The following is a 456638-nucleotide window of genomic DNA, read 5'->3' as shown; positions in this document are numbered from 1 at the left end:
AGCGGCTTTTTCGATGGGCAGGAAAGGCGAAGCGACAGATTCTCCTGAGCTTGCTTGCCTCGGAACGAAACTCGCCTCTCCGCCGGAGGACGGAGAATGCCGGTTCGCCTTGCTTAAAAGTGCAAATCTTCGACGCATTTGGGAATAGCGTGGCGGACCCGGATGAGCTATGCTAAAGAAATCGTCAACAGGCGGCGCTGCCGCCGTTCCCTACCTTTACTTCCACCATTCAAGGAGCGTGCATAGAGATGCAATTCACCAAAATGAACGGACTCGGAAACGACTTCATCGTCGTCTACGGCGAGCGCGACCTGCCGGCCGGCGTGGACAAGCTGGCGGTGGAGCTGTGCAACCGCTACTTCGGCATCGGCGCCGACGGGCTCGTCTACATCCTGCCGTCGGAGCGCGCGGACTTCCGCATGCGCATCATCAACTCGGACGGCTCCGAGGCGGAGCAGTGCGGCAACGCGATCCGCTGCGTCGCCAAGTACGTCTACGACCACGGCCATGCCGACAAGGAGTCGCTGACGATCGAGACGCTCGGCGCCGGCGTGCAGCAGGTCGAGCTGACGACTCGGGACGGCAAGGTCGAGCTCGTGCGCGTCGACATGGGCGAGCCGATCCTGAGCGGCCTGCAGGTGCCGACGACGATCGACGCCGAGCGCGTCGTCTCCCACCCGATCGAAGCGGGCGGGCGCGAGTTCCGCTTCACCGCCGTCTCCATGGGCAACCCGCATGCGGTCATCTATGTCGACGACGCGGCATCGTTCGACCTCGCCGAGTGGGGGCCCAAGCTGGAGACGCATCCGATGTTCCCGCGCAAGACGAACGTCGAGTTCGTCACGGTGAACAGCCGCGAGCAGGCGGACATGCGCGTCTGGGAGCGTGGAGCGGGTCCGACGCTCGCCTGCGGCACCGGCGCCTGCGCTACGCTCGTCTCCTCCGTGCTGAACGGCCTCACCGACCGCAAGGCGGTCGTCTCCCTCAAGGGCGGCGACCTGCATATCGAGTGGAGCGAGAGCGACAATCATGTGTACATGACCGGTCCGGCGGCGGAAGTGTTCCGCGGCGAGCTGTAAGGGCGCGCCGATCCGGCCGGGCAGGCGGGCCAGCCGGCGGACGCCTCGCGCGAGCCGACAGGCAGCTGCGGCCGAATGAACAAAACCCCCTCCGTCTTCGCAGGAAGACGGAGGGGGTTTTTCTTGCGTCTGGCGGCGACGAGAGGCCCGCGCAGGCGGCTCCCGAAAAAGCTCAGCTCCCGGCCCGCGCCGCGGCGGCTTCCGCCGCCGCGCTCGGCCCGGACTCCAGGTAGGCGATGCCGAGCCCGCCGGTAACCGGGTTCTCGTAGATCTGGCAGTCCACCTCGAACACCTCGGAGATGATCTCGCGGGTGAGGACGCTGCGGGGAGGCCCTTCGGCGTAGATGCGGCCTTGCTTGACGAGATAGAGATGATCGCAGTAGGCTGCGGCCAGCTCCAGGTCGTGCAGCGCCGCCAGGACGCCGATGCCGAGCGACTTCACGAGCGAGAGGATCTGCAGCTGGTACTTGATGTCCAGATGGTTGGTCGGCTCGTCCAGGACGAGGAAGCGGGGCTGCTGGGCCAAGGCGCGGGCGAGGACGACCCGCTGCTTCTCGCCGCCGGACAAGGAGAGGAAGCTGCGTCCGGCCATCGGCAGCATGCCGACCGTGAGCAGCGCCTCCTCCACGAGGCGCTCGTCTTCCGCGCTGTCCGCGTCCAGCAGCTTCTTATGCGGCGTCCGGCCCATCATGACCATCTCGCGCACGGTGAAGTCGAAGCTGAGCTCGTTGAACTGGCCGACGACGCCCATCATGCGGGCGACGGTCTTGGGCGAGGCGCGTAGCACGTCGGCGCCGCCGAGGACGACGCTGCCGGCGGACGGCTGCACGACCTTGTAGATGCTCTTGAGCAGAGTCGACTTGCCGCAGCCGTTCGGCCCGATCAGGCCGACGAAGCGGCCGTCCTCGACGCGGAGGCTTACGCTTTTCACGATGTCGGCGCGCGCCAGCGTTACGGATACGTCGTTCACATCGAGCTGCATGTCATTTCCCTCCGAACTCGTAGCCTTTTTTGATGAGCATGTACATGAACAGCGGGGCCCCGATCAGCGCCGTGATGATGCCGATCGGCAGCTCGACCTTCGGGATGGCGGTGCGGGCGATGATGTCGGTCCAGATCAGGAACAGTCCGCCCGCCCAGATCGACAGCGGCAGCAGCCGGCGGTGGTCCGAGCCGACGGCGGCCCGGACCATGTGCGGGATGATCAGGCCGACAAAGCCGATCATCCCGCAGCTCGAGACGAGGACGCCGGTCAGCAGCGCCGTGGCGATCAGATAGAAGCGGCGATGCCGGTTGAGGTTGACGCCGAGCGTGACGGCCGCCTCCTCGCCAAGCAGCATCGTATTGAGGATGCGCGACTGCAGCAGGAAGAACAGCGCCGCCAGCAGCACCGCCGCCGCGACGAGCGGGAGGCGGTCCCATTTGGCCGCCGCGAGGCTGCCCATCGTCCAGAAGGTGACGGTGCGGATGCCCTCCGTGTTGTTGGCGAAATAGATGATGGAATTGGCGAACGCCGTGCAGAGCGCATGGATGACCATGCCCGACAGCACGAGCTTGGCGGAGGTCATCCGGCTGCCGATGCCGGACAGGGCGAGCACGAGCACGGAAGCGCCGATCGCGCCGGCGAACGCCCAGAAGGCGAGGCCGAGCTGTCCGAGCACGCCTCCGGCTCCGAAGCCGATCATGATGGAGAAGGTGGCGCCGAGCGAGGCGCCCGACGAGATGCCGAGAATGTACGGATCGGCGAGCGGATTCTGGACGGACGCCTGCATGATCGTGCCGCACAGGCTGAGTCCGGCTCCGACGAGGAGCGCGAGCAGCACGCGGGGAAAGCGGATCGTCCAGATGATGTTGGCGTTCGGCCCGCTCAGGATGTCGGCGGAATCGCCGATGGTCAGGCCGAACAAGCGATGGGCGAGAATCTGGAACGACTGTCCGAGCGGGACGTCGACCTGTCCGAGCGAGACGGCGATGCCGATGGACAGCAGCGTGAAGCCGGCGAGCAGCAGCTGCAGCAGGGCGAAGCCGGCCTTGCCGGAAGGCAAGGCGGCGAAGCGGCGTTTGGGAACGGCAGAGGGCATGGACAAGCGGATCGATCCTTTCTCCAGAAGCGATAGACTCGGGATGAAGCTATCTATCGAGAGTAAATGAGAACGATTATCGTTGTCAACATTAGAAAAAAGAGTTGACAAGGGGAGTCTCCGAGGCGAAAATGATAATCATTCTCAATAAACTCACGACAAAAGGGGTCTATTCATGAACGCTTCCACATCCGTTTCCGCCCGCTTCAAAGCCGGCTCCATCCTGCTCGCGACATTGCTGCTGTCCGCCTGCTCGGCGAACGGGGACAACGCTCCCGCCTCTTCGGCCACGCCGTCTCCATCCTCGGCTCCGCCGGCCGCCTCCGCGTCTCCGTCGCCTGCCGCCGCCAAGACGGCGTATCCGCTGACGATCCAGAACTTCACGCTGAAAGCGGAGGGCGGAGAGTGGGAGGCCAAGGATCAGACCTTCGACAAGGCGCCCGAGCGCGTCGTCGTCAATACGCAGCCGATCGCCGAGCTGATGATCAAGCTGGGTCTCGCGGACAAGCTGGTCGGCGTCGCCGCCCTCTACGGGGAGCTGGATCCGGAGGTGGCCGAGGCGTTCGCCAAGGTGCCGGTGCTGTCCAAGGATTATGTGAGCAAGGAGCCGGTCGTGGCGGCCGATCCGGATCTGGTCATGGGCCGCGGCGGCCTGTTCGCCGACGCGGACTGGGGCGTAGGCACGGTGGACGGCCTCAACGAGCTCGGCATCAACACCTTCGTGAACACGACGAGCATCAAGGGCGCGACGCTGGACAGCCTTTACGACGATGTCGACAAGATCGGACAGATCTTCGATGTCCAGGAAAGCGCGGCCGCCCATGTGGCGAAGCTGAAGGCCCATGCGGAGTCGATCAAGCAGGCGTATGCCGCGCAGGACGAGCTGACCTTCGCCTTCGCCTCCGATCCGGGAGAGGGCGCGATCGCTCCGTACAGCGGCATCACCGATACGTTCCAGGCCGACGCGCTGAGCCTGCTCAAGCTGAAGAACGGCTTTGCCGACATGCCTTCGGACGAGGCCAGCGTCGAGGAGCTCGTCGCCTTGAACCCCGACGTGCTGCTCGTGACGATCTACACGGGCTCGCCGGCCAAGGAGAAGACGCTCGAGTCGTTCTACGCCAACGAGGCGCTCAAGGACATCTCCGCCATCAAGAACAAGCGCGTCTACTTCATCGACTTCAACGCGTACTGGGGCTACGGCGACCAGATCTTCGCCGCCGTCGAGAAGCTCGGCAAGGAGCTTCATCCGTAATCGCCAAGCGCGTGGCGCGGCGCATCTGCTTTGTCGGCCCTCTCCCCATGCGGGAGAGGGCTTTTCCGCTTTTTGCGGCTGTCCCGCCAATAGCCGAAAAAGCGCGCGAATCGCCCTTTCGCTCCGGATTTCGCATTGTGCCTTGTTCGCGGACCGATTATCGATTAGAATAGGTACACGAATGCCCGCCCGGCCGCAGCCGGAGCGGACAGGGCAAGCGGGAGCGGGCTGCCCGCGAGCGGCGGCCGGAGTTTGGGCCGTGGAATTTGTGTCAACACTAGTTGCAATGGTTCTGCCCATTGCCAGAGGATGGACCCGGAGACAGGCGTCCGATCCTGTTCCATATCGTCCGGAGGGAGAACCTGACATGGCTATCAAGCTCATCAATATCGGCTTCGGGAACATCGTATCGGCGAACCGGATCATCTCGATCGTCAGCCCGGAATCGGCGCCGATCAAGAGGATCATCCAGGAGGCGCGCGACCGCCACATGCTGATCGACGCGACCTACGGCAGGCGTACTCGCGCGGTCATCATCACGGACAGCGATCATGTCATCCTGTCGGCAGTCCAGCCGGAGACGGTCGCGCACCGTCTGTCCGCCAAGGACGACGATCACGACGAATAATAGCGGGGAGTACTATGAACAAGGGATTATTGATTGTATTGTCCGGCCCTTCGGGAGTCGGCAAGGGCACGGTCTGCTCGGTGCTCCGCCACAAGATGCCGGAGCTCGTCTACTCCGTCTCGGCCACGACGCGCTCGCCGCGCCAGGGCGAGACGGACGGCATCAACTATTTCTTCAAGTCGCGCGACCAGTTCCAGGAGATGATCGCGCGCGGAGCCATGCTGGAGCACGCGGAGTACGTCGGCAACTACTACGGCACGCCGCGCGATTTCGTCGAGCAGACGATCAACAGCGGCAAGGACATCATCCTCGAGATCGAGGTGCAGGGGGCGCTCAAGGTCAAGGAGACGTTCCCGCAGGGCGTCTTCATTTTCCTGATGCCGCCTTCGCTCGACGTGCTCAAGCAGCGCATCGTCGGCCGCGGCACCGAGAGCCAGGACGTGATCGACTCGCGCATGTCGGTCGCCGCCGAGGAGATCGGACTCATCCGCTACTATGACTACGCGGTCGTCAACGACGAGATCGAGGCTGCCTGCCACCGCATCCAGAGCATCGTCACGGCCGAGCACTGCCGCAAGGAGCGCTTCCTCGCCAATCTGCCGGAGACCGTGAAGACCGCCGCATCCGAAAAAGCCTGAACGGAGTGATTCGAACGATGTTGTATCCATCCATTGACGAAATGATGAAGAAGGTCGACAGCAAGTATTCTCTGGTCGTAGCGGCAAGCCGCCGCGCGCGCTCCCTGCGCGACGGAGAGAAGAGCGAGCTCAAAGGGGCCAAGTCCCATAAGCAGGTCGGCGTCGCTCTCGAGGAGATCTACCACGATCTTCTGCAGGTCGAGCAGCGCAACGAGGACTAGCCGGCTTTTCGGATCGGTCCGCCTGGCCCCTCGGCCCGGCGGAGCCAGCAGCCGCATAGCGCATGAATTAACAACCCTTGCGGTTGTTATTTTTTTATCGCCAGGCAAAACAGGCAGATAGCAGAAAGGAGCTGCGGACATGCTACGCGGCAAAACGATCCTACTCGGCGTCACCGGCGGCATCGCCGCCTACAAGGCGGCCGCCTTGTGCAGCAAGCTCGTGCAGAAGGGCGCCGAGGTCCATGTCATCATGACGGAATCGGCGGTCCGCTTCATCGCGCCGCTCACGCTGCAGACGCTCTCGCGCCACCCGGTGCATCTCGATACGTTCGACGAGAAGGATCCGGCCGTCGTGACGCACATCGACCTCGCGGACCGCGCCGACCTCATCCTGATCGCGCCGGCGACGGCGAATTCGCTGGCCAAGCTGGCCGCAGGGCTCGCCGACGACATGCTGTCGACGACGCTGCTCGCGGCGACGGCGCCGATCATCGCCGCGCCTGCGATGAACGTGCACATGTACGAGCATCCGGCGACGGTCGCCAACATGGAGACGCTCGGCCGGCGGGGCGTTCGCTTCCTCGATCCGGGCACGGGCCAGCTTGCCTGCGGCTATGTCGCCAAGGGACGGCTCGCCGAGCCGGAGGAGATCGTACTCGCGGTCGAGAAGTTCTTCGCCTCGCGGAAGCTGCTGGCCGGCAAGCGGCTGCTCGTCACGGCCGGCGGCACGGTGGAGCGCTTCGATCCGGTGCGCTACCTGACCAATGATTCCTCCGGCAAGATGGGCTTCGCGATCGCGGAGGCGGCACGCGACATGGGCGCCGAGGTGACGGTCGTCGCCGCCCGCACGGACGTGCCGGCGCCCGGCGGGGTGGAGCTCGTGCGCGTCGAGTCGGCGGAGCAGATGCTGGAGGCGGTGCTGTCCCGCTACGCGGAGGCGGACATCGTCGTCAAGGCTGCCGCCGTCGCCGACTACCGGCCGGTCGAGCGCCATGCCTCCAAGCTCAAGAAGTCGGCCGGCACGCTCACGCTGGAGCTGGAAAAAACGACGGACATCCTGGCGGAGCTCGGCCGCCGCAAAAGCGGCCAGTTCCTCGTCGGCTTCGCGGCGGAGACCGAGCGGCTGGCGGAGCATGCGATGGACAAGCTGCGCCGCAAAAACTGCGATCTGATCGTCGCCAACGACGTGACGATGGAAGGCGCGGGCTTCGGCGGCGACACGAACGCGGTGCAGGTGTTCGACCGTGACGGCGCGGCGCTTTCGCTGCCGGTGCTGAGCAAGCGCGAGACGGCCGAAAGGCTGCTCGGACTCGTCGCCTCGCGGCTCGGAGGCGCGTCGCCGGAGGGCTCGCGATGAGCCGCGTCGCCGGCGTCATCGTCGACGTGCCGAGCCGCAGCACGGACCGGCCGTTCAGCTATGCCGTGCCGGCGGACATGCGGGCGTGGATCGAGCCCGGCAGCCGCGTCGGCGTGCCGTTCGCCGGCCGCACGCTGCAAGGGTTCGTCGTCAGCCTGGCGGACGAGCCTCCGGCCGAAGGCCCGGCCAAGCTCAAGCCGATCGCGGAGCTGCTCGATCCGCTGCCGCCGCTGCTGCCGGATCTGGTGGAGCTGGCGCGGTGGATCAGCGAGAAATATTGCTGCACATGGACGGCGGCGCTGCAGGCGATGGTGCCTTCGGCGATCAAGGGCAAGGCGGAGCGGCATCTGCGGCTGGCAGACGGCGCGGACGAGCCGGCTGCCGAAGCTGCGGCCGAGTCGGCTGCGGCGCGGTCCGATGTCGGCCGGCCGGAGGCGTTTTGGGCCATGCCGGGAGAGGCGGCTCCGGAGCTGCCGCCGTCCGAGACGCTGCCGCAGGAGCTCGTTCGCGAGCTGCGCCGCCACGGCAGCCTGAAGCTGGAAGCGGCGCGGCAGCGATGGCCGGAGGCGGGCGGCGCGATCAAGCGCGCGCTCGCGCAAGGCGTGCTGATCGAGGAGACGTCGATCCGCGACCGCATCGGCGTGCGCACGCAGCTCACCGTCTATCCGCCGCTGGACCGCGAAGCGGCGAAGGCGGCGCTGGAGGCGCTGCCCGGCACGGCCAAGCGGCAAAAGGAGCTGCTCCTTTACGTGCTCGCGCTCGAAGGGCCGGTGACGCTGCAGGCGATGCTGGCCGACACCGGCGCCAGCGCCTCGTCGGCCAAGGCTTTGGCGGACAAGGGCTACATCCTCGTCGAGGAGGCGGAGCAGCAGCGCGACCCGTACGCCGGACGCGAGTTCCGCCGCTCCGAGCCGCTGCCGCTGACGGACGCGCAGCGCGAGGTGTTCGTGCGCATCCGGGATGCGGTGGAGCGGACGGCTCCCGCGACGTTCCTGCTGCAGGGAGTGACCGGCAGCGGCAAGACCGAGATCTACATGCAGTCCATCCAGCGCGCGCTGGAGCTCGGCCGCGAGGCGATCGTGCTCGTGCCCGAGATCTCGCTGACGCCGCAGATGGTCGAGCGCTTCAAGGGCCGCTTCGGCGACGAGGTGGCCGTCCTGCACAGCCGCCTCTCGAGCGGCGAGCGCTACGACGAGTGGCGGCGCATCCGCCGCGGCGGCGCCAAGGTGGCGATCGGGGCGCGCTCGGCGGTGTTCGCTCCGTTTGCCCGGCTCGGCCTCATCGTCATCGACGAGGAGCATGAGTCGAGCTACAAGCAGGAGGAGACGCCCAAATACCACGCCCGGGACGTCGCCGTGCAGCGGGCCCGCCAGCACGGCGCCGTCGTCGTGCTCGGCTCGGCGACGCCGTCGCTGGAGACGTACGCGGCCGCGGCGCGGGACGGGGCGGGCGGCGCGCTGCTGCGCCTGTCCGAGCGCGCCGTCGCCAGCTCTCTTCCGCCCGTGACGGTGACCGACATGCGCGACGAGCTCAAGAGCGGCAACCGCTCCATGTTCAGCCGCGCGCTGCACGAGGCGCTGCAGGCGCGGCTCGAGCGCGGCGAGCAGTCGGTGCTGCTGCTGAACCGGCGCGGCTACTCGACGTTCGTCATTTGCCGCTCCTGCGGCTATACGGCGCTCTGCCCGCACTGCGACATCTCGCTCACCTACCACCAAAAGACGCGGGCGATGCGCTGCCATTACTGCGGCCATGCGGAGCTCGCGCCGAGCGCCTGCCCGTCCTGCGAGAGCGAGCAGATCCGCTATTTCGGCGCGGGCACGCAAAAGGTCGAGGAGGAGCTGGCCAAGCTGTTCCCCGGCATCCGCGTCATCCGCATGGACGTCGACACGACGACGGAGAAGAACGCGCATGAAAAATGGCTCAAGCTGTTCGGCGAGCGCAAGGCCGACGTGCTGCTCGGCACGCAGATGGTCGCCAAAGGGCTCGACTTCCCTTATGTGACGCTCGTCGGCGTCATCGCGGCGGATACGTCGCTCAACCTGCCCGACTTCCGGGCGGCGGAGCGGACGTTCCAGCTGCTGACGCAGGTGGCCGGGCGCGCGGGGCGCCATCATCTGCCGGGAGAGGTCATCATCCAGACATACAACCCGGAGCATTATGCGGTTATCGCCTCGCAGCGGCATGATTACGAGGGCTTCGTCGCGGAAGAGATGAAGCATCGCCGAATGATGGGCTATCCGCCGTTCTGCCGGCTCATCCTCGTGACGATGTCCCATGAGCAGCTCGCGACGCTGTCGGCGGCGAGCGACCGCTTCGCCCGCCGGCTGATCGAGCTGGCCGGCCAGCGCGGCGTGCTGCAGCCGCTGCACGGCAGCGGCGCGCGGGCGCTCGAGCTGCTCGGTCCGGTCGCCTCGCCGATTTCCCGCATCAAGGACCGGTACCGGTTCCAGTGCATGGTCAAATACCGCGGAGCGGTGCCGGCCGCCGAGCTCGTCTCGGAGGCGATCCGGCAGGCCGAGGCCGAGGCGCCGCGCAGCGGCGTGCTGTTCAGCGTCGATGTCGATCCGCATATGATTTTATAACGTTCGATTTCATCCAAGGAAGGTGCATGCCTCATGGCAATCCGTCTTATCGTTCAAAATCCCGACCCCGTCCTGCGCGAGGTCGCCAAGGAAGTCACGAAGTTCAACGCCAACCTGCACAAGCTGCTGGACAATATGGCCGATACGATGTACCACGCCGAAGGCGTCGGACTCGCCGCGCCGCAGATCGGCATCTCCAAGCGCGTCATCGTCGTCGATGTCGGAGACGACAACGGGCTGATCGAGATGGTGAACCCGGAGATCGTCGAGCGCGAGGGCGAGCAGTTCGGTCCGGAGGGCTGCCTGAGCATCCAGAACCTGAACGGCGACGTGCGCCGGGCGAACAAAATCCGCGTGCGCGGCCAGAACCGCGACGGCGAGACGTTCGAGCTGGAGGCGGAAGGCTTCCTCGCGCGGGCGTTCCAGCATGAGGTGGATCATCTGAACGGCATCCTGTTCATCGACCTCGCGGAAGAGCTGTACGACGGCTCCGCGCGCGACCGCCGCGAAGGCGAGGAGTGAGGCCGATGCGCGTCGTATTCATGGGCACGCCGGAGTTCGCCGTGCCTTCGCTGCATTGGCTGATGGGCGAGGAGGCGAAAGCGCTCGGCGTCGAGGTCGTCGGCGTCGTCTCCCAGCCCGACCGTCCGAAGGGACGCAAGAAGGAGCTCGCGCCGACGCCGGTCAAGGCGGCCGCGCTGGAGTACGGGCTGCCCGTGCTGCAGCCGGAGCGGCTGCGCCGCGCGGAAGCGGTCGAGGAGCTGAAGGGGCTTGCGCCGGAGCTGATCGTGACGGCGGCGTATGGCCAGATCCTGCCGCTGTCGGTGCTGGAGATGCCGCGCCTGGGCTGCATCAACGTGCACGGCTCGCTGCTGCCGAAGTACCGGGGCGGAGCGCCGATCCAGCGTTCGATCATGAACGGCGAGGACAAGACGGGCGTGACGATCATGTACATGGCCGAAGGGCTCGACACGGGCGACATGATCAGCCGCGTCGAGGTGCCGATCACGGACGCCGACGACTCCGGCACGATGTTCGCCAAGCTGAGCGAGGCCGGCGCGCGGCTGCTCGCCGAGACGCTGCCGGAGCTGCTTGAGGGACGAGCTCCGCGCGTGCCGCAGGATGACTCGCAGGCGACGCATGCGCCGAACCTGACGCGCGAGGACGAGCGCCTCGACTGGACGCGCGGCGCGCGCGAGCTGTGGCGGCAGGTGCGCGGCCTGTCGCCGATGGCCGGCGGCTTCACGCTGCTCGGCGGCGAGCCGTTCAAGGTGCGCGCCTGCGCGCCCGAGGACAAGCCCGGGCCGGCAGGCGCGGCGCCGGGGCAGGTGCTGGATGCCGGGCCGGACGGCATCCGCGTCATGACCGGCAGCGGCGTGCTGCGGCTGACGGAAATTCAGCCGGCCGGCAAGCGGGCGATGCCCGCTGCCGAATGGCTCAAGGGTGCCCGGCTCGCAGCGGGCACCGTGCTCGGCGCGCCCGCGGCGGAGCCGGGCGCGGCAGACGCGGCCGCCGGCGAAGGCGGCCGCCGATGAGCGGCGCCCGCAAGGCGGCCGCCGCCCGCGCTCCTGGCAAAGCCTAGCCGCCGGGCGTCCCCCGGCGCTGCCCCCGCGGCAGCCGCCGCCGGCGCTGCCGCAGCGCGCGCGAGCTCGCGCTGGACGCGCTCGTCCGCGTCGCGACGAGCGGCGCGTACAGCAACCTGCAGCTGCATCACGCGCTGCAGGAGGCCGAGCTGTCGCGCGCCGACGCCGGGCTCGCGACCGAGCTCGTCTACGGCACGCTGCAGCGGCAGCTGACGCTCGACCGCTGGCTGCGCCAATTCGTGGCCAAAGGCTTCGCCAAGCTGGAGCCATGGGTGCTGTCGCTGCTGCGGATGAGCCTGTACCAGCTCGTCTACCTCGACCGCGTGCCGCCTCATGCGGCGGTCAACGAGGCGGTCGAGATCGGCCGCCGTCGCGGACATGCCGGCATCGCGGGCATGCTGAACGGCGTGCTGCGCAGCGCCGTCCGCCAGCTGCCGCAGCTCAAGGCGGAGGACTTCGCCTCCGAGCCGGATGCCGCGCGGCGGCTGTCGCTGCGTCATTCCTATCCGGAATGGCTGGCCGAGCGCTGGATCGCGGCATACGGCGAGGACACAGCCGAGGCGATGATGTGCGCCGGCAACGAGGCGCCGCAGGGCAGCCTGCGCGTCAACCGGCTGCGGCTCTCGCCGCAGCAGGCGCTGGAGCGGCTGCGGCAGGCGGGGCTCGACGCCCGTCCGTCCGCCGCCGCCCCATGGGCGGGCGTCGTCGTCGACCGCGGCGGCAATCTGGCCGGCACGGACGGCTATACGGAGGGGCTCTGGTCGATCCAGGACGAGAGCTCGATGATCGTCGCCGCCGCGGCCGCGCCTCAGCCCGGCTTCCGCGTGCTCGACTGCTGCGCCGCTCCGGGCGGCAAGTCGGCGCATCTCGGCGAGCTGATGGACGGGCGCGGCGAGATCGTCGCCAACGACCTGCATCCGCATAAAAAGGCTCTCGTCGAAAGCCAGGCCGCCCGCCTCGGCCTCGGCCTCATCCATGCGGTCGCCGGCGATGCGGTGGAGCTGCCGGAGCATTTCGCGCCCGGCTCGTTCGATCTCGTGCTGCTCGACGCTCCATGCTCCGGCCTCGGCGTCATCCGCCGCAAGCCGGAAATCAAATGGACCAAGTCGCCGGCCGACATCGAGGCCATCGCCGCCGTCCAGGAGCGTCTGCTGGACGCGGCGGCCGAGCTCGTGAAGCCCGGCGGCACGCTGCTCTACAGCACCTGCACGATCGCCGGCGAGGAGAACTCCGCGCAGATCGCTTCCTTCCTGGAGCGGCATCCGGCGTTCGCGCTCGATCCGGCCGGCTGGCCGGAGTCCGTGCTCGCTCCTCTGCGCGCCGCCGGCATCGGCGACGCGGATGCCGGCCGCTTCGACGGCTCGCTGCAGCTGCTGCCGCATCATTTCGGCAGCGACGGCTTCTATATCGCCCGCTTGCGCCGGGGAGATCACCGCTAGCCTTCCTCGCTCCGACCGTCGGAGCGAGGTTTTTTTTGCGCGCCTGAGGCCGCGCGCCGGCGCCGCAGCCGTCGCTTTCCGCGCTCGCGAACCGGTTCGCGAGCGCTTTTTCATTGGCGCCTCGGAGCGGTTTATATTAAACTATCGTAAAAGGAAAGCTCGCGAAGACCGCTTACAGGAGAAGATGCGCATGAAGAGCAAGTTCCGCCGGAGCATCCGATATTTGTCCACGCTGCTCGGCCTTTACGGTTTCGGCATGATCATTCATTTCTATATCCAGGCCTCGGCGCTCGGCTTCGACGCCGGCGCCGCCTGGGACTGGGCGGCCGGACAGCTGCCGATGTTCTTTTGGGGCAGCACGTTTTTCTTTTTCCTGCTGTGCGGGGCGGCGGCCTTGTTCCGCAACGTGTACGGAGGCTCGCTGCTCGTCGGCGCCGTCGCCGGCCTGACCGGCCTGGCCGTTTACGAAAAGATGAAAGCGACCGGGGAGCCGCTGTTCCCTTGGGATCTCATGCAGCTGAAGAACATGTCCGAGATGGTCTCGATGGCCGACGGCCTGTTCTCGCCGGTCGTGCTCATCCTCACCGCGCTCGTGCTGGCCGGCCTCGGCTGGCTCACCTTCAAGCTTCCGAAGCTGCGTTTTCCGCTCGTGCTGCGCGTCGCGCTCGCCGCCGCGTCGATCACGGCGGTCGCGCTGTTCGTGCAGACCGCAGGGGGCAAATATCCGGCGCTGCTCGACAAGCTCAGCTACCAGAACATTTTCTGGGATCAAAAGGCGAACTACCGCTACAACGGGTTCGTGCTGGCCTTCGCCTCCAACCTGAACCAGACGCTGATCGACGAGCCGGAAGGCTACGGGAGGGAGGCGGTGGAGGCCATCGCGGAGCGCTACGGCTCGCTGCCCGAGGCTCCGCCGGCGGCATCGCCGTCCGAGCCTCCGAACATCGTGTTCGTCATGAACGAGGCGCTGTTCGACGCGACGCGGCTGACGGAATACAAGCTCGCCGAGGATCCGCTGCCGTTTTGGCATGGCGCGCAGCAGTCCCGGCCGTCCGGCTACGTCCTTTCCCCCGAATTCGGCGGCAGCACGGCGAACGTCGAGTTCGAGGCGCTGACGGGGCTGTCGATGTCGCTGCTTCATGACGGCGCGGTGCCGTTCCAGCAAAATCTGACGAAGCAGACGGATCTGCCCTCGGTCGTGAGCATCCTCAAGAGCCGGGGCTACGACGCGCTCGCTCTCCACCCGTACGACAAGACGTTCTACAGCCGCAACCAGGTCTATCCGATGCTGGGCTTCGAGCGGTTCATCGGGCAGGACGACATGAAAAACCGCGAGTGGCTCGGCTCGCGCAGCTATTTGTCCGATATGGCGGCGATGAAGGAAGCGGCGCAGGAGCTGGAGAAGGCGGACGGCAAGCCGTTGTTCCTGCATCTGGTCACGATGCAGAACCATTACCCGTATACGAACAAGGAGATCCACGGCGGCAACTCGATCGAGGCCGAAGGCGTCGATCCGGCGCTGAAGGACCAGCTGGAGACGTACGTCGAGGGCATCAAGCAGACGGACGGCGCGCTCCGCTACCTGAACGAAGCGATCCAGAAGCTGGATCGGCCGACGCTCGTCGTGCTCTGGGGCGACCATCTGCCGGGGCTTCCGGCGAAAATTTACGAGGATGCCGGCTGGACTGACGAGCGCCTGCGCCATGAGACGCCGCTGCTGCTGCTGGCGAACTACGAGCTCGGACGTGAGCCGCTCGGGACGATCAGCCCGTCGTTCGCCGGACCGCTCGCGCTGCGTTATGCGGGACTTCCGCAGCCGGCTTTCTACAAGCTGCTCGAGGCGGTGCGGCAGCAGCTGCCCGGCCTCGGCAAAAAGGTGACGCTGGGCGCCGGAGGCGCGGCGCTCGACAAGGCGGCGCTGACGGAGGAGCAGCAGCGCCTGCTGGACGACTACCGCATGATCCAGTTCGACCTGCTCGAAGGCCAAGGGTACGCCAAGGAGCTGCTGTTCGGGGAAGGAAGCTAAGGCGGCGGGAGCAAGGATGGACGGAGCGGCGGCTCCGTCCTTTCTTGTTGCGCCGGGCCGCCTCGAGCCGGCTCCTTCCGCCCGTCCTCGCGTGGGCGGCCAGCGGCAGCGAGGCCGGGCTAGGCATGGCTGTGGTCTTGGAATGGACGTTTGTGGTAAACTAGAGCGACGAGCGTCCTGCGGAGGCAGTGCCGGACGGCGCTCCAAGAACGATGAAATGAGATGAAGCATTGAGATGAAAGCATTCGATCAGCCTTATATCGTGGAAACACCCTTTATATATGACTATTCCCTGGAGCAGCTGCAGGACTGGATGAAGGAGCAGGGAGAGCCCGCCTTCCGTGCCGGCCAGCTGTTCGACTGGCTCTATGTCAAGCGCGTCTCCTCGTTCGACGAGATGACGAACCTGCCGAAGCCGCTGAGGGACAAGCTGGCGGACTCGTTCCAGTTCATCACCCTGAACGAGATCACCCGCTTCGAGTCCAAGGACGGCACGGTCAAGTTCCTGTTCGGCCTGCATGACAACCATGCGATCGAGACGGTCATCATGCGCCACAACTACGGCAACAGCGTCTGCGTCACGACGCAGGTCGGCTGCCGGATCGGCTGCACGTTCTGCGCCTCGACGCTCGGCGGCCTCAAGCGCAACCTGACGTCGGGCGAGATCGTCGCGCAGGTCGTCAAGGCGCAGCAGATGCTCGATCCGGAGGATCAGCGGGTGTCGAGCATCGTCATCATGGGCTCCGGCGAGCCGTTCGAGAACTACGAGGCGACGATGGCGTTCCTGCGCATGATGATCCATCCGAAGGGACTGAACATCGGCCAGCGCCACATCACCGTCTCCACGAGCGGCATCGTGCCGAGCATGTACAAGTTCACGGAGGAGAATACGCAGATCAACCTCGCGATCTCGATCCATGCCCCGAACGACGAGCTGCGCTCCAAGCTGATGCCGGTCAACCGCCGCTATCCGTTCCAGGAGGTCATCGACGCCTGCCGCAACTACATCGCCAAGACCGGGCGCCGCATCACGTTCGAGTACGCGCTCATCGGCGGCACGAACGACCGTCCCGAGCATGCGCAGGAGCTCGCCGAGGTGCTGCAGGGCATGCTTTGCCACGTCAACCTCATCCCGGTCAACCATGTGCCGGAGCGCAAGTACGTGCGCACGCCGCGGGAGGATATTTTCGAGTTCCAGCGCATTCTCGAGAAAAACGGCATCAACGCGACGATCCGTCGCGAGCAGGGCCATGACATCGCCGCTGCCTGCGGGCAGCTTCGCGCGAAACATATGGAACTAACGTAACGAGGTGACGGGATGTTGACAGTGAACCGCAGTGATATCGGCCGCATCCGGATGGCCAACGAGGATCGTTCCTGGGCAGGCGTGACGGCCGGAGGGCTGACGCTTGCGATCGTGGCCGACGGCATGGGCGGCCATCAGGCCGGCGACGTCGCCAGCCAGCTCGCCGTCGACGCCTTCCGCGAGGCGATGGAGCCGCTTCCGGCGGGGGTATCCGCCGACGAGGCGAGCCGCATGCTGCAGGAGGCGATCCGGCGCGCCAACGAGGTCGTGTACGACATGGCGTCCCGCAACGAGCAGTACCACAACATGGGCACGACGGTCGTCGCGGCCCTGTTCGTCGAGGACAGCCGCCTCATCCTCGGCCATATCGGCGACAGCCGCGCGTACCGGATCTCGGAGCAGGGCATCGTCCAGCTGACCGAGGACCACACGCTCGTCAACGAGCTCGTGCGCTCCGGCCAGATCAGCTTCGAGGAGGCGGCCCATCATCCGCGCCGCAACGTGCTGACGCGTGCGCTCGGCACCGACGAGGAGGTGGAGCTGGACGTCCGGATGCTCGACTGGCAGCCGGGCGACATCCTGCTGCTGTGCAGCGACGGCCTGAGCGGCATGCTGGACGACAGCGAGCTGCTGCAAGTGGCGGGAGAGGTTGGCCCAAGCCTCGAGGCCAAGGCGGACCGCCTCATCTCGCTCGCGCTCGCCGCCGGCGGAGACGACAATATCACGGTAGTCCTGATGCAATCCGGCGCCGCAGCGGACGGGGAGGAGTGAGGACTTCATCATGATCGGAAGAGAACTAGGGGGCCGCTACGAGATTCTGACGCGCATCGGCGGCGGGGGCATGGCGCTCGTCTACAAGGCCCATGACCTGCTGCTCAGCCGCAACGTCGCGGTCAAGGTGCTGCGGCAGCAGTACGTGCACGACGAGGAGTTCATCCGCCGCTTCCGGCGGGAAGCCCAGTCGGCGGCGGCGCTGTCCCATCCGAACGTCGTCAGCATCTACGATGTCGGCCAGGAAGAAGAGATCCACTATATCGTCATGGAATGCGTCGACGGCCAAAACCTCAACGAGGTCATCCAGGAGCGCGCGCCGCTCCAGGCGGACGAGGCGGTGCGCATCGCGGCGCAGATCGCCGACGCCCTCGACCATGCCCATCAGAACCATATCATCCATCGGGACATCAAGCCGCACAACATCCTGATCGGCAAGAACGGCCGCGTCAAGGTGACGGACTTCGGCATCGCGCGCGCCGTCACCTCGTCGACGATCACCCAGACAGGCTCCGTCATCGGCTCGGTGCATTACTTCTCGCCGGAGCATGCCAAGGGCGTCAGCGCCGGCGAGAAGTCCGACATCTACTCGCTCGGCATCGTGCTCTACCAGATGGTGACCGGCAAGCTGCCTTTCCTCGGAGAGAGCCCGATCAGCGTCGCGCTCAAGCATCTGCAGGAGCCGCTGGAGGATCCTCGCACGGTCAATCCGCTCGTGCCGCAGAGCGTCGAGAACATCATCATCAAGGCGCTGCGCAAAAATCCGTCCGAGCGCTACCGCTCGGCGGGCGAGATGCTGGAGGATCTGGAGACGGCGCTGTCGCCTGCGCGCCGCAACGAGCCGAAGCTGCAGTTCGGCGGCGGCGACTTCGACGAGACGCGCGTCATGCCGGCGATTCGTCCGGGCCTCGGGCTCAAGGAGTCGGTCCGTGCGGGCGCAGAGCCGCCTCCGCTGCCGGAGGACGGACATGCGACCGCTCGCCAGGAGGCCGTCGACGAAGAACAGGACGAGGAGCCGGCGCGCCGGCGCGGCTGGGTGAAGCCGCTCGTCATCGTGCTCTCGACGCTGGCCGTGCTGGCCGCCGTCTACGGCGTGTTCCGGCTCGTCTCCGGCTCGCTCGACGTCGCGGAGGTCGACGTGCCTTATGTCGTCGGCATGACCGAGACGGACGCCAAAGCCGCGCTCGAGGCGAAGGGGCTGCTGCTGGAGGAGCCGTCCATCCGGGCGTTCAAGCCGGACGTGCCGAAGGATCAGGTATTCGCCCAGTCCAAGTCCAACATGCGCGTGAAGACCGGCTCGCGGGTCAGGCTGTCGATCAGCGACGGGCCTGAGCTCAAGCAGCTCGGGGACTACAAGGGGCAGAAGGCCTCCGACGTCGTCGCGGCGCTTCGGGCGCTCGGCGTCCCGGAAGGATCGATCCGCCTGAACGAGGTCGCCGACGATTCGGCGGAGCCGGGCGTCGTGCTGAGCCAGGAGCCGGGCGCGAACAGCCAGCTTGATCCGCTCGTCGATACGGTGACGCTGACCGTCAGCAAAGGTCCGGAGACGGTGAAGATGCCGGATCTCGTCGGCAAGACGACCGAGGAGGCCCGCAAGCTCATCGCGGACGCGGGCTTGCAGCTTCGAGAAGACAACATCGTCAAGGAAGGCAGCTACAGGCCGGAGGGCGAAGTGCTCTCGCAGTTCCCTTACGATGCCGGCAGTCCGGCCCGCAAGGGCGAGCAGGTGTCGATCACCGTCAGCTCGGGCCTGCCGAAGGACGCGCTGGAGTACACGTTCGACCTGCTCATCTCTCCGGCTCGGGCCGGCAAGGCGAGCGAGATCCGCATCGTCTACACCGACGCGACCGGCAAGGACATCGAGGCCCACAAGCGCGCGATCAAGGATACGCGCAGCTTCCCGGTGAAGGTCGTGCTCGCGCCGAACACGGAGGCGTTCGTCAGCGTCTACCGCGACGGCCAGCTCGCCGACACGTTCTCCCGCACATACGACGAGGTGAAGAGCGGCGCCGACAGCGGCCCGACGACCGTGCCGGGCTCCGAGCCGAGCCCGCCGCCTGTCGCCTCGCCGGAAACGAGCCCGTCGGCCGATCCGAACGCGGCCGCGAGCCCCGACGGGCAGAGCGACGGCCAGGAGACCGCCTTCGGCAGCGGCGACGGGGAGGACGGACACGATGACTAAGGACGGCTCGGCCCGCGAGGGCCAAGGACTCATCGTCAAAGCTCTGAGCGGCTACTATTATGTGGCGGAGGACGGCGGCTCGGAGCAGCCGATCCAATGCCGCGCGCGCGGCATCTTCAAGAAGCGCGGCGAGTCGCCGCTCGTCGGCGACCGCGTCGACTTCAGCGTCAGCGGCACGGGAGAAGGCACGGTCGAGGCGATCCATCCGCGGACGACGGAGCTCGTGCGGCCGCCGGTCGCCAACGCCGATTTGGCCGTGCTCGTCTTTTCGGTCACGGAGCCTTCGCTCAGCCTGACGCTGCTGGACAAGTTCCTCGTCCACATCGAGCATGCGGGACTGGAGGCGGTGCTCTGCCTCAGCAAGCAGGACTTGTCGGAGGAGGGCCGCAAGGAGGCGATCGAGGCGGCGGAGACGGTGCAGCGGATCTATGGACGCATCGGCTACCGGGTCATCGGTACGAGCTCGCGTCAAGGCTCCGGCCTCGAGGAGCTGCGCGGGACGCTCGAAGGGCGGCTCGCGCTGTTCGCCGGACAGTCCGGCGTCGGCAAGTCCTCGCTGCTCAACGCGCTGCTGCCCGGGCTCGAGCTGGAGACGAGCGAGATCAGCGCCCGGCTCGGCCGCGGACGGCATACGACCCGGCACGTCGAGCTGGTGCGCGTCGGCAGCGGCTATGTAGCGGATACGCCGGGCTTCAGCCAGCTCGATTTTCAGGAGCTCGGCATCGAGGACCTCGGCTACGGCTTCCGCGAGTTCCGGGCGCTGTCCGCAGGCTGCAAGTTCCGGGGCTGCACGCATACGCATGAGCCGGATTGCGCCGTGCTGGCGGCGCTGGCGGCGGGCGAGGCGGCGCAAAGCCGGCATGACAGCTACGTCCAGTTCCTGGGCGAGATGAAAGAGAAAAAGCGGAGGTACTGACCATGACCATCATCGCACCCTCGATTCTATCCGCTGATTTTGCCAAGCTCGGCGATGAGATCGCCGCGATCGAGCAGGCCGGCGCCGACTGGATCCACGTCGACGTCATGGACGGCCGGTTCGTGCCGAACCTGACGTTCGGCCCGCCGGTCATCTCCGCCGTGCGGGGAGCGACGAAGCTTCCCTTCGACGTGCATCTGATGATCGAGCAGCCGGAGCGCAGCATCGCCGATTACGCGGCGGCCGGCGCGGACCGCATCACCGTGCATCTCGAGGCTTGCACGCATCTGCACCGCACGCTGCATCAGATCAAGGAGCTCGGGCTTCCGGCCGGAGTCGCGATCAATCCGGGGACGCCGATCAGCCTGCTGGAGCCGGTGCTGGAGGATGTCGACCTCGTGCTCGTCATGACGGTCAATCCCGGCTTCGGCGGCCAGTCGTTCATCCCGTACTCGCTGCAGAAGCTGCGCGACCTGCGCTCGCGGCTGCACGAGCGCGGCCTGAGCGGCGTCTCCGTCCAGGTGGACGGAGGCATCAATCCGTCGACCTCGGCGCTCGTGCGCGAGGCCGGCGCGAACGTGCTCGTCGCCGGCAGCTTCGTCTTCGGCCATCAGTCGCCTGCCGCGGCGATCGCCGCGCTGAGGTAGGCCGGATGAGAGAGAGGCTGAAAACCATCGCGGTCGTCGCCGGCTACGCGCTGCTCGGCGGAGCGCTGCTGGCGATGTTCGTGCTCGTCCAGAGCATGCTCCGCTTCGTCTTCTCGCTGATCGCGCTTTGGCTCGGCGTGCGCTTCTTCCGCAGCCACGAATCGCTCTGGCGCCGCATCGGCTTTGTCGTTTCCGCGCTCGTTTTCTTCTTCCTGATCGTGCTGTTCGTCACGATGGTGATGTTCATCCGCGACGGCATGCCGACCGCGCCCTAGCGGCTTCACGGCCGGGACGAGGCAGCGGAGCGCCGGCATGCGGCGCCTTCTCGCCGGCAACTTGGGCTCGGCCCCCGGAATAGGACATCGCGGGTCCGCATAGGATGGTTACATGAACCTAGGTTCTTGTAGCCTTTTTTGCTTTCGAGGGAATGGGCCCGTGCGGCCTGAAACGGGGATGAACATGCAGGCCCGGCAGTGCTGCCCGTCAACGATCAGCGATCTCGAGGAGGGATGAAGCATGAAGTTCTATACGATCAAGCTGCCGAAGTTTTTGGGCGGATTCGTCAAGGCGATCCTGAACACCTTCCAGAAAAGCTGAGCGATGGCGACTGCGGCTGCCGGCCGCCCGACTTTCGATCCCGAGCGTCAGAGAGCGCCGCGCCGGCACGGCGCACGCTCTTTTTCGCGTGCCGCGGCAGGGGCAAGCCGCGGCAGGGCGAAAAAAAACAGCGTTCCTGCCGTCTGGTGAACGGCGGAACGCTGTTTTTGCGGTTATACACGAGTGACTTTGCCGGATTTCAGTGCGCGGGTGCTGACCCAAACGCGTTTTGGCTTGCCGTCGACCAGAATGCGGACCTTCTGAACGTTGACGCCCCAAGTGCGGCGGTTGCGGTTATTCGCGTGGGAAACATGGTTTCCTGTGCCGGGTGCCTTACCCGTAACGAAGCATTTGCGAGACATGCAGTACACCTCCTTTGCAGCTTGCAGGTTGCAAGTACGAAACCGAAGGATTCCGTAGGCAAACATACTTGGTTATCTTATCATAGAACGTCCGTCTCATCAACCATCGTTTGGCAGGAGACGCGGGCGGGAAAACGGCGCAAATACGCGAAAACGGAAGAGAACGGCGTTTCAGACTTCATAAACGGCTCCGTTTATAGTACAATGAAGGTCAGTCCCGGCCAAATCGGGGCTTTGGGCGCAGTCGGCATCAGCCGAACGGCCCGCAGAGAAGGAGCGTGTGACCGGCCATGCCTATGCAGCTTGCCAACGAATTAGGTAAAATCAACGTAACAGACGATGTAATCGCCGTCATCGCGGGCTCGGCGGCGCTGGAATGCTACGGCCTTGTCGGCATGGCATCCCGCAAGCAGCTCAAGGACGGAATCGCCGAATTGCTGAAGCGGGACAACCTCTCGAGAGGCGTCGAGGTGCGGCGCGAGAACGAGGAGACGCATATCGACCTGCACATCATCGTCGGCTACGGCACCCGGATTTCCGAGGTTGCCCACAACATCCAGACCAAGGTCAAATACGTACTGAATGAAGTGATCGGCCTGAAGGTCGACCATGTCCATATTTTTGTCCAGGGCGTGCGGGTCATCCGTTAGTCAGGAAGGGGAAATTTTGCTTGGGAAAGCGCTTTATTAATGGTTCGGACTTCGCCGGTATGGCTTTGCTCGGTGCGGAGAAGCTGCAGCGCGGCGCGGAGCGCGTCAACGCTCTGAATGTATTTCCCGTTCCGGACGGCGATACGGGAACGAACATGAACTTAACGATGGCCTCGGGGGTGCGCGAGCTGCAGAGCAAGCGCTCGGACTCGGTCGGCCGTACGGCGGAGGCGCTGTCCAAGGGACTGCTGATGGGCGCTCGCGGCAACTCCGGCGTCATTCTGTCCCAGCTGTTCCGCGGCACGGCCAAGGCGCTGTCCGGACTCGACGAGGCCGACCCGAGCCAATTCGCGGCGGCGCTCCAGCAAGGCGTCGACATGGCCTACAAGGCCGTCGTCAAGCCGGTGGAGGGCACAATCCTCACCGTCGCGCGCGAGACGGCGCGGCATGCCCAGCAGGCCGCCCGCCGGGCGCCTGACATGGAGTCGCTGCTGCAGGAGGTGTACGCGGCGGCGAACGAATCGCTGCAGCGCACGCCGGAGCTGCTGCCGGTGCTCAAGCAGGTCGGCGTCGTCGACTCCGGAGGCCAGGGCCTCGTGCTCATTTACGAAGGCTTTCTCGAGTACCTCGCCGGCAGCCCGGCGGAGACGGGCGACACGGCGAGCGAGGCGGCTCCGGCGGAGTCGTTCCGCTACCTGGCGGACGCTCCGCGCGCCGCCGAGCCGGCCAGGCCGTCCATCCCTTCCGCGGGTGGCAATGCCCAGGCCCAGCTGTCGACGAGCGAGATCGAGTTCTTCTACGACATGGAGTTCTTCATCAAGCGCCGGCTCGCGCCTCCGGGAGCTCCGGCGTTCGACGAGGACGCGTTCCGGCGGGCGCTCGCCGTGGACGGGGACTCCATCATCGTGATCGCCGACGACGAGATCGTCAAGGTGCACGTGCATTCCCGCCGTCCCGGCGACGTGCTCAACCTGGCGTACCAGTACGGCGAGCTGACCGAGCTGCATATCCTCAACATGCGCGAGCAGCATCGGGAGATCGTCGGCGAGGAGATCGACTTCAGCGCTCTCGGCTCCGACCTCGCGCCGGATGAGGCGCTGGCCGTCGCCGAGGTGCTGACCGGCGCCTCGCCGCAGGGCATCGCCGAGGCCGCTTATGAATGGGCGCCGTACGGCATCGTCGCGGTCGCGATCGGCGACGGCATCTCCGGCATTTTCAGCGACAACAACGTCGACGTCGTCCTCTCGGGCGGCCAGACGATGAACCCGAGCACGGAGGACTTCCTCAAGGCGATCGACTCGCTGCCGGCGGAGCATATCTTCCTGCTGCCCAACAACGGCAACATCATTCTGGCGGCGGAGCAGGCGGCCGAGCTGTCCGAACGCTCCGTATCCGTCATCCCGACCCGCACGGTGCCCCAAGGGCTCGCCGCCGTGCTCGCCTTCAAGGAGAGCGAGACGCCGGAGCGCAATACGGCCCTCATGGCCGGCGCCGCGGAAGCGGTCCGCTCCGGCAGCGTCACCCAGGCGGTGCGCCAGACGGAGATCGACGGCGTCGAGGTGCAGGAGGGCGACTACATCGGCATCGTCGAAAAACGGATCGTCATCTCCGAGCCGGACCTCCAGGAAGCGTGCCGCGGCCTCATCGGCCAGCTGCTCGAGAACGGCGGAGACCTGCTGACGATCCTCACCGGCGAGGGCTCCGAGCCGTCCGGCACGGACGAGCTGGCGAGCTGGGTCTCCGAGACCTATCCGGACATCGAGCTTGAAGTGCATGAGGGCGGACAGCCTCTTTATCCGTATTTATTCGCCCTCGAATAATCGAAGCCGCGCCGCTGGAGCGGCATATCATTCCTTGCGTTCCCCGACAGCGGGACGCAGGGCCGTGGAGGTAGCCCTATGACTCAGGTTCGCATCGTAACCGACAGCACGTCGGATATTCCGGAGGAGATCCGAAGGGAGCTCGGCATCGAGATGGTGCCGCTGCAGGTCCTGTTCGGCACGGAAGCCTTTCTGGACTCGATCACGCTGAAGTCGGAGGCGTTCTACGACAAGCTGGTCGAATTCAGCGGCCTGCCGACGACCTCCCAGCCGTCGCCGGCCGACTTCATGGCCGTCTACGAGCGGCTGCTGGACGAGACGCCGGACGCGCCGATCCTCTCCATCCATCTGTCCTCGCAGTTCAGCGGCACGTACCAGTCGGCGCTGCTCGCGAGCACGATGCTCGAGCGCGAGGCGGACATCGCCGTGTTCGACTCCCGTTCGGCTTCCTGCGGCATCGGCATGCTCGTCATCCGCGCCGCGCAGATGGCCCGCGAGGGCAGCTCCAAGGACGAGATCCTGGCCGAGATCGAGCGCATGCGCAGCGAGACGGAGCTGTACTTCCTCGTCGACACGCTCGAATACCTCCAAAAAGGCGGACGGATCGGCAAGGCTTCCGCACTCATCGGCTCTATCCTAAATATCAAGCCGATCCTGACGATCGACCCTACCGGCGTGATCACGCCGGTAGACAAGGTGCGCGGCTCCAAAAAAGCGATCCAGCGCATCGTCGACATGCTTCGCGAGAAGTTCCCGCCGGAGCAGCCGGTCGCCGTTCACTTCGCCTGGACGCATCAGAGAGGCTCCGCTCTGGACCTGCAGGAGGCGATCACGTCGAGCTTCAACGTGCAGTCGACTTCCATCACGACGCTCGGTCCGGTCGTCGGCGCCCATGTCGGTCCCGGCACCGTCGCCGTGTTCATGCACCGCAAATGAATCCTCCATCTGCCCTGCCGGAATCCGTTCCGGCGAGGCAAATCAAAGGCGTGAGCGCTCCGAAGGAGCAGGAGCTTCACGCCTTTGGCATCTATACCGTGCTGGATCTGCTGAACTACTTCCCGTTCCGCTATGAGGACTACCGGCTGCGCTCGCTGGCCGAGGTCAAGGACGGGGAGAAGATCACGATCCAAGGCATCGTGCGCGGCCTGCCGATGGTCGCCCGCTTCGGCAAGGGCAAGACGCGCATCACCGCGAAGACGGAGGCGGACGGGCAGCTGATCACCGCCGTCTGGTTCAACCGCATGTTCATCAAGGACCAGCTGCAGCTCGGTCGGGAAATTACGCTGACCGGCAAGTGGGATGCGCGGCGCATGCAGATCACCGTCACCGATTCGGAGTTTCCGGACAAGGGAACGGCCAAGACCGGCACGCTGCAGCCGGTCTATTCCGTCGGCGGCACGATCACGCAATCGTGGATGCGCAAGACGATTCGCCAGGCGCTGGAGCAGTTCGGGCCGCTGCTGGAGGAGAACCTGCCGGAGCGGCTGCTGCGCAAATACCGCCTCATGCCGAGAAGCGAGGCGGTCTATCACATCCATCATCCCGACGATCCGAAGGACGGCCAGGGCGCGCGGCGGCGGCTCGTCTACGAGGAGCTGTTCCTGTTCCAGCTCAAGCTGCAGGCGTACCGCATGCTGAACCGGCGCAAGGCGGACGGCATCGTGCATCGCGTCGATCCGGAGATCATCCGGCAGTTCGCGGCCTCGCTGCCGTTCGAGCTGACCGATGCGCAGAAGAAGGTCATCAACGAGATTCTCGCCGACATGCGCCAGCCGTCGGCGATGAACCGGCTGCTGCAGGGCGACGTCGGCGCCGGCAAAACCGTCGTCGCCGCGATCGCGCTGCTCGCCGCCGTCAAGGCGGGCCATCAAGGCGCGCTCATGGTGCCGACCGAGATTTTAGCCGAGCAGCATATGCGCTCCTTGACGCGCCTGTACGAAGGGACGGGGCTGCAGACGGCGCTGCTGACAGGCAGCGTCAGCGACAAGAAGCGCCGGGACCTGCTCGCCGGCCTGCAGATGGGGCTGATCGACGTGCTCATCGGCACGCATGCGCTCATCCAGGACGATGTGGAATTCCGCTCGCTCGGCCTCGTCGTCACCGACGAGCAGCATCGCTTCGGCGTCAACCAGCGCAGCGTGCTGCGGCGCAAGGGGCCGAGCCCGGACGTGCTGACGATGACGGCGACGCCGATTCCGCGGACGCTGGCGATCACGGCGTTCGGCGACATGGACGTCTCGACGATCAAGGAGCGGCCGAAGGGGCGCATCCCGATCCAGACGTACTGGGTCAAGCACGGCATGATGGACCGCGTGTACGGCTTCATCCGGCGCGAGATCGACGGCGGCCGGCAGGCGTACGTCATCTGCCCGCTCATCGAGGAATCGGAGAAGCTCGACGTGCAGAACGCGATCGACCAGTTCGTGCAGCTGCAGCAGGCGTTTCCCGATCTGCGGATCGGGCTGCTGCACGGGCGCATGACGGCATCGGAAAAGGACGAGGTCATGGCGGCGTTCGCCGCGGCGGACGTGCAGGTGCTCGTCGCCACGACGGTCGTCGAGGTCGGCGTCGACGTGCCGAACGCGACGCTCATGATCATCATGGACGCGGAGCGCTTCGGGCTGTCGCAGCTGCATCAGCTGCGCGGCCGCGTCGGACGCGGCGCCCATGCGTCGTACTGCGTGCTCGTCGCGGATCCCAAGACGGAGACCGGCAAGGAGCGGATGGCGGTCATGCAGGAGACCGACGACGGCTTCGAGGTGGCCCGCCGCGATCTGGAGCTGCGCGGACCGGGAGATTTTTTCGGCACGAAGCAAAGCGGCATGCCGGACTTCAAGCTGGCCGACATGGCGGCGGACTTCGCCGTGCTGGAGGCGGCCCGCGAGGACGCGGCGGAGCTGGCCGCCGAGGACGGATTCTGGACGGAGGAGGAATATGCGCCGCTGCGCGCGATCCTCGCCAAGGATCCGATTTTCCAGGGCAGCCAGCTCGACTGAATCGGCATGGACGAATGCGGAGGAGGCAACTCCGGGCAGACGAGGGCATATAGTAACATCGGTGGTTAGGGGCGGAAGCCCGACCAAATCGATGGAGGTGCCCTGCTGCATGAGCTACGTCAAATACGGAATCCGGCCCGAATTCGTCGAACGCGTCAAGCTGAAGCTGAAAAACCCGGCCGTCAAGGAGCGGATCAAGCTGCTCGTGAACGGGCTGACCAAGTACGATCTCGCCGACCGCGCCAAAGTGCGCAAGCTCGTCAAGAGCGCGGCGAGCATCCTGCACGAGAAGCTGACGGACACGCAGGAGGAGCAGCTCGTGCAGTTCGTGCTCGGCCAGAAGATCGATCCGAACAATACGTTCCATCTCATCAAGCTGTGGGGCATGTTCCGCTGAACGGGCGGAGGCGCCTCGAACGCCAAGCGGCTCCGCCTTCGGGCGGAGCCGCTTTTATTTCTCTCGATTAGTTGGGCGCTTCGCGGCCGGCGACGAGGCTTCGGTCTTCGAATCGGGTCGAAAGGACGACCAGAGTCGAGGAGAAGCCGAAGGCGTGGCAAGTTTCCAGAAACGCTTCCAGCGACTCGCCCGTTTCGGTCATGACCTTCATCAAATAGTTGTACTCCCCGCTCGTCCGGTAGAGGTCGACGATCTCGGGGGCCGTATCGGCAAAAGCTTCGAAGTCCTTGCACGAAGCGGTCTTGAACAGGACGAACGCGGCCGCATGCTTGCCTAGCTTGGACGGCGACAGTTTGGCTCCGTACCCCGTGATCACTTCGCGCTCCTCCAGCTTGCGCAGTCTTTCGGTCACGGCAGGCTGCGACATCGCGATCATCCGGCCTATCTCCGAGACTGTGATCCTGGCATTGTCGTGCAGAATGGCCAAAATCTTGAAATCGATCGAATCCATGCTGAGCCACCTCGTTTTTATCGGGCAAGGGCCTGAACGTACGATAGAAATAAAGATTCAGCCCTCGAACTCCGTTGATTTCTTATTTCGATTGTAGTGCCGGTTCCGTAAACTGTCACTATCAACGAAAGAGGGAGTGAAGGACGATGGCGACACTTGAAACGAAGCAAGGCGCGCTCGAGTTCACGACGGGAGACGGCGTGCGGATCGCGTACCGGCTCGACGGATCGGTGGACAAGCCGGTGCTGCTGCTGGCGAACTCGATCGCGACTTCGATGGACATGTGGGAAGGGCAGGCTGCCCGGCTGAAGGAGCATTTCCGGCTGCTGCGCTATGATTATCGGGGGCATGGAGGCTCGGATACGCCTGCTGGCCCTTACTCGCTCGACCGATTGGGAAGGGATGCCGTCGAGCTGCTCGACGCGCTTCGGATCGATCGGGTCCATTTTCTGGGGCTGTCGCTCGGCGGCATCGTCGCGCAATGGGTGGCGATCCACGCGCCGGAGCGGATCGATCGGCTCATCCTGAGCAATACCGCCGCTCATCTCGGTTCGCCCGAGCTGTGGGAAGGCCTGATCGCGTCCGTGCTGAAGCCGGGCAGCATGCCTGAGACCGCGGAGTCGTTCATGAAGAACTGGTTCCCCTCGTCCATGCTGACGCCGGACAATCCGATCGTCAAGTCGTTCCGCGAGATGGTGCTCGCTACCCGTCCGCAGGGAATCGCGGGAAGCTGGGCTGCCATCCGCGACATGGACCTGCGCCGGACGGCCTCGCTCATCGACCGGCCGACGCTGGTCATCGCCGGCGAGCAGGATCCGGTGACGCTGCCCGAGCACGGAGAGCTGCTGGCCAAGACGATACCGGGCGCAGAGCTGCTTGTCCTGCCCTCCGCCCATCTGCCGAATGTGGAGATGGAATCCGCCTTCATCGAGGAGGTGACCGCGTTCCTGCGCCGCTTATAAGATTTGCTGATCGATCGGATCGGACATTCGGATTGGGAATTCCAGCTCCTCTGCGGTATCGTGGACAGCAGCAAGCAAGAGCGGGCTGGAGGCGAGGCGCATGGCGGGCAATGTCGGGAAAATAGCAGTCGGGCTCGAGAGGAGCGCAGGCGCACGGAGCGCGGCGGCGCGGATGCCAGCCGAGGCGAAGGCGGACGGATGGATGCGGATGCGGTTGGAGACGAAGGCATTTCGCCCGACGCGGAGGCAAGGCGCTGCCTGGCGGCGGCCTGGACTGCTGCCGGGGCTGTTCCTGACCGCGCTGCTGGCCGCCGCCGGCAGGATGCTCGGCGAGCTGCCGGGCCTCGGCGTGCTGGGACCGCTCGTGCTGGCCATCCTGCTCGGCATGGCCTACCGCGAATGGCTGGGAGGCGTGCCGCTGAGCGCGGCCGCCGGCATCGCCTTTTCCTCCAAGCAGCTGCTGCGCCTCGGCATCGTGCTGCTCGGCATGCGCCTCGACCTCGGGGACATCGTCGCGGCAGGTCCCGGCGTGCTGGCGATCGATGCGATCCATGTCGCGCTGACGATCCCGTTCGTCTGCTGGCTGGCGGGCAGGCTCGGAGCGGACCGCAGGCTCGCTCTGCTGACCGCCTGCGGCACGGCGATCTGCGGCGCCGCCGCTGTCGCGGCGATCTCGCCGCAGCTGAAGGCGAGGGGCGAGGAGACCGCTGTCGCGGCCGCGACGGTCGCCATCCTCGGCACGATCTTCACGATCGCGTACACGCTGCTGCAGCCGCTGCTGCAGCTCGCCCCGGCCGCTTACGGCGCCTGGGCCGGATCGACGCTGCACGAGGTCGCCCATGCGCTGGCGGCGGCGGAGCCGTTCGGCCAGGAGGCGCTGGACATGGCCGTGCTCGTGAAGCTGACGCGGGTCGCGATGCTCGTGCCGGCGGCGCTGCTGATCGGGCTGTGGGCGCAGCGCCGCGAGTCGCGGCGCGCCGCCGCGCAGGACGCTTCGGCTGGCGGCGGCGCAGGACGGACGCGCGTGGCGGCGCCGTGGTTCATCCTCGGCTTCCTGGCGATGAGCGGCGTCCATACGCTCGGCATCGTGCCGCAGGCGGCCGCGCAAGGCATGACGACGGCCGCCTACCTGCTGATCGCGATGGGGATGGCGGGCCTCGGGCTCGGCGTCGACTTCGCCACGTTCCGCCGGCTGGGCGGGCGCGTGTTCGCCGCCGGCCTGATCGGCTCGCTGCTGCTGGCCGCGCTCGGCTACGGCCTCGTCCGCTTGTTCGGACTGGGAGGATGAGCGGGCCGAAAGCCTGCCGTTTCGAAGCGGAACGAGATTCCGTCTCCGGAGCGGGCATGAGCCAGGAGAGCGCATCGGGCGTTTCGGCGAAACGTCCGATTTTCACGGTATCCTTTTCCAGCGGCCCCGGTTTATACTGGCTCTTGGAGGTGCTTTGCACAGATGACGACGCTTATTCAAGAGCATTCGCTCGTATTGTTCCAGGGAGACAGCATTACCGACGCGGGACGCGACCGCGGCGACGCGGCAAGCCTCGGCGCGGGCTACGCGCTTCTGGCGGCGGGCCGGTTCGGCAGCCTGCATGCGGAGAAGGGGGTGCGCTTCCTCAATCGGGGCATCGGAGGCGATCGGGTCGCTGACCTGCAGGAGCGCTGGGAGCGGGACTGCCTGGAGCTGCGTCCGGACTGGCTGTCGATCTACATCGGCATCAACGACACCTGGCGCCGGTACGACAGCGGCTCGCCGACGACCGCGCAGGCGTACAAGGACGGCTATCGCCGGCTGATCGAGCGGGCGCTCGAGGCTTCTTCGCCGCAGCTCGTGCTCGTCGAGCCGTTCGTGCTGCCCGTGAACGAAGGGCAGAAGGCGTGGCGGGAAGATCTCGATCCGAAAATCCAGGCCGTCCGCGAGCTGGCCGGCGAGTACAAGACGCTCTATGTGCCGCTGGACGGCTTGTTCGCGCAAGCGGCGGCTCGGACAGGTCCGGCCTATTGGGCTCCGGACGGCGTTCACCCGTCCGCGGCGGGCGCGGCGCTGATCGCCGAGGCTTGGCTGAAGGCGGTGCAGGCGATCTGACGGCGCCGGAGGGGAAGGGCGGATGGATCGATCTGCGGACCGGGCCTCGGGAGGAGCGGAACGCGCTGCTCGCCCGCTCGCTGTTCGATCCCGGCCGGGCCGCGGAGATCGCAGCCCGCTACGAAAGCGAGCCGGAGCTGGAGCTGGCCGGACGGATCGAGCAAGGAAGGCTCGTCGGACTGGCCGGGTGGCGGAGGGAGGCGGACGGCGGCGTCGAGCTGCGGCATCTGGCGGTGCTGCCCGAGGCGGAGCGCTGCGGCATCGGCCGCAGGCTCGTCCGGCATGCGCTCGAGCGCTCCGCGGCAGGCCGGCTCGTCGCCGAGACGGACGACGACGCCGTCGGCTTTTATCGGCGCATCGGCTGCACGGCGCGTCCGCTCGGCGAGCTCCATCCCGGCCGCGAGCGCTGGCGCTGCGAGCTGCGCCGCTACGGCAGCCGCGAGCCGGAGGCGGCCGACTTCGAGAAGATCGCAGGCTGGCCGCGCAGCCGGGCGGAAGCGTACTACATGTTCCCGAGCGGCGGCTGGCCGCTGCGGGCGGAGCGGCTGCAGGCGCGCGCCGCGGAGCGCCGGCTGCCGACGCTGATGCTGGACGCCTCTGGGACGCCGGCCGCCTACGCCAACGTGTACGAGGACGAGGGGCAATGGTGGATCGGCAACGTCATCGTGAATCCCGAGCTGCGGGGGCGAGGCGCCGCCGAGGCGCTGCTGCTGAAGCTGTGCCGGGACGCCGGGGAAAGGCTAGGCGCGGACGAGCTGCATCTCGTCTGCCATAGCCCGAATGCCAAGGCGCTGCTGCTTTACAGCGGACTGGGCTGGGAGCCGTACCGGATCCTGCGCAAGCTGGGTCCGGAGCTGGAGCCGCTGGCGGGCATCGCGATGAAAAAGCGGCTGGAATCCACCTATTCACACTATTCGGGTAGGAATATAAAAATATAGATTGACAGCTGCTGCATCGAGCGGTAGGATGAATGCAGAAAGACCAAATAAATAGCCCGGGAAACTTGGGAATAGGCCCGCCGGTCAAACCGGAGGTCCATGACAGCGTACAGGAGCTGTCGTGGGCCTTTTTGGCTTTTTTCCAGGCAGAAGGGCAACAGGAGGATGAAAAGGATGAGCGAGCAGCAGCAGGCAGAGCAGAGTGGAGCATGGGAAATCCGGCCGGTCACGCCGGCGACGGGAGCGGAAGTGAGCGGAGTGGTGCTGTCGGATCGGCTCGGCGAGGAGGATATCGTCCGGCTGCGCGAGGCGCTCGCGCGGCATAAGGTGCTGTTCTTCCGCGGCCAGGGCCATCTGGACGACGCCGCGCAGGAGGCGTTCGCCGCCCGGCTCGGGCAGCCGTTCGCCCATCCGACGGTCCCTTCCAAGGAAGGGACGGGCTACATCCTTGACGTCGACTCGCAGCATGGCGGCCGGGCGGACCAGTGGCATACGGACATCACGTTCCTCGATGCGTATCCGTCGGCGTCGATCCTGCGCGCGGTCGTCGTTCCGGAGGCCGGCGGCGACACCGTATGGGCGAATACGGCCGCAGCCTACGAGAGCCTTCCGCAGGAGCTGAAGGAGCTGGCCGAGCGGCTGTGGGCGGTGCACAGCAACGACTTCGACTATGCGGTGGCGGCTCAGCGCAAGGGCGTGCCGCTGGAGCAGGAGCGCGATTACCGCCAGGTGTTCGCGTCCACCGTCTACGAGACGGAGCATCCGCTCGTCCGCGTGCTGCCCGATACGGGCGAAAAGGCGCTCGTGCTCGGCAGCTTCGCCAAGCGCATCCTGAACGTATCCACCTCGGCGTCTCGGCAGCTGCTCGAGCTGTTCCAGGAGCATGTCGTGCGGCTGAACCATACGGTGCGCTGGCGCTGGGAGGAAGGCGACGTCGTCATCTGGGACAATCGCGCGACGCAGCATGTGGCGGTCAACGACTACGGCGAGCAGCGCCGCATCGTGCGCCGCGTGACGCTGGCGGGCGACGTGCCGGTCAGCGTGGAGGGCAAGCAGAGCCGCACCCGCACGGCGGGCGGTCCGCGGCCGCAGCTCGATCCGGCCGGCGCCTAGGACGGGAGCTGAGCGGGATCTCTCGGCAGGTCGACGGCTGAAGGCGCTCGCGAGCCGGAGGCGCGCGAACGACGAAGAAGCGCCTTCTCGCAAAAAGCAAAAGCTCCTTTCCCCGCTTGTCCGAGGGGAAAGGAGCTTTTGCTTTGCGATCCGCTTTGCGATTCGCGGCTGCTCCTGCCTTGGAACCGCCGAATCGGGCTTGGAACGGACAACCAGGGCATAAATGTGCCTTGGATCCGCCGAATCGGGCTAGGAACGGACAACCAAGGCATAAATGTGCCTTGGATTCGCCCGAATCGGGCTAGGAACGGACAACCAGGGCACAAATGTGCCTTGGATTCGCCGAATCGGGCCTGGAACGGACAACCAGGGCATAAATGTGCCTTGGATCCGCCGAATCGGGCTTGGAACGGACAACCAAGGCACAAATGTGCCTTGGATTCGCCCGAAATTGGGCTTGCAACGGACAACCAGGGCACAAATGTGCCTTGGATCCGCCGAATCGGACTGTCCTCCATGCAGTCGAGCTCAGTCGGACAGCGGCTCGATGCAGACCGGGCCTTGGCTGCGCACGCTGCCGACCTCGCGGCGGACCGGGTACGCGCGCATCTCCTCCGGCGGATAAGGGCGGAGCAGCGGCTGCAGCCGCTGCGGATCGCGCAGGCCGCGGTCGAGCCAGAGCGCCTCGTCCTCGGGACGCAGGATGACCGGCATCCGGTCATGGATCGGGCGCATCAGCTCGTTCGGCTCCGTCGTCAGCACGGTGCAGGTGGACAGCTTCTCGCCGGCCGGCGAGATCCATGTCTCGTACAGGCCGGCCATGGCGAACGGCGCGCCGCTCTTCAGCGTGACGCGCAGCGGCTGCTTGGCCCCGTCCTGCTGCTGCCATTCGTAAAAGCCGTCCGCCGGAATGAGGCAGCGCTTGCGCCGCAGCGCCTCGCGGAAGGCGGGCTTGGCGGCGGCCGTCTCGGAGCGGGCGTTCAGCATGCGGCTGCCGATCTTCGGATCGTCGGCCCACGGCGGCACGAGCCCCCACTTGAGCTCGCCGAGCCGATTTTTCTCCCCGTCATGAATGATCGCCAGCACCATCTGGGCCGGCGCGATATTGTACTTCGGCTCGTAGTCCCCCAGCCCCGCCTCGCCGATCAGGAAGCGCAGCATCAGCTCCTCGAGCGTGACGGTCAGCGTGTAGCGTCCGCACATCGTCTCCCGCTCCTTTCGCTCACTCTCGTTGCTCCTAGTATAGCGCATGCCCGTCCGGGGGTTAAGCGGCCTTCTTCCCGACTATACTTCTAACAGATCGTCAGAGCGGGAGGAAGAGAGTCATGGAGGCTGGATCGGGTTCGGAAAACGGGCAAGGAAGCGGCAGGCAGGAGCGGCCTTCCGCATCGGCAAAGGCTGCCCCGCCGCAGCGCCGCCGGCTGCTGGAGCTGCTGCTGCTGCCGGCGGCGCTGCCGGCGGCAGCCTATGCGTATGCCGCCGGCAAGCGTCGCAGCCGCAAGGCGGCCGCGGCGCTGGCGGCAGGCTCGCCGCCGCTCGCGCTGGCGGCGCCGGCCGTCGCGGAGCTGCGCGCCGCGTGGCGCAAGCTCGAGCGCGCCGCCGCCAAGGCTAAAGCCGCGGCAGCCGCGGCCGCTCCGGCGCCGAGCGCGCCTGCGGGCGGCAAGGCCGCCGCATGGGCGGGGCTGCCGAAGGCGAGCCCTGCCTGGAGCGCGGAGGCGGCGGCCGCCCTCGGCGCGCCGCCGGCGCTGCCGGCCGGCCCGGCCGGCGATGCCGCGCTCGTGCAGCGGCTGCGCGCGGAGACGGCGCGGCTCAATCGCAACAACGTGACGCGCACGGAGGCATACCGCGCGTTTTATTTGCGTCGGCCGGAGGTGCACTGGGCGCTGCTCGCGCATCTCGTCTCGCGCAACGGCGGCTGGAACATGTCCGATCTGCAGGGCGAGTGGCTGCCCCGGCTGCTCGACCTGCACAAGCGCCGCTGCACGTTCGGCATGCTGGAGCGGGCGAACGCGCTCATTTTCCACGACGCCTATCCGCAGCTGCTGCTCTATGAGGAATGCCGCCGCACGAGGCGCAATCTGCTGCATCTGCTGCCGCAGCTCGGCGTGTCCGCGTTCATGCGTCCCGTCTGGCAGCAGTTCCTGCGCACAGGCGACGCGGTGCCGCTGACGGTCGGCCTGATCGTCAACGAGCAGCATTTCATCGAGGAGCGGGTCGTGCAAAATCCGTATTATCGGCGAAAGGTGCTGAACACGTTCTTCTTCGGCATGCAGTCGGTGCTGCAGCTCAACCAGGTCCTGTTCCCGTACGGCAAGGACGAGGGCGGCGATCCGCTCGTCGCGGGACTCATCCTCGAGGACTTCTCCGACCTGGCCGAGCGCATCGAGTTCGGCAAGCGGCTGTATGCGATGCTGTTCGCGGTTCCGGGCGTCGCGAAAGGCGCCCTCGCCTTCGTCAAGGCGACGCGCCATACCGGATCGAGATCGGATTACGCGCCGGAGCTGTACGCGCCGGTACGGCACGGGGCTCCCGGCGCCGCCTACCGCGAGCGGCTGCGCGGCGGCAGGCTGCTGCCGGGAGCGGAGCCGCTGTACAGCCCGCCGCTGTCGGCCGCCTGGGCGGACCGGCCGGTGGACGACCCGGAGCCGGGCGACTGGTTCAAAGGGCCGGAGGACGTGCTGCCGTATTTCCGGGCGCTGCCGGTGCCGGATCGGTTCGAGCTGACGGCGGACTACCGCATCGCGCTCGGCAAGGTGGAGCTCGCCGTGCTGGCGGCCTCCGGCTCGGGCTTCGGACCGAAGCCGGGCTGACGGCCCGGCCCTGCGGCCCGCCCGGCGCGGCTGGTCTCAGCCAGCGGCCAAAAGCGATGTCGATGGCGTCCATGACGTCCGGCGAGGGCCGCTGCAGGCGCTTGCCGACGGCCTTTAGCTGCGAGACTATCCCCGGACGCGCGGACCCGGTCGACGGCGTCGCGTCGTCGGCTGCCTGCAGCCTGCAACCTCTTTCCCGCTCGGCTCGTCTGGTGGAAAATGCCAGAAGCGGCCTTTGCGCGGCCGCGACGAGGGGGAAACGGGATGAATCACGGCAAAGCATGGAGACGAGGACTGCTGGCGGCGCTGCCGCTGCTGGCGCTGGCTGCGGCCGGCCAGGGCTGCGGCGCGCCGGATCCGGAGCGGCAGGCGCAGGAAGCCGAACGGCAGGCGGAGGCCTCCGAGCGGCAGGCGAGGCAGCAGGAGGAAGCGCGGGAGAAGGCGGCGGCCAAGCTGGACGGCGGCTACGTGCAGGCGTCCAATCGGCTCGGACTGCAGCTGTACCGGCAGCTGGCGGAGGAGCGGCCGGACGGCAATCTGCTGCTGTCGCCGTGGAGCGTCGGCGAGGCGCTCGGCATGGCCTGGCAGGGCAGCCGCGCAGAGACGGCCGAGGAGATCCGGCAGGCGGGCGGCTGGGCGGCCTTTTCCCCGCAGGAGGCGGCCCGCCAGGCCGGAGGATGGCGCTCCTATCTGGAGCTGCCGTCGGACGGAGCCCGGCTGAGCGTCGCCAATTCGCTCTGGGTGCAGCAAGGCCGGGAGCCGCTGCCGTCCTACCGCAAGACGCTGGAAGCGGATTACGGAGCCGAGCTCGAGACGGCGGACTTCGCTGGCGGCGGCGCGGAAGCGGCGGAGCGCATGAACCGCTGGGTCGACCGGGATACCGAGGGCATGATCCCGCAAATCGTCGATTCGAGCGAGCCGCTTGATCCGGAGACGCTCGCCGTGCTGCTGAACACGGTTTATTTCAAGGGCGGCTGGCAGGACGAGTTCGATCCGGCGCGGACGGAGCAGGCCGCGTTCGCGATGGACGGCGGCGAGCGGCTCGATGTCGCGATGATGCAGCGGGGCGGCAGCTATCCGCACCTGCGGACGGAGCGCTTCGAGGCGGTGCGCCTGCCGTACGGGCTGAAGGGCGGATACCGGCTGCTGCTCGTCCTGCCGGCTCGCGGGCTCGGCGTGGATGACCTGCTGCCGGACCTGGAGCGCTACGAGGAGTGGCAGGACGAGCTGCAGGCCAAGGCCGGCAGCGTCGCGCTGCCGCGCTTCAAGGCCGCGGTCCGCAGCGTGCTGAACGAGCCGCTGCGGCAGCTCGGCATGCGGCAGGCGTTCGCGCCGGGCGCCGACTTCGGCGGCATGCTGGAGGGCAGCCCGGACCTCCAGCTCAGCCTCGTCCTGCAGCAGGTCGTGCTGGAGGTGAACGAGAAGGGGACGGAAGCGGCCGCGGCGACGCTGATGGCGGAAGGCGGCGCGGCGCCCCCGAGCGATCCGTTCGAATTCCGGGCGGACCGGCCGTTTTTCCTCGCGATCGAGGACGGGGTCTCGGGCGCCTGGCTGTTCCTCGGCCGGATCGGCCGGCCCGCGGACGGAGCGTAGCGGCGCAAAAAAGCCGAGCCCGCCAAGGGCGTCCGTACAGGCGGACGCGGCGTCCGGCGCATCGAATAGAGCATCCTTCCGCTAAGGATGTGAAACGATGCCTGTCCGTACACGCAGCGCCAGCCTGCATCCGCCTTGCCGCAGGCTGCGCGATCAAAAGAAAGCCGGGCGCTCCAACTGGAGCTCCGGCAACTGGAGCGGCTACGCGATCGAAGGATCGCGAGGCGCCTTCTCCAGCATTTCCGCCCGCTGGACCGTCCCGGTCGCGCGCCCGACGTCCCAATCCACTTATTCGTCGGCCTGGATCGGCATCGACGGCTACAGCAACAGCGATCTGATCCAGACCGGCACCGCCCACGACTATGTCGACGGCCGTGCAGAGTATTACGCCTGGTGGGAAATCCTGCCCGCCTCGGAGACGCGCATCCCGCATCCGGTCCGCCCCGGCGACGTCATGGCCGCCCGCATCGCCCGCGTGAGCCGCGGCCGCTGGTCGATCGCGCTGCGCAACGTCACGCGCGGCTGGACGTTCCGCACCGTCCAGACGTATCGCGGCCCGCAGCGCTCGGCCGAATGGATTGTCGAGGCGCCGCAGATCGGCGGAGACATCGCGACCTTCGCGCGCATCACGCCGCTGCCGTTCCGCCGCTGCCGGGTTGACGGCCGCAGTCCGGGCCTCAAGCTGTCCCAGCGCGGCGTCATGGTGCAGGGCCGCTATATCCGCGCGCTTCCTTCGCGGCCGAACGCCGCGGGCGACGGCTTCGTCGTGCGCAGCGTGCGGATCCGCACAAGCGAGTCCTGATGGAAGGGCGCTTGCCGAGCTAACCGGCAAGCGCCCTTTTCGCGAGGGGGCCGAAGCGCCTCGGCCGGGCGTAGCGGCGGCGATCCTTCGATAGAATACGCTTTCATTTTCTCGTTGACAAAATTCGGGACGCCGATTATGATCAGGATGTGAAACGTTTAATCATGGACAAGTCAAAGCTGCACCATGTCTGTTTTAGTATCGGTGAAGGGTTCGTTGCTTCATGCAATGAAACGTTTAATCCAAAGAGCAAGGAGCTTCAAGCATGAGCGCCAGTCGCGTTACGATCAAGGATGTCGCCAAGCTGGCCCAAGTGTCCATCGCGACCGTATCCAACGTCATCAACGGCACGGGGCGCGTCTCCCCGGAAACCCAGCGCAAGGTGGAGCAGGCGATCGGCCAGCTCGACTTCGCGCCGAGCGCGTCGGCGCGCAACCTCAAGGACAAGAAATCGTCGCTGATCGCCGTCGTCGTCCCGCTGCTGGAGAAGGGCCGCTTGCAGGACAACCCGTTCTACTGGCATCTCGTCCGGGGCATCGAGGAGAGCGCGCGCGGCGTCAAGCTGCATGTCATCCTCGTCGGCATCGGCCCGGACGAGACGTTCTCGTTCGTGCGCGAGCAGCATCTGGACGGCCTGATCTTCGTCGGCGCGTTCGCCCGCACGGAGCTTGTGGAAAGCATGCTGCGCCTCGGGGTGCCGTGCGTCTTCATGGACAGCCTCGTCGACGATCCGTCCTTCTACCAGGTCGCGCTCGACGACGAGCTCGGCGGCTACATCGGCACGAAGCATCTGCTGTCGCTCGGCCACGAGCGGATCGCGCTGCTGACCGGCGTGCTGCTCGAAGGCGGCGTCAACTACTGCCGCTGGCAGGGGTACCGGCGGGCGCTGGAGGAGGCGGGAGTGCCTTATCGGCCGGAGCTCGTCTACGAGGAGCCGACCTCCTCGCTCGGCGGCTACCGCGCCGCCTCGCGCATCGGGGCCAAGACGGGCGGCATCACCGCCGTATTCGCCCTGTCCGACATGGCGGCGATCGGCCTCGTCAAGGGGCTGCACGATCTCGGAATCGTCGTGCCCCGCGACATCTCGGTCGTCGGCTTCGACGATGACGAGCGGGCGCGCTATTGCATCCCCGCGCTGACGACGGTGCGCCAGGACATCGTAGAAAAAGGGCGGACCGCGGTCCGCCTGCTGACGGCCCAGCTGGAGCGGGAGCCGCTCGCGGAGCGGCGCGTGACGCTCGGCGTCGAGCTCGTGCCGCGCCAAAGCACGGCGCCGCCTTCCCGCTAGTCCCGGAGGGGCAGCGTCCAGGCCCGCGCTCCCGGCCGGCCTAGGACGGATGGATTCGAACCGGACCCGAACGATGAAAGGAGGTGGGGGGAACCGTTCGGGAACCCGGAGCTCGGAAGGAGCTCTTGTTCGACCATCCATTCTAGCGGGGAGTGTTGACGAGTGAAGGTATGGAAAAAATTGACGATCGCGGTGCTGGCAGGCGGCCTGTTGCTGCCGTCCGGAGCGATCCACCCGCCTAAAGCGGAAGCGCTTACGGCTTCCGGGGCGCTCAGCCCGGTCACGCCGAAGGACACGGTCTATCAGATCATTACGGACCGTTTCGTAGACGGCGATACGAGCAACAACAAGCCGGCGGGCTTCGACCCGACGCTGTTCGACGACGCGAACGGCGACGGGCGCGGCGACGGCAACGATCTCAAGCTGTATCAGGGCGGCGATTGGAAGGGCATCATCGACAAGATCCCCTATTTGAAAAACATGGGCGTCACGGCCGTCTGGATCTCCGCGCCTTACTCCAACCGCGATACCGCCATCAACGACTATCAGGCGGGCGGCGCCATCAACCGCTGGACGAGCTTCCACGGCTACCATGTGCGCAACTACTTCGCGACGAACAAGCATTTCGGCCTGATGAAGGACTTCGAGGGGCTGCGCGACGCGCTGCACGCCCAGGGCATCAAGCTCGTCATCGACTTCGTCACGAACCATACGAGCCGCTGGCAGAACCCGACAAGCGGCTACAGCGCCGAGGACGGCAAGCTGTACGAGCCGGACAAAAACGCAGCGGGCGCCTATCAGTTCAATGCCGCCGGCGACCTGCTCGACGCCAACGGCGACGGCAAGACGGACAACCTGCTCGCCGATCCGCACAACGACGTGAACGGCTGGTTCCACGGGCTCGGCGACCGCGGCGCCGACAGCTCCCGCTACGGCTTCCGCCACAAGGATCTCGGCTCGCTCGCCGACTTCTCGCAGGAGAACAGCGCGGTCATCGCCCATCTGGAAAAAGCGGCGACGTTCTGGAAGTCCAAGGGCGTCGACGGCTTCCGGCATGACGCGACGCTGCATATGAACCCGGCCTTCACGAAAGGGCTGAAAGACGCGATCGACTCCGCCTCCGGAGGTCCGATGACGCATTTCGGCGAATTCTTCATCTCGCGTCCCGATCCGAAGTATGACGAGTACCGGACGTTCCCGGACCGTACCGGCGTGAACAACCTCGACTTCGAGTATTTCCGCGCGTCGACCAACGCGTTCGGCAATTTCTCCGAGACGATGAGCAGCTTCGGCAACATGCTGCTGACGACGAGCGCGGACTACACCTACGAGAACCAGGCGGTGACGTTCCTCGACAACCACGACGTCACGCGCTTCCGCTACATCCAGCCGAACGACAAGCCGTACCATGCCGCGCTGGCGACGCTCATGACGAGCCGCGGCACGCCGAACATCTACTACGGCACGGAGCAGTACCTGTCGTCGGCGGACAGCAGCGACATCGCGGGCCGCGTGTTCATGGAGAAGGCCGCGTCGTTCAACCAGAACTCGACGGCGTACAAGGTCATCAAGAGCCTGTCGGCGCTGCGCCAGTCCAACGAGGCGGTCGCCTACGGCACGACGTCGGTGCTGTACAGCACGAACGACGTGCTCGTCTACCAGCGCCAGTTCTACGACAAGCAGGTCGTCGTCGCCGTGAACCGCCAGCCGAACTCGAGCTTCGTCGTGCCGGCGATCAACACGACGCTGCCTGCCGGAACCTATGCCGACACGCTTGGCGGACTGCTGTCCGGCGCTTCGGCCAGCGTGACGAACGTCTCCGGCCAGAACAAGATCGCCAGCTTCACGCTCGCCGGCGGCCAAGTGAACGTCTGGTCGTACAATCCTTCCCTCGGCACGACCGTGCCGCGCATCGGCGACGTCGTCTCGACCTCCGGCCGTCCGGGCAATACGGTCTACATCTACGGCACCGGACTCGGCGGCTCGCCGGTCGTGAAGTTCGGCGCGGCGACGGCGACCGTCGTCAGCAGCAGCGATACGTTCATCGAAGCGGTCGTGCCAAGCGTCGCCGCAGGCCCGCAGACGATTACCGTGACCAAGGGCAGCAGCGTCAGCAATACGTTCGCCTATGAGGTGCTGACTGACGATCAGGTGCAGGTCATCTTCAAGGTGAACGCGACGACCACGCCGGGACAGAACATCCATCTTGTCGGCAGCATCGCGGAGCTCGGCAGCTGGGATGCGGCCAAGTCTACCGAAGCGATGATGAACCCGAACTATCCGGTCTGGTTCCTGCCGGTCAGCGTGCCGAAGGGCGCGACGTTCCAGTTCAAGTTCGTCAAAAAGGACGCGAGCGGCAATGTCGTCTGGGAAGGCGGATCGAACCGCACGTTTACCGCGCCGACATCCGGCTCGGCCGATACTGTCGTCTATACGTGGCAGTAGGTTTGTCCCGCGTGCGGGAGGGACAATTGAATCAAAAAAAGAGATATCCTGCGTAAAACAGAGGTATTAAGGGAAAAACAACATAAACGAGCGATTATAGGCGGAAAACAAGCTGTGCAAACGATTTAACAAACCGGTTTTGCTGATGTATGATGGATGAGGTTAATGAATGAACCGCTTTCATGAAAGCGGGCAAAACGCAAGTCAGGGGAAAGAAAGATCCGTTCGACAAGTTTCGCAAATTTGGCAAACGTTTGCGCGTTTTGGCGGATTTCGGTCTTTCTTTCCCTGATCATTAAGCTGGAACATACGAAAGGGGTCAGTACGAACATGAAAAAGGCTTATGTATGGACGATGGTCGCGGCGATGGCGCTCGTATCGGCATGCGGCAACAACGGCGGCAACGGAGGAAACTCGGCAGAGCCTGCGGCCAGCACCGCTCCGAGCCCGGCCGCGAACGCGGACGCCGGAGGCGCGGCAGCCGAGGAGCTCCAGCCGGAGGAAGGCGCTTCCCTGCTCGTCTGGGAGAGCAAGGAGGAGCGTCCGTTCGTCGAGGCGATCGCCAAGGAGTTCACCGAGAAGTACGGCGTTCAAGTGAAATTCGAGGAGCTGGGCGCGGGCGACCAGGTCAACAAGCTGATCAACGACGGTCCGGCCGGCCTCGGCGCCGACGTCGTGCTGTTCCCGCATGACAACCTCGGCAAGGCGGTATCCGCCGGCCTCGTGCTGCCGAACGACTACTACGAGGAAGAGACCAAAGCGGCCAGCTCCGAAATCGCGCTGAACGCCGTCACGTATGACGGCACGCTGTACGGCTACCCGCGCTCGGTCGAGACGTACGCGCTGTTCTACAACAAGAAGCTCGTGCCGACGCCTCCGAAGACGTTCGAGGAAGTCGAAGCCTTCGCCAAAACCTACAATGATCCGAAAGCGAACAAATTCGCCATCATGTGGGAAGTCGGCAACCTGTACTTCAACTATCCGTTCCTGTCCACCGGCGGCTACATCTACGGCGACAACGGCCAGAATAAGGAAGACATCGGCCTGAACAACGAAGGCGCGATCCAAGGCATGACGTACTACGGCTCGCTGAAAAACAAGCTGCTGCCGCTGAACTCCGGCGACATCACCTACGACATCAAGAAGGGCCTGTTCATGAACGGCACGCTGGCGATGGACATCAACGGTCCTTGGACGACGGCCGAGTACCGCAATGCCGGCCTCGACTTCGGCGTCGCTCCGCTGCCGTCGATCAACGGCCAGCCGGCATCTTCCTTCTCCGGCGTCAAGGCTTGGTACGTCAACTCCTTCTCCAAGTACCCGAACGCGGCTCGCCTGTTCGCGCACTTCACGTCGACGAAGGAAGCCCAGCTCAAGAACTTCGAGATGACGGGCGCGCTGCCGGCCAACAAGGAAGCGGCGAACGATCCTTCCGTGCAGAGCAACGAGATCGTCAAAGGCTTCCTCGAGCAGTTCAACCAATCGACTCCGATGCCTTCCATCCCGGAAATGGGCAACGTATGGAGCCCGGTCGGCGCCGCTCTGTCCGACGTATGGAACGAGGGCAAGGACGCCAAGACGGCGCTCGACAACGCCGTGCAGCAAATCAAAGACGCCAACAACGGAGCCGCTCCGAAGTAAGCTGGCGGAACGGAACAATCGACTGAGCAAGCCCGCCGGCCAGCGCAAGCTGCCGGCGGGCCCTGTTCATTCACATGGAGCCTAGATAGACAAGGGAGGGAGCCGGCAGGATGCGCCATCGTAGCCTCGCAGCTGTGCTGTCCACGCTCTTCATGGGCCTCGGACAGCTGTACAACCGCCAATACCTCAAGGGCCTGCTGCTAGCAGCCGTTGAAGCGCTGGCTATTTTCACGTTCTTGCCGAGCCTCGGCAAGGCGATCTGGGGCGTGTACACGCTCGGAGAGAAGACGCAAGGATTCGAAAAGGTCGGCAGGGTCACGGTCCGCGTCGAAGGGGACCACTCGATCTATCTGCTGATCAGCGGACTGATCACGCTGTTCCTGTTCGCGATTTTCCTCATCATCTATATCATGAATATCCGCGACGCCTACCGGACGGGAGCCGCCCGCGAAGCGGGAGCGAAGCCGGCCTCGTTCAAGCAGACGCTCGCTTATGTGACGGATAAGAAGTTCCCGCATCTCATGCTGGCGCTGCCGGCGGCCGGGGTGCTGTTCCTGACGATCATGCCGATCGTGTTCATGATCATGCTGGCGTTCACCAACTACGCCTCGCCGAACCATATCCCGCCGAAGTCGCTCGTCGACTGGGTCGGCTTCGGCACGTTCGCCAACCTGCTCACGCTCAAGACCTGGAGCGGCACGTTCGTCGGCGTCTTCACCTGGACGATCGTCTGGGCCGTCGTCGCGACGGTCACGACGTATTTCGGCGGCATCCTCGTCGCGCTGCTCATCGAGTCCAAGGGCGTGCGCTTCAAGAAGCTGTGGCGCACGATCTTCATCCTGCCGTATGCGATCCCGCAGCTCATCTCGCTGCTCGCCATGCGCAACCTGTTCAACGGCCAGTTCGGTCCGATCAACCAGTATCTCGGCTACTTCGGCCTCGGCAAGCTGCCGTGGCTGACCGATCCGCTCTGGGCCAAGGCGACGGTCATCCTCGTCAACATGTGGATCGGCATCCCGGTGACGATGGTGCTCATCCTCGGCATCCTGACGGCGATTCCGAAGGACATGTACGAGGCGGCGGACGTGGACGGAGCGACCGGCTTCCAGAAATTCCGCATCATCACGATGCCGTTCATCCTGTTCTCGACCGCGCCGATCCTCATCACGCAGTTCGCGGGCAACATCAACAACTTCAACGTCATCTTCCTGCTCACGAACGGCGATCCGGTCAACGGCAGCTACCAGTACGCCGGCAGCACCGACCTGCTCGTCACCTGGCTGTATAAGCTGACGCTCAACAACAGCCAGTTCAACATGGCCTCGGCCATCGGCATCATCATATTCCTGATCGTGGCGTCGTTCTCCATCTGGAACTACAGACGCACGCGGTCGTTCAAAGAGGAGGACATGATCCAATGAAAACGCGCTCGACGATCTTTCTCGTGCTTAAATACTTGCTGCTGATCGCGATCGCGGTCATTGCGATCTATCCGGCGCTCTGGATCCTGCTCTCCTCGTTCCGTCCCGGCACGTCGCTGTACAGCGAGACCTTGATTCCGGAAACGTTCACGATCGCGCACTACAAGGAGCTGTTCAACAACCCGAGCTTCCAGTACGGCCGCTGGTACCTGAATACGCTCAAGATCGCGACGCTGACCATGGTCTTCTCGACGATCCTGATCACGCTGAGCATGTACGCGCTGTCCCGCTTCCGCTTCCGCGGCCGGCAGAACATCCTCACGACGATGCTCGTGCTCGGCATGTTCCCGGGCTTCATGAGCATGATCGCGATCTTCATCTTCCTGCTGCAGCTCAACCTGCTCGACACGCACGCGGCGCTCATCCTCGTCTACTCGGCGGGCTCGGTGCTCGGCGGCTTCGTCGTCAAGGGCTTCTACGACACGATTCCGCGCAGCCTCGACGAGGCGGCCCGCATCGACGGGGCGACGCATCTGCAGGTGTTCCTGAAGATCATGCTGCCGCTGTCCAAGCCGATGCTCACCTACGTCGCGCTGACGACCTTCACCGGCGCGTGGGTGGACTTCATCTTCGCCCGGCTCGTGCTGCGCACGAAAGAGAACTGGACGCTCGCCGTCGGCATGTGGGATCTCGTCAACTCCTTCCAGAACAGCAACTTCACGCTGTTCGCCGCCGGCGCGGTGCTGATCGCCGTGCCGATCACGCTGCTGTTCTTCTTCCTGCAGCGCTTCCTCGTGCAGGGCATGATGTCCGGCGCGTCCAAGGGCTGATCCGGCCTGCCGGATCGGTTTGTGAAAGCCGCAAGGGGCCGCCTCCGGGAGCCGTTTCGACGGACCCGGGGGCGACCCCTTTTTCTTGTTCTCGGCCGCCGGCGGCTCCTTCGGGAGCGGCCGGCGGCTTTTTGAATCGCGGATTCCGCCTTGGGGCGCATGGGAGCGGCGAGGAGCGCGGCCGATCCCGCGGCGCAGGGCATGGCGGTGCGGATCAGCTTCCGGCTTCGTCCAGCAGCGCCTTCAGCGCTCGCATCCCCGCGGTGATCTCCTCCGGCTCGAGATGGCCGTAGCCGAACAGCAGCTTGCTCTCGTGCCGGCCTTTCTGGAGGCAATGCTGCTCCAGCGGGACGATGCGGATGCCGCGCAGCAGCGCGAGCTCGCGGAACGTCTCGCCGAAGCGGCGTCCGGGGAATTCGACGGCGAGATGCAGCCCCGCCGCGTCGCCCCAGCAGCGCCAGCGGTCCCCGAACTGCTCGGACAGCGCCTCCAGCAGCGCCTGCCGGCGCTCGCGGTACAGGCGGCGCATGCGGGCGACGTGGCGGTCGAGCTTGCGGGCGGCGAGGAATTCGGCCAGCACCGCCTGGTCGAACGCCGGGTTCTGGACGTCGACATGCAGGCGGGCGTACGTCCAGCGGCTCTGGAGCGCGCGCGGCACGATCGCGTAGCCGATGCGCAGGGCGGGGAAGAGCGCCTTGCTGAACGTGCCGATGTAGACGACCCGCTCCGCGTCCATCGCGGCCAGCGGTGTCGCCGGATCGCCGTAGTAGCGGAACTCGCTGTCGTAGTCGTCCTCGAGGATGTAGCTGCCGCTCTCGCGCGCGAAGCGCAGCAGCTCCGCCCGCCGCGCGGCAGGCAGGATGCCGCCGAGCGGGAACTGGTGGGACGGCGTCACGTAGATCGGGCTGCCCGGGCGCCCTCCGAGCCGCGACGTGACCATGCCGTGCTCGTCCACGGGGATGCGCTTGGCGGCGTAGCCCTTTTCCAGAAAGACGCGGATCATCTCCGCATGGCACGGATCCTCGGTGATGAGATCGAGCCCCGGCTCGTACAGCAGGTCGGCGGCCAGATGCAGCGCGTGCGTCGCTCCCGCCGTGATGAACAGGTCGGAAGGATCGGCCTGCAGCCCCTTGCTGCGCAGCAGCCAGGCGGCGATCTCCTCGCGCAGCCGCGGCAGCCCTTGCGGGCCCGTATAGCCGAGCCACGGCTCCGGCATGTCGCGCATCGCCTTGGCGGCGAGCTGCTGCCACAAGTAGCGGGGGAACGTCCGCAGGTCCGGCTGCCCCGTGCGGAAGTCCGCCAGCAGCCGCGCGGGCGGAGGGGCGGGCGGACGCGGCGCTGACGCGGACCGAGGGTCCAGCCGCACGCCGTCGGCGATCCGCGTCGGCGCCCCCTGACGGCTGACTGCGTAGCCTTCCGCGAGCAGCATCTCGAACGCCTCGTTCACCGTATTGCGCGAGACGCCGAGCGCCTCCGCGAGCCGCCGCGTCGACGGCAGCTCCTCGCCGGCGGCGAGCGCTCCCGACCAGATCCGCTCCCGCAGCGCGGCGAACAGCTGGCGCTTCATCGGCATGTCGCCGTCCCGGTCCAGGCGGATTCCCCACATCGCCCTCATGCCCCCATTCCGTTCTCTTGTCACTGGTCCGGCCGATGCCGGGCCCGACTGGCTCTTTCATCATACCAGCTTCTGGACTAAGATGGCAGAAAAAGGAGGGGAAGCGCATGGATCGATCATCGAGAACAGGCATGCTGCTGCTGCTCGCCTCGTTCAGCCTGGCCGGCAGCTCCGTCATCGCGGCGGCGCTGCTCGGCAGGCATCTGCAGCCGTTCACGCTGACGGCGGCGAGCCTGCTGCTGTCGCTGCTCTGCCTGCTGCCCGCGCTCGGACGCAGCGCGATCGCCTCGCTGCGCCGCCTGTCGCGAGGACAATGGCTGCAGCTGGCCGGACAGGCGGCGTTCGGCATCGTGCTGTTCCGCGTCTGCCTGCAGCTGGGCCTGGAGCGGACGAGTTCCGCGGAGGCGGGCATCATGATCGGCGCGACGCCCGCGCTGACCGTCGGAATCGCCTGGCTGCTGCTGCGCGAGCGCAGCGGTCCGGCGCGGCTGGGCGGCGTGCTGGCGACCGTGCTCGGCGTCATGCTCATCCAGGGAGCGGCATCGGCCGGCGGAGGCGCGCTGACGGCGGCGCATCTGGCCGGCAATCTGTGGGTGCTCGGAGCTGCCGGTAGCGAAGCGCTGTTCAGCGTGCTGTCGCGCTGGACGGCGGCCGGCCGGGCCGGGGGGCGTGCGGCGGGAGGCTCGGAGGCGGCCTTGCCGGCGGCGGGCGGTCAGGCGGCGAGCGGGAGCGGAGCCGCGGGCGAGCCGTCCGGGGCGGCGGCGCAACCGGCCGAGGGCGCGGAGGCGCCGCTCCGTCCGGCGCTGCAGACGGCGCTCGTCGCCGGCATGGCGCTGCTGCTCAGCCTGCCGCTCGCCGCCTTCGAGCGGCCGCTCGGAGCATTCGCCGCGCTCGGCGCGACCGAGTGGCTGGCGCTTCTCTGGTACGGCCCGGTCGTGACGGCGGCGGCGTTCGGCCTGTGGTACGCCGGCATCCGGCGCTGCCCGGCGTCGACGGCGGCGGCCTGCTCCGGCATGATGCCGTTCAGCGCGCTGCTGCTGTCAGTGCTCGTGCTCGGCGAGCATGCCGGCTGGACGCAGTGGAGCGGCGGCCTGCTCGTCATGCTCGGCATGGCGCTGATCGGCCGCTCCCCCGGCTCTGCCGGCAAGCGAAGTCGAGGCGCGGGCAGCGCTTCGGCCGAGGCGCGCGTCGGGCAGCGCTTCCGATCCTTCCCGGCTGGAAGCGGGGATCCAGCGGAGGGGAGCATTTACAGCCGCCGGCGAACGAGGTAAGCTGGAAAAAACGTCCGATTTTAGGAGGGGAAGAGATGGATCGGAATGCAGATCAGGCCGAGGGACGGCCGGTCGGCCTCACGGCGGATGCGGGCTGGCAGATCGGCGTGCGCCGCACGCTCGGCGCTTCCGCCGAGCGCATCTGGCGGCATCTGACGGGGACAGAGGCAGGCCTCGCGCTGTGGCTCGGAGACGCGCGGCCTCGGGAGCTGGAGCCGGGAAGCGAGCTTGTCTCTTCGGAAGGCATCGAGAGCCGCTTCGTCGTCGTGAAGCCCGGCCGCCAGCTGCGGCTCCGCTGGCGGCTGCCGGAATGGGACGAGCCTGCGACGCTGCAGATCCGCTTGCTGCCCTCCGGCGAGGGCCGGACGGCGGTGAGCTTCCATCAGGAGCGGCTGGCCGGTCCCGCCGAGCGGGAGCTCATGAAGCGGCGCTGGGAGCAGGCGCTTGGCGCGCTCCGCGACGCCCTGGAGGACGGGCGGGCCGGAGACGGCGAATCGGGCTGACGGCCCGCCTGGCTCCCGCGACGGAGCCAGACATGAAAGGAGGGGATCGGCCATGCTGCAATCGTTTCTGCCGGGAGACGGCACGCTGGAGCAGAAAGCGTTCGTGCGGGAAGAGACGGCTTTCAATCTGATCCACACCATCAGCGCGGCGCCGGAATCGAGGCGGCTGCGCTCGGGCGACGGACGGCTCGTGTTCGCCCAGTCTCCAGGCCGCAACGGCTGGCTTTGGCTGTCTCCGGAGCTCGAGCCGCCGGAGCGGGAGCGCCTGCTGGGCGAGCTGGATGAAGCGCTGGCGGACGAGCTGCTGCCAGGCGTATCCGGCTCGCCGGACGCGGCGCCAAGCTTCGCGGCGCGGCACGGGGCGCGCACGGGGAGGGGAACGCGGGTCGGCATGGTCATGGAAGCCTACGCGGCGCCGGCCCTCCTTCCGCCGACCGGCGTCTCCGGACGGATGCGCCTGTTCGGGTCGGACGAGCGCGAGCTCGCGGCGGAATTCCTCGCCGGCATGGTCCGCGACGTGTACGGCGAGCTGGCTGACGCCGCTGGCCAGCTGGCCACGGCCGACACGCTCATCCGCGCGGCCAAGCTCTACCTGTGGGAAGACGGCGGCGAGCCGTCCGCGATGGCGGGCTACGGCGGCGCCTCGCCGCGGCACGGGCGCATCAACGCCGTGTACACGCCCCCGGACCGCAGGCGCAAAGGCTACGGGAGCGCGCTCGTCGCCGGCGTTGCCGGCCGCATCGCCGGCCAAGGGCTCGTGCCGATGCTCTATGCCGACTGCGCCTATCCCGACTCCAACCGCGTCTACCGCCGCCTCGGCTTCCAGCCGGCGGGCGTGATCGCGGACATCAAATTTGCATGATGTCGACTACGAGGGCTGCTTGGACCTGCCAAGTGCAATAACGCCGGTTCCAGGCAGAACAGGACCTGTCGCCAGTTCTATATTGTTGAAGCATGCGGTTGAAGCGGCTAAGGATTCATGATCGGCGGGTTAGGGCGTTTATTCAAAGCGCTGGCGCGAGCCAAGGAACCTTCGGCTCCCTCGTGGAGCCGAAGCGCCGGGTGACGTCGAATCAAGGAACATTCAGCTCCCTCATGGAGCCGCAGCGCCGGATAACGTCGAATCAAGGAACCTTCGGCTCCCTCGTGGAGCCGAAGCGCCGGAGATCGTCGAATCAAGGAACATTCGGCTCCCTCGTGGAGCCGATAGCGCCTCGCCGCTCGCCGTCCGCGGCCCGTGCCTGTCCGCTCGCCTTGTCCGCCTTCGCTCACCCGCGCCCGGCTCGCTATCCCGCTTCCCGCTCTCGTTCGCCGTCCGCGGCCCGTGCCCGTCCGCTCGCCGTGTCCGCCTTCGCTCGCAGCGCCCGGCCCGCTTCCCGCTCTCGTCCGCCGTCCGCTCTTCGCCCGCCGCCCTTTCAGCCCGCAAGCCTCTGCAGAGGCTTGCGGGCTGCTTGCGCTTCCTTATTTTCCCTCTTGCATAGGGAACATACATTCGGTATATAATACGTTTAGAACGAAAAGCGAACATATATTCGATCAACGAGCAACAGGGCTCGCGGCCGGCTCTTCGCAGGCCCGATCCCTAGAGAGCAGGAGGTATGCCCGGTGGAGAGAGCGATCCTGCTGGCGGACTGCCAGTCGTTCTATGCCTCGGCGGAAAAGGCGGCGCATCCCGAATATCGCGACCAGCCGGTCGCCGTCGGCGATCCGTCGCGGAGGAGCGGCATCGTGCTGGCGGCGTGCCCGCTCGCCAAGGCGCGCGGCGTGACGACGGCCTCGCGGGTCGGAGAGGCGCTGGCGCTTTGTCCGGAGCTGGTCGTCATCCGGCCGCGGATGCAGCGCTACATCGAGGTGTCGCTGTTCATCACGCAGATTTTCAAACGGTACACGGATCAGGTCGAGCCCTACAGCATCGACGAGCAGTTCCTCGACGTCACGGGCTCCGCGGCCTACTACGGCGGGCCGAGGCGGACGGCGCGCGACATCCAGAACCATATCCTGCTGTCGACGGGCATCAAGTCCCGGATCGGGATCGGCCCGACGAAGATTCTGGCCAAGATGGCCGCCGACAATTACGCCAAGAAGAGTCCGGAGGGCGTGTTCGAGCTGAGGCCCCAGACGCTGGACGCGACGCTGTGGACGCTACCGGTGCATCAAATGTTCATGGTCGCCTCGCGGATGACCCGGCACTTCAACCGGATGGGGCTGACGACGATTGGCGACATTGCGCGGCTGGAGTTCCCGGAGTTCAAGCGGCGCATGCGGCTCGAGATGGGGCGGCAGAGCGACATCCAGGCCGGCTACTACTGGCAGACGGCGCGCGGCATCGACCCGAGCCCGGTCGTCTCCGGCATCCGCCACCAGCTGAAGTCCGTCGGCCACGGCAAGGCGCTGCGCTGGCGGATGTACCGCTGCCTGGCGGATATCGAGGTCGTGCTGCTCGAGCTCGTCGTCGAGGTGTGCCAGCGCATGCGGCGGCACGGCTGCATGGGAACGGTCGTCGCGGTGTCCGCGACGGAGACCGACGGCGAGCGGACGGGCGGCTTCAGCCGCCAGCTGACGCTGGGGCAGCCGACGTCGCTGACGCATGAGGTCGCCGCGGCTGCGCGCGAGCTGTTCGCGCGCCACTGGAGCGGCCTGCCGGTCGGGCGGCTGAGCGTGACCGTCTCGGGACTGACGGACGACGGCGTCATGCAGCTGACGCTGTTCGAGGACCGGGACCGGGCTTATCGCAAGGAGCAGACGATCGACCGCATCAAGGAACGATTCGGAGCGGACGCCATCATGCGGGCGTCGTCGCTGCTGGAAGCGGGAGTGGCGCGCGAGCGCGCCGAACAGATTGGGGGACATTACCGATGAGCAAGCTGGACGGCAACGAGCGCTGGAAGTCCAAGATGCTGCTGACCGAGCATGTGGAGCAGTACGACCGGGGCCAGGCGGGAGCGGAGGCCAAGGTGACGACGGCGGAGGAGCGCGTCATGATCCGCGACTCCATCCTCCTTCCCCATATGGCCGTCATGGTCGAGAAGAGCCTCGCCGAGCTCGAGCATTCCGGCAACATGCTGCGGCGGCTGTACGGCACCGCCGGCCAGCTCGTGCTGAACCGGATCATGCAGGACCAGTACGCGCTGCGCCGCGAGCTGAAGGCCCGCAACATCCGCATCGTCGCGGAGGAGCAGTCGTCCTCGATCGTCCATCATCGCTACTACTGCCGGGGCTACGAGGAGCACTTCGGCATGACCCGCGAGGTGATGCGCTCGGAGATCAGCTGGCGTCTGACCCGGTATGCGGCGGAGCTGGCCGAGCGGATGAAGGATGACGGCAAGAAAAAGCGAGGGACGGAGGGAGCCCCGTGATCGGGGCTGCTTGCGGCGGGAAAAAAAAGGGTTGCAAAGGCTTACATCTCCGCCTATAATGAGCTCACAGGTTTCCGAAACGTTTTGGAAAGATGAGGGGGGTACGTTTGACAACGATCAAAGACATCGCGAAGGCGGCAGGCGTATCCGTCACGACCGTATCCCGGGCGCTCAACGGCTATTACGACGTGAACGAAAAGACGAGGCAGAAAATCCAGGCGATCGCGGAGAAGCTGAGCTATCGGCCCAATGCCGTAGCCCGCAGCCTGGTGACGAAAAAGACGCGCACGATCGGCGTCATCCTGTCCGAGATCAACCGCGAGGGCGCGAAGGACTCGCTCGCATTCGAGACGCTGTGCGGCATCAACGACCGGGCGACGGAGCTGGACTACGACATCCTGCTGTTCAGCACCAGCTCCAAGAAGCAGCAGTCCAAGTCCTACGCCGACCTGTGCAAGGAGCGCAACGTCGACGGCGCGATCCTGTCGGGGCTGCGGCTGCATGATCCGTACCTGGAGGAGGTCGTGCACGATACCGACTTCCCGTGCGTGCTGATCGACATCCCGCTGGAAAGCCGCGAGGTCGGCCATGTGACGACCGACAACGTGAAGGGAGCGGCTGCGGCGGTCGGCCATCTGATCGGGCTGGGGCACCGGCGCATCGCGATGATCAACGGGCATGACGAGGCGGCGGTCAGCCGGGATCGGCTGGAGGGATACCGGCGGGCGCTGGAAGGGGCCGGCATTCCGTTCGATCCGCAGCTCGTCTACAACGGCGGCTTCCGCGAGGAGGGCGGCTTCGAGGCAATGTACGAGATCGGCTACAACCGCAAGGACGTCACCGCCGTCTTCTCGGCGAGCGACCTGATGGTGCTCGGGGCGCTGCGGGCGCTCGAGCGGATGGGACGCAAGGCGCCGGAGCAGATGTCGATCGTCGGCTACGACGACATCGCCATCGCCGCGCATTGCTCGCCGCCGCTGACGACGATCCGCCAGGACCGCTACGAGATGGGCTACCAGTCGGCGCAGCTGCTGATCGACATGCTGGAGCAGCGGGAGGTCGGCCGCAAGATCGTTCTTCATTCCGAGCTGATCGTCCGCAAAAGCACGGCGCCTTGCAAGGAATAACGGCTTCAAAAGGAGATGCCGCCTGTGCGAGGCGGTTTCGTTTCCATCAAATCCGAAACGTTTTGGATAAAGCTGGAGCGGTACGAGCGCTCCTAGAATGAATGGCGGCATCATCCCGAGCGATGCGCCGACGAAGGAGAATGAACATGAACTACCGGGTCCTGAAAGAAAACGATCTGTTCCTCCTGACGAATCTGGCGGGCGACGTCACGCCCGAGCAGACGGCGGGCGAGGAGCAGCTGACCGGATACGGCCTGTACCGGAGCGATACCCGCTTCTTGAGCCGGATGGAGCTGCTCGTCAACGGACGCAGGCCGATCGTGCTCGCCTCGGAGGCGGATCAGAACTACGCGGCGACGGTCGTGCTGACGAATCCGCATATGGAGGAGGACGGCAAGCTGATCTTGTGGCGCGAGTCGGTGGAGCTGCGGCGAGAGCGCTTCATTTACGGCGACGTGCTGTATGAGACCGTGCGGATGACGAATTTCAGCCCGCAGCCGCTGGACTTCGAGCTGGCGATCCGCTTCGAGGCCGACTTCACCGACATGTTCGTCGTGCGCGGCTTCATGGGCGGCAAGCTCGGCGTCGCGCATCCGCCGCAGGCCGCTCCCGGCGAGCTGCGCTTCGCCTATGACGGCTCCGACGGCATCGCCCGGGCGCTGCGCGTCGTCTGGGACGACGCGGCGGCCGTCGCCGGCGCGGACGGCGTCCTGCGCCGGCCGGTGTCGCTCGCTCCGGGAGCGAGCGCCGAGCTGTCGCTGCGGCTGCTGCCTTCGCTGGCGGGGATCGAGCCGTCGCCGCTGCGGCCGGCCGAGGCGCTGGCTCGGCTGGAGGCGGAGTACGCCGACTGGAGGGACGGCAGCTGCTCCGTCCGCAGCGACCGTCCGCTGCTCGACGCGCTCTACGAGCGGGGGCTGATGGATCTGCGCGTGCTGCTGAACGACGAGGGGCTCGGCCGCTTCCCGGTCGCCGGCTTGCCGTGGTACGCCGTGCTGTTCGGCCGCGACAGCCTCATCACGGCGCTGCAGCTGCTGCCGATCCGTCCGGAAACGGCGCTGGCGACGCTGCGCATGATGGCCCGCTGGCAAGGCGACCGCCACGACGCCTGGCGCGACGAGCAGCCCGGCAAGATCATGCACGAGCTGCGGCGCGGAGAGCTGGCCGCCACCGATCAGGTGCCGTTCTCTCCGTATTACGGCACGGTCGACGCGACGCCGCTGTTCCTGCTGCTGGCTGCCGAATACGTCCGCTGGACCGGCGAGGCCGAGGCGCTGCGCGAGCTGAAGCCGCATCTGGAGCGGGCGCTGCAATGGGTCGACGACAACGCCGCCCGCTACGGAGGCTTCGTCTCCTATCACAGCGAGTCGGCCAAGGGCATCGCCAATCAAGGCTGGAAGGACTCCGCCGATTCGATCGTGCACCGCGAGGGAGAGTACGCGGCGACGCCGATCGCCCTCGTCGAGGTGCAGGGCTACGTCTACCGCGCCAAGTCGCAGCTCGCCCGGCAGTTCGCCGGACTGAGCGAGGAACCGGGCGACGGATGGGACGAATGGGCCCGGCGGCTGGAGGCGGAGGCGGAGGCGCTGCGGCAGCGGTTCGAGGCGGCATTCTGGCTCGAGGACGAGTCGTACTACGCGATCGCGCTCGACCGCGACGGGCGTCCGGTGCGGTCGGTCACCTCGAACCCGGGCCATGCGCTGTCATCCGGACTGTTCGCGCCGGAGCGGGCGGCGGCCGTCGCACGGCGGCTCGTCGCGCCGGATTTGTTCAGCGGCTACGGCATCCGCACGATGGCCGCCGGGCAGACCGGCTACAATCCGATGAGCTATCACGACGGCAGCGTCTGGCCCCATGACAATTCCATGTGCCTGCTCGGCTTGGCCGAGCAAGGCTTCGCGGCAGAAGCCGCGACCGTCGTCGAGGGGCTGCTCGCCTCTGCCGCCCATTTCGAAGGCGCGCGGCTGCCGGAGCTGTTTTGCGGCTACGGCCGCGACGCCGGCAAGCCGGTGCGCTATCCGGTCGCCTGCTCGCCGCAGGCGTGGGCGGCGGGCACGCCGCTCGTCATGCTGACGGCGATGCTGGGCCTTCGCCCCGACTGCGCGGACGGCGTCGTGGCGCTGTCTCCGTCGCTGCCGGACGGCATGGACCGGCTGGAGGCGAAAGGAATCCGCATCGGCAAAGGACGGCTCGACGTGGAGGTGCGCCGCGAGAGGGACGGCTTCCGCGCCGTCGTCACCGCCAACACGACCGGGCTCGCCGTCCGCTGCGAGGCGGCGGCCGCGGCCCCGGTCTGAGCTCCGCGGACCGTTTAACCGAAGGTTTTTCAGGCTCCGCCGCCCTGGGCGGCGGCAGCCTTTGAAACACATACCGACACCATCCAAAAAAGGAGTGTTTTGGGCATGAGAAAAAGGGGAACAGCATTCACCGCGCTCGGATTGGCCGCTACGGTCGCTTTGTCCGGCTGCAGCGGAGGCAACAGCATCGGAGACACGGGAGCATCGACTCCGGCGCCAAGTGCAAGCGCTTCCGAGAACGGCTCGGCCGCGCCGAAGGCCGAGAACGTAACGCTTCGCATCGGCACCTGGGATGGCGGCGACGGCTTGAAGCAGCAGCAGCAGATCGCAGACAACTATATGAAGGAGCACCCGAACGTCAAAATCGCCATCGAGTCGGTGCCGGACCAATACGGCACGAAGCTGCTGACGCAAGTAGCCGCCGGCCAGGCGCCCGACGTGTTCCAGGTCGGCGACGGCGACGTGAAGATGTTCATGCAAAAAGGCGCGCTGGAGGATCTGACGCCGTATATCGGCGGCTCCTCGGGCATCGATCTGCAGGACTATTTTGAAAGCGTGCTCGACGTCGGCAAGCTCGGCGACCAGTACTACACGCTGCCGAAGGACTATTCCGACATCGCGGTCTACTACAACAAGAAGCTGTTCGACGAGGCGGGCGTCGCTTATCCGCAGGCGGGCTGGACGTGGGACGACTTTTATGCGACGGCGAAGCAGCTGACCGTCAAAAAGGGCGAAAAGACGACGCAGTGGGGGGCCAATCTGCCCGGCACGTGGCTGCGCGCGATCCTGCCGCTGATCCACAGCTACGGCGGCAGCGTCATCAGCCCCGACGGCAAGTCGTACGACGGCTATATGAACAGCGACGGCACCGTCAAGGCGCTCGAGCTGTACCAGGACATGTACCAGAAGGATAAGATCACGCCTTCCAGCACCGATTCGGCCGCCTTCCAGGGCGTCGACCTGTTCGCCGCCGGCAAGGTCGCGATGACGGTGACGGGACGCTGGCCGGTCGCGGAATACGAGAAAAATCCGGAGCTCGACTTCGGCGTCGCGCAAATGCCGGCCGGACCTGCGGGAGCGGCGAACACGATCTGCTACTCCGGCTACGGCCTCTATTCCAAGTCGGCGAACAAAGATGCGGCCTGGGACTACCTGAAGTACCTGACCGGCCCGCAAGGCCAGGAGATCATGGCTCAGTACGCGTTCACCGCCGTCAAGTCGACGACCGAGAAGCTCGGCCAGTCGTCCAACGAGCATCTGAAGCCGTTCCTCGACGACATCCCGAACATCAAGGAATTCCCGGAAAAGACGAGCGAGCACTTCAGCGCTTCGGGAGGCAAGGCGATGCAGACGGTGCTCGACAAAATGATGCTCGGCAAGCCGCTCGACATCAAGAGCGAGCTGGACGCCGCGGCCAAGCAGGCGACCGCCGATCTGGCGACGGCGCAGCAGCAGTAACGATCCGGCGGGAAGCCTCGAAGCGGCTTCCCGCCGCATTTCTCTCCGGCAGACCCGCCAATGGGCGGTCTACCGGTCGCAGCCTAGGAAAGAAGGTGTCTGTCCATGAAAACGCAACCCGCAAGCGAAGCTGGGAGCGGCAAGCGTACGAAGCGGCGGCTGACGCGCGCGGAGCGCAAGGAGGAGCTGGCGTTCTACGCGTTGACCGGGCCTTGGCTGATCGGCCTCGCCGTCTTTTTCGCCGTGCCGATGGCGGTCTCGCTCGGCATCAGCCTGACCCGCTGGGACATGCTGACGCCGGCCGAGTTCGTCGGCCTCCGCAACTACACCCAGGCGTTCACCGGCGATCCGCTGTTCTGGCAGTCGCTCAAGGTGACGACGCTGTACGCGCTGTTCTCGGTGCCGCTCGGCCTCGTCTTCTCGCTGCTGCTGTCGCTGCTGCTCAACCAGGCGGTACGCGGCATGCGCCTGTTCCGCACGATCTTCTACCTGCCGTCGGTCGTCAGCGGCGTCTCGGTCATGGTGCTGTGGATGTGGATCTTCAACCCGCAGATCGGACTCATCAACATGGTGCTCGGCGCGTTCGGCATCGAAGGCCCGGGCTGGATCTTCGACCCCGACTGGGCGCTGCCGTCGATGGTCATCATGAGCCTTTGGTCGTCGGTCGGCGGCAGCGTCATCATCTGGCTGGCCGGGCTCAAGGGCATTCCGTCGACGCTGTACGAGGCGGCGGAGCTGGACGGCGCCGGACCGCTGCAGAAGTTTTGGCGCGTCACCGTGCCGATGCTGACGCCGACGATCTTTTTCAACCTCGTCATGGGCATCATCGGGGCGATGCAGGCGTTCGGCGAAGCGTACGTCATGACCAAGGGCGGACCGATGAACTCGACGCTGTTCTTCAACTTCTACCTGTTCGACCACGCCTTCCAGAACTTCCGCATGGGCTACGCCTCCGCGCTTGCCTGGGTGCTGTTCGTGCTGATCCTCGGCCTGACGGCGCTCGTCGTCCGCTCATCCGCCGCCTGGGTCTATTACGAAGGAGAAAGGAGCTGAGCCGCCATGGCCAAAACGAATCCCATCCGCGCGCTGCTGCGGCAAGCGCCCGTCTATTTCCTGCTGGCGCTCGGCTCCCTCGTCATGCTCGTGCCGTTCGCCTGGATGCTGTCCACCTCGCTCAAGGAATCGTACCAGGTGTTCGCCTGGCCGCCGAAGTGGGTGCCGGATCCGATCCGCTGGAGCAACTACAAAACGACGTTCACCTCGCTGCCGTTCGGCACCTGGTTCAACAACACGCTTCTCATCACGTCGCTGTCGATCGTCGGCGCCGTCGTCTCCTGCATCGTCGTCTCGTACGGCTTCGCCCGCTTCCGCGCGCGCGGACGCAACGCGCTGTTCCTGCTGACGCTGGCGACGATGATGCTGCCGGACACGGTCACGATGATTCCGAAGTTCTATCTGTTCAGCGAGTTCGGCTGGATCAACACGTTTTATCCGCTCATCGTGCCGCTGTTTTTCGGCAAGGCCTACTTCATCTTTCTGCTTAGGCAGTTTTTCCTCTCCATCCCTGCCGACCTCGAGGAAGCGGCCAAGATCGACGGCGCGTCCACGTTCGGCATCCTGCTGCGGATCATCCTCCCTCTGACCGTTCCGGCCATCGTGACGATCGCGATTTTCCAGTTCAACGATTCCTGGAAAGATTTCATGCAGCCGATTTTGTATTTGAGCAAGCCGGACCTGTATACGCTCTCGCTCGGCATCAACTTCTTCAAGAGCCAGAACGACGTGCAGTGGAACTTCCTGATGGCCGCCTCGGTCGTCACGATGCTGCCTTCGCTCGTGTTTTATTTCATCGGACAGAAATACTTCGTCGAAAGCATCACGCTGACCGGCATGAAAGGATGAGATCGATCGTGGCTCCCGCGAACGCCCGCCCTGCCTCTCTGCGCTGGATGCTCGGCATCGGCTGCCTGTCGGCGTCGGCGCTCGGGCTGGAAATCGCGCTCACCCGCGTATTCGGCGTGCTGCTGCAATATCACTACGTCTCGCTCGTCGTCTCGCTCGCGGTGCTGGGCATCGGCATCGGCGGCTACGCGGCGCGGGCGCTGCCGGAGCGGCCCGGCTCGTCCGCCGCGGGAGCGGCGCTCGCGACCGGCCTCTACGCGGCGCTGCTGAGCTTCGCGCTTGCCCGCTACCCCTATGTCGGCCAGCTGCCGCTTTATGCGCTGGCGGCGTCCGTGCCGTTCGTGCTGTTCGGCTGGTGCATGGGCAAGGCGCTGTCGTCCGGAGCCGAGCCTCGCCGCCTGTATGCGGCCGACCTGCTCGGCGCCGCGCTCGGCGTCGCCGCCGCCTACGGCTTGCTGCAGCTGCTGGGCGGGCTGGCGGCGCTGTTCGCGCTGGCCGCGCCGGCATTCGCCGCGGCGCTGCTGCTGCCCGGCGGCAGGCCGGAGCGCCGGCCGGCGCTGCGCCGCTGGACGGCGGCGCTGCTGCTCGCGGCCGTGCCGCTGGTCGCCGCGGCAGGCGGGCCCGGCCTGTGGCAGATCAACTTCGCGGGACTGTCGGGGGCCGCTCCGGACAAAACGATCGTCGCCGCGCTGCGGCAGCCGGGAGCGGAGCTGGAGCGCTCCTACTGGGACGCGTTCGCGCGCGCCGACGTCGTCGGCGGCGCGGAAGCGGACCGCAAGACGGTATTCGTCGACGGCGGAGCGGGCAGCTACATGTACCGCTACGACGGGAACCTGCGCTCGGTCGCCTCGCTGGCCGGCGACATCGAGTTCCTGCCGTTCGCCGCCGGTCCGGCCGGCAAGACGGCGATCGTCGGCTCCGGCGGCGGGCGCGACATCCTGTACGCGCTGCTCGCCGGCGCGAAGTCGGTGACCGCGGTCGAGATGAGCGGCTCGCTCGTCCAGGCGATGCGCGAGGACGAGCAGTTCGGCCGCGCCCTGCTGGCCGAGCCCGGAGTCGAGGTCGTCGTCGGCGACGGGCGCAGCGTGCTGGAGCGCTCGGACGGCGGCTTCGACCTGATCGCGCTCGATCTGGTCTATTCCCAGGTCGGAGGGACGAACGGGCACGCGCTGAGCGAGAATTACGCGTTCACGCGAGAAGCGTTTCAAGCCTATATGCAGAAGCTGAACGAAAACGGCCGCCTGATCGTCGTCTCGCATCAAGGCATCGAGGGCGTCCGCGCCTTTTATACGGCGCTTGCGGCGCATATGGAGCTGACCGGAGCGAAGCCGGCGGAGGCGGTGCGCCACGCCGCGCTGCTGCTCGCCTCGCCCGAATCGAAATCGCCGGGGCTGGCGCTGACGGTGCTGCAGCGGCAGCCGCTGCAGCAGAAGCAGCTCGATACGCTGCTCGCGGGAGCGCAGGCGCTGAAGCTGCAGACGCTGTTCCTGCCGGGGAGCAGCGAGCAGCTGCTGAAGCCGCTCATCGACGGCGCCATGCCGTTCGATCGGTTTGTCGCCGACTCGGACTACAACGTCTATCCGACGGTCGACGACCGGCCGTTCTTCTACTTGCTGACGCCGGGACTGCCGGCATCGCTGCGGACGTGGCTGGCGGCCGTCGCGCTGCTCACCGCGCTGCTCGGCGTCTGGATCTGGAGGCGCGAGCGCGCGCTGTCCCGGGCGGCCGGTCCGTCCGGAGCGCGGGCGGATCAGGCGAGCCTGCTCGTCGCCGTGCTGGCCGGAGCCGGCTATATGCTGCTGCAGGCGGCGCTGATCCAAAAGGCGCTCAAATATGCCGGCAGTCCGGCGCTGGCGGCCGCGATCGTGCTGGCGGCGATGCTGGCCGGGGGCAGCCTCGGCAGCCGGCTCGCCGGACGCCGCCTGCCGGAATCGGCGGCGGCGATCGGGGCGGCGCTGCTGATCGCCGCGCTGACCGCCGCCGAGGCGCTGTGGGGCGGCAGCCTGACGGCGCTGCCGTCCGCGGCCCGGCTCGGGGCGCTCGGGCTGGCGGGCGCGGCGATCGGCCTGCTGGCCGGCGTGCCGCTGCCGCAGCGATTGGCCGTCGCCGAGCGGCGCCGGCCGGGCAGCTCGCCGCTGCTGTTCGCCGTCTCCGGCATCGCGGGGCTGTGGGGCTCCTGGCTCGGCGCCGCGCTGGCGCTGACGGCGGGCTTGCGCTGGACGCTGGCGGCCGCATGCCTATGCTACTTGCTGCTGCTTCCCGCCGCGCGCTTCGGGCGCGGGGAAGCGTTGAAAGCCAAGGAAAGGGGAGGGGCCCATGTTAACCGATAGAGACAACGAGCCGTTCGCGGGAGCGGAGCGGACCGCAGGAGCGGAACGGACCGCGGGAGCGGAGCGGCTGCGCGGGCTGCAGGCGAGCCGCCGCAATCGCGAGGGAGAGCCGCTCGATCTGTTCGTCGCGGCCGGAACGCGCAGCATGCTGATCGGCGCGCAGGACGGCGGCTTTCCCGATTTCGGCCATCATATTCCGGACGAGATGGGCGGGCTGTGGGCGCATCCGATCAAGCTGCTGGACGGCTTCTGGGTGCATGTGGCCGAAGCTGACGCTGGCGGATCGGCCGGCGGCGAATGGCTGCAAAAGGCGGAGCAGTTCCGCAACTACGCTTATTTCAACGAGCATGTCTACACGCTGCCGGCGCTGGAGCTGGAGGCTGTCCGCTCGCAGTTTTGCCCCGACGGGCTGGCGGGACTGGCCGTAGAGCTCGAGCTGCGAGATCGCAGCGGCCGGAGCCGGGAGCTGGACGTCGTGTTCCAGGCGCGCTCCGACCTGCGTCCCGTTTGGTTCAGCGAGCAGGCCGGCGTCGAGGACGCCCCGGATGTGGCGGCGGCGGTTCCCGGCATCGGCATCGCGGCTCGCGACACGGCGCATCCGTGGACCGTCGTATTCGGCGCGGAGACGGATGAGGCGGAGGCGGCGGTCGGGGACTACGGTCCGGACGCGCCGCGCACCGCCGGACCGGGAGCGGCGGGGCATGTGAAGCGGCGGATCGAGCTTGCCGCTGGCGGGACGGCGCGGCTGCGCTATTTCGTGGCGGGCTCGTCCGTCTCCGAGGAGGAGGCGCTCGCCTCGTTCCGCACGATCCGCGAGCGGCATGCCGAGCTGCGCGGCCAGAAGCGGCTTCGCTACGAGGAGTACGCGGGGCGCACGACGGTCGAGCTGCCCGACGAGCGGCTGGTCGAGGCGTTCGACTGGGCGAAGGTCCATGCCGAGTGGCTGCATGTCGACGTTCCCGGCGTCGGCCGCGGACTGGCGGCGGGCATACCGGAGTATCCGTGGTGGTTCGGCTGCGACAATAGCTACGCCTTGCCGGCGCTGCTGACGATCGGCCGCCAGTCGCTCGCGATCGAGACATCGGAGCTGATCCGCGAAGCCTCCGCCAAGGCGAACGGCAACGGGCGCATCCTGCACGAGCTGACGACGCTCGGCGTCGCGGCCCATCCGGGCAATGCGCAGGAAACGCCGCATTTCATCTCCTGCGTCTGGGAAGTCTTCTGCTGGACCGGCGACCGGGCGTATTTGCAGCGCTCTTATCCGGCCGTCCGGGACGGGCTGGAATGGCTGTTCGCCGGCAAGGAGGAGACGGACGACCTGCTGCCTCTCGGCTACGGCATCATCGAGATCGAAGGCTTGAACGTGCGGCTCGTCGATACGGCGGTCTACGCCTGGAAGGCGCTGAAGGACGGCGCGGAGATGGCGGAGCTTGTCGGCGACGGCGAGGAGGCGCGGCGCTGGAGGCGGCTGGCGGATCGGCTGGAGCGGCAGATCGACGAGGAGCTGTGGCTCGAGGAGGAAGGGCTGTACGCCGATGCCGTCGCGTCGGTCGGCGAGGTGCGCGAGCGGCTGCCCGTGCATGTCGCCCGCGCCGACGCGATGGAGGCGCCGGCGGCCGCGCGCGAGCTCGAGCGGCTGCTGGCGTCGATCGAGGAGGCGCCCGCGGACGAGCGGCGCGCCTGGCTGTTCAAGAACTGGGTCGTCAACACCCCTCTCGAGGCGGGGCTCGCTCCGCGGGAGAAGGCGCTGCGGGCGCTGGACCGGCTGGCGGGCGAGGAGTTCGCCGGCCCGGACGGCATGTATCTGTCGGGCATGTACCGCACGCAGATGATGACGATCTCGACCGCCGTGCAGGCGGTGGCGGAGGCGCGCTACGGCCGGATGGACGAGGCGCTGCGCAACATGGGCAAGATCGCCGGCACGCTGGGCCGGCGTCTGCCGGGCTCGATCAGCGAGATGTCGCCGGACTACGGCTGCTTCGTCCAGGCTTGGACGGGCTACGGCCTGCACTACCCGCTCGTGCGCCAGTTCTTCGGCGTGACGCCGCGCGCCCATGAGCGGCGGGTCGAGCTGAGGCCCCGTCTGCCCGAAGCCTGGAAGGAGGCTTCGCTGGACCGGCTCCTGCTCGGCGGCGAGCAGGACGGCATCGAGCTGGCGATGGCCATCCGGCTCGGGGAGGACGGTGACGAATACCGCATCGAGCTGAGCGCTCCGGACTGGACGATGCAGCTCTCCTTGCCTTGCGGCGAGCGGGAGGAGGTCGAGGCCGCCGGGGCGGACTGCCGCATCGTCGGCCGCGCCGACGGCGAGCTGCGGCTGGAAGCCCGGGGCGGCACGCCGCTCACGGTGCGGCGGATCCGCCGGTCGGCAACGGGCGGCGCTTGAGCCCGGGCCGGTCCGGTTAGGGCCGGGTAGGGCCGGATAGGACTGGATTTGGCTTTGACAGGTCCGGATAGGCTGGATAGGCCTGGACAGGGCCGGACGGCGGTCGAACCAATCGAAGCGAGCGAACCGGAAGGAGGAAGCGGAGGATGAAGGCAAGAGGAGCAGACAGCGAGCCGGGCCGGCTGCTGTCGCGAAGCGCGCATCGGCTCGGTACGGGCATCGGCCTGTTCGGCGCAGAGAGCGACGCGGGAGAGGGGTTTCGCCTGACGGCCGGGGGAGCCGAGCTGACCGGCCTGTCTCCCCTGCTGCAGCCTCTCGGCACGGAGACGCGGCAGGAGGAGGGTCGCTGGCGGGAGTCGGCCCGGCTTGCCGGGGCGGGCCTCGATATCGTTTGCCATACGGTATTTTATGAGGGCGAAGCGGTGGCGGAGCGCTGGCTGGACATCCGCAACGCCGGCGATCAGCCGCTCCGGATCGAGCGGATCGAGCCGATGCGGCTGAGGCTGGAGGATGGCGAGTACATCGTCCATGCGTTTGACAGCGACTGGGGAGCGGAATTCGAGCCGCGCTCGGAAAAGCTGGATGTCGAGTTTATCGCGCAGACGCGCTGGGGACGCTCGTCGAAGGGCATGCATCCCTGGCTGACGCTGGAGCGCTCGGACGGCCGCCTGGTGCATCTGTCGCCGATCTGGTCCGGCAACTGGTCGGCCTCCTGCCGGCGGACGCCGAGCGGCATCGACGCCGGAGCCGGATTGAACGAGTGGGCGTTTTTCAAGACGCTTCAGCCGGGCGAGTCGATGCGGACGCCGTCCGTCGCGGTCGTCGCCGGGGAAGGGGGAGACTGGCATGCGCTCTCGCTGCCGCTGGCGCGGGTCGGACGCCGCCACTGGTACCCGGACAACGCGGTGAGCCGCGAGCTGCCCGCCGAGTGGAACCATTGGTGGAGCTACGAAGACACGCAGATCGACGCCGCGACGTTCAAGGCGAACGCGGCGGCCGCGGCGGAGCTCGGCTTCGGCGTCTGCACGCTCGACGCGGGCTGGTTCGGAAGCGAGGATGCGGAAGGCGGCTGGCACGAGCAGCGCGGCGATTGGGACAAGGTCAACCGCATGCGGTTTCCGGGTGGAGTGCGGGAGTGCGCGGACGAGGCTCGGCGGCTCGGGATGCGCTTCGGCCTGTGGTGCGAGATCGAAGGGCTGGGCCGGCACGCGGAGCTCGCGGGGCGCAGGCCGGACTTCCCGGCGCGGCGCGAGGGCGAGCCGCTCGGCTACGTCTGCCTCGGCAATCCGCAAGCGCGCGAGTGGGCGTTCGCCGAGCTAGACCGCCTCATCCGCGAGAGCGGCTGCGAATGGGTGAAGCTCGATTTCAACGTCGATCCGCTCGGGGGCTGCGACCGTACCGATCACGGGCATGGCGAGGGAGACGGGCTGTTCGAGCATGTGCGCGGCCTGTACGAGGTGCTGGAGCGGCTGCGCGCCGTCCATCCGGAGGTGCTGCTGGAAAACTGCTCCTCGGGCGGGCTGCGGCTCGATCTCGGCATGGCCCGCGTCACGCATCTGTCGTTTCTCAGCGATCCCGACTGGCCGGAGCACAGCTTGCAGGTGTTCTGGGGCGCCAGCACGTTCCTCGCGCCCGAGCGCGCGCTGCATTGGAGCTATTCGCACTGGCTCGGCGACTTCGCCAAGCAGCGCTTCGATCCGCAGGATCCGACGCTGTCGGAAGTCCGCTTCGACTACTATACGCGCATTGGCATGCTCGGCGCGTTCGGCGTCTCGCAAAAGCTGCCCGAGCTTCCGCGGCGGCTGGCGGAAAGGTTGGCCGTCCATGTCCGCGATTACCGCGAGCAGGTCAGCCGCTTCGTGCGCGAAGCGGATCTGTACCGGCTGACGGCGCAGCCGCTGCGCGATGGACGAGGCAGCCGCTGGGCGGCGTTCCAGTACGCGCTCGGCGAGGAGCATCTGCTGGCCGTCTTCCGCCTGGAAGGCGGCGAGGCGAGCCGAGTCGTCCGGCTCCGGGGCTTGCGGCCGGACGGAGCCTACGAGCTGCGGGAGCTCGGAGGGACGTCGGAGCCGCTCCTGCGGTCCGGAGCGTCGCTGCTGCAGGACGGGCTGGCGTTCGACGGCTGGGCGGAGGAGCAGTCGGCGCTGTACCGGCTGCGGCTGCTGCCGCCGGAGCAGCCGGAGGCGTCCGGCTAGCGGCCGCTCGCCGCTGGAGATGTCCGGCTGGCGGTCGCCTGCCGGTGGAGACGTCGGTTAGCGTCCGCTCGCCGCTGAGCCGTCCAGCTGGTGTCCGCCCGCCGCTGGAGGCGTCCAGCCGGCGGTCGCCGGGAGCCGCAGTCCGGGTTCCAGCCGTTCCAATCGGTCCAGCCGTTGCAATCGTTGCAGTCGTCCCGTCTGGCCTTGCCTTCGCCTCGAGCGGCGGCAAGGTTTTTTGGCGTTAAAGCGGTCCTATCTTCGCAGGCGGGTTAGGGGATGGAACGAACAGGGGAGGCCTTGCCCCGTTTTTCGGGCTGCAGCCTTGGCATCGCGTGCCAGGGAGTCTGCAGCCCGAGTTTTTCGTCAAAGGACTTCTGCAAGCGGCCCCAGAGTCCGTCTCGCCGTCCATTCGGTTAGACGAGGCGGAGCGCTTGGGGTGGAAAAAGCGCGCATCAACGGTAAATGTACCACTGGAGGAGCCGCTGGGGCGGAGAAAGCGCGCGTCAATGGTAAATGTACCACTGGAGGAGTCGCTGGGGCGCCCTGCGCGCGGAAAAACCGCGCGAAGCCAGCGCAGCGCGCGTCCTCCATAGTTCCCCGGAAACGTTCGAAAAAGCGAGGAGCGAGCCGCAGCATGGAGCGGACATAATTTTCCTGTTCCTGGCCCAAAATAAGGACGACTTGGCAAAGGAGGGACAAGAGATGGAAAGCGGCGGCGGAAACAAGACGGCCGGATCCGGTCCGGGAGCGTCGGACGGAACCGGAGCGGGAAGCGGCGGCGCGCGGAGCGGCGCCGGCGATACAAGCGCCGCGGACCGGAGCGGCGGCGGAGCGGAGAAGCGGTCGGGGGGGCCGCTGAAGGCGGCCCCTTCGCCTGGACGGCGCAAAAGCGCGACGCCGCTCAGCGCGTCGCTGGCGGCGAACGCGCAGGCGATTCGCCGCCAATTCGGCGATTCCGCCGATCTGCGGCTGCGGATGACGGAATCGCCGGCTTTTCCGGGCGTCCGCCTCGCCGTGCTCTACCTGCAGGGCATCGTGGACGAGAACGGCATCCGCGAGAGCATCCTCGACAAGCTGCAGTCGGCGCCTCCGCCCGCGGAGGAAGGCCGCCGCGCAGACCGCGGCGGGCTGGCCGAGGCGACGGAGCGACTGCGCGCGGGCGTCATCACCGCCGGCCTGACCGAGCCGGTGGCGACGATCGAGAAGGCGCTCGACTCGCTGCTGCTCGGCTGCTGCCTCATCCTGATCGACGGCAGCGGCACGGCGCTCGCCGCCGACGCCGACGGGGGAGAGCGGCGCCCGGTCGGGGAGCCGATCTCGCAGACGGTCATCCGCGGGCCGCAGCAGGGCTTCACGGAGTCGATCGGCACGAATCTCGGCCAGCTGCGCCGCATCATCCGCTCGGAGCGGCTGATCGTGGAGTCGCGGCGCATCGGCCGCCAGACCTGCACGGAGGTGGCGCTCGTCTACCTCAAGGACACGGCCCGTCCGGAGCTGGTCGAGGAGGCGCGGCGCCGGCTGGCGGCGATCGACGTCGACGGCGTCATCGACAGCGGCTACCTCGAGGAGTATATCCAGGACAAGACGTTCACGTTTTTTCCGACGCTGCTCAATACGGAGCGGCCGGACCAGACGGCCGCCTACCTGCTGGAGGGCCATGTGGCGATCCTCTCCGACGGAAGCCCGTTCGCGCTGCTCGCGCCGGTCACGCTGTACCGCTTCTTCCAGTCGCCGGAGGACTATTACCAGCGCTTCGACATCGCCAGCTTCCTGCGCCTCATACGCATGGGCGCCTTTCTGATTTCCCTGCACCTGCCGGCGCTGTACATTGCGATCACGACCTTCCATCAGGAAATGATGCCGACCAATCTGCTCATCAGCCTGTCCGCCCAGAGGGAGGGCGTTCCGTTCCCGGCGCTCGTGGAGGCGCTGCTGATGGAGCTGACGTTCGAGGTGCTGCGCGAGGCGGGCGTGCGCATGCCGAGGGCGATCGGACCGGCGATCTCGATCGTCGGCGCGCTCGTCATCGGCACGGCGACCGTGCAGGCGGGGCTCGTCTCCGCCGCGATGGTCATCATCGTCGCCTTCACGGCGATCTCGAGCTTCGTCGCGCCGCAGGTCAACATCGCGAACGCCGCCCGCCTGATGCGCTTCCTGTTCATGCTGAGCGCGGGCGTGCTCGGGTTCGTCGGCATCATCTCCCTGGACCTTATCCTCATCATCCACTTGGCGGGGCTGCATTCGTTCGGGATTCCGTACCTCGCGCCGATGGCGCCCTGGGTCAAAGGAAGCTGGCGGGATACGATCCTGCGCATGCCGCGCTGGAGCATGACGCTGCGTCCCGCGCTGGCCCGCAAAGGAAGCCGCAAGCGGCAGGCCGGCGGCAAGCCATGAGGCGGCTCGCGGCGCTCGCGCTGCTGCTCGCGCTGCTCCCGCTCGGCGCGGCGGGCTGCTGGGACCGGCAGGAGCTCAACGAGCTCGGCATCATCTCGGCGACCGGGGTAGACGTGACGGAGAGCGGGCGCTGGAAGCTCAGCTATCAGCTCGTCATCCCGAGCGCGATCTCGGCCCAGGGCTCGTATGTGGGCACGGGCCATGCGCCGGTCAATGTGTTCACGACCGAAGGCGACAGCTTCCGGGGCGCGGTGTCCAAGGCGACCCAGGAGATGTCGCGGCGGCTTTATTTCGCCCACAACCAGGTCGTCATCGTCGGCGAAGCGGCCGCCCGCAAGGGCATCGCCGAGCTGATCGAAGCTTACATGCGCAACGGCGACTCGCGCGAGACCGTCATGATGTTCGTCACGGAGGGCAGCGCGCGCTTGGTTCTCGAGCAGCTGCTGCCGATGGAGAAGATTTCCGGGGCGGGCATCGTCCGGCTCATCACGCAGGAGGAGAAGCAGGGAGGCAACTTCCGCCAGATGACGGTGTTCGACGTCGCGCAGGAGCTGCTCAGTCCGATCCGCACGACCGGCGTGCCGGGCATCGGACTGAGCGGATCGGACGAGCCGGTGGACACCGTGGATGCGGCCAAGATGACGCATACCGGCGCCAAGGTAAGGCTGCAGAAGCTCGGCGTCTTCAAGGAGGACCGGCTCGTCGGCTGGCTCTCCACGCATGAGACGCGCGGCCTCATGTGGGTCAAGGGAAAGGAACGGGAGACGACCGTCTCCTTCGGCTGTCCGGACGCCAGGCTGAAGCGCAACAGCATCCGCCTCAAGCAGGTCCGGACGCAGGTGATTCCGACGCGCAAGCCGGACGGGGGCTGGCTCATGCGGGTGAAGGCCGAGGCGGCCGGCACGCTGCTCGAGTACAACTGCAAGGGAGCGCTCGACAAGCCCGCCGACCTGCTGGAGCTGGAGCTGCGGATCGCGCAGGAGCTCAAGTCGGACATGGAGGACGGCATCAAGGCCTCGCAGAGGCTGGGGACGGACCTGACCGGCTTCGGCAACGAGCTGAGGCTCCGCTATCCGAAGGAATGGAAGGCGCTCGAGCAGGAATGGAACGACAGGCTGTTCCCGCAGCTCGAGACCCAGCTGGACGTCGCCGTATCGATCGTCCGGACCGGACGGAGCAACGGCTCCTATGAGCAGGCGGCCGAGGACAGCCGCGGGAAGGAGTGAGGGCGGCATGAGCAAGCCGGAAGGAATAAGCGCCGGGCAGATCGGGATCTTCCTGATCCTATTCTGCATCGGCAGCACGCCGATGTTCGAGCTCGGCATCGACGCGAGGCAGGATTCGTGGATCGCCCTCGGCGCCGCCGCGATCGCCGGCCTGGGCGTGCTGTGGGGCTACCGGACGCTGCAAAACCGGGCTCCGGAGGAAGATCTCGCCGGGCTGTTCAAGCTGCATTTCGGCCGGGCGATCGGCACGGCGCTCGGGCTGGCGATGGGCTTGCTGCTCGCCTACGAGTCGATGCGGAACGTCCGCGACTTCGGCGAGCTGACGAGCATGACGCTGCTGCCGGAAACGCCGATCTGGTGCGTCATGCTGCTTATTACGGGCATCGCGTTTTATACCGTCACCAAAGGGGTCGAGACGTTTTTCCGGATCACGCAGATTCTGCTGCCTGCGCTCGCGGGCAGCTACGTGCTGCTGCTCGTGCTGCTGCTGGCCTCCGGGCGGATCGAGCCGGACCGGCTGCGGCCGATGCTGGAGAACGGCCTCGGTCCGGTGCTGGATACGGCGTTTCCCGACCTGCTCGCCTTTCCGTTCAGCCAGACGATCGTGCTGCTCGTCTATTGGAAATACGCCGCCGCCAGCAAGCGGGCGGGCGCGGCCAGCTACGGCGCCTACGCCGTCGTGGCTCTGTTCCTGGTCGCCGTCAACGCCGTCATCATGATGGTGCTCGGCCCGGCCATCGCCTCGATCAAGGCGCTGCCGACGCTGGAGGCGGTCGAGCTGATCCGGCTGGCCAGCTTCATCGAGCGGCTCGACATCCTCGTCACGCTGCTGCTCTACATCGGCCTGTACGTCAAGATCTCGGCCCTCTATCTGGCGTCCGCGCTGCTGCTGCGCTCCGCCTGCGGCTTGCCGCTGCCGGCCGGCGCCCTGATGATCGGACCGATCATCTACGGGGCGGCGTTCCTGGAGCCGACGAACACGTTCCATCTGTGGCTCGGTCTGGAGCTGTCGCTCAAGCTGACGCCGATCTACCAGCTGCTGCTCCCGGCGCTCATGCTCGTCATGGGCATCGGCTGGGTGAAGCGCAAGGCGGAGCGGCAGCGCGCGGAGGGAGGCCGAGCCGGCGCAGGCAAGACCGGCGCAGGCAAGGCCGGCGGAGCGGACGGAGCGAAGGGCGGAAGCCGAAGCGGCGGGGAGCCGCGATCCTCGTCTTGAGCCCGGTCCTTGGTTCGCAAGCGAAAAAGCCCTTGGACGCGTCCAAGGGCTTTTTTGGCGCTGCGCCGCCTCGGCCGGCCGCGCTGCCCGCGTCCGCGCACGGAAAACGGACGCGAACGGCGGCGGGCCGGGCAGGGGCAGGGGCGCCATGCGGCGGATCACGCCATGCGGCGGATCAGCGCTTGAGGCCGTTCGCCTCGCGCACGAGCGAGAAATACGGATCGGCGAGGACCGCCTCGAATTCCGGTCCGAGGGAGCCGTTCAGGGCGGCGACGTCCGTCGGCGTCAAGCTCCAGGCGAGCAGGCCGAGCGAGACGAAGAGCGGCGACTTGCCGTCCCAGCCTGCCTTGGCCGCGGCGAGGACCCGCTTCCCGTCGTCGACCGTGCCGATGCCTTGGATCGTCGAGATCGGCAGCTTGTTTTGGGCGATCTCGACGCCGAACCGGTCCTCCCAGCTGAGGAACAGGCCGGGAGCATCGTACTCGTCGGCATAGGCGCTCGCCTTGGCGGCGCTGAGCGGCACGTTGTCGCTGTCGATGCGGTTGAGCACGTAGGGAATCGTCATGCCGGTCTTTTTCAGATACGGATACGTCTGCTTCAGGAAGGACGCGAACGTGCTGTCCGGCCAGGCTTCGGGATAGAAGTAGCCGGCTCCGGAAGGACCGGAGACGAGCTGGTCGTTCGGCGTCGCCGTCTTCAGGTAATACTGGAGCATCGCCGGCGCGCCGTCCAGCAGCAGCGGGCTTGACGTCCAGTTGATCGGCACCTGGCCGCGCGCGGGATCGTCCCAAAGGACGCGCATCCGGTGCTGGTTGTACTGGAAGTTGTCGCCTTCGCTGAACGTATAGCTGACGTAGATCTTGTTCTGGAGCTTCGGCGCCTTGGCGGGCTTGAGCGGCGCGCCGATCGGGCGCTCGCCGGAGAAGACGGTCAGGTTGCTGAACCAGTCGGCGGCGAGCACGTAGACGCTATGCCGCGAAGCGATCTCCACGCCGCTGAACTCTCCGGCCGTATCGTTGCTGAACCAGCCGAGGTAGGGCGTGCCGGGGGCGGTATCCGCGAGAATGCGCTCGAACAGCTCCCGCTCCCGGGGGAGGTTCGGGTCGAGCCAGAACACCATCGCCTTGTTGGCGACGGCATAGTCCCGCAGGTAGCCGTACGGCTCCTTCTGCTCGGACGTGGGCGGCTGCGCGCTGCCGGCGCTGACCTTGAACTGGTTCCACATCTCGACGGCGGCGGTCAGCTTTTTGGCGCCTGCGGGCGGCGTGAAGCGGTAGACGAAGTAGCGTCCGTTGTCGGCGAAGCGGTGGCCGCCGCTGCCTTCCGATGCTTGCGACTGCTGGGCGTCGTACAGATAAGGCTGCTCCTGCGGAGTGCCGGCGACGAAGCGGGCGATCTCCTGCCCGTCGGCCTGGACCGCCACCTCATGGACGGCAGGGCCCCAGCCGTCCTGCGGGAAGGCGTCGTCGAAGCGCAGGTAGACCGATTCCTGGCCGAGGAACGGCGACAAATCCAGCTCGTACACCTTGCGGTTGGCCGCGTCCCGCTCCTGCGCCGTCTCCTCGGCGACCGTCTTGAACGAGGACGGGATGCCGCTCTCCGGCAGGCGGACGGACGTATCCGGGCTCAGTCCGACGAGCATGCGCCGCGTCGTCCGGCTCCACAGCTGCTCGTACTGCCAGGCGTAGGCGTCGAGACGGTCCTTGAAGCGTCCCCGCAGATCGTCCAGCACGGGGAAGGCATACGGCGGGGCGGTCAGCTTCTCGGCCAGCTCGGGGCTGGCGACGACGGCGCTTTTGATTCCGGCGAGCGTCGTGGCGACGTTGATCGAATCGGGCAGCTGCGGATCGTAGACGATGATTCCTTTGACGTCCTGCTTGAACTTGTCGAGAATCGACCATTCGCTGTCGCGGACCTTGTAGGGGACGTCCAGCTCGTTCAGCCAGGCGAACTTGCCCTCTTCCTTGTTCTCAAGCAGGTAAATGCGCGGCTCGCTGCGGTTGACGAGGCCCTGCAGCGTAGCGAAAAGCAGCTTGACGTCGCCCGGGGCGTCGTAGATGTCCGCGACCTCGAGCTGCTTGACCTTCGCGAAGCGGGGCAGCTGCTGCTGCGCGGGCCAGGAGATGGAGCCGGACGGCGGCTTGGCGGCTCCGGCCGCGGCATCCGCAGGGCCGGGCTCGGCGGACGCGCCGAGGCCGAACGATCCGAAGCAGGCAAGCGCGAGAGCGGCGGCGGTAAGCTTGCGTTTCATTAACAAAAGCACCTCTTTTTCTCAGAATGGCGAAACAAGGGCGGGATGTCGCGGCCGGCGAGGCCGCAAGCTTGCCTTCACCTCCTCGGCGGAGAATGGAGGACTGAAATCGCTTGCATTTATATTTAATATATTTTACATATATGATTCAAGGGCTTCGACAAATTCGGAGCGCAAAATGCATCGAAGGGCGCCCGGCCAGGACCATCGTCATACGAGAAAACGGCGCGGGATGCGGCTTTGAGCCCATGTCGCCGGAGGGCGGCGGTTGCTTCTCGAGGACTCAGCCTATATCATATATACAAATCTCGAACCGAAACTGGTGATGGAACGATGAGCTCGACCGAACGAACGCCGCTGTACCAGAAAATTCAAGACTACATCCGCGAGCGGATCGAAAGCGAAGGCCTCAAGGCCGGCGACCGCATCCCGACGGAAAAAGAGCTGATGGAGCAGTTCAACGTCAGCAAGATCACGGTCGTCAACGCCCTCTCGGGCCTCGCCAACGAAAGGTGGATCACCCGCGTGCCGGGGCGGGGCAGCTTCGTGAGCGACCGGACGGCAGGGGCCGCAGCCGCCGGCGCGCCCGCCGGCCTGGCGCCGCATGACGCCTCGCCGGCCGCAGCCCCGCGCGGGCGGACCGGGCTGATCGGGCTCGTCATGCCGTCCATCGACGACTATTTTGCGATCCGGCTCATCGACGGCGCCCGCAGGGCGCTCGAGCGGCGCGGCTACCGGAGCGTCATCCTGCTGTCCGGCGGCCAGCTGGAGCAGGAGAAGGAAGCGATCAAGACGCTGAAGGAGATCGGTGCCGAGGGGCTGCTCATCTTCCCCGTGGACGAGGAGCAGTACAACGAGGAGATCCTCGCGATGAAGTTCGCGGGCTTCCCGTTCGTGCTGATGGACCGCTACCTGCCCGGCGTGGAGACGAATTACATCGCCGCCGACGGGCGGCTCGGCACCTCGCTCGCCGTCGACCATCTGTGGGAGCTCGGCCACCGCGAGATCGCCATCTGCTCCGACTCGCCGATCCAGACCGTCACCGTGCAGGAGCGGATCGAAGGGTATATCGACGGCTTGCGGCGCAAGGGCGCGCTCATCAATCCCGCGCATATGATCAGCGGGTTCCGGGTGGACAGCCTCAAGGAAGCGGAGTCGCATCCGCTGTTCCGGTATATTCGCAACCGGATGGCGACCGCCTACATTACGCTGAACGGCCGCCTCGCCGTGCAGATCTACCAGATGGCGAAGCAGGCGGGGCTGCGCGTGCCGGAGGATCTGTCGATCGTCAGCTTCGACGATCCGACCTCGATCGTGGACGAGTTCAGCCTGTTCACCCATATCCGCCAATTCGAGTCCGACATGGGCGCGCAGGCCGCCGACAAGCTGCTGGAGGTCATCCAGGCGGGCGGCGGGGCGGGCGGACGCTACGCGAAGACGCTGCTCGAGCCCGAGCTGGTCGTCCGCCAGACGTCCGGACCGCCGCCTGCGGCGGACGCCGTTTAGCTTGATCAAGCGAGAAACGCCAGCCGGCTCCTCAGGGAGCCGGTTTTTTTGTGGTTTATAAAAATATATTGAACATATACAATGCATCGATTATAGTTGGGGGGAAGAAAGTGGAGCTTGAGGGCGGGCTCGCCAAAAAGGAGACGATGAACGCATGCCATATGAAGTCATCCGGCCTGAGCAGTTGAAGGGCGTGCTGGAGCGCCTGCAGGCGGGCATTTACGAGCCGATCGCCGAGCTGAGCGTATCGGCCTGGGTCACCCCGGAGCCGGTGCCCTATGGGGAGCGGCGCTCCGGACGGCCGCTGCGGCTGCAGCCCGGCGACCGCTGGGGCGAGCTGTGGGACTGCGCCTGGTTCCATTTTTCCGGACGCGTGCCCGAGCGCGCCAAGGACGCCAAGGTCGTGCTGCTGATCGACGTGAACGGCGAGCTGTGCCTCGTCGACGAGGAAGGCTCCCCGGTCCAGGGCCTGACCAACATCAATTCCGAGTTCGACTTCTCGCTCGGGCTCCCGGGTAAGCGGGTCGTGCTCGTGAGCGAGCGCGCGAGCGGCTCGGAGACGATCGACCTGTGGGCCGACGCGGGCTGCAACGATCTGTTCGGCCGATATCGCAGCGGTACGCTCAAGGAAGCGGTCGTGGCGACATGCCGGGAGGAGCTGCGGCAGCTGTACTACGACTTCGAGGTGCTGCTGGAGACGGCCGAGCGGCTGCCGGCCGGATCCGCGCGCAAGGAGCGGATTTTCCGGACGCTGCATGACGCCTCGCATCGGCTCGCGAGCCTGACGGACGAGCGGATCGCCGAGGCGCGCCGCATGCTGGCCGAGCTGCTGGCCAAGCGAGGCGGGGATCCCGTGCTGACGATCAGCGCGATCGGCCACGCGCATATCGACCTGGCCTGGCTGTGGCCGATCCGGGAGACGATCCGCAAGGGCGCGCGCACGTTCTCCACGGCGCTGCGGATGATGGAGCGCTACCCGGACTACGTGTTCGGCGCGAGCCAGCCGCAGCTGTACGATTGGATGAAGCGCCATTATCCGAAGCTGTACCGCGAGATCAAGGAACGCGTCGCCGAGGGGCGCTGGGAGCCGCAGGGGGCGATGTGGGTCGAGTCGGATACGAACGTGCCCGGAGGCGAGTCGCTCGTCCGCCAGCTGCTTTACGGCAAGCGGTATTTCCAGCAGGAGTTCGGGCAGGAGATGAAGTCGCTGTGGATGCCGGACGTGTTCGGCTATACGGCGAGCCTGCCGCAGCTGCTCAAAAAGGCCGGCGTCGACTACATGATGACCCAGAAGCTGAGCTGGAGCGTCTACAACAAGCATCCGCACCACACGTTCCACTGGGAGGGGATCGACGGCTCGCGCGTGCTGACGCATATGCCGCCGGAGGATACCTACAATAGTCCGGCGGCGCCGCGCTCGATCGTCAAGGCGGAGCAGGACTACCTCGACAAGGGCGTCTCGGACCGCGCGCTGATGCTGTTCGGCATCGGCGACGGCGGCGGCGGTCCCGGGGAGGAGCATCTGGAGCGGCTCGCCCGGGAGAAGGACCTGCTCGGCCTCAGTCCGGTGGAGCAGGAGTCGTCGTCGCGCTTTTTCGAGCGCCTTGCGGAAGGAGCGGAACGCTACGAGACGTGGCGCGGAGAGCTGTACCTGGAGAAGCATCAGGGCACGCTGACGAGCCAAGGGCGCAGCAAGCGCTACAACCGCAAGCTGGAGAAGGCGCTGCGCGAGCTGGAGTTCGCCGCCGCGCTGGCGGAGACGGCGGCAGGACGGCCGTACCCGGCCGCGGAGCTGGAGGCGGTGTGGAAGGAGGTGCTCCTTTACCAGTTCCACGACATCCTGCCCGGCTCCTCGATCAAGCGGGTGTACGACGAGTCGCTCGAGCGGTACGAGGCGCTGCTGCGGCAGGTCGAGCGGATGCTCGGCGAAGCCTACGCCGCGGCGGCGGCCGGCGCGGCCGGCACCGCCGTGTTCAACTCGCTTCCGTGGGAGCGGGAGGAGTGGCTGCGGATCGGCGGCCGCTGGCGGCGCGTGGCGGTGCCCGCGATGGGCTTCGCCGCGGTGGATGCGGCGGCCGGCACAGACGAGCCGGAGCCGGCCTTCCCCCGCCTGAAGGTGTCGGCCGAGGAGCGGACGATCGAGAACGGCCTGCTCAAGGTCGCGCTCGGCGCAAGCGGCGGCATCGTCTCGATCTTCGACAAGGAGGCGGGCCGGGAGCTCGTGCAGGCGGGCCGCGAGGCGAATGCGCTGCGCGTCTACGCCGACGACGGAGACGCCTGGGATTTCCGCCAGGACTACCGGGCGGGAGGCGGCGCGGAGCTGTCGCTGCTGCGGCTGGAGGCGTTCGCGGACGGGCCGGTGGCCGGCCTGATGCTCACCTGGGCGACCGGCGAGTCGACGCTGACCCAGCGGGTGGCGCTGACGGACGGCAGCCGCCGGCTCGACTTCGACACCAAGGTCGACTGGCGGGAGTCCGGCAAGATGCTGCGCGCCTCGTTCCCGCTGGCGATCAGGGCCGACCACGCCAGCTGCGACATCCAGTTCGGCTACCTGCGGCGGCCGACGCATCGCAACACGATGTGGGACTACGCCAAGGACGAGATCTGCGCGCATCAGTACGCGGACCTGTCCGAGCCGGACTACGGCGCGGCGCTGCTCAACGACTGCAAGTACGGGCATCGCGCGGAGGGCGGCGAGCTCGACCTCAACCTGCTGCGCAGCCCGTCCTACCCGGATCCCGAGGCCGACCGAGCCGAGCATGAGTTCCTCTACTCCCTCTATCCGCATCCCGGCGATCATGTGCAGGCGCAGGTATGCCGGCGCGGGTACGAGCTCAACGTGCCGCTGCGCCTCGTCGATCCGGCCTCTGCCGCAGCGGGATCAGCGGCGGCCGGCTGGCGTGAGGGCGCTTCGTTCCTGGAGCTGGACCATCCCCATGTGATGGCGGAGGCGGTCAAGCGGGCGGAGGACGGCGACGAGCTGGTCGTGCGGCTGTACGAGACGGCCGGCACGAGGCTGCGGACGAAGCTGCGGCCCGGCTTCCCGGTGTCCGCGGCGCGGCTCGCCGACCTGCTGGAGCGGGACGAGGAGCCGCTCGACCTCGGCGGCGGCGCGGTGGAGCTGGAGTTCGGCCCGTTCGAGGTCAAGACGCTCAAGCTGACGCGGAGCTGAGGCCAGGCTCCGAGCCAGGCGCCATCCGGAGAAGCGGCGCTTTCTGCATGCGGGAGGGCGCCGCCGCATCCGGCTTGATTTTCATCCGACAAGGAGGTCGAAGCCTATGAGGACGAACCCGCTCCTGAAGCGGATCTGGCGGCATCGCCTGCTCTATCTGTTCCTGCTGCCGGCGGTCGTCTGGTTTTTCCTGTTCTCCTACGTTCCTTTGTACGGCATCCAGATCGCGTTCCGCGATTTCCGCTTTTCCGGCGGCTTCACCGGCAGCCCCTGGGCCGGCCTGAAGTACTTCCGCCAGTTTTTCGATTATTATCAGTCCAGCCAGCTGATCCGCAACACGATACTCATCAGCGGCTTGAAGCTGACGATCGGCTTCGCGATGCCGATCGTGCTGGCGATCCTGCTCAACGAGATCCGGAACCTCAAGTTCAAGAAAACTTTGCAAACGCTTTCGTACCTCCCGTACTTCGTCTCCTGGGTCGTCGTCGTCACCCTCATGCAGCGTCTGCTCACGCCTTACGGCGGACCGGTGAACGACCTGCTCGTCTCGTCGGGCCTGCTCAAGGACCCGATCCAGTTCCTCAACAATACGAGCTGGTTCTACCAGATCGTCATCGGCTCGGACATCTGGAAGAACATCGGCTGGAACTCCATCATCTACATGGCGGCGATCGCCGGCATCGACCAGCAGCTGTACGAGGCGGCGAAAATCGACGGAGCCGGGCGGTTCCGCCAGATGTGGCATGTGACGCTGCCGGGCGTGCGCAACATCGCCGTCATCCTGTTCATCCTCGCGGCGGGCAGCCTCATGAGCGCCGGCTACGAGCAGCTGCTGCTGCTGAACGGACCGGCGACCGCCGCGATCGGCAGCGTGCTCGACGTGCATGTCATCGGCGCCGGCATCGGCGAGGGGCGGCTCAGCTACGCGGCCGCGGTCGGCCTGTTCCAGAGCGCGATCGCGCTCGTCCTCATCCTCGCGGTCAACCGGATCGCCCGCAAGGTCAGCGACGTATCCCTTTTCTAACCCGAAAGGAGCATCCGCATGGGAAGGCGCAAGCTCTCGCTGTTCAGCGCGGCCAACTACACGCTGCTCGCGCTGTTCGGCTTCACGATGATCTATCCGTTCATCTACATCCTCGTCTACTCGCTGAACGACGGCAAGGACTCGATGCTCGGAGCGCTCTACTTCTACCCTCGGCAGTTCACGCTCGACAACTACGCCCAGATCTTCGACAACGCGAAAATCTGGCAGGCGTACAAGATCACGCTGCTGCGCACGGCGCTCGGCACGGCGCTGCATGTGGCGCTATGCACGCTGACCGCCTACGCGCTGTCCAAAAAGACGCTGCCGGGGCGGACGTTCTTCACCTTCTACATCTTCCTGCCGACGATTTTCAGCGCGGGCTTCATCCCTTACTTCATCACGCTTCAGAAGCTTCAGCTCATCAACAGCTTCTGGGTGTACGTCATTCCGATGCTGTTCAGCTTCTTCCACATCGTCATCATCCGCACGTTCCTGCAGGGCATCCCGGAGGAGCTGGAGGAGTCGGCGCGCATCGACGGCTACGGCGACTTCCAGATCTTCCTCAAGATCGTCCTGCCGCTGTCGGGGCCGGTGCTGGCGACGATCTCGCTGTTCATCGGCGTCGCCCACTGGAACGACTGGTTCACCGGAGCCTATTACGTCTCCGACAAGAGCCTCATTCCCGTGCAGACGCTGCTGCAGCAGATGCTCACCGAGGCCGAGGCGCTCTCGTCCTCGATGCAGCGGGCCGCCCAGCAGGGCGGGCAGACGATCAACACCGGCGCGGCCGGATCGACGCCGGAGTCGCTGCGGATGGCGCTGCTCGTCGTCACCGTGTTTCCGATCCTGTGCATCTATCCTTTTCTGCAGAAGTACTTCGTCAAGGGCGTCATGATGGGTTCGGTCAAAGGCTAGGATGAACGTCCGCAAGCGGCTGCGGGCGGGAGGTCCGCCGCAGCCGCCGGACTTTGTCATATACCACTTACGACGATCGGGAGGGGTTCTCATGAGGAACAAGCGGATCAAGGCCGCCGCGGCGCTGCTGGCGGCGATGGCGATGGGCGGCTCGCTCATCGGATGCAGCGACGGGGGCGGCGGAGGGAACAGCGGCGACGGCGGCGAGGTGACGCTGAAGATTCTGCACAACTGGAACGGCTCCGGCGCGGGCGACGTGGAGGCGGACTTGACGCCGATCGCCAAGGCGATCCAGGCGAAGACCGGCGTCAAGGTGAAGATGGACTACACGAAGGGCAGCGAGGTCGAAAAGGTGAACCAGATCTTCGCGACGCAGGACCTGCCCGACATCTACACCGGACCGGCCTGGGGCGGGGAGCTGGACGGCATCGTCAAGGCGGCGCGCGAGGACCAGCTCGTCGACCTGTCGGGCAAGCTGGACGCGTATCCGAACCTGTCCCGGGCGATCGCCAAGGAAAACGTGCCGCCGGCGCTGTACGAGAAGGCGATCGGAGCCTTCGGCGACCAGAGCTACATGCTGTTCCAAAACCAGCCGCTGACGGACAAGGACGCCATGGATTGGCTGTACGGCTTTTACGTCCGCAAGGACATCGCCGATCAGGTCGGCGTCGATCCGCAGTCGGTCCGGACGAAGGACGATCTGTACGCCTTCCTCAAGAAGATCAAGGACGCGGATCTGAAGGAGAACGGCATGCCGGTGTTCCCGCTCGGCGGCTTCTCCAACGGCTGGGCCGTCGGCATCGGCAACACGATGTTCTACGGCACGGAGTATATGGACCAGGGCGGCGGCACGCTCGAGCATGTGTTCTTCACCAAGCCGTACGAGGACTACACGCTGTATTACCGCAAGCTGCTGGCCGAGGGGCTGCTCGATCCGGAGGCGTTCACGCAGACCGATCCGATCGCCCAGGAAAAGATCAAGCAGGGCCGCATCGCCGTGCTGGCGGCGCATCTGCCGGCGATCATCGACGCCTCCAAGGATTATGTGAAAGCGCATCCAGGAAGCGACTACGTGCCGATCGGGCCGCTGGAGCGGGCCGGCGCCGAGCCAGATCGTCCCGTCGATCTCGGCATCCAGGGCAACAACGTCACCGTCATCACCAAGGCATGCAAAAACGTCGACGCGGCGCTCAAGCTGCTGGAGTTCCTCGCCTCGGAGGAAGGCTTCAAGCTCGTCCGCTACGGCATCGAGGGCACGCATTACGACATGGTGGACGGCAAGCCGGTCGCCAAGGCGGAGTTCTTCGACAAGTTCGCGGCCGACACGACGGGCAAGGCCAAGAAAAACGAGGGCTTCGCGACCGGCTTCGAGGACATGACCGGCCAGGACCGGACGAACACGCTCGGCGGCGACATCTGGGCGGACCAGGAGCGGATCGCCAAGATGGAAAGCGCGCGCAAAATCCTCCGTCCGAACGGCATCTCCGTCATCTCGGCCTACAACGCCGCCGACGTCATGGCCAAGTCGCCGCAGTGGGAGGAGCTCAAGCCGTCGATGGACAAAATCGGCGACGTCTGGAAGGAAGCGGTATTCGCCAAGTCCGACGAAGCGGCGCTGGACATCATCGGCGCGCTGCGCGAGCAGATCAAGAAGACCGGCTATCCGGAGGCGATCCAGTACGTGAACGAGAACCTGAAGGGCAAGGAAGTCGTGCAGCTGCAGATGCCGAACTGATCCGGGCGCTTGCCCGAAAGGAGGCCGCGACATGAAGCGGGAGGAAGCGGGCCGGCAGGAGCGGACGGGATTCCAGGAATCCCGTCCGTACGGGCCCAAGTACGATCTGCGGACGGATTTCGTCATGGTGTACGGCATTTCGGACGATCTGCCCGAGCGGATCGAGGGCTGGAGGAAGGCCGGCTACACGATCCATCTCATGACCGGCGTCTCGTGGGGCGAATACCAGGATTACCTGTACGGCAGGTTCGACGGGCGGGAGCACTGGGACGAGGCGCAGAAGCTGCGCTCCGGCGACCCGATGCTGCACGGCAAGGACGTGCCGTACATGGCGCCGACGATCTCGTTCGCCCGGTATTTGGCGGAGCAGATCCGCCGGGCGATCGACTGCGGCGTCGAGGCGATCCATCTGGAGGAGCCGGAGTTCTGGGCGCAGTCGGGCTACGAGGAGGCGTTCAAGCGGGAGTGGCGGAGCTATTACGGCGAGGACTGGCAGGAGCCGCATCGCTCGCCGGACGCCCAGTACCGGGCCTCGAAGCTGAAGGCGGCGATGTATGCGCGCACGCTCGAGCGCATCTGCGGCGAGATGAAGGAATACGCGCTCGTCGCCTATGATCGGGCGATCCGCTTCTACGTGCCGACGCACAGCCTGATCAACTACGCCCAGTGGCGGATCGTCAGCCCGGAGGCGCTGCTCGTCTCGATGCCGTCATGCGACGGCTATATCGCCCAGATCTGGACCGGCACGGCGCGCACGGCCAACGTCTATCAGGGCGTGCGCCGCGAGCGCACGTTCGAGACGGCCTATTTGGAATATGGCATCATGCAGGAGCTGACGCGCGGCACCGGCCGCGAGATGTGGTTCCTGCACGATCCGATCGAGGACAATCCGCGCTACAGCTGGAGCGACTACCGCCGCAACTACCGGGCGACGGTCGTCGCCTCCCTGCTGCATCCGGACGTGAAGCAGTACGAGGTGTGCCCGTGGCCGTGGCGGGTGTTCGAGCTGGACTATCCGACCGAGGACGGCAGCGGCAAGGAGCCGATCCCCGAAGCCTACAAGACGGAGCTGCTGACCGTCATGAACCTGCTGCGAGACATGCATCGCCACGAGGAGGCTCCCGATCCGTCCGGCGCCGGGGCCGGACCGTCCGGCATCGGCCTCTGCCTGGCCAACTCGTCCATGTACCAGCGGGGCGACGTGCTCGGGGAGGGAGAGGATGGAGGCGAGTTCAACGACGACGGCACGGAGGCGGCGGACGGACTGACGACGCGGCAGCTGGAGCTGCTGGACTTCTCGGCCTTTTACGGACTGGCGCTGCCGCCGGTCAAGAATGGCATCCCGCTGCGCCCGGTCCAGCTCGACAACATCCTGACGTTCCCCGGCTATCTCGAGGGCTACCGCGTCCTGCTGCTCAGCTACGAGTTCATGAAGCCGGAGCATCCCGGCATCCATCAGGCGCTCGCCCAATGGGCGCGGGAGGGCGGCGTGCTGATCTATGCCGGCGACGGCTCGGATCCGTTCCACGGCGTGCGCGAATGGTGGAATCGCGGGGCGGGAAGCCGCGTCTACGAGCGTCCCGAGCAGCATCTGTTCGAGGCGATGGGGCTAGGCCGGGAACCGGAGCCGGGCGAGCATGCCGTCGGGGAGGGCGCGCTGCTGCATCTGCGCTGCCATCCGGCCGAGCTGTCGCGCTCCGCGGCAGGCGCGGAGCGCGTGCTCGGCGCGATCCGGCGCGCGCTGGAGCTGCGCGGCGAGGCGGACGACTACCGCGAGAGCGGCTTGCTGCGCATCCGGCGCGGTCCTTATGTGATCGCGCATGCGCTGGACGAGAGCGAAGCGGCAGGCGGCTCGGCCGTGCTCGAGGGAGCGTTTGTCGATCTGTTCGACGCGGAGCTGACGGTGCGGAATCGGATCGAGCTCGCGCCGGGCGAGGACGCCCTGCTGTACGATCTGGGCGAAGCGGCCGGCGGCTGGGGCGAGGAGGAGCCGGCACAGGCAGGCTCTGCGCACGCCGGCCCGGGAGCGGCGGAGGCGGCGCGGCGCGCCTCCGTGCTTGTCAGCTCCTCCCGCGTCCGGGACGCGGCTCGGGAAGGCGGACGGTTCCGCTACGTGTCGGAGTCGCCGTCCGAGATGACGGTGAGCACGAGGCTGCGCGCTTGTTCCATGCCGAGCCGCATCCGCGCCTGCGCGGCGGATATCCCGCTGGCCGGGCCGGGCGCTGACGCATCCGGCGGCCATGCGGTAGAGGCGGAGTTCCATGCCGCCTCGTCCACGCTGCTGCTGCGCCACGAAGGCCGCCCTGCGGGCGTCCGCGTCGAGCTGGAGTGGCTCTGACAAAAGCGGCGTCCGGCCGGGAGGGCGCTAACGGGCCTGCGGGCTTGCAGGCTTGCGGACTTGCCGCAATCCGGCCGCGTCCTTTTTCAATCCGGTTGCAATCGGCCCGAGCTCTGCTATAATGGCACTATTGACAACCGCATAGCTGGGGAGCTGGCGCACGCCGGCTGAGAGGGGAGAAGCATCCCGACCCGTACACCTGATCTGGATAATGCCAGCGTAGGAACCGTATGCAGCCGACTCGCCGCGGAGCAGCCCTTTCGGGAGCTTCCGTACGCAAGTCTCGATCTGCGATCCATCACGACGTCTTCCTTGGGGAGACGTCTTTTTTTGTTCGGGCGGGATCGGCTGCGCGGATCGGCCGGCGGACGGCGACGAAGGCGATGCGGCATGAGAGAGAAGAAAGCAGGGGAGAGACATGGGGAGCAAGACAAGATGGACAAGCGGCATGCTGACGGCGGCGCTGGCGCTCGCGCTGGCCGCCTGCGGCGGCAGCGCCGAGCAGGAGAACGGCGGAGCGGCGGCGACGGACGCGCCGCTGCAAAAGGTGAAGGTCGTGCTCGACTGGACGCCGAATACGAACCATACCGGCCTTTATGTGGCGCGCGACAAGGGGTACTTCAAGGAGCAAGGGCTCGACGTCGAGATCGTGCAGCCGCCCGAAGGGACGGCCGCCGATACGCTCGTCGCCAAGGGCGAGGCGGAGTTCGGCATCGGCTATCAGGAAAACCTGACGCTCGCGCGCACGCAGGAGCTGCCGCTCGTCTCGGTCGCGGCGGTCATCCAGCACAATACGTCGGGCTTCGCCTCGCCGGCGGACAAGGGCATCAAGGAGCCCAAAGACTTTGAGGGCAAGACGTACGGCGGCTGGGGAGCGCCGGTCGAGCAGGAGGTGCTCGCCTCGCTCATGCAGGAGCAGCAGGCGGATGTCGGCCAGGTCAAGATCGTCAACATGGGCAACGCCGACTTCTTCACCGCCGTCAAGCGCGACATCGACTTCGCCTGGATCTTCTACGGATGGACGGGCGTCGAGGCGGAGCTGCGCGGCGAGCAGCTGAACATGGTCTATCTGACCGACTATAGCGACAAGCTCGACTACTATACTCCGCTGCTGCAGACGAGCGAGAAGCTGATCGCCGAGCGGCCGGAGCTCGTGCGCGCGTTCGTCGCCGGCGCGGCAGCCGGCTACGAGGACGCGATCCGCGATCCGGAAGGGGCGGCGGAAACGCTGATCGCGGCCGTGCCCGATCTGAATCCGGAGCTCGTGCGCGCCAGCCAGAAGTGGCTGAGCCCGAAATACCAGGATGACGCCGCCCGCTGGGGCGAGCAGAAGGCCGAGGTGTGGAACGGGTACGCCGACTGGATGGTCGAGCACGGCCTGATGGACGCCAAGCCGGACCTGGCGAAGGCGTTCACGAACGAGTTCCTGCCCGCAGACGGAAATTGATCCCTGTTTCGAACGAGAGGAGAGCATCGACATGGCCAACGCGCTGGTAAGCATCCAGATTTTGCCGACGACGCCGGGAGGAGAAAGCGTCCTGCCGTACGTCGACCGGGCGATCGACATCATCAAGGAGGCCGGCGTGCCTTATCGCGTCGCTCCGCTGGAGACGACGATGGAGGGCGACCTGCAGCAGCTGCTCGCGGTCGTCGCCCGCATGAGCGAGGCGCTGGCCGAGCTCGGCTGCCCGTCCGTCATCTCCCAGGTGAAAATCTACTACAATCCGGGCAGCGGAGCCTCGATGGACCGCCTGCTCGAAAAGTATCCGGATGGCCGGTAGCGGCCATCGCGGGCCGGATCGGAACGAGGCGGACGGACGCGAAGCCGTCCGGCGCGACGCGGCAGCCGATGGCGCAGCGTCAGGGCGGGCCGGAGCGGCGGCCAATGGCGCTAAGTCGGCGCGTGCGCGGGCCGGCGGCCGAACGCGCTCGCGGCTGAAGGCGGCGTGGCCGCCGCTCGCCGTGCTCGCGGCGCTGCTGCTGCTCTGGGAGGCGGCAGTGCGGCTGTGGGGCGTCGAGGCATGGCTCATGCCTTCGCCGGGCCGCATCCTGGCCGATGCGTGGGAAGCGCGAGAGCGGCTCGCCGGCCATGCCGGCGCGACGCTGAGCCTGACGCTGCTCGGCTTCGCGGGAGGATCGGCGGCGGGCTTCGCGCTCGCCGCCTTGCTGCATCTGCTGCCGCTCGTGCGCGCCGGCGTCTACCCGCTGCTCGTGCTGTCGCAAAACGTGCCGATCATCGCGCTCGGGCCGCTGCTCGTCATCTGGTTCGGCTTCGGGCTGCTGCCGAAGCTGCTGCTCGTCATGCTCGTCTGCTTCTTCCCCGTCTGCGTCGCGATGCTCGGCGGGCTGCGCGGCGCCGATCCGGCGCTGGAGCGCTATCTGCGCATGATCGGGGCCGGCCGCTGGCGGCGCTTCGTCAGCCTCGAGCTGCCGAGCTCCGCTCCGCATCTGTTCTCCGGGCTCAAGCTGGCGGCATCGTACAGCGTGACGAGCGCGGTCGTCGCCGAATGGATCGGCTCGGACCGCGGACTCGGCTATTTCATGCTGCTGTCGTCCAAAGGCTTCAAGACGTCGCTCGTGTTCGCGGGCGTCGCCATCGTCGTCGCGCTCAGCCTGCTGCTCGTCGCCGCCGTCGCGGGGGCGGAGCGGCTCGCGCTGCGCTGGCGCTCGGAGAGAGGGGGAGCGGCATGAACAGGAAGCGATCGAACGGAGCGTCGCCGTCCGCTCCCCTCGTGCTTGAGGTCGACCGGGTCGCGCTGTCCTATCCGCAGGCCGCGGGGCGGACGCAGGTGCTCGGCGGCGTCAGCCTGAGCGTGGGCGCGGGCGAGTTCGTGTCGCTGCTCGGCCCGTCCGGCAGCGGCAAGACGACGCTGCTCGGGCTCGTCGGCGGGCTGGAGCGGCCGGATTCAGGCCGCATCCTCGTCGCCGGCGAGCCTGCCGGCAGCCGCCCGGGCCTCGCGGCCTACATGCCGCAGCAGGCGGCGCTGCTGCCCTGGCGCACCGTGCAGGGCAACATCGAGCTGGCGCTGCGCATCGCCGGGCGCAGTCGGGAGGAGGCGCGGCGGCTGGCGCGCGAGGGGCTGGAGCGGCTCGGCCTGGAGCGTCATGCGCGCAGCTATCCGCAGGTGCTGTCCGGCGGCATGCAGCAGCGCGTCTCGTTCCTGCGCGCGCTGCTGTCGCCGCAGCCGCTCATGCTGCTCGACGAGCCGTTCGGCGCGCTCGACGCGCTGACGCGGCAGGAGATGCAGGAGTGGCTACTGTCGCTCTGGGAGCAGGACCGGCGCTCGGTGCTGCTCGTCACGCATTCGATCGAGGAGGCGCTGCTGCTGTCGGACCGCATCCTCGTGCTCTCGTCCGCACCGGCGACGATCGTGCGGGAGCTGGCCGTGCCGTTCGGGCGGCCGCGCCGGCGGCAGCTGTGGAGCGAGTCCGCGTTCGGCGAGCTCAAGGAGGAGCTGTACCAGGCGCTCCGCCGCGAGCGGGGCGGGTCCGGCGAAGGCCGGGCTTGACGGCTGACGCCGGGAAGCCAGCTGTGAGGGAGTACTAATTAGAAGCGCTCGGCGGAAGCCGGGCGCTTTTTGGAGCGGACGAGAGGAGCGGATTGAATGGAAGGCATCGGCAAGGAAGGACAAGCCCCCGGGCAGGCGAAGCAAGGACAAGCCGGCGGGCAGGCGGAGCGTGGAGCGGCGGCCGCGGCGCTGTACGACACGCATCTGCATCTGGAGCAATACGGCGAGCAGGAACGGGAGTCGATGCTGGAGGAGGCCAGGCGGGAGGGGGTGCGCGGCATCGTCGCCGTCTCGATGGATTTGGCGTCGAGCCGCCGCACCCGGGAGCTGGCGCTGCGCCATCCGGAGCTCGTGCTGCCGGCGTACGGCTGGCATCCGGAGCAGCCGCTGCTGCAGGATGGGGAGCTGGACGAGCTGATCGGCTGGATTCGGGAGCGGCATGCGGACGGCGAACGGTTCGCGATCGGGGAAGTCGGCCTGCCCTATTACACGCGATCCGAGGTGGAAAGCGCCGGGGGCTCGTTCGACGAGCGCGGCTATATCGGGACGCTGGACCGCTTCGCGGCGCTGGCGGCCGAGCTGGATCGGCCGCTCGTCCTGCATGCCGTCTACGAGGACGCCTTCAAGGCGGCGAAGCTGCTGCTCCGACATGGAGTACGCCGGGCGCATTTCCATTGGTACAAGGGAGATGCGGAAACGACGGGCGTTCTGGCGCAGGCCGGCTGGAGCGTGTCGGTGACGCCCGACGTGCTGTACGAGCCGGAAATCCGCGAGCTGGCGGCGAGCTATCCGCTCGGACAGCTGATGACCGAGACGGACGGCCCTTGGCCGTTCGAAGGTCCGTTCGCGGGGCAGCCGACGCATCCGCTCCTGGTGCGAGAGGCGGCGCGCGAGATCGCCCGCCTGCGCGGGCTCGGCGAGCGGGAGACGGCCGAGGCTCTGGCGGGCAATGCCCGCAGGCTGTACGGCCTGCGCTGAACAGCGGCGGGACTTCATCAAACGGGACTGCATTCAATAGGAGGCCATCTTCAGCTCCCGCGCTGAAGATGCGGCAGAACGGCCGAATGAGGAGTAAAAACGGACTTGAACCTAGGCGCAGGAGGGCCATGGGTTCAAGTCCGTTCTTTTGCAGAAAGCACAGCGGCCTGGAAATGGTTCTCTCCCGTCATCCCCGGCCTGTACTCTCCGCCTCTACTCCCCGCCGCCGCGGCTCAAGCCGCGCAGGTACGCTTGCAGCATGAAGCGGAAGCTGGCGTCCCGATCCTGCGGCATCCCGAAGGCGCCGATCCGCTCCAGCGAGACGAAGCCGTGCAGCAGGCTGCGGATGCCGCGCACGGCGTGGATCAACTCGTCCTCCGCCAATCCGTAGCCGGACAAGATGCGGACGATGAGCTGGACGAGCCGTTCGGCGGCGTCCTGCAGGTCGCCATCGTCCGGCTCGGGAGCCCGCTGGATCGCCTCGTACTGGCCCGGATAGGCACGCGCGAACGCAAGATAGGCGAGTGAAATGGCGGATGCGGCGTCTTCGTCCGCTCTCGATGCGGCCTCTTCCAGCGTTGCCGTCAGCCGCTCGACCGCGCGGATGGCGAGCAGGCGGCGCAGCTCCGGCAGCCCGGGGACATGATTGTACAGCGAAGGCGAGCGGACGCCGAGCTTGAGCGCGAGCGCGTTCAGCGCCAGCGCCTCGAAGCCGCGCTCGTCGGCCAGCTCCGCGGCAGCGGCGAGCAGCGTATCCCGGTCAAGCCCGATGCGCGGCATCGCCGAAGCCTCCTTCGAGCGCAGCGGCGGCGGCGCGGATCGCTTTTTCGAGCGCTGCCTCCGGCCGCTCCAGCATGCGGCCGTGCCCGGCGGCCAGCAGCGACGGACTGAGCTTCGCCAGCCTGCGCGCGGATGCGAGCGCGGTCGCGGCATTCCAGGTCGCCATCGCGGGGAATGGGAAGCGCCACTGCACCTGGCCGCTGACGGCGAACCCGCCTCGCACCTGAAAAGCGTCGCCGCAGACGAGCGCTCTGCTGCGCATATCGAAAAAGGCCATCGAGCCCGGCGTATGGCCCGGAGCCGCAACGGCGAGCAGCGATCCGATCCGGTCGCCGTCTTGCAGCAGGACATCGGGTCGCGTGCGCAGCTTGCTCGGCACGTCGCCGCGGATCGGGGAAGGGGGCTCGTTCGGATCGAGCGAGCGGTCGCCGTCCAGCAGGCGCGCGTCCCGCGCCGACAAGTGCACCGGAACGTCCGGCAGCGCGGCCTTGAGCGCGTCGAGCGCTCCGACATGGTCGCCGTGGGCATGCGTCAGGACGATGCGCGCGATCGGCTGGCCAATCGCGCGGGCGGCGTCCAAAATGGCTTTGGCGCTGTAGGGCAAGGCGGCGTCGATCAACGTCAGGCCGTCCTCCTCCTCGACCAGATAGGCGTTGACAGGAAACAAGCGCGGCAGGAAAGCGAGCTGCACGATGCCGTTCGAGCGGGTCATTTTCATGGGAAAACCTCCGTTTCGGGGTTTGCTAATCCGATTAGCTTCACTTTAACTAATTATATTAGTTTTTGCAAGCCCGTTTTTTGACCGCGCCTCCGCCGATCCTGTACGATAGATGGAGAACATGCGATCAAAGGAGAGCTGCAGCTGGTGCACATCATGCTTGGAATCGTTTTTCTGCTTCTTTACGGAGGGCTGGTCTGGTATGTCGGCTGGAGCGGCTGGCGCTGGCTGAGGCCGGCCGCGGCCGCCTGGTTCCGCGTCCTTTACATCGCCGGCCTGTCGTTTCTGGCGCTGTCGTTTTTTCTCGGGCGCTTTTTCCCCGAACAAGCTCTGATCAGCCGCATCGGCTCGTACTGGCTCGCGCTGTTCGCGCTGCTGCTCATGGTGCTGCCGGTCGCGCAGCTGCTACTGCTTCTGCTGAGGCTTACGCGGATTCCCCGCCATCGGGCGGAAAAATGGGGCGGAGCGCTCACGCTGGCCGTGCTGCTCGGCCTGCTCGCCTTCGGCTCGTACCAAGCGTACAGCCCGGTCGTCCGCACTTATGAGGTGCGCGTCGACAAGCCGGCGGGAGGGCTCAAGGAGCTGAACGTCGTCATGGCGGCGGACATGCATTTTGGCTTGCTTTCCGGTCCGGCCCACGCCGAGCGTCTCGTGCGGGAAATCGAGAAGCTGCAGCCGGATCTCGTGCTGTTCCCGGGAGACATCATCGACGACGATCTCGAGCTGTATGAGAGCAGCGGCATCGGCGAGATCCTCGCCAGGATCCAAGCTCCGTACGGCGTCTATGCGACGCTCGGCAACCATGACAAGTTCGACGGCCCGACGGAGCGCATCATCGAATCGCTCGAAGGGAGCGGCATGCAGGTGCTGTACGACGAGGTCGTGACGATCGAGGACAAGCTGACGCTGATCGGCCGCAAGGACCGCACCGAGCAGGACCGGGCGCCGCTCGCGCAGCTGGCCGCGCAGGCCGATCCGTCGAAGCCGCTCTTCCTGCTGGATCACCAGCCGTACGAGCTGGACATCGCCGCGCGCAGCGGCATCGACCTGATGGTGTCGGGCCATACGCATCGCGGCCAGATCGCTCCGGGCCATCTGATCACGGGCGCGATCTACGAGAACGACTGGGGCGTGCTGCGCAAGGAGCAGATGACGTCCGTCGTCACCTCGGGCTTCGGCTTCTGGGGGCCGCCGATCCGCCTGGGCAGCCGCTCCGAGATCGTGCAACTGCGGATCGTCTTTTCTTGACCGCCGCTAGCAGAGAAGCTCTGCCGGCGAATGCTTGATTTCCAGAAGGGGGAACTGAACCATGGAACGCGACAGCTCGAATCGATCCGGCGCGACGGCCGGAGAAGCGAAGGACTATGCCAAGTATTTTGACTTTTCGACCGCCAAGATCATCCGTGAAGAAGACGGAAAGACAGCCTACCGGATCAACGGGCGCACGATCCAGGTCAGCAGCGCCCCTTCGCATCGCGACGAGAAGAAGCGCGGCAAGCAGGAGGTCGAGGTGCACCGCGCCTTCGGCATCCTGGAAGACATGGCCGGCTTCGGCCGCGGCAAGAGCTATCATATCCGCACCTACGGCTGCCAGATGAACGAGCACGACACCGAGGTCATGCGCGGCATGTTCGAGGCGATGGGCTACGAGCAGGCGGACGAGTATGCGCAGGCGGACGTCATCCTGCTCAACACCTGCGCGATCCGCGAGAACGCCGAGGACAAAGTGTTCGGCGAGCTCGGCCACTTGAAGAAGCTCAAGACCGAGCGGCCCGGGCTGCTGCTCGGCGTCTGCGGCTGCATGTCGCAGGAGGAGACGGTCGTCAGCCGCATCCTGCAGAAGCATGCGTTCGTCGACCTCGTCTTCGGCACGCACAACATCCACCGGCTGCCCGAGCTGCTGCGGGATGCGGCGCATAGCCGCGAGCTCGTCGTGGAGGTCTGGTCCAAGGAAGGCGACATCATCGAGAACCTGCCCAAGAAGCGGGAAGGGCTGCGCGCTTGGGTGAACATCATGTACGGCTGCGACAAGTTCTGCACGTACTGCATCGTCCCCTATACCCGGGGCAAGGAGCGCAGCCGCCGGCCCGAGGACGTGCTGGCCGAGGTGCGCGAGCTGGCTCGCCAGGGCTTTCAGGAGATTACGCTGCTCGGGCAGAACGTCAACGCCTACGGCAAGGATTTCGAGGACCGGACGTACCGCTTCGGCGACCTCATGCACGACATCTCGCGGATCGCGGTGCCGCGCGTCCGCTTCACGACCTCGCATCCGCGCGACTTCGACGACCGGCTCATACAGGTGCTCGCCCAAGGCGGCAATCTGGCGGAGCATATCCATTTGCCGGTGCAGTCAGGCAGCACCGAGGTGCTGAAGCGGATGAGCCGCAAGTATACGCGCGAGTCCTACTTGGAGCTCGTGCGCAAGATCAAGGCGGCCATCCCGGGCGCTTCGCTGACGAGCGACATCATCGTCGGCTTCCCCGGCGAGACGGACGAGCAGTTCGAGGAGACGATGTCGCTCGTGCGCGAGGTCCGCTTCGATTCCGCTTATACGTTCATCTACTCTCCGCGCGCCGGCACGCCGGCGGCGGGGATGGAGGACAACGTGCCGGAAGCGGTCAAAAAAGAACGTCTCCGCCGGCTCAACGACCTGCTGGCCGTCCTCGGGCGCGAGGCGAACGAGGCGATGGTCGGGCAGACGGTCGAGGTGCTCGTCGAGGGCGAGAGCAAGACCCGCCCGGACGTCCTCTCCGGCCGCACGCGCACGAACAAGCTGGTCCATCTGGACGGTCCGCGCTCGCTGGTCGGCCGGCTCGTCCAGGTCAAGGTGACCGAGGCGCATAGCTGGCATGTCCGCGGCGAGCTGGTCGGCGACGCGGCGGAAGCGGTCTGATCCGCGTCCTGGCGGGCTTGCCGAGTTGGCGGCGGGGAAAAGTTGGGGCGAAGTCCTCATCCGTGCGATTTCGATCCGCGGAAGAGGGCTTTTTTGCTCGTTGCAGCCGGCCGATGGGAGGGAGACGGCCGGCTTCGGCCGAGCGGCCGGGATTATGAGGATCCGGGGCAGGAATGTGCCTTGGATGGGGCTGATCGGCCGGGATTTTGCGGATCCAAGGTAGAAATGTGCCTTGGATGGGGCCGAGCGGCCGGAATTTTAGGATCCAGGGCAGAAATGTGCCTTGGATTCGGATGGGCGGCCGGAATTTGAGGATCCAGGGCAGAAATGTGCCTTGGATGGGGCCGGGCGGCCGGAATTTGAGGATCCAGGGCAGAAATGTGCCTTGGATGGGGCCGGGCGGCCGGAATTTGGGGATCCAAGGCAGAAATGTGCCTTGGATTGGGCCGGGCGGCCGGAAATTTGAGGAACCAAGGCAGAAATGTGCCTTGGATTGGGCTGGGCGGCCCCGGGATTGGCGGAACCAAGGCAGAAATGTGCCTTGGATTGGGCCGAGCGGCCGGAATTTGGGGATCCAAGGCAGAAATGTGCCTTGGATTCGGATGGGCGGCCGGAATTTGAGGATCCAGGGCAGAAATGTGCCTTGGATGGGGCCGAGCGGCATTCGGCTCGGAGTGCGATAAGCGAGCAGGCGAGCCGGACGCCGCCGCATCGCCGCAAGCTAACGTCGACGGAGGCAGCGGCCGATATCGTTAGGATGCATGCCATTCCACGATTTCACGATGTCGAGAAGGAGCTTGGACCGAAATGAACCGATTACCCAGTAAGGCGCAAAGCGCCGCCAGTAAGGCGCATAGCGCCGCTAAAATGATCGCCGCCGCGGTCGCCGCGAGCATGCTGCCCGCCCTCGTCCTGGGCGCGGCGCCTGCCGCCGCCGCCGAAAAAACATTCGCTTACGCTGAGGAAGGCTCCAGCTATGTGCCGCTGCGCGCGGTCAAGCAGCTGCCCGGCCTGAGCGTCGCTTGGGACGCGGCGTCAAAGACGGCCTCGATCGCGGAGCAGGAGAGGAGCGCGACCGTCACGATCGGCTCGAAGACGGCCCGCTCCGGCGGTGAGAGCTTCGCGCTGGCGCGTGCGCCTTTCCTCGACGGAGGAACGGCCTATGTGCCGGTGCGGCTGCTGATCGAGCGGTTCGGCGTGAGCGTGAAGCAGGAGCCGTCCTCCGGCTCGATCGTGCTCGGCAAAGGGGAAGCGCAGCTTCGCGTGCCCGTCGCTCCGCGCGGCTCGGTCAGTCTGGCCCGCAAGCCGGTTAAGGTCGAGAGCCGGACGATCCGGGCAGCCGGCCGCAGCTTCTCCGTCCAGCTGGCGACCGTGTCGCTGCTCGACCCGCGGGTCGATCTGGAGGTGGCGGCGGCCAAGGACAAAATCGGCAGCACCGAGGAGCTCGCCTCCATCGCGCGGCGCGGCGGAGCGCTGCTCGCCGTGAACGGCACGTTTTTCGACGCCTACACCGACGGCGCCGTCAAAAACCCGTACGGCTATCTGTTCAACGGCGGCAGCATGCTGTACAAGAGCAGCGGCGACAAAAAGACGGTGTTCACCTACGACGCCAACCATCTGGCCGAGCTGCTGCCGGGCCTCGACTTCGCGGAGCGGATCGGCGAGGACATTGACGGCGCGCTCCAGGCCGGTCCGCGTCTGCTCGTGAACGGCGAGACGAAGCTCGATCCGAAGACGGAAGGCTTCCGCGATCCGAAAATCCTGACGGGCGGCGGGGCGCGCAGCGCGCTCGGCCTGACGAAGGAACACGAGCTGCTGCTGCTCACCGTCGGCGGCGCGACGATTCCGCAGCTCGCCTCGATCATGAAGGCGGCGGGCGCTTGGCAGGCGATGAACCTCGACGGCGGCGCATCGAGCGGCCTTTATTACAACGGCAGCTACCTCACCCGCCCGGGACGCCTGCTCAGCAACGCGCTGCTCGTACGAGTCCGTTAGGCGGCCTCGCCTGGCTCGATCCCACACTCGCTGCACGCGCAGGTCCGCTAGGCGGCCTCGCCTTGCGGAATTCTTGTATTTTCTGCACGCGCAGGTCCGCTAGGCGGCCTCGCCTGGCTCGATCCCGCACTCGCTGCACGCGCAGGTCCGCTAGGCGGCCTCGCCTTGCGGAATTCTTGTATTTTCTGCACGCGCAGGTCCGCTAGGCGGCCTAGCCATGCCAGACCGCTCCTCCGCCTACTGAGCGCTGCTCGTGCGGGTCTGCCGCTAGGCGGCCTCGCCATGCCCCACTGCTCCGCCTCCTGAGCGCGGCTGGACTTGCAAGCCAGGGATTTCTGCCCGGCATCACGCCGGACGGGAATCCCTTTTTTCGATCTGGATATTCTAATCGAACAACCGCCTCCGCCATCGAATGGAGCTCAGCCTGTTACGAAAGTTCTTTTGGTGGGTAACAAACATCGGAGTTGACACATCAAGGGAGGTCACTATGAGAACGATTCGCGCGCTTGGGCTGGCATGGCTGCTCCTGATCCTGACGGTGACGGGCGCGGCCGGATGGACCGGAACCGCTTCGGCGTCGGAGCCGGCCGCCGGCAAGGTGTATCAGATCGGAACGGACGTCACATTCGCGCCGTTCGAGTTCCAGGATGCGAGCGGCAAGTTCGTCGGCATCGACATGGATCTGATGGAGGCGATCGCCCGCGATCAAGGCTTCCGCTACGAGATCAAGCCGCTCGGCTTCAATGCCGCCGTGCAGGCGCTGGAGTCCGGCCAGGTGGACGGCGTCATCGCCGGCATGAGCATCACGGACGAGCGCAAGCTCAAGTTCGATTTTTCGGAGCCGTACTTCGACTCCGGCGTCATCATGGCGGTGCGCGAGAACGACAGCCAGACGCGGACGTACGAGGATCTGCGGGGCAAGAAGGTCGCCGTCAAGACCGGAACCGAGGGCTACCGCTACGCGGAGTCGATCGCCGGCGAGTATGGCTTCACGATCGTGCCGTTCGACGACTCGGCGCAGATGTACGACGATGTCAAAGGCGGCAATTCGGTCGCGTGCTTCGACGATTTTCCGGTCATCGCCTACGGCATCCAGCAGGGCAACGGGCTGCAGCTGACTGACGAGGAGAAGGTGGCCGGAGCTTCCTACGGCTTCGCCGTGCGCAAGGGGCAGAACGCCGAGCTGCTGCGCATGTTCAACGACGGCCTCGCCAACCTGAAAAACAGCGGCGAGCATGCCCGCATTCAGGAAGCCTATCTGGGCGAGGGCGCGCAGCAGGCGAGCGGAGGCGGCTGGAACCTGATCACCGAGTCGCTGCCGTACTTACTTGAAGGGCTGGGCAAAACGCTCCTGTATACGATCGTCTCGCTGTTTTTCGCCTTCCTGCTCGGCTTGCTGTTCGCCTTCATGAAGGTCGGCGGCAGCCGCTTCCTGCGAGGCGTGGCGACGGTGTACGTCGACGTGTTCCGCGGCATCCCGCTCATCGTGCTGGCCTTCTTCATCTACTTCGGCATCCCGCAGGCGTTCGGCTTCACGATGCCGCTGTTCCTGGCGGCGATCCTGACGCTCAGCCTCAACGCCGGCGCGTACGTGACCGAGATCATCCGCGGCGGCATCCAGTCGATCGACCGCGGCCAGATGGAGGCGGCGCGCTCGCTCGGCCTGCCTTACGGCAAGGCGATGCGCAAGATCATCCTGCCGCAGGCGATCCGCGTCATGGTGCCGTCTTTCATCAACCAGATGGTCATCACGCTCAAGGATACGTCGATCCTGTCGGTCATCGGCCTCGTCGAGCTGACCCAGTCCGGCAAGATCATCATCGCCCGCACGTTCGAGTCGTTCACGATCTGGACGACGGTCATGGTGCTCTACCTGATCGTCATCATCGCGCTGACGAAGCTGGCGGAGCGCATGGAAAGGAAGGTGCGCCATGGGTAAGATCCGCGTCGAGGGGCTGAAGAAGAGCTTCGGCTCGAACGAGGTGCTGAAAGGAATCGACCTGCAAGTGCAGCCCGGCGAGGTCGTCTGCGTCATCGGACCGTCCGGCTCCGGCAAAAGCACGCTGCTGCGCTGCATGAACCGGCTGGAGGACATCACCGCCGGCAGCGTCGTCGTCGACGACGTCGACATCAACGCCAAGGATACGGACATCAACAAGGTGCGCGAAAACATCGGCATGGTGTTCCAGCATTTCAACCTGTTCCCACACTTCAACGTCCTTCGCAACATCGCCTTCGCTCCGACGGAGCTCGGCAAGCTGGACGAGGCGGCGGCCCGGCAGACCGCGCTGCGGCTGCTCGAGCGGGTCGGGCTCTCCGACAAGGCGGACGCTTACCCGGCGCAGCTGTCCGGCGGCCAGAAGCAGCGCGTGGCGATCGCCCGGGCGCTGGCGATGAACCCCGACATCATGCTGTTCGACGAGCCGACGTCGGCGCTCGATCCGGAGATGGTCGGCGAGGTGCTCGGCGTCATGAAGAGCCTGGCGAGCGAGGGCATGACGATGATGGTCGTGACGCATGAGATGGGCTTCGCCCGCGAGGTCGCCGACCGGGTCATCTTCATGGACGGCGGCTACATCGTCGAGGAAGGCCCGCCGGAGGAGCTGTTCGGACGGCCGCGCCAGGAGCGGACGATCAGCTTCCTTGAAAAGGTGCTGTAAAACGAGGCTTCAGCGGCAAAAAGCCCGCTTCATCCGACTAGTCGGACGGAGCGGGCTTTTTGCATTTGGACCGGCGGAAGCAGATCGCTCGAGCTGCGCCGGAGCGTCGCGGCCGGCGCCGGATGCGGCTCGATCCGGGCCGCGGCGCCATGGGTCAAGGCACGACGAAGCGGATGCGCGTCCCGTCCTCGTAGCCCCGCAGCTGGTTGCCGATCCAGGAGCCGGCGCCGCGGTTGTCGGAGGACTTGACGTAGGCGACATCCGCGCCGGCTCCGCCTTCGCGGCACATCGCCATCGGCCACTCGTCCCGGTCGTATTTCTTGCGCGTCGGGATGCCCTGGAGCGACTCGCGGCGGTTGGCGTCCGCTCCGTCCCGGTCGATCGTGCAGATGGCCGAGGCGCCGGCGGCGATCGCGGCTCGGATATGCTCGGCCGTATCGGGATACCGCTCGGACGGGAAATAAATCGTCGCGTCATGGCCGGAGGGCGCGGCGGATGGCTGCGGCAGCTTGAGCTCGAACGAGCAGCCGCCGAGCAGCGCCGCCAGCAGCAGCGCGGCGAGCAGGGAGAAGAGCAGGCGAAGCGGTCGTCTGTCGGTGCGGGTCATGGTCGTCCTCCTGGTCGGTTCTCTCCTGTACGGAGCTTGTCTCCAGTATAACAGGGAACGTACGTTTGGGAAGACCAGGAACTGGAAAGGACGCCGACCGCTTCTAGCCCCGCCTCAAGGTTCATACAGATGAGAGATGGACTTCGCTCACCGGGCCAGAGGAGGGAATGGGATGCGAAAAAGGATTGCCGCCCCGAGACGGACAGCCGCCGACGCGGGACAAGCCGCAGACGGACGGCTGCCGGAGCATCGGCGCGGCATGGCTGTCCGCGCTGCCGCAAAAGGGCTGATCGCCGCCGCGGCGGGCTTGCTGCTTTGGCTCGCCCTCGGCTGCGGATCGGCCGGGATGGCGGGGACGGCGAAAGCGGCCGGCGCCGATCCGATCCGGCAGACGACCCAGGTTGTAGCCGTGCAGCAAGCGCCGGCTCCGGATTCGGCTCCCGCCAGCCATGGCATGAGTCACGGCGGTGGAACGGCGGGCGGCGGGCTGCAGGCGCCGCTGCAGGGCTGGCCGCTCGCTGCGGCCGTGTTCGAAATCTTGGCGCTGCTGCTGATCGGCGCCTTGACGATCCGCCAGATGCTGCGGCTGCGATACATGGAGCGGCCGGCCGAGATGCCGCTCATGATGTGCTGCATGGGCTTTTCGATGGCGGCCGGACTGGCCGGCGGCACGATCCTGTCGGTGCTGCTCGGCCAGTTCACGCTTCCTGCGATCGGCGCGGGAGCCGCCGCAGCCTGGGCCGGCTATGCGGCGGGCAGCCGCCACGGAGCCGCGCCGGCGCTGGAAGGTCTGCTCGGCGGCGCGATGGGCGGCCTGATGGGGCCGATGTTCGGCTATATGGCGTTGCCGGAGCATCCTTTTGCATCAGTGCTGTTCGCCCTCGCGCTGTTCATCGTCGTCGTACGGCTGCTCGGCCGCCTCGCTCGGGAAAAGCGCAGCGAAGCGGCCGCCTGCCTGGAGCCGGACGGCGGCTGAGCGTCGGGATGGCCTGATCCCTACTCGAAATAAAAAAGACGGAAGCTTCCGGCCGCAGCCGGGCTTCCGTCTTTTTTTACATGCAGCCGATTAGAACAGGAACGCGCCGATCAGCCCGCTCAAGAGGCCGGACGCGACGACGGAGCCGAACACGAGCCAGAGCACGCGCGCCGGGAAGGCGCGGCGCAGCATGAGCAGCGAGGGCAGGCTGACCGTCGGCAGCGTGACGAGCAGGGCGCCGGCGGCCGCGCCGCCGTAGCCGAGCGACAGGAACGACTGTACGATCGGAATTTCCGCCGCCGTCGGAATGACGAACAGCGTGCCCGCGATCGCGAACAGGATCAGCGCCAGCACCGTCGTGCCGGCTCCTTCGCCGAGCGTCGGGAACAGCCAGGCGCGCGCGGCGCCGAGCAGCAGCACGGCGAGGATGTACGCCGGGATGACGTTCAGCAGCATCGTGCCGAGGCTGCGTCCCCAGCGGACGAGGAACGGCCGGTCGTCCGCCTGGGCTGGAGCGAGCGCCTCGGCCGGCAGCTTGTCCTCGGAGACGGACGCGTCTCCCGCGAAGCGGTTCGCCAAGTAGCTGACGCCGAACGTGATCGCCAGGCCGAAGGCGAGGCGCAGCAGCGTGAAGTCCCAGCCGAGCACGAAGAACATGAAGATCAGCGTCGCCGGATTGAGCAGCGGATTGCCGAGCCAGAACGCGAGCGCGGCTCCGACGGAGACGTTTTTCTTGCGCAGGCCGGCGGCGATCGGCGCGGCGCAGCAGGAGCACATCATGCCGGGCAGCGAGGCGACGCCGCCCCATACGGTGCTGCGGAACGTGCGCTGGCCGAGCACGCGCATAAGCCAGTTCGCGGGCAGCAGCACCTGCACGAGCGAGCCGAGCAGGATGCCGAATACGGCGGCTTTCCATACGGCTTTATAGTAGACGACGGCATAGTCCCATGCGGACTGCCAGGAAGGATTCGGAATCGCTTCCTGGCCGCCGGTCAGGATCGAGCTGCCAATCGTATGCTCGGTGATCGCCTTGATCGCCTTGCCGTAGTAGGGCCACCACTTGATGTAGGTCAGGCCGGCGGCGGCGATGAGGATGAACAGGACGGCGAGCCACAGCGCTTTGCGGCCGTCGTTCTGCTGCCCGGAGGGCATGGGGGAAGAAGGGCTCAAGACGGAATAACCTCCTAGAATGGTGTCAGATGCTCGACTATTATAGCACAGCGCTCCAAAAGCGGAAGCGGAAGCGAAGCGCCAGGCGGCGGCCGGCCGGAGTTGGAGCCGGACCGAGCTTGTCGTATAATGGATGGGTTGAACGATAGCTTACGGAAAAGAGGGAAACCGATGTCGAAAACTCCAAGCGTCAAACTGACGTCCTTGTCCAGCAAGGGCGGCTGCGGCTGCAAGATCGGACCGGCCGACCTGTCGCAGGTGCTGCGCCAGCTCCCTCCGTCGGTGCCCAATCCCGACCTGCTCGTCGGGCTCGATACGAGCGACGACGCCGGCGTCTACCGGCTGAGCGCCGACATGGCGCTCGTGCAGACGGTCGATTTCTTCACGCCGATCGTCGACGACCCGTATGCGTTCGGGCAGATCGCCGCGGCCAATGCGATCAGCGACATCTATGCGATGGGCGGCAAGCCGCTGACGGCGCTCAACATCGTCGCGTTCCCGATCCAGACGCTGGACAAGGCCATTTTGGCCGACATCCTGCGCGGAGCGGGCGACAAGCTGGCCGAGTCCGGCGCGACGCTGCTCGGCGGCCACTCGATCGACGACAAGGAGCCGAAGTTCGGCATGGCCGTCACCGGCCTCGTGCATCCGGACCGGGTGCGGACCAACGCCGGGGCGAAGCCGGGCGACGCGCTGCTGCTGACGAAGCCGATCGGCGTCGGCATCTACACGACCTCGATCAAGAAGGACCAGCTCTCGCCGGACGAGGTCGCGCAAGTGACGCGCGTCATGTCGACGCTGAACCGCCGCGCCGCCGAGATCATGGACGGCTACGACGTGCATGCGTGCACGGACGTGACCGGCTTCGGCCTGCTCGGCCACGCGATGGAGATGGCCAAGGGAAGCGGCGTCGGCCTGACGATCGTCAAGAACGCCGTGCCGGTGCTGCCGCGCGCCCGCGAGCTGGCCGAAGCCGGCTTCATCCCCGGCGGCACGCGCAACAACCATGCGCATGTGAGCCCTTCGGTCGATTTTGCCGACCAGCATGACGAGATCGACCGCTTCATCCTGTGCGACGCGGTCACGTCGGGCGGCCTGCTGATCGCCGTCGCTGCGGAGCAGGCGCAGGCGCTGCTCGGTGAGCTGCGCGAGGGCGGCGTCGACGCCGCCATCATCGGCGAGGCGTCGGCCGAGCAGGCCGGACGCATCCGGACCGTATAAGAGAGAGAAGGAATGGCGATGTTTCAAGACTTGACCGTACCCGAGCTGCGGGACATGAGGGACCGCAAGGAGCTGACGATCGTCGACGTCCGCTCGCCCTCGGAATTCGCGGACGCGACGATTCCCGGCAGCGTCAACATCCCGTTCTTCGACGACGCCGAACGGGCGGAGATCGGCACGCTCTACAAGCAGCGCGGCATGGCCGAGGCCAAGCGGCGCGGGCTCGAGCTCATGAGCGCCAAGCTGCCGGCGTTCATCGCCGAATTCGCGGCGCTGCCGGGCAAGATCGCGCTGTTCTGCTGGCGCGGCGGCGGCCGCAGCCGCACGACGGCGACGCTGCTCGGCCTCATGGACATCCACTGCTACCGGGTGGCCGGCGGCTACCGCGAGTACCGCCGCTGGGTCGTGGAGACGCTGGAGACGTACCGGCTGGACAAGCCGGCCTACGTGCTGCACGGCAATACCGGCACCGGCAAGACGGCCATCCTCCGCCAGCTTGCCGAGGAAGGCTATCCGGTGCTCGATCTCGAGGGCTTCGCGTGCCATCGGGGCTCGATCTTCGGCGACGTCGGCCTGCGGGGGAGCAACCAGAAGACGTTCGACGCCGAGCTGCTGGAGACGCTGCTGCGCTTCGAGCGGGCTCCTTATGTCATCATGGAGGCGGAGAGCCGGCGCATCGGCAAATGCACGATGCCGCAGTTCCTCATGGACGCCAAGGAGAGCGGCGTGCCGATCCGGCTCGAGCTGCCGATGCCGGCGCGCGTGCGGCATATCGTGCAGGACTATCGGCCCGCGGAGCACAAGGAAGCCTGCCTGCATGCGTTCAAGATCATCAAGCCGCGCATGCACACTCCCGTGGCGAAGGAGATCCAGCAGAGCATCGGGCAGGACCGCTTCGACGTCGCGGCCGAGCTGCTGCTGGAGCATTATTACGATCCGCGCTACGAGCATGGAGCGGACCGCTACGACCAGGAGCGGGAGCGGCTCGTGCGGGCGCGCACGGAGCAGGAGGCTTTGGACGGCGTAAGGGCGGCTTTGCCGGACGTGCAGGCATGACCGACGGGTCTGCCGGACGGCTGCGGCCGATGAACGATCATGCTCCCGGCGAACGGGACGAAGCGGAGATCCACACCGTTTCGTCCCGTTTTTGCGTTCCATGCCGGGCCGGAGCGCCGATCTCGCGTCCGGGCATCGCCGAGGACGGGCTCGTCCGCCCCCGATCGGTCAATCGTGAAAGAATTCGTACGATCGCCGCCTACAGCCCCGAGTCCTCATCCTCTATACTAGCCTCATCCACTAGCGAGAGGTGAATTCATGGACTTGCCTTCCCTTCAACCTGCCGATCCAGCCCGCGCGCGACCCGATGTGAAAGCGATTACCAAAAAGGCCGGGCAGCGCTGGAACGCGCCAGTCGTCGGCTATCTGTTCATCGCTCCTTGGCTGCTCGGCTTTCTCATCCTGCAGCTATGGCCGATCATCCAGTCCTTCTATCTGTCGATGACCGAGTTCTCGCTGCTGGAGCCGGCCCGCTGGATCGGCCTCGACAACTACCGGGACATCTCGCAGGACCGCTTGTTCTTCAATTCGCTTCGTGTCACCTTCGTTTATGTCGCCGCCTCGGTGCCGCTCAAGCTGATCGCCGCCCTGCTGATCGCCATGCTGCTGAACCGACAGATCCGGGGCATCTCGTTCTACCGCACCCTCGTCTATCTGCCTTCCCTGATCGGAGGCAGCCTGGCCGTGGCCGTGCTGTGGCGCAATATTTTCGGCCTCAACGGCTTCGTCAACCAGCTGGCCGTCCTGGTCGGCATCGATCCCAAGAACTGGATCGGCACGCCGTCCACCGCGCTCGGCACGCTGGTGCTTCTGACCGCCTGGCAGTTCGGCTCCGCGATGATCATCTTCCTCGCCGGACTCAAGCAGATTCCGTCCGAGCTGTACGAGGCCGCCTCGGTCGACGGCGCGTCGAGGCTGCGCAAGTTCGCGCGGATCACGCTGCCGATGCTGTCGCCGGTCATCCTGTTCAACCTCGTCATGGGCATCATCAACGCCTTCCAGATGTTCACGTCCGCCTACATCGTCACGAACGGCGGCCCGGTCAACTCCACGGAGATGTTCGCGCTGTTCCTGTACAACAAGGCGTTCGGCTCGCTGCAGATGGGATACGCCTCGGCGCTGGCCTGGATTCTGCTCGTCATCATCGGTGTCGTGACGGCGCTCAACTTCGTCGCGTCGAAGTATTGGGTGTTCTATGAAACGGAGGGACGAAAATGAACGGCAAGCCTCGCAAAAGCAACCTGCTCGTCCATCTGGTCATGATCGCCGCTTGCCTGGTCATGTCCTATCCTCTGCTGTGGTGGATCGGCGCGTCGTTCAAATCGGCGGCGGAGCTCGGCAATCCCGGCTTGTTTCCCGAGCAGTGGCTCTGGCGAAACTACTCCGACGGCTGGGTCGCCCTGCCGCAATACACCTTCACGCGGTTTTTCGAGAACAGCCTCCTGCTGAACGCCACGACGACGCTGCTGCATGTCGTCTCGGCCAGCCTCGTCGCCTTCGGCTTCGCGAGGCTGACCTTTCCGCTCAAGGGCATGTGGTTCTCGATCCTGCTGCTCACCTTGATGCTGCCGGGCCAAGTGACGCTGATTCCGCAGTATACGATGTTCCACGCCTTTGATTGGATCAACACGTATTTGCCGCTGATCGTGCCGTCCGCGATGGGCGGAGCGTTCTTCATCTTCCTCCTCGTGCAGTTCATCCGGGGCATCCCGCGAGAGCTCGACGAGTCGGCGAAGATCGACGGCTGCTCCTGGTTCGGCATCTACGCGCGGATCGTCATGCCGCTGACCGTGCCGGCGCTGATCACGGTCATGATCTTCTCGTTCATCTGGGGATGGGACGACTACTTCGGCCCGCTGATCTACCTCAATACCGTGGACAAGTACACCGTTCCGCTCGCCCTGCGCATGTTCATCGACACGCAGTCCGCCGTCGCCTGGGGCCAGCTGCTGGCGATGTCGCTCTTGTCCGTGCTTCCGCCGGTGCTCATTTTCTTCCTGGCGCAGAAGCATTTCGTCGAGGGCATCGCCACCTCCGGCCTAAAAGGATAGGCGCCTGCGCTCTGGCGCAGCTCCGCGGACACGGATAAAATGGGAGCCCTGGGGAGAGCGGGCGACAGCCGCCTTTCCCGTAATCGGATCACTAAACGCGGCTCAAAACGATTACGAAGAGCGTTGTACTTGGCGGTGTTATGCGGCATTCGAGGCGGTGTGAACGTGAAATTAAGGATGTATTACGATAGGAAAAGAGAAGAGGGCAAGCCCTATAAGGTGACGGTGATTGCTTGCGCCAACAAGCTACTGCATCACATTAACGCCATCTTAAAGAAGAGCCAGCCCTATCAAACGTAACCCATATTTAACCAACACCCTCCACGCCAATGGAGGTTATTTGGTGTGTACAGAAATTATATCAACTTTTCTTCATAAGACCAAGCGGCCCAAGCTTGACAAACATTAGCTGGTTTTTATGCTGTACAGGAAGCACATACCAGTCTATAATTCCCTCATTATGGATTAATGGGGGAAAAGAAGTGGAGAGACTAAAGAGCTTCTACTGGAGCGTATTGCTCGTTATTGTACTATGGGCGAGCACATTCTTGATCTTTACAAAGGATGAGTGGTCGCAAGGGCGAGGAGTATTTGGTGATATGTTCGGAGCCGTGAATGCCTTGTTTTCTGGCTTGGCTTTTGCAGGAATCATTTACACCATACAAATGCAGCGCAAAGAGCTCGCCCTTCAGAGGGATGAGTTGGTCCTACAAAGAGAAGAGATTAGTAAATCAACGGACGAACTTGCTGGGCAAAAGGAATTGATGGCTAAACAGCAATTTGACAATACGTTCTTCAATTTATTGTCGTTGCATTCACAAGTTCTAGAAAGCTTAGAATACCCAGATAACATTAAAGGACATCAGGTATTTAAAAAGTTTCATACCAAAATGAGAACCAGACTTACCGACAATAGCATCGTTACATTTAAGCAGGTATATGAGGAATCCAATTTGGCATTTGATAACTTCATAAAAACTACTGTTACAATAGTTGATTTTGTAAAGTCTCAATCCTCATTAACTTATACATCAAAGCGACAGTATCTTGATTTTTACAAGACACAATTTGGTGATCACGAGAAAATCTTTCTTTTCTACTACTGTCACTCTTATGATGTAGGTTTGAAGTACATTCTACACGAATACAATTTTTTAGAAGGGATTGATGAAAGTTTGTTTGTTGATGAACTCAAAGAATTTTGGGCATTTGATAGTAAATTCAAAAATTTGGTAATCAGTAATTAATTTTTGGTCACTCAATAGAGTGGCCTTTTTGTTTGCCCTTAGATCTTACAGCCACCGAACAACATCCGCAAGGAGAAAGAGAAGAGCATTGATGAGATCGTAGACATTATCCTCGTCAGAGTGGACTACCTGGGAAAGTTCAATGAGATAGCACGGGATGACAAGGCATTGCAGTGGGAGATTGACGATAGAATCAAAGCGACATACGATGCAATCGAAGCCGATCTCGGGATTAGGTTGCTGACAGAAGAACAGCCGACTCGTATGGCAACTAGCATACATTCATGTCGTTTACCTGTCGAATTATACGAGATTCATGTCGAATCGTGGCGAAAATCAGGCAAGGCGGTTCCTCCTGGCGACCCTGACCCCCGGCGGGTGCGATGGACCCCCGAACCCGGCTAGTCGCAAATTCAAAAAATCACTTCCGCTTCTGGTAGTCCAGAATGGGGCGGTTTTTATTTATCACTTCATCTAACGTCCGTATGAAGACATACGAAAAAACCACCTCCAAAGCGGAAGTGGTTTTTTCGTATGGGGCGGAAGTGTAACTGTGAAAGCCCCATTGCAGCAAAGTCTCTTACGGTATCTAGCATGAACACATTGTCTGTAGCAAGTCACAGTATGCCTTTGTGTAAAGGGGGGGGCTTGGTTTGAAAAGAAAAAACTTGAGCTCTTTTTTCATTGATTTGCATTTTTTATTTTTATGACGAGCGGAGTTCTCCCTTTAAGGAAGGTCCGCTCGGTGTTAGACCCAATTAGCCTGGCTAGTTTTGTTTGCTTGCCTTGATAACATCCTTAGTAATAGTTTTTTTAGTCCACCGTTTCAAGATAAGGATTGCTAGAATTCCAATAAAACAAATAGCTAAATCTGCTGTACTAAGATAAATGTTGATATTCATGGATTGACTCCTCTCATTATAGGAGGGCCTTTCACCAAGAGCTTCATTTTAGCACACAAACTTCAAATAATCCAAATTACTAAATATTGATAAGGCAGAATGTCGATTCAAGCTTTTTGATGATTCCCAATACAACAGACTATTGCAGATATTTGGAAGATCTTGCATACTGATGAGATGGGGGTGGAAGTTTTGAGGAAAATCGATCGAACAATAAAATTCAACGAGCAAGTTCATTTTCTTATGTCTAAGTTAGAGGCTGATTCAAAATTCAAAAATTCCGACCTTGTAATATCGAAGTATGTTTATCATCTATACTCTAAAATTAAAAGAACCTTCAAATCAATTGATGTTATTTTGAAGAGTGATATTAAAAATAGCTACATCGAAACCATTCCTCTTTTACGAATTATTGTTGAATCATATTTCCACATTGCTTACATAAACAAAAATAAGAGTAGAATGAGATTGATTGCTTCTCAATATGAGAATTTAGCCAAACTTGAGTTGTTTAATTTAGGGAAGTATTACCACTATTGGTCTTTGGAAACGGACATTCATCAAGATTATTTAGATGTTATCAAAAATCATTATGCTGGAAAGAAAGAACCTAATGTTCCCAATAAATTAAAAAAAGTCTACCTGCTTGCTAAAGAGGTGGGACGTTATGATTTTTATGTTGAGTTGTACACCTTAATGAGCGGATTTGTCCACTTTAGTCCTAACACAAGAAACTTGCACGGAGAACAACAAGATGACACATTCACATTCAATAAGTACGTATATGATGAGGAAGCCGATTACTCAATAAGATTCCATTTGATCCAAAGCATCATTTTAGCAATAGGCTGTATCGAGAATATTTTCGAATTGGATGATTATAGAGTCAATATTCTTGCTCCAGCGAGTGAGGATTGGCACGTAATAAGACAGATGAGGTTGAAAGCACCCCAATGAGGGTGTTTTTTTATTTGATGCAGCAACGTCGCAGGTACTGAAAGAAGAGTGAAAATTGAAAAGGCATCATCCGTTTGTGGATAATGCCCCGCGGTCCCTGCACCACATATTGTATAAGGCTCCATTCTTGCCACGTGCTGCCAGGGACAGCGAAATAATGAATATGCTCATAAGCATCATCCCCTCAGGAGAAATAAGAGGAAGCAGATATGAAAGAGCCCAACCAACAGCACCGGATGCGAGCATGTTGGAAAATGGGTTCTGCATTGTCTGAATCATTCCTTCGGCAAGTGTTGGATTCGAACCAACGCCTGTAACAACCAAATTCTTGTAAGCAAATATACCCCGACTAAAGTTGAAGGTCAAGTGCTCACTTAACATTGCTTCTTTTTATGCCTTTAACGGAAGGTTGATATAAGAATTTATGAGCATATAAGAAGTTGTCATTTCTTGTGTGGGTCAGATTGTTTCTTTCTAATTCTATTCGAGCTTTCTTACGAGGATAAGCGTAGCAGGTGCTGATCGCTGCTTCATCGCCAGGACCGGGAATAAAATTAGTCTGTAAGGTTTTTTTGGGTTTCATGGGTCTGCTCCTAACGCTGATCGAGCCGGTTCAAACCCTTAAATCAGGACCACGCACCTCTTATTCGATTGAGCACGTAGAATAACACGATTTTACGCCTGTTTTCGTCGGTTTACGCTTGGCTAAACTTTGATCACCTTCGGCTCCACAACACCTTCTCCAATCGCTTTCCGATACTCGTACGGCGACAGATCGTACAAGCTGCCGTGCATGCGATGACGATTGTAGTTGTCGATAAAGCCGCTGACGACCTCGTACGCATGTTGATAACTCTCAAATTCATGTCGTTGGTAACACTCTGCTTCCAGAATGGCATGGAAGGATTCGATGTGAGCGTTCTTATTCGGCGTCTTCGGCGGGATGCGTTCGTGCACCATTTCAACCTGTCCACAGGCCTCTTCAAACCGGTGGCTGATGAACTAGGGGCCATTGTCCGATCGAATGACGGGCCGATTCGCTTTGTCAAAGAGTTGGCGCCTCATGAGCGCTTCCTGCGTGATTCGAACCAGATCCTTGGCTTCGCAGGACAAGCCGTGATAACAGGCGACCACGGCCCGGTCGAAACGTCCGCCAACGCCTCCATGATCCATTCGCTGATTTGTTCATCGCTGATGCGCTTTCCCTCTTGCGTGCAGGAGTAGCCCGGCGCAGGGCGCCCGCCCGTGTAGATTCGCTCCTGCTTCGGCGCCGATCGACTCACATGGGCATAATACGTGGATCGCTCCACGTCCAGGATGCGGAGCACGAGACAGATGGAATGGCCGCGCAGAATGTAGGTCTGCGCAAGAGCTATTTTATCCGCAAGTGAGGGTTCGTTTTTTTTAACAGGTCACGGAGGATTTCCCTCTCCAGCGCCTGCTCCGCATACAGCTTTTTGAGCTTCTCGTGTTCTTTTTCCAAGGCCGCGTAGTCTGACGAAGAAGGAATGAACGCCGCTTGTTTCAACGCCTCTCCGTCCAACTGTCCCAGGTCGCTTCGCTTCAGCTCTTTCGCCCAGCGCAGCACCATTTTGGGATCAAGCTCATGCTGCCTGGCGACCGCCGTCATGTTCCCCGTCTCCAGGCCTTTGGCTACCACCATTTTTTTGAAATTCAGATCGTACCGTTTTCTCTCCATCCGTCTTCCCCTCCGATTGATTTTAGTGTATCGGAATAAGGGGTGTGCTGTCCAAGTTCGGATAGGGGCTAAAAAGGAAGAAGATTCTGATTCCAAAGCAGGGCTTTTTAAATTGGCTTGGATAATTTGGTGCCCAATTGGTGCCCAGCTCTCAAAATCGTCATGATGAACAGCTGCGATAAAACGAAAAAGTCCTTGATATATAAGGTTTTACAACAAAAAAAGCGAGGCCCCCTTGCGGGGGCCTCTTTCATGGGAGAGGAGAAACCGGACGAAGAGCTTATGGGGAAACGTAAGCCTTCTCCGCGGTGTCTACGGCATCTCTCGACGCCGGTAGTACAAGGATGTCCGCCCGGCGCGCCGCTTATACATGCGTTCGCTTAAAAATCTCCCGCTATGCTAAAATCGAAGGCAAGAGGAGGGAGAGCATGGCGGAAAAAGAAGAGCTCGTCCGGTTCGGCGTCGCATTTCCGGCGCCGCTGATCGAGCGGTTCGACGGCTATATCGAGGCGAAGGGCTATACGAACCGCTCGGAGGCGATCCGGGACATGGCCCGCAAGGCCATGCTGGAGGACGAGGGGATCGCGCCGGAGACGGCGGTCGCGGGCACGATCTCGCTCGTGTACGACCATCATGTGCGGGAGCTGCCGCTGCTGCTGACCGAGCTGCAGCATGACTACCACGAAGAGATCATCAGCACGATGCATGTCCATCTGACGCATCATCAGTGCATGGAGATCATCCTCATCCGCGGGCGCGTGGAGAGGCTGCGCAGGCTCCATGGGGCGATCCAGGCGCAGAAAGGCGTGCAGGTCGCGGAAATGTCGGTCACGTTTTTGGAATAGGAGATCGAGCGCGGGGAGATTCGGCTGGCTGCGCTTCGTTCTCGTTCGGTCCCGCGCGGCGAGCGTTCCGCGTTGGCGCCAGGACAACTCACGGCTGCTCCAGGTCGCGTCGGCGGACCTGCGGGCAGTCTTTTTCGTTTTCCCTATCCGTCTATATGTCAGATAATATGACGTAAAGAGGCAGTTTTTCATAGGCAGATCCGGCATCGTGTGCTACAATCGGGAGGAATCGTAACACACAGGAGCCGTGCAGCGGAAAATGGGGGAGAGAACATGAGGCATGATCGGGGAAGGCAGGACGTCAGGAACGGGAGCGGAGCCGGCATCCGCCGGGAAAAGCGCCGAAAGCTGAGGCCGGCTGTCGCAGCCGCGCTCATCGCCGTCGCGCTAGCAGGCTGCGCTGGAGCGGAAGGAACGCCGGCGCCTTCGGCCAAGCCGGCAGGGGCCGGCGCGGAGACGGGCGGCAACGCCGGGCAAGCCGCAGCCCAGGCGAAGGACAGCCTTATCCTGGCTGTCGGCTCGGAGCCGGAGACGGGGTTCGACCCGGTCACCGGCTGGGGCCGATACGGCTCGCCGCTTTTCCAGAGCACCTTGCTGAAGCGCGACGACGACTTGAACATCGTGAACGATCTGGCGACCGGCTACGAGGTCAGCGGCGACGGACTGGAGTGGACCGTCAAGCTGCGGGGAGACGCTGTCTTCACGGACGGCGTGCCGGTGACGGCCGAAGATGTGGCGTTCACATTCGAGCAGACGGCGAAGAGCGGGGCGGCCGTCGATCTGACGAATCTCGAGGCCGTGGAAGCCCCGGCCGTGGATGTGGTCGTATTCCGCCTCCATTCGCCGCAGTCGACGTTCGTCAGCCTGCTCGTCTCCACCGGCATCGTGCCGAAGCATGCGTATGGCCCGAGCTACGCCGAGCAGCCGATCGGCTCGGGGCCGTTCCAGCTTGTGCAGTGGGACAAGGGCCAGCAGCTGATCGTAGAGGCCAATCCCAATTATTACGGGCGCAAGCCGTCCTTCAAGCGCTTGACGTTCCTGTTTCTCGGCGAGGACGCGGCGTTCGCGGCCGCCAAGGCCGGGGAGGCGGACGTCGCCTACATCCCGTCGTCGTTCAGCCGTCAGCCGGTGGCGGGCATGACGCTCGTCGACGTGAAGTCGGTGGACAATCGCGGCATCCAATTCCCCTACAAGCCCGCCGGCGGCAAGACGTCAGGCGGCGATCCGATCGGCAACGACGTGACGTCCGACCCGGCGATCCGCAAAGCGGTGAACGCGGCGATCGACCGGCAGGCGCTCGTCGACGGCGTGCTGGACGGCTACGGCTCTCCCGCCTATTCTCCGAGCGACGGTCTGCCTTGGTGGAACCCGGATACGACGGTGCCGGACGGAGATCCCGCCGCTGCGCGGCAGCTGCTGGAGCAGGGCGGCTGGAGCGATCCCGACGGCGACGGCATTTTGGACAAGGACGGCCGACGGGCGGAATTCACGCTGCTCTATCCCGCCGGAGACGTGACCCGCCAGTCGCTCGCGCTGGCCGCGGCGGACATGGTGCGGGAGGCAGGCATCGAGATCCGCCCGGACGGCAAGAGCTGGGAGGAGATCGAGAAGCGCATGCATGCGGATGCGACGCTGTTCGGCTGGGGGAGCCATGATCCGCTGGAGATGGACCATTTGTTCCGCGGCGCGTCCGGCGGCGTCGGCTACTACAACGCCGGCTATTACGCCAACAAGACCGTCGATGCCTGGATGGACAAAGCTCTTGCCGCGCCGTCCGAGACCGAAGCGCTGGAGTTCTGGAAGAAGGCGCAGTGGGACGGCGAGACGGGCTTCAGCGCGCTAGGCGACGCGCCATGGGCTTGGCTCGTCAACCTCGACCATCTGTATCTCGTGAGCGACAAGCTGGACGTCGGCAAGCAGCGCATCCAGCCGCATGGACACGGCTGGCCGATTACCGACAACATCGCGGACTGGACATGGAAAAGCTGAGCGCGGACATCCAAGACGGGCGGAGGCGCGGGGCCGGAGCAGAGGCGGCGCAGTCCGCTTCGGGAGGCGAAGGCATCAAGGGCGGCTGGGGCTTGTACCTCCTTGGAAAGGCGCTCCGGCTCATCCTGCTGCTCGCGGCGGTGAGCGCCGTCACGTTCACGCTCGTCAGCCATTCGCCGGTCGATCCGGTGCGGGCGTACATCGGCGCCGACATCCTCCGCGTCGGACCGGAGCAGCAGGCGCAGATCGCCGCCTACTGGGGGCTGGACGAGCCTCCGCTCGAGCGGTTTTTCCGCTGGGTCGGGGCGCTGCTGAGCGGCGACCTCGGCACGTCGATGATCTACCGCGAGCCGGTGGCGGACGTGATCGCGGAGCGCTTCGCGAGCTCGGCGCTGCTGATGGCCGCGGCGTGGCTGCTGTCCGGCGCGCTCGGCTTCTCCGCCGGCATCGCGGCCGCGATGGCGCATGGCCGCTGGCCGGATCGGCTCATCCGCCGCTGCTGCTATCTGCTCGCCTCGACGCCGCCGTTCTGGCTGGCGCTGCTGCTGCTCACGGTGTTCGGCGTCGCGCTCGGCTGGTTCCCGATCGGCCTGGCCGCTCCGGCCGGAATGGCGGCGGAGGAGGTCGGCTGGCTGGACCGGCTGCGCCACATGGCGCTGCCGGCGCTGACGCTGAGCGTCGTCGGCATCGCGCCGGTCGCGCTCCATACGCGCCAGAAGCTGCTCGAGGTGCTGGCGAGCGACCATGCGCTGTACGCCCGCTCCCGCGGCGAGCGCGGCTGGGCGCTGCTGCGCAGGCATGGACTGCGGGCGGTCGCCCTGCCGGCGCTCTCGCTGCAGCTGGCCGGCTTCAGCGAGCTGTTCGGCGGCGCCGTGCTGGCGGAGCAGGTGTTTTCGTATCCGGGGCTCGGCCAGGCGACGGTGCAAGCGGGACTTCGCGGCGACGTGCCGCTGCTCATGGGGCTCGTGCTCGGCAGCGCGTTGTTCGTCTTTGCCGGCAACCTGCTCGCCGATCTGAGCTATCGGCTGGTCGATCCGAGGCTGCGCGAAAGGAGCCGTACATCATGATGGAGCGCCCTGAAATGAAGGCTGCGACCCAGCGGAAGGCCGTCCCGGCGGCAAGCCTGCCGTCGGGACGGCTCCGGCTGCTCGTCGGAGCCGCGCTGCTCGTCGCCGCTCTGCTGGGGCTCGGCCTCTGGGCGTCGCTCTCCGGCGGCGGAGAGGGATTGCGCACGAATCTGGCCGAGCGCAGCCTGCCGCCGTCCTGGGGTCATCCGCTCGGCACGGACTGGCTCGGACGCGACATGCTGGTCCGCACTGTGCAAGGGCTGTGGCTCAGCCTGCAGGTCGGCCTGCTCGCATCGTTGGCCGGAACGGCGATCGCCGCCGCCGCCGGCCTCTCGGCCGCGCTGCTCGGCCGCACGGCGGACCGGATCGTCTCCTGGCTGATGGATCTGTTCCTCAGCCTGCCGCATCTGGTGACGCTGATCCTGATCGCTTTCGTTTGCGGAGGCGGCTTGCGCGGCGTCCTCATCGGCGTCGCCCTGACCCATTGGCCTTCGCTCGCCAGGCTCATCCGCGCGGAGGCGATGCAGCTGCGGTCGGCCGATTATGTCGCCGTGTCGCGGTCGCTCGGAAAGTCCCGCGTCTGGATCATGACGCGGCATCTGCTGCCCCATCTGCTGCCGCAGCTGCTGACCGGCTGCCTGCTTCTATTCCCTCATGCGATCCTGCATGAAGCGGCGATCACCTTCATCGGGCTCGGCCTGCCTCCCGACCAGCCGGCGATCGGCGTCATCTTGTCCGAGTCGATGCGGTATCTCAATGCCGGATTGTGGTGGCTGGCGGTATTCCCGGGCGTGGCGCTGCTGCTGCTCGTCGGCGCCTTCGACCGGCTCGGCCATGCGGCGTCGGCGCTGCTCGATCCGGGGCGGTCGCAGCAGTGAGGCCGGCATCCGGACGAAAGGCAAGCACGAGGAGGCACGAGGAGGAGAAGACGATGGCGATTGGGGCAAAGCGTGTTCCGGCGCAGGAGGCGTCCCGGCGCGGAGCAAGCTCGGAGGAAGCCGCGCTCGGCGCGGCGGCACCGCTTCTGGAGATCGAAGGGCTGCGCGTATCGTTCCTGCAGTATGGTCGCGGGCTGCAAAGAAGGACCGTGCAGGCGCTCGCCGGCGTCGACCTGAGCGTAGGAGCGGGCGAGCTCGTCGCGCTCGTCGGCTCCAGCGGCTCGGGCAAAAGCCTGCTCGCCCATGCCGTCATGGGGCTGCTGCCGGACAATGCCCGCTCATCCGGCTCGATCCGGTATGCCGGCGAGCCTCTTGACGGCGAGAGGCTGCTGCGCCTGCGCGGCAAGGAGCTGGCGCTCGTGCCGCAAGGCGTCACGTACCTGGACCCGCTGCTGCGCGCGGGCGAGCAGGCGCTCGGCCGGCAGCGCGGGCCGCAGGCGCGGAGCCGGCTGCGCGCGGTTTTCTCCCGCTTCGGCTTGCCGGAGCGGGCCGAGCGGCTGTATCCGCATCAGCTGTCCGGCGGCATGGCGCGCAAGGTGCTCGTCTCCGCCGCGGCGCTCGGCGGCGCGCGCCTCGTCGTTGCGGACGAGCCGACGCCCGGCATGGAGGCGGGCAAGGCGGCGGAAGCGCTGCAGGCGCTGCGCGAGCTGGCGGACGGCGGCTGCGGCGTGCTGCTGCTGACGCATGACATCGAGGCGGCGCTGCGCGTCGCGGACCGGGTCGCGGTGCTGTACGCCGGCGAGGCGGTCGAGCTGGCCGCCGCGTCCGATTTTGCCGGAGCCGGCGAGCGGCTGCGCCATCCGTATACGCGGGCGCTGTGGCAGGCGCTGCCGGCGAACGGCTTCCGGCCTCTGCCGGGCGTGCAGCCGGCGCCCGAGGAAGCCGCGGCCAGCTGCGCCTTCGCCGCCCGCTGCGGGCAGGCCGCGCCGGAGTGCCGCGCCGCCAAGCCGGCGATGCGGGTGTGGAGAGGCGGCCAGGTGCGATGCTTCAAGCCGGACTGAGGACGGTCGAATGGACGCGCGATGTGGCGGCGGAGCGGTTTGGCTTGGAGGGGATCTCGGATTGAGGGCGGTGGGATGGACGCGTGAGTTAGCGGAGGAGCGGTTTGGCTTGGAAGGGAGTTGGGACGTGTCGAGGCGGAATGAGGGCAGAGTGATGGTCATGGATCGGTCCGGAAAAGGCGCCGGTCGTGTCGAGGCGGATGAGCCGGGCAGGAGGCTAGATATGCTGGAAGTGGACAAAGTGGGGATTCATCTAGGCGGACGCTGGCTGCTCCGCGACATGAGCCTGACGCTGGAGGCGGGCGAAGTGGTCGGCATCAGCGGCGACAGCGGCGTCGGCAAATCGACGCTGGCGCGGATGCTCGCGGGCCATCTGGCTCCGGACGAAGGGGAGGTCCGGTACGGCGGCCGGCCGGCCGCGCGGCGCGGACCGCATCCGGCGCAGCTCGTGCTGCAGCATCCCGAGCGCGCGGTCAATCCGCGCTGGCGCATCCGCCGCATCCTCGCCGAAGCGGGAGCGCCGGAGCCGAGCCTGCTGGAGGCGCTGCAGATCGCGCCTTCCTGGCTGGACCGCTGGCCTTTGGAGCTGTCGGGCGGCGAGCTGCAGCGCGTCTGCATCGCCCGGGCGCTCGGCCCGGCGACGCGCGTCCTGATCGCCGACGAGATGACGGCGATGCTCGACGCGCTCACGCAGGCCGGCATTTGGCGCGCGGCGCTCGGCGTCGCGCAGGAGCGGGGGCTCGGCGTGCTGGCGATCAGCCACGACGAGGCGCTGCTCGAGCGCATCTGCACGCGCCGTCTTCGCTGGGAGGAGCTGCGCGGGGACGCGACGACAGTAATGATGCCTTGACGTCGGGCTTCGGGATGCCTTGAAGTCGGACTTTAGGGCGACTTGAACGCCGCGCGCGGGCAGCAAAGGCGGGCGAGACGAGCCCAATCTCGAATCCAAGGCACTCAAAGTGCCTTGAACCAGCGAGGACGAGCCCGATCTCGAATTCAGGGCACCCAAAGTGCCTTGAATCAGCGAGGACGAGCTTACTCTCGGATCCAGGGCATCCAAAGTGCCTTGAACCAGCGAAACCCAGACCAATCTCGAATCCAGGGCACCCAAAGTGCCTTGAACCAGCGAAACCCAAACCAATCTCGAATCCAGGGCACTTAAAGTGCCTTGAAACAGCGAAACCCAAACCAATCTCGAAACCAGGGCACTCAAAGTGCCTTGAATCATCGAAACCCAAACCAATCTCGAATCCAAGGCACCCAAAGTGCCTTGAACCAGCGAGAACCAATCCAATCTCGAATTCAGGACACCCAAAGTGCCTTGGATCAGCGAGAACCAATCCAATCTCGAATTCAGGACACCCAAAGTGCCTTGGATCAGCGAGAACCAATCCAATCTCGAGTTCAAGGCACTCAGAGTGCCTTGAATCATCAAAGACGAGCCCGATCTCGAATCCAGGGCACCCAAAGTGCCTTGAACCAGCGAGAACCAATCCAATCTCGAATTCAGGACACCCAAAGTGCCTTGGATCAGCGAGAACCAATCCAATCTCGAGTTCAAGGCACTCAAAGTGCCTTGAACCAGCGAAACCTAGACCAATCTCGAACCAAGGCACCCAGAGTGCCTTGAATCATCGAAGACGAGTCCGATCTCGAATTCAGGGCACTCAAAGTGCCTTGAACCAGCGAAACCTAGACCAATCTCGAATCCAGGGCACTCAAAGTGCCTTGAACCAGCGAAACCTAGACCAATCTCGAATCCAGGGCACTCAAAGTGCCTTGAACCAGCGAAACCCAGACCAATCTCGAATCCAAGGCACTCAAAGTGCCTTGAACCAGCGAAACCCAAACCAATCTCGAATCCAAGGCACTCAGAGTGCCTTGAACCAGCGAAACCCAGACCAATCTCGAATCCAAGGCACTCAAAGTGCCTTGAACCAGCGAAACCCAAACCAATCTCGAATCCAAGGCACTCAGAGTGCCTTGAACCAGCGAAACCCAGACCAATCTCGAATCCAGGGCACCCAAAGTGCCTTGAACCAGCGAAACCCAGACCAATCTCGAATTCAGGGCACTCAAAGTGCCTTGAATTCAAAAAAAGGCGAAGCCGAGAGCATGCTCTCGGCTTCGCCTTATTGGCTATTTGAGCGGCAACCCGCGTCGGCGACGGCATCCTTACGTTGCCGCGTCAGCCCGCATCACGCGCTGGCCGGGCCGGTTTCCGCCGCGTCGTCCGGTTCAGCTCAGCTCTTACTTCAGCAGCCACAGAGCCGGCACGTTCGGCGGCTCCCAGCCTTGCAGCGATGTGTGCGGCTGGCGGCAGGAGTACGTCTTGCCGCCGTACGTGACGAGGTCGCCGGTCTTGTAGCTGACGCCGGCCGCCCACGCCTGGGCGCCGGAAGCGGCGTCCGTCGTCACGGTCAGCGAGGCGGCGGCGGACAGGTTGCCGGCGGCGTCCTTGGCTTTGACCGCAAACGTGTAGGCGGTCGACGGCGACAAGCCCGTGACGACGAGCCTCGTCGCAGCCGTTTCCACCGACGTCGATCCATAGGTCACGACATAGCCCGTAACGCCGACGTTGTCGGTCGAAGCGCTCCAGCCGAGCGTGACGCTTGAAGCCGTCTTGGCGGTCGCGGCGAGCGAGCCCGGAGCGGTCGGCGGCGTCGTATCGGCGGAAGGCGCGCTCGTCGTGACGGAGAGCGGAACGCTGGCGGCGGACAGGTTGCCGGCGGCGTCCTTCGCCTTGACCGTGAACGTGTAGGCGGTATTGGCCGTGAGGCCGGCGACGGTCGCCGACGTGCCGGACGTCTGCAGCGAGCTGCCGCCATAATAGACGACATACCCCGTTACGCCGCGGTTGTCGGTCGATGCGCCCCAGGAGAGCGACACGCTCGAAGCCGTTTTGGCGGTCGAGACGACGTTCGCCGGAGCGGTCGGCGGCTGCGTGTCCGGCGCGCTCGGCGCGATGGCGTTCAGGTAGGCGCGATGCTGCCTGGAAAATTCGAAGCCGTTGAATTTATCCCAGTTGACCGACCAGGTCATGAGGCCGCCGAAGCTCGGATAGCCGGTCGAGCTGCCGCGCGTCTTGTACGTGCTCAGCTGCTGGCCCTTGATGAGCGCGTCGAGCGCCTTCTGCACCTCCGCGACGGAGGTGAAGCCGCCGCCCGCGTTGCCGTTCGCCGGCAGGCCGAGCAGAACCTGCTCCTGACGCAGCGGCGGGAAGAAGCTGGCGGCGTTTTTGGCCACGGGGAAGCCGGTCAGCAGCATGTCGGCCATGGCGACGTGGAAGTCGGCATTGCCCATCGTATGATACTGGTCGTCCAGGCCGGTGATCGGGCCGGAGTTGTAGTTCTGCACCTGCAGCCAGTCGAGGATGTCGCGGGTCGCGTGGATGACCGGCAGGTAGGCGCCGGCGCGGCTGTCGCAGCTGATGCAGCTGCCGCCGTAGAACGAATAGCCGAGCTGGACGAAAAACGTCTCCGGAGCCATCGTCAGCACGAACTTGTCGCTGCCGTAACGGGCGTCGATCGTCTTGAGCGCGCTGATCAGGTTGACGATGACCGGCGTGGTCGGGTTCTTGAAGTCGGAGTCGCCGGCGTTCAGGTAGAGCGAATGGCCTTCGAAATCGACATCGAGGCCATCGAAGCCGTACTTGTCGATGATGCCGGAGACGCTGCTGACGAACGCGTCGCGGGCGGCTGTCGAAGCGAGCTGCACCTGTCCGTTCGCGCCGCCGATCGAGATGAGCACCTTTTTGCCTTGGCTTTTCAAATAAGCGACGTCGGCCTTGAAATCCGCTTCCGTATAATTGTAGGGAGCGAAGCCGATGTTGCCGGTCGAGCTGCCGCCGACGGGCTCGGCGAAGCTGACGTTCACCACGTCGAAGTCGGGCGAGACGTCGCGCAGCCGGATGAACCCGGAGCCGTTGTCGAAATTGTGCCAGTAGCCGACGATCTTGTAGCCGCCGGCCGGAGCGGCCTCGGCGGCTTTTGGCGCGGACAGGGCGGCGGCGCTCAGGCCGGCCGCGAGCGCGAGGGACAGGCAGGCGGCCGCGAGGCGGCGCGGCAGCTTGAACCGGGTTGGGGTCAAATGATTTTCCTCCTTCGGATAGGGAAATGAGTTCCCTTCCATTATCCGGCGGTCCAGGAGGGCCGGTAAGGGGAAAATCAAGCGGACGGAGGGACAAATTCCGCCGGTCGCCCGCCCGCAAGCGGCCGGTGACAAGCGTTTCGCAGCCAGAGCGGACCTCTGGCCCGGAGCCTCCCGCCGCGGCTTTGGCCAGCGCTTTCATCGCGCGCCGCGGTTGTGGTACGATAGGAAGGCCATTTTGGCGGCGACTCGCCGCAAGCAACAGGAGGAGCGGACCACGATGAGAGTGATCGCGGGCGAAGCGAAAGGGCGCGCGCTCAAGGCTGTGCCCGGCATGAATACGAGGCCGACGACCGACAAGGTCAAGGAAGCGATCTTCAGCATGATCGGTCCTTACTTCGACGGCGGCTGGGCGCTCGATCTGTTCGCCGGCACGGGAGGCCTCGGCATCGAGGCGCTGAGCCGGGGGATGGACAAGGCGGTGTTCGTCGACATGGACCGCGCGAGCGTGGCGGTCGTGCGCGCGAACGTCGCGGCGGCCGGCATGGCCGCGCGGGCGGAGATCTATACCAATGAAGCGGGACGTGCCGTCAAGGCGCTGCAGAAGCGGGGACAGCGGTTTTCGGCCGTTTTTCTCGATCCGCCCTACCGGCTGACGCATATGGACGAGCTGATCGCCGAGCTCCAGGAGCGGGAGCTGCTGGCGGACGATGCGGTCATCGTCGTGGAGCATGACGCTTCCCGCGCCTATCCGGAGCGGATCGGCGCATGGGAGCGGAGCAAGCGGGCGGAGTACGGCGAGACGGCGGTCACGGTGTACCGCCGTCGCGAAGACGGGAATACGGAGGCTGCAGATGGACAAGAAGGATAGGCATCTAGAAGGAACGGCCGGCGCGGAGGCGGAGACCGCTGCGGGCACGGCGGGAAAGGGGCGCATCGCGGTCTATCCGGGCAGCTTCGATCCGGTCACCTGCGGCCACCTGGACATCATCCAGCGGGCGGCCCGGCAGTTCGACACGGTCATCGTCGCCGTGCTCAACAATACGAGCAAAAACCCGCTGTTCTCCGTGGAGGAAAGGAAGCGGCTGCTCGTCGAAATTACGAAGGACATCCCCAACGTGGAGGTCGACAGCTTCCGCGACCTGACCGTTCGGTTCATGCGCTCGCGCGGCGCGAGCACGATCGTGCGCGGCATCCGCACGGTGACGGACTTCGAGTACGAGCTGCAGCTCGCCTCGATGAACCATCGGCTCGACGAGGAGATCGAGACGATCTTCATGATGACCAATCCGAAATATTCCTACTTGAGCTCCAGCATGGTCAAAGAAATCGCCCGGTTCCAAGGCAGCGTCAAGGACCTGGTGCCGCCGGCGGTCGAAAGGGAGCTGCTGCTCAAATATCCGGACCGGCCTGAGTAAGGCCGGTTTTTGTTCGTGCCGGGGAAGCTTGCGCGCGTCAAAACGGGCAGGCGGAACGAACGAGACGCCACGTCGTCGAGTCGCCGCATCGCCCGGGCCGTTCCGGCGCTCACGCCTCGGTGCGGGCGGAGCGCCGCAGGCGCAGAGCCAGCGCGGCAGCGGCCGACAGCAGCAGCAGCGCCGAGACGAGCGCTGCGGCGAGCGGCAGCTGCAGCAGCAGCGCTCCGCGCAGCACGCCGCTCCAGGCGCCGGGCTCCTGGAGCAGCCGCTGGGCTCCGGCCGCCCAGCCCGTGGGCGGCGCCCAGCCCGCGCCGGCAAAGGCGGGAGCGGCCGAGCCGGCCAGCGACGACAGCGGCCGCCACAGCAGCAGCGCAAGCCCGCCGGAATAAGCGGCGGCGAGCAGGCGCGAGCCGGCGAGCGGCAGCAGGCGCAGGCCGCTGCCGCTCGCCGCTCCGCCCGCCTGCAGCAGGGCGCACAGCCCGCCCCAGCCGAGCGCGGCGGCGAGCGCGGCCGCCTGCAGCAGCGAGGCGGGCTCCGGCGCATGCCAGCTGGCCAGCGCCGCCGCGCCCAGATGCGCCTCGGCGGCGGCGGTCAGTCCAGGGCCGGCGATGGCGGCAGGCAGCAGGGGCTGCAGCAGGCGCAGCAGCACGGAGGCGAGGATGATCAGTCCGCCGGCCGCCATGAGCTGCTGAACGGCGCCGTTCACGCCGTCGCCGAGCGCTTTGCCGAAGCTGCGGCCGTCGCGCGCGCGGCCGTCCTCGACCGCTTGCAGGGCGCGGGACGCGAGGCTGGCGCGGGTCGCTGCCGGGCGCATCGCGACTGGCGCGGGCGGGCCTTCCGCTGCCGGCTCCCCTTCGCGGTCGGAGCCGGACGCGTCCCGCGATCCGGCGCCTGTCAAGCCGCTGGGCTCGGCGGCTGCGGCCGACGCGTTCGTGCCGTCCGCGCTTGTCGTCTTCGTCTCTGCGGCCGAGAGCGGCGCGAGTCGGCTCATCGTCCAGGCGGCGAGCAGCGAGCCGGCCCAGAGCAGCGGCAGCAGCAGCAGACCGAACAGCGGCTGATGGAGGAAGCCCGCGCCGAGCACGACGATGACGAACAGCGGGTTGGGCGAATGGACGAGCGCGAGCAGCCGTTGTCCTTGCGCGGGAGTGAGGCGTTGCGAGCGGACGAGCCGCGCCGCCGCGCTCGAGCCGGCCGGATAGCCGCTCGTCCAGCCTTGGACGAGCGCCCAGCCGGCAGAGCCGGGCAGGCGGAGCTGCCGCATGAGCGGCGCCAGCAGCACGCCGAGGCCGTCGACGAGGCCGAAGGCGAGCATGAGCTCGGCGAGCACGAGAAAGGGAAGCACGGCAGGGAAGACGAAATTCCACCACAGCGACAGTCCGGACAGCGACGCCTGGAACGCCTCGGACGTGCCGCCGACGATGGCGGCGACGACGAGGATGGCGGCGCAGGCGGTCAAGAGGGTACGGAGCATGGATCGGTCCTCCTTCGATCTGGGACGGGCAGGCTCCTGTATGTATACGCATCGGCGGACGGGCTTAGAAGAACGGGGAGAGCGGAGGAGGGGGAGGCATGCGGGAAAAAAGGACGGGCCTTGCGCCGCGGGCGTCGATCCGCCGCTGGCTGCCCGCGCTGGCGCTGGCGGGATTCGTCGCAGCGGCGGCGCTGCCGCGGCCGTATTACGTGCAGACGGCTGGATTCGCGCGGAATGCCGCGCCGCTGATCCAGTTCGGAGCGGCCATGGAGGGGCGCGAGGCCGAAGCGGCTGCCGCCGCGACGGGTCCGGCGTGGCTGTATACGGCGGTCAAGCTGGAGCGGGCGAGCTTGCTGGAGGCGGCGTACGCCGAGCTGACGGGGCGCGGAGACGCGCTGAGCGTGCGTTCGGTGCTCGGCGGGGCGTCGGAGGAGGCTTACCGGATACGGATGGAAGAAGCGATGCGGCAAGCGCTGCTCTTGGCGGCGAGAGCGGCGGCCGACGAGGCGAAGCGGGAGGTGGTCGAGGCGGAGGGTGAGGCCGGGACGTCGGAGCGAGAGGCGGAAAAAGCCGGCTCCCAGCCGTCCGGCCTGCGGCTCGCGGACGGAGGCCGGGAGCCGCTATGGCTCGGCGCGGCCGCAGCGGGCGGACCGTCCGCCGGGCTGATGGCGGCGCTGTCGCTGTACGATCGGCTGACGCCCGATGCGGAGCTGCTCGGCGGCCGCCGCATCGCGGGCACCGGCACGATCGACGCCGCCGGCCGCATCGGAGCGGTCGGCGGCGTCGCCCGCAAGGCCCAGGCGGCCGTGGATGCGGGAGCCGGCCTGTTCGTCGCGCCGAAGTCGGAGGCGGGCGAGGCGGAAAAAGCGGCGCGGCGCGCCGGCGGGCGGATGCGCGTCGTCGGCGCGGACACGCTCGCCGAGGCGGTCGCCCTGCTGCAGCCGCGGCGAATCTTCGAGCGCCAGCGGCTGCAGGCGGATCGGCTGCGGATCTTCGAGCGCCAGCGGCTACGGGCGGATCGGCTGCGGATCTTCGAGCGCCAGCGGCTACAGGCGGATCGGCGGCTCGTAATAGTCGCGCAGCAGCCGCCTCGGATCGCGGCTGCCGCCGCCTGCGGCATGCACCGCCGTGCCGCGGACGTCCAGCTCCAGCAGCGGCAGCCCGTCCGCCCGCGCGGCGCTGGTCAGCACAGGCGCCGACGCCTCGCGCCGCATGCGCGCGAGCAGCTGCTGGCCGCGCGGCGTGAAGCCGAGCACGCGGATGTAGCCGGGGCCGGCCGCCAGGCGCTCGCGGCCAAGCTCCGCGGCGCGCAGGTTCAGCAGCACGCCGAGCAGCGCGCGCTGCAGCCGCGTGCGCGTATAGCGCTTCGTCTTGACGGCGGCGAGCAGCGGCTCGAAGCCGAGCTCCGGCAGCGCCGCGAGCTGGGCGGCGATCCGCCGCTCCAGTCCTTCGCCGAAGCCGAGCGTGCCTGCGAGCGAGGCGGGCGGCTCGACGAGCAGCCGGTGCAGCAGCTGCGGAAAGTAGTCGTCCCAGCGGCGCGGCGCCTCGCCGGCGGCGAGCTGCTCCTCCACGACGCGCAGCGTGGACGCCGGCACGTAGCGCGCGATGCCGGCCGCGCCGCCGCCCTGCTCCAGCATGCGGCGGATCGCGGTCGCGCTGGCGATCGAGCCGCTGCCGGCCTCGTCATGGTAGCCGGCCCCTTCGCGGCGGATCGTAAGCGGCTCCATGCGGCCGCCGAGCCGCTCGAGCGCAAGCAGATAATGCAGGCCGAGCGTCATGTTCGGCTGCGCGAGCTGCTCCGCCGCGAGCGGCGGGAACTCCGCGCCGCCGTCCCGGCGCAGCAGTTCGGCGGCCGCGGCGGAGTACGCGGACGGATACGGGAGCCCTCGCTCCAGGCCGGACGCCAGCGCCGCGCGAAACGATTCCGGCTCCTCCGCGAGCAAGCGGGCGGCAGCGCGCAGCGGCGCCAGCTCGCCGGTCTCGCTGCCGAAGCAGAACGCGTCGACGACGCCTGTCGCCTCGAGCGTCCAGACGGCGCCGTAGGCGAACCATTCGGCCGGCTGCACGGCATAGGCGAGCGGAAGCTCGAGCACGAGGTCGATGCCGCCTTCGAGGGCGGTGCGGGTCCGGGCCCACTTGTCCATGAGCGCGGGCTCGCCGCGCTGCAGGAAGCTGCCGCTCATGACGGCGACGGACGCTTCGGCGCCGGCGGCTTCCTTCGATTTTTGAAGATGATAGGCATGGCCATGGTGAAACGGGTTATACTCGACGATAAGGCCTACGGTCCGCATCCTTGCACCTCGCTTCGGTCAGCGTTTTCATTCCTACTATAGCACGGGCGGAACGAAGCGGTGAATGACAAGGAGATTTGGTTGACAAAAGGCTTCCAAGCTCGATATAATAAATTTTGTTTGTTTGGAGTGATCTTATGGAATTTCGTGTCATGGAAGTCGTGTCCAAAGGACAGGAGCCCAGCTTCCGCGAGAAGCTGGATGTAACCGAGCTGCTGCAGGATCGCAAGGACGTCGTTGCGGCCAAGCCTATGTCCGTGGAGCTTGACGTCCGGCCCTACGAGGGCACGGCGCAGGTGGCCGGAGAGCTTCGCGCCGATCTGACGATGGTCTGCTCGCGCTGCCTGGAGCCGGTGGAGGAGCATCTGAGCATTCCGATCGAGGAGCGTTTCGCGCTCGCCTCGATGGTGAAGGATCCGGAGGCGGACGAGGACCTCATCCTCGTCGCAGAGGACAAGGTCGACCTTCAGCCTTACGTGGAGGGCACCCTGCTCATCTACCTGCCGATGGCGCCGCTCTGCAGCGACGACTGCAAGGGGCTTTGCCCGAATTGCGGAACCAACCTGAACGAGCAATCATGCGGCTGTTCCAGGGATGTCATCGATCCCCGGTTCGAGGCGCTTAAAAAGCTGCTGGAGTAGAAGCGGCTCATGATTGAGGCAACGCCGATCTTTGAAGGAGGTGTTAGACAATGGCAGTACCACAACGCAGAACGTCCAAGACCCGCCGCGACAAACGCCGCACGCACTTCAAGCTGACTGTGCCGGGCATGGTGAAGTGCGAGCAGTGCGGAGAGCTCAAGCTGGCTCACCATGTTTGCAAAGTTTGCGGATACTACAAAACCAAAGAGGTTATTTCCCAATAGTCCTCTTCCGTCCCTTCGGGGGAACCGAAGCGCCCGCCATTCCGGCGGGCGTTTTTTTTGGGTTTGCGGGCCGGGGGCAATTCTACTATACTGAATTGGTACCAGGTGTTAAACTTCGGAATCGTGCATAGGTTAAGGTTAAAGGTGGTGCAGGTCATCGAACGCCTTCCGAAAAAGCAGCGGCATCAGCAGCTACTGAAGCATATGGAGGACAATCCCTTCATGACGGACCGCGAGCTGACCCGCCTGCTCAAAGTAAGCATCCAGACGGTCCGCCTGGATCGGATGGAGCTCGGCATACCCGAGCTTCGCGAGCGGCTCAAGCTGATGGCGGAGCGCTCGTACGATCCGATCCGCTCGCTGCAGGCCGACGAGGTGATCGGCGAGATCGTCGATCTGCAGCTTGACCGCAGCGGCATCTCGATTTTCGAGATCGGGGAGGAGCATGCCTTCTCCCGCAGCGGCATCGCGCGGGGACATCATCTGTTCGCGCAGGCGAACTCGCTTGCCGTCGCCGTCATCAACGACGAGGTCGCGCTGACCGCGACGGCGGACATCCGCTTCCTGCGGCCGGTCCGCCTCGGAGAGAAGTGCATCGCCAAGGCGTACGTGCGCCGGGCCGGGCAGCGCAGCAAGGCCAAGGTTGAGGTGTTTTCCTACGTCGGGGACGAGCTGGTGTTCGAAGGCCAGTTCATGATCCACCGTTCCGGCGGCGAAGCGGCAAGCATAGAAGGAGGAGACGAGCATTGAAGATCGCGATTGACGCGATGGGCGGAGACCGCGCGCCTGCGGAGATCGTCAAGGGGGCGCTGGCGGCGGCCCGCGAATGGCCCGACACGCAGCTCGTGCTGGTCGGCGCCCCCGAGGCGATCGAAGCGCATCTGGACGGCGCTCCGCCGTCCAATCTGACGATCCATCCCGCCAGCGAGAGGATCGAGGCGGACGACGAGCCGGTGCGCGCCGTGCGCCGCAAGAAGGACGCCTCGATGGTCGTAGCCGGACGGCTCGTCCGCGAAGGCGCGGCGGACGCGATGCTGTCCGCAGGCAATACCGGCGCGCTCATGACGGCCGGCCTGCTCGTCGTCGGCCGCATGGACGGCATCGAGCGTCCGGCGCTCGCGCCGGTGCTGCCGACGCTCGACAACGTCGGCGTGCTGGCGCTCGACCTTGGCGCCAACATGGACGCCAAGCCGGAGCATCTCGCGCAGTACGCGGTCATGGGCAGCATCTACCGCGAGAAGGTGCACGGCATCGCGCGTCCGCGCGTCGGCCTGCTCAACGTCGGCACCGAGCCGGGCAAAGGCAGCGAGCTGACGAAGGCGGCGTTCGAGCTGCTGGAGAAGGCTCCCATTGAATTTGTCGGCAACGTCGAGTCGCGCGACGTCATGCAGCGCAATTGCGACGTGCTCGTATGCGACGGCTTCGCCGGCAACATTTTGCTCAAGACGATGGAGGGCACGGCCGGAGCGATCATGAAGGAGCTGAAGTCCGCCTTCACGAGCAGCCTGCTGACGAAGCTGGCCGCCGCCGTGCTCATGCCCGGGCTCAAAGGGCTGAAGAGCAAGATGGACTACGCCCAGTACGGCGGAGCGCCGCTGCTCGGGCTGAACGGACTCGTCGTCAAATGCCACGGCTCCTCGGATGCCGAGTCGGTCAAAAACGCCGTCCGCCAGGCGCGGATCGCGCTGCAGGCCCGGCTCATCCCGACGGTGGCCGCAGAGATAAAAGGAAAAGAGGTCCTGTCATGAAGTCCATATCGGTCGGCATCATCGGCACCGGCAAGTACGTCCCCGAGAAGGTTCTTACGAACCAAGACCTGGAGCGGATGGTCGAGACGAACGACGAATGGATCGTCACCCGCACCGGCATCCGCGAGCGGCGCATCGCCGCCGAAGGGCAGGCGACGTCCGACCTCGCCTTCGAGGCGAGCTTGAAGGCGCTCGAGAGCGCCGGCATCACGGCCGAGCAGCTCGATCTGATCATCGTCGCGACGATCACGCCCGATATGTTCTTCCCGTCCACGGCGAGCCTGCTGCAGGATCGGCTCGGCGCCTCCCGCGCCGCGGCATTCGACCTGTCGGCGGCTTGCTCGGGCTTCATTTACGGCCTGGCGACGGCGTCGAGCATGATCCAGGCAGGCCTGTACAAGCATGTGCTGCTCGTCGGCGCGGAATGCCTCTCGCGCATCACCGACTACACGGATCGCAACACCTGCATCCTGTTCGGCGACGGCGCGGGCGCGGTCGTGCTCGGCGAGGTGCCGGAGGGACGGGGCTTCCGGTCGTTCGAGCTCGGCTCCGACGGCAGCGGCGGCCAGCTGCTCAAGATTCCGGGCGGCGGCTCGCGCCTGCCGTCGACGGCGGACAGCGTCGAGGCCAAGCAGCATTACCTCAAGATGGCCGGCAACGACGTGTTCAAGTTCGCGGTGCGCGTCATGGGCGCCTCGGCGGAGCAGGCGCTGTCCAAGGCCGGCTTCGGCAAAGGCGACATCGACCTGCTCATCCCGCATCAGGCGAACATCCGCATCATCCAGTCCGCTCTGAACCGGCTGGAGCTGCCGGAGGACAAGGCGATGGTCAATCTCGACCGCTACGGCAACGTATCGGCCGCCTCGATCCCGCTGGCGCTCGCCGAAGCCGTCGAGCAGGGCAAGGTGAGCGAAGGCGACAAGCTGCTGCTCGTCGGCTTCGGCGGCGGCCTCACCTGGGGGGCATCCGTCCTCGTCTGGTGACAGGACTCGGCGTCCTCCGAACGGGAGGACGCCGCCGCCTCGGGCGGCAACAACCGACAAGCTACGAAAGGCGGCTTTCAGCATGGGCAAAATCGCATTTGTATTTCCGGGCCAGGGCGCCCAGGCGGTCGGCATGGGCAAGGACCTGTACGACGCCAGCCCGGCGGCGCGCGCCGTATTCGAGGAGGCGGACGCCGCGCTCGGCTTCGCGCTGAGCGAGCTGATCTTCCAAGGTCCGGATGAAGCGCTCAAGCAGACGGCCAACACGCAGCCGGCGCTGCTGACGGTGAGCGCGGCCTTCCTCGAGGCGTTCCGCGAGACGGGCATCAAGCCGGATTACGTCGCAGGCCACAGCCTCGGCGAGTACAGCGCGCTGACGGCGGCGGGAGCGCTCGGCTTCGCCGACGCCGTGCGCACGGTGCGCCGCCGCGGCGAGTTCATGGAGCAGGCGGTGCCGGGCGGGCAAGGCGCGATGAGCGCCGTGCTCGGCGCCGAGCGCGAGGCGCTTGCCGCGCTTTGCGCCTCGATCGCTGCCGAGGGCCATCCCGTCGAGCTGGCCAACGTCAACTGCCCGGGGCAGATCGTCATCTCCGGCAGCGCCGAGGGCGTCGCCCGGGCGGGCGAGCGCATCAAGGAAGCGGGCGCGAAGCGCGCGATTCCGCTCGAGGTGAGCGGGCCGTTCCACTCCTCGCTCATGAAGCCGGCGGCGGACAAGCTGGCCGCCGTGCTGAGCGAGGTCGCGATCCGGGACGCGTCGGTGCCGGTCGTCGCCAACGTGACGGCGGCTCCGGCGACGGCCGCGGAGGAGATCCGCCGCCTGCTCGTGGAGCAGGTGTACTCGCCGGTGCTGTGGGAGGACACGGTGCGCCGCCTGATCGACGAAGGCGTCGATACGTTCGTGGAGCTCGGCTCGGGCTCCGTCCTCGCCGGCCTCATCAAAAAGACGGACCGCGGCGTGCGCGTGCTGTCCGTCAACAGCGTGGAGTCGCTGCAGGCGGCAGCCGCCGAGCTGAACAACGAAGCATAGGGAGGAACCGGATATGTTTGCAGATCTGACGGGCAAGACGGCTCTCGTGACGGGCGCCTCGCGCGGCATCGGCCGCGCGATCGCCGTCGCGCTCGCCGAGGCGGGCGCCGACGTGGCGGTGAACTACGCCGGCAGCGAGGCCGCTGCCGCCGAGACGGCGGCAGCGGTAGAAGCGCTCGGCCGCAAGGCGCTCGTGCTCAAGGGCGACGTCGGCAAGGCCGCCGATTTCGACGGCCTCGTCAAAAGCGTGCTCGACGCCTGGGGCAGGATCGACATCCTCGTCAACAACGCCGGCATCACGCGCGACAATCTGATCATGCGGATGAAGGAAGAGGAGTTCGACCAGGTCATCGAGACGAACCTGAAGGGCGTGTTCAACGGCATCAAGGCCGTCAGCCGTCCGATGATGAAGCAGCGCTCCGGCCGCATCATCAATATCTCCTCGGTCGTCGGCGCGCTCGGCAATCCGGGCCAGGCCAACTATGTCGCGGCCAAGGCCGGCGTCATCGGCCTCACCAAGTCGTCGGCGCGGGAGCTCAGCTCGCGCGGCATCACCGTCAACTGCGTCGCGCCCGGCTTCATCGAGACGGACATGACGGACAAGCTGCCTGCGGAGGCCCGCGAGTCGATGCTCGGCGGCATTCCGCTCGCCCGTCTCGGCCGGCCGGAGGACATCGCCGCCGCGGTGCGCTTCCTGGCGTCCGATGCGGCCGCCTACATGACCGGACAGACGGTGCATGTGGACGGCGGCATGTACATGTAATGGACGCGGCGCGGCCATCCTATAGCGGCCGCCTGCTTTCGTTCCGTCTCCGAGGAACCGTTTGCGTATGGCATTTTGAATAGGATTCTCGTATAATACGATGGAGGAGGTGAACCGGATGTCCGAAGTAGTGGATCGCGTCAAACGCATCGTAGTCGATCGCCTTGGCGTTGACGAAGCGGAAGTGACCCTCGAAGCTTCCTTCAAGGATGACCTCGGCGCTGACTCGCTAGATGTAGTCGAGCTGGTCATGGAGCTTGAGGATGAATTCGACCTGGAGATCTCTGATGAAGATGCAGAGAAGATTACAACGGTGGGAGAAGTAGTCAATTACATACAATCTCATACGTAATTGTCCAAGCAGAGTCCCGTTTCACGACGGGACTTCTCTCTTACGCCAGGCGGTTTTCCGCATGTCCCATCCCGCCGGATTCATTCCGCTTCATCCGCATGCGCGCTGCGCATCCGAACTGACCACGAAGATCTTTTCCTGCCTCCAGCAGGCGGGGAATTCCATACACCGCATGACAAGACGCTTCAAGACGGTCCGGCATCCGGCCGTCCAACCTGCCGTTTCCCGAGGTGAACCTTTTACCAATGACAAATAGAGTCGTAGTAACCGGCCTGGGCGTGCTGACAAGCCTGGGCGACAGCAAGGACCAGTTCTGGGGCAGCCTGCTCGAGGGCAGATCGGGCGTCTCGACCATCGAGTCGTTCGACGCGAGCGAGTATACGACCCGCATCGCGGCCGAGATCAAGGGCTTCGAGCCCGAGGCCTACGGCCTGGACAAAAAGGAAGCCCGCCGCATGGACCGCTTCGTGCAGTTGGCCGTCGTCGCCAGCCTGAAGGCGGTCGAGGACGCGGGCCTGCGCATCGGCGAGAACTCCGACGCGGAGCGCACCGGCGTCATGGTCGGCTCCGGCATCGGCGGCCTCGGCACCTGGGAGGACCAGCACAGCGTCCTTCTCGAAAAGGGGCCGAAGCGCGTCAGCCCGTTCTTCATCCCGATGATGATCGCCAACATGGCCTCCGGCCAGGTGTCGATGGCGACCGGCGCGAAAGGCCCGAACACGACCGTCGTGACGGCCTGCGCGACCGGCACGCATACGATCGGCGACTCGTTCAAGATGATCCAGCGCGGCGACGCCGACGTCATGATCTGCGGCGGCGCCGAGTCGACGATCCGCCCGATGGCGATGGCCGGCTTCTGCAGCATGCGCGCGATGAGCGTGCGCAACGACGAGCCGCATAAGGCGAGCCGTCCGTTCGACGTCGACCGCGACGGCTTCGTCATGGGCGAGGGAGCCGGCGTGCTCATTCTCGAGTCGCTCGAGCATGCGCAGGCGCGCGGCGCCCATATCTATGCCGAGGTGATCGGCTACGGCATGAGCGGCGACGCCCACCACATGACGGAGCCGGACCCGGACGGAGCGACGCGCTGCATGCGCATGGCGATCCGCGACGCCGGCATCGAGCCGGAGGCGGTGGACTATATCAACGCGCACGGCACGTCGACTCCGGTCGGCGACAAGTCGGAGACGACGGCGATCAAGAACACGTTCGGCGACCATGCGTACAAGCTGGCGGTCAGCTCGACCAAGTCGATGACGGGCCATCTGCTCGGCGCGGCCGGCGGAGTCGAAGCCGTCATCCTGGCGATGACGCTCGAAAACGGCGTCATCGCGCCGACGATCAATCTCGACAACCAGGATCCGGAGCTGGATCTCGATTACGTGCCGAACGAGCCCCGCAAGGCGGACGTGCGGGTGGCGCTGTCGAACTCGTTCGGCTTCGGCGGCCATAACGCCACAATCATCATGAAGAAGCATGAAGCGTGATCGGATTCAGGAGCTTCAGCGGCAGCTTGGCCTCACGTTCCGCAAGCCGCAGCTGCTGAGGCTCGCCTTCACGCACACCTCGTACGTCAACGAGCATCGCAGCAGCGTCTCGGAGGACAACGAGCGGCTCGAATTCCTCGGCGACGCGGTGCTCCAGCTGCTCGTCTCGGAGCATCTGTTCGCCACGCATCCCGATCGGCCGGAAGGCGAGCTGACCCGCATGCGGGCCGCCATCGTCTGCGAGCCCTCGCTCGCCCGCTTCGCGGAGCTGCTCGACTTCGGCTCCTACGTCCGCTTGGGCAAAGGAGAGGAGCAGCTCGGCGGGCGCCAGCGCCCGGCGTTGCTCGCCGATCTGTTCGAGGCGTTCATCGGAGCCCTTTATCTCGATGCGGGCGTCGATTCGGTCCGCGCCTTCCTGCGGCAGGAGATGTTCCCCAAGCTGGAGGACACGCCGGGCTTGTCCGGCAAGGACTACAAGTCCAAGCTCCAGGAACGGGCGCAGAACCTGGCGCTCGGCACGGTGGAATACCGCGTCGCTGAAGAGCGCGGGCCGGCTCATGACCGCGAGTTCGTCGTGGAGGTGCTCGTCGGGGAGCAAGTGCTCGGCGTAGGCTCCGGCCGCACCAAAAAAGAAGCCGAGCAGCGCGCCGCCGAGGAAGCTTGGGAAAAGACGCGCGAGGAAGTGTAGGAAGGACGGGCGCCTGTCGCCCGGACCGCATGGCCGAAAGCCCCGGCAGCCTGAACCGCTTCAGGTGCCGGGGCTTTTGTCCGTATGGTACAATAGCCGCAAGAGGTGACATCGACCGATGTTGTTGAAACGCATTGAGCTGTCCGGCTTCAAGTCGTTCGCCGACAAGACCGAGATGGAGTTCGTAAGGGGCATCACCGCCGTCGTCGGCCCGAACGGCAGCGGCAAAAGCAACATATCCGACGGCATCCGCTGGGTGCTCGGCGAGCAGAGCGCCAAAAGCCTGCGCGGCGGCAAGATGGAGGACATCATCTTCGCCGGCAGCGACGCGCGCAAGGCCGTCAACTTCGGGGAAGTCTCGCTTACGCTGGACAACTCCGACGGCGCGCTGTCCGTCGAGCATCACGAGGTGACGGTGACGCGGCGGGTCCATCGCAGCGGCGACAGCGAATACATGATCAACCGCCAGCCGTGCCGGCTCAAGGACATCACCGAGCTGTTCATGGATACCGGCATCGGCAAGGAGGCGTACTCCATCATCGGCCAAGGTCGGATCGAGGAGATTCTGAGCACGCGCTCGGAGGACCGCCGCGGCATTTTCGAGGAAGCGTCCGGCATCGTCAAGTACAAGTCGCGCAAGCGCGAGGCGCAGCGCAAGCTCGACGACGCCGAGGGCAATCTGCTCCGCATCCATGACCTCGTCTCCGAGCTCGAGGACCAGGTCGAGCCGCTGCGCGAGCAGTCCGAGCGCGCCTTGCTGTACAAGTCGATCAAGGAGGAGCTCAAGCACCGCGAGATCGCGCTCTACGTGCATCAGATCGAGGGCGTGCACAAAAGCTGGAACGAGAACAATGCGCGCATGGAAGGGCTGAAGAAGGAGGAGCTGGAGCTGTCGGCGGTCGTCAGCCGCCACGACGCGTCGCTCGAGCAGGACCGGCTGCAGCTGCGCCGGCTTGAGGAGCGGCTCGAGGAGCTGCACGGGCAGATGCTCGCCTACAGCGAGGAGTTCGAAAAATGCGAAGGCCAGGGCGAGGTGCTCAAGGAGCGCCGCCGCTACCTCGCGGACAGCCGCGAGCAGCTGGCGCAGGCGCTGGAGACGGCTGCCGCGCGCCAGGCGGAGCTCGCCGCGGAGGAGGAGCAGGCGCGGGCGAAGGCCGGCGCGCTCGAGGCGGAGCTGATCGACCTGCGCAGCCGCATGGGCAGCGAGGAGAACCGGCTGCGCGGCGTCGCCGGCGGCACGTCCTTGGAGGCCGGCGAATCGCTCAAAGGCGAGCTGCTCGAGGTGCTCGGCACGATGGCGCAGCTGCGCAACGAGATCCGCTACGCGGAGCAGCAGCGCGAGGCGCTGCAGCGGCGCAAGGAGCGGCTCGGCGGCGAGGAGGGCAAGTGGCAGGAGCAGTCCGGCCGCCTGCAGACTCGCCGCTCGGAGCTGATCGAGGCGCTCGCCGCCTCGTCGGCGGAGCTGGAGCGGATCCGCAGCAAGTACATAGAAGAGTCGCAAAGGACGCAGCAGCTGCAGAAGCGGCAGGAGGAGGCTTCGGCCGCCCTGCGGACTTGGGAGCAGCGCAAGGAGGCGCTCGTCTCCCGGCGCGATACGATGAAGGAGATGCAGGACGCGCTGGACGGCTTCATGCACGGCGTGCGCGAGGTGCTCAAGGCGGCGCGCCGCAGCTCCGGCGGCTTGTCCGGCGTGCACGGCGCGGTCGCGGAGCTCGTGCGGGTGCCGCAGCGCATCGAGGTCGCCGTCGAGACGGCGCTCGGCGGAGCGATGCAGCATGTCGTCATGGAGGACGAGCGCTCCGCGCGCGCGGCGATCTCCTTCCTCAAGCAGCGGCAGCTCGGACGGGCGACGTTCCTGCCGCTCGACGTTATCAAGAGCCGCAGCGTCCCGGAGCAGGAGAAGCGGCAGGTCGCCGCGATGGAGGGCTACGTCGGCATCGCCGCGGAGCTCGTGACCAGCGAGCCGCGCTACCAGGCGATCGTCGGCAATCTGCTCGGCAACGTGCTGCTCGCCGAGAACCTGGAGGCGGCCAACCGGATCGCCGCCCGCTGCGGCTATCGCTTCCGCGTCGTGACGCTGGAAGGCGATGTCGTCAACGCCGGCGGCTCGATGACCGGGGGCAGCCTGCAGAAAAAAGGCGCCAGCCTGCTCGGCCGCCAGCGGCAGATCGAGCAGCTCGACGAGGAGTCGGCCGAGCTGCAGCGGCAGCTCGCCCGCGTGCGGGCGGAGCTGGACGATCTGCGCAAGGAAGGCTCCATCGCCGCGCAGAACCGCGACGAGCTGCGCGAGCAGGCGGAGCGGCTGAAGCTGCAGGAGCAGCAGCAGCGGGCCGAGCTGCAGCATGCGGAGAGCGAGCTGGCCGGACTGCAGGAGCAGGGAGCGGTATTCTCCGCTGACCGCTCGGGCTTCGAGGAGGAGGAGCGGCAGCTCGTCCAGGCGGCCGCCGATGCGGCCGAGCGCCTGGACGAGCTCGGCATCCGCGAGGCCGGGCTGCAGGAGGCGATCCGCATCGCCGAGGAGCGGCGCAAGGCGAGCGAGTCGGAGAAGGAGGAGCTGCAGGTGCAGCTCACCGACCTTAAGATCCACGTCGCCAAGGCGGACCAGGAGCGGCTCGCGCTGCAGGATACGCTGTCGCGACTCCGCTCGGAGAGCGCCCGCGCCCGTACCGAGGCGGCGTCGCTGGAGGCGCAGCAGCGGCAGCGCAGCGCCGAGCAGGAGGAGCTGGAGGCGGCGTCGGTCGCGCAGATCGAGGAGCTCAACCGGCTGCGCCTGCGCAAGCAGGAGACGGCCGAGCAGACCGAGCTCGCCCGCTCCGCGCGCGCGGACAAGAGCCGCGAGCTCGAGCAGATGGAAAGCGAGACGCGCGAGCAGCGCAGCGGCCTGAAGCGGGTGGAGGAGCAGCTACGGCAGACGGAGATCGCCGTAAACCGGCTCGACGTCGAGCTCGACAACCTGCTGCGCAAGCTGAGCGAGGAATACGGACTCAGCTACGAGCTGGCCAAAGCCCGCTACGCGCTCGAAGGCGATCCCGCCGAGGCGCAAGGCGCGGTGCGCGAGCTGAAGCGCCGCGTCGCCGGCCTCGGCGAGGTCAATCTCGGCGCGATCGAGGAGTATCAGCGGGTGCGCGAGCGCTTCGAGTTCCTCGACAGCCAGCGCCAGGATCTGATGGAGGCCAAGGCGACGCTGTACGAGGTCATCCGCGAGATGGAGGACGAGATGTCGAAGCGCTTCCGGCAGACGTTCGAGGAGATCCGCAGGCATTTTGTCGTCGTCTTCGCCAAGCTGTTCGGCGGCGGCCGCGCCGATCTGACGCTGGCCGATCCCGAGCGGATCCTCGATACGGGCATCGACATCCTCGCCCAGCCGCCGGGCAAGAAGCTGCAGAACCTGCAGCTGCTCTCGGGCGGCGAGCGGGCGCTGACGGCGATCGCGCTGCTGTTCGCGATCCTGCAGGTCAAGCCGGTGCCGTTCTGCGTGCTCGACGAGGTCGAGGCGGCGCTCGACGAGGCCAACGTCTCCCGCTTCGCACAGTATTTGCGCGAGTTTTCGGAGCTGACGCAGTTCATCGTCGTCACTCACCGCAAAGGAACGATGGAAGAAGCCGACGTGCTGTACGGCGTCACGATGGAGGAAGGCGGCGTGTCCAAGCTCGTCTCCGTCCGCCTCGAGGACGAGTTCGGCGGCGAGTCGGCGTCGGCTTGATAGAGGAATGAAGGGATAAGCTAGCTTCGGAGGGATAGCCATGGGCTTTTTCAAAAAGCTGAAGGAAAGCATCGCGAGCAAGACGGAATCGGTGACGAACGTCTTCAAGGAAGGACTCGCCAAGACGCGCACCGCGCTCGTCGAGCGCGTCGAGGAGCTGATCACGCGGCGCAAGAAGATCGACGAGGAGTTCTATGAGGAGCTCGAGGAGATCCTCATCAGCGCCGATGTCGGCGTCAATACGGTCATGGACCTGATCGACGACCTGCGCGCCGAGGTGAAGAAGCGGAAGATCGAGGACGCAGGGCAGCTGCAGCCGGTGCTGTCGGAGAAGCTCGTCGGGCTGCTCGGCGGCGATCAGGACAACGGACTGCGCATGGCGGAGGAGGGCATCACGGTCATCCTGTTCGTCGGCGTCAACGGCGTCGGCAAGACGACGACGATCGGCAAGCTGGCCCACCGCTTCAAGAGCGAGGGCAAGACGGTGCTGATGGCGGCGGGGGATACGTTCCGCGCAGGCGCGATCGAGCAGCTCGAGGTATGGGGGCAGCGCGTCGGCGTCGACGTCATCCGCCAGCAGTCCGGCTCCGATCCGGCGGCCGTCATGTTCGACGCGGTGCAGGCGGCCAAGCAGCGCAAGGTCGACGTGCTGCTGTGCGATACGGCGGGCCGGCTGCAGAACAAGAACAATCTGATGGAGGAGCTGAACAAGATCTTCCGCGTCATCCAGCGGGAGATTCCGGGCGCGCCGCATGAGGTGCTGCTCGTGCTCGACGCCAATACCGGCCAGAACGCGCTCAGCCAGGCGAAGCTGTTCGGCGAGAAGAGCGGCGTGACCGGGCTCGTGCTGACGAAGCTCGACAGCACGGCCAAGGGCGGCATCGTCATCGCGATCCGCCACGAGCTGAGCCTGCCGGTCAAGTTCGTCGGCCTCGGCGAGAAGATGGAAGATCTGCAGCAGTTCGACAGCGAGCAGTTCGTGCATGCTCTGTTCGCCGGCTTGATCCGCGATCAGGATGCGCAGGACGGATCCGATTCGTCCAGGTGACAAGGTTCATCCCTTGACACCTGCCGCGCCCCTGGGTTATGATAGGTCTCGCGAAGAAAAGCCTCGGATGAAGGAGCTGCTCGGATGGCGACGGAAAGCCGCGACGCGCTGGAGAAGACGACGCGGATCAACCTGCTGTTCGACCTGTACGGAGCGCTGCTCACGGACAAGCAGGTCGAGATCCTGACGTTTTACTTTCGGGAGGACTTTTCGCTCGGAGAGATCGCGGCGGAGCTCGGCGTCAGCCGGCAGGCCGTGTACGAGCATGTGAAGCGCGGCGGCCTGCTGCTGGAGGATTACGAGAGCAAGCTCGGCCTGCTCGCCCGGCTGGCGTCCGCGGGACGCCTTCTGGATGAGCTGGACGCCGCAGCGTCCGGCCTGGACGATCCGTCCGGACCCGGGGAGCGCATCCGCTCTCTGGGGCGGGAGCTGCGGGAGACGCTGCTGGACATAGACAAGCGATAGACATGAGGACGGGAGGTGGCGGCATATGGCATTTGAAGGATTGTCGAGCCGGCTGCAGAACGTGTTCGGCAAGCTGCGCGGCAAAGGCAAGGTGACCGAGGACGATCTGAACGACGCCATGCGCGAGGTCAGGCTGGCCCTGCTCGAAGCGGACGTCAACTTCAAGGTCGTCAAGGAGTTCATCGCCAAGGTCAAGGAAAAGGCGCTCGGCCAGGAGCTGCAGAAGAGCTTCACGCCGGGCATGGTCATCATCGACATCGTCAACAAAGAGCTGACGGAGCTGATGGGCGGGACGCAGAGCAAGCTGGCCAAGGCCGGCAAGCCTCCGACCGTCATCATGATGGCCGGCCTGCAAGGCGCGGGCAAGACGACGACGTCGGGCAAGCTCGCCCTCATGCTCAAGAAGTCGAGCCACAAGCCGCTGCTCGTCGCGGGCGACATCTATCGTCCTGCCGCGATCAAGCAGCTGCAGGTCGTCGGCAGCGGCATCGACGTGCCGGTATTCACGCTGGGCGACCAGACGTCGCCGGTCGAGATCGCCCGCCAAGGCGTGCAGCATGCCAAGGACAACGGCCTCGACTACGTCATCATCGATACGGCCGGACGGCTGCATATCGACGAGGCGCTCATGGAGGAGCTCAAGCAGATCCATGAAGTGACGCGGCCGGACGAGGTGCTGCTCGTCGTCGATGCGATGACCGGCCAGGAAGCGGTCAACGTCGCCCAGAGCTTCCACGACCAGCTGGCGCTGACCGGCGTCGTGCTCACCAAGCTCGACGGCGATACGCGCGGCGGCGCGGCGCTGTCCGTCAAGGCGGTCACCGGCTGTCCGATCAAGTTCGCCGCGACCGGCGAGAAGATCGAGCCGCTCGAGCCGTTCCATCCGGAGCGGATGGCATCGCGGATTCTCGGCATGGGCGACATGCTGTCGCTCATCGAAAAGGCGCAGGCCGGCATCGACGCCGACAAAGCGGCCGAGATGGAGCGCAAGATGCGCAACGCTGAGTTCACGTTCGAGGATTTCCTGGAGCAGATGGAGCAGGTCCGGAACATGGGGCCGCTCGATCAGATCCTGGAGATGATGCCCGGCATGAACAAGATGAAGGGCTTGAAGGACATGAAGGTCGACGACAAGCAGGTCGGCCGGATCGAGGCGATCGTGAAGTCGATGACGACCGAGGAGAAGCGCAAGCCGGAGCTGCTCAACCACAGCCGCCGGAGGCGCATCGCGGCCGGCAGCGGCACGTCGGTCGCAGAGGTCAACCGTCTGGTCAAGCAGTTCGACGACATGCGCAAGATGATGAAGCAGTTCAGCTCGATGATGGGCGGTCCCGGCGGCAAAGGGCCGAAGATGCCCAAGGGCGGCCTCAACATGAACAGCCTGAAGGGCATGTTCGGCGGAGGCGGCGGCAAGAAAGGCAAGTTCCCGTTCGGCTGAGCGCCGCGGGCACGGCCCTGATTCTTTCAAGGAGGTGAAGTATAATGGCAGTACGTATCCGTCTGAAACGCATCGGTGCGCACAAGGCTCCGTTCTACCGCGTCGTAGTATCGGATTCCCGTTCCCCGCGCGATGGCCGTTTCATCGAAGAAATCGGTACTTATAACCCGGTTGCTCAACCGGCTCAAGTGAATATCGACGAAGAAAAAGCCCTCAAGTGGCTGCAAACGGGAGCGCAAGCTTCCGACACCGTCCGCAACCTGCTTTCCAAAGCAGGCGTGCTCACGAAGTTCCACGAGCAAAAGCACCAGAAGTAAGGTTCTCCCGTTCGGGACGACCCGAATATAAGCATCGCAAAAGGGTTAGGATGATATCCTAGCCCCTTTTGCATCCAAGGCGAGGTGAGATGGATGGCGGATCAATGGTTCACGGTCGGCGAGATCGCCAACACGCACGGCATTCGCGGCGAGCTGAAGATCGTGCCGCATACGGACTTCGCGGAGCGCCGGTTCGCTCCCGGCAGCAAGCTCTCGATCCAAAAGGACGGGCAGCAAGGCGCCGTGCTGGTCGAGGTGCAGAATGCGCGATCCCATAAAAACGTGTATATCGTCAAGCTGAAGGGCTACGAGAACATCAATGACGTCGAGAAGTTCAAGGGCAGCCTGCTCAAGATCTCGGCGGAGCAGCGCGACGCGCTGGACGAGGGCGAGTTCTACTACTCGGACATCATCGGCAGCGAGGTCGTCACCGAGGACGGCGAGCGGCTCGGCGTCGTGACCGAGATTTTGCGTCCCGGAGCGAACGACGTCTGGGTCGTCGAGCTCGAGAGCGGCAAGGAGCTGCTGCTGCCGTATATCGACGATGTCGTGCGCAAGGTGAACGTCCGCGCCAAGCAGATTACGGTACGGCTGCTGGAAGGGCTGTTGTAGCGCCATGCGGATCGACGTGCTGACGCTGTTTCCCGAGATGTTCGACGGCGTCTTCGGCGCGAGCATCCTCGGCAAGGCGAGGGACAAGGGCATCGTCTCGCTGCAGGCGGTGAACTTCCGGGCCTACTCGGGCAACAAGCATAATACGGTGGACGACTATCCGTACGGCGGCGGGGGCGGCATGGTGCTCAAGGCCGAGCCGGTGTTCGCGGCGGTCGAGGACCTGCTTGGGAGCGGCGAGGAAGCCGGTTCCCCCCGCGTCATCCTGATGTGCCCGCAGGGACAGCCCTTCACCCAGGCCAAGGCGGAGGAGCTGTCGCAGGAAAAGCGCCTCGTCTTCATCTGCGGCCATTACGAAGGCTATGACGAGCGCATCCGCGAGCATCTCGTCACGGACGAGCTGTCGATCGGCGATTATGTCCTGACCGGCGGAGAGCTGCCTGCGATGGTCATGATCGACAGCATCGTCCGCCTGCTGCCGGGCGTGCTCGGCAACGAGTCGTCGGCGGTGACGGACTCCTACAGCACCGGGCTGCTGGAGCATCCGCACTACACGCGTCCGGCCAGCTTCCGGGGCTGGGAAGTGCCGGAGGTGCTGCTGTCCGGCCATCACAGCCGGATCGAGCAGTGGCGCCGCGAGCAGTCGATGCTGCGCACGCTGCAGCGGCGTCCGGATCTGCTGGAGGAGGCGCCGCTGAGCGACAAGGAGCGCCGCTGGCTGGAGCAGCGGCGGCTTGAGGAGCAGGCAAGCGCCGAGGATGCCGGAAAAAAATAGCCGATCTGCGCCGAGGCGCTTGTCAATCGGCCTAGAGTATGGTACGATTTGAAATGTTGTTTGCAGACTCGGACGGTCCTCTATCGGCGACGATCCGGCTCATAAGGCGAGCCCGGGTAGCTTATATGAACGTCTATGGTGGAAGGAGGCACTACTCATGAACATTGTACAAGCGATTACGCAAGAGCAGCTGCGCAAGGACATCCCGAGCTTCCGTCCAGGCGACACGCTTAAAGTGTACGTAAAGGTTATCGAGGGATCCCGCGAGCGGGTTCAGCTGTTCGAAGGCGTTGTCATCAAACGTCGCGGCGGCGGAATCAGCGAGACGTTCACCGTCCGCAAGATTTCTTACGGTGTTGGCGTGGAGCGTACGTTCCCGATCAACTCGCCGAAGATCGATCGCATCGAGGTTACCCGCCGCGGTAAAGTGCGCCGCGCGAAACTGTACTACCTGCGTGAACTGCGCGGCAAGGCAGCACGGATCAAAGAGATCCGCCGCTAGTCCGCCACATGATGAAATGCAAAGAGGGGCTTGCCGCAAACAAGCCCCTTTTCGTGTACAGATGAAGCCCGCTCTGCTTGCGGCGGGAGCCGAGAGCGCAGATAGAGAACGCACCCCTCGCGGGTCCGAGAAAGAAGGCGGAGCACAGATGGTGGACGAGCAGCTCCAGGAGCAGCAGCCGGAATCCGGCGGCAACAAAGCTCGGAAAGAGATATTTGAGTGGGTCAAGGCGCTTGCGATCGCGGCCCTGCTCGTGTGGATCATCCGCTGGTTCCTGTTCGCGCCGTTCGCGGTGGACGGTCCGTCCATGCAGCCGAACTTCCACACGGGAGAAAGGCTTATCGTCAACAAGATCCTGTACGAAATTCGCGAGCCGAAGCGCGGCGAGGTGGTCGTGTTCCACGTCCCGCAGGAGAATCGCGACTTCATCAAGCGTGTCATCGCGCTGCCGGGCGACACGGTCAGGGTCGAAGGCGACGAGGTGTACGTCAATGACGAGAAGCAGGACGAGCCCTATCTGAAGCAAGCGATCGCCGAGGCGCAAGCTAGAGGCGAGCTATGGAACCAGACCGGACCGAACTTCCCGAACGAGCTCGTCACGGAAGGCACGGTGCCGGCCGACTCGTTCCTGGCGATGGGCGACAACCGCAGCAATAGCGAGGACAGCCGCCGGATCGGCTACATTCCGTACGATCAGCTGATCGGACGGGCCGACGTCATTTTCTGGCCGCTGACCGATATCCAGATCATCAAGCATGGGTAGGCGAAAGCCTGCCCTACATTATTTTATAAAGAGGTGTCTGTATGACGATTCAGTGGTTCCCGGGACATATGACAAGAGCGCGCAGGCAGATCGAGGACAAGCTCAAGCTGATCGACATCGCGATCGAGCTGCTGGACGCGCGCGTGCCGATGTCCAGCCGCAACCCGATGGTCGACGACATCCTGAAAGGAAAGCCGCGGCTCATCCTGCTGAACAAGGCGGATCTGGCGGATCCGAAGGAGACCGAGCGCTGGATGGCCTACTTCGCCTCGCGCGGTTTTGCCAGCATCGCCGTCGATTCGTCCACGGGCTCGAGGGTGAACGAGATCCCTCATCGGGTGAGGGAGATCCTGCACGAAAAGATCCAGCGCATGCTTGACCGCGGCATGAATCCGCGCGCCATGAGGGCGCTCATCGTCGGCATCCCGAACGTCGGCAAGTCGACGCTGACGAACCGGCTCGCCGGGCGGTACATCGCCGCGACGGGCGACCGTCCGGGCGTGACCAAGGGCCAGCAATGGATCAAGGTCGGCAGCGAGATGGAGTTGCTCGATACGCCGGGCATCCTTTGGCCCAAGTTCGAGGATCAGCTCGTCGGCTACAAGCTGGCGATGACCGGAGCGATCAAGGAGCAGGTGCTCAACATCGAGGATGTCGCTTACTTCGCCGTTCGGGTGCTCGCGGAACGCTATTGGCCGGAGATGCGCGAGCGGTTCGGCCTCGATGAGCCGCCGACCGATCTCGACGACAACATGCAGATCGTGGCGGTCATGGAGCAGATCGGACGCAGCCGCGGCTGTCTCGTCAGCGGCGGGCGCGTCGATCTCGAAAAGGCGTCGGGCATCATCCTGCGCGAGCTGCGCGCCGGCAAGCTCGGCCGGCTCACGCTGGAGGCGGCTCCGCCGGCCGGCCGCGCATGAGCCGCCGCAAGCCTCGCGGCGGAGAGGCGCGAGAAGCGCAGCTGCCGTTTGAGCCGATGGCGAATGCCAGGCCGGAGGCCGTTCTCGACGGGCAAGCGGATCGGCTGCCGCAGCAGCAGCTCGCGGAGGCGGACGATCGGCTCGCTTTTGAAAAGGCGCTATGGGGGCAAGGGGCCGGACTCGTCTGCGGCGTCGATGAGGTCGGCCGCGGCTGCTTGTTCGGCGATGTGGTCGCCGCTGCAGTCGTGCTGCCGGCCGGCCTTGTGCTGGACGGCGTCCACGACTCCAAAAAGCTGAGCGAGAAAAAGCGCGAGCAGCTGTACGACGTCATCGCGGAGTCGGCCGTCGCCTGGGCGGTCGCCCGCATCGACGCGGCGGAGATCGACCGGATCAACATTCGCCAGGCCTCGCGCCTCGCGATGAAAAAAGCGGTCGAAGCGCTGGGAGTCACGCCGGACCATCTGCTCGTCGATGCGGAGACGGTTGAGATCGATCTGCCGCAGACGCGGATCATCCACGGCGATGCGCTCAGCCAGTCGATCGGGGCCGCCTCGATCATGGCCAAGGTGACGCGGGACCGGCTTTGCAAGGAGATCTGGGACCTGCACTACCCCGAGTACGGCATCGCGGTACATAAAGGCTACGCCACAGCCCGCCATCGCGAAGCGCTGGCGCGTTACGGACCGACAACGCTGCATCGCCGCTCCTTTCTCGGCAAGATATTGCCGGAAGAGCAGCTGCAGCTTTTCTAAAAAAAGCTTCGAAGTCCCGCCCGCATCCCATGCAGGCGGGACTTTTTTTGGACGGCAAAAGGGCAGCGGCTCACAAACGGGAGCGGCGCGGTCGATATAACGGGATAGAGTTAGCCGCCTCATCGGCGCAGGCAAGCGGACGAGGCGGCAGTGAAGCTTAGAGCAGCGAGGAGGCAGCGGATGAATATCGGATCGTTTCTGAAAGCGATCGGCGACCTCCAGCCTGCCGCAAGCCGGGCGCTGGAGCTGCGGCCGGGACAGACCGTGCGGGCGACGGTGCTGGAAGCGCATGGGAAGGACGGAGCGCTGCTGCAGATCGGCGACAGCCAGCTGCTCGCCAAGCTGGAGACGCCGCTCGAGACGGGACAGACGGCCGTGCTTCAAGTGAAGGGCGAGACGGACGAGGGCGTGATCGTGCTGCAGCTGGCGGCGAGAGGGGCGAAGCCGGCGGCGGAGGCGGAAGCGCCAAAATGGAAGGAGCTCGCGGGCCAGCTCGGATTCGGCGCAGGCGACAAAGGCGCGGCCGAGCTCGTCAAGGCGATCCGCGCGGCCGGCCTGCCGCTCTCCGCAGAGACGGCAGAGGGATTGCGGACGGCTGCGGCGCTGAAGCCGGCCGGCGTCGATGCCGGGGAGTGGCTGCGAGCGGCGGCGAGCGCCATGCAGCGAGGCATGCCGCTGACGAGCGAGACGCTGCTCGGGCTGCGGCAAGCGCTGTCCGGTCCGCCGGTGCATGAGCTGCTGGCGCGGCTCGAGCAGGAGCTGGCGGCGATGGGCTCGGCTCGGCCCAGCGATGCCGCCGAAGGAGACGGCTCTTTGGCGAAGCGGGCTGCGGGGGTCGGCGAAGCGGCGGCTCCGGCCGCTCCGGCCGCGGCGGTCGGACAAGACGCGAAGCAGCGGCCGGCTGGGCCGACCGCCTCGCTCGGAGCGGGGGCCGGCGAAGCGGCTCCGCTGGACGGGGCGGCAGAGGCGGCGAAGGCCGGTCCTGCGCCGCTGAAGGCGGCCGATGCTGCGGCGAGGCTGCTTTCGCTGCTGCAGGGCGGGCCATGGCTGGAGCCGGCAGCGGACGCGGCGGCGGAATCGCTGCCGGGGCGCGGCGTTCCGGCGGATGGCGGCGGCGCCTCCGGCAAAGGCGTCCTGGCCGGCGCCGACGGCAGGCATGCAGCCGGCGCAGCGAAGGGCGGCGCGGCGCTCAGCGCCGCTGCGGCGCAAGCTGCGGCCGCGGCCGTGCCTGCGCCGCAGGGGGGCGAGCCTCCGGCCGCGCGAGCAGCGGCAGAAGCCGCAGCGGCCGCCTCCGCGGCCGGAGCGGAGGGCGAGGGAGCGAAGCTGCCGCCGCAAGGGGCGGTCAAAGCATGGCTGCAATGGCTGGGAGCCGGCCACGAGCATCAATTGGCCCGTGCCGCCTCCACGGTTCCTTCCGCAGCCGTCGTCGCAGCGCCGCAGCAGGAGGCCGGCCCCCATGATGCGGCGGCCGGAGGCGCTCGCCCAGGCGGCATGTCGTCGGCCGAGCCGGGAGCGGCGGCGGGATCGGGGGAAGCGGGGCGAACCGCTGCGGCTGGACGCGGCGACGCCTCGGCGGCCATGAACGCGCCTGCCGCTGCCGCTCGGAGCGGTCCGGAAGCGGCAGCGGCGGCCCAGGCGGCGCCGCCTCGCTCGGAGGAAATGGATGGCGCCGCCTCGCGCGGCCTCCGACCGGAGGCGCCTGCGTCCGCGACGATACGGTCCGGCTTGCCGCTGCCGGCGTTCGCGGCGCCGGATCAGGCGGATGCGGCGGCGCTCAAGCCGGCGCTGCTGCAGCTGCTTGCGGCGACGGACGTGCCGCCGAGCGCGCGCGACGCGGCGACCCAGCTGCTGCAGCAGATCACCGGCCAGCAGCTGCTGCTGACGCCGGAGCGCAGCGGCGCGTTCTTTTCCCAGCTGACGCTGCAGCTGCCGGTGCGCACGCCGGACGGCACGACGACCGCCTCCGTCCATGTGCAGACGCGTCGCGGAGCGCGGGGCGAAGTGGACGCGTCGAACTGCCGCCTGTTGTTCGACCTCGAGCTCGACAAGCTCGGCACGACGCTCATTGACGCGGCGATTGTCGACAAGGTCGTCTCGTTGACGGTATTCGCCGATCATCCCGCCGTGCCGGCGCTGCTGGAAGCGGGACGTCAAAGCCTGGCCGACCAGGTTCGTCAAGCGGGCTACCGGCTGCTCGGGCTGCGGGCGGCGGATAGCCGTCCGTCGTCCGAGGGCGGGGGAGCAGACTCGGGAGCCGCAGCGGCCAAGCCGGAATTCGGGCAGGAGCGCTATCGGGGAGTGGATATCAAAGTATGAGCGGGAATGCACAGCCGGGGACAGAAGCAGCGTCCGAGACGGGGCGCATGCGGCAGGAAGGCGAAGGCAAGGGGCGACGCAGCGCCGAAGAAGCGCCGCGCGCGGCAGTCGCGCTCCGCTACGACCCGGCAGAAGGAGCGCCTTCGGTCGTCGCCAAGGGAAAGGGGCAGCTCGCCGACGAGATCGTCCAGCGGGCACGAGAGAACGGAGTGCCTGTCCAGGAGGACCGCTCGCTGGTCGAGGTGCTTTCAAAGCTTGATTTGAACCAGCAGATTCCGGCCGAGCTGTACGAGCTCGTCGCGGAGCTGCTGAGCTTCATCTATCAGACGGACCGCAAGGCCGGCGCTCTTTCGGGAGCGCTGGACGCTCCTGGCGGGCAAGAAGGAGGCGGGCGCGGGTGAAAAAGCGGCCGATCGGCAAGGAAAGCCGAGGCGCAGCGCATGCAGCCGGCTCCGGCGCGGGCCAGCCGGTGCGGTCGCCCCGAAGCGACCGCCGCAAAGAGTCCGGACGGATCGGCGAGGACGCGGCCGCCGCTTGGCTGGAACGAGGCGGCTTGCGGCTGTTGGAGCGGAACTGGCGCTGCCGGCTGGGCGAGCTCGACTTGATCGCGGAGGACGGCGGCACGCTCGTATTTATCGAGGTCCGCTCCGCCAGGACCGGAAGCCGGTTCGGTTCCGCCGCCGAAGCGCTGCATGGACGCAAGCAGCTCAAGGTGCGTCAAGTCGCCGGCGTCTACCTGCAGCAGAAGGGATGGGACGGCAGGCCGATCCGCTTCGATGCGGCGGCCGTGACGCTGGATGCGTCCGGCCTTCGGGCGCTGGAGGTGCTGCATGTCAAAAACGCCTTTTGAAGAAGCGGTCGCCGCTTCTCCAAAAGGCGTTTTTTCGAAAATCCGGCCCGCTTCAGCTCCAGCCGGGCAGGCGGCGGTATTGGATCGCCTCGGCGACATGAGCGGCCTCGATCCGCTCGAAGCCTTCCATGTCGGCGATCGTCCGCGCCAGCTTGAGGATCCGGTCGTGAGCGCGGACGCTGATGCCGAGCTGGTCGAACGCCTGCTGCAGCAGGCGGGCGGCCTCGGGCCGAAGCGATGCGGCCCGGCGCAAGGCCGATCCGGCCAGCTCGCCGTTCCAGGCGGTGCCGGCGGAGGACGAGCGGGCTTCCTGCGCCGCGACCGCGCGTGCGACGAGCTCTCTCATCTGCGCGCTGTCCATGCCGGTCTGGCTGCTGTCCAAAGCCGGCGGCCGCTGCACTTCGACGAGCAGGTCAAGACGATCGAGCAAAGGACCGGAGATGCGGGAGCGGTATCGGTCGATCGCCGTCTCCGAGCAGCTGCACTCCGGCTGGCCGGGAGCAGCGGCCGTAGCGCCGAGGTAGCCGCATGGACATGGATTCATCGAGGCCGCGAGCTGGAAAGAGGCCGGAAAGCGAAAGACGGCTCTGGCTCTGGCCAGCGTCACCTCGCGATCCTCGAGCGGCTGGCGCAGCGCCTCCAGCGCGCTGCGCGGGAATTCCGGCAGCTCGTCGAGAAAAAGCACGCCGCGATGCGCGAGCGTCGCCTCGCCGGGACGCGGAATCGAGCCGCCGCCGATCAGGCCGGCGGCCGAAATCGTATGATGCGGCGCGCGGAACGGACGCTCCTCGATCAGCGACCCTTGCCGAGGCAGCTTGCCGGCGACGCTGCATATTTTCGTCACCTCGAGCGCTTCCTCGCGGCTCATCGCCGGCAGGATGCCGGGCAGCCGGCGGATGAGCATCGTCTTGCCCGTGCCGGGCGGTCCCGACAGCAGCAAATTATGCCTGCCGGCGGCCGCGATCGCCAGCGCGCGCTTGGCGCCGTGCTGGCCGATCACATCCGCGTAATCGAGCCCGGCGCTCGGGCCGCCCGCCGCGCAGGAAGGCGCCGCCGCATCCGCGCCTGCCTCCCACAGCAGCGAGCGCCACTCCTCTCCGCTGCGGCAGGCGGCGGCAAGCTCAGTCAGGCTGCGTGCCGAATAGACGTCGAGATCGCCGACCAGCGCCGCCTCGGCTGCGTTGGCGGCGGGGACGAGCACGCGCCGCAGGCCGAGCCGCCGCGCCTCCGCCGCCATCGGCAGCACGCCGGGCACGGAGCGCAGCTCGCCGCTGAGCGCGAGCTCGCCGATGACGAGGGTATGCTCGAACATCCGCCCCTCCAGCTGGCCGCTTGCCGACAGGATCGCGGCCGCGATCGCCAGATCGTAGGCGGTGCCTTCCTTGCGCATGTCGGCAGGCGCGAGATTGACGGTGATGCGCTGCATCGGAAATTGAAAGCCGCAGTTGCGCAGGGCGGCGCGGACGCGCTCGACCGACTCGCGCACGGCCGGATCGGGCAGGCCGACGACGGCGATTTGCGGCAAGCCGCTGGCGAGATCGACCTCGACGGCGACGAGCCGTCCGTCGACGCCCTGCACGCTGGCGCTGGAGAACGAACTGTAGGACATGACAAAAAGCACCCTCCCCGAATAACGGGCGAAGGTGCTTCCTTACTTCCCTGAAAAGTATATGGATACGTTAAGATTAGACCAGCCCAGCCGCGGTGTCAACCGCGCTTCCATTCCGTTCCACTTTTACCGAAACGCAAAAAAATTTTTACGGTCGGAGCGTGATTTTGCGCGAAGCGAGTCGCGGGTTGTGATATAATGACAGATGTTTGTTTGATTTGATCTAGCTGTTTCCACCCGAGTCAGAGGATTGGAGGATGTCGTGAATGAACATTCATGAGTATCAAGGCAAAGAAGTCTTGAAACAATACGGGGTCGCAGTCCCGGAAGGCAAGGTCGCCTTCACGGTGGACGAGGCTGTTGAGGCAGCCAAGGAACTGGGAACTTCCGTCGTTGTGGTCAAGGCGCAGATCCATGCGGGCGGCCGCGGCAAGGCCGGCGGCGTCAAGGTAGCGAAGAGCCTGGACGAGGTGCGCCAGTACGCATCCGAAATTCTGGGCAAGACGCTCGTCACGCATCAGACGGGTCCGGAGGGCAAGGAAGTCAAGCGCCTGCTGATCGAGCAAGGCTGCGACATCAAGAAGGAATACTATGTCGGCGTCGTCGTCGACCGCGCGACCGGCCGCGTCGTCATGATGGCGTCCGAAGAGGGCGGCACGGAGATTGAAGAAGTCGCGGAGCATTCCCCGGAGAAGATCATCAAGGAAGTCATCGATCCGGCGGTCGGCCTGCTGCCGTTCCAAGCCCAGCGTCTTGCATACGCTATCAATATCCCGAAAGAGCTCGTCCGCAAGGCGGTCCAGTTCATGACGGCCCTTTATGCGGCGTTCGTGGACAAGGACTGCTCGATCGCCGAGATCAACCCGCTCGTCGTCACCGGCGACGGCAATGTCATGGCGCTCGACGCCAAGCTGAACTTCGACTCCAACGCCCTGTTCCGCCACAAGGACATCCTGGCGCTGCGCGACCTCGAGGAAGAGGACGCCAAGGAAATCGAAGCCTCCAAGTATGACCTCAGCTACATCGCGCTCGACGGCAACATCGGCTGCATGGTCAACGGCGCCGGCCTCGCGATGGCGACGATGGACATCATCAAGCATTACGGCGGCGACCCGGCCAACTTCCTCGACGTAGGGGGCGGCGCGACGAAGGAGAAGGTGACGGAAGCCTTCAAGATCCTGCTGTCGGACGCCAACGTCAAGGGCATCTTCGTCAACATCTTCGGCGGCATCATGCGCTGCGACGTCATCGCGGAAGGCGTTGTCGCGGCTGCTCGCGAGCTTGGCCTGGAGCGTCCGCTCGTCGTGCGCCTCGAAGGCACGAACGTCGAGCTTGGCAAGAAGATCCTGAATGAATCGGGCCTGAACCTGGTCGCGGCGGACAGCATGTCCGACGGCGCTCAAAAAATCGTTGCGCTCGTAAAATAACGCCCTTGGGGCTGCAGAGACGAATTCTGTTAGGGGATGTGAATGTGCGATGAGCATTTTGATCAACAAAGATACCAAAGTGATCACCCAGGGCATTACCGGCCAGACCGGCCTCTTCCATACGAAGGGCGCCCTTGAGTACGGAACCCAGATGGTCGGCGGCGTGACGCCGGGCAAAGGCGGCACGACGGTCGACATCGAGCTGGAGAACGGCGAGACGAAGTCGCTGCCGGTATTCAACTCCGTGCGTGAAGCGGTCGCCGAAACCGGCGCGACCGTATCCGTCATCTACGTTCCGCCGGCCTTCGCGGCCGACTCCATCCTGGAAGCGGTGGAAGCGGAGCTGGAGCTGGTCATCTGCATTACGGAAGGCATTCCGGTGCTCGACATGGTGCGCGTGAAGCGCTACATGGAAGGCAAGAAGACCCGCCTGATCGGACCGAACTGCCCGGGCGTCATTACGCCGGACGAGATCAAGATCGGCATCATGCCGGGCTACATCCATCGCAAAGGCCATGTCGGCGTCGTTTCCCGCTCGGGAACGCTCACGTACGAGGCGGTCCACCAGCTGACGACTCGCGGCATCGGCCAATCGACTGCGGTCGGCATCGGCGGCGACCCGGTCAAAGGCTCCGAGTTCATCGATATCCTGAATCTCTTCAACGAGGATCCGGATACGTACGCGGTCATCATGATCGGCGAGATCGGCGGCACGGCTGAGGAAGAAGCGGCCGAGTGGGTCAAGGCGAACATGAAGAAGCCGGTTGTCGGCTTCATCGGCGGCGCTACGGCTCCTCCAGGAAAGCGCATGGGCCATGCCGGCGCCATCATTTCCGGAGGCAAAGGCACGGCGAAGGAAAAAATCTCTACGCTTGAGGCTTGCGGCATCAAGGTCGCTCCGACTCCATCCGACATGGGCTCCACGCTCGTGAGCGTGCTGGAAGAGCAGGGCCTGCTCGAGAAATGCAAGACTCACTGATTTCAATCGCTTGATCTTGGAAGGCAGGCAGCCTTCTTCTCCCGTTTCGGGGAAGAAGGCTGCCTTTTTTTATTGCCGCTCGTCAAGCTCCTGCGGCATTGGCGGCGCCTGCGCGCTTGCAATCTGGATTCTTGTGCCCCACAATAGGGATTGGCGCAGGTGCCGTCCTTTATAATAGAAGAAAAGGACGGTAGCCGATGATGGATGAATGGTTGGAACAGCAATGGACTGCGCCGGAGCGTGCACGCGTGCGCGAATTTATAATCGCCATGCATGAAACGCCGGGAATCGGATGGCAATCGCTGTATCGCGCGATGAAGGCGGAGCTGTGGCGGGATCCGGAGCTGGACGCCGCCCGGCTGGAAAGGCTGGGCATCCGGCAGGCGCCGGCCGTGGAAGCGGCGCGGCGCTGGAGGGAGCGTCAGGAACCCGCTTGGGAAGGGGCATTTCTGGCGCTGGCCGGGCGCAGGCTGGCGATCTTCGATGACGGGTATCCCGAGCTGCTCCGGCGGATTCCGCAGCCGCCCTGGCTGCTGTACGCGGTCGGGCGTCTGGAGCTGCTGGAGCGGCCATGCCTGGCGATCGTAGGGACGCGAGGGCCGACCGCCTATGGCAAGCAGGCGGCATCCAGGCTGAGCAAGGAGCTGGCAGCAGCGGGCTTCGGCATCGTCAGCGGCATGGCCCGCGGGATCGACGGCTTGTCTCATGAAGCCGCGCTCGAAGCGGGAGGGGCGACGATCGCCGTGCTCGGCACTCCGGTCGACACCGCTTACCCGCCCGACAACCGGGCGTTGTACCGACGGCTGTGCCGAGAGGGGCTCGTGCTGTCCGAGTTTCCGATCGGCACTCCCGTCAAGCCGGGCATGTTCCCGCAGCGCAACCGGATCATCGCCGGCTTGTCTCACGGGACGATCGTGATCGAGGCTGCCGCGGCGAGCGGCTCGCTCATTACGGCCGACCAGGCGCTGGACATGAACCGCGAGGTGTATGCGGTGCCGGGGCCGATCCATTCGCCCAAGAGCGTCGGCTGCAACGCTTTGATCCGAGACGGCAGGGCGAAGCTGGCGGACGGCTCGGAGACGATCATCCGCGATTTTCACTTTTTGCGGCCGTCGCAGCCGAGCGCGCCTTCTCTTTTGGAGGAGCCTCGGCTCGACGAGAACGAGCGGCTTGTGTACGGGCTGCTGCAGAACGAGCCGCGCTCGGCGGACGAGCTGTTTGAGGCTTCGGGGCTCGCTTTTGGACTTTTGCAAACAGTTCTGATAAATTTATGTTTAAAACGTAAGATTGAACTGCATAACGGTTCCATATATATGGCATTGTAAGCAGCTTGCGAAAGGAGGACGCCAACATGGCCGATTCACTTGTCATTGTCGAATCACCGGCAAAAGCGAAGACGATTGGCAAATATCTGGGAAGCAAATTTATCGTGAAAGCCTCGATGGGCCATATCCGCGATTTGCCGAAAAGCCAGATCGGCGTCGAAGTCGAGAACGATTTCAATCCCAAATACATTACGATCCGCGGCAAAGGCTCCGTCCTCAAGGAATTGAAGGACGCCAGCAAAAAGGTCAAGCGCGTTTATCTCGCGGCTGACCCGGATCGCGAAGGCGAGGCGATCGCCTGGCATTTGGCGCATTATCTGGACTTGGACGAGACCGACGATTGCCGCGTCGTCTTCAACGAAATTACGAAGCAGGCCGTCAAGGACGCGTTCAAGACGCCGCGCAAGATCGACATGGATCTTGTCAACGCGCAGCAGGCGCGGCGCATCCTGGATCGCCTCGTCGGCTACAAGATCAGCCCGCTGTTATGGAAGAAGGTCAAGAAGGGCCTGTCTGCAGGCCGCGTCCAGTCGGTCGCGGTCAAGCTGATCAGCGACCGCGAGAACGAGATCGAGGCGTTCGAGCCGGTGGAATACTGGTCCATCACCGCTGGGCTGCATAAGGGCAAGTCGGCGTTCGAAGCCAAGTTCCACTCCTATCAAGGCGACAAGTCGGAGCTCGGCAGCCAGGCGGAGGTCGACGTCGTGCTCGCAGCGATCAAGGGCCGCGACTTCACGGTCGCCGAGGTGAAGGAAAAGGAGCGGCTGCGCAATCCCGCTCCGCCGTTCATCACGAGCTCGCTGCAGCAGGAAGCGGCGCGCAAGCTGAGCTTCCGCGCTTCCAAGACGATGTCCGTCGCCCAGCAGCTGTATGAGGGCGTCGACCTCGGCAAGCAGGGCACGGCCGGCCTCATCACCTACATGCGTACGGATTCGACGCGGATCTCGCCGGTCGCTCAAGAAGAAGCGAAGGGCTACATCGTCGAGAAGTACGGACCGGAGTTCTATCCGGAGCAGCCGCGCGTCTACCTGAAGAAAAACGCCAACGCCCAGGACGCGCATGAGGCGATCCGCCCGACGTCGATGGAATGGGAGCCGGATGCGGTCAAGGAATACCTGAGCCGCGATCAGTACCGTCTGTATAAGCTCGTCTGGGAGCGCTTCGTCGCCAGCCAGATGAGCTCGGCGGTGCTCGATACGATGACGGTCGATCTGAACGCAGGCGAGGCGGTGTTCCGCGCGTCCGGCTCCAAGGTCAAGTTTGCCGGCTTCATGAAGGTTTATGTCGAAGGCAATGACGACGGCACCGCCGCGGACGAGGACAAATTCCTGCCCGCATTGGCCGAGGGGGAGAGCCTCAAGGCCGAGTCGATCGAGCCGAAGCAGCACTTCACCCAGCCGCCGCCCCGCTTCACCGAAGCGCGGCTCGTGCGCACGCTCGAGGAACTCGGCATCGGCCGTCCGAGCACGTATGCGCCGACGCTGGAAACGATCCAGAAACGCGGCTATGTCGCGATCGAGGAGAAGAAGTTTTTCCCGACCGAGCTCGGCGAGCTGGTCATCCAGCTGATGGAGGAGTTTTTCCCCGAGATTCTCGATGCGGAATTCACCGCCCATATGGAAGGCGATCTCGACCATGTCGAGGAGGGCAAGGAGGACTGGGTCCGGGTGCTTGCCCAGTTCTACGAGTCGTTCGAAAAGCGGCTTGAGGTTGCCGAGGAAGAAATGAAGGAAGTCGAGCTTCAGGACGAGGTATCGGACGAGGTATGCGAGAAATGCGGCAGTCCGATGGTGTACAAGATGGGCCGCTTCGGCAAATTCCTCGCCTGCTCCGGATTCCCGGACTGCCGCAATACGAAGCCGATCGTCAAGAACATCGGCGTGGCCTGCCCGAAATGCGCGGAAGGCCAGATCATCGAGCGCCGCAGCAAGAAGGGCCGCATCTTCTACGGCTGCGACCAGTATCCGGGCTGCGACTACGTTTCCTGGGACCGTCCGGCCGGCAAGCCGTGCCCGGAATGCGGCAGCATGCTCGTCATCAAGCGCAATAAGAGCGGAGCCAGGTATCAGTGTCCTTCCTGCGACTTCAACGAGGAGCTGCCGGAGGATCAGGAGCTCGGATAACCCATCAGCGGGAAGCGGAAAGCGGACACCCGCCTTCCGCTTCCCTGCGGTTGTTCGGGCCGTTTTGGACTTAAAGAAAGAGAGGAATCGCACTTGTCATCCATTCCCCCAGTAACCGTCATCGGAGCCGGGCTCGCAGGCAGCGAGGCCGCCTGGCAGATCGCTTCCCAAGGCGTCGAGGTCAAGCTCTACGAAATGCGGCCGGTGAAGCAGACGCCGGCCCATCATACCGATAAATTCGCCGAGCTCGTCTGCAGCAACAGCTTGCGGGCGAACGGCCTAGCTAACGCCGTCGGCGTCCTCAAAGAAGAAATGCGCCGCATGGACTCGCTCGTCCTGGCGGCGGCCGACCGCAATGCCGTGCCGGCCGGCGGCGCGCTCGCAGTCGACCGCGACGGATTTTCCGGCGACATCACCGGCACGCTGCGCGAGCATCCGCTCGTCACGGTCCACAATGAAGAGATCGCCGAGATTCCGCAGGACGGCATTACCGTCATCGCGACGGGCCCGCTGACCGCGCCGAGCCTTTCGGCCGAGATCAAGGAGCTCATGGGCGAAGAATATTTTTATTTTTATGACGCTGCCGCTCCTATCGTCGAGAAGGATTCCATAGATATGGAGAAGGTGTTCCTCGCTTCCCGCTACGACAAGGGCGAAGCGGCCTACCTGAACTGCCCGATGAACGAAGAGGAATTCGAACGCTTCCACGAAGCGCTCGTCACGGCGGAGACGGCCGCGCTCAAGGACTTCGAGAAGGAAGTGTACTTCGAAGGCTGCATGCCGATCGAGGTGATGGCCCAGCGCGGCAAGCAGACCGTGCTGTTCGGTCCGATGAAGCCGGTCGGGCTCGTCGATCCCCGTACGGGCAAGCAGCCGCATGCGGTCATCCAGCTGCGCCAGGACAACGCCGCCGGCACGCTCTACAATCTGGTCGGCTTCCAGACGCATCTCAAATGGGGCGAGCAGAAGCGGGTGTTCTCGCTCATCCCGGGCCTGGAAAACGCCGAGTTCGTGCGCTATGGCGTCATGCACCGCAATACGTTCATCAACTCGCCCAAGCTGCTCGAGGCGACCTATCAGTTCAAGGGACGGGATAACCTGTTCTTCGCCGGCCAGATGACCGGAGTCGAAGGATACGTCGAATCGGCCGCTTCGGGCATGCTGGCCGGCCTCAACGCCGGCCGCCTCGCGCGCGGCCTCGAGCCGCTCGTGCTGCCGAAGGAGACGGCGCTCGGCAGCATGGCCCATTACATCACGACGGCGGACTTCCGCCATTTTCAGCCGATGAATGCGAACTTCGGGCTGTTCCCGCCGCCGGAGCAGCGCATCCGCAATAAAAAGGAAAAGAACGAGCATATCGCGAACCGGGCTTTGTCCTCGCTGGAGCAATTCAAGCTGGAGCGGCTCGGCGGGGGCCGCTAGACCGCAAGGCCAAAGGAGGAATGGACGTGGAAATGCAATTTCATGCAACGACGATCTGCGCGGTGCGGCATGACGGCAAAGGCGCGATCGCGGGCGACGGACAGGTCACTTTCGGCAACAGCATGATCATGAAGGGCTCGGCCAAAAAAGTAAGGCGCCTGTACCGGGGCAAGGTGGCGGCTGGCTTCGCCGGATCGGTCGCGGACGCGATCACGCTGTTCGAGAAGTTCGAAGGCAAGCTGGAGGAGCATCACGGGAATTTGCAGCGGGCGGCGGTCGAGCTGGCCAAGGAATGGCGTTCGGACCGCGTGCTGCGTCGCCTGGAGGCGATGCTGCTCGTCATGGACGAGACCGGCCTGCTGCTCATCTCCGGCAACGGCGAGGTCATCGAGCCGGATGACGGCATCCTGGCGATCGGCTCGGGCGGCAGCTTCGCCTTGGCCGCGGCCAGAGCCCTCAAGAAGCATGCGCCGAACCTGAGCGCGCGCGAGATGGCGCAAGCGGCGCTCGAGACCGCCGCGGAAATTTGCGTTTTCACGAACCATAGCATTATCGTCGAGGAAGTATAAGGTTGATCGGTCGTGCCGGAGCAGCCGTCCCCTACACGAAAAGGAGTGATTTCGGGTGAAGGAAGCCATGACCCCGCGTCAGATCGTCGCCGAGCTGGACAAATATATCGTCGGACAGAAGCAGGCCAAGCGCTCCGTCGCCGTAGCGCTACGCAACCGCTATCGCCGCAGCCGCCTCGAGGAAAGCCTGAGGGACGAGATCGTGCCGAAGAACATTCTCATGATCGGGCCGACCGGCGTCGGCAAGACGGAGATCGCGCGTCGGCTGGCCAAGCTGGTCGGAGCCCCGTTCGTAAAGGTCGAAGCGACGAAGTTTACGGAAGTCGGCTATGTCGGCCGCGACGTCGAGGCGATGATCCGCGATCTGGTCGAGGTCGCCATCCGCATGGTGAAGGCGGAGCGGATGGAAAAGGTCAAGGACAAGGCGGAGGAGCTGGCGAACGAGCGGCTCGTGGAGCTGCTCGAGCCGTCACGCTCCAAGCCGAAGGGCGGCAAGAACCCGCTCGAGATGCTGTTCGGCGGCGCTCGCGAGCCTGAGCCGGAGGACCGCTCGTCCGAGCCGGAGCTGGCGGCGAAGCGGCAGGCGGTCCGCGTCAAGCTGCTGGCCGGCGAGCTCGAGAAGGAAATGCTGGAGCTGGACGTGGAGGACACGTCGCCGAACATGCTGGATATGCTGGGCGGCCAAGGCAACGAGATGATGGGCATGAACATGCAGGAGATCATGGGGCAGTTCATGCCGAAGCGGACGAAGCGCCGCAAGCTGTCCGTGAAGGACGCGCGCAAGGTGCTGACGCAAGAGGAAGCGGCGAAGCTGATCGACATGGACGATGTGATCGCCGAATCGGTGAGCCGCGCGGAGCAGTCCGGCATCGTGTTCCTGGACGAGATCGACAAGATCGCCAGTCCGTCCAAAGGCTCCGGTCCGGACGTATCGAGAGAAGGCGTACAGCGGGACATCCTGCCGATCGTCGAGGGCTCGACGATCATGACCAAGTACGGCGCCGTCAAGACGGACTATATGCTGTTTATCGCGGCCGGAGCGTTCCATGTGTCCAAGCCGGCGGATCTCATCCCGGAGCTCCAAGGCCGCTTTCCGATCCGCGTGGAGCTGACCTCGCTCAGCCTCGAGGACTTCATCCAGATTCTCAAGGAGCCGAAAAACGCGCTGACGAAGCAATATGCGGCGCTGCTGTCGACGGAGGGCATCGAGATCACGTTCTCCGACGAGGCGATCGCGGAGCTGGCGTCCATCGCCGCGGAAGTGAACCGCAACACGGAGAACATCGGAGCTCGCCGTCTCCATACGATTCTGGAGAAGCTGCTGGAGGATCTGAGCTTCGAAGCGCCTGATTTGACGCTCGAGAGCTTGAACATCACGCCGGAGTACGTTAGGGAGAAGCTCGGCTCGATCGCCCAGAACCGCGATCTGAGCCAATATATTCTGTAGAGAAGCAGAGGGGTTCGGGGGGCAACCATACCAATGACTTTATTGACCAAGACAAGGACGCTCAATCGCCTGCTGCAGCGAGCGGCAGGCAAGGCGTTGAATTTCAGGGAAATGGCCGAGGTGCTCAGCACGGTCATCCAGGCGAACGTATTCGTCGTCAGCCGCAGAGGCAAGATTCTCGGCTGCGCGGCGGTCGACCGATTCGATCATGAGCAGTTCCGCAGCATGGCCGCCGACGAGCCGCGCTTTCCGGCGGACAGCAACAGCCGGTTTCTGGTCATGAGCGAGCCGGCGACCAATGTCGAGCCTGATCCCGGCATCGCGGCCGTCTTTCCGTTCATGGGCACGCAGGAGATCATGAGCGTCGTTCCGGTAACGGGCGGCGGGGACCGGCTGGGCACCGTCGTCCTGTCCCGGCCGAGCGGCGCGTTCGATGACGATGACCTTATCCTTGCCGAATACGGCTCGACGATCGTCGGGATGGAGATTTTGCGCGAACGCGCGGAAGAGCTCGCCCTCGAGGCGAGGAGCCGCGCGGTCGTCGCCGTGGCGATGGGCTCGCTGTCGTTCAGCGAGCTGGAGGCGGTCGAGCATATCTTCGACGAGCTCGAGGCGAAGGAAGGGCTGCTCGTCGCGTCGAAGATCGCGGACCGGGTCGGAATTACTAGGTCTGTTATCGTAAACGCGCTACGCAAACTTGAAAGTGCGGGAGTTATCGAAACGCGATCCTTAGGGATGAAAGGGACCTATATCCGCATCCTGAATCATCAACTTCTGGAAGAATTGAGCAAAATGAAGAACTGAATATGAGACTAAAGTCCCGAAAAGGCCCTATCTTCATATAAAGATAGGGCTTATTTCTCATTGTAATAAATATGGAAATTTAGGAAGATAAGCGTGTCGGCAAATCTCGACATTGAATTCTCATTTTTTTAATTTTCGATGTCGAAGAAAGAAGGATTGTCGAAAGAAATGTGGAATATCATGTTATAGATAACGTCGGGAAAGTGGTGAAGAGGCGTTGAATGTCTTGGGAGGCGCGGATTTCGGAAGACTCGTCGGCGCGATGAGGGCTGCTGAATCCAGACAGCAGATTATTTCAGACAACATCTCCAATGCGGAAACTCCGTTTTTCAAACGCTCGGAGCTCGTGTTCGAAGAGTTGCTGGCGGAGCAGCTTGGGACGTCAGGTAGTAGGACATTGGAACTAATAAGAACCAATGAAAGACATCTTCCAATAGGTCCAGGGACCTCAGTTCCAGCGCCAAAACTCGTGACGGACGAGACTTCCGTCATGAACAACAACGGCAGCAATGTCGATGTGGAGCGGGAAATGGCGCTGCTGGCCAAAAACCAGCTGAAATACAATTCCTACGTTCAGCAGATCAACCATGAAATTACGATGCTGCGGATTGCGATCGACGGGAGAGGGTAACGGATGAAGCTGAGCAACGGTTTCGATATCAGCGCTTCGGCGCTGACGGCCCAACGGCTGAGGATGGACGTCGTCTCGTCCAATATCGCCAACGCGGAGACGACGCGCGGTTCGTTTGTCGATGGGCAGTTCCAGCCCTACAAGCGGAAGATGGTCGTGCTGGAGCCGATGAAGGCGGGAAGCTTCGACTCGATGCTGCGGAGCGAGATGGGAGAGGCGAGCAAGGGCGTGAAGGCGACCCGGATCGTTGAGGACCAGTCTCCGGAAAAGCTCGTCTACAATCCAAACCACCCGGATGCGGACGCTAGCGGTTATGTAAGGATGCCGAACGTCGATGTGGCCAAAGAGATGGTCGACATGATCTCGGCTTCGCGAGCCTATGAAGCGAACGTGACGGCGCTGAACGCGACGAAGGCCATGTTCGTCAAGGCGCTTGAAATCGGCAAATAAGCCGTAGATAAAATCAATGGAACGTGGAGGAGATGAATGATGATTCAGCCGATCGCCCTCTCGCAGCTGCAGCAGCCGGCTTCGATCGCTCAAAAGGCCGCGCCTGCGGCCGGGAGCCCGAGCGAGCTCAGCGAAAGCTTCGCCAACGTGCTGAAAAACGCGATTGACAGCGCAAGCGCGCAGGAACAAGCCGTACATAAAGTAAACAACGAGTATTTGATCGGCCAGGCGGACATCTCGCAGGTCATGATCGTCTCGCAGCAAGCGCAGCTGACCCTGCAGCTCGTGACGCAGGTCCGGAACAAAGCGGTCGAGGCTTATCAGGACATCATGCGCATGCAAATCTAGGATCTTGCCTGAGGGAACAGCAATCTGCGGGGTGAAAACGTGAATGAAACGATAGCCCGATATAGCGCGTCGGTGAAAAATTATTGGGGCGCGATGGGGAAAAGGCAGAAAATCTGGCTGGGAGCCACGCTGGGCGTGCTGCTGCTCACCATCATCCTGCTGACGTCGATCTTGAGCAAGACGCAGTATGAAACGGTATTCAACGAGCTGGATACGACCGACGCTCAGGCCATCATCAACTATCTGGACAGCAGCAAGGTCGCCTACAAGCTCGAAAACGGCGGCAGCTCGATCGCGGTGCCAAGCAGCGAGGCGGACCGGATCCGCGTAGGAGCGGGGTCCCAAGGCCTCGTGCAGAACGGCTCGATCGGCTTTGAGGCGTTCAGCGCGAGCTCGTCGCAGTTCGGCATGACGGACAATGAATTCAACGTCCGCTACAAAAACGCGCTGAATGGAGAAATCCAGCAGCTGCTCAATGCGATGCAAGGCGTAGCCTCGACGAAGGTCGTCGTCAATCTGCCGAAGGAGAGCGTATTCGCCCAGACGCAAGAAGAGTCCGGCGCGAGCGCGTCCGTTGTGATGAAGTTCAAGCCGGGCTTCCGTCCGAGCCAGGACGAGATCGACGGCTACTTCAATCTGGTGAAGACCTCGGTGCCGAATCTGAGAGTGGAGGACATCACCATCACGAGCCCGCAAGGCGAGCTCAATCCTTCCGAGAAGGCGGGCGGCGCGCCAGGCAGCACGGGCAGCGCGGATTCGCTCTTCCAGATCAAGAAGAAATACGAGGCGGAGCTGAAGCGGAACATCGAGCAGTTCCTCGGGCCGATGCTAGGGAGCGAGAATCTCGTCGTCAGCGTCACCAGCAGCCTGAACTTCGATCAGACGAACCGGGTCGAGGATCTCGTCAGGCCGCTGGACGACAATGGAAACAACGGCATCATCATCAGCCAGCAGGAGTCGACCGAAAGCACCGAGGGGTCCTCGGGAGATCCGGGCGGCGTTGCGGGCACGGGAGAGACGGACGTGCCGAACTACTCTTCCTCCGCGACGGGGTCCAGCACTTCCGAAAAAAGCGACCGTACGACCAACTACGACGTGAACCGGATCAAAAATACGATCGTCGGGGGGCCGTACGCGGTGAAGGACCTCAGCATCAGCGTAGGACTTCCTATCAATCTATTAAACCAGGAAACGCAAGATCAAATCACCCAATATCTGACTTCCTTCGTCCGGTCGCAACTGATCGATTCCGGCCAGGATGTAACCAATGACGAGCTGATCGCCAAAAAAGTTTCGGTCATCGGGCAGAACTTCGCCCAGGCGGCTTCGGCATCCGGCACGGCAGGGCTGTCCGGCATCTGGTGGGCGGCGATCGGAGTCGCGGCTGCGGCGCTCGTGGCGGGCATCATCTTCGCCATCCGCAGAAGACGGCAGAATGCGGTCGAAGAGACGATCGAAGAGCTGTCTCCGCGGGTCGAATATCCTTCCATCAATCTCGACAGCGTCAGCAACGACAGCCAGGTACGCAAAAATCTCGAAACTCTCGCCAAGCGCAAGCCGGATGAGTTCGTCAATCTGCTCCGCACCTGGCTTGTAGAAGAATAGGAGGGCTCTCGCCATGTCCAAAGCGATGCAAGCCCTGACAGGGCGACAGAAGGCAGCGATTCTCCTCATTACGCTCGGCCCGGAAGTATCCGCCCAGATCTTCAAAAACCTGAGGGAGGAAGAGATCGAGCAGCTGACGCTCGAGATCGCGAACGTCCGCAAGGTCGACAGCTCGGAGCGGGACCTGATCATGAGCGAGTTCTATCAGATCTGCCTGGCGCAGGAATACATCTCGCAAGGCGGCATCGCCTACGCGAAGGACATCCTCGAAAAAGCGCTCGGCGCGCAGAAGGCCCAGGAAGTGCTGAGCCGCCTGACGGCGACGCTGCAGGTGCGGCCGTTCGACTTCGCCCGCAAGGCGGAGCCGACGCAGATCCTCAACTTCATCCAAAACGAGAATCCGCAGACGATCGCGCTCGTGCTGTCCTATCTGCAGCCGGAGCAAGCGTCCCATATCCTTTCCTCGCTGCCCCAGGAGAAGCAGGCGGATGTCGCGCGCAGGGTGGCCCTTATGGACAGCACCTCCCCGGATGTCATCTCGCAGGTCGAGCGCGTGCTCGAGCAGAAGCTCTCGGCGACCGTCACCCAGGATTATACGAATGCAGGCGGCATCGATTCGATCGTCCAGATTTTGAACGGCGTCGACCGCGGCACCGAGCGGACGATCCTCGACTCGCTCGAGATTCAGGATCCGGAGCTTGCCGAAGAGATCAAGAAGCGGATGTTCGTCTTCGAAGACATCGTCAGCATCGACAACCGCTCGATCCAGCGCATCATCCGCGACATCGAGAACGCGGACCTGCAGCTGGCGCTCAAGGTCGCGAGCGAGGAGGTCAGGGAAGCGATCTTCCGCAACATGTCCAAACGGATGGCCGAGACGTTCAAGGAAGAGATGGAATTCATGGGGCCGGTGCGGCTGCGTGACGTGGAGGAAGCTCAGACCCGCATCGTAGCGACGATCCGCAGGCTCGAGGAAGCGGGAGACATCATCATCGCCCGCGGCGGAGGAGATGACATCATTGTCTAATCTCATCAAATCTTCCTATGTACGGCCCAAGAGCGGCTCTCAGCCGCTCGAACGCTTTTATGCCCGGGCCGGAGGCGGCATGCAGGCGCCGATCACGACGGGTGACGGCGAGGCGCTGCCGCCGCAGCCGACTCTCGACGAAGCGACGGACCGGCTGCGGCGGCAAGTGCTCGATGACGCTCGGAGCGTCGCGGACGACATGCTCGCCGATGCGGCTCGAAGATCGGACGAGATGCTCGAGCAGGCGCAGCGCGAGATGGACGAGTGGTGGCATGCGCGGCGCGCCGATGACGACCGCCTCGTCGAGGAGGTCCGGTCTGCGGCCTATGAAGCCGGATTCCAGTCCGGCCGCGACGATGCGGAGGCACGGCTCCGGGAAGAGTGGGAGCAGCGTATCCAGGAAGCGTCGGGCATCCTGGCCTCGTCCTACGCGATGCGGGAGCAGATCATCCAAGAAGCGGAGCCGTTCCTTATCGAGCTGAGCTGCGCGATCGCAGAAAAGCTCGTCGGCAGGCAGCTGACGCTGGAGCCAGACTGGGCGGCCGAGCTGGTCAAAAAGGCGCTGTCCCGGCGCAAGGAGCATGGCGTCATCGTGCTTTGCGTCGCGCCGGCGCAGCTGGCTGCTGTCCAGGCGGCGCGGGACGAGCTTGAGCTGTCGATCGACTCGCAGGCCGAGCTGCAGATTTTGCCGGACGCCACCGTGAAGGATCACGGCTGCGTCATCCGGTCCGCCTTCGGCAGCATCGATGCCCGGATCGATACGCAGCTCGCCGAGATCAAGCGCGAGCTCGTGCAGCTCGCGCAGCAGCGGGAAGGCCAGGAGGCGGCTTCATGAAAGAGCTCTCGGCTGCACGCTACATCGAGCATCTGGGCGGAATCGACCCGGTGCGCGTAAACGGAAAGGTGACGCAAGTCATCGGGCTGACGATCGAGAGCGAAGGACCGGACGCGAGCATCGGAGACGTCTGCCAGATCTATCCCGGCAAAGGCGCTCCTCCGCTGCTGGCCGAGGTTGTCGGCTTCCGCGACAACCGCCTCGTGCTCATGCCGCTCGGCGAGCTGAACGCGATCGGCCCCGGCTGCGACGTCGTCGGGACGGGCAAGCCGCTCACCGTGCAAGTCGGCTCGGAGCTGCTCGGCAAGGTGCTCGACGGCTTGGGGCGGCCGCTGGACGGCAGCTTCATCCCGAGCCGGATGGTGCGTTACCCGACGACAGCTCCTCCGAGCAATCCTCTGTTCCGTCCGCGCGTCACCGAACCGCTCGGCATCGGCATCCGGGCGATCGACGGACTGCTCACCGTCGGACAAGGCCAGCGGGTCGGCATCTTCGCCGGCTCCGGTGTCGGCAAGAGCACGCTGCTCGGCATGATCGCCCGCAATACGGCCGCCGACGTGAATGTCATCGCCCTCATCGGCGAGCGCGGACGCGAGGTGCTCGAGTTCATCGAGAAGGATCTCGGTCCGGAAGGACTGGCCCGCTCGGTCGTGATCGTCGCGACGTCGGATCAGCCGGCGCTCATCCGGATCAAAGGAGCGGTCATCGCAACGACGATCGCCGAATATTTCCGGGACCGGGGCTTGAACGTCATGCTCATGATGGATTCCGTGACGCGCTATGCGATGGCGCAGCGGGAAGTCGGCCTGGCTATCGGCGAGCCGCCGGCGACGCGAGGCTACACGCCTTCCGTCTTTGCCGGCCTGCCGAAGCTGCTGGAGCGAGCCGGCACAGGACCGAGCGGGTCGATCACCGCCTTCTACACGGTGCTCGTCGACGGGGACGACATGAACGAGCCGGTCGCGGATGCGGTTCGAGGCATTTTGGACGGGCATATCGTGTTGAGCCGGGACCTTGCCCATAAGGGACATTTTCCGGCGATCGACGTGCTGAGCTCGGTGAGCCGCGTCATGAACGAGATCGCGGATGAGGACCACCGGCAGGCGGCCACGGCGCTCAAGCGCTTGCTCGCCGTTTATAGGGATTCGGAGGACCTCATCCATATCGGGGCGTATCAAAGCGGCTCCAACGCCGATATCGACGAGGCAGTCGCGCAGATGGACTTCATCCAGAGCTTCACCCGACAGCGGACGAGCGAGAAGGACGAGTTCGACGAAACCGTCCGGCAGCTGACCGATCACTTCAATAAGTAGGAGCTGAACGAACCTATGGCGTCATTCCGGTATGCCTATCAAAGCATCGTCAACCTCAAGCAAAGCGAGACGACTCAAGCCGAATGGGGACTCAGCGCCGCTCTCGGCCTGCTGAAGGCGGAGGAAATGTCGCTGGAGGAGCTGAGAAGCGAGCGCAGGCGCTGGGAAGAGAAGCTGATCCGGCAGGGCGAGCGAGGCAGCACGCTGGACGAGCTTCAGCAGATCCAGCATTTCATCCGGCATCTGGACAAGACGATCTGCCTCAAGGAAAAAAAGGTCCAGGAGGCGGAGCAGGAAGTGAGTCAGTCCCGCTCGATCCTGTCGGAGCGGAAGGTTCAGGAGAAGATCTGGATGAAGTCCAAGGAAAAGGCATGGCAGAAGTTCAGAAGCGCCCTGCTGGCCGGGGAGCAGGCCGAGCTGGACGAGATCGCGGTCCAGCGGCATGCCCGCATGGCTCAGTCCTGACAGGGCCAGGGCGCGCTCGGGCGCAGGAAGACGGGGAAGCGCAGCGCCCCCGGGGGGGATGACAAGTGGCAAAAGAAGAAATGGAAAAGCAAGGCTACAGCGGAATCGAACGAATGCTGTTTTTCGTGACGCCGCTGCTGTTCACGGTAGTGCTCGTAATGGTGCTGTTCGTCGTCTTCAACCCGTCGCTGAGGGAAAGGCTGATCGATGCCGGTAGAGGCGTGCCGGTCGTCGGAGCGTTGCTGCCCGGCGACGCCTCCGAGCCGGAAGGCTCTGCCGTGCTGAAGGAGCAGGACGACAAGAGGCTGGCGAGCCTGCAGGCGGAGCTGTCCGCAGCCAAGGCGAAGCTCGAAGCGGCGGATTCCGAAAAATCCGGGCTTGAAGCTCAGGTGAAGTCGCTGCAGGAGCAGATCGACGGCTTGATCAAAACGAGCGATGCGGAAAAGCTGAGCGCCGAGCAGTATCAAGGCAAGATTGCCGAGCTCGCCGGCATGTTCGCCTCGATGACGGCGAGCAAGGCGGCTCCGATTCTGGAGAACATGACGCTGGAGGAATCGATTCTCGTGCTCGGCTCGATGGACAGCCGGGCTCAGGGAGCGATCCTGGCCAAAATGGATCCGAAGCGGGCGGCTCAGACGGCGGCCCGCATGAAGGACAGCGAGCCGGTCAAGGATCAGCAGATCGCCGCGCTGCAATCGCGGCTGCGGCTCGAGGCGACCTCGACGGAGACGGCTTCGGCCATCCTGAACCAGGAGCAGCTCACCAAGACGTTCGAGAGCATGAACGCCGCCCAGGCTGCGCCGCTGCTGCTCCAGATGGCCGATATGAGCGCCAGCAAGGTGCTGCGCATCCTCAGCTCGGTAAGCGACGCGACCCGCTCCTCGCTCGTGGCGGAGATGTCCAAGACAGACAAAAAAATGACCTCCCAGCTGGTCTCCAAGCTGATGGCCGGGAAATGATCGAGGAGGGATGACGGATGGAAATGGCGATCACGCAATCGACGGTTCCGACGGCCGGCTCATCGCCGGTAGGAACGGCGGCAGCGAAGATCAGCGCAAGCTCGTCCGCCGGAACGGCGTTCCAGCAGCTGATCGGCTCGATGAACGCCGCTGGAGGATCGACCTTCGCAGTGGGACAAGCAGGCGCAGCCGGCTCGGCGGCAGCTTCTCCGCAAGGGGAAGCGGCAACGCTGCTGCAGGCGGCGATCGCGCAGCTGGCGGGCCTCGCTCCCGGCACGCCGGCAAGCGCGGCGGATGCGGTCTCCGGCGCAGAAAAGGAAGACGGAGCCGAAGCGGCGGAGGCCGAAAAGGCGGGTGCATCCGGCGAATCGGCGGAAGGAACGCTGCTCGGCCAGCTGGACGAGCTGCTCGACCTGCTGACGGATCTGCAGGACGCGGACGCCGCGCTGTCCGACGAGGCGATGGACGCAGCCGCTTCCGAGCTCGGAGCGCTGCTGGCGCTGCTCGGACTGCCGGCTCCGCAAGCTCAACCGGCCACCGTCGGCGCAGATCAGGCCGCTTCGCCGGACTCGCTGCAAGGAGCGGCGGCAGGCAAGCCGCTCGTGCTGGAATCGCTGCTCGTCCTGCATCAAGCGCTGCAGGACGGCAAGCCGCTCAAGCTTGGCGCGTCCGACGCCTCCGCGCTCGTGAGCCGGCAGCTCGCCAAGCTCGGCGAGCTGCTCGCCGGCACGGAGCGCTCCACCGCCGGAGGCCGCGCAGGCGGTGCCGCGGACGGGCAGGCGGCGATCGCCGTCAAAGCGGCTCCCGCCGCCTTCTTGGAGCGGCTGAACGCCGCGTCCGCCCAAGTGAGGGCGGCTCTCGAGGCGAAGCCGTCCGCGGCTCGAGCGGCGGAAGCGGCACCGGCCGCGGCAATCGACGCGGCGCCGGGAGCGCTGCCGGGCTCCGCTTCGTCGGAGGCGGCACCGCAGCTGTCGGCACCGGCCGCTCCGGCTCCGCAGCCGGGAGCTGCGCAGACGGCCGCGCTGCCGGTCGTGGCGATGCGGCGCTTCGCCGAGGAGATGGCGGGCATCATGCTGCAAAAGCTCGATATCACGGCAAGCGGACAGTCGAGCGAAGCGCGGATTTTGCTCAACCCCGAGCATTTGGGCCAAGTCGACATCAAGCTTCATCTGCACAACGGCCAGCTGACCGCTCTCTTCCTCGCCGACTCGCCGGCGGCTCGCGAGGCGATCGAGAACCAGCTCGCCCAGCTCCGCCAGTCGCTGCAGCTCCAAGGAATCCAGGTCGATCGGATGGAGGTCGGAAGCGGCGAGCTGCAGACGAGCCTCTCCTTCGGCCAGCAGCAAGGCGGCGGCGGACGGGGACAGAGCTTCACCGGCGGCGGGCGCGCGACGGAGGAAGCGGCGGCGCTGCGCGAAGCCGACGCGGCCACGCAGACGGCGATCCGCGAGCTCGGATTCGGGCGCTCGGTCAATGAGACGGCTTAAGCCGAACGAAGGAGGGACGGCATGGCTCAAGTAAACGCGATCTATCCCTATATCAGCCAAAAGAATGCTTCCGCCTCGGCGACGAGCATGGACAACTCGACGATGGGCAAGGACGCCTTCCTGCAGCTGCTCGTCGCGCAGCTGAAATATCAGGATCCGCTCAAGCCGGCGGACAATACGACCTACATCGCCCAGCTCGCCCAGTTCTCGTCGGTCGAGCAGCTGTCCAACATCTCCGGCCAGCTCAACCTGCAGGGACAGAACCTCGGCCTGACGTCGGATCTCATCGGACGAACGGTCCAATGGGATGTCTATGACGCGGCCGGCAGGCTGACGACGGAGAGCGGCATCGTGGAGTCGATCATCTTGAAGGACGGCATGCAATATGTCATCTCCGCCGGCCAGAGCATTCCGCTGGACGCCGTCAAGCAGGTCGACGGCGGGGCGGCCGAGCCGGACGAATCCGGAACGGCTCCGGAGGCCGATACGGCCGACGCTTGATCGGACAGTCCAAAGGGAACATGCGGAACGAATGCAACGAGGTCCAGAACATCACCTATTCAGGAGGTTATTCAAATGCTTAGATCCATGTACTCCGGCGTATCCGGCATGCGCGGCTTCCAGACGAAGCTTGATGTCATCGGCAACAATATCGCCAACGTCAATACGGTCGGGTTCAAAGCCGGGCGCGTCATGTTCCAGGACATCCTCAGCCAGACCGTATCCGGGGCCAGCCAAGCGGAAGACGGCGTGCGCGGGGGCAAGAACGCGCAGCAGATCGGTCTCGGCGTCACGGTCGCTTCGGTCGACACGCTCCATACGGCGGGCAGCGCGATGACGACGAACGTTCCGACCGACCTGCGCATCGACGGCGACGGATTTTTCGCCGTTCGTCCGGCCGGCATGGAAGACGGCTTCTATCTGACGCGCGCGGGCAACTTCTCCGTCGACGCGGCGGGACAGCTCGTGACGGCGGACGGCGGGCTCGTGCTCAGCTCCGACGGCGAGCCGATCTCCCTGGCGGGAGTGAACGCGTATTCGATCGGCAAGAACGGCACGATCGTCGGCATCAACGCCGACGGCACGACCGGCGACGAGATCGCGACGATCGGCGTCGTGCAGGTGCAGAACCCGAACGGACTCGAGAAGATGGGCGCCAACCTGTACCGCTCCAGCGTGAACTCCAACGTCGAGGAGCTGGCGATCGGCGTGCCCGGCGACGCCGAGACCGGCACCGGCACGATCGTGGCCGGGCAGCTGGAGATGTCCAACGTGGACCTGACGAGCGAGTTTACGGAAATGATCGTCGCTCAGCGCGGCTTCCAGTCGAACTCCCGCATCATTACGACTTCCGATGAGATTCTGCAGGAGCTGGTCAATCTCAAGCGCTAACCGATGACGCTCCGGGCCTTGCTCCCGCGGCGCCGGCCTCTCCGCCGGCGCCGCAGGCGATGCCGCGGGGCCGCTCGTCGAGAAGGGAGTCCCATGGTCCAAGTAACGAGGCTGAACGGCAGCCGCCTCATGATCAACGCGCTGCTGATCGAGCTGATCGAAGAAACGCCGGATACGCTCCTTACGCTGACCACCGGCAAAAAAATGGTCATTCAGGAATCGGCCGAAGTGCTGACAGGCCGGATCGTCGAGTATCAACGGTCCATCGGCTTGCTGGCCGCTTCCGTGAAGGGCGCAGTGACGGAGGAATAACCGCGATGAAAAAAATGCTTCCCTGGTTGATCACGACCTTGCTGGCCATATCCTTGATCGCCGTCGTGGCCGTGTTCCTCTGGAATTCGGTCCTCGGCGACCCGAAGACGGCTGAAGGCGAGGGCAAGCCTGCCGTCGCAGCGGCGGCGAAGCCGATGTCCGCGGAAGAGCGGCTCGGCGTCACGCTCGAACTGAAGGACATCAAGCGGAACCTGAAGGACGAGGACAAGCTCGTCATCATCAGCTTCGCTTTCCAGCTGGACAAAAAAGCGGCGAAAGAGGAGCTCGACCAGATCAAGGACATCGCGGTCAAGCCGATCATCAACCGCATCCTCGCGGATACGGCGGCAGCCGACCTGCAAGGCTCCGCCGGACAAGATGCGCTCGAAGCGAAGCTGCTCAACGAAGTAAACAAGATTTTGCCGGAGGGCAAGCTGGTCAAGGTTTCGATAACCGACTATCTTCTCACGGATATTTGAGGCCGGAGCATCAGGCAAGGAGGTGAGAGAGTGGTAGATGTTCTGTCCCAAAATGAAATTGACGCGCTGCTGGCGGCCCTTTCATCCGGCGAGATGGATGCGGAAGAGCTCAAGAAGGAAGAGAGCCAGCGCAAGATCCGCTCTTACGACTTCAAGCGCGCGGTGCGGTTTTCCAAGGACCATATCCGCAGCCTGACGCGAATCCATGAAAACTTCGCGCGATTCCTGACGACGTACTTCTCCGCGCAGCTCCGCACGTTCGTGCAGATCAACGTCGTGCAGGTCGAGCAGCTGCCGTACGACGAGTTCATCCGGTCGATCCCGAAAATGACGATCCTGAACATATTCGAAGCGGAGCCTCTCGAGGGCCGGATGGTGCTCGAGGTCCATCCGAACGTCGCGTTCGCGATGGTGGACCGGCTGCTGGGCGGGGCCGGGACCGCTCCGTCCAAAATCGGAGCGCTCACCGAGATCGAGACGATGATCATGGAGAAAATTTTCAGCCGCGCGTTCGAAAGCCTCCAGGAGGCGTGGAAAACGGTCATCGATATTTCGCCTCGCCTGGACTCGCTCGAGACGAATCCGCAGTTCATGCAGATCGTCTCGCCCAACGAGACGATCGCTCTCATCTCGCTCAGCACGAAAATCGGCGATACGACCGGCATGATCAACCTGTGCATCCCGCATGTCGTCATCGAGCCGATCATGCCGAGACTGTCCGTGCACCACTGGTTCGTCTCGCAGAAGAAATCCAGAGCTCCGGAAGAAGTCGAAATGCTGGAGCAGAGGGTACATAAAGCAAAGCTTCCGATCATCGCGGAGCTGGGCGAGTCCTCGATCACGGTCAGCGAGTTCATGAGCCTGGCTGTCGGAGACGTGATCTCCCTCAACAAAACGGCCGGCGAAGGGCTGCATATCAAAGTTGGAGAGAAGCTGAAGTTCATCGGCAGCCCGGGGTCGGTCCGCGACCGGCTCGCGGTCCAGGTCGAGGAGATCGTACGTGAAGGAGCGGAAGAAGATTATGACGAGTAAGGATTACCTGTCCCAGGAAGAAATCGACGCGCTGCTCCGGCAGAGCTCCGGCGAAGCCGAAGCGGCGCCGTCCAGCGGCAGCGACCGGATCGAGGATTACCTGAGCGGCATCGAGCAGGACGCGCTCGGCGAGATCGGCAACATCACCTTCGGAAGCGCCGCTACGGCGCTGTCTACGCTGCTCGGCCGCAAGGTCGACATTACGACTCCGCAAGTCGCGCTGATCCGCCGCTCGGAGCTCGGCGACGCGTTTCCCAAGCCGCATGTCGCCGTGTCGGTCAGCTATGTGGAAGGCTTCGAGGGCATCAACTCCCTCGTCATCAAGACGAAGGACGCCGGCGTCATCGCCGATCTGATGCTCGGAGGCGAAGGCATCGTCGGGCAGCAGGAGCTGAACGACATCCACATCAGCGCCGTGCAGGAAGCGATGAACCAGATGATGGGCTCGTCCGCGACCTCGATGTCGACGATCTTCAACCGCATGGTGAACATCTCGCCGCCAGGCATCGACATCCTGGACGTGGAGCAGGGCGGGGGAATGCAGCAGCTGCCTCCGGACGACGTGTTCATCAAGATCAGCTTCCGCCTCATGATCGGCGATCTCATCGACTCGACGATCATGCAGCTGCTGCCGGTCAATTTCGCCAAGCAGATGGTCGACTCGCTGATGGGCGGATCCAGCTCTCAGGAAGCGGCGCCAGCCGCAGCGCCGGCTCCTGCGCCGGCCCCGACGCCAGCGCCTTCGCCGGCCGCGGAGCCGCAGCAGCAGGCTGCGCCAGCCGCGCCGCCACAGGCGGCGGTCCCGCAGCAGGCGTACTCGGCTCCGTACCCCGATCCGATGATGCCGGCCGCAGCGGCAGCACCGCAGACGCTCGGCACGCCAGCCGGACGGAACGTGAGCGTGCAGCCGGTCCAGTTCGGCGGCTTCCAGCCTGGAGGCTTCGCCAATCCGGACGAGACGAACCTCGGCCTGCTGCTCGACATCCCGCTCAAGGTGACGGTCGAGCTCGGACGCACCCAAAAGCAGATCAAGGACATCCTTGAGCTGTCCCAAGGCTCGATCATCGAGCTGGACAAGCTCGCCGGCGAGCCGGTCGACATCCTGGTCAACAACAAGCTGATCGCAAAAGGCGAAGTCGTTGTCATCGACGAGAATTTCGGCGTCCGCGTGACGGATATCGTCAGCCAGTGGGACCGCATCGCGAAAATACAGTAACTTACATCCTGGGAGGAAATGACAATGGCAAACCGTATTCTTATCGTGGATGATGCAGCCTTCATGCGAATGATGATTCGCGATATCCTGACCAAAAACGGCTACGAGGTCGTAGGAGAGGCGCAGGACGGCTCGCAGGCGATCGAAAAGTACAAGGAGCTCAAGCCGGATCTCATCACGATGGACATCACGATGCCCGAGATGGACGGCATTGCCGCGCTTAAGGAAATCAAAAAGATGGATGCCAACGTCAAGGTCATCATGTGCTCGGCGATGGGCCAGCAGGCGATGGTCATCGATGCGATCCAGGCCGGCGCCAAAGACTTCATCGTGAAGCCTTTCCAAGCCGATCGGGTCATCGAGGCGATCAAGAAAACGCTGGGCTGATCGTGAGCGTCGGAATCATCGCTTTCCTGCAAACCGCTCCTGCTGCCGCCGGGGCGGCAAGCGCTTCGCCCGACCCGGGAAGCCTGCTATTCCCTTCTCCCGCCGCCGAGCTCGACGGCGCGCCTCAGTTCACGGCCGGAAGCATGACGGGCAGTTTGATCTGGATGATCGTCGCGCTGGCGCTCGTCATCGGCCTGATCATGCTGCTCATCCGTTTCCTGTCCAGACGCAATCAGCTCTGGAACGGCGCTCGCACGCTGCAGTCGCTCGGCGGTCTGACGCTCGCCCCGAACAAGTCGATGCAGCTGGTCGAGGCCGGGGGCAAGATCTACGTGCTCGGCGTCGGGGACGACGTAGCGGTTCTGGATGTCATTGCCGATCCGGAGCAGGTGGCGGAGCTGAAAGGGAAGCTCGTCGAGCAAGGAATGGGAAAAAGTCCGATCGGGGATTGGCTGAAGGCCGTGCAGGAGCGCAAGGCCGTCCGGAAGGACGGGCAAATGCCGGATCGGGCCGACGAGGCAAAACGGTTTGAACGGATGCTTCAACAAAAGCTGGAGCAGCAGTCCAAGAAGCAGGAGCAAATGGAGCGGCTGCTGCAGGAAACCACGGACAGGGAACGGTTGAGAGAAGAATGAAAAGGAAATGGATGCTGGCGCTGCCCGCCATGCTTGCCCTATCGGCCTCTGCGGCGGCGGCCGCTTATGCGGAGCCTTTGCCGGGCATCGATATCAGCATCGGCGGAGGGGAATCGGGAGGATCGAGCGCGATCTCGCTGCTGCTGATGATCACGGTCCTGACGCTGGCCCCGTCGTTCCTGATTCTGATGACGAGCTTCACGCGCATCGTCATCGTGCTCGGGTTCGTGCGTACCTCGCTCGGAACGCAGCAGATGCCGCCCAACCAGGTGCTGATCGGACTGGCGTTGTTCCTGACGCTGTTCATCATGTCGCCGACGCTGTCGCAGGTGAACGAAACGGCGCTGCAGCCCTACCTGAAAGGCGAGCTGACGCAGACCGAAGCGCTGCAAGAGGCGTCGGTCCCGATGAAGAAGTTCATGTTCCAGCATACGAGAGAAAAGGATCTGCTGCTGTTCCTGGACTACTCCCAAGCGGAGAAGCCGGAAACGTACGAGGACATCCCGATCACGGTGCTTGTGCCGGCCTACGCCATCAGCGAGCTGAAGACGGCGTTCCAGATGGGCTTCATGATCTTCATCCCGTTTCTGATCATCGATATGGTCGTCTCCAGCACGCTGATGGCGATGGGCATGATGATGCTGCCTCCCGTCATGATCTCGCTTCCGTTCAAGATCCTCTTGTTCGTGCTCGTCGACGGCTGGTATCTGATCGTGAAGTCGCTGCTGCTCAGTTTCGGGACTTCATGAGTCCAGCGGGAGGGGATCAGGCATGAATTCGGACTTTATCATCGGCTTGGCCGGACAAGCCGTGCTCGTCGTCTTGAAAGCCAGCGCGCCGATGCTCATCCTCGGCCTCGTCGTCGGCCTCGTCATCAGCATCTTCCAGGCGACGACGCAGATCCAGGAGCAGACGCTGGCCTTCGTGCCGAAGATCGTGGCGGTGTTCGCAGCGCTGCTGCTGTTCGGACCTTGGATTCTCAGCACGCTGGTCGACTTCACGTACAATCTGCTGAACAACTTGCACCATTACATCGGGTAGGCGAGAGATGGACGCATTCATCCAGGGGTTTCCCGTCTTTCTGTTGATTTTTTGTCGAATCACTTCTTTTTTTGTCGTCGCACCCGTCTTCGCCTCCCGCACCGTGCCGGCGAGAATCAAGATCGGGCTCGGCGGCTTTGTCTCCTACCTGGTCTACCTGACGTACGGCACGGGACAGCAAGCGGTGCCGAATGCCGTCTACGTGCTGACCGTCCTGCAGGAAATTCTCGTCGGACTTCTGCTCGGCTTCATCGTCTACCTATTCTTCACGCTCGTCCAGACAGCGGGAGCGTTCATCGACCTGCAGGTCGGATTCGCGATGGCGAACGTCGTCGATCCGCTGACGGGCATCTCGGCTCCGATTACCGGCAACTTCAAGTACATGGTGCTGCTGCTTCTGTTCCTGACGATGAACGGCCATCTGCATTTGCTGCAGGCGCTGATGAACAGCTATCGCTGGATGCCGCTCGACCTGCATCTGTACGCGTTCATCGCGGACGGGACGATCAGCGAGTTTCTGATCAAAGGATTCTCCCAATCGTTCCTGCTGGCGCTGCAGATCGCCGCTCCGATCATCGTCGCGATGTTCCTGACCGACGTCGGGCTCGGATTTCTGGCGAAGACGGCTCCTCAGTACAATGTGTTCGTCATCGGAGCGCCGCTCAAGATCCTGCTCGGCGTGCTGCTGCTCGTGCTGCTCATGCCTTCGCTCGGCGTGCTGTTCGGCCACATCTTCTCCATCGTCTTCGATTTTCTCGGCGAGCTGTTCGGAGACATCCAGGGCGGAACGCCATGATCGCCGGAAGGAGGGAGCTTATGGACCGCAGGCTGCGCTTCCGGGTCGATCTCCAGCTGTTCAACGGGGAGAAGACGGAAGACGCCACGCCGAAGAAAAAGCAGGAGGCTCGGAACAAAGGGCAGGTAGCCAAGACGCAGGAGCTTGGCGGAGCCTTCATCATCCTGTTCGTTTTCGGAAGCTTCTATATGCTGGGCGGCTTCTATAAAGAAAGGATCTACCGGCTGTTCGGCAGCCTGTTCAACGACTGGCTGCAGATGACGCTGTCCGACGGCAACACGATGTCGCTGTTCTATGACGTCATGGTCCAGATCCTTATCCTGATCGCGCCGATCCTGCTGCTCGTGTTCATCGCCGGCCTGATCGTCAACTACGCGCAGATCGGATTCCTGTTCACGGGCGAGCCGCTCAAGCCGGACTTCAAGAAGCTCGATCCGATCAAAGGGCTCAAGAACATCTTCTCAGCCCGATCGCTGGTCGAGTTTCTCAAGAGCATCCTCAAGCTTACGGTCGTCGGCTTCCTCGTCTTCTCGGCGATCTGGGGAGAATGGGACCGGATCCTGCTGCTCGCGCATGTGCCGGTGGAGCAGATCTTCCGTTTCACCGCGGGGCTCGTGCTCAAGCTGGGCCTGCAGTTCGGCGCGCTGCTCATCGTCATCGGCGTGCTCGATTATTTTTATCAGCGCTACGAGCATGAGAAGAGCTTGCGGATGTCCAAGCAGGACATCAAGGACGAATATGTCAAGACGGAAGGCAATCCGCTCATCAAAGGCAAGATCAAGGAACGCCAGCGCCGGATGGCGCTGCAGCGGATGATGCAGGAAGTGCCGAAAGCCGATGTCGTCATCACCAACCCGACGCACTTCGCGATCGCGATCAAGTACGAGGGCGGGAAGATGGAGGCTCCGGTCATTCTCGCGAAGGGAATGGATTACGTCGCTCTGAGGATCAAGGAAATCGCCAAGGAGAACGGGGTCATGACCATGGAGAACCGGCCGCTGGCGAGAGCGCTGTACGACCGGGCCGAGATCGGGGATACGATCCCCGCGGACCTGTTCCAAGCGGTCGCCGAAGTTCTGGCCTATGTATACAAGCTGAAGGGCCGCAGCAAATCATCTTAACTTGAGTGAACCGGAGGCATTCGTCATGAAACTGAGGGACCTGGCAGTTTTGGTGGGGGTTATCGGCATCGTCATGATGATGGTCATCCCTGTGCCTACTTTCCTGATGGACGTCCTGCTCGTAATCAACATATCGGTCGCGCTCATCATTCTCTTAATAGCGATGAACACGAAAGAGGCGCTGGACTTCTCGATCTTTCCGGCGCTGCTGCTGATTACGACGCTGTTCAGGCTTGCCCTGAACGTATCGACCACGCGCAACATTCTCGTGCATGCCCATGCGGGCGAAGTGGTCATGACCTTCGGGAACTGGGTCGCCGGCGGTCAGGTCGCCATCGGCTTCGTCGTCTTCCTCATCCTCGTCGTCGTCCAGTTCATCGTCATCACGAAAGGCTCCGAACGCGTCGCCGAGGTCGCCGCAAGGTTCACTCTCGACGCGATGCCCGGCAAGCAGATGAGCATCGACGCCGATCTGAACGCCGGTCTGATCAACGAGCAGCAAGCGCGCGCGCGGCGCTCCAAGATCGAGCGGGAAGCGGACTTCTACGGATCGATGGACGGCGCGAGCAAGTTCGTCAAGGGCGATGCGATTGCCTCGATCATCATCCTCATCATCAATCTGCTCGGCGGCTTCATCATCGGCATGACCGTCAAGGGCATGGGCTTCGGCGAAGCGCTGCAGACCTATTCGATCCTGACGATCGGCGACGGTCTCGTCAGCCAGATCCCGGCGCTGCTCATCTCCACGGCCGCAGGCCTGATCGTGACGAGAGCGGCATCCGAGGGCAACCTGGCCCACGATCTCAGCTTGCAGATGATGCGCTATCCGCATCTGCTGTACGTCGTCGCCGGCACGATCGCGCTGCTCGGACTGTTTACGCCGATCGGCGTCGTCCGCACGTTCCCGATCGCCATCCTGATCGCCTTCCTCGGCTGGAAGATGCAGGGGGCGCAGAGCAAGCAGCTGCAGGAGCAGGAGCAGCTCGTCGAGGAACAGCAGATCGAGGAGGTGCGGAGTCCGGAAAGCGTCGTCAGCCTGCTGCAGGTCGATCCGATCGAATTCGAGTTCGGCTACGGGCTCATCCCGCTCGCCGACACGCAGCAAGGCGGCGACCTGCTGGACCGGATCATCATGATCCGCAGGCAATGCGCGCTTGAGCTCGGGCTCGTCGTGCCGGTCATCCGGATCCGCGACAACATCCAGCTGCGCCCGAACGAATACGTCATCAAGCTCAAGGGCAATCAGGTCGCTCGCGGCGATCTGCTGCTGAACCACTATCTGGCGATGAGCCCGGGCTTCGAGGACGAGTCGATCATCGGCATCGAGACGACGGAGCCGGCGTTCGGACTTCCAGCGCTGTGGATCGACGAAGCGACGAAGGAGCGGGCGGAGATGTCCGGCTATACGGTTGTCGATCCGCCGTCGGTCGTCGCCACGCATCTGACCGAGATCATCAAGCGGCATGCGCATGAGCTGCTCGGCAGGCAGGAGGCCAAGGCGCTCGTCGACAATGTGCGCGAGGCGTATCCGGCGCTCGTCGACGAGCTCATCCCGTCGATCATGACGGTCGGAGACGTCCAGAAGGTGCTGGCCAAGCTGCTGAAGGAAAAGATCTCGATCCGCGATCTGGTGACGATCTTCGAGACGCTGGCCGATCACGGCCTGTACACCAAGGACCCCGACATCCTGACCGAATACGCGAGACAGGCGCTTTCGCGCCAGATCACGCAGCAGTTCAGCGCGGGCGGCGGTTCGATGAAGGTCATCACGGTCAGCCCGGCGCTCGAGAAGCGCATCGCCGAATCGGTGCAGCAGACGGAGCAGGGCAGCTATCTGGCGATGGATCCGGTCGCTTCCCAGCAGATCTGCAGCCGCATCAGCGAGCAGGTTTCCCGCCAGATCCAGTCCGGCCATCAGCCGGTCGTGCTGGCGTCGCCTACGATCCGCATGTATTTGCGGCAATTGATCGAGCGGGTGATGGGCGACGTGCCGGTGCTGTCCTACAGCGAGCTTGAGCCGTCGGTTGAAGTCCAGAGCGTAGGGACGGTGAGCTTGTGAAGGTAAAGCGATATGTCGTCGCATCCGTGCCGGAGGCGCTGCCGCTCATCCGCGGCGATCTCGGCAGCGATGCGGTCATTCTCAGCACCAAGGAAATCAAGACCGGAGGCGTGCTCGGCCTGTTCGGCAAGCGCCGCATGGAAGTCATCGCGGCAGCGGAGACGAAGCCCGTTCCGAAGCCTGCTCCGGCGCGCCAGCCGGCGGCGAGGCCGGCTGCAGCCCTTGCGGCTTCGCCGAGCGGGCTGGGGATGGCGGAAGAAGCCCAGGCAGAGCCCGCGACAACGCTTGGACGTCCGGCGGAGCCTCCTGCGGAGAGCTGGCGTCGTCCGGAGCCGCCGCCGGAACCTCTGCCGGAGGCGCCATCGCCTCCGCCTCGGCGGGATCGGATGCCGACGGACGGTCGTCCGTCGGCGGACGCATTGCAGGACGAGCTGCTGCAGGAGGTTCGCGGCCTCAAGACGTGGATCCGCCAGCTCGGCCTCCAGCAGGAAGCGGACGGCCGCAGCGAGCCGCTGCGCCAGCTCATGGAGCGGCTGGAGCGGCAGGAGGTCGCTGCCGAATGGCGCGACAGGCTTCTCGAGGAGCTGCGGACGGAGCCGGACTTCGAGTCGTTGTCCCTGCAGCCCGAGGCGCTGCGGGAAGCGGCTCGAGCTGTAATCGAGCGATGGCTGTCGCCGTTCGAAGTCGGGGGAGACATCCTCGACCAGGCGAGGACGATCCATTTCGTCGGACCGACCGGCGTCGGCAAAACGACGACGATCGCCAAGCTGGCCGCATGCGAGACGCTGCAGCGCCAGCGGTCGGTCGGCCTGATCACGGCCGACACGTACCGGATCGCGGCGGTCGACCAGCTGCGCACGTACGCCGACATCCTCGGCGTTCCGCTCGAGGTCGTCTTTTCGCCGGCCGAGGCGGCGCGGGCGTTCCAGCAGCTGGCGGACAAGGATATCGTGCTGATGGACACGGCGGGACGCAATTACCGCAGCGAGCTGCAGATCAACGAGGTGAGCAGCATGCTGCGGACGGGATCGGCGAGCGAGACTTGCCTCGTGCTCAGCCTTACGGCAAGGACAGCGGATATGGAATCGGTGGCGCTTCCGTTCATCGAGCACGGCGTAACGAAAGCGATCTTCACGAAGCTTGACGAGACGCGAGTGTACGGAGCTTTGCTGAACCTGTCGCTGTCGCATCGGCTCCAGCCGCTCTACATCGCCTCGGGCCAGACGGTGCCGGACGATCTCGAGCGCTTCAGCAGCCGCCGCTACGCCGCCTTGCTGATCGGAGACGGGGCGGATGTCTGATCAGGCGCAGGCGCTTCGCGATCTGATCCGACGGCAGCACGCCTCCTCGGCGGCAGAGCCGCCGAGGTCGACGCGCATCTTGACGGTAGCAAGCGGGAAGGGAGGCGTCGGCAAGTCGAACTTCAGCCTGAACTTCGCGCTGTCGCTGCAGAAGCTCGGCCAAAAGGTGCTCGTGTTCGACGCCGACATCGGCATGGCCAATCTCGACGTGCTGATGGGGGTGTCGGCTCCGTATTCGCTCTATCATCTCTTCCGGGGCGAGCGGCCGATTCGGGACATCATCCAGCTCGGTCCGGGAGGGATCCACTTCATCGCCGGCGGCTCCGGATTCCGCGAGCTGCTCCATCTCAGCGAGGAGCAGCTGCAGCAGGCGGATCGGGAGATCGAGCGGCTGCAGGGAGAGTACGACTTCATCCTGTTCGATACCGGGGCGGGACTCAGCAAGGAAGCGGAGCGCTTCATCGGCGCCTCCCACGAGAGCATCGTCGTCACGACGCCGGAGCCGACCTCGATCACCGACGCCTATGCGCTCGTCAAGATGGTGTCGCACAGCCGGCCGGACGCAAGCTTCCGGCTGCTCGTGAACCGGGCGGCGGACGAACGGGAAGGACGCCAGACCGCCGAAAAGATGGATCTCGCGGCGCAGCGCTTCCTGGACATCCGCCTTCCATTCTTAGGCAGCGTCGCGGATGATCCGCATGTCGGCAAGGCGGTCCGGCGGCAGACGCCGTTCACGCTCGCGTACCCGGACTGCAAGGCGTCGCGCGACGTGCTGGCGGCGGCCAGAGGCTACCTGGATCTTCCTCGCGGAGATGCCTCCCGCACAGTCAAAGGCTTCTTTCATCAATGGTTCAATCGCAAACGCAACCTTTGACTTCATGACAAGGAGAGATCGGCGGATGTCCCCATATCGAGTGCTCGTCGTAGACGATTCGGCCTTCATGAGAGCCGTCATCAAGGATCTGATCGAGGAGGATCCGGCGTTCGAGGTGGCGGGCATGGCCCGCAACGGCGTCGAAGCGATCGAGGCGGCTTCCCGCCTCGACCCGGATGCCATGACGCTGGACTTGGAAATGCCGGAGATGAACGGAATCGACGCGCTGGAGGCGATCATGGCCTCGAATCCGCTGCCGGTCATCATGTTCTCCGGAATCAGCGAGGAGCACACCTCGCTGACGATCGCCGCGCTGCAGCAAGGCGCGTTCGACTTCATCCGCAAGCCGGCGGCAAGCTCTCCGCCGGGCGAGATCTCAACGATCGGCCGGCTGCTGAGGGAAAAGCTCCACACCGCCGTCCTCATCCGCGAGCGGATGAGGCGTCAGCACGAAGAGGCGGCGCTGGCGGCCGAGCGGGCGAAGACGGCGAAGCCTCGCCAGCCGGATCGCCGCTCTTCGGTTCCGCCGGCCGGTGCCGGCAAAAGCGGGACGGAGAGGCCGGACGCTGCGGCCAAGCCGGCCGGCCGAACGGCCGGATCGCCTTCGGCGGCGGCGCCGAAGCTGCCGGCCGCCAAGCCTGAAAAGCCGGCCGGCCCGCCCTCCGCTCGGCCGCGGCCGGAAGCGGCGGCCGAGCCGAAGGCTGGACGCCCCGCCGCTTCCAAGCCGCTCCGTCCCGCCGCCACGGCCGGAGCGGCGGCCGGCAGCCGCAATTTCGAGCATCTGATCGCCGTCGGCACGTCGACAGGCGGACCGCGCGCGCTGCAGGAGCTGATCGCCGGGTTGCCGGAGGACTTGCCGGCTCCGGTGCTGATCGTGCAGCATATGCCGCCGCGCTTCACCGCCTCGCTCGCAAAGCGGCTCGACGGAGCCGGGCCGCTGACCGTCCATGAAGCCGTGGACGGCCAGCCGGTCATGACGGGCCATGTGTATCTGGCTCCCGGAGGCAATCATATGCGTCTCGACCGGGATGAGCGAGGGTATTTCATCCGGCTGTCGCAGGACGAGCCGGTAAGCGGGCATCGCCCCTCGGTCGACGTGCTGTACCGCTCGCTCGTGCCGCATGGCGGCCTCAAGCGGCACGGCGTCATCCTGACCGGCATGGGGAGCGACGGGGCCAAGGGCATGCTGGAGCTGAAGGAAAGCGGGGCCGCCAGCACGATCGCCGAATCCGAGGAAAGCTGCGTCGTCTACGGCATGCCTCGCAGCTGCGTCGAGAATGGAAGCTGCGTCACGGTGCTTCCGCTCTCGTCGATCGCCAAGGAGCTTTCCGTCCGCTGCCTCGGCTAACCGAACGGTCAACTTACAGGAGGTGTGGACTCGATTATGGATATGAACGCTTATCTTTCCATGTTTATCGATGAATCCCAGGATCATCTGCAAGCCCTCAACGAGAATTTGCTGAAGCTCGAAGGCGATCCGAACGATCTGAGCATCGTCCAGGTCATTTTCCGCTCGGCGCATACGCTCAAGGGGATGTCCGCCACGATGGGATTCGAGGATCTCGCCTCGCTCACCCACGAGATGGAAAACGTGCTCGATCTGGTCCGCAATGGAAAGCTGGCGATGGACGCGTTCATCTTCGACGTGCTGTTCAAGGGACTGGACGCGCTGGAGAGCATGGTCGCCGACATTACGGCCGGAGGCCAGGGCAAGGCGGACGTCGGAAGCATCGTCGGCGCGCTGAAGTCGATCGTCGACGGCAGCTACTTAACCCGGACCGAGACGGCGGCGGCCGCGGTCGCAGCGCCGGCCGGTCCTGCGGCGGCGATCGACGAATTCCAGCTGTCCGTACTGAAGCAGTCGATGGACAGCGGCCTCAAGGCTCTGCGCATCGACGTCTCGCTCGAAGAGAGCTGCGTGCTCAAGGCGGCGAGAGCCTACATGGTGTTCAACCTGCTGGAGGAAAAAGGGGAGGTCGTCAAGTCGATTCCTTCCGTCACCGAGCTCGAGCAGGAGCAGTTCGACCGCTCGTTCACCGTCATCTTCGTCACGGAGCATGACGCCAAGGGACTGGAGGAAGCCGTCGGCGGCATCTCCGAGGTCGCGGCCGCTCGCGCCGAGGAGCTGGATGCCGGCACGCTCGAGCGCTTGGCGCGCCCGGAGCCTGCCGCCAAGCCGGCTGCCGGCGCAGCGGCGCCGAGCGCGCCTGCCGCCAAGCCGGCCGAGCCGCCCGCAGCCGGGGAAGCTCGCAAGCCGGCTGGCGGAGCTCCCGCCGCTTCCCGCACGATTCGCGTCGACATCGAGCGGCTGGACGCGCTGATGAACCTGTTCAGCGAGCTGCTCATCGACCGCTCGCGGCTTGAGCAGCTGTCGTCGGAGATCGGACGGGGAGAGCTGACGGAGACGGTCGAGCATCTGTCCCGCATCAGCGGCGACCTGCAGAACATCGTCCTCAAGCTGAGGATGGTGCCGGTGGATACCGTGTTCAACCGCTTCCCGCGGATGATCCGCGACCTCGCCCGCTCGCTCGACAAGAAGGTCGAGCTGATCGTGACCGGAGCGGACACCGAGCTCGACCGCACCGTCATCGACGAGATCGGCGACCCGCTCGTGCATCTGCTCCGCAACTCTCTCGATCACGGCCTCGAGACGACGGAAGGCCGCCTGCAGGCCGGCAAGCCGGAGACGGGCACGATCTGGCTGCGCGCCTACCACAGCGGCAACCATGTGTTCATCGAGGTGGAGGAGGACGGCCGCGGCATCAACTCCGACAAGGTGAAGGCCAAAGCGGTGGAGAACGGAGTGCTCTCGCCCGAGGAGGCCGCCAGGCTGACCGTCGACGAGATGAACAACCTCATTTTCGCGCCGGGCTTCAGCACGGCCGACCAGATTTCGGACATTTCGGGACGCGGCGTCGGGCTCGACGTCGTCCGCTCGAAGATCCTTTCGCTCGGAGGCAACGTCTCGGTCGAGAGCAAGGCGGGCGTCGGCTCCAAATTCAGCATCCAGCTGCCGCTCACGCTGTCGATCATTACGGCGATGCTCGTCAAGCTCGGCTCCGAGAAGTACGCCGTGCCGCTCACGTCGATCGTCGAGACCGGCATCGTGAAGCGGGAAGCGATCCTGACCGTGCACGGCAATCGCATGCTTTCCTACCGCAATGCGGTCATTCCGGTCGTTTCCCTCAGCCGCGTGCTGGGCGCTCCCGACTATCGCGAGGATGACGAGGAGGAGAGCGAGTACATCGTCATCCGCAAGGGCGACAAGTGGGCCGCCGTCATCGTCGACGACTTCATCGGGCAGAGCGACATCGTGCTCAAGTCGATGGGAGCTTACCTTGGACAGACGCCTGCGGTATCCGGCGCGACGATATTGGGAGACGGCCAGGTTGCCCTGATCATCGACCCGAACGCGCTTTTCAAATAAGCGAAGGAGGATGGGAATTATGGCTGAAGACATCAAGGTGATCGTGTTTTCGCTCGGAGAAGAGGAGTACGGCATCGAGGTCGACAAGGTGAAGACGGTCGAGCGGCTCATGCCGATTACGCGCGTGCCGAAAACGCCGGCGTTCGTCAAGGGCGTCGTCAATCTGCGCGGCGTCGTCGTGCCGGTCATCGACCTGCGCGGCCGATTCGGACTGGCGGAGACGGAGCAGACGGAAGCGACCCGGATCATCGTCGTGAGCTCCGGCGAGATGGAGGTCGGCTTCATCGTCGACCGAGCGAACGATGTGACGGATATCAGCAGCGACCAGATCGAGCTGCCGCCGGAAGTCGTCGGCGGCATCCAGGCCAAGTATTTGCGCGGAGTCGCCAAGACCGACGGCGGACGGCTGCTCGTCATGCTCAACCTGTCCGAGGTGCTCAATAAATCGGAGCTTGTGCAGCTGGAACAGATGGAGGCTTGATCGGCGTGAGGTCATACGGCAAGCTTGCCGAATTCGAGCTCGACGTGCTGAAGGAAGTCGGCAATATCGGCTCCGGCCATGCGGCGACCGCGCTGTCCACGCTGCTGAATCGTCCGGTCGACATGGCGGTGCCCAAGGTGAGCCTCGTGCCGTTCGAGGAAGTCGCCGAACGCGCGGGCGGAGCCGAACAGCTTGTCGTGGCCGTGTTCCTGAGGGTGGACGGCGATGCTCCGGGCAATCTGTTCTACATCATGAACCCGGTCGCCGCCAAGCGCTTGCTGCGAAGGCTGGCGGCGATGGAAGTCGAGGAGGATCTGGAGTACTCGGAAATGGAGCTGTCCGCCTTGAGCGAGATCGGCAACATCCTGGCCGGCTCCTACTTGTCCTCTCTCGCCGATCTGACGCGCCTCGCCTTATCGCCGAGCGTGCCAGCCGTGGCCCTCGACATGGCTGGCGCCGTGCTCGCTTACGGGCTCATGCAATACGGAGAGATGGGCGATGCGGCGCTGCTGGTCGAGACGCGCTTCCAGGGCGACGGGGAGGAGATCGAGGGCCAGTTTTTCCTGATTCCGGACCCCGATTCGTTCCCGACGCTGTTCCGTTCGCTCGGAGTGGACGTGCCATGATCCAGCAGCCGATCGTCAAGGTCGCCATGGCCGATCTGGGCGTCGCTGTGCGCGGGGAATGCATCCGGACGACCGGTCTCGGCTCCTGCGTCGGACTGACGCTGTACGATGCCGTACGGAAGATCGGTGGCATGGCCCATGTCATGCTGCCGGACTCCTCCATCGCCCGCGAGTTTCCGTTCAACCGCGCCAAGTATGCCGACACGGCTGTTCCTCTGCTGATCGAGGAGCTGGAAAAGGCGGGGGCGAGAGTGGAGCGGATGAACGCAAAGATGGCGGGCGGAGCCCAGATGTTCGCCTCTCTCGCGCAGAGCGACTCGCTGCGCATCGGCCCGAGAAACGTGGAAAGCTGCGCGCTGCTGCTCTCGCGCATCGGCATTCCGGTCGTGGCCGAGGATACCGGCGGAAATTACGGACGCACCATCGAGCTGGATTCGGAAACGGGCATCCTTACGATCCGTTCCGCCCAGAATGGCACAAAGGAGCTGTAGCGAAGATGGTAGGTTCATGGCGCATCAACGGCTGGATCGCCGCAGGAGGCGCGCTGCTGACGCTTCTGCTCAATGCCGGCCGCAATCCTTGGGAAGTCGGCGGGACGCGCGCTCTCGCCGCGGCGGCGGCATTCTGGCTGCTCGCTTACGCGCTGCGGTTCCTGCTCACGTTCACGCTGCCGGACCCGGCGTCCGCTGCGGCCGCGGAAGCGGGGACGCCAGCGGCCGGGTCGGCGTTGGACCTCGAGGCTGCGGGCAGCGAGGATTTGGAAGAGCTGCTGCGCGAGGGGTGGAGGGCGCCTGAGGGAGAGCGGGCCCGCGAGGATCGCGGAGCGCCCGCCCCAGCCCGGGACGCGGCGGCCTTCCAGCCGCTGTCCCCTCCCCAGCTGCGCGCGACGCGGGAGGAGCCGAGCGAGCAGGAGCTGCTGCAGGCGGTGCGGCAGTGGAATTCGGAAGACAAATGAAGCTCGGCTGCAACCCGGGCCGACGAAGCCAGGCAAGGTCCGGTCGGACCGACGAGGAACTGGATGGCGAAAGCTTAAGGAGGCTTGAGGACGATGACTGAGCCCAAGGCGCCTCATTTATCCAACATGCCAATGTGGGAAAAGTGGAAAGAGGAGCAGGATCTGGACGCGAAAAAGGCGCTGATCGAGCAATATTTGCCGCTTGTGGACTATGTCACGAACCGGATGGCGATCGGCCTTCCCAAAAACGTATCGAAGGATGATTTGGCGAGCAACGGAGTCATGGGTCTCATCGACGCGATCGATAAATTCGATTACAAGCGCGGCCTGCAGTTCGAGACCTACGCATCCTGGAGAATTCGCGGAGCGATCATCGACGGCCTGCGGCAGGGAGACTGGGTGCCGAGATCGGTGCGCGAGAAAGCGAAGCGGATCGAGGAAGCCTACCAGCACTTGGAGCAGCAATATCTGCGTTCGGTGAGCGACTTCGAGATCAGCTCTTATTTGCAGGTGTCGGAAAAGGAATTCACGGTCATGCTGCAGGAAATCGCCGTCACGACCGTCTGCTCGCTCGAGGATCCGATCCGCGAGGAAGAGAGCGAGACTCGCATGTCGCTGCTCGTCGACGAAAAGGCCAAAAATCCGGACCATAAGGTCCATGAGTTCTACTTGAAGGAATCGCTGGTGAAAGGCATCGAGAAGCTGACGGAGAAGGAGCGGATCGTCGTCTCCCTCTTCTATTACGAAGAATTGTCGCTGAGCGAGATCGCCGAGGTCATGTCGCTCTCGCCCTCCCGAATCTCGCAGCTGCACTCCAAGGCGATCCTTCGGCTGAGAGGCGCGTTGTCCAAGCAAAAGGAACAATTGATGCAGAACTCCTAGAAGGAGGTCGGAACGATGAAGGAACAGCTAGGCTTGCAGCAGCGGCTAAGCGTAAACGTGGCTCCCGATCAGATGACGGCGCTGCTGCAGTTCATCCGCTGCGACGACGATTTTGCCTGCACGGCCGCCGAGCTCGAGCAATTCCTGAGGGCTAGCGGCATTACATATGGAATTCAGTACGATCTGCTCCATGCGATCTCGAACGATCCGGCCTCCTATTCCTTGCAGCAGACTCCGATCGCCCATGGCCTCCCGCCAAAAACGGGCAAGGACGGGAGGATCGCTTACGTCGTCGAGATGAATGCCGACCAGCGGCCGGAGGAGTCGGAGGACGGCAAGGTCGACTTCAAGGAAACGTCAAAGATTCTGAACGTCCAGAAAGGCCAGCTTATCGCCCGCAAGCTGCCCGCGACGGAAGGCGAACCGGGAAAAACGGTGACCGGAATCGCGGTCCCGGGCCGCAAAGGCAAGGAAGCGCGCCTGAAAGCGGGCAAAAACGTCGTCTGCAATGCCGATCGGACGCTGGTCTATGCGGCGATAGACGGCTTGTTTACGATTACCGGCGGCGACTCGATCAATGTGTTCCCCGTTTATGAGGTCAACGGAGACGTGGACTATCATACCGGCCATATCGATTTCGTCGGAACCGTCGTCGTGCGCGGCAATGTGCTGACAGGCTTCCGCGTGAGGGCGGCCGGAGACATCCGCGTCGTCGGCGGCGTCGAGGGAGCCGAGCTGGAGACGGACGGATCGATCGAGATCACCGGCGGCATCATGGGCGGCGGCAAAGGCTCGGTGAAGGCGGGACACTCGGTCCGCTGCTCGTTCATCCAGGACGGCACGGTATTCGCCGGCGAGGATGTGCTCGTCAGCCAGAGCATCATGCATTCGCAGGTGCGCGCCGGCCGGAACGTCGTCTGCGGCGGCGCCAAGGGGCTGCTCGTCGGCGGCGTCGTGCAGGCCGGCGAGACGGTGCAGGTGCGCACCGCGGGCAATACGATGTCGACGGCCACGTCGATCGAGGTCGGCGTCAAGCCCGAGCTGCGCGAGGAGCTGAAGGAGCTGCGCATCGCCGTAAGGTCGAAAAGCGAAGCGCTCGACAAGACGGAAAAGGCGCTGGCCATTCTCGATCAGATGGCGGCGGCAGGCACGATCGCTTCCGACAAGCTGGCCCTTCGGATCAAGCTGTCGGCGACGAAAAAGCAGGCGGTGCAGGAGATCGAGGAGGCCCGGGACCGGATCCTGGACATCGAGCGCTCGCTCGAGGATTCGAGCACGGCCAAGGTCGAGGTGCGGGGCACCGTTTTCGGGGGAACGAAAATCGTCATCGGACGCTATACCCGGTTCATCAAGGAGCCGACGTCCCGCGTGCAGTTCCGCTTCATCGAAGGCGAGATCAACATGGGCCAGATCGTCTAGCGGCGCTGCCGAGCAAGCCTTTTGCGGCATGCGGCAGGCAGCTGCAAGGAGGAGGATGCGATGCCTTATCGACCGGTCGATCTGCAGGTGTCCGTGCCGAAGACTCAGGAAACCGGGATGCAGCAAAGCCAGCTGCAAAGCCGATTGGCCGCAGAGGCGCGGCAGCAGGCGGAGCAGGCGGCCAAAAAAACGGAGCAGGATCGAAGCCGCAGCACCGAGCTGGAAAGCCGGGCCGACGCCAAGATCGGCTACCGGCAAGAAGAAAGCGGGAGCGGCGGCGCGAAGGCCGGCGACAGGCGCGGCAAGGCGGAAAGCGGAGAGCTCCCGGAAGAGCGGACGGCGCATCCGTATAAAGGCCGCCGGATCGACATCCGCTTGTAAGCCGCTTGGGATCGCAGAGAATACAGGAGAAGGAGGACGGACGATGAACATGCAGCCCTGGCACTATATTGTCCTCGTCGGAGCGGTGGTGCTCGTCTGGTCCAATCTGCTGGCGCGGGGACGCGGCGCGAACAAGACGAAGAGCCAAGACTCTTCGGACGCCGGACTTCAGCAAATGGAGCTCGCGCTGGAACAGTTCATGGAAAACATGGAGCAGAGCCAGCGGGACCTGACCGGCCTGGTGCTGTCGTCAAAAGAACAGGAGAAGGAAGAGGCGCGGCGGCGCGAGGAACGGATCGCCGAGCTCGAGGAGCGCTGCACGCGGCTGCAGCGCGAGATGGAGCTGCAAGCCGCGTCGGTGGCGGCTGCTGCCGCTGCCGGCGGATCCGCCGGACAACGTCCCGTCGCTCCGGCTGCCGCTGCCTCGCAGCCGGTTGAAGCGCCGCAGGAAGGGCTTGCCGAGTCCGCCGCCGCCGCGCAGGCGCCAGCGTCCAAGCCGGGCATCAGGCAGCGGTTCACGATGCTTTTCGACCTGCATGAGCAAGGCCTCTCCGTGGAGCAGATCGCCAAGCGGCTCGGCATGAACAAAGGCGAGGTGCTGCTCATCCAGCAGCTGGCCAAGCAGGAGGGGGCTCGCCATGAAGCCTCCTAACCGCATGTTCTGGACCGGCCTCGGCGTCGGCATCATGGCCGGCGCCCTGCTGCTGCAGCTGCTGCTGGCCGGCCAGGGCGGAGCCGCGCTGCCGGATCCGCCGGACGGGGCGGCGGTCTATACGGCGGAAGAAGCGGAGCTGCTCGTCCAAGCGGCCGTCGAGCGGACGAGAGCGGAGATGGCCGAAGCCGAGGAGGCGGACGGCGACCCGAGTCCTGGAGCGCAGCCCGCGCCTTCCATCGAGCCGGCTGCCAGTCCGCAGCCTTCGGGCTCGCCGGCCGCTTCGCCGTCGGCGCGTCCGTCTCCAGCGGCGGCTCCCAAAGGCGGAACGAAATCGGAATCCGCCAAGCCGTCCGGCCAGCCGGCGGAGAGCCTCCCGGCCGTCGTCATCCGGATCGAGCCGGGGAGCAGCCTGACGGAGACCGCCTCTTTATTGAAGGAACGCAATCTCATCGCGAGCGAGAAAGGCTTTCTCGACTACATGGAGAAGCAGCGGCCGGTCCCGCTTGTCCGAGCCGGCTATTTCAAGATCGAGGGCAAGCCCGGCCTCGAAAACCTGAAGAAGATTCTAGCCAGCCAGCCGATGGACCCGGCAGAGGGCAAGGCGTGGCTGGACAAGCAAAAACGATGAGGGGACGCCCGTTCCAAGCGGATGGCGTCTCGTTTTTTTAGCTTGAGGGGACAGTTGCGCTGACAAGCCCGGTATGCTATAGTAATTGACGGTGTTAAAAACACACGCCGGTTAATTCTGTCAAGGGTGCTTCCGCGAGCGGAAGTCTTGCCGGAAGATGACATCGGCGGAGGACACAAATAAAAACCAACTAGGAGGTGTTGAAGATGGCAGTGATTTCCATGAAACAGCTGCTCGAGGCTGGTGTTCACTTCGGTCACCAAACTCGCCGCTGGAACCCTAAAATGGATCGCTATATCTTCACCGAACGTAACGGCATTTACATCATCGACCTGCAAAAGACGGTCAAAAAAGTAGAAGAGGCGTACAACTTCGTCCGCTCCATCGCGGAAGACGGCGGCTCCATCCTCTTCGTCGGCACGAAAAAGCAAGCTCAAGACTCCGTGAAGGAAGAAGCGGAGCGCTGCGGCAACTTCTACATCAACCAACGCTGGCTCGGCGGCACGCTGACCAACTTCTCCACGATCCAAAAGCGCATCGATCGTCTGCGCCAGCTGGAAAAATGGGAAGGGGACGGCACGTTCGATGTCCTGCCTAAAAAAGAAGTCATCATCCTCCGCAAGGAGAAGGATCGCCTCGAGAAATTCCTCGGCGGCATCAAAGGCATGCGCAAGCTGCCTAGCGCCCTCTTCATCATCGACCCGCGCAAAGAGCGCATCGCGGTCGCCGAAGCTCGCAAGCTGGGCATCCCGATCGTCGGCATCGTCGATACGAACTGCGATCCGGACGAGATCGATTATGTCATCCCGGGCAACGACGACGCGATCCGCGCCGTGAAGCTGCTGACGGGCAAGATGGCTGACGCCATCGTCGAAGCCAACCAAGGCGAGCAAACGACCGCCTAAGCTGGATTCGCCAGGAAATTCCTACAGCTGTGAACGATAAGGGTGGTCAGAAGGTGAAAGCCTCCTCGCCGCCCTTTTTTTGAGGGTGCATAGAGGAAACAATCCGCTCGAAGCGGACAACTTGGCCTGAATGAAGGCATCGGGAGGAAAATCAGATGGCAGTCAATGCGAGTGCAGTCAAGGAATTGCGTGAAAAAACGGGAGCAGGCATGCTCGATTGCAAAAAAGCGCTGGAAGAAGCGAACGGCGATCTGACGAAAGCAGCCGAGCTGCTTCGCGAGAAAGGCCTTGCCGCTGCGGCGAACAAAGCCGGCCGTGTCGCGACGGAAGGCGTCGTAGAATCCTACATCCACGCTGGCGGACGCATCGGCGTGCTCGTGGAAATCAACTGCGAAACCGACTTCGTCGCCAAGACGGACCAGTTCCGCGAGTTCTGCAAGGACATCGCGATGCAGATCGCAGCCGTAGGTCCGAAATATGTCCGCCGCGAGGAAGTGGCAGCGGAAGAGCTGGAAAAAGAGCGCGAGATCCTGAAGGCGCAAGCGCTCAACGAAGGCAAGCCGGCCCATATCGTCGAAAAGATGGTCGAAGGCCGCCTGAGCAAGTACTATGAAGAGTTCTGCCTGCTGGAGCAGCCGTTCATCAAGGATCCGGACAAGACGATCTCGACGCTGCTGAACGAAAAGATCAGCACGATCGGCGAGAACATCTCCATCCGTCGTTTCGCTCGCTTCGAGCTTGGCGAAGGCCTGGAGAAAAAAGTCGACAACTTCGTCGAAGAAGTCATGTCGCAAGCGAAGCTGTAAGCCGCGTTCCATTGCCAGACGCTGCCGGCCATCCGGTCGGCCGGCGTCTTTCGAACCGATACCGAACGCGAGGACAGGCGGGGCGGGGCTTCCGCCCCGCCTGTTTTTTTTAGGAAGCTTTCGTTCGACGCCGCATTGCTGAAACTTTTTAAGCACCGAAATCTGTCTTGAACATGGGGGTATTGACGTTGGAGAATCCCGTCTACAAACGCATCGTACTGAAGGTGAGCGGAGAATCGCTGTCCGGCCAGGCTGGCTACGGCATCGAGGCTGAAATCATCTCGTCCATTGCGCAGCAAATCAAGGAAGTCGTGGAGCTGGGCGTCGAAGTGGCCATCGTCGTAGGCGGAGGCAACATCTGGCGCGGCATCGCCGGCACGGCGAAAGGCATCGACCGGGCCACGGCCGACTACATGGGCATGCTCGCAACGGTCATGAACTCGCTCGCCCTTCAGGACGCTCTGGAATCGATCGACGTTCCGACGCGCGTTCAGACCTCCATCGCCATGCAGCAGATCGCCGAGCCTTATATCCGCCGCCGCGCGATCCGCCATCTGGAAAAGGGGCGGGTCGTCATTTTCGCAGCCGGAACCGGCAATCCCTTCTTCTCGACGGATACGACAGCCGCGCTTCGCGCAGCCGAGATCGAAGCCGAGGTCATCCTCATGGCCAAGAACAAGGTGGACGGCGTCTACTCCGCCGATCCGTTCAAGGACTCCACGGCCGAGAAGTTCGAAACGCTGACTTATCTGGACGTGCTCAACCGCAATCTGGGCGTCATGGACTCCACGTCCACCTCGCTCTGCATGGACAACAACATTCCGCTCGTCGTATTCGCGATTACGATCCCAGGCAATATTAAGCGGGTCGTGCTCGGAGAGAAGATCGGAACCATCGTGAAAGGAAGTGCCAACTGACATGCCGCAAACCATCAAATCCGATGCTGCCGAGCGCATGGAAAAAGCGATCGGAGCGCTTAAGCGCGATCTCGCGACGCTTCGCGCCGGCCGCGCGACTCCGGCTCTGCTCGACCGCATCTCGGTCGACTATTACGGCGCGCTGACGCCGCTCAACCAGCTGGCGAACATCAATACGCCGGACTCCCGCACGCTGTTCATCCAGCCATGGGACAAATCGTCGCTCGCGGATATCGAGCGCGCCATCATGAAGTCGGATCTCGGCCTGACGCCTTCGAACGATGGCGCCTCGATCCGCATCCAGGTGCCGATGCTGACCGAGGAGCGCCGTTCGGAGCTCGTCAAGATGACGAAAAAATTCGGCGAAGAGGCGAAGGTAGCGATCCGCAACATCCGCCGCGACGCCAACGAGTCCATTAAAAAGCTCGAGAAGACGGACATCTCCGAGGATGAGTCCAAGCGCCACCAGGACGACATCCAAAAGACGACCGACAAGTTCGTCGCCGAGGTCGACAAGGTGCTGTCCGCCAAAGAGAAGGAAATCATGGAAGTCTGATTGGGACTGGACAACGGGATTCAACGCCTGCGGGGAGGAAGGAAGATGATCGACAGACTGTGGTCAAAACGGGGCAAGGCATCTCCGCAGGAAGCGGAGCTTCCGTCCGGGGAAAATGTGCCGCAGCATGTCGCCATTATAATGGACGGCAACGGGCGATGGGCCCAGAATCGCGGCCTGCCGCGAATCGCCGGCCATCATACCGGAATGAAGGCGGTCAAGAAGGTTACGATGGCTGCCGACAGAGCCGGCGTGAAATATTTGACCTTGTACGCTTTTTCCACCGAGAACTGGAAGCGCCCCAAGCCGGAAGTCGATTTTCTGATGCGTCTTCCGCAGGAGTTTCTCGCTCTGGAGCTGGAAGAGCTGATCGAGAACAACGTGCAGGTGCGGATGATGGGCTACCGGGAGCATCTTCCGTCCTTTACGATCGAAGCCCTCGAGGAAGCGATCGAAAAGACGAAGGAGAACACCGGCCTCGTGCTCAACTTCGCGCTCAACTACGGCAGCAGGGCGGAGATGGCGGACGCCGTCCGCTCCATCGCCCGCGAAGCGGCCGAAGGCAAGCTTGATCCGGAGTCGATCGACGAGGCGCTGTTCGAAAGCCGGCTGCTCAGCAGCGACCTGCCGGATCCCGATCTGCTGATCCGCACGAGCGGCGAGCTGAGGCTGAGCAACTTCATGCTCTGGCAGCTGGCCTACAGCGAGCTGTACTTTACCGATGTCTACTGGCCTTCGTTCACCGAGGAGCAGTTCCAGGAAGCCATCATCGAATATCAGCGGCGGGGCAGACGGTTCGGAGGATTGTCCTAGCCCGCTTCCAAGCGAGGAAAATAGCGATGAAACAACGGATCCTAACCGGCCTCGGGGCAGGCGCTCTCTTCTTGCTGCTGCTCGTCATCGGCGGGACGCCATACGAGCTGCTGCTGCTGCTGCTCGCCCTGATCGGCTTTTTTGAATTCGCGCGCCTGAACGGCATTTCTCCTTTCCACCCGGCTGGGCTGCTCGGCTTCGCCGGGGTGCTTTTTTTTATGCTCCCATGGGAAGAGTTGGGCCTCGACGTTCCGTCAGACAGCGCAGCGATATGGTTGCTGCTGCTTCTGCTCTTGTCGGTGACGGTCGTCGCCAAAAACCGGATCGCGGTCGACGGAGCCGCGCTGCTGCTGCTGGGGGCCGTTTATGTCGGCTTCGGCTTCGCCGCCATGGGCGATGTCAGAAGCATCGAGCCGCATGGCCTGTACCTGAGCTTCCTTAGCTTCGCCGCCATCTGGGCTTCGGATATCGGAGCCTACTTCATCGGCAAGGCGATCGGCAAGCGCAAGCTGTGGCCGGCGATCAGCCCGAACAAGACGATCGAAGGCTCGCTCGGCGGCATCGCCTGCGCGATTGCCGCTGCGATCGCCTTCCAGCTCGCAGCTCCCGAGACGATCGGCTTTGGCCGCGCGGTCGCGATCGGCGCCGTCGCGGCGGTCGCCGGACAGTTCGGCGATCTGATCCAGTCGGCGTACAAGCGTCATCGCGGCGTCAAGGACAGCGGCAAGCTGCTGCCCGGCCACGGCGGAGTGCTCGACCGCTGCGACAGCTGGATCGTCGTTTTTCCGCTGCTCGTGCTGACGGGACTGCTCCCGCTCTAGGAACGGTCCCGCTCCGGGCCGGTACATACTGCAAGACAAGGAGTCGATCGCAGTGAAAAAAATTACGGTGCTCGGATCGACCGGCTCGATCGGCACGCAGACGCTGGACATCGTCGCGCACCATCCGGAGCGCTATGCGCTCGACGGCCTGGCGGCGGGAGCCAACTCCGCGCTGCTGATCGAGCAGGCGCTCCGCTTCCGGCCGAAGCGGGTCTGCCTGGCGACCGAGGAGGCGGCTCGCGCCGCGCGCGCGGCGCTGCCGCAGGAGATCGAGGTGCTGCAGGGCGAGCAGGGGCTGGTCGAGCTTGCCGGCGGCGGCGACGCGGATACGGTCGTCACGGCGCTCGTCGGCAGCCGCGGCTTGCCGGCGACGCTGGCCGCGATCGAAGCGGGCCGCGACATCGCGCTCGCCAACAAGGAGACGCTCGTGACGGCCGGCCATCTCGTCATGGAAGCGGCTCGGCGCAGGGGCGTTTCGATTTTGCCGGTGGACAGCGAGCATTCGGCGATCTTCCAGTGCCTGAACGGCGAGCGGCGCGAGGATGTGCGGGGCATCATGCTGACGGCTTCGGGCGGATCGTTCCGCGACCGCACGCGCGACCAGCTGCGCGGCGTCACCGTGCAGGAGGCGCTCAGCCACCCGAACTGGTCGATGGGAGCCAAGATCACGATCGACTCCGCGACGATGGTCAACAAGGGACTGGAGGTCATCGAAGCCCGCTGGCTGTTCGGCCTCGGCTATGACGACATCGGCGTGCTCATCCATCCCGAGAGCATCATCCACTCCTATGTGGAGTTCAACGACCGCAGCGTCATCGCGCAGCTCGGACTGCCGGACATGCGCGTGCCGATCCAGTACGCGCTGTCGCATCCCGAGCGGCATCCGTCGCCGACGGAACGGCTGAGCCTGGCCGAGCTGGGCAAGCTTACGTTCCGGGAGATGGACTTCGACCGCTACCGCTGCCTCGCGCTCGCCTACGAGTGCGGCCGCATCGGAGGGACGGCGACGACCGTCTTCAACGCGGCCAACGAGGTCGCGGTCGAGCGCTTCCTGCGCGGAGAGATCGAATTCCTCGCGATCGAGGCCATCCTGCAGCAAGCGATGGAGAAGCATGTTTCTGCATTCGATCCCGATCTCGGAACGATCGCCGAGGCGGACCAGTGGGCCCGCCGGCTGGCCGCCTCCCTCTAAGTCGGTTCTCTTGTGCCAGGCTGGAGAATAATGATAATCTAAGGTACAGGCCTAAAGCGACAGGAGGCACCGACATCGATGGGTACATTGCAGGTCATCTTCATGACCGTTCTCGTGTTTTTCGTCATTGTCACCATTCACGAATGGGGACATTATTTTTTTGCGAAGCGCGCCGGCATCCTCGTCCGCGAGTTCGCCATCGGCTTCGGCCCGAAGCTGTTCTCGATCAAGCGGGGCGAGACCCGCTTTACGCTTCGGCTCGTGCCGGCAGGCGGATTCGTCCGCATGGCGGGAGAGGATCCGGAGCTCGTCGAGATCCAGGCGGGCCAGACGATCGCGATCCGCGTCAAGAACGGCCAGGCGACGCGCCTCTACCTCGACAAGCTGGATGAGCGCAGCGGCGTCGTCCGCGGCGAGGTGGAGGCGATCGACCTGGAGCGCCGGCTGTTCGTGCAGCTGCTCGTCGAGGGCGACTCCGAGCGCTACGAGGTGCATCCCGAAGCGCTCATGATCGCTAAGGGCAGGGAGACGCAGATCGCTCCGCTGGACCGGCAGTTCGGCAGCAAGACGGTCGGCCAGCGGGCGCTCGCGATCGCCGCCGGGCCGTTCATGAACTTCATCCTCGCGATCGTGCTGTTCGCCGCGTACATCCAGATGGCCGGCGTCGCCGTCGACAACCCGCGGCATCTGGTCATCAACAGCATCGTCGGCGGCATGCCGGCGGAGCAGGCCGGCCTGCACAAAGGCGACGTCATCCAGACGGTCGCCGGCGAGGACATCCAAGCGGACTACGACCGCATGATCCAGGTGATCGGCGAGTCGGCCGGCAAGCCGCTCGACATCGTCGTCGAGCGGGGCGGCGAGACGATGACGTTCACGATGACGCCCAAGCTCGACGCCGACACCAAGATGGGCAAGGTCGGCATCACGGCCGGCTATCCGCGCCGGGCGGCCACGTTCAGCGAGACGATCACCGGCACGTTCACGCTCATGAAGGACATGACGGTAAGCATCTTCCAGGGCTTCGGCAAGCTGATCACCGGCGACTTCAAGCTGGACGACCTCGGCGGTCCGGTGCGCACGGCCGAGGTGACGGGCCAGATCGCCCGCCAGGGCCTGACGCAGCTGACGAGCTGGGCGGCGCTGCTCAGCCTGTATCTCGGCATCTTCAACCTGCTGCCGATTCCGGCGCTTGACGGCAGCCGCCTCGTGTTCATCGGTATCGAGGCGCTGCGCGGACGGCCGATCGATCCGGCGCGGGAGAGCATGGTCCACGTCATCGGCTTCATGATGCTCATGCTGCTGATGCTGGCCGTGACCTACAACGATATATTGCGACTTGTCAAAGGGTAGAGGGGAGCTGGCGGTTCAGCCATGTCGAAGGAAAAGCAGTTCGTAACGGAAATAACGCCTCAAGCGGAGGATTTCTCGCGCTGGTATATCGACGTCATCAAAAAAGCCGAGCTCATGGATTACTCGCCGGTGCGCGGCTGCATCGTGTTCCGTCCCGAGGGCTATGAGATCTGGGAGCATATCAAGGAAGAGCTGGACCGCCGCTTCAAGGCGACCGGCCACCGCAACGCCTACTTCCCGCTGTTCATCCCCGAGAGCTTCTTCCAAAAGGAGAAGGAGCATGTCGAGGGCTTCAACCCCGAGCTGCCGTGGGTGACCGAGGCCGGTGGCGAGCCGCTTGAGGAGCGGCTGGCGATCCGTCCGACGTCCGAGACGATGATCGGCCATATGTACAGCAAATGGATCCAGTCGTACCGCGACCTGCCGGTGCTCATCAACCAGTGGGCGAACGTCGTCCGCTGGGAGAAGCGCACGCTGCCGTTTCTGCGCACGAGCGAGTTCCTCTGGCAGGAGGGACATACGGCGCATGAGACCGAGACGGAGGCGCGCGAGGAGACGATGCGCATGCTCGAGGTGTACCGCAGCTTCGTCGAGGATTATCTCGCGATTCCGGTCATCAGCGGCGAGAAGACGCCGTCCGAGCGGTTCGCAGGCGCCGTCGACACCTATTCGATCGAAGCGATGATGAAGGACGGGCGCGCCGTGCAGGCGGGGACCTCGCATTACCTTGGCAGCAAGTTCGCGGTCGCGTTCGACATCAAGTATCTCGATCGCGAGAACCAGCTGCAGTTCGCGCATACGACGTCCTGGGGCGTCAGCACGCGCTTGATCGGCTCGCTCATCATGGTGCACGGCGACGACCGCGGCCTCGTGCTGCCGCCGAAGATCGCCCCGACGCAGGTCATCATGATTCCGATCGGACCGCCGAAAACCCGCGACGCGGTGCTCGCGCGGGTGGACGAGCTGTTCGGCCAGCTCAAGCAGGCCGGCGTGCGCGTGCGCGTCGACGACCGCTCGGACGTCAGCCCGGGCTGGAAGTTCAACGAGTACGAGATGCGCGGCGTGCCGATCCGTCTCGAGCTCGGCCCTCGCGACATGGACAACGGCGTCTGCGTGCTCGTCTCCCGCGTCAGCGGCGAAAAGCGCATCGTTAACCAGAGCGACCTGCTCGCCGAGATCGAGAGCATGCTGGAGCAGGTGCATCGCGAGATGTACGAGAAGGCGGCCGCTTTCCGCACGGAGAACACGTTCGCGGTTGATACGCTTGACGAGATGAAGGCGCTGTTCGAGCAGAAGCGCGGCTTCGTCACGGCCGGCTGGTGCGGCTCCGAGGCGTGCGAGAAGCAGGTCAAGGAAGAGACGGGCGCGACGAGCCGGAACATTCCGTTCGAGCCTTCCGAACGCAAGGCGTCCTGCCTGTGCTGCGGCGAGAAAGCCGCCCATACGGTCGTATTCGCCCGGGCGTACTGATATCCAGGCTTGTTCAAGGCCAAGTCCCGCCAGGGGCTTGGCTTTGTTTTTTTGGAGAGCGGCTGCCGCGGCGAGGGCGGCAACTTTCTATGTCTTTCTCCATTTTTCGACGGTATAATAGAGTCTGATTGCTGGAATCGGACGGTCTTCAAGCAGGGAGGGAACATATGAGCGAGGCAAAGCGACAGCGCTTCGAGCTGTTGATGAAGCAGGCGGAGCTGGCGCCGGACCTGATCGGAGCCCATTTTCAGGATGGCCATATCGAGAAGGTGCTGGTCAGCCCGAGCAACCGCGAGTGGACGTTCTGCATCGCCAAAAGTCTGCTCGTGAAACGGGACTATTACAAGGTGTTCTGCCAGACGATCAAGCAGAAGTTCAGCCATCTGGCGGACGTCACCTTTTGCTTTACTTATGATGATTCGATCTCCACGGACGAGCTGGCTCTGGAATATTGGCCGCTGTTCGTCGAGTGGGCGCAGCGGGAAATGGCGTCGGTCAACGGCTGGCTGGCCAAGGCCGCGCCTTCGGCAAGCGGCGGCGTGCTGCAGATCATGCTGATGGACCGGGCCGGTCTCGAGCTGGCGAAGCGCAAGAAGATCGACGAGGCGATCGTAGCCTTCTACGAAGAGCGCTTCCGCCGCACGCTGCGGGTGAAGCTCGCCGCAGGCGAAAGCTCGCGCGAGCTGTACGAGCAGTTCGAGAAGCGCGTCGTCCAGGAAAACAGCGAGCAGGTGCAGCAGATCATGACGAGCGTCGCCTCCGAGGCGGTGCCGGAGCCGGAGGACGGCGACGTCAAGCTCGCGGTCGGCTACGACATCCGCGACGAGCCGGTGCCGATGATGAACATCGTCGAGGAAGAAAAGAAGATCGCCGTGCAAGGCACGGTGTTCGGGCTCGACGTCAAGGAGCTGCGCAACGGCAGCACGCTGTTCACGTTCAACGTCACCGACTTCACCGACTCGATGGCGATGAAGATGTTCGCCAAGACGAAGGAAGACGTCAAGGTGCTGTCCAAGCTGGCCAACGGCAAGTGGATCAAGGCTCGCGGCCGCGTCGAATACGACCGGTTCATGCAGGAGCCGGAGCTGGTCATGATGCCGAACGACCTGCACGAGGTGCTGCCGCCCAAGGAGCGGACCGATACGGCGGAGGTCAAGCGGGTCGAGTTTCATCTGCACACGACGATGAGCACGATGGACGCCGTCACGCCGGTCGACGCGTATATCAAGACTGCCGCCAAATGGGGCCACGGCGCGATCGCCGTCACCGACCACGGCAACGTGCAATGTTTTCCCGACGCGTTCAAGCACGGCAAGAAGAACGGCGTGAAGGTGCTGTTCGGCGTCGAGGCGAACGTCGTCAACGACGCCGTGCCGATGGTGCTGAATCCGCGCGAGGAATCGCTCAAGGATGCGACGTATGTCGTGTTCGACATCGAGACGACGGGACTTTCGATCACGGCCTGCAAAATCATCGAGCTCGCCGGCGTCAAATACAAGGACGGGCATGAGATCGGCCGCTTCGCCACGTTCATCGATCCGCACGAAAAGATTCCGTACCACATCCAGCAGCTGACGAACATTACGGACGACATGGTGCGCGGCGCGCCGGAGCTCGCTCCAAAACTCAAGGAATTCGCCGAGTTCGTAGGCGACAGCGTGCTCGTCGCGCACAACGCCCGCTTCGACATGGGCTTCATCCAGGCGGCCTGCAAGGAGATCGGCATCCCGGAGCTGTCCAATCCGGTGCTCGATACGCTGGAGCTGGCGCGCTTCCTTCACCCGACGATGAAGAACCACCGGCTGAACACGCTGTCGGACAAATACAAGGTCTCGCTCGAAAGCCATCACCGCGCCGTCGACGACTCGGTGGCGCTCGCCGGCGTGCTGTACGGCCTGATCGGCGACGCGGCCGAGCGCAGCATTACGGGGCTGCATCAGCTCAACGATTATGTCGGCATGGACCTGTCCAACTCGCGGCCGTTCCACTGCAACATCTACGCGCTGAACGCGGTCGGCAAGAAGAACCTGTTCAAGCTGATCTCGCTCTCGCATACGAAGCATTTCAAGCGGGTCGCCTGCATTCCCAAGAGCAAGCTCAAGGAGATGCGGGAAGGGCTGCTCGTCATCTCCGGCTGCGAGAAGGGCGAGTTTTTCGAGGCTGTGCTCAACAAGACGGTCGAAGAAGCGGAAGATGTCGCCGAATTCTACGACGTGCTGGAAATCCAGCCGGTCGACTTCTACATGCATCTCGTCGACAAGGGACTCGTCGGCAGCCGCGCCGAGATCGAGGAGGCGATGCGCAAGATCTGCCGCATCGGCGACAAGCTCGGCAAGCCGGTCATCGCCACCGGCAACGTGCATTACCTGCATCCGCGCGACAAGATGTACCGCGAGATCACGATCATGGGCATTACCGGCTTCAGCCCGCTCAAGGACCAGCGCAAGCCGGACGCGCATTTCCGCACGACGGACGAGATGCTCCAGGAATTCCGCTTCCTCGGCGAAGAGCTCGCCTATCGCGTCGTCGTGACGAATACGGTGGAGCTCGCCGAGCGCTTCGAGACGTACGAGATGTTCCCGGACAAGCTGTATACGCCGATCATCGAGGGGGCCGACGACGAGATCCGCGACACCTGCTACGCGACGGCTCGGCGCATGTACGGCGAGGAGCTGCCGCAGGTCGTCATCGACCGGCTGGAGAAGGAGCTCGTGCCGATCATCAAGTACGGCTTCTCGGCGAACTATCTCATCTCGGAGCGTCTCGTCAAGAAATCCAACGAGGACGGCTACCTGGTCGGATCCCGCGGCTCGGTCGGCAGCTCCGTCGTGGCGACCTTCCTCGGCATTTCCGAGGTCAATCCGCTGCCGCCGCATTATTTGTGCAAGACGGACGGCTGCTGCCACAGCGACTGGATTCTCGACGGCAGCGTCTCCTCGGGCTTCAACCTGCCGGACAAGGCCTGTCCCAAGTGCGGAGCGATGATGCGCGGCGAAGGCCAGGACATCCCGTTCGAGACGTTCCTCGGCTTCAAGGGCGACAAGGTTCCCGATATCGACCTCAACTTCTCGGGCGAATACCAGCCGATCGCCCATAACTATACGAAGGTGCTGTTCGGCGAGAAGGCGGTGTTCCGCGCGGGCACGATCGGCACGGTGGCGGAAAAGACGGCGTTCGGCTTCGCCAAGAAATATGAAGAAGAGAAGGGCCGCAAATGGCGGGGAGCGGAGCTCAGCCGCCTCGCATCGGGCTGCACCGGCGTCAAGCGGAGCACGGGCCAGCATCCCGGCGGCATCGTCGTCGTGCCCGACTACATCGAGGTCGAGGACATCACGCCGGTGCAGTATCCGGCCGACGATACGAGCGCGGAGTGGATGACGACCCACTTCGACTACCACGCCTTCGACGCCAACCTGCTCAAGCTCGACATTCTCGGCCACGACGATCCGACGATGATGCGCATGCTCCAGGATCTGACCGGCATCGACCCGACGACGATCCCGATGAACGATCCGAAGGTGATGAGCCTGTTCAACTCGACGACGGCGCTCGGCGTGACGCCGCAGCAGATTCGCTCGAGCGTCGCGACGTACGGCGTGCCGGAGATGGGCACGAAGTTCGTCCGCCAGATGCTCGAAGAGACGCAGCCGAGCTCGTTCGCCGACCTGCTGCAAATATCGGGGCTGTCGCACGGAACGGGCGTCTGGCTCGGCAACGCGCAGGAGCTCATCAAAAAAGGCACCTGCACGATCAAGACCGTCATCGGCTGCCGCGACGAGATCATGCTTTATCTGATCTACAAGGCCGGCATGGACGCGGGCCTCGCGTTCAAGATCACCGAGAGCGTGCGGAAGGGCAAGGGACTGACGCCGGAATGGATCGAGGAGATGAAGCGCTGCAAGGTTCCTCAGTGGTACATCGACTCCTGCCTCCGCATCGAGTACATGTTCCCGAAAGCCCATGCCGCCGCCTACGTCATCTCGGCCGTGCGCACCGCGTTCTTCAAGCTCTACCATCCGATCGCCTACTATGCGACCTACTTCACCGTGCGGGCGGAGGACTTCGACCTGGAGCTGCTCTGCCAAGGCTACGACGCGATTTTGAAGCGGCTCGTGGAAATCGAGCAGAAGGCCTTCGCCGCCTCGCCGAAGGAAAAGGCGTCGATCTCCATCCTGGAGATGGCGCTCGAAATGACGGCGCGCGGCTTCTCGTTCAAGCCGATCGACCTGTACCGCTCGGAGGCGACGCGCTGGACGATCGACGGCGACAGCCTCATTCCGCCGTTCGCGGCGATCGCCGGCATCGGCGAAAATGCCGCGCGCAACATCGCCGCCTCTCGCGACGGCGGAGAGTTCCTCTCGGTAGAAGACTTCCAGCAGCGCTCCAAGGCGACCAAGACGATCGTCGAGGTGCTGGGCGGAATGGGCTGCTTCCGCGGCCTTCCGGAGTCCAACCAGCTGTCTCTCTTCTAGGGCTGGCGGCGGCTGCTCCAATCGCTTTAGAGGAAAACAATTCTTGTCAGTCATCAGGGGTTATGGTATAATTTTTTTGGTAATCATGAGGATAGATGTACTTTCTGAAGAGTGGGGAAACCCACTCTTCACGTTTTGTCCACTACTTTTTACGTTTGGATCAGGGGGTCTATCGGAGTTGAGCACATCCCGAATCAAGGCGGTCGTCGAAGAGATGATCACGCCCTTTCTTACCGAAAACGGCTTCGAGCTTGTCGACATTGACTATGTCAAGGAAGGCAGCCATTGGTTCCTCCGCGTATTCGTCGACAAGGACGGCGGAATCGACATCGACGAGTGCGGCCGAATCAGCGAATACCTGAGCGAGCGCCTGGACGAGAACGATCCCGTCACAGACGCTTATTTTCTGGAGGTCTCTTCTCCGGGAGCGGAGCGTCCGCTCAAGAAGCCTGAGGATGTCAGCAAGGCGGTCGGCAAGCAGGTGTGCGTCACGACGTACGAGCCGGTCGACGGATTGAAAGAATTCGAGGGTCCGCTGCTCGCCTTCGACGGAGAGACCGTCTCCGTCCAGGTCGGACGCAAGAGCTACTCGATTCCATATGCCAAGGTGGCCAGCGCCCGGCTGGCTATCGTTTTCTAATTCGCGAAAGGGGGATTGACAGTTTCATGAGTATGGATTTTATTGAAGCGCTGAACGAGATCGAGCGCGAGAAGGGAATCGCCAAGGACGTGCTTCTGGAAGCGATCGAAGCGGCGCTCATCTCCAGCTACAAGCGCAACTTCAACACCGCTCAGAACGTGCGCGTGGACATCAACCGCCATACCGGCGTGATCAAGGTCTATGCGCGCAAGAACGTCGTGGAAGAAGTGCTCGATCCGCGCCTGGAGATCAGCGTCGAGGCTTCGCGCGAGATCAATCCGCATTATCAGCTCGACGACGTGGCCGAGATCGAGGTTACGCCCCGCGACTTCGGACGGATCGCCGCCCAGACGGCCAAGCAGGTCGTCACGCAGCGCATCCGGGAAGCTGAGCGCGGCCTGATTTATAACGCTTATATCGATAAAGAAGAAGATATCGTCAACGGCATCGTGCAGCGCCAGGATACGCGCAACCTGTTCGTCGACCTCGGCAAGGTGGAGGCGGTGCTGCCGCTGACCGAGCTGATGCCGACCGACAAGTTCAAGCACGGCGATCGCGTCAAGTCGTTCATCACCAAGGTGGAGAATACGACGAAAGGGCCGCAGATCATCCTCTCGCGCACGCATCCGGGGCTGCTGAAGCGCCTGTTCGAGCTCGAGGTGCCGGAGATCTACGACGGCGTCGTCGAGATCCGCTCGGTCGCGCGCGAGGCCGGCTTCCGCTCCAAGATCGCGGTCCACTCCCGCAACGACGAGGTCGATCCCGTCGGCTCTTGCGTCGGCCAGAAGGGCATGCGCGTGCAGACGATCGTCTCCGAGCTCAAAGGGGAGAAGATCGACATCGTGCGCTGGTCGGACAGCGTCGAGGAGTACGTCGCCAACGCGCTCAGTCCGTCCAAGGTGCTGGAGGTCATCGTCTTCGAGCAGGAGAAGATGGCCCGCGTCATCGTGCCGGACTACCAGCTGTCGCTGGCGATCGGCATCAAAGGCCAGAACGCGCGCCTCGCGGCGAAGCTGACCGGCTGGAAGATCGACATCAAGAGCGAGACGCAGGCGGAGCAGGAGTTCGGCCGCGAGCGGACCCAAGGCGCCGCGATGCACCAGGACTCCGTCACGATCGACTGAGCGGGAAGGAGGGAATTCGCCGATGAGACCGAGAAAGATCCCTCTGCGCCGATGCGTCGCAAGCCAGGAGATGCTTCCGAAAAAAGAGCTGATTCGGGTCGTCCGCACGCCGGACGGCCAGATCAGCATCGACCTGACCGGCAAGAAATCCGGCCGCGGCGCCTATTTGAAGGGCACGGCGGAGAACTTCCGCCTCGCCAAGAAGAGCAAGGCGCTCGACCGCGCGCTCAAGCAGGCGGTGCCGCCGGAAATCTATGACCAGCTGGAGCGCGAGTTCATCTCCGTCGAGGAGCAGTTCCTCGCCGCCAAGGCGCAGGAGGATGACGAGGATGGCGAATAAGGCTCTCTCCAGCCTGGGCATGGCGATGCGCGCCGGCAAAGTCGTGACCGGCGACGATACGGTGCTGCGGACCGTGCGCCAGGGAAAGGCGGCGCTCGTGCTTGTGGCTGCCGACGCTTCGGGCAACACCCGCAAGAAATACCGTGACAAATGCTCGTCCTACGGCGTATTTATGGCCGAAGCTTTTTCCCGCGAGACGCTCGGGCATGCCCTCGGCAAGGAAGAGAGGGTGGTCGTCGCCATAACGGATCGGGGATTTGCCGACATGATTCGGGGTCATTTGAGCCAGAATACGGAGGTGGAGAATATTGACTAAACCACAAGACGGTAAAGAAGGCAAAGAGAAGCTTCGCGTGTATGAATACGCGAAGTCCCTTAACATGAGCAGCAAGGAAATCATCACGATTCTTAAGCGGCTGGATACGCCGGTCAACAACCACATGAGCGTCATGGAGAGCGGCATGGTCAGCAAGGTGGAAGGATTCTTCCGCGACATCAAAGCGAACGCCGCGGCGAAGCGGGCGCAGGGCGGCCAGCAGGCCGGCACGTCCTCCGCCCGTCAGACCGAAAAGCGGCCGGAGCAACAAGGAGTGCATACTATTCCACGTCAAGAGCAAACCCAACAACCAAACCAACAGGATCGACAGGTGACTATGAATACGACATCGAACAACTCAAGCAGCAACGGCACTCAGCGTACTTCCCAAGGCGGAAGCCGCGGCGGACAAGGCGGCGGCCAAGGACGTCCGGCAGGCCAAGGCGGCGGCCAAGGCCGTCCGCAAGGCCAAGGCGGCGGCCAAGGTCGTCCGGCAGGCCAAGGCGGCGGTCAAGGCCGTCCGGCAGGACAGGGCGGCGGTCAAGGACGCCCGGCAGGCCAAGGCGGCGGTCAAGGCCGTCCGGCAGGTCAAGGCGGCGGCTACGGCGGCAATCGTCCCGGCGGCCAAGGCGGCGGCCAAGGCCGTCCGGCAGGCCAAGGCGGCGGCTACGGCGGCAATCGTCCAGGCGGCCAGGGCGGCGGCCCAGGCCGTCCGGCAGGTCAAGGCGGCGGCTACGGCGGCAGCCGGCCAGCCGGCCAAGCCGCAGGCGCAGGCACGGCTTCCCGCGGCGAGAGCCGCAGCACGGCTCCTGCTCCGCGTACGTTCGGCGACAACAAGCCGGCGGGCGGCGGCCAGCGCGACTTCAGCCGCAGCGGCACGGGCGGCGGCGCGGGACGCAGCGGCGGACCGGGCGGCCAAGGCGGCAACCGCCGCGGCGGCGGCAAGCCGGGCGGCCAAGGCGGCCGCTTCGACGATCGCGGCGGAAACTTCCGCAGCCGCGGCAAAAACGGCCGCGGCGGCAAGAGCAGCCAGCCGCAGCGGGACAAGATCGACAACACGCCGAAAAAGATCATCGTCCGCGGCAGCATGACCGTCGGCGAGCTCGCGAAGCTGCTCCACAAGGACGCTTCCGAGGTCATCAAGAAGCTGATCTTCCTCGGCGTCATGGCGACGATCAACCAGGAGCTCGACATCGAGACGATCCAGCTGGTCGCCTCCGAGTTCAAGGTCGAGGAAGTCGAAGTCAAGATTCCGGTCGAAGAGGACGATTTCGAGACGGTCGAGGAGAAGGACGAAGAGGAGAGCCTCGTGTCCCGCGCTCCGGTCGTCACGATCATGGGCCACGTCGACCATGGCAAGACGACGCTGCTTGACGCCATCCGCTCCACCAACGTGACGAGCGGCGAGGCCGGCGGCATCACCCAGCATATCGGCGCGTACCAGGTCGAGATCAACCAGAAGAAGATCACGTTCCTCGATACCCCGGGCCACGAAGCGTTCACGATGATGCGCGCTCGCGGCGCCGAGGTGACGGACATCACGATCATCGTGGTGGCGGCCGACGACGGCGTCATGCCGCAGACGGTCGAAGCGATCAACCACGCCAAGGCGGCCAAGGTGCCGATCATCGTGGCGGTCAACAAGATCGACAAGCCGGATGCCAACCCGGATACGATCAAGCAAGAGCTGACCAAATATGAGCTCGTGCCGGAAGAGTGGGGCGGCGATACGATCTTCGTGAACGTCTCCGCCAAGCAGCGCACCAACCTCGAGGAGCTGCTCGAAATGATCCTGCTCGTGGCCGAGGTCAACGACTATAAAGCGAATCCGAACAAGCGCGCTCGCGGCACCGTGCTCGAGGCCGAGCTCGACAAGGGCAAAGGTCCGGTCGCCCGCGTGCTCGTGCAGCACGGCACGCTCAAGATCGGCGATGCGTTCGTCGCCGGCAATACGTTCGGCCGCGTACGCGCGATGATCAACGACAAGGGACGCCGTCTCAAGGAAGCCGATCCGTCGACTCCAGTCGAGATCACAGGCTTGACGGAAGTGCCTCAAGCCGGCGATCCGTTCATGGTGTTCGAGGACGAGCGCAAAGCCCGCGCGATCTCCGAGCGCCGCTCGATCAAGCAGCGCCAGTCCGAGATGGGCGCGAACTCCCGCGTCACGCTGGACGATCTCTACAAGCACATCAAGGAAGGCGAGATCAAGGACCTCAACGTCATCATCAAGGCCGACGTGCAGGGCTCTCTCGAAGCGCTGCGCGGCTCCCTCGAGAAGATCGAGGTCGAAGGCGTGCGCGTCAAGTCGATCCACAACGGCGTAGGCGCCATCACCGAATCCGACATCGCGCTTGCTTCGGCTTCCAACGCGATCGTCATCGGCTTCAACGTCCGTCCGGAATCCCAGGCGGCGGTAGCGGCCGAGCAGGAGAAGGTCGACGTACGCCTGCACAACATCATCTACAACGTCATCGAGGAGATCGAGCAGGCGATGAAGGGCATGCTCGACCCGATCTTCAAGGAAGTCGTCACCGGCCATGCCGAAGTGCGCAACCTGTTCAAGGTCAGCAAGGTCGGCACGATCGCCGGCTGCATGATCACGGACGGCAAGATCTCGCGCTCGGCCGAAGCCCGCGTCATTCGAGGCGGCATCGTCGTGCATCAAGGCAAGATCGATACGCTCAAGCGCTTCAAGGATGACGTCAAGGAAGTGTCGCAAGGCTACGAGTGCGGCATCACGCTGGAGAAGTTCAACGACATCCAGGAAGGCGACATCATCGAAGGCTTCGTCCAGGAAAAGGTAGAACGCTAAGAAGAGGTGGTCCATCATGGCTAAAATCCGTGTCGGCCGCGTCGGGGAGCAGATCAAGAAGGAGCTCAGCCAGATCATCCAGACCGAGCTCAAAGATCCCCGCATCGGCTTCATTACGGTAACCGGAGTGGACGTCACGAACGATATGTCCCAGGCGCGCGTCTACTTGAGCGTGCTCGGGAACGACGATCAGAAGGAAGAGACGCTCAAGGCTCTGGCGCGGGGAACCGGCTTCATCCGCTCCGAGCTCGGCAAGCGGATCCGCCTTCGCCATACGCCGGAGCTGCTGTTCAAGTTCGACGGCAGCATCGAGTACGGCAGCCGGATCGAATCGCTTCTGACGAAGATCAACCGGGAGAACGGCGGCGAATGAGCGGCGGCATGCACCGCGACTTCGAAGCCGCAATGAGTTTTCTGAACGAGGGAGACGACTATTTAGTCGTCTCCCATGTTCAGCCTGACGGGGATGCGATCAGCTCGACGCTCGCCGCCGCCTGGCTGCTAGACCGGCTCGGCAAGCGCGTCGTGCTGGCGAACCAGGATCCGGTGCCGGATCGCCTTCGCTTTTTGAGCGGCAGCGAGCGGATCCTGAGCCTGGACTCGCTCGCTCCCGACCTCCGCTTCAAGCGGATCGTAGCGGTCGACTGCGCCGATTTCAAGCGGATCGGCCAGCTGTCCGAGCGGTTCGCGGAAGGCGCCGAGCTGCTCAATATCGACCATCATCCGACGAACGACGCCTACGGCGTCTGCAATCTGATCGTGCCGGAGGCGGCGGCGACGGCGCAGATCCTGTTCGAGCTGATCGCGGCATCCGGCCATGCGCTCGATGCGGCCGCGGCGGAGCTGCTGTACACGGGCTTGCTGACCGACACGGGCGGCTTCCGTTATTCCAACACCGATACCCGCGTCATGCAGACCGCTGCGCGGCTGCTTGAGGCGGGCGCGGACGGCTACCGCATCGCGGATCGGCTGCTGGAGACGATGACGCTGCCGCAGCTCAAGCTGCTGCGTCTGGGCCTCAACCGGATGGAGTTCCGGTTCGACGACCGGGTCTGCTCGATGCTCATCACGCCGGAGGACATGGCGGAGATCGGCGCCGCGCCCGAGGATCTCGAAGGGCTCGTGAACTACGCCCGCAACGTCGAAGGCGTGGAGGCAGGCGTCCTGTTGAAGGGCTTGCGCGACGGCAGCGTCAAGGCGAGCCTCCGCTCCGGCGGAACGCTCGACGTCGCCGCGATCGCCTCGGCGTTCGGCGGCGGCGGCCATATCCGCGCGGCCGGCTGCCGTCTCGAGGACGACGTTCAGATCGAGGCGCTTCTGTCCGCCATCGGGGAGGCGCTGGAGCCGAGATGAATGGAATCCTCCCGATCTGGAAGCCGGCCGGCTGGACGTCCCATGACGTCGTAGCCAAATGCCGCCGGCTGCTTCGCACGAAGCGCATCGGCCATGCCGGCACCCTCGATCCGATGGTGACCGGCGTGCTGCCGCTTTGCATCGGACCGGCGACGCGCTTCGTCGAGTACTTGCAGGAGCTGCCCAAGGAATACGAGGCGGTGCTGCAATTCGGCGTGGCGACCGATACGCAGGATCTGACCGGCGAGACGATCGCGCAGGTCGATTCGGTCGAAATCGGAGAGGAGCGTCTCCTGGAGACGCTCCTCTCGTTCGTCGGGGACATCTGGCAGCTGCCGCCCATGTACTCCGCCGTCAAGGTCGACGGCAAGCGGCTGTACGAGCTGGCCCGCGAGGGCAAGACGGTCGAGCGCAAGCCTCGCCAGGCGACGATCCACGAGCTGGAGCTGCTGGAGGCGGACCTGAGCCTCGACCATCCCCGCATCCGGTTCCGCGCGCTCTGCTCCAAAGGCACCTATATCCGCACGCTCTGCGTCGACATCGGCGAGAAGCTGGGCGTGCCCGCGGCGATGGCGGAGCTGACGCGGACCGAGTCCGCGGGCTTCCGCCGCGAGGACTGCGTCACGCTGGAGCAGCTGGAGGCGCTGCAGCGGGATGGAGCGGAAGGCAGCCCGCTGCTGGCGGCCGACCGCACGCTCTCGCATATCCCCGCCCTCACGGCGGCCACTCCCGCCGTGCGCCAGGCGCTGCAGGGCCGGCGGATTCCGCTCGACTGGCTGGACGGGACGGCTCCAGCCGGCGGCATGATCCGGCTCTACAGCCATAGCGGCCTGTTCGCCGGCCTGTTCGAAGCGGAGCCGGAGGACGGCATGCTGAAGGCGGTCAAGGTGTTCGCCCGTCCGGAAGAGGTCTGAACCTAAAGAGAAATGCAGGTGGGAGAGCAAATGGAGATCCATGTTGTAAGCTATCCGCTGGAGGTCGCGGTCCATGAGCCTTGCGCGCTTGCGATCGGCCATTTCGACGGCGTGCATCTCGGCCATCTCTCGGTCATCGAGCGGGCCGTAGCCCATGCTTCCGCCGCCGGCATCCGAGCGGCCGTCATGACGTTCGATCCCCATCCTCGCGAGGTGCTCGGGCGAGGCAGCGGCTATGCCGCCAGCCTGACGCCGCTGGAGGACAAGCTCGAGCTGTTCCGGCAGGCCGGCGTCGATGCGGCATACGTCATGCGCTTCGAGCCCGCCTTCGCCGAAATCAGTCCGCGCGTATTCGTCGACGAGGTGCTGCTGCGTCTCGGCGTCCGCCATGCGGTCGTCGGCTTCGACTTCCGCTTCGGCCATTTCGGCGAAGGCAGCGCGACCAGCCTCGGCGAGCTCGGAGCGGGCCGCTTCGGAGTCGAGATCATGCCGGCCTACAGCCGCGACGGGCAAAAGGTGAGCAGCACCTATGTGCGCGAAGCGCTGGAAAACGGGCAGGTCGAGCTGGCCGCCGAGCTGCTCGGCCGCCCGTACGCCGTGAGCGGCGTCGTCGTCCACGGAGACGCGAGGGGGCGCACGATCGGCTTTCCGACCGCGAATGTCCTGCAGGACGCCGCTTATGTCGTGCCGCGCCTCGGCGTCTACGCGGTCCGCGTCCATTTGCCGGAGCGGGACGGCCATCCGGCGGAAACGCTGCCCGCCGTGCTGAACCACGGCATGAAGCCGACCTTCAACAAGGAGAGCATCGTGCCTGTCCTCGAAGCCCATCTGCTGGACTTCGAGGGGGATCTGTACGGCCTGCGCGTGCGCATCGAGTTCCTTCATTTCCTGCGGCCCGAGCGCAAGTTCTCCGGCGTGGCGGAGCTCGTGGAGCAGCTGGGCAAGGACCGGGACCGGTCCGCCGAGCTGCTTCGGGGCTGACGGAGCATTCCGGTTTACTTTAGGCTCCGTTGATGCTATACTGTGTCATGTTGTCCAAGAGGCTTCCTCTGGATACGCTGGCCCCGGCTTGGCCGGCCGCTCTCACCGGCGGCGGCGAGGCTGACGGCGACTTAGGCAACGATAACGAATTTGGAGGTGAACATGGATGGCACTTACGCAAGAACGCAAGCAAGAGCTCATCGAAGAGCACAAGACGCATGCAACTGACACGGGTTCCCCCGAGGTTCAGGTCGCTATCCTGACTCAGAACATCGTCAACCTGACAGACCACCTGCGGACGCACAAGAAGGATCACCACTCGCGCCGCGGTCTTCTGAAAATGGTCGGTCAGCGCCGCAAGCTGCTGGCTTACCTGAAAAACAACGATGTACGCCGTTACAGCGCTCTGATCGAGAAGCTTGGCCTTCGCCGCTAGGAATGCCGCTGTAAAAGAAGCAACCTGGTTTGCAAGCTGTCCGGGATTCCGGACGAGGCGCAGCCGGGTTGCTTTTTATCATGAAGGAAACCTTACCTGCACCCATACATAATTCGTTCCCTGCCGCTCGCGCAGCTGGAGGGCAGAGGATTCGGAAGCTGCCTGTCGAATGGATTCAACAAATAGGAGGGATATCATGCACCAGGTTCAAATGACACTCGGCGGCCGCGAGCTCGTACTCGAGACCGGACGCCTGGCGAAGCAGGCCAACGCGGCGGTTACGGTGCGCTACGGCGATACCGTCATTCTCTGCACGGTGACCGCGTCCTCGGGTCCGAAGGATCTGGACTTCTTCCCGTTGACGGTCAACTACGAAGAGCGTCTTTATGCCGTCGGCAAAATCCCGGGCGGCTTCATCAAGCGCGAGGGACGCCCGAGCGAAAAGGCGATCCTGTCGAGCCGCCTGACGGACCGTCCGATCCGCCCGCTGTTCCCGGAAGGCTTCCGCAACGACGTGCAGGTGCTCAACCTCGTCATGAGCGTCGATCAGGACTGCCCACCGGAAATCGCGGCGATGATCGGCACGGGCGCCGCGCTGAGCGTGTCCGACGTTCCGTTCAACGGCCCGATCGGCGGCGTCATCGTCGGCCGCGTGGACGGCGAGTTCGTCATCAACCCGACCGTCGAGCAGGAAGAGAAGAGCGACATCCATGTCGTCGTATCCGGAACCCGCGACGCGATCATGATGGTCGAGGCCGAGGCGAACGAGGTGTCCGAGGAAGTCATGCTCGAAGCGATCATGTTCGGCCATGACGAAATCAAGAAGATCTGCGCGACGATCGACGAGCTGACCGCTCTGAGCGGCAAGCCGAAGATGGACGTCGTGCTCCATGCCGTCGACGCCGAGACGAGCGCCGAGGTGCGCGGCTTCGCGTCCGCTCGCCTCGTGGAAGCGATCCGGATCGAGGAGAAGCATGCTCGCCAGGAAGCGATCGACGCCATCAACCGCGAGACGGTGGCGCATTTCGAGGAGCTGTACGCCGACCAGCCGGAGCGCATGGGCGACGTGAAGGAAACGCTGTACGACATCGTCAAGGAAGAAGTGCGCCGCCTGATCACGCATGACAAGATCCGTCCGGACGGACGCGGACTGGACGAGATCCGTCCGATCGAATGCGATGTCAACCTGCTGCCTCGCACGCACGGCACGGGCCTGTTCACGCGCGGCCAGACGCAAGCGCTCAGCATCTGCACCCTCGGCGCTCTCGGCGATGTGCAGATTCTCGACGGAATCAGCCCGGAAACGACCAAGCGGTTCATGCACCATTACAATTTCCCTCCGTTCAGCGTCGGCGAAGCCCGTCCGCTGCGCGCTCCGGGCCGCCGCGAGATCGGCCACGGCGCTCTCGGAGAGCGCGCGCTCTCCAAGGTGCTGCCGTCCGAAGCGGACTTCCCGTACACGATCCGCCTCGTCTCCGAGGTGCTGGAGTCCAACGGCTCCACGTCCCAGGCAAGCATCTGCGCCAGCTCGCTGGCGATGATGGATGCCGGCGTGCCGATCAAGGCTCCGGTAGCCGGCGTGGCGATGGGCCTCATCAAGGACGGAGACCATTTCTCCATCCTGTCGGACATCCAGGGGATGGAAGACCATCTCGGCGACATGGACTTTAAAGTAGCCGGCACGGCGGAAGGCGTCACCGCGATCCAGATGGACATCAAGATCGACGGCATCGACCGCAGCATCCTGACGCAGGCGCTCGAGCAGGCGCGCGTCGGCCGGATGCATATCCTCGGCAAGATGAACGAGGTCATGGACAAGCCGCGCGCGAGCCTGTCGCAGTACGCGCCGAAGATCATGACGCTCCGCATCAACCCGGACAAGATCCGCGACGTCATCGGCGCCGGCGGCAAGATCATCAACAAGATCATCGAAGAGACCGGCGTCAAGATCGACATCGAGCAGGACGGCATGGTGTACATCGCTTCGTCCAACGAAGAGATGAACAAGCGCGCGCGCTCGATCATCGAGGGCATCGTCAAGGAAGTCGTCGTCGGCGAGATCTACACCGGCACGGTCAAGCGCATCGAGAAGTTCGGCGCGTTCGTCGAGATCCTGCCGAACAAGGACGGCCTCGTCCACATCTCGCAGCTGTCGACCGAGCGCGTCGCGAAGACCGAGGACGCGGTCAGCATCGGCGACGTCATTACCGTCAAGGTGACCGAGATCGACGGACAGGGACGCATCAATCTGTCCCGCAAAGCGGTCCTCACCGCTGAGACGCCAGCCGGCTCCTAGAGCCGCCGAGCAGCACGAACCAAGAATCAGAGCGTCGCCTCTGATTCTTTTTTATTGCCTTGGCGCCGCCGCGTCCCGCCGCCGAATCCGGACCTGTCCCGGAGAAATGGGCCAAGCCGCATAATCGCCTTGATCTCCTCATACATTGGGGGGAGAACAGGTGGAGGGTGAGGCAGATGAATCTCCGTGCATGGTGCGCGTCGGCCGCATGCGGGGCCGTGCTGGTGCTCGCGGCTGCGGCCTGGAGCCCGGCCGGAACGTATGTCCGCTCGCTGGGAGACGGCGAGCTGCGCGCGGCGATGGCGGCGAGGGACGCGGACCGCTCGCTGCTGGATCAGATCCGGGAGGAGGCGGCGAGCCGCTACGTGCCGCCGGTCGACGCGTCGGTCGACCGCTGGTTCCGCGCCATTCCAGGCTACGAGGGCCGGGAGGTCGACGTGGAGGCGTCCTACCGGGCGACGCTGCAGCGGCCGGAGGATGGATTGACGTTCCGCTACAAGCCGGTCGCGCCGGCCAAAAGGCTGGCGGACTTTCCGCTGGAGCCGGTCTACAAGGGCAATCCGGCCAAGCCTGCCGCCTCGCTCATGATCAATGTGGCCTGGGGCAACGAATATTTGGAGCCGATGCTCGAGACGCTGCGGCGCAACGAGGTGAAGGCGACGTTTTTCCTGGACGGCAGCTGGCTGAAGCGATACCCGGAGCTGGCGCTCAAGATCAAGGAGGGCGGCCATGAGATCGGCAACCATGCCTACACCCATCCCGACATGAGCCGGCTCGGCCCGGCGCAGCAGCGAAGCCAGATCGAGCGCACGAGCTCGCTGATCGAGCAGACGCTCGGCGTGAAAAGCCTTTATTTCGCGCCTCCGTCAGGCAGCTTCAACGCGCTCACGGTGAAGGCCGCGCGGGAGCAGGGCATGACGACGGTGCTGTGGACGCTCGACACGGTCGATTGGATGAAGCCGCAGCCGCATGCGGTGCTCGCCAAAATATCCCGCGGCCTGAAGCCGGGCTCGCTGGTGCTGATGCATCCGACCTATGCGTCGAGCCGCGCGCTTCAGGGCATCATCGATTCGGCCAAGCAAAAAGGGCTGAGCCTCGTCCCGGTGAGCGAGACGCTTTCCGAGGAGCGGCTGGACGGCGCGGTTGAGAGCGGCCGCTGATTTTGATATGATGATAGTTAAACTTCGAGGAGGAGAACCGGTGAATCTATATCGACTAAGCAACGGGCTTCGCGTCGTCGCGGAACCGATCCCGACCTGCCGCTCCGTTTCCTTCGGGATTTGGGTGAAGACGGGCTCGCGCAGCGAAACCCCGGCCAACAACGGCATCTCCCATTTCATCGAGCACATGCTGTTCAAAGGCACCGATACGCGCAGCGCCAAGGACATCGCGGATCTGTTCGACGGCATCGGGGGCAACGTGAACGCATTCACAGCCAAAGAATATACATGCTACTTCGCGAAGGTGCTTGACCTGCATCTGCCGCTCGCGATCGACGCGCTGGCGGACATGTTCTTCAACTCCCGCTTCGACGAGGAGGAGCTGGCCAAGGAGAAAAACGTCATCCTCGAGGAAATCTCGATGTACGAGGATACGCCGGACGACAAGGTCCATGACGAGGCTTCGCGCGCGTCGTACGGGGACCATCCGCTCGCCTATTCGATCCTCGGCCTGGAGGAGCGGCTGGAGGCGATGGGACCGGACGACCTGCGCCGTTATATGCAGGATCAATATACGATCGAGAATACCGTCATCAGCGTGGCGGGCAACATTGAGGAGAAGGCGCTGCTCGCGCTGCTGGAGGAGAAATTCTCGGGCATGAGCGCGCGCGGCGCCGGCCGCAGCCTGACGCCTGCGGCATTCAACGGGCAGTATCTGTTCCATCCGAAGCAGACGGAGCAGAACCATATCTGCCTCACGTTCCCCGGCTGCTCGATCGACGACGACAAGCTGTATGCGATGGTGCTGCTCAACAACGCCCTCGGCGGCGGGATGAGCTCGCGCCTGTTCCAGGAGATCCGCGAGAAGCGCGGCCTGGCCTACTCCGTCTACTCCTACCATACCTCCTATGCGGACTCCGGCCTGTTCACCGTCTATGCGGGCACGGCGCCCAAGCAGACGGCCGACGTGCTGGACCTGACGATGGAGCTGCTCGCCGACGTCTCCGCATCGGGCCTGAGCGAGGCGGAGCTGCGCCGGGGCAAGGAGCAGCTCAAGGGGAGCCTCATCCTCAGCCTGGAGAGCACGAGCAGCCGCATGAACCGCAACGGCAAAAACGAGCTCATGCTCGGCCGCCACTTCACGATGGACGAGATCATCGAGCGCATCGAGGCCGTGACGATGGGGGACATCCGTACCGTCACCGCGCGCATGCTGGAGAAGCCTTTCGCCGTCGCGATGGTCGGAACGGAAGAAGGGCCGGCCGCGGCTCTGAGGAGGGACCGCTTTGCATCAAGTCCAATTTAAGCGGCTTCCGGGCAACGAGGACGTGCCGCTTCCGGCGCGCATGTCCGCCGCTGCGGCGGGCTTCGACCTGCACGCCGCCGTCGCGGAGCCGGTCGTGCTCCAGCCGGGAGCGCGCATCCTCGTCCCGACGGGCTTCGCGATGGCGATGCCGCCGGAGCTCGAGGCGCAGATCCGCCCCCGCAGCGGGCTCGCCTACAAGCACGGCGTCACCTGCCTCAATTCGCCCGGCACGATCGACGCCGACTATCGCGGCGAGGTCAAGGTGCTGCTGATCAACCACGGCGAGGAGCCGTTCCTCATCGCGCGGGGCGAGCGGATCGCCCAGATGGTGTTCCAGTCCGTGCCTCCCGTGGCGATCGAGGAGGCGGACGAGCTTCCCGATACGGCTCGCGGAGCCGGAGGCTTCGGCCATACGGGCAAGTGAGCCGAGCGACGCCTCTTCCATAGCCTATAGCTTAGCCGCAGCCGCGGCCGTCCTTTTACGGGATGGCCGCGGCTGCGGCTTTTTCGGGCTCGGCTGCGGCGTGATCCGCGGCGGCCCGACAGTAACCCCCGCCCGCCCTGCGGCATAAACTGCCCTATACCAGGCAAAACGGCTGCAGGCTTCGGCGGGCGGTCGTTTGCGATGGAATCGTAAGGAAGCCGTACGACGCGATTATGGGGAGAGGATGTGACGCCAGCATGCTGACCGGCGTTCAGGTGCTGCTGATCGGCGGCGATGCAAGACAGCTTGAGGTCATCCGCAGGCTGTCCGAGCTGGATGCTTCGCTTACGGTGTCCGGATTCGACGGGCTTCGTACCCTTCCCGGAGACAGCTCGGACTCCGAGCTGCGGGAAGAGCTGTTTGACAAGACGGATGCGGTGATCCTGCCGGCAGTAGGCACCGACGACGCCGGCCTCATTCCGGCGGCCTTCAGCGACAGCGAGCTGCGGCTCACGGGCGCGATGCTCGCCCGGCTGCCGAAGCACGCCACGATCTATGCGGGCATGGCCAGACCGTATCTGAAGGAGCTGTGCCGCGAGCACGGCCTCGGCCTCGTCGAGCTGTTCGAGCGGGACGACGTCGCCATCCTGAATTCGATTCCGACGGCCGAAGGAGCCGTCAAGATGGCGATCGAGCATACGGACATCACGATCCACGGATCGACCTGCATGGTTCTCGGCCTCGGCCGCACCGGACTGACGCTCGTGCGCACGCTGCAGGGGCTGGGGGCGACCGTGCTGGCCGGCGTGAACCGTCCCGAGCCGTTCGCGAGGGCGGCGGAGATGGGCGCGAAGCCTTTCTACACGCGGGATCTGCAGGATCATGCGGGCAACATCGACTTGCTTTTTAACACAATTCCCACTATGATAGTCACAGCGCAAATGATAGCCAGAATGCCTTCTCGCGCGGTCATCATCGACCTGGCCTCCAAGCCGGGCGGCACTGATTTCCGCTTCGCGGAGAAGCGCGGCCTCAAGGCCATTCTGGCACCGGGACTGCCCGGCATCGTCGCCCCCGTGACCGCTGGTCGCATCATAGCGGATTGTGTCACTCAGCTGATTTTGGAAGAGATCAGCGCGCGGGGGAATGCACAATGAACTGGAACGGACTTACGGTCGGCTACGCGCTTTCGGGCTCCCACTGCACCTTCGCCGAAGTAATGCCGCAGATTCAGCGGTTCGTCGACGCAGGCGCGGACGTGGTGCCGATCGTCACGCAGAGCCTGATGACGACGGATACCCGGTTCGGCACGGCGGCGGAGTGGAGGCGGCAGCTGACGGAGATCACCGGCAACGAGATCATCTCGACCGTCGTGCAGGCGGAGCCGCTCGGCCCGTCCAAGCGGCTGGACGTCATGCTCATCGCGCCGTGCACCGGCAACACGACGAGCAAGCTCGCCAACGCGCTGACCGACGGAGCGGTGCTCATGGCGGCCAAGGCCCAGATGCGCAACGGCCGTCCGGTCGTGCTGGCCATCTCCACCAACGACGGGCTCGGCCTCAACATGGCCAACATCGCCAAGCTCATGGTCGCGAAGAACATCTACTTCGTGCCGTTCGGCCAGGACGATCCGGTGAACAAGCCGAACTCGCTCGTCGCCCGCATGGACCTGGTGATGGAGGCTTGCGAGCATGCCCTGCAGGGCAGGCAGATGCAGCCGGTCCTCGTCGAGAGGGCGTGAGCGGAGCGGCCTGACCGGCCGGATCCGCTGCAAGCACCAACGATAGACAGCCGGCAGCGAGCTTTACGCTGGCGGCTTTTTTTACAGGCGGGGGCCGCGGTCCTCGCCTTCAAGCGGGTTTGTTCTGCTTGCATCAAGGGCAGAGAAGGGATGACATCAATGGGGGTACGGGTATTGAAGTTCGGCGGGACGTCGGTGGCGACCCGCCAGACGAGGGAGCTTGTCGTGAACCACATCGAGCGGGAGCGCGCCGCCGGGCATAAGCTCGTCGTCGTCGTCTCGGCGATGGGGCGCACCGGCGATCCCTATGCGACGGATACGCTGCTGTCGCTCGCCAAGGAAGAGGGGGGCGAGCTCGGCGCGCGGGAGCGCGACCTGCTGATGGGCTGCGGCGAGATCATTTCGGCCGTCGTCCTTTGCAGCGCGCTGGCGGCCCGCTCGATTCCCGCCGTGGCGCTCACGGGCGGATGCGCCGGCATCCTGACCGGCAGCCAGTTCGGGGAAGCTCGCATCGAGGAGATCCGCACGGAGCGGATGCAGCGGCATATGGAGCAGGGCGAGGTCGTCGTCGTCACCGGCTTCCAGGGCCAGGACGCGCAGGGCGACCTGACGACGCTCGGACGGGGCGGCAGCGATACGTCCGCGACCGCGCTCGGCGCGGCGCTGCAGGCGGAGATGGTCGACATCTATACGGATGTCAACGGCATCCTGACAGCCGATCCGCGCATCGTCAAGGATGCGAAGCCGCTCACGGTCGTCGGCTACGCCGAAATCTGCAACATGGCCCGTCTCGGCGCCAAGGTGATCCATCCGCGCGCGGTCGAGATCGCCCAGCAGGCGCGCATTCCGCTGCGCGTCCGCTCGACCTTCTCCGAGGACGAGGGCACGCTGGTCACCGACCTGCCGACCGCGCTCAGCCTCGCGTCGCCGCTCAAGGACCGCCATGTGACGGGCATCGCCCATGTGCAGGGCGTGACGCAGATTTCCGTCCGCACCGTCGACGGCATCGCCGACACGCAGCTGCAGGTGTTCCAGTCGATGGCGAGGCATCATATCAGCGTCGACTTCATCAACGTCACGCCGGCCGGAGCGCTGTATACGGTCATGGACGACGACGCGCCCAAAGCGACGCGCGTGCTGCAGGAGCTCGGCTTCGAGCCGGAGACGGTGAGCGGCTGCGCCAAGGTGTCGGTCATCGGCGGCGGCATGCACCGCGTGCCCGGCGTCATGGCGAAGATCGTGGAGGCGCTTGCGGAGCAAAGCATACCGATTCTGCAGTCCGCCGACTCCAACACGACGATCTGGGTGCTCGTCCGCGAGGAGCATATGGGCAACGCCTTGCGGGCGCTGCACGCCAAGTTCGAGCTGCATCTTTGACAGCAATCATCGCCATCAGGCATACTTATCATTCATTGGGGCTGGGTGCGGGAGCGGGAAGCCGCCTATGCCGAGGAGGGTACCTTCATGGATTATGGCAGACTGATTACAGCAATGGCGACTCCGTTCACTCCGGAGGGCGCGGTCGATTGGGAGACGGCCGGCAAGCTCATCGACGAGCTGATCGACGTCCAAAAGAGCGACAGCATCGTCATCAGCGGCACGACGGGCGAATCGCCGACGCTGACCGACGAGGAGAAGCTCGAGCTGTTCCGCTTCGCCGTCGCCCGCAGCGCCGGGCGCGCGCGCATCATCGCAGGCACGGGCAGCAACGACACCGCCCATAGCATCCATCTTACGGCGGCGGCCGAACAGGCCGGCGTCGACGGAGCGCTGCTGGTCGTCCCTTATTACAACAAGCCGAGCCAGGAAGGCCTCTACCGCCACTTCAAGGCGATCGCCGAATCGACCTCGCTCCCGGTCATGCTGTACAACGTTCCCGGACGCACGATCGTCAGCATGAGTCCGGAGACGACGATCCGGCTCGCGCGCGACGTCGCCAACATCATCGCGACCAAGGAATGCCATTCGCTGGAGTATGTGGCCGCGATCATCAGCGGCGTCTCGGACAGCTTCCGCGTCTACACGGGCGACGACAGCGCGGCGTTGCCGGCGCTGGCGGTCGGCGCTCACGGCGTCGTGAGCGTAGCCTCGCATATCGCGGGCAGCCGGATGAAAGCGATGATCGACGCGTTCCTCGCCGGCCGCACGGCCGAAGCGGCCGAGCTGCACCGGAGCCTGCTTCCGCTGTATCAGGGCTTGTTCGCGGCTCCGAGCCCGACGCTGGTCAAAAAGGCGCTGGAGCTCAAAGGGCTGCCCGTCGGAGGCGTGCGCCTGCCATTGATTGAAGCGGACGAGGCCGAGACCGAGACGCTGAAGCGGCTGCTGGAGCGGTACTGAGCCCTTCGCTTTGCCAGCGGCACTGAATTTATTCCGGACTTATCCATCGCCAGCCCCGCCGGGGCTGGCTTTTTTGCGCGTTTCCGGACGGAATTCCGGCGCTTGGACGGAAGGGGTTGAGCTTCGGCTTGTGTTCCATCTTTTGCATCATGTATAATATTCCTAAATGACTGGTGCGGCAAAGTGAATATGGCTTCGACCCCATTCGCGCGGCGGATGGGTGGATCCGTGCATAACGTTGCATGTATTTGGTCGTACCCCGCATGGAAGCGGTTTTCCGGCCGCGGTTCGGCGCTTTGGGATCGACAGGAGCGGCACGAGCTCCGGCTTCCGTCTTCTTTGCGGAGACCGTCCTCGAGGGACGGCGAGCCGTTTCGCGGCTTACACGATTCGTTCGATCGTTAACTATTTCACATATATTAGGAGGTAAGATTTCCCTTGTCCAAAAAGAATCCCCAAGACAAGCTGCTCGTCTTCGCCCTAGGCGGCGTAGGCGAGATCGGCAAAAACATGTATGTCATCCAATACGGCAATGACATCGTCGTCGTCGACTCCGGCCTGAAGTTTCCCGAGGAGGACATGCTCGGCATCGACATCGTCATTCCTGACATCACGTACCTGACCGACAATCGCGACAAAGTGCGCGGCATCATCATCACCCACGGCCATGAGGACCATATCGGCGGCTTGCCGTACGTGCTGCGCCACCTGAACGTGCCGGTCTACGCGACCAAGCTGACGCTCGGCCTCATCGAGGGCAAGCTCAAGGAAGCCGGCCTGCTCGGCGAGACGAAGCGCATCCTCATCAACGCCGACTCCGTGCTAGAACTCGGCTCGATCACGGCGAGCTTTTTCAAGACGAACCACAGCATTCCGGACTCCGTCGGCGTCTGCCTCGACACGCCGGAGGGCACGATCGTCCATACCGGCGACTTCAAGTTCGACTTCACGCCGGTCAACGACCAGTACGCCGACCTGCAGCGCATCGCCGAGATCGGCAAGCGCGGCGTGCTGGCGCTGCTGTCGGACAGCACCAACGCGGAGCGTCCGGGCATGACTCCTTCGGAAAGCAACGTCGGCGTCGAGCTGACGGAGATCTTCCGCAAGTCGCAGCAGCGCGTCGTCGTCGCGACGTTCGCGTCCAACGTCCACCGCATCCAGCAGGTGTTCAACGCGGCGATGGCGACCAAGCGCAAAGTCGCGATCGTCGGCCGCAGCATGGTCAACGTCGTGACGATCGCCGGCGAGCTCGGCTATCTCAACATTCCTGAAGGCATGATCATCGAGCCGGAGGAAGTGAACAAGATGGCGGCCGACCGCGTCGTCGTCCTCTGCACGGGCAGCCAAGGCGAGCCGATGTCGGCGCTGACGCGCATGGCCCGCTCGACGCACCGCAAGATCGACATCCTGCCGGGCGACACCGTCATCATTGCGGCGACGCCGATCCCGGGCAACGAGCGCGACGTAGGCCGCACGGTGGACGAGCTGTTCCGCCTCGGCGCCAACGTCATCTACGGTCCGGGCTCCGTCTCCGGCGTCCACGTATCCGGCCACGGCAGCCAGGAAGAGCTCAAGCTGATGCTCAACCTCATCAAGCCGGAGTACTTCATGCCGATCCACGGCGAGTACCGCATGCTCCGCCAGCACGCCAAGCTGGGCGAGGCGGTCGGCGTCGATCCAGACAAGATCTTCATCTGCGACATCGGCGATACGGTCGAGTTCCAAGGCGGCGTCGGCCGCAAAGGCTCCAAGGTGCCTTCCGGCAACGTGCTCATCGACGGCCTCGGCGTCGGCGACGTCGGCAACATCGTCCTGCGCGACCGCAAGCTGCTGTCCCAGGACGGCATCCTCGTCGTCGTCGTCACGCTCAGCAAGCAGGACGGCACGATCAAGTCCGGTCCGGACATCATCTCCCGCGGCTTCGTGTACGTCCGCGAGTCGGAGGGCCTGCTCGACGAGGCCAACCGCATCGTCACGACGACGCTGCACAAGCTCATGAACGACAAGGTCAACGAGTGGGCTTCGCTCAAGACCAACGTCAAGGATGCGCTCGGCCGCTTCCTTTATGAGCAGACCCGCCGCCGCCCGATGATCCTGCCGATCATCATGGAAGTATAATTGAAATGCGATCCGCCTGCCTCCATTCCGGAGGCAGGCTTTTTCGTGCTCCCAAGGCCGCGTATGGGGCGATGCCTCCCGCCTCATACTAGACAGGCAATCCAAGGGAGAAAAAGGAGGAGATGACGCTTGAACGAGCAATCCACCGGCGCGCGCATGGAAGCGGAGCCTGCGGCGGCGATCGACAAGGCGAAGCTCGACGCGATCCAGCAGCTGGGGCAGATGGCGGTGCCGGCCGCGGACCCGTCCAATGTGTTCTGCATGTCGATCATTGGCCAGATCGAGGGCCATATGGTGCTGCCGCCGCAAAACAAAACGACGAAGTACGAGCATCTGATCCCGCAGCTCGTGGCGGCGGAGCAAAGCAGCAAGATCGAGGGCATCCTGATCGTGCTCAACACGGTCGGCGGCGACGTCGAGGCGGGCCTCGCGATCGCCGAGATGATCAGCTCGCTGAGCAAGCCTGCCGTTACGCTCGTGCTCGGCGGCGGCCATTCGATCGGCGTGCCGATCGCGGTGGCGGGCGACCGTTCGTTCATCGCCGAGTCGGCGACGATGACGATCCATCCGATCCGGATGAACGGCCTCGTCATCGGCGTGCCGCAAACGTTCGAATACTTGGAAAAAATGCAGGAGCGGGTCGTGCGCTTCGTCACGTCGCATTCGCGGGTGCAGGAGAAGACGTTCAAGGAGCTCATGTTCAAGATGGGCGAGCTGACGCGGGACATCGGCACGACCGTCATCGGCGAGGATGCCGTGCGGCATGGGCTGATCGACGAGGTCGGCGGACTCGGCAAGGCGCTCGCGGCGCTCAACGGGCTCATCCAGGAGCGCAGGCCGAAGGCAAGCGCGGCTGCGGCGCCGTTCGCGCCTGCCGCGCCGCTGACGGCTGCGGCGCCGGCAGCGGAAGGCGGACTGCCTCAATGACCCTCTACACGATCATGCCGCTGGAGCTCGTCCTGAACGGAGCGGATGCCGAGCGGGAGCCCTGGCTCGAGGCGCGCCTGGACGGCGTGCTGCTGCAGCTCGAGCCGCTCGAGCCGGGCTGGGGAAAGGTCGTCCGCATCGTCGACGGCCCGCTGGAATGCTACCTGGACCCGAGGTTCCAGCCGGGCTCGGTGCTGCCCGTCCGATAGGAACATTCCACCACCTATGGTATAATACTGAACCAGAGGTGAGAGGATTGGCCAAGAAAAGGCGGCGCAAAAGACGCACGTTCGGAGAAAACTTAAAATACGAGGTTTACGGAATCTTGCTCATAACGGTGTCGGTAATCGCCTTGTCAGGCGAGGCTACGGTCGGCAGGTCGCTGACGAAGCTGTTCGCGCTCGTTTTGGGCAAGTTTCATTTTGCGCTCGCGCTCGTCGGCATCGCGGCCGGCCTATATGTCATGGTGACGAGGATGTGGCCGAAGGGGTGGACGTACCGCAGGACCGGCTTCCTGCTGCTGCTCATGGCGCTGACGCTCATGAGCTCGATCGGGGAGATCGACCGCAAGCTCGCGCCTGCGGACCTGGTCAGCGGCTCGGCCATCTTTGCCCAGCTTGGACAAGACATCCGCGACGGCCTGCTCACGGACGGCACCGAGGCCGATCCGGGAGGACCGATCGGAGCCTCGGTCAGCGGCGGCTATCTCGGAGCGCTCCAATACTCGCTGCTCTACACGCTGTTCGGCTACTTCGGCTCCAAGCTGCTGCTGATCGTCATGTTCGCCATCTCGGCGATGCTCATCACGGGCCGCTCGTACGCCGAGCTTGGACGGGTCGTGCGGGACCGGCTGGGCCGGCTGGCCAAGCTGCTGCAGGCCAAGGCCGCCGGCCGGCCGCGCAAGCCGAAGGCTCCGAAAAAGGCCGCCGGAACCGGCGCCGGGGCGGCAGCCGCGGCCTCCGCCGGGCCGGATCATCTGGGCTACGGGCTCAACGCCGACGGAGAGGACGACGACTTCGGCAGCACGGTCGCCGCGCCGGCGGCCAAGAGCCGCTCGCTCTTCTTTTCCTGGGGCAGCCGCAAGGACGAGGGCGAGCAGGAAGGTTCTGCCGGCGAAGCGGACAAGGAGTGGCTGATGGAGGAGTCCGCGCTGAGCCAGGCCAAGGCAGCCGTCAAGCCGTCCATCTCCTTGCGCGGGCGGCAAGCGGAGCCGCCTCGCGACGCCGCTCCATGGGAAGACGACGATGGAGACGACTGGGAGGACGCGCAGCCGTTTCCGGCCGCGCTGCCGCCTGCCGTCTCCGCCGTCCGTCCCGAATCGGAACCGCTGCCGGAGCCGGCAGCTGCCGATCGGTCGGCGGGCTTGCTGGACGATGCGGCCGACTTTCCGATTCCGCCGCCGGCGGTCCATCCGGCGGAGCAGTCGGAAGCGCTCGCCGGCCCGGAGGGCGACGGCGAGGGCGCTCCGGCCCAGGCGCGGACGGCCAAGCCATACCGCCTGCCGCCGCTGTCGCTGCTCGCCAAGCCCGCCTCGACCGGGCGGGCGGGGGACATGACCGACATCAACAACGACTCCCGCCGCAAGCTCGAGGCGACGCTCGAGAGCTTCGGCGTCCGCGCGAAGGTGCTTGATGTCGTGCCTGGACCGGCCGTGACCCGTTATGAGGTGCAGCCCGCGACCGGCGTCAAGGTCAGCCGCATCGTCGGCCTGACCGACGACATCGCGCTCGCGCTCGCGGCCAAGGATATCCGCATGGAGGCTCCGATCCCGGGCAAGTCGGCGATCGGCATCGAGGTGCCGAACGCCGAGGTGGCGGTCGTGACGATGCGCGAGGTGATGGAGACGCCGACCTTCGCCAGCGCCTCGTCCAAGCTGTCGATCGCGTTCGGGCGCGACATCGCCGGCCAGTCGATCGTCGGCAATCTCGCCAAGATGCCCCATCTGCTCGTCGCCGGAGCGACCGGCTCCGGCAAGTCGGTGTGCATCAACGGCATCATCACGAGCATTTTGTACAAGGCGGCTCCGGACGAGGTCAAGTTCATGATGATCGACCCGAAGATGGTCGAGCTCAACATGTACAACGGCATCCCGCATCTGCTCGCGCCGGTCGTCACCGATCCGCGGCGGGCGTCGCTCGCGCTCAAGAAGATCGTCGTCGAGATGGAAAAGCGCTACGAGCTGTTCTCCAAGTCCGGCACGCGCAACATCGAGGGCTACAACAGCCTGATGCAGGACAATCCGAACGCCGTGCTGCCGTACATCGTCGTCATCGTCGACGAGCTCGCCGATCTGATGATGGTCGCCGCCAAGGACGTCGAGGACAGCATCACGCGGCTCGCGCAGATGGCGCGGGCGGCCGGCATCCACCTGATCATCGCCACGCAGCGGCCTTCCGTCGACGTCATTACGGGCGTCATCAAGGCCAACATTCCGTCGCGGATCGCGTTCGGCGTCTCGTCCCAGGTCGATTCGCGGACGATCCTCGACATGGTCGGAGCGGAAAAGCTGCTCGGCCGCGGCGACATGCTGTTCCTGCCGGTCGGCATGTCCAAGCCGATCCGCGTCCAGGGAGCGTTCCTGTCGGACGGCGAGGTGGAGGCCGTCGTCGAGTACGCCCGCTCGCAGGCTGAAGCGGAGTACAAGGAGGACCTCGTGCCGGAGCTGGACGAGGCGGGGGAGAGCGGGGACGGCGAAGATCTGGACGAGCTGTTCGACCAGGCGATGCAAATCGTCGTCGAGGCGCAGCAGGCGTCCGTCTCGCTGCTGCAGCGCCGGATGCGCGTCGGCTATACGCGCGCGGCCCGGCTGATCGACCAGCTGGAGGCCAAGGGCATCGTCGGCGCTTACGAAGGCAGCAAGCCGCGCGAGGTCATGATGACGCTCGACCAGTTCCAGGCGAACCAGAAACATGCATAGAAGGGACTTGCCTTTCTCATACTAGGGACGGTTAAACATCCCGTAGCAGAAAGGCAGATCCCCATGAAAAAAATGCGTTTGATCGTCATGACGGTCGCAGCCACGCTGCTTTTGCTCAGCCTGTATACGCTTAAGGAAGGCTGGCCTCCGCGCGCGGCCGAGACATTCAGCAACGCGACGTTCCAGATGGGCGCGTCCGGCAAGGACGTCGTAGAGCTGCAGGGACGCCTGCGCTTCCTCGGCTACTACGAAGGCAAGATCGACGGGCAGTTCGGACCGAAGACGAAAAACTCGGTGACCTGGTTCCAATGGAAGTTCGGCATGAAGTCCGACGGCGTCGTCGGGCCGAAAACGAAGCTGAAGCTGTGGGAAGCGACCAAGAGCTGGAAGCCGACTGCAGCGGACCTTCCCGGCGGCGAAAGCGGCTCGAGCGGCGGCGGCAGCGGCGCCTCCGGAGGCGGCTCCGCCGGATCGGCCGGCGCTTCCAACAGCTCGATGGACAAGTCCAACAAGCTCGGGCTGTCCGCCAACGACATCAAGATCATGGCCAACGCCGTCTACGGCGAGGCGCGCGGCGAGCCGTACGAAGGCCAGGTCGCGGTCGCGGCGGTCATCCTGAACCGGCTGCGGTCGCCGGAGTTCCCGAACTCGATCACCGGCGTCATTTTCCAGAACCTCGCCTTCACCGCGGTCGCGGACGGCCAGATCTGGCTGACCCCGAACGAACGGGCGAAGCAGGCCGTTCAGGACGCGATCAACGGCTGGGATCCTTCGGACGGCTGCCTGTACTACTTCAATCCGGTCACGGCCACCTCCAAATGGATCTGGAGCCGTCCGCAGGTGAAGACGATCGGCAAGCATATTTTCTGCATGTAGCATCAGCCGGCTGCGCCGGCTCACGGGCAGCCGGGAGGGCATTCCTTCCGGTTGCCTTCTCTGTTTGCGGGCCAAGGCCGCCTTGGGATAGAATGGAAGGACAGCAAGCGGAAGTGCAAGTTCGACCAATAAGCGATGGCGGGAGGCGTTTCCATCCATGTCTTTTCAGCAAGCGACAACCGGCCGGATCCGGCTGCATGTGCTGCCGACGAAGCGGTTCAAGACTTTTGCAATCTCCCTGTTCGCAGGCATTCCTCTGCAGGAGGATACCGTCACCAAGACGGCGCTGACGCCCTTCGTGCTTCGCCGCGGCACGCAGAGCGCTCCGGAGACGATCGCGTTCCGCGAGCAGCTCGACGAGATGTACGGAGCCGGATTCGGCTTCGACGTCTACAAGCGCGGCAGCTCGCAGATCGTGCAATTCCGCATGGACGTCATCAACGATCGGTTCGTCCGCTCGGACAGCTCCCTGCTGGCGCGCTCGATGAAATTTCTCGGCGAGGCCGTGACCTCGCCGGCGCTGGAGGACGGAGCGTTCCGATCCAAATATGTCGACAGCGAGAAGCGCACCCTCGCGCGCAAGCTGGAGAGCATCATCAACGACAAGATCCGGTATGCGGGCGAGCGCTGCCTGGAAATCATGTGCGAAGGCGATCCGTACCGGCTGCACTCGCTCGGCCGGCTGCAGGATCTGCCCGGCATCGATCCGGCGAGCCTGCATGAGGCGTATGCCGCCTGGCTGGCCGGGGCGGTGCTCGACCTGTACGTCGTCGGCGATACGACGCTGGACGAGGTGCGCGAGCTGGCGGAGGCTTCGTTCCGCCTGCCGTCGACGGGTCCGTCGGAGTACGGGCCGCCGGACATCCGCCGGCGCAGCGGCGAGGTCAAGACGGTCGTCGAGAAGCTCGACGTCGCCCAGGGCAAGCTGAACCTCGGCCTCAGGACCGGCATCGCCTACGGCGACGACGCCTACGCGGCGGCGCTTCTGTACAACGGCATTCTCGGCGGATTCCCGCACTCCAAGCTGTTCATGAACGTGCGCGAGAAGGAGAGCCTCGCATACTATGCCTCCTCGCGCATGGACGGACACAAGGGGCTGCTGACGATCCAGTCCGGCATCGAGATCGCCAATTACGAAAAAGCGGTCGCCATCATCAAGGAGCAGCTTGAGAGCATGCGCCAAGGGCAGCTGTCGGAGCTGGAGCTCGGCCAGACCAAGGCGATGCTCGTCAACTCCTTGCGCGAGCTGCAGGATTCGGCTTACGAGATGATCGCCTTCGACTTCAACAGCGTCCTGTCCGGACGCCGGCGCACGGCGCAGGAGCTGCTCGATGCGGTGCAGGCGGTGACGCCGGAGCAGATCGTATCCGTAGCCGAGGGCGTCGAGCTGGATACGGTGTACTTTTTGCGCGACCGAAAGGAGGGCTAGCCGACATGCAGAAGCTACATTACCCCGGCGTCGAGGAGACGCTGTACTACGAGCAGCTGCCGAACGGGCTGAGCGTCTATCTGCTTCCGAAGGAAGGCTTCCAAAAGACGTACGCGACGTTCTCGACCCGCTACGGCTCCGTCGACAACCATTTCCGCAGCGGCAGCCAGCCGCTGACGCGCGTGCCGGACGGCATCGCCCATTTCCTGGAGCACAAGATGTTCGAGGAGCCGCAGGGCGACATCTTCGCCACCTTCGCTTCGCAGGGGGCTTCGGCCAACGCGTTCACGAGCTTCGACCGCACCGTCTACCTGTTCTCGGCGACGGAGCAGATCGAGGCCAACCTGACGACCCTCATCGACTTCGTGCAGCATCCGTACTTCACGGATCAGAACGTCGACAAGGAAAAGGGCATCATCGCGCAGGAAATCAACATGTACAGCGACAATCCGGACTGGCGCGTGTACTACGGCCTGATCGAGGCGATGTACCAGAAGCATCCGGTGCACATCGACATCGCCGGCACCGTGGAGTCGATCTACCAGATCGACAAGGAGCTGCTTTACCTGTGCTATAACACGTTTTACCATCCGTCCAACATGCTGCTGTTTGTCGTCGGCGGCATTGATGCCGAGCGGATCATGGAGCTGATCCGGAGCAACCAGGCGGCCAAGTCCTTCGAGGACATCGGCGAGATCGAGCGCTTCTTCGATCCGGAGCCGCAGGGCGTGCGCGAGCCGCTGAAGTCGCTCTCGCTGCAGGTGTCGCTGCCCAAGTGCCTGTTCGGCTTCAAAGAAAAGACGAACGGCCTCGGCAGCGCCGAGCTGCTGCGCCGCGACGTGACGACGAAGCTGATGCTCGAGACGCTGCTCGGCTCGAGCTCGCCGCTGTACCAGAGCCTGTACGACGACAATCTCATCTCCGACTCGTTCGGTTATGAGTACAACTGCAGCACGGACTACGGCTTCAGCATCATCGGCGGCGATACGAACGATCCGGATCGGCTCGTCGAGCGGATCAAGGAGGCGATCGGCGAGGCGCTGCAGTCCGGGCTCGACGCCGCCGCGTTCGAGCGCACGAAGAAAAAGCGGATCGGCAGCTACCTGCGCATGCTCAATTCGCCGGAATCGATCGCCGGGGAATTCACCCGCTATAAATTCCGCGGCCAGGATCTGTTCGAGCTGCTGCCGGCTTACGAGAGCCTGACGCTCGAGCAGGCGAACGCGCGGCTGCGCGAGCATTTCGACTTCGGACAGCTCGCCGTCTCGCTCGTGCTGCCGACAGCCGAGCAGGAGGCGGAGCCGAGCTGAAGCCCTTGCATGAAATGAACGTGCTCGTCACCGGAGGCAGCCGCGGCATCGGCGCCGCGATCGCGCGGCGCTTCGCCCGCGAGGGCATGAATGTCGCGCTTCATTACCTTCACTCGCATGAGCAGGCCAACGAGACGGCGCGCGAATGCCTCGCGCTCGGAAGCGGACGCGTCATGACGGCTTCGGCCGACCTGCGTTCGCGGGAGAGCCTGGAGCGGATGCGCGAGAAGCTGGCCGGAGCGGATCTGCTGCCGGACATCCTCGTCAACAACGCCGGCATTTCCCATTACGGGCTGCTTTCCGATCTGACCGACGCCGAATGGGACGACGTCACCGCGGTCAATCTGCGGGGCGTCTTCCTCTGCACCCAGCTGTTCATGCCCGAGATGATCCGCGCCCGCTGGGGACGCATCATCAACATCTCGTCCGTATGGGGCGTCGCGGGAGCCTCGTGCGAGGTGCTTTATTCCGCCACCAAGGGCGGCGTCAACGCCTTCACCAAAGCGCTCGCCAAAGAGCTCGCCCCCTCGGGCGTGACGGTGAACGCCGTCGCTCCCGGCGCGATCGACACGGAAATGCTCGGCGGCTTCGATTCCCAGGAGCTGAAGCAGCTCGAGCAGGACATTCCCGCGGGGCGGCTCGGCCAGCCCGACGAGATCGCCTCGCTCGTCTATTTCCTGTCGCTGCCGGAGTCGTCCTACATCACCGGACAGGTGATCAGCCCGAACGGCGGCTGGATCACCTGAAGATTGAAACCTTTTGCCAGCCCTGATCGTCGTATAGCTGACCCGGCCGCCGCGCACACTAATGCCGTTGATGGTGCTATTCCTCAACGACTTTAAGGAGGCGAACCGAGCATGTCTACCGTACTTTCGAACTTCGATTCCTGGAAGGAATTTCTTGCAGAGCGACTGGAACAAGGCAAGAAGCTCGGCTTGAGCGAAGAGGCGATCGGCAACCTCGCTTACGAAATCGGCTCTTTCCTCGACGAGAAGGTCGACCCGAAAAACGAAGAGCAGCGCATGCTGAAGGAAATCTGGGATGTCGGCGACGAAAATGAGCGCAAGACGATCGCCCGGCTGATGGTGAAGCTGGTCGGACATCGCTAGTCATCGGCGTCACGGCAGAGAGCTCCCGGTCTAACGGGAGCTTTTCTGTCATGTAGAACGAGCGTGCTCATTGCGGAAACGTGGCGAATCCTGTAGAATGTAGGCTTATAATGAGGGCGGTTCGAAGCGCCTGCAACCTTGGGACGGTGTGATTGATGGAATCGAAACAGTGGTATATGGAATACAAAATACATAAGAATCGGCCAGGCCTGCTCGGCGACATCGCCTCGCTGCTGGGCATGCTCAACGTCAACATCATTACGATCAACGGGGTGGAGGACCGCACCCGCGGCATGCTGCTGCAGACCAACGACGACGAGAAGATCGAGATTCTCGGCAAGATGCTGCAGAAGGTCGAGAACATCACCGTCAACAAGCTCCGTCCGCCAAGCCTGGTCGACCGCCTGGCCGTGCGCCACGGACGCTATATCGAGCGCGACTCCGACGACCGCAAGACGTTCCGCTTCACGCGCGACGAGCTCGGCCTGCTCGTCGATTTTCTCGGCGAGATCTTCAAGCGCGACGGCAACCAGGTCATCGGGCTGCGCGGCATGCCGCGGGTCGGCAAGACGGAATCGATCATCGCGGGCAGCGTCTGCTCGAACAAGCGATGGACGTTCGTCAGCTCCACGCTGCTCCGCCAAACCGTGCGCAGCCAGCTTTCGAGCGAGGAGATGAACCCCGACAACATCTTCATCATCGACGGCATCGTCAGCACGATCCGCTCCAACGAGCGGCATCATTCGCTGCTGCAGGAAATCATGGAGATGCCGTCGACCAAAGTCATCGAGCATCCGGACATCTTCATTCGCGAATCCAATTTCGATTACAGCACTTTTACGACGATCATCGAGCTGCGCAACACCCCGGACGAGGAGATCTCCTACGACTCCTTCACGGTCAACTACAATGACTTTTAATCGGAAAGGAGGCTATGCCAGCCATGTCTGAACTGGGCCAAACCCTGCGGACCGCAAGGGAAGAATCCGGCTTGTCCCTCGACGAGCTGCAGGAGATGACCAAGATCCGCAAGCATTATTTGATCGCGATCGAGGAAGGCAACTACAGCGCGCTGCCCGGCAGCTTCTACGCCCGCGCGTTCGTCAAAAACTATGCCGAGGCGGTAGGACTGAACGCGGAGGAAGTGCTCAGCTACTACAAGAACGAGCTGCCCTCCGCTCCGCAGACTTCCGCCGCCGAGCCGTCGGCTTCTCCTCAGCCGCCGCGCAAGGCGTCGACGTCGCGGACGATGTCGGAGCGCTTCGGCAAGCTCGGCTTTTCCGTGCTGATGTGGGCGTTCCTCGGGCTGATCGTGTTCCTGCTCTGGATGTTCGTCATTCGGGACGACGGCGCCAAGAGCGCCGACTCCACGGACCGGACGCCGATGACGACGGCGACACCGGGACCGAACGACAGCCGGCCGACGGCGTCCCCGGGCAGCGGCGCGCTCGCATCTCCGAGCCCGACGGCTACGCCGACTCCGACGCCGCCGGCAGGCGCGGTCACGTTCGACCGCAAGTCGGGCGGAGTGGACTATTATCAAGTCACCGGCCAGCCGATGCTTCAGCTCAAGTTTTCCGGCGGAGCCTGGCTGGAAGTCCGCAAAGGCGGAAAATCCGGGGACCTGCTCTACAACAAGAACGTTTCGGCGGAAGACACGATCGAGATTCCGCTCGACGCGGTCATCTATGTCAACACCGGCCGTGCCGACAACACGGAATTTTATATCGACGGCACGCTTCTCGAGGACGGAGACCGTTCGGGACCGAAGCGCTTCCAGTTCGATCCGTCCTCGGGCGATGCGGCATCGCAGGACGAGGCGGGCGAGTAATTCGGCGCTTGAAGCGCGGCCGCCCGCTTGCCGCGAGGGTCGGCAGGCACGGGCGATAGAAGGTTGAAGGGCGCTTTCTTCCTGCGGGAAGAAGCGCCTTTCTGCGCCGCGGCGGCGCGTTATACTTTCGCTTTCGGATGATTTATAATAGAGGACGATGAAAACGCAAGGAGGACTGGACCCATGAGTTCGGAAAGTTCGTTCGATATCGTATCGAAGGTAGACCTGCAGGAGCTGAACAACGCCATCGTCCAGGCGGAAAAGGAAATCGAGAACCGCTTCGACTTCAAGGGGAGCAAGAGCAGCATCAAGCTGGAGAAGGAGGAGCTGGTCGTCGCTTCCGACGACGAGTACAAGCTGAAAAGCGTCATCGACATCCTCCAGACGAAAATGATCAAGCGCGGAGTGCCGATCAAGAACATGGACTTCGGCAAGATCGAGGCGGCCACGCTCGGCACGGTGCGCCAGCGGATCAAGCTCAAGCAAGGCATCGGCCAGGACGACGCCAAGAAGATCAACGTGCTCATCCGCGATTCCAAGCTGAAGGTGAAAAGCCAGATTCAAGGCGATCAATTGCGCGTGACGGGCAAGAGCCGGGACGATCTGCAAGCGGTCATCTCGCTGCTGCGCGGCGCCAACCTCGAGCTCGAGCTGCAGTTCACCAACTATCGCTGACGGCCGTCGATCCTCGTTTTGACAGGCCGCTTCCGCTTCGATTATACTTGTGAAGTTTGAAACGTCAGGGAGGGGAAGGGCTTGAACCTGGCCAACAAGATCACGCTCGCGCGCATCTTCTTAGTGCCTGTCATCCTGTTTTTTCTATTGATCCGGTTCGATCTGGGAACGGTCCGGTTCGAAGATTTCGAGCTTACATACACGCAAATCATCGCCGCCCTGATCTTCATCATCGCGGCGAGCACCGACGGGCTCGACGGCTATCTGGCCCGCAAGAACAAGATGGTCACCAATCTCGGCAAGCTGCTTGATCCGCTGGCGGACAAGCTGCTCGTCGCGGCCGTCCTCATCTCGCTCGTGCAGATGGACAAGCTTTCCGCGTTCATCGCCATCGTCATCATCAGCCGCGAGTTCGCCGTGACGGGCCTGCGCCAGGTCGCCCTGCTGGAGGGCGCCGTGCTTGCGGCAAGCACCTGGGGCAAGTGGAAGACCGGCATCCAGATCGCGATGATCATCGCGCTGCTGCTCAACAACTTCCCGTTCGCGCTGGTGGACATCCGCATGGATATCATCCTCAGCTGGGCGGCTGCGCTGATCACGATCTGGTCCGGCATCGACTACTTCGTCAAGAACCGCAACCTGATTCCCGTCGAGTAGCTTACAAGGTCTCTTTCCTTTTCGGGAAAGGGACCTTGTCCGTTACCGACAGCCCAATCCACGACAGGAGTGAAGCGCTGTGAAAGCCGAAATCATCGCTGTTGGAACGGAACTGCTGCTTGGACAGATCGTCAATACGAACGCACGCTATCTTTCCCAAGGACTCGCCGCCCTCGGCATCGACGTCTTTTTCCAGACGGTCGTCGGCGACAACGCCGCCCGCATCCGTCAGGCGATCGATACGGCACGCTCCCGCGCCGACCTGCTGCTGTTCACCGGCGGTCTCGGGCCGACGATGGACGACCTCACCAAGGACGTGCTCGGCGACTATCTCGGGCGCCGGCTCGTCGTCCATGAGCCGACGATGGAGGCGATGGAGCGGTTTTTCGCTTCCCGCGGAAGCCATATGGTCGAGAGCAACCGCCGGCAGGCCAACTGGATCGAGGGCAGCGCGGCGCTCGAGAACGACGCGGGGCTTGCCGTCGGCAACGCGCTGGAGCAGGACGGAACCCGCTATATCCTGCTTCCGGGTCCGCCCAAGGAAATGATGCCGATGTTCGAGGGGCCGGCGACGCGCTGGCTGCTGGCGGAGCTCGGAGCGGGGGCTCCGCTGCATTCGCGCATCCTGCGCTTCGCCGGCATCGGCGAGTCGCGGCTCGAGCATGAGCTGATCGACCTGATCGAGAGCCAGAGCGATCCGACGATCGCTCCGTATGCCAAGGAAGGCGAGGTGGCGATCCGCCTCTCCAGCAAGTCCGCGGACGAGGCGCAGGCGCTGGACCGCATCGAGCGGATGGCGCAGCAGATCCGCGAGCGCCTCGGCGCCCATATCTATGCCGAAGAGGACATCTCGCTCGAAGAGGCGGTGCTGCGGCGGCTGCGCACGAGGCGGATGCGGGTCAGCGTGGCCGAGAGCTGCACGGGCGGCCTGCTGGCCGAGCTCATCACCGGCATCCCCGGCAGCAGCGGCGAGTTTCTCGGCGGCATCGTCACCTATACGAATACGATGAAGCACAAGCTGCTAGGCATTCCGCTCGCCCAGCTGGAGGGGGCGGACGCGCCCGGAGCGGTGAGCGCCTCCACCGCGGCGCTGATGGCGCAGCGGGTGGCGGAGACGACCGGCAGCGACTGGGGCGTCTCGATTACCGGCGTCGCCGGGCCGGGCTCCTCCGAGGGCAAGCCGATCGGGCTCGTCTACATCGGCATCGCCCGCAAAGGCGGGGAGGCCGAGACGCATGAGCTGAATGCGGGCGGCAATCGCGACATGGTGCGCATCCGCGCCGCCAAGCACGCGCTTTACCGGCTCTGGCTGGCGCTCCAGGAATAGCCGCGGCGGCCTTGCGCTGGCCGGCTCGGATCGCGTACAATAAAGGCAGTTGACGGAAGAACCGCAGCGAGTCGGACCAGCTGCGGTTCTTTGTCTTTTTTCGGGGCTGCGGCGGGACTCGGGGAGGGACGGAGCGCGCTTCAAAAAAAGCGAATGTATGTTCGAAAAAAGTCTTGGCAAACGGCTTCAAGTAGACTAGAATAGAACTATAAATCGACGAACGAAGGATGTGGATCTCTTGTCAGATCGCCGCGCAGCTTTAGATATGGCGCTTCGCCAGATTGAGAAACAATTCGGAAAAGGCTCCATCATGAAATTAGGCGAGTCCGCCCAGCTGGCCGTTGAAACGGTCTCCAGCGGCGCCCTCGCATTGGATATCGCGCTCGGCATCGGGGGCTTCCCTCGCGGCCGCATCATCGAAGTCTACGGACCGGAGTCGTCCGGCAAGACGACCGTCGCCCTGCACGCGATCGCCGAAGTGCAGCGCACGGGCGGACAAGCCGCCTTCATCGACGCGGAGCATGCGCTGGATCCGCTCTACGCCAGCAAGCTCGGCGTCAACATCGACGAGCTGCTGCTGTCCCAGCCGGATACGGGCGAGCAGGCGCTGGAGATCGCCGAGGCGCTCGTGCGCAGCGGCGCCGTCGACATCATCGTCATCGACTCCGTCGCGGCGCTCGTGCCGAAGGCCGAGATCGAGGGCGAGATGGGCGACTCCCACGTCGGCCTCCAGGCGCGCCTCATGTCGCAGGCGCTGCGCAAGCTGTCCGGAGCGATCAGCAAGTCCAAGACGATCGCCATCTTCATCAACCAGCTCCGCGAGAAGGTCGGCGTCATGTTCGGCAACCCGGAGACGACTCCGGGCGGACGCGCCCTGAAGTTCTACAGCAGCGTGCGGCTGGACGTGCGTCGCATCGAGAGCATCAAGCAGGGCACCGACGTCGTGGGCAACCGGACCCGCATCAAGGTCGTCAAGAACAAGGTGGCGCCTCCGTTCCGCCAGGCCGAGCTGGACATCATGTACGGCGAAGGCATCTCGCGCGTCGGCAGCATCATCGACATCGGCGTGGAGATGGACATCGTGCAGAAGAGCGGCGCTTGGTTCAGCTTCAACGGCGACCGTCTCGGCCAAGGACGGGAGAACGCCAAGCAGTTCCTCAAGGACAACGAGCCGATCGCAAGCGTGATCGAAGGCAAGATCCGCGAGGCGCATAACCTCAATGCGGCTGCGGAGCGCGCCGCCGGCGCCGAAGTTTCGAAGGACGAGGCAGACGAATTCGAGGAGCTGGAGCTCGACGTCTGATTGTTTACCGCTCTGCGAAGTAGCGGCATGACCAAGCATCCCTGATGGAGTCGGGGGTGCTTTTTTCTTCATTAGAATCGACGAGGAAGGGGAGCGGCGTAGATGGAGGAGCAGGAAAAACGGATCACGCGCGTAGAGCAGGACGACAAGAAGCCGTCTCTCTACTGGATTTATCTCGAAGGCAGCGAGGAGCCGGAGCTGTCGGTGCATGAGGATATTCTCGTCAAGTACCGGCTGCTCAAAGAAACGCTCATCGAGCCGAAGCTGATGGCGCGGATCGCGGAGGAGAACGCTCGTTACCGGGCGTATGCGGCGGCCGTCTTCTACGCCGGCTTCAAGATGCGGACGTCGAAGGAGATGTCCGCCTATCTCAAGCGCAAGGAATTCGAAGAAGAGGATATCCGCTATGCGATCGAGCGGCTGCAGCAGGAGCGGGTCGTCGACGACCGCGACTATGCCCGCATGTTCGCCTCCCAGCGTCTGCGGAGCAGCCAGAAGGGCAGCCGCCTCATCCGCATGGAGCTCGAGCAGCGCGGCATTCCAAAGGAGACGGCGGGACGCGCGGTCGAGGCTCTCGACGACGAGGAAGAACGGCGCGCCGCGCTCAAGGCCGGAGAGAAGAAATGGCGGAGCCTGAAGGGAGAAGAGCGGGACAAACGGATGAAGCTGACCGGATTCCTGCTGCGGCGCGGATTCCCGAGCGATCTCGTGCGGGAGACGGTCCGGCAGATTCAGGACTCGGCCGAGGGCGAGGACGACGCCGACGGGGGCTGGCTTGACAATTGATTTTGCGGAAAGCTACAATAATAAAGCATCCATCTGGCATGGGATGCCTTTCCTTCCGTAAATGGGTTCAGGTTTTTTGTCTCCATTTCTACAGTCGTAAAGCACGGTATGGAACCGAATGGCAACAATTGAATATCATTCCCGGCTGATGCCTTGGTGAATGCAACGAGGAGGTGAACAAGATGAACCCCATTTGGTGGATCTTGATCGTTCTCGTTGTTGGCGCGATTACCTTTGGGATTGGTTACTTCGTCCGAAAGTCGTTTGCCGAGGCTAAGATTTCCAGCGCTGAGCAGGCCGCGCTCCAGATCGTCGAACAGGCGAAGAAGGAAGCGGATGCGTTGAAAAAGGAAACGGTGCTGGAAGCGAAAGACGAAATCCATAAACTCCGTTCGGAAGCGGACAAGGACATTCGGGAGAGACGCAATGAGAATCAGCGTCTTGAAAGGCGCTTGCTGCAAAAAGAGGAGTCTTTGGATAAGAAAATTGAGGCACTCGAACGCAAAGAAGAATTGGTAGCCAACAAGGAGAAACGAATCGAGGAAACGCAAGAGCAGATTGATTCCATCTACCGGCAGCAGCAGAGCGAGCTGGAGCGGATCTCCGGCTTGACTACGGAGGACGCGAAGACGATCATCTTCAACAACGTGGAGCAGGAAGTCCGCCACGAGACGGCGCAGATGATCAAGGAGCTGGAGCAGCAGGCGAAGGAAGAAGCGGACAAAAAAGCCCGCGACATCATTTCCCTGGCGATCCAGCGCTGCGCGGCCGACCATGTCGCGGAGACGACGGTATCCGTCGTGACGCTGCCGAACGAAGAGATGAAGGGCCGGATCATCGGCCGCGAGGGCCGCAACATCCGCGCGCTCGAGACGCTCACCGGCATCGATCTGATCATCGACGATACGCCGGAAGCGGTCATCTTGTCCGGATTCGATCCGATACGCCGGGAGATTGCCCGTACAGCGCTCGAGAAGCTCGTCGCCGACGGCAGGATCCATCCCGCCCGAATCGAGGAGATGGTCGAGAAATCCCGCCGCGAGGTGGACGAGCGGATTCGCGAGTATGGCGAGCAGGCGACTTTCGAGGTCGGCGTGCATGCGATCCATCCGGATCTGATCAAGATTCTCGGCCGCCTGAAATATCGGACGAGCTATGGCCAAAACGTGCTGAAGCATTCGATGGAGGTCGCTTATCTGACCGGCCTGATGGCGGCCGAGCTGGGCGAGGACATCACCTTGGCCAAGCGCGCCGGCTTGCTGCATGACATCGGCAAAGCGCTCGACCACGAGGTCGAGGGCTCCCATGTCGAGATCGGCGTCGAGCTGGCCCGCAAGTACAAGGAGCATCCGGTCGTCATCAACAGCATCGCGTCCCATCACGGCGATTGCGAGGCGACTTCCGTCATCGCGATGCTCGTCGGAGCCGCGGACGCGCTGTCGGCCGCCCGTCCTGGAGCCCGCCGCGAGACGCTCGAGACGTATATCAAGCGTCTGGAGAAGCTCGAGGCGATCTCCGAATCGTTCGACGGCGTCGAGAAATCGTACGCCATCCAGGCCGGACGCGAAGTTCGCGTCATGGTCCAGCCGGAGAAGATCGACGATACGGAAGCGTTCCGTCTGGCACGCGACATTACTAAAAAGATCGAGGGAGAACTGGACTATCCGGGCCATATCAAGGTCACGGTCATCCGCGAAACCCGTGCGGTCGAATACGCCAAGTAGGCGAACCAGACATCCCGCTCCTGCCGGAGCGGGATTTTGTCATGATAGGAGGCCATCCATGAAAGTTCTTTTTATCGGCGACATCGTCGGCAACGTCGGCCGTGCCGCGCTGCGCAAGGCGCTGCCGGCGCTCAGGGCGAAGCATAATCCGGATATCATCATCGTCAACGGCGAGAACGCCGCCGCCGGCCGCGGCATCACCGCCGCGATCGCCAAGGAGTTTTTCGACTGGGGCGTGAACGGCATCACGATGGGCAACCATACATGGGACAACAAGGATCTGTTCGACTGGATCGACGATGAGCCGCGGCTCGTCCGTCCGGCGAATTTTTCGAGCGAATCGCCAGGCATCGGCTCCACGGTCATCAAGGCCGGCAGCAAAAAGCTCGGCATCCTCAATGTCCAAGGGCGCACGTTCCTGCCGCCGAACGACTGCCCGTTCAAGACGGCGGATGCGCATCTGGAGCGGCTGAAGCGCGAGACGAGCTGCGTGCTGGTCGACTTCCACGCCGAAGCGACATCGGAGAAAATCGCGATGGGCTGGTATTTGGACGGCCGGGCCTCGGTCGTGCTCGGCACCCACACGCATGTGCAGACGAACGATGACCGGATCCTTCCGCAAGGAACGGCGTTCTTGACCGATGTCGGCATGACCGGTCCGATGGACGGAATTCTCGGCATGGATCGCGACGCCGTGCTGCACAGGTTTCTGACCGGCCTGCCGTCGCGCTTTGTCGTAGCGGAAGGGGACTGGCATCTGCACGGGGTGCTGGCGGTGTTGGACGAAGCGACGGGACGGGCGCAGCGGCTCGAGAAGATCCGCCTTACGGAAACGTCGCTCGCGATGTTCTAGAGCTTGCCGCTTGACCTGACAACGCCTGGCAGCATGGATGCCGTTGCGGAAGAAGGAATTTTTTGTCCTCTCTCGAATAGGTTTAGGGATATAGGGATACGCCACTATTCCTGAGGAGGTACTTGACATGGACGTCTTAAAAGTTTCCGCTAAGTCCAATCCAAATTCCGTAGCAGGGGCGCTGGCAGGAGTTCTCAGGGAGCGTGGTGCGGCCGAGCTGCAAGCAATCGGAGCCGGCGCCTTGAATCAAGCGGTCAAAGCCGTCGCGATCGCAAGGGGGTTCGTCGCTCCGAGCGGCGTAGACCTGATCTGCATCCCGGCCTTTACCGACATCGTCATCGACGGCGAGGACCGCACCGCGATCAAGCTGATCGTAGAGCCGCGCTGAGCCGAAGAGAAAAACATGCAACGGCCTGTTTACGGAGTAAGCAGGTTTTTTTGCGTTTTCCGGAGACGGAAGTGCATATCGTAGGAGAAGAGGCCGGCATCGGGCGGCCGCGAACGACAGGAGGCGGGGCAGATGAACGACAGATATCCAGGCGAGGAGCCTCGGATCGCGGATTTCCATTGCGACGTGCTGAGCAAGCTGCTGGCGGATCCGCGCCTTGATCCGATCGATTCCGCGAACAATCCCGGGCCGGTGACGCTCGACGCGACGCTCGACCGGCAGCGTGCGGGCGGCTATATGCTCCAGGCCTATGCGATCTATTTGACCGAGTCGAAGCACAAAACGATGGATGCGGTGCTCCGTTCGGCCGATCTGTTCGAGCAGAAGATCGCCTCTCATCCCGGATATGCCAAGGTGCGCGGAAGGCGCGATCTGGAGCGTGCGCTGCAGGAAGGCAAGATCGCCGCGCTGCTGACGCTGGAGGGGGCGGATGCGCTGCAGGGAGACTGGGCGCTGCTGCGGACGGCATTCGCGCTCGGCGTGCGCGTGCTCGGCTTGACGTGGAATTACGCGAACTGGGCGGCGGACGGCGTGCTGGAGCCGAGGCAAGGCGGGCTGACCGCAAAAGGCCGGGAGCTGGTCGATGCGGCGCGCGATCTCGGGCTGCTGCTCGACGTCTCTCATCTGACCGATGCCGGCTTCTGGGAGCTGGTCGAGCGGACCGAGCGGCCGCTGATTGCTTCCCACTCCAACTCGCGCCGCATTTGCCCGCATCCGCGCAATCTGACCGACGACCAGCTGCGCGCGCTGATCGCCATGGACGGGCGGATCGGCTTGACGTACGTGCCCTACTTCATCACCGATCGCGGACAGGCCGCAGCGAGCGACCTGCTGCCGCATATCGAACATATCTGCTCCCTCGGAGGGGAAGACCAGTTAATGCTGGGCTCGGACTTCGACGGCATCGAGCAGCATCCGGCCGGCCTGCGCCATGCCGGCGAGGCCGGCCAGCTGCGGCAGGAAGTCGAGCGGGCCTACGGCGCGGCGTTCGCGGAGAAGCTGCTTGGAGGAAACGCGATCCGCTTTTTGCGCCAAAACCTCCCGGAATAAAGGGTTTTCGGGCTTTATCAGGTTTCTTTATAGCTTTCATCGGAATGCTGAATGCGGCAAGTTCGGAGATTTCCTTGCAATTTTCAATAGCGAGGCATAAAATTTAGGAGGATTGAAAGCAGTTCTCACAGCAGATGAGGAGTTGGACTTATCGTGATTAGTCAGCTGTCTTGGAAGATCGGGGGTCAGCAGGGAGAAGGCGTCGAAAGCACGGACCGGATCTTCTCCACGGCCCTCAACCGTCTCGGGTACTATCTGTACGGATACCGCCATTTCTCTTCGAGGATCAAGGGCGGCCATACCAATAACAAGATTCGCATCAGCACGCAACCGATCCGAGCGATCTCGGACGATCTCGATATTCTTGTCGCATTCGATCAGGAGAGCATCGACCTGAACGCGCCGGAGCTTCGTCCCGGCGGAGTCGTCGTCGCCGACGCCAAGTTCAAGCCGCAGCTGCCGGAAGGCATCGACGCCCGCCTGTTCGCGGTGCCGATCACGGCGATCGCCGAGGAGCTCGGCACGTCCCTCATGAAGAACATGGTCGCTTCCGGCGCTTCCTGGGCGCTGCTCGGCCTGCCGCTCGAGGTGTTCAACCAGGCGGTCGAGGAGGAATTCGGACGCAAAGGCCCGGCCATCGTCGAGAAAAACGTCGAGGCGGTCAAGCGCGGCGCCGAGTTCGTTCTCGAGCAGGCCGGAGGACCGCTAGAGGCATTCGCGCTGGAGCCTGCCGACGGCAAGCAGAAGCTGTTCATGATCGGCAACGAGGCGATCGGCCTCGGCACGGTCGCCGCAGGCTGCCGCCTCATGAGCGCGTATCCGATCACGCCGGCCTCCGAGATCATGGAATACCTGATCAAGAAGCTGCCGAAGTTCGGCGGCACGGTCGTGCAGACCGAGGATGAGATCGCGGCCGTCACGATGGCGATCGGCGCGAACTACGCCGGCGTGCGGACGATGACCGCATCTGCCGGTCCCGGCCTGTCCCTCATGATGGAGGCGATCGGCCTCGCCGGCATGACCGAGCAGCCGCTCGTCATCGTCGACACGCAGCGCGGCGGTCCTTCGACCGGCTTGCCGACCAAGCAGGAGCAGTCCGATCTCAATGCGATGGTCTACGGCACGCACGGCGAGATTCCCAAGGTCGTCATCGCGCCGGCCAGCATCGAGGACTGCTTCTACGATACGGTCGAGGCGTTCAACATCGCCGAGGAGTATCAGGTGCCGGTCATCATCATGACCGACCTGCAGCTGTCGCTCGGCAAGCAGAGCTGCGAGCCGCTCGACTACGACCGCATCGAGATTCGCCGCGGCAAGCTGCAGCGCGAGCTGCCCGAGCTCGAGCCGAATGTGCTCTTCAAGCGCTACGAGCTTACCGAGGACGGCGTATCGCCGCGCTCGCTGCCGGGCGACAAGGGCGGTCTGCATCATGTGACGGGCGTCGAGCATGACGAGACCGGGCGTCCGTCCGAGAATGCGCTCAACCGCAAGCGGATGATGGATAAGCGGCTCGGCAAGCTCGACCGCCTGCTCATTCCGGAAGCGATCCGCGTCGACGTGCCGCATGAGCGCCCGGACATCCTGATCATCGGCATGGGCTCCACCGGAGGCACGATCGAGGAAGCCCGCAGCCGCCTTGAGCAGGACGGAGCGGCGACCGGCCAGATTCAGGTGCGGCAGATCCATCCGTTCCCGGCCGAGCAGCTGACTCCTTATCTGGAGGCGGCAAGCACCGTCATCGTCCTGGAGAACAACGCGACCGCCCAGCTGGCGGCGCAGATCAAGCTGCATTGCGGACATGCGGACAAGATCCGCAGCCTGCTCAAATACGACGGCAATCCGTTCCTGCCGTCCGAGGTTTACCAAGCGTCGAAGGAGATGAGCCACGTTGGCCACATTTAAGGAATTCCGCAACAACGTCAAGCCGAACTGGTGCCCGGGCTGCGGAGACTTCTCCATCCAGGCCGCCATCCAGCGCGCCGCGGCGAACGTCGGCCTCGAGCCGGAGCAGCTCGCGGTCATCTCGGGCATCGGCTGCTCGGGCCGGATCTCCGGCTACATCAACGCCTACGGCCTGCACGGCATCCATGGCCGCGCGCTGCCGATCGCCCAAGGCGTCAAGCTGGCGAACCGCGAGCTGACCGTCATCGCCTCCGGCGGCGACGGCGACGGCTTCGCGATCGGCATGGGCCATACGGTGCATGCGATCCGCCGCAACGTCAACCTGACCTATATCGTCATGGACAACCAGATCTACGGCCTGACCAAAGGACAGACTTCCCCGCGCAGCGCGGAAGGCTTCAAGACGAAGTCGACGCCCGAGGGCTCGATCGAGTCGGTGCTCTCGCCGCTGGAGATCGCCTTGTCGGCGGGCGCGACGTTCGTGGCGCAGTCGTTCTCGAGCGACCTCAAGCAGCTGACCGCGCTGATCGAGGCCGGCATTAAGCATGAAGGCTTCTCGCTCATCAACGTCTTCAGCCCTTGCGTCACGTTCAACAAGGTCAACACGTACGACTGGTTCAAGGAAAACATCGTCAACCTCGACGGCGAGGCCGGCGAAGGCTACGATCCGTCGAACCGCCTGGCCGCGATGACGAAGATCATGGAGACGAACGGCCTCGTCACCGGCCTGATCTACCAGGACACGAAGCGCCGCTCCTACGAGAACCTCATCACCGGGTTCAAGCAAGAGGGACTCGCGAACCAGGACATCAAGATTTCCCGCGAGGACTTCGCGAAGCTGGCCGCGGACTTCGTTTAAGCCGTGCTCGCCGAAGCTTCCTCCGTGTATCGCCGCATCGCCCTTCATGGGCCGATGCGGCTTTTTTGCGCAGCCATTGCACAAACGCCTTGTTCTCCCGTGCTCCGGATGCATAGGATAGCAAAAACGATGGGGGCTGGGAACGGATGAGGAGGACCAGGAAGGCGGAGGGCGTCCGAACCGGAAAGATCCCGCTCCATAGACAGGCGCGAAGCAAACTGAAGCCGAAGCCGATGCGGGTCCGGCCTAGAGGCTCCTCATCGGGTCGATCCCTTTCGGGAGTTCGGCATGCCGCGCCGTTCCGTACGGAAGTCGGATTCAAGCAGCAGCGCGTGCTGCTCGTCCAGTTGCTCGATGCGACGAAATGGAAAACCGGGATGGCCCTGTCGGAGCAGCTGAGGCTGCTCGTCCAGGAAGTCATCGCCGTCGACTACCGGGAGGACCTCAAAGAGCTTCTCGCGCTGTACCATCCGGATCTGGTCCTGCTGCTGGGCAACGGCAGCGGCATCTCGCATGCCGACGTCCTGGCGCTGCGCGAGTGGCCGCGCTCGGTTTGGTGGCTGGATGACGACGGGCTGGAACGTCCGCATCCGGCAGGAGGCGATGCGAAGCTGGCGGCGACGCAGCGGCTGGAGTTCTGCTCCGCCTACGAGGAGCTCGGCGCAGCGAGCTCGGAGATGATCGTCTATCCGGTGGATCCCGACATCTACCAGCCCCTTCCGATGAAAGAAGAGGAACGGGCCGACTATCTGCTGCTGGACGACGCGACTCCGGCCCGGCTTCGCTGGCTGCAAGCCATGCGGCGGAAGCATCCCCGTGCCAAGTGGCTCGCTGGCGGAAAGGGATGGCCCCTGGAATCAGTACCGGCGGCGGCTGATCCGCAGAGCCGCGCAAGGCTGCTCAACCGCGCGCGCGCGGTCATCCGCTGGAGCTGGAGCGGAACGCTGCTGTATGAAGCGGCCGCATGCGGAACCGTTCCGTTCCTCAAGACGCTGGCCGCGGAGCCTGCTCTGCCGGATCCGATCGGCGGCTGCGTCCGATTCCGGACAATGACCGGCCTGGCGCGAAAGCTGGACGCTTTCGAGCGTCTGTCTTCGGATGAGAAGCGGGCTGCCTCCAGCAGGATGCTCAAGGCGAGCCGGTTTGACTACAGCCATGTCCCGGTGCTGCTCCAGTTGCTCACAACCGCCTTTAAGTGAGGAGATCCGCCCATGAAGCTCATCGCCTACCTGCTGCCGCAATTCCATCCCATTCCGGAAAACGACCTCCACTGGGGCAAAGGATTCACGGAATGGACGAACACGAAAAAAGCGAAGCCGCTCTACAAGGACCATCATCAGCCGAACGAGCCGTGGGCGGACAATTATTACTGCTTGCTGGAGGATCAGGCGAGGCGGCGCCAAGAAGAGCTGGCTGCTGCCTACGGCTTGCATGGCTTCTGTTATTATCATTATTGGTTCAAGGGAAAGAAGCTGCTGGAGAAGCCGTTGGAGCAGAAGCTGCGCGATCCGCTCAGCACGCTTCCGTTCTGCCTGTCGTGGGCGAACGAATCCTGGACGCGAAAATGGGACGGGGGCAGCCGCGACGTCATCCAGAAGCAGACCTATGGCACGGAAAAGGATTGGAAGGAGCATTTCGAGTATCTGCTCCCTTTCTTTCGGGACAGCCGGTATGTACGGATCGGAGGCAAGCCGCTGTTCGTCATCTACCGTCCGGGCGACATCGGATGCTGGAACGAAATGAGGAGCCTCTGGGAGAAGCTGGCCGTCAGGAACGGGCTCGGCGGCATCTACTGGGTACGTACGCTGGGCGGCTTTCAGGCAGGGAGGCAGGAAGGCTTCGACGCCAGCGTGGAGTTCGAGCCGCATTACACGTTCGCGACCGGCAGTCCGCCTTGGCGCAAGCTCAAGACGGCGGACGGTCCGCATCTCGTCGTGGACTACGATCCGCTTTGGATGGAGATCTTGCACCGGTCGATCCACAGGGAAGGAGAAGCGATCCTTCCGGGCGCTTTCGTCGGTTGGGACAATACGCCGCGCATCGGCAGCCGCGGCCAGAGCTGCCTCGGCGCCACGCCGGAGAAGTTCGGCTGGTACCTGAGCCGGCAGATCCGCAGGGCGAAGGAGCTGTACCGGAGCGAGTTCCTCTTCATCAATGCCTGGAACGAATGGGCGGAGGGGACGTATCTGGAACCGGATCGCCGTTATGGATTCCGGTATCTCGAGGAATTGAATAAGGCGGCGCAAGGGACGAACTGATCCCTCGCGCCTTTTCCATGAGGAGTTAGACGGAAAGGCGCTGGATGGCCAGCGTCGGCGTCGTTCCCTGCGTGTCGATATATAGGACATAGCGGAAGCCGTCGGTTCCCGGCAGCACGAGGCCAGGCTGCGTCTCGGAGCCGGTCGCGTAATAGCGGACGCCTTGCAGGATGCTGAGGCCGAGTGGATTCTGAATCGGAAGGCTCGTCAGATTGATCCGGTTCGCCGCTACGATGGAATCGCCGAACGAGGCCGAGGCGCCGACGGCCAGATAGCCGAGCACGCTCTCATTGGCATTGACCTGGAAATTCCCGGCGACCGTCTCGTTGCCGTTGATCTGGAGGTCGGACTGGAAAGTGCAGTTGGACTGGACCTGGACGGGCCTTGGAGCGTCGTCGGTCCGGTGACTTGCACGCTGTCGAAGGTTGGCATGAAATCTCTCCTCTCTAGCAGATATATCCTAGCGTATGCCGATGGTGCTAGAGTCGTCCCGGCGCTTGTCCCTTGATTCGACATCAAGGTCTGCCCGGTCTATAATTGAGGGCAGGACGCTTCGTCCCGACGAGGAGCTCCGACAAGATCGACGAGTGCAGAAAGGAAGAGCATCATGACTGAAACCAAAACGGTACCTGTAGGCGTCTCCGCGCGCCATATCCATTTATCGCAAGCCCATGTCGAAGCGCTCTTCGGAGCGGGCTATGAGCTGACCGAGTTCAAGCCGCTGTCGCAGCCGGGGCAGTTCGCCGCCAACGAGACGGTCGCCGTCAAAGGGTCCAAAGGCGCTTTTCCGAAGGTGCGCATCCTCGGCCCGGCGCGCAAGGCGACTCAGCTCGAAATTTCCCGCACGGACGCGTTCTCGATCGGCGTGCCCGCGCCGGTGCGCGAATCCGGCAACATCGCCGGCTCGGCCGGCATCACGATCACCGGACCGGCCGGAGAGGTCACGATCGAGGAAGGCGTCATCGTGGCGGCGCGCCATATCCATTTCCATACGGATGACGCGGCTCGCTGGGGCATCGAGGACCAGCAGCTGCTGAAGGTGCGCGTCGGCGGCGAGCGCGGCCTCGTTTTCGAGAATGTCATCGCCCGCGTGTCGGACAGCTACGCGCTGGACATGCACATCGATACGGACGAGGCCAACGCGGCCGGCGTCAAAAACGGCGACAAGGCCGAAATCGTCGGCTGAAGCCGGAAGGTCCGAGAAGCGGCAGGCCGGAGCCGTCCGCCACCCGGCCCATGCGGCTGCCCGAACCGGGCAGTCGTTTTTATGTCCGCGGAGTGGTATAATGTGGACTTGGACAACCAGACCAAGCGGTGCTTCGCCGCATGGCTCTACATACACGTCAGCAGACAGGAGCGATTGACAAATGGCAGAACAGCAACCATCGGCGCTGAAGCCCGGGCAAGTGCATGACCACGGACCGAACTGTCCCGTCGAAGTCTACGATACGCGGGAGCTGCTCGTGCGCGACGACATCATGCAAAAGGCGCGCGAGCTCGCCGGGCTGATCTTCTCCTCCGACGAGGTGCAGCAGTTCCGCAAGGCCGAGGATCAGATCAAGGGCAACGACCGGGTGCAGGGACTCATGTCCACCCTGAAGAAAAAGCAGAAGGAGCTCGTCGCCTTCGAGCAGACGTTCAAGAACCCGACGATGGTGCAGAAGATCGAAGGGGAGATGGACGACCTCCAGAACGAGCTGGACGGCATTCCGATCGTCAGCCAGTTCCAGCAGAGCCAGGCGGACATCAACTACCTGCTGCAGATGGTCGTCTCAATCATTCAGGATACGGTGGCGGAGAAGATCACGCTCGACGGCGCCCGTCCGGAAGATCCCGAAAGCTGCGACGAATAAAAGGAGGCGGGAGCGCATGAGACCATTCGTATTCCACAACCCGACGAAGCTCATCTTCGGCGAAGGCCAGCTGCAGCAGCTGACCAAAGAAGCGGACAAGCTCGGGCGCAAGGTGCTGCTCGTCTACGGCGGCGGCAGCATCAAGCGCAGCGGCTTGTACGACCAGGTGCTTGGCGTGCTGGCCGATGCCGGCTGCAGCGTCGTCGAGCTCGCCGGCGTCGAGCCGAATCCGCGCCTGTCCACCGTCCACCGCGGAGCGGAGCTATGCCGCGAGCACGGCGTCGACTGGGTGCTTGCCGTCGGCGGCGGCAGCACGCTCGACTGCGGCAAGGCGATCGCCGCGGCGGCGCGCTACGAGGGCAGCTTCTGGGACATCGTCAGCCGCAAGGCAGTCGTGCAGGAGGCGCTGCCGCTCGGCACGATCCTGACGCTGGCCGCGACCGGCAGCGAGATGAACAGCGGCTCGGTCATCACCAACGAGGAGACGCAGGAGAAGCACGGCTGGGGCAGCCCGCATGTGTTTCCGCGCTTCTCGATCCTCGACCCGGCGTTCACCGCGACCGCGCCCAAGGATCATACGGTGTACGGCATCGTCGACATGATGTCCCATGTGTTCGAGCAATATTTCCATCATGACGCGCTGACGCCGGTGCAGGACGGATTTTGCGAGTCGGTGCTGCGCGCCGTCGTCGACACCGCGCCGAAGCTGGTCGACGATCTCGCGAACCTGGAGCATCGCGGCACGATCCTCTACGCCGGCACGATGGCGCTGAACGGCGTGCTGGCGATGGGCACGCTCGGCGACTGGGCCAACCATGACATGGAGCATGCGCTGTCCGCCGTCTACGACATCCCGCATGGCGGCGGCCTGGCGATCCTGTTCCCGAACTGGATGACGTACGTGCTGGACGACAACGTCGGCCGCTTCAAGCAGTTCGCGGTCAACGTCTTCGACGTGGACACGGACGGACGCAGCGACCGCGAGATCGCGGAGGAAGGCATCCGCCGCCTGCGCGCGTTCTGGAGCTCGCTCGGAGCGCCGTCGCGACTCGCCGACTACGGCATCGACGAGAGCCGGCTTGAAGAGATGGCCGGCAAGGCGGCCCCGGGCCGCAAGATCGGCAACTTCCGCAAGCTGGATGAGCAGGACGTTCGGAACATCTACCGCATGTCCCTTTGAGAGCATCGGCGGAAGCCAAAAACAGCCGCGCAGTCTGCGCGGCTGTTTTTTGTGCTGCGGCAGCAGGCGCTTAAGCGGCTGCAGTCGGGCGGTCGGGACGATCGGCTGCACGGAGCAGCCGCAGCGACGGCAGATAGGCGCTCAGCGCGACGGCGGCTCCGGCGGCAACGACGTTTTTGAGTAGGTCGGGCAGCAGGAACGGGTAGCAGCCGGCGGCCATCGCTTCGGCAAACGAGAGGCCGGTCGCCTGCATCAGCCAAGGGATGCCGACAACGTAGGCGAGCAGGGAGCCGAGCAGCTCGAGGACGGCGAACACGGCGAGGAACGTCAGCACGGGGCTGCGGCCGGAGAGGCGGACCAGCAGGCGCGGCACGATCAGGCCGATCAGCAGCGCGCATAGCGGAAACACCCACAGGAAGCCCGCCGTATGTCCGACAAACAGCGAGAGCCCACCTTGAAAACGGATGAGCGGCAAGCCGGTCGCGGCAAGTCCGTACACGAGCGCGATGCTGAGGAAGCTGTCTCTGGCGCCGAGGAACGAGCCGGCGATCGCGACGGCCATCGTCTGCAGCGTGAACGGAACCGGGGAGATGCCGATTTGGATCTGGACGGCGCTGAAGACGACGAAGAGCGCGGCGAACAGGGCGATGAATACGATGCGGCGAAGCGGAGATACAGTTGGCATTCGGAAATTCGCTCCTTTGAGGATATAACATTCGGATTGATAGGTTAACTTAAATCTGGTAGATTTGGTTAACAGAACGGATTGTAGCATAGCCGTTCCGGTTTGAGAAGCCGGTTCAGACGTTTTTTTGCGGATCGGGCGAAATAGGGGCAGAAGGAAGGTGCGGCTCGATGCGGAGCGCAAGCGAAAAAGGGGAACGGCTCGTCTGTTGGAACGGGCATGCCGTGCAGGCGGCCGCCGGGGGACAGCTGCGGACGATTATCGGATCGGCCAGCCTGGAGCTGCGGCAGGGAGACTGGCTTGCTCTATGCGGGAGCAACGGATCGGGAAAATCCACGCTGCTCCGCGAGCTGGCCGGCCTCGGAGCGCCGCCTGACGGAATCCGGCATCAGCGGACGGCTGCCTATCCTTATGACGTTCGTCCGTTCGCCGTCGTGCTGCAGCAGCCCGACGCGGCGCTTGTCGGCTCGACGGCGAGGGAGGATCTCATCCTCACGCTCGAATACGCCGGCATGGAGGGAAGCCGGATTCTCGACGCGGCCGAGGAGGCGCTGGAGCGCTTCGGCCTGACGGCGCTGGCGGATACGCCTGCAGAGAAGCTATCCGGCGGCCAAAAGCAGCTCGTCGCGATCGCCGGCGCGGTCGCGGCCGGCTCGCCGGCGCTGCTGTTCGACGAGGCGACGTCGATGCTGGACGCGGAATCGGCGCGGCTCGTCCTTCGTCAGGTGCGGCAGCTCCATCGGGCCGGGGCGACGGTCGTCTGGTGCACCCAGCGGCTGGAGGAGCTGGAGAGTGAGGATCGGGTGCTGGCGATGGCGGATGGCAGCATTGAATACTCCGGGTCTGCCGAGGCGTTTTTCAAACGGACGGGCGGAGAGGCTTCGGCCTGCGAACGAGTCGGATTGGCCGCTCCTTATCCCGTGCGCGCGGCATGGGCGCTGCAGGAGCGGGGCGTGCGCCTCGACCGGCTGCCGCTGCGGCTGGAGGAGCTGGCGCCGGCGTTCGAGGCGTCCGCGGATAGCCGCGCGGAAGCGGCGGCCGGCAGTCGGGGGAATGCCGCAGCGGAGGCGCTGCCCGCATCCGCCGGGATGCAGCGGCATGAGGCGGACGGCGCGGAGCGGGAAGGAGCTGACCCTTTGCGCTTCGCCGCAGAAGAGCTGATTGTGGAGGGGTTCCGTCCCGACGCGGCCGCTCCCGGAAAAGGGGAGCCGACGGAGCTGCGGCTGCCGCCGGGACGCATCCTGCTGCTCGCCGGCAGCAACGGCTCCGGCAAGTCGACGCTGCTGGAGTCGCTGGCCGGCTTGCGCGAGCCTTCGTCAGGGTCGATCCGGTACGGTTCCGAGCCGCTCTGGCTCGGCAAGAGGCCGAACCGGGCGGCGCTGCTGCAGCTCGGAGCGACGCTGCAGCAGTCGGAGACGCAATGGTTTGCGCGGACGGTTCGCGAGGAGCTGGACTACTCCGCGCGGCCGTTCCGGCTGCCGCCGTCACGGCGCTCCGCCGCCATCGCGGATTCGCTGCGGCGGGCCGGCTTGCCCGAACGTCTGCTGGAGCAGGATCCGCTGACGCTGAGCGGCGGCCAGCAGCGCCGGCTAGCTCTAGCCTGCGCGCTCGTCGGCGGGCCGGAATGGCTGCTGCTCGACGAGCCGGCGGCCGGACTTGACGCCGAAGGACTCGAACGGCTGACGGAGCTGCTGCAGCGGCATCGGGCGAGCGGAGGCTCGGCGATCGTGTCGGCGCATAGCCTCGCCGCGCTGCTGCCGATAGCCGACAGCGTCGCCGTCATGGAAGACGGCAGGCTCAAGGAGCTGCTGCCCGCGCCGGAATATGCTCGCCGGCTGGCGGAGCGCGGGGACCGCGCCGCCCCGCCGCCGCTGCTTGCGGCGGCGCGCTTCGGCTCGGCGGCGGACGGCAGGCTCTGGCTCGAGCCGGAGGAGCTGGCGGAGCGGCTGGCGGCGGACGGCCCGGTCCGGACGGAGCTCGCCACCGCGCCCGGCATCGCCGCCGCGAGGACGACGGACGGCGTCCCGGCCGGCCAACCGTCCGCGCAGCGCCGGTCCGGGCCTGCGCCTGTCGCCGCCTCCGCGGAGACGCGCCTGCCGGACAGCGGCCTGCCCGATCCGCGCGCGCTGATCGCGTCGTATCTGCTGGTCGGCGCCGGCATCATGGCGCAAGACCGCTGGCCCGGCCTGCTGCTCGCGCTGGCTGGGGCGGCGCTGCTGGCGGTCCTCCAGCGCGAGCGCATCGGCCTTTATTTGCCGCTGGCGCGCGGTTATGCCGTCTTTGCGCTGACGCTGGCGGGCGTCGCGGGCATCCAGCTGTCGCCGCCAGCCTTCGATGCCGCGGCCGCGGCGCAGACGCTGTTCAAGCTGTCTCGCCTGTTCGCCGTCCTGCTGCTCGGCCTGCCGCTGCTCTCGCTGCTGCCGCCTTTCCGGCTGCAGCGGGCGGCGGACCAGCTGCTGCGGCCGCTCGTCCGGTTCGGCGTGCCGGTATCGCGGCTGACGCTGTCCATCTCGCTGCTGTTCCGCTTCCTGCCGCTGCTCGCCGGCGAGTGGCGCCGCTACAGCCGCATCGCCGCCGCCCGAGGCAAGCTCGCCGCTCGTCCAGGCAAGGTCCCGGCGGCAATGCTTTCCCGCATCGTGCTGCCATTTCTGCTGTCGCTCATCCGGCTCGGCGACGCGGTGGCCGACGCGCTCGAGGCGCGAGGCTTCGGGCATGGCGCCGCAGTCAAGACGTCGGCGTTCCGGCTGCGGCTCAAGCGTCTGGACGCAGGGCTGCTGCTCGCCGCCTCGGCGGCCTGGGGGCTGCTGCTGGCGCTGCGCTAGCGGCGGAACGCGGCTAACGTCGCCAAATCGCGGCGGCGCAGCAAAAAAAGATGTACACGCCGGTTCCGTTGGAAGATAATGTGGATGCGGCCGGGCGAGGCGAAGTGAGCCAGTCCGGCGAGATCAACCGAAGAAGCGAAGGTGCATCAAGTGCAAGCAGAAGGACGGCCAGGAAGGGCCCGTCTGCTGAAATTCGGCATGGTCATGAGCCCGCGAGTCTGGCTCAACGCGAGGATCGACCTTGCGGCGACCTGCCTGTTCAGCTTGTTCAACGTCGTCATGAACCAGTTTTTCATCACCTTCGCGCTCAAGCAGGGGGCGAGCAACGCGGAGGCGGGCCTGCTCGCCGCCGCGCCGGCTGTCGGACTCATCTTCTCCCCGCTGTGGGCGGCGCTGATCGAGCGCAGCGGCAAGCCGAAGCCCTATGTCGTCCTGCCCAATCTGGTCGGACGGCTGCTCATCCTGCTCCCGGCCCTGTTCCCGGATCCGCAGGTGTACGTGGCGACGGCGTTCGCCTTCCAGCTGCTGATGGGCATCCAGGCGCCGGCCTACGCGGCCTTCCTGCCCAAGGTCTATCCGCCCGACCTGCGCGGACGCCTGATGGGCTACGTGCGGATGGCCTCCGGCGTGCTCATGATTCCGATGTCCTATCTGGTCGGCGTCTGGGCGGAGGCATCCGGCCCGTCGGGCCCGCTCGCGGCGGCATCGCTCATGGGCGTCGCCTCGATCCTGCTGTTCCAGAAGATGAAGCTGCGCAAGGAGCCGCCGCGGCGGACGGCGCCGCCGCGCTTCAGCCCCCGCTCCCAGTGGGAGCTCGTCAAAAGCAACCGTCCGCTTGCCGCGTTTCTCGGAGCGACGATGTTCGCCGGCTTCGGCAACATGCTTGCGTATCCGCTTTACCAGATTTTCCAGGTGTCCTACCTCGGCCTGTCCAACACCGAGATCGGCCTGACGCGCGTCGCCTACTTCACGGCGCTGCTGCTCACCTATCTGGTGGCGGGGCGCATGCTGGACCGCTTCGACATCCGCTATACGCTGCTCGCCGGCATCGGCGCCTATGCGGTCGTGCCGATGCTGTACGGCCTTTGGGGCACCTACGAGGCGGTCATGCTCGGCAACTTCATCCAGGGCATGGGCGAGGCGATCTGGGACATCGGCATCCTGGCGTTCATTTTCCGACTTGCGCCTGGGCGCGAGGGAGCCGTCTTCTCGATCCACCTCATGCTGTTCGGCATCCGGGGCACGGTCGGGCCGCTGCTCAGCACCGGCCTTTCCGGCCATCTGACGCTGAGCTGGATGCTGCTGTTCGCCTCGGCTTGCGGCTGGATCGGCACGCTGCTGTTCGCCGGAGGCATGCTGCGCCGTGGACGAGGCGAGCCGGAGAGCGCAGGCTGAATCCGTGATGAGAGCGGCCGGAGTCCGGGCATCGACGCCCAAGCTCCGGCCGCCGCTTTTTTTTCATCCGGCAGCAGGCTGTCTGCCGCTCGCCCGGAGCGCATCCGGCGAAGCGGCGCGACGCGCCGGCATCCCGTCGGCCTCCGTTCGGAAGAAGCTTTTTCCAGCCGCCGCTCGTCATAGCAGAAAAGAGGCCGCCGGCATCCCGAGACCGCGAGGAGGGCGGCGCTCGGGTCCAGGGGGAAAGGAGGCCGCCATGCCGTTCACATTCTCGCATCCGCTGTTCGCCGTGCCGCTGCGCCGGCTCGCGCCGAGCCTCAGCCTGTCCGGCCTGCTGCTCGGCAGCATGACGCCGGACATGGAGTATTTCGTCGCCATGGAGCCGTTCCGCTCCATCGGCCACTCGTGGCAAGGCTTCCTGCTGCTCGGCGTGCCGCTCAGCATCGCCGCCGCTGCCGCCTGGCGCTTCGTGCTCGCGCCGCTGCTGCCGAGGCTGCTGCCGGCCGCGCTGCGGCTCGACCGCTACGCGGCCGACCGGCTCGCCGAACGGCGCGATCCGCTGCTGACGCCGCGCGCGGCCGGCTGGTTCCTGCTGTCGCTTTATATCGGCTTCCTCAGCCATCTGCTCGTCGACGGGATGACGCATACGCATGGCTGGTTCGTGCTGTGGCAGTCCGACCTGATGCACGCGCGTCATGCCGGGCTGCCGCTGTATCGCTGGCTCCAGTACCTGTTCTCGCTGCTCGGCCTGCTCGCCGGAGCGTGCTGGCTCGCGGCGGACTACGCGCGCTGGCGACGCGCCTCCCGCTCGGCGCGCCCGGCGCATCCGGCTGTCCGGCCGCTCGCCAAGCTCGGCGGCTGGACGCTCGCCGGAGCGTGCGGCCTGCTGCTGTTCGCGCCCAAGCTGCTGCTCGACCCGTCGCCGGACAATCCCGTGCTGTGGCTGGTCGCCGCCTGCAGCTCGCTGCTGTTCGGACTGTTCGCCGCCGGGCTGCTGCTCCGTCCGGGCCGCATCCTGCGCAAGCTGGCCGGCGCCGCGCTCGTGCCGCTGCTCGCGGCGGGCTACAAGGCGGCGGCGATGGCGCGCGACATCGGCGGGCCGATGGCCGCATCCGACCTGCCGCTCTGGATCGGCTACGTGTGGCTGCTCTCGATCGCCTTCGTCGCGCTTTCCGCGGTGCCGTCCGGGCGCGCTGCCGCCGCCGGCGCGGGCGGTGCCCGGAGACGCTCGGAGAGCCGGTCCGGCCCCGCCGTTTGAAGGACCCTCCGAGGGTCCTTTTTTAGCGAAAAGGGACTTCTTCGGGGCGTCCCCCGGCGGCCGGGCGCGGGGCTCCCTAGCGCCAAGTCCACCCGTGAGGAGAGCCGGCTCGCGTCTGCGGGGCTCCCTAGCGCCAACCGTTATCGACCGTTGGACCGGGACCGCGCGGCCATGGATGTTTTTTAGCCTCCCCGGCTGTTCAAGCCTGTTCCGCCGGCATCCATGATGAAACGGATGGAAATGGTTTATACTTTTGTAAGAATTGCGTCCGCAATCGTTTAGATCTGTCGGTTACACTGGTTATGGCGCAGCAGGACCGAAAGCTTCAGGGGGTGATCCGATGTCGATCCGCATCAGGCTGCTGCTGTCCTACATCGCGATGGCGGCCATTCCAGTCGTGCTGCTCGGCATCTTGACGATGTTCGTCATCTATCTGCTCGGCTACGAGGACATGCGCGACTTCTTCGAGAAGAACCGCGACAAGACGTACCGCCAGTCGGTGCAGCTCGGCGAGATGTGGTACGTGCTGAACCACGATGCGGACAAGCTGCTCGACGCGTCCTACGTCGCCGACATCGACGAGCGGCTCGAGACGGTCGGCAGCGGCTTCGTGCTGACGATCCCGGGCCGCGGACTGTACGTCTCGGGACTGGCGGAGGCGAGAAAGGATCCGCAAGCCTGGTTTTCGGACCGCAAGGGCCATTCCGTCGACATGACGGTCGGCGGCTTCTCGTACAGCGTATTCACGACCGGCTTCCGCTTCGGCGACGGAACCGCGTCGGAGGCGGCGCTCATCTTCCGCAAGGACGACATCCCGGTCATCTGGCAGCCGGTGAGCGGGCTCGGCCTGCTGCTGCTCGTCGGGCTCGTCAGCGTGTTCATGACGGTCGTCGTCTCGCGCAGCATCGTGCGGCCGCTGTCGACGCTGCGCGACGCCGCGCTGTCGCTCAAGGAGGGCAATCTCGAGCCGGTGCCGCTGCCCCGCTCGCGCAACGAGCTCGGCGAGGTCGGGACGGCGTTCGAGGAGATGCGGCAGCGCCTCAAGGATACGATCCAGCAGATGCAGCAGTACGAGGAGAACCGCAAGATGCTGCTGTCGCACATCTCGCATGACCTCAAGACGCCGATCACCGCGATCAAAGGCTACATCGAGGGCATCATGGACGGCGTCGCCAACACCCCGGAGAAGCAGGAGAAGTACATCCGCACCGTCTACGCCAAGGCGGACGGGATGGACCGGCTGATCGACGAGCTGTTCCTCTATTCCAAGCTCGACCTGCACAAGGAAGAGTTCCACTTCGCGCGGATGGACCTGCGGGCGTTCGTAGTCCACTATATGGAGGACCAGCACTTCGAGATGGAGAAGCGGGGCATCGCGCTGGCCGTGAAGGCCGGCGAGTCGCCGCTGCCTGTGCGGGCGGATGCGGAAAAGCTCAGCCGAGCGCTCGGCAACATGCTCGACAACAGCGCGAAGTACATGTCGATGCGAGGGCCGGATCGGAGCGATCCGCCTGCCGTATCGGCGACGCTGGAGGCGCGCGGCGGCTTCGCCCGCCTGACGGTCGAGGACAACGGGCCGGGCATCGAGGATGCCGCGCTGCCGCATCTGTTCGACCGCTTCTATCGGGCCGAGCTGTCCCGCAGCTCGGAAACCGGCGGCAGCGGCCTCGGCCTCGCGATCGTCCGCCAGATTGTGGAGGAGCACGGCGGCAAGATCGAGGCGGCCAATCGTCCGCATGGCGGAGCGGCGTTCGTCATCGAGCTGCCGCTCGCCGCGGACCGGGAAAAGGAGGCTCAGCCGTGAAGAAGATCCTCATCATCGAAGACGAGAGCTCCATCGCGGAGCTTCAGCGCGATTATCTCGAAAGCTACGGGTTCGCCGTCAGCATCGAGCATCGGGGCGACAGCGGGCTGGAGCGGGCGCTCAACGAGCGGTTCGACCTCATCGTGCTGGATGTCATGCTGCCGATGCTCGACGGCTTCGAGATCTGCCGGCGGATCCGTCAGGACAAGGAGGTCCCGATCCTGATGATCACCGCCCGCAAGGAGGATATCGACAAGATCCGGGGCCTCGGGCTCGGCGCGGACGACTACATGACCAAGCCGTTCAGTCCGGGGGAGATGGTCGCGCGCGTGAAGGCGCACTTGAGCCGCTACGACCGTCTGACCGGACAGTCCGGCGCCGTCCAGGAGCAGATCCGCGTGCGCGGGCTGCTCATCGACAAGGCGTCGCATCGCGTATTCGTCAACGGCGAGGAGAAGGGCCTCACGAACAAGGAGTTCGAGCTGATTCAGCTGCTCGCCTCCCATCCGGGCAAGGTATACAGCAAAGAGGAGCTGTTCGAGCGCATCTGGGGCTACGACTCGCTCGGCGACATCGCGACGGTGACGGTGCACATCCGCCGCCTGCGCGAGAAGCTGGAGGAGTCGCCGTCCGAGCCGAAGTATGTCGAGACCGTCTGGGGAGTCGGCTATCGGCTGCGCGGGTAGGGGGAGCATCGCGGCTGCGGCCGCGTTGACCATAGAGCAACGATATTTTTCGCTTGATAGAGAAAAGGAGTGGATGTCGGCTTGAAGAGCATCATCAATTTTTCCTTGAACAACAAGTTCGCGCTATGGATCATGACGATCATCGTCCTGTTCGGAGGCGTCTACGCCGGCACGAACATGAAGATGGAGACGCTGCCGGACATTACGGTGCCGATCGTCAGCGTGACGACCGTCTATCCGGGGGCTTCGCCCGAGGAGATCATGAACGAGGTCACCTTGCCGATCGAGCAGGCGACCCGCAATCTGGACGGCGTCAAGGACGTCATGTCCACCTCGATGGAGAACGCCTCGTCGATCATCATCGAGTACGACTACAGCAAGGATATGGACAAAGCCCAGGACGAGGTGCGCAAGGCGCTGGACGGGCTCGACTTCAAGGAGGGCATCCAGGATCCGGGCGTGTCGCGGATCAGCCTGAACGCCTTCCCGGTGCTGTCGCTCAGCATCTCCAGCGACTCGCAGGATCTGGTCGCGCTGACCAAGACGGTCGAGGACGAGATCCTGCCGGAGCTGAAGTCCGTGGAGGGCGTCGCGTCCGTGCAGATTTCCGGCCAGAACGTGACCGAGGCGGAGCTCAGCTATAAGGCCGAGGAGCTGGCCAAGTACGGCCTGACCCCGGAATCGGTGCAAAATGCGATCAAGGCGGCCGCCGTCAGCGTGCCGCTCGGCATCTTCCCGTTCGGCGACGCCGAGAAATCGGTCGTCGTCGACGGCCGCGTGCTGACCGAGCAGGATCTGCTGAACGTCGAGATCCCGCTGCTGCCGTCCGCCGCAGGCGGAGCCGGAGCTGCCGGCGCGGGTGCCGGCGCGGGCCAAGGCGGCGCAGCGCCAGGCGGTGCCGGCGCAGAGGCTGGCGCAGGCCAAGGCGGCGCAGCCGGAGCAGCTGGCGGAGCGGCGGCAGGCGGCGTCAAGCTGCCGACCGTCAAGCTGAGCCAGGTCGCCGACGTGACCGTGCTCGATAAGGCGGAATCCATTTCCCGCACGAACGGGAAGGACGCGATCGGCGTCTCGATCGTCAAGGCGGCCGACGCCAACACGGTCGACGTCTCCGACGCCGTATCGGAGCGCATGGCCGAGCTGGCCGGCAGCCATGAGGGGCTCAGCTCCACGGTGACGCTCGACCAGGGCAAGCCGATCAAGGAGTCCGTCGAGACGATGCTGTCCAAGGCGGTGCTCGGCGCGGCGTTCGCGGTGCTCATCATCCTCATCTTCCTGCGCGACCTGCGCTCGACGATCATCGCGGTCGTCTCGATCCCGCTGTCGCTGCTGATCGCGGTGCTCGTCCTGCAGGAGATGGACATCACGCTCAACATCATGACGCTCGGCGCGATGACCGTCGCGATCGGGCGGGTCGTCGACGACTCGATCGTCGTCATCGAGAACATCTACCGGCGCATGGCGATGTCCGGCGAGAAGCTGACGGGCAAATCGCTCATCCTCGAGTCGACGCGCGAGATGTTCGTGCCGATCCTCGCCTCGACCATCGTGACGATCGCGGTGTTCCTGCCGCTCGGCCTCGTCACGGGCCCGATCGGCGAGATCTTCCTGCCGTTCGCGCTGACGATCGTCTTCGCGCTGCTCGCCTCGCTGCTCGTCGCGATCACGATCGTGCCGATGCTCGCCCACATGATGTTCCGCAAGGGACTCAAGGGCACGAAGCACGAGGACAAGCCGAGCCGCTTGGCGAACAGCTACAAGCGCCTGCTCAACTGGACGCTCGACCACAAGGGCATCAGCTTCGGAGCGGCGACGCTGCTGCTCGTCGGCAGCCTGTTCCTGTTCCCGCTCATCGGCGTCAGCTTCATCCCGAATACGGGCGACAACTCCATGATCGTCACGTACAACCCGGCGCCGGGCGAGAAGCTGGAGGACGTGGAGAAATACGCGCTGGACGCGGAGAAAAAGCTGCTGGAGCGCGAAGGCGTGGAGATCGTGCAATACTCCATCGGCGGCGGCAACCCGCTGAATCCGGGCGCTTCCAAGCAGGCGCTGTTCAACCTCCGGTACAGCTCCGACTACAAGGAGTTCGACGCCGAGAAGGAGCGCGTCGTCGAGCTGCTGCAGGAAAGCGGCAGCAAGGGCGAATGGAAGCAGCAGGACTTCACTGGCGGCGGCCTCGGCGGCAGCAGCCTGACCGTCACCGCCTTCGGGCCGGACATGGCGGCGCTGGAGCCGGTCGTATCCGACCTCAAGCAGAAGCTGGACGGCATCGAGCATCTGACCAACCTCGATACGAGCCTGTCGGAGACATATGAGCAGTACCGCATCGTCGCCGATAAGAAAAAGCTCAGCGAGAACGCGCTCAGCGCCGGCCAGCTGGCGATGGCGCTCAGCCCGGTCCGCGAGCGTCCGCTCGTGACGACGATCGAGAAAGACGGCAGCAATCTGAACGTCTACCTCAAGACCGAGGAGCGGACGTACGCGGACAAGGCCGCGCTGGAGAACACGCCGATCGTCACGCCGCTCGGCACGACGGTCAAGCTGTCCGACGTCGCGACGATCGAGGAAGGCACGTCGCCGAACACGATCACCCGCAAAGGCGACCGCGTCTACGCCGACGTGACGGCCGACGTGACGTCGAGCGACATCAGCAAGGCGTCGCGCGACGTGCAGGCGGTCATCGACGGCCTGCAGCTGCCGGCGAACGTCGACGTCGAGATGGGCGGCGTGACCGAGGACATCAACGAGTCGTTCCGCCAGCTCGGCCTGGCGATCCTCGTCGCGATCGCGGTCGTCTACCTCGTGCTCGTCATCACGTTCGGCGGCGCGCTGACGCCGCTCACGATCCTGTTCTCGCTGCCGTTCACCGTCATCGGCGCGCTGGTCGGCCTGCTGATCGCCGGCGAGACGGTCAGCGTCACCGCGCTCATCGGCATGCTCATGCTGATCGGGATCGTCGTCACGAACGCGATCGTGCTCATCGACCGCGTCATCCACATGGAGCGTGACGGGCTGAGCGTGCGCGAGGCGCTGCTCGAGGCGGCAGGCACGCGCCTGCGTCCGATCCTGATGACCGCGCTCGCCACGGTCGGCGCGCTGCTGCCGCTGGCGTTCGGCTTCGAGTCGGGAGCGCTCATCTCCAAAGGACTCGGCGTGACCGTCATCGGCGGCCTCATCAGCTCGACGCTGCTGACGCTCATCATCGTGCCGGTCGTGTACGAGTTCCTGAACCGCCGCCGCGCCAAGCGGCAGCGCGATGGCGTCGCCGCCTCTCCGGCTGCGGAATGACGGCTCCCGCATCCCGCCCTCTTGGGCAGGATGCGCGGATCCGCCGCGACAGCGAGCATCCTGCCCTCATCGGGCAGGATGCTTTTTCTTTTCACGGGAAAAGCTAGGGAAAACGAAAGGAGGCGGGCGCATGAAAGCGATCCTGACAGGACTGGCGGTCGGAACGGGGCTGCTGGCCGCCGTTGCGGGCAGCGCCTGCGCGGCGGGGGCGTCAGCGGAGGGGCCGGCAGGGGGAGCGGTCCCGGCGCTTGTCGCAGCGGCGCCTTCGCATGCGGCTCCTGCCTATGCGAGATGGGGCAGGCTCGCGGTCGAGCAGACGATGAAGAAGTATGGAGCCGGCATCCGGGACTACCGCTACGAAGGAGCCTTTCCGGGCCAAAGCGGCTCGGTGGAGCATCGCTTCAAGCTCGTGCTCGAGCCGAAGTCCGGCGTGCCGGCGGCGGTCGTCTGCCGCGTGCGGGTTGAAGAGGGCCGGCTGCTGGAGGTAGAATGGACGGAGAGCGCTCCGTGAGGAGCGCCGGGCAGCCGATATCCAATGAGGAGGAAGCGATATGCTGATTACGACGACGCCGTCCGTAGAGGGCCGGCCGATCCGCGAGTATGTGGGCATCGTGAACGGAGAGGCGATCATGGGAGCGAACGTGGTGAGGGACTTCCTCGCTTCGATCACGGATGTGGTAGGCGGCCGCTCCGGCGCTTACGAGGGCAAGCTGAAGCAGGCGCGCGACATCGCCATCGAGGAGATGCGCCAGCAGGCGTCGAGCCTCGGCGCCAACGCGATCGTCGGCGTCGATCTCGACTACGAGGTCGTGCGCGACGGCATGCTGATGGTCACCTGCAGCGGCACGGCGGTCCGCCTCTGATGGACTTCCTCTACCGGATCGCCGAAGAGAAGATTCGCGAGGCGATGGAGAGAGGGGAATTCGAAGGGCTGGCAGGCAAAGGCAGGCCGCTCGAGCTCGACGATCTGGCGCATGTGCCGGAGGAGCTGCGAGCCGGCTACCGCATGCTCAAAAATGCGGGCATGGTGCCCGAGGAGGTGCAGCTCTCGCGCGACATCGCCAGCCTGAACGGCTTGCTGGCGCTATGCCGCGACGAGGAGGAGCGCCGCAGCCTCGGCCAGCAGCTGTCGCTCAAGCGGATGCGGCTGCAGGCGCTGTCCGGCTCCCGCGGCTGGGACCACTTGGCCGCGCATGCGGAGTATGGAGCTAAAATCAGGGAGAAGCTGGAAGGGGAATCGGAGCAGTGAGCAAGGTGCAGACGACAGAGGAGCTGCTGAAGCGGCTCGAGCAAGGCGAAGCGATCAATCTCGTGGACGTGCGCGAGGACGAGGAATGGGAGGACGGGCATATCGCCGAGGCGCGCCATGTCGCGCTTTCGCGCCTGCAGGAGAGCATGGACGAGCTCCGTCCGGAGGACGGCACGATCTGGCTCATCTGCCGCAGCGGCGCGCGCAGCGGACGCGCCTGCGACTATCTGAACGCGATCGGCTACGACGCGGTCAACGTCGAGGGCGGCATGCTGTCCTGGCCGGGGGAGATCGTGACCGGGCGCTAGGATGGGGATCGTTGAAGTGAAAAAGGGACGCAGGCGGAATTTTCCGCCTGCGTCCCTTTACGTTTTTATGCCGCGCTGCGCGGCGGCTTCCATGGCTTCAAGCGAAGGAGGAACTTCCCGTGCCTTCGTCCGCCTTCGGGAAAGGCCGCGGGCAACTTTTGCGCTGCATCCGCATAATTCGGTCCGAAGGCGCCATAGAGTAGGATAAGCGATTCTATGAATCTAGGGAAGGCTGCGAGAGTCTGAGGCCAGGCCGTGCGGCGAAGGGAGAGGCTGGAGATGGAAGGAAACAAGGGAACGGCTCTCGATCTGGGCATCCAGGGGATGAGCTGCTCGGCATGCGCGGTCCGCATCGAGAAATCGCTCGGCAAGCTCGGCGGCGTGCAGGAGGCTGCGGTCAGCTATGCCTCCCGCCGGGCCTGGATCCGCTATGTTCCGGACGAGCTCGAGGCGGAGGCGATCAAGGAGCGGATCCGCCGGCTCGGCTTCGGCGTCTCGGATCCGGGCGACCGGAGCGCCGAGTACGCCGCGATGCGGACGCTGCGCTTGCGGCTGCTCGTCTCGGCGCTGCTGACGCTGCCGCTGCTGTGGGCGATGGCCGGGCATTACGCGGCCCTTTCCTTCCTCCCGCTGCCGGATTTCATCCGCAGCGGCTGGGTGCAGCTCGGGCTGGCGACGGCGATCCAGTTCGGCGTCGGCCTGCCTTTCTACCAGAATGCCTGGAGCGCGCTGCGGGCCGGCAGCGCCAACATGGACGTGCTCGTCGCGCTCGGGACGTCCGCCGCCTATCTGTACAGCCACTATGTCGTATTCGCCCATGCCTCCTCCTCGGACGCGCATCCGGACGGCATGCTCCCGCTGTACTTCGATACCGGAGCGGTCGTCATCACGGCCGTGCTGCTCGGCAAGTACATGGAATCCCGCTCGGCGGCGCGGGCGCTGCGGGAGAGCGACGGCTACGCCAAGCTCAAGGCCGAGGAGATCACCGTGCTGCGGGCCGAGGAGGCGCGGCGGGTGCCGGCATCGAGCGTCCGCGACGGAGATATCGTGCTCGTCGCGCCGGGCGGCCTCGTGCCGGTGGACGGGCTGGTGACGGGAGGGCAGTCGGAGGTCGACGAATCGCTGCTGACGGGCGAAAGCCGCGCCGTCTCCAAGCGTCCCGGCAGCCGCGTCTGGGCGGGCACGACGAACCGCGGCGATACGCTGCGCATCCGCACGGAGACGACCGGCGACGGCACGCTGCTGAGCCGGATCGACGCGCTGCTGCGCCAGGCGCAGGCGTCCAAGACCGGCATCCAGCGCAAGGTGGACCGCATATCCGCTCGGTTCGTGCCGCTCATGCTGCTCGCATCCGCCTTGACCTACGCCGCCTGGGCGCTCTGGCTCGCTCCGGGAGACGGCTCGCAGGCGGCGCTGAGCGCGCTGGCGGTGCTGCTCGTCGCCTGTCCGTGCGCGCTCGGTTTGGCGACGCCGATCTCGCTCGTCATCGCCTCCGGCAAGCTGGCGCGGCGCGGCGTCGTCGTCAAGGAGGCTTCGGCGCTGGAAAGCTTGGCCAAGGTGGAGGTCGTGCTGCTGGACAAGACGGGCACGCTGACCGAAGGCAGGCCTTGCGTCGCCGGCATGCAGCCTGCGCCGGGCTGGAGCGCTGCCGCCGTGCTGAAGCTGGCCGCCGCCGCCGAAGCGGAGTCGCCGCATCCGTATGCGGCGGCCGTCCGCGAGGAGGCGAGGCGCCGCGGGCTCGTGCCGCCCGCCGCCGACAACCGGATCGAGTGGACGGGCTACGGCGTAGCCGCGGACTGCGCGGAGGGGCGGATCGCCGTCGGCGGCAGGCAGCTGGCCCAGCAGGAGCGCTGGAGCGGCATGAAGCGGGCGGAGGACTTCGCGGCGATCCGCGAGGCGCAGGGCGAGACGGTGCTGTTCGTCGCGCTCGGCCGCGACTGCATCGGCGCGCTCGCGCTCGGCGACCGGCTCAAGCGGGAGTCGCCGGAGGCGGTGCAGGCGCTGCGGATGGCCGGGCTGGACGTCTGGCTGGCGACAGGCGACAGCGCCGGACCGGCAGCCGCCGCGGCGCGGGAGGCGGGCATCGTCCGCTGGAAGGGCGGCATGCTGCCGGAAGACAAGCTGCAGCAGATCCGCGCGCTGCAGCGCCAAGGGCGCGTCGTCGCGATGGCCGGCGACGGCTGGAACGACGCGCCGGCGCTCGCGGCGGCCGATGCCGGCTTCGCGATGGCCGGCGGCACCGACGCCGCGCTGGATGCCGGCCATGTCGCGCTGCTGCGGCCGAGCCTGACGGGCATCCACGGCGCGATCGCGGCGAGCCGGCTGACGATGCGCAACATCAAGCAGAATCTCGGCTTTGCTTTCCTCTACAATGTCGTCATGGTGCCCGTCGCCGCCTGCGGCCTGCTGGAGCCGTGGATGGCCGGAGCGGCGATGGCGCTCAGCTCGGTCACTGTCGTGGGCAACGCGCTGCGGCTGTCCGGGCGCCTGGCGCGCGAGCTCCGCTAGGACGCGGCTTTTCGACGAGCCGTTCCTGCCGAACGGGGAGCCCGGCAGCTGGAACTCGAGCGAGTCCGGACATCCGTTCCTGTTCACGGACGAAGACGGGCGGACGTACTTGTATGATCAGGGGAATGGCGACATGGGGCGCTCCTGGTGCTTGTCGATGACCGAGATCGGCTGGCGGGACGGACTGCCTTTCCTGATCTCGGGCTAGACGTGGCTCGGCTTGTACGGCGCGACTGCGGGCAGGTCGAGCGCGGCCAGAGGGGCCTAGATGGCGAAAACAGGCGTTTTGCGGGCGGCCGAGAGGGCCGCCGCCGCAAAACGCCTGTTAGGCTTGTCTAGGGTGTGGTTGCAAACCCGCCAAGGGGCATTATCACCGCCTTTTTGCCCCCTGCTTTGCCACGCAGGAACCAAAAATTCGGCCCTATCGGCTTCTTTCGGAGTAGTCAAACACGCTCTAGGCCAGCATCGAGAGAGGCGGCTGGTCCGCCTCAAGCGCTTCATGCGGCTCATACGCTTCATGCGCCCCAAGCTCCGCATGCGCCTCATTCGCCGAGCATGCCGCGCAGCTCCTCCTCGCGCACGACGACCGGCTCGAGCGGCAGAGGCCGCTCCCGCGCCGCCTCGATCAGCTCGCTCGGCATGACCGGCTCGGCCCGCTCGAGCAGGCCGCTCCAGCGGGCGAGCAGGCCGACGACGCGCTCGGGCCGCACGCCGGCCTCGCGCAGCGCCTGCAGCGAGATGCCGCCGTGGCGCTTGGCAAGCCGTTTGCCGTCCGGCCCCATGAGCAGCGGCACATGCGCGTAGCGCGGCGCCGCATGGCCGAGCGCCTCGAGCAGCAGCAGCTGGCGCGGCGTCGAGTCGAGCAGATCGCTGCCGCGCAGCACATGAGTGACGCCCATGGCGGCATCGTCGACGGCGACCGCGAGCTGGTAGCTGAAGATGCCGTCCGCCCGCCGCACGACGAAGTCGCCTCCCGCTCCGGGCGCCGTCTCTTGCGGCCCGGCGACTTCGTCGTCGAAGCGGACGATCCGCTCCGGCGGCACGGCGAACCGCAGCGACGGCTGCTTGCGCCGCGCGCGCTCCTGCCGCTCCTCCTCGCTCAGGCAGCGGCAGGTGCCGGGATAGGCCGGCCCTTCCGAGGCCAGGCCATGGGGCGCGCTCGCGACGGCGGCCAGCTCGGCGCGGCTGCAATAGCACGGGTACAGCAGCCCCTGCGCGCGCAGCCGCTCCAGCGCTTCTTCGTAAAGAGGGAGCCGCTCGCTCTGCGTGTACGGTCCGCGCGGGCCGCCGCTGTCTGGCCCCTCGTCCCAGTCGAGTCCGAGCCAGCGCAGGTCGCGCAGCGCCGCCTCGGCGTAGTCGGGCCGCGAGCGCGGGCCGTCGATGTCCTCCATGCGGAGCAGGAACGAGCCGCCGAGGCGGCGGATCTGGAGCCAGGCGAGCAAGGCGGTGCGGGCGTTGCCGAGATGCATGAGCCCCGACGGAGTCGGAGCGAAGCGGCCGGCGGTCATCGGTTGTCCCTCCTCGCGGCGGAAGCCTGCGGCTCCCGCGAATTCAACTTCGGGCTTGGGCGCGCCCGGTCTGACTGGTATGATAGCATGAGAGATTGCGGGCTGCAATTCGAGAGGAGAGGACGACGATGGACGACAGGACGACAGTTCGCGGCCATGGAGCCGCCGGGCCGGACGGGCTGGACGCGTCGGACGCGACGGTCGCGGAGCGCGTCCGCGAGCTTGGACGGCGGCTGGACGAGGCGCTGGAGGCGGAATCGGAGCAGCGCGTGCTGGAGCGCAGCCGCGAGCGGCTCGATCGCGAGATCTGGCAGCTGGAGCGGCGGCAGGCGGAGCGTCTGGAGCGGCACGGCAAGGAAGCGGCGGACGTCGAGCGCCTGTCGCGGCGCAGCTGGAGCTCGATCTGGCTGCGGCTCACCGGAGGCTTGGAGGAGCAGCTGGAGCTGGAGCAGCTGGAAGCCGAGCGGGCGGCCGCCGAGGTCAAGGAGGGCGAGGCGGAGCTGCAGGAGCTGCGCGAGATGCTGGCGCGGACGAGCGTCCGGCTCGGAGAGCTCGCTCCTGCGGCGGGCGGCAGCGAGGCGATCCGCAGCGAGCGGGAGCAGCTCGTCCTGAAGGCGTTCCCCGCCGTCGCCGCCGGCGTGCGGGAAGTCGACGGCCAGCTCCGCGCCAGGCAGGCGCTGCTCGCGGAGCTGCGCGAGGCGATCCATGCGGCGGGCGCGCTCGTCTCGCAGCTGGAGCGCGCGGTGGACCGGCTGGAGTCGGCGGCCGCCTGGGGCACGTACGACATGCTCGGCGGCGGCATGATCGCGACAGCGGCCAAGCATGGCCGGCTCGACGAGGCGCAGGAGGCGCTGGTCGGCGCGCGCTCGGCGGCGCGGCGGCTGCATAAGGAGCTGGCCGATGTCGGCGAGGCCGCCTCGTTCGACATCGCGATCAGCGACGGAGCCCGGATCGGCGATTATTTGCTGGACGGGCTGTTCATGGACTGGCATGTCCAGGGCAAGATCAACGGCGCGAGGGATAGCAACGAACGCCTGCTGGGCGAGGCTCGCCAGCTTCGGCGGCGGCTGGAGACGGAAGCGGGCAAGGCCGAGCGGGAGCTGGCGGCGCTGCGCGCCCGCCGCGCGTCCCTGCTGGACTCGGCGGGATGACGGACCGGAGGCCGTCCTCCCCAAGCGATGATTTAGGAAGCGAATCAATAGAATGGAGCTGCGAGCATGCTGCGCATCATGGCGATGGATTCAACCGGCCGACTCCGCAAGGATGTCGGGCTGGACGAGCTTAAAACGATGGACCCGGTCTGGTACTGGGCCGATATCGGACAGCCGGAAGAGGCCGAGATCCGGCTGCTGGACGAGTATTTCCATTTTCACCCGCTGGCCATCGAGGACTGCCTGCATCTGCTGCAGCGGCCGAAGGTCGACCATTACGAGGACGTCCATTTCTTCGTCCTGCATGCGCTGGAGGCGGAGACGCTTCAGGTGCAGGAAGTGAACCTGTTCCTCGGCCCGAACTTCGCGGTGACGTTCCGCTTCGCCGCCTGCGCCGAGATCGACGCGGCCTGGCAGGCGGCGGCCGTGCATCCCAAGCATCCCCGCAGCGGCCATCTGGCCGTCGCGCACGCGGTCATGGACCGGCTCGTGGACCGGTATTTCCCGTCGATCTACGAGCTGGAGGATCAGCTGCTCGACGCCGATCCCGGCAGCCGCGGCTATTCCGACCGGACCGGCATCGACGGGGTGTTCGCGATTCGCAGCAAGCTGCTGCGCCTGCGCAAGACGATCGTGCCGATGCGCGACCTGCTGTACCGGATGACGACGATCGAGGCGATTCCCGGGCTGAAGGAGTTCCGGGCCTTTTTCCACGACATCTACGACCATCTGCTCAAGCAGGCGGAGACGCTGGAGGCATGCCGGGACATGACCGCGGACATGCGGGACAGCTACATGAGCTACAGCTCCAACCGGATGAACGGCATCATGAAGACGCTCACCGTCATCACGACGATCTTCATGCCGCTGACGTTCCTCGCGGGCATCTACGGCATGAACTTCATCCATATGCCCGAGCTCGAGTGGCGCTACGGCTACTTCGGCGTGCTGGCGGGCATGGGGCTGATCGCGTCGGGCATGTTCGCCTGGTTCAAGCGCAAGGGGTGGTTCGACTGAGCGGAGCGGGCAAGCCTACGGAAAGAGGTGGGACGATGGAAGGATCAGGCAGGCTGCCGGTCGACGAGATCCTGCCGGGACTGCTGGACGCGCTGGAAACGCAGGGCCGGGCCGTGCTCGTCGCGCAGCCCGGCGCGGGCAAGACGACGCGCGTGCCGCTCGCGCTGCTCGGCGCAGGCTGGCTTGGCGGGCGCAAGGTGCTCATGCTCGAGCCGCGGCGGCTCGCCGCGCGCTCGGCGGCGGCGTACATGGCCCGGCAGCTCGGCGAGGAGCCGGGAGGCACGGTCGGCTATCGCGTGCGGCTCGACACCAAGGTCGGGCCGCGCACGCGCGTCGAGGTCGTCACGGAGGGCATCCTGACGCGGCTGCTTCAGGAGGACCCGGCGCTGGAGGCGTACGGAGCGGTGCTGTTCGACGAATTCCACGAGCGGCATCTGCACAGCGACCTCGGCCTGGCGCTTTGCCTGCAGTCCGCGGCGCTGCTGCGCGAGGACCTGCGGCTCGTCGTCATGTCGGCGACGCTGGACGCCGGCCGCGTGGCGGAGCTGCTCGGCGGAGCGCCGGTGCTGGCGAGCGAGGGGCGCCAATATCCGGTGGAGACGCGCCATCGGCCTCGGCCCGCGGGCTCGCGGCTGGAGCAGGCGGCGGCCGCGGCGGCGCTCGAGGCTCTGCGCGAGCAGGAAGGCGACGTGCTCGTGTTTTTGCCGGGCATCGCGGATATCCGGCGGACGGAGTCCGAGCTGCGGCGGGTCGGACTGCCGGCTGGCGTCGACGCGCGCCAGCTGCACGGCGGCATGCCGCTGCAGGCGCAGGACGAGGCGGTCGCCGCCTGCGCGCCCGGCAGGCGCAAAATCGTGCTCGCGACGTCGATCGCGGAGTCGAGCCTGACGGTCGCCGGAGTGCGGGCCGTCGTCGACGCCGGGCTGATGCGGGTGCCGCGCTTCTCGCCGCGCACCGGCATGACGCGGCTCGAGACGGTGCCGGTGTCGCAGGCGTCCGCCGACCAGCGGCGCGGACGCGCGGGGCGCACCGCGCCGGGCCGCTGCTGGCGGCTGTGGAGCGAGGAGGCGCATCGGCTGCTGCCGGCCTACGGCACGCCGGAGCTGCTGGAGGCGGATCTCGCGCCGCTCGCGCTGGAGCTGGCGGCGTGGGGAACGGCCGATCCGGCGGAGCTGGACTGGCTGGACGCGCCGCCGTCCGGCGCGTACGAGCAGGCCTGCTCGCTGCTGGAGCGGCTCGGCGCGCTCACGGCGGAGCGGCGCATTACGCCGCACGGCCGGCGCATGGCCGCGCTCGGCGGGCATCCGCGGCTCGCGCATATGGCGCTGGAGGCGGAGCGGCTCGGCTGGAGCGAGGCCGCCTGCGAGCTGGCGGCGCTGCTCGGCGAGCGCGATCTGCTGCGCGGCGAGCGCAGCGCCGACCTGCGGCTGCGCGTCGAGGCGCTGCGCGCCGCCGGCCGCGGCGGCGGGAGCGGCGGCGATCCGGCGCTGGCCGCCGCCGCTGCGCGCATCGCGGCGGAAGCGCGCCAGTGGCGCCGCTCGCTGGAGGCGATGCGCCGGGACGGCTCGGCGGCGGAGCGGCGAGCGGCTGCTTCGGCGCCGGGCGCGGACAGGCGAAGGGCCGCTCCGGCGGCCGGAACGGAGCGGACGCCGGGCGGCGAAGCCGGGCGGACGGCAGGCGAGGCTTCGCCGCGCGGCAGCTCCATGCCGTCTGCCGCGCGCGGGGCGGAGCAGCCGGACATCGGACTGCTGCTCGCGCTCGCCTATCCCGACCGGATCGCGCAGCGGCGCCCGGACGGACGCTATGTGCTGGCGATCGGCCGCGGAGCGGCGCTGGCGAATGTCCAGCCGATCTCCTCGTCCGCCTATCTCGTCGCCGCCGATCTCGACGATGCCGGGACGGAAAGCCGGATCGATCTGGCCGCTCCGGTCGAGCTCGCGGCGCTGGAGGCGCTGCTGCCGGAGCTGTTCGAGCCGGAGCAGACCGTCGAATGGGATGCCGCCGCGCAAGCGGTGCGCAGCCGCAGACAGACCCGGCTCGGCGCGATTGTCGTGCGCGAGGCGCAGCTGGACCGTCCGGATCCGGAGCGGGTGACGGCGGCGCTGCTTCAGGGCATCCGCAGCGAAGGCTTGCGGCTGCTGCCGTGGACGCGCCAGACGCGCCAGCTGCAGGCGCGCATGCAGCTCATGCATGCGGTGCGGCCCGACTGGCCGGACGCGTCCGACGAAGTACTGCTCGCGACGCTGGAGGACTGGCTGGCGCCGCATGCCGCCGGCATTCGCAGCGCCTCCGGCTTGCAAAAGCTGCCGCTGGCCGAGGCGCTCGACTCGCGTCTCGGCTGGGAGCGGCGCAGGCAGCTCGACTCGTATGCGCCGACGCATTTGACGGTGCCGAGCGGCTCGCGCGTTCCGGTCGATTACAGCGATCCGCAGGCGCCTTTCCTCGCGGTGCGGCTGCAGGAGCTGTTCGGAATGAAGGAGACGCCGCGCGTCGGCGGCGGCCGGCTCCCGGTCGTGCTGCATCTGCTGTCGCCGGCGCAGCGCCCGGTGCAGGTGACGCGCGACCTCGAAAGCTTCTGGAGCACGACGTACTTCGAGGTGCGCAAGGAGCTCAAGGTGCGCTATCCGAAGCATTACTGGCCGGAGAATCCGCTGGAAGCCCAGGCGACGAGCCGCGTGCGGCCGAGGAGCCCGGGCTGAGCGAGGGGCAGGAGAGAGGGGGATGGTCGGATGAATGGATGGCAAGGCGCGGTCCTGCTTTATGCGGCGGCCATGAGCGTCTACGCGTTCGCGCTGTTCGGCATCGACAAAAAGGCGGCGCGGAAGTCCCGGCGGCGCATACCGGAAAAAAGGCTGTTTGCCGCAGGCTTCCTCGGGGGCGGCATCGGGGCTTGGATCGGCATGTCCGCATGGCGGCACAAGACGAAGCATGCCTCCTTCCGCATCGGCGTGCCGCTGCTCGCTGTCTGGAGCGTTGCAGCGCTTGGCGCGCTGGTTTGGCTCGTCCGCTGATTGAAGGTGCAGGAGCAAGGTTGGCCTGTCTCGTCCGCAGCTTGACGGTGCAGGAGCAAGAATGGCCTGTCTCGTCCGCAGCTTGACGGTGCAGGAACAAAAAAAAGCGAGCTGCCCTGTCGGGGCGGCTCGCTTTTGTCGTTGTTAGAGATCACGCCTTTTTAGGCTTGCATTCTAGTCCGCTGCGCGAGGGCAGGCAAGGTCGACTCTCTGGTTGAGCCGATGCGCCGGAGCTGCGCTGCGCGAAAAAACCGAGTAACTCGCGTTCGGAGGAGGTGGACCGGGGGGAGTTACGCGGAAAAACCGAGCAACTGGAGAGCGGAGGAGGCAGACCGAGGGGAGCTGCGCGGAAAAACCGAGCAACTGGAGTGCGGAGGAGTCAGACCGAGGGGAGTTGCGCGGAAAAACCGAGCAACTGGCGCACGGGGAAGGCAAACCGAGGGGAGCTGCGCGGAAAAACCGAGTAACTGGAGAGCGGAGAAGGCAGACCAAGGGGAGCTGCGCGGAAAAACCGAGCAACTGGAGTGCGGAGGAGTCAGACCGAGGGGAAGTTAGCGCGACCAATCGGCTCCGCATTGCTTGTTGCCGGAAGTGAAAGGGAGCGGGAGCTTACGACTCAGCCAGCCATGACGGTATATCCGGCAAGCGATGACCGGGTCATGAAGGAAATAGGCTCCCCGCCGCTGGGACGGCGCATGACGCTGTGAGATGCTGGAGAGGAACATGACCGCTAGGAGGTTCCTCCATGAATCAATGCGACAATCGGCGGCTGGCGCTCGACATTGCCTACGGCTTGGCCTGCGAAGGACGGGCGCTGTCGAACGGCTTGCCGAAGCGGCTGCTGGACCGGGCAGTCTGGCATGCCCGGGCAGCGAGCCATCCCGCCGGCAGGCTGCCGAAAGGCAAGCGGCTGCCTTGGCGCATGCTGTATTGGATCGCGCGGCTGGCCGGCACCGAACGCCGGCTGCGGCGCGCTTATTCCCGACCGGGGTTGCCAGACTAGACGTCCCCAGCGCCGTGACCGCCCGTTTTGCGGAAACGGCCGATTGAGCTGCCTTGACCGCCTCATAGTCGGCGTCTCAGGCATCGGTCTCCTTTGCCTGATGCTGCGGCGACGGCCGCCCCTCACCCCGCCTCGTCGGCGTCGCTGCCTGCTGCCGCTCCGCAGTCGAGCGGCATGCGGAGCGACAGCGCCGCTTCGCCCGGCTGCGCCTCCAGACGCAGCCGCCCGCCGAGGCGCTCCGCTTCTTCCCGCAGCCTCCGCAGTCCGAAGCCCTCCGCCGCTTCGGGCCGCGGAGGCTGTCCGTCGTTGCGCAGCTCGAACGAGAGCATGCCGCCGTCCGCCGCGACGCGGCAGCGGAAGCGGCTCGCGGCGCCATGGCGCAGGCCGTTCGTCAGCCCCTCCCGAGCCGCTCGAACGAGCAGCGAGGTCAGCTCCCGCGGCAGCGGGGGCATAGGGCGCAGCTCCAGGCTGACGACGATGCCGGCATTCGCCTCGGCGTCGGCGAACAGCCGCTCGAGCGCCGGCGCGAGCCGCAGCTCCTCGTCCTCCTCGCGCATCGCGCGCACCGACGCGCGGATTTCGTCCAAGCCTTTGCGTACGAGCGATTGGGCAAGGCGGGCTTTGTCCAGCCCTTCGTTGCGCTGCCGCTCCAGCAGCAGGATGGACGCCTCAAGCTGGACGATAGAGGCGGTCAGCGTATGCCCGACATGATCATGCAGCTCCTGGGAGATGCGGGAGCGCTCTGCCAGGATGCCGTCCTTGATGCGGTCGCGCTCCAGCAGCTCCTCGTTCTGCTGCTCCAGCACCCGCTGATACTCGAGCCTCAGCCGCTTCTCGCGCAGCAGCAGGACGAGCCCGATGCAGCAGATGAGCACAAAGACGGCGATCAGCACGAGCTGGCGCAGCACGATCAGCGCGATATCGGAGAGGGAGTTCTCCAGCCAGACCGAGACCGACGGCATCGCGACCGCGATCCGGTCGGCGGCGACGCTGAGCAGCAGCGCGACGAGCCCCGTCCGCAGCCAGGCGAGCTCGCCGCTCCTGAGGCCGAATTCCCGGCGCAGCGCATGCAGATACCACGGCGTGGACAGCAGGATGAAGGCGAACGTGGCTTCGGTCAGCGTCCGATACAGGTACGGACTCGTCAGCGACAGGACGGCGCTTGCGATCGCAAGCGCTCCGAACAGCATCGTCAGCTTGCGGAACCGGCTCCGTCCGGCTCCGGCCAGGTGGCCGAGCAAGCCTGCGATCGCGCAAGCCATGAGCGGATTGCTGATGCCGTTGAAGTACGAGAAGCGGCTCGTGGCGGCGAGCACATAGAAGAGCGACGAGCCGAACAAGGCGGAATAGCCGGAGACAAACGTGATGGCGCCGAAATACAGGTAAAGCGGACTGCGGGAGACGAGCAGCCAGGCGATGCCGGAAAAGACGGCAAGCATCCCGTAGCAAGCCGCCATCGCGAAGCGGACGGAGTCCGCGCGCAGCGCGTAGTCGAGCAGCCGCTCCGCCGGCGCGGCGGCGATGCCGCCGAGGGCGAGCGAGCCGGGAGAGGCGGGCTCGATCTCGAGCTGGAGCAGCCGTCCTTGGGGGCGGAGCGGCAGCTCCGCCGCCCGCCAGCGGTCGGCGAGCGGCGCCTGCTCCGGCAGCGGGCCGTAGTCCGCCAGCGGCTGCCCGTCCAGCGTAACGCGGAACGCGCCCGGCTGGCGGAAAAAGAGGCGGTAGCTCCGCGGCTGGTCCAGCGCGTCCGGCAGCGTCCTCCGCACGATGAACCGCTCCGCCGCCTCGCCGGGCAGGCGCATGTCCGAGCCGCCGGAGGCGGCGTGGAGCTGCCCGGCGCCATCTCTGTCCGCCCCGCCGCTGCGGTCCTCGGCTCTTGTCGTTGTCGCCTCGCCTCGTGCCGCACCATCGCGATCACTCTCGCCGTCCGCCAAGCCCCGCTCCGCCAAGCCCCCTGCCGCCTGGATCTCGCCCTCGGCCAGCAGCCGCTCGGCCCGATCCAGCCGAATCCAGCGGCCGTCCGCGGCGAGCAGCTCCCAGCGCTCCGGCGAGCTGAGCGTGAACATCTCCGCCGGCCGCGCGACGCCCGGCTGCAGCGGCACCAAATAGAGCACGGCCGTAGCGGCCATCGCCGCCAGCAGCAGCGCCGAGGCGAGCCGCCTTGCCAGCCGGGCCGCCTTCATTCGCGGCTCTCCGCGAGCCATTCGCCGAGCGCGATCGCGGCGACGGTGCGGTCGCGCGTGCCGAGCTTGGCGTACAGGCCGCTGACGTAATTTTTGACCGTGCCCTCGCTCATGAACAGGCGGGCGGCGATGTCCTTGTTGGCGCAGCCTGCGGCGAGCAGCGCGGCGACCTCGCGCTCCTTGGCCCCGAGCTGCAGCCGTCCGGCGCGGGCGCGGCTCGCGCCGATCAGCCCCTGGGCGGCCGCTCCGGCCGATTTCAGCCGGGCAGCCAGCCGACCGGCGACGGAGGAGGGCAGCATGTAGGAGCCGTCCGCCGCTTGCCGGATTGCCTCGGCGAGCCGCTCGCCGGGGATGTCCTTGAGCAGGAAGCCGGCCGCTCCGGCGGCGAGCGCCTCGATGATGTAGTCGTCCTCCTCGAACGTCGTCAGCATGAGCACGACCGTGCCGGGCAGCGCTTGCTTGATGCGGCGCGCGGACTCGATGCCGTCCATGACGGGCATGCGGATGTCCATCAGCACGACCTGCGGCTTCAGCCGCACGGCCAGCTCCAGCGCCTCGGCGCCGTCCGCCGCCGCGCCCGTCACCGTCATGTCGTCCCGCAGCCCCAGAATCGTGCTCAGCCCGTCCCTCATCAGCTTCTGGTCGTCCGCCAGCAGCACCTCGATCATCGCTTCCGCCGCCCCTTCGTCGCCTTCGTCGGCTTTTCCAGCCTCATCCATTCGAGTATACGAGCCGCGTTTCCGCCCGGGCAAGCCTCCCCCTCCAAAAAGAGGACGCAGGAACCAGCCCGCCGTGACCAAGTCATGCCGCCGGATTCCCTCCATGCCGCTATTGCAGGCGCAAGCGGCGCTATGGTATAGTTTTCTTTCGCTTTTCAATGGAATCCCTTAGGAGGTAACTGACCATGAGCGCTCAAAGTGCCTATCAAGCGGAAGAAACGCGGCTCGCGGAAGCCGTGGAGGACATCAAGGGCCAGCTCGGAGGCATCGGCCCGCGCTATACCGGAGACGACTTCACCGAGCAGATGCTCGACCTGCAGCGCGAGGAGCGCCGCCAGCGGCTCGAGATCGCCCGCAAGGAAGCTTATTTCGGAAGGATCGACTTTCAAGAAGAAGGCAAGCCGGCGCCGCTGCCGCTGTACATCGGCAAGGCCGGCGTCGCCCGCGCAGGCTCGGACGAGCTGCTCGTCATCGATTGGCGGGCGCCCGTCGCGAGCCTGTTCTATTCCTTCAGCGGTGGGGAAGCTCCGGCAACCTACGACTCGCCGGACGGCGAGATCGGCGGCACGGTGCATCTCAAGCGCAACCTGATGGTCCGGCAAAAGGAGCTGCTGCGGCTCGTCGACAGCTTCGTGCGCGGGCAGGAGGAGGATGCCGTCACCGACGAGTTCCTGCTGTACCGGCTCGGCGAGAGCAAGGACAACAAGCTGCGCGACATCGTCTCGACGATCCAGCAGGAGCAGGACAAGATCATCCGCGCGGACAAGAACCTGGCGCTGTTCATCCAGGGCGTGGCCGGCTCGGGAAAAACGACGGTCGCGCTGCACCGGCTCGCGTTCCTGCTGTACCAGTACGCCGGCCGCATCCGTTCGGAACGGATGATCATCTTCGCGCCGAACCGCATGTTCCTCGACTATATCAGCGGCGTGCTGCCGGAGCTCGGCGTCGGGGACATCGTGCAGACGACGTTCGCCGACTGGGCGATCGAGCTGCTGGAGCGCGAGGTGATGCTGCGCTCGCCGGTAGAGACGCTCGCCTATTGGTTCGAGCAGCCTCATGCGGAGGAGGAATACGCCGCCGCCTCCGGGCGGCTCAAGGGCAGCGCGGCGTTCAAGGAAGCGCTCGACGGCCGGCTCGCGGAGCTGGAGGCTTCGCTGCTGCCGGCCGAGCCGTTCGAGCCGCTGCCGGGCTTCCAGCTGACCGTCGCCAAGATGAAGGAATGGCATGAGACGGACTACGGCGAGGAGTCGATCATGCGCCGCAGGGAGCGGCTCGTCAGCCGCGTCAAGCGCTGGCTCGAGTCGGAGCTCAAGCAGCGGGGCGTCGCCGACAAAAAGCTGCGCTCGAAGGCGATGGCCAAGCTGAACGCCTTTTCCAAACGGATCCCCGCCTACAGCGCTCCGCAGCTGTACCGCAAGCTGCTGGAGGGCAAGAGCGGGGCGCAGCTGCTGCCCGCGCCGCTCGCCAAGGCGACGGCGGCCCGCCTCAAGCAAGGAGAAGCGGAGGCGGAGGACCTCGCTCCGCTCGTCTACCTGCATATCCGCCTGCACGGCCTCGGCCGGCCGTTCTACGACCATATCGTCATCGACGAGGCGCAGGACTACTCGCCGTTCCAGCTCGAGGCGCTCCGCCTCTGCCAGCAGCAGCCGTCGATGACGGTGCTCGGCGACCTGCAGCAGGGCATCCATGCCTATGCCGGCATCTCCGACTGGAGCGAGCTGAGCGGACGGTTCGACGAGGGCAGCGCCGGTTATTTCGAGCTGGACCGCAGCTACCGCTCGACGACGGAGATCATCGACTTCGCCAACCTGGTCCTCGCGGGCATGGGCAGCGCGGTCAAGCCGGCCGTGCCGGTGTTCCGCAGCGGCGATCCGGTCGTGCTGGAGCGCGTATCCGCCGACGGCTGGGCGCCTAGGCTGGCCGCGGTCGTCGCGGACTGGCAGCGAGAAGGGCGCTTCCAGACGATCGCCGTCATCGGCCGCACCGAGCGCGAGTGCGCGGACATCCATGCGGCGCTGGAGTCGGCGGGCATCGAGGCGGCGCTCGTCCATGCTCGCCAGCCCGCTTACGGCGGCGGCCTGACGGTCGTGCCGGCCTATCTGTCCAAAGGGCTGGAATTCGACGCCGTGCTCGTCGCCGACGCGAGCGCCGAGGCTTACGGAGCGGCGGACGCCAAGCTGCTGTACGTCGCCTGCACGAGGGCGCTGCATCGGCTCGGCCTGCTCCATCGCGGAGAGCCGGCCGTCCTGCTCGGCTGAAAAAGGGACAGAATCGGGCATACAGGGTAATACGCGGTAAAGCCGGCTCGTCCGGAACCGCGCCCGATGCGGCTGCGTATTGCACGGCAGCGCACGGACCGCGCGGCCATGGCGGAACAGCCGGGCCGGCGGCAGGCGATCCCGAAGGAGGAAGACGACGCATGGAGACAGATCGAGACACGAGCGAAGTACAGGAGGAGCGGCCGGCGGGCCGGATGGAGTCGCGAGAGCAGTTGCAGGCGGCGCTGGCGGAAATCGAGCGATGGGAAAAGGATCAGAAGAACCTGATGATCTGGGACCGGATGGCGCGGCTGCCGTTCAAGCTGCTCGACCGGCTGACGCCGAAAATCGTGCACGAGAAGCTCGGCCTGGCGCTCGACGAGCTGGGCGGCTACATCCAGAACGGCGGCAAGTATCTCGTCGCCGGACGGAAGGTGGGGGAGCTGCTGCGGTCCGCGGACCGCAGCCAGGGCGGAAGCGGCGACGGACCTTACCCGCTGGCCGCGATGAATGCGGCAGCGGCCCAGCTCGCCGAGGAACGCACGCGATTCGCGACTGCGCAGGGCGCGACGACCGGCTTCGGCGGCCTCTTCACGCTGGCGATCGACGTGCCTGCGGTGCTCGGCCTGTCGCTCAAGGCGATTCAGGAAATCGCGCTCAGCTACGGCTACGACCCGACGCTCAAGGAGGAGCGCGTCTTCACGGTCAAGGTCATGCAGTTCGCATCCTCGGATATTGTCGGGAAACGTGCTATTCTGGAAGAGATGATGCAGAGCGCCGCGGATGGAGGCAAGGCGGCCGGCGAGGCCGTCTCCCGCATCCAGGGCTGGCGCGAGGTGATCGCCGTCTACCGGGACAACTGGGGCTGGAAGAAGCTGCTCCAGGCCGTGCCGGTCGCCGGACTCGTGTTCGGGGCGTTCATCAATCGCGGCATGCTCCAGAACGTGACGGAATCCGCGATCATGCTCTATCGCAAGCGGCGCATTACCGAAAGGCTGGCAGAAAGCGGGGAATGACAGCATGAACGGCGGCAGCAGCCGAAGGGAGGAACAGGCGGAAGCCTGGCTCCGCCAGTTCGGCATGGAGAACGGATGGGAAGAGGAGCGCCTGGCGGCGCGGATAGAAGCGGTCCGGGCGGCGATCGGCCGCGGAGAAGCATACGAGCCCTCGGCGGAAGAGCTCGTCTGGGGAGCGCGCGTCGCCTGGCGCAACAACAGCCGCTGCATCGGGCGCCTGTTCTGGCAGACGCTCGACGTGATCGACGCGCGCGGCGTACGGACCGAGGAAGAAGCGGCGGGGGCGCTGCTGCGGCATCTGGAGACGGCCGCGAACGGCGGGCGCATCCGCTCGGTCATGACGGTGTTCCCAAGCGCGGATTCCGGCGCGGACATCCGCGTCTGGAACCACCAGCTGCTTCGCTACGCCGGCTATCCCGCCGCCGGGCCGGGAGAGCAGCGCCGCGGCGATCCGGCATCGGATGCGTTCACGGCGCTTTGCCTGGAGCTCGGCTGGCGGGGGACGGGCGGCGACTTCGACCTGCTGCCGCTCGTCGTCAGCGCGGGCGGAGGCGAGCCGCGCTGGTTCCCGATCCCGGCGCATCTGACGCCGGAGGTGGCGATCGAGCATCCCGAGCATGAGGGCATCGGGCGGCTCGGCCTGCGCTGGTACGCCGTGCCGATCATCTCCGACATGGCGCTGGAGATCGGAGGGACCGTCTATCCGGCCGCTCCGTTCAACGGCTGGTATATGGAGACGGAGATCGGCGCGCGCAACTTCGGCGATCCGGGCCGCTACGACCGGATCGCCGCCGTCGCCGACGCGCTCGGACTCGACCGCAGCAGCAACACGACGCTCTGGAAGGACCGCGCGCTCGTCGAGCTCAACGTCGCCGTGCTGCATTCGTTCCGCAAGGCAGGCGTCAGCATCGTCGACCATCATACGGCTGCCGACCAGTTCGTCCGCTTCCAGCGGCAGGAGGCGGAGCGCGGCCGCGAGACGAGCGCCCGCTGGTCCTGGCTGATCCCGCCGCTGTCGCCTTCGCTGACGCCGGTCTGGCATGATGCCGGGATGCGCGAGCTCGAGCTGTCGCCGCGCCTGCTGCCGCAGGACAAGCCGGTCCGGCTCGCCCGGCTGGAGCGGCAATGCCGGAGCGGCTTCGGAGCCGCGGCCGCCTCCGGAGCGGCGGGCTGCCCGGCTGGAGCGACGCATGCCGGCGCTTCCGCGGGCGCGGGCGTCTCCGGGGCCGCCCGCTGTCCGTTCGGGGCGAGCAGCTGAGCGGCCTCGCTCAAAAACGGTTGACACGCCGCGCTGGAATTCGATACAATATTCCTACTGCCTAACTTGTTTATACCGGAAAATACGATACGTTTTATCGGAGGAGCCTGCCACCAGCGGGCTCTTTTTGTCATTTTCCGGGTAAAGGGGGCTATCGGCCTGTTTTTTCGGGCGCATCAGGAAATACTGGAAGGAATGCCAAGCGTCATTCCGAACGTAAGGAGGCTCTATCTTGCCATTGCTTCATGTCCTTTTGCTTCTCCCTTTCCTGCTGGCGGCCGCGCTTCCTTGGCTGAGCCGGCTCGCGCCTAGGCTGCACGCGGGCTGGATCGCCCTCGCCGGCCCGCTTCTGCTGCTCGCGGGCTTCCTTCGGCTGCGGACCGCCGGGGATGGCGCGCCGCTGTCCGCCTCCATGCCGTGGATGCCGAGCCTCGGCGTCAATCTCGAGCTTCGGCTCGACGGCCTGGCGATGCTGTTCGCCTTGCTCATCAGCGGCATCGGAGCGCTTGTCGTGCTCTATTCGATCTTTTACCTGGACCGCCGCCGCGAGGCGGTCGGCCGCTTCTACGCCTGCCTGCTGCTGTTCATGGGAGCGATGCTCGGCGTCGTGCTGTCGGATCATCTGATCGTCCTCTACGGGTTCTGGGAGCTGACGAGCGTCAGCTCGTTCCTGCTCATCGCCTTCTGGCATCGACGGCAGGCTTCGCTGGACGGCGCGCTCAAATCGCTGCTCGTGACCGGCATGGGCGGACTCGCGATGCTGGCCGGCTTCCTGCTGCTCGGCATCGCCGGGGACAGCCTGCGCGTCTCGGAGCTGATCGGCTCGGCGGAGGCGCTCGCCGCCAGCCCGCTGCTCTTGCCGGCGATGGGGCTCATCCTGCTCGGCGTATTCACCAAGTCGGCCCAGTTCCCGTTCCACATCTGGCTGCCGGACGCGATGGAAGCGCCGACGCCGGTCAGCGCCTACCTGCACTCCGCGACGATGGTCAAGGCCGGCCTCTACCTGGCCGCGCGGCTGACGCCGCTGTTCGCCGGCCAGCAGCTCTGGTACGGCTCGCTCACGGCAGTCGGCCTCGCCACGCTCGTCTACGGCAGCTTCCGCGCGATCAAGCAGACCGACCTGAAGGCGCTGCTCGCCTATTCGACGATCAGCCAGCTCGGCCTCGTGACGGCGCTGATCGGGCTCGGCTCGGTCTATCCGGCCGGCTCGGCCTCGCCTTACGCCGCTTACGGAGCGGCCGCAGCCGCGGCCGGGCTGCTGCATCTGCTCAACCATGCGGCGTTCAAGGGCGCGCTGTTCATGACGGCGGGCATCGTCGACCACGAGACCGGCACGCGCGACCTGCGGCGGCTCGGCGGCTTGATCCGGTTCATGCCCGTCACGTTCGCGGTCTCGCTCGCGGCGTCGCTGTCGATGGCCGGCGTGCCGCCGCTGGGCGGCTTCCTCAGCAAGGAGCTGTTTTTCGGCTCGGCGCTGAACGCCTATCGGGCGGGCGAGGGGAGCCTGGCCGCGCTGCTCGTGCCGGCCGTCGCCTGGACGGCCAGCGCGTTCACCTTCGTCTACAGCGGCATCTTCGCCTGGCGCACGTTCGGCGGACCGGCGCGCGAGACGCGGGAGGCCGCCGTCCATGAGCCGTCCTGGGGCTTGCTGGCGCCGCCGCTCGTGCTCGCCGCCGCGGCGCTGCTGCTCGGCCTGGCTCCGGCGCTGGTGGCGCCGGGGCTGCTGCAGCCGGCGCTGCTGTCGATGCATCCCGCAGCGCCGGACGCTTACGGCGAGCTTGCCCTATGGCATGGCGTCACGCCGGAGCTGCTGCTGACGGCCGCCGTATTCGCCGTCGGCGGCCTGCTGCTGTACGCCGCGCCGCGCTGGGCGCCGCTGCACCGGACCATCCGGCTGCCCCTGAGCTGGAACGGCATGTACGAGCGCCTGCTGCGCGGACTCGACGCCGGCTCGGAAAAGCTGACAGCCGCATACATGGACGGAGGGATGCGCCGCAGCGCCGGCTACATCTTCCTCGCGCTGGCCGCTTTCCTGATCGTCGCGGCCGCCATGGCCGGAGACATTTCGGTCGTCCTGTCCGGCATGGCGCCGGTGACGCTGTTCGAGGGCATCGCCGTGCTCGCGCTGATCGCGGCCACGCTCGCCGTTCCGTTCGCGCAGTCGCGGATGATGGCGATCATCCTGACCGGCACGGTCGGCTATATGGTCGTGCTGTTCTTCGTCCTGTTCCGCGCGCCGGACCTGGCGCTGACGCAGATGATCGTCGAGACGGTATCCGTCACGCTGTTCCTGCTCTGCTTCTATCATCTGCCGGCGCTCAAGCGGGAGCGCGTCGCCCGCCGGACGAAGCTGGCCAGCGGCCTGATCGCCGGCGCGGCCGGCCTCGCCATGACGCTGGTCGCGCTCGGCGCGCTCTCGGACCGGAAGTTCGGCTCGATCTCCGACTTTTATCTCCGCAACAGCTACGAGCTGGCCGGAGGCAAAAATGTCGTGAACGTCATCCTGGTCGACTTCCGCGGCTTCGATACGATGCTCGAAATCGTCGTGCTCGGCATCGCCTCCTACGCGATCTATGCGATCATCCGGCTCAAATGGCCGGGCGAGGCGGAGGAGGAGGGCAGCGGCTTGCGGGAAAGCGAGTTCCGCCTCGTCTACGAGGACGCGCGCAGCAACGACGTCATCCTGCAGACGCTGGCCAAGGTCATCCTGTTCCTCATCCTGACGTTCTCGCTCTACCTGCTGTTCGCCGGACACCATCAGCCGGGCGGCGGCTTCATCGGAGCGCTCATGACCGCCTCGGCGCTCGTGCTCATGAGCATCGCGTTCGGCGTGCGCACGATCCGCAAGGCGCTGCCGGTCGACTTCCGCATCGTCAGCGCCTGCGGCATCTCGCTCGCGCTGCTGACCGGCATCGGCTCGTTCGCCTTCGGCAAGCCGTTCCTGAGCCATGCGTTCGGCTACGCGCAGCTGCCGTTTTTCGGCCAGAACGAGCTGGCGACCGCCGTGCTGTTCGATCTGGGCGTCTACTTCACCGTCGTCGGCATCACGATGACGATCATTCTGGCGATCGGGAGGGACAAATAAATGGAGCTGCTGCTCGCGCTCGCCGTCGGCGCCCTGTTCGGCGTCGGCGTCTACATGATCCTGGCCCGCAGCCTGCTGCGCGTCATCCTCGGCCTGTCGCTGCTGACGCATAGCGTCCATCTGCTGCTGCTGACGATGTCCGGCCTCAAGCGCGGAGCGGCGCCGCTGCTCGGCGAGCATGCCGAACGCTACGTCGACCCGCTGCCGCAGGCGCTCATCCTGACGTCGATCGTCATCAGCTTCGGCGTCACGTCGCTCTACTTCGTCCTCGCCTACAAGGCGTACAAATCCATCGGCACCGACGATACCGAGCAGCTCAGGAGGGAAGCGAATGACTAATCTTGTCGTGCTGCCGCTGCTGCTGCCGCTGTGCACGGCCGTGCTGCTGCTCTTCTTCAAGGAAAAGGCGATCCTGCAGCGCCTGATCAGCGCCGCCGGCATCGCCGCGACAGCGGCGGCCAGCGCGCTCCTGCTCGCGAGGGCGGGCTCGGACGGCATGCAGACGCTGGCGATGGGCGGCTGGGCCGCGCCGTTCGGCATCGTCTTCGCCGCCGATTTTTTCGCCGCGCTGCTCGTGACCGCCGCCAGCGTCACGACCGGCTTTTGCCTCGCCTATGCGATGGGGACGGTCGGACCGGAGCGGGAAAGGTTCTATTTCTACCCGTTCCTGAATTTCCTGCTCGCCGGGGTGAACGGCTCGTTCCTGACCGGCGACCTGTTCAACCTGTTCGTCTGCTTCGAGGTGATGCTCATCTCCTCGTACGCGCTGCTCGTGCTGGGCGGCACGAAGCGGCAGCTGAAGGCGACGCTCGGCTACATGCTCGTCAATATCGTCTCCTCGACGCTGTTCGTGGCCGGCGTCGCCTACCTGTACGGGATGATCGGCACGCTCAACATGGCGCAGCTGTCGGCCCGCATCGCCGAGGCCGGCTCCGGCGGCATGCTGGACGTCCTGTCGGTGTTCTTCCTGATCGTGTTCTCGCTCAAAGCCGGCCTGTTCCTGTTCTTCTGGCTGCCGGAGGCGTACGAGGCGCCGCCGGCGGCCGTCTCCGCGCTGTTCGCCGCGCTGCTCACCAAGGTCGGGCTGTACGCGCTCATCCGCACGTTCACGCTCATCTTCCCCGCCGGGCACGGACTCGCCGCGCAGGAGTGGATCGCCTGGATGGCCGGAGCGACGATGCTGCTCGGAGCGGCCGGAGCGCTCGCGAGCAAGGACGTCATGCGCATCCTGAACTACAACATCGTCATCAGCGTCGGCTTCCTCGCCTTCGGGCTGGCGGTCTCCGGCGAAAAATCGCTGCAGGGCGCCGTCTTTTACCTGATCCACGACATGGCTGTCAAGGCGCTGCTGTTCCTGCTCGCCGGGATGATGATCCGCGCGGCCGGCACCGGCCGCCTGGACGAGATGGGGGGACTGATCGGGCGGCTGCCGCTCGTCGGCTGGATGTTCCTCGTCGCCTCGCTCGCCGCGGCCGGCATTCCGCCGCTCAGCGGCTTCGGCGGCAAGCTGCTGCTCGTGCAAGGCGGCTTGGAGGCCGGCTCGCATCTGCTCGCCGGCATCTCGCTGGCGACGAGCCTCGTCGTCCTGTATACGCTCGTGCGGCTGTTCATGCGGGCTTTCTGGGGAGAAGCGCCGGCGTCGTTGCCGATTCCGGCGGAGGAGGCCCGCGTTTCGAGGGCTCATACCGCTTGCGCCGCGGCGCTCTGCCTGCTCGTCGTGTTCATGGGCCTCGGCTCGGAGTGGATGGTCCAGGCATCCGCGGAGGCGGCGCGCACGCTCGTCTCGCCGTCCGACTATATCGACGCCGTGTGGAAGGAGTGAGCCCGAATGGCTTCCCAGTTTCTCATCAACCTGCTGATCGCGTTCCTCTGGATGTTTCTCTATGACGATCTCAGCTTTACCCGCTTCGCGGCCGGCTTCGGGCTCGGGCTCTTGTTCATCGGCCTGCTCAACCGCTTCCTCAAGCGGGACTTCTACCTGCGCAAGGTGAAGGCCGTGCTCGTCCTGCTCCTCATCTTCATCCGCGAGCTGTTCCTGTCCAGCTTCACGGTCATCTATCAGATCCTGAAGCCGAAGCTGACGATCCGGCCCGGCATCGTGGCGATGGAGACGCGGCTCAAGAGCGACGGGGAGCTGACGCTGCTCGCCTGCCTCATCTGCCTCACGCCCGGCACGCTGACGCTCGACGTGGCGGACGACCATCGGACGCTGTACATCCACGCGATGGATATCGGCGACGCCGAGCAGCTGCGTCAGCAGATCCGCTCGACGTTCGAGCGGGCGATCATGGAGGTGACGCGCTGATGGTCGATCTGCTGCTGCAAGCGTCGCTCGTCCTGCTCATGCTTTCGATCGCGGGCTGCATGTACCGGCTGCTCAAAGGCCCTTCCGTATCCGACCGGATCGCCGCGCTCGATACGATCGGCATCCTGCTGCTGTCGATGATCGCCGTATTCGGCATGCTGCAGGGAACGACCGTCTACTTCGACATCATCCTCGTCATCGGCATCGTCAGCTTCATCGGCACGACCGCCTTCGCGCGCTATATCGAGAGAGGGGCGGTGATGGAGGATGAATGAGGCGCTCGCGATCGGCTCGGCCGTCATCGTCCTGTTCGGCTCCGTGCTCAGCCTGTTCAGCGCCTTCGGCCTGATCCGGCTGCCGGACGTCTACCTGCGCTCCCATGCGGCGACCAAAAGCGCTACGCTCGGCGTGCTGTTCATCCTGACCGGCGCTTTCCTTTATTACACGTTCGTCCACGACGTCGTCAGCGTCAAGCTGCTGCTCGGCATCGTCTTCGTCTTCCTGACCGGCCCGGTGGCCGGGCATCTCAATGCCCGCGCCGCTTACCGGACCGGCGTCCGCCTGTGGGAGCGGAGCACGCGCGACGATCTCAAGGAGGCGCTGCAGCAGGAACGGGCTCAGGCCAAGAAGCAAGCGGAAATACGGGATAAGCTGCGCTGAGCCGCTGCCCGCCGATCCGTAAGTTCTCCTGGAAAATGGAAAAAAGAGAAGAAGCCACTGTCCTTTCCGGAAGATTGTGGTAAAATATGCCTATTCATGCAGAAAGCCTGAAGGTCTTATTTCTTTTCGGAATGGAGAAGCTGAATCGGCATGCTGGCCTTGTGCGGACGCGTTGGAATCTTATTGCTGCTGTATGTGCTGTTTTTTCTGGGGCCGTTCGGAATTTATTCGCTCGGCATGGCTCTATTCCTCGGCTTCGCCCGGCTGTCGCTGTCGCTGCTCGAAGAGCGGCCGCGATGGACGCTTCCGTACCGCCGCCGCAAAAGCCGGCGGAAGTCCGAGGCCGGCCGTCGCGAGACGGGCAAGCCGACTTCTTCGTTCAGGCGCTGAGTGGACGGACGTCAAAAAAAAGGGGCTTTCGCCGCGACCGTGGATCGGTCCGGCGAAGGCCCTTTTTCAAGCGGAATCGGTCCCCCTCGGCACGCTCGAGCGGCGGCTGGACTACATCGCCTCGGAGGCGGACAGATCCTCGCGGATCAGGTCCGCCGTCAGCTGGCCGCTCAGCGTCACCATCGGCACGCCGCCGCCGGGATGCGTGGAGCCGCCGACGAAGTAGAGGCCGCCGAGCAGCGGGCTGCGGCTCGGAATCTTGAAGCCGCCGTTCAGCTTGCGGTCGGTGACGACGCCGTAGATGGAGCCGCCGTTCGCTCCGTACAGCTGCTGCAGATCGTCCGGAATGAACTGCTCCTCGTACTCGATATGCCCGCGGAGCCCGTCGGCGCCCATCCGCTCGAGCTTGTCCAGCACGAGCTCGCGGTAGCGGGAGCGATGGGCTTCCCAGCTCTCGCCCTCGCGCAGCGGCGGCACATGCGTCAGCACGAACCAGTTCTCGCAGCCTTCCGGCGCCTGCGACGGGTCGGTCTTGGACGAGATGCCGACGTAGACGGTCGGGTCGTCAGTCGGAATCTTGCCGACGAACATGTCGTGGAACTCGCGCTCCGGATCGCGGGAGAAAAAGAAGTTGTGATGCTTGAACGCCTCGTAGCTGCGGTTCACGCCGAGCAGCAGCACATGCCCGGATACGGCCGGCTCATACTTGGCGAGCTTCTCCGCCTGGCGATCGGCGCCCGGCACGTCCCGCAGCAGCGAGCGATGGGCCGGGATCGCCTCCAGGTTGCAGACGACGGCATCGGCGCGCAGCTCCTCGCCGCTCGCCAGACGCACGCCGACGGCCCGGCCGCCGGCTTCGAGGATGTCCGCCGCCTCGGCTCCCGTGCGCACCTGGGCGCCGAGCTCCTCGAGCAGCCGCAGCTCGGCGCGGGCGATCTCGTACATCCCGCCTTCGACGAAGTAGATGCCGAGCCCCATCTGCACGTACGTCAGCTGCGAGAGCACGGCCGGCGCGGCGTACGGGGAGGAGCCGACATACATCGTGAAGAAATTGAAGATCTGGCGCAGCTGCGGATGCTTCAGATGCTGGGCGGTCAGCTGCGCGGTCGTCTTCATCGGATCCATCGCGAGCAGCTCCTTGAGCGTATGCTGCTGGCGCAGGTCCGGCAGGCCGGACAGCGAGCGGCTGTAAAAGCTTTTCAGGCTCAGATCGTACTGCTTGCGGCTGTAGTCCAAATAGCCGAGGAAGCGCTCGCGGTCGTCCGGCGACAGCTCTCCGATCGCCTCCAGCATCTGCGGCAGGTCGCCGACGAGATCGAGCGTCGCGCCGTCCTCGTACAGGCCGCGCCACTGCGGCTCGACGCGCTTCAGCTGGACATAGTCATGCAGGTCGCGGCCGGCGGAGCGGAACAGCTGCTCCAGCGTCCAGGGCATCGTCAGAATCGACGGACCGGTGTCGAACCGGTAGCCTTTGCCGGAACGGATGTTCAGCTTGCCTCCGGCGCGCTCGTTCTTTTCGAGCACGGTGACCTGGTGGCCGTCCGCGCTCAGGCGGATCGCAGCCGACAGGCCGGCCAGGCCGCCTCCGACGACGATGATCGTTTTTTTCAACTCTAGCTCCTCCTCTAGTCCATGCGGTTTTGACGGGCGATGGATCGTCCATACTAGCTTAGGACCGGGCAAATCTCCCGATTTCCTCTTTTACCCATTGTGGGCGCTTTTCGCTCCGCGAATACGCGGCGGGGGGCAAAAAATCAAGCATCGTACGAAACGGGGAGGGACTGGCATGGATGCAGGATGGTGGCTGACCTTCGGGCTGCTGGCGCTTGGCAGGCTGCTGCTGGCCGAGCGGCGGCTGACGGCGTCAAAGCTCGGGAGCGAGCTCGAGCCGGCGGGGGCAAATGAATCTTTCCGCGAGGCTGGCTCGTCTGCGGACAAGGAGGCAGCGCAGGCCGGGCGCTGGAGCGTCGTCATTCCGGCGCGCGACGAGGCTCGCAATCTCGAGGCGCTGCTGCCGCTGCTGCTCGGCCAGACGGTTCAAGCGGACATCGTCGTCGTCGACGACGGCTCGACGGACGGAACCGCCGCCGCCGCGGCCAAGCATGCGGGCGTGCGCGTCGTTCCGGCCGGCAGCCTGCCTGCAGGCTGGCGGGGCAAAAACTGGGCGTGCAGCCGGGGCGCAGCCGCCTCCGCAAGCGGCCGGATCGTCTTTTTGGACGCGGACGCCCGTCCGGGGCCGGACTTTCTCGAGGCGCTGTCCGCCGCCTGCCCGGCCGGCACCGTCGTCACCGTGCAGCCCTGGCATCGCGCGGACAGCCTCCGCGAGCAGCTGTCGGCGATGCTGAATGCCGCCGTCATCGCCGGCTCGGGACGGTTCGCCGCCTGGCGGCGCGTCGGCGGCCCCCGGCCGGGCTCGTTCGGGCCTTGCCTCGCCTGCTGGCGCGACGATTACGAGGCGGCAGGCGGCCACGAGGCGGTCAAGGGGGAGATTCTCGACCACGACCGCCTGGCCGCCCGCTTCGCCGCCTGCGGCAGGCGGAGCTTGGCGCTGCTGGGCGGAGAGCGGCTGGCCTTCCGCATGTATGCGGGCGGCTGGAGCGAGATGACGGCGGGCTGGAGCAAAAGCATCGCGCTCGGAGCCGGCGGCACGCCGGCGGCGGCGCTGCTGCTCATGATCGGCTGGGTCAGCGGGCTGGCCGGCGCCGCCGCGGCATGGCTCGAGCAGCTGCTCGCGGCAGCGGCGGCGCTCGCGCAGGGCGGCCTTCCAGCCGCCGGGGCGCTGTCCGCCGCCGCGCTGCTCTACGCGCTCGCCGTCCTCAGCGCGCGGCGGGCCTGGAAGCACGCGGGCTCTTTCGGCTGGCTGGCCGCGCTGCTGTACCCGCTGCCGCTGCTCTATTTTTTCGCCGTGTTCGCGCTGTCCTTCTATCGCGCCTTCGTTCGCCGCCGCGTGAGCTGGAAAGGGAGGGATCTCGATGTCGCATGAGCTCGGCCCGGCGGCCGTCATCCTGCTTGATGCCGCCGTCTGGCTGCTCCTGCATGGAGCAGCCGTCGCCGCCGCGATCCGCATCCCCTGGGAGCGCTTCGCCGCCGACGGGCCGGTGACCCGCCTGCGCGGCTTCGAGGCCGGCGGCCGCTGGTACGAGCGGCGGCTGCTCGTCCAGCGCTGGAAGGACCGACTGCCGGATGGAGGCGGGTGGGTGAAGGCGGGCTTTCCGAAGCGGCGCCTGCGCTCAGGCAGCCGCGAGTATCTCGAGCGCTTCGCGGCGGAGACGCGTCGGGGAGAGCTGACCCACTGGGCGATGCTGCTGCCGCTGCCGCTTTTTGCGTTGTGGAATAACGCGATCGGCATGATTATCATGACGATATATGCGCTTATCGCGAATATTCCCTGCATTCTCGTCCAGCGCTACAATCGCGCCCGCCTGCTGAAAGTCATGTCGCGGCCAAGCCGAGTATGCTATTCTAGGAAAGTGATATCCGGCCATCTGGAAGAATAGGGTAGAGGGAGCTGTCTTGCGGGAATGGAATTTGACGTGCAGTACATAAGCTTTTTTGTCATCCAGACGGATGGGGAAGGAACGGATTCCGGCAAGCGGTTCCGTCACTTCCAGACGATGGACGGCGAGGATTACGAGGACAGCCCGCTCAAGGATTTCCTGAGCGGCGAGTTCGCGCGCATCGTGAAGCGCAAGGCGGAGCGGCATCCGCCCTCCGAGTCCGTTCCGACCAAGATCGGACGGTTCCGGGTCGAGCCCGGCTATGAGCTGGACAGCAATCCCGACTACAACTTGCTGCAGCGGCTTCGCACGGCCGATACGGCGGAGCGGTTCCACGGCATCGCGGACGAGCTGGTGCGGATCTACATGGACACCTCGGCGGTGCGGGGCGGAGCGCTCATCGCCGTGCAGGCGACGCTGAGCAAGCTGTTCGACACGCCGTTCCTGTTCGTGCTCAAGTGCGACTTCGAGTCCAAGATCGCCCGCATCGCCGACGAGCGCAGCCTCGTCGCGAACGTCGAGATGGCGATCAGCGCGCGCACGATCAAGTCGATCCAGTACCCGCACATGCCGGAGGAGGGCATGCTCGAGCCGTGGGAGGTCAAGATCCACCAGGCGTCGCATGCCCGCTACTTCGAGGACTTCCTCAAGTTCGTCAGCTACGAGCGTCCGCTGCCGGAGGTGATGGGCGAGCGGGTGCTGGACATGGTGCAGCAGTACATGGAGGACAAGTGGCGCGACGACGCGAGCCCGCTGCGCAAGGAAGAGGAGGAGGCCGTCGAGATCTGGGCCGCCTCCGAGAAGCGGGAGCTGCTCGAGCGCTGGACGCCGGAGCAGGTGTACGAGGCTTCCGCCCTGCTCGTCGAGCAGAAGGAGGATCTCGGGCTCAGCTTCAAGCTCGGCGGCGTGCAGGTCAAAGGCCTGCTCACCGACTTCGGCCGCTCGCTTCATTTCGCTCGCCACAACGGCAAATACGTCGCTGTCATCGAGGGCGACGCGTTCCAGTTCGAGCGGGGACTGTCGCCGGTCGAGCTGCTGCATCCGCCGGAGCTCGCGCAGGTGATGGAGGTCATCGGGACGTCCGAGCCGGAGGCCGAGGCGGCCGCCGCTTCGGATCTCGCGCCGGAGGATGACGGGGACGTGCCGTGGTAAGGCGTCCTTCCGACGTCTATTTCTCAAGGAACCGATAAAGTCGAAATCAGCATGCAGGGACAGGAGTGGAGCGAGTGGATTACATCAAGGCGGTCGTCCTCGGCATCATCGAGGGCTTGACGGAATTTTTGCCGGTCTCGTCGACCGGCCATATGATTTTGGCAGGCGATCTGATGAACTTTACGGGCGACAAGGCCGGCACGTTCGAGGTCGTCGTGCAGCTTGGCGCCGTGCTGGCCGTATTTGTCCTTTATTTCAAGCGGTTCATCAGCTTCCTGAAGTTCGACTTCTCCAAGGGCTCGGGCCTCAACGCGCTGCATATCGTGCTCGGCATGATTCCGGCCGGCGTCCTGGGCGTCGTGCTGCACGGCTTCATCAAGGAGCATCTGTTCGGACCGACGACGGTGCTGCTCGCGCTGATCGCGGGCGGCCTGCTCATGATCGCCGCCGAGCAATATCAGAAGCGGCATGTGCCGTCGGCGGAGACGGTCGACGACATCACCTACAAGCAGGCGTTCGGCATCGGCGTCTTCCAGATCCTCGCGCTCTGGTCCGGCTTCTCGCGCTCGGGCTCGACGATTTCCGGCGGCATCTTCATGGGCACGAGCCAAAAGGCGGCGGCCGACTTCACGTTCATCCTGTCGGTGCCGATGATGTTCGGCGCGACGGGAGTCGACCTGTACAAGAGCCGCGACCTGCTCGTCCGGGAAGATTACGGCTTGCTGCTCGTCGGCCTCGTCGTATCGTTCATCGTCGGGCTGATCGCCGTCGTCACCTTCATCAACCTGATCAAAAAGCTCAAGCTCAGCTGGTTCGCGTACTACCGCTTCGTCTTGGCGGCCTTATTCTTCCTTTTTGTAATGTAGACTCAACATCCAGCGCTTACGGGTACAAGCCGGCGTCCATGCGGACGCCGGCTTTTTCATGTCTTGGGATAAGCTGGATGGAGCCCGCGCACATTAAGGCAGAGCAAACCGTCAAAGGAGAGTGTGCGAATGGAGGAGCTGTTGAAGCGGCTGCTGACCCCCTCGATGTGGGGATTCGCCGTCACGGCCGCCGTCGTGCCCTGGGCGCTGTCCGCGCTCGCCCGGAAGCTGGAGCCGGCGAGGAAGAAGGATTGGAAGCGGTGAGCGGGAGCGGCGTGGGGCGGGCGGAGAAAGCTTGGGATGGGGACGGCATCGTGGGCGAGCTCCGAGAGGAGCTGCTCGATCGGCTGGAGACCCGCGCCGACATGGCGCGGCGCGAGATCAGCTTCGGGCGGACGGCTCGCGCGCTGATGCTTTATATACCGGGCATGGTCCAGGAGAGCAAGCTGGAGGCGCTCCGGACGGAGATGGCCGCGTTCCCTGCGCCGGAACATCCGGAGGACGGAGAAGCGGCTGCGGAGCGGCTCAAGCTGCGACTGCAGGCCTCGGGAGCCGAGCGCTGGACGGGAGGGCTGGAGGAGCTGCTGAAGGAGGTCCAAGAAGGGAGCACGGCGCTGCTCGCGGAAGGATTGCCCGACGCGCTGCTGGTCGATACCCGGCATATCGAGGCGCGGAGCTTGGAAGAGCCGATCTCCGAGGCGGTGCTGCGCGGACCGCGGATCGGCTTTTGCGAGTCGCTCGAGAAAAATGCCGCGCTGCTCCGTTCGTACGGCTCCGTGCCCGATCTGGCGATGGAGCGCCTCGAAGTCGGCAGCGCCGTGCGCAAGCCGCTGCTCATCGTCTACATGCGGGACGTAGTCCAGGCCGGCCTGATCGAAGAGATGAAGCTGCGGATCCGCGGCTTGGAGGGGGACGACTTTCCGGAGTCCGGGTATATCGAGCAGATGATCGAGGACAACTCCTACAGCCCGTTCCAGCAACTGCAAAATACCGAGCGGCCGGACCGGGTGATGTCGGGCCTGCTGGAGGGGAGGGCGGCGATCCTGCTGGAGGGGACGCCGTTCGCCCTGATCGCGCCGTTCACGCTGCCGATGATCATCCAGTCGCCGGAGGATTATTACGAGCGCTGGCTGCCCGGCTCGCTGATCCGCATGCTGCGCTTCTTCTCCGCCCTGATCGCGATGTTCACCCCCGCTCTTTATATCGCCTTCACCTCGTTCCATCCGGGACTCATCCCGACCAAGCTGGCCCTGACCGTGGTCGGAGCCCGGCAGGGCGTGCCGTTCCCTTCGCTGATCGAAGCGCTGATCATGGAGGTGTCGCTGGAAAATCTGCGCGAGGCGGGGCTGCGACTGCCCAAGCCGATCGGACCGGCGATGGGCATCGTCGGGGGCCTCATCATCGGGGAGGCCGCCGTTCAAGCGGGCATCATCAGTCCGATCCTGGTCATCGTCGTGGCGATTACGGCCATCTCGTCGTTCGTGATTCCCGTCTACAGCGCCGGCATCTCCATCCGGATGCTGCGCTTCGGAGCGATGTTCAGCGCCGCCGTTTACGGCTTGTACGGAGTCGTGCTGTTCTTCCTGCTGCTGCTGTCCCATCTGTCCCGCCTCAAGAGCTTCGGCACGCCGTTCCTGCGTCCGCTCGGATCGTACCGCGCCCACGACTTCAAGGACATGCTCGTCCGCTTCCCGCTGCCTGCCATGCTGGAGCGGCGACGGTTCCTGGCGGCGGACCGGCGCGACCCGGCCAAGCCGTCGGAATAAAAAAGAGAGGAGACGGCCTATGAACGCCGACAAGCTGACGAACACGCAGATCTCCATCCTCATCGTCAATTACATGCTGGCTACGGCCATACTCGTGCTCCCCCGCATGCTGGTGGACAAGGCGGGCACGCCGGACGTATGGCTCAGCCTCATGCTCGCGGGCGTCATTTCCGCCGCCGGGGGCTGGCTCGCCAGCCGGCTCAGCCTGAGCTTTCCCGGAGAGACCATTTTCCAATACGGCCGCAAGCTGATCGGCAAAGGGCTCGGAGCCGCTTTCGGAACGAGCCTCGTGCTTTATTTCCTCGTCATCTGCGGTCTGGAGGCGAGATCGCTGGAGGAAATCACGACGAAATACTTGCTGGAAGGAACGCCTTCCTGGGCCGTCACGCTGCCTTTCCTCTGGCTGGGGGCTTACCTCGTCCTCGGAGGCATCCAAGCGATCGTCCAGGCGAGCGACCTCATCTTTCCGCTGACCGGATTCATCCTGCTCGTCGTGCTGCTGCTCAGCCTGCGCGTCGTCGAGTTCAGCCATCTGCTCCCCGTGCTCGGCCAGGGCCTGCCGCCGGTGCTGCGGTCGATGAAGACAGCCGCATTCGCCTACAGCGGTCCGGAGCTCATGCTGCTGCTCGTCGCCTACATGAAGCGGCCCCGCTCGGCCGGCAAGGCGTATGCCGCGGCCATCGCCATCTGCATGGCGTTCTACGTCGTCACGACGGTCATCGTCATCGGAGCGTTCTCCATCGACGGAGTTACGCTGCGGACATGGCCGACGATCGATCTGATCCGCAGCTTCGAAATTCCGGGCCTGATCTTCGAGCGGTACGAATCGCTCATTCTGGCGATTTGGATCATGAAGTTCTTCTCGACCTTCGTGCTCGCGCTGTTCGCCTCGTCCCTCGGCATCTCGCAGCTGTTCCGCGTTCCGTTCCGCACGGCTGTTTTCGCGCAGCTTCCTTTCATCTATATCGTCCAGGAGCTCCCGAAGACGATCGAGGATGTCTTCCGCGTCTGGGACTATCTTTCGATGGCAGGAGCCGCGCTGTCCGTCGGCGTTCCGGCTCTGCTGCTCGTTCTGCAGCGATGGAAGAAGGGGGCCGCCCATGGCCGCGTCTAGCTTTCCACGGCGCATGCTGGCGGCGAGCCAGATCGCGCTGCTGCTGCTGACGGGCGGCTGCTGGAGCAACAAGGAGATCGAGACGCAGAGTCTGGAGATCGCCGTGGCGGTGGACGTGCCCGAGCCGGCGGCAAGCGAGAGGGAGCTCCAGCGCAAAAGCCCCGGCGTCGACCGCACGGACCGCATCACGTCGACGTACCAGCTCATCCTCCCGAGCCTGATCGGCGATATCGGCGGATCGACCAGCGACGAGACATCGTCCAGCCCGTTCAAAAACATGACGCAGACGGGCGACTCGCTGCTGGAGAACGTCAGGCAGCTGTCGCTGCGCACGAATGCGGCCCCGCTGGGCCATCATCTCAAGGTGATCGTCATCGGAGACCGCCTGGCAAGAAAGCATGACCTGATGACCTTCCTCGACTTCTTCTTCCGCGACAACGACATTCGGCTCAGTCCGCTCGTCCTGATCTGCAAAGGCAAGGCTTCCGAAACGCTGGAGCCTTTGTACAAAGGCGATATTCCCGGATTCCAGATTCCCGAGACGGTGCGCAACCAATATCGCAACAACAAGATCCTCGAGCCGATCCGCATGTACAATCTGATGAGCCGGCTCCATGCCAAGACGAGCTTTCTGCTCCAAAATGTCGTCAAGACGAAGGAGGAGCTGGTCTACTCGGGCGCGGCGGTCATCCAGGGGACGAGCGGCAAGCTGATCGGCTTCCTTACGGAAAAGGACATGGAATCGGTGTTCTGGATCAAAGGCGGCGGACGCAAGGGAGGCTTGCTCAAGCTGGACGATCCGGAGCTGGGCGCTCCGCTGGATATGGAGATCAATTCTGTCCGCAGCCGGATCGTGCCTTCGATGGCCGACGGGCGATTCGCCTTCCGGATCGAGCTGGAGGCGGAAGGCGATCTGATGGAATCGTGGAGCCACAAGGATGCGGGCAGAGGCGGCGTGTCGGAAGCGTTTTATGCGGAGGTCGAAAAGAAGCTGGAACGGAAGCTGAAGGGCAATGCCGATCTTCTGATCCAAAAGCTGCAGAAGACGTACGGCGCCGATGCGATCGGACTGTACGAGTCGGTGCGGGTGCGGATGCCGAAGACGTGGAGCCGCATTCATGCCGACTGGGACCGCCATTTCGCGGAGGCGGACATCACTGTCTCGGTCAGCATCGCCTTGAAAGGCCATGGCGCGACCGAGCTCACTTGAGGCAAAAAAGCATCCGTTCCCGAAGGAACGGATGCTTTTTGACGTCCATCGCCGGTGCTTCAGATCTTGGAAGATCCGCTGCGGTCAGCCGGCTGCGCGGCCGGGCGCTGCACGGAGCCTTGGCGGCTCGAGGCGAAGTTCCGAACCGTCGAGATCAGCTTGTCCCGCGCGCTTTTGTTGCGCATGAGATACGTCACGCCTGCGCCGATCACCGTTCCGAGCACTTTTTTGTTCATCGTCGGGTCCTCCCTTGTCGTGTTCGTTCTGATTCCTTCTTACCCGTTTGGCCGCCGGAGAAACTTTAGCGGTGAACCGATTCCGCTCGCCAAAAAGACGAAGCAGCCGGGCGGCCGCTTCGTCTTTTTGGCTTTCGTATGGGGCTTTTGCATCGGCTCAAAGCAGAAATACGGCTACGACCGTCGTCACGACGAGTCCGATCGCGACCGGCTTCAGGTTGCGCCGGGCCAGCTCGAACGGGCTGACGCCGCAGATCGCCGCCGCCGGAATGAGCGCCCACGGGATGAGCGTGCCTCCGCCGACCCAGATGGCCGCGATCTGGCCGAGCGCCGTCAGCACGTCGGTGCCGTGGCCGAGCGCCGTGCCGAACAGGCTGGCGACCGAGCCGGCGAGCGAGATGCCGGAGAACCCGGAGCCGTCGAGTCCGGTGATGGCTCCGACGGCAGTGAGCGTGCCCGCCGCGAAGGCGCCGCTGACGGGTACCGTATGGGCCAGCAGCGCGCCCAGATCGTTGACGATGCCGTGGGAGCCGGCCGGAAGGGCGGACTCGCCGAACAAGGCCGGCAGCGCCGAGTCGCCGAGGTAGAAGAAGGCGGCGATCGGGATGACGGGGCCGAACACTTTGAAGCCGAACGTGAAGCCGTCCACCAGATAGGTCGTGGACTTCTCGAGGCCGCGTCCGCGGTGGGCGAGCAGCGACAGGACGGCGACGATGAGGGCGGCAGTCCCGCCGATGAGCGCGGTAGCGTCTCCGCCTTGCAGATTGAGCCGGAACAGGAGATAGACGTCGAGCGCGAACAGCAGCGGGATCGCGACCGCGGCCGCGCGCTTCGCGCCGAGCGGGAGCGGCATCGCCCTGTCGCCGTCGCCGCCGGAGCGGCCGCTCGCGCCGTCCTCGGCCGCTCCGAACAGCGTGCCGGACGACGGCTGCACGAGGCCGTCGCGCCAGGCGCCGGTCTTCATGTCGCGCCGCATGAACCAAAAGGCGGCGACCGTCGTCGTGAGGCCCATGACGATGACGAGCGGCACGCTCGCCTCCATCACTTGGGCGACGCCGATGCCGGCCGCGTCTGCGGTCAGCTTGGGGGCGCCCTGGATCACATAATCGCCGGAGAGGGCGATGCCGTGGCCGAACAGGTTCATCGCCATCGCCGCGCCGAGCGCCGGCAGGCCGACGCGGATCGCCACCGGCAGCAGCACGGCGCCGATCAGGGCGACGGCCGGAGACGGCCAGAAAAAGAAGCTGACCGTCATCATGATCAGGCCGATGCCCCAATAGGCCATCGCCGGCGACCGCAGCAGGCGCGCGAACGGGGAGACCATGATCTCGTTGATGCCGGTGGCGACGAGCAGCCGGCTCATCGCCACGATGATCGAGATGATGAGGATCGTGCCCGACAGCTCCTTGATCGCGTAGATCAAGCTGTTGAACAGGCCGCCGACGGCGCCGCTCGCCGAGCCGGAGGCGAGCCAGCCGATCGCGCCGATGCCGAGCAGGCAGGCGATCGTCGTATCGCGGCGGAGGCTGAGCAGGACGATGATGGCGCCGACAAAAGCGAGGTAAAGCCAGTGGATGGAACCGGCGGTGACGTCCATAGGATCGGTCCTTTCGCGGATAGGCTACAGCATCCTATGCCGGACCGGGACGTGACGTTCGCTCAGGAACGGGCGGGATTCGCCTCGCGATAAGAGCCGGGAGCGGCGTCGGCGAAAAACGGCGACGGCTCGCCCGGAGCATACATGCGCAGCACATGCATGGCGCGCGTGCAGGCGGTGTAGAACAGCTTGCGCAGGCGCTCCTCGCCGTAGGCGTCCGCGCTGGCGTCGTAGAGCAGCACGGCGTCGAACTCGACGCCTTTGGCGAGATAGGCGGGGATGACGAGCAGGCCGGTCTCGAACTTGACCGTATCCTTCGTCACGAGCTTCAGCTTCTCGAGGCCGGGCATCCGCCGCAAGCGTTCCCAAGCGGCCCGCGATTCCGCTTCGGTCCGGCAGATGACCGCCGCCGTCGCCGCGGAAGCCTCCAGCTCCAGCAGATCGGCGGCGAGCAGCCGGTCGCGCTCCTCGGGGCCGCCGGCGCGGACGAGCACGGGCAGCTCGCCCGGCCGGTCGAACGGCTCGATGCCGCTGCCGTCCGGCAGCAGCGAGCGGGTGAACTCGACGATCGGCCGGGTCGAGCGGTAGCTGCGGCGCAGCACGATCGTCTTCGTCTGCTCGGGTCCGTACAGCCGCTGCAGCCACGCGCTTGCCGCCAGCTCCGTGGAGTGGGCGAAGATCGCCTGGTTGAAGTCGCCGAGCGCCGTAATTTTCGCCATCGGGAACAGCCGCTTGAGGAAGTGGAACTGGAACGCCGAAAAATCCTGCGCCTCGTCGACGATGACGTAGCGGATCGCCGTGTTCATGCGGAAGCCCTGCACCAGCTCCGTCAAATACAGGAGCGGGGCGGCGTCCTCGTGCAGCAGGCGGCCTTCCTCCAGCGCCGAGAGCGTGCGGGAGCCGATCTCGCTCCAGCGCTCCTCCTCCGCGTCTGCGGCATGCTCGCCGCGGAACAGATCCTTATACAGGCCGGCGGCATCGACCCAGGCGAGGCTTTCCGCGAGGCGGCGCAGCGGACGGAACGTCCGGCGAGCGACCTCGGCCCGCAGCAGCCGCTCCTCGAGCACGCTCTCGTCCTCGTCCGCTCCGGCCCGCCGCTGGCGGCTCAGCGACTTGTGGATCTTTCGATACTGCTCGTTGTCGAGATACTCGATCTCTTCCCGCACCCAGTCGGCGTCGCGCTCCTCCGTCTCCAGCCGCTCCAGCTCCTCGAGCAGCCATTCCTTGAGCAGCTCGATCCGGTTGGGCAGGCGGATCGAGGCGTCCATGCCATAGAAGCGCTCCTCCAGCTGGCCGCGGGCGATGACGACCCGTCCGCGCAGGCGGAAGCCCTTGAAGCGCATGCCGGAGCGGAGCAGGCCGCTCGCGAACGCTTCGATCCGCTCCAGGAAGCGCACGGAGCTCTTGCTGCGGATGGCCGCGGCGCGCAGCCGGATCTCCTCGTCCGCCTCCGGCCCGGCCAGCACCGCTTCGAGCTGCTCGGCGGCGTCCTCCAGCCGCCAGCGCTTGCCGAGGCGCAGCTCGAGGTAGTCCTGGAACGTCGTCTGCTTGATGTTCTCCTCGCCGAGCTCCGGCAGGACGGACGAGATGTAGCTGCTGAACATCGGGTTGGGGGAAAAGAGCACCATCTGCTCGGCGGAGATGCGGGAGCGATGCTTGTAGAGCAGGTAGGCGACGCGCTGCAGCGCCGCCGACGTCTTGCCGCTGCCTGCCGCTCCCTGCACGATCAGAAGCCGCTCGCGGTCGTTGCGGATGATCGCGTTCTGATCCTGCTGGATCGTGCCGACGATCGCCTGCATCTGCGAGCTGGACGTGCGGCTCAGCACGTCCTGCAGCAGCTCGTCGCCGATCGTCATGCCCGTGTCGAACATCGAGCGGATGCGGCCCTCGCGGATGGAGAACTGGCGCTTGAGCGTCATCTCCCCGGTGATCTCTCCGCCCGGCGTCTCGTAACGGACCGCGCCGGGTCCGTAATCGTAGTAGAGGCTCGCGATCGGCGTCCTCCAGTCATAGACGAGGAACGTCTCTCCGTCATCCGCAAGGAAGGAAGCGACGCCGACGTAGACCGGCTCCGGCGTTCCGTCCGTCCCGTCCTCGACGAGGTCGATGCGGCCGAAATACGGCGCGGGGAGCAGACGGCGCATCTTTTGCAGCCCGCTGCGCAGCGCGCGATGGCTGCGCTCCCGCTCGGACAGCACCTCCGCTTGCTGCTTCATGCTGACCGCCGTCTCGATCCGGTCGTCGCTCTCGGCGAGGTTGACGGTGACATCGTCCCAGAACTCCGAGCGGATGCCGACGACTTGCGACTTCAGCTCCGAGACGAGCGGCTCGTCCCTTGCGATCCGCGCCTTCAGCTGGCTGCGGACGTCGTCGACCCGAGCCTGTTCCTTGTTCCATTGCTCTGCATCCATCGAGAGACACATCCTTTCCTTGGAATCGGCACGCCTCCGTTCTGAAAAGCAAGCTTGACAGGGAGGGTGGTTTCGATGTAATATAAGATAGAAATCTAATGTCCATTTTTATGTGGATGTTTTTGCGTGACTTAATTACTATACTACGGGAAGCGATCCCGTTTCAATCCTGCCCGCTCTGCGGTCAGGATTTTTTTGGCTGGCCTCCTAACAAAGCTTGTTCCCTGTCCGCCGCGGATTTCCTTCCTCGGAAACGGCGGCTCCGCAGGAATAATTCCGGTGTCGGCCCGATAGGATGGATCATCTTGCGCGCCTCTTCTTTAGCTGCGGCTGCGCCGGCGCGGGATGGAGGGAGCGCGATGATCCGATTCAACGCCGTCTGGGTCGCCGGACCGGGCATGCTCGACCGTTACATCCGCGAATGCACGCTGTCCGAGCGGCAGCGCGATCCGCTGTTTCCGCGCATGCGGCTGCTGCTGCGCAAGGTGCCGATTCCGTTCGAGGCGTTCGGCCAGCTGACGTTGAGCGAAAAGGAGCTTGAGTTCGAGGCGCTGCGCCCGACGTTCTCGAGCGTGGCGGTGTTCCAGTTCTACGGGCTCAATCGCTCGCTGACGTTCCGCTTCCGCTACTCGGAGCTGTACGTGTCGCCGCTGCCGCCGCTGCGGGATCAGCCGCTGCCGACCTGGGGGGACTGGGTCCGGCTGACGAGCCGCAGCTCCAGCGTCGAATACGTGCTCGCGGCTTCCAGCACGGGAGCGCGCCTCTATCCTTGGCTGGCCAGCCGGATCGCGCCCTTGCCGGGATCGCGCTGACGCGATTCAGTCGCTGCCTGCTCGTCCAGGCAGCGGATAACGCTTCGCCGTTGGCGAAAAGGCCCCCTTGAGCGGGCTTCGCCGTTGGCGAAAAGGCCCCCCTAAGCGGGCTTCGCCATTGGCGAAGCTTTTTCCTTTGCCCGGAATCGAGTATGATAGGTCTATTCGAGCTTGGGAGGAAAATAGGCATGGAATGGAAGCTGATTTACGCGGAAATGACCCGCACGGACGAAGACGGATTCGTCGGCAAGGTGCAGTTCGAGGTGCCGGGCCACAAAAAGCCGTATGAGATCGCTCTGCAGAGCAAGAAGGGCAAGGACTGGGCGTACGGCCTGTTCTTCCTGAACGAGGCCGGTCCCGAGGAAGAGATCGAGCAAGTGGAGGAGGAGCTGGAGGAGGACGACGAGCTGTATGAAGCGCTCATCGAGGCCGCCCGCTCCACCTATGCCGCCGAGGGCTGATCAGCTCCAGCGGCGAGACATGCGCACATGGGGAATGCCCGCATCGAGGAAAATGTCCGGCGAGACCGGCTCGTAGCCGAGCTTGGCGTAAAAGCCCTCCGCCTGGCACTGCGCGTCGAGCACCGCTCCGGCATAACCTCGCTCGCGAGCGGCATCCTCCATCGCCCGCACGAGCGCGGCTCCCGTGCCGCGGCCGCGCCGGCCGGCGAGCACGGCGATGCGCTGCAGCTTGGCCATGCCGTCGTCGAACGGCTTGACCCTTCCGGTGCCGACCGCGGCTCCTTGCTCGTCGAGGAGCAGCAGATGCAGGCAGCTGTCCGGCGAGGCGTCGTAGAGGTCCCACTCTTCTTCGGGAGAGACGCCTTGCTCGACGACGAATACTTCCTTGCGGATGGCGAGGCACTGGGCCAGCTGATCCGGCGTGTTCACTACGATGGCTTGCAGCAAGATCGATCCTTCCTTTCTGATAAGACGCTGGTGTAAGAAGCTGGTGGACTGGCATCGACTCGTATTCTAGCAATGATCGCAGGCGTTCGCAATGGAAACGGCTCTATCGAGAGATCGAGAGCGAAAAAGGAGAGAGGGCGATGGGCATGAAAAGGACGATCGCGATCAGCGATATCCACGGCTGTCCGGATGCGCTTCGCCGGCTGCTCGACAAGGTCGGCTACGTCCCTGCGGCCGATCGGCTGCTGCTCCTCGGCGATTATGTCGGGCGCGGACCCGACAGCAAGGGGGCGCTGGACGCCCTGATCCGGCTGAAGGCCGAGGGCGGGGCGAGCGTCGTGCTGCTCAAGGGCAACCACGACCATCGGTTTCTGGAGCTGATGAAGACCGGCCACCCGGGACTGGCGCGGAGCTTCCTCGAGCATGGAGGCAAGGCGGCTCTGTCGAGCTACGGGGGCTGGCCGGAGGATCGGAGCTGGCCGCAGGGCGAGCTGGAGGAAGCGCTGCGCCTCATCCGGCGCCGCCATCCCGAGCATGTGCGGCTGCTGCAGGGCATGGAGCTGTTCGCCGAGGACGAGCGGTTCATTTACGCGCATGCGGGCCTCGATCCCGTCTGGGGCAAGCGGTGGAAAAAGCAGCCCGCGCCGATGTTCTACACGATCCGCGAGCCGTTTCTGCGCCATCCGGTGGCCGCCGGCAAGACGGTCGTGTTCGGCCACACGCAGACGCGCAAGCTGCAGGACGGCTCCGGCGTCTGGAACGCCGGCGACAAGATCGGCATCGACGGCGGCTGCGCCTACGGGCATCAGCTGAACGCGCTGCTGATCGATCCGAGCGGAAGCTGGGAGGAAGCCAGCGTGCCGGCGAAGCCTTGATGCGATCCGCCCCGTCTTTGCCGCCTCGCGGCCAGGACGGGGCTTTTTTCGTGGCTGCCCAGCCCGCTCTCGGCTTCGAACCGGCGGCCAGGCTGCTTCATCGGCTCGCTTCCGAGGGTATAGGTATTCAATCCCGCATGAACGCAGAGGAGGAAGCCGATATGAACCATTTGAAGCCATCGCAGATCGAACAGCTGAAAGCCGCTCTCTTGGAGGAGAAAGCCGAGCTGGAAGCGCATTTTGAGCTGAACGCGGCCCATACGGAGGACGGCGGGCCGGCGACGATGCAGGAAGCCGACGGAGAGCTGTCGAGCTACGACAACCATCCCGCCGATGCGGCGACGACGACGTTCGAGCGCGAGCGCGACATGGCGCTGGACGAGAAGCTGGGCAAGAAGCTCGCTCAGGTGAACCGCGCGCTCAGCCAGATGGAGGACGGCACGTACGGCCTCGACGCCGAGTCCGGAGAGCCGATCCCGTTCGAGCGGCTTGAAGCGATTCCGTCGACTCGGCATACGGTGCAGAACGTGCCGGATCGCGACCCGGCGCCGGAGCGGCCGGTCGAGGAGCAGGTTATGACGCTGCCTCCGAAGGGCGCCGGCGAAGGCCGGCAGTCCCATGCCGGCCGGTTCGACGACGCGGGAGCGTGGCAGGCGGTCGAGGATTACGGCAACGCCTCCCGGACGGTCGATCCGCAGGCCGAGGCCGAGGCGGCGAACGAAATGGAGAAGCTGCGCTGAACGGCGAGGGAGGCAGAACCGGAAGCTCCGGTTCTGCCTCCTTTTTGCATCGGGTCGAATCGCCTTCGCCGCGCGGGACGGCGGCTATTCGATGAGAATCCTTAGAGCCGGATGAGAGAAGCTTAACGCTGCTCCCGGCTCGTTTCCGCTACACTGGGACGACGACTGGACAGGAGGAATGACATCATGATCACCAAACGCTGCCTCTTCTGCGACTCGCCCGTGCCCGTGAAGGCCGGCGCCGGGACGCTGGAGCGCTTCATCGGCTGCGACTGCGCGCCGGCGGCGGACTACGGCATCGCGGCGGAGCACTACGAGGCGCTCGGAGCGCTTTCCTATCCGCGCCAGCGCGAGCTGTTCCCGCTGGCTTCCGCTTACATTCGCGAGATGACCGGCCTCGGCCGGGACATCGTCGTCACGGCCGAGGAAGTGGAGGCGCTGCCGGCCTCGCCTCATGTGCCGCTGACGGTGGAGGCCAAGAGCGCCAAGCTGCTTGCCTATCTGCGCCGCCAGTGCGCCGGGCCGGGCGAGCCCGTCATCGTGCACCGGCTCGCGCGCAGCTACAACCTTACGTATTCGCAAAACCTGCAGGAGATGGTGTATGTCATCGAGAAGCTGCGCGACGAAGAGCTGCTCGAGCGGACCGGCTCGGTCTTCTCGCTGACGGCCAAAGGCTGGGAGCAGGCCGGGCTGGCGGCCGACGGCGGCATGCAGAAAATTTGCGTCGTCGCCGGCAGCGGCGATCCCGAGGCCGACGCCGAATGGACGGGCCATGTGCTGCCGCTGCTGCAGCAATGCGGCTATACGCCGCGGATGCTCGGCCGCGAAGGCGATGCCGAGGCCGAGCGGCCGCTCGAGCTGCTGGGGCGGGCCGATCTTGTCCTCGCCGAGCTGTCCGGCGACGCGGCATCGGCCAGCCTCGCCGGCGGCTACGCGCTTGGTGCGGGCATCCCGCTGCTCTGGACGTCCCGCCAAGGGGCCGCTGCGCCTCCGGCATGGGCCGGCGCGGCGCCGCTCCGCTGGCAGGACCCCGAGGAGCTGAGCGCGCTGCTGCTGCAGCGGCTGCGCTCCGAGGCGGCGCTGGCGGCCGCTGCGGGAGCTTGACGTCAGGCCGCCGCGCACGGCGCCGCTCCTTCGCTTGCCGTCGCGTCCGCTAGGGGCCGCGCCGATTTTTCCGCGGGACAAGCGCTTCGTTTCGGGGTAAGGTGGAGCAAGGATAAGGCCGCCAGCGGAGCGGCATGCTATCCGGACGATCCGCCAACTTCGGGAGGGAATGCGGCATGCAGACGACGGCAGGGACGAAGGAGGAGCTGCGGCTCGGGAAAGACGCGCTGGGGATGCTGGAGAAATGGAGCATCCAGGGCGTGCATGTGGAGCAGGCCGGGCGCGAGCGGCTGCACTGGAGCGCGACGGGCGACGATCGTCCGTCCGCCGTGCTGTCGTGCACGAAAAGCGTGCTGTCCGCGCTGATCGGCATCGCGATCGGACAAGGGCTGATCGGCGGCGCAGACGATCCGATCTGCGCTTATTTGGACGAATCGGATCCGCGACTGGCCGATGCGCTCCGGGACGATCCGCGCAAGCGCGGCATTACGATCGCGCAGCTGCTCACGATGACGAGCGGCCTCGACTGGCCGGATTTCGACAAGCCCTATCGGGAGCTGAAGCGCTCGGACGCTCCCGCCGCCTTCGTGCTCGGCCGGCCGCTCGCGCATGAGCCGGGAGCCGTCTTCGCCTACAATACGGGCGGCTCGCAGCTGCTCGCGATCGCGCTGGAGCGGGCGAGCGGCATGAGCGCGGCCAAGTTCGCGAGGAAGCATCTGTTCGGACCGCTCGGCATCGGGCCGGTCCGCTGGAGCCGCCTCGCCGGCGGGCAGGAAGGCGGCGCCGGGCTGTCGATCTCGATGCGGGACCTTGCGAAGCTCGGCAGGCTGTACGTGCAGGGCGGCCGCTGGGAGAGGACGCAGGTCGTGCCGGCGGAATGGGTGGAGGCATCGGCGAAGCCGCGCCACAAAGCCTTGCTTCATTACGAGCCGCAGGTGTACGGCTGCTACGGGTATCACTGGTGGGTGTCGCCGCAGGACAAGCAGCCGGGACCGGATTATTTCTTCGCGTTCGGCTATGGCGGGCAATACCTGTTTGTCGTGCCGCAGCTCGAGGCCGTCGCGGTCGTCCGCAAGAGCCTGGAAGGCCGCAACGAGGCGATCCGCTCGCGCCGTCTGTTCGAGACGCAGCTGCTGCCCGCGCTGCGGCAGGGATAGAGGGCGGCGGAATGGGGAATTGCTAACGGCAAGCCTGTCCGGCAGGGCAGGAAAGACCAAGGGCAGGAGGCTGGAACCCCATGAACCCGAACGAACAGCAGCCGCAAGGCGATACGAGCTTGAACTTGACGTACGAGCAGTTCCAGGAGCAGCAGCGGCAGCGCCGCGAGCAGGAAATGATCGAGGGCCGGATGGCGCTGCAGCGGGCCGGAGCGGACAGCAGCTCCGAAAAGGTGCGCGGCCTCGTCAATACGATGCAGGAGCTCGTGCAGGAGCTGAGCATGACCGAAAATCAAATCCAGGTGCAGGCGGACGCCCAGCTCCGTCAGCTGCGCAAGCTCAAGGAGCGCGCAAGCTCGATCGAGGCGGAGGTCCGCGCCTCGCTTGGCGGCTCGGCGCCTCACTGACTCGTTTATCCGAAGCCCCGTTGTCTCGAAGCCGCCGTGCCGGCTCCGGACAGCGGGGCTTTTGCATTTCGCAGGGCGGGATGGAGCGGCCGAACGCTTCTGTGCTATGCTGGATGGAACCGAAAGGAGGCCTGGCTTTCATGAATGCCGATTTCTTGCCGGTGCGCGACCTCGAGGGCCATCTGCTCTTGTCCGTCAAAAAGCCGGATTTCGGGCTTACCGTGTCGACCCGCGAGCTTGTCTACCACAAGCCGCATGTCAATTATTATCTCAAGCTGGACGATATGGTCAGCCTCATGCCGTTCGAGCTTCGCCAGACCAAGGAGATGAAAGCGGGACACAGCCGCGGCGGCACCGCCGAATACGCGGTCAGCGGAGCGGGCGCGTCGGCGTACCGCATCCATGTCAGCGCGGCCGTCATGCATAACCGCAGCGGCCGCTTCCAGATGGGAGCGATGCAGTTCATCCTGCCGATACCGCCGCGCATGCTGCAGCTGATCGGCGTCCACAGCGGGATGAGCCGGCTGTAGCGGCGGGATTCCTCCGGACGGTCGCGGTTGGACTTGCCCGCATTCGGGTAAGAGAGACAGACGACAGCAACCCGAAAGCGAGGAGATTCAAATGGAAGCATTGTACACGACGGAAGTACGCGCAAAAGGCGGCCGCGGAGGCAAGGTGAGCTCGACCGACGGCGTGCTGGAGCTGCCGCTCGCGATTCCGAAAGGTCTCGGCGGTCCCGGCGGAGAGGCGACGAATCCGGAGCAGCTGTTCGCCGCCGGTTATGCGGCTTGCTTCGAGGGCGCGCTGCAGCTCGCTGCCCGCCAGGGAGGCATCGACGCCAAGGAAGCGATCGTGACGGCTCAGGTGTCGATCTTCAAGGACGAGCCGAGCTTCAAGCTCGGCGCCAAGCTGCAGATCTACGTGCCGGATGCCGATCCCGCCCGAGTCCGCGAGCTGGCGGAGCAGGCGCATCGGTTCTGCCCTTACTCCAAGGCGACGCGCGGCAACATCGACGTGGAGCTGGAAGTGCTGCAAGCCGCGCCGTCCCTTTGAGCCGCAGCCTGCCCATCGAACGGTCAAGAGCCTTCCGCCTTCGGGCGGAGGGTTCTTTTTGGCCTTGTATTGAATAAAAATAAATTAAATAGTATATTTATGCTTATTGAAGCCAAGGCGACCGGGAGGAAAACGAAGTGAGAGCATATTACGAAATCGAGGAAGCGGCGCTGAACAGCTGGCCGGCGCTGCAGACGAGCAGCTGCGGAGGCTGGCTCGTCAAATCGAACCGAGGCTATACGAAGCGTTCGAACTCCGTCCAGCCGCTTGCCCATCTCGCAGGCGGCCAGGAGCTGCTGGACGCGAAGATCCGCCGCTGCGAGGCCATCTACCGGCAGACCGGCCAGCCGGCGATATTCAAGATCACGCCGTTCGCCGAGCCAGCGGAGCTCGACGCGGAGCTGGCGCGGCGCGGCTACCGCATCGCCGATCCGTCGATCGTCATGACGGCGGACATCGGCGAGCTGGAGCCGGAGTCGGCCGGCGCGGACGCGCTCGTCTCCGGCCATCCGACGGCCGCCTGGCTGCGGCTCATGCAGGAGTGGGGAGGCTGCGGGGAGGAGGCGCTGCGGCTGACGGAAATGATGTTCGAGGCGTCGACGCTGCCTTGCCAGTTCGCGCTGCTGCATGCCGAGGGACGTCCCGTATCGCTCGGACTGGCCGTCCTCGACGGCCGGCTGCTCGGCTTCTACGACATTATGACGGCGCCGGAGTGCCGGGGCAGAGGCTACGGCCGGAGGCTGCTCCGCCATCTGCTGCATTGGGGCCGGGAGCAAGGCGCCGAGCAGGCGTACCTGCAGGTCGTCAGCGGCAACAAAGCCGCCGAAAGGCTGTACGCCGGACTCGGCTTCCGCGAGGCGTACCCCTATTGGTACCGAGTGCAGCAAGGCGAGCCTGTCAAGTCTTTACTTGGCTGAATCGAGGGTGATATAGTAGTCAGGCTGTCTTTTTCGCGGACAGGACTGAACCGACATCAGAAAGGACTGCTTCCCCTTGAGTACAACCGAAGAAACGAAGCCCGAGCTTATCCCGACGAAGATCTGGAAATGCCGCAACGCCGACTGCAAGGCGTGGGTGCGCGACGAGTTCGCCGCCGACTCCCAGCTCTGCCCGATGTGCAAAGGACCGATGCTGCGCAGCATCCGGCATCTGCCCGCCGTCGTGAACAAGATCAAGCGCCAGCCGAAGCCGAAAAACGAATACGGCCTCTGACCGATCGCGGGTCCCGTCCGGGACTCGCCTAGGCCGCTACCGCCGCTCCGCCGCCGCAGGCCGGAGCGGTTTTTGCTGCTTGCGGCGGCATGCCTTCGGCCTGGCGGTATGCTACAATAGAAGGCAGACCATAATCCGTTTCGACAAGGAGGGCGCTGGAGTGGACACCCGACCGAAGAGCACGCAGGAGCAGGCGCCCGAGCAGGCGCCAGAGCGGCATCCGGAGCATCCGGACCAGCCGGAGCATGGAGCCGGCTGCGGCTGCCCGGACCATCGCAAGAGCCATCATTCCGAAAAGACGAAAACCAGCCTCGTCAGCCGGCTGAACCGCATCGAGGGACAAGTGCGCGGCATCAAGGGCATGATCGAGAAGGATACGTACTGCGACGACGTGCTCAATCAGCTCAGCTCGATCCAATCGGCGCTGAACGGCGTCGGCAAGCTGCTGCTGGAGCATCACATGAAGTCCTGCGTCGCGGAGCGGCTGCAGGAGGGCGACAGCGCGGTCATCGACGAGCTGATGGTGACGATGAACAAGCTGATCCGCTGAACGTCCGGCTGGCCGGAGCGAACTTTTTCCGGCCTTCGCTCGTCTACAGCATCAGGAAGGCATATCCAATAAAAGGAGCACGGAAATGGAACACAAGTTTGAGCTGGAGGCGGCATGGGCCGGCGGCCGAGGCGGATCGGGCACGATCGCGAGCGGCGCGCTGCAGACGGCGGTCTCCATCCCGGCCGGCATGGACGGGCCAGGCGTCGGCACGAATCCCGACGAGCTGCTGCTCGGCGCGGCGGCGTCCTGCTACGTCATCTCGCTGGCGGCGATGCTCGAGCGGTCCGGCATCCCAGCGGCGCGGCTGTCGCTGCGCTCGACGGCACTCGTCGATACCGATGACGCCGGCCAGCCGACGTACCGCTCGATCGAGCATCGGCCGCTCATCGAGCTGGAGGCGGGAGCGGACGAGGCGGCGGCGGATCGCGCCCGCCGCATCGCCCTCAAGGCGGAGCTGTCGTGCATGATCACGCGCGCGCTCGCCGGCAACGTGCGCGTGGAGGCGCGGCCTGAGGTGCGGCTGCTTGCGGACGGAGGTGGCGGCGCGTGAAAAAGCCGGGCACGCATCCGAAGGGCAACGGCAAGCCGCCGGAAATCATCGGCCGCGACGAGGAGAAGGATTATGTGGTGCGGCGGCAGTTCATGTTCCGCCTCAACCTGTTCTTTTTCGCGGCGTTCGTCATGTTCGGCATCCTCATCGTGCGGCTGGCGGTGCTGCAGTTCATCGACGGGCCGGAGCTGAAGCTGCTGCGCGAGGATCAAGGCACGCGCGACGTCTCGATTCCGCCGTTCCGCGGCAACATCCTCGACTCCGACAAAAAGCCGATCGCCTACTCGACGTCGACGCAGACGCTCACCTACACGCTGCAGGCGGAGAGGAACAAGCAGATCGCGATCGACATGAGCGTCAAGCTGTCCGAGGTGTTCAAGAAGTACAACGACGACCCCGACGCGCAGATGACGCCGGAGGAGATCCAGAAGAACATGGATCTGGACTTCCGTACGAACACGATCTCCGTGCCGCGGCGCATCCGCTCCGACCTGTCCAACCGCGAGATCGCCTACATCACGGAGAACAAGGAGCAGTTCGTCGGCGTCGACATCGTCGAGGAGAGCGTCCGCAACTACAGCGAGGACCGCGTCGCCGCCCAGCTGGTCGGCTACCTCAAGAAATACAAGTCGGCCGGCGACCTGACGAAGTACAAGGAGATCAAGGAGAAGAACGATCCCGCCAACAAGTACTTGCAGGAGGAGACGGTCGGCTTCGACGGCCTCGAGTACATGTACCAGGAGCAGCTGCGCGGCATCAACGGGCTCAAGACGTATCCCGTCGACCGCACGAACAAGGTGACGGGAGTTCCCGTCGTGCAGCCGCCGCAGCGCGGCAACGACCTCGTCCTCAGCATCAACCGCAAGGTGCAGCTGACGGCGCAGCAGGCGATCACCGACCAGCTCGACGTGCTGAAGCATGCGACGAGCAAGCCGCTCAACGCCGGCAACGACGCGCGCATGGGCTTCGCCGTGGCGATGGAGGTCGACACCGGCAAGGTCGTGGCGATGGCGAGCATGCCCGACTACGATACGAACATCTGGAAAGGCGGATCGGCTACGACGGAAAAGCTCAAGCCGGTCGAAAACTTCATTACGAACGGCACGATCCGCACCGTTTTCCCGAACTACCAGGATCCCAAGGAGCAGGCGAAGCATACGCCGTCGCTCGTGTATCTCGGCTCCACGCAAAAGCCGCTGTCGATCCTGATCGGGCTCAACGAGAAGCTGTTCACGGCACGCGAGAGCTACCATGATGTCGGTCGTTATGTTTTCGGCAGCAAAGGGAATGAAGTGACGATCAACAACGCCAGCAGCAAGCCGAATGGATACATCAACGCTAGTGAAGCCATCGCTAAATCTTCCAACGCCTTCATGTCCGCCATGGTCGGCGAGCGGCTGCTCAACAACTACGGAGGCCGCAAGGCGGTCGAGGTATGGGACGACTATATGAAGCAGTTCGGTCTCGGCGTGCTGACCGGCAGCGGCCTGCCGTACGAGCAGCCCGGCGTCGAGGACTACTTCCACGAGGCGGAGACGGCGAGCAACCAGTCCGCGCTCGTCCGCGCCTCGTTCGGCCAGATGGGCAAGTACACGACGCTGCAGCTCGCGCAGTACGCCTCGATGCTGGCCAACAAGGGCAAGCGGATGAAGCCGCTGTTCGTCAGCGAGATCCTCGATCCGAAGGGCGAGGTCATCGAGAAGGTGCAGCCGGAGGTGTTGAACAAGGTCAGCTTCCCGGACGCCTACTGGAACACGATCTACTCCGGCATGAGCAAGGTTTCCGTCCAGGGCTTCGAGGGCGTCTCCTACTCGTTCCTGCGGAAGACGGGCACGTCGCAGCAGCAGGTCGCGCGTGGCAAGCAAGTCGAGAACTCCGTGTTCATCGCCTTCGCGCCGGCCGACAAGCCGAAGCTGGCGATCGCCATCGTCATCCCCGAGGGCGGCTACGGCGGCTACGGAGCCGCTCCGGTCGCGCGCAAGATCTTCGACGCGTATGACGAGGCGGTCGGACTGTACGGCACGCCCAAGGGCAGCAAGGACTGATGGAGCAGCGCCGCTCCGAGCTGCGCTGCGAGCTGTGCGGCCGCGTCGTGCCGGCATTGACCGAGCATCATCTGACGCCGCGCGAGCAGGGCGGAGCGCTGCTGGACAAGGCGCGGCTCTGCCCGGCCTGCCATCGCCAGATCCACGCCCTGTATACGAATCGCGACCTCGTGCAGCTCGGCCTCACGAGCGTCGCGGCGCTGCGGGCCGATCCGGCGATCTCCGCTTATGTCCGCTACATCCGCAAGCAGCCGCCCGGCGCGCTGCCGGCGCTGCGCAAGTCCGCGCGGGTCCGGCGCCGCTGAGACGGACGCGCCGGGACCTCCCTGGCGCTCACGGCTCTGCCCGTCCGACGGGCAGAGCCTTTTTTGCTTGCGGCAATTTTTTTCTTTAAAAGTAAACCTTTTTGCTTTAACCTGCGTATATACGTGGTGGCTTGGCTGGAATGCATATGAAATGGAAAAGGTGATGGGAAATTGGAAGGGTCGATGAAGGTCGTGCTGTACCAGAAGCTGCCCGGCGGCAGTCTTCGCAAGATCGACGAGCGCAGCTGGTCGGCCGAAATGCTCGCCGCGCTGCATCATATCAACTATTTGACCGTCGGCGGAGAAGAGTTCGAGACGGTCGAAGGCAGGCTCAACGTCGATGAAGGCGTGATGGAGCTGCTGCTGATCTCGATCCCGAGCGGCTCCCGCTAGAGCCGGAGAAAGGAGACATCCATGAGCGAATCTACAAAACGCAACGACCCCTCGTCCGCGCCGAGGCAGCCGAAGGTGATGGCGACGACGCTCGGCCTCGTCCTGCTCGCCGGAAGCGCGGGCACGGCCGTCTCGGCCGCGGCTCCGACGGCCAGTCCGGCTGCGGGCGGCGGCTCGCCGAAGCTCGTCGAGTGGTCGAGCGACGAAGTGAAGGCCTATTACGATCCCGCGCAGGATTGGAACCTGCCGGAGCTGCAGCCGGAGGAAGAAGACGCTTCGGGCGAGGCAGGCAGCGGCGCAGGCGGCTCGTCCGGCGGCGGAGGCGGCACGACGGTCATCCATACCGGAGGCGGCTTCGGCTGGGACGACATGCTGCTGTACCATCTGATCTTCAACCGCGGAGGCGGCTACTCCTCGAGCGGCTGGGGCGCTTCGCGTCCGGCGTATCATCCTTCGACCGGCCAGCTGTACAAGCGGCCGACGTATGACAGCACGCGATTCCAGAACAAGCCGACGGTCGGCTCGTCCGTCCGCCCGAAGACTTCGTCGGGCAGCGGCACGATTACGCGCCGCTCGACCTCCTCGTCGAAAGGGAGCATCGGCGGCAACTCAAGCGGGTATTCCTCCAGCTCAAGCAAGTCAAGCGGATTTTCCGGATGACGGCGCCTGCGCTGGAAGCGGTCCGCCGCGAGCGGCTCGACCGAGCCGAAGCCACGGCGCGCTTGGCGGAGCTCGGCTTCGGCTGGGCCGATCTCGAAGAGGAGGAATATTGGCTCGATGAAGTCGTCGCCATGGATGCGGACGTCTACGAGCGGCTGGAACGGGCGGCCTCGTCGCTGTGGGCGATTTTCGACCGCACGGTCCGCTATATGCACGGACGCCGCGAGCTGTACGCGCTGACCGGCATTCCGCCGATCCTCTGGAACATGCTGGACGGCCTGGAGCTGCCTCCGCCAGGACAGATCAGCCGGTACGCGCGCTTCGACTTCGCCGTGAGCCTGGACGGCGGCATCAAGCTGCTGGAGCTCAACGCGGATACGCCGACCGGATACGCCGAAGCGGCAGCCGCTACTCCATGGCTCTGCCGGCAGGCCGGCCTGCGCTCGCCCAACGAGGCGATGGCGGAGCGGCTGGCGGCGGCCTGGGGCGCGGAGCGCCCGGACGCCGTCGCCTGCGCCGCCTACGGCTCCCATGCGGAGGATACCGGCACGGTCGATCTGCTCGCCCGGCATAGCGGGCTCGAGCTGCGCAAGCTCGATCTGCTCGACCTGTCGGTCGACGACGGCGTCGTGCTGGACGGGGACGGAGCGCCGATCCGGCGCCTGTTCGCCCTTTACCCGAAGGAGTGGATGGCGCTCGACGACGGAGGAGAAGCGCTCGCTTATGCGATCGAGACCGGCCGGCTGACGCTGTTCAATGCCCCTCATGCGATCCTGCTGCAATCCAAAGGACTGCAGGCGCTCGTCTGGGGACTGTATGAGCTCGGCATGCTGTACACCGATCCGGAACGCGAGGCGATCGAGAGCTATTTGCTGCCGACGTACACGAAGCCGCTGTTCGACGGCAGCTACGTCTCGAAGTCGATGTTCGGCCGCGAGGGCGGCTCGGTCAAGCTGTACGGCGAAGGCGGCGGGCTGGAGCTCGAGGACAAGGACGGCTTCGATACGAGCGTCTTTTTCCCGACTGTGTACCAGCGCCGCGCCGATCTGCCGGAGCTTGAGCTTGGCGGCTCCAGCTACCGCGTGCTGACGGGGCTGTTCATGCTCGGAGGCGAGCCGTGCGGCCTGCTTGGACGCGCCGGCGGCCTGATCACCGGCAATACGAGCCATTTTGTACCGATAGGAGTGAAAGCGAAATGAACGTTCCCCATAACCGGGCGGGAGCCGTCCGGCGCGCGCGCGGCCGCATCGCCGGCGTGCTCGGCGCGGCGCTGCTCGCGCTGGCGCTGGCGGGCTGCTCGACCGGCTCGAGCAGCGTCTTCGACACGAGCGGAGGCAGCTCCTCCGGGGCGTCTGCAGCCGGCCAAAGCGCCGCCGCCGACACGTCGGTCGTCCCTTGGGACTACCGGGTGGCGGAAGCCGAGGTCGGCGATCTGATCGGCGGAGACATGACGATCCTGCCGGACAATCAGCTGATGGCCAACGACAGCCAGTACGCGACCGGAGACAAGATCTTCACGCTGCAGTACATGACGGCCAACCTCAAGGAGAACAGCGAAGGCAAGGCGTCCGTCAGCCTGTCGGCATGGACGCCGATCAAGTCCTACCGCGCGAAGGCCGAAGCGGACGCAGATCTGGAGCGGCTCAAGCTGCGGCTCAAGACGAAGGTCGATCTGGTCGGCGTATACAAGACCGAGCTGGACGGCAAGAGCCGGCAGTTCGCGGTGCTCGAGCTGCCTTCCGGCCAGGTCGTCAAGCAGCCGATCGACGAGGACCGCTACGCGTCGCTGAAGTCCGCCAAGCAGGCGGACGTCATTCTGGAAGAAATCCACGACTTCAGCGAGTATGATCTCGCATACAGCAAATTCAGGGGGTGGGCCGCATCATAGTCGTCAATCTGCTCGTCAGCATCGTCGTCATCATCGCTCTTCAGCTCGTCGGAATGCTCATCTTCAGCTGGATCACGCCCTACAAGGACCTCGAGGAGCTGAAGCGGGGGAACGTCGCCGCCGGACTCGCGATGGGCGGCAAGTTCCTCGGCACGGCAATCCTGCTCGGCGTCGCTTCCTACACGAACCATTCGATCTGGTACTTGATGCTCTGGTTCGCGGTCGGCTACGTCTGCCTCGTGCTCGCCTATCTCGTCTTCGAGCTGGCGACGCCGAGCTTCAAGGTGTCGGAGGAGCTCCAGAAAGGCAACGTGGCGGTCGGCATCCTGCTCGCCGCCGTTTATATCGGAACCGGCTTCGCGGTCAGCAGCCTCATCATCTGACGCGCTCCTTCCGTCAAGGGCCCGGCCCGCATTCCTCGCGAATGCGGGCTTCTTGCGCGTTGTGCTATACTGGTTAAGATTTTGCAAAGCCGCTAGAGAAAGAAGGAATTCACGATGAAACGTCCCTTGTCCTTCGGGCAAAGGCAGGAAGGCAGGAGCCTGTTCGGCGGGCTGTACCTGCTGCTGCTGCTGAAGCTGCAATGGATGCGCATGGAGCTGTTCGGCGGCATCGAGCCGCTCGCGCTCGCGGCGGACGCGCTGTCGCTGCTGGCGCTGCTCGGCCTGCTCGAGCTGGCGACGCCGAGACGGGGCAAAGGTCCGGCCTATTGGGCATTCAATCTGGTCTTCTCCGGGCTGCTGTTCGCGGTGACGCTTTATTTCAAAAACTTCGGCACGGTCGCGACGTACACGGCGCTCGGCAATCTGGGCCAGGTGCTGGGCGTGCGGGAGAGCGTAGAGGGCACGATCCGGCCGCTGGACTATGTCTACTTCGCCGATCTGGCCGTCATCGCGGCCGTATGGGCGCTGCGCCGCAGGAGAGGCAGCGCGCCGCGAGGCAGGCGCAGCCTGTTCAAGCCGCTGGCGGCGGCGCTGTGCCTGGCCGGGGCGGCAGGCTCGCTGTGGTTCGTCCGCGAGGCGGAGGCGACCAAGAGCGAGCTGGCCCAGGCGGAGAGCGTCGGGCTGTTCAACTATCAGATCGTGAGCGCTCTCAAGTCCTACGAGGAGGAGAAGGAGATCGCCTCCGGCAACATCGCCGAGACGATTGAAGCGGCCAAGGCGCTGCAGGCCTCCTACCCGTATGGAGGCGCCGGCGGCAACGGCGGGGCAACGCCGCAAGCCTTCGGCGCGATGCGGGACATGAACCTGATCGTCGTCCAGCTGGAGGCGCTGCAGAACTTTCCGATCCGGCTGAAGCTCGGGGAGCAGGAAGTGACGCCGGTGCTGAACCGGCTGGCGGACGAGGGGTGGTACGCTCCGCATTTCTTCCAGCAGATCGGCCAGGGCAATACGTCCGACGCCGAATTCATCGCCAATACGTCGATCTATCCGACCGGCACGATCGCGATGAGCACGGGCTACGGCAACCGGAAGCTGCCGAGCCTGCCGAGGCTGCTGCAGGAGCGGGGCTACCGCGCGTATACGTTCCACATCAACAACGTCGGCTTTTGGGACCGCAATAAGCTGTATCCGGCGCTCGGCTTCGACAAGTATTACGACAAGCCCTATTTCCATAACGATCATTTCAACAGCTTCGGCGCTTCCGACGAGGAGCTGTACCGGACGGCGGTCGACGAGCTGGCGAAGACGGCGGCGCAAGGCGGCAAGTTCTACGCGCATCTGATCACGACGTCCAACCATTCTCCGTTCCGCATTCCGGAGGACAAGCAGACGCTGACGCTGCCGGACGGGCTGCGGGGGACGGTCGTCGGCGACTACCTGCAGTCGGTGCATTATACGGACTGGGCGGTCGGCCGCCTGATCGACGGGCTGAAGGAGAAGGGGCTGTGGGACCGGACGGCGCTCGTGCTGTACGGGGATCATTTCGGCCTGCAGCCGCAGGACGCGGACCCGGAGCTGATTCGCAAGCAGCTTGGCATCGACTACGACAAGCGGGTCAGCCGCCTCAACATTCCGCTCGTCATCCGCTATCCGGGCCAGCAGCCGCGGACGATCGAACGCACCGGCGGCCAGATGGACCTGCTGCCGACGATCGCCAATCTGCTCGGCATCCGTCCGGAGGATGGAGGCGTGCTGCCGTTCGGCCGCGATCTGCTCAATACGGAGCGGAACGTGATCGGCATGAGGTACTATTTGCCGACGGGCTCGTTCCTGAATGACGACATCCTGTTCGTGCCGGGCAAAGGCTTCGAGGACGGAGAAGCGATCCGGCTCGATACGCTGCAGCCGGTGGCGGACTTCTCCGCGTACCGGGACGACTACGAGTACATGCTCAAGCTGATGGCGCTGTCCGACCAATACGTGAAGCTGCTGCCGAAACGATGACCGATAAGGAGAGATGAAGCTCATGAACGAAAAAAAGACGTATCTGTTCGTCGGCTCGTACGCCAAGCCGGAAGGGCCTGGCGTCTATCTGTATCGCTGGAACGAGGAGGAGCTGGCGCTGGAGCCGCTCGCGGAGGCGGACGGCCTCCGCAATCCGACGTTCCTGAACGTCGACCCGGAAGGCGGCAAGCTGTACGCCATATCCGAGGGCGTGAACGAGGCGGGAGGCAAGAGCGGCACCGCCGTCTCCTACCGGTTCGACGCGGGAGAGGGGACGCTTGAGCGCATCGGCGAAGCGCCGACGACCGACGGGCCGACCTGCCATATCGAGCGCAGCTCCGACGGCCGGCGGCTGGTCGTCGTCAGCTATCACGGCGGCATGGCGGGCCTGATGGAGCTGGAGGAGGACGGAACGATCGGACGCCGCCTCGATCAGCCGCAGCATGAGGGCAGCAGCGTCGACCCGGAGCGCCAGGACCGCCCGCATCCGCACTCGACCCGCTTCAGCCCGGACGGCCGCTGGGCGTTCGTGCAGGATCTCGGCCTTGATCTCATCCGCACGTACCGGCTCGAGGACGATCGGATGGTTCCGGTCCGGGACAACCGGATCCATCCCGGAGCCGGTCCGCGCCATCTGGCCTTCCATCCGGAGGGCCGCTTCGCTTATGTCATCAACGAAGTCGATTCGACCGTCAGCGTGCTCGGCTACGAGCCGGAGACCGGCGAGCTCGCGGAGCTCGGCCATGTGCCGACGCTTCCGGACGGCTGGCAAGGGGACAATACCTGCGCCGAAGTCGCCGTCTCCGCGGACGGGCGGTTCGTCTACGGCTCCAACCGCGGCCATGACAGCCTTGTCGTGTTTGCCGCCCGCAACGGCGGCCGCATGCTGGAGCCGATCCAGCATATTTCCGTCGAGGGCCGGCATCCGCGCCATTTCGCGCTGCTCCCGGGCGGACGGTGGCTGCTGGCGGCCAACAAGGATACGGACGGCATCTCGATCTTCTCCGTCGATGCCGAGAGCGGCAAGCTGGCCTATACCGGCAAGAAGCATGCCGTTTCGCAGCCGGTCTGCATTCAGCCGTTTCAAGCTTGACGCCGCGCGATTAAGTATCCTTTATAAGCATCGGGGCCATGCTGGTTCCGGTGGGGATACTTTTTCGAAAGGGTGATTGCCATGCATGCAGACAAGCTTCTCGAAGGAAAGGTCGCCATCGTCACCGGCGGCGGCTCCGGCATCGGCCGGGCGTCCGCGCTGGATATGGCGCGCCGCGGCGCGAAGGTCGGCTTCCTCGACCGGACGCCGGAGGAGGCGGAGAAGGTCAAGGCGGAAATCGAGCGCGAGGGCGGGGAAGCCTGGGTCGCGGCGACGGATGTCAGCGACGCCAAGGCGGTCGAGCAGGGCATCAACGAGATCGTCGAGCGCTTCGGCCGGCTCGATATCGTCTTCGCCAATGCCGGCATCAACGGCGTCTGGACGACGCTGGAGGACATGGAGGTCGAGGACTGGGACCAGACGCTCGGCATCAACCTGCGCGGCACCTTTCTCACGCTCAAATATGCCGTTCCGCATCTCAAGAAGCAGGCCGGCGGCAGCATCATCATCACGAGCTCGATCAACGGCAACCGGATCTTCAACAACACGGGCGCGACCGCGTACAGCGCGTCCAAGGCCGGCCAAGTCGCGCTCATGAAGATGGCCGCGCTGGAGCTGGCTCCGCATCGGATCCGCGTCAACGCCGTCTGTCCGGGCGCGATCGAGACGAACATCGACGACAACACGGAACGGACGGAGGAAGCCGAGCAGGCCAAGATACCGGTCGAATATCCGGAGGGCTCGCATCCGCTGGCGGGCAAGCCCGGCAAGGCGGCCCAAGTCGCCGATCTCGTCACCTACCTAGCCTCCGATCTGGCCTCGCATGTGACGGGCACCGACATCTACATCGACGGAGCGGAATCGCTGCTGTAGCCGCTGCGCGCATCGACAACAAGCCGCCCCGCCATTCCACGGAATGGCGGGGCGGCTTGTTTGGCTAGGCGGTACTCGCGGGGGGATTCGTCGTCAGCCGCTGCAGCGTTCAGCCGGCGTCCGGCTCGCGGCGGAAACGGGCGATCCAGAGGCCGGGGGCCGGCTCGAAGCGTCCGTCGGGCCGGAAGCCGGAGGACAGATAAAGAGCGACGGCCGGGACGTTGGCCTCGCCCGTCGAGACGTGGATCGTCGCTCCGGCGTGCCGCGCGAGCGCCTCCTGCAGCAGGAAGCGGCCGATGCCGCGCCGGAAAAAGTCCGGATGCACGACGAGGCGCGATATCGTCCGGCTGCCGTCCTGCTCGGTCTCGACGGCGATGGCGCCGGCCAATCGGCCGTCGAGCGCGCAGCCGTAAAATTCGGCCGGACATTCGAGCAGCTCCTCATGGCTCTCGTCGATGCCGGGGATGGCGTCGAAGCCGATCCGTTTGGCTTCCTCCCGATACGCCTTGGTCTGCAGCTCTCGCAGCTCCTGCGAGGCGGCCGGATCGGTCACGTCGATCACATGCAGGGACAAATTCATGTTCATTCGATCTCCCATATTGTCAATTTTTCGGCTGCTGGCGCGCCCGCTCGCGAAAGCGGCGCACCTTGAGCAGATTGCCGCAGGCTTTGTCGTCGCAGTAGCGCTTCGAGCGGTTTTTCGTCTCGTCGTAATAGATCCACTTGCAGTCCGGATTGTCGCATACGCGCAGCCTCTCCGCTCCGCCGGCCGCGAGCATGTCGGCGTATGCCGCCGCCACGCGGCAGCGGACCGCCTGCCAGTCCGAAGCGAGCGGGCGGCGCTCCAGGCGGAAGCCGACCTCCCCGAGCGGCCGCTCGCTCGCTTCGAGCTCCAGCTCCAAGTGGAAAGGAGCTGCGCGCAGCGCCGCCTGGAGCGGCTCCAGCGCGGACGCTGCCAGCGGCAGCGACTCCCGACGGGCGTCTACGATCGCGAAGGTCAGGCGGCGCAGCTCGTCCCGCAGCCGCCGCAGCTCGGACAGCTCGGCCGGGGAAGGCTCGGGCGCCTGCGCATCGTCCGAACCGTGCTTAGCCCAGAATCGTTGCCTCCAAGCAGCGTGCTCGAGACGGTCCTCGCTGGCTCCGCTGCCTCTCCAGTCATGCCATAGGCTGTTCAAAAAATCTTCCCAGATCATGCGACTTCCTTTCCTGCTGCCAGTGGTAACGATCTAAAATGAAAAAGAAGGTTACAAATAGGTCGATCCCGGGTATAGTAAGAGCAGCAAAAGGTAACGAGTCAACTTCCATTTCATCGTTACCGTCTTCTTCGCCATTATAGCGTCGCCAAGGAAGGGAGACAAGAACCATGAGCTCGAACCGGGAAAAGACGAATCTGTTGGAAAAAGCCTGGGAGTTTGCTTACAGCAAGGAGGACTGGTCGCCGCCGCTGCAGACGGCGCTCGAAGGCGTGACGGAGGAGCAGGCGGATTGGCGTCCGCAAGGAGCCGCGGCCAACACGATCCGCGAGACGGTCCATCACCTGATTTTCTATAAGAAGGCTTTCCTGCGGGCTTGGCGCGGAGAGAGCGACACGGCCGCGGACGGCGTGACCAACACGGACACGTTCCATGCGGCGGGGATTGGCGCGGAGGAGGCGTCATGGGAGGAAACGCGGCGCAGGCTGGGGCAGGCGCATGCGGCCATCGGGGCGATCGTCCGCGAGTGGGAGGATGACAGCCTGTACGAGAAGCGGATCGGCAAGGGCTCGGAGGCAGGGACCTGGGTGAACAGCCTGGCGGTCCACGATGCCTACCATGCGGGACAGATCATCCTCGTGCGCAAGCTGCAGGGCTCATGGGCGCCGACGCGTTCGTTCAGTTAGGGAGAAGATACGCAAAAAAGAGCACGAAAAGAGGCAAGGCCGGAGTTTCCGGCTTCGCCTCTTTTGGCATGGGACGAGGAAGCGCGCGACAAGAGGGGGGATCGGCTTAAGCCCGGGCGCGGCGCGGCCGCGAGTTGGCGAGCCGCTCCAGGCGCGGCTCGGCGGAGGCGGCCTGCTCGGAAACGGCGAGCCGATCGCAGCCCAGGTAGGCGCGGAAGTCCGAGAAGGCGAGCGCCAGGCTGCGCTGGCTGTCGCGCGTCAGCCGCATGCCGGGCTCCGGCCACCATCCGAGCACAGCCCGTTCGCCGCCCGGCAGGCGGCCCGGCTCCATGCGGGCGACGAACGCCTCGCCCTGGAGCACCGGGAGCGTGTAATAGCCGAACTGGCGGATCGCGGCCGGCTTGTACACCTCCCAAATATAGGCGAAGTCGAACAGCTCGCGGATGAGGCGGCGGTCCCAAAGCACGTTGTCCAGAGGCGCGAGGAAGGAGGTGCGCGCCGGCTGCGAGGACCAGCGCTCGGCGGAGCCTGAATCGAGCCAGCGCTCCAGATCGTCCGTCCGCGCATAGTGGGGAGCGCTCAGTCCTTCCGTCTCCACCTCCACGAGCCGGCCTTGCTCCGCCAGCTCGCGGAAGAAACGCGTACGCTCGGCGGCCTTGAGAAAGTAGGTGCCGACCCAGGCGTCCGACATGCGCGGCGAGAGCAGGCCGACGCCTCCGACCCGCCTCAGCACCCGCCAGCGCGCGTAATCCTCGTCGGCGGGATGCGGGTCCGGGGCGTCCAGCAGCTCCTCGGGAAGAAGCTTCTCGGCCAGCTGGTAGACGCGCTGGTTGCGCTGCTTGCGGTCGATGACGAGCTCTCCCCATAAATACATGCTCTCCATCGTCGCCTTGGCCTGGCGGGCCGGAGACCAGGCCCAGTCGAGCTTGACGCCGCTCTCCAGCTCGCGCGAGAGCAGCGGTCCGCGAGCCTCCAGCGCCTCGCGCACGACGGGCACGAAAGCCGCGACCTCGGGAATGGAGCCGTAGCGGCTGCGGGCCCGCTCGCGCGTTCTCCGGAACGCCGGCCAGTCGGCTGTCGGATAGATGCTCATCACCTTGTCCATGCCGTCGACCAGCAGCCGGTCCGCGTACAGCAGCTCGTCGAGCTGCGACGGCTCGAAGCGCTCCACGCGGGCTTGCAGCACGAGCTCGGCATTGCGGCCGGCCGGATCGAGCGGATCGAACTGGATGCAGCCTGCCTGCCGGATGTAGTCCATGATGCCGGCCTTGCCGGCGTAGCGCCGCTCCGGTCCGAGGCCATGATAATCGAGCAGGAAGCGGCGGGCCTCCGTACGGGACAGCTTGAGCTTGCGATGGGCCATGCGGTCGACTCCTCCTCGAACGAATGTTCTATTCGTCCAGTATAGCGGATCCAGCGGGGCAAGGGAAGGGAGACGGCTCGGCGGCGAGCCGGAGCGCGCCGAATCCGGCAAGGCGAGCGAGCGCTCGACACGGAGCCTTCGCACGGCGCTTCCGTCGCGGCCAGGCTGCCGGCCCCGCGGAACGTTTCCTTCCATCCGTTGTCGACCGTTCAGACACTGTGTCAAAAGCGAATCGGCCGTTCTGTCTAATGAAAAGCGGACCGCCCCCGCTTACGATGGAACCATTCCGGCGAAAGCTTCACGGAAACGGAAGGGGGATGGGAGCTTTGGCGCAAAATGCTGCCCAGCAAGAAATCGTCGTCGACCGGGTCGGCATGGATTACGGCGGAGGCTCCGAGCCGGCGATCCGCGAGATCAGCCTCGGCATCCGCAAAGGCGAGTTCGTGAGCCTGCTCGGACCGTCCGGCTGCGGCAAGACGACGCTGCTGCGGATGATGGCGGACCTGCTGGAGCCGACGAGCGGCGGCGTCGGCATCGCCGGCGGCACGCCGCGGCAGGCGCGGCTGACCCGCAAGTTCGGCATCGTCTTCCAGACGCCGGCGCTGTACGAGTGGAGGACGGTGAGAGGGAATGTCGAGCTGCCGCTGGAGCTGGCCGGCATGCCGCGGGCGCGCCGCCGCGAGCGTGCCGAGGAGCTGCTGGAGCTGGTCGGGCTGGGAGCGTTCGCGGGCAAGCGTCCGCGCCAGCTGAGCGGCGGCATGCAGCAGCGCGTCTCGATCGCCCGGGCGCTGGCCGCGGATCCGCAAATTCTGCTCATGGACGAACCGTTCTCGGCGCTTGACGAGTTCACGCGCGAGCGGCTCGGCGAGGAGCTGCTCGGCCTGTGGAGCCGCACCGGCTGCACGGTCGTGTTCGTCACGCACAGCATCGCCGAGGCGGCGTTCCTGAGCGACCGGGTGTTCGTGCTGTCGGCGCGGCCGGGCCGTCTGTCCGCCGAGGTGGAGGTCGGCTTGCCGCGCCCGCGCGTCGGCTCGCTGCGCGCCGAGCCGGAGTTCCACCGGCTCACGTCGTCGATCCGCCAGCTGTTCGAGGAGGCGGAGCCGTGAGGGCGGGAGCGGCCGGAGGATGGAAGGACCTCGCGTTATGGGGAGCGGCGGCGCTGCTGCTGTGGGAGCTCGGCTCGTGGCTGCTGCTGGAGCGGCTGCAGGTGCCGCTCGCCCAGTCCAAGCTGCCCTATCCGCATCGGATCGCGGAGGCGCTGGCGAGAGACGGCGGCAAGCTGCTCGCCGAAGCGGCGGCGACGCTGGGCAGCGCCGCGAAAGGCTTTCTGGCGGGGGCGCTGGCCGGAGCGGCGCTCGCCCTGCTCATGGGAGCGTCGCGCACGGCCGAGCGGATCGCCGCTCCTTATGCGGTAGCGTCGCAGATGATCCCGATCCTCGGGCTGGCGCCGATCGTGTACGGCATCTTTCGGGATGAGGGCACGGCCCGGCTGCTGATCGCCGCCTACATCGCCTTTTTCCCGGTCGCGCTGCAAATGCTGCGCGGGCTGAAGTCGATCCGTCCCGAGGACCGCGAGCTGCAGCGCGTGCTGGCGGCCGGGCGCTGGTTCGCCTTTCGGACGCTGCTGCTGCCCGCCTCGCTGCCGGGGCTGTTCACGGGGCTGAAGACGGCGGCGCCGCTCGCCGTGACCGGCGCGATCCTCGTCGAGCTGATGGGCGCGCGGCATGGAATCGGCGTGCTCATGCTGCGGTATCTGTATTACGGTCCGTCGCATGCGTATCTGTTCTGGTGCACGGTGCTGCTCTCGGCCGCGCTCGGCCTGCTCGCCTACGGAGCGGTCGCGCTGCTGGAGCGGCTGCTGCTTCCGTGGCAGCGCAGCGGCCCGGCCGCCGCCGGAAAGGGGGCGGGCGCATGACGCCTGGAGCGGATATCGAGCCGAAGAGCGCGACCCGCAGCGGAGCGAGCGTGTCCGCGGCTGCGGCGGCGCTGGAGGCCGCGATCCCGGAGGCGCCGACGCCGTCCCGCCAGGCCCGGCCGCGAGCGAAAAGGCGGCTCGGCAGCCGGAGCGCCGCTTCCCGCCTGCCGGAGCTGCTGCTGCCGCTGGCGGCCGGGCTGGCCGTCCTCGCGCTGTGGCAGGCCGAGCTGTTCCACGCGCTGCTCGGCCTGCGCACGTACCAGCTGCCGCTGCCGTCGGCGATCGCGGCGGCGGCAGCCGCGAACGCGGAGCTGCTGCTCCGCTCCGCCGGCGTCACGCTGGCGGAAGCCTGGCTCGGGCTCGCCGCAGGCTCGCTGCTCGGCTGGCTGGCCGCAGCGGCGGCCGTCCTGCGGCCCGCGCTCGGCCGCGGCGCGCTGCTGCTCGCCGCCGCGCTCAGCGCGGTGCCGATCGTCGCGCTCGCGCCGCTGTTCAGCCTGTGGCTCGGCGACGGCATCGCCTCGCGGGCCGGCGTCGCCGCGGTCGCGAGCCTGGCGCCGATGGCGCTCGGCAGCTGGCGCGGGCTGACGTCGCCGAGCCCGGCGGAGCTTGACCTGATGCGCTCGCTCGGCGCTTCCAAGGCGGCGGAATTCCGCAAGCTGCGGCTGCCGTCGAGCCTGCCCTACACGCTGACCGCGCTCAAGATCAACGCGGCGGCGAGCTTGATCGCCGCGATCGTGAGCGAGTTCTTTTTCGCCTCACGGGGACTCGGCTACCTGCTGTCCAACTCGGTCAAGATCGCGCGCATGCCGCTCGGCTGGGCGTGCATCGCCGTCGCGGCGGCGGCCGGCATCGCCTCGTACGGGCTGCTGCAGCTGGCGGAGCGGCGGCTGCTGCACGGGCGGCCGGACGGCGCCGATTCCAAGCAAGCGCGCTAGCGACAGAGAGAACGGCCGTCCGCAGCCGGCAGCGGGCGGCACGCGCAGACCAATTCGGGGGGAGCGGATGAAGATGGGCATGACGAGGAGAGGCCGGCGCGGCGCGCTGGCCAAGGCGGGAGCGGCGCTGGCGATGGCTGCCGCGCTGGCGGCATGCGGCAACGGCCAGGAGACGCCGGCGGCGGGCGGAGCGGCGGACGGGGCGGCGGCCGTGAAGATCGGCCTGCAGCTGAAGTGGGTGCCGCAGGCGCAGTTTGCCGGTTACTACATGGCGCTCGAGAAGGGCTATTACAAGGAGGAAGGGCTGGACGTGGACATCCTGCCGGGCGGGCCGGACATCGTGCCGGAGCAGCAGGTGGCGAGCGGAGCGGCCGACATCGGCGTCGACTGGGTGGCGAGCCTGCTCGCCCATCAGGAGCAGGGACTGCCGCTCGTCGAGATCGCGCAGATCTATCAAAAAAGCGGGCTCGTGCTCGTGTCCAAAAAGAGCGCCGGCATCGCCGCCGCAGCCGACCTGAAGGGTAAGAAGGTCGGCAACTGGATGGGCGGCAACGAGTTCGAGCTGCTGGCGCTGTTCGACAAGCTCGGGCTCGATCCGGCCAAGGACGTGCAGTTCGCCAAGCAGGGCTTCACGATGGACCAGTTCCTCGCCGGCGAGCTCGATGCCGCCTCGGCGATGACGTACAACGAATATCAGGTCGTGCTGGAGCAGGGCATCCCCGAGTCGGAGCTGAACGTCATCGACATGAACGAAGAAGGCGTCGCCATGCTGGAGGACAATCTGTTCGCCAACGCCGATTGGCTGGCGGACAACAAGGAGGCGGCCGCCAAGTTCGTGCGCGCCTCGATCAAGGGCTGGCAGGAAGCGATCCAGCAGCCGGAGGCGGCCGTCGACGCCGTCATGAAGGCGGCCGAGGCGGACAGCACCTCGCGCGATCATCAGCTCAAGATGATGCAGGAGGTCGCCAAGCTGGTCGCTCCGGACGGCTTCGATCCGGCCGGCATCGGCAAGATCGACGAGGCGGCGTTCAAGCAGACGGCGGACATCGCGCTGCAGTTCGGCGTCATTTCCAAAGCGGCCGATCTCGGGGCGGCGTATACGACGGAGATTTACGACATGGCCGTGAAATGACGCCGGAGCGGGCCGGCCGCGAGCGGAGGACAGGCGAGCGGCTCGCGGGCTGCGGCCAGGCGGTAGATCAGAAAGGGGGAATGTGCAGTGGATACGGTAAGCATCGGACTTATCCAGGCGAGCCATGACCTGGACGGCGGCGAGGACGTCGCGGCGCACAAGCGGCACGGCCTCGAGAAGCAGGAGCGGCTCATCCGCGAGGCGGCATCGCGCGGAGCGAAGGTCATCGGGCTGCAGGAGCTGTTCGCCGGTCCTTATTTCTGCGCGGAGCAGTCGTCCCGGTGGTACGGGTTCGCCGAAGAAGTGCCGGATGGCCCGACCGTCTCGGCGATGCGGGAGCTGGCGCGGGAGCTGGAGGTCGTGCTGATCGTCCCGGTCTACGAGCGCGAAGGCGTCGCCTCGTACTACAACACGGCGGCGGTCATCGACGCGGACGGCGCCTATCTCGGCAAGTACCGCAAGCATCATATTCCGCATGTCGGCGCCGGCGGGGGAGCGCATGGCTTCTGGGAAAAGTTCTACTTCAAGCCGGGCAATCTCGGCTATCCGACATTCGATACCGCCTACGCCAAGGTCGGCGTGTACATCTGCTACGACCGCCACTTCCCGGAAGGGGCGCGCGCGCTCGGACTCGCCGGAGCGGAGATCGTGTTCAATCCGTCGGCGACGGTCGCGGGCACGTCGGAATATTTGTGGAAGCTGGAGCAGCCGGCGCATGCGGTCGCCAACGGCTATTACGTCGCCGCGATCAACCGCGTCGGCGTCGAGTCGCCGTGGCGGATGGGCGAGTTTTACGGCCAGTCCTACCTGGTCGATCCGCGCGGAGCGATCGTCGCCGAGGGCAGCCGCGACCGGGACGAGGCGATCGTCGGCGTGCTCGACCGGCGCGTCATCCGCGAGGCGCGCGAGGCGTGGCAGTTCTACCGCGACCGGAGGCCGGAGACGTACGGCGAGCTGTCGCGGCTCTAGCCCGGCGCCTGGCGGCGGGAGAGCTAGAGCGAGATGGGAGAAGGGAGTAGACGCATGGAGGATACGCTGGAAATGAAAGAAGCGCCCGCGCCGCGCCGGCTGGCGAACTGGATCGGCGGCCGCTGGGAGGAAGCGCCCGAGGGAGCTGCGCTCGCGCCGGTCGCCGATCCGGCGACGGGCGAGGTGCTGGCGCTCGTCCCGCTCGGCGGCGCGGCCGAGGTCGGGCGGGCCGTCGCGGCGGCGCAGGAGGCGTTCCGCGGCTGGAGCCGCACGCCCGTTCCGGCGCGGGCGAGGCTGCTGTTCCGCTATCAGGCGCTGCTGTCGGAGCGGAGAGAGGAGCTGGCGGAGCTGCTGGCCGCCGAAAACGGCAAAAGCCGCGAGGAGGCGCTCGGCGAAGTGCAGCGCGGCATCGAATGCGTCGAGTTCGCGGCCGGAGCGCCGACGCTGCTCATGGGCAGCCAGCTGCCGGACATCGCCTCGGGCTTGGAGTCGGGGATGTACCGCTATCCGCTCGGCGTCGTCTGCGGCATTACGCCGTTCAACTTTCCGATGATGGTGCCGTGCTGGATGTTCCCGCTCGCGGTCGCCTGCGGCAACGCGTTCGTGCTCAAGCCGTCGGAGCGGACGCCGCTGCTCGCCTGCCGGCTCGCCGAGCTGTTCGCGGAGGCGGGCTTCCCGCCCGGCGTGCTCAGCATCGTGCACGGCGCGCGCGAGGCGGTCGACGCGCTGCTGGCGCATCCCGGCATCGCCGCCGTCAGCTTCGTCGGCTCGCAGCCGGCGGCCGCGGCCGTCTATCGGCGCGGCGCGGCGGAGGGCAAGCGGGTGCAGGCGCTGGCCGGCGCCAAAAACTTCAGCCTCGTGCTGGCGGACGCCGATCTGCCCGCCGCCGCCCGCCAGGTCGCCGCGGCCGCGTTCGGCTCCGCCGGCCAGCGCTGCATGGCCTGCGCCGTCGTCTGCGTCGAACGCGGCGCGGCGCCGGAGTTTTTGCGGCTGCTGCTGGAGCAGGCGGATGCGATGCGTCCCGCAGAGGGAGGCGGCCCGGCCGGCATCGCCACGCCGATGATCCGCTGCGAGAGCCGCGACCGCGCGCTGGCGCTGCTGGAGCAGGCGCTGCGAGGCGGCGCGGAGCTGCTGCGCGACGGCCGGCTCGATCCGGCGCCGCCGGGCAGCGGCTCGTTCCTCGGCCCGACGATCGTCGTCAAGGTGCAGGAGGAGATGGCCGTCTGGCAGGAGGAGCTGTTCGCCCCCGTGCTGTGCGTGGCGGAGATCGGCGGGCTGGAGGAGGGCATCGAGCTCGCCAACCGCTCGCCGTTCGCCAACGGCGCTTGCCTCTATACGGACAGCGCCCGCGCCGTGCGCCGCTTTCGCGAGGAGATCGACGCGGGCATGCTCGGCATCAACATCGGCGTTCCGGCGCCGATGGCGTTTTTCCCGTTCAGCGGCTGGAAAGGCTCGTTCTACGGCGACCTGCATGCGAACGGGCGGGACGGAGTCGAGTTCTACACGCGAAAAAAGATGGTCACCGCCCGCTACTGACGGCGTGTGGCCGACAAGGAGCTGAAACGGCATGGTCCAGCAAGGCATCGGCTCATCGGATGCGGAGGGCGTTCCCGTCTCGGCCGGAACGGCAGGATTGGCAGGGGCGGCAGAAGGGCTGGCAGGAGATGCAGATAGGCTGGCAGGAGATGCAGACGATCTGGAAGGAACGGCTGCTGGGCTGGCAGGAGCGGCAGATGGGGTGGCAGGAGATGCAGACGGGCTGGCAGGAGATGCAGACGGGCTGGCAGGTGCTGGAGATGGGCTGGCAGGAGCGGCACACGGGGCGGCAAGAGCTGCAGACGGGCTGGCAGGAGATGCAGACGGGCTGGCAGGAGATGCAGACGGGCTGGCAGGAGCGGCAGACGGGGCGGCAGGAGCTGCAGACGGGCTGGCAGGAGCGGCAGCTGCTGCGGAGGCATTGGCAGAAACGGCAGAGGCTCCTGCAGAAGCAGCCCCAGCCCAAGCGGGGGCGCCGGCCGTGCAGCGGCGCGGACAGTTGTGGCATGGCATGCGCCCGTACCGGGCGGCCGACCGGCCGCTCGTCATCGTGGAAGGGCAGGGCTCCTGGGTGACCGCCGAGGACGGCCGACGCTACCTCGACGGCATGTCCGGCCTCTGGTGCGTCAACGCCGGTTATGGACGCAAGGAGCTCGCGGACGCGGCGGCGCGGCAGCTGGAGCGGCTTCCCTATTATCCGCTGACCCAGTCCCATCTGCCCGCGATCGAGCTGGCCGAGCAGCTCGGCGAGTGGCTGGAGGGCGATTACGTCGTCTTTTTCTCCAACAGCGGCTCCGAGGCGAACGAGGTCGCGTTCAAGATCGCCCGCCAATACCATCTGCAAAGCGGCAACCCGTTGCGGACGAAATTCGTCGCGCGCTACCGGGGCTATCACGGCAACTCGCTCGGCGCGCTTGCCGCGACCGGCCAGGCGATGCGCAAGCTCGGCTACGAGCCGCTCGCTCCGGGCTTCCTGCATGTGCGGCCGCCGGACAGCTACCGCAGGCCGGAGGGGATGACGGCCGAGGCGTTCCAGCTGCTGTGCGCGCGGGAGATCGAGGAGCGCATCGTCTGGGAAGGCGAGGAGACGGTCGCGGGCGTCATTCTCGAGCCCGTAATTACGGGCGGGGGGGTCATCGTGCCCGACCCGCTTTATATGCAGGAGGTGCGGCGCATCTGCACGGAGCGCGGCGTCCTGCTCATCGTCGACGAGGTGATCTGCGGCTTCGGCCGCTCCGGCCGCAAGTTCGGCCATCACAACTACGGCGTCTCGCCCGACATCGTGACGATGGCCAAAGGACTGACGAGCGGCTACCTGCCGCTCGCCGCGACGGCGGTGAAGCGCGAGCTGCACGAGGCGTTCCGGCGCACCGGCGCGCTGGCGCATCTGCGCCACATCAATACGTTCGGCGGCAATCCCGCCGCGTGCGCGCTGGCGCTCGCCAATCTGAAGCTGCTGGAGCGCGAGCGGCTGCCGCAGCGGGCGGCGGAGCTCGGCGCGAAGCTGCTCGGCGACTTGCGCGCGGAGCTCGCCTCGCATCCGCAGGTCGGCGACATCCGCGGCTTCGGGCTGATGGCCGGCATCGAGCTGGTGGCGGACCGGTCCAGCCGCGAGCCGCTCGGCGCGGCAGTGGTGCAGGCCGTGCTCGACCGCTGCCGGGAAGCGGGGCTCATCATCGGCAAAAACGGCGACACCGTCGCCGGCATGGCCAATGTGCTCACGATTGCGCCGCCGCTGTCGTCCACAGACGAGGACATGGCGTTTCTGCAGACGGCGCTGCTGGAGTCGCTGCTGCCGCTCGCTCGATAGGAGGAGGATTCGAGCCGGTGCGCCGGGTTTCCGCGAACCAAGGAACTCTCGATTCTCTGGTCGAGCTGATGCGCCGGGTTTCCGCGTGCGAAGGAACTCTCGACTCCCTGGTGGAGCCGATGCGCCGGGTTTCCGCGTGCGAAGGAACTCTCGACTCCCTGGTTGAGCTGATGCGCCGGGTTTCCGTGAACCAAGGAACTCTCGACTCCCTGGTGGAGCCGATGCGACGGGTTTCCGTAAACTAGGGAACTTTCGACTCCCTGGTGGGGCCGTCGGGCCGGGTTTCTGCGAACCAAGGAACTCTCGACTCCCTGGTCGAGCCGATGCGACGGGTTTCCGTAAACTAGGGAACTTTCGACTCCCTGGTGGGGCCGTCGGGCCGGGTTTCTGCGAACCAAGGAACTCTCGACTCCCTGGTGAAGCTGATTCGCCGTGTTTCCGCGAACCAAGGAACTCTCGACTCCCTGGTGGAGCCGATGCGCCGGGTTTCCGCGAACCAAGGAACTCTCGACTCCCTGGTAGAGCTGATGCGTCGGGTTTCCGTAAACCAGGGAACTTTCGACTCCCTGGTGGGGCCGTCGGGCCGGGTTTCTGCGAACCAAGGAACTCTCGACTCCCTGGTCGAGCTGATGCGCCGGGTTTCCGTGAACCAAGGAACTCTCGACTCCCTGGTGGAGCCAATGCAGCGTGTTTACGCGTGCGAAGGAACTATTGAATCCCTGGTGGAGCCGATGCGCCGGATTTACGCGGGCGAAGGAACTCTCGACTCCCTGGTGGGGCCGTCGGGCCGGGTTTCTGCGAACCAAGGAACTCTCGACTCCCTGGTGGAGCCGGTACGCCGGGTTTCCGCGAACCAAGGAACTATCGACTCCCTGGTGGAGCCGATGCGCCGGGTTTACGCGGGCGAAGGAACTCTCGACTCCCTGGTGGTGCCAGTCCGGACGAACCGATGACGCATCAAGCCATTTTCGACGGCTGCCCGCATCCGATCTGGCAGCGCCATCATAGCAAATCCGCATCCGCATCCGATGCGGCAGTCGCTCGCGCTAGCGGGCCGCGTCTCCGGCAAGCCCGCCGGGATGCAGCAGCCGGTAGGCGCGCAGGGCAAGCTCGGCGGCGAGCCGGCGCTCGGGATCGAGCCAGACGGGACCGATCAGCTCCTCGATCCGCTCGAGCCGATAGTACAGCGACTGGCGGGCGACATAGAGCCGCCTGGCCGCCTCCTGCTTGGAGCCGTCGGCGTCGAGGAACACCTGGAGCGTTCGCAGCAGCTCGCCACCGCGCAGCCGGTCCGCCTCGAGAAGAGGACCGAGATGCCGGGCGACGTACGCCTGCAGCCGCCTCCCGTCGTCGAGCGCGGGCAGCAGCTGCAGCACGCCGAGCTGCTCGTAGCAGAGCAGCTCTCCTGCGTCTTCGCACGCATACGGGCCAGCAGCTCCGCCCGCCGCTTCGCCCGCCGTCGCCCGACCGCCAGCAGCTCCGCCCGTCGCCGGACCGCCGCCTCCGGCGGAACGCGCCGCGGCTGGCTGCGGCTGCCGGAGCAGGCACAGCCGCAGCGCCTCCTCGGCCTCGCGGCGCGCTTCCTCCGCGCCGACCGCCCCGGCGAAGCGCGAGCTGGCGCCGGCGCAGCCGCCGGGCACGGCCGACAGCGCGGCGCGCAGCGTCCGCTCCAGCCGTTCGCCCGCGGCGGAGCGCGCCGACTGGCCGGCGACGGCGAGCAGCCGCGGGCCGCGCGCTTCCGCGAGGCAAACGAAGCCCGCGGCGCGCAGCCTGCGGCGCAGCTCATCGGCGGCTGCGGCGGCGGCCGGAGCGGAGTCCCATTCGGCCGCCGCCGCCCGCCACACCAGCCCTTCGAGCGGATGGGCGAGTCCGTCCGCGGAGCCGGCTTCCGGGCCGCGCAGGGCGCGTCGCAGCAGCGCCGCCTCGGGGTCGGCGCGGGCGGCGGGAGAGAGGGCCTGCCGGCGCTGGAGGATGAGCGAATGGAGCTCCTGGGTGATGTCGACATACCTTACGGTCCGCGGAAAGACGATGAGAGGCGTCGCCGCCTCCTCGGCGAGCTGCCGCCAGCCGCGCGGAAGCTCGCGCAGGCGGGAGCCGAGCTCGAGGCAGACGCAGCTGACGCCGCGCTCGAGCAGGCGGGTGAGGAACTGCGTCTGCCGCAGCTCGTCGGAGCCGAAGCCGAGACCGGTCGTCAGCACCATCTCGCCTCCATGCAGCAGCTCCGCCGCCTCCGCGGCCTCCAGCACATGCACCCAGCGGATGCGCCGTCCGAGTCCCGCGCGTCCGGCTTCAAGCCGCGCTCCGTCGAACGGCCGCGTCGACAGCGTCTCCCGGACGGTCACGCCCCGCTCGGGCTCGGCGCCGGCTTGCTCCTCGATCGACAGGCGAGTTGCTTCGCCATCCCTCATGGACTTATCCTCCCGTTCTTCGATGCCGGCCGCAGCCGCGATCAGGCGCGGCGATCCGCATCGTTCGTGTCTGTTAAGCTTACATCAAAAGAGCCGTTTCGAAAATAATGATTCAAAAAATTCAGAAAATTAAGTATGATACGTCATGTATCCTAACACGAGACCTCTCGCAAATCCCAGTTCAGTGAGTTCAAAAAAGGAGGAGAGCGATGATACGATCCTGCACGACATCGAACGAACGGGTCATGCGGCGGCTCGGCCAGCTGGCCGAGCTCGGACGCATCAGCGAGACCGGCGTCAGCCGGCTGGCGATGACGCCGCTCGACCGTCAGGCGGCCGACATGGCGAGAGGCTGGATGGAGGAAGCCGGCTTGAGCGTGCGAATGGACGCGGCGGGCAACCTGATCGGCCGGCTGGAGGCCGCGGACGGAGCGGCCGGGCCTGTGCTCATGCTCGGCTCCCATCTCGACACGCAGCCGTATGCGGGGACGTACGACGGCATCGTCGGCGTGCTTGGCGCGATCGAGGCGGCGCATGCGCTCGCCGCCCAAGGCTTCGCTCCCGCGCTCCCGATCGAGGTGGTCGCTTTTTCTGACGAGGAAGGCTGCCGGTTCGACAAAGGCATCTTCGGCTCGCGGGCCATGTCCGGCCGGCTGGAGCCGGGCGAGCTGGAGCGCGCCGACCTGGACGGCGTGACGCGCCGCGAGGCGCTGGCCGCCTTTGGCGGCGATCCGTCCCGGCTCGACGAGGCCCGTTATCCGGACGGCGCGATCGCCGCCTATCTGGAGCTGCATATCGAGCAGGGACCCGTGCTCGAGGCGGCGGGAGCGGCCGTCGGCCTCGTGACCGCGATCAGCGGTCCGCTCTGGCTGACGGTCGAGCTCGAAGGCTTCGCCGGCCATGCCGGCTCGGTGCCGATGGCGATGCGCCGCGACGCGCTCGCCGGCGCCGCGTCGATCATCAGCGGCTTCCAGCGGCTCGTGCGCGCCGAGGCGGGCACGCCCGCGGTCGGCACGGTCGGCACGCTGCAGCTGTTTCCCGCCTCGCGCAACATCATCCCCGAACGCGTCCGCTTCACCGTCGACCTGCGGGACATCGACATGGAGCGGCGCGGCCGGCTGGAGGCGGAGCTGCGCCGGCTGATCGCCGAGACGGCGGCCGACAACGGCCTCGCCTATGCGGTCAAGGTCGATACCGACAGTCCGCCGCGGGCATGCGGCCCCGAGCTGATGGCGGCGGTCCGCGCGGAGGCGTCCGACATGGGGCTGGAGCTGCCCGAGCTGATGAGCGGGCCGTTCCACGACGCGCTGGCGCTGTCCTACGTCTGCCCGTACGCCATGATCTTCGTCCGCTCGCGGGACGGCATCAGCCATAATCCGCGGGAATTCTCCTCCGCCGAGGATATCGGCCTGGGCGTGGAGCTGCTGTACCGTACGCTGAAAAGGCTGGCCTCGCCGAGCGGGTCGGAAAGGAGCGATGGATCATGGTCGATGACATCCGCCTGAGCGCGGCGTTCGGCGATCCGGCCGTGCCGGAGCCGTTCCGCGAGCTGGTGCCGCCGCTGACGCGAGCGGCCGCCGCCGAGGAGTCGAACCGCTGCCTCTACTGTTATGACGCGCCCTGCATCAAGGCCTGCCCGACGTCGATCGACATCCCGTCGTTCATCAAGCGGATCGCCACCGGCAATCCCGAAGGCGCGGCGCATGCGATCATGGACGCGAATCCGGTCGGCGCGAGCTGCGCGCGCGTCTGTCCGACGGAGCTGCTCTGCGAGGGCGCATGCGTGCTGAACGGCTCGTCCGCGCCGATCGCGATCGGCAGGCTGCAGCGCCATGCGACCGACTATGCGGCGAGCGCCGGGCTGCGGCTGTTCGCGCCCGGCGAGCCGGCCGGCGTGAGCGCGGGCGTCATCGGCAGCGGACCGGCCGGCCTTTCGGCGGCGCGGGAGCTGGCCCGCTTCGGCTTCGACGTCGACGTCTACGAGGCCCGCCAGGTGGCGGGCGGACTCGACAGCAGCGGCATCGTCAGCTTCCGCCTGCCGACGCATGTGCCCGACTGGGAGGTGCGGCAGGTCGAGGAGCTCGGCGTCCGCTTCCATACCGGCGTGCGAGTCGGCAGCTCGCTGAGCGTCGAGGAGCTGCGCGGCCGCCATGACGTGCTCGTGCTGGCGGCGGGCATGGGCTACGTGCCGCCGCTCGGGCTCGAGGGCGAGCGGCTGGAGGGCGTCTACGACGCGATCCGGCTCGTCGAGGCGACGAAGGCCGGACGCATGCCGTCCGCGCTCGCCGGCGCGCGGGTCGCGGTCATCGGCGCCGGAAATACGGCGATCGACGCGGCGACCTGCGCCGTGCGGCTCGGCGCGGCGGAGGTGAAGATCGTCTACCGCCGCACGGCGGCGGAAATGACCGCCTACCCGTTCGAATACGAGTTTGCCAAGCAGGAGGGCGTCGGCTTCGTCTGGCTGACCCAGCCGCTGCGCATCGTCGCCGGGCCGGACGGCAAGGCCGCCGGGCTCGAATGCATGCGGCTGCAGCCTGACGGACGCGTCGGGTCCGACGGCCGCCGGCTGACATCGCCCGTGCCGGATTCCGCCTTTTTGCTGGAGGCGGACGCCGTCGTGCTGGCGACGGGGCAGGAGCGCCTCGCGACGCTGGCCGAACAGCTCGGCATCGCGCATCGAGCAGGCGTGCCGGAGGCCGATCCGCGCACCGGCCTGACGTCCGATCCGCGCATTTATGCGGCCGGCGACATCCTGCACGGCACCGGAGCGGGCGAGGCGACGGTCGTCTCGGCGGCGGAGCAGGGCAAGCGGGCCGCCGCCGCGATCGCGGCCGCCTGGCTCGGGCCGGACTTCGCCTCGCGCCGCCGCGCTCCGGCTGTCGCCGTCCCTTCGCGCCATGCCGGGTCCGCCGGCCGAATCTAACCGAAAAGGAGGTCGACTACGATGGCCGATCTGTCCATCTCGCTGGCGGGCATACGCTCGCCCAATCCGTTCTGGCTCGCCTCCGCGCCGCCGACGAACACCGGCTACCAGGTGCAGCGGGCGTTCGAGGCCGGCTGGGGCGGAGCCGTCTGGAAGACGCTCGGCGAGCCGATCATCAATACGTCGTCGCGCTTCGCGGCCGTCCATTTCGGCGGCAAGCGCGTCGCCGGCTTCAACAACATCGAGCTCATCTCCGACCGGCCGCTGGAGGTGAACCTGCGGGAGATCCGCGAGACGAAGCGGCTGTTTCCCGACCGGGCGCTCGTCGCCTCGCTCATGGTCGAGCCGAAGCGGGAGAAGTGGCATGAGATCGTGAAGCGCGTCGAGGACGCCGGCGTCGACGGGCTGGAGCTGAACTTCGGCTGCCCGCACGGCATGGCCGAGCGCGGCATGGGCGCGGCTTCCGGCCAGCAGCCGGATCTCGTCGAGAAGCAGACGATGTGGGCCAAGGAGGCGGCGCGCACGCCGGTCATCGTCAAGCTGACGCCGAACATCACCGACATCACCGTCACCGCCCGCCACGCCGTGCTCGGAGGCGCGGACGCGGTCAGCCTCATCAATACGATCAACAGCCTCGCCGGCGTCGATCTGGAGACGTGGAACACGGTCCCCCATGTCGGCGGCAAAGGCGCGCACGGCGGCTACTGCGGTCCGGCGGTCAAGCCGATCGCCCTCAGCATGGTCGCCGAATGCGCGCGCGATCCGCTCGTAGGCGTGCCGATCTCGGGCATCGGCGGCATCTCGTCGTGGCAGGACGCGGCGGAGTTCCTGCTCATGGGCGCGGCGGGCGTGCAGGTGTGCACGGCGGCGATGCATCACGGCTTCCGCATCGTCGGCGAGATGGTCGACGGGCTGAGCCGCTATCTCGACCGCAAAGGACTGGCCTCCGTCGCCGAGCTGACCGGGCAGAGCGTGGCCCGCTACACGAACTGGGGCGACCTCGACCTGAACTACCGCGTCGTCGCGCGCATCCGCCAGGATACCTGCATCAACTGCAACAAATGCCATATCGCCTGCGAGGACACGTCGCATCAATGCATCGACATGCTGAACGGCGCCGGCGGCAAGCCGTACCTGCAGGTGCGCGAGGACGACTGCGTCGGCTGCAATCTGTGCTCGATCGTCTGCCCGGTGGACGGCGCGATCGAGATGGTCGAGCTGCCGCCGGCAGCGCCGTCATTGACGTGGAACGAGCGTCAGCGGGCGCTGGCGCGGCTGGACCGCGAATCCATACGAGCGGAGGCGGTGGAAGGATGAAAAAAGCACGGATCATACAAGGCGGCACGGTCGTGACGGCCGGCTCCGTCAGCGTCGCGGACATCCGCATCGAGGACGGCGTCATCGCGGCGATCGGCCGCTCGCTCGACGCGACGGGCGCCGAGACGGTCGACGCCGCCGGGCTGTACGTCTTTCCCGGCGGCATCGACCCGCATACGCATCTCGACATGCCGTTCGGCGGCACGGTGACGGCGGATGATTTCGAGAGCGGCACGATCGCCGCGGCGTTCGGCGGCACGACGACGATCCTCGACTTCTGCCTGACCGAGCGCGGACGGCCGCTCGGCGATGCGGTCGCCGCCTGGCATGCCAAGGCCGAGGGCAAGGCGGTCATCGACTACGGCTTCCATCTGATGGTCGCGGATGCCGGCGAGCAGGCTCTGGCAGAGCTGCCGGAGCTGATCGAGCGCGAGGGCATTACGTCGCTCAAGGTGTTCATGGCGTACAAAAACGTGTTCCAGGCGGACGACGGCACGCTGTACCGGACGCTGCAGCTCGCCCGCGAAGAAGGCGCGCTCGTCATGGTGCATGCCGAGAACGGCGACGTCATCGAGCGGCTCGTCAGCGAGGCGCTGGAGCGGGGCGACACCGAGCCGATCTGGCATGCGCTCACGCGTCCGCCGCAGCTCGAGGGCGAGGCGACCGGGCGGGCCGCCGAGCTCGCCGGCCTGGCCGGAGCGCCGCTTTATGTCGTGCATGTCACCTGCGCCGAAGCGGTCGAGCGCATCGCCGCCGCGCGGGCGCGCGGACTGCGCGTCTATGGCGAGACCTGCCCGCAGTACTTGACGCTCGACATCTCCGCGCTCGAGCGTCCGGATTTCGAGGGCGCCAAATACGTCTGGTCGCCGCCGCTGCGCGAGGCCTGGCATCAGACGGCGCTTTGGAACGCGTTGTCGTCCGGCACGCTGCAGGCGCTCGGCTCGGATCAGTGCTCCTTTCATTTCAAGGGGCAAAAGGAGCTCGGCCGCGGCGACTTCTCCAAAATTCCGAACGGCGGCCCGACGATCGAGGACCGCTTCAGCCTGCTGTTCTCCGAAGGCGTGGCCAAAGGCCGGATCGACCTGCAGCGGTTCGTCGAGCTGTCGGCGACGAACGCCGCCAAGCTGTTCGGGCTGTTCCCGCGCAAAGGCACGATCGCGGTCGGCAGCGACGCCGACCTCGTGCTGTTCGACCCGTCGGCGACGCGGACGCTGTCGGCGCGCGACCATCATCTGCGCGTCGACTACAGCGCGTTCGAGGGCATGGAGGTGCAGGGCGAGCCGGTGTCCGTGCTCGTGCGCGGCGAGTTCGTCGTGCGCGACAAGCAGTTCGTCGGGCAGGCGGGCAGCGGCCGTTACTTGAAGAGAAGCCGCTTCGGGCTCGGCGGGAGCCTGGCGCTGCCGGCGGTTCCGATCGGAGGAAGCCCGTCATGAGCGCGTATGAAGCCTATGCGGAGGAGAAGCAGCGGCTTGACGCGCTGGTCGAGGAGGGCCGGCTCATCGAGGAGATCCGGGAGGATCTGGACGGGGCGGTCATCCGCTTTTCGGCTGCGCCGGGAGCGGCGAGGGGGACGGGGGAGGACGCTGCGCTCGGGCTGCGCATCGGCACGGCCGACGCGCGCAAGCATGCGGCCGTGCTGCTGATCCGCCAGCTGGCGGTGGGAGAAGCGGGCGGCGAGGCGGATTGAGGATGGCGGGCGGTCGACCGGGCAACCGGACGGCCGCCCGTTTTTTTACGCAGCGGCAGCAGCGGGTCTGATTTCCCGGCGATTTGGGCAGGGATAGACGGAGAGCCCGTCGTGTCCCGACGGACTGAACATATGATTGAAGCGGCTTGTACATTTGTTCAGACCGATGCTATGATGGAGGCAGTTCAAGAATGGGGTGGATATGGACATGCAACAGGGACAACTCGCTGCAATGATCGACCATACGCTGCTGCGCGCGGATGCGACCGCGCCGGAGATCGGCAAGCTGATCGAGGAAGCTCGCCAATACGGCTTCGCCTCCGTCTGCGTCAATCCGACCTGGGTGCGGACGGCCGCCGAGGCGCTCGCGGGCACCGAAGTGAAGGTATGCACCGTCATCGGCTTCCCGCTCGGCGCGACGACGAGCGCCGTCAAGGCGTTCGAGGCGGCGGACGCGATCGCTTCCGGCGCCGGCGAGATCGATATGGTCATCAACATCGGCGCGCTCAAGGACGGCCGCGATGCCGACGTCGAGGCGGACATCCGCGCCGTCGTGGAGGCGGCCGCGGGCAAGGCGATCGTCAAGGTGATCATCGAGACCTGCCTGCTCAGCGACGAGGAGAAGGTGCGCGCTTGCGAATGCTCCGTGCGGGCGGGAGCCGACTTCGTCAAGACGTCGACCGGCTTCTCGACCGGCGGCGCGACGGCCGAGGACATCGCGCTCATGCGCCGTACGGTCGGCCCCGACATCGGGGTCAAGGCCTCGGGCGGCGTGCGCAGCCTGGAGGACATGGAGCGCATGGTGGCGGCCGGCGCGACGCGGATCGGCGCCAGCTCCGGCGTCAAGATCATGGAAGGCGGCCGTTCGGAAAGCCCCTACTGACCGCTGGCCTTTGCAGCAGCCGGAAAACCTCGGTTTTTCGGCTGTTTGTCTTGGCATGGGCAAGGTTGCCCGCGCGGCGGCGGTTCCGCTATGATAGAGCAGCAGGAAGGACCAGGAAAGGACTTGATGTCATGTTCAAACGCATCCATATCATCGTGATGGATTCCGTCGGCATCGGCGAGGCGCATGATGCGGCCTCGTTCGGCGATGTCGGCGCCGATACGCTCGGCCATATCGCCGAGGCGCAGGGAGGACTGCGGATGCCCGTCATGGGCAGCCTCGGCCTCGCCAATATCCGCCCGTTCGCGGGCATCGAGCCGGCGGACGAGCCGCTCGCCTTTTATGGAAGGATGCAGGAGGCGTCGAGCGGCAAAGATACGATGACGGGCCACTGGGAAATGATGGGCCTGCGCATCGACACGCCGTTCCGCGTCTTCGAGCACGGGTTCCCGCAGGAGCTGATCGACCGCATCGAGGCCCATACGGGGCGCAAGGTGATCGGCAACAAGGCGGCCAGCGGCACCGAGATCATCGACGAGCTCGGCGAGGAGCATATGCGCACCGGAGCGCTGATCGTCTATACCTCCGCCGACTCCGTGCTGCAGATCGCCGCGCATGAGGAGATCGTGCCGCTGCCGGAGCTGTACGCGATCTGCGAGTTCTGCCGCGAGATCACGCTCGACGATCCGTACATGCTCGGACGGATCATCGCCCGCCCGTTCGTCGGCGGGCCGGGCACGTTCAAGCGGACGGCCGGACGCCATGACTACGCGCTCAAGCCGTTCCAGCCGACCGTCATGAACACGCTCCAGGAGGCCGGACGGGAAGTCGTGGCGATCGGCAAGATCTCCGACATTTTCGACGGCGAGGGCGTCACGCGCAGCATCCGCACCGCTTCCAACGACGAAGGCATGGAGCGGCTGACGGAAGTGTGCGCGGAGGATTTCTCCGGCATCAGCTTCCTCAATCTGGTCGACTTCGACGCGCTGTACGGCCATCGCCGCGACCCGGCGGGCTACGCGCAGGCGCTGGAGGCGTTCGACGCCCAGCTGCCGGCGGTGCTGGAGCGGCTGACCGCCGACGATCTGCTCATCGTGACAGCGGACCACGGCAACGATCCGACCTACACCGGCACCGACCATACGCGCGAGTACGTGCCGCTGCTCGTCTATTCGCCTCGCTTCGAGGCCGGACGCGAGCTTCCGCTGCGCCTCACGTTCGCCGATGTCGGCGCGACCGTTGCGGACAATTTCGGCGTCGCCGCGCCCGAGCACGGCACGAGCTTCCTCGGAGAGCTGCGCTGATCTCGATCCGAATCGGACCCGTTCCTATTCACCTACATTCCCTCTACGAACAGGAGATGACTTCATGAGCGTCCATATCGGAGCCAAAGAAGGACAAGTCGCCGAGACGGTGCTGCTGCCGGGCGATCCGCTGCGCGCCAAATATATCGCCGAGACCTACCTCAGCGAGATCGAGCTGTACAATGAAGTGCGGGGCATGCTCGGCTACACGGGAACCTACAAAGGCAAGCGGATTTCCGTGCAGGGCTCGGGCATGGGCTTGCCGTCGATCAGCATCTACGCGAACGAGCTCATCCGCAGCTACGGCGTGCGCAACCTGATCCGCGTCGGCACCTGCGGCGCGATGCAGCGGGACGTGCGGGTGCGCGACGTCATCCTTGCCCAGGCGAGCTGCACCGATTCCAGCATGAACCGCAACCAGTTCCTCGGCTACGACTTCGCGCCGATCGCCAGCTTCGGCCTGCTGAAGTCCGCCTACGAGCATGCGACCGCGGCCGGCATGAACGTGCATGTCGGCAACGTCTACAGCACCGACGTGTTCTACAAGGAAGATACGACGGCCGTGCAGCGGCTCATGGACCACGGCGTGCTCGGCGTGGAGATGGAGACGACGGCGCTGTATACGATCGCGGCCCGCCACGGCGCGCAGGCGCTTACGGTGCTGACGGTGAGCGATCATCTGCTGACCGGCGAGGAGACGACCGCCGAGGAGCGCCAGTCGACGTTCAACGACATGATGGTGGCGGCGCTGGAGACGGCGGCGGGGCTCTAGAGCGCTTCTCGGCCCGGCAGGCGATTCGTTCTTTAATGACATGAATCGACAGCGGGGCTTGGCCGTTTTGTTTTATGGCATTAATGAAGACGGGCCTCCGCTTCAATCGTTGTGCAGACAAGGATTTCTGACTGAATCTCAGCTTATGATACGATATTTTACGGCATGAAATAGACATGAGGTTAAAGAAGGGGGAACGCCCGTGAGAATGGTCGAGCTGATCGAGAAGAAAAGAGACGGCGGGGAGCTGACGACGGAGGAGATCCGCTTCATCGTCGAAGGCTATACGGACGGCCGCATTCCGGACTACCAGGTGAGCGCGTGGGCGATGGCGGTCTTTTTCCGCGACATGACCGACCGCGAGCGGGCCGATCTGACGATGGCGATGGTGGAATCGGGCGAGACGATCGACCTGTCGGACATCGAAGGCGTCAAGGTGGACAAGCATTCGACCGGCGGAGTCGGCGATACGACGACGCTCGTGCTCGCTCCGCTCGTCGCCGCGGCGGGCGTGCCCGTAGCTAAAATGTCCGGACGCGGCCTCGGCCATACCGGCGGCACGATCGACAAGCTGGAGGCCATCCCCGGCTTCCATGTGGAGCTGACGCGCGAGGAGTTCGCCCGCCGCGTCAACGAGTCGTCGATCGCCGTCATCGGCCAGAGCGGCAACCTGACCCCCGCCGACAAAAAGCTGTACGCGCTGCGGGACGTCACCGCCACCATCGAGTCGATCCCGCTCATCGCCAGCTCGATCATGAGCAAGAAGATCGCCGCCGGCGCAGACGCGATCGTGCTGGACGTGAAGACCGGCGCCGGCGCGTTCATGAAGGACGAGCAGGACGCACGCCGCCTGGCCGCGGCGATGGTCGCCATCGGCAACCAGGTCGGCCGCAAGACGATGGCCGTCATCTCGGACATGAGCCAGCCGCTCGGGCTTGCGATCGGCAACGCGCTCGAGGTGAGGGAGGCGATCGACACGCTGCGCGGCGAAGGGCCGGACGACCTGCGGGAGCTCTGCCTCGCGCTCGGCAGCCAGATGGTCTATCTCGGCGGAGCCGCCGGCTCCATCGAGGAGGCGGAGGCGCTGCTCAAGGAGCTGCTCGCGAGCGGCAAGGCGCTGGACAAGTTCAAGGAATTCATCGCCAACCAGGGCGGCGACCCCGCCGTCGTCGACGATCCGGACCTGCTGCCGGCAGCGCCGTACCGGATCGAGCTGCCGGCTCGCGAGAGCGGCTTCGTCTCGGGCATGACGGCGGATGCGATCGGCACGGCGGCGATGATCCTCGGGGCCGGACGGGCGACCAAGGAGTCGGAGATCGACCTGTCGGTCGGCATCGTGCTGCGCAAGAAAATCGGCGACGCCGTGCAGGCCGGCGAGTCGCTTGCGACGATCCATGCGGCGACGGAGCAGGTCGGCGACGTGCTGGAGCGCCTGAACGCGGCGATCGAGATCGCGCCGTCGGCGCAGGCGCCGGAGCTCGTCCGCGGCATCGTGACGGAATGATCGAATCGAGCACAGGGAGGAGCGGGCCGCGATGACAAGAACAATATGGAAGGACCGGCTGGACCGGGACTATATGCTGGGCCAGCTGAGGCTGCTGCTGGAGACGCCGAGCCCGAGCGGGTTCTGCGCCGCCATCATGGACAAGATCGAGGCCGAGGCGGTTCGTCTCGGATTCCCGTTCGAGCGCACGCCCAAGGGCAACGGCCTGATCGACCTCGGCGGCGAGGGCGGCGAGCCGCTGCTGCTGACGGCGCATGTCGACACGCTCGGGGCGATGGTGCGCTCGGTCAAGGGCGACGGCAAGCTGCGCATGACGCCGATCGGCGGCTACGACATGTCGACGGTGGAGGGCGAATACTGCCTCGTCCATACGCGCGACGGGCGCATCTATGAGGGCACCGTGCTGTCGACGATGCCTTCGGTCCACGTCTATCCGGACGCGCGCTCGCAAAAGCGGGACGAGGCGAGCATGGAGGTGCGGCTCGACGCCGACAGCGCGAGCCGCGCCGAGACGCTGGCGCTCGGCATCGCGCCGGGAGATTTCGTCTCCTGGGATCCGCGCGTGCGGATGCTCGACAGCGGCTGGATCAAGTCGCGCCATCTCGACGACAAGGCGAGCGTCGCCGCGCTGCTGGCGCTCATGGAGGCGGTCCGCCGCGGCGGGCTGCAGCTGAAGCGGCCGGTCAAGCTGCTCGTCTCGACCTATGAAGAGGTCGGCCACGGCAGCTCCTGGGTGCCGGCCGACACGGTCGAGATGATCGCGGTCGACATGGGGGCGATGGGCGACGATCTGAGCGCGACCGAGAAGGATGTGTCGATCTGCGCCAAGGACTCGTCCGGCCCGTACGACTACGGGATGACGTCGCGGCTGATCGCCCTCGCCGGCGACCAGTCGATCCCGCATGCCGTCGACATCTATCCGTTCTACGGCTCGGATGCGAGCGCTGCTCTGCGCGGAGGCGCGAACATCCGAGCCGCGCTCATCGGACCGGGCGTGCATGCCTCCCACGGCATGGAGCGCACCCATGCCGAAGCGGTGCTCGGAACGGCTGCGCTGCTGCTGGCATACATCATGGACTAGAGGAAGCGCCGTCCGCGCCGAGCGGACGGCGGCTTTCGAAGCGGGAGCAGGAGGGAGCCGGATTGGCGCAGCTTTATTTCAAGTACGGCACGATGAACAGCGGGAAGTCGTTTGAGATCATCAAGGTCGCCCACAACTACGAGGAGCAGGGCAAGGCGGTGCTCATCTTCTCGCCGGCGATCGACACCCGCAGCGGCAAGGACGAGGTCGGCTCGCGGGTCGGCTTCAAGCGCAAGGCGATTCCGGTCGGCGCGGCTACGGATCTGTACGAGCAGGTCGCGGCGCATCAGCCGCCGGGAGCCGAGAAGCGGATCTACTGCGTGCTCGTGGACGAGGCGCAGTTTTTGAGCCGGACGCATATCGACCAGCTGACGCGCGTCGTCGACGAGCTGAACGTGCCCGTCATGGCGTTCGGCCTCAAAAACGATTTTCGCAACGAGCTGTTCGAGGGCAGCTATTATCTGCTCGCCCAGGCGGACAAGATCGAGGAGATCAAGACGATCTGCTGGTTCTGCGACCGCAAGGCGACGATGGTCATCCGCTATGTGGACGGCCGTCCGGCGAACGAAGGCGCGCAGATCCACATCGGCGGCAACGAGGACTACAAGCCGGTCTGCCGCAAATGCTACAAGGCCGCCTTCGCGCAGGAGGAAAAAGGCGGAGCCTGATCGTCCGCTCCCGCCGTATCGACGGCGACGCCGCTCCGGCCGGGATGCCGGCCGCCGTCGATGCGGCATGTCTTCGATCGGCATGAAAAAGCCTCCGCAAGCTGCCCTTAAGGGCGGTTTGCGGAGGCTTTTTCGCGCGTTCCGGATATCAGCGGCCCCGGTTTTTGCCGCGCTTGGCCTTGCGGCTCAGCCACAGCACCCAGATGCCGACGCCGGCGACGACGGCCGCAGCCAGCACATAGAACAGAATGGCGTACAGCCTGTCCTCGAATGGGGTCATCATCATGTCGCATCGCCTCCGTTCTTCTCTCTCATCTTTACCCGATGCGCGCCGCTTTAAGCCTCCATTCCGATCCGCATGGAGGAACCTTTGGCGGCAAGCCGAATATCAATACGAAGAAGAGGGAAGCAAGCCCATTATCGTCAAGGGAAGGTCAGAGAACATGAGAGTGCATGAATTCACCATCCAGGCCGATTTTGGCCGCGAGGACCTGACGCGCCTGTCGGCGGAGGCGGCGAGGTTCCAGTCCGACATCAAGCTGGAATTCGCGAACGGCGACAACATCAATATCGTCGATGTCAAAAGCCTGCTCGGCATGCTGCTGCTGCCGATCCGCAGCGGGACCGAGGTGCTGCTGCGCGTGCGCGGGAAGGACGAGGAAGAAGCGTTCGCCTTCATGCTGGACGCGCTCGAGAAGGAGTAGCCCGGCGCTGCCCGGGAGCCGTCAGGGCGCGGCCGAAGCGGCCGCCGAAGCAGCCGGAGCGGCTGGGGCCGCCGGAGACGCCGGGGCTGCCGCAGAGTCGTCTGCGTGCGGCTCCGTGCCGGCGGCTTCCTTGGGAGCGGCGGCCGGCAGCGGGCCGGAGCTCTCTCCGCGCAGGTAGATGACGAAGCCGGCCATCATGACGGCGCCTCCGATCAGCTGGCCGGCGGAGAGCGTCTCGCCGAACAGCAGCAGGGCGAGCAGGCTGGCGCCGATCGGCTCGGCGAGCACCGTCATCGAGACGGTCGTCGCCCGCAGATGCTGCAGCAGCCAGTTGAACAGGAGATGGCCGAATACGGTCGGGATGACCGCGAGCAGCAGGAACAGGACCCATTCGCGAGGCGGATAGGCGGTCATCGAGTAGCCCATGGCGCCGTTGTAGCCGGCGAACAGGACAGTCGTCACGCCAAACACGATCAGGCTGTAGACGAACGACGGCATCCGCTCGAGCAGCCGCTTGGCGAGGATCATATTGAAGGCGATCGCGACGGTCGACAGCAGCGACAGCGCGTCGCCGAAAAAGGCTTCGCGCGACAGGCCGAAGTCGCCGGAGCTGACGAGGACGGCGCCGCCGATCGAGACGGCCATGCCGGCGACAGCGAGCTTGCCGAGCCGGTCGCGAAGGAAGAAGAACGCGAGCGCAGCGACAAAAGCGGGCTCCAGCGTCAGCATGATCGTCGAGCTGGCGATCGACGTATAGGACAGGGACGCCATCCAGAGCAGGAAGTGCAGCGCCAGGAAAAAGCCGGCTCCGGCGAGCAGCGCCCAGTCCCGGACCGTCAGCCTGCGGATCGCGGGGAGCTGCTTCCAGGCGAAGGGAAGCATGAGCAGAAACGTAAGCAGCATGCGGTATTGGCCTTGCACGGATACCGGCGCTTCGGAAAAGCGCACGAGAATCGGCGCGAAGGAAATCGCGGCCATGCCGACGAGCAACGGGACGACAAGCGGGATTCGGATTCTAGTTGTAGGTGACATAAGCTTCATTGTACGGCGCGCCCTTTCCATGATCAAGATGCTGGACGCTCGTTTGACAGTGATAATGATTATCAATTAGACTGGAATCGAGCCGGAATTCATGGAATGGGAAAGAAGGAATGCAGATGCTGGTCATCCAACGCAGGATCAAGGTGAAGGAAGGACATGCCGCTCAGGTGGTCGAGCGGTTCAGCAAGCCGGGGCCGGTGCAGGAGTTCGACGGCTTCGTCGACATCCAGATTTTGCAGAAGGTCGTGCGCCGCGGCGAGGAGGAGGTCATCGTCCAGATCCGCTGGGAATCGGAGCAGGCGTGGAAAAACTGGGAGAAGAGCGACGTCCATATCCAGGGCCATCGCAACAGTCGCGGGCAGGAGAAGCCCGACTACGTGCTGGAGACCGAGGTTTCCCGCTACGAGCTCGCAGCGGTCAAGGAGCCGATCCGCAAGGGTACGTGATTTGTCACATTTATAGCCCAAAAGAGCCATCGCCGACCCTCCCCGATCCGTTACACTAGGAGCAGGAAGGAGTGGCTTTGAACGATGCACGCAGAATCCTCGACTCCGGTAGACTGGTTTTATTTGAGCTTATTCGCCGTCCTTATGATCGGCATGCTTGTTTTGTTCTGGTTCGGCTTCAAGAAGCTGGACGATTCCGACGACGAAGAGGAAGATTTCGGCGATGTCCGGCATGCCGCGCCGTCGCCGCCGCCAGGCGAGAGCGGCGCTTCGCTGTTCGATGACAAAGACCGCTCCTAGGAGCGGTCTTTGTCATCGGGGCGGCAACGACTCGTCCGGGGCGGGCCGCCAGGAGGCGAGCCAGCCCTCGAGCTCGCCGATGACGTCGATGACGCCGTCGGGAAGGCTGATCCGGGACGGGCTGTACTGCCGCAGCGCCAGTCCTTGGCGGACCCAGACGGCCCTCATGCCGAGATGCTTGGCCGGCACGATATCGTTGTCGATGCGGTCTCCGACCATGAGCGAGCGCTCGGGCGGACAGCCGGTCGCCTGCAGCGCGTACTCGTAGAGCTTCGGGTCGGGCTTGGCCAGGCCCAGCTCGGCGGAGGCGAACACCTCGTCGATATGCTCCAGCAGGCCGTAGCTGCGCAGCCTGTCCGCCGTGCCGGCGCTCTGGTTGGCGATGATGCCGATCCGATAGTCGCGGCGCAGCCGCTTCAGGATGCCGAGCGCGTCCGGAAACGGTCGGTCGAGCTCCTTGCGGTACTTCATCTCGGACCAGATCGCGCGGCGCAGCTCGCCATCCGGGAGCAGCTCCTGCAGGATGTCGGCCATCGGGAACGGCGAGAAGCGCCGATGCGCTTCCATCCACAGCTCGCGCACCTGCTCGCGCCGGACGGCGATGCCGCGGCGTCCGGCGGCGGCGATGAGCTGGCGGGTGATGTCCTCGATCGGCTCGGATTCGTCGACGAGCGTTTCGCCGACGTCGAAAAAGATCCATTTCAACGGATGGGTAGTGTTGTTCATAATTCGTATCCTATCATGCTCTGCCGATTGCGAACAAGCAGAAGCAAACAGATGACGGAAACATTTCGCGTATGCTATAATACGATTCGTTCCCGAATGATTCGGAACTTATTTTTGTGGTTAATAGGAGAGTCGGGGAAGAAGGATGAGTTCAGTCTTGGAGAACCGCATGGCTATGACTCAGCTTACGAGCCAGATGGGGAAGCTGCTCCGGGACCGCTTCGGCAAAGGGCCGGAGTCGATTTACGTTTCCGCCAACGAGGTATGTGTAAGCATGCATTTCCGCCAGTTCGTCAGCGTCGTGGAGAAAATAATGCTCCAGCAGAACAAGGACGAGGCCGTCAGGGATACGCGGCAGCTGGTGATGGACCTGATCGTGCCGGAGTTCAAGGCTTTGATCCTCCGTACGTTAGGTCTCGAGCTTCAGCACATTTATTACGACTGGAACCTGGACAACCACTCCGGCATCATGATCGGCCTCGTCGACAGCTCGCTGTTCGACCGCTATCAGGAATCGTACCGCGGCAAGGAGTACATCCACCGCCAAGTCGAGCGCATCTCGGCCGAAGCCGAGAAGATGCCCGATGCCATGCATTCGTTCTGGACCAACGCGCGCACGCTCGTCATCGTCCGCTCCGGCATCCTGATCAAGCTTGAGAAGGAGCTGCTGAGAGCCGGCTACGAGCCCGCCCTGAGGGTCGCCAAGCGAGCGCTTGAAAAATCGCTGCTGGTGACCGAGGTCGATATGATCGAGGCGCTCGGACGCACGTCCGACGGGATTTATCTGGATTGGAAGTTCGATCAGGACCAGAGCATCATCGTATTCACCTTTCCGTCCGAAACATCGACTTAATGAACAGATGGCCGTTGCCACGCTGAACATGAGCCGAGGAAACAGCCGTCCACCGTGACGGCTTGCTCCGAGGCTCTATTTGTTTTTTGGGAAAAGGAAAGGAGAGAAAGTAGGAGAGAATGATGGAGAGAAAAGGCCATATCGACGAAGCGAGCCTGCCTCGGGCAGAGGTCCGGCAGGCGCAGGACGAGCTGAATCTCGTGCTGCAGGAGCTGAGCGCAGCCGTGCAGGCGGACGCTTATTACATAGCCGACGAGACGGGAGAGGGCGACTGCGTCGTCGCGCTTCATCATGCCGGAGAGCCGGTGCTGCATCTGGGCATGGTGCTCCCCCTCGCGGAGGCGCCGGAGGAGGAGGATGTCGTGCTCCGCTTCCATCGCATTCAGGTCCGGATCGCCGAGGAGGCGGCAGACGTCAAGAAGCTCGGCATGCTGCGGAAGGAGCGTTCGTTCAGCGGAGAGGAGAAAGACCGCCTGCTCCGCGCCGCCGATTCGCGGGCGGTCCTCGCACCGGCCGCGGGCCGGCCGGTCGAGAGCGGTTCGTCTGGATTGCCGGACGGCGGCGCAGCCGCAGCAGGTCCGGCTTTGATCACGAAGGGGGAGCGGCTGCGCCAGCTCGCCTTTGACATGATGAACGGGCTGACCAACATCGACGGCATGGCGCAGCTGCTGGCGGATACGACGCTCGACCAGAGCCAGCTCGACATGCTCGACGAGCTGCGGATGAACGCGGAGCATCTCGCCTCGCTCGCCCAGACGCTGTTGAAGCATGCCGATCAGGAGGACAGCTGGGTGGGCTTCGACGAGCATCCGTTCTCGATCCTCGATCTATCCAAGGAGCTGACGGACAAGCACGGCGAGTCGGAATCTCCGAGCCGCCTGACCTGCTGGGTGTCGGCGGAGGTGCCCCATCAGGTGCATGGGCGCAAGGAGCAGCTGGCCGAGCTGCTCGATCTGCTGCTGCAGATCGCCCGGGAGGAGCCCGAGGTCGGAAGCACCCGGCTCAACATCCATGTCAACTCGGTCAATTCGCAGGACGGCCAGCTCGATCTGTTGATTCAGCTGCTGCTCGACCGGCAGGGAGGGAGCGGACCGGGCTCCGCCGCCTGGCGGAGCGAGGCGAAGCGGATCGTCGAGCTTAACGGCGGAGAGCTGTGGGAGCAAGAAGGCGACGCGGGCTGGGGCTTGCATATGACCTTCCAGGTGCGGCGCGCCGGCTAGCGCCGCGCCGAGACGAGCTTCGATAGTCAAAACAAGCTCCAGTCGAATTCCTTGGACAGCGTCTCGAGCAGATGCACGCCGGCGATGCTGTTGCCGTGCCGGTTCAGCGAAGGGCCGACGACGCCGATGCCCGCGCGGCCCGGCAGCAGGGCGAGGATGCCGCCGGATACGCCGGATTTGGCCGGCAGGCCGACGTCGATCGCGAACTCGCCCGAGCCGTTGTACATGCCGCAGGTGACCATGAACGTCTTGGCAATCTGCACGAAGCGGCGCGGAATGAGCCGCTCGCCGCTGACCGGATCGAGCCCGTCCAGCGACAGCACGAGCGCCATGCGGGCGAGCTGGCCGCAGTCGACGAGCAGCGAGCAATGCTTGAAGTACACCTCGAGCACATCCTCGACGGCGCTCTCGAGCACGCCGTTGTCCGTCAGGAAATACGCCATCGAGCGGTTGAGATGGCCGGAGCTGGATTCGGAGCGGTACGTCGCCTCGTCCAGCTCGAGCGGCCCGCCGCCGGCGAGCCGGCCGAGGAAAGCGGCGATCCGCTCCGACTTCTCCTCGTTTGACGAGCCGGCTATGAGCGAGCTGATGACGATCGCGCCGGCATTGATGAGCGGATTGAACGGGATGCCCGGCTGCACGAGCTCGAGCTTCAGCATGCTGTTGAAGCTGTCCCCGGTCGGCTCCATGCCGACCTTGCTGAAGACGCGCTCCTCGCCGTTGTCCATCAGCGCGAGCATGAGCGTGAACACCTTGGAGATGCTCTGCATCGTGAACCGCTGGCCGCAGTCACCTGCGGACAGCGACTTGCCGTCCGCGGCCAGGATGTGGAATCCGAGCGCCTCCGGATCGGCTTTGGACAGCTCGGGAATATAGGAGGCGACTTTGCCGAGCGGCGCGATGCCGCGGGCCTCTTCCATCCAGCGGGGAAGTCCGGCGTTGATGGCGTTCCAATTCAGTTCGTTCATGGCGGGCTCAACCTTTCTGTCGCAGCGCTTTGCTTCATTGTACCATGCGTCCCCCCGCAGTTTGAAATCGGCTCGGCGTCTCCTGTATGCTTAGGAAAGGAAAGAACAGGGAATGACGCGGAAACGGGGCGTGGTGGGCTTGAACAATCGTTGGTATGTCGCATCGTTCGCGGCGGCGCTGGCCGTCGCGGCATGCGGTCCGCTCGTCTGGCTGGCCGACCCGGTGCGCGCAGGCGGGCTGTACTGGATCGATCTGCTGGAGGCGCTGGCCCGCGCCTGCGCGCTGATCCCGCTCTGCTGGACGGTCGGAGCTTACCGGGCGTGGAGCCGGACCGGCCGCAGGCGGCTCGGCTGGCTGCGGCTGCCGATCGCGGCCGGCGGGCTGCTCGCCGCGTGCCTGCTGCTGGCGGCGCCGGAGCGGCTCGGCTTTCTCGCCTGGACCTGCGGCTTGACGGCCGCGCTCGTGCTGCTCGATGCGGCGCTCGAGGAGCGGAGCCGGCGCAGCGTTCCGTACGGCACGCTCGGCTTTGCCGCCGCCGTCCTGCTGCTCGGAGCGGCGCTGCTTTATCCGATGCCGTATTCGGCGATTACGCCGGGCTTCACCCTCAGCATGAGCCGTTACGCCCAGGTGGAGGGCGGGCATGCGGCAGGCTCGCTCGAAGGCGTGCTCGTCATCGAGCGGCCCGCGTTTCCGATCGACTGGCTCGCGGCCGCGCTGCTGCCGCAGATGAGGCTGGAGAAGCGCGATACGAGCATCCCGATCTCGGAAATCCAGCGCCAGGTCCATATCCAGCGGGCCGGCGCCAATGAGGTCGGCACCGCCGTCGCGCTCCAGAAGCTGGGCCTCGGCCAAGGCGTCCTGCCGCAGGGCGTGCAGGTGCTCGCCGTGCAGGAGGGCGGTCCGGCGGAGGGCTTGCTGCAGCCAGGAGACCTGCTGCTGTCGGTAGACGGCCGGCAGGCGCGCACGACCGGCGAGCTGGCGGAGCGGATGGCGGACGTCGCGCCGGGCGAGCCGGTCAAGATCGGCTATGAGCGCGGGAGCGCCAAAGCCGTCGCCGTCATCCGCTCCAAGGCGTTGGACGAAGACCCGCAGCGCGCCGTGCTCGGCATTCAGGTGCAGGACCGGACCAAGGCCGATCTGACGCGGCGGATGGATTACCGGAGCTATCTGCTCTATCAGGGCGGTCCATCGCACGGGGCGATGCTCGCGCTGTCCGTCATCGACCAGCTGACGCCGGGAGGCGTCGCCGGAGGCAACCGCGTCGCCGGCACCGGCACGATCGACGCGGCGGGCCGGATCGGCCGCATCGGAGGCATCGAGCAGAAAGCCTATGCGGTGCAGCGCGCCGGCGCGGACGTGTTTTTCGTGCCGGCCGGTCAGGAGGAGGACGCCCGCAAAGGGGCGGATCGCCTCAACATCGTGCCGGTCGCCACGCTCGACGACATGCTGGCTTGGCTGAAGGCGCATCCGAAGCGTTGATTTCATGAGCGTTCAAAACAGAAAAAACGGGAAGAAGCGGAGCGATGATCGCTCCGCTTCTTCCCGTTTTCGATTCGGTTGACGGCGAGGCCGCGCTTTATTTGCCGCCCTTGCGGCTCAGCTCCGCAAGCTGGTCCCACTGCGGCTCGGTGACGGCCAGCAGGCCGTTGAACTGTCCGGCTCCCTGCAGCCACTCGCCGCCGTCGATCGTCACGCACTCGCCGTTCAGATAGCCGGCATAGTCGGAGACGAGATAGGAGGCCAGATCGGCCAGCTCCTCCTTGCTGCCGACGCGCTTCAGCGGGATGCGGTCGAGCATGCCCTGGGCCAGCTCCGGCGTCGGCAGCAACCGCGACCAGGCGCCCTCGGTCGGAAAAGGGCCGGGCGCGATCGCCACATGGCGGATGCCGTAGCGCGCCCACTCGACGGCGAGCGAGCGCGTCATCGCCAGCACGCCGGCCTTGGCGGCGGCAGAGGGCACGACGTAGGCGGAGCCGGTCTCGGCATACGTCGTCACGATGTTCAGCACCGTCCCCGGCCGACCGGCGGCGATCCAGCGCTTGCCGAACTCCAGCGTCGCGTAGAATGTCCCGTGCAGCACGATGTTCAGCACGGCGTCGACGGCGCGATGCGAGAGCCGCTCGGTCGGGCTGATGAAGTTGCCGGCGGCGTTGTTGACGAGGACATCGATGCCGCCGAAGCGGGCGTCCAGCGCGTCCGCGAGCCGGGCGACCGCCTCGGGATCGCGGACGTCGCAGGCGTGGACGAAGACGTCGCAGCCGGCCTGCGCGAGCGCCGCCTCGGCCTCGCGCAGCTTTTCCTCGCGCCGCCCGGCCAGCGCGACGCGCGCGCCGAGCCGGCCGAAGCCTTCGGCCATCGCCCGTCCGAGGCCGGTCGCGCCGCCGGTGACGAGAATCGTCTTGCCCGCCAGCAGGTCGGCCCGGAACGGGCCGGGCGCCGCCGCAGCCGGGCTCGGCCTGGACGGAGCGGCGGCGTCCGCTCCGAGGCGCGGATCCGCCTCCATCAGGCGAGCACCTTGCGGAATTCCTCCGTCAGCAGCGGCACGACGTCGAACAGGTCGCCGACGATGCCGTAATCGGCGACCTTGAAGATCGGCGCCTCGGGGTCCTTGTTGATCGCGATGATGACGCGCGACTGGCTCATGCCGGCCAGATGCTGGATCGCGCCGCTGATGCCGCAGGCGATGTACACCTCGGGCGTGACGACCTTGCCGGTCTGGCCGATCTGCAGCGCGTAGTCGCAGTAGCCGGCGTCGCAGGCGCCGCGGGAGGCGCCGACGGCGGCGCCGAGCACGTCGGCGAGCTCCTCGAGCGGCTTGAAGCCGTCCGCGCTCTTCACGCCGCGTCCGCCGGAGATGACGATCTTCGCTTCGGCGAGATCGACCTTGCCGCCGGCCTTGCGCAAGACGTCGCGGACGATCGAGCGCAGGTCGGCCGGAGGCGCGTAGTCGCGGTCGACGACTTCGCCCGGCGCGGCGGCCGGCTCGGCCGGCGGAATGTTGTTCGGACGCACGGTGACGACGCCCGAGCCGGACAGAAAGCGCTTCTCCTCGAACGCCTTGCCGGCGTAGACGGGACGCTTGTAGAGCTCGCCCTCGCCGATCGAGATGACGTCGGAGATCTGCCCGGCGCCGAGCAGCGCGGCGAGCTGCGGCGCGAGATCGCGGCCTTCGGCGGTATGGCCGAGATAGATTCGCGCCGGCCGCAGCTCCTCGAGCAGCCCCTTGACCGCCTGCACATAGGCCGGAGCGTTGTAGCTGGCCAGCTCGGGATGGTCGACCGCATGCACCTTGCCGCCGACATAGCCGGCCAGCTCGGCGGCGAGCGCGGTGATGCCGCTGCCGACGATGACGGCCTGGACGTCGGCTCCTTCCCCGCGAGCGATGCGCGCGGCTTGAAGCGCTTCCAGCGAGACTTGGCGGAGCTTGCCTCCGCGGACTTCGGCGATGACGAGTACAGGTTGGCTCATCGTAATTCCTCCTCGGGTCAAATGGCTTTCGCTTCGGTGCGGAGCAGCTCGACCAGGCGCGCGGCCTGCTCGGCCGGCGATCCCGGAATCAGCTGGCCGGCGCCGCGCTCCGGCGGCAGGGAAAGGGAGACGCGCTCGGTAAGCGCTTCCGCGGCGCTCAGGCCGAGATCGTCGAGCGACAACGTCTGGAACGGCTTCTTTTTCGCCTTCATGATGTTCGGCAGGGAAGGGTAGCGCGGCTCGTTGAGTCCTTGCTGCGCGGTGAAGAGGGCGGGCAGCGTCACTTCAAGCGTCTCCGTGTCGCCCTCGGCGTCGCGCCTCGCGGTCGCCGTGGAGCCGTCGATCCGGAGCGAGGTGATGGAGGAGACATGGGGCAGGCCGAGCCGGCTCGCCAGCCGCACCGCGACCTGGCCGCCGCCGCTGTCGACCGAGAAGTTGCCGCCGAGCACGAGATCGACGGACTGGCCGGACAGATACTTCTCCAGCGCGGCCGCGGCCGCGCCTTCGTCAGCGCCGATGCGCCCGTCGGTCAGCAGCACGGCTTCGTCGGCGCCCATGGCGAGCGCCTGCCGCAGCGCCTCGGCCGCCCGGTCCGGACCGACGGAGACGACGGTCACCTTGCCGCCGTGCTGGTCGCGCTGCTGCAGCGCTTCCTCGACGGCGTACTCGTCGTACGGATTGATGACGAACTTGACGCCGTCGTCGGACACGCGGCCGTCCTCGATGACGATCTTCTCCTCGGTATCGAACGTTTGCTTCAGCAGGACATAAATATTCATGCGCTCAGCTCCTCCTTGGTAGGTCGCGAATGATTTCAAAGCGGCGGCTATTTGAGGCCGCGCAGGAAAAACTCGACGGTTTTGCCGACCTGGGCGGTCAGCGAGTATTTCATGCCGGAAATGAGCCAGGACGTGACGACCTCGTCCATCGCCCCGAACAGCAGCAGGCGGGTCAGCTTCAGGTCCAGGTCCGGACGGAATTCTCCCTCTCTCACCCCTTTATCCAGAATATGCTCGATCAGCTCGATATACGGCTTGACGGCCAGCCCGATCGCCTTGCGCAGCTCCAGCGAGCTTTGGCGCAGCTCGATCTGCGTGACGTAGGCGAGGTTCACGTTGCTCTCGAGCTCGGTATAGTGGATCTCGCATACGGCGCGCAGCGCCTCCTCGGCCGACGACGTTTCCCGCACGCGGGCGTTGAACCGCTCGACAAGGCTGCCGAGCTTCTCCTGGAACAAAGAAATGAGGATATCCTCTTTCTTTTTGAAATAAAGATAAATCGTACCGTCGGCGACGCCGGCTTCCTTGGCGATCTTCGACACCTGGGAGCCGTGGTAGCCGTTCTCCGCGATCACTTTGAGCGCGGCTTCCAGAATCAATTCATATTTTTCCTGCTTCCTACTTGTCATGGGCTGCACCTCGGTGGTAGTATTTACGTATGGTGAATGAATACTCATTCATTTTCTTCATCTTAGGGGATAGGACACGGATTGTCAACGAAACGCTCCTGGTTCCGCTAAGATTTTTTCGTCTCCTATATGTAAGCGCTTCATATGGGGATGCCTGGAAGCCGCCAAGAAGAAAGGATGACCACCATGATCGGAGCATGGATTCAATTCGCGCTGTTCCTCGCCGTCACCGGCTACGGCGTCTACCTGTTCTACCGGGCCGTATACCATCGCTATCTTTATTTGAAGCTCGGACGTCCGGCCAAGCTGCCGGAGCAGGCGCCGGGGAGGATGAAGGAGTTCCTCGCGCAGGTATTCGGCCAGACGAAGCTGCTCAAGGACGTGAAGAGCGGCATCATGCACATCGTCATCTTCTACGGGTTCGTCATCCTGCAGCTCGGGGCGATCGACCTCATCGTCAAAGGACTGACCGGAGGCGGCCATCTGCCGATCCCCGGCTACGACCTGTTCAGCCTCGTGCAGGAAATCACCGTCGCGCTCATCCTGCTCGCGATGGGCTACGCGGCCTACCGCCGCTACGGGGAGAAGCTGGCCCGCCTGAAGCGGGGGCTCAAGCCGAGCATCGTCGTCTTCTTCATCTTCGGCCTCATGCTGTCGGTCGTCCTCTCGCTCGCCTTCGAGCGGATCTGGCTCGGCATGGACCCGTCGGGCTACGCCCCGATCTCCTCGCTGCTCGCGACGGCGATGGGAGGACTGTCCGAGACCGCGGCCCACGTCCTGTTCCTCGTCTCCTGGTGGGCGCATCTGGTCATCCTGCTGTCTTTCCTCGTCTACGTGCCGCAGTCGAAGCACTTCCACATCATCACGGCGCCGATCAACATCTACCTGCGCCGCCAGGAGCCGGCGGGGCGGCTCGCCAAGCTCGACCTCGAGGACGAGGAGGCGGAGTCGTTCGGCGTCGGCCGGATCGAGGAGTTCACGCAAAAGCAGATGCTCGACTTCTATGCTTGCGTCGAATGCGGCCGCTGCACGAACGTCTGCCCGGCGGCGAGCACCGGCAAGGCGCTCTCGCCGATGCATCTGATCGTCAAGCTGCGCGACCATCTGATCGACAAAGGCGCGGCCGTCACCGGACGCTCGCCGTGGGTGCCGGCATTCGCCTTCGGCGCGCCGGATCCGGGCAAAGCCCATCTGTTCGAGCCGCGCAGCCTCGACCACGGTCCGTCGCTGCTCGATCTGGCCGGCTCGGGCAAGCAGGAGGTGGCGGCGGCAGCGGAGGCGGCTGCATCCGCAGGCGTGCCATGGGCCGATCCCGGCCGCTCGATCACCGACATCCGCCCGACGCTCGCTTGGCAGAAGGCCGCCTGGACGGTGCAGGAGCGGAAGCCCGAGGAGGTGTCGCTGATCGGCGACGTCATGACCGAGGACGAGATCTGGGCCTGCACGACCTGCCGCAACTGCGAGGACCAGTGCCCGGTCGGCAACGAGCATGTCGACAAGATCATCGACCTGCGCCGCCATCTCGTGCTCATGGAGGGCAGCATGCCGCATGAAGGCCAGCGCGCGATGCAGAACATCGAGCGCCAGGGCAATCCGTGGGGCATCAGCCGCAGCGACCGCGTCAAATGGACCGGCGACGTCGAGGGCGTATCCGTCCCGACGGTCAAGGAGAACCCGGACTTCGAGCTGCTGTTCTTCGTCGGCTCGATGGGCTCGTACGACCTGCGCAGCCGCAAGATCTCGCGCGCCGTCGCAAGGCTGCTCCGCGAGTCGGGCGTCAGCTTCGCCATCCTCGGCAACGAGGAGCGCAATTCCGGCGACACGCCGCGCCGCCTCGGCAACGAGATGCTGTTCCAGCAGCTGTGCCAGGAGAACATCGAGACGTTCCGGCGCTACGGCGTCAAGCGGATCGTCACCGCCTGCCCGCATACGTTCAATACGCTCAAGAACGAATACCCGGACTTCGGCCTCGAAGGCGTCGAGGTGCTGCATCACACGCAGCTGTTCGCCGAGCTGCTGAAGGACGGCCGGCTGACCCCCGCCCACGAGGTGCGGGAGCGCATCACCTACCATGATTCCTGCTATCTCGGCCGCTACAACAACGTGTACGACGAGCCGCGCGAGGTGCTGCGCGCGATTCCCGGCGTCGAGCTCGTCGAGATGGCGCGCAGCCGCGAGAACGGCATGTGCTGCGGCGCGGGCGGCGGCCTGATGTGGATGGAGGAGACGAGCGGCAAGCGCGTCAACCTCGCCCGCACCGAGCAGGCGCTCGAGGTCAATCCGACGCTCATCAGCAGCGCCTGCCCGTACTGCCTGACGATGCTGGAGGACGGCACCAAGCTCAAGGAGGTCGACGAGCAGGTCAAGGCGCGCGACATCGCGGAGATTCTCGAGTTGGCCGTCTTCGGACCGGCCGCCTCCGCCGGCCGCCCGGAAGGAGCGGCCAGCTGACATGAGCGTGCCTTCCCGAGCGGTCCGGATGGCCCGGGCGCCTTAGGGCGCGGCTGCGTCCGCGCCCTGAGCCCCGGTCCGAGGCAGCGGCATTTCCGACCGATCCGCCGTCACTGATGCAGATCCAACCGTGTCCAACCATGTCCAAGGAGGCAACATTACGATGAGCATAACGATCCGCAAGGCAGCCGTCATCGGCTCCGGCATTATGGGCTCCGGCATCGCCGCCCATCTGGCCAACGTCGGCATCCCGACGCTGCTGCTCGACATCGTGCCGAAGCAGCTGAGCGCAGAGGAAGAGAAGAAGGGCTGGACGCTGGACCATCCCGCCGTGCGCAATCGCCTGGCCGCAGGCGCCGTCGCCAAGCTCGCCAAGACGAATCCGGCTCCGCTCTACGACCCCGCATTCGCGGAGCGCATCACCCCCGGCAACCTGGAGGACCATCTGGACGGCCTCGCGGACGTCGACTGGATCATCGAGGTCATCGTCGAGAACCTCGACGCCAAGCGCAGCCTGCTGGAGCGCGTCGAGTCGGTCTGGAAGCCCGGCACGATCGTCAGCTCCAACACGTCGGGCATCTCCATCAACGCGATGGCCGAAGGCCGCAGCGAGGCGTTCCGCCGCAGCTTCATGGGCACGCATTTCTTCAATCCGCCGCGCTACATGAAGCTGCTCGAGATCATCCCGGCGGCCGGCACCGATCCGCAGCTCGTGCAGCAGATGAAGCAGTTCAGCGAGACGGTGCTCGGCAAAGGCGTCGTCATCGCCAAGGATACGCCGAACTTCATCGCAAATAGGATCGGCACGTACGGGCTGTTCGTCACGCTTCAGGAGATGGAGCGGGGCGGCTATACGGTCGAGGAGGTGGACGCCGCGACCGGCCCGGCGCTCGGACGGCCGAAGAGCGCGACGTTCCGCACGCTCGACCTCGTCGGCCTCGACACGTTCCTCCACGTCGCGGACAACGTCCGGCTGAACGTGGACAGCGAGAGCGAGCGCCAGGCGTTCACGCCGCCGGCGTCGCTCACGGGACTCGTCGAGCGCGGCTGGCTCGGCGAGAAGAGCGGCCAAGGCTTCTATAAGAAGGTCAAGGGCGCGGGCGGCAAGAGCGAGATCCTCTCGCTCGACCTGAAGACGATGGAGCATGGCCCGCAGAAAAAAGCGGCGTCCGGCTCGCTCGAGGCGGCGAAGCTCGCCAAAGGCGCGCGCGAGAAGACAAAAGCGCTGCTCGGCGCCGGCGACCGCTACTCCGAGCTCGCCTGGAACGTGCTCAAGCAGGTGCTCGTCTACGCCGCCGAAAAGGTCGGGGAGATCGCGGACTCGATCCAGGAGATCGACGAGGCGATGAAATGGGGCTTCAACTGGGAGCTCGGCCCGTTCGAGACGTGGGACGCGATCGGCCTGGCGCGCTCGGTCGAGCGCATGGAGAAGGAAGGCACGGCGGTGCCGGACTGGGTCAAGGAATGGATCGCCGCCGGCAACACGAGCTTTTACCGCAAGCAGGACGGCAAGCGCTTCTATGCGAGCCGCGGCGAGTTCCGCCAAGCGGAGCAGGCTCCGGAGCTCATCGACCTGCGCGCCCTCAAGGAGCAGGGCAAGGTGGTCCAGGGCAACAGCGGCGCCAGCCTGATCGACCTCGGCGACGGCGTCGCCTGCCTTGAGTTCCACTCTCCGAACAATGCGATCGGCGGGGACATCCTGACGATGATCCAGCAGAGCGTGCAGGAGGTGCGGCAGAACTGGACCGGGCTCGTCGTCGCCAACCAGGGCCGCAACTTCTGCGTCGGCGCGAACCTGATGCTGCTGCTGATGGAGGCGCAGGACGAGGAGTGGGATGAGGTCGACGACATCATCCATCTGTTCCAGCAGAGCATGCTGAAGCTCAAGCGTCTCGACAAGCCGGTCGTGGCGGCGCCGCATCGGATGACGCTCGGCGGCGGTGTCGAAGCGTGCATGCCGGCCGACCAGGTCGTCGCGGCGGCGGAGACGTACTACGGCCTCGTGGAGGTCGGCGTCGGCCTCATCCCGGCAGGCGGCGGCTGCAAGGAATTCGCGCTGCGCGTCAGCCAGCAGGCCGGCCATCCGGAGGCGGATCTGCTGCCGCAGCTCGGACGCGTGTTCGAGACGGTCGGGCAGGCCAAGGTGTCGTCGAGCGGCCATGACGCCAAGCGTCTGGGCTACCTGCGCGGCGTCGACCGGATCGTGCCGAACCAGGACCATCTGATCTACGAGGCCAAGCAGGCCGTGCTCCAGCTGGCGGCGGACGGCTACCGGCTGCCGGCCGAGGAGCGGATCCGCATCGCCGGCTCCGAGGGCAAGGCGGCGCTGCAGCTGGCGGCGATCGGCATGCACGAGGGCGGCTACATCAGCGACCACGACCTGCTCATCGCCAAGAAGCTCGCCCATGTGCTGGCGGGCGGCGATCTGCCGGCCGGCACGCTCGTGACCGAGCAGTACATGCTCGACCTGGAGCGCGAGGCGTTCCTGAGCCTGACCGGCGAGCCGAAGACGCAGGCGCGCATGCAGCACATGCTGTCCAAGGGCCGTCCGCTGCGCAATTAGAGCAATCGAGGTTCCAAGCGAAGAGGAGCGTGAGCATTCAATGAGAGAAGCGGTAATCGTATCGATGGCTAGAACGGCGGTCGGCCGGGGCAAGAAGGGCAGCCTGCGGCAGACGCGCGCCGACGACCTCGGACGCATCGTGCTGGACGAGGTCGTCCGCCGCGCGCCGGGCTTGAAGAAGGAGGATGTCGAGGACATCATCATCGGCTGCGCGATGCCGGAGGGCGAGCAGGGGCTGAACTTCGCCCGCATCATGTCGCTGTACGCGGGCTTCCCGGTGACGGTGCCGGCGCTGACGGTCAACCGGTTCTGCTCGTCGGGGCTGCAGTCGATCGCCTTCGCCGCGGAGCGCATCATGACCGGTGGCGCGGATGTGCTCATCGCCGGCGGCGTCGAGAGCATGAGCCATGTGCCGATGACGGGCTTCAAAATCTCGCCGAACCCGCGCATCGTCGACGAGATGCCGGAGGTGTACATCGGCATGGGCCATACGGCCGAGCGCGTCGCCGAGCGGTTCGGCGTCTCCCGCGAGGACCAGGACCGGTTCGCCACCCGTTCGCATGCCAAGGCGGCGGCCGCGATCGCGGCCGGCAAGTTCGACGGCGAGATCGTGCCGGTCGAGGCCGAGCTCAAGGAGCTCGGCGACAACGGCAAGGTGAAGACGGAGCGCTTCACGTTCCGCACCGACGAGGGCGTGCGCGCCGAGACGACGGCCGAGACGCTGGCGAAGCTGCGCCCGGCGTTCAAGCTCGGCGGCTCGGTGACGGCGGGCAACTCGTCGCAGGTGAGCGACGGCGCGGCGGCGGTCGTCATTATGAGCCGCGAGAAGGCCGACGAGCTCGGACTGAAGCCGCTGGCGACGTTCCGCTCGTTCGCCCTGGCGGGCGTCGAGCCGGAGATCATGGGCGTCGGACCGGTCGAGGCGATCCCCAAGGCGCTGCGGCGCGCCGGCATCCGGCAGGAGCAGGTCGAGCTGTACGAGATCAACGAGGCGTTTGCCTCCCAATGCCTGCACATCATCCGCGAGCTCGGCCTCGACGAGGAAAAGGTCAACGTCAACGGCGGCGCGATCGCGCTCGGCCATCCGCTCGGCTGCACCGGCACGAAGCTCAGCGTCTCGCTGATCAGCGAGCTCCAGCGCCGAGGCGGCGGCTACGGCGTCGTCAGCATGTGCATCGGCGGCGGCATGGGAGCCGCCGGCGTGTTCGAGGTCCATCCAGCCTGAGCGCAGGAGGACGTCCGGTCCATTTGAACCTACCATCCAAAGGAGAGACGAACCATGACGACCAAAAGCAAAGTGCTCGGAGGCAGCTTCATCATCGACGATCTCGATTTCAACGCCATTGTCATCCCCGAGGAGCTGACCGAGGAGCAGCGCATGATCGCCGAGACGACCGAGGACTTCGTCGCCGGCGAGCTCGAGCCGGTCGACGAGCAGATCGAGAAGCTGAGCTATGAGCTGACGGTCGAGAAGCTGCGCAAGGCCGGCGAGCTCGGCCTGCTCGGCGCCGACGTGCCGGAGGCTTACGGCGGCCTCGGACTCGACAAGGTGAGCAGCACGCTCATCAGCGAGAAGATGACGAAGGCGAGCGCGTTCGCCTTGTCGGCCGGCGCGCATGTCGGCATCGGCACGCTGCCGATCGTCTATTTCGGCAACGAGGCGCAGAAGCAGAAGTACCTGCCGAAGCTGGCGAGCGCCGAGCTGATCGCGGCGTACTGCCTGACCGAGCCGTCCTCCGGCTCCGACGCGCTCGGCGCGAAGGCGACGGCGGTGCTGAGCGAGGACGGCAGCCACTACGTGCTGAACGGCACGAAGCAGTTCATCACGAACGCCGGCTTCGCCGACGTGTTCATCGTCTACGCCAAGGTGAACGGCACCGACTTCAGCACGTTCATCGTCGAGCGTACGATGGAGGGCGTGAGCATCGGGCCGGAGGAGAAAAAGATGGGCATCAAGGGCTCGTCCACCTGCCCGCTTATCCTCGAGGACGTCAAGGTGCCGGTCGAAAACCTGCTGTGGGAAGTCGGCAAAGGCCATCTGATCGCCTTCAACATCCTCAACATCGGCCGCTACAAGCTCGCCGTCGGCTGCGTCGGCTCGGCCAAGGACGCGATCGAGTATTCGGCCAAGTACGCCAACGAGCGCACGCAGTTCGGCCGTCCGATCAGCAGCTTCCCGCTTGTCGGCAAGAAGCTGGCCGAGATGAACATCCGCACCTACGTTATGGAAAGCATGGTGTACCGCACCGCCGGCCTGTTCGACGTCGGCCTCGCTGACGTGGACTACGCGGCGGCGGATGTCGGCTACCAGTCCGCCAAGGCGATCGCCGAGTACCAGCTCGAGTGCTCGATCAACAAGGTGTTCGCCTCCGAGGGGCTCGACTTCGTCGCCGACGAAGGCGTGCAGATCCACGGCGGCTACGGCTTCACGCAGGAGTACCGCATCGAGCGCATCTACCGCGACTCGCGCATCAACCGCATTTTCGAAGGCACGAACGAGATCAACCGCCTGCTCATCCCCGGTACGCTCATCAAGCGCGCGATGAAGGGCGAGCTGCCTCTGCTGCAAAAGGCGATGAAGCTGCAGAACGAGCTGATGGAGCTGCGCGCCTCAAGCCTGCAGTTCGAGCAGCCGCTGGAGCTGGAGGCGCATCTGCTCGCCAGCGCCAAGAAGATCTTCCTCATGGCCGGCGCGTCGGCCGTGCAGAAGTACCAGACGAAGCTCGAGCAGGAGCAGGAGGTGCTGAGCAACCTCGCGGACATCATGATCGGCGTGTTCGCGATGGAAAGCGCGCTGCTGCGGACGCAGAAGCGGATCTCGCTGCAGGGCGGGGCGAAGGCGCAGCTCGGCGTCGACATGACGAGCGTGTTCGTGCAGGAGGAGTTCAGCCGCATCGCCGAGCTGGCCAAGGAGACGCTGGCGGCGATGGAGACGGGCGACATGCTCAAGACGCAGCTGTCCGTGCTGAAGAAGCTGACGAAAAACGGCGCCCTCGATACGGTGAAGCTGAAGCGCCGCATCGCTTCCCGCGTCATCGAGGCCGAACGGTACGTGCCATAAGCACAGATGGGGGTGGACGGCATGGCGAATAGACCCTGGCTCAGTCACTACCCGCATGAAGTCCCGCCGACGTACGATTATCCCGACCAGAACCTGGCCGAGTTCCTCGTGCGCACGGCGGAGAGAAGTCCGAACCAGACGGCGCTCGAATTCATGGGCGCCCGCATGTCCTACGGCACGCTGCTCGACTCGTCTTACCGCTACGCCAACGCCATGATCAGTCTCGGCCTCAGAAAAGGAGACCGGGTCGCGGTCATGCTGCCCAACTGCCCGCAGGCGGTCATCGCCTATTACGGCACGCTGCTGGCCGGCGGCATCGTCGTCATGACGAACCCGCTCTACATGCCGCGCGAGCTGGAGCATCAGCTGCTCGACGCGGGAGCCCGCTTCATCGTCGCGCTCGACCTGCTCGTCGGGCGGGTGCGGCAGGCGACTCGCGAGCAGCCGCTGGAGCGGATCATCGTCGCTTCCGTCGCCGATTACTTGCCCTTTCCGAAAAACCTGCTCTACCCGCTCAAGGCGAAAAAGGACGGCACGCCGCTGCCGAAGCTCGACTACGGCGACCGCCAGCTGCTGAATTTCGTCAAGCTGCTGCGCGAGTCGCTCTCCGATCCATGCCGCGTCCCGGTGGAGTCGCGGCATGATCTGGCGCTCATCCAGTACACCGGCGGCACGACGGGCTTCGCCAAAGGCGTCATGCTGACGCATCGCAACCTGATCGCCAACACGATCCAGAGCGAGCTGTGGAATTATCGCAACGAAGGGAGCAAGGAGCGGTATTTCGCCGCTCTGCCCTTTTTCCACGTCTTCGGCATGACGGTGCTGCTCAACCAGGGCATCCGGCTCGGCGCGACGCTGTATCTGATGCCGCGCTTCGAGATCAATGCCGTGCTCAAGGCGATCCACAAGCACAAGCCGACGGTATTCCCCGGCGCGCCGACGATGTATATCGCGATCATCAACCATCCCGACGTCGCCAAGTACGACCTCAGCTCGATCAACGTCTGCATCAGCGGCGCCGCCGCGCTGCCGCTCGAGGTGCAGGAGCGCTTCGAGCGGCTGACGGGCGGCAAGCTGATCGAGGGCTACGGCCTCACGGAGGCGTCGCCGGTGACGCATGCGAACAACATCTGGGAGCTGCGCAAGAGCGGCTCGATCGGCATCCCGCTCCCCGACACGGAGGCGCGCATCGTGCATCCGGAGACGGGCGAGGACGTGCGGCCGGGCGAGATCGGCGAGCTGATCGTGCGCGGGCCGCAGGTGATGTCCGGCTACTGGAAGCGGCCGGAGGAGACGGCGCAGACGCTCAAGGACGGCTGGCTGTACACCGGCGACCTCGGGCGCATGGACGACGACGGCTTTTTCTACATCCTCGATCGGCGCAAGGACCTCATCATCGCGGGCGGATACAACATCTATCCGCGCGAGGTGGAGGAGGTGCTGTTCGAGCATCCGGACGTCGAGGAGGCGATCGTCGCCGGCGTCAACGATCCGTACCGGGGCGAGACGGTGAAGGCGTTCGTCGTGCTGCGCAGCGGCGCCGAGCCGGATGCGGCGGAGCTCAAGGCTTGGTGCAAGGAGCGGCTCGCCGCCTACAAGGTGCCCAAGGCGTACGAGTTCCGCGACAGCCTGCCCAAGACGCTCGTCGGCAAGGTGCTGCGCCGCAAGCTGCTGGACGAGGAGCTGCAGAAGCAGGAGGAGACGAAATGAACCTGAACTTGGAAGCGGATTCATCCGAAGAAGGCAAAAAGCTGCTGGAGCAGTGGTCCGCCGCCGCCGAACAGTCGTTCTGGGGCTTCCTCGGAGCGGAGATGAAGGTCATCCGCGAAGGCTACGCGGAGGTGTACCTCGACATCAAGCCGCATCATATGAACCTGATCGGCATCCTGCACGGCGGCGTGTACGCGACGCTGATCGACTCCGCGATGGGGCTCGTGGCGATGGCCGCCCATCCGGACCGGGCCGTCGTGACGACGAACCTGAACCTGAACTACGTCTCTCCGATCAAGGAGGGACGGCTCATCGTCAGCGCCGAGATCGTGCATCAGTCGCGCAAGATGGTGAGCACGCAATCCTACGCCCGCACCGAGTCGGGCGAGCTGTGCGCCTTCGGCACGGGCACTTTCCGCGTGCTCGGCTCGTAGGGGAGCAAGGGCGCAGCATCTGCATGCGGACGTCGCGGGTTCCCGCTATGTTCCGGATGCGCAGCTCTTGCGCGCTTCAAGCCGTTTCCCGGCAGGCTTTCGGGCTGCTTGGGAGACGGCTTTATTTTGTCTCCGGAACGATCCGGAAAAGCGAGCTGTGTCCGACAAGGAATTCGCTGCGCGAGCCGAGTCTTTCTCGGCGGTAAGCCGGATAAGCAGGCCATGTGCGACAAGGAACACGCTGCGCGAGCCGATCCTTTCTCGGCAGGAAGCTGGCAAGTCCGATGGGACAAGAAGGCCGCTGCGCAAGCCGAGCCTTTCTCCGATTCCACTGGAAGCCGGATGGCTTGATCCCCTGACCTCCTATTCGGAGGCCATCCGTCTTCCAAGAGGACCGCTGCCGCTTCTCCGAAAGGCATCGGCTCGCTCCGCGAGCAGCTCGGGTAGACAGGAGGCGAAACGGAGGGAGTTGCGCGGAAAAACCGAGTAACTCGGATAGGCAGGAGGCGAAACGGAGGGAGTTACGCGGAAAAACCGAGTAACTCCGGTATGTAGGAGTCGGAACGGAGGGAGTTACGCGGAAAAACCGAGTAACTCGGATAGGCAGGAGTCGGAACGGAGGGAGTTGCGCGGAAAAACCGAGTAACTCCGGTATGTAGGTGGCGGAACGGAGGGAGTTACGCGGAAAAACCGAGCAGCTCGGGTAGACAGGAGTCGGAACGGAGGGAGTTGCGCGTAAAAACCGAGCAGCTCGGATCTAAAAGGAAAGTAGGAGCTTGGTGTGGAGCTGCGTACCGTATGCGGGGCATGAGTAGAGCTTGGGGACCGGAGCGAAGCGGGGCGGGGAACTCGTGGAGAAGCGGCAGCGGTTCCCTTGGAGGCCGGATTCCACCCCTGCTGGGGAATGGGATCAAAGGAATCTGGGCTCCAGGGAGATCGGAACGAGTCCCCGCTCCGCGAAGCGGATACCGGTCACGATGCCCGCTCCGCGAAGCGGATACCGGTCACGATGCCCGCTCCGCGAAGCGGATACCGGTCACATTGCCCGCTCCGCGAAGCGGATACCGGTCACATTGCCCGCTCCGCGAAGCGGATGCCGGTCACGACGCTCGCTCCGCGAAGCGCGTGCCGGTCACGACGCCGGCTCCGCGAAGCGGATACCGGTCACGATGCTCCGCGAAGCGGATGCCGGTCACGACGCTCGCTCCGCGAAGCGATTTCCGGTTTCCGCTCCGCCGTCCGATCGGCCGTTTTGCCATGTTCTCTCCGGCATGGAATAATGAGGACAGATCGAAGAAGGAGGGGGATGCGGATGGCACGAACGGCCGTCATTGCCGGCGCGACCGGACTCGTAGGAGGAGAGCTGCTGCGGCTGCTGCTGGAGAGCGAAGCCTACACCGAAGTGATCGCGGCCGGCCGCCGAAGCACGGGGACAACGCATGCGAAGCTGCAGGGGGTCGTTTGGGAGCAGGATCGGCCGGAGGCGGCGCTGGAGGGCCGCCTGAAGGGAGCGGATCTGTTCATCGCAACCGGCACGACGATCCGCAAGGCCGGCAGCCAGGCGGCATTCCGGGAGGTCGACTACGAGCTGCCGCTGCGGCTCGCCCGCTCGGCTGCCGCCGAAGGCGCCGCCTCGCTCGTCATCGTCTCGTCGATCGGCGCCTCCGCGTCGTCCCGCGCCTTTTACTTGCGGGTCAAAGGCGAGCTCGAGCAGGAGCTCGGCAAGCTCGGCCTGCGCAAGCTCGTGCTGCTGCGGCCGTCCCAAATCTTGGGCGCCCGCGCCGAGAAGCGCACGCTCGAAGCGGCGGCTGGAGCGGTCGGCAAGGCGTTCGGTCCGCTGATGAAAGGGCCGCTCGCCCGCTATCGGCCGGTCGAGGCCCGCGTCATCGCGGCCGCGATGCTGGCCGCCGCCCAGCATGCGCCGGAGGGCAAGACGGTGCTGGAGTCGGAGGCGCTCCCGGCCGAAGCGCGCAAGCTGCAGCAGCGGAGCTAGGTAGCGCACTCGAGAAAATGTGCTGCCGACGGGCAGCGGATCGGCGGCGGGTGGAGGCAAGCCCCTTTACACAGACTACCCGGCGGATTATGATGAAGGTTCGACATGGGCAGCGGAGCGCTGCGAGGCAGGGCAACCGAAACCGCCCGCAGCCGTCCGCTCTCCTGATCTTCAACCTGCAAGGGGAGGCTATGCCCGCTTGACCCAGACCCGCTATCCGTTCGTCTACGATCCTTCGCTGCCGTTCATCGGCCAGGCGAGCGACTGGATCGCCGACGTTTTCTACGACATTCTTCCCGAGGCCGGCTTCGAGGTGCGGGACGAGCAGATCTTCATGGCGTTCCAGCTCGAGCGCGCCTACCAGGAGCGCAAGACGCTGTTCGCGGAGGCCGGCGTCGGCACCGGCAAGACGCTCGTCTACCTGCTGTACGCCGCCGCCTACGCCCGCTATACGCAAAAGCCCGCCGTCATCGCCTGCGCCGACGAGTCGCTGATCGAGCAGCTGACGAAGCCGGAGGGCGACCTGGCCAAGATCGCCCGCCATCTCGGACTTGCCGTCGACGCCCGCGTGGCGAAGTCGCAAGGCCAATACCTGTGCCTGAACAAGCTTGACGCGGCCCGCGGCGGCGAAGGGGGCGAGCGGTTCGACGAGCTCCACCGCTCGCTGCCGGAGTTCGTGCATCGTCCCGCGACGATGCAGGCGTTCCACCCGTACGGCAGCCGCAAGGACTACCCCGAGCTCGACGACGCCGACTGGTCGCGCATCGGCTGGGACGTGTTCCAGGACTGCCTCATCTGCCCGCAGCGCCATCGCTGCGGCATGACGCTCTCGCGCGACCACTACCGCAAGGCGCCGGACGTGCTCATCTGCTCGCATGACTTCTATATGGAGCATGTGTGGACGGCAGAGGCGCGGAGGCGCGAAGGGCAGCTGCCGCTGCTTCCGGAGCATAGCTCGGTCGTCTTCGACGAGGGCCATCTGCTCGAGGCGGCCGCGCAGAACGCGCTCACCTACAAGCTGCAGCATGCGATGTTCGAGTCGATCGTCAGCCGGCTGCTGCAGAACGACATCCGCGAGTCGCTCGCCTACGGCATCGAGGACGCGATCGCGCGCAGCGAGTCGCTGTTCCGCCTGCTGCGGCGCGAGGCCAGGCCGGTGGCCGGCTCGGACCGGCTCGAGTTCCGCTGGACGCCGGAGCTGACGCGCGAGGTCCGCGCCTTCCGCTCGCAGCTGGAGGAGATCGAGGAGCAACTCGTGTTCGAAAGCGGACTGTTCACCCTTGACGCTTATCATCTGACGATCGTCGAGGAGCATCTGGACATGATCGGCACCGCGCTCGCGCTGTTCGACCGTCCGGACGGGCTGATCGCCTGGCTCGCCGACGAGGCGGACGGACTGTCGCTCGTGCTCATGCCGCGGCTCGTCAAGGAGGTGCTGGCGGAGCGCGTGTTCGCGCGTCCGATGCCGATCATCTTCTCGTCGGCGACGCTCTCGGCGGGCGGCTCGTTCCATTATGTGGCCGATTCGCTCGGCATCCGGGACTACCTGCAGTTCAGCACGCCGAGTCCGTATGACTACGCCGAGCAGATGCAGGTGCGGACGGTCCGCACGGACGGACCGGAGGCCAAGCGCGCTGCTGCTCTGAAGGCGCTTCGGCGCAGCGGCGGCCGCGCGCTGCTGCTGTTCCCGGACCGTCGGCAGCTGGCGGAGTTCCGCGACTGGGCGGCGTCGAGCGGGGAGCTGGACGGCTACCGGATGCTGTACGAGGGCGACGCGGAGATCAGCCATCTGATCGGCCGGTTCCAAAACGACGAGGAAAGCGTGCTTGCCGCCGCGACGCTTTGGGAAGGATTGGACATACCGGGTCCTTCGCTGTCGCTCGTCGTCGTCTGGGAGCTGCCGTGGCCGCCCGCCGATCCGGTCTACAACGCCCGGCGGTCGGAAGCGCAGGATGCTTTCGCCGAGGTGGAGAAGCCGTTCATGCAGCTGCGGCTGCGTCAAGGATTCGGGCGGCTCATCCGGACGCGCGAGGATCGCGGCGAGATCGTCGTGCTGTCGGACCGGCTGGACGAGCCGGCGGTGCGGCAGGCGGTGCTGGAGCTCGTGCCGGAGGGCACGCTTCAAGATGAGGAGGGAAGCTGATGGAGCTGGAGCTATTGGAAATTAGCGAATATACGGTCGAGAAGCTGAAGGATCCGTTCGGCATTCTGAGCGGCGACCGCTACGAGTTCACGCTGCTGATCGAGGTCGACGAGGAGGACGAGCTGTACCGCCCGGCGGGCCTGTACGTGCGCGTCGTCTACGCGCTCGCGTCTGGCGGGGAAGGCCGCGTCGTCTCGCATGAGATCCGCGAGCGCGGCACCGACCAGCTGCTGGACTTCGGGCTGGAGGAGGACGAGCTGGCGGAAGCGGCGGCGTTCTGCGCCGCCCATGCGGGCGAAGCCGACAACGTCTGAGCAAAGGGGAGGCGGATGACATGCAGCCATTCACGGCAAGCGTCGTCCAAGTCGTGAAAGCCATTCCCGAAGGACGGCTCATGACGTACGGCGCGGTGGCGGCGGCAGCCGGCCAGCCGCGCGCGGCGCGCCAAGTCGTGCGCGTGCTGCACAGCATGGGCGAGTCCCAAGGCTTGCCTTGGCATCGGGTCATGAACGCGGCGCGGCGCATCAGCCTGCCCGGCGACGGAGGCGAGCTGCAGCTGGCGCTGCTGGCGGCGGAGGGCACGGAGCCCGGACTGGACGGCTGCTTCGACGAAGCGCGGTTCATGCGTGCGGACGAAGCCTGAGCATCGACAGGATAGGACGTAAAAAGGGCGGCAGCCCGGATCCGCCTCAGAGGGGAGGATTCGGGCTGCCGCCCTTTTTGATCTGGCAGCGTTGCCGGGGGCTGAAGGCTGAAGTCAGCCCGCAGGAGCGGCGGGCTGAGCGGAGCGCGAGGCGCTGCGGCTCAGCAGCACGAGCACGGTCCAGATGACCACGAAGCCGGCGACTTGGCCGGCGGTGAGCGCCTGGTCGAAGACGAGCCAGTTGATGAGCACGCCGACGGCAGGGAACGCCAGCTCCGCGAGCGTGGCGAGCGAGGCTTTGGTGCCGGACAGCCCTTTGTAATAGAGCAGCATGCTCAGCAAGCCCGGGATGAACGCCTGGAACAGCAGGTTCACGAGCAGCAGCGCCGCCGCACCCCCTGCGCCGAGCGTCTGCCAGCCGTCGCCGGCGACGAGGACGAGCAGGCCGAGCAGCGGGATGGCGAGCAGGAAGCGCAGCGCCGTCACGAAGTGGAAGCCCATGCCCTTGGTGAGCAGGTACTTGCCCATGACGGTGGATCCGCCCCACAGCGCCGCCGCCCCGATGGAGAGCAGGCAGCCGAGGGTAGCGAGGTCATGCAGGCCGAGCGCCGGGGAGCCGAAGCCGAACGTCAGCAGGTAGGTGCCGGCCAGCGCCAGCAGCAGGAACCAGCCGAAGCGGCGCGGCAGCGCTTCGCGCAGCACGATCCGCGCGAGCAGGATCGCGAACAGCGGCTGCAGCTTCTGCAGCAGCAGGACGGCGTTGAAGTTGCCGTAGCTGAACGCCGCGGTGAACATGACGGTGGCGATCGCCGAGCCTCCCCAGGAGATGAACAGCATCGCGCCGACGATGCCGAGCGTGAGCTTGCCGGCGAGCTGATGACGGTAATGGATCAGGACCGGAACGGAATAGACGGCCAGCAGCAGATGCTCGAGAAAGACGATCTGCGCGGACGTGAAATGCTGGAGCAGCAGGATGCGGAACAGCGGATCGACTCCCCAGAGCGTCGCTCCGAGCGCGACATACCAGATGCCGCGCCCGCAGGAGAGCAGTCCGCCGCGGTCCGCCTGCAGCGGACTCGATGCGGCAGCGGTCGTACCCAATTCAAAAACCCCCATGAAACGGAATTTGAATTGAACCTCGTTAGAAGCAGCATGCCCCCGCCTGAAGGATCAGGACGGGGGCATGAAGAACCCGCCTGCCGCCAAAAATGGCGCCAAGCAGGGTTTCACCTTCTCTCATCCGGACTATACCGTCGGCCTTGGACTCGCACCAAGTCAGTCCCGCCGCCGCATGAAGCGGCAGCGGGAGTCGCGGGCTTCGGCGCCAAGCTGGCGCCGTCACCGCCGGTAGGGAATTTCACCCTGCCCCGAAGGTTCAGATTCAGTTAGACCGAATTGTAGCACAATCCGGCAGCGCTCGACAAGAAAAGTTCATGGTTCGCCGAAGCCAAAGAGCGGACGAGCGGGTATAATGGGAAAGGATAGGGAACATGCCAAGGAGGCTAATGACGTTGAAGAAATTCGGACTGATCCTATTGGCTGCGCTGCTGCTCGTCGCGGCGGGCTGCTCCTCGCGCAGCGGCGGCGTGGATGAATCCGCCGTGGAGACGCATATCGCGAGCGAGCCGGCGGCTGTCGCCGGCTCGCCGCTCCAGCTGACGGCGGAGATCGAGGGCATCGAGTCCCTCCTGCAGGAGGACGATCTCAAGATCGACTTCGACATCCGCGAGGAGACGGAGCAGGAGCTCCCGGTGCTGCTCACCTCGACGAAGAAGTCGGACAAGGAATATGAGGTGGAGCATACGTTTCCGGAGCCGGGCAAGTATGTGATCTACATCCACATCTATGCCGGAGACGACATCCACATCATCAAGCGCAACGAGTTCCAGGTCGGCTGACCGGCCGCTCGGAGCGCCGCCTGCGCGCTGCAGGCATGAAAAGCGATACGGGACGAAGCGGAGCAGTTCTCCGTTCGTCCCGTATTTGCTTTGCAGCGGATGCAGGGATGGATATAATAGGAAACCGAGAGATCAAGCAGGAGCGGACGGGGGATGGACATGAAGGTCGTATGGATCGAGGATGAGCGGGAGCTGCTGGAGGAAGGAGCCCGCTTCCTGCGGCAGGAAGGCTGGGAGGTCGAGGGAGCGGCTTCGGCGGAGGAGGCGGAAGCGCTCATCGAGCGCGGCAGGCCGGACCTGCTGCTCGTCGATTGGATGCTCGAAGGCGGGCGGACGGGACTGGATCTGTGCCGGCTCAACGACCGCAGCTGGCAGCTGCCGCTGCTCATGGTGACGGCCAGAGGCGATGAGTTCGACCGCGTGCTTGCGCTGGAGCTCGGAGCGGACGATTTCATTCAGAAGCCGTTCAGCCTGCGCGAGCTGCATGCTCGCATGAAGGCGGTGCTGAGGCGCGCAGGCCGAACGGCGACGGCGTCCGGCGCGGACGTCCAGGAGCCAGGCGGCGAAGGAGAGGTGCTGGAGCGCGGCGAGCTGACGATTCGGCCGCTGTCGCATGAGGCGGAGCTCGAAGGCCGGGCGCTTGAGCTGACCCGGACCGAGTTCGCGCTGCTGCTGCGGCTCGCCTCGCGGCCGGGCCGGGTATTCACGAGGACGCATCTGCTGGAGGAGGCGCTCGGCGACGCGTTCGCCGGTTATGAGCGCACGATCGACAGCCATATCCGCAACCTGCGGCGCAAGCTCGGCGACGATCCGGCCGATCCGCGCTTCGTGCTGACCGTGTACGGGGTCGGCTACAAGTTCAATCCCGATGCGGGAGCCGGCCGATGATGGACGCGCAGCGGATTCAGCGGATCGCCGCCGCCGCGGCCTTGCCGATCGGCGGCGGGGCGGCCGCCGCGCTGCTCGCGGCGCTGCTGCCGGCCGGTCCCGTGGCGGGAGACTCGTCCTGGGCGGCGCTGGGGCGCTGCCTGCCGCCGGCTGCGCTTACGGCGCTGCTGATCGCCGCAGCCATGCGGCTGGAGCGTCGCCGCTGGCGGCGGCGCCTGGCGGCATGGAGCCGGGTCGCCGAGCGCTTGGCGGATGAGCCGGATCGGGATGGAGGCGACGCGGCGGCAGACAGAGGGCGAGCGCCAGCCGCGCGGACGGATGCTGAGACTGAGGCTGGGCAGGCGGCTGCGGCGCGCCTCCATGTCCCCCGCGAGGGCGCGGCGACCGAGGCTGCGCTGCCATCGGACGAGACAGGCGGGTCCGGCGAGCGGGCGGGGTCCGCGCGCGCGGACGCGGCCGAGGAGCGGCAGCTGGAGCAGGCGCTGGGGCGGGCCGACGCGCTCATCCGGCAGCTGCGCACGACGCGCCGGCTCATGGTCGCGGAGGTCGCGCATGAGCTGCGCACGCCGCTCTCCGTCATCCGCGCCTCGCTCGACAACGCCTTGTACGAGCAGCGCCCGCTGCCGCCCGAGCGGCTGGCTGCTCTGTCGGAGCAAGCCGCCGCGATGAGCCGGCTCGTGCAGGATCTGCAGGATCTGAGCCTGGCCGAGAGCGGCCGCCTGCAGCTGGAGAAGAATTGGTTCGAGCCGGCCGCCGTCGCGGCGGCGGCGATGGAGCTGCTGCAGCCGGATGCCGACGATCGGGGCATCGGGCTCGTCGCCGAGCTGGACGGCAAGCTGCTGCTGTACGGGGACGGGAAGCGGTTCTCGCAGCTGCTGCTCAACCTGCTCGGCAACGCGATCCGCCATGCCCGCAGCCGCGTGACGGTGAGCGCTTCGGCGAGCGGAGCGGAGCTTGTGCTGCGCGTGCGCGACGACGGCTGGGGCTTCGAGCCCGAAGAGGCGGGGCAGCTGTTCCACCGGTATTACCGCAAGCCGACCTATGCGGACGGAAGTCCGGCGCCGCGCGGCATCGGCCTCGGGCTGGCTGTCGTCAAGGGCATCGCCGAGGCGCATGACGGCTCGGTGCAGGTGGAGAGCCGCGTCGGCGGCGGCGCCGAATTCACGGTGCGCTTGCCGCTGTTCCGCGAATGAGCGTCGGATCGTTCGCGCCCGTCGTTCGCGCCCGCATTTCCGCGAATAGGCCGACAGTCCGTCCGCTCTGCACAGGTTCTGCACATCGTTTCGGCGAGGACTGCATCCCGGCCTGGTACGGTAGAGGCATCCCCGAAGCGCGGGGAGGAAAAGGAGATTGCAGCCGATGCTGAGAGCGACAGAACTGAATAAGACGTATGGAACGGGAGTCGAGGCGACAAAAGCGCTCCGCGAGGTCGGCCTGACGCTGGACAAGGGGGAGATGGCGGCGGTGACCGGGCCGTCCGGCTGCGGCAAGTCGACGCTGCTGCATGTGCTTGCCGGCCTGGAGCCGGTCGACGGCGGGGAGATCTGGATCGGAGACGAGGCGGTCCACCGGCGGCGCGAAAGCGAGCTGGCGGCGCTGCGGCTGAAGCGCATGGGCTTCGTGTTCCAAGCGTATCATCTCGTGCCGGTGCTGAGCGCGGAGGAGAACGTGCAGCTGCCGCTGCTCGCCGGCGGCATGTCGCGCCGCGAGGCGGAGCGGCAGGCGCTTGAGGCGCTCGACCTGGTCGGCCTCGCCGCCAAGCGCCGCGCTCGGCCGTCGGCTCTGTCCGGCGGCCAGAGCCAGCGCGTGGCGATCGCCCGCGCCGTCGCCGGGCGGCCGGACATCCTGTTCGCCGACGAGCCGACCGGCGCGCTCGATTCCGATGCCGCCGATCAGGTGATCGGTCTGCTGGAGCTGATGAACCGCCAGTACGGCATGACGCTGCTGCTCGTCACGCATGACGACCGGCTGGCGCAGCGGCTGCCGCGGCAGATCCGCATGTTCAACGGGCGGATCGTCGAGGACCGCGGAGGCTCGTCATGCTGACCCGCGGCATTTCGTGGGCGATGGGCTCGCGCTATTTGCGCCGGCAGGGGCGGCAGACGGCGCTCGCCGTGCTGGCCGGAGCGATCGGCGCGATGCTGCTGGCGATGTCGTTGTTTCATTACGGCTCTGTCCGCGAAAGCGGCGACCGCTGGCTGAGCCGCCACTTCGGGCCGATCGACTGGGAGCTCGTCCCTGCCGGCCAGGAGGCCGGCTTCACGGCGGAGAGGGCTCGGGAGGTCGCGGCGGAGGGCAACGGCGAAGGGCCGTTTCCGTACCGCTATCTTCCCGCCGCGTCGGCGACGGTGATGCTGTACGCTTCGCCGGAGCCCGACGCGGAGGCGGCCATGCTGCAGCAGGCGCTCGCGATCGGCTTCGAGGCGCCGGCGGCCGCTGCGTTCGAGCCGGGCTCGCGGCTGTGGGACGAGCCGCTGCGGCCGGGCGAGGCGCTGCTCGACGCGGATGCGGCGGAGACGCTCGGACTGCAGGCCGGCGACATCGTTTATGCCGGCGCTCCGGACGGCGCCCGCGTCGGCTTCAAGCTGCGCGATGCGCCGCCTCCGTCCGGCTTGTCCGGCTACCGGGGCGACGGGGCGCGGCATAACGCGACGCTCGCGCTCCATCCGGACGACGCGCGGCGGCTGGCCGCGCTGCCGGAGGGCAGCTGGTCGGCGATTCTCGCTTCGCGGATGAATCCGGCCGATTCGGTGCTCGGCATGAGCTTTTCGTCGAAGCAGGAGGGCTGGTACGAGACTCGCTTCGTCAAGCGGAAAGCGGAGGACATGACGCGCAGCAATCTCGTCATCCTGATCGGCGTCATCAGCCTGACGGCGATCTTCTCCAGCGCGTTCCTGCTGCGGCAGATCGTGCTCATGCTCGCCGACTCGCGGGCGGAGCTGTACGGCGTGCTGCGGGCGATCGGCCTCAGCCGCAAGCAGGCGCGCAGCCTGTTCCGGGCGGAGGCGCTGCTGCTCGGGCTGCTGTCCGGCCTGGCCGGCATCGCGGCGGGACTGGCCGGCGGCTGGGGGCTTGTGAAGGCGATCTACGGCTCGGAGCTCGGCCGCTCGGCCGAAGCGTCGGGCATCCCGATCGAGCCGCATCTGCCGCTGCCGGTGCTGCTGGCGGGAGGGGCGGCCGTGCTGCTGTATCAGCTGCTGCTCGTGCTGGCGGCGAGCCGGCTGGCCGGCACGGGCTCGATCGTCGGCGCGATGCGGGGCGAATCAAGGGAGGGCGCGTCTGCGAGCGGCAAGCGTCGCCGCTCCATCCGCTTGGCCGTCGCCGCCGCAGCGGCCTGCGCCGTCGCCGGGCTGCAGGCTTACCACACCTGGGGCTGGTCGCCGCAGGTTGCGGACGGCTCGGTCATGCTGCGGCTGGCGCTCGTCTGGCTCGCCTCCGCCGCCGCGCTGACGCTGCTGCTGCAACTGCTGCTGCAGGCGGCAGGCTCGCGGCTCGGAGCGCGCGCCGGAGCGGACGTGCTGCTCGCTCTGCGCTATGCGGCGCAGCGTCCGGGACGCACGTTCACCGTCATGCTGCTGTTCGCCGTCGCGATGATGACGATCACCTTCACCTCGGGCATATCCAGCCTCATCCTCCCGAACTCGGATCCGGCGCGCGGTCCGCAGGCGCTGCTCGGCTACGGCGGCTTCGTCGCGTACGAGAGCGACAGCGAGAAGCAGGACATGCTGGAGCTGCTGAAGAGCGACGAGACGCTGCGTCAAGCGGTAGAGAGCTACGCGCATGTCCAGCCGACGATGGCTTCCATCTCGCTGTCTGACAGCTCCAGCAGGGGCGGGCAATCGTTCGTGCCGGTCACCCCCGAGCTCGTCCGGGGAGGCGGCTGGAAGCTGCTGGAGCGGTCCTTGGCCTTTGCGACCGATCAGGAAGCCTGGGACAAGGTGATGGCGGACAAGAGGTACATCGTCCTGCCGCGAAGCTACAAGGACTTCGGCGTCGAGCCGTCCGCGACCTTCTGGTCTCCGGAAAAGCTCTACCGCGTCGGCGACACGATCGAGCTCGGCTTTTTCAAGGCAGAAGTCAGGGCCGCCGGACAGCCGCCCGACCTGAAGCAGACGTTCACGATCGCCGGCTTCGCCGAGCCGAATTCCGCTTCCGGCGTCCATACGGAGTACGTCTACGATACGACCTACGTCCATCCCGATGTCTGGAAGCAGCTGCACGAGGGCTACCATCGCCCATGGGACAATCAGAAGTTCAAAGGGCTGATCCTGCTGCAGCTCGACGCGACCGATCTCAAGCAGGACGAGGAGGTCGTCTCCCGGCTCCTGTCCGCTGGCGCCTCGACGGCCGCCATTCCCTATCTGGACACGTGGAAGGAGCATGCTTCCTCGAAGCGGCTCGTGACCGGCTTCCTGGCCTTCACCGCGCTCTCGGCGGCGATCGGGCTGCTCGGCCTGGCCGTCCTGCAGCGGCGCTCGATGCTCGACCGCGAGCGCGAGCTCGCGATGCTCCGCTGCGCCGGCGTGCCGGCGCCGACGCTCCGGCGGGCGTTCATGCTGGAGGGGAGCCTGCTCGGCCTGCTTGGCCTCGCGGCGGGCTGGGCGGCCGGATGGAGCGGCGCGAGCGCGTTCGCCCGCGTCATCCAGACGGATCTGCGCCCGTGGGAGGAGCCGCTGCGGGTCGACTTCGACGGCTGGCTGCTCGGCGGCATCCTGCTGACGCTGTCCGCGCTTGCCGTGCTGCTGCAGGCCGGTTCCGTCCGCACGGCGCTGCGGAGCACGCCGGTCGAATCGCTGCGCAAGGCCGACGCGTAAGCGCGGCCTCGGTTTAAGAAAAACTTCAGAAAATGCTATGTTTTTGTTGCTTTCTGTCAGGTCAAAGCCCGTTATACTTAAAGTCGGACCTATTCCGGATACATTTTGCAGGTATAATCCGTCTTAGATAGAGAACGAGGCAAGGGAGAGAGCGGCATGAGGAAGCGATCCGAGGAGAGAATTCTGAGGCTGCGGCAGTCGGAGCAGGAATGCTATTCCGTCTGCTATTACCTGCTCGGCGACGAGCGGCTCGCCGTGCAGGCGGCCCAGCAGGCGCTGTGCGAGCTGTTCCGCAGCGAGGACGCCGCCTACGGACCGGAGCGGGTGCGCGCCGCCGCGATGCGTCAAGCGGTCAAGCTGGCGGCGCGGCGCTCGCCTGTGCTGCTATAGACAAAGAAGAAGACGAAAAAGAGCGGAACGGCAATCGTTCCGCTCTTTCCTATGCATCCGATGCGCTCGAGCCTTGCGCCTAGGGCAGCATGCCCGGCTCCGGCTGCGCCTGCGGGCGGCTGCGGCGGCGCAGCGCTTGCAGCCAGCGGGCTCCGTACTCCGAGACGAGCACGCCGGTGAGGACGAGCGCCGCGCCTGCATAGCCTTGCGCAGAGAGCATTTCTCCCACGACGAGGAAGCCGAACATCGCCGCGAACACCGGCTCCATCGAGAAGATGAGTCCCGCTCGCGAGGCGGTCGTGAATTTCTGCGCGGCCGGCTGGGCGATGTAGCAGAAGGCGCTGCAGACGACAGCGAGCGCGAGGATCGCTCCCCAGCCTCCGCCGGTCGACGGAAGCGACAGCTGGCCCATGAAGCCGGCGAAGATCAGTCCGAACAGGCCGGCGAAGCCGAGCTGCAGGACGCCGAGATTGATCGTGTCGACTTCTTTAGCCGCTCGGGACGTCAGCAGCACGTACGTCGCGTTGATGAGGGCGGCGAGCATGCAGAGCAGGTCGCCGGGCTGCATCGACAGCGGCATTTTCAGCGTCATCAGGCCGATGCCGGCGATGGCGAAGCCGATGCCCGCCGTCAGCTGCGGCGTCAGCTTCTGGCGCAGGAACGTCGCGGACAGGAGCGGCACGAAGATGACCGTCAGGCTGAGCAGGAAGCTGGCGTTCGCGGTCGACGTCGACTTGAGCGCGAACGTGACCGTCACGGAGATGAGGAACAGCAGCGCGCCTTGCATCGCGGCGAGCGCGACGGTTCGGCGCGTCGCCTTCCTCAGCCGGGGATACAGGATCGCGCCGGCGATCAGGAAGCCGATCATGAAGCGCAGCCCGATCAGCATGAGCGGCTCGACCGCCTCCATCGCCGCCTTCAACAGCAAGTAAGCGGACCCCCAGCATAACGTGACGACAAGCAGCAGCCATTCCGATTTCTTCATCTTCGTTCCATTCTCCATTCTTTCTTGAAGCTTTCATCCGAGGTCAAGTATACTCAGGAAGGAAGCATAAGGGAATTGAATGTTTGTCATGGATAATATGAGAAAAAGGAATGAATCCGGCGGGAGAGATCGAGCATGAGTTTGTTCAAATACGAGGTGCTGAGCGCGGTCGTCGAGCTCGGCAGCCTGACGCGCGCCGGCGAGACGCTCGGCCTCACGCAGTCGGGCGTCAGCCATGCGATCAGCAGCCTCGAAAAGGAATTCGGATTGGCGCTGCTGACGCGCAGCCGCTCCGGCATCCGGCTGACCGAGAGCGGCGAGCGGCTGCTCCGCCCGATGCGCGAGCTGCTGGCCGCCCAGGAGCAGCTGAAGCAGGAGATTGCCCTGATCAAAGGGCTGCAGGCCGGAACCGTCCGTCTCGGCACGTTCACGAGCGTGTCCGTGCACTGGCTGCCGGCGATGATCAAGGCGTTCGACCGCGACTATCCCGGCATCGAGCTCAAGCTGATCGAGGGCGACTATCGCGACATCGAGGAAGGCATCGCGGGCGGCAACATGGATCTGGGCTTCCTGTCCCTGCCGTCGAGGGAGGGGCTCGACACGCTTCCGCTCAAGAAGGACCGGATGCTCTGCGTGCTTCCGCCCGACCACCCGCTCTGCGGAGAGCGGCGATTGTCCCTCAGCCAGCTGGAGGACGAGGTGTTCATCATTCCGAAGGAAGGCTCGGACTATGATGTCCGGCGCATCCTCGAGGAGTCGATCCGCCGTCCGCGCATCAAATACGAGACGCATGACGACTACGCCATCATCGCGATGGTCGAGCATGGGCTCGGCATCAGCATCTTGCCCGAGCTTGTCCTGCGCGGTCGCGACCACCGGGCGAGCATGGTCGAGCTTGAGGACGGGCGCTACCGCACGCTCGGCATCGCCGCCGCCTCGTTCAAGCTGCTGTCCCCTGCGGCCAAGCGGTTCATGGACTACATCCGCGAGTACGTCGGCAGTCTCGACGAGTAGAATGCGGAGCAACGAAAAAGGCAGCCCGCGAGCCGGCGCGATGGCCGGGAGGGCTGCCTTTTGCGGCTTGGAACGGTTCCTCCTCCGAAAGGAGGGTCATCCTTGAAGCTGCGCGTACATCCGCTGCAGGATGAGCGCTTCCGCCCACAGGGGCAGAGGGGTATCGGGCTGCTGCTTCCATACCGAATCGGTCAAGTATCCTTGCGTGTACAGCCATTCGATCGCCTGGATCTTGTAGTCCGGCGTGCTGGCCGGATAGTTCGGGGTCAATGCCATCGCTTTCGCCACTCCTTCCGCGATTGCCGCCGCCAGATTCTGGCGCACGGCCGAGTCCTTCAGCAAGCCTGCGTCGAGCGCGTTGTCGACGAACAGGTTCTCCAGCAGCACCGCCGGCATCGTCGTCTGCCGCAGCACGGCGAAGTTCGCCTCCTTCTTGCCGCGGTCCGCGACGCCGAGCGGAGCGAGCGCCTTCATGATCGCCGCATGGACCGCATCCTGGCGCACGCCCGACGGGCCGGAGCGCGTGCCGGGGTAGACATACGACTCGAAGCCTTCGCCGCCGGCCGCATTATGATGCAGGGAGACGAAATAATCCGCCTTCCAGCCGTTGGCTATCGTCGCCCGCTCTCCAAGCGGCACGAAAACGTCCGTGCTGCGCGTGAGCCGCACGTCGACGGCATAGCCGGCGCGCAGCAGCGCGGCGACCCGCAGCGTCAGGTCGAGCGCGCTGTCCTTCTCGACGATGCCGAAGCCTTGGGCGCCGGGATCGGTGCCGCCGTGGCCGGCGTCAAGCGCCACAATCGGCAGCGGCGCTTGCGGCGCTGCCGCGGCTGCGGCCGCCGTCATCGTGCCGTACAGCCGCATGATTTTCTGGCCGTACGTGTCGCCGGCCTCGAGCGCGGCCTGCAGCGAGGCGTACTTCGTCCGATTGTAGCCGGGCACGGCCCATTTTCCGGCGAGATCCTCCCAGTTGGGCGCGCTGCCGCGAGCGACGAGCGAGAAGCGCGGATCGACGACCCTCTCGCCGGCAGGCAGCGGCGCGGTCGAGGCGTAGGCGTACAGATGCTGGATCTGCGCCGTCACGCCCTCCGCGATCGTCGCGAAGCTGGCGCCGGCATTGCCGCCGCCGGTCGCGCCGATGCCGGCGAAGTTGTTCTGCTCGGGCCTTACGTCCCCGCCGAAGCGGAACCAGTTCGTCTCGTGGATCGACTGGCAGAGCGCGATGTCGCCGCGGATGCCGAGCCGGCTGCCGACGAGCCGGAACTGGCGGGCGATCTCCGCATTGAACGACGGATTGACCGTCCGCACGTAGGCGGCCATCGCGTCCGCGGATACGGCCGGCTGGCCGAGGATCGGGGTTTTTGCAATCGCCATCTATCTATCACTCCTTTGCGGAACAAGATAGAATAGACTATTCATCCGGTGGACAAGAGGGGTGGGCCGTCGAAGCGGAAGGGCGGATGCGGCGCGGGCGGGCGGAGGCGTTAAAAAACGCCCCTCGGAGCGAGGGGCGCAAGGCGTCGGAGCGGAGCCTATTCAATGCGGTCGTAGAACTTTTTCCATTCCTTGTCGCCGCGATGGACCAGATCGGCTACCGTGCGATCGATGACCGTATGGACGGCATTGCGGAAAAATTCCGTCTCGGCCCGGATCGCCGACTCGACCTCTCCTTTGGACTTCTCGCCGTTCGTACTGCGGGCGCCGATTTCCAGGCGGTGCTTTTCCTCATGCTCATCCAGCAGGTCGAGCAGATGGTCGAAGGCGATCAGGACCGCCTCGCGCCCCTGAAGCTTGCCTTGCTCGCTCAGCTGCTGCTTGAACCGCTCCATCTCCTTGCGCATGGGAGGTCACTCCTCTTGTTGGAAAATGTTCTTGCTGGCCTTATCATCGCATATCCTTCCCGCGGTTCGCAAGGCTGGGCTCCGGCACGGCTGGCCGGAGAACGGAGCGGGCAAGAAGCTATTGAAGCCGTCGGTCCGGAAGGAGCCTTGCATGCCATGACAACCTCTGAAAAATCCGGCTCCGCCGGCGCTCGTCCCGTCATCGCGCTGACCGGCGCGAGCGGATCCATCGGCCGCCATCTGCGGGCACTTGCGCAAAACGGGGAAAAAGAGGCAGAATAAGGATGACAAGCTATGCTGCAAGGAAGGAGAGAGGCTCATGCTCGTGCCGGTGCTGATCATCGCAGCTGCCGCGGCCGTCTGCGCGCTCGTCGTTTGGCTGAACCGCCGCCAAGCCAGCTCGCGCCGCCACTCCAACGTCATCGCGCTGGATGCAGCGCGCAGGCGCAAGAGCAAACCCAATCCCGCCGCCGCCCGCGGCAAGGGACAGCCCTGCTCGCTCTGCCGGCAGCCGTCCGCGCGGCTCGCCTTTTACTCCGATGAGAACGGACAGGTCATCGGCGTCTGCAAAGCCTGCGAGCCGAAGCTGAAGTCTCGCCAGCTCGACCGCCTGTAGCGCCAGCTTCCGCCGGATCCGAGACGCATCCTGCGGATGAAAAGAAAAAGGGCTGTCCCTGCCGGCCGACGAATGTCGGCCGGGGACAGCCCTTTTTCTTGCGATCGGACTCGCTCCGCTATCCGATGTAGGCGATCGCTACGAGCGCCCAGCCGGCGAGAAAGGCCAGGCCGCCGAGCGGCGTGATCGCGCCGAGCTTCTTCACTCCGCTCAGGCTGAGCGCGTACAGGCTGCCGGAAAACAGCACGATGCCGGCGGCGAACAGCCACACCGCGGCATGCACCAGCGACGAGGAGGCCGCCTCAGGCGATGCGCCGACAGCGACGATGCCGACGCCGTGCAGCAGATGGTAGAGCACGCCGGTCTGATAGTTCTTGCCGGCATCGCCGGCCAGGCGGGCCTTCAGCGCATGCGCGCCGAACGCTCCGATCGCGACGCCGAGAAACAAAAATGCCGCTCCGAGCACAAAAGCGGTTGGCATGGGGACACGCTCCTTCCACTTTCGTATGCTAGCGGGCGAAGCCGCTTCCGTCAATCCCTCGGCCGATTTGCAGCGGCAGCCGCGATTCGGTAGGATGGGGAAAACGACAAGCGGAGGGATGGACGATGGCAAGAGCGCTCATCAACATCGACTACACGAACGATTTCATCGCGGAGGACGGAGCTTTGACCTGCGGCGAGCCGGGCCGGGCGATCGAGGACGAGGTCGTGCGGCTGACGCGGGAGTTCGCCGAGGCCGGGGAGTGGGTCGTTTTCGCCGTCGACGTGCATGAACCGGGGGATGCCTGGCATCCGGAAACGAAGCTGTTCCCGCCGCATAATCTGCGGGGGACGAAGGGAAGGGAGCTGTACGGCAAGCTGGGCGAGCTGTACGAGGAGATCCGCGGGCTGCCGAACGTGCTGTACCGGGACAAGACCCGCTACTCGGCGTTCGCCGGCACGGACCTGGACCTGCGACTGCGGGAGAGAGGCGTGCGGGAGCTGCATCTCGTCGGCGACTGCACGGACATCTGCATCCTGCACACGGCCGTCGACGCCTACAATCTCGGCTACCGGCTCGTCATCCACGAGCGGGCGGTCGCCAGCTTCAACGCGGTCGGCCACGAATGGGCGCTTCAGCATTTTCGCGGATGCCTGGGCGCGGACATCCGCTGAGCGGCCGATTCCTCCCGCTGTTCCCGTTGTAGGAAACCGCCTTTTGCGGTACGATGGAGGACATGTCTACCTTCATCCAAGAGTGGCGCGAGCAGCTGGGCGGCTACAGCCGCAACATCCGGCTGTTTTTCGTCTTCAACCTATTGTGGAACATCGGTCTCGGCATGTACAGCCTCATCTACAATCTCTATGTCAAAGCTCTCGGACATGCGCCGACGATGGTGGGAGACATCGTCGGGGCGACGGCTCTGGCCGCCGCGCTCATCCTCATCCCCGCCGGCCTCGCCAACGACCGGTTCGGCGCGAAGCGGATGATCGGCATCGGAGCGGCGGCCGTCATCGCGGTGCTCGCGGCCCGCGCCTTCGCGGCCGGCAGCGGCCAGCTGACCGCGCTTGCCTTCGCGGCCGGCATGGCGCAAGCGATCGTATCGGCCACGATCCTGCCGTTCATGGCCGACAACTCCTCGCCGCGGGAGCGCGTCCACTTGTTCAGCTTCAACATGGCGCTCGTCATGGCGGCGAATGTCGCCGGCAATCTCGGAGGCGGGCTGATCAGCGACGCGCTGCGAGCGATCGGAGGCTGGAGCGAGCTCGCCAGCCTGCGGGCGACGCTGCTGGTCGGCGTCGCGATCGCGGCGGCCGGGCTCGTCCCGATCCTGAAGTTCGGCGCCCCGGCCGGCGCGGCCGGGGCGGCTGCCGCCGCCGCGAGCTCGCCGAAGCCAAGCTTCCGCGAGCGCTTCCGGCTGCATCGCTCGTCGTATGCGGCGATCGCGGCCTTTACGCTGCTCAGCCTGCTGTCCGCGATGGCGGGCGGCATGGTCGTGCCCTATTTGAATGTCTATTTCGAGGATAGGTTCCACGCTTCGCACTCGAGCATCGGCCTCGTCGTGGCGCTCGGCCAGGGAGCGACGGCGATCGCGTTCCTGCTCGGTCCGGCGATCGCCCGGAGGATGGGGGAGGTGAAGGCGGTCGTATGGCTGCAGCTCAGCTCGATTCCGTTCCTCGTGCTGACCGCCTACACGCATCAATTCTGGCTTGCGAGCTTCGGCTATCTGTTCCGGCAGGCGCTCATGAACGCGGCGAATCCGTTCTACAGCACGATCAAGATGAGGTACGTGCATCGGTCGCTGCGAGGATTGGCGGCGAGCTCGGGGGAGGCGATGTTCAATCTCGGCTGGTTCATCGCCGCGCCGATCAGCACCGGCCTCGTCGCGAGATACGGAGCGTACCATGGTTATGCGCGAGCGTTCACGGTGACCGCGATCATCTACACGCTGATCGCGCTGCTGTTCGGCTACTTTTTCGCCAAGCAGCGGTTCAAGCCGGTCGAGGAGGAAGAGCAGGCCCATCGCGGCTAGCAAGTGCCTGGCGCAGCAAGGCTGCGTCGGGTCGTTTTTCGCCCCATTAAATTTGTACGAATAATTATGTAAACCTGATTCGTCGATTATAAACCAAAAACGGCAAAAAAGGGGCCCCTCAGGACCCGTCTTCATCGCCGTCTTGCTTGTCCGAATATACGCTGCCCTTGAACTTGCCGGTCGTCCGGATGTACACGTCCGCCTCGACCGAGGCGAGGGAGTCGCTTTCCAGGAAAAACGGACCTTGACGCATCAGCTGCCGGAATAGCTCCGGATGCTTGCGGTACAGCTCGAGCTGCAGCCGAAAGCAGTCCGTCTTTTCCGCCGTGGCGATCGCGAACGTATTCTGCACTTCCTTGCGGATCGCTAGTGCCGCTTCGTTCTGCAGCTCTTGGATCGTAGCCTTTTGGACCTGCTCCGAAATATAGCCGGTCGTCTTGATCTTGACGTCGTAGCGCGGCTTGCCTTGCTCGACTCGGATCTTGATCGAGAACCGGGGATGGCCGAGCATGAGCACGGCGGATGGCCGGCCATTTTTAAGCAGCTTGAGCGGAGTGAGGTCCAGCTTCTCGTCCCGCCAGCGTATGCCCTTGAGCGGCTCCATCGCCATATGGTTCTTGTACTTGTAGCCTTCGAAGAAAAACGCCCCTTTGATGATGAACATCGGCTTCTTCTTGAAGTCCTCGTGCCAGGTGTGGCGATAGATGCCGATCTCAGGCAGCATGCCGGCGCCGCCGGGCTCGTTCAGATACGCGAACGCTTTGTTCGCGTTCACGGGCAGGATGTACGCCTTCTGCGTATTCATCTGCACGGCGGTGAACATCATCGTATCCAGCGGCGAAAGGTTGAAGATCGACTTCTGCGTCAGAATGTCCTCCATCTTTTCCTTCGTTCCGTAGAACAGCACGGTATATCGGGCTTGCCTGTCCCGCAGCAGCGAGGAGGTGAGCCCGGATAGACCGCGCTTCATGAAATTCTCCGTCACGATGACCGCCTTCACATGGCCCCAGAACAGCCGCGACTGGGAGGTGGCGTTCGTCTCGGCGATCGCTCCCGAGATCGTCTCTCCGTCGCCGCGCCCGATCCAGATCGGCACTTCTTGGCCGAGCGTGACCGTTTCGCTGCGCGCGATGTTGCTGAAGTTCAGCACCTGGACGTACGCGACATACTTGCCGTTTTTGTAGTCCAGTCCGAGAGCCGACACGTAAGCCAGCGACTGGTGTCCTTCGAGTTGCCGCAGCCCTGCACGGACAGCAGCAGCGCTGCCAGAATTCCGAGAAGGAGCTTCCTCAAGTCATGTCGCCTCCTTGATGGTCGTCGTCCTGGCCGGATTTGGCGATGCTGTCCGGCCGCTTGGTGATATAGGCGAACGGGAGCCGCAGGTACGACATGAACGCATCCTTCGGCAGCAGCGGCGACAGCGGAGCGAGATAGCTCACGCCGAACGACTGCAGCCTCGCCATGTAGGCGACCATGAGCACGATGCCGAGGATGACCCCGTACATGCCGAAAAAGGAAGCGAGGAAAAAGAAGAACATCCGGAAGATGCTCACGACCGTGCTGAGCACCTGGTTGACCAGCGTCACGCCCGCTACGGCCGTAATCGCCCCGACGACGACGACCGACGGCGACACGAGGCCGGCCCGGATGGCGGCGTCGCCGATGATGAGGCCGCCAATCGAGGTGAGCGTCTGCCCGATCGCGCTCGGGAGCCGGACGCCCGCTTCCTTGAAGATTTCGAGCAGCAGCAGGAGCAGCAGCATCTCCATCTGCGCGGACAGCGGCAGCCCAAGCCGAGAGACCGAGATCGTAGCCATCAGGCGGAAGGGAATCTGGTCCTGATGGAACGCCATGAGCGCGATCCATATTCCGGGCAGGAAGATCGAAAGGAACATGCTCAAAATCCGGATGATTCTGGAGAACGATACATAAGAGAAGTTGAAGTGCACGTCTTCCGGCGACTTCAGGATGAACGACAGCGTCGCCGGGGCGATCAGCACCATCGGATTGCCGTCGACGATAATCGTGAAGCGCCCGTTGAGCAGGCTCGTGACGACAAAGTCGGGCCGGCCGGTGAAGTCGATCAGCGGCAGGATCTTGAACCGATTGTGCAGCAGCAGGTCCTCCAGCTGGTTGATCGAATACAGGCCGTCGATGTCGATTTCCCGAAGCCGCTTGCGCACCTCCTCGAGCGGCTTTGGATCCGCGATATCGTGGATGTACAGCAGCGATATCCGCGTGCGGGTCCGCCTGCCGATCGTGAAGCCCTCCACATGCAGCGAGCTGGAGCGGATCCGCTTGCGGATCAGCGCGACGTTCGTGTCCAGATCCTCGATAAAGCAATCGCGCGGACCTTTGATCGAGATCTCGGTGCTTGATTCGTCCGGCGTCCTTCTCGGCGCGTTGCACAGATCGACGGACGCCAGCAAGCCTTCCCGGACGAATAGAAGCAGCAGCGCTCCGGAATAGACGGCCTCCTCGAGCTCGGTCCGTATCGGCGTCTTGACGAAGCCTTCGATCGTGAGAGCGTCCGACAGCCGGAGCAGCGGACGGGTCAGCGATTCGTCGCGGTCATAATGCGCGCTCAGCGATGGCAGGACATGCCGGTTGATCATCATCGTGTCGCAGAGGCCGACCGAAAAGACGAGCACGACTTCCTTGGCGTTGTCCCGTCCAAAAAAAGAGCTCTTGACGATCACGTCGGCCGAATGCTCGAAAACGCGCTTCAGCTCCTCCTTCGTCCAGCCTTTAGCCGGCGCCTCCTGCGCTTCCGCTTCCTGGCGCCGCGCTTGCCCCTGAGGCTTGCGGCCGTCCGGACGCTCGTCCGGATTCGGTTGCTTCGTGCTCGGAGGTCCGCTCTTCCGATCCGGCTCCGGCTGCTCCTTCGGCTTGCTCTTCGTCCTTGTCCGCTTCCTTCTTCTTCCGGTTGTCCGTCTGATCCGTCTTGCGGTTGTCCTCCATCGGAATCCCTCCTTCGGTCCGGCTTGATGCACAGGGCGACGATGAACCAGGCTAGCGATGCCGGCAGCAGCACGAGCGTGACTCCCGGCATGAAATAGGTGTACATGAACAGGTACATATCGTACTCGTCCAAAGGAACGAACGTGGCGGCGCCGTAAAATAGAAACACCGCCAGGATGAAGATGCGGCGGGCCTTCTCGTTTCTGCTGGCGAACGTCTCCGCAAGCACGAGCACCGGCAGCGCGATGCGGATCGACGCGCCGGACAGCCACTGGAAAATCGGAAAGAAGTCCAGATGCTCGATATACTGTCCGATGCGCAGCAGCCTCCACTGCTCGTAAGGGGAGGTGAGCTGGTTGGCCGCTTCCTCGGGACCGAATTCGGTGATCGCGCCGATGATGGGACCGACCATGATGGTGACGATGACGCAGGAGTAGATCAGCATATGCCACGCCTTCATTCGTCCGCGGATCCGGTGCTGCAGCAGCAGGATGTACATGAGCTCCGAATAAGCGGCGCCGGCGTAGATCATGCCCCGAAAGACGGGATTCCAGCCATGCTCCAGAATGGGGAGCATCAGCGACATGTCCTTGATCTCGCTGTTGCCGGAGGCGACGAGGAGGCCGAGTCCGATGACAATCGGCAGCAGGATGCCCGAGGCGACGGCTACGACGCGAAAGCCCCACCAGCAGAGCATGACGCAGATGAAAATGAGCAGCATCCCGAGCTGCAGCGGATTGCTGGCGGGCAAATAGTTCGTGATATGCCAGCTGACGGTCTGCATGACGCATTCCATCGCCTGCAGGAACATTACCAGCAGCACCGGAACGACGAGAATCCAGGAGAAGACCGGATGCATATGCTCGCCCAGCCATTCCCGCCAATGCTGCTGGCCGCTTTTTTTCATGATGTAGACGATCATCAGGCTCCAGGGCACGAAGAACACGCCCGCGGCGATCGCGGTGATCCAGGCATCGCGACCGGATGCATCCAGCAGCATCGGATTGATGATGACGTGGCAAGCCAGGCCGTCGGACAGCATGAGGACGAGAAAAACCTGGAAGACATTCATCACTCTACCCTTCACGATCACACCCGCTTTCTTCCTGAATTTCGGGTATAGTATGGACGCCTCCAATTTTTTCTATTCGGCCGCCGGCAGGATGCCGCGCGGGGCGCGAGCGTCGGTCCAGCGGATGTATGCTATAATGCGGAAAGGAGAAAGAAGGCAGGAGCGAGGGAATCAGCATGAGAAATGAAACCGGCCGGCGCAGCGCCGGCAAGCCGAACCGAGAAGGCGGGCCAAGCCGCAAACCGGAATGGAGCAAAGGGGGCCGGCCTTCGGCGCAGCGCCCCGCGCACTCGGCCACGGCCGAGGACGTGCGCGCCGGAGACGGCATCGTCGTCACCGTCAAGCGGATCGGCATCAACGGCGAAGGCGTCGGATACTACAAGCGCAAAGCCGTCTTCATCGAGGGCGCGCTGCCGGGCGAGGTCGTCAAAGCGAAGGTGGCGAAGGTCGAGCCGGGCTATTTGCAGGCCGATCTCGTCGAGATCGAGAAGAAGTCCCCCGACAGGCAGGTTCCGCCATGCGCGGTCTACGACAGCTGCGGCGGCTGCCAGCTGCAGCATATGACCTATGAAGCGCAGCTGCGGGCCAAGGAGGAGCTCGTGCGGGAGTCGTTCCAGCGTTATGCCGGCATCGACCGCTTGCCGCTCCGTCCGATCCTCGGCATGGACGATCCCTGGGCGTACCGCAACAAGGCGCAGCTGCAGGCCGGACGCGGCGAGAGCGGGCTCGTCGCCGGGCTGTACTCGCTCGGCACGAGGCAGCTCGTCGACATCAGCGGCTGCGCCGTCCACGATCCGCGCCTGAACGAAGCGGTCGAGAAGACGAAGCGGATTCTCGAAGAGCTGGACATCCCCGTTTACGAGGAGAAGAAGCGCCAAGGCATCGTCAAGACGATCGCCGTGCGCGTCAGCCGCCGCACAGGCAAGCTGCAGCTGACGCTCGTCACCGCCGGCGACCGCTTCCCGGACAGCCGACGCTTCGTGCAGGCGGCGAGGCGCGAGCTGCCGCAGGTCGGCTCGATCTCGCACAACATCCACAAAGGCGGCAGTCCGCTCGTATTCGGAGAGAAGACGATCCATCTGTGGGGAGAGGACAAGCTGGAGGAAACGCTTGGCGAGCTGCGGTTCTCGCTTTCTCCGCGCGCATTTTTCCAGCTCAATCCGCAGCAGACGGTCAAGCTGTACGGAGCCGTCCAGGAAGCCGCCGCGCTCAGCGGCAGCGAGCTCGTCGTCGACGCATACTGCGGCACCGGCACGATCGGCCTCTGGCTCGCGGCCGGAGCGAGAGAGGTTCGCGGCATCGAGCTGCTGCCGGAGGCGGTGCTGGACGCGCGCGACAACGCGCGGACGAGCGGCATCGACAACGCCCGCTTTTATGAAGGCCGGGCGGAGGAGCTGCTGCCGGAGTGGGTGCGCCAAGGCGTGCGCCCGGACGTCGTCGTCGTCGATCCTCCGCGCACCGGCTGCGGCCGCGAGCTGCTGGACGCCGTGCTGGCCGCGCGGCCGACGCGGCTCGTCTATGTGAGCTGCAATCCGGCCACGCTCGCCAAGGACGCCAAGGTGCTGCTCGCCGGAGGCTACCGGCTGGAGTGGGCGCAGCCGGTGGACATGTTCCCGCAGACGAGCCATGTGGAATGCCTCATATTGATGGTACGAAATGAGATGTGAAAGTAACCGCTCAGAAGCATGGATCACAATGGGCTGCTGCGATCGCGGCAGCCTCGTTGTGCGCTTGGCGGCGCAACGACTAACGGGTGAAAGTCACGACCATACCGCAGGTGGTGGAAGTGCATAAAGTTTACTAGAGACAATATGAATCAGAAGGATGAATTGTTTTTTTTCTCTATTCAGCCATATTCTATTTACAAACCGACGGTCTGTTTATATAATTCAAACAGGTGTTAGTTTACTGTTCGTGGAGGAATGAACTTGAAAAATGAGGACCGCAGGAAACAAACGACTCAGAAATTACTTCATTCAACGAAAGAATTGTTGCAGGAAAAAAGCTGCCACGCTATCACCATGCAGGATATCATGAAAAGATCGGAATTATCTAAGGGGGCGATCTTCCATTACGTGAAGAGCAAAGACGAAATCTTTGCTTGGGTGCTGCAGGAACGGCTCGAAGAGACCAACAAGCATTTCATGAACGAAGTGGAATTAAGCGGCAAGACTTTCGACAGGCCGATGCAAATCATTTCGAACAGCCTTCTGGCATTCGAAGATAAACATGATGTGACAAACACGGTGTTGATGTATTTGCTCGGCAGGGAAGAAGAGCCTGCTGTCGCGGATGTGCTCCAAAATTTTTATACGCGGGCAGTAGACTTATCCAAACAATGGATTTCGATTGGCCAGCAGCACGGTGTTATTCAAGAATCGGTTGATTCGGATAAAATGGCTGAAATGTTCGTTCTGATCTCGCTCGGCCTGCGTGTCCGTTCCTCATTACCGGCGATTACGGCGTCTTTTACAGCCCAAGATTTATCGGCATTCATGATAAGTAGTTTAAAATATAAGAAGTAAAAGAAGAGTGGATCAAGAAATGATGGCTGGTCTTCCATATCGTCGGCTTCGTGTTTTGCTTGCTATTCTCAAACATGATCATGAAAATTTTTAATTTCAAAGGAGGGATCAAGGTGGCGCCTTTTATTGTACTTATCGCATCTTTTTTATTGTTTCGAGTTGCTGGATTTTTCGGTTGGGCTTATTTTGACGGCTGGCATCCATCACTGCAAGGAGCAGTTGCTGTCATGTTGCTGCTTACCGCTACCGCTCACTGGGGGAAAAGGCGTTCTGATCTGATCCGGATGGTTCCTCCGTCATTCCCAAGAAGAGATTTGATCGTGACGGCAACCGGGTGGCTCGAAATCGCAGCAGCGATCGGTATCATGATTCCAGCCACCTCCGAAGCCGCTTCCGTTTGTTTAACGGTTCTGCTGATTGCTATGTTTCCTGCAAATGTGCGTGCTGCACGAGAAAAACTGACGATTGGCGGCAAGCCGGTGCCAGGATTGTTTGTCCGTACTTTGCTACAGCTCATATTTATCACAGCAGTGATATTGGCTTCACCGATTTTTGGGCAGTGAATCCGACTACGGCGCTTGAGAGCATCACTGGCAATAATGAGGTCAGGAATGCGATTTCCCTAGGCTCGCTTCGCTTAACAAAAAAATCGTTTAAATCGGCAATATCGCGCACACAAGCCATGTGGAGGCGGTAGCAGGAATGCAACGAAAATGATACGTAGAAATCCTTTTTCCACCCAGAATAAAAAAACAGTTAAACGGAAGGTTAGATAAATCCATATTCAAAACTCGACGACAGCTGCAGGCTGTCTTTCTTTTTGCTCAAATTCCGAAAATAATGTTGAAAACAGAGAGAGGGGGCCGTTTCATCAAATCATGCCCTCTATTTGTTGGACATTAAGGACAATCAAAACCAAAAAATATTTCAAACCGAGAATAATCAAGATTTGCGCGATCTAAAGCTAATTAATGGGAAATCCATTTCGTTTGATTTGGTGACTTATAATCAAGAAGGTACAGACCATGGTTCAGAAATCAAGACGTTGGATATAACGAATTTCATTTCAAAGAAATAAACCAGGCGTAGGCTGGCACCCGAAGTTGACCGCGCTGAATGGGCTGTACCTGCTGGTACTCCTTTTTCGTCTTATACACGGGAAGGAGTGCCTCTGGATCGCGGCCAGTCTTCCAGGTTCATAAGACGAGATCTAAGATTCAGTCTCTATAGCGATTAGCTATAGCCAGCTATGGTTTATTGGGCTTTCCGATAGCGACAAGCGGCTTGGTATACTGGTTGTACGCATAAGCAGCAGTTGCAGAATGAGGAGGCCATCCCAAATGACAGACAAGTTTCAGATCGTAGGCAGCTTGCTTCGCCCGAAAGAGCTGCTCGGCTACAAGACGCAGATCGAACATCGCGACGACATTCAATATCCTTTTTACGACCATTTCGAAGGGTATGAGCAGTGCGAGGCCGATGCGATCCGGCAAGTGGTGAAAAAAGAGATCGAGCATGGGCTGTCGATCGTGACTGACGGGGAATTTTCCAAATCGATGTGGCATCTGGATTTTGTCTGGGGATTCAGTGGAGTGAAGCGCTACATTGCCGACCACGGCTATTTCTTCCGCGACATAGATGGCACTTCCAAATATGAGACGCGCAAGGACATCGGCCTCCGCATCACCGGCGAGCTGAGCGGGAAAAACCACCCTTTCCTCAAGACGTTCCGGCAGCTGCAGGAAACGGCCGGCGAGCAGCCGACGAAGCTCTGCGTGCCGTCTCCGTCGCATATTTTCGGGGAGCTGTCCTGGTCCGGCAATATCGGAGGCGCGGCCGCCGTCTATCAGACGACCCAGGAGCTCAAAGAAGGCCTGGTGAAGGCCTACAAGGAGTTTGTCGAGGACTTCGCCGCTGTCGGCGGCAAGATCCTGCAGTTCGACGACTGCCTGTGGGAGCTGTTCGCGGATGACAATCCGAACTCGCCGTATACCGGCGAGCAGATCAATCAATCGGAAGTCCAGGCGCTCGCCGCGGAATTCATCGACATCAACAATACGCTGATCGACTACGGCCATAGCCTCGGATTGAGCATGTGGACCCACAACTGCCGCGGCAACTACGATTCCCGCAACATGGGCGGAGGATCGTACGTCAAGATCGCCAACTTGTTCCTGAAGCAGCTGAACTACGATCGGTTCTTCCTGGAATGGGACGACGACCGCGCCGGCTCCCTGGAGGCGCTTGAAGTATTCAAGGACAAGCCGGAGACGGAAATCGTGCTTGGCCTGCTGTCCTCGAAGACGAATACGCTGGACGATGAAGCCCGCGTCGTGCGCCTGCTTGACGAAGCGTCCAAGATCATCGACAAGGATCGCCTGCTGCTGTCCCATCAATGCGGCTTCGCTTCCTGCGATGGCGGCAACGAGCTGAGCGAAGACGAGCAATGGGCCAAGATCGATCAAGGCCAGAAGATCGCGAAGCAATACTGGGGCTAGGGATGAGAGCGAGCGGATTCATAAGCTGATAAAAAAAAGGCTGCGTGAAAGGTCGGTGGTCCAGACCTGTTCATGCGGCCTCTTTATGCTGTTCGACTTCGCGACCGGCGTGACAATCTCATCCCGACTCCGACTTGTCCAGCGCGGCCCGCGGTAAGTATAATAGGGAGAGAGCTCAAGGCGCCCTCCTTCACCGGAAAAGGATGCAAGGCGAGGGTAATTCAAGCGGAAAGTTGGTTCAGCATGGGTCGCAAATGGAACAATATCAAGGAAAAGAAGGCGTCCAAGGACGCCAATACAAGCCGTATCTACGCCAAGTTCGGCCTGGAGATCTACGTCGCCGCCCGCAAGGGCGAGCCGGATCCGGAATCGAACCGAGCTCTGAGGGTCGTGCTCGAGCGCGCCAAGACGTACAACGTGCCGAAGGCGATCATCGACCGCGCGATCGAAAAAGCGAAGGGCAGCTCCGACGAGATCTATGAGGAGCTCCGCTACGAAGGCTTCGGGCCGAACGGCTCGATGGTCATCGTCGACGCCCTGACGAACAACGTCAACCGCACCGCCTCCGCCGTGCGCGCCGCCTTCAGCAAAAACGGCGGCAACATGGGCGTGAACGGCTCGGTCGCCTATATGTTCGACGCCACGGCCGTCATCGGCGTATCCGGCAAGTCGCTGGACGAGATCATGGAGCTGATGCTCGAAGCGGACGTCGACGTGCGCGACATCGTGGAAGAGGACGAGGACGTGCTCGTCTACGCGGAGCCGGATCAGTTCCATGCCGTGCAGGAGGCGCTTCGCGCATCGGGCATCGAGGAGTTCAGCGTCGCCGAGCTGACGATGCTCGCGCAGAACTTCGTCGAGCTGCCGGAAGACGCCCAGAAGCAGTTTGACAAGATCATCGACACGCTGGAGGATCTCGAGGATGTCCAGCAGGTGTATCACAACGTCGACTACGCCGAATGACCGCCTCCGCCGGACTCGCGCTTACGCGCGGGTCTGTTTTTTTATCCCATCCCTGAGCGAGGAGGAAGGCCGATGGACCTGATCTGCCTGCGAAGCTTCCGCGAGGTCGCCGCCTGCGGCAGCATCACGAAGGCCGCCGAACGGCTCGGCTACGCCCAGTCGAGCGTGACGGCGCAGCTGCAGAAGCTGGAGGAGCTGTACGGAACCGAGCTGCTGGAGCGCAGAGGCAGAAGGATGGAGCTGACGGCGGCGGGCGAAAAGCTGCTCGGCTATGCGAAGGAGATGCTGCGCCTGCATGCCGAGTCGCTGGAAGCGGTCGGAGCGGCGGTAGAGGTCAGCCTGACGATCGGCTCAATTGAGACGCTCGCCTCGTATTTCCTGCCGCCGCATCTGCAGGCTTTTCGGCAGAGGCAGCCGAACGTCTCGCTGACGCTGCTGCCCGGCAATGAGCCGGAGCTGATCCGCGGCGTCAAGTCGGGCACGCTCGATGCGGCTCTCATTCTGGATCCGCCGCTGCGGGAGCCGGAGCTGGATGTGCATCTGCTGCGGCCGGAGCCGCTGCTGCTCGTCTGCGCGCCGGGCCATCGGCTGGCCGGGCGTACGGAGGCTGCTGCAGCGGAGCTGGACGGGGAGCCGCTCGTGCTGACCGAGGACGGCTGCACGTACCGGGCGGCGCTGCTGCGGCGGCTCCAGGAGATCGGCGCGGAGGCGCGGATCTCCTGCGAGCTCGGCAGCATCGAGGCGATCAAGCGCTGCGTCGCCCAAGGACTGGGCGTCGCGCTGCTGCCGTCGATCGCCGTGCGGCAGGAGGTCGAGGAGGGCAAGCTCTGCGCCGCCGCGTTCACGGAGCCGCTGGCCGCCGAGTTCCACATCCAGCTCGTCCATTTGCCGAAGCGGCGGTCGTCGCCGGCGTTTGTCCAGTTTCTGGCCAGCGTCGGCGCCGACGTACCGCTCGGACGGACAGAGGGAGCCGAGCCGCCTCGAAGAGCGTGATCCATCGGCGCGGGCGATGGCTGCCATCGAAACCGTTGGATAACGGATGCGGGCCGGCTCGTGGTAGGATCATTTCCAAGGTTGAACAAACCTAAGCCAAGGAGATGATGACCGATGAAAAGCCCGATTTCGCTCGTCCATGAAACGCCTGCCGCATCGCCGGAAGAAGCGCGCCGCCACTTCCTCGGGAAGCTGTCCGTCGAGACGGATCCGTCCGATGTGCGCCACGATCAGCTGACCGGCCTCGACTCGTTCCTGCTGGTCGACGTTCGCGCCGCCTCCGCCTATGCGGAACGCCATGCGGCCGGGGCGGTCAGCCTGCCGTACGGCGATATCAGCCCCGATTCGACGGCCGGCTGGCCCAAGGACCGGCTGCTCGTCCTGTACTGCTGGAGCCCGGCCTGCAACGGCGCGGCCAAAGCAGGCTTGCGTTTCTCCGAGCTCGGCTTCCGGGTCAAGGAGATGCTCGGCGGCATCGAGTACTGGCAGCGGGATGGATTCCCGGTCGAAGGGAGCCGAGCCGGCAGCGCGCCGGTCGTCGGCTGAGGCAAGTTGAGACAGAGGCAAGTTGAGGCTGACTGACGCTTATGCAAGTTGATGCAGGCTGATGCAAGAGCGCCACGGGCATGATGCCCGTGGCGTTTTCAGCATTGACTATTGCTCGTATCCGGGGTGAGCCGGAGCAGCCGGCCTATGGAACACGAATTTCGCAGCGCTTCGCCTTGTCGCATGCCGGGGAGGCAGTAGACAGAATCCCCTCTCCGATGCGTAAGTATCGGAGGAGCTGACGCTCCTGGGTAAGCTCGTTCGAGTAAGGAATAGTAGATGGAGGCTCGAAGTTGAGGCGTTAAGTCGAAATAATCGAGTTACTTAACTGTGCTAATGAGCGGAATGGGGGAGAATTGCGCGGAAAAACCGAGCAGCTCGGGAAGGCAGGAGTCGAAACGGAGGGAGTTGCGCGGAAAAATCGAGTAACTCGGGTAGGCGGACGGCGGAACGGAGGGAGTTACGCGGAAAAACCGAGTAACTCGGGTTGGCTGGTGGCGGAATGGAGGGAGTTGCGCGGAAAAACCGAGTAACTCCGGTAGGCAGGTGGCGAAACGGGGGGGAATTGCGCGGAAAAACCGAGCAGCTCGGATCTAAAAGGAAAGTGGGGGCTTGGTGTTGTGGAGCTGCGCTCCGTATGCGGGACATGAGTAGAGCTTGCGGACCGGAGCGAAGCGTGGCGGGGAACTCGTGGAGAAGCGGCAGCGGTTACCTTGGAGGCCGGATTCCACCCCTGCTGGGGAATGGGATCAAAGGAATCTGGGCTCCAGGGAGATCGGAACGAGTCTCCGCTCCGCGAAGCGGTTGCCGGTCAGGGGTCTGCTCCGCGAAGCGGATGCCGGTTTTCAATGCCCGCAACGGGAAGGAGGCGCCGTTTCGGCTCTGGCAACCATGGCATAGCCACCAAAGCCGAAGCGAGACGCTGCGATGGATCGGACGGGGCAGCATCGCCGTCCGAAACGATGATTCCCATCTCGCCGTGCGCCGGCCATGCGCGGCGTTTTCAGCATTGACGATGAAGACGGTCCGCCTTAAAATGGAACTTAAATCAATACGATATATCGTAAAGTGCAAAACGGAAAGTTGGGATGTCTGATGAACAAAACGACCGGCTCGCCGCCGCAAGCGGCTCGAATTCGGCTGCGCAGCTATATGCGGCCTCATCTCGCGGTCGCCGTCGCGGCTCCGCTGCTCATGCTGCTGGAGGTCGCGATGGACCTGCTGCAGCCGAGGCTGATGGCCCGCATTCTCGACGAGGGCATCATCGGCGGGGACACCTCCTCAATCTGGACGGTCGGCGGGTGGATGCTGCTGGCCGCGCTGGTCGGCCTGGCGGGAGGCATCGGCTGCACGGTCTTTTCCACGCTCGCTTCCCAGCGGTTCGGCGCCGATCTGAGGGAAGGCCTCTACCGGCGGACGATGCGGCTGTCGCCGGAGCTGCTGGGCCGCTTCGGCACCGGCAGCCTCGTCACGCGCCTCACCGGCGACGTCTCGCAGCTCCAGCAGACGACGCTCGTCGCGCTGCGGATGCTGGCTCGCAGTCTGTTCATCGCGCTCGGCAGCCTCGTCATGTGCATCGCGCTCAGCCCGCGGCTGTCGCTCGTGCTCATCGTCACCGTGCCTGCGCTTGCCGTGCTGCTCGTCTGGCTGAAGCGGACGACGGTGCCGCTGTTCGCCTCGGTGCAGCAGGCGCTCGACGAGGTCAATACGCGGCTGCAGGAAAGCCTCGCGAACATGCGCGTCGTCAAGGCGTTCGTGCGCGCGCCGCATGAGGAAGCGCGATTCGGCGCCGCGAACGACGGCTACCGCGCGAGCAGCCTTGCCGCCGCTCGCATCGGCGCGCTCAGCCAGCCGCTGCTGTCGCTGCTGCTCGGCTTCACGACGGCGGCGGCGCTCTGGTACGGCGGAGCGCTGGCCGGCTCCGACTCGATCCAGCCGGGGCAGCTGGCCGCCTACCTCACTTATCTGAGCCAGCTGCTGCTGTCGCTGAACGGCCTCGGCAACCATCTGCTGACGCTGTCCCGGGCGACGGCGTCCGCGGGCCGCATCCGCGAGGTGCTGGGGGCGAAGGACGAAGCGGGTTCCGGCAGCCATGCAGATGCGGAGCGAAAGCGCAAAGAAGCGCCAGAAGTCGATCCAAATGTGGCGCGTGACGCAGCGGCAGACGCCGCCCTGCAGCAAGGCGATGCGCCGCTGGACGATCCATCAGGAATGCCGGAGAGCGCTCGAGCCGCTGCGCGGGAAGCGCCGTATCTGGAATGGAGCGCGGTCGGCTACCGCTACCCCGGCTCGGACGAATACGCGCTGCGCGGCTTCAGCCTGAGCATCCGGCGAGGCGAGAGCATCGGCATCGTCGGCATGAACGGATCCGGCAAGTCGACGCTCGCGCTGTTGACGGCCGGCCTGCTCCAGCCGACCGAAGGATCGATCCGCCTTCTAGGCAAGCCGCTCGGCGGATGGGACCCGGAGGAGCTTCGCTCCAAGGTCGGACTCGTGCTCCAGCAGGCGCATCTGTTCAGCGGCTCGATCGCGGACAACATCCGCTACGGCCGCCCGGACGCCCCGGAGTCCGACATGCTCGAAGCGGCCGGAAGCGCCTTTGCGGCCGGCTTCGTAGGCGCGATGCCGGAGGGCTACGGCACCCGGCTCGGGCAAAAAGGCGTCAACCTGTCCGGCGGCCAGCGGCAGCGGCTGTCGATCGCGCGCACGCTCCTGCTGAAGCCGGAGCTGCTTCTGCTCGACGACAGCACGAGCGCCGTCGACGCCGCCACGGAGACGGCGATCACCGAGTCGATCGAGCGGATGGGCGAGAGCTGCACGCTGCTGCTCGTCTCGCAGAAGCTGGCCTCGCTGCGCCGCTGCGACCGGATCGTCGTGCTGGACGAGGGGCGGCTGGCCGCTGTCGGCACGCAGGAGCAGCTGCTGGCGTCGAGCCCGTTGTACCGAGAGCTGCATGAATCCCAGAAAGGGGCGGAGCCCGCATGAAGACCTCCACGGCGCTGCGCCGCCTCGGCGCCTATCTGCTGCAAAGCCGCCGCCTGCTGCTCGCCATCGGCGTCTCGACGCTAGGCGCTTCGGGCTGCGCGCTTGCAGCTCCGTATTTGACCGGGCAAGCGCTCGACGCGCTGATCGGCGGCAGCGGAGGCTTCGCCGCGATCTGCCTGACGCTGGCCGCCGTCTATCTGCTCGGCAGCCTGGCGGGCTGGCTGCAGGCGCGGCTGCTCGCCGCCGTCACCCAGCGCACGGTCTGGCAGCTGCGCGGCGAGCTGTTCGCCCGCATGCAGCGGCTGCCCGTCGGCTTTTACGAGCAGCGCTCGCACGGCGAGCTGATGAGCCGCACGACCAACGACCTCGACAACGTCTCGAACAGCTTGAACCAGAGCCTCGTGCAGCTCATCTCCAGCGTCATCTCGATCGTCGGCAGCCTGGCGCTCATGCTGTGGCTGCAGCCGCTGCTGACGCTCGTCGCCGTCTCGACGGTGCCGCTGCTATACGGCGTGGCGCGGCTCGTCGCCCGCACGACGCGCAGCCAGTTCAAGCTGCAGCAGGTCGAGCTCGCCGAGGCGAACAGCCGCATCGAGGAGACGGTGACCGGCCGCCACGTCGTCACGCTGTTTCACCAAGAGGAGCGCGCAGCAGCCGAATTCTCCGCTGTCAACAAGCGGCTGCGGGCGGCCGGCACGCGGGCGCAGATCTACTCCGGCCTGATGGGGCCGTCCATGAATCTGCTCGGCCACTTGAACTACCTGCTGATCGCGGCGGCCGGCGGCTGGCTCGCCTCGCGCGAGCTCGCCTCGGTCGGCCTCGTCGTCAGCTTCCTCGGGTATTCCCGCCAGTTCAGCGGACCGGTCAACGAGCTGGCCAACCAGTACAACCTGATCCAAGCCGGCGTCGCCGGCGCCGAGCGCATCTTCGAGACGCTGGACACGGAGCCGGAGCGCTCCGCCGCGGAGCGTTGCGAGCGGCCGCCTGTCCTGCAGGGAGAGGTCGAGTTCCGCGAGGTCGGCTTCGGGTATGGCGCAGGCGCAGCGGTGCTGCGGGATGTCTCCTTCGCCGTCCCGGCCGGCACGATGACCGCGCTCGTCGGCCCGACGGGCGCCGGCAAATCGACGATCGTCTCGCTGCTCGCGCGCTTCCACGATCCGACCTCCGGCACGATCTCCATCGGCGGCGTCGACCTCGCCTCGCTGCATCGCGACGACGTGCGCAGCCGGATCGGCATCGTGCTGCAAGAGACGCAATTGTTCAGCGGCACCGTCCGCGAGAACATCCGGTACGGTCGGCTCGATGCGAGCGACGCGGAGGTGGAGGCGGCGGCGCGCGCGGCGCAGGCGCATCGCTTCATCCAGAAGCTGCCGGACCGCTACGACACCCGCCTTGCTCCGGAGGGCGGCAACCTGAGCCTGGGCCAGCGCCAGCTCATCTCGATCGCGCGCACGCTGCTGGCCGACCCGGATGTGCTGCTGCTCGACGAGGCGACAAGCAGCGTCGACACGCTCGCGGAGCTGGAGATCCAAAAGGCGATGGCCAGCCTCATGAAAGGCCGGACATCGATCGTCGTCGCCCACCGGCTTGGCACGATCCGCCGCGCGGATCAGATTCTCGTGCTGCACGAAGGGCGCATCGAGCAGAGGGGCACCCATGATGAGCTGATGCGCGCCGGCGGACGCTATCGCGAGCTGCACCGCCATCAGTTCGAGGAGCGGCAGGTTTCCCAGCATTGACTTTAACGAGGCGAGGAGAGGATCCGATGAACGACCATCCGATCGAATGTCCATGGTGCGGCCGAACGGTCGTGCTGCAAGGAAGCATCTGTCCCGAGTGCCGGCACGAGGTGCTGCCGGAGCATCTCGATACCGGCCTCGAGCCGAGCGGCGACGAGGCGGATGAAGCCGCCGTCCGGCAGGCCGATGCCAGCGAGGACAGCGGCGATTGGGACCGCGAAGGCGGCGAGTCCCTCGAGGACTTCGTCTGCCGTCGGTTCCGGTGCAGGGACTGCGGAGGCAACGAGGCGGAGGCGACCGAGGTCGCGATGACCGGGACGGGCCTCAGCAAGCTGATCGACCTGCAGCATCATCATTATCTGTTCGTCAGCTGCCAGGGCTGCGGCCTGGTGAAGGTGTACGATCCCGACGTGCTTCGCGGAAAGAAAAGCGGCGAAGGAAGCACGATCGCCGATCTCTTCTTCGGCTGAGGACATATGTCCTTTTCCTTTCCGATCCGAACGGTTAAAGTACGATTCGTAGGGAAAACCATCGGATGAGGAATGGAGTGGGCATCATCATGAAAGGCATCCTCGCCGCGATCGCGGCCGGCGGGTTCATCACGCTGCAGGGCGCCGCCAACAGCGTCATCGGCGAAGCGATCGGCACCTGGCAGGCGGCGGCGCTGACGCAGCTGACCGGCTTCGTCGGGGCGCTCGCGCTCGCGCTGCTGCTGCGCGGCCTGCAGCCGCGGACGCTGCTGGCGGTCAAGCCGGTCTACGCGACCGGAGGCGCGCTCGGCGCGCTCATCATTTTCGGCAATGTGACGGCCATCCATCAGATCGGCATCACGCTGACGACGTCGCTCGTCCTGCTCGGCCAGCTCGCCCTCACGTTCCTGATCGAGTGGAGAGGCTGGCTCGGCTCGAAGCGAATCAGCGTCGGCCCGGCGCAGGCGGCCGGCTTCGCGCTCATGGCCGGCGGCGTGCTGCTGCTGGCGATCGGATGACCGGGCAGCGCCAGAGAGGAGGAATGAGGATGGAAAGCGAAGCGGAGACGATCCGGCGGCATCTGCTTGAGCTGGGCCTCGGCGAGGCGATTCCGCCGGAGCTGGCGCGGCGGGCGTCGCTCGTCACGGCCGAGCCGGGCGAGGCGATCGTCCGCCAGGGCGGACGATCGGACAGCCTGCTGCTGCTCGCCGCGGGCAAGATCAAGGTGTACACGACGACGCCGGACGGCAAGTCGCTCATCCTCTCGTTCCTCGGACCGCCAGAGATGCTCGGCGACATCGAGTACGTGCAGCGCGGGCTGGAGCTGATGAATACGGTCGAGGCGGTCACGCCGGCGACGCTCATCCGCATCCCGTACCGCGAGGCGGACCGGCTGGCCGCCGATCATGCGCCGTTCCTGCGCTTCCTGCTCGGGGTCATCACGCGCAAGTTCCAGATGAAGAACAACTCGCTCAGCTTCAACCTGCTCTATCCGGTCGAGGTGCGGCTCGCCAGCTATCTGCTCAGCGTCTGCGGAGCGGAGGACGGCCGCGAGTCTGCCCGGCTGGAAGCCGGCGCGCTGCGAGACGCGGCGAACCTGATCGGCACGAGCTACCGGCATCTGAACCGGGTGCTGCTGCAGTTCGCGCGCGACGGGCTCATCGAGCGGGCGCGCTCGAGCATCGCGGTCCGCGACCGGGACGCGCTTGCGGCGCTCGCGCAGGAAAACATCTACGAACCGAAATCGGGAGGACGATCGGAATGACGGGCATCATCTGGGCTGTGGCATCGGGACTGCTGCTGAGCCTGCAAAATCTGTTCAACGCGAACGTCGACCGCAAAGCCGGCATGTGGACGACGACGACGCTCGTGCTCGGCATGGGCTTCGCGGCGGCGCTGCTGCTCGGGCTGGCGGCGGAAGGAGCGGCGCTGTTCCAGCTGGCCGGCATGGAGCCGTGGTTCGCCTTCAGCGGCCTGATCGGCATCGGCGTCGTCACCTGCATGGTGCAGGGCGTGAAGCGGCTCGGTCCGACGTTCGCCGTCAGCCTCGCGCTCTGCTCGCAGCTGGCGTTCGCCATGCTGTGGGACTCGATGGGCTGGCTCGGCCTGGAGCGGGTGCCGCTGGAGCCGACGCGGCTCGCCGGCGTGTTGCTGCTGGCTGCGGGCATCGTCGTGTTCAAGCTCGGCGGCCGCGGCCGTAGCAAGGAGCGGGTCCTGCCCGCCGCTGCGGAAGCGGGGCAGGACATCGCGTGAGGGGAGCCTGCGGGCGGAGCCGCCCTTGACTAGGATCTGATCTGCAAAAAAAGCGGGACGAAACCGGCAGCATGCCGGGCTCGTCCCGCTTTTTTGTCCTATGGAATCAAGCGGTCCGCATGACGGCCGAACGTCCGTCCGGCTGCCGTCTGCGCCGTGCGCCTATCCGCTCGTCAGCCCGCGCGCGACGCTCCCGGCAGCCCGCGCTTCTCCAGCAGGCGGATCGCGAGCGCGAATAGCGCGAGCGCCGCGAGCAGCAGCAGGCCGGCGTAGCGGAACACGTCCTGCAGGCTCGACGCCTCGACCGCGTAGCCGCCAGCATAGGTGCCGATGATGCGCGCCGCGCCCGCGTTCAGCAGCGCGTTCAGCGTCTGCCCGCTCGCCCGCAGCTCCGGCGCGACCTCTTTGTTGATGTACACCGACATCGTGACGGCGACGACGATGAACGTCAGCCCGTGCAGCGCCTGCACCGCGAGCGCGCCGTAGATCGAGCCGATCTCCGCGTACAGGAGCCAGCGCAGCGCCGACACGCCGCCTGCCGCCAGCAGGATCGCCGAGACGGAGAACCGTTTCAGGATGAGGGCGCTGAGCAGCAGGAACGGCAGCTCTCCGAGCGCGGAGACGACCATCGACCAGCCGAGCAGGTCTTTGCCGGCTCCGATCTCCGTGAAGTAGAGCGGGAAGAACGCGTAGTAGTAGCCGAGCGTCATATGGATGGCGAAGCAAAGGCCCATATAGAGCATGAGCCGGCGGTTGCGGAGCAGATGCAGGAAATTCAGCTTGCGGCCGCCGAACTGATGGCCCCGCACGCGCGGGTAGAGCAGGAGCAGCAGCAGCGTCGCGCCCATGACGGCCGCGTAGGCCGTGAACATGCCTTCGAGCCGGACCTTTTCCGCATAGATGCCGAAGCCGACGCTCATCGCCGCGAAGCCGAGCGTGCCGCCGATCCGGATGCGGCCGAAGCGGGACGCTTCGCGGCCTAGCGCCTCCAGCGTGATCGCGTCGGTGATCGCGCCGGTGGAGCTTTGGAACAGGGTGAACAGCCCGACTGCGACGATCAGCCACGGCAGCGCGGACGACAGCGGGAACAGCAGCATCGACAGGCCGCTGCCCGCCAGCAGCGCCGCGAGCACGGCGTTTTTGGAGCGGGCCTTGTCCGCGAGCGAGCCCCATGCCGGCTGGGCCAGCACGGCGATGAACGGGCCGATGCTGAGCAGCAGGCCGATGTCGGAGCTGCCGTATCCGAGCTGGCGGAAATAGACCGGCGCAAACGTCCCGTAAATGGCATTGGCCGAATAAAGCACGAAATAGAACCAAAAGTACAGCTTCAGCGAGTTCATCTTGATCTTCCTTTCCAACCCCATCCATCTTACCTCTGACGGGCCGATCCGCCAAGCGAAGCCGAAAAAACAAGCCGCCGACGGTTGACAGGCCGAGGAGCGGACGTTAGAATTTACTAAATTACTGATTTAGTGAATCAGAAAGCGAGGCATCCGATGGACAAGAACCGGCGCAAGGAGCTGCAGGAGCAATACAAGGAAATGAAGACCTACCTCGGCGTCATCCGCCTCACGAACCGGACGAACGGCAAGATCTTTCTCGCCGCCTACCCGAACCTGAAAAACAAGTGGACGACGCTGCAAGCGCAGCTGCGCATGGGCAGGTTCGCCAATCTCGACGTGCAGCGCGACTGGAACGAGCACGGGGAGGAGGCGTTCGAGTACGCGGAGCTGGAACGCAAGGAATTCGATCCGGTCAAGATGACCGACATCAAGTGGGAGCTCAAGCTGCTGCTGAAGCCTTGGCTCGAGAAGCTGCAGCCGTATGGAGACGCCGGCTACAACCGCCTTTCGCGCGATTAGATTTGCCCCCGGCTCTCCGATCGGGTACGATGGGGAGACGAATGGAGCTGAGACGAACATGAGCAAGTCCAAAGGCGGCGGCACAGGCCGCGGCACGGGCAAAAAGGGCTGGAACCGCTGGCAGGCCGCCGAGCGGCGGGCCAAGAGCAAGCCCAAGCCCTATGTGAGCAAGGGGCTGCAGAAAAAGGCCGAGGAAGCGAAGGCGGCGCGCCAGAGCGAGCCTTCCAGCTGAGCGCTTCCCTGAGCGGAACTCTTCGCTGAAGCCCGTTCAGGCGGGGCGAGCGCGCCTCGCCTGAGCGAGTCCGATATCACCTGAACCTCGGCAGCTTCAGCCGAAGGGCATAGCGGTTCCCCCGGCAGACGCTGCCGGGGGTTTTTGCCGTCCCCTCCCGATGCGGTCCCGACCGGCGCTTGCATGGAATCGCACCTGATTGTCGTAGGATCGCCCCTCAGCGCGCGGCCGAGCCTGACTTATAATGGGGGTATCTTTCCGGGGAAAGGAGGCTTCCGCAAGCGAAAGGAAGGTTTGCAAACGCTGTCATTAAAGGGAGGAAGAAAACGTACATGAACTTCAAGTCCATCTCGCTCGCCGGACTGCTGCTGCTCACGACGGTGCTGGCTGCCGTAGGGCCGTCGCGCCCGGCGGAAGCGGCAGGCGGTCCCAATCTCGCTCTCGGCAAGGCGGTCTCCTCGAGCGGCTACACGCAGACGTACGCTCCGGAAAACGTCCGCGACGGCAATGCGGGCACATACTGGGAAAGCACGAACAACGCCTTCCCGCAGTGGGTCCAGGTCGATCTGGGCGCCAGCGTCTCCATCGATCAGGTCGTCATGAAGCTGCCCGCTTCCTGGGAGAAGCGGACCCAGACGCTGACGATCCAGGGCAGCGCGAACGGAAGCAGCTTCTCGACGCTGGCCGCCTCGGCGAGCTATGTGTTCGACCCAGCCGCGGGCGGCAACGCGGCGACGGCGAGCTTTTCGGCCGCCAGCGCTCGCTACGTCCGCCTGAGCTTCTCGGGGAACACCGCATGGCCGGCCGCGCAGCTGTCCGAGCTGGAAATCTACGGCGCTTCCGCTCCATCTCCGACCCCGACCGCGACGCCTACGGCAACGCCAACCCCAACCCCGACATCTACGCCTACGGCAACGCCGACTCCGACACCTACGCCTACGGCAACCCCGACGGCGACGCCGACCCCGGCTCCGGGCTCCAATGTCGCCATCGGCAAGCCGATCAGCGCGTCGAGCAGCACGCAGACGTATGTCGCGGCCAACGCCAACGACAATTCGACCTCGACCTACTGGGAGGGCGGCGGCAACCCGAGCAGCCTGACGCTGGATCTCGGGGCGAACCATCAGATCACGTCGATCGTGCTCAAGCTGAATCCGGCGACGGAATGGGCAACGCGCAACCAGACGATCCAGGTGCTCGGCCATGACCAGACGACGACCAGCTTCACGAGCCTGAAGGCCGCGCAGTCCTACACGTTCAATCCGGCGACGGGCAACACCGTGACGATCCCGCTCAGCGCGACCGTCAAGCGGCTGCAGCTGGCCATCTCCGTCAACAGCGGCGCTCCGGCCGGACAGATCGCCGAGTTCCAGGTGTTCGGCACGCCGGCGGCCAATCCGGATCTGACGATCCAGACGATGAGCTGGACGCCGTCCGCTCCGGCCGAGGACAGCGCGATCACGCTGACGGCGACCGTCCGCAACAGCGGCAGCGCAGCCGCCGCGGCATCCTCGGTCGGCTTTTATGTGAACGGCGAGCTGGCCGGAACCGCAGCCGCTCCCGCGCTGGCAGCCGGCGCGTCGGCGAACGTATCGCTGGCGATCGGCGCCAAGGCGGCCGGCTCCTACGCGATCGGCGCCAAGGCCGATGAGGGCAATGCCGTCTTCGAGCAGAACGAGAGCAACAACAGCTATGCGCATCCGTCCAATCTGACCGTCTCGCCGCTGTCCAGCTCCGACCTCGTCGGCACCGTCTCCTGGACGCCGTCCGCTCCGTCGGCCGGCAGCAGCGTGAGCTTCACCGTACAGCTGAAAAACCAGGGCACGATCGCCACCGCAGGCGGCGCGCATCCGGTCAGCGTGACGCTCAAGACGTCCGCGGGCGCGACCGTGCAGACGTTCAGCGGCTCGTACACGGGCAGCCTCGCGCCAGGCGCGACGGCGAACGTCGCGCTCTCCGGCAGCTGGACGGCCGTCAGCGGCTCGTACACGGCCGCGCTCTCCGTGACCGCCGACGGCAACGAGCTGCCCGCCAAGCAAGGCAACAACGCCAGCCAGACGCCGCTTACGGTCTACTCCGCCCGCGGCGCGAGCGTGCCGTACACGCGCTACGACACGGAAGACGCGACGCGCGGCGGCGGAGCGGCGCTCATGACCGCGCCGACGTTCAACCAGGCGCTGACCGCCTCGGAAGCGTCCGGCCAAGCCTACATCTCGCTGCCGTCGAGCGGCTCCTACGCGCAGTGGACCGTCCGTCCGAACGAAGGCGGAGCGGGCGTCACGATGCGCTACACGATGCCCGACTCGGCCGACGGCATGGGCCTGAGCGGCTCGCTCGACCTGTACGTCAACGGGACCAAGGTGAAAAACGTGCCGGTCTCGTCCTACTACAACTGGCAGTACTTCTCCGGCGACATGCCGGCTGACGCTCCGGGCGGCGGCAGGCCGCTGTTCCGCTTCGACGAGGTGCACTGGAAGCTCGACACGCCGCTGCAGCCGGGCGACGTCGTGCGCGTCCAGAAGCCGGCCGGAGACAGCATCGAGTACGGCGTCGACTTCCTCGAGATCGAGAACGTTCCGGCCGCGATCGCGCAGCCGGCGAACTCCGTCTCCGTGACGCAGTACGGCGCCGTCGCGAACGACGGCCAGGACGATCTGGCCGCCTTCAAGGCCGCCGTGACCGCAGCCGTGTCGGGCGGCAAGACGCTGTACATCCCGACCGGCACGTTCCATTTGAACGGCATGTGGGAAATCGGCTCGGCCAGCAGCATGATCCAGAACCTGACGATCACCGGCGCGGGCATGTGGCATACGAACATCCAGTTCACCAACCCGAACGCGGCATCCGGCGGCATCTCGCTGCGTATCTCGGGCAAGCTGGACTTCAGCAACGTCTATCTGAACTCCAAGCTGCGCTCGCGCTACGGCCAGAACGCCATCTACAAAGGCTTCATGGACAACTTCGGCACGAACTCGTCCATCCGCAATGTCTGGGTCGAGCACTTCGAATGCGGCTTCTGGGTCGGCGACTACGCCCATACGCCGGCGATCACGGCGACCGGCCTCGTCATCGAGAACAGCCGCATCCGCAACAATCTGGCCGACGGCGTCAACTTCGCCCAAGGCACGAGCGGCTCGACCGTCCGCAACAGCAGCGTCCGGGGCAACGGCGACGACGGCCTCGCCGTCTGGACGAGCGACGTGAACGGCGCTCCGGCCGGCGTCAACAACACGTTCTCGTCCAATACGATCGAGAACAACTGGCGCGCGGCGGGCATCGCCTTCTTCGGCGGCAGCGGCCACAAGGCCGAGCGCAACGTCATCGTCGACTGCGTCGGCGGCTCCGGCCTGCGCATGAACACGGTGTTCCCGGGCTACCATTTCGCGAACAATACCGGCATCACGTTCTCCGATACGACGATCCTGCGCTGCGGCACGAGCCAGGATCTGTACAACGGCGAGCGCGGCGCGATCGACCTGGAAGCGTCCAATGACGCGATCCGAAACGTGACGTTCACGAACATCGACATCGTCGACGCCCAACGCGACGGCATCCAGTTCGGCTACGGCGGCGGCTTCTCCAACATCGTGTTCAACTCCGTCACGATCAACGGCACCGGCCGCGACGGCATCACGACCTCGCGCTTCTCCGGACCGCATCTAGGGGCGGCGATCTTCACCTATACCGGCAACGGCGCCGCCACGTTCAACAATCTGCAGACGAGCAACATCGCCTATGCCGGCACGAACTACGTGCAGAGCGGCTTCAATCTGACCTTCAACTAGGCAGGACCTCGGGCGGTCTTTGTCGAACTGTTTCCTGTGGGTGCGAACATGTGACATCGCTCACGCCGGACATGGCCTCATGTCAGGTACGATGAAGCAGGAAGCAGAAGGAGGAAGGCAGATGAGCGAAAGAGCATTCGTCATGATCAAGCCCGACGGGGTACGGAGGGGACTGATCGGAGAGATCGTCTCCCGCTTCGAGAAGAAGGGCCTGTCCGTCGTCAAGGCGGAGCTGATCCAGGTCAGCGAGGCGACCGCCAAGGAGCATTACGGCCATCTGGAAGCAAAGCCGTTCTTCCGCGAGCTGGTCGACTACATCACGTCCGGCCCTTCGTTCGCGATGATCGTGGAAGGCACGGCGGCGGTGAAGAACTCCCGCTATCTGATCGGCGCGACCAACCCGGCGGATGCCGCGCCCGGCACGATCCGCGGCGACTACGGCCTCGACGTGTCGGAAAACGTCATCCACGGCTCCGACTCCATCGACAACGCCCGCATCGAAATCGAGCGCTTCTTCATCCGCTGAGCGGCGTCAGCTCGGCCGAATGAGAGCCGCAACAAGAAAGAAGCCTCGCGCCAAGTGCGCGAGGCTTCTTCATGTCGACGCGAGCACCTGACCTGACCCGGCGCTCCAGCCCGTCCGGCCCGCGCACGCTGCGCTAGAAGGCGGACAGCGGCTGGCCGGCAGCTTCGTCGCGGATGTCGCCGACGATCTCCTCCAGGATGTCCTCCAGCGTCACGAGGCCGGCCGGGGCTCCGGCTTCGGTCATGACGAGCGCCATATGGGCGCGGCTCTGCTGCATCTTGATCATGACGTCGCGGATCGAGGCGCTCTCCTTGAAGCGGGGGAGCGGATGCGTGAGCGTATCGAGTCCGGCTTTGCGGCCGGCGGCCATGCCCGTCAGCATCTCCTTGGCGTTGATGTAGCCGAGGTAGCCGCCGCCGCTCGGCGCGGCGACCGGATAGCGGGTGTAGCCATGCCGGTCCATCTGCTCGAGCAGCGCCTCCGGAGGCAGGCCGCCGGGCACCGAGACGATCGAAACCTGCGGAATCATGATCTCGCCGACCTTGCGGCCGTCGAAGTCGAACAGATTGTTCAGGTAGTCGAGCTCGGTGCGGTTGATCTCGCCGCTCTCGTAGCTCTGGGCGACGATCAGCCGCAGCTCCTCCTCGGAGTGCACCGAATCATGTCCGGCCGGCTTGACGCCGAACAGGCGGAGCAAGGCGCGGGCGGAGTTATTGAGCGCGACGATGATCGGGTACATGATTTTGCCGAACGTATAGAGAGGTCCGGCGAGCAGCAGCGTCATCTTCTCGGCATACTGGATGGCGAGCGTCTTGGGAGCGAGCTCGCCGATGACGACGTGCAGAAACGTGATGATCGACAGAGCGATCGCATACGACAGCACGGTCGAGACGGCCGCCGGCACGTCGAAGCGCTCGAACAGCGGGTGAAGCATGCGCTCGACCGTCGGCTCGCCGAGCGCGCCGAGCACGAGCGCGGTAATCGTGATGCCGAGCTGGCAGGCGGACAGGTAGTAGTCGAGATCCGCCGCCACCTTGCGCGCTTTGACCGCTTTTTTGCTGCCTTCGGCGACGAGCTGGTCGAGCCGGGACATCCGGACCTTGAGGATCGCGAACTCGGCTCCGACAAAAAAGGCGGTGAGGCCGATGAATACCGCCACCAAAAAGAGATTCAAGCCAATGATTCCATCCAAGCGGATTCCCTCCATGAGGAGGGATTCACCTCCATCTTATCGATTGAAGGGGTACCGCCAACATTTTAACGATAATATACGCTAAGCCTTCGGATGTACCTGGCTTAGCGTTTTTTCTTACTCTAAGCCCAATAGTCCGGGCTACACCGCCCGGACTACCGATCACTCACCTTCCTGTTGTTTCAGCGGTCGTAATGAGTTGAGAGACGTATTCTGCTTGAAGTTGAATTTGTATTCACCTAGAAAATTGATGTGCTCCCATCCAAGGGGGGAAATGTGATTTAGCAGTTCTTCCTGAAGCTTACCTTGCTTTTTGCGGTGTTCAGTTGCCTGCTGGAGATAGACGGTATTCCAAACGCTAATTGCATTGATGATAATGTTCAACGCACTTGCCCGTTGGAGCTGATCTTGTAGCGCACGTTCCCGCAGTTCGCCATGTTTGCCGAAGAAGATCGCTCTGGCCAATGCGTTCATGGCTTCTCCTTTGTTCAACCCCCGATGGATTTTTCTCCGCAGCGCCTCGCTCGAAAGGTAATCCAGAATGAAGATCGTTTTCTCGATACGCCCCATTTCTCTCAGCGCGGTAGCCAAGCTGTTTTGTCTTGCATAGGAACCGATTTTCCCCATAATGAGTGATGCTGAAACGGTTCCTTCCCGGATGGAGTGAGCCAGCCGGAGTACATCGTCGTAGTTCTCTTGAATGATCTTTGTATTAATCTGTCCGCGAAGCAGCTTCTCCAATTTAGGGAAAATGGACGGTTTTCCGATAGCGTAGAGCTTGGAATCAGCCAAGTCGCGTAAGCGCGGCGCAAAGCGAAATCCAAGCAAATGCGTTAAACCAAAGACTTGATCGGTGTAACCGGCTGTATCCGTATAATGCTCCTCAATGGACAAGTCCGTTTCGTGGTGGAGCAAACCGTCGATGACGTGTACGGCATCCCGAGCGTTCGTATTGATGACTTTCGTATAGAACGTGGAAAACTGGTCGCTCACGAAGCGATATATCGTTGCTCCTTTTCCGGTCCCGTAGTGAGGATTCGCATCTGCGTGAAGAGACGATACACCGATCTGGACGCGCATTCCATCAGATGAGGAGGTAGTGCCATTCCCCCAATATGAAGGCAGCGCCAGCTTATGATGAAAATTGACAAGAACAGCTTGCGCTTTATTCATCGCGTCTTCGTACAGCCGCCATTGAGCTGTATTGGCCATTTGCCGATATGAAATGCTCGGCGTGGCTTCAGCCATCTTCGTAAGCCCGATGTTCGTTCCCATTGCCATAAGGGTAGCCATAAGGATTGTTGTTTCTTCCTCGTTCGGAGCGCGGTTACTGGAAGCGTGAATAAACTGCTCATGAAAATTCGTCCAGTTGGCTACTTCCATGAGCAGATCCGTAAGCTTAATTCGTGGTAGCAGCTCATAGAGGGAAAGACTGAAATTTCGGGATTCATCGGGAACATCTTTCTCCAATCGCTCAATGTGCAATTTCCCGTTCTCCAAATTTACTCCGTCCAGCTCATCGATGTGATCCGAAACCCAATTTAATCTTTGAAGAAGTGCTTCAATCCGTTCTTCAAGATATTCCTTTGCGGACAAACTGACGGCAAGCTTTGTAGCGTTAGGATCAATGCCATTCCAATCGGCTTTCGGAACAAGGTATTCCTCGAAATCCTTATGCTGACGGCTTCCGACTATGGACACGTCCCCGGAACGAACGTAATTCCGCAACTCTGTCAGGACAGCCATTTCGTAGTAATGCCGGTTGATCGTTCCGTCATCGTCGTAAACGTGCTTTTGCCAGCGGTTCGAAACGAAGTTCAGCGGCGCGCCTTCCGGAACCTTCCGCTTCCCGGTTTCATTCATATCCCGGATGATATCGACCGCCTTCATTAGCGGCTCTGCGGACTTAGTTGACCGAAATTCCAACGATTTTAGCAGCGTTGGCGTGTATTTTCGGAGCGCATAGAATTTCTTTTCTAACAAGTCCAAGTAGTCGTAATCAACTGGTCGCGCCAGCCGTTTAGCTTCCTCCACGGATGCGACGACCTGATCCCACGGCATGACGGCATCAAGAGCAACAAACGGATCAATGCCTTCGCTTCGGGCCTTAATAAGAGCGGCTCCAAGATCGGCAAAGTGAACAACCTTTTCGTTGATCGATTTACCGTTTTGCTTTTGAAGTTCCTCTTGGGCCTTTCTCCCTTTGGAAAGCAGTATCATAATCTGCCGGTCATGAATCTCGAAAGCCAGGTCTGTCAAATCCTGAATTAGTTCCAATAGGTACGCTACTAAAATCGCGTACTTTTTCGGATCATTAAAACGTCTGAAAGAATGAGGTTCGTAACGCGAACCGATTTTAGAAAGTTGACGTAGACGGTTCGGATGGATGCCTTTCGTATCGACTTGCAGCTGCAAGTCGCGTAAGTATTCGAGTTTTTCAATCACCTTCAAAAAAGAATCCGGAGAGCTAGTACCTGGAATTTCCCTTAACCATGCTAAGTAGGTTTTGCTACTTTCCGGCATGGTGGTTAAGACGCGATCCAGCTTAGCAATTTGTAATTCTGTCAGTGAACTGCTGAGCAGCTTGAATATTTTTTCTTCTGTTCGTTTGCGCGTTTCCCAAACGGCTCTTTCAATTGTAGCCATTGAAGGGAGAATGATTTTACGCTTACGTAAATCTTCGAGTGCGAGTTGAATCAGGTGTAAGGGATTGCCGTTTGCCATTGCATGGCTAAATAGATGCTTGCACAAAGAACGATATTCGCTCAAGGTGAATGTCTGGTAGCCATATTCTTTCCGGATCTCATCCAGATGCTCGTACTTCGTTGCTTCTCGGTCGCCGTAAGATGCAAAAGACTCCACATCGGCATTGATTTGCTTTGCAATATGACGAAGAATTTGAACCGGCACTTCTTTTGTATCAGAAAGTGTCCAGCCGAGATAACGAAGTACGCACAGCTGCACGGCAAAGCCGAGTCGATTATAATCTCTTCGCCGCTGCTGTATGATTTCAAGGTCATGCTGTGTAAATGTGAAATAAGTGCCCAATTCCCATTCGCCAAGATCAGGCGGTATCTGCAAATAATGCAGCCGTTCCTCCGGAGTTAGCAGTTCCCTTACTCTCGCGTACATCGTACTTCATCCCCCTATTGCCAAGCTATTTTTTCGACTTCCGCTTGCAGATCCGCACGGGTTGCCTTGACGTAAATCATCGTTGTGTCCAGACTATCGTGTCCCATAATTTGCGCCAAGCGGTGCAACGGCGTGTTTTCTGCCATCACATAGCCGAACCGGTGCCGTAGATCGTGGGCGCTCAATCCTTCGAGCCGGGCTGCTTTCATATATTTTTGAATTAAATGACGTAAAGCACGTTCGGTTAATCGATCGCCGGTCTTTTCAGATGGAAACAGAAAAGGACTGTGCGGAGGGAGTTCTGCCAGATATTTTTCTAAAGCAACTCTACACGTGGCGTTCAAAGGAACTTCCCTCTGTTTATTTCGTTTTCCGGATCGGACCGTAAGCTGACCACTACGTTTACCGATTTGAATATCTCCGGGAGCCAAGTCACACACTTCCATGCTTCGTAAGCCCGTGTGAAACATCACGATTAGAATCGTCTGATCCCGAAGAGAACCGCCATGCTCGGCCGCAGCAACCAAAGCAGCTTCTTCTTTGTCTGTCATCTGTCTGGGGCTTACCTTTTCTTCCGGAACCAATTTAACCGGCTTCGAAGGGTCGCGGCGAATCCTGGATTCTGACACGGCCCATTCAAAAAAACGTTTCAGGGTAATAAGCCGCCGGTTAATGGTCGCCGGTTTCAATTCCATTATTTTTTGTGCTGCTTCCCTATATCGCGTTAATGTTGGAGTAGCCACATCTTCAATTCGAAATATAATCTCTTCCTCTTGGTGGTAGGCGGTCTCAAACCAGCCGATGAAATGTTTTAGGTCGCTTGCATACTCTTTTAGTGTTTTGGGATTCAAATCTTCGTGGGTGGTGAGAGCGTGAATGAAGTCCTGAATCGTCTGATCGCCCTGTTCCGAAATCCCCGGTGTTTCTCTCATTAGCAAAGCCTCCAAATCTTGTCTTACATTAGCGGACATGATATTCTTATTTTAACCGAAACATTAGCGGACATCAAGTGTATGCTTTGAAAACACCAAATGACCGCTAATCTTAATTAGCGGTCATTTAATATTAGGAGATCATTCCTTCATGATGGTTCGTAGAGACGATTTGCGCAACCGAGGAAACACTCGTGCAGCAAATGAATCGGCAACGAATCGCGCTATAGGAATCGTTTCTGCGCGATACTTCACGAAGCATATTTTTTATTTTAATATCAATTCGATGATGTTGCTTGTTTTGCCACCGGATGACGAACTTTTTTGACGCATTGTCATCCTCCCTGCACCTGCCATTTCCACGAGAATTTGCCCGATGGCGTTTGTGGTATCAATCACCATGTTTTTGATTGCTTTAGGTTCCAGCGTCACCCCGTTGTCGATGGCTGTGCCATCGATCACACTTGGCAATACATTGCCGTTTGCACTGTCTTTGACGACCATGTTAATATTTTTTTCTTCGTCGCTGCCATTGTTGATCGCCACCGAAAGTGTGGTTTCTCCGTTTTTGCGAGACATCGTGAACGTGGTTTTTGAACTGTTTTCAAGCATGGGTAAACGCCTCCTTAAGCGATTGAATTATTTTGGTTTAACATATCAAAAATGCGCTGTTGTTTATTTTTTTCATCATCGAGCAGTTTGGAAATAATCCCTTCCAAATTCGTCGTCCCCGACGTGCCGCAGGTACAGCCGCTTGTTGATCCGCTAGAAGGCTGACAGTTACAGCAGGTACGGCATTTGCAAAACAAAAGCAATAAGGCTAAAAGCACGGAATTGTCGCTAATTTGAATTTGATTGCCAACGGTGAAGTTGTTGCCATTGGAGACGGTGTTTGCCGAGTTGTTTGCCGAGCTCGCTAACCCGTTTGCCGTGCTCACTAAGGCGCTGTTGTAGTCAAAGGTGTTGTTGGATTCACTGGTATTCGTGGATTCGTTGGTGGCGCAGCTGGTGGAGTTTAACGTGCTGTTGGCGGTGCTTGCGTTGTCGTTCGTTGAAGAGTTGTCAGCATTGGAGGTATTGGTGGTAGTATTATCGCCTGTCGACGCTGTTGCTGTAGGCGTAGAGGTGTTATCACCTGTGGTGGCAGTGGCACTGGTTGTGGATGAATTATCGCCAGTGGTTGAGGAACTGTCACCTGCACTCGATGTAGCATCTGTATCCGATGAGTTTGTTGCAGGACCACTTGTTGTGGTTGACGTATTATCACCATTCGTTGATGTGCTATCACCTGAGCTGCTGGTGGCGTCCGTATCCGATGAGTTGGCCGCAGGACCACTACTTGTGGTGGAGGTATTATCTCCATTGGTGGAGGTACTATCACCCGATGACGAAGTGCTGGTGGCGTCTGATGCGTTGTTCGAGCCGCTAGTTGAGGTTAATGTATCGGTCACGGTAGCCGAACTATCATTATCACTGTTGTTGGTTGCACCACTGGTGGAATTAACCGTTTCGTTAATGGTAGAGTCACTATCGGTATTAGAGGTATTGTTCGAGCCGCTTGTGCTTGTTAATGTGTCATTGACAGTAGCCGAACTATCATTATCACTGTTGTTGGTTGCACCACTGGTGGAATTAACCGTTTCGTTAATGGTAGAGTCACTATCGGTATTAGAGGTATTGTTCGAGCCGCTTGTGCTTGTTAATGTGTCATTGACAGTAGCCGAACTATCATTATCACTGGTGTTGGTTGCACCACTGGTGGAATTAACCGTTTCGTTAATGGTAGAGTCACTATCGGTATTAGAGGTATTGTTCGAGCCGCTTGTGCTTGTTAATGTGTCATTGACAGTAGCCGAACTATCGTTATCACTGGTGTTGGTTGCACCACTGGTGGAATTAACCGTTTCGTTAATGGTAGAGTCACTATCGGTATTAGTGGCGTTCGTTGCCGTACTTTGGTTATCGACTTTTTCGAAAATTTTCGAGTCGCTGTCGCTTTCCGAATGATTTTTAGCGCCACTTTCGCTTGTAAGTTGATCGTTAATGGTGGATCCGCTGTCGTTATCATTTGTGCTTGTGGCATTACTAATGGCATGAGCTTGGTTTTTAGCAAGGTTTTTAGCAAGGTTTTTAGCAAGGCTTTTGGCAATCGCCTTGTCGATCGCCTTGGCTAAGGAAATCGTCACTTTGACAGGCGGCTTGCGGTGTTTGTGTTTTTTACGATGACAGCTACACGCTGTTTGCTGGGAAGATTTTTTTTTGCAGGTTGTTTTTCTTTTTCTAAATTCCTTTGTCATTACTTCTATCCTCTCCTTTGATGGGGGTAGTTGACTACCCTTTAGTATATTTGCCTGCTATTAACTCGGAAACGGCGAATCTACCTATAAATTTTTGTCCATCTATCAAATACACAGAAAATGGGCAAAAAAAGAAGAAGACGAAAAAGAGCGGAACGGCAATCGTTCCGCTCTTTCCTATGCATCCGATGCGCTCGAGCCGGCGGCGCGAGGCAGGAAGCGGCCCAAGCTCCTCCGCTCAGGGCAGCATGCCGGGCCCAGGCTGCGGCTGCGCCTGCGGGCGGCTGCGGCGGCGCAGCGCTTGCAGCCAGCGGGCTCCGTACTCCGAGACGAGCACGCCGGTGAGGACGAGCGCCGCGCCCGCATAGCCTTGCGCAGAGAGCATTTCTCCCACGACGAGGAAGCCGAACATCGCCGCGAACACCGGCTCCATCGAGAAGATGAGTCCCGCTCGCGAGGCGGTCGTGAATTTCTGCGCGGCCGGCTGGGCGATGTAGCAGATAGATTTTGAATATCATCGGCGTCGGGTTGAGGGTACTGCTGCCGGACGGACCTGATTAAAATCAATCTCTACCTTGCCTCATGGAAAAGTTTCAGATCACAATGGGCATCCCGGATGTATTCGGTCCCGGAGCCGAAGGGAATACGGTATTGAGGAAAATCCTTCATCGGTAAAAGCCCAGGTCACTCAAAAGCAATAGAATCTCATTGGATATGCGAAAAAGCTCGGCCGCCTCGGCAAGGTCATCAAGATAAGCTTGACTTGATGACCTTGCCGCCCTGGCCGGGCTTTTTCGTATCGGCGGGACAGAAGGCTGACCGCGATCGCTTGACACAATACGATATATCGTATTAAACTGAGGTTGTTACGATATATCGTATTGGAGGCGATTTGGATGCGACATGAGCATGGCAGGCATGGCGGGCATCGTAGCAGCTTCGGCGGCAAGGATCACGGCGGGCGGGCCTGGCATCACCGCGGCCATCCGTTCCATCCGCATGGAGGCGGCTTCGGCGGCGGACGGGGCGAGGGCAAGCGGCGCTTCTTCGAGCGGGGCGAGTTCAAGTTTGCGTTGCTGGAGCTGCTGAAGACCGGGCCGAAGCACGGCTACCAGCTGATCAAGGAAATGGAGGAGCGCACCGGCGGGCTGTACAGCCCAAGCGCCGGCTCGATCTATCCGAACCTGCAGCTGCTCGAGGACATGCAGCTCGCAGGCTATACCGATGCGGACGGCAAGAAGCTGTACCACATCACGGAGCAGGGCGAGGCCGCGCTTAGCGAGAGAAGCGGCGGCGAGGAATCGCGCGAAGGCGAAGGCTGGAGCTACCGTGGCCGCGGCGGCCGGGAATTCGAGCATCGGGAGCGGCATGAGCCGAGGCGCGGCAAGCTGGCGCTGAGGGAGCTCATGGGCGAGCATCCGGCGGTCATCCAGAAGCTGGCGGCGTTGAACCAAAGCGCCCGCCTGCAGCCGGAATCGGCCTCGACCGCCGAATTCCGGGCGCTCATGGAGCGGCTCGAGCGGGAGCTGGACGGCTTGCTGGAGCCGGCATCGCAGCCGGCGCCGAAGGCCGGCGACGGCTCGGACGCCGATCCTGCCTGAAGACCGGCTGCCTGCGAGCCAGCCAAGCTCAAGAAGACCAGATCCGGCGGAGCCCTCGGCTCCGCCGGATTTTTTATGCGGCTGCAAGCCGGCGCATGACCGGCAATGCGCTCGGTACGATCCGGTAGGCTTTCCTCGATGCCGCTGCGATGGTAGGATAAGGGGTGATGCCTCAGCTACCATTCCCGATTGAAAGGCGGTCATGCATGAACAGTCCGAGCCAGGAGCATATCCTCATCTCAGGCGCGCGCGAAAACAACCTCAAGAACGTCACGCTAAGCATTCCCAAACGAAAGATCACCATTTTCACCGGAGTATCCGGCTCCGGCAAGTCCTCGATCGTTTTCGATACGATCGCCTCCGAGTCCCAGCGCTTGCTGAACGAGAACTTCAGCATGTTCGTGCGCAACTTCCTTCCGAAGTACCCTCAACCCGACGCCGATGATATTCAAAATCTAAGCATGGCGGTCATCGTCGACCAGAAGCGGCTCGGCGGCGGCTCCCACTCCACGCTGGGCACGATCACCGACATCTCGCCGATCGTCCGGCTGCTGTTCTCGCGGATCGGACAGCCTCATGTCGGACCGGTCAACCGGTTCTCGTTCAACGATCCGCAAGGCATGTGTCCCGAATGCAGCGGTCTCGGCCGCAAGCTCGGCGTCGATATGGACAAGGCGGTCGACATGTCGAAATCGCTGAAGGAAGGCGCCATCCAACTGCCCGACTACGCCGTCGACAGCTGGGAGTGGTCGATGCTGCTGCAATACGGCTCGTTCGACCCCGACAAAAAGCTGGACGACTACGAGCCGGAGGAGCTGGACCAGCTGCTGTACGGCAAGGCCAAGAAGGTCGAGGTGCAGTTCGGCGGCAAGACGATGAATTTGACCGTGGAAGGCTTCATCGAGAAATTCACCAACAAGTACATCAAGCGCGACATCAAGACAATGTCCGAGCGCACGCAGCGCGCGGTGACTCCGTATATCGCGGAAGGTCCCTGCTCCGGCTGCCGCGGCGCCAGGCTGAATGCGGCTGCGCTCGCCTGCCGGATCAACGGGCTGAACATCGCCGAGATGTCCGCGATGGAAGCGAGCCGGCTCATCCGCGTCGTGCGGGAGATCGACGACCCTGCCGCCGCGCCCGTCGTGCGAGCGCTGGCGGAGCGCCTGCAGCATCTGACGGACATCGGACTCGGCTACTTGACGCTCGACCGCGAGACGGACACGCTGTCCGGCGGCGAGTCGCAGCGCGTCAAGATGGTGAAGCATCTGAGCGGCAGCCTGGTGGATGTGACGTATATATTCGACGAGCCGAGCGTCGGCCTGCATCCGCGCGACGTGCATCGGCTGAACGAGCTGCTGCGCAAGCTGCGCGACAAAGGCAATACCGTCCTCGTCGTCGAGCATGATCCCGACGTGATCCGGATCGCCGACCATATCGTCGATGTCGGCCCTCACGCGGGCAGCCGAGGCGGCAGCATCGTCTACGAGGGCAGCTATGACGGCCTCCTGGAATCGGGCACGCTCACCGGCCGGTTCATGAAGCGGCCGCTCCGGCTGAAGCAGGACGTCCGCAAGCCGTCGGGCGCGCTGCCTGTGCGCCAGGCGTCGCTTCATAATTTGAAAAACGTGAGCGTCGACATTCCCGCCGGCGTGCTGACGGTCGTCACAGGCGTCGCCGGCTCCGGCAAGAGCACGCTCATCCATGACGTCTTTCTCCGGCAGCATGAGGATGCGATCATCATCGACCAGTCGGCGGTCGGCGTGTCCACCCGCTCGAATCCGGCGACGTATACGGGCATCATGGACGATGTCCGCAAGGCGTTCGCTTCCGCGAACAAGGTCAGCCCGGGCTTGTTCAGCTTCAACTCCAAAGGCGCCTGCGAGAACTGTCAGGGCCTCGGCGTCGTGTATGCGGATCTCGCCTACCTCGACAGCGTGAAGCTGCCTTGCGAGGCATGCGGCGGCAAGCGGTTCAAGGAAGAGGTGCTCGGCTACAAGCTCGACGGCAAGTCGATCGCCGACGTGCTGGAGATGACCGTGGAGCAGGCGCTGGCGTTTTTCCAGCTGAAGGAGGTCGTGCGGAAGCTGCGGGCCATGAGCGACGTCGGGCTCGGCTACATCACGCTCGGTCAGCCGCTCAGCACGCTCTCCGGCGGCGAATGCCAGCGGATCAAGCTGGCGAGCGAGCTGCATAAGAAAGGCAGCATCTATGTGATGGACGAGCCGACGACGGGACTGCACATGTCCGATATCGGGCATCTGCTGGACATCATGAATCGGCTTGTCGATGCCGGCAATACGGTCATCGTCATCGAGCACAACCTCGAAGTGATCAGCCAGGCGGACTGGATCGTCGACATGGGGCCGGACGGAGGCAGCATGGGCGGGGAGGTCGTATTCGAAGGACCGCCTGCCGCGATGGTTCGGGAGGAACGGTCGATCACCGGGAAGTATTTGCAAGGATGAAGGAGCGGAGGGAGGAGAACGGATTGGAAGCATTCGAGGCCTATATCGCGGGGATCGACCGGCCGGACCATCGGGAGCAGATGGAGGAGGCGCTGGCCTGGGTGGCGGCAACGTTCCCGCAGCTGCAGCCGAAGATCGCCTGGAACCAGCCGATGTTCACCGATCACGAGACGTTCATCATCGGGTTCAGCGCATCCAAGCAGCATCTGGCTGTCGCTCCCGAGGAGGCGGCCATGAATCGCTTCCTGGAGGAGATCGTCGAGTCCAAGCATGATCATACGAAGGGCTTGATCCGCTTCAAGTGGGGCCGCCCGGTCGATTATCCGCTGCTGGAACGGATCATCGCCTTCAACATCGAGGACAAGGCCGACTGCACGACGTTCTGGCGCAAATAAAGCGCAGGCGGCCCTTCTGCCGCTCCATGAAAATCCCTTGAAAAAGGGATTTTTTTAATTGACAGGACTCCAAACGGTGCCCCACACTCAAACCGACACCTAAAGGTGTCTAATTGAGGAAGCGGATTTGGAATGAGCCTGTCGTTATCCATGCATTTCTCCTTTAAGACCACGATAGAAAAGCTGTGTTCCGCTGTCACCGATTCGAGCAAGCTCGCCCGCTGGATTTCGGAAAACGACTTTCATCCAAGCCCTGCGGCAGAGGAAGTCGGCCCATGAGCTATTTCAAGGATTTCCTTTCCGTCTTCCGCAAGAGCGATTCGTCGAACGGATTTTTCTGGAAAAAGACTAAACTTTTTGGGGTAAAAGCTAAACTTAATCGGGTGCCGGGCGAAAGAAGGCTCTGCTAAAATCATTTATGCAACCGCTTACAATAGATCGAACGGAAAGGGCGTGATCGAATTTTCGCTGTGGACGGACAGCGAACCGGACGGAGGCACCCCAATTTCAAAGGAGGAAGATCGAATGAAACGCGGAAAGACCAAGGTATTCCTGACGCTGCTGCTCTCCCTGGCGCTCGCGCTGCCCGCAAGCATCGCCCATGCGGCGACGACCATCACGTCCAACCAGACCGGAACGCAGGACGGCTACGACTACGAGCTGTGGAAGGACTCCGGCACGACGAGCATGACGCTGAACAGCGGCGGCACGTTCAGCGCCCAGTGGAGCGGCATCAACAACGCCTTGTTCCGCAAAGGCAAAAAGTTCGACTCGACCAAGACGCACGGCCAGCTCGGCAACATTTCCATCAACTACAACGCGACGTTCAATCCCGGCGGCAACTCCTATCTGTGCGTCTACGGCTGGACGAAGGATCCGCTCGTCGAGTACTACATTGTCGACAACTGGGGGACGTACCGCCCGACGGGCACGTTCAAGGGAACGATCTCGGTCGACGGCGGGACCTACGACATCTATGAGACGACGCGCGTGAACCAGCCGTCGATCATCGGCACGGCGACGTTCAAGCAGTACTGGAGCGTACGCCAGTCGAAGCGCTCAGGAGGCACGATCTCGGTCAGCGAGCATTTCAAGAAATGGGAAAGCCTCGGCATGACGATGGGCAAGATGTACGAAGTCGCGCTGACCGTCGAAGGCTACCAGAGCAGCGGCAGCGCCAACGTGACAAGCCATACGCTGACGATCGGCGGCAGCGGCGGAGGCGGGGGCGGAGGCACGCCGGGAACCGCCACGAAGGTGGAGGCCGAGGCGATGACCAAGGGCGGCCAGTACGCGTCGAACATCAGCTCGCCGTTCAACGGCGTCGCGCTGTATGCCAACAACGATCTGGTGAAGTATACGCAGAACTTTACGACCGGCACGCACAGCTTCTCGCTGAGAGGCGCTTCGAGCAACTCGACGATGGCGCGGGTCGACCTGAAGATCGGCGGCGTCACGAAGGGCACGTTCTACTTCGGCGACAGCAATCCCGCGGTCTACACGATCTCGAACGTCAGCCACGGCACGGGCAATCAGGAGATCCAGCTCGTGTGCACGTCGGACAACGGAACCTGGGACGTCTACCTGGATTATCTAGAGATCCAGTAGGAAGGGAGCTCGCGGCCAGCGGCGGTTGAAGCGGAGCTGAATGCACAGCCCGCTGCCGAGCCCGGCCGCCGTGGCGATTGGATGCGAAAAATAAAGGAGCCCAAGCCGGTTACGGCTTGGGCTCTTTTATGCGGCGGATGCTTTTTTGAAGAGTCAGCTCGCGCTAGGATGCCAAAGGTGTTCATGATCGTCGACATCGCCGATTAGTGATAACGCAATCCCCCCGTTATTTCATCTAATTTATCCCAGTCGTTTACAAGAAATCCGTTCCGCTTTTTGATCAGGACCCCGGAGTCGGACAGCTTTTGAATGGTACGGTTTAAATGCCGAGTCGTAGTGCCTATAACAGAAGAGATTTCCGCAATATTCTCCGTTTGAATTTCTTTGCCAAATTCGTTTGGATCTCGCGTGGTCAATAGATAAATGGCCAAACGTTCTTCAACGGAAGAGAGCAGGTTTATTCTGGAGGCGGATGTGCAAGTCTGGAGTTTATAAGTCAGGTGCTTCAACAATTCGTTTAAAAATCGATAATCCTGCAACAGCTTATTCTCCACGGTAGCCTTATCAATAAATAGGAAACGAGAGTCCTCTACCGCTAAGACCTGAGACTGGATATCTACTTTTTGGATAAGCTCAATGTCGCCGAAGACGGAAACAGGATGACAAAAGCGAAGCAAGAGCGATTTTCCGTTCTCGACGCTTGTCGTCACCTTAGCCTGACCCTCCAGCAGCAGGTAAAGGCCCTCCAGTTCATCTCCTTCATGCAGGACAACTTCATTTTGCCTATAGGAGCGAAGCTGAAGAGGGATTGAATTCAGTTCTGAAAACATGGTGTCTAACTCGAAGCGAGCGATAAACTCAAGTATTTCGTTAAGCTCATAGGAGACTTTCATTCGTATCCTCCAATTCGGACATCGGTCCTTTTCATTTTAAACCATTTTGTTACGATTAGAAAAACCGAGGGAGGATATTTTAGATGAAATTCGTATTTGACTTGGATGGAACAATTTGCTTTAAAGGAAATCCGTTAAGCGACCCGATCATCAAGGCCTTGGATCGGATAGCGATGGAAGGTCATGAGGTCATTTTTGCTTCCGCCAGACCTATCCGCGATCTGCTGCCTATACTGCCCGTTCACTTGCATCATGCTCCGATGATAGGAGGGAATGGCGGCTTCGTATATAAAGGCGGCAAGCCTGTCTCTTCAATTCAATTAGAGGCGTCCATAGGCAAACGAATCATCGATTTACTTATGGAGTATGAAGCAGCCTATTTAATGGACAGCTTATGGGATTATTCCTATACCGGAGATCCCGAACATCCCATACGCAAAAATTTGGATCCGGAAATTCGTGCAAAAAACGTCCGATTCGATGAATTAAAAGAGATCGTCAAAGTTGTTGTCTTAAGCAGTAAAGATTCAGTCAAACTGATAAATGAACTAGAGAAGCTGCCGATCAGAATGTATACCCACGGAACGGAAGATATCATCGACATAAGTCCTGACGGCATTGACAAGTGGGTTGGACTTCAAGCGCTAGGGCTTAAACCAGGCGAATACATCGCATTTGGGAACGACATCAATGATATTCCCATGTTCCAATACGCTCATCATTCGATTTGTGTAGGAGATCACGCGGCGCTAAGGGAAATGGCAAGCGAGAGCATAAGGGGAGAAGAAACGGCGGTCGTTAGAAAAATAGATGAGATCGCTGTTGATTTACGGAGTGGAAATAATCGTTTCAAGCGTTGAACAGCAAAGAGGCACCTATGGAGTGCCTCTTTGCTTAATGTGATCGGAATTTCAGCTTGCTTGTTCCAGCATTTCTCGATTATGGCTTCACGTCCGCAATAGAGATGGGACTCTTTATGGTGCATTGGATTTTTGCGGTGGTAATGACTCCTTTAGGAGGTATAGCTGCGTCCTAATCCAAGATCTGTAAGCAGTTGTCGGTAGGCAATCGACGTCCGATCGGCGGGGATATGAGCTTCTGCCAATAGATCTAGAGGAAGATCCTCCGGAGTCTGCAGCTCGACCATATCGGCATCCTCTTGGAATACCTGCAAGTTAAACTTGATGGTATCCTCCGCCGGCACGCTCTTATCGAAGTTTCTCGAGATCGGGCTGAAGAGTCTCGTGTATCTTGCCGAGACGGGGGAGGCGCAGTTCAAAATCATCAGCTTGCCGTCGAAGGGGAAGTGAACCGTCAGCGAAGCGGCAAACGGAGCGAACACTCGGAACGCGCGCAGCCACATGAATCCCTCGGGAGCTGGATTCTCTTGACCCTTGCCATAATTGCTGACGGTGCTCCAATAATCCGCAAGGAGAGTATGGCCGTCTCTCGTCACTTTGTATTGCGGCACCTCCGTATTATTTCGATCCCCGAACGTCTCCGTATGAACAAAGGCGAAGTGGGAGACGTCCAGGAAGCCTTCCATTTGACGTCCCGCGGAGCCGGCAATATCGAAGCTAGGAGGCAGTACATTAATGTAGTCAGGATCCTCCCAGCCGGGGAAGTCGGGAATATTCACTTCCGTCCCGGCAATAGACGTCCAGATCAGGCCGTATTTTTCGATGGAAGGATACGTAATAAGCTTGAGCTTGGGCGATATTTTCCCATCGGGATGGGCGGGGACGGAGGTGCACACGCCTTCGCAGTTGTAACGGAAGCCATGGTAAGGGCATACGATCTCCTCATTTTCAACCCATCCTTTGCTAAGCGGGGCACCGCGATGAAAGCACATGTCGCGTGCGACGACCACTTGACCATGGCTGCGATAGCACACCAGTTTGACGTCAAGCAGCTTGACCGCGACGGGCTTATCTTTGATTTCTTCCGCGATCGCGACGGGATACCAATACTTGGCCAGCACCTGCCAATCGGTGGGGGAGAACGTGCAATCGCGAGGAAGTTGGACTTGCGTGTCGTCTACGCCGTTGGAAAGGGTCATTTAGAACACTCCTTACTGGAATTGGAATTAACGCAATAAAGCCCCAAGCTTAAGAGGCGCGAGATAAGGATTCCGTCGCGTCCCGATAATGAACGGAGACAGAATCTATCTGGCGGCCTCTTGTAGCCTGGGGCAATTACGGTTGCCTGGTCGAGACGCTCACTCCGATTAATGAGCTTATACAAGAATTTGTGTGATGTATTATGACATGGTTTATTTGATTCCGATTATAAACCGTCGACTTTAAATCGTCAATGTCATTTATGATAACGTTGGGAGTCATAATTCAACTTACATACATATGTACAAAATACTATACAATTAACGGAGACTGCCGGCGAACGATTGGCAGTTTTTTGTGTTAATGATCAGAATAGCTATACTTAATTTTTCTGCCAAAATTAGGGACTGTATTTGATATAATCATATAGAACAACAAGGAGGTTTTCTAATGGTTGATGTTTTTTCCGTAGCTGACATTATTGTAAAACATATTAAGACCCATTTACCTCAAGATATTGCTATTGTCGGATACTAAGGATCATATTTACAGGGTCGAGCGACTGAACGATCGGATTTGGATTTCTTTTTCATTCCGGCCACGGCCAAAGGAAGAGAAGTGGAGTGTCAGTTTATTATCGACGGTATAAGTTTTGATTTCTGGCCAATCGCATGGGATCGTGCTGAAAGAATGGCAAGATCTGAGGAGTGGAGCACGACGATTATTGCAGACTGTGAGCTGTTATATGTTCGATCAGAAGATGATCTTGCGAGGTTCATGGGGCTCCGTGAGATAATATCCAACATGGGCAGTGAGTCCAAAGCAGCTGACTTAATCAGCAAAGCCGAATCCGTATTAAAGGATTGCCTCATCAACTTGGCTAAAATGCGGCTTACCCAAGCCTCCAAGGACTTGGTCTATTGTCGAACTCAGGCTCAAGAGATCGCGGCAAACATTTTTAAGTCGCTTGGCTTCTTGAACCAAAGTTAGAGAATCACCTCAAAGCAGAAGGTGTATCATTAAACCAGTTTGACTCTGTTGCTGAATTCGAGACTTATTACGAAAGTAAAGTCTAGACAAGAAGTCTTGATGCACAGAGCCTTGAGTCTTCATACTGACATCTGTACAAAATACGAGTTTTGTGAAGATGTATAGAAAGAAAAACGGCTCTCATCGATTGAGCCGCCGTTTTTGAACCGTATCATCCATCCCGTATCAGGACGTCTTTTCATCTAACGTTATGAGCATCGTCACGATTCAACGCTCTCGAGCTTAGAACTTTCGTTTATGATACGGAAGCCCTTCGCCTTCTTCGCAGTACTGCTTGAGGCTGTACAAAAAGATGGCCCAGTTATAGTTGCAGGAGCGATAAAATGCGGTGACTTCCTTCCAGTCCATCTGACGAAGGACAATGGAAGTCCGCCCGTTTTTTTCCGACAGCTCAAAAGATATCGTCGTCCCGATCCATTCTGGATCCGAATCCACGCAATGCCACAAAATCTTCTTATCGGCGACAAGCTCGTCGATCCTCATCTTCGTCAGGCCTTCGCCGCCGAATCGGAACTCATGGATGAGGCCGACCTGATCGTGGACGACGAGTTCATTCGTCCATATTTCGGAAAGTCCTTTTGCAGTCGTCAAAGCTTCATAAACCGTCGATGCTGGAACATTCACCGTCTGCAAGTGCTCGATATTGGCCATAGCGCTCCATCCCCTTCGTAATCAAGATTTCAGGTGCCTACGAATAGTCTACTATGTTGCGGCTGGATGGATTTCTTCTCGATTGCTCTTTTAAGCGACAATCCGATTATAAGCGCGCACCGCAAAGAAATAAGCGACGAGCATGATCCCCAGGCACCATGCCAAAGCGACCCAAATCTCCGTGCCGACCGGCTGATTCGACAGCAGCGATCGGATCGTTTCCACGATCGAGGTCACCGGCTGGTTTTCGGCAAAGACCCGCACGATAAGCGGCATCGAATCCGTCGGCACAAAGGCGGAGCTGATGAACGGGAGGAAAATCAAGGGGTACGAAAACGCGCTTGCTCCTTCCATCGTTTTGCCCGTCAGTCCGGCGATCGCCGCGATCCACGTCAAGGCCAAGGTGAACAAGACGAGGATGCCGGCTACGGCGAGCCAAGACAGGACTCCTGCTGACGAGCGGAAGCCCATCAGAAGCGCGACGAGAATGATGACGACGATCGAGATGACGTTGGAGACGACCGACGTCAGGACATGACCCCATAGGACGGTGGAACGGGCGATCGGCATCGAGTGAAACCGCTCCATGATGCCCCTCTGCTTGTCGATGAACAAGCGGTAAGCGACGTAAGCGACTCCGCTGGCGATGGCCATGAGCAGAATGCCCGGCAGCAGGTAGTTCACATAATTGCCCGTGCCCGTTTCGATCGCGCCGCCGAATACATAGACAAACAACAGCATCATCGCGATCGGCGTAATGCAAACCGTCAACATGGTATCCATGCTGCGGAAAATATGGCGCATGGACCGCCCCAGCATGACGCTCATGTCGCGGAAGAAATACGTTTTGGCCTCTCCCATGTTACACGACCTCCTTCTTGCCGATGATGGCAAGGAATATTTCCTCTAAAGTCGGCTGCTTCTCTACATACTCCACCTTGGCTTGCGGGAAAAGGCTTTTCAGCTCCGCCAGCGTGCCGTTGGCGATGATGCGGCCCTCATGCAAAATGGCGATCCGGTCGGCAAGCTGCTCGGCTTCCTCCAAATACTGCGTCGTCAGGAATACCGTCGCGCCGCTGCCGGCGAGCTCCTTGACGATCTTCCATACCTCGATGCGCGCTTCCGGATCAAGCCCGGTCGTCGGCTCGTCGAGAAAAATGACCTGCGGCTGCCCGACCAGGCTCAAGGCGATGTCGAGCCTGCGGCGCATGCCGCCCGAATACGTCGATGGCTTGCGGTCGGCCGCGTCCGTCAAGCCGAAGCGCTTCAGCAAGCCGTCCGCGACTTGACGCGGTTGATCCAGATGCCGCAGCTTCGCCATCAGGATCAGATTTTCCCGCCCGGTCAAAATCTCATCCACAGCGGCAAACTGGCCGGTCAGGCTGATCGCATGCCGGACCTTCCCGGGCTGCGTCGCGACATCAAATCCGCCGACCTCAGCGGCTCCTCCGTCCGGCTTGAGCAGCGTGGCGAGAATTCGGACAATCGTCGTCTTGCCCGCGCCGTTGGAGCCGAGCAAAGCGAAAATCTCGCCTGGCCGCACTTCGAAATGGACGCCCTTGAGCACTTCCGTGTTCTTGAACGACTTTTGCAGTCCGGTTACCTTTATGGCGTTCTTCATTTCCACCGTCTCCCTTTACTTTTTTTTGCTTTGGCGTACCGATTCCTGAACGAGATCCGCGTAGGTTTTGGAATCGCGGATCAGATCGTCGCAAAAAGCCGCGACGTCGCTGCCTGTCACCTCGAGCACGCCTCTTCCCGATGCCGCGCCTTCTTCAAAAAGATCGACGATTCCCGAGAGCACGCCGTTCCCCTCGGTCAGCTCGACCGGCCCGACCTTGAACAAATACCTCTGCATCTCGTTGTACACGATCTGATAATCCTGCGGAAGCGCTTTGACGCGGGCTACATGCGCGCGCCATTCTTTTTTGCCTTCGATGATGTCGCGGATGTTCATTTATTTCCCCTCCTGCTTCTTCAGTTTTCTGGCGACCGCATCATTCAGCTGCTCGCGCCACTTGTCGCGGAAGGACTTGGCGCCCTCTTCGCCCGCCAGCGCGGAGCAGAAGCCTTTGATGTCATCGCCCAAGACATCCTGGACGCTCTGGCCTTCTGCGGCCGCTTCTTCCAGCAGGCCGACGACGCCGTCCAGGATCGGGATGAGATTGCGGCCGCTGAAGTCGGAATACGGCCAAAGATTCGCCTGGATGGCGGCCCATGCCGCTTGATGATCCGCCGGCAGCTTCTTCACTCTCGATTCAAATGTCCGGATTTCCTTGTTCATGTCGCTGCCCGTGACCTTTTCCCAAAAGTTCATGACATTTCCTCCTTCAGTTCCTGCAGCTTAGATGAGACGAACTGCCATTTTTCCCAGAACCGCCGCAGCTCCGCGCGACCCGCATCGTTGATCGCATAGAATTTCCGCGGCGGTCCAACGTCGGACGGCTTCTTGAACGTTTCCACCAGCTTGTTTTTTTCCAGCCGGATCAGGATCGTGTACACCGTCCCCTCTACGACATCCTTGAAGCCGAGCGCGTTCAGCCGCCGCGTAATTTCATACCCATAGGTTTCTTCGCGGCTGATGATTTCGAGGATGCAGCCCTCCAATACGCCTTTGAGCATTTCCGTCAAGTTTTCCAGCACGACCACTCCTTGCTATTCAGTAAGACAGGTATCCTGTGACACTTACTACCACTACAAAGTAACACGAAGTACCTGGCAAGTCAACCGCATTTGCCTATTTCATCCATCGACTCCGCGTCGCCCGCCGGCATGGAGCTTTCCGGGAAAGCAAAAAAGCCGCGTGGCATGCGGCTTTTTCATCCATTAATGAAGTTAACCCTAAATGGCATTAACGTCGATTCCGATGCCATTCTCTATCGACGGAGGCTAGATGCTCAGTCCGCCATTGACCTCCAGCACGGTGCCGTTCACATAATCGGCGGCATCCGACGCGAGGTACAGATACGCCTGAGCGACATCCTCCGGCTGTCCGAGCCTGCGCAGCGGAACCCGCTCGCTCATCGCGGCGATGGCCTGCTCCGGCATGGACGCGACCATGTCCGTCGCGATGAAGCCGGGAGCGACCGCATTGACGCAGACGCCCTTGTAGCCGAGCTCCTTCGCCCAGGTGCGGGTCATGCCGATGACGCCTGCCTTGGCGGCCGCATAGTTGGTCTGGCCGAGATTGCCCTGCACGCCTACGATCGAGCTGGTGTTGATGATCTTGCCCTTGCCTCTGGCAGCCATATGCGGGGAAACATGCTTCGTGCAGTAGTACACGCCGCTCAGATTCACGTCCAGCACCTGCTTCCACTGCTCGGTCGTCATCCGCGACAGCATCGCGTCCCTCGTGATGCCGGCATTGTTGACGAGGATGTCGATCGCTCCCAGCCAGGCGAGCGCGGCGTGGGCCATCGCCTCCACCTGCTCCTCGCTCGAGACGTCGACGGCGATGAAGCGGGCTTGCCCCTGCAGCTTCGGATCGAGCGACGCGATCCGCTGCATCCCAGCGGCTTCGTTGTAGTCAGCGACGACGACCCGCGCTCCCTGCTCGAGGAAGAGCGTGGCCGCGGCCCAGCCGATGCCGCCCGCTCCGCCGGTGATGATCGCGGTCTTTCCATCCAATCTCATGCTCATGCTCCCTCCTGCAAAAACGATTGTACGACATCCAGCAGCCGCTCGGGATCGTCTATGAGCGGCGAATGGCCGCAGCCCGGCAGCAGCGCTTCGGCCGCTCTGCCTCGGAAATCCTCCATCAGCTCGCGATGCATCGCCTCGCTGATCACCTTGTCCTCCGTCCCACGGACCGCCAGGACCGGAGCCTCGACGAGGTCGACGGCTCCGGTGCCGGCTCCGGCGGGATGATCGAAGCGGCTGATGTTGAACGCATTGAGCGCCTCATAGATGTCCATCAGATTGCGCTGGGTCAGGATATCCTCCAGATAAGCCTCGTACCGCTGCGGCTCCGGCTGCCGGCGCTCGTAGATGACGGCGTCGAACAAGGCTTTCATGAACGGCTTGTCGCGCTCCTCGTTCGCCTGCAGGATCCGCCGGTTGCGGCGGTCCGCTCGGATTCCGTCTGCGCTCGTCAGCCTGCTCGAGAGATCCGGCCTGCCGTCCGGTCCGTCTTCATGCTGCGGGTATCCGCGAGTCGAGACCGAGGCGAGCAGCACCAGCCTGTCGACCCGCTCCGGATGTCGAGCCGCCAGCTCCATCGCGACTCCGCCGCCGGTCGACCAGCCCCAGACGATGGCGCGAGGCAGCCCGATCTTCTCCATGAATGCCGCCACATCGTCCGCATAGTCCGAAAGCCGGACTGCCGGAGCAAGGTAAGTCGACGTGCCGAAGCCCCGCAGGTCGACGGCATAGACGGCATACCGGGCTTCCATCCGCTCCAGGACGACGTCCCAGTGGACCGAGGAGTTCATGTTGCCATGAAGGAGCAGCACGGCCTCCTCGCCGCCGGAGCGCTGCCGATAACCGATCGTCTCTCCGCTGTCGAGGCGGACCGATTTCAGCTCCACGGACATGGCTCATCCCCCCAGCTCAGCGTCGTCGCTCCCCAAGCGTAGCCGATGCCCGCTGCGGCGAGAGTCGCCGCGTCTCCCGGCTTCATGCGGCCATCCCGGGCGATCAGTTCGAGATGAAGGATCGGATCGAACTGTCCCATATGGCCGTAGTCCTCCAGGTAGATCGCCCGCTCTTCCGCAACGCCGAGCGCGCGGAGCACATGATGATGCGCGGAGCGCTTCATATGCAGCAGGCCGAGATAGGCCAGGCCGGCCGGGTCATCGCAGCCGCTGTCCGCGGCCGAGCGGCGGATGACCTCCTCGAACCGCTTCATCGACAGCCGGTCGAGCCGTTCCTTCATCGCCTCGGCATCCTGCACGCGGAAGCGCGGCTCGCCGGCCGCCAGCAGCTCTGGAGTGAGCGGCTGGCGGGTGCCGCCGGCGCCGACGACGACATCCTCGCTGAACGAGCCGTCCGTCAGCAGCGCGGTATCCAGCAGACGGGGGTACTCAGCTCCCGCGTCCCTGCGTAGGATCAGCGCTCCGCCGCCGGCAGACAGGTTCAGCATGAACCGCGTGGCGGGATCGGCCATATCGATCAGGTCGCCGTTGCGGTAGCCGCCTGCGAGCAGCACGGTGCGGAGCGACGGATCGCCGCTCATCATCGTCTTGGCGATCTTGAGCCCGGCGATCGCGGTGCAGCAGCGCAAGGCGATGTCCCAGCCGATCGCCCGCCGCGCGCCGATCTCCTCCTGCAGCTTGAGCGCGGCCGTCCATACCGGGTGCTCCTTATGCTCTTCGCCGATGTAGATGACGGCGTCGATATCCATCGGATCGACGCCGCTGCGCGCCAGCGCCTGCCTGGCGGCGCGGATGCCCATCTCGCAGGTGCCGTCCTCCGGGCCGGGCACCGGCTTGCTGCGCAAGCCGAGCTTGGACTCGACGACGGGCTGCGGCACGCCGGACGCCTCGGCGATCTCGGCGCTGGTCATCCGGGCATCGGGGATGTAGAGGCCGACGGCGATCAGCGAGACGGCTTGTTCGGCATGAGCTTGAAGAGTCATGATGGGAGCTGCCTCCTTTCCAGCCTGCTTTTCATATAGTCGGCGGCTTCGTCCAGGGTGGCCATCGTCAGCTCGACCTGCTCCTGCACATGCGTCACCTTGATCCTCCACCCGCTCGGACTGTCGCAAGGGGTGCAGCGAACGACAAACGAACACAGCGCGGACTCGCTCATGGCCTCTCCTCCTCTGGATCTTCCGGCTGCCGCCTGCGCCGCATGGAGCTCAGCCAGGAGGCGCAGGTGCCGGCGATGCCGGACGGAAATACAAGCACGACGACGATGTAGAGCAGGCCGAAGAAAATGATCCAGCGCTCGAAAATGGGATGCACGCCGGCGAGATCGGTGAGCAGCTGATGCGCCCACTCGATGACCGCGGCGCCGATGACGGCTCCGTACAGCGTGCCGACGCCGCCGATGATCGTCATGAGCAGGGCGTTCAGCGTCATGTCCATCGAGAACACCGTCGTATTGACGAAACGCAGCGTCAGCACGTAGAGCGACCCGCTGATGCTGGCGGCCGCGCCGGCGACGACGGACGCCGCGATCTTGTACGGGACGATCCGGTAGCCGAGCGACTCGGTCCGCTGCTCGTTCTCCCGGATCGCCTGCAGCACCGAGCCGAGCGGAGACCGGGTAAAGCGGCGAAGCGCCACGTACACCGCGGCCAGCGTGCACAGGCAGACCAGATACAGCGTCGCGCGGTCCTTGAGCGGCTCGGGGATGGCGAAGGTGAAGCCGTCGCTTCCTTTGGTGAGCGAGCGCCATTTTTCGGCGGCGACGAGCAGCAGGCCGGCGAAGGCAAGCGTGAGCATCGCGTAGAAATGGCTCTTGAGCCGCAGCGAGAGCACGCCGACGAGGTAGCTCAGCGCGGCGGCCAGCGCCATGCCCGCGATTACGGACAGCAAGAGCATCGGCAGCGTAGCCTCGAACCTGCTCAGAAACAGGCCGGTCGAGTAGGCGCCGAGGCCGAAGAACATCGCGTGGCCGAACGAGACGATGCCGGTGAAGCCGAGCAGCAGGTCGTAGCTCATGGCGAACACGGCGAGAATGAACACCTGCGTCAGCAGGATGAACAGGCTGCGCGAATCGCTGACCGCCGGCAGCGCGGCCAGCAGGACGAACAGCAGCAGGACGACGACGTTATGCGCGCGGCTGGACCTTCCCTGCAGCGCGGACAGCCTGCCCATGACGCTGCGGGCTCTTTTTGGCGGCGCGGCCGACTCGGATCGGGGCTGAAGAGGCGTGCGGCTCATGCTCCGCCTCCCTTCGCTCCGAACAGACCGGACGGGCGGACGAGCAGCACGAGCACCATCAGCAGCATGTTGGCCGCCAGCGACAGATCCGGCACATAGTAGGCCATGAGCGCGCCGGACAGGCCGACCAGCAGCGAGGCGAGCGCCGAGCCCTGGATGCTGCCCATGCCGCCGATGACGACGACGATGAAGGCGAGGATCGCGAACTGCATGCCCATTTCCGAGAAGACGACGCCGGAGTAGGGAGCGAGCAGCGCCCCGCCGAAGGCGGCCAGCCCGGCGCCGAACATGAAGACGAGCGTGAAGACGAGCCGGATGTTGATGCCGAGCGCCTGCACCATGTCGGGATTGGCGACGCCGGCGCGCACGATGAGGCCGATCCGGGTGCGTCGCAGCAGCAGCGTCAGTCCGATATAGACGAGCGCGCCGACCAGAATGATGAACAGCCGGTATTTGATGAGGATGACGCCGCCGGCATCCCAGCTTCCGCTCAGCCATGCAGGCGTCTCCGCCTTGAGCGGATTCGGGGTGAAGACGACCTTGAGCAGCTCGCTCAGCACGAGCATCGCTCCCAGCGTCACGAGGATCTGCTGGACATGGTTGCCGTATACCGGGCGGATGACGACGCGCTCCATCACCCAGCCGAGCAGCATCCCGATGACGACCGCGCCGGCCAGCGCCGCCGCGAACGACCCGGTCAGCCCGTACAGCCAGACGCCTCCATAGGCGCCCCAGGCGAACAGACCGCCGTGAGCGAAGTTAAGCACGCTCATGAGGCCGAAGATCAGCGTCAGGCCCGCCGCCAGCAGAAACACCAGCATGCCGGTCGCTAGGCCGTTGACGATGAGGTTCAATAAGGAATTCACGAATGCCCGCCTCCTCTCCCGTCTTCATGCGATTCCCAGATATTTGCGGCGCAGCTCGTGATCCTCGTTCAAGGCCGCCATCGAGCCGCCGCTGACGATCCGGCCCTCGTCCATCAAATAGAAGGCGTCGCCGATCGCTTGCGCCATCATGAAGTTCTGCTCGACCAGCAGCACCGTCGTGCGCTCGCGCATGAGGCGCAGCGCTTCGACCAGCTTTCGCACCATGATCGGCGCGAGTCCTTTGCTCGGCTCGTCGATCAGCAGCAGCTCGCTGTTGCCGACATAGGCGCGGGCGATGGCGAGCATCTGCTTCTGGCCGCCGCTCAGCAGGCCGCTCTTGCGCTCCCGGAACGCCGCGAGATCGGGGAACAGCTCCAGCATCCACGAAAGCCGCTCCCGGGCGGCGGGATCTCCGCGCTTCATGGCGATGCGCAGCGTCTCGTCGACGGTCAGGTCGGCAAAAATGCCTTGATCCTCCGGCACGTAGCCGATGCCGCGCCGCGCGATCTGATAGGCGGGCAGCTTCTCCACCGGCTCGCCCTTGAACAGGATCTGTCCGCCGCTGGCGGCATTCAGCCCCATGATCGTGCGCAGGGTCGTCGTCTTGCCGGCGCCGTTGCGCCCGAGCAGCACCGTCACCTCCCCCGCCTGGATGTCCATCGTGACGCCCTGGAGAATATGGTATTGGCTGATGTGGGTCTCGACGGATTCAAGCTTCAGCAGCGTCATCGTACCATCCTCCCAAATAAGCGGATTGGACCGTCTCGTTGCCCATGATCGCGGCCGGCGTGCCGTGAGCGAGCAGCTCGCCCTGGTACAGCACGGCGATCTCGTCGGACAGGTCGAGCACCATCTCCATCTTGTGCTCGATCAGCACGATCGTGCGGCTGCCCTGGCGCTTCACGTCGCGGATCACCTCGAGAATCGCCGGCACCTCCTCCAGCGAAATCCCGGCGGTCGGCTCGTCCAGCAGCAGCAGGTCAGAGTCGAGCGCGAGCAGCATCGCGATCTCCAGCTTCCGCTTTTCGCCGTGGGCGAGCTGGATCGCCGGGGAATTCCGCTTGCCGGTGAGCCGCATGAGCTCCAGCAGGCTTTCCGCCTCGGCCTCGAACTTGCGGTGGCGACGCAGGGAGGAGAAGAAGTCGTAGCGCACGCCGGCGCGGGATTGGACCGCGAGGCGGATATTTTCCAGCACGCTCAGCCGCGGAAAGACATGGGTGAGCTGGAAGGAGCGGCCGATGCCCCGTCGAGTCCGTTCATAGGAAGGCAGGCCGGTGATGTCCATGCCTTTGTAGGTAATCCGCCCCGATGTCGGCTTCAGCTGGCCGCTCAGCAGGTTGAACAGCGTCGTCTTGCCGGCTCCGTTCGGCCCGATGATGGACAGGAACGAACGGTCGGTGACGGCGAGGCTGACCTCACGGACGGCCGCATGGCCTCCGAACGCGACCGTCAGCCGGTCGGTTTCCAGGATCGGCGGCGCAGCGGATCTTGCCGCCTTGGCGCTATTCATAGCGATTCAGCTCCTTTCGTCTCTCGCGAAGCTTGCTCTGGATGGAAATCGGCAGGGCACCGGGGCGCCCTGCCGATGGCAGCATTACCGCTGGTTGCGGATCGCCGGCGCCGTCTCGTCCGGAGCCAGCTCGCGCATGAGGACCGGCACGGGATAATCGACGCCGTCCTGCTTCTCCAGCTTGATCGCGTAGAGCGTCTGAAGCGCCTGATGGTCTTCCTTGCGGAACGTCATCTTGCCCTTCGGCGTCTCGAAGGACATGCCCTCCATCGCGGACGACACCTGGTCGCCGTCGCCGACGTCGCCGCCGAGCTTCTTGATCGCCTCGACGATCGAGATGGCCGCCGACATGCCGCCCGGCGTGAACAGATCCGGCACCTCGCCGCCGAACCGCTTCTTATGCTCGTCGACCAGCCACTTGTTGACGTCGTTGTCCGGCAGCGTGTGGTAGTACACCGAGAAGCCTTCCATGCCGACGAGATCGTTCATCGTCTTGAGCGCGGCGATGTCGGGCGCTCCGGTCGAGATCTTGATGCCCTGGTCCTGCACCTTCATGTCCTGCAGCTGCTTCCACGGCGAGTTGGCGCCGGCCCAGACGATGAACAGATAGTCGGGCTTCGCCTGCACGATCTTCTGGATGCTCGCGGTAAAATCGGTCGCCGCGGCATCCGCGTACTGCTCCTCGACGATCTCGGACCCCAGCTTCACGGCCGCTTCCTTGAACGCGGCGATGCCGTCCCTGCCGAATGCGCTGTCCGGAGCGAACGTAGCGATCTTGACGCCTTTGCCCGCGATCGCGGCGGCCCCGGCGATCGCGTCCTGCGAGGAGTTGCGCGCCGTGCGGAACACGTATTTGTTCCACTGTTCGCCGGTGATGCTGTCCGCGACGGCCGGTTCCACGACCATCACCTTCTTGGCCTCCTCGACGAGCGGCAGCACGGCGAGCGTGTCGCCGGAGCTCGAGGAGCCGACCAGGAAATCGACCTTGTCGGTTTCCAGCAGCTTGGTCGCCTTCTTTACGGCCACGTCGGGCTTCGTCTCCGTATCCTCGAAAATGAACTCGATCTTGCGGCCGTCCACTTCTCTCGTACCGTCCGTCGCGTAGTCGATGCCGAGCTCGAAGCCACGGGTCGTCTGCTTGCCGTAGCTTTCCAGCGCGCCGGTCAGCGACGCCAGCACGCCGATCTTGATGACGCCGCCCGAAGCGCCTTCCGCTCCATCTTTTCCTTCGGCCTGCGAGCCGCCGTCGGAGCAGGCCGCCGACAGCAGCAGCACGGCCGCCATGACGGCCGCGCCGCTGATTCTGGCCAATCGCGAGCCTTTCTTCTTCCTCATCGTCATCGTGAATTCCCCCTTGAACGGCTTCCTTCCCGTTCAGCATACGGGCGACGGGTTGCAATCCGGTTGCAGCGCTGGAGCCGCTCTCACGCGCTCTCTTCGCTGCAGCGCTCCATCAGCTCGCGCAGGGCGGCCGTAGGCGCGACGCCGAGCTCCTCCTCCAGCGCCTCCTCGGCGCGGCGGTACCATTTGGCCGCCTGCTGGCGGCTGCCGAGCAGCAGATGGCATTCCATCAGCATCCGATAGGCCTCTTCCCAGCAGCGGTCCTTGGCCAGCATCGCCTCCGCCCACCCGATCGACTTGTCGTAGGCTCCGCGCGCCGCGCAGATTCGGCTGAGCCGCTGAGCGCCGCGCAGGAAGAGCACCTGCAGCCGCTCGCGCTCCTCGATGCACCAGTCGTCATAGCGCCGCTCGGGAAGATAATCGCCTTGGTACAGCTGAAGCGCCTGCTCCAGCCATCGCTCCGCCTCGTCCCTGCGCTCCGCCTCGAGCCCTTTGCGCACGCCCTCCTCGAATTGAGCCGCGTCGAGCGTCCAGCTCGCTTGGGGATGAAGCCGGTACAGCGGACCTTCGCGAATGACGAAATACGGCTCGCCCCGCAGCCGGCGCTGCGGCTCCAGCGCCGCATGCAAGGCGTTCAGCGCGACCTTGAAGTCGCGGTTGGCCGCTTTTTCGTCCGCATGGGGAAAAAGCTGCAGCAGCAGTTCCTCCTTGCTCGTCGCCGAGCGGCGCTTCGTCACGAGCAGCTGGAACAGCTCCTTGGCCTTGCCGCGCTGCCAGTCCTTGTCCTGCAAGTACGTGCTGCCCAGCCGCAGCCTGAACGTGCCGAGCGTCTCGATATGCAGCGTGTAGCCGGGGTGATAGGTCAGCTTGTCCATGCCGAGCTCCGCCAGCAGCGCCGCCGCATGGGCGCCGCCGATGCCCAGCCGCTCCGCCTCAAGCAGCAGCGGCACGAGCTGCTGCGGATCGGCCGGCCCGAGCAGCGTGCGCGCGGTGAACAGGAAGCTGTAGCCGCCTTGCGCGACGCGGTGCAGGAAGCGCTCCATCGCGGCGGCGAAGCGGCCGTCCTGCTGCTGCCGATAGGCGGCAAAGGCGAGCCACATCTCGCCGAGAGCGAGGCCGAACTCGTCCCCGCAGGCTTCGAAGCGAGCCTTCGCCTCCTCGAACCGCTCCTCCGCTTCCGGCCAGCTGCCGTTTTCATAGAGCACGATCGCCATGCTGAGCCGGATGAGCGAGGCCAGCCAGCCGTCGTCGGCCCGCTCCGTATCCTGCAGCGCGGCTTCTCCGTAGCGCATGGCGGCGCCGACGGCGCGGCCGCGGCCGTGCAGCAGGCATAGGCCCATGTTCGGCTCCGCCGTCCCGCGCGGCATGTCGAGGCGGGTCATGATGTCGAGCGCCGCATGGTAGCATTCCGCCGGCACCTTGGCCTCGTATGCGCCGGAGAGCTGCGCCGCATGCCCCATGCGGATCCATCCGCATGCCTCGACAAAAGGCGCCTTCAGCCGGATGCCGCGCATCATGCCGGACTCCGCCGCCGACTTGGCCGCCGCCGCTTCGCCGCAGAGGCTGTGGATCAGCGACTGGAGCAGCTCGATCTCCCGATGCGAGCGGGACAGCGTGCGGCCGACCTGCCGCATGCCGCGGTACGGCGCGCCCGTCTGGGATTCTTGGAGCTGCGCGCTTTCCAGCAGCAGCGCCGCCTCCTTGAGCCTGCCCGTGCGCAGCGCCAGCCTCGCCTCCAGCAGCAGGTCGCGCCGCTCGGGATCGAGCTGCAGCGAGCGCGCGGCCCAATCGCGCGCCTCCTTGCCGTGGCCGCGGTTGAGCTTGTTCTCCGCCATGAGCCCGTACAGCCGGGCCAGATGCTTGCGGCCGAAGCCCGGCTCGCGGGCGCCTGCCGGCTCCTCGCCGGCTGAGGCGGCCGGCTCCGCGGACGCCGATCCCGCCTCGGCAAGCGCGATCGCCCGCAGCAGCGGCGGCTCGGCGAGTCCCGGCTGGATCGTATCCAGATAGAACATCGCCTGCCCTTCGAGCGCAAGGCTATGGACGAGCGCATCGCCCCGCTCCCGCGCATGCCGCTCCGCCAGGCTGTAGCTGGCCATCGCCTCCTCATAGGCGCAGCGGTAGCGGAGGACGTCGCCCTGCAGCACATAGAGATGAGGCGTTGAAGCTTTCCATAGCTCCGGCAGCGGCTGCAGGCAGCTCAGCACGGCCTCCAGATGCCCGCCGGCGACGAGCTGCGCTCCGCCTGCTGCGAGCAGCGCGGCCATCGTCTCGGGATCGTCCAGCTCCGACGCATGCTGCAGCGCCAGCTCCATCCGCCCCTTGGCCGCCGTCTCCTGCACGGCCCGTCGCAGCAGCAGCTCCCTGCGTCCGCCCTGGAGCCGCAGCCGCTCCTGCAGGAACTGGCGGAACAGCGCATGATAGCGGAACTGATGCTCGTCGATCGGCGTGAGGAAGCCGCTTTGCGACAACGCCGCGAGCTGCGCGCGCGAGCCCTCGCGTCCGCAAACGGCGTCGCACCACTCGCCGGTCAGCTCGTCGAACAGGCTCGTCTCGAGCATGAACGCCTGCATCGCCGGCGGCTGCTTCTCGAACAGCTCCGCCGCCAGGAAGGCGAAAAGCTCCTCCAGCGACTGGCGCGGCTGCAGCAGCAGGCTCTCCATCGACTCGCCGGTAGCGGCAAGCCGCTGCCAGACGAGCTGGATCGCGATGATCCAGCCCTCCGTGAAGGCGAGCAGCCGCTCGGCCTGCTCGCGACCAAGCGGCTGCCGGTAATAATCCGAGAACAGCACCTCGATGTCCTCCGCCGAAAAGGCCAGGTCGTCCCGAGACAGCTCGAGCACTTCGCCGCGCACCCTCATGGACGTGAGCCCTTCCCACTCGGGCTTGACGCGGGAAGAGACGACGAGGCGCAGGCTCGGACAATCGGGCAGGTACGAGACGACATATTGCATCCATGCGTCGATCCACTCGTTCTGCCCGACGGACTGGTAGTCGTCCAGGCAGAGGAGCAGCGGCTCGGACAGCAGCAGGCATTCGTTCAGGAAAAGGTCGGCCAGCAGCTGCACGTCGTCCGGCGAAGCCGGCTGCAGCCGCTCCAGCTCCGCCAGCAGCGATTCGCCGAAGCCGGGCGCGGCCATGCGGATCGAGGCGATGATATGATGCAGAAAAGGAAGAAGGTCATGATCCTGCGCGGAAATGCCGTACCAGGCATAGCGGCAGCCGCATTGCCGGACATAGGCGGCGAGGGCGGTCGTCTTGCCGAAGCCGGGGCCGGAGGCGAGGAGCGTGAGCGGAGTGCGGGGAATGGAGCGGAGCCGCTTCATCAGCTTCGGGCGCTGCAGCCAGTGGCTTTTGGCAGGAGGCGCCATGAGCTTCATTTTCAGGATGCGGAACGTTTTCATGCGCAACCTCTCTTTTCCTTGATTTCCAGCTCATTGTATCATAGCGCCCGACCGCCTGACAGCGTTTACATAAAGCGGCGCCTCCGCCACCCCACGGCAGCTCCGACGTCGCCCCTCGTGAGCCGGTCAGCCCGCCTCAGGCGGCCCGAACAGAGGGACGAGCGTCTTTTTGTCCAGCTTGCCGACCGCCGTCTTCGGCAGCTCCTCCAGCAGCACGATCCGCTTCGGGACCTTGTAGCCGGCGATGGAATCGGCGCAGAACAGCTGCAGGCTCCGCTCGCTCGGGCGGCAGCCCGGCTTCGGCACGACCGCCGCCGCCACGGCCTCGCCCCATTTCGGATGGGGAATGCCGACCACGGCCGCGGAGCCGACCTCGGGGTGGCGCTCCAGCAGCTGCTCCACCTCCAGCGGGTAGACGTTCTCGCCGCCGGTGATGATCATGTCCCTTTTGCGTCCGACGATGTAACAATAGCCGTCGCGGTCGGCCCTTGCCAGATCGCCGGTATGGAACCAGCCGTCCTGCAGCGCCTCCGCCGTCGCGCTCTCGTTGCCCCAATAGGAGTGGAAAAGATGCCGGCCCCGCAGCAGCAGCTCTCCGACCTCGCCGGCAGCCGCGTCACGGCCGTCCGCAGCGGCGAGGCGCATGTCGGTGAACAGCATCGGCAGCCCGACCGAGCCCGGCTTGCGCCTCGCTTCGGCTGCCGAGATGAAGAAATTGTTGGGTCCGGACTCCGTCGCGCCGTAGCCCTCCTTGAACGGCAAGCCTCTGGAGGCGAACGCCTCGTAGATGCGGAGCGGGCATGGCGCTCCGCCGGACAGGAAGGCGCTCATGCGGCTGAAGTCCGCCGAAGCGAATCGCGGACACTCGACGAGCAGATGGTACATCGTCGGCACCATGAGCACGATCGTGCAGCCTTCCCGCTCCAGCAGGTCGATCATGCGCTCCGGGTGAAACGCCTCGACGCAGATGACCTTGCCGCCGGCCATCAGCACCGGCAGCGTCAGCGCATTGAGGCCGCCCGTATGGAACATCGGCAGCACCGTCGGCGTAATGTCGCGTTCGGTCAGCTGCCAGCTGGCGACCGTATTGAGCGCGTTCCAGTAAAGGGAGCGGGCGGTGAGCACGACGCCCTTCGGCTGGCCGGTCGTGCCTCCGGTGTAGATGATCAGCCACGGACGGTCGCTGTCGTCCTGGCGCTCTCCCCGGCTCGCGGCGGCGGCCGCCTCGGCGGCATCGTCGCCGCTGCCGGCAGGAGAAGCGGCCGCCGGAGAGGGGGCTGGCGAGCCGAATGATTGCGGCGATGTCTCCGCTGCAGCCTCCTCCTCCGCCTCGTCGAGCCTCGACAGCGGCAGCCAGCAAGGACCGGCGCCGTCGCAGCCGTCGGCCCTTGCGGCGCTGCCGATGCTTCCGACGTTTCCAGCGCTGCCGCTCCACGGGCCGCTTCCTCCCTCCTGATGCCAGATCAGCTTTGGCGCGCAGTCGCCGACGATCTGCCTCAGCTCCCGCTCATGCAGCCGCCGATTGAGCGGCACGAGCACCGCTCCCGTCAGCCGGCAAGCGAACAGCAGGATCAGCATCCGGACGTCGTTCGGGCACAGGACGGCGATCCGGTCGCCGCTGGCGATGCCGAGCCGGACGAGCAGCGCGGCCGCAGCCTTCGACCTCGCTTCCAGCTCGCGGTACGTCAACCGGCAGCCTCCGCTTTCATCCATGACGGCGATCCTTCCCGCCGAGATTCGGCATCTGCGCTCGAACCATCCCTCTGAAATCATCGTTCTCTCCCCCTCAATCTCGATGAACCGCTCCTTTCAGTTAACCTGAGCGAGGTTGCAGAGGGGTTGCAGGCTGCGGGCGGCATGGGAAAAAGCCGGTTCGCTGGAACCGGCTCAGGAGTTTCAAGGCTAGGAGTGTCAGGGCCAGGAGTTTCAAGGCGATAGGGATGGACGGCCCTCCTTCGTCACGGCCTCGGCATTCCCCGTTTCCGCGCGGCAAAAACGACATTGCGGGCCTTGAACTCCGTCGGCCCGTCGTACTTGTCCTCCTCGATCTTGACGTCATGCCCGGAGCGCAGCAGCACGTCCCAGCCCTCGTAGGCTTGCTCCAGCAAGGAGCGGGCACGGTTCTCCGACAGCCTGAGCTCGATCTGCGGCGGCAGCTCCTCTCCCGTCTCCAGCGCCGTCTCGCGCAGATTCGTATTCATCGACAGCCCGTGGATGCCGCCCGGCCGGGTCGCGTCCTGAAGCTTGCGGATGACGCGCAGCAGCGCCTCCTCGGACGATACATGCTCGAGGCAGCCGCAGGCGAGAACATAGTCATACGCCTCTGCCTCGAAGGCCTCCTGCTCGACATCGGCCCGGATCGCCCGCACCTGATCCGCTACGCCGAACTTGGCGGCGTTTTCCTGCAGCTTGTCGACGGCTGCCTCCAGCAGATCGGTGCCGACGATGCGGCCGTCTCCCGCTTCCTGCAGCCTGCGGGCGATCGGGATGGCGTTGCGGCCCGGCCCGCTGCCGAGATCGAGCACGACCGGGCTCGGATTGTCGGCCAGCAGCTCCTCGAGCAGCTCCATCGCAAACGGAAGCGGCTCGGCCATCCAGCTGCCCGGCTTCAAAATGTCCTGCTCTTCATAGAGCTTCGCGTGATAGTCCTTCTCCGCCTCTCTCGCCTGCTCGAATTCCGATGCTCCCATGAACAGCTCCTCCTTCGCGGTCTTGCCGCCTCTCTTCCTCGATCTAACTCTATCTCTTCATACCCGCCTTTGAAGCTCCGCCAATCGACCGATTTCGTCTTCCAGCCGATCTGTCGGATCTAGTCCGAAGGACCTGATTTTCGCCAATCTTCTCTACGAAGCTTCCAATCTGGGGTAAACTGGTTCTATCTGATCGCAATCGCCTGCAAGGAGGTCCCTATGCCATCCGACATGCCTGAAACCGGCTTCCGCTCCCGCTCGGAGCGCAAAAAAAAGAAAAACACGACCGTCATCAACGGCGTGCTGGCGGCCGCCGGGCTAGCCATCGTGCTGACCGCCCTCTTTTTCGTCATGTATCCGTTCGACAAAGACAACAAGGAGCTCGCCTCGGGCGTTCCCTCCGCCTCCCCGTCGCCGTCGCCGGCCAGCTCGGCAGAGCCGGCCTCGCCTTCGCCGGAAGCATCGGCTTCGCCGCTGCCGTCTCCTGCTCCAAGCGAGGAGCCCAGCGCTTCAGCCGGGCCGTCCGAGCCGTCTCCTTCCACGGCGCCGGATGCGGAGCCGACGGACAAGCCCGAGGCGTCTGCCGCTCCGGCGAAGCCGTCGCCGAAGCCGAAGCCTTCCTCCTCCGGCACCTACACCGTCAAGGAAGGCGATACGCTGACGTCGATCTCGGTCGCGCATTACGGCTCCAAGGACTACGTCTCGCTGATCGCGGAGAAGAACGGGATCGTCTTCGTCAACGACATGAAGCCGGGGGACAAGCTGACGCTGCCTCCGGCGTCGTCCAAGCCTGCTGCCGGCGGCAAGAAAGGCTCCGCGCCGAGCGGAACGAAGGAGATCGACTACTCCAAGGTCAAGCTCCCTGCGACGTACCTCGTCCTTCCCGGCGATACGTTCTACCGCATCTCGGTCCGCTTCTACGGCACCGGCAAGCATGCCGAGCTCATCGCCAAGAAAAATGGCCTGGAAGCCGAAGCCGGCCTGAAGGCGGGAGACTCGATCGTCGTCCCGGCCAAGCCTGCCGACTAGGCGCTCCTGACGAAGCGTCTCGTCTCATCCGCAGCCCAAAAAGGAACCACGCCGCCAGCGGCATGGTTCCTTTTTGTCGTTTAAGCCGATTCAAGCCTAAGGCGATTCTATAATCCCAGCTGATGGCCGCGCTCGAGGCGGCTGATCTGCTGCTCGCCCGTATCGGCCAGCTCGCGGAACTCCTCGATCGTGCCGCGCAGCTTCGGCAGCGCGTCCTGCTTGTAGGCGCTGATGGAGTCGAGCGCCGACAGCACGTCCGCGAACGCCTGCTTGAGCGTCTCCACCGAGACGCTCGATTCCAGCGCCTGCTTATGGATCTCCGCTCCCTGCGTGTTCAGCAGGCGCGACGTGCCGGCGATCAGATTGTTCGTCGTCTGGTTGAGCACCTCGATCTTTTTGAGCACGATCTTCTGATGGTACAGCGCGCCGGCGACCATGACCGCGATCTTCAGCGCGGAGACGGTGACGTTCTGCGCCCGATCGACGCCGCGCATCAGCTCCTTGTTGTTGCGCCGGACGACCTCGATCGCCATGATGCCCTGCTGGTTGACGACGAGCATCTGCTGCAGGTCCATCACCCGCTGCCGCATCGGGAAGAGCACCTCCTCCGAGATGAAGCGGATTTTGTCCGGGTCCTCGTTGCGGGCTTTCGCCGCCTCGATCTGCTTCTCGATCGATTCGTCCATGAGCAGGCCGAGCTGAATCTCCTTCTGCAGCCGCTTCGTCAGGTCGCGCAGCGCCGCCTGCTCGATCTCGAGCGTCGTATTGTCGTTCTTGAGCGTCGTTTTGCCCTTGCTCAGCGACTCCACGATATCGGCGATGACCGCATCGGCTTTCTCGAAGCGGAGGAAGTACGCGCGCAGCGGATTGAACAGCTTGCCGAGCAGGCCGGTCTTGGCGAAGTCGACCGCGCTCGGATCGAGATCCTTGAGCTGCGTATGCAGCTCCGCCAGCCCTTTCGCCACCGGCCCGCCCTCGTCGCCGGCTTTGGAGAGGCTGCCGACCGTCACCTGCAGCAGAGCGTTTTTGCCCGACGACGTCTTCATCGTCGCCATGCCGAACTGCTCGATCGTCTGCAGGATCTCCTTGCGCTTCTCGAACGAGTCCAGATCCAGCTCCATGATCGCCGAGACGTTCGACTCGGCCTGCGCCTGCAGCTGCTTCACTTCCTCCGGCACCGGCTTCACTTCCTGCTCGATGGCCGTCTTGATCGCTTCGGGACTCGGGACTTCCAGGGAAAATGCCATGCGTTCATCCTCCTCCAGGGGTATCGGCGCCGCGCGCCGCGATTACATCTGCACGTTGAACAGGTTTCCGATCTTGTACACGACATCGTCGGTATCGGCGTTGATGCTCGCCGCCTCGTTGATGCCGGAAATGCTCTCGAGCGCCTTGATGTTGGCGTTGTAGCCGATCGTATAGATCGGAATCTGATACGCTTCGATCAGATCGCGGATGTCCTTGAGCGAGCTGCCCTTGTTCGTCTCGCCGTCGCTCAGCACGAAGATGAGCGGCCGCGCGTTCGGATCGGTCTGCTTGTAGTCCTCCAGCAGCTTGATCGCCGCCAGGATGCCGTCAAACGTCGCCGTGCCGCCGCTCGCCTGCAGGCTGTCGACCGCGCCGACGAACATCGACTGCTGGTTCGTATCGTACTTGGCGATCGGCAGCCGGATGCTGACGCGGTCGGAATACGAGACGAGCCCGATGCTGTTGTCCTTGCCGAGATACTTCTGGCCTTTGACAAGCGACTCCTTCAGCCGGTTGAGCGGCTCGCCCGCCATGCTGCCGGAGACGTCGGTGACGAACACGGCCGCGATCGGCTTCGCTTCGTTCTTCTTCTCCTTCCACAGCTTCTGCGCGGAGGCCAGCAGCGCACCGTCGACGGCGGGCAGCTCCGGCTGGTAGCTGTCCAGCCCGTTGAAGCCTTTGTCGGACGCCGCCTTCTGCTGCTGGGCGCCGAGGGCGAACTCGGCGAACTTGCGGGCGATCTCCAGCTTCTCCGGGCCGATGTCGCCGAGCGCGTAGAGCGGGCTGTCGTGGCGGACGCCGAACGGCGTGAACACGTAGCCGCTTTTGAAGTCGTCCGCATTGACGAACGTCTGGTATTCCAGCACGAACGCGTCCAGCCGGCCCGACTTGGCCGCCTCCCGCATCTGGATCGTCGTCGAGGCAGTGAACGGCACGTTCGCCTGGAACTTCTGGAACCCTTGGACGGCCGTCTCGCTGAGCAGGTCGGAGCTGTCGAACGTATAGAGCGCGGTCAGCAGGAAGTTCAAGCCCGTCGAGCTGGCGAAAGGATCGGTATAGCCCATCGACAGCTTGTTCTCGGCGATCGCGTCGGTGACGGTCTTGACGTTGACCGCGCCGTAGTCGCCGACGATCTCGTCGTACTTGGCCTTGGCCATGACGATGCCGGGCACGTTGCCCGCCAGCCGCTTGGCGACCAGCTCCGTCTTGACGCCGCTGGCCTTGACCATCTCGCCCCACAGCTCGTTGGACGGCGTGAAGGCGTCCGGCACATGCTTGCCGCTGCGGATATAGTCGGCCGCCGTGCCGGAGGCGATGTTGCGGATCTGCACCGACGCCGGCTTGCCGCCGGCCTGGATGCCGGCCTTGTTGAACGCCTCGCCGACCTCCGTCAGCCAGCCATCGACGCCGCTGCCCGATTTCTCCGTGGAGGAAAAGATCTCCAGGAACGTATCGGTCGTCGGCTCCACGGCGATCGGGAACTTCGAGATGTCCGGCAGCGAGGCCGCGACATCGACCGGATCGAGGTCGATCTGGCCCTTGACCGGCGGCTCGGTCGTCACGCCGAGCTTGCCGTACAGCTTGGCAAGCTTCGAGGCGGCGCCCTCGGCGCTCACCTGCTGATCGGTCTTGCCGAGATTGGAGGTGAACTGGATGCCATAGTAGACAAGCGCGAAGACGGCGAGGATGAGGACGATGGATACGAATGCAAAACGGCCTTTTCTCATGGCGGACGCCCCCTATGCGTAGTATTTGGTCGAGCGGATCAAGGCGTCCAGCTCCTGCATGCCCGGCAGCTCGTCGATCGTGCCGGGGTGCTGCTGGTCGAGGCGGGTCAGCTCGAGGAGCAGCTGGTTCAGCTTGAGCAGAATTTCTTCGTTGTGGCCAAGCGTCGCTTTCAGAAACTCATGCTGCTCGCGGATCAGCTCGAGCCGGCGCTGCTGCAGGTCGCGGGAGAGCGAGCGGCTGCCGGACTTCAGCTCCGCCTCCGTCTGCTCGTAGAGGGCGAGCCGGCTGAGCACCGCTCGCAGGTTGCGGCGGAACAGCTCCTCCACTTCCAGGATGACGCCGCTGAACTTGCGGTAGCTCAGCTCCTCGGGCTCGAAGCGCTGCGCGAGCAGCCGATGGAGCGACTGCTTGCGCTTCTCCATCCGGTCCAGCTGCTCCAGCGCCAGCTCCAGCTCGGCCGCGACCGTGCGGACGCGGCGGAACGCGCCAAGCGCGGCGGCGTAATGCTCGACCGTCTCGAGCTTGGCGGGAGCGGCAGGCGCAGGCGGACGTTGAAGCAAGGCATAGGCGCCGTATAGAAGCGCGAGTCCGCTGGCGGCCAGAACGGCCGCTCCGAGGGCGGAGGAGAAGGCGGAGCCTCCGAAGCGGACGTTCATCAAGCCGGGAGAAAAGACCGCGACGTTGGCGGCGGCCACGCCGAGGGTGAGGGCGAATGCCCGGGCGAGCTTGGTTGCGGCCAATGGTTCGACCTCCTGCCTGCAAGGAATTAGGATCGTTTACTACTAAGCGATAAGGTTTCTTTTCCTACGGCGCATCCAGCAGAATGGTTGCAAAGGAATCGAATTCCTTTACAAGCTCCGTCTCCCAAAACGGATGCTTGGCGCCAATTCATGAAAATTATACCATAGCTCCGTCTGCCTGGATGCAGAAAAGTCCCGTCCGCATAGGGCGGACGGGACTTGCGGACGAGCTCAATCGGCGATCACGATGATCAGGGCGGCCACGCTGGCGACGGCAGTGACGATATAAAGCAAGGAGAGCCGCGCCCAGCGGCCGCCGTGCTTGCGGTCGTAGTCCGGATCGGCCTGCCGGTTCTCGCGGGAGAAGCCGACGGCAAGCGTAGCGCCGATCGCGGTCAGGATGACCAGAGCGACTAGAATGTAAGGCAGCATGGAATTCCCCCTCGTGGAAGCGTTTCTATGCCCTCAGTATAGCAGATCGAGACGCCGGAAAGACCCCCTGGCTGTGAAGGCTTCGCGAACAAAGCCGCTTGCCGGCAGGCCGGTCCGACCGGCTGCAAAAACCGGCTTCGGTTGGCCGGCTCGACCGGCCGCAAAAGCCGGTTTTCTTCAGGCCGGCGCGGGCGGCCGCCAAGACCGGCTTGCGGTTGGCCAGAGCGACCAGCCCGGCCGCAAGCCGAAAAAAAGCCGCCCTTAGGGGCGGCTGCGGCTTCAGCGGCTGTAGTAATACTGCTTGATGTAATAGTGGGAGTCGCTCAGCCCCGTCTGCTTGCGGCAGTCGGGACAGATGAGCTCGCCGCGGGCGGGAGCGTTGCTCTCGCAGGAGAAGCACAGCTCCGGCGCCTCCGCAGAGGAAGCGCCTGGGTCGGCTTGGCGGATCGGGTCGGTCGTCATCGTGGATCGTCTCCTTTGTCAGTCGGATTGGTCCTGCAGATGCGGGTAGGCTCTCGTCGTCAAAAATTCAGGCAGCGTCTGCTCCAGCGTCATCTCGCGGAACAGGTCGGCCGCCAGCCGCAGCGACTCGAGCCGTCGCGGCGGCTCAAGCCCGGCCTCGAGCGGCTCCAGCTCCTCGGCCAGCCACCGCTCCAGCAGCTCCGGGGCGAGCCGCCTGCCGTCCGCCAGCTTCGCCTCCGGCAGATGAAGCCATTGCCACAGCTGAGCGCGGGAAATCTCGGCCGTCGCGGCATCCTCCATCAGGCCGCGGATCGGCACGGCTCCGATCCCGTCCAGCCAGGCGGCGACATACTGGACGCCGACCGACAGGTTGGCGCGCACGCCCTCCTCCGTGATCGGGCCTGCCGGAGCCTGCAGCAGCTCGGCCGCCGTCACGTCGCCGCCACCCGGCATCGCGCCGAGCTGGTTCGGCCCCGGCATAAACGCGTCGAATACGTCCCGCGCCACCGTCACGAGCGCCGGATGCGCCACCCAGGTGCCGTCGTGTCCGAGCCGCGCCTCGCGCTGCTTGTCGCGGCGGACCCGCTCCAGCGCCAGCTCGTTGGCCTTTGCGTCGTGCTTGACGGGGATGAACGCCGACATCCCCCCGATGCAGTGCGCGCCGCGCTTATGGCAGGTGCGGATCGCCAGCCGCGCGTAGGCGTCCATGAACGGCGACTCCATCGTCACCAGGCTGCGGTCCGGCAGGATCGCGTCCGGGTGGCGGCGCAGCTTTTTGATATACGAGAAGATATAGTCCCAGCGGCCGCAGTTGAGGCCGTCGACATGCTCTCTCAGCGCATGCAGGATCTCCTCCATCTCGAACGCCGCCGGCAGCGTCTCGATCAGCACCGTCGCCCGGAAGAAGCCGCGCGGCAGGCCGAGCCGCTCCTCCGCATGGACGAAGGCATGCGCCCAAAGCGCCGCTTCCTCCATGCTCTCCAGCTTGGGCAGGTACAGGTAGGCGCCTTCTCCTCTCTGCCGCAGCGCAGGCGCGTTATGCCAGGCGAACAGGCCGAAGTCGAACAGGCTCGCCGAGATCGGCCGGCTGCCGAGCCGCGCATGCTTCTCCTCCATATGCCAGCCGCGCGGCCGCATTTTCAGCACGGCCGGACGCTCCGCCAGCTCCAGCCGCCTGCCGTCCGGCGTCTCGTGGCACAGCGTGCGCGCCAGCGCGTCCCGGATGTTGCGCTGGCCGCCGACGACGTTGCGCCAGGTCGGGGCGTTCGCGTCCTCCAGGTCGCACATGAATACGCTGGCGCCGGAGTTGAGCGCATACAGGACCATCTTGCGGTCGCCCGCCGGGCCGGCGATCTCTACGCGCCGGTCCTGCAGCGCCGGAGGCGGCGGAGAGATCCTCCACGAGCCGGAGCGGATCGGCGCCGTATCGGCGCGAAAATCCGGCTTCGCCCCGCGGTCGAACGCCTCCTGCTTGCGCGCCCGCTCCTCGAGCAGCGCGCGGCGCCGGTCTCCGAACCGCTGCTCCAGCTCGCCGACAAAAGCAAGCGCTTCGGCCGTCAGCATCGCCTGCAGCTCCGGCTTCAGCGGCGGGGCGGCCAGCTGCAGCCGGTTGTCGATCTCCCTCATGCTCCCGCCTCCTCGCTGGCTGCCGCCGCGAACTGCGCCGCCTCGGTCGATCCGGCGAGGGCGGCGGTGCTCGCCGTCCCGCCGCTCACGACGCCCATCACCTCGTCGAAATAGCCGGTGCCGACCTCCCGCTGATGGCGCGTCGCCTCGTAGCCCGCCGGCTCGGCGGCGAATTCGGCCTGCTGCAGCTCGGAGTAGGCGGCCATGCCGCGCTCCCGGTAGTCTCTCGCCAGCGTGAACATGCTGTAATTGAGCGCATGGAAGCCCGCGAGCGTGACGAACTGGAACTTGTAGCCGAGCCGTCCGAGCTCCTGCTGGAAGCGCGCGATTTCCTCGTCGCTCAGCTTCTTCTTCCAGTTGAAGGACGGCGAGCAGTTGTAGGCGAGCGGCTTGCCGGGATGCATCTCGTGGATCGCTTCCGCAAAGCGGCGCGCCTCCTCCAGATCCGGCTCCGACGTCTCGCACCAGACGAGGTCGGCATACGGCGCGTAGGCGAGGCCGCGCGCGATCGCCTGCTCGATGCCCGGCCGCACTTCATGGAATCCTTCCGGCGTGCGGACGCCGGTGCGGAACGGATCGTCGGCCGGATCCGCGTCGCTCGTCAAGAGCCGGGCGGCGTGGGCGTCGGTGCGGGCGATCAGCACCGTGTCGACGCCGAGCACGTCGGCCGCCAGCCGGGCGGAGACGAGATGGCGCACCGCCTGCTGCGTCGGCAGCAGCACCTTGCCGCCGAGATGGCCGCATTTCTTTTCCGAGGAGAGCTGATCCTCCAGATGCACGCCCGACGCGCCGGCCTCGATCATCGCCTTCATCAGCTCGAACACGTTCAGCGCGCCGCCGAAGCCGGCCTCGGCGTCGGCGACGATCGGCAGCAGGAAGTCGATGTCGTCGCGGCCTTCGGCATGCTGGATCTGATCCGCCCGCTGCAGCGCTTGATTGATCCGCTTCACGACGCTCGGCACGCTGTTGGACGGGTACAGGCTCTGATCGGGGTACATCTGTCCGGACAGATTGGCGTCGGCGGCGACCTGCCAGCCGCTCAGGTAGATCGCCTTGAGCCCCG

Annotated in this window: 419 protein-coding genes, 4 pseudogenes and 3 riboswitches (1 of these 426 running past the window's edge); of the genes and pseudogenes, 340 read left to right on the top strand and 83 right to left on the bottom strand. The window is 64.6% G+C overall.

Translation table 11 applies throughout. The features are described 5' to 3' along the window. Positions 1-248 precede the first annotated feature (248 nt). Entirely contained in the window at positions 249-1079 is an 831-nt protein-coding gene (gene dapF / locus B8V81_RS23335; protein WP_028596901.1) for a diaminopimelate epimerase, read from the top strand. A 172-nt stretch (positions 1080-1251) separates the two neighbouring features. Here the strand turns inward: dapF and B8V81_RS23330 are convergent, their stop codons facing one another. Both B8V81_RS23330 and B8V81_RS23325 read right to left on the bottom strand, forming a co-directional pair. Further along, on the bottom strand, positions 1252-2061 hold the full coding sequence (locus B8V81_RS23330) for an ABC transporter ATP-binding protein (RefSeq protein WP_052332841.1): 810 nt from the start codon (positions 2059-2061) through the stop codon (positions 1252-1254). A gap of 1 nt (position 2062) precedes the next feature. Continuing rightward, positions 2063-3160, bottom strand: coding sequence for a FecCD family ABC transporter permease (locus tag B8V81_RS23325; protein ID WP_052332889.1), 1098 nt, complete (start codon positions 3158-3160; stop codon positions 2063-2065). 175 nt (positions 3161-3335) lie between these two features. Here B8V81_RS23325 and B8V81_RS23320 point away from each other — a divergent pair, with 175 nt between their 5' ends. The 17 genes and pseudogenes from B8V81_RS23320 to spoVM all read left to right on the top strand — a co-directional run bounded on the left by B8V81_RS23320 (position 3336) and on the right by spoVM (position 21305). Further along, on the top strand, positions 3336-4412 hold the full coding sequence (locus tag B8V81_RS23320; protein ID WP_028596899.1) for an ABC transporter substrate-binding protein: 1077 nt from the start codon (positions 3336-3338) through the stop codon (positions 4410-4412). A 367-nt stretch (positions 4413-4779) separates the two neighbouring features. Beyond that, complete coding sequence (gene remA, locus B8V81_RS23315) at positions 4780-5040, top strand: extracellular matrix/biofilm regulator RemA (protein WP_006036475.1); 261 nt, start codon at positions 4780-4782, stop codon at positions 5038-5040. Positions 5041-5054: 14 nt separating this feature from the next. Beyond that, positions 5055-5678: a guanylate kinase gene (gmk, locus tag B8V81_RS23310; protein ID WP_043110725.1), complete on the top strand. Its 624-nt coding sequence runs from the start codon at positions 5055-5057 to the stop codon at positions 5676-5678. 17 nt (positions 5679-5695) lie between these two features. After that, on the top strand, positions 5696-5899 hold the full coding sequence (gene rpoZ, locus B8V81_RS23305) for a DNA-directed RNA polymerase subunit omega (RefSeq protein ID WP_028596897.1): 204 nt from the start codon (positions 5696-5698) through the stop codon (positions 5897-5899). A gap of 139 nt (positions 5900-6038) precedes the next feature. Beyond that, entirely contained in the window at positions 6039-7256 is a 1218-nt protein-coding gene (coaBC, locus tag B8V81_RS23300) for a bifunctional phosphopantothenoylcysteine decarboxylase/phosphopantothenate--cysteine ligase CoaBC (protein ID WP_101809294.1), read from the top strand. Next, on the top strand, positions 7253-9838 hold the full coding sequence (priA, locus tag B8V81_RS23295; protein ID WP_101809293.1) for a primosomal protein N': 2586 nt from the start codon (positions 7253-7255) through the stop codon (positions 9836-9838). Before coaBC ends, priA begins: the two co-directional genes overlap by 4 nt. Before the next feature lie 33 nt (positions 9839-9871). Continuing rightward, the gene (gene def, locus B8V81_RS23290) at positions 9872-10360 is read left to right on the top strand and encodes a peptide deformylase (RefSeq protein ID WP_028596894.1); all 489 of its coding nucleotides are present in this window, start codon (positions 9872-9874) and stop codon (positions 10358-10360) included. A 5-nt stretch (positions 10361-10365) separates the two neighbouring features. Further along, a complete protein-coding gene (gene fmt / locus B8V81_RS23285; RefSeq protein ID WP_101809292.1) occupies positions 10366-11373 on the top strand; it encodes a methionyl-tRNA formyltransferase in 1008 nt (335 codons plus the stop codon). Positions 11374-11483: 110 nt separating this feature from the next. Then, positions 11484-12860, top strand: a pseudogene (gene rsmB, locus B8V81_RS23280) (16S rRNA (cytosine(967)-C(5))-methyltransferase RsmB); the annotation flags it as partial. 190 nt (positions 12861-13050) lie between these two features. After that, entirely contained in the window at positions 13051-14886 is a 1836-nt protein-coding gene (locus B8V81_RS23275) for an LTA synthase family protein (protein ID WP_180968515.1), read from the top strand. Between the two features lie 235 nt (positions 14887-15121). Then, entirely contained in the window at positions 15122-16192 is a 1071-nt protein-coding gene (rlmN, locus tag B8V81_RS23270) for a dual-specificity RNA methyltransferase RlmN (protein WP_101809289.1), read from the top strand. 12 nt (positions 16193-16204) lie between these two features. Then, entirely contained in the window at positions 16205-16963 is a 759-nt protein-coding gene (locus B8V81_RS23265) for a Stp1/IreP family PP2C-type Ser/Thr phosphatase (RefSeq protein ID WP_101809288.1), read from the top strand. 10 nt (positions 16964-16973) lie between these two features. Then, positions 16974-19145, top strand: coding sequence for a Stk1 family PASTA domain-containing Ser/Thr kinase (pknB, locus tag B8V81_RS23260; RefSeq protein ID WP_101809287.1), 2172 nt, complete (start codon positions 16974-16976; stop codon positions 19143-19145). Then, a complete protein-coding gene (rsgA, locus tag B8V81_RS23255; protein ID WP_101809286.1) occupies positions 19138-20061 on the top strand; it encodes a ribosome small subunit-dependent GTPase A in 924 nt (307 codons plus the stop codon). The genes pknB and rsgA overlap by 8 nt, the downstream gene beginning before the upstream one ends. A gap of 2 nt (positions 20062-20063) precedes the next feature. Continuing rightward, positions 20064-20708, top strand: a complete 645-nt coding sequence (gene rpe, locus B8V81_RS23250) for a ribulose-phosphate 3-epimerase (RefSeq protein WP_101809285.1) — start codon at positions 20064-20066, stop codon at positions 20706-20708. A 5-nt stretch (positions 20709-20713) separates the two neighbouring features. After that, a complete protein-coding gene (locus tag B8V81_RS23245) occupies positions 20714-20983 on the top strand; it encodes a hypothetical protein (protein WP_028596888.1) in 270 nt (89 codons plus the stop codon). A gap of 241 nt (positions 20984-21224) precedes the next feature. Continuing rightward, positions 21225-21305 carry a stage V sporulation protein SpoVM gene (gene spoVM / locus B8V81_RS23240; RefSeq protein ID WP_040711006.1) on the top strand — a complete coding sequence of 27 codons (81 nt, stop codon included), beginning with the start codon at positions 21225-21227 and terminating at the stop codon, positions 21303-21305. 173 nt (positions 21306-21478) lie between these two features. On the opposite strand, the gene rpmB is transcribed toward spoVM, so the two are convergent. Further along, entirely contained in the window at positions 21479-21667 is a 189-nt protein-coding gene (gene rpmB, locus B8V81_RS23235; RefSeq protein WP_048748286.1) for a 50S ribosomal protein L28, read from the bottom strand. 290 nt (positions 21668-21957) lie between these two features. Between rpmB and B8V81_RS23230 the strand changes: the two genes are divergently transcribed. From B8V81_RS23230 to B8V81_RS23210, 5 genes are all read left to right on the top strand, one after another. Further along, on the top strand, positions 21958-22317 hold the full coding sequence (locus B8V81_RS23230) for an Asp23/Gls24 family envelope stress response protein (protein ID WP_028596887.1): 360 nt from the start codon (positions 21958-21960) through the stop codon (positions 22315-22317). Positions 22318-22376: 59 nt separating this feature from the next. Next, positions 22377-24137, top strand: coding sequence for a DAK2 domain-containing protein (locus B8V81_RS23225; protein ID WP_052332838.1), 1761 nt, complete (start codon positions 22377-22379; stop codon positions 24135-24137). A 78-nt stretch (positions 24138-24215) separates the two neighbouring features. Further along, positions 24216-25073, top strand: coding sequence for a DegV family protein (locus tag B8V81_RS23220; protein WP_101809284.1), 858 nt, complete (start codon positions 24216-24218; stop codon positions 25071-25073). After that, on the top strand, positions 25070-27133 hold the full coding sequence (recG, locus tag B8V81_RS23215) for an ATP-dependent DNA helicase RecG (protein ID WP_101809283.1): 2064 nt from the start codon (positions 25070-25072) through the stop codon (positions 27131-27133). The genes B8V81_RS23220 and recG overlap by 4 nt, the downstream gene beginning before the upstream one ends. Positions 27134-27242: 109 nt before the next feature. Continuing rightward, positions 27243-27530, top strand: a complete 288-nt coding sequence (locus tag B8V81_RS23210) for a stage VI sporulation protein F (protein WP_028596883.1) — start codon at positions 27243-27245, stop codon at positions 27528-27530. A gap of 67 nt (positions 27531-27597) precedes the next feature. Here the strand turns inward: B8V81_RS23210 and B8V81_RS23205 are convergent, their stop codons facing one another. Next, on the bottom strand, positions 27598-28041 hold the full coding sequence (locus B8V81_RS23205) for an Lrp/AsnC family transcriptional regulator (RefSeq protein ID WP_028596882.1): 444 nt from the start codon (positions 28039-28041) through the stop codon (positions 27598-27600). 146 nt (positions 28042-28187) lie between these two features. On the opposite strand from B8V81_RS23205, the gene B8V81_RS23200 reads away from it, so the two are divergent. The 5 genes from B8V81_RS23200 to B8V81_RS23180 all read left to right on the top strand — a co-directional run bounded on the left by B8V81_RS23200 (position 28188) and on the right by B8V81_RS23180 (position 33137). After that, on the top strand, positions 28188-29003 hold the full coding sequence (locus B8V81_RS23200; protein WP_028596881.1) for an alpha/beta fold hydrolase: 816 nt from the start codon (positions 28188-28190) through the stop codon (positions 29001-29003). Positions 29004-29205: 202 nt separating this feature from the next. Then, entirely contained in the window at positions 29206-30291 is a 1086-nt protein-coding gene (locus B8V81_RS23195; protein WP_244912806.1) for a YeiH family protein, read from the top strand. Positions 30292-30453: 162 nt separating this feature from the next. After that, positions 30454-31086 (top strand): SGNH/GDSL hydrolase family protein, encoded by a 633-nt coding sequence (locus tag B8V81_RS23190; protein ID WP_101809282.1) that lies wholly within the window; start codon positions 30454-30456, stop codon positions 31084-31086. After that, positions 31059-32024, top strand: coding sequence for a GNAT family N-acetyltransferase (locus B8V81_RS23185; RefSeq protein WP_180968514.1), 966 nt, complete (start codon positions 31059-31061; stop codon positions 32022-32024). The genes B8V81_RS23190 and B8V81_RS23185 overlap by 28 nt, the downstream gene beginning before the upstream one ends. Positions 32025-32198: 174 nt before the next feature. Beyond that, positions 32199-33137, top strand: a complete 939-nt coding sequence (locus B8V81_RS23180; RefSeq protein WP_028596878.1) for a TauD/TfdA dioxygenase family protein — start codon at positions 32199-32201, stop codon at positions 33135-33137. Between the two features lie 528 nt (positions 33138-33665). Here the strand turns inward: B8V81_RS23180 and B8V81_RS23175 are convergent. Beyond that, positions 33666-34340, bottom strand: a complete 675-nt coding sequence (locus B8V81_RS23175) for an SOS response-associated peptidase (protein ID WP_101809280.1) — start codon at positions 34338-34340, stop codon at positions 33666-33668. Between the two features lie 122 nt (positions 34341-34462). Between B8V81_RS23175 and B8V81_RS23170 the strand changes: the two genes are divergently transcribed. The 8 genes from B8V81_RS23170 (at position 34463) to B8V81_RS23135 (ending at position 45967) form a co-directional block, all read left to right on the top strand. Then, complete coding sequence (locus tag B8V81_RS23170; protein ID WP_052332836.1) at positions 34463-35947, top strand: DUF2515 family protein; 1485 nt, start codon at positions 34463-34465, stop codon at positions 35945-35947. A gap of 264 nt (positions 35948-36211) precedes the next feature. Further along, positions 36212-37540: a serpin family protein gene (locus B8V81_RS23165; RefSeq protein ID WP_180968513.1), complete on the top strand. Its 1329-nt coding sequence runs from the start codon at positions 36212-36214 to the stop codon at positions 37538-37540. 97 nt (positions 37541-37637) lie between these two features. After that, entirely contained in the window at positions 37638-38342 is a 705-nt protein-coding gene (locus B8V81_RS23160; RefSeq protein ID WP_052332834.1) for a G1 family glutamic endopeptidase, read from the top strand. A 265-nt stretch (positions 38343-38607) separates the two neighbouring features. Continuing rightward, the gene (locus B8V81_RS23155) at positions 38608-39630 is read left to right on the top strand and encodes a LacI family DNA-binding transcriptional regulator (RefSeq protein ID WP_028596876.1); all 1023 of its coding nucleotides are present in this window, start codon (positions 38608-38610) and stop codon (positions 39628-39630) included. A 162-nt stretch (positions 39631-39792) separates the two neighbouring features. Then, the gene (locus B8V81_RS23150; RefSeq protein WP_101809278.1) at positions 39793-42075 is read left to right on the top strand and encodes an alpha-amylase family glycosyl hydrolase; all 2283 of its coding nucleotides are present in this window, start codon (positions 39793-39795) and stop codon (positions 42073-42075) included. A gap of 330 nt (positions 42076-42405) precedes the next feature. Then, positions 42406-43716, top strand: coding sequence for a sugar ABC transporter substrate-binding protein (locus tag B8V81_RS23145; RefSeq protein WP_101809277.1), 1311 nt, complete (start codon positions 42406-42408; stop codon positions 43714-43716). Positions 43717-43826: 110 nt separating this feature from the next. Next, positions 43827-45137 carry a carbohydrate ABC transporter permease gene (locus B8V81_RS23140; RefSeq protein ID WP_101809276.1) on the top strand — a complete coding sequence of 437 codons (1311 nt, stop codon included), beginning with the start codon at positions 43827-43829 and terminating at the stop codon, positions 45135-45137. Continuing rightward, positions 45134-45967, top strand: a complete 834-nt coding sequence (locus B8V81_RS23135) for a sugar ABC transporter permease (RefSeq protein ID WP_028596872.1) — start codon at positions 45134-45136, stop codon at positions 45965-45967. Before B8V81_RS23140 ends, B8V81_RS23135 begins: the two co-directional genes overlap by 4 nt. A 214-nt stretch (positions 45968-46181) precedes the next feature. Here B8V81_RS23135 and pdxR read toward each other — a convergent pair whose 3' ends face one another. Further along, positions 46182-47573 (bottom strand): MocR-like pyridoxine biosynthesis transcription factor PdxR, encoded by a 1392-nt coding sequence (gene pdxR / locus B8V81_RS23130; RefSeq protein WP_028596871.1) that lies wholly within the window; start codon positions 47571-47573, stop codon positions 46182-46184. A 116-nt stretch (positions 47574-47689) separates the two neighbouring features. Here pdxR and B8V81_RS23125 point away from each other — a divergent pair, with 116 nt between their 5' ends. The 17 genes from B8V81_RS23125 to B8V81_RS23045 all read left to right on the top strand — a co-directional run bounded on the left by B8V81_RS23125 (position 47690) and on the right by B8V81_RS23045 (position 71240). After that, the gene (locus B8V81_RS23125) at positions 47690-48853 is read left to right on the top strand and encodes a DMT family transporter (protein ID WP_101809275.1); all 1164 of its coding nucleotides are present in this window, start codon (positions 47690-47692) and stop codon (positions 48851-48853) included. A 35-nt stretch (positions 48854-48888) separates the two neighbouring features. After that, positions 48889-49356 (top strand): SRPBCC family protein, encoded by a 468-nt coding sequence (locus B8V81_RS23120; protein ID WP_101809274.1) that lies wholly within the window; start codon positions 48889-48891, stop codon positions 49354-49356. 52 nt (positions 49357-49408) lie between these two features. Further along, a complete protein-coding gene (locus B8V81_RS26095) occupies positions 49409-50218 on the top strand; it encodes a GNAT family N-acetyltransferase (protein ID WP_101809273.1) in 810 nt (269 codons plus the stop codon). Then, positions 50211-50339, top strand: coding sequence for a hypothetical protein (locus B8V81_RS23110; RefSeq protein ID WP_101809272.1), 129 nt, complete (start codon positions 50211-50213; stop codon positions 50337-50339). Before B8V81_RS26095 ends, B8V81_RS23110 begins: the two co-directional genes overlap by 8 nt. Before the next feature lie 622 nt (positions 50340-50961). Further along, on the top strand, positions 50962-52215 hold the full coding sequence (locus tag B8V81_RS23105) for a DNA polymerase IV (RefSeq protein ID WP_101809271.1): 1254 nt from the start codon (positions 50962-50964) through the stop codon (positions 52213-52215). Continuing rightward, positions 52212-52712, top strand: coding sequence for a YhjD family protein (locus B8V81_RS23100; RefSeq protein ID WP_101809270.1), 501 nt, complete (start codon positions 52212-52214; stop codon positions 52710-52712). Before B8V81_RS23105 ends, B8V81_RS23100 begins: the two co-directional genes overlap by 4 nt. A 107-nt stretch (positions 52713-52819) precedes the next feature. Further along, entirely contained in the window at positions 52820-53839 is a 1020-nt protein-coding gene (locus B8V81_RS23095; protein ID WP_101809269.1) for a LacI family DNA-binding transcriptional regulator, read from the top strand. A gap of 146 nt (positions 53840-53985) precedes the next feature. Next, on the top strand, positions 53986-56133 hold the full coding sequence (locus tag B8V81_RS23090) for an amylo-alpha-1,6-glucosidase (protein ID WP_101809268.1): 2148 nt from the start codon (positions 53986-53988) through the stop codon (positions 56131-56133). A gap of 105 nt (positions 56134-56238) precedes the next feature. After that, positions 56239-57591, top strand: coding sequence for an ABC transporter substrate-binding protein (locus tag B8V81_RS23085; RefSeq protein WP_101809267.1), 1353 nt, complete (start codon positions 56239-56241; stop codon positions 57589-57591). 105 nt (positions 57592-57696) lie between these two features. Further along, positions 57697-58644, top strand: coding sequence for a carbohydrate ABC transporter permease (locus tag B8V81_RS23080; RefSeq protein ID WP_101809266.1), 948 nt, complete (start codon positions 57697-57699; stop codon positions 58642-58644). Between the two features lie 6 nt (positions 58645-58650). After that, positions 58651-59493, top strand: a complete 843-nt coding sequence (locus tag B8V81_RS23075; protein WP_052332831.1) for a carbohydrate ABC transporter permease — start codon at positions 58651-58653, stop codon at positions 59491-59493. An 8-nt stretch (positions 59494-59501) separates the two neighbouring features. Further along, a complete protein-coding gene (locus B8V81_RS23070; RefSeq protein ID WP_101809265.1) occupies positions 59502-61823 on the top strand; it encodes a class I SAM-dependent methyltransferase in 2322 nt (773 codons plus the stop codon). Further along, entirely contained in the window at positions 61810-64209 is a 2400-nt protein-coding gene (locus B8V81_RS23065; RefSeq protein WP_101809264.1) for an MGH1-like glycoside hydrolase domain-containing protein, read from the top strand. Before B8V81_RS23070 ends, B8V81_RS23065 begins: the two co-directional genes overlap by 14 nt. 146 nt (positions 64210-64355) lie before the next feature. Next, positions 64356-66404, top strand: a complete 2049-nt coding sequence (locus tag B8V81_RS23060) for an alpha-galactosidase (RefSeq protein WP_052332829.1) — start codon at positions 64356-64358, stop codon at positions 66402-66404. A gap of 702 nt (positions 66405-67106) precedes the next feature. Continuing rightward, on the top strand, positions 67107-68798 hold the full coding sequence (locus B8V81_RS23055) for a spore germination protein (RefSeq protein ID WP_219623331.1): 1692 nt from the start codon (positions 67107-67109) through the stop codon (positions 68796-68798). After that, the gene (locus B8V81_RS23050; RefSeq protein ID WP_052332828.1) at positions 68795-70024 is read left to right on the top strand and encodes a Ger(x)C family spore germination protein; all 1230 of its coding nucleotides are present in this window, start codon (positions 68795-68797) and stop codon (positions 70022-70024) included. The genes B8V81_RS23055 and B8V81_RS23050 overlap by 4 nt, the downstream gene beginning before the upstream one ends. A 7-nt stretch (positions 70025-70031) precedes the next feature. Beyond that, positions 70032-71240, top strand: a complete 1209-nt coding sequence (locus B8V81_RS23045; RefSeq protein ID WP_052332827.1) for a GerAB/ArcD/ProY family transporter — start codon at positions 70032-70034, stop codon at positions 71238-71240. 175 nt (positions 71241-71415) lie between these two features. Here the strand turns inward: B8V81_RS23045 and B8V81_RS23040 are convergent, their stop codons facing one another. Beyond that, complete coding sequence (locus B8V81_RS23040) at positions 71416-73491, bottom strand: GxGYxYP domain-containing protein (RefSeq protein WP_028596860.1); 2076 nt, start codon at positions 73489-73491, stop codon at positions 71416-71418. Between the two features lie 333 nt (positions 73492-73824). Here B8V81_RS23040 and B8V81_RS23035 point away from each other — a divergent pair, with 333 nt between their 5' ends. The 11 genes from B8V81_RS23035 (at position 73825) to B8V81_RS22985 (ending at position 88668) form a co-directional block, all read left to right on the top strand. Continuing rightward, entirely contained in the window at positions 73825-74997 is a 1173-nt protein-coding gene (locus B8V81_RS23035; RefSeq protein WP_028596859.1) for a GntR family transcriptional regulator, read from the top strand. A gap of 154 nt (positions 74998-75151) precedes the next feature. Beyond that, complete coding sequence (locus tag B8V81_RS23030) at positions 75152-78169, top strand: alpha-mannosidase (protein ID WP_101809263.1); 3018 nt, start codon at positions 75152-75154, stop codon at positions 78167-78169. 106 nt (positions 78170-78275) lie between these two features. Further along, positions 78276-79193 carry an ABC transporter permease gene (locus B8V81_RS23025; protein ID WP_028596857.1) on the top strand — a complete coding sequence of 306 codons (918 nt, stop codon included), beginning with the start codon at positions 78276-78278 and terminating at the stop codon, positions 79191-79193. A gap of 18 nt (positions 79194-79211) precedes the next feature. Further along, complete coding sequence (locus B8V81_RS23020) at positions 79212-80108, top strand: carbohydrate ABC transporter permease (RefSeq protein ID WP_028596856.1); 897 nt, start codon at positions 79212-79214, stop codon at positions 80106-80108. A 91-nt stretch (positions 80109-80199) separates the two neighbouring features. Beyond that, positions 80200-81843, top strand: a complete 1644-nt coding sequence (locus tag B8V81_RS23015; protein WP_101809262.1) for an extracellular solute-binding protein — start codon at positions 80200-80202, stop codon at positions 81841-81843. A 31-nt stretch (positions 81844-81874) separates the two neighbouring features. Further along, positions 81875-84181 carry a hypothetical protein gene (locus tag B8V81_RS23010; protein ID WP_101809261.1) on the top strand — a complete coding sequence of 769 codons (2307 nt, stop codon included), beginning with the start codon at positions 81875-81877 and terminating at the stop codon, positions 84179-84181. A gap of 136 nt (positions 84182-84317) precedes the next feature. After that, positions 84318-84425, top strand: a riboswitch (TPP riboswitch). A gap of 174 nt (positions 84426-84599) precedes the next feature. Then, positions 84600-85628 carry an ABC transporter substrate-binding protein gene (locus B8V81_RS23005; protein ID WP_028596853.1) on the top strand — a complete coding sequence of 343 codons (1029 nt, stop codon included), beginning with the start codon at positions 84600-84602 and terminating at the stop codon, positions 85626-85628. A gap of 31 nt (positions 85629-85659) precedes the next feature. After that, positions 85660-85962 (top strand): thiamine-binding protein, encoded by a 303-nt coding sequence (locus B8V81_RS23000; RefSeq protein WP_028596852.1) that lies wholly within the window; start codon positions 85660-85662, stop codon positions 85960-85962. After that, positions 85952-86872 carry an ABC transporter permease gene (locus tag B8V81_RS22995; protein WP_101809260.1) on the top strand — a complete coding sequence of 307 codons (921 nt, stop codon included), beginning with the start codon at positions 85952-85954 and terminating at the stop codon, positions 86870-86872. The genes B8V81_RS23000 and B8V81_RS22995 overlap by 11 nt, the downstream gene beginning before the upstream one ends. After that, on the top strand, positions 86869-87690 hold the full coding sequence (locus B8V81_RS22990; protein WP_052332826.1) for an ABC transporter ATP-binding protein: 822 nt from the start codon (positions 86869-86871) through the stop codon (positions 87688-87690). Before B8V81_RS22995 ends, B8V81_RS22990 begins: the two co-directional genes overlap by 4 nt. 96 nt (positions 87691-87786) lie before the next feature. Then, positions 87787-88668: a TatD family hydrolase gene (locus B8V81_RS22985; RefSeq protein ID WP_084136422.1), complete on the top strand. Its 882-nt coding sequence runs from the start codon at positions 87787-87789 to the stop codon at positions 88666-88668. A 213-nt stretch (positions 88669-88881) separates the two neighbouring features. On the opposite strand, the gene B8V81_RS22980 is transcribed toward B8V81_RS22985, so the two are convergent. Together B8V81_RS22980 and B8V81_RS22975 are read right to left on the bottom strand one after the other, a co-directional pair. After that, complete coding sequence (locus B8V81_RS22980) at positions 88882-89448, bottom strand: TetR-like C-terminal domain-containing protein (protein ID WP_101809259.1); 567 nt, start codon at positions 89446-89448, stop codon at positions 88882-88884. Further along, positions 89429-90166, bottom strand: a complete 738-nt coding sequence (locus B8V81_RS22975; protein ID WP_101809258.1) for an MBL fold metallo-hydrolase — start codon at positions 90164-90166, stop codon at positions 89429-89431. Before B8V81_RS22975 ends, B8V81_RS22980 begins: the two co-directional genes overlap by 20 nt. Positions 90167-90313: 147 nt before the next feature. Here B8V81_RS22975 and B8V81_RS22970 point away from each other — a divergent pair, with 147 nt between their 5' ends. The 5 genes from B8V81_RS22970 to B8V81_RS22940 all read left to right on the top strand — a co-directional run bounded on the left by B8V81_RS22970 (position 90314) and on the right by B8V81_RS22940 (position 97714). After that, positions 90314-91414: a metallophosphoesterase gene (locus B8V81_RS22970; RefSeq protein ID WP_101809257.1), complete on the top strand. Its 1101-nt coding sequence runs from the start codon at positions 90314-90316 to the stop codon at positions 91412-91414. A 61-nt stretch (positions 91415-91475) separates the two neighbouring features. Further along, on the top strand, positions 91476-93059 hold the full coding sequence (gene miaB / locus B8V81_RS22965; protein ID WP_101809256.1) for a tRNA (N6-isopentenyl adenosine(37)-C2)-methylthiotransferase MiaB: 1584 nt from the start codon (positions 91476-91478) through the stop codon (positions 93057-93059). 807 nt (positions 93060-93866) lie between these two features. Beyond that, on the top strand, positions 93867-95054 hold the full coding sequence (locus B8V81_RS22950; RefSeq protein WP_244912805.1) for a phosphodiester glycosidase family protein: 1188 nt from the start codon (positions 93867-93869) through the stop codon (positions 95052-95054). Between the two features lie 487 nt (positions 95055-95541). Beyond that, complete coding sequence (locus B8V81_RS22945) at positions 95542-96993, top strand: amino acid ABC transporter substrate-binding protein/permease (RefSeq protein ID WP_028596843.1); 1452 nt, start codon at positions 95542-95544, stop codon at positions 96991-96993. Continuing rightward, positions 96986-97714: an amino acid ABC transporter ATP-binding protein gene (locus tag B8V81_RS22940; RefSeq protein WP_028596842.1), complete on the top strand. Its 729-nt coding sequence runs from the start codon at positions 96986-96988 to the stop codon at positions 97712-97714. The genes B8V81_RS22945 and B8V81_RS22940 overlap by 8 nt, the downstream gene beginning before the upstream one ends. 154 nt (positions 97715-97868) lie before the next feature. Here B8V81_RS22940 and B8V81_RS22935 read toward each other — a convergent pair whose 3' ends face one another. Continuing rightward, positions 97869-98321, bottom strand: a complete 453-nt coding sequence (locus B8V81_RS22935) for a NucA/NucB deoxyribonuclease domain-containing protein (RefSeq protein WP_043110721.1) — start codon at positions 98319-98321, stop codon at positions 97869-97871. A gap of 172 nt (positions 98322-98493) precedes the next feature. Between B8V81_RS22935 and B8V81_RS22930 the strand changes: the two genes are divergently transcribed. Then, the gene (locus B8V81_RS22930; RefSeq protein WP_028596840.1) at positions 98494-99297 is read left to right on the top strand and encodes a hypothetical protein; all 804 of its coding nucleotides are present in this window, start codon (positions 98494-98496) and stop codon (positions 99295-99297) included. 90 nt (positions 99298-99387) lie between these two features. Here B8V81_RS22930 and B8V81_RS22925 read toward each other — a convergent pair whose 3' ends face one another. After that, on the bottom strand, positions 99388-100449 hold the full coding sequence (locus B8V81_RS22925) for a permease (RefSeq protein ID WP_028596839.1): 1062 nt from the start codon (positions 100447-100449) through the stop codon (positions 99388-99390). Between the two features lie 189 nt (positions 100450-100638). On the opposite strand from B8V81_RS22925, the gene selD reads away from it, so the two are divergent. The 7 genes and pseudogenes from selD to B8V81_RS25035 all read left to right on the top strand — a co-directional run bounded on the left by selD (position 100639) and on the right by B8V81_RS25035 (position 107901). Beyond that, positions 100639-101688: a selenide, water dikinase SelD gene (gene selD / locus B8V81_RS22920; protein ID WP_028596838.1), complete on the top strand. Its 1050-nt coding sequence runs from the start codon at positions 100639-100641 to the stop codon at positions 101686-101688. A gap of 18 nt (positions 101689-101706) precedes the next feature. After that, on the top strand, positions 101707-102744 hold the full coding sequence (gene mnmH, locus B8V81_RS22915; RefSeq protein ID WP_101809253.1) for a tRNA 2-selenouridine(34) synthase MnmH: 1038 nt from the start codon (positions 101707-101709) through the stop codon (positions 102742-102744). Between the two features lie 258 nt (positions 102745-103002). Beyond that, the gene (locus tag B8V81_RS22910; RefSeq protein ID WP_028596836.1) at positions 103003-103962 is read left to right on the top strand and encodes a carbohydrate ABC transporter permease; all 960 of its coding nucleotides are present in this window, start codon (positions 103003-103005) and stop codon (positions 103960-103962) included. Next, positions 103959-104795, top strand: a complete 837-nt coding sequence (locus B8V81_RS22905) for a carbohydrate ABC transporter permease (RefSeq protein WP_028596835.1) — start codon at positions 103959-103961, stop codon at positions 104793-104795. The genes B8V81_RS22910 and B8V81_RS22905 overlap by 4 nt, the downstream gene beginning before the upstream one ends. Positions 104796-104852: 57 nt before the next feature. Continuing rightward, positions 104853-105095, top strand: a pseudogene (locus B8V81_RS22900) (transposase); the annotation flags it as partial. A 299-nt stretch (positions 105096-105394) separates the two neighbouring features. Then, positions 105395-106042: a putative phage abortive infection protein gene (locus B8V81_RS22895; RefSeq protein ID WP_028596834.1), complete on the top strand. Its 648-nt coding sequence runs from the start codon at positions 105395-105397 to the stop codon at positions 106040-106042. Positions 106043-107187: 1145 nt separating this feature from the next. Further along, complete coding sequence (locus tag B8V81_RS25035) at positions 107188-107901, top strand: DUF5677 domain-containing protein (protein ID WP_127464580.1); 714 nt, start codon at positions 107188-107190, stop codon at positions 107899-107901. 370 nt (positions 107902-108271) lie between these two features. On the opposite strand, the gene B8V81_RS25030 is transcribed toward B8V81_RS25035, so the two are convergent. Together B8V81_RS25030 and B8V81_RS26325 are read right to left on the bottom strand one after the other, a co-directional pair. Next, a complete protein-coding gene (locus B8V81_RS25030) occupies positions 108272-108484 on the bottom strand; it encodes a hypothetical protein (RefSeq protein WP_127464579.1) in 213 nt (70 codons plus the stop codon). A gap of 122 nt (positions 108485-108606) precedes the next feature. Continuing rightward, on the bottom strand, positions 108607-108795 hold the full coding sequence (locus tag B8V81_RS26325; RefSeq protein WP_373864137.1) for an IS3 family transposase: 189 nt from the start codon (positions 108793-108795) through the stop codon (positions 108607-108609). A gap of 57 nt (positions 108796-108852) precedes the next feature. Here B8V81_RS26325 and B8V81_RS26320 point away from each other — a divergent pair, with 57 nt between their 5' ends. Next, positions 108853-109125, top strand: coding sequence for a hypothetical protein (locus B8V81_RS26320; RefSeq protein ID WP_127464578.1), 273 nt, complete (start codon positions 108853-108855; stop codon positions 109123-109125). Between the two features lie 148 nt (positions 109126-109273). Here the strand turns inward: B8V81_RS26320 and B8V81_RS22885 are convergent, their stop codons facing one another. Continuing rightward, positions 109274-109600, bottom strand: coding sequence for a transposase (locus B8V81_RS22885; RefSeq protein WP_028596832.1), 327 nt, complete (start codon positions 109598-109600; stop codon positions 109274-109276). A 428-nt stretch (positions 109601-110028) separates the two neighbouring features. Here B8V81_RS22885 and nikR point away from each other — a divergent pair, with 428 nt between their 5' ends. From nikR to B8V81_RS22855, 6 genes are all read left to right on the top strand, one after another. Next, positions 110029-110445 carry a nickel-responsive transcriptional regulator NikR gene (gene nikR / locus B8V81_RS22880; RefSeq protein ID WP_028596831.1) on the top strand — a complete coding sequence of 139 codons (417 nt, stop codon included), beginning with the start codon at positions 110029-110031 and terminating at the stop codon, positions 110443-110445. A 273-nt stretch (positions 110446-110718) separates the two neighbouring features. Beyond that, entirely contained in the window at positions 110719-112434 is a 1716-nt protein-coding gene (locus B8V81_RS22875) for an ABC transporter substrate-binding protein (protein ID WP_101809252.1), read from the top strand. Next, entirely contained in the window at positions 112422-113501 is a 1080-nt protein-coding gene (locus tag B8V81_RS22870) for an ABC transporter permease (RefSeq protein WP_084136412.1), read from the top strand. The genes B8V81_RS22875 and B8V81_RS22870 overlap by 13 nt, the downstream gene beginning before the upstream one ends. Beyond that, positions 113498-114379, top strand: a complete 882-nt coding sequence (locus B8V81_RS22865; protein WP_373864136.1) for an ABC transporter permease — start codon at positions 113498-113500, stop codon at positions 114377-114379. Before B8V81_RS22870 ends, B8V81_RS22865 begins: the two co-directional genes overlap by 4 nt. A gap of 53 nt (positions 114380-114432) precedes the next feature. Then, positions 114433-115440 (top strand): oligopeptide/dipeptide ABC transporter ATP-binding protein, encoded by a 1008-nt coding sequence (locus B8V81_RS22860; protein WP_084136411.1) that lies wholly within the window; start codon positions 114433-114435, stop codon positions 115438-115440. A gap of 223 nt (positions 115441-115663) precedes the next feature. Beyond that, positions 115664-116290, top strand: coding sequence for an ABC transporter ATP-binding protein (locus B8V81_RS22855; RefSeq protein ID WP_028596827.1), 627 nt, complete (start codon positions 115664-115666; stop codon positions 116288-116290). A gap of 1400 nt (positions 116291-117690) precedes the next feature. Here the strand turns inward: B8V81_RS22855 and B8V81_RS22850 are convergent. Beyond that, positions 117691-119529, bottom strand: coding sequence for a fibronectin type III domain-containing protein (locus B8V81_RS22850; RefSeq protein WP_244912804.1), 1839 nt, complete (start codon positions 119527-119529; stop codon positions 117691-117693). Positions 119530-119809: 280 nt separating this feature from the next. On the opposite strand from B8V81_RS22850, the gene rsmD reads away from it, so the two are divergent. Together rsmD and coaD are read left to right on the top strand one after the other, a co-directional pair. After that, positions 119810-120400 (top strand): 16S rRNA (guanine(966)-N(2))-methyltransferase RsmD, encoded by a 591-nt coding sequence (gene rsmD, locus B8V81_RS22845; RefSeq protein ID WP_101809250.1) that lies wholly within the window; start codon positions 119810-119812, stop codon positions 120398-120400. Further along, entirely contained in the window at positions 120384-120947 is a 564-nt protein-coding gene (coaD, locus tag B8V81_RS22840) for a pantetheine-phosphate adenylyltransferase (RefSeq protein ID WP_084136541.1), read from the top strand. The genes rsmD and coaD overlap by 17 nt, the downstream gene beginning before the upstream one ends. 109 nt (positions 120948-121056) lie before the next feature. Here coaD and B8V81_RS22835 read toward each other — a convergent pair whose 3' ends face one another. Beyond that, positions 121057-122418 (bottom strand): nucleoside recognition domain-containing protein, encoded by a 1362-nt coding sequence (locus tag B8V81_RS22835; RefSeq protein ID WP_101809249.1) that lies wholly within the window; start codon positions 122416-122418, stop codon positions 121057-121059. A 98-nt stretch (positions 122419-122516) separates the two neighbouring features. On the opposite strand from B8V81_RS22835, the pseudogene B8V81_RS26315 reads away from it, so the two are divergent. Continuing rightward, positions 122517-123287 (top strand): annotated as a pseudogene (locus B8V81_RS26315) (S16 family serine protease); the annotation flags it as partial. A gap of 177 nt (positions 123288-123464) precedes the next feature. On the opposite strand, the gene B8V81_RS22825 reads toward B8V81_RS26315, so the two are convergent. After that, entirely contained in the window at positions 123465-124709 is a 1245-nt protein-coding gene (locus B8V81_RS22825; RefSeq protein WP_028597470.1) for a nucleotidyltransferase, read from the bottom strand. Between the two features lie 137 nt (positions 124710-124846). Here B8V81_RS22825 and B8V81_RS22820 point away from each other — a divergent pair, with 137 nt between their 5' ends. The 24 genes from B8V81_RS22820 (at position 124847) to B8V81_RS22705 (ending at position 147083) form a co-directional block, all read left to right on the top strand. Then, positions 124847-125350 carry a YceD family protein gene (locus B8V81_RS22820; protein ID WP_101809247.1) on the top strand — a complete coding sequence of 168 codons (504 nt, stop codon included), beginning with the start codon at positions 124847-124849 and terminating at the stop codon, positions 125348-125350. A 50-nt stretch (positions 125351-125400) separates the two neighbouring features. Further along, entirely contained in the window at positions 125401-125574 is a 174-nt protein-coding gene (gene rpmF, locus B8V81_RS22815; RefSeq protein WP_028597468.1) for a 50S ribosomal protein L32, read from the top strand. Between the two features lie 144 nt (positions 125575-125718). Beyond that, positions 125719-126324 carry a transcription factor FapR gene (gene fapR, locus B8V81_RS22810; protein WP_028597467.1) on the top strand — a complete coding sequence of 202 codons (606 nt, stop codon included), beginning with the start codon at positions 125719-125721 and terminating at the stop codon, positions 126322-126324. Next, positions 126321-127322, top strand: coding sequence for a phosphate acyltransferase PlsX (gene plsX / locus B8V81_RS22805; RefSeq protein ID WP_101809246.1), 1002 nt, complete (start codon positions 126321-126323; stop codon positions 127320-127322). Before fapR ends, plsX begins: the two co-directional genes overlap by 4 nt. Further along, positions 127319-128305: a beta-ketoacyl-ACP synthase III gene (locus B8V81_RS22800; RefSeq protein WP_101809245.1), complete on the top strand. Its 987-nt coding sequence runs from the start codon at positions 127319-127321 to the stop codon at positions 128303-128305. Before plsX ends, B8V81_RS22800 begins: the two co-directional genes overlap by 4 nt. Positions 128306-128387: 82 nt before the next feature. Next, entirely contained in the window at positions 128388-129332 is a 945-nt protein-coding gene (fabD, locus tag B8V81_RS22795; protein WP_028597464.1) for an ACP S-malonyltransferase, read from the top strand. Positions 129333-129345: 13 nt separating this feature from the next. Continuing rightward, positions 129346-130095 carry a 3-oxoacyl-[acyl-carrier-protein] reductase gene (gene fabG / locus B8V81_RS22790; RefSeq protein WP_028597463.1) on the top strand — a complete coding sequence of 250 codons (750 nt, stop codon included), beginning with the start codon at positions 129346-129348 and terminating at the stop codon, positions 130093-130095. A 118-nt stretch (positions 130096-130213) separates the two neighbouring features. Next, positions 130214-130447 (top strand): acyl carrier protein, encoded by a 234-nt coding sequence (gene acpP / locus B8V81_RS22785; protein ID WP_021880976.1) that lies wholly within the window; start codon positions 130214-130216, stop codon positions 130445-130447. A 245-nt stretch (positions 130448-130692) separates the two neighbouring features. Continuing rightward, on the top strand, positions 130693-131934 hold the full coding sequence (fabF, locus tag B8V81_RS22780; protein ID WP_028597462.1) for a beta-ketoacyl-ACP synthase II: 1242 nt from the start codon (positions 130693-130695) through the stop codon (positions 131932-131934). Next, positions 131924-132622 carry a ribonuclease III gene (gene rnc / locus B8V81_RS22775; protein WP_101809244.1) on the top strand — a complete coding sequence of 233 codons (699 nt, stop codon included), beginning with the start codon at positions 131924-131926 and terminating at the stop codon, positions 132620-132622. The genes fabF and rnc overlap by 11 nt, the downstream gene beginning before the upstream one ends. Positions 132623-132740: 118 nt before the next feature. Further along, a complete protein-coding gene (smc, locus tag B8V81_RS22770; protein WP_101809243.1) occupies positions 132741-136325 on the top strand; it encodes a chromosome segregation protein SMC in 3585 nt (1194 codons plus the stop codon). A gap of 40 nt (positions 136326-136365) precedes the next feature. After that, positions 136366-137373, top strand: a complete 1008-nt coding sequence (gene ftsY / locus B8V81_RS22765) for a signal recognition particle-docking protein FtsY (RefSeq protein WP_028597459.1) — start codon at positions 136366-136368, stop codon at positions 137371-137373. Positions 137374-137457: 84 nt separating this feature from the next. Then, positions 137458-137838 carry a YlxM family DNA-binding protein gene (gene ylxM / locus B8V81_RS22760; RefSeq protein ID WP_028597458.1) on the top strand — a complete coding sequence of 127 codons (381 nt, stop codon included), beginning with the start codon at positions 137458-137460 and terminating at the stop codon, positions 137836-137838. A gap of 25 nt (positions 137839-137863) precedes the next feature. Next, complete coding sequence (ffh, locus tag B8V81_RS22755; protein ID WP_028597457.1) at positions 137864-139276, top strand: signal recognition particle protein; 1413 nt, start codon at positions 137864-137866, stop codon at positions 139274-139276. A 44-nt stretch (positions 139277-139320) separates the two neighbouring features. Further along, positions 139321-139593 carry a 30S ribosomal protein S16 gene (gene rpsP, locus B8V81_RS22750; RefSeq protein WP_028597456.1) on the top strand — a complete coding sequence of 91 codons (273 nt, stop codon included), beginning with the start codon at positions 139321-139323 and terminating at the stop codon, positions 139591-139593. Between the two features lie 93 nt (positions 139594-139686). Further along, complete coding sequence (rimM, locus tag B8V81_RS22745) at positions 139687-140205, top strand: ribosome maturation factor RimM (RefSeq protein ID WP_028597455.1); 519 nt, start codon at positions 139687-139689, stop codon at positions 140203-140205. Positions 140206-140209: 4 nt separating this feature from the next. Continuing rightward, complete coding sequence (gene trmD / locus B8V81_RS22740) at positions 140210-140980, top strand: tRNA (guanosine(37)-N1)-methyltransferase TrmD (protein ID WP_028597454.1); 771 nt, start codon at positions 140210-140212, stop codon at positions 140978-140980. A 157-nt stretch (positions 140981-141137) separates the two neighbouring features. Further along, the gene (gene rplS, locus B8V81_RS22735; protein ID WP_028597453.1) at positions 141138-141482 is read left to right on the top strand and encodes a 50S ribosomal protein L19; all 345 of its coding nucleotides are present in this window, start codon (positions 141138-141140) and stop codon (positions 141480-141482) included. A 148-nt stretch (positions 141483-141630) separates the two neighbouring features. Then, positions 141631-142245, top strand: coding sequence for a signal peptidase I (gene lepB, locus B8V81_RS22730; protein ID WP_043110854.1), 615 nt, complete (start codon positions 141631-141633; stop codon positions 142243-142245). Between the two features lie 41 nt (positions 142246-142286). After that, a complete protein-coding gene (gene ylqF / locus B8V81_RS22725; RefSeq protein ID WP_028597452.1) occupies positions 142287-143165 on the top strand; it encodes a ribosome biogenesis GTPase YlqF in 879 nt (292 codons plus the stop codon). Further along, on the top strand, positions 143162-143917 hold the full coding sequence (locus B8V81_RS22720; protein WP_240478922.1) for a ribonuclease HII: 756 nt from the start codon (positions 143162-143164) through the stop codon (positions 143915-143917). The genes ylqF and B8V81_RS22720 overlap by 4 nt, the downstream gene beginning before the upstream one ends. 180 nt (positions 143918-144097) lie before the next feature. Continuing rightward, positions 144098-146233 (top strand): flagellar hook-length control protein FliK, encoded by a 2136-nt coding sequence (locus tag B8V81_RS22715; protein WP_028597450.1) that lies wholly within the window; start codon positions 144098-144100, stop codon positions 146231-146233. A 47-nt stretch (positions 146234-146280) separates the two neighbouring features. Further along, positions 146281-146634: an EscU/YscU/HrcU family type III secretion system export apparatus switch protein gene (locus B8V81_RS22710; protein ID WP_052332926.1), complete on the top strand. Its 354-nt coding sequence runs from the start codon at positions 146281-146283 to the stop codon at positions 146632-146634. Further along, a complete protein-coding gene (locus B8V81_RS22705; RefSeq protein WP_240478921.1) occupies positions 146631-147083 on the top strand; it encodes a YraN family protein in 453 nt (150 codons plus the stop codon). Before B8V81_RS22710 ends, B8V81_RS22705 begins: the two co-directional genes overlap by 4 nt. Before the next feature lie 52 nt (positions 147084-147135). Here B8V81_RS22705 and B8V81_RS22700 read toward each other — a convergent pair whose 3' ends face one another. Continuing rightward, positions 147136-148692: a YifB family Mg chelatase-like AAA ATPase gene (locus B8V81_RS22700; protein ID WP_043110887.1), complete on the bottom strand. Its 1557-nt coding sequence runs from the start codon at positions 148690-148692 to the stop codon at positions 147136-147138. Between the two features lie 266 nt (positions 148693-148958). Between B8V81_RS22700 and sucC the strand changes: the two genes are divergently transcribed. The 96 genes from sucC (at position 148959) to B8V81_RS22220 (ending at position 247851) form a co-directional block, all read left to right on the top strand. Beyond that, positions 148959-150119, top strand: a complete 1161-nt coding sequence (gene sucC, locus B8V81_RS22695; protein WP_028597447.1) for an ADP-forming succinate--CoA ligase subunit beta — start codon at positions 148959-148961, stop codon at positions 150117-150119. Between the two features lie 49 nt (positions 150120-150168). Next, positions 150169-151098: a succinate--CoA ligase subunit alpha gene (gene sucD / locus B8V81_RS22690; RefSeq protein ID WP_028597446.1), complete on the top strand. Its 930-nt coding sequence runs from the start codon at positions 150169-150171 to the stop codon at positions 151096-151098. A gap of 197 nt (positions 151099-151295) precedes the next feature. Continuing rightward, positions 151296-152423, top strand: coding sequence for a DNA-processing protein DprA (gene dprA, locus B8V81_RS22685; protein ID WP_228551533.1), 1128 nt, complete (start codon positions 151296-151298; stop codon positions 152421-152423). 26 nt (positions 152424-152449) lie between these two features. Beyond that, entirely contained in the window at positions 152450-154546 is a 2097-nt protein-coding gene (gene topA, locus B8V81_RS22680; RefSeq protein ID WP_028597444.1) for a type I DNA topoisomerase, read from the top strand. A gap of 93 nt (positions 154547-154639) precedes the next feature. Beyond that, a complete protein-coding gene (gene trmFO, locus B8V81_RS22675) occupies positions 154640-155968 on the top strand; it encodes an FADH(2)-oxidizing methylenetetrahydrofolate--tRNA-(uracil(54)-C(5))-methyltransferase TrmFO (protein WP_028597443.1) in 1329 nt (442 codons plus the stop codon). Between the two features lie 26 nt (positions 155969-155994). After that, positions 155995-156537, top strand: a complete 543-nt coding sequence (gene hslV, locus B8V81_RS22670; protein WP_028597442.1) for an ATP-dependent protease subunit HslV — start codon at positions 155995-155997, stop codon at positions 156535-156537. 67 nt (positions 156538-156604) lie between these two features. Next, entirely contained in the window at positions 156605-157984 is a 1380-nt protein-coding gene (gene hslU, locus B8V81_RS22665) for an ATP-dependent protease ATPase subunit HslU (RefSeq protein ID WP_101809484.1), read from the top strand. A 33-nt stretch (positions 157985-158017) separates the two neighbouring features. After that, entirely contained in the window at positions 158018-158788 is a 771-nt protein-coding gene (gene codY, locus B8V81_RS22660; RefSeq protein ID WP_028597440.1) for a GTP-sensing pleiotropic transcriptional regulator CodY, read from the top strand. 262 nt (positions 158789-159050) lie between these two features. After that, the gene (gene flgB / locus B8V81_RS22655; protein WP_339280054.1) at positions 159051-159419 is read left to right on the top strand and encodes a flagellar basal body rod protein FlgB; all 369 of its coding nucleotides are present in this window, start codon (positions 159051-159053) and stop codon (positions 159417-159419) included. Between the two features lie 3 nt (positions 159420-159422). Next, positions 159423-159869 (top strand): flagellar basal body rod protein FlgC, encoded by a 447-nt coding sequence (flgC, locus tag B8V81_RS22650; RefSeq protein ID WP_028597439.1) that lies wholly within the window; start codon positions 159423-159425, stop codon positions 159867-159869. 36 nt (positions 159870-159905) lie between these two features. Next, on the top strand, positions 159906-160217 hold the full coding sequence (gene fliE / locus B8V81_RS22645) for a flagellar hook-basal body complex protein FliE (RefSeq protein WP_228551531.1): 312 nt from the start codon (positions 159906-159908) through the stop codon (positions 160215-160217). 39 nt (positions 160218-160256) lie between these two features. After that, the gene (fliF, locus tag B8V81_RS22640) at positions 160257-161822 is read left to right on the top strand and encodes a flagellar basal-body MS-ring/collar protein FliF (protein ID WP_101809241.1); all 1566 of its coding nucleotides are present in this window, start codon (positions 160257-160259) and stop codon (positions 161820-161822) included. A 13-nt stretch (positions 161823-161835) separates the two neighbouring features. Beyond that, entirely contained in the window at positions 161836-162849 is a 1014-nt protein-coding gene (fliG, locus tag B8V81_RS22635) for a flagellar motor switch protein FliG (protein ID WP_028597436.1), read from the top strand. Continuing rightward, positions 162842-163684 (top strand): FliH/SctL family protein, encoded by an 843-nt coding sequence (locus B8V81_RS22630; RefSeq protein ID WP_028597435.1) that lies wholly within the window; start codon positions 162842-162844, stop codon positions 163682-163684. The genes fliG and B8V81_RS22630 overlap by 8 nt, the downstream gene beginning before the upstream one ends. Continuing rightward, complete coding sequence (gene fliI, locus B8V81_RS22625; RefSeq protein WP_101809239.1) at positions 163681-164997, top strand: flagellar protein export ATPase FliI; 1317 nt, start codon at positions 163681-163683, stop codon at positions 164995-164997. The genes B8V81_RS22630 and fliI overlap by 4 nt, the downstream gene beginning before the upstream one ends. Positions 164998-165012: 15 nt before the next feature. Further along, positions 165013-165462, top strand: coding sequence for a flagellar export protein FliJ (gene fliJ, locus B8V81_RS22620; protein WP_101809238.1), 450 nt, complete (start codon positions 165013-165015; stop codon positions 165460-165462). A gap of 65 nt (positions 165463-165527) precedes the next feature. Further along, a complete protein-coding gene (locus B8V81_RS22615; RefSeq protein ID WP_028597432.1) occupies positions 165528-166421 on the top strand; it encodes a MotE family protein in 894 nt (297 codons plus the stop codon). A 17-nt stretch (positions 166422-166438) separates the two neighbouring features. After that, a complete protein-coding gene (locus B8V81_RS22610) occupies positions 166439-167908 on the top strand; it encodes a flagellar hook-length control protein FliK (protein WP_101809237.1) in 1470 nt (489 codons plus the stop codon). A 21-nt stretch (positions 167909-167929) separates the two neighbouring features. Then, entirely contained in the window at positions 167930-168409 is a 480-nt protein-coding gene (locus B8V81_RS22605; RefSeq protein ID WP_052332924.1) for a flagellar hook capping FlgD N-terminal domain-containing protein, read from the top strand. A gap of 75 nt (positions 168410-168484) precedes the next feature. Next, a complete protein-coding gene (locus B8V81_RS22600; RefSeq protein WP_028597430.1) occupies positions 168485-169300 on the top strand; it encodes a flagellar hook-basal body complex protein in 816 nt (271 codons plus the stop codon). 93 nt (positions 169301-169393) lie between these two features. Continuing rightward, positions 169394-169612, top strand: coding sequence for a flagellar FlbD family protein (locus B8V81_RS22595; RefSeq protein WP_028597429.1), 219 nt, complete (start codon positions 169394-169396; stop codon positions 169610-169612). Positions 169613-169617: 5 nt separating this feature from the next. Then, positions 169618-170091 carry a flagellar basal body-associated FliL family protein gene (locus B8V81_RS22590; RefSeq protein ID WP_028597428.1) on the top strand — a complete coding sequence of 158 codons (474 nt, stop codon included), beginning with the start codon at positions 169618-169620 and terminating at the stop codon, positions 170089-170091. Positions 170092-170121: 30 nt separating this feature from the next. Continuing rightward, positions 170122-171123: a flagellar motor switch protein FliM gene (fliM, locus tag B8V81_RS22585; RefSeq protein ID WP_028597427.1), complete on the top strand. Its 1002-nt coding sequence runs from the start codon at positions 170122-170124 to the stop codon at positions 171121-171123. Beyond that, positions 171113-172339 (top strand): flagellar motor switch phosphatase FliY, encoded by a 1227-nt coding sequence (gene fliY / locus B8V81_RS22580; protein WP_028597426.1) that lies wholly within the window; start codon positions 171113-171115, stop codon positions 172337-172339. Before fliM ends, fliY begins: the two co-directional genes overlap by 11 nt. A gap of 24 nt (positions 172340-172363) precedes the next feature. Continuing rightward, positions 172364-172726: a response regulator gene (locus B8V81_RS22575; RefSeq protein ID WP_028597425.1), complete on the top strand. Its 363-nt coding sequence runs from the start codon at positions 172364-172366 to the stop codon at positions 172724-172726. 2 nt (positions 172727-172728) lie between these two features. Continuing rightward, on the top strand, positions 172729-173361 hold the full coding sequence (locus tag B8V81_RS22570; RefSeq protein WP_052332923.1) for a flagellar biosynthetic protein FliO: 633 nt from the start codon (positions 172729-172731) through the stop codon (positions 173359-173361). Further along, positions 173358-174110: a flagellar type III secretion system pore protein FliP gene (gene fliP, locus B8V81_RS22565; protein ID WP_028597423.1), complete on the top strand. Its 753-nt coding sequence runs from the start codon at positions 173358-173360 to the stop codon at positions 174108-174110. The genes B8V81_RS22570 and fliP overlap by 4 nt, the downstream gene beginning before the upstream one ends. A 22-nt stretch (positions 174111-174132) precedes the next feature. Beyond that, entirely contained in the window at positions 174133-174402 is a 270-nt protein-coding gene (fliQ, locus tag B8V81_RS22560) for a flagellar biosynthesis protein FliQ (protein WP_028597422.1), read from the top strand. Positions 174403-174409: 7 nt separating this feature from the next. After that, positions 174410-175198, top strand: coding sequence for a flagellar biosynthetic protein FliR (gene fliR / locus B8V81_RS22555; RefSeq protein ID WP_028597421.1), 789 nt, complete (start codon positions 174410-174412; stop codon positions 175196-175198). Between the two features lie 20 nt (positions 175199-175218). Beyond that, complete coding sequence (gene flhB, locus B8V81_RS22550; RefSeq protein ID WP_028597420.1) at positions 175219-176319, top strand: flagellar biosynthesis protein FlhB; 1101 nt, start codon at positions 175219-175221, stop codon at positions 176317-176319. 25 nt (positions 176320-176344) lie between these two features. Next, positions 176345-178378 (top strand): flagellar biosynthesis protein FlhA, encoded by a 2034-nt coding sequence (gene flhA, locus B8V81_RS22545; protein ID WP_028597419.1) that lies wholly within the window; start codon positions 176345-176347, stop codon positions 178376-178378. Then, positions 178375-179679, top strand: coding sequence for a flagellar biosynthesis GTPase FlhF (flhF, locus tag B8V81_RS22540; protein WP_028597418.1), 1305 nt, complete (start codon positions 178375-178377; stop codon positions 179677-179679). The genes flhA and flhF overlap by 4 nt, the downstream gene beginning before the upstream one ends. Further along, positions 179672-180553, top strand: a complete 882-nt coding sequence (locus tag B8V81_RS22535; RefSeq protein ID WP_028597417.1) for a MinD/ParA family protein — start codon at positions 179672-179674, stop codon at positions 180551-180553. The genes flhF and B8V81_RS22535 overlap by 8 nt, the downstream gene beginning before the upstream one ends. A 25-nt stretch (positions 180554-180578) precedes the next feature. Further along, a complete protein-coding gene (locus B8V81_RS22530; protein WP_101809236.1) occupies positions 180579-181901 on the top strand; it encodes a protein-glutamate methylesterase/protein-glutamine glutaminase in 1323 nt (440 codons plus the stop codon). 36 nt (positions 181902-181937) lie between these two features. Continuing rightward, the gene (locus tag B8V81_RS22525) at positions 181938-183980 is read left to right on the top strand and encodes a chemotaxis protein CheA (RefSeq protein ID WP_101809235.1); all 2043 of its coding nucleotides are present in this window, start codon (positions 181938-181940) and stop codon (positions 183978-183980) included. A 19-nt stretch (positions 183981-183999) separates the two neighbouring features. Further along, entirely contained in the window at positions 184000-184461 is a 462-nt protein-coding gene (locus B8V81_RS22520; protein WP_028597414.1) for a chemotaxis protein CheW, read from the top strand. Positions 184462-184466: 5 nt separating this feature from the next. After that, positions 184467-185087, top strand: coding sequence for a chemotaxis protein CheC (locus B8V81_RS22515; protein ID WP_028597413.1), 621 nt, complete (start codon positions 184467-184469; stop codon positions 185085-185087). After that, entirely contained in the window at positions 185084-185578 is a 495-nt protein-coding gene (locus tag B8V81_RS22510; RefSeq protein ID WP_028597412.1) for a chemotaxis protein CheD, read from the top strand. The genes B8V81_RS22515 and B8V81_RS22510 overlap by 4 nt, the downstream gene beginning before the upstream one ends. A 5-nt stretch (positions 185579-185583) precedes the next feature. Beyond that, complete coding sequence (locus tag B8V81_RS22505) at positions 185584-186042, top strand: hypothetical protein (RefSeq protein ID WP_028597411.1); 459 nt, start codon at positions 185584-185586, stop codon at positions 186040-186042. A gap of 93 nt (positions 186043-186135) precedes the next feature. Then, the gene (locus tag B8V81_RS22500) at positions 186136-186924 is read left to right on the top strand and encodes a FliA/WhiG family RNA polymerase sigma factor (protein WP_028597410.1); all 789 of its coding nucleotides are present in this window, start codon (positions 186136-186138) and stop codon (positions 186922-186924) included. A 15-nt stretch (positions 186925-186939) separates the two neighbouring features. Further along, positions 186940-188343 carry a flagellar assembly protein A gene (locus tag B8V81_RS22495; RefSeq protein ID WP_101809234.1) on the top strand — a complete coding sequence of 468 codons (1404 nt, stop codon included), beginning with the start codon at positions 186940-186942 and terminating at the stop codon, positions 188341-188343. 60 nt (positions 188344-188403) lie between these two features. After that, positions 188404-188724, top strand: a complete 321-nt coding sequence (locus tag B8V81_RS22490; protein ID WP_028597408.1) for a hypothetical protein — start codon at positions 188404-188406, stop codon at positions 188722-188724. A 43-nt stretch (positions 188725-188767) separates the two neighbouring features. Then, positions 188768-189376, top strand: a complete 609-nt coding sequence (locus B8V81_RS22485; protein ID WP_101809233.1) for a hypothetical protein — start codon at positions 188768-188770, stop codon at positions 189374-189376. Continuing rightward, positions 189363-190007 (top strand): hypothetical protein, encoded by a 645-nt coding sequence (locus B8V81_RS22480; RefSeq protein ID WP_101809232.1) that lies wholly within the window; start codon positions 189363-189365, stop codon positions 190005-190007. The genes B8V81_RS22485 and B8V81_RS22480 overlap by 14 nt, the downstream gene beginning before the upstream one ends. A gap of 206 nt (positions 190008-190213) precedes the next feature. After that, a complete protein-coding gene (gene rpsB / locus B8V81_RS22475; RefSeq protein WP_028597406.1) occupies positions 190214-190912 on the top strand; it encodes a 30S ribosomal protein S2 in 699 nt (232 codons plus the stop codon). Positions 190913-191067: 155 nt separating this feature from the next. After that, positions 191068-191718, top strand: coding sequence for a translation elongation factor Ts (gene tsf, locus B8V81_RS22470; RefSeq protein ID WP_028597405.1), 651 nt, complete (start codon positions 191068-191070; stop codon positions 191716-191718). A gap of 188 nt (positions 191719-191906) precedes the next feature. Further along, positions 191907-192635, top strand: coding sequence for a UMP kinase (gene pyrH, locus B8V81_RS22465; RefSeq protein WP_028597404.1), 729 nt, complete (start codon positions 191907-191909; stop codon positions 192633-192635). Position 192636: 1 nt separating this feature from the next. Then, positions 192637-193191: a ribosome recycling factor gene (frr, locus tag B8V81_RS22460; RefSeq protein WP_028597403.1), complete on the top strand. Its 555-nt coding sequence runs from the start codon at positions 192637-192639 to the stop codon at positions 193189-193191. 45 nt (positions 193192-193236) lie between these two features. Next, the gene (locus B8V81_RS22455) at positions 193237-194004 is read left to right on the top strand and encodes an undecaprenyl pyrophosphate synthase (RefSeq protein ID WP_028597402.1); all 768 of its coding nucleotides are present in this window, start codon (positions 193237-193239) and stop codon (positions 194002-194004) included. A gap of 26 nt (positions 194005-194030) precedes the next feature. Continuing rightward, positions 194031-194825, top strand: a complete 795-nt coding sequence (locus B8V81_RS22450; protein WP_101809231.1) for a phosphatidate cytidylyltransferase — start codon at positions 194031-194033, stop codon at positions 194823-194825. Between the two features lie 52 nt (positions 194826-194877). Beyond that, a complete protein-coding gene (locus B8V81_RS22445; protein ID WP_101809230.1) occupies positions 194878-196017 on the top strand; it encodes a 1-deoxy-D-xylulose-5-phosphate reductoisomerase in 1140 nt (379 codons plus the stop codon). A 78-nt stretch (positions 196018-196095) separates the two neighbouring features. After that, positions 196096-197370 carry an RIP metalloprotease RseP gene (rseP, locus tag B8V81_RS22440; protein ID WP_028597399.1) on the top strand — a complete coding sequence of 425 codons (1275 nt, stop codon included), beginning with the start codon at positions 196096-196098 and terminating at the stop codon, positions 197368-197370. 21 nt (positions 197371-197391) lie between these two features. After that, positions 197392-198840 carry a proline--tRNA ligase gene (gene proS, locus B8V81_RS22435; RefSeq protein WP_028597398.1) on the top strand — a complete coding sequence of 483 codons (1449 nt, stop codon included), beginning with the start codon at positions 197392-197394 and terminating at the stop codon, positions 198838-198840. A 167-nt stretch (positions 198841-199007) separates the two neighbouring features. Continuing rightward, on the top strand, positions 199008-203312 hold the full coding sequence (locus tag B8V81_RS22430; protein ID WP_101809229.1) for a PolC-type DNA polymerase III: 4305 nt from the start codon (positions 199008-199010) through the stop codon (positions 203310-203312). A 178-nt stretch (positions 203313-203490) separates the two neighbouring features. Beyond that, positions 203491-203952, top strand: a complete 462-nt coding sequence (rimP, locus tag B8V81_RS22425; protein WP_101809228.1) for a ribosome maturation factor RimP — start codon at positions 203491-203493, stop codon at positions 203950-203952. A gap of 26 nt (positions 203953-203978) precedes the next feature. After that, positions 203979-205076: a transcription termination factor NusA gene (nusA, locus tag B8V81_RS22420; RefSeq protein ID WP_101809227.1), complete on the top strand. Its 1098-nt coding sequence runs from the start codon at positions 203979-203981 to the stop codon at positions 205074-205076. Positions 205077-205098: 22 nt separating this feature from the next. Further along, entirely contained in the window at positions 205099-205416 is a 318-nt protein-coding gene (rnpM, locus tag B8V81_RS22415) for an RNase P modulator RnpM (RefSeq protein WP_028597394.1), read from the top strand. Further along, positions 205406-205732, top strand: a complete 327-nt coding sequence (locus B8V81_RS22410; RefSeq protein WP_373864109.1) for a L7Ae/L30e/S12e/Gadd45 family ribosomal protein — start codon at positions 205406-205408, stop codon at positions 205730-205732. Before rnpM ends, B8V81_RS22410 begins: the two co-directional genes overlap by 11 nt. Next, positions 205725-208544, top strand: a complete 2820-nt coding sequence (gene infB, locus B8V81_RS22405) for a translation initiation factor IF-2 (protein ID WP_028597392.1) — start codon at positions 205725-205727, stop codon at positions 208542-208544. The genes B8V81_RS22410 and infB overlap by 8 nt, the downstream gene beginning before the upstream one ends. A 16-nt stretch (positions 208545-208560) precedes the next feature. Further along, positions 208561-208917, top strand: a complete 357-nt coding sequence (rbfA, locus tag B8V81_RS22400) for a 30S ribosome-binding factor RbfA (protein ID WP_028597391.1) — start codon at positions 208561-208563, stop codon at positions 208915-208917. After that, entirely contained in the window at positions 208914-209897 is a 984-nt protein-coding gene (locus tag B8V81_RS22395; RefSeq protein WP_084136535.1) for a DHH family phosphoesterase, read from the top strand. The genes rbfA and B8V81_RS22395 overlap by 4 nt, the downstream gene beginning before the upstream one ends. Further along, positions 209894-210811 (top strand): tRNA pseudouridine(55) synthase TruB, encoded by a 918-nt coding sequence (truB, locus tag B8V81_RS22390; RefSeq protein ID WP_101809226.1) that lies wholly within the window; start codon positions 209894-209896, stop codon positions 210809-210811. The genes B8V81_RS22395 and truB overlap by 4 nt, the downstream gene beginning before the upstream one ends. A gap of 30 nt (positions 210812-210841) precedes the next feature. Further along, positions 210842-211792 (top strand): bifunctional riboflavin kinase/FAD synthetase, encoded by a 951-nt coding sequence (locus tag B8V81_RS22385; RefSeq protein WP_028597388.1) that lies wholly within the window; start codon positions 210842-210844, stop codon positions 211790-211792. A 166-nt stretch (positions 211793-211958) separates the two neighbouring features. Next, the gene (gene rpsO / locus B8V81_RS22380; protein WP_028597387.1) at positions 211959-212228 is read left to right on the top strand and encodes a 30S ribosomal protein S15; all 270 of its coding nucleotides are present in this window, start codon (positions 211959-211961) and stop codon (positions 212226-212228) included. 196 nt (positions 212229-212424) lie between these two features. After that, positions 212425-214524: a polyribonucleotide nucleotidyltransferase gene (pnp, locus tag B8V81_RS22375; protein ID WP_028597386.1), complete on the top strand. Its 2100-nt coding sequence runs from the start codon at positions 212425-212427 to the stop codon at positions 214522-214524. A 176-nt stretch (positions 214525-214700) separates the two neighbouring features. Then, the gene (locus B8V81_RS22370) at positions 214701-215684 is read left to right on the top strand and encodes a polysaccharide deacetylase family protein (protein ID WP_043110851.1); all 984 of its coding nucleotides are present in this window, start codon (positions 214701-214703) and stop codon (positions 215682-215684) included. Positions 215685-215694: 10 nt separating this feature from the next. Then, positions 215695-216990 (top strand): M16 family metallopeptidase, encoded by a 1296-nt coding sequence (locus B8V81_RS22365; RefSeq protein ID WP_052332938.1) that lies wholly within the window; start codon positions 215695-215697, stop codon positions 216988-216990. After that, on the top strand, positions 216971-217414 hold the full coding sequence (gene dut / locus B8V81_RS22360; protein WP_028597384.1) for a dUTP diphosphatase: 444 nt from the start codon (positions 216971-216973) through the stop codon (positions 217412-217414). Before B8V81_RS22365 ends, dut begins: the two co-directional genes overlap by 20 nt. 257 nt (positions 217415-217671) lie before the next feature. Further along, positions 217672-218571 (top strand): dipicolinate synthase subunit DpsA, encoded by a 900-nt coding sequence (gene dpsA, locus B8V81_RS22355; RefSeq protein ID WP_028597383.1) that lies wholly within the window; start codon positions 217672-217674, stop codon positions 218569-218571. After that, positions 218568-219155 carry a dipicolinate synthase subunit B gene (locus B8V81_RS22350; RefSeq protein WP_028597382.1) on the top strand — a complete coding sequence of 196 codons (588 nt, stop codon included), beginning with the start codon at positions 218568-218570 and terminating at the stop codon, positions 219153-219155. The genes dpsA and B8V81_RS22350 overlap by 4 nt, the downstream gene beginning before the upstream one ends. 159 nt (positions 219156-219314) lie before the next feature. Next, a complete protein-coding gene (gene dapG, locus B8V81_RS22345) occupies positions 219315-220532 on the top strand; it encodes an aspartate kinase (RefSeq protein WP_028597381.1) in 1218 nt (405 codons plus the stop codon). Positions 220533-220619: 87 nt separating this feature from the next. Then, positions 220620-221492 (top strand): 4-hydroxy-tetrahydrodipicolinate synthase, encoded by an 873-nt coding sequence (gene dapA, locus B8V81_RS22340; RefSeq protein ID WP_028597380.1) that lies wholly within the window; start codon positions 220620-220622, stop codon positions 221490-221492. Positions 221493-221930: 438 nt separating this feature from the next. Further along, positions 221931-223610, top strand: coding sequence for a ribonuclease J (locus B8V81_RS22335; protein WP_028597379.1), 1680 nt, complete (start codon positions 221931-221933; stop codon positions 223608-223610). Between the two features lie 156 nt (positions 223611-223766). Then, entirely contained in the window at positions 223767-224537 is a 771-nt protein-coding gene (locus B8V81_RS22330; RefSeq protein WP_084136546.1) for a ClpP family protease, read from the top strand. Further along, positions 224534-224746 carry a YlzJ-like family protein gene (locus B8V81_RS22325; RefSeq protein WP_028597378.1) on the top strand — a complete coding sequence of 71 codons (213 nt, stop codon included), beginning with the start codon at positions 224534-224536 and terminating at the stop codon, positions 224744-224746. The genes B8V81_RS22330 and B8V81_RS22325 overlap by 4 nt, the downstream gene beginning before the upstream one ends. A gap of 47 nt (positions 224747-224793) precedes the next feature. Then, positions 224794-227454 (top strand): FtsK/SpoIIIE family DNA translocase, encoded by a 2661-nt coding sequence (locus B8V81_RS22320; RefSeq protein WP_101809225.1) that lies wholly within the window; start codon positions 224794-224796, stop codon positions 227452-227454. Positions 227455-227517: 63 nt separating this feature from the next. Further along, entirely contained in the window at positions 227518-228330 is an 813-nt protein-coding gene (gene sleB / locus B8V81_RS22315; protein ID WP_028597376.1) for a spore cortex-lytic enzyme, read from the top strand. Positions 228331-228487: 157 nt separating this feature from the next. After that, entirely contained in the window at positions 228488-229759 is a 1272-nt protein-coding gene (yfmF, locus tag B8V81_RS22310; protein WP_101809224.1) for an EF-P 5-aminopentanol modification-associated protein YfmF, read from the top strand. Positions 229760-229764: 5 nt separating this feature from the next. Continuing rightward, complete coding sequence (gene yfmH, locus B8V81_RS22305) at positions 229765-231069, top strand: EF-P 5-aminopentanol modification-associated protein YfmH (protein ID WP_101809223.1); 1305 nt, start codon at positions 229765-229767, stop codon at positions 231067-231069. Between the two features lie 14 nt (positions 231070-231083). After that, positions 231084-231815, top strand: a complete 732-nt coding sequence (ymfI, locus tag B8V81_RS22300) for an elongation factor P 5-aminopentanone reductase (RefSeq protein WP_052332921.1) — start codon at positions 231084-231086, stop codon at positions 231813-231815. A 111-nt stretch (positions 231816-231926) separates the two neighbouring features. Further along, positions 231927-232178, top strand: coding sequence for a DUF3243 domain-containing protein (locus B8V81_RS22295; protein WP_028597372.1), 252 nt, complete (start codon positions 231927-231929; stop codon positions 232176-232178). A gap of 155 nt (positions 232179-232333) precedes the next feature. Further along, complete coding sequence (locus tag B8V81_RS22290; RefSeq protein WP_028597371.1) at positions 232334-233098, top strand: DUF3388 domain-containing protein; 765 nt, start codon at positions 232334-232336, stop codon at positions 233096-233098. Positions 233099-233121: 23 nt separating this feature from the next. After that, positions 233122-234009 carry a helix-turn-helix domain-containing protein gene (locus tag B8V81_RS22285; protein WP_180968512.1) on the top strand — a complete coding sequence of 296 codons (888 nt, stop codon included), beginning with the start codon at positions 233122-233124 and terminating at the stop codon, positions 234007-234009. Between the two features lie 183 nt (positions 234010-234192). Beyond that, positions 234193-234684 (top strand): YajQ family cyclic di-GMP-binding protein, encoded by a 492-nt coding sequence (locus B8V81_RS22280; protein WP_028597370.1) that lies wholly within the window; start codon positions 234193-234195, stop codon positions 234682-234684. Between the two features lie 81 nt (positions 234685-234765). Next, positions 234766-235341 carry a CDP-diacylglycerol--glycerol-3-phosphate 3-phosphatidyltransferase gene (pgsA, locus tag B8V81_RS22275; protein ID WP_028597369.1) on the top strand — a complete coding sequence of 192 codons (576 nt, stop codon included), beginning with the start codon at positions 234766-234768 and terminating at the stop codon, positions 235339-235341. Positions 235342-235420: 79 nt separating this feature from the next. After that, positions 235421-236668: a competence/damage-inducible protein A gene (locus tag B8V81_RS22270; protein ID WP_101809221.1), complete on the top strand. Its 1248-nt coding sequence runs from the start codon at positions 235421-235423 to the stop codon at positions 236666-236668. Between the two features lie 238 nt (positions 236669-236906). Then, entirely contained in the window at positions 236907-237971 is a 1065-nt protein-coding gene (recA, locus tag B8V81_RS22265) for a recombinase RecA (protein WP_101809220.1), read from the top strand. A gap of 102 nt (positions 237972-238073) precedes the next feature. Further along, positions 238074-238757 carry a regulatory protein RecX gene (locus B8V81_RS22260; protein WP_101809219.1) on the top strand — a complete coding sequence of 228 codons (684 nt, stop codon included), beginning with the start codon at positions 238074-238076 and terminating at the stop codon, positions 238755-238757. A gap of 182 nt (positions 238758-238939) precedes the next feature. Then, positions 238940-240481 (top strand): ribonuclease Y, encoded by a 1542-nt coding sequence (rny, locus tag B8V81_RS22255; RefSeq protein ID WP_101809218.1) that lies wholly within the window; start codon positions 238940-238942, stop codon positions 240479-240481. Positions 240482-240539: 58 nt separating this feature from the next. Then, the gene (locus B8V81_RS22250; RefSeq protein ID WP_101809217.1) at positions 240540-241334 is read left to right on the top strand and encodes a TIGR00282 family metallophosphoesterase; all 795 of its coding nucleotides are present in this window, start codon (positions 240540-240542) and stop codon (positions 241332-241334) included. Between the two features lie 127 nt (positions 241335-241461). Beyond that, the gene (locus B8V81_RS22245) at positions 241462-241722 is read left to right on the top strand and encodes a stage V sporulation protein S (RefSeq protein WP_028597363.1); all 261 of its coding nucleotides are present in this window, start codon (positions 241462-241464) and stop codon (positions 241720-241722) included. Between the two features lie 132 nt (positions 241723-241854). Continuing rightward, the gene (locus B8V81_RS22240; RefSeq protein WP_101809216.1) at positions 241855-242832 is read left to right on the top strand and encodes a dipeptidase; all 978 of its coding nucleotides are present in this window, start codon (positions 241855-241857) and stop codon (positions 242830-242832) included. 153 nt (positions 242833-242985) lie between these two features. Continuing rightward, entirely contained in the window at positions 242986-244734 is a 1749-nt protein-coding gene (locus B8V81_RS22235; RefSeq protein ID WP_101809215.1) for a 2-oxoacid:acceptor oxidoreductase subunit alpha, read from the top strand. Then, complete coding sequence (locus B8V81_RS22230) at positions 244721-245593, top strand: 2-oxoacid:ferredoxin oxidoreductase subunit beta (protein ID WP_101809214.1); 873 nt, start codon at positions 244721-244723, stop codon at positions 245591-245593. Before B8V81_RS22235 ends, B8V81_RS22230 begins: the two co-directional genes overlap by 14 nt. Before the next feature lie 377 nt (positions 245594-245970). Beyond that, the gene (locus tag B8V81_RS22225) at positions 245971-246792 is read left to right on the top strand and encodes a CgeB family protein (protein ID WP_146000542.1); all 822 of its coding nucleotides are present in this window, start codon (positions 245971-245973) and stop codon (positions 246790-246792) included. A gap of 12 nt (positions 246793-246804) precedes the next feature. Beyond that, on the top strand, positions 246805-247851 hold the full coding sequence (locus B8V81_RS22220; RefSeq protein WP_101809212.1) for a glycosyltransferase WbsX family protein: 1047 nt from the start codon (positions 246805-246807) through the stop codon (positions 247849-247851). Positions 247852-247876: 25 nt separating this feature from the next. Here B8V81_RS22220 and B8V81_RS22215 read toward each other — a convergent pair whose 3' ends face one another. Next, positions 247877-248134, bottom strand: coding sequence for a hypothetical protein (locus tag B8V81_RS22215; RefSeq protein ID WP_101809211.1), 258 nt, complete (start codon positions 248132-248134; stop codon positions 247877-247879). 324 nt (positions 248135-248458) lie between these two features. On the opposite strand from B8V81_RS22215, the gene pduL reads away from it, so the two are divergent. The 3 genes from pduL (at position 248459) to B8V81_RS22200 (ending at position 250884) form a co-directional block, all read left to right on the top strand. Continuing rightward, complete coding sequence (pduL, locus tag B8V81_RS22210; protein WP_101809210.1) at positions 248459-249037, top strand: phosphate propanoyltransferase; 579 nt, start codon at positions 248459-248461, stop codon at positions 249035-249037. 181 nt (positions 249038-249218) lie between these two features. Then, entirely contained in the window at positions 249219-249704 is a 486-nt protein-coding gene (locus B8V81_RS22205) for a YlbF/YmcA family competence regulator (protein WP_101809209.1), read from the top strand. Positions 249705-249720: 16 nt separating this feature from the next. Further along, positions 249721-250884 (top strand): iron-containing alcohol dehydrogenase, encoded by a 1164-nt coding sequence (locus B8V81_RS22200; protein ID WP_101809208.1) that lies wholly within the window; start codon positions 249721-249723, stop codon positions 250882-250884. A 70-nt stretch (positions 250885-250954) separates the two neighbouring features. On the opposite strand, the gene B8V81_RS22195 is transcribed toward B8V81_RS22200, so the two are convergent. Next, complete coding sequence (locus tag B8V81_RS22195) at positions 250955-251569, bottom strand: biotin transporter BioY (protein WP_180968511.1); 615 nt, start codon at positions 251567-251569, stop codon at positions 250955-250957. 170 nt (positions 251570-251739) lie between these two features. On the opposite strand from B8V81_RS22195, the gene B8V81_RS22190 reads away from it, so the two are divergent. The 11 genes from B8V81_RS22190 (at position 251740) to B8V81_RS22140 (ending at position 266887) form a co-directional block, all read left to right on the top strand. Then, positions 251740-254391, top strand: coding sequence for an ATP-binding cassette domain-containing protein (locus B8V81_RS22190; RefSeq protein WP_101809206.1), 2652 nt, complete (start codon positions 251740-251742; stop codon positions 254389-254391). Between the two features lie 141 nt (positions 254392-254532). Further along, complete coding sequence (locus B8V81_RS22185; protein ID WP_244912802.1) at positions 254533-255786, top strand: MFS transporter; 1254 nt, start codon at positions 254533-254535, stop codon at positions 255784-255786. Positions 255787-256042: 256 nt separating this feature from the next. Continuing rightward, on the top strand, positions 256043-257044 hold the full coding sequence (locus B8V81_RS22180) for a DUF4184 family protein (protein WP_180968510.1): 1002 nt from the start codon (positions 256043-256045) through the stop codon (positions 257042-257044). 340 nt (positions 257045-257384) lie between these two features. After that, positions 257385-258848, top strand: a complete 1464-nt coding sequence (locus B8V81_RS22175) for a sensor histidine kinase (RefSeq protein ID WP_101809203.1) — start codon at positions 257385-257387, stop codon at positions 258846-258848. Further along, positions 258845-259534, top strand: coding sequence for a response regulator transcription factor (locus B8V81_RS22170; RefSeq protein ID WP_101809202.1), 690 nt, complete (start codon positions 258845-258847; stop codon positions 259532-259534). The genes B8V81_RS22175 and B8V81_RS22170 overlap by 4 nt, the downstream gene beginning before the upstream one ends. Positions 259535-259615: 81 nt before the next feature. Beyond that, entirely contained in the window at positions 259616-262822 is a 3207-nt protein-coding gene (locus B8V81_RS22165) for an efflux RND transporter permease subunit (protein WP_101809201.1), read from the top strand. 130 nt (positions 262823-262952) lie between these two features. Further along, a complete protein-coding gene (locus B8V81_RS22160; RefSeq protein ID WP_043110847.1) occupies positions 262953-263333 on the top strand; it encodes a DUF3889 domain-containing protein in 381 nt (126 codons plus the stop codon). Positions 263334-263373: 40 nt separating this feature from the next. Further along, positions 263374-263685 carry a YbjQ family protein gene (locus B8V81_RS22155; RefSeq protein ID WP_028597348.1) on the top strand — a complete coding sequence of 104 codons (312 nt, stop codon included), beginning with the start codon at positions 263374-263376 and terminating at the stop codon, positions 263683-263685. Continuing rightward, entirely contained in the window at positions 263685-264071 is a 387-nt protein-coding gene (locus B8V81_RS22150) for a DnaJ family domain-containing protein (protein WP_028597347.1), read from the top strand. Before B8V81_RS22155 ends, B8V81_RS22150 begins: the two co-directional genes overlap by 1 nt. Then, positions 264068-264379: a rhodanese-like domain-containing protein gene (locus B8V81_RS22145; RefSeq protein WP_174817712.1), complete on the top strand. Its 312-nt coding sequence runs from the start codon at positions 264068-264070 to the stop codon at positions 264377-264379. The genes B8V81_RS22150 and B8V81_RS22145 overlap by 4 nt, the downstream gene beginning before the upstream one ends. 279 nt (positions 264380-264658) lie before the next feature. Further along, positions 264659-266887 carry a heavy metal translocating P-type ATPase gene (locus tag B8V81_RS22140; RefSeq protein ID WP_101809200.1) on the top strand — a complete coding sequence of 743 codons (2229 nt, stop codon included), beginning with the start codon at positions 264659-264661 and terminating at the stop codon, positions 266885-266887. A gap of 542 nt (positions 266888-267429) precedes the next feature. Here B8V81_RS22140 and gluQRS read toward each other — a convergent pair. Then, positions 267430-268395 (bottom strand): tRNA glutamyl-Q(34) synthetase GluQRS, encoded by a 966-nt coding sequence (gene gluQRS, locus B8V81_RS22130; RefSeq protein ID WP_101809199.1) that lies wholly within the window; start codon positions 268393-268395, stop codon positions 267430-267432. A gap of 128 nt (positions 268396-268523) precedes the next feature. On the opposite strand from gluQRS, the gene B8V81_RS22125 reads away from it, so the two are divergent. The 5 genes from B8V81_RS22125 (at position 268524) to B8V81_RS22105 (ending at position 274577) form a co-directional block, all read left to right on the top strand. After that, positions 268524-269546, top strand: a complete 1023-nt coding sequence (locus B8V81_RS22125; RefSeq protein ID WP_101809198.1) for a hypothetical protein — start codon at positions 268524-268526, stop codon at positions 269544-269546. Between the two features lie 66 nt (positions 269547-269612). Beyond that, on the top strand, positions 269613-270563 hold the full coding sequence (gene corA / locus B8V81_RS22120; protein ID WP_028597342.1) for a magnesium/cobalt transporter CorA: 951 nt from the start codon (positions 269613-269615) through the stop codon (positions 270561-270563). Between the two features lie 35 nt (positions 270564-270598). Beyond that, a complete protein-coding gene (hrpB, locus tag B8V81_RS22115; protein WP_101809197.1) occupies positions 270599-273262 on the top strand; it encodes an ATP-dependent helicase HrpB in 2664 nt (887 codons plus the stop codon). 30 nt (positions 273263-273292) lie between these two features. Continuing rightward, positions 273293-273574, top strand: a complete 282-nt coding sequence (locus tag B8V81_RS22110) for a DUF1294 domain-containing protein (protein ID WP_101809196.1) — start codon at positions 273293-273295, stop codon at positions 273572-273574. Between the two features lie 745 nt (positions 273575-274319). Beyond that, positions 274320-274577 carry a hypothetical protein gene (locus tag B8V81_RS22105; protein WP_101809195.1) on the top strand — a complete coding sequence of 86 codons (258 nt, stop codon included), beginning with the start codon at positions 274320-274322 and terminating at the stop codon, positions 274575-274577. Positions 274578-274699: 122 nt separating this feature from the next. Here the strand turns inward: B8V81_RS22105 and B8V81_RS22100 are convergent, their stop codons facing one another. Both B8V81_RS22100 and B8V81_RS22095 read right to left on the bottom strand, forming a co-directional pair. Continuing rightward, entirely contained in the window at positions 274700-276757 is a 2058-nt protein-coding gene (locus B8V81_RS22100) for a sensor histidine kinase (protein WP_101809194.1), read from the bottom strand. Further along, positions 276754-277476: a response regulator transcription factor gene (locus tag B8V81_RS22095; protein ID WP_244912801.1), complete on the bottom strand. Its 723-nt coding sequence runs from the start codon at positions 277474-277476 to the stop codon at positions 276754-276756. The genes B8V81_RS22100 and B8V81_RS22095 overlap by 4 nt, the downstream gene beginning before the upstream one ends. Positions 277477-277661: 185 nt before the next feature. Here B8V81_RS22095 and B8V81_RS22090 point away from each other — a divergent pair, with 185 nt between their 5' ends. From B8V81_RS22090 to B8V81_RS22045, 10 genes are all read left to right on the top strand, one after another. Further along, positions 277662-279734: a HelD family protein gene (locus B8V81_RS22090; RefSeq protein WP_101809193.1), complete on the top strand. Its 2073-nt coding sequence runs from the start codon at positions 277662-277664 to the stop codon at positions 279732-279734. Positions 279735-279895: 161 nt separating this feature from the next. Then, positions 279896-280750: an EcsC family protein gene (locus tag B8V81_RS22085; RefSeq protein ID WP_052332915.1), complete on the top strand. Its 855-nt coding sequence runs from the start codon at positions 279896-279898 to the stop codon at positions 280748-280750. A 4-nt stretch (positions 280751-280754) separates the two neighbouring features. Next, a complete protein-coding gene (locus B8V81_RS22080; protein ID WP_180968509.1) occupies positions 280755-282008 on the top strand; it encodes a nitric oxide synthase oxygenase in 1254 nt (417 codons plus the stop codon). 232 nt (positions 282009-282240) lie between these two features. After that, positions 282241-285093 carry a hydrogen gas-evolving membrane-bound hydrogenase subunit E gene (gene mbhE, locus B8V81_RS22075; RefSeq protein WP_101809192.1) on the top strand — a complete coding sequence of 951 codons (2853 nt, stop codon included), beginning with the start codon at positions 282241-282243 and terminating at the stop codon, positions 285091-285093. Next, a complete protein-coding gene (locus B8V81_RS22070) occupies positions 285094-285432 on the top strand; it encodes a Na(+)/H(+) antiporter subunit C (RefSeq protein WP_028597333.1) in 339 nt (112 codons plus the stop codon). It begins immediately after the preceding gene. Then, positions 285425-286915, top strand: a complete 1491-nt coding sequence (locus tag B8V81_RS22065; protein ID WP_101809191.1) for a Na+/H+ antiporter subunit D — start codon at positions 285425-285427, stop codon at positions 286913-286915. Before B8V81_RS22070 ends, B8V81_RS22065 begins: the two co-directional genes overlap by 8 nt. Before the next feature lie 6 nt (positions 286916-286921). Beyond that, on the top strand, positions 286922-287398 hold the full coding sequence (locus tag B8V81_RS22060; RefSeq protein ID WP_028597331.1) for a Na+/H+ antiporter subunit E: 477 nt from the start codon (positions 286922-286924) through the stop codon (positions 287396-287398). After that, positions 287398-287673 carry a Na(+)/H(+) antiporter subunit F1 gene (locus B8V81_RS22055; protein ID WP_028597330.1) on the top strand — a complete coding sequence of 92 codons (276 nt, stop codon included), beginning with the start codon at positions 287398-287400 and terminating at the stop codon, positions 287671-287673. Before B8V81_RS22060 ends, B8V81_RS22055 begins: the two co-directional genes overlap by 1 nt. Continuing rightward, complete coding sequence (mnhG, locus tag B8V81_RS22050; protein ID WP_028597329.1) at positions 287666-288058, top strand: monovalent cation/H(+) antiporter subunit G; 393 nt, start codon at positions 287666-287668, stop codon at positions 288056-288058. The genes B8V81_RS22055 and mnhG overlap by 8 nt, the downstream gene beginning before the upstream one ends. A 150-nt stretch (positions 288059-288208) precedes the next feature. After that, on the top strand, positions 288209-288448 hold the full coding sequence (locus B8V81_RS22045; protein ID WP_028597328.1) for a hypothetical protein: 240 nt from the start codon (positions 288209-288211) through the stop codon (positions 288446-288448). Between the two features lie 111 nt (positions 288449-288559). On the opposite strand, the gene B8V81_RS22040 is transcribed toward B8V81_RS22045, so the two are convergent. Beyond that, positions 288560-290059 (bottom strand): phytoene desaturase family protein, encoded by a 1500-nt coding sequence (locus B8V81_RS22040; protein ID WP_028597327.1) that lies wholly within the window; start codon positions 290057-290059, stop codon positions 288560-288562. Positions 290060-290234: 175 nt separating this feature from the next. Here B8V81_RS22040 and B8V81_RS22035 point away from each other — a divergent pair, with 175 nt between their 5' ends. From B8V81_RS22035 to B8V81_RS22005, 8 genes are all read left to right on the top strand, one after another. After that, positions 290235-291431: a glycosyltransferase family 2 protein gene (locus B8V81_RS22035; protein ID WP_028597326.1), complete on the top strand. Its 1197-nt coding sequence runs from the start codon at positions 290235-290237 to the stop codon at positions 291429-291431. Beyond that, complete coding sequence (locus tag B8V81_RS22030) at positions 291421-291945, top strand: glycosyl-4,4'-diaponeurosporenoate acyltransferase CrtO family protein (protein WP_052332914.1); 525 nt, start codon at positions 291421-291423, stop codon at positions 291943-291945. Before B8V81_RS22035 ends, B8V81_RS22030 begins: the two co-directional genes overlap by 11 nt. Before the next feature lie 24 nt (positions 291946-291969). Next, on the top strand, positions 291970-293097 hold the full coding sequence (locus B8V81_RS22025; RefSeq protein ID WP_101809190.1) for a DUF3900 domain-containing protein: 1128 nt from the start codon (positions 291970-291972) through the stop codon (positions 293095-293097). 74 nt (positions 293098-293171) lie between these two features. Beyond that, positions 293172-293963: an undecaprenyl-diphosphate phosphatase gene (locus B8V81_RS22020; RefSeq protein WP_043110844.1), complete on the top strand. Its 792-nt coding sequence runs from the start codon at positions 293172-293174 to the stop codon at positions 293961-293963. 129 nt (positions 293964-294092) lie between these two features. Further along, positions 294093-294227, top strand: a complete 135-nt coding sequence (locus tag B8V81_RS26090; protein WP_255309697.1) for a hypothetical protein — start codon at positions 294093-294095, stop codon at positions 294225-294227. 50 nt (positions 294228-294277) lie between these two features. Then, positions 294278-295729, top strand: coding sequence for a spore germination protein (locus tag B8V81_RS22015; protein ID WP_244912800.1), 1452 nt, complete (start codon positions 294278-294280; stop codon positions 295727-295729). 19 nt (positions 295730-295748) lie between these two features. Next, on the top strand, positions 295749-296843 hold the full coding sequence (locus B8V81_RS22010; protein ID WP_028597323.1) for a GerAB/ArcD/ProY family transporter: 1095 nt from the start codon (positions 295749-295751) through the stop codon (positions 296841-296843). Next, positions 296830-298053, top strand: coding sequence for a Ger(x)C family spore germination protein (locus B8V81_RS22005; protein WP_180968508.1), 1224 nt, complete (start codon positions 296830-296832; stop codon positions 298051-298053). The genes B8V81_RS22010 and B8V81_RS22005 overlap by 14 nt, the downstream gene beginning before the upstream one ends. 59 nt (positions 298054-298112) lie before the next feature. Here the strand turns inward: B8V81_RS22005 and B8V81_RS25420 are convergent, their stop codons facing one another. From B8V81_RS25420 to helD, 3 genes are all read right to left on the bottom strand, one after another. Then, complete coding sequence (locus tag B8V81_RS25420) at positions 298113-298289, bottom strand: hypothetical protein (protein ID WP_153783699.1); 177 nt, start codon at positions 298287-298289, stop codon at positions 298113-298115. 157 nt (positions 298290-298446) lie between these two features. Continuing rightward, positions 298447-299886 (bottom strand): hypothetical protein, encoded by a 1440-nt coding sequence (locus B8V81_RS22000; RefSeq protein ID WP_101809187.1) that lies wholly within the window; start codon positions 299884-299886, stop codon positions 298447-298449. 62 nt (positions 299887-299948) lie between these two features. Continuing rightward, the gene (gene helD, locus B8V81_RS21995; RefSeq protein ID WP_101809186.1) at positions 299949-302297 is read right to left on the bottom strand and encodes an RNA polymerase recycling motor HelD; all 2349 of its coding nucleotides are present in this window, start codon (positions 302295-302297) and stop codon (positions 299949-299951) included. Between the two features lie 359 nt (positions 302298-302656). Here helD and B8V81_RS21990 point away from each other — a divergent pair, with 359 nt between their 5' ends. Together B8V81_RS21990 and B8V81_RS21985 are read left to right on the top strand one after the other, a co-directional pair. Continuing rightward, positions 302657-303109, top strand: coding sequence for a hypothetical protein (locus B8V81_RS21990; protein ID WP_028597319.1), 453 nt, complete (start codon positions 302657-302659; stop codon positions 303107-303109). Positions 303110-303297: 188 nt separating this feature from the next. Next, a complete protein-coding gene (locus tag B8V81_RS21985) occupies positions 303298-303570 on the top strand; it encodes a hypothetical protein (RefSeq protein ID WP_101809185.1) in 273 nt (90 codons plus the stop codon). Here B8V81_RS21985 and B8V81_RS21980 read toward each other — a convergent pair whose 3' ends face one another. Continuing rightward, complete coding sequence (locus B8V81_RS21980) at positions 303571-304017, bottom strand: GNAT family N-acetyltransferase (protein WP_339278533.1); 447 nt, start codon at positions 304015-304017, stop codon at positions 303571-303573. Positions 304018-304157: 140 nt separating this feature from the next. Here B8V81_RS21980 and B8V81_RS21975 point away from each other — a divergent pair, with 140 nt between their 5' ends. From B8V81_RS21975 to B8V81_RS21875, 21 genes are all read left to right on the top strand, one after another. Next, the gene (locus B8V81_RS21975) at positions 304158-304892 is read left to right on the top strand and encodes a metallophosphoesterase family protein (protein ID WP_228551521.1); all 735 of its coding nucleotides are present in this window, start codon (positions 304158-304160) and stop codon (positions 304890-304892) included. Positions 304893-305053: 161 nt separating this feature from the next. Continuing rightward, complete coding sequence (locus tag B8V81_RS21970; protein ID WP_101809183.1) at positions 305054-305632, top strand: TraR/DksA C4-type zinc finger protein; 579 nt, start codon at positions 305054-305056, stop codon at positions 305630-305632. Between the two features lie 186 nt (positions 305633-305818). Beyond that, complete coding sequence (locus tag B8V81_RS21965; RefSeq protein ID WP_101809182.1) at positions 305819-306736, top strand: hypothetical protein; 918 nt, start codon at positions 305819-305821, stop codon at positions 306734-306736. Positions 306737-306912: 176 nt separating this feature from the next. Further along, positions 306913-307893: a serine hydrolase domain-containing protein gene (locus B8V81_RS21960; RefSeq protein ID WP_180968507.1), complete on the top strand. Its 981-nt coding sequence runs from the start codon at positions 306913-306915 to the stop codon at positions 307891-307893. A gap of 80 nt (positions 307894-307973) precedes the next feature. After that, complete coding sequence (locus B8V81_RS21955; RefSeq protein ID WP_101809180.1) at positions 307974-308300, top strand: hypothetical protein; 327 nt, start codon at positions 307974-307976, stop codon at positions 308298-308300. A 140-nt stretch (positions 308301-308440) separates the two neighbouring features. Continuing rightward, the gene (locus B8V81_RS21950) at positions 308441-308830 is read left to right on the top strand and encodes a hypothetical protein (protein ID WP_028597314.1); all 390 of its coding nucleotides are present in this window, start codon (positions 308441-308443) and stop codon (positions 308828-308830) included. Between the two features lie 91 nt (positions 308831-308921). Further along, entirely contained in the window at positions 308922-309353 is a 432-nt protein-coding gene (locus tag B8V81_RS21945; protein ID WP_101809179.1) for an organic hydroperoxide resistance protein, read from the top strand. A 137-nt stretch (positions 309354-309490) separates the two neighbouring features. Further along, positions 309491-310270 carry a GNAT family N-acetyltransferase gene (locus tag B8V81_RS21940; protein ID WP_101809178.1) on the top strand — a complete coding sequence of 260 codons (780 nt, stop codon included), beginning with the start codon at positions 309491-309493 and terminating at the stop codon, positions 310268-310270. Between the two features lie 76 nt (positions 310271-310346). Then, positions 310347-310565, top strand: a complete 219-nt coding sequence (locus tag B8V81_RS21935) for a cold-inducible protein YdjO-related protein (protein ID WP_101809177.1) — start codon at positions 310347-310349, stop codon at positions 310563-310565. Positions 310566-310725: 160 nt separating this feature from the next. Continuing rightward, the gene (locus B8V81_RS21930; RefSeq protein ID WP_101809176.1) at positions 310726-311115 is read left to right on the top strand and encodes a metal-sensitive transcriptional regulator; all 390 of its coding nucleotides are present in this window, start codon (positions 310726-310728) and stop codon (positions 311113-311115) included. 85 nt (positions 311116-311200) lie between these two features. Further along, positions 311201-311668, top strand: coding sequence for an SACOL1771 family peroxiredoxin (locus B8V81_RS21925; RefSeq protein WP_028597310.1), 468 nt, complete (start codon positions 311201-311203; stop codon positions 311666-311668). Next, positions 311665-313713: a peptidoglycan D,D-transpeptidase FtsI family protein gene (locus tag B8V81_RS21920; RefSeq protein ID WP_240478917.1), complete on the top strand. Its 2049-nt coding sequence runs from the start codon at positions 311665-311667 to the stop codon at positions 313711-313713. The genes B8V81_RS21925 and B8V81_RS21920 overlap by 4 nt, the downstream gene beginning before the upstream one ends. Continuing rightward, positions 313713-314018 carry an HNH endonuclease gene (locus tag B8V81_RS21915; RefSeq protein ID WP_101809175.1) on the top strand — a complete coding sequence of 102 codons (306 nt, stop codon included), beginning with the start codon at positions 313713-313715 and terminating at the stop codon, positions 314016-314018. Before B8V81_RS21920 ends, B8V81_RS21915 begins: the two co-directional genes overlap by 1 nt. A gap of 171 nt (positions 314019-314189) precedes the next feature. Next, positions 314190-314411, top strand: coding sequence for a hypothetical protein (locus B8V81_RS21910; protein WP_028597308.1), 222 nt, complete (start codon positions 314190-314192; stop codon positions 314409-314411). 21 nt (positions 314412-314432) lie between these two features. Continuing rightward, complete coding sequence (locus B8V81_RS21905; RefSeq protein WP_101809174.1) at positions 314433-315071, top strand: hypothetical protein; 639 nt, start codon at positions 314433-314435, stop codon at positions 315069-315071. Continuing rightward, a complete protein-coding gene (locus B8V81_RS21900; RefSeq protein ID WP_101809173.1) occupies positions 315068-316270 on the top strand; it encodes a glutathionylspermidine synthase family protein in 1203 nt (400 codons plus the stop codon). Before B8V81_RS21905 ends, B8V81_RS21900 begins: the two co-directional genes overlap by 4 nt. Further along, positions 316267-316959 carry a hypothetical protein gene (locus B8V81_RS21895; RefSeq protein ID WP_101809172.1) on the top strand — a complete coding sequence of 231 codons (693 nt, stop codon included), beginning with the start codon at positions 316267-316269 and terminating at the stop codon, positions 316957-316959. Before B8V81_RS21900 ends, B8V81_RS21895 begins: the two co-directional genes overlap by 4 nt. Continuing rightward, a complete protein-coding gene (locus tag B8V81_RS21890) occupies positions 316953-317342 on the top strand; it encodes a DUF350 domain-containing protein (protein ID WP_101809481.1) in 390 nt (129 codons plus the stop codon). The genes B8V81_RS21895 and B8V81_RS21890 overlap by 7 nt, the downstream gene beginning before the upstream one ends. Before the next feature lie 114 nt (positions 317343-317456). Further along, positions 317457-319346 carry an LTA synthase family protein gene (locus B8V81_RS21885; RefSeq protein WP_101809171.1) on the top strand — a complete coding sequence of 630 codons (1890 nt, stop codon included), beginning with the start codon at positions 317457-317459 and terminating at the stop codon, positions 319344-319346. Between the two features lie 22 nt (positions 319347-319368). Next, complete coding sequence (locus tag B8V81_RS21880; protein WP_228551517.1) at positions 319369-320439, top strand: lactonase family protein; 1071 nt, start codon at positions 319369-319371, stop codon at positions 320437-320439. An 81-nt stretch (positions 320440-320520) separates the two neighbouring features. Next, the gene (locus tag B8V81_RS21875) at positions 320521-321312 is read left to right on the top strand and encodes an SDR family oxidoreductase (protein WP_101809169.1); all 792 of its coding nucleotides are present in this window, start codon (positions 320521-320523) and stop codon (positions 321310-321312) included. A 109-nt stretch (positions 321313-321421) separates the two neighbouring features. Here B8V81_RS21875 and B8V81_RS21870 read toward each other — a convergent pair whose 3' ends face one another. Then, complete coding sequence (locus B8V81_RS21870) at positions 321422-321892, bottom strand: GNAT family N-acetyltransferase (protein ID WP_180968506.1); 471 nt, start codon at positions 321890-321892, stop codon at positions 321422-321424. A gap of 22 nt (positions 321893-321914) precedes the next feature. Further along, on the bottom strand, positions 321915-322505 hold the full coding sequence (locus tag B8V81_RS21865) for a CGNR zinc finger domain-containing protein (RefSeq protein ID WP_101809167.1): 591 nt from the start codon (positions 322503-322505) through the stop codon (positions 321915-321917). 170 nt (positions 322506-322675) lie between these two features. Here B8V81_RS21865 and B8V81_RS21860 point away from each other — a divergent pair, with 170 nt between their 5' ends. Further along, positions 322676-323191, top strand: a complete 516-nt coding sequence (locus B8V81_RS21860; RefSeq protein WP_101809166.1) for a DinB family protein — start codon at positions 322676-322678, stop codon at positions 323189-323191. Between the two features lie 106 nt (positions 323192-323297). Here the strand turns inward: B8V81_RS21860 and B8V81_RS21855 are convergent, their stop codons facing one another. Next, the gene (locus tag B8V81_RS21855) at positions 323298-324554 is read right to left on the bottom strand and encodes a DNA glycosylase AlkZ-like family protein (protein ID WP_180968505.1); all 1257 of its coding nucleotides are present in this window, start codon (positions 324552-324554) and stop codon (positions 323298-323300) included. A gap of 317 nt (positions 324555-324871) precedes the next feature. Here B8V81_RS21855 and B8V81_RS21850 point away from each other — a divergent pair, with 317 nt between their 5' ends. From B8V81_RS21850 to B8V81_RS21805, 9 genes are all read left to right on the top strand, one after another. Next, positions 324872-325660: an ABC transporter ATP-binding protein gene (locus tag B8V81_RS21850; protein WP_180968504.1), complete on the top strand. Its 789-nt coding sequence runs from the start codon at positions 324872-324874 to the stop codon at positions 325658-325660. Further along, positions 325657-326469: an ABC transporter permease gene (locus B8V81_RS21845; protein ID WP_101809164.1), complete on the top strand. Its 813-nt coding sequence runs from the start codon at positions 325657-325659 to the stop codon at positions 326467-326469. Before B8V81_RS21850 ends, B8V81_RS21845 begins: the two co-directional genes overlap by 4 nt. Then, positions 326466-327404, top strand: coding sequence for an ABC transporter permease (locus tag B8V81_RS21840; protein WP_101809163.1), 939 nt, complete (start codon positions 326466-326468; stop codon positions 327402-327404). Before B8V81_RS21845 ends, B8V81_RS21840 begins: the two co-directional genes overlap by 4 nt. 73 nt (positions 327405-327477) lie before the next feature. Beyond that, on the top strand, positions 327478-328536 hold the full coding sequence (locus B8V81_RS21835; RefSeq protein WP_228551514.1) for an ABC transporter substrate-binding protein: 1059 nt from the start codon (positions 327478-327480) through the stop codon (positions 328534-328536). An 87-nt stretch (positions 328537-328623) separates the two neighbouring features. Further along, positions 328624-329505: a nitrilase-related carbon-nitrogen hydrolase gene (locus B8V81_RS21830; protein ID WP_101809162.1), complete on the top strand. Its 882-nt coding sequence runs from the start codon at positions 328624-328626 to the stop codon at positions 329503-329505. A gap of 54 nt (positions 329506-329559) precedes the next feature. Beyond that, entirely contained in the window at positions 329560-331041 is a 1482-nt protein-coding gene (gene mmsA / locus B8V81_RS21825) for a CoA-acylating methylmalonate-semialdehyde dehydrogenase (protein ID WP_244912799.1), read from the top strand. A gap of 128 nt (positions 331042-331169) precedes the next feature. Beyond that, positions 331170-331616, top strand: coding sequence for a hypothetical protein (locus B8V81_RS21820; protein WP_146000540.1), 447 nt, complete (start codon positions 331170-331172; stop codon positions 331614-331616). After that, on the top strand, positions 331553-332851 hold the full coding sequence (locus tag B8V81_RS21815) for an aminotransferase (protein WP_084136513.1): 1299 nt from the start codon (positions 331553-331555) through the stop codon (positions 332849-332851). The genes B8V81_RS21820 and B8V81_RS21815 overlap by 64 nt, the downstream gene beginning before the upstream one ends. A gap of 416 nt (positions 332852-333267) precedes the next feature. Then, positions 333268-333804, top strand: coding sequence for a hypothetical protein (locus B8V81_RS21805; RefSeq protein ID WP_101809160.1), 537 nt, complete (start codon positions 333268-333270; stop codon positions 333802-333804). Between the two features lie 93 nt (positions 333805-333897). Here the strand turns inward: B8V81_RS21805 and B8V81_RS21800 are convergent, their stop codons facing one another. Then, a complete protein-coding gene (locus B8V81_RS21800) occupies positions 333898-335259 on the bottom strand; it encodes a PucR family transcriptional regulator (RefSeq protein ID WP_028597289.1) in 1362 nt (453 codons plus the stop codon). Positions 335260-335468: 209 nt separating this feature from the next. Between B8V81_RS21800 and B8V81_RS21795 the strand changes: the two genes are divergently transcribed. The 11 genes from B8V81_RS21795 to B8V81_RS21745 all read left to right on the top strand — a co-directional run bounded on the left by B8V81_RS21795 (position 335469) and on the right by B8V81_RS21745 (position 347398). Then, positions 335469-336764 (top strand): M20 family metallo-hydrolase, encoded by a 1296-nt coding sequence (locus tag B8V81_RS21795; RefSeq protein WP_101809159.1) that lies wholly within the window; start codon positions 335469-335471, stop codon positions 336762-336764. Next, entirely contained in the window at positions 336743-338182 is a 1440-nt protein-coding gene (locus tag B8V81_RS21790) for an NAD(P)-dependent oxidoreductase (RefSeq protein WP_052332909.1), read from the top strand. The genes B8V81_RS21795 and B8V81_RS21790 overlap by 22 nt, the downstream gene beginning before the upstream one ends. Before the next feature lie 21 nt (positions 338183-338203). Then, positions 338204-339499 carry an NAD-dependent dihydropyrimidine dehydrogenase subunit PreA gene (preA, locus tag B8V81_RS21785; protein WP_028597287.1) on the top strand — a complete coding sequence of 432 codons (1296 nt, stop codon included), beginning with the start codon at positions 338204-338206 and terminating at the stop codon, positions 339497-339499. Next, positions 339496-340932 (top strand): dihydropyrimidinase, encoded by a 1437-nt coding sequence (gene hydA, locus B8V81_RS21780; protein ID WP_052332908.1) that lies wholly within the window; start codon positions 339496-339498, stop codon positions 340930-340932. The genes preA and hydA overlap by 4 nt, the downstream gene beginning before the upstream one ends. Next, positions 340929-341186 carry a hypothetical protein gene (locus B8V81_RS21775; protein WP_028597286.1) on the top strand — a complete coding sequence of 86 codons (258 nt, stop codon included), beginning with the start codon at positions 340929-340931 and terminating at the stop codon, positions 341184-341186. The genes hydA and B8V81_RS21775 overlap by 4 nt, the downstream gene beginning before the upstream one ends. A 208-nt stretch (positions 341187-341394) precedes the next feature. After that, positions 341395-342069 carry a deoxyribose-phosphate aldolase gene (gene deoC, locus B8V81_RS21770; protein WP_028597285.1) on the top strand — a complete coding sequence of 225 codons (675 nt, stop codon included), beginning with the start codon at positions 341395-341397 and terminating at the stop codon, positions 342067-342069. A gap of 131 nt (positions 342070-342200) precedes the next feature. Beyond that, positions 342201-343373, top strand: a complete 1173-nt coding sequence (deoB, locus tag B8V81_RS21765; RefSeq protein ID WP_028597284.1) for a phosphopentomutase — start codon at positions 342201-342203, stop codon at positions 343371-343373. Between the two features lie 64 nt (positions 343374-343437). Then, positions 343438-344145, top strand: a complete 708-nt coding sequence (gene deoD / locus B8V81_RS21760) for a purine-nucleoside phosphorylase (protein ID WP_028597283.1) — start codon at positions 343438-343440, stop codon at positions 344143-344145. A 202-nt stretch (positions 344146-344347) separates the two neighbouring features. Continuing rightward, positions 344348-345649 (top strand): pyrimidine-nucleoside phosphorylase, encoded by a 1302-nt coding sequence (locus B8V81_RS21755; RefSeq protein WP_028597282.1) that lies wholly within the window; start codon positions 344348-344350, stop codon positions 345647-345649. A gap of 31 nt (positions 345650-345680) precedes the next feature. Further along, on the top strand, positions 345681-346730 hold the full coding sequence (locus B8V81_RS21750) for a M42 family metallopeptidase (RefSeq protein ID WP_028597281.1): 1050 nt from the start codon (positions 345681-345683) through the stop codon (positions 346728-346730). A gap of 62 nt (positions 346731-346792) precedes the next feature. Further along, entirely contained in the window at positions 346793-347398 is a 606-nt protein-coding gene (locus B8V81_RS21745) for a thymidine kinase (protein WP_028597280.1), read from the top strand. 148 nt (positions 347399-347546) lie between these two features. On the opposite strand, the gene B8V81_RS25415 is transcribed toward B8V81_RS21745, so the two are convergent. Continuing rightward, positions 347547-347684: a hypothetical protein gene (locus B8V81_RS25415; protein ID WP_153783691.1), complete on the bottom strand. Its 138-nt coding sequence runs from the start codon at positions 347682-347684 to the stop codon at positions 347547-347549. Between the two features lie 157 nt (positions 347685-347841). Between B8V81_RS25415 and B8V81_RS21740 the strand changes: the two genes are divergently transcribed. Then, positions 347842-348102 carry an HPr family phosphocarrier protein gene (locus B8V81_RS21740; RefSeq protein WP_028597279.1) on the top strand — a complete coding sequence of 87 codons (261 nt, stop codon included), beginning with the start codon at positions 347842-347844 and terminating at the stop codon, positions 348100-348102. A 21-nt stretch (positions 348103-348123) separates the two neighbouring features. Here the strand turns inward: B8V81_RS21740 and B8V81_RS21735 are convergent, their stop codons facing one another. Then, the gene (locus B8V81_RS21735) at positions 348124-349143 is read right to left on the bottom strand and encodes a DMT family transporter (RefSeq protein WP_228551509.1); all 1020 of its coding nucleotides are present in this window, start codon (positions 349141-349143) and stop codon (positions 348124-348126) included. A 116-nt stretch (positions 349144-349259) separates the two neighbouring features. Between B8V81_RS21735 and B8V81_RS21730 the strand changes: the two genes are divergently transcribed. Together B8V81_RS21730 and B8V81_RS21725 are read left to right on the top strand one after the other, a co-directional pair. Further along, positions 349260-349589: an antibiotic biosynthesis monooxygenase gene (locus tag B8V81_RS21730; RefSeq protein ID WP_028597278.1), complete on the top strand. Its 330-nt coding sequence runs from the start codon at positions 349260-349262 to the stop codon at positions 349587-349589. Positions 349590-349673: 84 nt separating this feature from the next. Beyond that, on the top strand, positions 349674-349889 hold the full coding sequence (locus B8V81_RS21725; protein ID WP_101809158.1) for a hypothetical protein: 216 nt from the start codon (positions 349674-349676) through the stop codon (positions 349887-349889). A gap of 12 nt (positions 349890-349901) precedes the next feature. On the opposite strand, the gene B8V81_RS21720 is transcribed toward B8V81_RS21725, so the two are convergent. Further along, positions 349902-350615, bottom strand: a complete 714-nt coding sequence (locus B8V81_RS21720) for an HAD family hydrolase (protein WP_101809157.1) — start codon at positions 350613-350615, stop codon at positions 349902-349904. A gap of 175 nt (positions 350616-350790) precedes the next feature. Here B8V81_RS21720 and B8V81_RS21715 point away from each other — a divergent pair, with 175 nt between their 5' ends. Next, positions 350791-351468 (top strand): Na-translocating system protein MpsC family protein, encoded by a 678-nt coding sequence (locus B8V81_RS21715; protein ID WP_228551508.1) that lies wholly within the window; start codon positions 350791-350793, stop codon positions 351466-351468. 119 nt (positions 351469-351587) lie between these two features. Continuing rightward, positions 351588-352688 carry an ATP-binding protein gene (locus tag B8V81_RS21710; protein WP_101809156.1) on the top strand — a complete coding sequence of 367 codons (1101 nt, stop codon included), beginning with the start codon at positions 351588-351590 and terminating at the stop codon, positions 352686-352688. Positions 352689-352714: 26 nt separating this feature from the next. Here B8V81_RS21710 and glsA read toward each other — a convergent pair whose 3' ends face one another. After that, positions 352715-353656 (bottom strand): glutaminase A, encoded by a 942-nt coding sequence (gene glsA / locus B8V81_RS21705; RefSeq protein ID WP_028597274.1) that lies wholly within the window; start codon positions 353654-353656, stop codon positions 352715-352717. Positions 353657-353795: 139 nt separating this feature from the next. Here glsA and B8V81_RS21700 point away from each other — a divergent pair, with 139 nt between their 5' ends. Beyond that, on the top strand, positions 353796-355136 hold the full coding sequence (locus B8V81_RS21700; RefSeq protein WP_164820165.1) for a PDZ domain-containing protein: 1341 nt from the start codon (positions 353796-353798) through the stop codon (positions 355134-355136). Between the two features lie 97 nt (positions 355137-355233). On the opposite strand, the gene B8V81_RS21695 is transcribed toward B8V81_RS21700, so the two are convergent. The 4 genes from B8V81_RS21695 to B8V81_RS21680 form a co-directional block, all read right to left on the bottom strand. Beyond that, complete coding sequence (locus B8V81_RS21695) at positions 355234-356067, bottom strand: SDR family oxidoreductase (RefSeq protein ID WP_373864126.1); 834 nt, start codon at positions 356065-356067, stop codon at positions 355234-355236. Positions 356068-356159: 92 nt separating this feature from the next. Beyond that, positions 356160-357125, bottom strand: a complete 966-nt coding sequence (locus B8V81_RS21690) for an electron transfer flavoprotein subunit alpha/FixB family protein (RefSeq protein WP_028597272.1) — start codon at positions 357123-357125, stop codon at positions 356160-356162. Between the two features lie 17 nt (positions 357126-357142). Next, the gene (locus tag B8V81_RS21685) at positions 357143-357904 is read right to left on the bottom strand and encodes an electron transfer flavoprotein subunit beta/FixA family protein (RefSeq protein WP_028597271.1); all 762 of its coding nucleotides are present in this window, start codon (positions 357902-357904) and stop codon (positions 357143-357145) included. A 47-nt stretch (positions 357905-357951) separates the two neighbouring features. Further along, complete coding sequence (locus B8V81_RS21680) at positions 357952-358533, bottom strand: fatty acid metabolism transcriptional regulator FadR (RefSeq protein ID WP_028597270.1); 582 nt, start codon at positions 358531-358533, stop codon at positions 357952-357954. Between the two features lie 186 nt (positions 358534-358719). Here B8V81_RS21680 and B8V81_RS21675 point away from each other — a divergent pair, with 186 nt between their 5' ends. The 6 genes from B8V81_RS21675 (at position 358720) to B8V81_RS21650 (ending at position 368752) form a co-directional block, all read left to right on the top strand. Then, entirely contained in the window at positions 358720-360984 is a 2265-nt protein-coding gene (locus B8V81_RS21675) for a heterodisulfide reductase-related iron-sulfur binding cluster (protein WP_028597269.1), read from the top strand. A gap of 163 nt (positions 360985-361147) precedes the next feature. Further along, positions 361148-363547 (top strand): 3-hydroxyacyl-CoA dehydrogenase/enoyl-CoA hydratase family protein, encoded by a 2400-nt coding sequence (locus B8V81_RS21670; RefSeq protein ID WP_101809155.1) that lies wholly within the window; start codon positions 361148-361150, stop codon positions 363545-363547. 40 nt (positions 363548-363587) lie between these two features. Continuing rightward, positions 363588-364772, top strand: coding sequence for an acetyl-CoA C-acyltransferase (locus B8V81_RS21665; protein WP_101809154.1), 1185 nt, complete (start codon positions 363588-363590; stop codon positions 364770-364772). Positions 364773-364826: 54 nt separating this feature from the next. After that, complete coding sequence (locus tag B8V81_RS21660) at positions 364827-366608, top strand: acyl-CoA dehydrogenase family protein (RefSeq protein WP_101809153.1); 1782 nt, start codon at positions 364827-364829, stop codon at positions 366606-366608. 21 nt (positions 366609-366629) lie between these two features. Beyond that, the gene (locus tag B8V81_RS21655; RefSeq protein WP_028597265.1) at positions 366630-368318 is read left to right on the top strand and encodes a long-chain-fatty-acid--CoA ligase; all 1689 of its coding nucleotides are present in this window, start codon (positions 366630-366632) and stop codon (positions 368316-368318) included. Next, complete coding sequence (locus B8V81_RS21650) at positions 368315-368752, top strand: PaaI family thioesterase (RefSeq protein WP_043110835.1); 438 nt, start codon at positions 368315-368317, stop codon at positions 368750-368752. Before B8V81_RS21655 ends, B8V81_RS21650 begins: the two co-directional genes overlap by 4 nt. A 1100-nt stretch (positions 368753-369852) precedes the next feature. Here B8V81_RS21650 and B8V81_RS25410 read toward each other — a convergent pair. Further along, the gene (locus tag B8V81_RS25410) at positions 369853-370011 is read right to left on the bottom strand and encodes a hypothetical protein (RefSeq protein WP_164820151.1); all 159 of its coding nucleotides are present in this window, start codon (positions 370009-370011) and stop codon (positions 369853-369855) included. Positions 370012-370064: 53 nt separating this feature from the next. Between B8V81_RS25410 and B8V81_RS25405 the strand changes: the two genes are divergently transcribed. From B8V81_RS25405 to B8V81_RS21630, 4 genes are all read left to right on the top strand, one after another. Next, positions 370065-370745 carry an NAD(P)H-binding protein gene (locus B8V81_RS25405; protein ID WP_028597263.1) on the top strand — a complete coding sequence of 227 codons (681 nt, stop codon included), beginning with the start codon at positions 370065-370067 and terminating at the stop codon, positions 370743-370745. A 199-nt stretch (positions 370746-370944) separates the two neighbouring features. Continuing rightward, complete coding sequence (locus tag B8V81_RS21640) at positions 370945-372888, top strand: ATP-dependent DNA helicase (RefSeq protein ID WP_244912798.1); 1944 nt, start codon at positions 370945-370947, stop codon at positions 372886-372888. Continuing rightward, positions 372888-373202, top strand: a complete 315-nt coding sequence (locus tag B8V81_RS21635) for a DUF6509 family protein (protein WP_043110834.1) — start codon at positions 372888-372890, stop codon at positions 373200-373202. The genes B8V81_RS21640 and B8V81_RS21635 overlap by 1 nt, the downstream gene beginning before the upstream one ends. Positions 373203-373222: 20 nt before the next feature. Continuing rightward, complete coding sequence (locus B8V81_RS21630) at positions 373223-373531, top strand: MGMT family protein (protein ID WP_028597260.1); 309 nt, start codon at positions 373223-373225, stop codon at positions 373529-373531. Between the two features lie 114 nt (positions 373532-373645). Here the strand turns inward: B8V81_RS21630 and B8V81_RS21625 are convergent, their stop codons facing one another. Continuing rightward, positions 373646-374602, bottom strand: a complete 957-nt coding sequence (locus B8V81_RS21625; RefSeq protein ID WP_052332932.1) for a DMT family transporter — start codon at positions 374600-374602, stop codon at positions 373646-373648. A 153-nt stretch (positions 374603-374755) separates the two neighbouring features. Then, a riboswitch (FMN riboswitch) is annotated at positions 374756-374910 on the bottom strand. Between the two features lie 132 nt (positions 374911-375042). On the opposite strand from B8V81_RS21625, the gene B8V81_RS21620 reads away from it, so the two are divergent. The 6 genes from B8V81_RS21620 (at position 375043) to B8V81_RS21595 (ending at position 381521) form a co-directional block, all read left to right on the top strand. Beyond that, complete coding sequence (locus tag B8V81_RS21620) at positions 375043-375429, top strand: hypothetical protein (protein ID WP_028597258.1); 387 nt, start codon at positions 375043-375045, stop codon at positions 375427-375429. Positions 375430-375582: 153 nt separating this feature from the next. After that, positions 375583-376317 carry a response regulator transcription factor gene (locus B8V81_RS21615; protein WP_028597257.1) on the top strand — a complete coding sequence of 245 codons (735 nt, stop codon included), beginning with the start codon at positions 375583-375585 and terminating at the stop codon, positions 376315-376317. Then, the gene (locus tag B8V81_RS21610) at positions 376314-377510 is read left to right on the top strand and encodes a sensor histidine kinase (RefSeq protein ID WP_084136507.1); all 1197 of its coding nucleotides are present in this window, start codon (positions 376314-376316) and stop codon (positions 377508-377510) included. The genes B8V81_RS21615 and B8V81_RS21610 overlap by 4 nt, the downstream gene beginning before the upstream one ends. A gap of 166 nt (positions 377511-377676) precedes the next feature. Beyond that, entirely contained in the window at positions 377677-378363 is a 687-nt protein-coding gene (locus tag B8V81_RS21605; protein WP_043110833.1) for an ABC transporter ATP-binding protein, read from the top strand. Further along, on the top strand, positions 378357-381131 hold the full coding sequence (locus B8V81_RS21600) for an FtsX-like permease family protein (RefSeq protein ID WP_028597254.1): 2775 nt from the start codon (positions 378357-378359) through the stop codon (positions 381129-381131). Before B8V81_RS21605 ends, B8V81_RS21600 begins: the two co-directional genes overlap by 7 nt. A gap of 156 nt (positions 381132-381287) precedes the next feature. Further along, a complete protein-coding gene (locus tag B8V81_RS21595; RefSeq protein WP_028597253.1) occupies positions 381288-381521 on the top strand; it encodes a hypothetical protein in 234 nt (77 codons plus the stop codon). A gap of 79 nt (positions 381522-381600) precedes the next feature. On the opposite strand, the gene B8V81_RS21590 is transcribed toward B8V81_RS21595, so the two are convergent. Continuing rightward, a complete protein-coding gene (locus tag B8V81_RS21590) occupies positions 381601-382506 on the bottom strand; it encodes a DMT family transporter (RefSeq protein WP_052332905.1) in 906 nt (301 codons plus the stop codon). A 135-nt stretch (positions 382507-382641) separates the two neighbouring features. Here B8V81_RS21590 and B8V81_RS21585 point away from each other — a divergent pair, with 135 nt between their 5' ends. Beyond that, positions 382642-383520: a LysR family transcriptional regulator gene (locus B8V81_RS21585; protein ID WP_028597252.1), complete on the top strand. Its 879-nt coding sequence runs from the start codon at positions 382642-382644 to the stop codon at positions 383518-383520. Between the two features lie 96 nt (positions 383521-383616). On the opposite strand, the gene B8V81_RS21580 is transcribed toward B8V81_RS21585, so the two are convergent. Together B8V81_RS21580 and B8V81_RS21575 are read right to left on the bottom strand one after the other, a co-directional pair. After that, a complete protein-coding gene (locus tag B8V81_RS21580; RefSeq protein ID WP_028597251.1) occupies positions 383617-384894 on the bottom strand; it encodes an N-acetylmuramoyl-L-alanine amidase in 1278 nt (425 codons plus the stop codon). A 158-nt stretch (positions 384895-385052) separates the two neighbouring features. Then, the gene (locus B8V81_RS21575) at positions 385053-385361 is read right to left on the bottom strand and encodes a hypothetical protein (RefSeq protein WP_028597250.1); all 309 of its coding nucleotides are present in this window, start codon (positions 385359-385361) and stop codon (positions 385053-385055) included. Between the two features lie 15 nt (positions 385362-385376). On the opposite strand from B8V81_RS21575, the gene B8V81_RS25010 reads away from it, so the two are divergent. Together B8V81_RS25010 and B8V81_RS21570 are read left to right on the top strand one after the other, a co-directional pair. Next, a complete protein-coding gene (locus B8V81_RS25010) occupies positions 385377-385643 on the top strand; it encodes a hypothetical protein (protein ID WP_146000539.1) in 267 nt (88 codons plus the stop codon). 37 nt (positions 385644-385680) lie between these two features. Further along, on the top strand, positions 385681-385977 hold the full coding sequence (locus tag B8V81_RS21570) for a hypothetical protein (RefSeq protein ID WP_043110832.1): 297 nt from the start codon (positions 385681-385683) through the stop codon (positions 385975-385977). Between the two features lie 118 nt (positions 385978-386095). On the opposite strand, the gene B8V81_RS21565 is transcribed toward B8V81_RS21570, so the two are convergent. Next, positions 386096-386458, bottom strand: a complete 363-nt coding sequence (locus B8V81_RS21565) for a DUF423 domain-containing protein (RefSeq protein ID WP_028597249.1) — start codon at positions 386456-386458, stop codon at positions 386096-386098. 125 nt (positions 386459-386583) lie between these two features. Between B8V81_RS21565 and B8V81_RS21560 the strand changes: the two genes are divergently transcribed. Together B8V81_RS21560 and B8V81_RS21555 are read left to right on the top strand one after the other, a co-directional pair. Further along, a complete protein-coding gene (locus tag B8V81_RS21560; protein WP_028597248.1) occupies positions 386584-387132 on the top strand; it encodes a cysteine hydrolase family protein in 549 nt (182 codons plus the stop codon). A 62-nt stretch (positions 387133-387194) separates the two neighbouring features. After that, complete coding sequence (locus B8V81_RS21555) at positions 387195-388490, top strand: MFS transporter (protein WP_028597247.1); 1296 nt, start codon at positions 387195-387197, stop codon at positions 388488-388490. A gap of 118 nt (positions 388491-388608) precedes the next feature. On the opposite strand, the gene B8V81_RS21550 is transcribed toward B8V81_RS21555, so the two are convergent. The 3 genes from B8V81_RS21550 to B8V81_RS21540 all read right to left on the bottom strand — a co-directional run bounded on the left by B8V81_RS21550 (position 388609) and on the right by B8V81_RS21540 (position 392538). Then, positions 388609-389694: a Ger(x)C family spore germination protein gene (locus tag B8V81_RS21550; protein ID WP_052332904.1), complete on the bottom strand. Its 1086-nt coding sequence runs from the start codon at positions 389692-389694 to the stop codon at positions 388609-388611. Positions 389695-389779: 85 nt separating this feature from the next. Further along, positions 389780-391189 (bottom strand): spore germination protein, encoded by a 1410-nt coding sequence (locus B8V81_RS21545; protein ID WP_240478912.1) that lies wholly within the window; start codon positions 391187-391189, stop codon positions 389780-389782. Positions 391190-391215: 26 nt separating this feature from the next. Next, on the bottom strand, positions 391216-392538 hold the full coding sequence (locus B8V81_RS21540) for an endospore germination permease (RefSeq protein WP_146000538.1): 1323 nt from the start codon (positions 392536-392538) through the stop codon (positions 391216-391218). A 161-nt stretch (positions 392539-392699) separates the two neighbouring features. Here B8V81_RS21540 and rlmD point away from each other — a divergent pair, with 161 nt between their 5' ends. From rlmD to B8V81_RS21475, 13 genes are all read left to right on the top strand, one after another. Further along, on the top strand, positions 392700-394190 hold the full coding sequence (rlmD, locus tag B8V81_RS21535) for a 23S rRNA (uracil(1939)-C(5))-methyltransferase RlmD (RefSeq protein WP_101809151.1): 1491 nt from the start codon (positions 392700-392702) through the stop codon (positions 394188-394190). 261 nt (positions 394191-394451) lie between these two features. Next, positions 394452-395048: a TetR/AcrR family transcriptional regulator gene (locus B8V81_RS21530; RefSeq protein WP_028597246.1), complete on the top strand. Its 597-nt coding sequence runs from the start codon at positions 394452-394454 to the stop codon at positions 395046-395048. A 74-nt stretch (positions 395049-395122) separates the two neighbouring features. Further along, a complete protein-coding gene (locus B8V81_RS21525; RefSeq protein WP_373864122.1) occupies positions 395123-395611 on the top strand; it encodes a DoxX family protein in 489 nt (162 codons plus the stop codon). 777 nt (positions 395612-396388) lie between these two features. Further along, on the top strand, positions 396389-397546 hold the full coding sequence (locus B8V81_RS21520) for a cobalamin-independent methionine synthase II family protein (RefSeq protein WP_028597244.1): 1158 nt from the start codon (positions 396389-396391) through the stop codon (positions 397544-397546). Positions 397547-397789: 243 nt separating this feature from the next. Then, complete coding sequence (locus B8V81_RS21515; RefSeq protein ID WP_028597243.1) at positions 397790-398509, top strand: YebC/PmpR family DNA-binding transcriptional regulator; 720 nt, start codon at positions 397790-397792, stop codon at positions 398507-398509. A gap of 72 nt (positions 398510-398581) precedes the next feature. After that, positions 398582-399502 (top strand): LysR family transcriptional regulator, encoded by a 921-nt coding sequence (locus B8V81_RS21510; protein ID WP_052332901.1) that lies wholly within the window; start codon positions 398582-398584, stop codon positions 399500-399502. Between the two features lie 114 nt (positions 399503-399616). Further along, the gene (locus B8V81_RS21505; protein WP_028597242.1) at positions 399617-400048 is read left to right on the top strand and encodes a rhodanese-like domain-containing protein; all 432 of its coding nucleotides are present in this window, start codon (positions 399617-399619) and stop codon (positions 400046-400048) included. Positions 400049-401143: 1095 nt separating this feature from the next. Then, positions 401144-403033, top strand: coding sequence for an ABC transporter ATP-binding protein (locus tag B8V81_RS21500; RefSeq protein ID WP_101809150.1), 1890 nt, complete (start codon positions 401144-401146; stop codon positions 403031-403033). Beyond that, a complete protein-coding gene (locus tag B8V81_RS21495; protein ID WP_101809149.1) occupies positions 403030-404772 on the top strand; it encodes an ABC transporter ATP-binding protein in 1743 nt (580 codons plus the stop codon). The genes B8V81_RS21500 and B8V81_RS21495 overlap by 4 nt, the downstream gene beginning before the upstream one ends. 26 nt (positions 404773-404798) lie before the next feature. Further along, complete coding sequence (locus tag B8V81_RS26085) at positions 404799-405242, top strand: zinc ribbon domain-containing protein (RefSeq protein ID WP_101809148.1); 444 nt, start codon at positions 404799-404801, stop codon at positions 405240-405242. A 65-nt stretch (positions 405243-405307) separates the two neighbouring features. Next, on the top strand, positions 405308-405760 hold the full coding sequence (locus B8V81_RS21485; protein ID WP_228551470.1) for a DMT family transporter: 453 nt from the start codon (positions 405308-405310) through the stop codon (positions 405758-405760). A gap of 29 nt (positions 405761-405789) precedes the next feature. After that, the gene (locus B8V81_RS21480) at positions 405790-406506 is read left to right on the top strand and encodes a Crp/Fnr family transcriptional regulator (RefSeq protein WP_164820153.1); all 717 of its coding nucleotides are present in this window, start codon (positions 405790-405792) and stop codon (positions 406504-406506) included. Continuing rightward, positions 406503-406994, top strand: a complete 492-nt coding sequence (locus tag B8V81_RS21475; RefSeq protein ID WP_043110829.1) for a DMT family transporter — start codon at positions 406503-406505, stop codon at positions 406992-406994. Before B8V81_RS21480 ends, B8V81_RS21475 begins: the two co-directional genes overlap by 4 nt. A 173-nt stretch (positions 406995-407167) precedes the next feature. Here the strand turns inward: B8V81_RS21475 and B8V81_RS21470 are convergent, their stop codons facing one another. Further along, entirely contained in the window at positions 407168-408334 is a 1167-nt protein-coding gene (locus B8V81_RS21470; RefSeq protein ID WP_028597236.1) for an MFS transporter, read from the bottom strand. Between the two features lie 156 nt (positions 408335-408490). On the opposite strand from B8V81_RS21470, the gene B8V81_RS21465 reads away from it, so the two are divergent. The 4 genes from B8V81_RS21465 (at position 408491) to ndk (ending at position 413399) form a co-directional block, all read left to right on the top strand. After that, complete coding sequence (locus tag B8V81_RS21465; protein WP_028597235.1) at positions 408491-408856, top strand: GIY-YIG nuclease family protein; 366 nt, start codon at positions 408491-408493, stop codon at positions 408854-408856. A gap of 58 nt (positions 408857-408914) precedes the next feature. After that, positions 408915-409088 carry a DUF3934 family protein gene (locus B8V81_RS21460; RefSeq protein ID WP_084136501.1) on the top strand — a complete coding sequence of 58 codons (174 nt, stop codon included), beginning with the start codon at positions 408915-408917 and terminating at the stop codon, positions 409086-409088. A 332-nt stretch (positions 409089-409420) separates the two neighbouring features. Continuing rightward, entirely contained in the window at positions 409421-412873 is a 3453-nt protein-coding gene (locus B8V81_RS21455) for a CARDB domain-containing protein (protein ID WP_101809146.1), read from the top strand. Positions 412874-412994: 121 nt separating this feature from the next. Continuing rightward, positions 412995-413399 (top strand): nucleoside-diphosphate kinase, encoded by a 405-nt coding sequence (ndk, locus tag B8V81_RS21450; RefSeq protein WP_028597233.1) that lies wholly within the window; start codon positions 412995-412997, stop codon positions 413397-413399. Positions 413400-413532: 133 nt separating this feature from the next. Here the strand turns inward: ndk and B8V81_RS21445 are convergent, their stop codons facing one another. The 6 genes from B8V81_RS21445 to B8V81_RS21425 all read right to left on the bottom strand — a co-directional run bounded on the left by B8V81_RS21445 (position 413533) and on the right by B8V81_RS21425 (position 421445). Beyond that, positions 413533-414591, bottom strand: a complete 1059-nt coding sequence (locus tag B8V81_RS21445) for a hemolysin family protein (protein ID WP_028597232.1) — start codon at positions 414589-414591, stop codon at positions 413533-413535. Between the two features lie 162 nt (positions 414592-414753). Further along, complete coding sequence (locus tag B8V81_RS21440; RefSeq protein WP_028598545.1) at positions 414754-417723, bottom strand: Tn3 family transposase; 2970 nt, start codon at positions 417721-417723, stop codon at positions 414754-414756. 14 nt (positions 417724-417737) lie between these two features. Then, positions 417738-418655 carry a tyrosine-type recombinase/integrase gene (locus tag B8V81_RS21435; protein ID WP_006211804.1) on the bottom strand — a complete coding sequence of 306 codons (918 nt, stop codon included), beginning with the start codon at positions 418653-418655 and terminating at the stop codon, positions 417738-417740. A 267-nt stretch (positions 418656-418922) separates the two neighbouring features. Continuing rightward, positions 418923-419267 (bottom strand): hypothetical protein, encoded by a 345-nt coding sequence (locus B8V81_RS21430; RefSeq protein WP_006211803.1) that lies wholly within the window; start codon positions 419265-419267, stop codon positions 418923-418925. 14 nt (positions 419268-419281) lie between these two features. Next, a complete protein-coding gene (locus B8V81_RS25005; RefSeq protein ID WP_139787294.1) occupies positions 419282-420952 on the bottom strand; it encodes a serine-rich family protein in 1671 nt (556 codons plus the stop codon). Between the two features lie 238 nt (positions 420953-421190). Further along, positions 421191-421445: an EamA family transporter gene (locus tag B8V81_RS21425; protein ID WP_280522990.1), complete on the bottom strand. Its 255-nt coding sequence runs from the start codon at positions 421443-421445 to the stop codon at positions 421191-421193. A 403-nt stretch (positions 421446-421848) separates the two neighbouring features. On the opposite strand from B8V81_RS21425, the gene B8V81_RS21420 reads away from it, so the two are divergent. The 6 genes and pseudogenes from B8V81_RS21420 to B8V81_RS21400 all read left to right on the top strand — a co-directional run bounded on the left by B8V81_RS21420 (position 421849) and on the right by B8V81_RS21400 (position 427021). Continuing rightward, positions 421849-422553: a PadR family transcriptional regulator gene (locus tag B8V81_RS21420; protein WP_101809144.1), complete on the top strand. Its 705-nt coding sequence runs from the start codon at positions 421849-421851 to the stop codon at positions 422551-422553. 206 nt (positions 422554-422759) lie between these two features. Further along, on the top strand, positions 422760-425018 hold the full coding sequence (locus B8V81_RS21415; protein WP_028597746.1) for an ATP-binding cassette domain-containing protein: 2259 nt from the start codon (positions 422760-422762) through the stop codon (positions 425016-425018). Between the two features lie 23 nt (positions 425019-425041). Next, entirely contained in the window at positions 425042-425413 is a 372-nt protein-coding gene (locus tag B8V81_RS21410; protein ID WP_028597745.1) for an iron chaperone, read from the top strand. A 132-nt stretch (positions 425414-425545) separates the two neighbouring features. Continuing rightward, positions 425546-425662 (top strand): annotated as a pseudogene (locus B8V81_RS21405) (SRPBCC family protein); the annotation flags it as partial. Between the two features lie 26 nt (positions 425663-425688). Further along, the gene (locus B8V81_RS26080) at positions 425689-425823 is read left to right on the top strand and encodes a hypothetical protein (protein ID WP_255309706.1); all 135 of its coding nucleotides are present in this window, start codon (positions 425689-425691) and stop codon (positions 425821-425823) included. A 115-nt stretch (positions 425824-425938) separates the two neighbouring features. Further along, positions 425939-427021, top strand: a complete 1083-nt coding sequence (locus B8V81_RS21400) for a glycoside hydrolase family 11 protein (protein ID WP_028597744.1) — start codon at positions 425939-425941, stop codon at positions 427019-427021. A 203-nt stretch (positions 427022-427224) separates the two neighbouring features. On the opposite strand, the gene B8V81_RS21395 is transcribed toward B8V81_RS21400, so the two are convergent. After that, positions 427225-427914: a Crp/Fnr family transcriptional regulator gene (locus B8V81_RS21395; protein WP_028597743.1), complete on the bottom strand. Its 690-nt coding sequence runs from the start codon at positions 427912-427914 to the stop codon at positions 427225-427227. 83 nt (positions 427915-427997) lie between these two features. Between B8V81_RS21395 and B8V81_RS21390 the strand changes: the two genes are divergently transcribed. Beyond that, a complete protein-coding gene (locus B8V81_RS21390; RefSeq protein WP_028597742.1) occupies positions 427998-428774 on the top strand; it encodes an HAD-IIB family hydrolase in 777 nt (258 codons plus the stop codon). Between the two features lie 152 nt (positions 428775-428926). Here the strand turns inward: B8V81_RS21390 and B8V81_RS21380 are convergent, their stop codons facing one another. From B8V81_RS21380 to B8V81_RS21290, 19 genes are all read right to left on the bottom strand, one after another. Next, entirely contained in the window at positions 428927-429973 is a 1047-nt protein-coding gene (locus tag B8V81_RS21380; protein WP_028597741.1) for an aromatic ring-hydroxylating oxygenase subunit alpha, read from the bottom strand. 103 nt (positions 429974-430076) lie between these two features. Further along, positions 430077-430178, bottom strand: a riboswitch (purine riboswitch). Positions 430179-431246: 1068 nt separating this feature from the next. Then, positions 431247-431675 (bottom strand): SRPBCC family protein, encoded by a 429-nt coding sequence (locus B8V81_RS21370; protein ID WP_028597739.1) that lies wholly within the window; start codon positions 431673-431675, stop codon positions 431247-431249. Between the two features lie 90 nt (positions 431676-431765). After that, positions 431766-432536, bottom strand: coding sequence for an ABC transporter permease (locus B8V81_RS21365; protein WP_028597738.1), 771 nt, complete (start codon positions 432534-432536; stop codon positions 431766-431768). A 1-nt stretch (position 432537) separates the two neighbouring features. Then, positions 432538-433296 (bottom strand): ABC transporter ATP-binding protein, encoded by a 759-nt coding sequence (locus B8V81_RS21360; RefSeq protein WP_028597737.1) that lies wholly within the window; start codon positions 433294-433296, stop codon positions 432538-432540. A gap of 15 nt (positions 433297-433311) precedes the next feature. Next, positions 433312-433632: a DUF1048 domain-containing protein gene (locus B8V81_RS21355; protein ID WP_028597736.1), complete on the bottom strand. Its 321-nt coding sequence runs from the start codon at positions 433630-433632 to the stop codon at positions 433312-433314. Then, positions 433633-433992 (bottom strand): DUF1048 domain-containing protein, encoded by a 360-nt coding sequence (locus B8V81_RS21350; protein WP_028597735.1) that lies wholly within the window; start codon positions 433990-433992, stop codon positions 433633-433635. Then, positions 433989-434297, bottom strand: a complete 309-nt coding sequence (locus B8V81_RS21345) for a PadR family transcriptional regulator (RefSeq protein ID WP_276203375.1) — start codon at positions 434295-434297, stop codon at positions 433989-433991. Before B8V81_RS21345 ends, B8V81_RS21350 begins: the two co-directional genes overlap by 4 nt. Before the next feature lie 267 nt (positions 434298-434564). Continuing rightward, complete coding sequence (fabG, locus tag B8V81_RS21340) at positions 434565-435308, bottom strand: 3-oxoacyl-ACP reductase FabG (RefSeq protein WP_028597733.1); 744 nt, start codon at positions 435306-435308, stop codon at positions 434565-434567. Between the two features lie 2 nt (positions 435309-435310). After that, complete coding sequence (gene phaZ / locus B8V81_RS21335) at positions 435311-436207, bottom strand: intracellular short-chain-length polyhydroxyalkanoate depolymerase (RefSeq protein ID WP_028597732.1); 897 nt, start codon at positions 436205-436207, stop codon at positions 435311-435313. Then, positions 436192-437250 carry a 3-oxoacyl-ACP synthase gene (locus tag B8V81_RS21330; protein WP_101809143.1) on the bottom strand — a complete coding sequence of 353 codons (1059 nt, stop codon included), beginning with the start codon at positions 437248-437250 and terminating at the stop codon, positions 436192-436194. The genes phaZ and B8V81_RS21330 overlap by 16 nt, the downstream gene beginning before the upstream one ends. Beyond that, positions 437247-437423 carry a hypothetical protein gene (locus B8V81_RS25400; protein ID WP_153783573.1) on the bottom strand — a complete coding sequence of 59 codons (177 nt, stop codon included), beginning with the start codon at positions 437421-437423 and terminating at the stop codon, positions 437247-437249. Before B8V81_RS25400 ends, B8V81_RS21330 begins: the two co-directional genes overlap by 4 nt. Then, entirely contained in the window at positions 437420-438436 is a 1017-nt protein-coding gene (locus B8V81_RS21325; RefSeq protein WP_101809142.1) for a branched-chain amino acid ABC transporter permease, read from the bottom strand. The genes B8V81_RS25400 and B8V81_RS21325 overlap by 4 nt, the downstream gene beginning before the upstream one ends. A gap of 62 nt (positions 438437-438498) precedes the next feature. Then, entirely contained in the window at positions 438499-439368 is an 870-nt protein-coding gene (locus tag B8V81_RS21320) for a branched-chain amino acid ABC transporter permease (protein WP_028597729.1), read from the bottom strand. 24 nt (positions 439369-439392) lie between these two features. Beyond that, positions 439393-440097 (bottom strand): ABC transporter ATP-binding protein, encoded by a 705-nt coding sequence (locus B8V81_RS21315; RefSeq protein ID WP_101809141.1) that lies wholly within the window; start codon positions 440095-440097, stop codon positions 439393-439395. Next, positions 440078-440878 (bottom strand): ABC transporter ATP-binding protein, encoded by an 801-nt coding sequence (locus B8V81_RS21310; RefSeq protein ID WP_052332992.1) that lies wholly within the window; start codon positions 440876-440878, stop codon positions 440078-440080. Before B8V81_RS21310 ends, B8V81_RS21315 begins: the two co-directional genes overlap by 20 nt. An 84-nt stretch (positions 440879-440962) precedes the next feature. Continuing rightward, the gene (locus B8V81_RS21305; protein ID WP_101809474.1) at positions 440963-442213 is read right to left on the bottom strand and encodes a substrate-binding domain-containing protein; all 1251 of its coding nucleotides are present in this window, start codon (positions 442211-442213) and stop codon (positions 440963-440965) included. Between the two features lie 89 nt (positions 442214-442302). After that, positions 442303-445620, bottom strand: coding sequence for a winged helix-turn-helix domain-containing protein (locus B8V81_RS21300; protein WP_028597725.1), 3318 nt, complete (start codon positions 445618-445620; stop codon positions 442303-442305). A 126-nt stretch (positions 445621-445746) separates the two neighbouring features. Further along, positions 445747-447393: an AMP-binding protein gene (locus B8V81_RS21295; protein WP_043110957.1), complete on the bottom strand. Its 1647-nt coding sequence runs from the start codon at positions 447391-447393 to the stop codon at positions 445747-445749. Between the two features lie 185 nt (positions 447394-447578). Continuing rightward, complete coding sequence (locus B8V81_RS21290; RefSeq protein WP_101809140.1) at positions 447579-448310, bottom strand: class I SAM-dependent methyltransferase; 732 nt, start codon at positions 448308-448310, stop codon at positions 447579-447581. Positions 448311-448529: 219 nt separating this feature from the next. Between B8V81_RS21290 and B8V81_RS21285 the strand changes: the two genes are divergently transcribed. Next, positions 448530-449339, top strand: a complete 810-nt coding sequence (locus B8V81_RS21285) for a LysM peptidoglycan-binding domain-containing protein (RefSeq protein WP_028597723.1) — start codon at positions 448530-448532, stop codon at positions 449337-449339. Positions 449340-449446: 107 nt separating this feature from the next. On the opposite strand, the gene B8V81_RS21280 is transcribed toward B8V81_RS21285, so the two are convergent. The 7 genes from B8V81_RS21280 to aceA form a co-directional block, all read right to left on the bottom strand. Then, positions 449447-450586, bottom strand: coding sequence for a toxic anion resistance protein (locus B8V81_RS21280; protein WP_028597722.1), 1140 nt, complete (start codon positions 450584-450586; stop codon positions 449447-449449). A gap of 42 nt (positions 450587-450628) precedes the next feature. Further along, complete coding sequence (locus tag B8V81_RS21275) at positions 450629-452314, bottom strand: VWA domain-containing protein (protein WP_028597721.1); 1686 nt, start codon at positions 452312-452314, stop codon at positions 450629-450631. Positions 452315-452326: 12 nt separating this feature from the next. Further along, the gene (locus tag B8V81_RS21270; protein ID WP_028597720.1) at positions 452327-453055 is read right to left on the bottom strand and encodes a hypothetical protein; all 729 of its coding nucleotides are present in this window, start codon (positions 453053-453055) and stop codon (positions 452327-452329) included. Positions 453056-453286: 231 nt separating this feature from the next. After that, a complete protein-coding gene (locus B8V81_RS21265) occupies positions 453287-453487 on the bottom strand; it encodes a hypothetical protein (protein WP_043110956.1) in 201 nt (66 codons plus the stop codon). Between the two features lie 279 nt (positions 453488-453766). Further along, positions 453767-453949: a hypothetical protein gene (locus B8V81_RS21260; RefSeq protein WP_028597719.1), complete on the bottom strand. Its 183-nt coding sequence runs from the start codon at positions 453947-453949 to the stop codon at positions 453767-453769. A gap of 18 nt (positions 453950-453967) precedes the next feature. Then, positions 453968-455575 carry a malate synthase A gene (gene aceB / locus B8V81_RS21255; RefSeq protein WP_028597718.1) on the bottom strand — a complete coding sequence of 536 codons (1608 nt, stop codon included), beginning with the start codon at positions 455573-455575 and terminating at the stop codon, positions 453968-453970. Further along, positions 455572-456638: the 3' portion of an isocitrate lyase gene (gene aceA, locus B8V81_RS21250; protein ID WP_043110955.1), read on the bottom strand. The gene runs 250 nt beyond the window's last position; 1067 of the gene's 1317 nt are visible here — the last part of the coding sequence; its start codon lies beyond the right edge, outside the window; it ends in the stop codon at positions 455572-455574. The genes aceB and aceA overlap by 4 nt, the downstream gene beginning before the upstream one ends.

It is taken from the genome of Paenibacillus pasadenensis (assembly GCF_002864175.1).
GTDB classification, from domain to species: domain Bacteria; phylum Bacillota; class Bacilli; order Paenibacillales; family Paenibacillaceae; genus Paenibacillus_O; species Paenibacillus_O pasadenensis.
Note: the sequence above shows the minus strand (reverse complement) of the source record. Positions and strands in the feature narration are given on the sequence as shown.

Bases quoted from the DNA above. Each gene is read 5' to 3' on its own strand.
- B8V81_RS23225 (WP_052332838.1), top strand. From the start codon at position 22,377: ATGGCTTTGCTCGGTGCGGAGAAGCTGCAGCGCGGCGCGGAGCGCGTC.
- B8V81_RS21285 (WP_028597723.1), top strand. From the start codon at position 448,530: ATGCCATCCGACATGCCTGAAACCGGCTTCCGCTCCCGCTCGGAGCGC.
- B8V81_RS21310 (WP_052332992.1), bottom strand. From the start codon at position 440,878: ATGAATAGCGCCAAGGCGGCAAGATCCGCTGCGCCGCCGATCCTGGAA.
- trmD (WP_028597454.1), top strand. From the start codon at position 140,210: ATGCGGATCGACGTGCTGACGCTGTTTCCCGAGATGTTCGACGGCGTC.
- B8V81_RS21515 (WP_028597243.1), top strand. From the start codon at position 397,790: ATGGGTCGCAAATGGAACAATATCAAGGAAAAGAAGGCGTCCAAGGAC.
- B8V81_RS23080 (WP_101809266.1), top strand. From the start codon at position 57,697: ATGAAAACGCAACCCGCAAGCGAAGCTGGGAGCGGCAAGCGTACGAAG.
- B8V81_RS21260 (WP_028597719.1), bottom strand. From the start codon at position 453,949: ATGACGACCGACCCGATCCGCCAAGCCGACCCAGGCGCTTCCTCTGCG.
- B8V81_RS22025 (WP_101809190.1), top strand. From the start codon at position 291,970: ATGGAATTTGACGTGCAGTACATAAGCTTTTTTGTCATCCAGACGGAT.
- B8V81_RS23020 (WP_028596856.1), top strand. From the start codon at position 79,212: ATGGGAAGGCGCAAGCTCTCGCTGTTCAGCGCGGCCAACTACACGCTG.
- mmsA (WP_244912799.1), top strand. From the start codon at position 329,560: ATGGAGGATACGCTGGAAATGAAAGAAGCGCCCGCGCCGCGCCGGCTG.
- B8V81_RS23210 (WP_028596883.1), top strand. From the start codon at position 27,243: ATGAGCTACGTCAAATACGGAATCCGGCCCGAATTCGTCGAACGCGTC.
- B8V81_RS21955 (WP_101809180.1), top strand. From the start codon at position 307,974: ATGAACCCGAACGAACAGCAGCCGCAAGGCGATACGAGCTTGAACTTG.
- B8V81_RS21365 (WP_028597738.1), bottom strand. From the start codon at position 432,536: ATGGGAGAGGCCAAAACGTATTTCTTCCGCGACATGAGCGTCATGCTG.
- B8V81_RS22430 (WP_101809229.1), top strand. From the start codon at position 199,008: ATGAGCGAGGCAAAGCGACAGCGCTTCGAGCTGTTGATGAAGCAGGCG.
- nikR (WP_028596831.1), top strand. From the start codon at position 110,029: ATGGCGGAAAAAGAAGAGCTCGTCCGGTTCGGCGTCGCATTTCCGGCG.
- B8V81_RS23075 (WP_052332831.1), top strand. From the start codon at position 58,651: ATGGCCAAAACGAATCCCATCCGCGCGCTGCTGCGGCAAGCGCCCGTC.
- B8V81_RS21660 (WP_101809153.1), top strand. From the start codon at position 364,827: ATGACGACCAAAAGCAAAGTGCTCGGAGGCAGCTTCATCATCGACGAT.
- phaZ (WP_028597732.1), bottom strand. From the start codon at position 436,207: ATGTCCGTGGAGCTGAAATCGGTCCGCCTCGACAGCGGAGAGACGATC.
- coaBC (WP_101809294.1), top strand. From the start codon at position 6,039: ATGCTACGCGGCAAAACGATCCTACTCGGCGTCACCGGCGGCATCGCC.
- B8V81_RS22370 (WP_043110851.1), top strand. From the start codon at position 214,701: ATGAATCTCCGTGCATGGTGCGCGTCGGCCGCATGCGGGGCCGTGCTG.
- B8V81_RS21740 (WP_028597279.1), top strand. From the start codon at position 347,842: ATGAGAGTGCATGAATTCACCATCCAGGCCGATTTTGGCCGCGAGGAC.
- dapF (WP_028596901.1), top strand. From the start codon at position 249: ATGCAATTCACCAAAATGAACGGACTCGGAAACGACTTCATCGTCGTC.
- B8V81_RS21585 (WP_028597252.1), top strand. From the start codon at position 382,642: ATGAGTTTGTTCAAATACGAGGTGCTGAGCGCGGTCGTCGAGCTCGGC.
- B8V81_RS22885 (WP_028596832.1), bottom strand. From the start codon at position 109,600: ATGGAGAGAAAACGGTACGATCTGAATTTCAAAAAAATGGTGGTAGCC.
- B8V81_RS21600 (WP_028597254.1), top strand. From the start codon at position 378,357: ATGCTGACCCGCGGCATTTCGTGGGCGATGGGCTCGCGCTATTTGCGC.
- B8V81_RS21795 (WP_101809159.1), top strand. From the start codon at position 335,469: ATGATACGATCCTGCACGACATCGAACGAACGGGTCATGCGGCGGCTC.
- B8V81_RS22995 (WP_101809260.1), top strand. From the start codon at position 85,952: ATGGCCGGTAGCGGCCATCGCGGGCCGGATCGGAACGAGGCGGACGGA.
- B8V81_RS21685 (WP_028597271.1), bottom strand. From the start codon at position 357,904: ATGAATATTTATGTCCTGCTGAAGCAAACGTTCGATACCGAGGAGAAG.
- rlmN (WP_101809289.1), top strand. From the start codon at position 15,122: ATGAAAGCATTCGATCAGCCTTATATCGTGGAAACACCCTTTATATAT.
- rpe (WP_101809285.1), top strand. From the start codon at position 20,064: ATGACCATCATCGCACCCTCGATTCTATCCGCTGATTTTGCCAAGCTC.
- sleB (WP_028597376.1), top strand. From the start codon at position 227,518: ATGAAAAAAATGCGTTTGATCGTCATGACGGTCGCAGCCACGCTGCTT.
- B8V81_RS23060 (WP_052332829.1), top strand. From the start codon at position 64,356: ATGAAGGCAAGAGGAGCAGACAGCGAGCCGGGCCGGCTGCTGTCGCGA.
- fliP (WP_028597423.1), top strand. From the start codon at position 173,358: ATGAAAAGGAAATGGATGCTGGCGCTGCCCGCCATGCTTGCCCTATCG.
- B8V81_RS22150 (WP_028597347.1), top strand. From the start codon at position 263,685: ATGGACTTCCTCTACCGGATCGCCGAAGAGAAGATTCGCGAGGCGATG.
- B8V81_RS21595 (WP_028597253.1), top strand. From the start codon at position 381,288: ATGAGGAAGCGATCCGAGGAGAGAATTCTGAGGCTGCGGCAGTCGGAG.
- B8V81_RS21615 (WP_028597257.1), top strand. From the start codon at position 375,583: ATGGACATGAAGGTCGTATGGATCGAGGATGAGCGGGAGCTGCTGGAG.
- B8V81_RS22205 (WP_101809209.1), top strand. From the start codon at position 249,219: ATGGCAGAACAGCAACCATCGGCGCTGAAGCCCGGGCAAGTGCATGAC.
- rseP (WP_028597399.1), top strand. From the start codon at position 196,096: ATGGGTACATTGCAGGTCATCTTCATGACCGTTCTCGTGTTTTTCGTC.
- B8V81_RS22495 (WP_101809234.1), top strand. From the start codon at position 186,940: ATGAAGGAACAGCTAGGCTTGCAGCAGCGGCTAAGCGTAAACGTGGCT.
- rpmF (WP_028597468.1), top strand. From the start codon at position 125,401: ATGGCAGTACCACAACGCAGAACGTCCAAGACCCGCCGCGACAAACGC.
- B8V81_RS21915 (WP_101809175.1), top strand. From the start codon at position 313,713: ATGGAGCAGCGCCGCTCCGAGCTGCGCTGCGAGCTGTGCGGCCGCGTC.
- B8V81_RS22280 (WP_028597370.1), top strand. From the start codon at position 234,193: ATGAGTTCGGAAAGTTCGTTCGATATCGTATCGAAGGTAGACCTGCAG.
- ftsY (WP_028597459.1), top strand. From the start codon at position 136,366: ATGGGCTTTTTCAAAAAGCTGAAGGAAAGCATCGCGAGCAAGACGGAA.
- B8V81_RS22250 (WP_101809217.1), top strand. From the start codon at position 240,540: ATGAAAGTTCTTTTTATCGGCGACATCGTCGGCAACGTCGGCCGTGCC.
- ymfI (WP_052332921.1), top strand. From the start codon at position 231,084: ATGAACGTGCTCGTCACCGGAGGCAGCCGCGGCATCGGCGCCGCGATC.
- B8V81_RS22500 (WP_028597410.1), top strand. From the start codon at position 186,136: ATGACTGAGCCCAAGGCGCCTCATTTATCCAACATGCCAATGTGGGAA.
- B8V81_RS22350 (WP_028597382.1), top strand. From the start codon at position 218,568: ATGAACTGGAACGGACTTACGGTCGGCTACGCGCTTTCGGGCTCCCAC.
- B8V81_RS25030 (WP_127464579.1), bottom strand. From the start codon at position 108,484: ATGAAACCCAAAAAAACCTTACAGACTAATTTTATTCCCGGTCCTGGC.
- B8V81_RS21950 (WP_028597314.1), top strand. From the start codon at position 308,441: ATGAATGCCGATTTCTTGCCGGTGCGCGACCTCGAGGGCCATCTGCTC.
- B8V81_RS23120 (WP_101809274.1), top strand. From the start codon at position 48,889: ATGGATCGGAATGCAGATCAGGCCGAGGGACGGCCGGTCGGCCTCACG.
- B8V81_RS22800 (WP_101809245.1), top strand. From the start codon at position 127,319: ATGAAGTCCATATCGGTCGGCATCATCGGCACCGGCAAGTACGTCCCC.
- nusA (WP_101809227.1), top strand. From the start codon at position 203,979: ATGAGTATGGATTTTATTGAAGCGCTGAACGAGATCGAGCGCGAGAAG.
- B8V81_RS21455 (WP_101809146.1), top strand. From the start codon at position 409,421: ATGAACTTCAAGTCCATCTCGCTCGCCGGACTGCTGCTGCTCACGACG.
- B8V81_RS21835 (WP_228551514.1), top strand. From the start codon at position 327,478: ATGGGCATGACGAGGAGAGGCCGGCGCGGCGCGCTGGCCAAGGCGGGA.
- B8V81_RS22245 (WP_028597363.1), top strand. From the start codon at position 241,462: ATGGACGTCTTAAAAGTTTCCGCTAAGTCCAATCCAAATTCCGTAGCA.
- B8V81_RS22595 (WP_028597429.1), top strand. From the start codon at position 169,394: ATGGTCCAAGTAACGAGGCTGAACGGCAGCCGCCTCATGATCAACGCG.
- B8V81_RS25005 (WP_139787294.1), bottom strand. From the start codon at position 420,952: ATGACAAAGGAATTTAGAAAAAGAAAAACAACCTGCAAAAAAAAATCT.
- recG (WP_101809283.1), top strand. From the start codon at position 25,070: ATGAATCCTCCATCTGCCCTGCCGGAATCCGTTCCGGCGAGGCAAATC.
- B8V81_RS22485 (WP_101809233.1), top strand. From the start codon at position 188,768: ATGAACATGCAGCCCTGGCACTATATTGTCCTCGTCGGAGCGGTGGTG.
- B8V81_RS23000 (WP_028596852.1), top strand. From the start codon at position 85,660: ATGGCCAACGCGCTGGTAAGCATCCAGATTTTGCCGACGACGCCGGGA.
- B8V81_RS22000 (WP_101809187.1), bottom strand. From the start codon at position 299,886: ATGGACGTCACCGCCGGTTCCATCCACTGGCTTTACCTCGCTTTTGTC.
- dapG (WP_028597381.1), top strand. From the start codon at position 219,315: ATGGGGGTACGGGTATTGAAGTTCGGCGGGACGTCGGTGGCGACCCGC.
- B8V81_RS21265 (WP_043110956.1), bottom strand. From the start codon at position 453,487: ATGCTGCCTTACATTCTAGTCGCTCTGGTCATCCTGACCGCGATCGGC.
- B8V81_RS22080 (WP_180968509.1), top strand. From the start codon at position 280,755: ATGAACGGCGGCAGCAGCCGAAGGGAGGAACAGGCGGAAGCCTGGCTC.
- B8V81_RS22100 (WP_101809194.1), bottom strand. From the start codon at position 276,757: ATGAAGGCGGCCCGGCTGGCAAGGCGGCTCGCCTCGGCGCTGCTGCTG.
- B8V81_RS22450 (WP_101809231.1), top strand. From the start codon at position 194,031: ATGAAACAACGGATCCTAACCGGCCTCGGGGCAGGCGCTCTCTTCTTG.
- B8V81_RS21500 (WP_101809150.1), top strand. From the start codon at position 401,144: ATGAACAAAACGACCGGCTCGCCGCCGCAAGCGGCTCGAATTCGGCTG.
- priA (WP_101809293.1), top strand. From the start codon at position 7,253: ATGAGCCGCGTCGCCGGCGTCATCGTCGACGTGCCGAGCCGCAGCACG.
- B8V81_RS22140 (WP_101809200.1), top strand. From the start codon at position 264,659: ATGGAAGGAAACAAGGGAACGGCTCTCGATCTGGGCATCCAGGGGATG.
- B8V81_RS22455 (WP_028597402.1), top strand. From the start codon at position 193,237: ATGATCGACAGACTGTGGTCAAAACGGGGCAAGGCATCTCCGCAGGAA.
- B8V81_RS23165 (WP_180968513.1), top strand. From the start codon at position 36,212: ATGAATCACGGCAAAGCATGGAGACGAGGACTGCTGGCGGCGCTGCCG.
- B8V81_RS21855 (WP_180968505.1), bottom strand. From the start codon at position 324,554: ATGGCCCATCGCAAGCTCAAGCTGTCCCGTACGGAGGCCCGCCGCTTC.
- B8V81_RS21520 (WP_028597244.1), top strand. From the start codon at position 396,389: ATGACAGACAAGTTTCAGATCGTAGGCAGCTTGCTTCGCCCGAAAGAG.
- B8V81_RS22895 (WP_028596834.1), top strand. From the start codon at position 105,395: ATGTTCGGAGCCGTGAATGCCTTGTTTTCTGGCTTGGCTTTTGCAGGA.
- B8V81_RS22110 (WP_101809196.1), top strand. From the start codon at position 273,293: ATGAATGGATGGCAAGGCGCGGTCCTGCTTTATGCGGCGGCCATGAGC.
- B8V81_RS21865 (WP_101809167.1), bottom strand. From the start codon at position 322,505: ATGATCTGGGAAGATTTTTTGAACAGCCTATGGCATGACTGGAGAGGC.
- B8V81_RS21905 (WP_101809174.1), top strand. From the start codon at position 314,433: ATGAGCGAATCTACAAAACGCAACGACCCCTCGTCCGCGCCGAGGCAG.
- B8V81_RS22055 (WP_028597330.1), top strand. From the start codon at position 287,398: ATGGTCGATCTGCTGCTGCAAGCGTCGCTCGTCCTGCTCATGCTTTCG.
- B8V81_RS21720 (WP_101809157.1), bottom strand. From the start codon at position 350,615: ATGAACAACACTACCCATCCGTTGAAATGGATCTTTTTCGACGTCGGC.
- deoC (WP_028597285.1), top strand. From the start codon at position 341,395: ATGCAACAGGGACAACTCGCTGCAATGATCGACCATACGCTGCTGCGC.
- ndk (WP_028597233.1), top strand. From the start codon at position 412,995: ATGAGCGAAAGAGCATTCGTCATGATCAAGCCCGACGGGGTACGGAGG.
- B8V81_RS23085 (WP_101809267.1), top strand. From the start codon at position 56,239: ATGAGAAAAAGGGGAACAGCATTCACCGCGCTCGGATTGGCCGCTACG.
- B8V81_RS21590 (WP_052332905.1), bottom strand. From the start codon at position 382,506: ATGAAGAAATCGGAATGGCTGCTGCTTGTCGTCACGTTATGCTGGGGG.
- B8V81_RS22710 (WP_052332926.1), top strand. From the start codon at position 146,281: ATGCGGCAGGAAGGCGAAGGCAAGGGGCGACGCAGCGCCGAAGAAGCG.
- B8V81_RS21870 (WP_180968506.1), bottom strand. From the start codon at position 321,892: ATGAATTTGTCCCTGCATGTGATCGACGTGACCGATCCGGCCGCCTCG.
- B8V81_RS21555 (WP_028597247.1), top strand. From the start codon at position 387,195: ATGTCTACCTTCATCCAAGAGTGGCGCGAGCAGCTGGGCGGCTACAGC.
- B8V81_RS21860 (WP_101809166.1), top strand. From the start codon at position 322,676: ATGAGCTCGAACCGGGAAAAGACGAATCTGTTGGAAAAAGCCTGGGAG.
- yfmH (WP_101809223.1), top strand. From the start codon at position 229,765: ATGCAGAAGCTACATTACCCCGGCGTCGAGGAGACGCTGTACTACGAG.
- B8V81_RS21970 (WP_101809183.1), top strand. From the start codon at position 305,054: ATGAACCATTTGAAGCCATCGCAGATCGAACAGCTGAAAGCCGCTCTC.
- B8V81_RS22180 (WP_180968510.1), top strand. From the start codon at position 256,043: ATGCCGTTCACATTCTCGCATCCGCTGTTCGCCGTGCCGCTGCGCCGG.
- B8V81_RS22940 (WP_028596842.1), top strand. From the start codon at position 96,986: ATGGGTAAGATCCGCGTCGAGGGGCTGAAGAAGAGCTTCGGCTCGAAC.
- B8V81_RS21575 (WP_028597250.1), bottom strand. From the start codon at position 385,361: ATGCGCAAGGAGATGGAGCGGTTCAAGCAGCAGCTGAGCGAGCAAGGC.
- B8V81_RS21465 (WP_028597235.1), top strand. From the start codon at position 408,491: ATGGACAAGAACCGGCGCAAGGAGCTGCAGGAGCAATACAAGGAAATG.
- B8V81_RS22600 (WP_028597430.1), top strand. From the start codon at position 168,485: ATGCTTAGATCCATGTACTCCGGCGTATCCGGCATGCGCGGCTTCCAG.
- B8V81_RS23050 (WP_052332828.1), top strand. From the start codon at position 68,795: ATGAGGCGGCTCGCGGCGCTCGCGCTGCTGCTCGCGCTGCTCCCGCTC.
- flgB (WP_339280054.1), top strand. From the start codon at position 159,051: ATGAGGGCTGCTGAATCCAGACAGCAGATTATTTCAGACAACATCTCC.
- B8V81_RS25410 (WP_164820151.1), bottom strand. From the start codon at position 370,011: ATGGCAAAACGGCCGATCGGACGGCGGAGCGGAAACCGGAAATCGCTT.
- acpP (WP_021880976.1), top strand. From the start codon at position 130,214: ATGTCCGAAGTAGTGGATCGCGTCAAACGCATCGTAGTCGATCGCCTT.
- B8V81_RS22935 (WP_043110721.1), bottom strand. From the start codon at position 98,321: ATGACCCGCACCGACAGACGACCGCTTCGCCTGCTCTTCTCCCTGCTC.
- B8V81_RS22295 (WP_028597372.1), top strand. From the start codon at position 231,927: ATGTCTACCGTACTTTCGAACTTCGATTCCTGGAAGGAATTTCTTGCA.
- B8V81_RS22290 (WP_028597371.1), top strand. From the start codon at position 232,334: ATGGAATCGAAACAGTGGTATATGGAATACAAAATACATAAGAATCGG.
- B8V81_RS22260 (WP_101809219.1), top strand. From the start codon at position 238,074: ATGGAGGAGCAGGAAAAACGGATCACGCGCGTAGAGCAGGACGACAAG.
- B8V81_RS21815 (WP_084136513.1), top strand. From the start codon at position 331,553: ATGCGCCCGTACCGGGCGGCCGACCGGCCGCTCGTCATCGTGGAAGGG.
- B8V81_RS21800 (WP_028597289.1), bottom strand. From the start codon at position 335,259: ATGAGGGATGGCGAAGCAACTCGCCTGTCGATCGAGGAGCAAGCCGGC.
- B8V81_RS22930 (WP_028596840.1), top strand. From the start codon at position 98,494: ATGCGAAAAAGGATTGCCGCCCCGAGACGGACAGCCGCCGACGCGGGA.
- gluQRS (WP_101809199.1), bottom strand. From the start codon at position 268,395: ATGACCGCCGGCCGCTTCGCTCCGACTCCGTCGGGGCTCATGCATCTC.
- B8V81_RS23025 (WP_028596857.1), top strand. From the start codon at position 78,276: ATGAGGACGAACCCGCTCCTGAAGCGGATCTGGCGGCATCGCCTGCTC.
- B8V81_RS21300 (WP_028597725.1), bottom strand. From the start codon at position 445,620: ATGAAAACGTTCCGCATCCTGAAAATGAAGCTCATGGCGCCTCCTGCC.
- B8V81_RS21885 (WP_101809171.1), top strand. From the start codon at position 317,457: ATGAAACGTCCCTTGTCCTTCGGGCAAAGGCAGGAAGGCAGGAGCCTG.
- B8V81_RS25415 (WP_153783691.1), bottom strand. From the start codon at position 347,684: ATGATGATGACCCCATTCGAGGACAGGCTGTACGCCATTCTGTTCTAT.
- B8V81_RS21560 (WP_028597248.1), top strand. From the start codon at position 386,584: ATGGCAAGAGCGCTCATCAACATCGACTACACGAACGATTTCATCGCG.
- B8V81_RS22925 (WP_028596839.1), bottom strand. From the start codon at position 100,449: ATGCCCTCCGGGCAGCAGAACGACGGCCGCAAAGCGCTGTGGCTCGCC.
- B8V81_RS22090 (WP_101809193.1), top strand. From the start codon at position 277,662: ATGAGCGCTCAAAGTGCCTATCAAGCGGAAGAAACGCGGCTCGCGGAA.
- deoB (WP_028597284.1), top strand. From the start codon at position 342,201: ATGTTCAAACGCATCCATATCATCGTGATGGATTCCGTCGGCATCGGC.
- B8V81_RS22065 (WP_101809191.1), top strand. From the start codon at position 285,425: ATGACTAATCTTGTCGTGCTGCCGCTGCTGCTGCCGCTGTGCACGGCC.
- B8V81_RS21290 (WP_101809140.1), bottom strand. From the start codon at position 448,310: ATGGGAGCATCGGAATTCGAGCAGGCGAGAGAGGCGGAGAAGGACTAT.
- B8V81_RS22945 (WP_028596843.1), top strand. From the start codon at position 95,542: ATGAGAACGATTCGCGCGCTTGGGCTGGCATGGCTGCTCCTGATCCTG.
- B8V81_RS21895 (WP_101809172.1), top strand. From the start codon at position 316,267: ATGAACGTTCCCCATAACCGGGCGGGAGCCGTCCGGCGCGCGCGCGGC.
- B8V81_RS23320 (WP_028596899.1), top strand. From the start codon at position 3,336: ATGAACGCTTCCACATCCGTTTCCGCCCGCTTCAAAGCCGGCTCCATC.
- rpsB (WP_028597406.1), top strand. From the start codon at position 190,214: ATGGCAGTGATTTCCATGAAACAGCTGCTCGAGGCTGGTGTTCACTTC.
- B8V81_RS21900 (WP_101809173.1), top strand. From the start codon at position 315,068: ATGACGGCGCCTGCGCTGGAAGCGGTCCGCCGCGAGCGGCTCGACCGA.
- fabD (WP_028597464.1), top strand. From the start codon at position 128,388: ATGGGCAAAATCGCATTTGTATTTCCGGGCCAGGGCGCCCAGGCGGTC.
- B8V81_RS22190 (WP_101809206.1), top strand. From the start codon at position 251,740: ATGCGGAGCGCAAGCGAAAAAGGGGAACGGCTCGTCTGTTGGAACGGG.
- B8V81_RS23220 (WP_101809284.1), top strand. From the start codon at position 24,216: ATGACTCAGGTTCGCATCGTAACCGACAGCACGTCGGATATTCCGGAG.
- B8V81_RS23275 (WP_180968515.1), top strand. From the start codon at position 13,051: ATGAAGAGCAAGTTCCGCCGGAGCATCCGATATTTGTCCACGCTGCTC.
- B8V81_RS23015 (WP_101809262.1), top strand. From the start codon at position 80,200: ATGAGGAACAAGCGGATCAAGGCCGCCGCGGCGCTGCTGGCGGCGATG.
- B8V81_RS23005 (WP_028596853.1), top strand. From the start codon at position 84,600: ATGGGGAGCAAGACAAGATGGACAAGCGGCATGCTGACGGCGGCGCTG.
- rny (WP_101809218.1), top strand. From the start codon at position 238,940: ATGAACCCCATTTGGTGGATCTTGATCGTTCTCGTTGTTGGCGCGATT.
- B8V81_RS22225 (WP_146000542.1), top strand. From the start codon at position 245,971: ATGGCCCTGTCGGAGCAGCTGAGGCTGCTCGTCCAGGAAGTCATCGCC.
- B8V81_RS22835 (WP_101809249.1), bottom strand. From the start codon at position 122,418: ATGCTCCGTACCCTCTTGACCGCCTGCGCCGCCATCCTCGTCGTCGCC.
- B8V81_RS22910 (WP_028596836.1), top strand. From the start codon at position 103,003: ATGGACTTGCCTTCCCTTCAACCTGCCGATCCAGCCCGCGCGCGACCC.
- rnc (WP_101809244.1), top strand. From the start codon at position 131,924: ATGAAGCGTGATCGGATTCAGGAGCTTCAGCGGCAGCTTGGCCTCACG.
- tsf (WP_028597405.1), top strand. From the start codon at position 191,068: ATGGCAGTCAATGCGAGTGCAGTCAAGGAATTGCGTGAAAAAACGGGA.
- B8V81_RS21680 (WP_028597270.1), bottom strand. From the start codon at position 358,533: ATGACAAGTAGGAAGCAGGAAAAATATGAATTGATTCTGGAAGCCGCG.
- B8V81_RS23040 (WP_028596860.1), bottom strand. From the start codon at position 73,491: ATGAAACGCAAGCTTACCGCCGCCGCTCTCGCGCTTGCCTGCTTCGGA.
- coaD (WP_084136541.1), top strand. From the start codon at position 120,384: ATGGACAAGAAGGATAGGCATCTAGAAGGAACGGCCGGCGCGGAGGCG.
- B8V81_RS23055 (WP_219623331.1), top strand. From the start codon at position 67,107: ATGGAAAGCGGCGGCGGAAACAAGACGGCCGGATCCGGTCCGGGAGCG.
- B8V81_RS21975 (WP_228551521.1), top strand. From the start codon at position 304,158: ATGGGCATGAAAAGGACGATCGCGATCAGCGATATCCACGGCTGTCCG.
- rsmD (WP_101809250.1), top strand. From the start codon at position 119,810: ATGAGAGTGATCGCGGGCGAAGCGAAAGGGCGCGCGCTCAAGGCTGTG.
- B8V81_RS23145 (WP_101809277.1), top strand. From the start codon at position 42,406: ATGAAAAAGGCTTATGTATGGACGATGGTCGCGGCGATGGCGCTCGTA.
- B8V81_RS22990 (WP_052332826.1), top strand. From the start codon at position 86,869: ATGAACAGGAAGCGATCGAACGGAGCGTCGCCGTCCGCTCCCCTCGTG.
- B8V81_RS22520 (WP_028597414.1), top strand. From the start codon at position 184,000: ATGGCTGAAGACATCAAGGTGATCGTGTTTTCGCTCGGAGAAGAGGAG.
- B8V81_RS22700 (WP_043110887.1), bottom strand. From the start codon at position 148,692: ATGTCCTACAGTTCGTTCTCCAGCGCCAGCGTGCAGGGCGTCGACGGA.
- B8V81_RS23065 (WP_101809264.1), top strand. From the start codon at position 61,810: ATGTTAACCGATAGAGACAACGAGCCGTTCGCGGGAGCGGAGCGGACC.
- B8V81_RS21840 (WP_101809163.1), top strand. From the start codon at position 326,466: ATGACGCCTGGAGCGGATATCGAGCCGAAGAGCGCGACCCGCAGCGGA.
- B8V81_RS21390 (WP_028597742.1), top strand. From the start codon at position 427,998: ATGAAATTCGTATTTGACTTGGATGGAACAATTTGCTTTAAAGGAAAT.
- mnhG (WP_028597329.1), top strand. From the start codon at position 287,666: ATGAATGAGGCGCTCGCGATCGGCTCGGCCGTCATCGTCCTGTTCGGC.
- B8V81_RS21790 (WP_052332909.1), top strand. From the start codon at position 336,743: ATGGTCGATGACATCCGCCTGAGCGCGGCGTTCGGCGATCCGGCCGTG.
- B8V81_RS22395 (WP_084136535.1), top strand. From the start codon at position 208,914: ATGAGCGGCGGCATGCACCGCGACTTCGAAGCCGCAATGAGTTTTCTG.
- selD (WP_028596838.1), top strand. From the start codon at position 100,639: ATGTCGAAAACTCCAAGCGTCAAACTGACGTCCTTGTCCAGCAAGGGC.
- B8V81_RS22535 (WP_028597417.1), top strand. From the start codon at position 179,672: ATGTCTGATCAGGCGCAGGCGCTTCGCGATCTGATCCGACGGCAGCAC.
- fabF (WP_028597462.1), top strand. From the start codon at position 130,693: ATGACAAATAGAGTCGTAGTAACCGGCCTGGGCGTGCTGACAAGCCTG.
- sucD (WP_028597446.1), top strand. From the start codon at position 150,169: ATGAGCATTTTGATCAACAAAGATACCAAAGTGATCACCCAGGGCATT.
- B8V81_RS22490 (WP_028597408.1), top strand. From the start codon at position 188,404: ATGCCTTATCGACCGGTCGATCTGCAGGTGTCCGTGCCGAAGACTCAG.
- B8V81_RS23090 (WP_101809268.1), top strand. From the start codon at position 53,986: ATGAACTACCGGGTCCTGAAAGAAAACGATCTGTTCCTCCTGACGAAT.
- B8V81_RS21325 (WP_101809142.1), bottom strand. From the start codon at position 438,436: ATGGGCAGGCTGTCCGCGCTGCAGGGAAGGTCCAGCCGCGCGCATAAC.
- B8V81_RS22220 (WP_101809212.1), top strand. From the start codon at position 246,805: ATGAAGCTCATCGCCTACCTGCTGCCGCAATTCCATCCCATTCCGGAA.
- B8V81_RS22860 (WP_084136411.1), top strand. From the start codon at position 114,433: ATGGCGATTGGGGCAAAGCGTGTTCCGGCGCAGGAGGCGTCCCGGCGC.
- lepB (WP_043110854.1), top strand. From the start codon at position 141,631: ATGGTGGACGAGCAGCTCCAGGAGCAGCAGCCGGAATCCGGCGGCAAC.
- B8V81_RS21475 (WP_043110829.1), top strand. From the start codon at position 406,503: ATGACGGGCATCATCTGGGCTGTGGCATCGGGACTGCTGCTGAGCCTG.
- B8V81_RS21330 (WP_101809143.1), bottom strand. From the start codon at position 437,250: ATGACTCTTCAAGCTCATGCCGAACAAGCCGTCTCGCTGATCGCCGTC.
- fliQ (WP_028597422.1), top strand. From the start codon at position 174,133: ATGAATTCGGACTTTATCATCGGCTTGGCCGGACAAGCCGTGCTCGTC.
- helD (WP_101809186.1), bottom strand. From the start codon at position 302,297: ATGGATGCAGAGCAATGGAACAAGGAACAGGCTCGGGTCGACGACGTC.
- B8V81_RS21350 (WP_028597735.1), bottom strand. From the start codon at position 433,992: ATGAACTTTTGGGAAAAGGTCACGGGCAGCGACATGAACAAGGAAATC.
- B8V81_RS21275 (WP_028597721.1), bottom strand. From the start codon at position 452,314: ATGAGAAAAGGCCGTTTTGCATTCGTATCCATCGTCCTCATCCTCGCC.
- B8V81_RS21665 (WP_101809154.1), top strand. From the start codon at position 363,588: ATGAGAGAAGCGGTAATCGTATCGATGGCTAGAACGGCGGTCGGCCGG.
- B8V81_RS22530 (WP_101809236.1), top strand. From the start codon at position 180,579: ATGTCCCCATATCGAGTGCTCGTCGTAGACGATTCGGCCTTCATGAGA.
- B8V81_RS23155 (WP_028596876.1), top strand. From the start codon at position 38,608: ATGAGCGCCAGTCGCGTTACGATCAAGGATGTCGCCAAGCTGGCCCAA.
- B8V81_RS25420 (WP_153783699.1), bottom strand. From the start codon at position 298,289: ATGAACAAAAAAGTGCTCGGAACGGTGATCGGCGCAGGCGTGACGTAT.
- B8V81_RS22720 (WP_240478922.1), top strand. From the start codon at position 143,162: ATGAGCCGCCGCAAGCCTCGCGGCGGAGAGGCGCGAGAAGCGCAGCTG.
- glsA (WP_028597274.1), bottom strand. From the start codon at position 353,656: ATGAACGAACTGAATTGGAACGCCATCAACGCCGGACTTCCCCGCTGG.
- B8V81_RS23170 (WP_052332836.1), top strand. From the start codon at position 34,463: ATGGAGGCTGGATCGGGTTCGGAAAACGGGCAAGGAAGCGGCAGGCAG.
- topA (WP_028597444.1), top strand. From the start codon at position 152,450: ATGGCCGATTCACTTGTCATTGTCGAATCACCGGCAAAAGCGAAGACG.
- rbfA (WP_028597391.1), top strand. From the start codon at position 208,561: ATGGCTAAAATCCGTGTCGGCCGCGTCGGGGAGCAGATCAAGAAGGAG.
- B8V81_RS23135 (WP_028596872.1), top strand. From the start codon at position 45,134: ATGAAAACGCGCTCGACGATCTTTCTCGTGCTTAAATACTTGCTGCTG.
- B8V81_RS21990 (WP_028597319.1), top strand. From the start codon at position 302,657: ATGATCCGATTCAACGCCGTCTGGGTCGCCGGACCGGGCATGCTCGAC.
- B8V81_RS21635 (WP_043110834.1), top strand. From the start codon at position 372,888: ATGGAGCTGGAGCTATTGGAAATTAGCGAATATACGGTCGAGAAGCTG.
- B8V81_RS21730 (WP_028597278.1), top strand. From the start codon at position 349,260: ATGCTGGTCATCCAACGCAGGATCAAGGTGAAGGAAGGACATGCCGCT.
- B8V81_RS25035 (WP_127464580.1), top strand. From the start codon at position 107,188: ATGTCTAAGTTAGAGGCTGATTCAAAATTCAAAAATTCCGACCTTGTA.
- B8V81_RS22070 (WP_028597333.1), top strand. From the start codon at position 285,094: ATGGAGCTGCTGCTCGCGCTCGCCGTCGGCGCCCTGTTCGGCGTCGGC.
- fliI (WP_101809239.1), top strand. From the start codon at position 163,681: ATGAAAGAGCTCTCGGCTGCACGCTACATCGAGCATCTGGGCGGAATC.
- dpsA (WP_028597383.1), top strand. From the start codon at position 217,672: ATGCTGACCGGCGTTCAGGTGCTGCTGATCGGCGGCGATGCAAGACAG.
- B8V81_RS22950 (WP_244912805.1), top strand. From the start codon at position 93,867: ATGAACCGATTACCCAGTAAGGCGCAAAGCGCCGCCAGTAAGGCGCAT.
- rpmB (WP_048748286.1), bottom strand. From the start codon at position 21,667: ATGTCTCGCAAATGCTTCGTTACGGGTAAGGCACCCGGCACAGGAAAC.
- B8V81_RS22035 (WP_028597326.1), top strand. From the start codon at position 290,235: ATGGATGCAGGATGGTGGCTGACCTTCGGGCTGCTGGCGCTTGGCAGG.
- B8V81_RS22975 (WP_101809258.1), bottom strand. From the start codon at position 90,166: ATGAAAATGACCCGCTCGAACGGCATCGTGCAGCTCGCTTTCCTGCCG.
- B8V81_RS21430 (WP_006211803.1), bottom strand. From the start codon at position 419,267: ATGCTTGAAAACAGTTCAAAAACCACGTTCACGATGTCTCGCAAAAAC.
- B8V81_RS23045 (WP_052332827.1), top strand. From the start codon at position 70,032: ATGAGCAAGCCGGAAGGAATAAGCGCCGGGCAGATCGGGATCTTCCTG.
- B8V81_RS21315 (WP_101809141.1), bottom strand. From the start codon at position 440,097: ATGACGCTGCTGAAGCTTGAATCCGTCGAGACCCACATCAGCCAATAC.
- flhB (WP_028597420.1), top strand. From the start codon at position 175,219: ATGGACCGCAGGCTGCGCTTCCGGGTCGATCTCCAGCTGTTCAACGGG.
- B8V81_RS25405 (WP_028597263.1), top strand. From the start codon at position 370,065: ATGGCACGAACGGCCGTCATTGCCGGCGCGACCGGACTCGTAGGAGGA.
- B8V81_RS21420 (WP_101809144.1), top strand. From the start codon at position 421,849: ATGCGACATGAGCATGGCAGGCATGGCGGGCATCGTAGCAGCTTCGGC.
- B8V81_RS21820 (WP_146000540.1), top strand. From the start codon at position 331,170: ATGCAGATAGGCTGGCAGGAGATGCAGACGATCTGGAAGGAACGGCTG.
- B8V81_RS21480 (WP_164820153.1), top strand. From the start codon at position 405,790: ATGGAAAGCGAAGCGGAGACGATCCGGCGGCATCTGCTTGAGCTGGGC.
- dapA (WP_028597380.1), top strand. From the start codon at position 220,620: ATGGATTATGGCAGACTGATTACAGCAATGGCGACTCCGTTCACTCCG.
- B8V81_RS21735 (WP_228551509.1), bottom strand. From the start codon at position 349,143: ATGAAGCTTATGTCACCTACAACTAGAATCCGAATCCCGCTTGTCGTC.
- flhA (WP_028597419.1), top strand. From the start codon at position 176,345: ATGAAACTGAGGGACCTGGCAGTTTTGGTGGGGGTTATCGGCATCGTC.
- B8V81_RS22525 (WP_101809235.1), top strand. From the start codon at position 181,938: ATGGATATGAACGCTTATCTTTCCATGTTTATCGATGAATCCCAGGAT.
- B8V81_RS22200 (WP_101809208.1), top strand. From the start codon at position 249,721: ATGAGACCATTCGTATTCCACAACCCGACGAAGCTCATCTTCGGCGAA.
- gmk (WP_043110725.1), top strand. From the start codon at position 5,055: ATGAACAAGGGATTATTGATTGTATTGTCCGGCCCTTCGGGAGTCGGC.
- B8V81_RS23190 (WP_101809282.1), top strand. From the start codon at position 30,454: ATGACGACGCTTATTCAAGAGCATTCGCTCGTATTGTTCCAGGGAGAC.
- fliY (WP_028597426.1), top strand. From the start codon at position 171,113: ATGACGAGTAAGGATTACCTGTCCCAGGAAGAAATCGACGCGCTGCTC.
- ylqF (WP_028597452.1), top strand. From the start codon at position 142,287: ATGACGATTCAGTGGTTCCCGGGACATATGACAAGAGCGCGCAGGCAG.
- B8V81_RS23010 (WP_101809261.1), top strand. From the start codon at position 81,875: ATGAAGCGGGAGGAAGCGGGCCGGCAGGAGCGGACGGGATTCCAGGAA.
- B8V81_RS21400 (WP_028597744.1), top strand. From the start codon at position 425,939: ATGAAACGCGGAAAGACCAAGGTATTCCTGACGCTGCTGCTCTCCCTG.
- B8V81_RS22160 (WP_043110847.1), top strand. From the start codon at position 262,953: ATGAAAGCGATCCTGACAGGACTGGCGGTCGGAACGGGGCTGCTGGCC.
- B8V81_RS21470 (WP_028597236.1), bottom strand. From the start codon at position 408,334: ATGAACTCGCTGAAGCTGTACTTTTGGTTCTATTTCGTGCTTTATTCG.
- corA (WP_028597342.1), top strand. From the start codon at position 269,613: ATGCTGCGCATCATGGCGATGGATTCAACCGGCCGACTCCGCAAGGAT.
- rpoZ (WP_028596897.1), top strand. From the start codon at position 5,696: ATGTTGTATCCATCCATTGACGAAATGATGAAGAAGGTCGACAGCAAG.
- B8V81_RS21655 (WP_028597265.1), top strand. From the start codon at position 366,630: ATGGCGAATAGACCCTGGCTCAGTCACTACCCGCATGAAGTCCCGCCG.
- B8V81_RS22125 (WP_101809198.1), top strand. From the start codon at position 268,524: ATGGACGACAGGACGACAGTTCGCGGCCATGGAGCCGCCGGGCCGGAC.
- B8V81_RS21505 (WP_028597242.1), top strand. From the start codon at position 399,617: ATGAAAAGCCCGATTTCGCTCGTCCATGAAACGCCTGCCGCATCGCCG.
- mnmH (WP_101809253.1), top strand. From the start codon at position 101,707: ATGTTTCAAGACTTGACCGTACCCGAGCTGCGGGACATGAGGGACCGC.
- proS (WP_028597398.1), top strand. From the start codon at position 197,392: ATGTCGAAGGAAAAGCAGTTCGTAACGGAAATAACGCCTCAAGCGGAG.
- B8V81_RS22010 (WP_028597323.1), top strand. From the start codon at position 295,749: ATGAACGCCGACAAGCTGACGAACACGCAGATCTCCATCCTCATCGTC.
- B8V81_RS22060 (WP_028597331.1), top strand. From the start codon at position 286,922: ATGGCTTCCCAGTTTCTCATCAACCTGCTGATCGCGTTCCTCTGGATG.
- B8V81_RS22325 (WP_028597378.1), top strand. From the start codon at position 224,534: ATGACCCTCTACACGATCATGCCGCTGGAGCTCGTCCTGAACGGAGCG.
- pknB (WP_101809287.1), top strand. From the start codon at position 16,974: ATGATCGGAAGAGAACTAGGGGGCCGCTACGAGATTCTGACGCGCATC.
- rsgA (WP_101809286.1), top strand. From the start codon at position 19,138: ATGACTAAGGACGGCTCGGCCCGCGAGGGCCAAGGACTCATCGTCAAA.
- ffh (WP_028597457.1), top strand. From the start codon at position 137,864: ATGGCATTTGAAGGATTGTCGAGCCGGCTGCAGAACGTGTTCGGCAAG.
- B8V81_RS23205 (WP_028596882.1), bottom strand. From the start codon at position 28,041: ATGGATTCGATCGATTTCAAGATTTTGGCCATTCTGCACGACAATGCC.
- B8V81_RS21725 (WP_101809158.1), top strand. From the start codon at position 349,674: ATGCACGCAGAATCCTCGACTCCGGTAGACTGGTTTTATTTGAGCTTA.
- B8V81_RS21610 (WP_084136507.1), top strand. From the start codon at position 376,314: ATGATGGACGCGCAGCGGATTCAGCGGATCGCCGCCGCCGCGGCCTTG.
- pdxR (WP_028596871.1), bottom strand. From the start codon at position 47,573: ATGTGGGGAATCCGCCTGGACCGGGACGGCGACATGCCGATGAAGCGC.
- B8V81_RS21570 (WP_043110832.1), top strand. From the start codon at position 385,681: ATGCTCGTGCCGGTGCTGATCATCGCAGCTGCCGCGGCCGTCTGCGCG.
- B8V81_RS22330 (WP_084136546.1), top strand. From the start codon at position 223,767: ATGGAAGCGGAGCCTGCGGCGGCGATCGACAAGGCGAAGCTCGACGCG.
- B8V81_RS22865 (WP_373864136.1), top strand. From the start codon at position 113,498: ATGATGGAGCGCCCTGAAATGAAGGCTGCGACCCAGCGGAAGGCCGTC.
- B8V81_RS23160 (WP_052332834.1), top strand. From the start codon at position 37,638: ATGCCTGTCCGTACACGCAGCGCCAGCCTGCATCCGCCTTGCCGCAGG.
- B8V81_RS21440 (WP_028598545.1), bottom strand. From the start codon at position 417,723: ATGTACGCGAGAGTAAGGGAACTGCTAACTCCGGAGGAACGGCTGCAT.
- B8V81_RS21960 (WP_180968507.1), top strand. From the start codon at position 306,913: ATGCAGACGACGGCAGGGACGAAGGAGGAGCTGCGGCTCGGGAAAGAC.
- hydA (WP_052332908.1), top strand. From the start codon at position 339,496: ATGAAAAAAGCACGGATCATACAAGGCGGCACGGTCGTGACGGCCGGC.
- B8V81_RS21880 (WP_228551517.1), top strand. From the start codon at position 319,369: ATGAACGAAAAAAAGACGTATCTGTTCGTCGGCTCGTACGCCAAGCCG.
- B8V81_RS22715 (WP_028597450.1), top strand. From the start codon at position 144,098: ATGAATATCGGATCGTTTCTGAAAGCGATCGGCGACCTCCAGCCTGCC.
- B8V81_RS21495 (WP_101809149.1), top strand. From the start codon at position 403,030: ATGAAGACCTCCACGGCGCTGCGCCGCCTCGGCGCCTATCTGCTGCAA.
- B8V81_RS22285 (WP_180968512.1), top strand. From the start codon at position 233,122: ATGTCTGAACTGGGCCAAACCCTGCGGACCGCAAGGGAAGAATCCGGC.
- B8V81_RS21435 (WP_006211804.1), bottom strand. From the start codon at position 418,655: ATGAGAGAAACACCGGGGATTTCGGAACAGGGCGATCAGACGATTCAG.
- fabG (WP_028597463.1), top strand. From the start codon at position 129,346: ATGTTTGCAGATCTGACGGGCAAGACGGCTCTCGTGACGGGCGCCTCG.
- B8V81_RS23140 (WP_101809276.1), top strand. From the start codon at position 43,827: ATGCGCCATCGTAGCCTCGCAGCTGTGCTGTCCACGCTCTTCATGGGC.
- B8V81_RS21925 (WP_028597310.1), top strand. From the start codon at position 311,201: ATGGAACACAAGTTTGAGCTGGAGGCGGCATGGGCCGGCGGCCGAGGC.
- B8V81_RS22005 (WP_180968508.1), top strand. From the start codon at position 296,830: ATGGCCGCGTCTAGCTTTCCACGGCGCATGCTGGCGGCGAGCCAGATC.
- hslU (WP_101809484.1), top strand. From the start codon at position 156,605: ATGACCCCGCGTCAGATCGTCGCCGAGCTGGACAAATATATCGTCGGA.
- fabG (WP_028597733.1), bottom strand. From the start codon at position 435,308: ATGAGATTGGATGGAAAGACCGCGATCATCACCGGCGGAGCGGGCGGC.
- B8V81_RS21345 (WP_276203375.1), bottom strand. From the start codon at position 434,297: ATGCTCAAAGGCGTATTGGAGGGCTGCATCCTCGAAATCATCAGCCGC.
- B8V81_RS26080 (WP_255309706.1), top strand. From the start codon at position 425,689: ATGAGCTATTTCAAGGATTTCCTTTCCGTCTTCCGCAAGAGCGATTCG.
- preA (WP_028597287.1), top strand. From the start codon at position 338,204: ATGGCCGATCTGTCCATCTCGCTGGCGGGCATACGCTCGCCCAATCCG.
- B8V81_RS22610 (WP_101809237.1), top strand. From the start codon at position 166,439: ATGGAAATGGCGATCACGCAATCGACGGTTCCGACGGCCGGCTCATCG.
- B8V81_RS22870 (WP_084136412.1), top strand. From the start codon at position 112,422: ATGGAAAAGCTGAGCGCGGACATCCAAGACGGGCGGAGGCGCGGGGCC.
- deoD (WP_028597283.1), top strand. From the start codon at position 343,438: ATGAGCGTCCATATCGGAGCCAAAGAAGGACAAGTCGCCGAGACGGTG.
- B8V81_RS22875 (WP_101809252.1), top strand. From the start codon at position 110,719: ATGAGGCATGATCGGGGAAGGCAGGACGTCAGGAACGGGAGCGGAGCC.
- B8V81_RS22195 (WP_180968511.1), bottom strand. From the start codon at position 251,569: ATGCCAACTGTATCTCCGCTTCGCCGCATCGTATTCATCGCCCTGTTC.
- B8V81_RS21580 (WP_028597251.1), bottom strand. From the start codon at position 384,894: ATGGCGATTGCAAAAACCCCGATCCTCGGCCAGCCGGCCGTATCCGCG.
- B8V81_RS23325 (WP_052332889.1), bottom strand. From the start codon at position 3,160: ATGCCCTCTGCCGTTCCCAAACGCCGCTTCGCCGCCTTGCCTTCCGGC.
- pnp (WP_028597386.1), top strand. From the start codon at position 212,425: ATGCACCAGGTTCAAATGACACTCGGCGGCCGCGAGCTCGTACTCGAG.
- B8V81_RS22175 (WP_101809203.1), top strand. From the start codon at position 257,385: ATGTCGATCCGCATCAGGCTGCTGCTGTCCTACATCGCGATGGCGGCC.
- B8V81_RS22155 (WP_028597348.1), top strand. From the start codon at position 263,374: ATGCTGATTACGACGACGCCGTCCGTAGAGGGCCGGCCGATCCGCGAG.
- B8V81_RS21875 (WP_101809169.1), top strand. From the start codon at position 320,521: ATGCATGCAGACAAGCTTCTCGAAGGAAAGGTCGCCATCGTCACCGGC.
- B8V81_RS21565 (WP_028597249.1), bottom strand. From the start codon at position 386,458: ATGCCAACCGCTTTTGTGCTCGGAGCGGCATTTTTGTTTCTCGGCGTC.
- B8V81_RS23195 (WP_244912806.1), top strand. From the start codon at position 29,206: ATGCGGATGCGGTTGGAGACGAAGGCATTTCGCCCGACGCGGAGGCAA.
- rimM (WP_028597455.1), top strand. From the start codon at position 139,687: ATGGCGGATCAATGGTTCACGGTCGGCGAGATCGCCAACACGCACGGC.
- B8V81_RS21985 (WP_101809185.1), top strand. From the start codon at position 303,298: ATGGAATGGAAGCTGATTTACGCGGAAATGACCCGCACGGACGAAGAC.
- B8V81_RS23230 (WP_028596887.1), top strand. From the start codon at position 21,958: ATGCCTATGCAGCTTGCCAACGAATTAGGTAAAATCAACGTAACAGAC.
- B8V81_RS21360 (WP_028597737.1), bottom strand. From the start codon at position 433,296: ATGAAGAACGCCATAAAGGTAACCGGACTGCAAAAGTCGTTCAAGAAC.
- B8V81_RS21670 (WP_101809155.1), top strand. From the start codon at position 361,148: ATGAGCATAACGATCCGCAAGGCAGCCGTCATCGGCTCCGGCATTATG.
- yfmF (WP_101809224.1), top strand. From the start codon at position 228,488: ATGTCTTTTCAGCAAGCGACAACCGGCCGGATCCGGCTGCATGTGCTG.
- frr (WP_028597403.1), top strand. From the start codon at position 192,637: ATGCCGCAAACCATCAAATCCGATGCTGCCGAGCGCATGGAAAAAGCG.
- B8V81_RS21370 (WP_028597739.1), bottom strand. From the start codon at position 431,675: ATGGCCAATATCGAGCACTTGCAGACGGTGAATGTTCCAGCATCGACG.
- B8V81_RS23175 (WP_101809280.1), bottom strand. From the start codon at position 34,340: ATGTGCGGACGCTACACGCTGACCGTCACGCTCGAGGAGCTGATGCTG.
- flgC (WP_028597439.1), top strand. From the start codon at position 159,423: ATGAAGCTGAGCAACGGTTTCGATATCAGCGCTTCGGCGCTGACGGCC.
- B8V81_RS22480 (WP_101809232.1), top strand. From the start codon at position 189,363: ATGAAGCCTCCTAACCGCATGTTCTGGACCGGCCTCGGCGTCGGCATC.
- B8V81_RS21280 (WP_028597722.1), bottom strand. From the start codon at position 450,586: ATGGCATTTTCCCTGGAAGTCCCGAGTCCCGAAGCGATCAAGACGGCC.
- fliR (WP_028597421.1), top strand. From the start codon at position 174,410: ATGGACGCATTCATCCAGGGGTTTCCCGTCTTTCTGTTGATTTTTTGT.
- B8V81_RS21305 (WP_101809474.1), bottom strand. From the start codon at position 442,213: ATGAGGAAGAAGAAAGGCTCGCGATTGGCCAGAATCAGCGGCGCGGCC.
- B8V81_RS21395 (WP_028597743.1), bottom strand. From the start codon at position 427,914: ATGAAAGTCTCCTATGAGCTTAACGAAATACTTGAGTTTATCGCTCGC.
- smc (WP_101809243.1), top strand. From the start codon at position 132,741: ATGTTGTTGAAACGCATTGAGCTGTCCGGCTTCAAGTCGTTCGCCGAC.
- B8V81_RS21415 (WP_028597746.1), top strand. From the start codon at position 422,760: ATGAACAGTCCGAGCCAGGAGCATATCCTCATCTCAGGCGCGCGCGAA.
- B8V81_RS21510 (WP_052332901.1), top strand. From the start codon at position 398,582: ATGGACCTGATCTGCCTGCGAAGCTTCCGCGAGGTCGCCGCCTGCGGC.
- B8V81_RS22985 (WP_084136422.1), top strand. From the start codon at position 87,787: ATGGAAGGCATCGGCAAGGAAGGACAAGCCCCCGGGCAGGCGAAGCAA.
- B8V81_RS21715 (WP_228551508.1), top strand. From the start codon at position 350,791: ATGACTCAGCTTACGAGCCAGATGGGGAAGCTGCTCCGGGACCGCTTC.
- B8V81_RS22030 (WP_052332914.1), top strand. From the start codon at position 291,421: ATGTCGCATGAGCTCGGCCCGGCGGCCGTCATCCTGCTTGATGCCGCC.
- B8V81_RS21485 (WP_228551470.1), top strand. From the start codon at position 405,308: ATGAGGAATGGAGTGGGCATCATCATGAAAGGCATCCTCGCCGCGATC.
- rlmD (WP_101809151.1), top strand. From the start codon at position 392,700: ATGAGAAATGAAACCGGCCGGCGCAGCGCCGGCAAGCCGAACCGAGAA.
- B8V81_RS21690 (WP_028597272.1), bottom strand. From the start codon at position 357,125: ATGAGCCAACCTGTACTCGTCATCGCCGAAGTCCGCGGAGGCAAGCTC.
- B8V81_RS22605 (WP_052332924.1), top strand. From the start codon at position 167,930: ATGGCTCAAGTAAACGCGATCTATCCCTATATCAGCCAAAAGAATGCT.
- B8V81_RS22085 (WP_052332915.1), top strand. From the start codon at position 279,896: ATGGAGACAGATCGAGACACGAGCGAAGTACAGGAGGAGCGGCCGGCG.
- aceB (WP_028597718.1), bottom strand. From the start codon at position 455,575: ATGAGGGAGATCGACAACCGGCTGCAGCTGGCCGCCCCGCCGCTGAAG.
- B8V81_RS22505 (WP_028597411.1), top strand. From the start codon at position 185,584: ATGGTAGGTTCATGGCGCATCAACGGCTGGATCGCCGCAGGAGGCGCG.
- B8V81_RS22385 (WP_028597388.1), top strand. From the start codon at position 210,842: ATGGAGATCCATGTTGTAAGCTATCCGCTGGAGGTCGCGGTCCATGAG.
- B8V81_RS22410 (WP_373864109.1), top strand. From the start codon at position 205,406: ATGGCGAATAAGGCTCTCTCCAGCCTGGGCATGGCGATGCGCGCCGGC.
- B8V81_RS22575 (WP_028597425.1), top strand. From the start codon at position 172,364: ATGGCAAACCGTATTCTTATCGTGGATGATGCAGCCTTCATGCGAATG.
- pduL (WP_101809210.1), top strand. From the start codon at position 248,459: ATGACTGAAACCAAAACGGTACCTGTAGGCGTCTCCGCGCGCCATATC.
- B8V81_RS21850 (WP_180968504.1), top strand. From the start codon at position 324,872: ATGGGAGCTTTGGCGCAAAATGCTGCCCAGCAAGAAATCGTCGTCGAC.
- B8V81_RS23265 (WP_101809288.1), top strand. From the start codon at position 16,205: ATGTTGACAGTGAACCGCAGTGATATCGGCCGCATCCGGATGGCCAAC.
- B8V81_RS23245 (WP_028596888.1), top strand. From the start codon at position 20,714: ATGAGAGAGAGGCTGAAAACCATCGCGGTCGTCGCCGGCTACGCGCTG.
- fliJ (WP_101809238.1), top strand. From the start codon at position 165,013: ATGGCGTCATTCCGGTATGCCTATCAAAGCATCGTCAACCTCAAGCAA.
- B8V81_RS21605 (WP_043110833.1), top strand. From the start codon at position 377,677: ATGCTGAGAGCGACAGAACTGAATAAGACGTATGGAACGGGAGTCGAG.
- B8V81_RS26090 (WP_255309697.1), top strand. From the start codon at position 294,093: ATGGAGGAGCTGTTGAAGCGGCTGCTGACCCCCTCGATGTGGGGATTC.
- B8V81_RS26095 (WP_101809273.1), top strand. From the start codon at position 49,409: ATGCTGCAATCGTTTCTGCCGGGAGACGGCACGCTGGAGCAGAAAGCG.
- B8V81_RS21295 (WP_043110957.1), bottom strand. From the start codon at position 447,393: ATGATTTCAGAGGGATGGTTCGAGCGCAGATGCCGAATCTCGGCGGGA.
- B8V81_RS21650 (WP_043110835.1), top strand. From the start codon at position 368,315: ATGAACCTGAACTTGGAAGCGGATTCATCCGAAGAAGGCAAAAAGCTG.
- B8V81_RS21750 (WP_028597281.1), top strand. From the start codon at position 345,681: ATGACAAGAACAATATGGAAGGACCGGCTGGACCGGGACTATATGCTG.
- B8V81_RS23035 (WP_028596859.1), top strand. From the start codon at position 73,825: ATGAGCTCGACCGAACGAACGCCGCTGTACCAGAAAATTCAAGACTAC.
- B8V81_RS21630 (WP_028597260.1), top strand. From the start codon at position 373,223: ATGCAGCCATTCACGGCAAGCGTCGTCCAAGTCGTGAAAGCCATTCCC.
- B8V81_RS22105 (WP_101809195.1), top strand. From the start codon at position 274,320: ATGAATCAATGCGACAATCGGCGGCTGGCGCTCGACATTGCCTACGGC.
- B8V81_RS22855 (WP_028596827.1), top strand. From the start codon at position 115,664: ATGCTGGAAGTGGACAAAGTGGGGATTCATCTAGGCGGACGCTGGCTG.
- B8V81_RS21675 (WP_028597269.1), top strand. From the start codon at position 358,720: ATGATCGGAGCATGGATTCAATTCGCGCTGTTCCTCGCCGTCACCGGC.
- codY (WP_028597440.1), top strand. From the start codon at position 158,018: ATGACTTTATTGACCAAGACAAGGACGCTCAATCGCCTGCTGCAGCGA.
- B8V81_RS23180 (WP_028596878.1), top strand. From the start codon at position 32,199: ATGAGCGAGCAGCAGCAGGCAGAGCAGAGTGGAGCATGGGAAATCCGG.
- B8V81_RS21380 (WP_028597741.1), bottom strand. From the start codon at position 429,973: ATGACCCTTTCCAACGGCGTAGACGACACGCAAGTCCAACTTCCTCGC.
- B8V81_RS22825 (WP_028597470.1), bottom strand. From the start codon at position 124,709: ATGCGGACCGTAGGCCTTATCGTCGAGTATAACCCGTTTCACCATGGC.
- B8V81_RS21710 (WP_101809156.1), top strand. From the start codon at position 351,588: ATGATGGAGAGAAAAGGCCATATCGACGAAGCGAGCCTGCCTCGGGCA.
- B8V81_RS21525 (WP_373864122.1), top strand. From the start codon at position 395,123: ATGATCATGAAAATTTTTAATTTCAAAGGAGGGATCAAGGTGGCGCCT.
- B8V81_RS23200 (WP_028596881.1), top strand. From the start codon at position 28,188: ATGGCGACACTTGAAACGAAGCAAGGCGCGCTCGAGTTCACGACGGGA.
- B8V81_RS25400 (WP_153783573.1), bottom strand. From the start codon at position 437,423: ATGAGCGAGTCCGCGCTGTGTTCGTTTGTCGTTCGCTGCACCCCTTGC.
- B8V81_RS22590 (WP_028597428.1), top strand. From the start codon at position 169,618: ATGAAAAAAATGCTTCCCTGGTTGATCACGACCTTGCTGGCCATATCC.
- B8V81_RS22045 (WP_028597328.1), top strand. From the start codon at position 288,209: ATGCTGGCCTTGTGCGGACGCGTTGGAATCTTATTGCTGCTGTATGTG.
- remA (WP_006036475.1), top strand. From the start codon at position 4,780: ATGGCTATCAAGCTCATCAATATCGGCTTCGGGAACATCGTATCGGCG.
- truB (WP_101809226.1), top strand. From the start codon at position 209,894: ATGAATGGAATCCTCCCGATCTGGAAGCCGGCCGGCTGGACGTCCCAT.
- dprA (WP_228551533.1), top strand. From the start codon at position 151,296: ATGATGGATGAATGGTTGGAACAGCAATGGACTGCGCCGGAGCGTGCA.
- fmt (WP_101809292.1), top strand. From the start codon at position 10,366: ATGCGCGTCGTATTCATGGGCACGCCGGAGTTCGCCGTGCCTTCGCTG.
- spoVM (WP_040711006.1), top strand. From the start codon at position 21,225: ATGAAGTTCTATACGATCAAGCTGCCGAAGTTTTTGGGCGGATTCGTC.
- rpsO (WP_028597387.1), top strand. From the start codon at position 211,959: ATGGCACTTACGCAAGAACGCAAGCAAGAGCTCATCGAAGAGCACAAG.
- B8V81_RS22905 (WP_028596835.1), top strand. From the start codon at position 103,959: ATGAACGGCAAGCCTCGCAAAAGCAACCTGCTCGTCCATCTGGTCATG.
- ylxM (WP_028597458.1), top strand. From the start codon at position 137,458: ATGGCGACGGAAAGCCGCGACGCGCTGGAGAAGACGACGCGGATCAAC.
- rnpM (WP_028597394.1), top strand. From the start codon at position 205,099: ATGAGACCGAGAAAGATCCCTCTGCGCCGATGCGTCGCAAGCCAGGAG.
- B8V81_RS23030 (WP_101809263.1), top strand. From the start codon at position 75,152: ATGCCATATGAAGTCATCCGGCCTGAGCAGTTGAAGGGCGTGCTGGAG.
- hrpB (WP_101809197.1), top strand. From the start codon at position 270,599: ATGGAAGGATCAGGCAGGCTGCCGGTCGACGAGATCCTGCCGGGACTG.
- B8V81_RS21460 (WP_084136501.1), top strand. From the start codon at position 408,915: ATGAGCAAGTCCAAAGGCGGCGGCACAGGCCGCGGCACGGGCAAAAAG.
- B8V81_RS22980 (WP_101809259.1), bottom strand. From the start codon at position 89,448: ATGCCGCGCATCGGGCTTGACCGGGATACGCTGCTCGCCGCTGCCGCG.
- fliG (WP_028597436.1), top strand. From the start codon at position 161,836: ATGTCCAAAGCGATGCAAGCCCTGACAGGGCGACAGAAGGCAGCGATT.
- B8V81_RS22240 (WP_101809216.1), top strand. From the start codon at position 241,855: ATGAACGACAGATATCCAGGCGAGGAGCCTCGGATCGCGGATTTCCAT.
- B8V81_RS21355 (WP_028597736.1), bottom strand. From the start codon at position 433,632: ATGAACATCCGCGACATCATCGAAGGCAAAAAAGAATGGCGCGCGCAT.
- B8V81_RS21945 (WP_101809179.1), top strand. From the start codon at position 308,922: ATGGAAGCATTGTACACGACGGAAGTACGCGCAAAAGGCGGCCGCGGA.
- sucC (WP_028597447.1), top strand. From the start codon at position 148,959: ATGAACATTCATGAGTATCAAGGCAAAGAAGTCTTGAAACAATACGGG.
- def (WP_028596894.1), top strand. From the start codon at position 9,872: ATGGCAATCCGTCTTATCGTTCAAAATCCCGACCCCGTCCTGCGCGAG.
- B8V81_RS21965 (WP_101809182.1), top strand. From the start codon at position 305,819: ATGATCACCAAACGCTGCCTCTTCTGCGACTCGCCCGTGCCCGTGAAG.
- B8V81_RS22365 (WP_052332938.1), top strand. From the start codon at position 215,695: ATGATAGTTAAACTTCGAGGAGGAGAACCGGTGAATCTATATCGACTA.
- B8V81_RS22095 (WP_244912801.1), bottom strand. From the start codon at position 277,476: ATGGATGAGGCTGGAAAAGCCGACGAAGGCGACGAAGGGGCGGCGGAA.
- B8V81_RS23100 (WP_101809270.1), top strand. From the start codon at position 52,212: ATGAGCAAGCTGGACGGCAACGAGCGCTGGAAGTCCAAGATGCTGCTG.
- B8V81_RS22820 (WP_101809247.1), top strand. From the start codon at position 124,847: ATGGAATTTCGTGTCATGGAAGTCGTGTCCAAAGGACAGGAGCCCAGC.
- fliE (WP_228551531.1), top strand. From the start codon at position 159,906: ATGATGATTCAGCCGATCGCCCTCTCGCAGCTGCAGCAGCCGGCTTCG.
- rpsP (WP_028597456.1), top strand. From the start codon at position 139,321: ATGGCAGTACGTATCCGTCTGAAACGCATCGGTGCGCACAAGGCTCCG.
- B8V81_RS23125 (WP_101809275.1), top strand. From the start codon at position 47,690: ATGGATCGATCATCGAGAACAGGCATGCTGCTGCTGCTCGCCTCGTTC.
- B8V81_RS23330 (WP_052332841.1), bottom strand. From the start codon at position 2,061: ATGCAGCTCGATGTGAACGACGTATCCGTAACGCTGGCGCGCGCCGAC.
- B8V81_RS22510 (WP_028597412.1), top strand. From the start codon at position 185,084: ATGATCCAGCAGCCGATCGTCAAGGTCGCCATGGCCGATCTGGGCGTC.
- B8V81_RS21775 (WP_028597286.1), top strand. From the start codon at position 340,929: ATGAGCGCGTATGAAGCCTATGCGGAGGAGAAGCAGCGGCTTGACGCG.
- B8V81_RS26085 (WP_101809148.1), top strand. From the start codon at position 404,799: ATGAACGACCATCCGATCGAATGTCCATGGTGCGGCCGAACGGTCGTG.
- miaB (WP_101809256.1), top strand. From the start codon at position 91,476: ATGGAACGCGACAGCTCGAATCGATCCGGCGCGACGGCCGGAGAAGCG.
- rplS (WP_028597453.1), top strand. From the start codon at position 141,138: ATGAACATTGTACAAGCGATTACGCAAGAGCAGCTGCGCAAGGACATC.